Origin of the sequence: Streptomyces chrestomyceticus JCM 4735, from assembly GCF_003865135.1 — a bacterium.
GTDB lineage: Bacteria > Actinomycetota > Actinomycetes > Streptomycetales > Streptomycetaceae > Streptomyces > Streptomyces chrestomyceticus.
Genome location: NZ_BHZC01000001.1, coordinates 7,025,718 through 7,487,090, shown reverse-complemented (window position 1 = coordinate 7,487,090; position 461,373 = coordinate 7,025,718). Strand labels below are relative to the sequence as shown.

The window sequence follows — 461,373 nt, the reverse complement described above, 5'->3', positions numbered from 1 at the left end:
AAGATGTGCGACATGTCACCCATCAACCGTCGTACGGTCCTCACCGCCGCGCTCGGCGCGGCAGCCATCAGCAGCACCCCCCTGGTCACGGGCATGGGGGCCACCCTGGCCCACGCCACGTCCGACAAGGACGTGTACGACACCAACACGGATCTGTACAAGAAGCTCTCCGGTCAGGAGGGCATCCAGTTCGCGCGCCGTTACAGACGGCATGAGCTGCTCGACAACGAGCAGGGAGAGAGACACCCGTACCACCGCACGACGATCATGGCGCTGCACGGCGGCGGCATCGAGAAGGGCACCTCCGAGCTGTGCCTGGGCATCGCGGGCTACTGGCCCCACACCCTGGAGGCGCTCTTCCCGGGTGAGCCGGTGTACGACTACTGGATGTTCGAGGGACTGCGGCTGCCCAGCATGAACCTGGGCTCCAACCGCGACCTGCACGTCACCGCGAAGCACTGCGACGACCATGTCGCGCTCTCCATGGCGGCCTCCAGTCTCAACGTCCTCAGTCTGCACGGCTGCACCGCCGAGCAGGCCGGTGTCCGCAGCGGCCAGGACCCCAAGGTGGTCGTGGTCGGCGGCCTGAACGCCGCGTTCAAGAAGCTGCTGCACGAGGAGCTGGGCAAGCACTTCAAGACGGTGGACGGCGACGACTTCCCGGACCTGGCCGGAGTCAACCCCGCCAACCCCTGCAACCGCACCATGCTCGGCAAGGGCGGCCAGCTCGAACTCAGCACCGAACTGCGCGCGTCCTTCTTCGACAAGGACACGATGGACGGGCGCCCCGGCAGCACCAACGACGAGTTCAAGAAGTTCGCCGGCGCCTGCCGCAAGGCGATCGCCCGCCTGGAAACCCGCTCGGACCAGGTCATTCTCTGAGCATCGCGGGCGGTGCCGGTCCGCCGGCCCGCCCGCCTTCAGGGCGCCCCCTCAGATCCGCTCCAGGCTGCGTCCCGTACTGCGCGGGCCCAGCAGTGCCACATCCAGGCACAGCAGCACCATCAGTACCGCCGATCCTATGAAGACGGCACCGGGCCCGAGGTCCGCCAGCACGGTCAGCGCGACGAACGGCAGGATCACCGAGGTGAGCCGGGACAGCGAGTAGGCGATGCCGATGGCGCTGCTGCGCAGGCCGGTGGGGAAGATCTCGGTCTGGTAGACGTGGAAGGCGTTGGAGAAGACGTTGCTGCACACGGTGAGCGCGAAGCCGGCGCCCACGATCAGCCACCCCGCGTCGGCGAAGCCGAAGGCCAGGCCGCACCCGGCCATGCCCAGTGCGGAGGCGATGATCAGTGTCTTGCGCTCGATCCGGTCGATGAGCGGTACGGACAGGGCCGAACCGATCGGATAGCCGCAGAAACTGAGCGCGGCGTAGCTCAGCGACGCGGTGACGGTGTGGCCCTTGGCGGTCAGGACGACCGGCGCCAGCGAGCCGAAACCGTAGTAGCCCACGGTCTGGAGCACCTGGAAGAGCCACCACATGACCGTACGGCGCCGGTAGTCACCGCGGAACATCTCGCCCAGCGGGACACGGCGCTGCGGCACTTCCGCCGCCACCGCGACCGACGGCAGGGTGTCGCCGGTCTCCCGCGCGACACGCTCCTCGATGTCCGTGACGATCCGCGCGGCCTCCTCCTCGCGGCCGTGCACGGCGAGCCAGCGCGGCGACTCGGGCAGCCGGGCACGCATGAGCTGGATGAACGCCGCGCCCAGGGCGCCGGCCACCAGCAGCCACCGCCAGCCCTCGACACCGAACAGCTCGCGGGTGGCGACCAGGCGCGCGCCGACGAAGGCGGCCACCGGCACGCCGAGGAAGCCGAAGGTGTAGGCCCAGGCGATGTAGCGGCCGCGGACCGCGCGTGGCAGGAACTCGGCCAGGTAGGTGTCCACCAGGACTAGTTCGGCACCGAGGCCGAGCCCGGCCAGGAAGCGCAGCGCGATCAGCCACTCGGCGTTCGGCGCGAAGGCGCAGAGCAGCGAACACAGGGAGTACGCGCCCAGATTGACCAGGAACATCCGGCGCCGTCCGAACCGGTCCGCGAGCACGGAGAGCACATTGGCGCCCACGAACATGCCGAGGAACCCGGCGGCGATCACCCACGACTTGGCGGTGTGGTCCAGGTGCCAGTGCTCGGCGAGCACCGCGGCCAGCACCCCGCCGAGGAAGATCTCGTAGAGGTCGAAGAAGGCACCGATGCCCACGGTGAAGGTGAGGCGGCGGTGCCAGCGGGACGGCGGCAGCCGGTCCAGCCGGGCTCCCGCCCGCGCCCCGGTGAGCTGCGTGGCGGTCATGGCGCTCCTCCCGGCGGACGGCGGCGGCACGGGCGTACGGGGTACGGCGTACGGCGGTCCGCTGCACGGGCGCACGGCGGCACGGCGTACGGCCTGGACCGTACCCCCCGGTGATCACTCGCAAAAGACCGCGTCCGGCCGCCGCCGTTACGATGCCTCCAGCGAACCGAGCGCACCGAAGGTCCAGGGAGGGCGACCGCGTGACGGTGACACAGGCGACGGGGAGCGGCGGCGGCAGGCTCGCGGCGGCGCCCCGGCTCGACGACCTGATGCCCTGGTCGGCGGCGCCGCTGCGGCTCGGCCGCGGCTGGGTCATGGCCCCGGACGCCGCCTCCCTGCGGGCCCGCTGGACGGCGCTGCACGCGGCCGGGGACGACGCGGCGCGCGAGCGGCTGTTCCGGCCCAGCCGCGCCCGTACGCTGCGCACGGCCGTCCCCCAGTTGCCCGGCCAGGCCACCCCCACCGGCCGCCTCGCGCACACCGGCGGGCCGTGCCCCGAGCCGGTGCGCGTGCTGCACGGCCCGTACGACCAGCAGTGGCTGCTGCCCGACCACCGGCTGATCGACAGTGCCCGGCCGGAGTTGTGGCGGGTCGCGGACGGGCGGCAGGTCTTCGTGGTGGAGCTGGGGCACGTGCCGCAGACGGCGGGGCCGGCGCTGGTCGCCTCCGCGCTGCTGCCGGACGGCCGGTCACCGGCCGGGCGCCCCGGCCGCATCCGGCCCCTCTACCGGCGGCCCGGCGGCTGCGAACCCAACCTGGCGCCCGGACTGGCGGACGTGCTGGCCCGGCGTCTGGACCGGCCGGTGGGCGCCGCCGAGGTGCTGGCCTGGACGGTGGCGAGCGCCCGGTCCACGCCGTCCGGCGCCGTCGTACCGCTGACCGCCGACGCCGGGGTGTGGGAGGACGGGGTGGGGCTGGGCGAGCGGCTGCTGTGGCTCCAGACGAGGGGCGCGCGGGGTGACGGGACGGCGTACGGGGCGCGCGCCGGTGACCGCCCTCGGATGCCCGGCGGCCGACGGCCCTACGTACGGGCTCCGCTGCCCGTCCGCGGACTGCCCGACGGCATCTCCTACCTGCCGGACGAGGAGGCGCTGCTCCTCGGCCCCGGCCGGGTCTCCCCCGTACCGCGGGCGGCCTGGGAGGCCGAGGCGGGCGGTGTGCCCGTGCTGGAGGCGTGGTTCGAGCGGCGTACGGCCGCGGTGGCCGAGCCGGGCAGCCTGGAGGCGGTGCGGCCCGCGGCCTGGCCCCAGGAGTGGACCACCGAACTGCTGGAGCTGATCACGGTGCTGGCGCTGGCGGCCGAACTGCGCCCGGCGCTGGAGGACGTGCACCGGCGGACGGCGGACGGGCCCCGCGTCGAGGCGTCCGAGCTGCGCGCGGCGGGGGTGCTGCCGCCGCCTGCCGCGGCCCGCCGCCCGGCCTCCGTCCTGGATCACCACGAGGAGGGCCCGGAGGGGCAGTTCGCCCTGTTGTGACGCGGCCGTGCGCCCCGGCGCGTTGCCCGGCGCGCGGCGGCGGGTAGGTGCTCCGACCATGGACGACACGACCACGAGCGACGCGAACGCGGGCCACACCGCCACGGACCACTCGGCCGCGGACCACACCACCACGCACCGCACCCCGGAGCCACCGCCCCTGGAAGGCATCACCGTCGTCGCCGTCGAGCAGGCCGTGGCCGCGCCGTTCGCGACCCGGCAACTGGCCGACCTCGGCGCCCGGGTGATCAAGGTCGAGCGGCCGGACGGCGGTGACTTCGCCCGGGGCTACGACACCTCCGTACACGGCCTGGCCTCGCACTTCGTGTGGGCCAACCGCGGCAAGGAGTCCCTGGCGCTGGACCTGAAGGACCCGCGCGGGCGCGCGCTGCTGGAACAACTGCTCGCCGACGCCGACGTGTTCGTGCAGAACCTGGCGCACGGCGCGGCCGCCCGGCTCGGGCTCGACGCGGCGGCGCTGTGCGCCCGGTACCCGCGCCTGGTCGCCGTCGACATCTCCGGCTACGGCCCCGACGGCCCGTACGCGCACAAACGGGCCTACGACATGCTCGTGCAGTGCGAGGCCGGGCTCGTCTCGCTGACCGGGACGCCGGAGGAGCCCGCGAAGGCCGGGATACCGGCGGCGGACATCGCGGCGGCGATGTACGCGTTCTCCGGCGTGCTGGCCGCGCTGCTGCGCCGCGGCACGACCGGGCGCGGCGGCCCGGTGGAGGTGGCGCTGCTGGACGCGCTGGCCGAGTGGCTGGGGCATCCGCTGTACTTCGGGATGTACGGGGGCACACCCCCGCGCGCACGGGGGTCGCGCACGCCGTCATCGCGCCGTACAACGCCTATCCGACGGCGGACGGGCGGCCGGTGCTGGTGTCCGTGCAGAACGACCGGGAGTGGCAGCGGCTGGCGCGGCAGGTGCTGGAACGGCCCGAGCTGGCCGCGGATCCGGCGTTCGCGACGAATGTGGCGCGCGTCGGCAACCGGGACAAGACGGACGAGGTGGTGGGTGAGGCGCTGGCCGGGATGGGCGTCGAGGAGGCCGTACGGCGGCTGGAGGCGGCGGGGATCGCCTGTGCGCGGCTGAACGGGGTGGCGGAGCTGGCCGGGCATCCGCAGTTCGCGGCGCGGGACCGCTGGCGGGAGGTGGGGTCACCGGCCGGGCCGCTGCGGGCGCTGCTGCCGCCGGTCACGCTGCCCGGGAGCGCGGGGCCGGTGATGGGGGACGTCCCGGCCCTCGGGGAACACACCGACGCGCTGCTGAGCGCTCTGGGTCTGACGAGCGAGCGGATCGCAGCGCTGCGCCGGGACGGTGTGGTCGCCTGAGGGACCGGGAACGGTACGTCGTCCGGCCGAACCTCAGCCGTGGCCGCCGAAGAGCGACCGACGCAGCCTGCGCAGCGGTGCGAACAGCGACACCCTGGCGCCGCGGCTCGTCCTGCTGCGCCGGTGATCACGAGCAGTGAGCTCCTGCATCAACGATGTCGCGCCCTCCGTCTCCCGGTGCGGGACGGCGGGTCCGCCCAGCACCGCGAGATGGCGGTCGAGCCGCGCGCTGGACGCGCCGCTCCCGCAACTGATGGCAGGCACTCGTGGCCTGCTGCGCATTGTTATCTGTTCCATGACACTCCCCACCCGTACGAGGGCACCCGGCCCGGGCAGGGTAACCCTATCTCTCTCCCGCGACACGCGCGCGGCCCGGTCACCGGTATTCACCTCCCGCACACCGACGTTGACGCCACCTTACGGATCTCTGTCACCCGAGGGCGAGTTGGATGAGTACCGAGGTCGTGGGCCTGACCGAGCCGCCGGCCGGCTCCAGGGTGACCGCCAGCCGGTCCGCCCGCCCGGTGCCGCCGTGCCGAAGATCACGTACGACGGCGGGGCCCGCGGTGCGGGACCCCCGGTCGTACGGCAGCATCGCGGCCGGGCGGGCGGTGGCGAGGCCGTCCCGCATCCGCCAGAGCTGGTACGCGTACCCGTCGGGCGGCGGGGGCAGTCCTGCGGCGTTCACCACGGCCTGGTTCATGGCGACCGATTCGACCGCGCTCAGTGACCGGCCGCCGATCGGGCGGCCGGAGACGGCCAGCGCGTCCGGCGCGGCCAGGACGGCGTTCACGGCCTGGGTCACCGCGCGCTGCCGGTCCAGTTCGGTGTCCGTACGGGCGAGCTGGAGGGCGAGCAGCGCGCTGAGGACGAGGCTCAGCGCGGTGACCGCCGCGGCGACGCGGGGGCCGAACCGGGCGGGCAGGCGCAGGCGCAGGCGGGCGCGCTCGGTTCCGGGCTCCGGCGCACGCGCCGTACGCGCGGAAGCCGGAGGAGTGGATTCCGGTTCTGCCGCGGCCTCCTGCGGGGTGGCGAGGGCGGCCGCCAGCACCCGGGAGCGCAGTGCGCCGGGGGCGGGACGGGCGGCGGCGCGGGCGAGCCAGGTGGCGTCCTCGGTGAGGACGCGCAGTTCGGCCGCGCAGTCCGGGCAGCGGCGCAAGTGCCGCTCGAAGCGGCGGCGTTCGCGTGGGCCGAGGGCGTCGAGGGCGTACGGGGCGGCCAGGGCGTGGGTGCCCCGGCGTCCGGCGCGCCACGCCTCCCGGAGGGCCGCGTACGGCGGGCGGCGGCTCATACGGCACCCGCCAGGCAGTCCCGCAGCCGCGCCAGCCCGTCGCGCAGCCGGGACTTGACCGTGCCGAGCGGTACGGCCAGCCGACGCGCCGCCTCCCGGTGGGTGTAGCCGTCGTAGTACACCAGCGTGACCGACTGCCGCTGCAACGCGGTGAGCCGCTCCAGGCACCGGCGGACCCACTCCCGTTCGAAGGAGCCCTCGACCTCCTCGGCCACCTCGTCGAAGACGGCCACCGCGCCCCGCCGCGCGGCCCGTTCCTCGCGCTCGCTCGCGGCCCGCGCCGCCCGCACCCGGTCCACCGCCCGGCGGTGGGCGAGGGTGAGGATCCACGACAGCGCGCTGCCGCGTCCCGGGTCGTAGCGCCCGGCCCGCCGCCAGATCTCCAGCAGCACTTCCTGCGTCACCTCCTCGGCCTGGGCGGTGTCCCGCAGGACCCGCCGGGCCATGCCGAAGACCGGGGGCGACACCAGGTCGTACAGCTCTTCGAAAGCGCCGTGGTCACCCCGTGCGATCAGGGGCAGCAACACCTCGGCGCCGCGCCCTGCGCCCGTTCTGGAGTCCACGCGGCTCACCCCGTTCCCGTGCCGACCGGTCATTGTCCCGCCGGGGTGGATTCGGGGCGAGACGCGCGGCGGACCGGTCCGGCGGGCCCCGGTTTCGCGGGGCGCGCCCGGCGCGCGCGAAATCCGTACCCATCCGCACGGCGCGCGGCCCCGAATAGCCGCCACAGCGCCGGTACGGCAGAAGCGCCGCCGTACCGGTGCTACCAGGCCGGCCCGTCCGGCCCATCCGAGGGGGAGGACCGAGGCGATGACCGCCACCACGCAGGACGTGCAGGAACCCGGGCCCGGAGAGGCCGGGAAGCCCGGGAAGCCCGGGAAGCCCGGGAAGCCCGGGAAGCCCGGGAAGAGGGGCAGGCTCAGGAGCCGCCGGACCATCGCCGTACTGGCGTGCGGCTCGCTGGCCACCGCGGGCATCGCGGGCGCGGCCGCGGGGCCGCTCTCGCTCCGCTCGGCGCAGGCCTCCAGCCACCGGGAGGCACCGCAGATCTCCGGGCAGCCGGAGTACGACACCACGGACGTGTACGCCTACCAGAGCCCCGACAAGCCGGACACCACGACGCTGACGGTGAACTGGTGGCCGTTCGCGGAGCCCGCGGGCGGCCCGAACTTCTACAAGTTCGCCACCGACGCCCAGTACGACGTGCACGTGGACAGCGACGGGGACGGACAGGGCGACCTGATCTACCGCTGGACGTTCAAGGACAACTACCGCAGCGGTGACACGTTCCTCTACAACACCGGCCAGGTCACGTCCCTCGACGACAAGGACCTGAACTTCTACCAGACGTACGACATCGACCTGCTGCGGCTGAAGGACCAGAAGGTCGTCTCCAGCACGAAGGTCGCCGACAACCTGATCGCCGCGCCCTCCAACGTCGGCAAGGCGTCGATGCCGGACTACCAGAAGCTGCGGGACCAGGCGGTCCGCCCGGTCGCGGGCGGTGCGAAGTCCTTCGCGGGCCAGGCGGACGACCCGTTCTTCCTGGACCTGCGCGCCTTCGACCTGCTGTACGGCGGTGACCTCTCGGAGGTCGGCCGGGACACCCTCGCGGGCTACAACGTGCAGTCCGTCGCCCTCCAGGTGCCGACGAGCACCCTGCGGCAGTCCGCCGCGCAGCCGGTGATCGGCGTCTGGTCCACCACCCAGCGCAAGAACGCCTCCGGCGGCTGGTCCCAGGTGTCCCGGCTGGCCAACCCGCTCGTCAACGAGCTGGTCGTCCCGGTCAAGGACAAGGACCGCTTCAACGCGTCGGCGCCGTGGAACGACGCGCAGTTCCTGAAGTACGTCACCGACCCCGAGCTGGCCCGGCTGATCGAGAAGATCTACGGGATCAAGGCACCGGCACTGCCCCGCAAGGACCTGATCCAGGCGTTCCTGACCGGCGTGCCCAAGCTCAACCAGCCGCCCAACGTCCGCCCCGCCGAGGCGCTGCGGCTGAACACCTCCATCCAGCCCACCGACCAGCCCAAGCGCCTCGGCGTCCTGGACGGGGACAACGCGGGCTACCCGAACGGCCGGCGGCTCACCGACGACGTCGTGGACATCTCGCTCCAGGTCGTCGAGGGCGAGCTGGTCGGGCAGAAGAACGACCTGGGGGACGCGGTCGACGCCAACGACCGGCCCTTCGGGAAGACCTTCCCGTACCTGGCGCTGCCCACCTCCGGCTCCGAGGGGCCGCTGGCGAAGAAGAACGGCGGCGACAGCACGAACGGGAGCGGCCAGGGCTCGACGAACCAGTCCGCCCGCCTCCAGGTCGGGCTGCGTCCGCAGGACAGCGGTACCGGTGACGACGACACGGTACTGATCGCGTCGGCCTCGGCGGGCACCGCCGGACTGGTGCTCGTCGGCGTCGGACTGCTGTGGCTGCGCGCCAACCGGCGGTCGAGGGCCGGACGTTGAAACACCCCAAGGCGCCCAGGAGCGTGCGCGGCCGGCTGGCCGCCGCCGTCGGGACCGTGCTCCTCGCGTGCGGGATCACCGTCGGCGGGCTCGCGCTGGGCGATGACGGCGGCCGGGCACCCGCCCTCGTGCCCGCGCCGCCGTCGTCCGACGTCCCCGTGGGCCGCGGCACGACGGCCGGCGCCGTGACCGCCCTCCAGGCGCGGTTGCGCGCGCGGCCCGGGGACTGGCGCGGCTGGGCACAGCTCGGCGCCGCCTACGTCGAGCAGGCCCGGACGACCGGGGACCCGACCCGCTACCCGCAGGCCGAACGCGCCCTCGGCCGCTCGCTGGCGCTGCGCCCGCAGGGCAACGACGCCGGGCTGGCGGGCCGGGGCGCGCTCGCCGCGGCGCGGCACGACTTCCGTGCCGCGCTGCGGGACGCGGACGCCGCGCTCGCGGTGAATCCGTACAGCGAACGGGGGCTGGCGGTCCGTGTGGACGCGCTGGTCGAGCTGGGCCGCTACCAAGCGGCGCTCGCGGCGGCGCGGCACGCCGACGCGGTGCACCCCGGCCTGCCGGCCTTCACCCGGCTCGCGTACGTGCGGGAGCTGCACGGCGACGCCGACGGCGCCCGGAAAGTGCTGGACCTGGCTCTGCGCTCCGCCGGGCGGCCCGACGACATCGCGTACGTCGCCACGGCCCTCGGCAATCTGGCGCGCGCTCAGGGCCAGTACCCGCAAGCTCTGCGGCACTACGCGGCTGCGCTGCGCGCCGTGCCCGGACACCTGCCCGCCTTGGAGGGCCGGGCACGCACCTACGCAGCGCGCGGCCAACTGGGCACGGCGGCCCGCGAACTGCGCGAAGTTGTACGCCGCTACCCGCTGCCGGGCCCCTTGGCCGCGCTCGGCGAGGTCTACGAAGCGCGCGGCGAACGGGCCGTCGCCCAGCGCCAGTACACCCTGGCCGGGACCTGGGCAGACCTCGCGCGCGCCAACGGCGTGGCCGTCGACCTGGAAACCGCCCTGGTCGAAGCCGACCACGGTGACCGCCAGGCCGCCCTGCGCGCGGCACGCGCCGAGTGGTCCCGCCGCCACACCGTGCACACCGCCGACGCCCTGGCCTGGGCCCTGCACCGGACCGGCCAGGACCGGGCAGCCCTCCCCTACGCCGAGCGCGCCGCCGCGCCAGGATTCCGGGACGCGGCGTTCCTCTACCACCGCGGCATGATCGAGCGCGCGCTCGGCCGGACCGCCGACGCCCGTCGCGACCTGTCCGCCGCGCTGCGCCTGGACCCCGGCTTCTCGCCCACCGGCGCGGCCGCGGCCCGGTCCGCGCTCGCCGCCCTGGAGGCCGGACGGTGACCCGGCGGGCAACCGCCCTGGTGGCCGTGGCGCTCGCGGCCGTCCTGCTGCTGCTCGTCCCGGCCGGTTCCGCGAGCGCGCACCCGCTGGGCAACTTCACCGTCAGCCAGTACGACGGGCTGGTCGTCCGGCCCGGCGCGCTGCGCGTCGACCATGTCGAGGACCTCGCGGAGGTCCCCGCCGCCCAGCAGAAGCCCCGTATCGACGGGGACGGCAACGGGACGCTGAGCCGCGCCGAACTGGCGGGCTGGGCCCGGGAACGGTGTGCGACGGCGGCGCGCGGCAGCGGGCTGACCGTGGACGGGCGCCGGGAGCCGCTGCGGTCCACGGATGCCACGGCCGTCACCCGGCCCGGCCAGGCGGGGCTGCCGACGCTGCGCCTGGAGTGCCGGCTGGCGGCGCGGCTGCCCTCGGACGGGCGGGCCGCGCTGCGGTTCCGCGCGGCGGAGGGCGACGGCGCACCCGGCTGGCGGGAGGTCACGGCCCAGGGCGACCGGACCCGGCTCACCGCGTCCGACGTGCCCACGGCGTCGGCCTCCCGGCGGCTGACCACGTACCCGCAGGAGGTGCTGGCGTCACCGCCCGACCGCCGCTCGGCAGCCGTACGGGCCGTACCGGGCGGACCGGCGCTGTCCGAGGCGGACGGCGCACCCGCCGCCGCCCCGCCCGCCGGGTCCGTCCTGCCGCGTGGCGCGGACCGCTGGGCCCAGGCACTGACCGGACTCGTCGCCCGCCACGAACTGACCCCCGCCTTCGCGGCGCTGGCGCTCGGCGCGGCGCTGCTGCTCGGCGCACTGCACGCGCTCGCGCCGGGGCACGGCAAGACGATGATGGCCGCGGCGGCGGCGGGCGGGCGGAGCTCGCGGCGGGACGTGCTGGCGCTGGGCCTGTCGGTGACCGTGACGCACACCCTCGGGGTCTTCGCGCTGGGGGCGCTGATCGCGGCGGGGTCGGCCGCCGCGCCCTCCGTGGTGGCGTGGCTCGGGGTGGCCAGCGGGGCGCTGGTGGCCGGGGCGGGGGCCGTACTGCTGCGCCGGGCCCTGCGGCAGCGGCGGCACGGGGGCGAGCACTCCCACGGCCACAGCCATGACCACGACCACAGCCACAGCCACAGCCATAAACAGGAACACGAGCAGCACCACGGGCACGGGCACCAACACGGCCATCAGCACACCCACAGCCACCACCATCACCCCACCCGCCCCGGCCTCCGCGGCATCGTCCTGCTGGGCTTCGCCGGCGGGCTGGTGCCGAGCCCCTCCGCCGTGGTGGTCCTGGTCGGCGCCGCGGCGCTCGGCCAGGCGTGGTTCGGGTTCCTGCTGGTCGTGGCGTACGGCGCGGGGCTGGCCGCGACGCTGGCCGCGGCCGGGCTGTTCGCCGTCCGGCTGACCCTGCGGCTCGGCGGCCGAGGGACCGCCGGGCGGGGGGCCGGTGCGCGGCTGCTGGCCGCCGCGCACCGGCTGGCTCCCGTCGGCACCGCCTCCGTCGTCCTGCTGCTCGGCTGCGGATTGTTGCTCAAAGGGGCGGCAACCACGCTGGGTTGAGGTACGTTTCCACCGCATCGCTCTTTCGCGAGGGGGGCTCGTCCATGAGCGAGGGTCCTGACAGTACGGAAACCGGCGGCCCGCCGGGCGGCGGGGGCGGCGGACGGCTGCTGGCGGGGCGCTACCGGCTGGCCGGCCAACTGGGCCGGGGCGGTATGGGCGTGGTGTGGCGGGCCCGGGACGAGGTGCTGGCCCGCGAGGTCGCCGTCAAGGAGGTACGGGCGCCGCGCGACCTGACGGACCGCGAGGAGCAGTTGCTGTACACGCGGCTGGAGCGGGAGGGCCGGGCCGCGGCCCGTATCTCGCACCGCAACGTGGTGACCGTCTTCGACGTGGTGTCCGAGGACGGGCGGCCGTGGATCGTCATGGAGCTGGTGCGCGGGCTGTCGCTGGCCGAGGTCCTGGACGCGGAGGGCCCGATGACGCCCGCCCGGGCCGCGGGCATCGGGGCGCAGGTACTGGCCGCGCTGCGGGTCGCGCACACGGCGGGCGTGCTGCACCGGGACGTGAAGCCGGGCAACGTCCTGCTGTCCAACGACGGCCGGGTGGTACTGACCGATTTCGGCATCGCGCGGGTGGCGGGCTCCGCCGCGCTCACGCTGACCGGCGAGCTGGTGGGGTCACCGGAGTTCCTGGCGCCGGAGCGGGCGCTGGGCCGGCCGGCGGGCCCGGAGTCGGACCTGTGGTCGCTGGGCGTGACGCTGTACGCGGCGGTGGAGGGGCAGTCGCCGTTCCGCCAGGACACCCCGCTGACCACGCTGCGCGCGGTGGTCGACGAGGAGTTGCCGCCGCCCCGCCGTGCGGGCCCGCTGGCGCCCGTACTGGAAGGGCTGCTGCGCAAGGAGCCGCAGGAGCGCCTGGACGCGGCCGAGGCGCAGGGGATGCTGGAGGCGGTGGCGGCCGGTGACGCGACGCCCACGGTCGTGGTGCCGCCCGGTCAGCCGCCGACGGTCACCGCCGATCACCCGGCCGCCGGGTACGGGTACGGACCCCCGACGCCGATACCGGGCCCGCCGGCCGGAACGCCGGGCGGGGACACCACGACGACGACCGCGGCCGACCGGGAGGCCGAGCGGCGCCGCCGGCGCTCGGTCCGGCTGCTGGTGGCGGGGGCGTTGCTCGCCCTGCTGGCGGCGGGCGGAGTGGCGTACGCGCTGCTGGACGACGGCGGCACACCGGCCCGTACGCCGGGCAGTACGACGGGCGGCGGTTCCGGAGGCGGCACCGGCGACGGCGGCGGAGGCGGCACGGGCGGCGGGGCTTCCTCCCCGGGACAGTCGGCTTCCGGCGGCGCGTCGTCCGCCACCACTCCCCCGGCCGCCACGACTCCCGGCCGTACGTACCCCGGCACCACCTCGCCCGGCCGCACCTACCCCACCACCCCGCCCCGTACGACGGACCGGCCGCCGACGACCGGGTACCCCACCACCACCGCGCCGACCACGTCGGCTCCCACGACCTCCGCCGGTTCGGCCACGGGCGGGGCCACGGACGGCGGAGCGACCGGCACGGGCTACGACGCCAGTCCGCGAACCTAGCGGCGGCGCCAAGCCCCCGAACGCGGAAGAAGCCCCACCCGGCGGGCGGGACTTCTCCTGAGGGGGGCGGGGCGGGGTCAGGCGGCGGAGTCGAAGACGGGCAGGTAGCCCTTGGACTGGCCGTTGGCGGTGGGGTGGTAGGAGTTCTCCACCGGGAGGGTCACACTGTGCAGCCAGGGGGCCGAGGAGCAGATCTCGTGCCCGGCGAAGGTCGTGTTGACGTCTGCGAAGGTGAAGCCGTGGTCGGCGGCGCGCTTGGCGGTGACGGCGTTGATGTCGTCGGCGGCGGCGTTGATCGCCGCACGGGACTTCTCCGAGAGGCCGACGGAGCAACTGCCGAGCTTGTAGAAGCGGGGGTAGCCGAGGACGACGACCCGGGCGGCGGGCGCCTTGCCGTCGATGGCGTCGTACACCTGGTCCAGCTTGCCGGGCAGGGTCTGCTTGACGTAGGCGCGGGCCGTGGCGACGCGGTTCAGGCAGGCGGTCTCGCCCTGGAGGGCGCAGGTGGTCATGGTGTCGGCGAAGCCCGCGTCGTTGCCGCCGATGGTGATGCTCACCAGGTCCGTGCCGGAGTTGAGCGGGGCGAGCTGGTTGGCCACCACATCGCCCGTGCGGGCGCCGGAACAGGCCGTGAAGTGGTAGGATGCGGGCTTGTGGGCGGCGGCCCAGAGGGCCGGGTACGCCCTGGTGCTGCGCTTGCAGGAGCCGCTGCCGCTGTCGTAGCTGCCCGCCCCCACACCTGAGGAGTAGGAGTCGCCGAGGGCCACGTAGTCGGTGGCCTTCGGCCGGGGTGCGGACACGGCGGCGCTCGCGCAGGAGAGCGCGAGCGCCGTGGTGACGAGGAACGCGGACGCCGTCGTCGCGCGTCGGGACAGTCTCATGGAACCTCCCTGAGCAGGATCTCTGCCACTCCTGATGTAGCAGGACCCATCCGGTACGGGAAGTGTTGACACGCTTTCTCACGATCACGGGTGATCTCGGTGGACGTGTCGCGGCATCGGCATGACGCGTATATGACATACCCATCGTCCGACCGGAGGCACACCGGCGCGCCGGGGCCCGCCACCGCTGCGATCCGGCCGGGCCGCCCCGGCGCCCCTCCCCGTCACGTGGCGGCCAGGGCCCAACCATGTGCTGGACATGGCCCGTTCACACCTTCTTCGCGTCTTGACGCCCCCGCGCCCGCTGCGCGACATTGAAGCCCGGCATCAGGCGGTTCTGGGGGGCAAAGCTGCCAATGCACATCAAGACCATCAACGGCAACACATCGGACGGCGGCAGAGCCGTCGGCGACGGGCCCGCGTACGGCGGTCCGGGAGGCGACGGTCCAGGCGGCCCGGAGCCGGGTGGCCCCGGGCCGGGCGCGGACGGCCGGGGCGGCGGGCGGCTGCGCGCCGACTCGGCACCCGTACTGGCCGGGGCGGCCGTGGCCGTGGGAGCCGTGGGCGCCTTCCTGGCGCTCGCCGACATCGCCTCGCCGCTGCGCGCGCCCTGCACCCTCTTCTTCCTGGTGCTGGCGCCCGCCGCGGCCGTCGCCACCGCGCTGGGCCGGCTCGACCCGCTCAGCAGGGCCGTCGTCGCGGGGGCCGCGGCCGTCGCGGCGGACCTGCTGGTCGCCCAGGCCATGCTCGCGCTGCACATCTGGTCGGCGCGGGGCGGAGTCGTGGCCGTCGCCGTGCTCAGCGGCATCGTGTTCCTAGCGGTCAGTGTGCGGCGCCGGCACAGCGGCGCCCGTGGACGGGGAAGTCGGACGAACTGACGTGGACATCAGCGTGTACCGCCCGGGTGAACTCAACGGCACCGACCGGGCGGCGTGGAGCGCGGTGCAGTCACAGGCCCATCTGCTGGGCACACCCCAGTTGGCCAATCCTTTCCTCGCACCCGAGTTCGCCCTCGCCGTCGGCCGCTGCCGACGGGGGGTACGCATCGCGGTGATCCGGGAGGACGGCCGGCCGGCCGCCTTCCTGCCCTTCCAGCGCTCGGCGCTGGGCGTCGGGCGGGCGATCGGGCTGGGCGTCTCCGACGCCCAGGGCCTGGTGCACCGGCCCGGCTTCCAGTGGGACTCCCACGAACTGCTGCAGGCCTGCGGGCTGTCGGTGCTGGAGTTCGACCACCTGGTGGAGGGCCAGAAGCCGTTCGAGACGGTGCCGGTGCACAGCTTCCCCTCCCCCGTCATCGACCTGGACCAGGGGTACGAGGCGTATCTGACGTGGCTGCTGGCGAACTCCCCGAAGTTCACCCGCCGGACCCGGACCAAGGAGCGCAAGCTGGGCCGGGAGGTCGGCCCGGTGCGGTACGTGCACGACGAACGGGACCCGGCGGTGCTGCACCGGCTGCTCGACTGGAAGTCGGCGCAGTACCGCAGGACGGGGCGGAGCGACCGCTTCGCCCACCCCTGGATCGTCCACCTCGTCGACCAGCTCTTCCACACCCGCAACGGGTCCTTCGCCGGTCTGCTGTCGGTGCTCTACGCGGGCGACACGCCGGTCGCCGCGCACTTCGGCATCCGCTCCGAGCGGGTGCTGTCCTGCTGGTTCCCCGCCTACGACCCGGCGTACGCGAAATTCTCACCGGGCCTGGTGCTGCATCTGCACATGGCCGAAGGGGCCGCCGCCGAAGGGATCTCCTACATCGATCTGGGACGTGGTGAAAAACAGTACAAGGACTGCCTCAAGACGCGTGAACTGACCGTTTCCGAGGGATGGGTGTCACGGCACCGCCATCCGGTCGCGCTGTGCCATCGCGCACACCGCGTCCCGGTGCGGGCTTTGCGCAACACGGTGGTGTCCCGGCCGGAATTGTTCGGGCCGGCCGATCGCCTCCTCAAACGGATGGGCCGAATCCGGTCGCGCGGCTGATCAACGGACCGCTCCATATCCGCCAATGACCCAGAACGGGATGCGAGGTCGAGGTATTGCCATAGAGTCCCAGTCATCAATACCGTCGTACACCACCCGCACCGGCACGTCATGCAAGGCGGCTCCAGGGGAGGGCTCAAGCGCCGCGACAGGGCCCGGGGCGGGGCGCGGTAGGGGGGTGCCGTGTCCGATCTTCACATGCCGAGAACCACCGCCGATCATCGGGACACGTGCCGCGCGGCCGTAAACACGCATGCCAGCTCACCCTGTGCACCCGGCGAAAGATCTTTGCCGTCGTGAACGGGGTGTGAACCCCCCTTTCGAACCGGATACCCATCCGGGCCGCCCGGGGGTGGGCGGCCCACCGGACGAGAGGGAAACAGACTCATGAGTTCTTTTCTCCACTCCGCGGAAACGGATCAGAAGCCGTTGACGCCGGTGCGCGCCGAGGGACAATACCGTCCCGTTTCCTCGCATCTGGCCATAGCTCCGCCGGTCAGTGTCGTCATACCCGCCATGAACGAGGCGGAGAATCTTCCGTACGTCTTCAAGACACTTCCGGAGTGGATACACGAAGTCGTCCTGGTGGACGGGAATTCCACCGACGACACGGTCGCGGTGGCGCGGGAACTGCGGCCGGACGTCAAGGTCGTCGAACAGCGCGGCAAGGGCAAGGGGGACGCCCTGATCAGCGGATTCGCCGCCTGCACCGGCGACATCATCGTGATGGTCGACGCGGACGGCTCGGCGGACGGCGCCGAGATCGTCAGCTATGTCTCCGCGCTGGTGGGGGGCGCGGACTTCGCCAAGGGCTCGCGGTTCGCCAACGGCGGCGGCACCGACGACATGACGCCGGTGCGCAAGCTGGGCAACCGGGTGCTGACCACCGTGGTCAACGCCAAGTTCGGCGCCCGCTACACCGACCTGTGCTACGGCTACAACGCCTTCTGGCGGCACTGCCTGGACCGGATCGCCCTGGACTGCAACGGGTTCGAGGTCGAGACGCTGATGAACATCCGCGTGGTCAAGGCCGGTCTGAAGGTGCAGGAGATCCCCAGCCACGAGTACAACCGCATCCACGGCGTGAGCAACCTGCGCGCCGTACGGGACGGGTTCCGGGTCCTGAAGGTGATACTGCGCGAGCGCAGCACCCGCCACCGGCGCCCCGCCCGCCCCGCCATGATCACGGGAGAGGCGTCTTGAGCGTCCGCGTCTCCGTGGTCGTCTGCGCGTACACCGAGGACCGCTGGGACGACATCCTCGCCGCGGTGGCCTCGGTGCACGGCCAGTCCCATCCGGCCCATGAGCTGCTGCTCGTGGTCGACCACAATCCGGCCCTGCTGGACCGGCTGAGGGAACGTTTCGCGTCACCCGGACCGGCCGGCCCGGTCCGCGTCCTGGCCAACGCCGGTCCGCGCGGCCTGTCCGCCGGGCGCAACACCGGCGTCGCGGAGTCCACGGGTGAGGTGATCGCCTTCCTGGACGACGACGCGGTGGCCGAACGCGACTGGCTGCTGCACTTCGCCGAGGGGTACGCCGACCCCCGGGTGCTGGCCGTCGGCGGCCGGACCGAGCCGGTGTGGGCCTCCGGGCGCCGGCCGGCCTGGTTCCCCGAGGAGTTCGACTGGGTGGTGGGCTGCGCGTACCGGGGGCTGTTCCCCGACGGCACCGGCGGCCCGCACACCGTGCGCGTCCGCAACGTCCTGGGCGGCAACGCCTCCTTCCGGAGGGAGGCGTTCGAGATCGCCGGCGGGTTCGCCACCGGCATCGGCAGAGACGCCGGGAAACGGCCGCTGGGCTGCGAGGAGACCGAGCTGTGCATCCGGCTGGCCCGCGCGGTGCCGGACGCCGTGCTGCTGGTCGACGACCGGTCGGTGATCCACCACCGGGTGCCGCCGGGCCGGGAGCGCTTCGCGTACTTCCGTTCCCGTACGTACGCGGAGGGCCTGTCCAAGGCGCTGGTGACCCGCAGCGTGGGCGCGCGGGAGGGGCTGTCGACGGAGCGGCGCTACGCGACCCGGGTGCTCCCGGCGGGCGTCGCGCGCGGTGTGCGCGACGCGCTGCTGCGGCGGCCCGGTGGCGCCGGCCGGGCGGGCGCGATCGTCGCCGGGGTGTCCGCCACCGCGTTCGGCTACGCGTTCGGCAGCCTGCGGGCGCGGCGCGACCGGCGGACGGTGGGCCGCAGCGGCTTCGTGGTAGTGCCCGTGCCGGACGGGACGGGAGGTACGGCCCGGGAACCCGCGGGCCCGCACGAACCGGCCGGGGCGACGGTCCCCGCGGCCTCCCGGACGGGCGGCGGCGGGCCCGCGGCCCCGGGCGACGAGGGGGCGGTGGCATGACCACACCGTGCACGGTGCCGATCCTGATGTACCACGCGATCGCGCACGCGCCCTCGCCCGCCGCGCTGGACCTGTCCGTGACCCCGCAGGCGTTCGCCGAGCAGATGGCCGTACTGGACGACCGCGGCTTCACCCCGCTGACCACCGCAGAGCTGGGGGCGGCGTGGCGGGGCGGCCGGCCGCTGCCCGAGCGGCCGGTGCTGATCACCTTCGACGACGGCTACGAGGGCGTGCACCGGCACGCCCTGCCCGTGCTGTCCGGGTACGGGTTCACGGCCACCCTGTTCGTCTCGACCGGCTGGCTGCGCGGCCCGTACGACACCGGGGGTGCCCTGGACACCATGCTGGACTGGGACCAGACGCGTGAACTGGCCGCCGCCGGACTGGAGATCGGCGGTCACAGCCACACCCACCCGCAACTGGACCAGGTGTCCGACGACCGCCTGTGGTCCGAGGTCACCCGCTGCAAGCACCTCGTCGCCGACGAACTGGGGGCTCCCCCGGTGTCGTTCGCCTACCCCTACGGCCATTCCAGCCGTCGGGTGCGGCGGGCGGTGCGCGGTGCGGGCTTCCGGCAGTCGCTGGCGGTGAACAACGCCCTGGCGGGCCGCTGCCAGGGCCCGTACGCGCTGACCCGGCTGACGGTACGGCGCGACACCGCCACCGAGGAGTTCGCGCGGCTGGTGGAGGGCCGGGCCGTGGGCCGGTACTTCGCCCGGGAGCGGGCACTCACCAAGGGATACGCCGTGGTCCGCAGGGCCCGTCAGGCGGCCAAGGCAGTGGGGAAGGTGCACGGAAGCCGTGTCTGACACGACCACCCGGACCGAGCGGCGCACGGAACGGGAACCGGCCGGGGGCGGGCGGCGACGCCTGTTCGGCGGCCTGGGGCCCGGCGGGACGGGCGGCGGGGGCAGCCAGCTTTTCCGCAACGCCTACGCGCTGATGCTGAACACCGGCATCTCCGGGCTGCTCGGTCTGGGGTTCTGGCTGGTCGCGGCCCGGTACTACACGGAGTCCGCGGTCGGCCAGGGCTCGGCGGCCATCGCCGCGATGAAGCTGCTGGCGGGGCTGACCTCGCTGACGCTGACCGGCGCGCTGGCCCGCTACATCCCGATCGCGGGCCGGGCCACCGGGCGGCTGGTCCTCCGTACGTACCTGGGCAGTTCGGTGGTCGTCGCGCTGGCCGCGACGGTCTTCCTGCTCACCCTGAACCTGTGGGGGCCCTCGTACCGCTTCCTGCACGGGCCGGTCCACGGGCTCGGGTTCGTCGTCGCGGTGATCGCCTGGTCGGTGCTGACCCTCCAGGACGGGGTGCTGACCGGGCTGCGCAGCGCGCTGTGGGTGCCGGTCGGCAACCTGGTGTTCTCCACGGTCAAGCTAGGGCTGCTGATCGTGTTCGCCACGGCGATCCCGACGGCTGGCGTCTTCGTCTCCTGGGTCGCCGCCATCGGAGTGTCCGTGCTGCCGCTGGGCTGGCTGGTGTTCCGGCGGCTGGTGCCCCGGCACGTCAAGGCCACCGAGCGCACCGCCCGGCCGCCGTCGCTGCGCGAGATGGGCCGCTTCCTGGCCGGCGACTACACCGGTTCGCTGTTCTCGCTGGCCGTCGTCTACCTGGTGCCGGTGCTGGTCGCCTCCCAGGTCAGCTCCGCCGACAACGCGTACTTCTACATCACCACCACCATCGGCGGCACGGTCAACCTGCTCGCCATCAACATGGGCGCCTCGCTGACCGTGGAGGGCTCGCACGACCCGGCCCGGCTGGCCGAGAACACCCGGGCCGCGCTGCGCCGGATGGCCCGGATCATGATTCCGGTCTGCCTCTTCCTCTTCGTGTGTGCGCCGTACATCCTCGCCGTCTTCGGCCAGGGGTATGCGGACGCCGCCACCCCGCTGCTGCGCTTGTTCGCGGTGGGCGCCGCGCTGCGCGTCGTGATGGAGGTCTACTTCGCGGTGCTGCGCGCCCAGAGCCGTACGTCCGGACTGGCGTACATGCAGGGCCTGCTGTGCGCCCTGGTCCTCGGGCTGACGGTGCTGCTGCTGCCGAGGATGGGGCTGACCGGCGCGGGCGTCGCGGAGATCTCCAGCCTGGCGGTGATCGTCTCGATCGCGTCCGTCAAGCTGTACCGCATCCTCAAGGGGCGCCCCTCCGCACCGTTGACGCGGGCGCCCGCCGAGGGGCTGGCGCCGGACGGGGACCTGGCGGACCTGGCGGTCAACGGCGACCTGGGGGACGCGCGGGCGCCCCGCCCGGACACCGCCGTACCGCTGATGCCGGACCGCAAGCCGGAGACGGCGGAGGGCGCGGACGGCGCGGTGCCGCACCGGCCCAGTTGGGCACGGCGGGCGCTGCGGGACGTGGACACGGTGCCGCTGGGGCTGCACGTGGACTTCGACCACATGGAACGCCGGCCCGACGTCCGGCCGCCGGCGCCGTCCTGGGCGCAGGACGACGGGGACGCCGGTACGGAACGGCCGGTGCCTGCCGGGCCGGTCGCGCCCGCCGCGCCCGCCGCGCCCACGAAGATGTACCGGGCGGAACCGGCCCCGGCGCCGACGGAGGACGAGCCGCCGGACCGCTCCGCCCCGGCCCCGTCCGCACCCGCCGACGCGCCCGCCCCCCGACGCACCGCCTCCGCTTCTCTCAAAGCCCGGCTCACGGCCCCCGGCCCGCTCGGCACCCGCCTCACGGCCCGGCTGGGCGACCGCCCCGACCTCGGCATCTGGGTACTGCTGAGCGCTGCCCTCTTGCTGTTCTGGCTGCCGCTGCGCGGCATGAACGACGCGGACCTGGACCGGATGGGCGGGCTCGGCCTGATCAGCGTGCTGCCCGCGGCGACCCTGCTGGGCGCCGTTCTGCTCGTGCTGGCCTTCGCCTCGGCCCTGTGGCTGTCCCGGCCCCGGCGGGTCCTGCTGGCGGCCGTCCTGATCCTGACCGTGGTGGCCCTGCACGCGCTGCCCGCCGTCCTGGAGGCCGAGCCGCGCTTCCCGACCGCCTGGCAGCATCTGGGCTTCCTGGACTACATCGACCGGACCGGCACCGCCGTGCCCGACCTGGACGCGCGCTGGAGCTGGCCCGGATTCTTCGCGGCGGCGCAGTTCCTCGCCGAGGCGTGCGGTGTCACGGACTTCACCGAGGTACTGCGCTGGTGGCCGCTGGCCATCCAGCTTCTGTATCTGGCCCCGGTGTTCCTGCTGCTGAAGTCCGTACGGGCGGGCTGGCGCGCGAAGTGGAGCGCGGCATGGCTGTTCGCGCTCTGCGGCTGGGTCGGCCAGGACTACTTCTCCCCGCAGGGCTTCACCTACCTGCTCTACCTGGTCTTCGCGGCGATCCTGTTGGTGTGGTTCCGCGATCCACGGGTGCTGCGCGGCAAGCGCTGGCCCGGCGAGGCGGAGGTCGCGCCGGCCGGTCGGGGACAGCAGGTGGCGCTGCTGTCCGTGCTGGCCCTGCTGTTCACCGCGTCCGTGGCGGGCCACCAGCTCACCCCGTTCGTGATGCTGGGCGTGCTGACCTTCCTGGTGCTGGTCCGCCGGACGTCGCTGTACGGGCTGCCGCTGCTGTTCGGCGTGGTGGTCGTGGTCTGGGTCGGCTTCCTCGCCGAGCCGTACTGGTCCGGGCACTTCGACGAACTGTTCGGCGGCGTGGGCGGCATCGGCGGCAATGTCTCCTCGTCCGTCACCGGCCGCATCGGCACCGGCGACAGCATCCACAAGCTGGTGCTGTACACGCGGGTGGCGCTGGCCGGCGGGGTGCTGGCGCTGGCCTGCTGGGGTGTGCTGCGGCGGCGCGCCGCCGGGTTCTCCGAACGGTCGCTGCTGGTGCTGACGTTCGTGCCGTTCCTCGCCTTCGGGATGCAGTCCTACGGCGGCGAGATGGCGCTGCGGGTGTTCATGTTCGCGCTGCCCGGCGCCTGTGTCCTCGGCGCGCTCGCGCTGTTCCCGCGCGCCGCCGGCACCCGCCGGGGCCTGGGCCCGCTCGCCGCCCTGCTGACCGGCGTGGTGCTGATGACCGGCTTCCTGGTGGCGCGCTGGGGCAACGAACCGTTCGAGCGCGTCCGGCCGGGCGAGGTCGCCGCGATGGACTACGTCTACGCGCACGACCGGCCCACGGCACGGCTGCTCTGGCCGTCCAACGACACGGTCAACGACGTCACCCCGGCCATCCCGTGGGGCGCGAAGGACATGGAACGGGTGCAGTACGTCCCCGTCCTCGCCCCGCGCGACCCGGTGCTCACCGACTCGGTCGTCGACGCGCTGCGCGACGCCGGGCCGCACTCCTACTTCATGGTCAACCGCGCCCAGGCGGAGTCGCTGCGCCTGGGTTCCGGGTACGCCGCCACCTGGGAGCAGCGGCTGCGTACGGCCTTGGACCAGCGTCCGGAGCTGCGCCGCGTGATGGGCAACGCGCACGCGGCGCTGTACGAACTGAAGCAGCAGCCGCCGGGGCCGGTGGACGAGCCGGCCCCCGGCCCGGCCGGACCGCGCATCACGTGGACGTCGTGGTCGGTCGTCGGCGCGCTGGCGGCCGGTGCGCTGATCCTGCTGCTCGGGGCCCGTGAAGTGGTGCGGGTGGCGGTGCGGCCGAGCGTGCGCAAGCTGCGGTGGATGCAGAGTTCCTTCTGGTTCACCCTGCCGCTGCTCCTGGTGTTCCTGGTCGCGCTCGTGCAGCGGTTCGTGACGATGTCGTGAGCGTCAGCGCTTCAGCCACTGGACGCCGTACGCGTCCAGGGTGACGGGCTTGCCGTCCACCGTCGTCCGGACGGGACGGTCACGGACGTTGACGACCAGGACGTCCTCGTCGTCGCCCAGGACGCGCACGTCCGCCCGGCCGGCCGCGGCCACGTCGACCCGCTCGTAGGACGTACCGGGCGGGAACGCGCGCGAGAAGCGGGACAGCAGGTCCATCATGGGCAGCTTGCCGCCGCCGTCCCGGAGTTCGGTGCTGCGCCACAGACAGCCGGGGCAGTCGGCGCCCTCGTTCTGCGGGTTCCAGTAGAAGCCGCTGGTGGCGCCGCCCTCGGCCATGGAGATCAGCGCGCTCGCCTGGGTGGCGGTGCGGCGCGGCTCGCTCCAGCCGCGGCGGTCGTCGTTGCGGTCGGCGACCTCGACGTACCACTCCGCCCACCACAGCGGCAGGCCGGTCGTCCGCCGCAGCCAGCGCCCGACGTCGGCGAACTTGCGGGTGGCGGTGAACGCGTCGGGGACGTACGTGTCGTCCTTGGTGTAGCTGGAGCCGTCCACGACGACGAAGTCCGCGCCCGCCTTGTGCTCGTTCCAGTACTCGACGGCGTCGACGGTGCGCCGGTCCAGGCTGCCCCACGGGCCCTTGACGTCGGAGGCGTAGGTGTCGTCGCCGGGCGCGTAGCTGTCCATGACCGCGTACGGGCCGCCCACCAGGTTGTTCTTGTCGGCCTTCTTCAGCTCCCGGTAGACCATGTTGTACAGGCGGGTGTAGCCCTCGTGGTCCCAGCGGTTCCTGGCCTCGTCGAAGAAGCCCTTCAGCTCGTTCCAGACGATGAAGTGCCGGATGTCCGGGTAGCGGCGGGCGATGGTCCCGGCCAGCGCGGCGAAGTCCGCGTAGTGCTCCGGGCTCGGCGCCTTCTCCAGCCGGCTCCAGTCCGTCTCGCCCGCCCGGCCGCCCTTCATCCAGTCCGGGGCGCAGCACAGTGTCAGTACGGGCGTGCCGCCGGTCCGGCGGATCAGGTCGACTCGGCTGTCCAGCTCCTTGAAGTCGTACTTCCCCGGGCTCGGTTCGGGATTCTGCGCGCCCCAGCCCATGATGTGCTGGTTCTGCGGCATCGGGTCGGCGGACAGCAGCCGGTCGGCGCTCGCGGTGGCCTGCTCCTCCCCGCGGTCCGCGCTGTACTCGGTGTGCGTGAAACCCCAGCCGACCTGCGCGGCGGGCGAACCGGCGGCCCGCCGGACGGCGCCGTCCTCCGGCGGGAACCCGCACATCGCCAGCGCCATGGCCAGCACCGCCACGCCCGTCGCGAGCAGGGCGGTGGCCCGGGAACGGTTGCGGAACCTGCGGCCCCGCCCGCCGTCCGCCGGGTGCGGCGACCGCGCCGCTCCCGTACCGCCGTGCCGGCCCCCACCGTGACGTTCCCCATGACGTCCCACAACGGGCCAGCCTAGCCAGCTTCGCGGGCCGGACGGCCGGTTTCCCGGGAAGTGCGCAGGGCCGGTCCGCCTGCGGCCGGACTTCTCGGAGAAAGAGCCGTTGACAGGGGAAATTCCGTGTACGCGGCGGGTGCTGTTGCCGGATCATGGTGGTCATGTGTGCCGACCGCGTCCAGCCGTCCCCCGCCGAGGAGTCCCTCCCGATCCGTCTGAACATGGACGACAGCGATTCGCCGTCCGATGTCGTCGACGCCCTGTTCCTCGGGCGGTTCGCCAGCGGCGAGCAGCCGTACGCGCGCAGCCGCTCGGTCGACCGGGTCAAATCCGGTCTGACGCTGCTGCCGCCCGGCGCCAAGGTGCTGCGCTCGGCCCGCGACGAGGACCGCAGCGCGACCCTCGCCGAGGGCGACGGCTTCACCCTGCTGGTGTCGCGGTGGAACCGCGGCGCGGACGTGACCGTCACGGCCACCACCGACGAACTGGCCCAGAAGGTGCTGGGCCAGTCCGCCGACGGCGCCGAGGACGAGCCGGAGCCGCAGCCGGAGAACGTCTCGATGGGCTTCTGGTACCTCTCCCCCGGCGCGGCCCGCACCGCACCACCCGGCAGATCTCCGCCGGCACCTGGGACGAGATCCGCCCCAACTACACCGCGCCGGTGGCCGAGGCCCTCGACCGGCTGATGAAGGTCGCGCCGGAGGAGATCTCCGGACGGCTGCTGTTGCTGCACGGGCCGCCCGGTACGGGCAAGACCTCCGCGCTGCGCACCCTGGCCCGCTCCTGGCGCGACTGGTGCCAGGTCGACTGCGTCCTGGACCCGGAACGCCTCTTCAACGACATCGGCTACCTGATGGACATCGCCATCGGCGAGGACGACGCGGCGGGCAAGGGCCGCTGGCGGCTGCTCCTGCTTGAGGACTGTGACGAGCTGATCCGCGGCGAGGCCAAGCACACGGCGGGGCAGGCGCTGTCCCGGCTGCTGAACCTGACGGACGGGCTGCTGGGCCAGGGCCGCAACGTCCTGGTCGGGGTGACGACCAACGAGGACCTGGAACGGATGCACCCCGCGGTGGTACGGCCCGGCCGCTGCATGGCCCGGATCGAGGTGGGCCCGCTGAGCCGGTCCGAAGCGGTGCGCTGGCTGGGCAAGGAGGACGGCGTCGGCCGGGACGGGGCGACCCTGGCGGAGCTGTACGCGCTGCGCCGGGGCACCGGCCCCGCGGCGGTCCCGGCGCAGGACTCGGGCGCGGACGCGGGGCTGTATCTGTAGCGGCGGGGGCGCCGGCCGGGCTGCCCGTCGGCTGATCTGCCCAAAGTCCGGCGGCGGCGCGCGGCGGAGAGGACGATGGGAGCCTCGGCTGAGGGGAGAGGTTCCGGCATGAGTCAAGGAAGGCCGCGCGGCGGACCGGTCGGCTTGGACCCGCGCCATGTCGGCGTGCTGCTGTGCCGGTGCGGCCAGGACACGGTGAAGCTGCCGGGCCTCAACGAGGGGCTGTGCCTGCGCTGCTACGGGGCGGAACGGTCGGCGTACGAGCGGCGGATGGCCAACGGCAACCACCGCGGCGTGGCCGCCAACGTCGCGGGCGACACCTGCATGGCGTGCGAAGGGGACGACGTGGACGCGGACGGCTGCCTGTGGTGGTGCAACCACTGCCACATCGTCACGCGCGTCGCCTACCCGGCCCCGTACCCCGGCCTTCCCCGGCCCAAGGGCCACCCCGCCTGGCTGCGTTGAGCGACGCGCGGGGCGGGGCGTGCCCAGGTGCCCGTCACGCCGTGCTCTTCCCGTGCGCCCGGTCGTCCCCGGGCCGTTCCCGCACGAGGCAGAAGGGGTGCCCGGCGGGGTCGGCGTAGACCCGGAAGCCGTGCGGGCCGTCGCCGTGGGTGGCGTCGAGCAGGGTGCCGCCCGCGGCGAGCACCTGCCGGTGCGCGGCTTCCAGGTCGTGCACGCCGAGGTCCAGGTGGGACTGCTGGGGGACTCCGGGTCCGGCCAGCGGGGCGGGCGGTGGCCGGGGGCGCGCTGGAAGGCGAGGACCGTGCCGCTTTCGGTGTGCAGGGTGGTCCAGTCGTCGTCGGTGGTCCAGAGGGAGGTCGGGCGGTTGATCTCGCCGCCGAGCAGCTCGGCGTAGAAGCGGGCGAGCCGCATCGGGTCGGGGCAGTCCAGGGCGATGCACTGGACGCGGGCGAGGGCGGTCATACGTCGTCCCCGTAGGCCGCGCGCAGGGCGTCCGTGACGGCGGTGCGGGCGGCGGCGTGGTCCAGGCCGAGGCGGCGGGCGCGCCGGGCGTAGGAGGCGGCGGCCGCCGCGGCTTCCTTGTCGGCCGCCTCGCCGGCCGCCGCGACGAAGGTGCCGTTGCGTCCCCGCGTCTCGATCACGCCGTCCGTCTCCAGGGCCCGGTAGGCCTTGGCGACGGTGTTGGCGGCCAGCCCGAGCTGTTCGGCGAGGCCGCGTACGGTGGGCAGTTTGCGGCCGACCGGCAGCCCGCCGGCCCGGGCCTGACCGGCGATCTGGGCCCGGACCTGTTCGAACGGCGCGTCCGCCGCGTCCGGGTCGATGGTCAGCCGCAGGGGCGGCGCTTGCTGGACGGCCACGGTGGCGCTCCTGGTACGGGGGTTGCGAGAGACGCAGGGGTGGGTCGCCCCCATTGTGCGTCAGCGGCGCCCGCCGTGTCCGCAGGGCCGCACATGTCGTGCCGGGACGCACACCGGGGCCCGGTCCGCCAGCGCCGTTCCGGCCCGGCCGTGCGGTGGTGTCTGCCCCGGGATATTCGGAGGCGGCGTCCGGGCGGTGGGCGTACCGTCCCGCTGATGACTGTCACTGTGCGGCCCTTCCACCGCTCCGATGCCCGGGACGTCAGCGAGCTGCGGCGCCGGGCGCTGGCCTACTGCATCTCGACCCCGCAGTCCGTCGCCTGGGAAGTCGCCGAGGCGCCCGCCGCCCGGCGGTTGCGGGTGTTCGTCGCCGAGGCCGGCGGCCGGATCGCCGGCGTCGTGAAGGCGAGCGTCCGGCACGACAGCAGTACGGCCGGGCAGGGCGTCGTCGCGCTGCTGGTGGATCGCGGACACCTCGGGCTGGGCGCGGGCCGCGCCCTGCTCGACGCGGCGGAGGACCACCTGGCGGGCCTCGGGGTCACCCGTCTGCACGCCTACCCGCGGGACGACCCGCGCTCGCTGGCGTTCGCCGAACGCCGCGGCTACCGCCGCCTGCGCCTGGCCCGCCACCTCCGCCTCGACCTCGTCCACGCCGTCCTGCCGCCGCTGCCCGCGAGCCTGCCGCCCGGTACGGAGCTGCGGACCGCCGCCGACTTCGGTGCCGATCCCCGCCCGCTGTTCGCGGCGGACGCCGAGGTCACGGCGGACGAGCCGGACGACCTGACCGTCGACGCGATGACGTACGAGGACTGGATCGTCCACACCTGGGAGCAGCCGGACATCGATCTGGACCTGACGACGGTGGTGACGGTCGACGGGGAGATCGCGTCGTTCAGCCTGGCCGGCACGGACGGGCGGGGGCGCTACGGCTCGCAGATGACCGGCACCCGCCGCGCCTATCGGGGCCGGGGGCTGGCCAGGCTCGCCAAGACGGACTCCCTGCGCCGGGCCCGGGACGCCTGCTGCACGGAGGCTTTCACGGCCAACGACGCCGGGAACGCCCCGATGCTCGCCGTCAACGCCGCGCTGGGATACCGGCCGTTCGCCGCCGAGTGGCACTGCGTCCGGGACCTGTCGCACCCGTAGGGTGCCCGGCGCCGACGGGGGCGGCGTCTTTCGGAACCCGAAACCTGTCAGGAACCGAACAACTCCGGGCGCACTCCTGTGGGTGCGGAACAAGTTCCGCGGGAAAGTGCCAGTTCCCCTGGCGGGCCCGGCCGTCTGCGTAGCCTCCTCGTCACCCGCAAAGCCGGGTGCGCCGACCGGCGCGTCAGGAGAGGAGTTCGCGTGCCCGGTATCGAAGTGTGCCTGCTGGAGGCCATGAGCGTGCCCGGGGCGCGGGGCGCCGCGCTCGTGGACTGGACGTGCGGGTTCGCACTGGAGTCGGTCGGTGAGCGGGCCCCGGGCGGGGCCGAGGCGGCCGCCGCCGAAGCGGCCGAACTGGCCCGGCTGGTGATGGGGGCCGCCGTCTTCGCCGAGAACGCGGCTCCGGTGCCCGCCCTGCCGGTCGAGGACCTGATCGTCACCACCCGCAGCGGGTACCACCTGGTGCGCTTCGTGGACCCCGGCGCGGGCCACAGCGTGCTCCTGCACCTCTGGCTCGACCGCACCTCCGGCAACCTCGCGCTGGCCCGTCTCCGCCTGGAGGGCGTGGCCGGGCAGTTGGCCCTGGCATGAGCACCGCACCGCCGGTGGCACCGGCGCCGCTGGCCCGGCGCCCCTCGATGCTGTCGCGCCTGGCCGAGGCGCACGCCACCGGCGCGCTCCAGTGCGGCCCCGGCACGCTCTACCTGGTGAGTGGCCGCGTCGTGCATGCCGAGAGCCCGGCCTCCCCCGGGCTGGAGGTGCTGCTCACCACGGGGAGACGGGTGCCGCGCGCCGTGTGGGACGAGGCGCTCGAACGGGCGGGGATCCCCGACCACGTGCCCTGCCGCCTGGTCAAGGAGGGCTTGCTGTCCCCGGGTCAGGCCGAGGTGTGGTGGCTGACCGCGCTCTTCGACGCCGCGTTCTTCGCGCTGGCTCCGCGCAGCGGCCCGTCCCGTTTCCAGCACGGCTTCGTACGGGAAGGCGGCGGCCGGCAGCGCTCCGTGGCGGCGGACCGGGTGCTGCGCGAGACGCGGCGGCGCAGACGGCTGCTGGACGGGCGGTGGCCGGGACCGGAGATCGACACCGCGCCCGTCCTGCGCCGGCCGGCCACGGGCCCCGGAGTGCCGGTACGTCTGGCAGCCGTGCTGGCCCTCGCCGACGGGACGCGTACCCCCGCCGCCATCGCCCGTGAACTGGGGCGGCCGGCCTTCCACGTACTCCTGGAGGTGCGGCGTCTCGCCGTGGCGGGCCTGCTCGTCCTCCGCCCCTCCGAACCGCCGTCCGACGACCGCCCGCCCGGCCACCCGGGCGGCGGGCGCCCACCGGCGCCGGGCCCCCCGGACCCGCCCGACGTCGCCCTGCTGCGGCGCGTCCGTGACGCACTGGAGGCCCGTCTGTGAAGTCACCCCGCTCCGTCGCCGGCGGAGCACCGCCGTGAAGCGTGTAGCGCGTCGCCTCTTCGGAAGGAAGCACGTCATGGCGACAGAGGCCGAGCTCACCGGTGAGCTGGAGCGACTGCGGGCCTGCGTCGCCCAGGTGACCGGAGCGCTGGTCGTGGACGACGACGGCCGGGTGCTGGCCAGGGACGTCTCCGGCACCGTCCAGCATCCCCTGGGGCCCCGTACCGCGGACGCGCTGCGGGCCGCCCTGCACCTGGCCGCGGCGGCCGGGCACGGCACCGCCCACGAACTCCTGGTCCGCGCGGACCACGGCTGGGTGGGTGCCTACACCGCGGGCCCCTCGGCCGCGCTGGCCCTGGTGACCGCGCCGCAGGCCAACGTCGGCCGGCTGCGCCTGGAAGCGCGCCGGTCCAGCACCCGCATCGGCGCGCTGATCGAAGGCGCCCCGGGACCACAGGAGAACACCCGACCATGAACCGGACCACCCCCCGCTCCCCGCACGGACGAAAGGCACGGACGACTCCCATGATCAACACTGAGACGGCCCTCAAGGAAGCGATGACCGGCATAGAAGGCGCCCTGGGCGTGGCCCTGGTCGACTACGGAAGCGGCATGGCGCTCGGCACCCTGGGCGGCGGCAAGGATTTGGACCTGTCCGTCGCCACGGCCGGCAACACCGACGTCGTGCGGGCCAAGGTGCGCACCATGGAGATGCTCGGCCTCAAGGACGAGATCGAGGACATCCTGATCACCCTCGGCACGCAGTACCACCTCATCCGGCTGCTGAAGTCCCGTAACAGCAGCGGCCTGTTCCTCTATCTGGCGCTCGACAAGGGGCGGTCCAACCTCGCCATGGCCCGGCACCAGCTCCGGCGCATCGAAGGCGAACTGGACATCTGACCCGGTCAGGGGCGGCGCCGGGCACGGGCAGCGGCGCCGCCCCGCGGGCCCGGGACGGCCGGACCACCCACGTGGTGGAAGGCCGGCGGCGGGTGCATCAGGAAGTCGTGGTGCGAGATGTTCCAGGCGTACGCGCCGGCCAGTGCGAAGGCGACCCGGTCGCCGGCGCGCAGGTGGGCGACCGGGACCCGGCGCGCCAGTACGTCCTTGGGGGTGCACAGTTGCCCCGCGAGGGTGACCTCCTGCCCGTGTGCGCCCGGACGCGGCCAGGGACGGGTCCACTCCTCGACGGGCAGGACGACGAAGGGGTGGTCGTGCCCCTTGGCCACCGGAGTGCGCAGGTGGTGGGTGCCTCCGCGCAGTACGGCGAAGGCTTCGCCGTGGCTGTGCTTGACGTCCAGGACTTCGGTCACGTACCAGCCGCAGTAGGCGGTCAGCGCCCGGCCCGGCTCGATGCGCAGGGTGAACTCGGGGTAGCGGTCGGCCAGCTCGGCGAGCCCGGTGCCGTACTCCGCCCAGTCGAAACGGGTGTCCGGACGCGTGTAGTCGACCGCCATGCCGCCGCCGAGGCCGACCTCGCACAGGGAGTGGCCGTGCCGGGCGGCGAAGTGCCGGGCCCATTCGGTGATGCGGGCGGCGAGGACCAGTTGGGCGGGCGCGTCCAGGCCGCTGGCCAGGTGGGCGTGGATGCCGCGCAGCCGCAGCGGCCCGTCGCAGAGCAGCGGCAGGCAGTGTTCCGCGCGCGCCGGGTCGAGGCCGAAGGGGGTGGCCCGGCCGCCCATCGCGAGGGCGGCGCCCGCCGTCACACCCGCGCCGAGCGGCAGGTTGACGCGGAGCAGCACGTCGGCGGTCCGGCCGGTCTCCCCGGCGAGGGCGGCGAGCATCCGCAGTTCGTGCTCGCTCTCCAGGTGGAAGCGTTCGACGCCCAGGTCGAGGGCGGCCCGCAGTTCCGCCTCGGTCTTCCCCGGCCCGCCGAAGGCCAGCGGCAGCGCGGGCACGGCCGCGCGGACGTGGGCGGCCTCGCCAGCCGAGGAGACCTCGCAGCCGTCGATGTACGGGGCCAGGGTCCGCAGCAGATGCGGGTCCGGGTTGGCCTTGGCCGCGTAGTACAGCTCGACGGCGGGCGGCAGCGCGGCCCGTACGGCGGCCGCGTGGGCGTCCAGGTCGGACAAGTCGTAGACGTAGGCGGGCAGCGGGCCGTCGAGTGCGCCGCCGGGGCACGGGTGTCCGGCCGTGAGGAGGTCCACCTGGCGCGCGGCCAGCTCGGTGATCATGAGGTGCTCCGGGGACGGGGGAAAGCGGCCCGCGATGCGGCGCGCGAGCGGGGCGCGGCCAGGCCGTCGGACACCGTACCGCTCGCCGTGCCGGGGCCGACGGGCGAGGTGATGTGCACGTACCCCGCCTCCCGGTCCGCCGCGCGTCCCCACCGCGTCAGCAGGTTGGCCTTGGCGGGCAGCGGCGCGCCGGCCAGCAGGGCACGGAGTTCGGCCGGTTCGCCGTGTGCGGCGCTCCGTTCGCGCAGCACTCCGCGTACGGCGCGCCAGAGTTCGCCCTCCAGCCCCGGATGCCGGTCGGCGACGGCGGCGGCCGTCTCGGAGAGGTGGTTGACCAGCAGGCAGTAGACGACCCGGCCCCAGCCGCGCCGCGGTCCGTGGACGAGGGGCCGGGCCACGTCCCCTGGCAGGCTGTCGAGGAACGCGGTGTGCGGGCCGGGCAGCAGCTTGGTGCCCTCCAGATCGCGGAAGAGTGCCTGGACGGGCATGCCGAGGGCGTCGACGCCGAGGACGACGTTCTGGAGGTGCGGTTCGAGGACCACGCCGTGGTCGAAGTAGGCGGCCAGCACGGGCGGTACGAGCAGCGAGAGGTACGCGTCCCACCAGCCCAGCGCCGCCACCGGGTCGGCGCCGCGCAGCAGCTCGCCGAACTGGGCGTCGCTCGACGGGTGTTCGTCGGCGACGGCGGCGGCCAGCAGCGGGGTGACGCCGGGCCGCAGCCGTGCGTCCAGTCCTTCCCTGACGATGACGCCGAGCCCTTCGGCCAGCTCCCGGTCGCCCACGTCCACGGTGCGGTAGCCGGGCTCCCGCAGCAGGTCGCAGCCGGGGAAGCGGGCGGCGAGGGCGGTGGCGACGGGTTCCAGGTGGCGGGTGAGGGCGACGGCGCCGCGCAGTTCGTAGTCGGCGTTCTTGCGTACGCAGTTGGTGATGCGGGTGTTGAGGCTGAACTTGAGGAAGTCCCGGCCGTCGTAGAGCGTGCGGACGGACGCGGTGGGCGCGAAGGCGTCACCGCGCTCCCCCAGGTCGAGCACGTCGCCGCGCCGTACGGCGTCCCGCAGGGCGGGGTGCGCGCGGAGCATGGCGTACTGCCAGGGGTGCGCGGGCAGCAGCCGGTAGCCGTCGGGCACCTCGCCCTGCCGGTCCAGCGCGGTCAGGGCGGCGGGGGTGGCGGCCTCCTCGCGTACCCGGTCGGCGCGTACGGCCAGGTGGCGCAGGGGGAAGCGGGCGCCGGCCTCGGGCGCGTAGCGAGCCCAGTCGGCGGGGCTGCCGGTGCGGGACTTGGGCGTCGGGTGGAAGCGGTGGCCGAACAGCAGCGACTGTTCGGAGCGCAGGTAGCGGGCGTGCGGGCCGGTGCCCCGGCTGCCCGCCCGGCCGGGGGCGGCGGCGTGTTCCAGGGCGGCGGCGACGCCCGCGTGGCTCGACGCGACCTGCGCCCGGAATTCTTCGTTCCGTACGCCCGTCCGCAGCTCCAGCTCCCGCTGCGCGCACGCGGCCAGTTCCTCCCAGCCCAGTGTGTGCCAGCCGCCGTCGCGCCACCGCCCGGCCGGGCCGGTGAAGCGGTGCGCCCCGGTGAGCGAGACGCGGCGCAGGCCGACCCGCAGGAGTTCGCCGCAGCGCGGCAGCCGGAGCAGCAGGTGCGTACCGGACACGGCGGTCTGCCGTTCCGGGCCGCAGATCTCGCGCAGCAGGCAGTTGAGGAGGGTGTGGGCGACGGGTTCGTCGGCCGTGAGGGGGAGCGTGCGGTCGTCCGTGCCGGTGGTGCGGGAGGGGGCGAGGGGCATTGCGGGGACTCCAACAGGGGGTGGGGAGCGGATACCTGGGAGGGGGTGTGGGCCCGGACACGGGGGACGGTGGGGGGTGTCTCCGGGGCCTTCGGGCCTGTGACCCGTCAGTGGGCCCGGACGGGTGGCACGCCGGGCACCGGGCACGGAACCGGGGAGGCGGTCACCGGCCCGGCGTCAGGTAGTTCGGCCCGGTGACGTAGAACTTGTTGATGTCCGACGCCCCCGACCGGCGTTTCGACAGCAGGCTGCCGGCCGTGACCATGGCCTTGACCGGCAGCCGGTCGGCGTCCAGGACGCGGTGGCGCAGGACGGCGGCGGCAGCGCCGGGGGCGGCTTCCAGCCGGTCGACGGCCTCTGTGAGCCGCGCTCTGAGCTGCCCGAGCAGGACCGGCAGCGGCGCGCGGCCGAGCCGGGCCAGTTCGAAGGCGAGGGCCCCGGCGCACAGGTGGACGGTGATGGTGGCGAAGACGTCGGCCACCGGCGCGTCGCCGCCCACCAGGATGCGCCGGTCGTCGAAGCCGCACAGGTCGGCGGCGTCCCCGCCCAGGACGGCGGCCAGCCGTACGGTGTTCACCCGCGGCCCGTCGTTGTCCTTGAGCAGCAGGCGCAGGCGCGGGCGCCCGGCCACCTCGTCCAGGACGAGGGAGGTGTTCTGCTGGTGCGACTCCAGCGCGATGCCGTACGCGAAGAGGGTGGTGTGCCAGTCCAGGAGGAGCGTCAGGTAAGCGTCGAGAAGGGCGAGCAGGTCGCCGCCGTAGAAGCGGCGGGCGAGGTCGTCGGCGACGAGTGAGCCGTCCGGCATCCGGGCGGCGAGCGCGGCCAGCGGCACGACCCGGGCGCCGCGCAGCCCGCTGGACCCGCGCAGACCGCGCAGGCTCCGCGCGCCCTTCAGCCCGTCGGCGCTGCCGCACACCGCCGCCGTACCGCTGCTGCCCTTCGGGAAGCGGCGCACCAGAGTGGCCAGCAGGTCGTGTCCGGCGTCCAGGTGGGTGGTCTCGTCGGCGAGGAGCACGGTCTCGGCGAAGCGCGGGTGCCGGTCGACGACGGTCTCCAGCAGCCGCTGGCCCACCGCGCCGTCCACCAGCGTGCCGGGCTTCATGCCGCGCCGGTTGAGGCGGCCCAGGGTGGCGGTGGCGAGCGGGAGTTTGAGGTGGGTGTACGGGTCGTCGGTGACGGCGACGGTCCGCATCGAGAGGGTGGGCCGTACCCGCAGCCAGGCGCGGTCGGCGAGCCGCGCGCCGTCTTCGAGGCCGCGAACGCGCAGCGCTTCGGCCAGCGGCCCTTCGGCGGTGAGCGGGTGGACGGGCAGGGCGAGGTGGCTGCCGTCCAGCCGGGGCAGGCCGAGGTCCCCGGGGGCGGGCCACCAGGCGGGCAGCGCCGCCGGGTCGCCGTTGACGGCCTCGCGCGGGAGGGCCAGCCAGCGCAGCGCGAAGCCGGGGGCGAACTCCGGTGCGTAGGAGCGGATCTGTTCCTCGTCCAGGCCGAGGCGGGCCCGTCCGGTGGGGTAGACGGGGTGGTCGCGGTAGGCGGCGAGCGTGTCGTAGTCGAGCGCGCCGCCGGGGCCGCACCAGGCGCGGTCGCCGTCGTACGCGGCGGCCGCCGTGCCGCGGACTCCCCCGGCCGGCGCGCCGTTGTTCCCGCCATGCCCGTTGTTCCCGCCGTACGCGCCGCCGCCCGCGTGCGGGCCGAGGCGGGCGATCACCGACGCGCGCTCGGCGGCCTGCATCCGGGCGGTGGCCAGCGCCTGGTGGCACTCGCCGGTGAAGGCGTCGAAGCCCGGCCGGTCCTCGGGCGGCACGGCGGTGCGCAGTACGCCCATGATGCTGTCCACCCCAGTGACCCGTGTCCCGTCGGCGCGCGCCAGCTCGCCCCTGCGGGCGGCGGTCTCGCACTGGAAGCCGTCGGCCTCGACCGGGACCAGGACCGGCCCGTCCGGGAGGCCCAGCCGCAGCCAGTCGCCGTCCGGGCGGCGCACCGTCCCGGCGCGGCGGCGCAGCCCGTACGCGTCCTCGCGCAGCAGCGCGCTCAGCACGCGCCGCATCAGCTCCTCTTCCGCTCCGCTCCCCGGAGCCCCGCCCTCCGGGGCGTCCCTTTCCGTGCGCCCGCCCTTCAGGGCCGCACTCCGCAGTGTGTCCGGTACGCCGTCTCCCGCCACCGCCGTCACGGCACGATCTCCCAACAGTGGGCGGCCAGAAACTCCCGTACGGCCGCGTCGATTCGCCCTTCGTCGCGGCCGGTCGCCCGCAGCACCCCGAGGAAGTCCCGGTTGGTGCGGTACAGCGGGTGCCGCTCGCCCGTCTCACGCAAGGGCCGGTAGTCGAGGCGGACGCCGTCCGCTTCCTGTACGTGTGCCTCCGGCGCCGCCTTGAGCGTTCCGTCCCGGTCGGCGCACACGTACTCCATGCGCACCCGCGTGCCGCGCCGCACGGCCAGGGCGTCCGGCAGCGGCTCCCCCAGGTGCGTACGGAGGACCAGCTCGAAGAGCGGGAGGTCCAGGGCTTCGGCGAGGGCGAGGTCGCACCGGTCGCCGATGGCGCGGTAGTTGACCTCGATGATCCGGGCCCGGCCGCCCTGATCCACGTACTCCGTGTGGCAGGCGCCGAATCCGACGCCGAGCGCGCGTAAGTGCTCCAGCACCTGGCCGGTGCGGGGGCCGGGCGGTTCGGGGAGCAGGGTCAGCCGTTCCTCGATGAAGTGCGGCGGCGGCGAGATGTCCGTACGGAACGAGGCCAGCGGGTGCAGTACGTGCCCGTCGCCGAGGGTTTCCAGGGTGTGCAGCGGGCCGTCCAGGTACTCCTCCAGGACCAGCGCGGCACCGGGCCGCCTGGCCCGGATCTCGCCGCACCGCGTGGCCAGTTCCGCGTCGTCCGCCACCAGGAAGACGTCCTCGCCGGCCACCCCTTCGCGCGGCTTGAGCACACCGGGGTACGGGACGCCGTGCCCGGCCGGGTCGTCGCCCGGCGCCAGTTCGGCGGAGCGGACGGTGTCCAGTCCGGCGGCGGCCAGGCTGCGGCGCAGTTCGGCCTTGTTCTTCGTGCGGAACGCGGCCCGCCAGTCCTTGCCGGGCAACCCGAAGTAGTCGGCGGCCAAGGCGGCCTGGACCTGGAGATGGTCACTGTTGGTGAAGACCGCGGCAGGGGCCCCAACGCGTGCCGCCTGTGCGGCGGTTCGCGCGATCACGGCGCGGACGTCCTGCACGTCGCACGGTACGATCTCCAGCCTGCCGGGCAGGGCTCCCGCCGACGGCCCGCCCCCGCGCCGTTCGCACGCGTACCGCTCGTACGCCGCGCGGTGGGCGTCCGGCTGGTCGGTCAGCAGCGTCACGGCGAGGCCGAGGCGGGCCGCGGCCGGCAGGAAGCCTTCCGTGACGGAGTCGGTGGGGTTGCGGGCCAGGAGGATCAGGCCCGCGCAGGCGTCGTTCGGGGTTGCGGCCTCGTTCACCCGCGCAAGATTAGGTTAGGCATACCTAACCTTGTCAACTCGCGTCACACCGCCGCCGTGTCGCCCCCTCCGCAGTCCCTCCCGGACCCTTACCCCTCCCCTTCCCCTGCCCTTTTTGCGCCCTCGCCCCCTCGCCCCGCGCCTGCGACCCCGAGGTCTTAATCCCTCCTCAGGTCTCCCTTAAGCGGGCCATAAAGATCAACGCGAACCGGCTTCCGGACCGAAATGCGCAGTTCAGCGGGGCTAGCGTGCTGATCGCACCGCCCGGGCCGAGCGTCCGTCCGGTGCCGCTCCCCCGATCCGACGAAGGAGACCCCCACGATGACCGCTCGCCGCACGGCAGCCGGGATCGCGCTGACCGGCATCGCCCCGCTGGCGCTCACCGCGCTCACCGCGACCCCGGCCGTCGCCCACGGCTCGATGACCGACCCGGTCAGCCGGATCTCCGCCTGCTTCGCCGAGGGACCCGAGCACCCGAAGTCCGCGGCCTGCAAGGCGATGGTCGCGGCCGGCGGCACCCAGGCCCTGTACGACTGGAACGGCGTACGGGACGGCAATGCGGGCGGCCGGTCGAAGGAGCGCATCCCGGACGGCAAGCTGTGCAGCGCCAACGCCCCCGAGTACAAGGGCCTGGACCTGCCGCGGGCCGACTGGCCGGCCACGAACCTGAAGGCGGGCGACCACACCTTCCGGTACAAGGCGACCGCCCCGCACCGCGGCTCCTTCGAGCTGTACATCACCAAGGACGGCTACGACCCCGCCAAGCCGCTCAAGTGGTCCGACCTGGAGGCCAAGCCGTTCGCCAAGGTCACGAACCCGAAGCTGACCAACGGCGACTACGTCTTCGGCGGCAAGGTGCCCGCCAAGTCCGGCCGCCACCTGATCTACAGCATCTGGCAGCGCTCGGACAGCCCCGAGGCGTTCTACACCTGCTCGGACGTCGTCTTCGGCAAGGGCGGCGGTACGGGCAAGGGCGCGGCGGTGTCGGCCCCGGCCGCGCCGAGCGACCGGCAGATCGCCGCCGAAGCGGGCAAGTCGACCATCGACCACATGCACCACGGCAGCCACGGCGCGCACGGCGGCGCTCAGGCTGCCGGGGACACCGGCAAGGCACCGGACGCCTCCGCGGGGAACGCGGCGCACCCCAACGGCGGTGCGGCCAAGGAGGTGGACCCGAAGCAGGCCGGTGCACAGCAGGCGGCCGGCAGCCACCTCGCGGAGACCGGCGGCGACGGCTCGACCGCGCCGATGGCCGTCGGCGGCGCGGCCGTCGTGGCGCTGGGCGCCTCGGTCCTGCTCGTGAGCGCGCGCCGCAAGGCCGCCCGACAGCGCGGCTGACCCACACGCTTCCTCCCCAGGGCCCTCCCCCCACACACAGGGCCCGCCCTGTGAGGCCATCCCCCACTGGCCCCGCAGGCCCCCCGCGAGGTCATCCCCCACTGCCCTCGCGGGGGCACCCCCACACCGGCGCCGCCGCCCCCTTCTCCTTCACCTCAGGGGGCGGCGGCGCCTCGCGCGCCCCGCTGCCGCGCCGCACTCCCCTGTGGTGCGGCGTGACAGCACGGCAGGCGCGCGCGGCCGTGGCGCTTCCCACGTCGTGTCATCTCTCAGCGACGGGCCACACGGTGGAGATTCCCGTTCCGCCGGAGGAATCCCGGAAATTCGCCGCTTCAGGCGGTTGTCGGTGGTGTCCCGTACAGTCAAGGGAGTTGACCTTGACGATGAGGGGGAGCGCCGTGGCGACGAGGGAGTGGGCAGGGGCCGACGGGGCCCGGCAGGTCACGGAGGTCGCGTCCGAGCGCGAGCTGCGGGAGCTGGTCGGCGAGCCGAACGACCACGCGCTGTTCAAGGTGCGCGACCGGCTGCACGACCTGGACCGGCAGTGGCTGGCCCACGCGCCGTTCTGTTACGTGGCCACGTCGGACGCCGAGGGACGGTGCGACGTCTCCCCCAAGGGCGACCCCGCCGGTTTCACCACGGTGCTGGACGACACGACGATCGCGATACCGGACCGCCCCGGCAACAAGCGGGTGGACGGCTTCCGCAACATCCTCGCCAACCCGCAGGTCGGGCTGGACTACGTCGTCCCGGGCCGCGGCGACACCCTGCGCATCAACGGCCGCGCCCGTATCCTACGCGACGCCCCGTTCTTCGACGCCATGGTCGTCCGGGGCAACCGCCCCCGGCTGGTGCTGCTCGTCGAGATCGACGAGGTCTTCTACCACTGCTCCAAGGCGTTCCTGCGCTCCCGGATGTGGCAGCCGGAGAGCTGGCGGCCCGACGCGGTGCCGTCACGGGCCCGCATAGCCAAGGGTGTCGAGGTCCCCGACACCCCGCTGGAGCAGTTGGAGGAGCACTACGGCCCGCGGTACGCGGAACGGCTGTACGGCTGAGCGAGCTTCGCCGCGGGCCGGACCGCCGCCTCGCCGAAGCGCTCCCGCGCCCGGTCCACGGCGGCCTCGATGCGGCGCGCCTTGTCCTCGGCCGGGTCGAACGTCAGTTGCCGGGCGGCGAGTTCGGCGCGGCACAGGTCCTCCGCCCGCAGCGCCACGGACCGGACGCGCGCCCGTTGCAGCCCGAGCGCCGCGTGCAGCGCGTATGCCGCGTCCGTCAGCGCGGGCCCGTGCGCGGTCGGTTCGGGCAGCCGCCGGGTGCGCGTCGTCGTGGAACGGTCGGCGTAGCGCACGGTGAGGGTGAGCGCGCGGGCCGCCCGGCCGCTGCCGCGCAGCCGGGCGCCGAGGTCGTCCGCGAGCGAGAGCAGCGCGCGCCGCCGCCGGTCCGGGTCCAGTTCGTCGTGCGCGAAGCGGTGTTCGGCGCCGATCGAGCGGGCGGCGGCGTTCGGGGTGACCGGACTCGGGTCGATCCCGCGGGCCTTGTCGTACACCGCCCGGCCCGCCTTCGCGCCGAGGATGCGCTGCAGGGTCGCGGGCGGCGCGGCGGCGATCCGCCCGACGCTGTCCAGCCCGTACGCGCACAGGGCGCGCGCGGTCGCCGGTCCGACGCCGTGCAGGGCGGCGGCCGGTTTGCGGTCGAGGAAGTCCGCGACGGCGTCCCCGGGGACCCGGCGCACCTCACCGGGCGCGGCGCCCTGCGCCGCCATCCGCGCGAGCAGCGGGTTGCCGGCGACACCGATGGTGCACCGCACGCCGTACCAGGCCAGCGCCCGCAGCCGGATCAGTTCGGCGATGCCGGCGGCGTCCCGTTCGAAGTAGCGCAGCGCTCCCCGTACGTCGGCCAGCGCGGCGTCCGGCGGCAGCGCCTCGATCACCGGCGTGAACTGGCCGAGCAGCCGCAGGAGTTGTTCGTAGGTCTCCTCGCCGGGCGGGGCTCCCCGGTCTCCGTCCGGGCCGCCGTCACCGGCGGCGCGGAACCGTACGTACAGCATCTCGGCAGAGGCCCCGGCCCCGGCGGCCGCCCCGCCCCGGCCGGTCATCCCGCGCTCCCCGGGCTGGCGTGCCACAGCTTGCGCCCGGTGGCGGCGCCTTCGCCCGCCGGGCGGAGGTCGGCCCAGGGGTGCAGCTCGTAGCCGGTCTCCAGCCGGATGGTACGGCCGGCCGCCGGGTCCGCTCCGGCCCCGGACGCGGCGGCCGGTGCCGGAGCCCGGTCCGCCGCCCAGGTCGCCTCGGCCGCCGCCGAGCCCGCACGGCCCGGTTCACTGTGCACCCGGCGCGGCACCCCGCCGCCTACCGGACCGCCGTCCATCGGCGCGCCATCCGCCACTCCGCCCTCCACCGGACCGGCCTGCTCCGCCCCCGCCCGGCCCTCTTCGGCGAGGCGCGCGGTGACCGCTTCCAGCCCACCCTCGCGCCGCAGTTCGGCCAGCTCGGCGAGGTTCCAGGCGGCGGCGCCGACCACACTGAAGCTGCGCGCCCCGCGCCGTTGCACCGTGCCCCGTACGAGCAGCAGCCAGGAGTGGAAGACGGTGTGCGCGCACGCCTCGTGGGAATCGTCGAAGAAGGCGCAGTCGACCAGGCCCGTACTGTCGTCGAGGGTGGTGAAGATGACCCGGCGGCCGGAGCGGATCGGCGGGGTCTGGGTGGCCGCCTTGGCCCCGGCGACCAGCACCGTCTCCCCGTGCTCCACCTCGCGCAGCCGCTTGGCCGGCACCGCCCCCAGCTCCGCGAGGAACTCCCGGTGGTCGCTCATCAGGTGCCGGGTGGTGTCCATGCCGAGGACGCCCAGTTCGGCGCTGAGCTTCTCGACGTCGGTCAGGTCGGGCAGCCCGGCCGGTTCGACCGCCTCGACGGGCGCGGCGGCGCCGTCCCCCGCGTCCAGGGGCAGTTGCCCCTCGGCCACGCCCCGCTGCCGTCCGTGCAGTTCGGCGAGGTGCAGCAGCAGGTCGCGCCGGTTGGCGCCGAAGGCGTCCAGCGCGCCCACCCGGGCGAGGCGTTCGGCCACCGGGCGGCTGGGGCGGGCCCGCTGCCACAGGTCGGGGAGCGAGGAGTAGGGCTGCCCGTCCTCGATGCGCCGGGCCTCGGCCTCGCTCATGCCGTGCACGTCGGCGAGGGCGAGCCGCAGCCCCCAGACCGCCGGACCGCTCCCCTCACCTCCATCAGACACCAGTTCGATTCGATGAGCGACCGCCGACCGGTTCACGTCCAGCGGCAGCACCGGCACCCCGCGCCGCCGCGCGTCCGCCAGCAGCAGCCGCTTCGGGTACATCCCCGGGTCGTGGGTGAGCAGCCCGGCGTAGAAGGCCGCCGGATGGTGCGCCTTGAGCCAGGCGGACTGGTACGTCGGCACCGCGAAGGCGACCGCGTGCGCCTTGCAGAAGCCGTACGAGCCGAACGCCTCGACGATCTCCCAGGTGCGTTCGATCACCTCGGGGGTGTACCCCCGCCGCCCGGTCCGCTCCACGAACCAGGCGCGTACCTGCCCCTGCACCTCCGGCTTGGACAGCGCGCGCCGCTTCTCGTCCGCCTCGCCCCGGTCGCAGCCGGTCATGATCCGCAGGATCTCGATGATCTGCTCGTGGAAGACGACCACGCCGTAGGTCTCGCGCAGCGGCTCCTCCAGGTCCGGGTGCGGGTAGCGGGCGGGCCTGCGGCCGTGCCGGGCCTCGATGAAGGGCCGCACCATGTCGGCCGACACCGGTCCGGGCCGGAACAGCGAGATGTCGACCACCAGGTCGTGAAAGGTGGCGGGCTGGAGCCGGCCGACCAGGTCGCGCTGGCCCGGCGACTCGATCTGGAAGCAGCCGAGCGTCTCGGTGGAGCGGATCAGGCCGTACGTGGCGGGGTCGCCGGGCGGCACCTGCGCCGGGTCGTCGAGGTCGACGGTACGGCCGGTGGCGCGGCCGATCTCGGCGGTCGCGTGCGCCATCGCGGACTGCATCCGTACGCCCAGCACGTCCAGCTTGAGCAGCCCCATCTCCTCCACGTCCTCCTTGTCGAACTGCGACATCGGCAGCGGGGAGCCGCCCACGCCGTCCCGGTGCGGGATCTCGCCGCGGGTCGGCACGACGGGCGTGCGGTCCAGCAGCGAGGCGTCCGAGAGCAGCACCCCGCACGGGTGCATGGCGATACCGCGCGGCAGCGCGTCCAGCGCCTCGACCAGGTCCCACATCGGCCCGTACCGCTCCGCGTCCACGCCGCGCAGCTCCGGCAGCTCGGCGAGGGCCGCGCGGGCGTCGCGCGCCCGGATGTGCGGGAACGCCTTGGCCAGCCGGTCCACCTCGGCCGGGTCCATGCCCAGGGCGGCGCCCACGTCCCGTACGGCGTGCCGGACCCGGTAGGTCTCGGGCATGGCGACGGTGGCGACCCGCTCGGTGCCGAACCGGTCGAAGATCGCGCGGTAGACCTCCAGGCGGCGCGCGGACTCCACGTCGATGTCGATGTCGGGCAGCACCGCGCGGCGCTTGGACAGGAAGCGCTCCATCAGCAGCCGCTGTTCGACCGGGTCGGCGTGCGCGATGCCCAGCAGGTGGTTGACCAGCGAGCCCGCGCCGGAGCCGCGCGCGGTGACCCGGATGCCCAGGTCCCTGGTGTCCTCGACGACCTGGGCCACGGTGAGGAAGTACGAGGCGAAGCCGTGGTGTTCGATGATGTCCAGTTCGTGGTCCATCCGCTCCCAGTACGCGCGGCGCCGGTCGTAGCCGCGCAGCACCATCCCGGCGGCGCAGCGTGAGCGCAGCACCCGTCCGGCGGTGCGGCGCGCGGCGCCGACCAGGCGGGGTTCAGGGAAGTGCACGGTGCCCAGCCCGATGTCGTCCTCCGGGTCGACCCGGCACCGCGCGGCCGTCTCCTCGGTCATCTCCAGCAGCCGCCGCGCGGTGCCGCGCCCGAGGCCGGCCGCCTCGGCGATCCGCTCGGCGGCGCGGGCCATCACGTTCGCGTCCTTGAGCCACCGCTCGCCGCTGTCTCGCGCCTCCGGGCGGTGCCGGTCCACCGGCATCAGGCGGCGGGCGGAGTCCAGGACGTCGGCGACCGGGCCCTGGCCGGGGTCGGCGTAGCGGACGGCGTTGGTCAGTACGGCGCGTACGCCGTGTTCGACGGCGAAGCCGAGGGTGCGGGCGGCGAGGCGCAGCGAGCCGGGGCCGGTGCCGGTACGGCCGTGGTCGACGACCTCCAGGCGCAGCGCGTCACCGAACAGCTCGCGCCAGGGGGCGAGGAGCCGGGCGGCGCGGTCGGGGCGCCCGGCGGCCAGCGCGCGGCCGGGCTCGGAGTCGGGCCCGAGCAGGACGGTGACCGCGTCCGGCGCTCCGGCGCGTACCGCTTCGGTGAGGGCGGTCCAGGTCAGTACGGGCTTGGCGGAGTCGCCCGGCAGGGAGGCCGCGTGCGCGGCCGAGACCAGGCGGCACAGCATGGCCCATCCGGCGGCGCCGTCCCGGGCCAGGAAGACGGCGCGGGCCGCCGACTCGTCGACGAAGGCGCCGCCGCGCACCGGGCCGCGCTGCCGGGCCGTCCCCGGAGCGGCGCCCGGTACCGTACGGCCGTCCTCGGGCGGGGCGACCGCCAGCTCCGTGCCGAACAGCGGGCGGACACCGGCCGCGGCCGCCGCCTTGGCGAAGCGGACGGCTCCGGCGAGGCCGTCCCGGTCGGTCAGGGCGAGGGCGTCCATGCCGCGCTCGGCGGCGCGCTCGACGAGCCGTTCCGGGTGGGCGGCGCCGTACCGCAGGGAGAACCCCGAGGCGGTGTGCAGATGCGTGAACCGTGGCATCCGCGCCTCCTGCCGCTCGTACACCCCCTGACCGTTGCTGCGTCCCCCGTCGCGGATCCACCATAACTCTTTTCTCGAACAGTCGTACGAAATTCGAACAGCGCCCGCCTCCGCCCACCCCGCACACTCCCCCGCCCCGATCAGCCCGCCCGCCCTGCGAAGATCCGCAATACGCCGGAAGATATGGGGCAAAAGGTCCGATGACCAAGGACCTGCCTGAGGGCGGAAGACCTACTCGGCACGACAGGGCGAGGGAGCGGCGCATGGCCACGGCGGACGACGGCACCCGCGGTATCCGGGACCAGGACACCCGGGGCCAGGACACCCGGGACCGGAGCTTCCTCGGGGAGGTGAAGGACGCGATCTCGGGGCGGGCCGCCCTGCTGATGATCGGCGTACTGGCCCTGACGGCCCTGTTCATCGCGTCGTACGCGGGCGCCTTCCACTCCCCGAAGCCGAAGGACGTACCGCTCGCGGTCGTCGCGCCCCAGCAGATGAGCGGCCGGCTCGTCGAACAGCTCGACAAACTGCCGGGCTCCCCGCTCGACCCCCGTACGGCCTCCTCCGAGGCGGACGCGGCACGGCAGATCAAGGAGCGGGACATCGACGGCGCGCTGATCGTCGATCCGCGCGGCACCACCGACAAGCTGCTGGTGGCCGGCGGTTCCGGAGCCTCGCTGTCCCAGGCCGTCGAACAGGTCGTCACCCAGGCCGAGAAGGCGCAGCAGCGCACCGTACAGGTGCAGGACATCGCCCCCGCCGACAAGGACGACACCCGCGGCCTGTCCTCGTTCTACCTGGTGGTCGGCTGGTGCGTGGGTGGCTACCTGTGCGCCGCGATCCTCGCGATCAGCTTCGGCGCCCGCCCCGTCAACCTCAAGCGGGCGGCCATCCGGCTGGCCGCGCTCGCCGTCTACTCGGTCCTCACCGGCCTGGCCGGCGCCGTCGTCATCGGCCCCATCCTGGGAGCCATGCCCGGCAGCCTGTACGGGCTGTGGGGCCTGGGCGCGCTGATCGTGTTCGCGGTGGGCGCCACCACCTTCGCCTTCCAGGCCATCGCCGGGATCGTCGGCATCGGCCTGACCATCCTCGTGGTGGTGATCGCCGGCAACCCCAGCGCGGGCGGCGCCTACCCGTACCCCCTGCTGCCGGACTTCTGGCGCGTGATCGGCCCCGCACTGCCGCCCGGCGCGGGCACCTGGGTGGCCCGCTCCATCGCGTACTTCCACGGCAACGCGGTGACCGGCCCCCTGCTGGTGCTCTCCGCCTGGGCCGTCGCCGGCACCGCCCTGACCCTGCTCTTCTCCGCCCTCACCAAGGGCCGGACGGTGATCAACCGCAGCGAGGTACGGCAGTGAGGGGGCCGCGGCCCGCTACGGGTCAGTATCGGACAGAGTCGCGTCGCAGGTCATGGAGTGCCCGGTAGCGGCACCGGCGAGGATTCCCGTCCTGCCTGGGCATTCGGCCTGGGAATTCCGTGGTGGGCGTCGACGGCCACCGGCGGAGCGGTCACCGCGGCCCGGCGCAGAATGGCCCGCAGGCCGGTGGCGCGGCCTTCTTCGCCCCTCGGCCTCTCTGGACGTGCCCTACGGGTGCTCCTACTGTCCGAGGACGATGGGCGCGAGAGCGAGTTCGCCTTGGCGTGACGATCGGTGTCCGCGGGACTGACGAGGGGCGAAGTCGCGGAGGGGACACGCGACCTGCGATCCGCGTGGACGGAGGACCCCGTGAAGCAATCAGCCGGTCCCACACACCCTGCGCCCGGTGCGGGCGTGGCCGCCCTGCGGGCCCGGTCCCTGGAGGGGCTCCTCGGCCACCTCACGCCGTCCGACCGCGAAGCGGTCCGCCGCTCCGCCCACGCCCTGCGCCGCCTGCTGCGTGACCAGCACGCCCGGGGCACGGGGACGGTACTGGTCGCCTACGGAGGCGGCAAGGACAGCAGTTACACGGTGGCGTTCGTCCGCGGCATGCAGTTGTTCGCCGCGCAACGGTACGGCGAAACGTTCACCCTCCGAGCGGCCACCAACTGGCACGCGGGCATGCCGCGGGCCGTGATGGAGAACATCGACCGGGTCTACGAAGCGCTGGGGATGTATGCGGACCCCGCGTGCGAGCTGCTGCTCATCGAGGGCAGCCACGTCCGGCCCTTCGCCGTCGACGTCCCGCGCTCGCCCCAGGTGACGGCGCGCAACCGCACCGACATCCTGATGACCGGCCACCGCACCCGGGCCGACGCCCGCCCCACCTTCTGCAACGCGTGCAACCTGAGCATGGCCCGCGCCTTCGGCATCGCGGCCGCGCACGGCCAGGGCGCCGACCTCATCATCACCGGTGACTCGCCCGACGAGCAGCGGGCCTACACGGCGTGGATCAGCCAGCTCGCCCGCAAGGTGCCCCGCCACTCCGGCGAACGGGGGCGGCCGGCCGGGTTCGGCCAGGTGCTGGGCGCGCTGGACGATGTGGCCCGCGCCTATTTCGCCGACATCCACGGCCCGCGGGAGGTACGGGGCCCGGACCACGGCGTCCCCTCCCAAGTGCCGCCCCACCTGCGGTTCTTCTCCGTCTACGGCGGTACGGCCTACGACGCGGGCAGCCACTGGGACCTGCTCACGCGCCACCTCGGCTTCGTCTTCGACGACCTTGCCTTCAGCTTCACCGAGTCCGACTGCGCGAACCCGGCGCTCATGGCCCATCTGCGGGGCCTGAAGTCTCAGTACCTCTTCCACCGCGACTACCGGGAGGGCCTGGACGAGTACGCGGCCTTCGCCCTGAAGCTGATGCGGCGCAAGGAGTTCCCGCAACCGCTGATCGACACGATGGCGGCCCGGTACGCCGCGCCCGAGGCCCACACGGTCCTGCGCGCGCGGGTCAACGCCTTCGCCGCGGAGGCGTACGGGCTCGACGAGCGGCAACTGGTGTGCATGGTCCACTCGCCGTTCACCGCGGCCGGCGCCGCCCTGCGCCCCTACCTCAGGAGCCAGGCACCTCGCCTCGCCGAGCATGAGGCGGCCGTCCGGCACCTGCTCTCCGGCCAGACCACCGAGGACAGCGCCACAGAAGTCACAGCAGACACAGCAGACGGGGCCCGGCTGACGGCGGACCTGGAGGAACTGAGCGGTCTGCACCTGAAGCAGTTACAGACCTTGTACGGCAGTGATCTCCACCCCAGCCTGGTGCAGCACATCCTGCGCGGGGACCCGCACAAGGAACGCATCCGCACCCGGCACGCTCCGGACGGCCCGGAGGTCGACGAAACCCTCTCCGGGCGGTGACCATGGCGGGGGCACGCGACGCGTTCGTCCAGATCGGTGCCACGCGGGACGGCCTGGACCCGTACCTGCGCTGTGCCCGTCGGCGCGGCATGCCGGCGGTGCTGGTCGAGACCCCCGCCTACCTGCGGTGGCGCCGGCGGCTGAACCGCCTCCCGTTCGACCTGGAGCTGGCGGTGGCGGACCCCGACGACACCGGACAGGTCGGCAGCGCTCTGCGCGCCGCCCAGGTCGTACCCGCTCTCGTGCTCGCGGGTTTCGACCGGTACGTGCCGACCGCGTTCCGCTTCGCGAGGGCCGCGCACGTCGCGCCATGGCCGTACACCGGACGGCGCTTCACCCCTCTGGACAAGGCACGGCAACGCGCCGCGCTGCGCCGGCACGCGCCCGAAGCACTCCAGCCCGGCTACGTACAGGTGGCACCGGCCGCTGCCGGTACCGACGGAAAGGAGGCCGACGGCCTCGGCACGTACGGGTCCGACCTGCCCGCCGCCCTCTCCTTCCCCCAGGTGGTCAAGCCGGTCGACGGCGCGGGCGGCCTCGGCGTCACCCTCGTACGGAACAGCGCGGAGCGCGCGCTCGCCCTGCGGGACGCCGCGGCGGCCGTCAACTACGGCGGTGCGGCCTTCAGCGGCCTGCTCGTGGAGGAACATGTCCCCGGTACGGAGTACTCCGTGCAGGGCATCGCCTGGAACGGCCGGGCCCGGCTCCTCACCTTCTGCGAGAAGGTCGTCCTGCCCGAACGGAACGGGACACTCCAGGGGTTCAGGGAAACCTGCCACCTCGCGGCCCCCGGACCGGCCGCGCCGCCGGGGCTCACGGCACTGGCGCAGGACTGCGTGAGCGCCACCGGCTATGCGGAAGGTCCCTTCCACGTAGACGTGATCCAGAACGACCGGGGTCTGTTCTTCATCGAGATGGGGTTCCGGCTCTCGGGCTTCGGGCTGGAGGCACTCGTCACCCGCGTCTCCGGCCTGGACTGGGCGGAACAGGCCTTCGCCGCGCACCTCGAACGCAAGGCGCCCGGAGGGCCACCGGACAGCGGCCGGCGCCGTCCCGCGGCCGGTCAACTGCTGGTCACGGACCCGCGCCAACTGGCCCGCGCCGAGACCCTCCCGGCGCAACAGGTGCAGATCCAGGCCAGCCCGCCCGTGCCCGGGCCCGACGGGTTCACCGAACGGGAACTCGCCGGCCTCGCGTCGGACCGCCGCCGCCACGCCGCCGTCCTGGGCCGTGTGACGGTCGAGCACGACGACCCCGCATGGGTCCGTGACCGCCTTCTCTACTGCGCCGGGGAGGAAGCGGGCGGCTGACTGCCGTAGTCGCTCAGGACGGCGCCCTCCTTCGCGCGCTCGTCGACGTGGAGCGCGAAGACGTCCGGCCGGGCGTAGTGCCCCGTCACATCCAAATCGAAGCGCGCCCGCGCGAGTTCGGCCAGGTCCAGCTCGGCGGTGAGGATGCCCTCCTTGTCCCGCAGCGGCCCGGCCAGCACCTCCCCGAGCGGAGAAATGATCACACTGCCCCCACCGATCAGCACGGTGTCCGGCTCGTCCCCCTGTACGGGGTGGACGTCCGCCGGCATGTCCGCGCGCGTCAGATACTGACAGGCACTGAGCACGAAGCAGCGGCCCTCCAGCGCCACATGCCGCATCGTCGCCTGCCAGTTCTCCCGGTCGTCCACGGTGGGCGCGCACCAGATGTCCACGTTCTTGGTGTACATCGCGGTACGGAACAGCGGCATGTAGTTCTCCCAGCAGATGGCCGACCCCACCCGCGCACGCCCCATCTCGATCACCGGCATCGACGAGCCGTCGCCGAGACCCCAGATCAGCCGCTCGGACCCGGTCGGCATCAGCTTGCGGTGCTTGCCCAGCAGCCCGCCCGGCCCGAAGAACAGCGCCACGCAGTACAAGGTACGGCCACTGCGCTCGACGCCTCCGACCACGGCGTGACACCCCAGTTCCCGCGTCAGCGCCCCCAGCGCCTCGGTCTCGGGCCCGGGCACATCGATCGCCGCGTCCCAGTACCGCCGGAACTCCTCCCGCCCGAGCGGCGACCGCGCCCCCACCGTCACGCCAAAATCCAGCCCCTTGGGATAACCGCCGAGAAACGCCTCCGGCAGCACCACGAGCCCCGCACCTTCCTCCGCCGCCGCACTGATGAGCCGCTGCGCTCTCGCCAGCGCCTCCCCCGTCTCGAACAACGGGGACCCGGCCTGAACGACGGCTGCCCTCATGCGCTCCATGACGCAAAGATACGCATCCGGCACGGAGCGGAGGGGCGATTCCGCATGACTGGGACGAGAGCGCCGCGGGCAGCTCCGCGTCCGCCTGACCCGCGCCCCGGAATCAGCCGCCGTACCGGCTTTCGACGCTCGGGGCGCATCTCACATGTGTGTCCCACCGTCGATACGTATCTCCGTACCGGTGATGAACGCGCCGTCCTCGGAAGCCAGCATCGCGATGACGCCCGCGACCGTCTCCGGGGGTGCGAAGCCCTCGCCGATGGCCGGCAGCAGCTTTGCGAACAGGGTCATGTCGGCGTCTGCGGGCAGGCCCGGGTCGTCGGTCATGCCGGAGCGCACCGAGCCCGGTGCCACACACACCGCGCGCAGCCCCTGCTTGGCGTACTCGCTCGCGATGGCGTGGGTCATGGACTGGATGCCGCCCTTGCTGGCCGCGTAGGCCGCCATGTAGGGGTGCGCGAACGCGGCGGAGGTGGAGCTGAAGTTGACCACCACCGGTGCCCGGCCGCGCAGCAGTGCGGGCAGTGCCTCGCGGATCATCAGGAAGGTGCCGGTCAGGTTGACCGCGATGATCCGGTTGAAGGCGTCCAGGGTGGTCTCGTGGGTGTGCGAGGCGCGCAGGATGCCCGCCGCGTTGACCAGGACGTCCAGGCCGCCCAGCTCCTCGACGGCGGCGGCGACACCCGCGCGCGCCGCGGCCTCGTCCGCGATGTCCAGGACCGCGGTGCTCAGCCGGTCGCCGTGGCCGTCCGCCGCGGCCCGCTCGGCGGTGGCCTTCAGCCCGGCTTCGCTGATGTCGGCGGCCACCACCCGGCCGCCTTCGGCCAGGACCCGGTGGACGGTGGCCTGCCCGATGCCCGACCCGGCCCCGGTGATCAGCACGCGGCGTCCGTCGAAGCGCTCCATGTGGCTCTCTCCTGCCTTCGGTGTCCGCGTCCGCCGCGGACGACATCCGCACCGTACGCCTAGGTGGCACGTTGTGCCACATCGGCGTGACGTGCCGATCCGATGCACGGGCGACGTAAGCTCGTCCCATGCCCACCGCACCGCGCCCTACCGCACCGGCTCCCGCACCCCTGCTACCTGCCGCCCTCTCCCTGACCGAGCGGCGCAAGGCGGAGACCCAGTTGGAGATCGCGCGCGCCGCGGCGGCCCTGTTCGCCGAGCGGGGCAGCGCCGTCACCGCCGACGACATCGCCCGGTCCGCCGGTGTCGCCCTGCGCACCTTCTACCGGTACTTCCGCACCAAGGAGGACGCGGTCGCGCCGCTGCTGGCCGTCGGCGTACGGCAGTGGCTCGCGGATCTGCGCCGGATGGCAGCGGAGGCGGACGGCCGGTCCGTACGGGACGTGCTGGAGCGGGCGGCCCGACAGGCGCTGACGCCGTCCGACGAACGGGCCGCCGAGGCGCTGCGGTGGACGCGCGGGCTGTTGCGGGCGATGCGGGACGATCCGGCGCTGCGGTCGGTCTGGCACCGGGTGCACCACGACTCCGAGGAGGCGCTGATCCCCGTCCTCGCCGGGCTGACGGACGGCGGGCCGGCGGAGGTGCGGCTCGCGGCGGCGGCCGCGAACACCGCGATGCGGGTCGCGGTGGAGACGTGGGCTGCGGAGGGAGAAGGGGACGGGGAAGGGGAAGGGGAGGCGGGTGATCCTGCTGAGCTGGTGGGTCGGGGGATGCGCGCGTTGACGGCCGGTCTGTCCGGGCTGGACCGGCGCCGGACGGCCGAGCGGCATGCCTGACCGGTGCCCGGGCCCCGCGCCGTACGGCTGACCGGCACCGGCCCCCCCGCGCCGCACCGCTGACCGGCGTCGGGCGACGCCACCGTCCGGCCCGCACAGCCCGCCCGGCCCCGGACATGACGCCGCCGGGCCCATGAAGGACCCGGCGGCAGTCTTACGGAACGAGCCTTGCCGAGGCGCTTACAGTGCGCGCTCCAGCCGCTCCGCCACCAGCTTGGTGAAGCGCGCCGGGTCGCTCAGTTCGCCGCCCTCGGCGAGCAGCGCCATGCCGTGCAGCAGTTCGGCCGTACCGGCGAGGTCCGCGTCGTCGGGGCGCTCGGCCTGGGCCTTGCGCAGGCCCTCGACCAGCGGGTGGCCCGGGTTGAGCTCCAGGATGCGCTTGGCCTCGGGCAGTTCCTGGCCCATGGCGCGGTACATGTTCCGCAGGGCCGGGGTCACGTCGTCGGTGTCCGAGACGACGCAGGCCGGGGAGACGGTCAGCCGGGAGGACAGCCGTACCTCCTTGACCTCGTCGCCGAGCCGCTCCGTCATCCAGGTCAGCAGACCGGCGAAGTCCTCCTGCCGCTTGGCCCGCTCGGCCTTGTCCTCCTCGGACTCCTCCTTCGCGAGGTCCGCCTCGCCCTTGGCGATCGACCGCAGCTCCTTGCCGTCGAACTCGGGGACGGTCTCGACCCACACCTCGTCGACCGGGTCGGTCAGCAGCAGCACCTCGTAGCCCTTGTCCCGGAAGGCTTCCATGTGCGGCGAGTTCTCGATGGCGGTACGGGACTCGCCGGTCATGAAGTAGATGTGCTCCTGGCCCTCCTTCATGCGCTCGACGTACTGCTGGAGGGTGGCCGGCTTCTCCTGGTCGTGGGTGGTGGGGAAGGAGGCGATACGCAGGATGGCGTCGCGGTTCTCGTGGTCGCTGAGCAGACCCTCCTTGACGACCCGGCCGAACTCGCCCCAGAACGTGGCGTAGTTCTCCGGACGCTGCGTCATCATCTCCTTGATGGTGGACAGCACCTTCTTCACCAGCCGGCGGTGCATGAGCTGGATCTGGCGGTCCTGCTGGAGGATCTCGCGGGAGACGTTGAGCGAGAGGTCCTGGGCGTCCACGACACCCTTGACGAAGCGCAGGTACTCGGGCAGCAGCGCTTCGCAGTGATCCATGATGAAGACGCGCTTGACGTAGAGCTGCACCCCGCGCCGGTGCTCACGCGCGAACAGGTCCTGGGGCGCGCGGGACGGCAGGAACAGCAGCGCCTGGTACTCGAACGTGCCCTCCGCCTGCATCCGGAGCGTTTCGAGCGGGTCGGACCAGTCGTGGCTGATGTGCTTGTACAGCTCGTGGTACTCCTCGTCGCTCACCTCGTCCCGGGAGCGCGCCCACAGGGCCTTCATCGAGTTGAGCGTCTCGGGCTCGGCGGCGGCCTTGCCGTCCTCGGCGCCCTCCGCCTGCTCCCCGTCCGCCGGTGCCTCGGGGGCCATCCGGACCGGCCAGGTGATGAAGTCGGAGTACCGCTTGACGATCTCCTTGATCTTCCAGCGGGAGGTGTAGTCGAAGAGCTGGTCCTCCTGGTCCACCGGCTTGAGCCGCAGGGTCACCGAGGTGCCCTGCGGCGCGTCCTCGACCGGCTCGACGGTGTACGTGCCCTCGCCGGTCGACGACCAGCGGGTGCCCTCGCTCTGCCCGGCGCGGCGGGTGACCAGCGTGACCTCGTCGGCCACCATGAACGCGGCGTAGAAGCCGACGCCGAACTGGCCGATCAGCCCCTCCGCGGTGGCCGCGTCCTTGGCCTGCTTCAGCTCCTGGAGGAACTTCGCGGTGCCGGAGTTGGCGATCGTCCCGATGAGCTGGACCACCTCGTCGTGCGACATGCCGATGCCGTTGTCACGGACGGTCAGCGTCCGGGCCTCACCATCGGTCTCGATGGCGACGTGCAGGTCGGAGACATCGGCGTCGAGCGACTCGTCGCGCAGCGCTTCGAGGCGCAGCTTGTCCAGCGCGTCGGAGGCGTTGGAGATCAGCTCACGCAGAAAAACGTCCTTGTTCGAGTAGATCGAGTGGATCATCATCTGCAGGAGCTGGCGTGCTTCTACCTGGAACTCGAACGTCTCGGTCGGCATATGTGTCAATTCCTTCTTGTGTCACCAGGTGGCGGACCGTCCCCAGAACTGTAGATGAGCCGGTCAGGACGTATGCGTGCTTCCCCCGCACCGTCGCCCGGGCGGCAGGGCGGACGACGGTGCGGACTGCTGTTCGGACGGTGATACGGGTGGAGGCGCGCGCGGCGGGCGCGGACCGCCTCCCGCGCGCCCCGCCGACGCCTCGCGCACCCCGTCACGCCCCGGCGCGCCCCGTCGGCAGCCGCACTTCGGCCATTAGCGGCGAACCCCCACGAGCCCCCTGCACCCCCACGAACAACGGGAGTTGGCCGCTTTTCGCCGCACATCCGACCCGGCCGGAACCGCGCGCCCCCGGCGTTCTGGCTGACCGCACGGCATAGCACACATCACGTACCGAAACGCCCGTCGCACCACTTCACGCCAGCACACAGCGTTTTCAACCAACGACTGGAAGTCACCGATCGATGTGCTTTCCTGTCGCACCTCGGCCAGACTCCTCGCTGTCCGGCATTCGAGACGACAACCGAAGGAGAGTTCGAAAATGCGGTACATCACTGGGGGGATCGCGCTCGGCGCGGCGCTCGTGCTCGGCGGCCTGGCCACCACGGCCCAGGCGCAGCCCGCGACGCCGAAGAGCCTGTACGCACCCTCGGAGTTGGTCCTCACCGTGGGGTACGGGGACAACGCCGCTACGGCCTCCATCCAGCGCGCGGTGACGCTGAGCTGTAGCTCGTCCGGAACCGGTACGCACCCGGCGGCGCGTGCCGCCTGCGCTCAGTTGCGCACCGCGAACGGCGACTTCGACGCGATCACCAAGTCCGCGGCGGACCGTATGTGCACCAAGGAGTGGAACCCCGTCACGGTCACCGCTAACGGTGTCTGGCAGGGACGCCGCGTCGCCTACGAGCACACCTTCGCCAACCCCTGCGCGATGGAGGGCGGCAAGGGCCTGGTCTTCGAGTTCTGACGGCCCCGACCGGGCGGTGACCCGCTGAACGGTGCGGCCGCCTCCTCGCCGCCGCACCACCGGCCGGCCCCCGGGCATCCCCACGGATGCCCGGGGGCCGGTCCCTGTCGTTGCTCCGCGCGCGGCCCGCGCACCGTGCTGCCGCCCCGCCCCCTCCACGGGGCGGCAGCACGGAAGCCCTCGCACCGCCCGCCGGAACTGCACGGCGCGCGGCTCACCGGCGGCTCGCCGGATTCTTTTCGGCCACGGGGCTGATGCATCATTAGAGCCAGCCGCAACGGGCTTGGCAAATCCGTTCCGACCGTCGAACGGGAAAAGCCGGAAGTGCATTTCGGCAAAGGGCCGCCGACTTCTCGAAGTCGTCGCACACCACGCCGACGAAACACCCCCATACCGGACATTTGGCGGTCACTTTCCTGGAAAGCGACTCTCCTGAGAGGTGCCTCACACCCCTTCGAATGAACGGTTCGCATGACATTCCCGTCAACATTTCAACGGCCCGCACTGCTTCATGAAAACGATTCCCTTGGCGCTTGTCCGCGCCGTCTTCGGAGGTCACCGCGCCGGGCGCCACTGCCACCCGACCGACGCCCACCCGTCCGGCAGTATTTACACAGCCTCCTTTCCTATTCTTTTGCCGACCGCCGGATCCGCGTCCCACGCCGTCCGTTCGCAACACCGGAAAACGGCAAACGGCCCCCGGCGGCAATTGCCGCCGGGGGCCGTTCCCGCTACCGAATGGCCGTACTCGGAACAGCGGCCTCACGGCCGGCCGGTGACACGGCCGGCCGGCGTCAGCCGATCTCCGCGCCGACCGCCTCCAGGGCCTCCGGGACCGGCTGGAAGTAGGTCTCGCCGCCGGAGGAGCAGTTGCCGCTGCCGCCCGAGGTCAGGCCCACCGCGGACTCGCCGTCGTACAGCGCGCCGCCGCTGTCGCCGGGCTCGGCGCAGACGTCGGTCTGGATCAGTCCTTCGACCGTTCCCTCCTGGTAGTTGACGCTCGCGTCGAGCGCCTTGACCGTGCCGTCGTGCACCTGGGTGGTGCTGCCGCTGCGCGTGACCTTCTGGCCGACGGTCGCCTCGGCGGCCTTGGTGATCTTCTGCGGGCCGCCGCCGTAGGTGTTCACCTCGCTCGGGTGCGCGATGTCCGCGGTGTACTTGGCGATGGCGTAGTCGCTGCCCGGGAACTTGGAGTCCTCGGTGCTGGCGATCTCCTGGCCGCCCTGCTTGTCCGACCACGACTTCACGGCGTTGCCGCAGTGCCCGGCGGTCAGGAAGTAGGGCTGGCCGCCCTTGACGACGTTGAAGCCGAGCGAGCAGCGGGAGCTGCTCCCCCAGATCGCGTCACCGCCGGCGATGAACGGGGTGAACTCGCTCTTGCTGTGCCGGAGCGTGGCCTTGCTGCCCAGGCTCTTGACGACCTTGTTCAGTTTGTCGAGCTTCGCGCCCGAGACCGTGCGGTCGGCGGTGACGACGACCTTGTTGGTCCGCGGGTCCATCGCCCAGGCCGTACCGGGGATGGTGGCCTGCTGCTTGAGCGTCTGCCGGGCCGCGTCGAGCTGGGCGAGGCTGTGCCGGACCATTCTCGCCTCGGCGCCCTTGGCCCGTACGGCGTCGGCCGCCGCACGGTCGACGACGTTGACGACCAGCTTCTTCGCCGCCGCGTCGTAGTACGAACCGGCCGCGTGGCCGCTGAGCTGGGATGCGAGCGCGGTGGCCGCGGCGGGTGTCAGCTGCTTCGCGGCCGGCTCGTCCGCCGCGTTGGCGTCGGCCAGGGTGAGCGTCGCGGTGGCCGCGAGGGCCAGCGCGCCCGCGCCGGCCAGGACTGCGCGCCGCTGAGTATTCCGTCGGTGCTTCAACTCAATGCCTTCCGTGGGGGGATGGGCCGCGGTGTGTGGGGGGGGCCGCGGGCCCGGAGGGTGTTGAGGAACAGACACGGAACGGGAGTTGCCTGCGCAGCCTGCCGCAGGGAAGTCGCGTCCATGCCAATGCGCGGTCTTGAGTATTCCGATTAACGGGGCTCGCGCACAAGAACGAGATCCGGTCTGGAGAACGGAACGGGCCCGACCGGTCGTTCGTCCCGCGTTCCGATATCCGCGCACGTCGTTTCCCTGTGCGGACACCAAACGAACACTTTGGAGTGGCTCGGAACGGGCCTCAGGCGCGGTCTACACCTGTCCGAAAACCGACGCTCCAGGCCGGACTTCGCCCACCGGCGCCGGAAATCCGCACCGGAGATTCAGCCCAGCGGGGGACTTCCTTCGCACACCAGGACAGTTTTTCCGCTCCCGGGAACCACCGCTCCAATGTCAGGGGAGCTGTTCCGCCTCCGGCAACTCCTCCAGCGCGGCCGCCGCTTCGGCACCCGGCGCGGTTCCGGACAGCGGGGCGGCGGACGGCTGAGCGGAACGCGGCGCGGTCGCGGGTGCCGGCCCGGGGTCCACTGCTTCCGGCCGTACGTCCGGCCCCGCCCCCGGCCCGGCCGCCGCCCCGCGCCGCTCGTACGCCTCCGTCCGGGCCTGCGCCTGGAGGCCGGAGCGCTCCAGGAAGCGCAGCAGCTCCACCGGGAACGGCAGCACGAGCGTGGAGTTCTTCTCGGCCGCGACCGCCACCACCGTCTGCAGGAGCCGCAGTTGCAGCGCGGCGGGCTGGTCGGACATCGCCTGGGCCGCCTCGGCCAGCTTCTTGGACGCCTGGAGTTCGGCGTCCGCGTTGATGACCCGGGCCCGTCGGTCGCGGGTGGCCTCCGCCTGGCGGGCCATCGACCGCTTCATGGTCTCCGGCAGCGACACGTCCTTGATCTCCACCCGGTCGATCTGCACGCCCCAGCCCAGCGCCGGACTGTCGATCATCACTTCCAGGCCCTGGTTGAGCTTCTCCCGGTTGGAGAGCAGGTCGTCGAGGTCGCTCTTGCCGATGATGGAGCGCAGCGAGGTCTGGGCGACCTGGGAGACCGCGAAGCGGTAGTCCTCGACCTTGACCACCGCGTCGGCGGCGTCCACGACCTTGAAGTAGACCACCGCGTCCACCCGGACCGTCACGTTGTCGTGGGTGATGCCCTCCTGGGCGGGCACCGGCATCGTGACGATCTGCATGTTGACCTTACGCATCCGGTCGACACCCGGGACGATCATGGTGAACCCCGGCTCGCGCGGGGCCGACATCAGCCTGCCCAGCCGCAGCACGACACCCCGTTCGTACTGCTTGACCACCCGCGCCCCCGCCATCACGTACAGCGCGCCCGCCGAAGCCAGCGCGATCCCGGCCGCCACCAGTTCCTCGACCATCACGGCCCCCTGCCGTAGGCGCCCATGTCCGCGTCCGTGCGTCCTCACCACGGTATGACCGGCCCCGGGAACGGTCGAGAGTGCGCGTCGGCCCGGACCCTGCCCTCGAACTGCCGCCTGCCGCCCGCCGACGACGGGCCCCCGTCCGCGGGTGCGGACGGGGGCCCGGTTGCTGCCGGCTGCGTGGAGCGGTGCGGTGTGCGAGGGCCGTCCGGGCGCGCGGTGCGCCGGGACCGGACGGCCCGGGCGTCAGTAGATGCTGACCCCGTACGCGCTGATCGCTTCGGTGACCGGCTGGAAGTACGTGGTGCCGCCGGAGGAGCAGTTGCCGCTGCCGCCGGAGGTCAGGCCGAGCGCCGTGCTCCCGGCGTACAGGGGGCCGCCGCTGTCGCCGGGCTCGGCGCACACGGTGGTCTTGATCATGCCGTACACGACGTCGCCGTTGCCGTAGTTGACGGTGGCGTTCAGGCCGGTGACCTTGCCGGTGTGGGTGCCGGTGGTGGAGCCGCGGCGGGTGACGTTCTGGCCGACGGTCGCGTTGCCGGCCTTGGTGATGTCCTGGCCGCCGACCGTGCCCTCGTGCGACACGCCGCTGTTGCTGTAGCGGACCAGGCCGTAGTCGTTGTTCGGGAAGCTGGAACCGGCGGTGGGGCCGATGCTCGTGCTGTGCGAGGAGTTGGTGTACCAGGGCGGGTTGCCGTCGGTGCAGTGGCCGGCCGTCAGGAAGTAGTAGGTGCTGCCCTTCTTGACGTTGAAGCCGAGGGAGCAGCGCCAGCTCGTCGCGTAAATGGCGTCACCGCCGGAGATCAGCTTGCGCAGCACGCCGGGTGTGCGCTCCACCTTCAGCGCACCGGCGTTGGCGCCCGCGGCCTGCTTGATCTTGTCGAGCTGGGCCTCGGTGACCCGGCTGTCGGCCTGGACGACCACCTTGTTCGTCTTCGGGTCGACGACCCAGGCGGTGCCCGCGACGTCCGCGGAGCGTACGGAGTCGCTCACGGCGGCGAGCTGGGACGCGCTGAACGTGGTGGGCGGGGCGGGTTCGCCCGCGTGGGCGGTCGGCAGGGCCAGGGCGCCGATCGCGGCCAGCCCGGACGCGACGGCGATCAGCCGTCCGCGTCTCGCGATGCCGCTCCGGGGGGTAGTGCGCTCGAACCTCACTGCTACCTCCGAGGGGATCGGAAGACCTGCCGAGCGGGCAGGTCCGTGTGCCGCTGCCCGGCGGGCCCGCGGGACTCCGCACGTCCTTCCGGTGCGGGCCCCGGACAGCGCTGCTCGGGAGTTTCGAGGGACCGGCCCGCCCGCGCAAGGGTGCCTTTCGGACGCCCGCCCGACATCCGTACGCACGCCCGCGCCGGCCGCGTCGACCCCGTCCGCACACACGTCCCGGCAGCATCAACTCGCGCTGCCGGGACGGTGGTTGACCCCCTCGTTCAGGGGTTCGACGGTTCAGCCCGCGATACGGTTCCGCTCCCCCGCGCGCAGCGCGAAGGGCAGCGTGTTGCCGGGCGGCGGGAAGGGGCAGATGAAGTGGTCGGCGAAGGCGCAGGGCGGCAGCAGGGTGCGGTTGAGGTCCACCGGCACGGTGCCGTCGGCCGCGGGGGCCGGCGTCCGCAGGAAGCGGAAGCGGTAGCTGTCCGTGCCGCTGGTGGCGTCGGCGAGGACGGCCCACAGGGTGCCGTCGGCCTCGACCGTCACCTGGAGGGTGTGCTCGTCGCCGTCGAGGGTGAAGGCCAGTTCGCCGGCCAGGCCCAGGCCCCGCTCCCGTCCGTCGGCGTTGGGCACCTGGACCGTGCGCCCCGCGCCGTACGGCCGGAACAGTCCGGGCCGCACCCAGCGCTCGTCGTAGGGGTAGACGTCGATCCCGCCGAAGGCGCGCCGGGCGGCGGAGTCCGGGTCGAAGATCCGTACGGCCCATTCCCCGTCGCGGCGCAGCACCGGCAGCCGCCGGCCCTCGTGCGCCACCCGGGCGGTCGCGGGGGCGCCGTCCGCGCCGAGCCGTACGGTGCCGTCCAGCGGCGCCCCGTCGACGGTCAGCCCGTCGGCGGCGGCCGCGCGCAGGAGCACCGCGTCGCCGTCCGCGCTCCAGTGGCCCGGTACGCCGTCGAGGCGGCCGTCGGGGAAGTCGGCGAGCCAGTGGGTGGCGGTCAGGGCGAGCGGGCCGTACGGGAGGGCGATCTCGGCGGCGCGCCGCTCGTGCCAGGTCTGCCAGTGCTGCTCGGCCTGGGTGCCGGTGCTGCTCGTGGTGCTCATACGGTCAGTCCTTCCCTACGGGACGTACCGGATCCGGCAGCCCCAGATGTGAGCGCAGGGTCGTGCCCGCGTATTCCGTCCGCAGCACGCCGCGCTCCTGGAGCAACGGCACCACCCGGTCGACGAAGTCGTCCAGTCCGCCGGGGGTCAGATGCGGTACGAGGATGAAGCCGTCCGCGGCGCGGGCCGCCACGTAGGCGGTCATCTCCTCGGCGACGGCGGCGGGGGTGCCGACGAAGGACTGCCGCCCGGTCGTCTCGATCACGGTCTCCCGGATGGACAGGCCCTTGGCCTCGGACAGCGCCCGCCAGCGGTCGGCGAGCGCCTTCGGGTCGGCGAGCCGGACGCGGCCCTGCGCGAGCTGGGATTCGGGGTCCGGGTCGATGTCCGGCAGCGGCCCGTCCGGGTCGTACCCGGACAGGTCCACACCCCAGACCTGTTCCAGGGCCAGCAGGGCGTTCTGCGGCGAGACCTGCTGCCGGCGGATCGTGGCGGCCCGTTCCTGAGCGTCGGCCGCGGTGTCGCCGAGGACGAAGGTGACCCCGGGCATGATCTTGAGGGAGTCGGCGGTACGGCCGTGGGCGGCCAGCCGGCCCTTGACGTCGGCGTAGAACTCCTGACCGGCCGCGAGCGTGCTGTGCCGAGTGCTGCATTTACCCGGGGGACGACCCCCGGACCCCCAGCCGGTGAAGACGATATCGGCGGTGGCGGCGGCGAAGTCGCGACCGGCCGCCGAGTCGCCCGCCTGGATGATGACGGGGTGGCCCTGCGGGCTGCGCGGGAGGGTGAAGGCGCCCCGGACGCGGAAGTGCGGGCCGTGGTGGGTGACCGGCCGCGGCACGCCCCCGGCCGTCCAGGAGTCCCACAGTTCGCGGGCGGTGGCGACGAACTCGGCGGCCCGGGTGTAGCGGTCGGCGTGGTCGAGATAGCCGCCGCGGCGGAAGTTCTCGCCGGTGAACGCGTCGGAGGTGGTGACCACGTTCCAGGCTGCGCGGCCCGCGCTCAGGTGGTCCAGGGTTGCCAGCCGCCGGGCCAGCTCGTAGGGCTCGTTGAAGGTGGTGTTGACGGTGGCGGCCAGGCCCAGCCGGTCGGTGACGGCCGCCAGCGCGTTCAGTACGGTGATCGACTCCGGGCGGCCCAGCACGTCGAGGTCGTGGATGCGGCCCTTGTGCTCGCGCAGCCGCAGCCCCTCGGCGAGGAAGAAGAAGTCGAAGCGGCCGCGCTCGGCGGTCCGGGCGAGGTGTTCGAAGGAGGCGAAGTCGATCTGCGAACCGGCCCTCGGGTCGGTCCAGACGGTGGTGTTGTTGACGCCGGGGAAGTGCGCCGCCAGGTGCATGCGCCGGAGACCGGGCGCGGTGGCCGGGGCCGCGGGCGTGGGCTCGGGGGTGGGCGTGCGTACGGGCGTCGGCTGGGGCGTGGGCGCCGTACGGGACGGGGTACGGGACGAGGTCGTGGTCACGAGGAGACCTTCCGGGCCGAGGCGTAGCGGTTGGCCGGGCGCGGCAGGCCGAGGTGCTCGCGCAGCGTCGTGCCCGGGTAGAAGCGGCGGAGCAGGCAGCGGTGCTGGAGCACCGGCACGGTGCCGTCGACGAGCAGCGCCAGGTCGCGCGCGGGGTCGGCGGGGCGCAGGTGGAAGCCGTCGCCCGCGCCGTCCGCGTGCCAGTCGCCGAGCAGGTCGGCGAGTCCGACGGCGTCGCCGGAGGAGTACAGCTCGACCGGCAGCGAGGCGAGGACCAGCAGCCGGTCCGGGTCGCGGCCCAGGGCGCGGGCGCGTTCGCGCAGGTCGGCGCGGGCGGCGGCGGCCGTGGCGGGGTCCTCCGCCCGGACGAACGCGACGTCCGCGTGCGCCGCGGCCACCTGCCGCGCGGGCCGGGCGGTGGCGTCGACGGCGACGACCGGGCGGCCCTGCGGCGGCCGGGGCGTGATGGACGGCCCCCGTACGGAGAAGGAGGCGCCGCGGAAGTCGACGTAGTGGAGCTTGTCGCGGTCGACGAACCGGCCCGTCGCGGTGTCGCGGATCTCCGCGTCGTCCTCCCAACTGTCCCACAGCCGGGCGGCCACGTCGGCGACCTCGCCGGCCTCCCGCCACAGCGCGTCGGCGGGCGCGGCGTCCCGGCGGCCGAAGAGGCGGGCCTCGGCGGGGGTGCCGGACACCTCCACGGTCCAGCCCGCCCGGCCGCGGCTGACCCAGTCCAGGGTGTTCACGGCGGTCGAGACGTGGAACGGCTCGGTGTGGGTGGTGGTGACGGCCGGGACCAGGCCGACGCGGCCGGTGCGCGGCGCGACCCGGGCGAGGACGGCGAGCGCGTCCGGGCCCGGCCGGGCGAAGGAGTCGCCGAGGGTGACGAAGTCCAGGGTGCCGCGCTCGGCGAGCCGGGCCAGGCGGACGTAGTGCTCGGGGTCGAAGACCTCGGTGGCGCGGCGGCCCCGGCGGGGCGGCCCGTCGAGTGCGAAGGCGAGGTGCAGGGGGCGCAGGGAGCAGGAGGGCTGGGACATGGGACGGCCTTTCGTCGCTGTGCACGTGGGGTGGCGGGTGCCGTGGTGCTGCTCAGCCGGGTGGGCACCGGGCCGGCTCCGGTAGGGCGTGCGCGCGCAGGAACCGCAGCAGGGCGCGGGCGGTGGCGTCGTTCTGCCGGAAGGCGGGCGCGTTGGTACGGGGCCGGGCGAAGGCGCCGGAGGCGCGGGCGTCGGTGTGCGGGCCGAGCGCGAAGCGGCGCGGGTGCGGCTGCCCGTCGCGGTCCAGCACCCGGCCGTCGCCGGGGTCGACGGCGAGCAGGCCGCTGCCGGTGGCGGCGGCCCCGTCGTCGTACAGGCCGCGCAGCAGGGCGTCCTTCGTGTCCGTCACGGTGGGCTGCGGGAGCCGCGCCTCCACCAGCGCCCGGGCCTCGACGCGTACGCCCGGCACGCTGTCGCTCGTGGCGGAGAACACGCCGCGTTCCGGGTCGGCGGTGACGGTGGTGCCGGCGCCGAGGAAGCGCACCACTCCGGCGCGGGACAGCGCGAGCAACTGCCGCAGGCGGGGGCCGGGCGGGCCGGAGGCGAGGTGGCTGAAGAAGCCGTGCCACCAGGGGCCGTGGTCGCCGAGCCGTACGAGCTGTCCGTACACCGACAGCAGGGCGAGGAAGACGGCGAGGTCGGGGCTGTGGGCGGGGTCGTGCCGCCGGGCGAGGTCGGCCTCGATGTAGGCGCGCAGGCCGTCCTGGAAGGCGTCCGCGCCGGGGAAGCGGACGCCTTCCAGCGGCCGGTCGAGGGCGTCCAGGTCGAGATGGTCGGCGGGGTCGGGGACGGCGGCGGCGACGAGCGCCCGCAGGTCCGGGCCGAGCGGTTCGGCGGCCGCATACTTCTCCTCGAAGGCGGCCCGGTCGGCTCGGACCCGCTCCGGGTGCGCGGTGAACAGCCGGTGGTAGTGGGCGTGGCCCAGCTCCTTGGCGATGAGCGGCCAGACGTCGCGCCGGAAGTCGTAGCCGCCGGGCCGGGCGAGCAGTTCGTCCACCTGCGCGGGCCCGAAGAAGCGCGGCAGCGGCGGCCGTTCGCCCCGGTAGGTGTAGCCGATCTTGGAGTGGTACGGCACGCCGCGCCGCGACCCGACGTACAGGACCGGCTCCTTCCCCGACGGCCGGTACGCCGGCTCCCCGTCCGGCCCGGCCTCGTACGCCCCGCCGCGCCCCTCGGTGAGCAGCACCATCAGGTCGACGAAGGCGAGTCCGAAGCCGCGTACGAGCACCGGCTCGCCGGGGGCCAGGGCGTCCAGGCCCGCGTCGGCGGTGAAGTCGGACGGCAGGTAGGTCAGGTGGTGGCGCGCGGCGAAGGCGGCCAGTTCGCGCTGCTCCGGGGGCGGCTGGGCGTCGAGGTGGCCGAGGGCGAGGACGACGAGGTCGGCGGCGAGCGGGGCGGGGTCGCCCTCCAGCCACACCTGCTGCGGGCCGCCGCGCGGGCCCGTGACCCGCACCGCGCGGCGGCGGTGCTCGTGCACGGTGACACCCGGCGGCAGCGCGGCCACCGCCTGCTCGTACACCCACTCCAGGTAGGCGCTCTGCACCTGCCGTCCGGCGAAGCCCTGCGGCCCTAACTCGCGTACGGAGTCCGCCAGTTCGCCGGGTACGGAGAGTTCCCCGGCGCGCACCCGGGCGGCCCACTCGGCGAGCGAGGGGCCGGGCCGCACCGGTCCCCGCAGTTCGACGGAGGCGTCGGTGAACATGGTGACGTCCTCGGCCGTGGAGTTCATCCACAGCAGCGGGGACTGGTCGCGGCGCCAGACGCGCCCGCCGCCGGGCGGGTACGGGTCGACCAGGTGCAGGTCGAGGGGCGCGTCGCCGTACAGCTCGGGGGCGTTGGCGGCGATGCGCTCGATCAGCCCGGTGCCGCGCGGGCCCGCGCCGACGAGGACGACGGCGGGGCGGCCCGGGACGCGGGACGGGGAGTGGAGGGGCCGCGGGGGCGGCGCGGGGTGCGGCGCGTGGTCGGTCGCAGACATGCGTGAAGGCTCCGTGGACGCAGTGATCCCACTGGGAGTTGAGCGTCTTCACACACGGGGCCCGGAGGCCGGCACCGGACGCGCCCCTCAGCACGGCCGATCCTTGAGGCTATGTGCCCGGGACGCCCCGCTGTCAAGGCTGTCCGGACTGTGGGCAGCGGGGCACGTCACGGTTGACGGGAAACCGGATGCCTGTTCCACTTAGCCGCATGGACTCACGGCAGTGGCTGGTCACCCGCGACCACATCGACTTCGGTCGTGTGTGGTCGGCGTCCTGTTGAGCTGACCCGCTGCCCGCCCGCCGCCGTTCCGGCCGGGCCTCTCGCGGCTTCTCCTCCCGTCCGCCGCGCCTTCACACACCCGCGCCCGCCGGCGCACCCCTCCCCTCGTAGCTCCACCCTCGTTCTGCCGTTCCACTCTTCACCCTCGCCGCACGCCTGCCCCGCCACCGCGCCCCTATGCACCCCGGCAGCGCATTGTCGACAAAGTTCGGCGTCCGCGCTGCCGGGCCGCCGGTCCGGGTCCGGGTCAACACCGCGCCTCGCCCGTGCGGCCGGCCGGGTTCACCTGACCCCCCTTACGGGGTGGAACGGGACATCCTCCGCACTCGGGCGGTTCGTATTCCGTCCGGTTTGGATGCAAGAACGATCGGGTACCGGTCGGCCACTGGACGTTCCGACACTCGATGTGACAGCCTTCACACGGTCAGTTCCCGCGACTCTTCCCAGTTCTGACGCCATGCCACCCTCTTTGCACCAGATGTGTCACGAACCCCCCGTGCGGCGGCTATCCACTTGGCAGAGCATCCGCATCATGGACGACGATAGAGGTGCGGACACACAGACCGCGGGTGAGAGGAGGCGTCAATGGGATCGGTACGCAAGGCAAGCGCCTGGCTGGGCCTCGTCGACGACAACGATGACGAGCGCTACTACGACGACGACTACGCCGAGGGGTCCGAGCCCGGCAGCACCGGGAACAGCCCCTGGGTGACCGACCCGCGCGTCCAGGTCGCCGACGAGAGCGCCCAGGACCAGGGCACCCGCATCGCCACCGTCACCCCGGAGGGCTTCGGGGACGCCCGCGGCATCGGGGAGCTGTTCCGGGACGGCATCCCCGTCATCGTCAACCTGACCGCGATGGACTCCTCCGACGCCAAGCGCGTGGTGGACTTCGCGGCCGGGCTGACCTTCGGGCTGCGCGGCTCCATCGAGCGGGTCGCCACGCGCGTCTTCCTGCTCACCCCGGCCGACTACCGCATCCTCAGCGGTGAGCCCGGCCGGCGCCGCCCCGAGGGCGGCTTCTTCAACCAGAGCTGAGCGCGGGGGCCGGTGCGTCGTTCCGGCCGGTGGCCGGGGCGGCCGACGCCCTCCGGCCGCCGGCCGGCTCCGCTCAGCGGAACGCGTCCAGGCCGGTGAGCGCCTTGCCCAGCACGAGCTGGTGCATCTCGACGGTGCCCTCGTAGGTGAGCACCGATTCCAGGTTCGTCGCGTGCCGCATGACGGGGTACTCCAGCGAGATCCCGTTCGCACCGAGGACCGTACGGGCCGTACGGCAGATCTCGATCGCCTCCCGTACGTTGTTGAGCTTGCCGAAACTGATCTGTTCCGGCCGCAGCCGTCCCGCGTCGAAGCGCCGCCCCAGGTGGTGGGCGAGCAGGATGCCCTTGTGCAGCTCCACGGCCATGTCGGCCAGCTTGGCCTGGGTGAGCTGGAAGCCGCCGATGGGCCTGCCGAACTGCTCGCGGGTACGGGAGTACTCCAGCGCGGCCTCGAAACTGGCGCGCGCGGCCCCCATCGCGCCCCACACGATGCCGTACCGGGCGTGGCCCAGGCAGCGCAGCGGACCGCCCAGCCCCGTGGCGCCGGGGAGCACCGCGTCGGCCGGCAGCCGTACCTCGTCCAGGACCAGTTCGCTGGTGACCGAGGCGCGCAGCGACCACTTGTGCCGGATCTCGGGCGCGCTGAAGCCGGGGGTGCCGGCCGGGACGAGGAAGCCGCGGATGCCGTCGTCGGTCTGCGCCCAGACCACCGCGACGCCGGCCACCGACCCGTTGGTGATCCACATCTTGCGGCCGGTGAGCACCCAGTCGCCGCCGTCCCGCTTGGCGTAGGTGCGCATGGCGCCGGGGTCGGAGCCGTGGTCCGGCTCGGTCAGGCCGAAGCAGCCGATGGTCTCGCCGGACGCCATGCCCGGCAGCCAGCGCTGCTTCTGCTCCTCGGAGCCGAAGCGCCAGATCGCGTACATGGCGAGCGAGCCCTGTACGGAGACCAGCGAGCGGATGCCCGAGTCGGCCGCCTCCAGTTCCAGGCAGGCCAGGCCGTACTGGACGTGCGAGGCGCCCGCGCAGCCGTAGCCGGTCAGCGCCATGCCGAGGGCGCCGAGGGAGCCCAGTTCGCGGGCCAGGTCCCGGATGCCGGGCAGTTCGCCCTGTTCGTACCACTCGGCGATGTGCGGCAGGACCCGGTCGCCGGCCCACCGGCGGACGGTGGCGCGTACCGCGCGGTCCTCGTCGGAGAGCAGGTCGTCGAGGCCCAGCGGGTCTTCCGCGTCGAAGGGCGGGAGCTTCGGGGACGGGGGTGCGGACATGGCGGGGCCTCCGGTAGCTGCGCGCGCACAAAAACTAGCGGTGTTAGTTATCCGGGTCCGACGTTACGGGCGGCCGCGGCACGGCGGCAAGAGCCCCCGCCGTGGGCGTCGTCCCCGCCCGGCCGCGCCGCCCCGTACGCGAAGCCCCCGCTCAGCGCCGTACTCCCCTTGATTCCCGCGGCTCCCGCTACTGTCCGGTGTTCGCGCGCGCCGGCTCCGAGCCGCAGTGCGTCCCCTCGCTGTCGGTCCGGTCCCCCGCGTCCGCGGCCCGCCGCGGCAGCCGCAGCGCGATCACCGCGCCGACCAGCAGCAGCACGGCGCTGGTGACGAGCGTGACGTGCAGTCCGTGCACGAAGGAGCCCTGCGCGGCGTCGCGCAGCACCGACTTCGCCGTGCCGCCGAGCGAGGAGGCGACCTTGTACGCCTCGCCCAGCGAGTGCGCGGCCGAGGCGGCCGCCCGGTCCGGGACGCCGTCCACGTGGGCCAGCCCCGGGGCGTAGGCGGCGTTCATGACGCTGCCGAGCAGGGCCACGCCGATGCCCGCGCCGAGCTGGTAGGAGGTCTCGCCGATGGCCGCCGCGCCGCCCGCCTGGTCGGCGGGGGCCTCGCTGAGCATCGACTCGTAGGCGCCGAAGAGCGTGCTCTGGAAGCCGAAGCCGAGCAGGACGAAGCCCAGCACGAGCAGCCAGGGGCGGTCCGTCTCGTCCATCGCGGTCAGGCAGAGGACGGCCGCGGCGGTGAGCACGAAGCCCAGCGAGACCATCACCCGGGGCCCGACGGCCTGCAGCACCTTGGAGCCGGTGAGCCCGGCGGCCATCGCGGCGAAGACCAGCGGCAGCATCCGCAGCCCGGTCTCCAGCGGGCTCAGGCCGAGGACGAGCTGGAGGTACTGGACGGCTATGAGCTGCAGCCCGACGAGGGCGAGCATCGCCAGCACGATGCAGCCCACGGAGGTGCCGAAGGCCGGGCGGGCGAACAGCCGCACGTCGATGAGCGGATGCTCGCGCCTGCGCTGGCGCCGTACGAAGACGATGAGCAGCAGGACACCGACCAGGATGGAGCCCAGCGTGGTCGGGCCGAGCAGCGACTCGCCGCTGCCGATGCGCTTGACGCCGAGGACGACACCGAGCACGCCGAGCGCCGCGACGACGGCGCCGACGGTGTCCCAGGGCCCGTTGCGCTCGCCCCGGGACTCCGGCAGCAGCCAGCGTCCTATCAGGGCCATGACCGCCATCATCGGGATGTTGATGAGGAAGACCGAGCCCCACCAGAAGTTCTCGACGAGGAAGCCGCCGAGGACCGGACCGACGGCGGCGCCGACGGCGGCCACCGCGCTCCACACGCCGATGGCGACCGCCCGCTCGCGCCGGTCGGGGAAGACCTGGCGCAGGATCGACAGCGTGGCCGGCATGATCATCGCGCCGCCGATGCCGAGCAGGGCGCGGGCGATCATCAGCGTCTGCGGGTTGGGGGCCAGCGCGGCGGCGGCCGAGGCCGCGCCGAACAGGCCGTATCCCAGCAGGAGGATGCGCCGGCGGCCCACCCGGTCGCCGAGCGTGCCGAAGAGGATGAGCAGGGACGCCGCGATCAGCGGATAGATGTCCACGATCCACAGCAGTTCCACCGGCCCGGGACGCAGGTCCTCGGTGACCGACGGCACCGCCACGTACAGGATGGTGGTGTCCAGCGCGACGAACAGCAGGCTGACGCAGAGCACGACCAGTACGGTCCAGCGGTTGGCGCCGCCACCTCCATGCCGGGGAACACCCGCCGTCCGCTCGCTGCCGGACGTGGTCGTCCCGGACATTCGCGTACCTCCTGTCATGCTCTCGCGGCCGCGTGCCGGGGCGCGGGAGGCGCTCCGGCTGAACCGGCGGACGGGCGAGTTGAGACGTCAGACTACGCGAGTCGCGTGACGTGACGCGTGGCTCACCCCACGATGAGACGCTCGTCGCAGGGCCCGGCGGTTCCCATACCCGTTGACGGGCGGCGGACTCCGGCCACGGGATAATCGGCCGGATGAACGATCTTGCCCCCTTTCGCGGGCCGGAGCGGAACGGCCCCGTCCGGACCGACCGGCCGCGCTCCGCGCTCCGCCGGGCCGCTCCCGCCCTGCTGGTGTACGCCGCGATCCGGGCGCTGGGGCTCGTCGTACTGGCGGCCTGGTCCGCCGCGCACGGCAAGAGCTGGCACACGCTGCTCACCGCCCGCTGGGACTCGCTCTGGTACACCCGGGTCGCCGAGCAGGGGTACGGCTACAGCGTCCAGCTCGCCGACGGGGACGTGCATTCGAACCTGGCGTTCTTCCCGTTGCTGCCGTGGCTGGAGCGCGGACTCTCCGCCGTGACGTCCCTGTCCGCCGCCGACGCCGGACTCGCGGTGTCCTGGCTCGCGTCGCTCGCCGCCGCCTGGGCGCTGTACCTGACCGGCGAGCGGCTGCACGGGCCGCGGGCCGGTGTCGCACTGGCGGCGCTGTGGGCGGCGCTGCCGGTGGGGATCGTGCAGTCGATGGCGTACTCGGAGTCGCTGTTCACCGCGCTCGCGGCGTGGGGGGTGTACTGCGTACTGACCGGGCGGTGGGTGTCCGCGGGGGTGCTGGCCTCGCTGGCGGGGCTGACCCGGCCGGTGGGGGCCGCGGTGGTCGCGGCGGTGTGGATCACCGCGGCGGTGACGCTGTGGCGGGACCGGGCGACGGGTGACGGGCCGGGCCGCGGACCGGACGGCGCGCAGGACGGCGGGCCGGGCGCCCGGCCGCGGCTGCGCAGGCACCGGCGGATGCTGCTGGGTGTGCTGCTGGCGCCGCTCGGCTGGTGCGGCTATTTCCTCTGGGTGGGCGTCCGGGAAGGCGGTCTCACCGCGTATCTGGACGTCCAGGGCGGCTGGGGCAACGGCTTCGACGGCGGCGCGGCCTTCGCCTCGTTCCTGTGGGACCTCGGCTTTCCGGCGGGCCTCGGGCTGCTGGCCGGTGTCGCTCTGGTGGTCTGGCTGTACGTGCTGGGCGCGCGCCGGGGGCAACCGCTGCCGCTGCTCGTCTACGGCGGGGCCGTCTTGCTGCTGGCGCTGACGGCCAAGGGGTACTTCGGCTCCAAGCCGCGCCTGATGATGCCCGCCTATCCGCTGCTGCTGCCGCTCGCCGCCGGGCTGGCGCGGTGGCGTCCGGCGGCGGCCTGGACGCTGACGGCCCTGGTCAGCGCGGGGTCGGCGGTGTACGGGGCGTTCTGGCTGAACGGTTCGGGCCCGCCGTGAACGGAGGATTCCCCTCCGTCGGCGCCCGCGCGGGGAAACGGACCGCGACACCCGTGCGAATCGGCGATAAACTGCTCCGGCGAATTGGAAAGAAGCCTCTCGGGACCTCCTTCGACACTCCGCCCGGAGGCAATCCGACGGCCGTTGAATTCCTTCCGAAATCCCTTGGCCAAAGTCACCTTTGAGACAGATTGCACATCACATCGTCATTACAAAGCTCACAGTTTGACCAAGCACCGACATCACACGCGGTAACGTCGATTGAGTGCGTACCGATGACAAGCTCGACCAGATGGAGGAGCACCCGCCCGACCGCCCGCCGTCACGCATGACCCGGACCCGCTGGTGGCTGTTCGGGGGCACGCTCGCGGTGTACGTGGCGATCGTGGCCGGTGTGCTCGCCACCTCATGGCTGGTCACCTTCGACTGGCAGGCCATGCTCTTCCGGCCGTACAAGCAGTGGCCGGAGATCCACGCCTTCCTGGACTACTTCGTGGTGCTGGGCCAGCGCGGCCCCACCGCGGTCGCCGTGGCGGCCTGGCTGGGCTGGCGTTGCTGGCGGACCAAGAACCTCCACCCGCTGCTGGTGCTGGGCACCTCGCTGCTGCTGCTCAACATCACCGCGGGCGCCGCCAAGCTGGGCATGGGCCGGCTCGGCCCGCACTACGCGACCACCATCGGCGCCAACGAGATGTGGCTGGGCGGCGATATATTTCCTTCCGGACACACCGCCAACGCCGTCGTCACCTGGGGTGTCCTGGCCTATCTGGCGACCACTCCGCTGCGCCGCCGCGCACTCTCGGTGATCGCCGCGCTCGGCGCCCTGGGCGTCGGCATGACCACCGTCTACCTCGGTACCCACTGGGTCAGCGATGTGCTGCTGGGCTGGGCCGCCGGACTGCTGGTGCTGCTCGCGCTGCCGTGGTTCGAGCCCGGGGTGGAATGGGCCGAGGCCCGGCTGACGGCCCTGTGGCGGCAACTGCGCGCCCGCTGGCTGCCGGCGCCCGCACCGCTCGTCCCGGCGCACGCCCGCGGCGGCCTGTCCGCGCCGCGGCCGGCCCCGGAGGAAGAGGTGCTGGTCCGGGACGCGATGGGCGCCGCCAGGCCCGGCGCCGCCACCCGCGCCGCGGACGGCCGACCGCACCATCCGCCGCGACCGCACGCGGTCCGCTCGGAGCGCACCCCGGTCACCCCGACCGGCAGCCGGCGCCCGCCGCACGCCGACCGCGCGCCGCGCACCGCGCCGCTCGCCCCGGCCCCGGTCCGCGGCCGCACCGGCGGCGGCTGACCGCCACCGGACCCGCGGGGACGGTACGCACAGCCCCTCCCCCGCGCGGCCGACGGCCCCGGCAGCTCCTTCCGGAGCGCCGGGGCCGTCGCCTTTGTCCGGGTCCGCCGCCCGCGCTCAGCCCTTCCAGCTACGGGTCACGGTGCCGTCCTTGACTTCGAAGTTCAGGCGGCCGCCCAGGTACTCCATGGTGATGATCGCGCCCGGCGCCAGGGACCGGACCGTGGTCCAGCCGTGCGCGCGGGCCCGCTCCTCGGCGGCCTGCTGCGCCAGCCCGACGTAGGTCCCGGGGTCGTCGTCGGGCTCGGAAGGGGAGTTCGGTACGGGTGCCATGGCAGCCACCGTAGGCGTACCGCACAGCAGGTGGAAGGGCCGGGGTGCCATACGCGCGTACCCGCCCGGTCCCCCTTGGTCACACTTCTGTCACAGCATGACAGCGCGTGTTTGCCCTCGATTCCGTCACCCGTACGAGCCGGGCACTGCACCAACCGGGTGGGAATCGGGGACGGCCTGATTTCGGCCGTGATCGCCCGTCGGCGGCCGGTTCCGGGCCCGCCGGGAGCGGCCGGAATTAATTCCCCGTCAGCAGCCGTTTTATTCCTTCTTTTTTACGGTGTCCGATCTACCGGAAATGGGCCGACGGCACGCCGCCGCAGCATATTTCGCGAGCATCGGTGCCGGTGGACGGGTTTGACTCCACCGCCGTGCGGTACTCGCTGATGCCGAGGAGCCCATGGGAGACAACACAGCGAACACACCGGACAAGAGCAACAACCAACGAGCGGCGTCCGCCCGCCCCAGCGCACCGGAACTCCTGCGGTCGGCACGGGAACAGCTCGCCGAGCTGACCGGCCTGACCCCCGAGACCGTGTCCCGGTTCGAGAGGACCGAGGACGGCTGGGTCCTGGAGACCGAGGTGCTGGAGCTCGCCCGGGTCCCCGAGACGATGAGCCTCATGGCGTTGTACGAGGTCTCGCTCGACCCGGACGGAATGCTCACGGGCTACCGGCGCGTCAGCCGCTACGAGCGTGCGAGAGGAAGACCACAGTCATGACCGTTGTCCCGGCACAACAGCAGTCCGGGGGCGGGGGCGGCACCAGTGGCCTCTACGACGTACTGGAGCTGATCCTCGACCGCGGCCTGGTGATCGACGCGTTCGTCCGCGTCTCACTGGTCGGTATCGAGATCCTCAAGATCGATGTCCGTGTGGTGGTGGCCAGCGTCGACACCTATCTGCGCTTCGCCGAAGCCTGCAACCGCCTCGACCTGGAGACCGGCGCCAACAAGAGCCCCGGCCTGCCCGACGTCGTCGGCCAGGTCACCGAGTCCGGCGCCAAGGGCAAGTCCAAGGGCGCGCTCTCCGGCGCCGCCGAGACCTTCGCCGAGGCGATCGGCTCGGGGCGGGACAAGGCCGAGAGCGAGGGCGAACCGCAGCGCAGGCCGCGGCGCACCACCTCCCGTAAGAAGGAGGAGAGCGAGTGAGCACGTACGTCTACGGCATCGCCCGCGCCGACCACCCGAAGCCCGAGCAGGAGATCCTGGGCATCGGCGACCCGCCGCGCCCGGTCCGCATCGTCCGCCAGGGCGACCTGGCCGCGATCGTCAGCGACTGCCCCGACAAGCTGCGGCCCAAGCGCCGTGACCTCCTCGCCCACCAGCACGTCCTGACCGAGGCCGGCGCGGACGGATCGGTGCTGCCGCTGCGCTTCGGCTCGCTCTCCGACAACGACGAGGCGGTCCAGGACGTCCTGGCCGAGCACGCCGAGCACTACAAGGCGCAGTTGGACGATCTCAACGGACGGGTCGAGTACAACGTCAAGGCCGCCCACCGCGAGGAGGACGTGCTGCGGCGGGTGCTGACGGAGGAGCCGGAGATCCGCGCCCTCAACGAGGCCAACCAGGCCGCCGGCGGCGGCGCGTACCAGCAGAAGCTGCGGCTCGGCGAACTGGTCGCCAACGCCGTACGGGCCCGCGAGGTCGCCGACGCGCACACCGTGGAAGCGGCGCTGGTGCCGAAGGCGGAGCAGTCCTGCCCCGGGCCCGAGGGCTCCGGCTGGCTGGTGAACCTGTCCTTCCTGATGCGGCGCGAGGACGCGGCCGCGTTCCTGGACGCCGCCGACCAGCTCGGCACCGACCACCCGCACCTGGAGCTGCTGGTCAACGGGCCGCTCCCGCCGTACAGCTTCGTCCGCCCGCTAGAGTCCGCCGCCGCGGAGTGACCGATGGGCCTGATCAAGGAACTGCTGCTGCTCCCGGCCGCTCCCGTACGGGGGACGGGCTGGGTGCTGCGGCAGGTCCTCACCGAGGCCGAGCGGCAGTACTACGACCCGGCCGTGGTCCAGCGCGAACTGCGGGAACTGGCGGAGCAACTGGACAACGGGCAGATCGACGAGGCCGAGTTCGACCGGCGCGAGGACGCGCTGCTGGACCGGCTGGAAGAGCTGCGCAAGCGGCAGTCCGGGGCGTGAGCGCCCCGGCCCCCGGGTCCCTCCCCCGCGGAGCGGCCCCCACGACCTGACGAGATGTCCACCCGGACAGTACGAGATCCCCGAAACTCGCGCCGGACGCCGGGCCCTCACCGGGACGGCGGACGGGCGCGACCTACACGGAGGAGATCCCCGATATGAAGAACCGGCCGGCACTGGTGCTGGCCGTCGCCGGAGGCTATCTGCTCGGCCGCACCAAGAAGGCCAAGCTCGCCATCGGTATCGGCAGCATGGTCCTGGGCAAGCGCCTGAATCTGAGCCCGCAGCAACTGATCTCTCTGGTCAACGACCAGATAGCTGCCAACCCGCAGCTCAAGGAGTTGCGCGAGCAGTTGCGCGGTGACCTCAAGGGAGTGGGCAAGGCGGCGACCGGTGCGCTGGTCACCAAGCGCCTGGACTCCCTGGCGGACAGCCTGCACGAGCGGACTCTGAACGTGCGCGACCAGTTGGACGCGGGCGAGGTCGGCGGCAAGGCCGCGGACACCGTACGCGGCGTGACCGGCGGCGGACGGGACGACGAGGAAGCGTCCGACGACGACAGCGAAGAGGAGAGCGCGCCGGGAAGCCGCCGCGGCGGGGCGCGCAAGTCCGGGGGTGAGGGACGCGGCGCCGCCAAGAAGCAGGGCGCGCGGTCCTCGAAGGCCCCCGCCAAGTCCGGTGCCAGGTCCGGCACCGGCTCCGGTTCCGGCGCCAAGGCCGCGCCGGACAAGCGCAAGCGGCCCGCGAAGCAGGCGGCCGCCGCGCCGAAGAAGACCGCCTCGGCCGCGAAGAAGACGGCCCGCGCCGGTACCCGCCGGAGCGGAGGTGAGGACCGTGGCTGACACGAAGTCCGGCGGTCCGATGGCCGCCGTCAAGGACACCGTGGCCGGCAACCCGGCCGTCGACCGCCTCAAGGAAGAAGCCGTCTCGTTCGCCGCCGCGCAGGCCCAGCGCCTGCTGGTGTCCACCGGCAAGCGGCTCGGCGAGGCGACCACCCGGCTCACGGACGTGGCCGAGGGGCGCAGTGACAGCCTGATCGGCCCGGTGATCAAGGACACCCTCAAGGGCGCGGTCAAGGACACCGCCAAGAACACCGTCAAGGGCGCCGTCGGCAAGCTCACCGGCAAGCGCAAGGGCGGTGGCGGCAAGGGCAAGTTCGTCACGATCAGCGAGGACGTCGACGTCGGCGTGCCGCTGCGCGAGGCGTACAACCAGTGGACGCAGTTCCAGGAGTTCAGCACCTTCGCCAAGGGGGTGCAGGGGGTGGAGTCCGCGGACGACACCGACTCCAACTGGCGCGCCAAGATCTTCTGGTCGACCCGTAGCTGGAAGGCGCACACCACCGAGCAGCTCCCCGACGAGCGCATCGCCTGGACCTCCGAGGGCGCCAAGGGCACCCTCAAGGGCGTCGTCACCTTCCACGAGCTGGCCGCCAACCTCACCCGGGTGCTGCTGGTCATCGAGTACTACCCCAAGGGCCTGTTCGAGAAGACCGGCAACATCTGGCGGGCGCAGGGCCGCCGTGCCCGGCTCGACCTGAAGAACTTCCGCCGCTTCGTGATGATGCGCGGCGAGGCGACCGGTGAGTGGCGCGGCGAGATCCGGGACGGCGAGGTCGTCGTCGGCCACGACGAGGCCGTCGAGCGCGAGGAGCAGGAGCGCGACGAGCAAGGAACAGAGCAGGACACCGAGGGCGCGGGCAAGCCGTCCGGGGACGCGTACGAGGAGGAGCGCGACGACTCCGACGAGGAGCCGGACGCCGAGGACGCGTACGACGACGAGGACGCCGAGGAATCCGGGGAACCGGAGGACGAGGGCGAGGACGACGCCGAGGGCGCGTACGAGGACGACGAAGCCGAGGACGAGCCCGAGGACGCGTACGACGACGAGGCCGGCCCCGAGGAGGAGGACGCCGCGGACGAGTACGACGAGGAACCGGAAGCCGAGGACGAGGACGCGGACGCCGAGTACTCCGAGGAGGACGAGCGGGAGCCGGAGCCGGCCCGATGAGTTCCCAAGTGCCCTCCCCGTACGGCTCGAACGGCGGCGCCAACCTCGCCGACATCCTCGAACGCGTCCTGGACAAGGGCGTGGTCATCGCCGGTGACATCCGTATCAACCTGCTCGACATCGAGCTGCTCACGATCAAGCTGCGGCTGATCGTGGCCTCGGTCGAGCGGGCGGAGGAGATGGGCATCGACTGGTGGCGCGACGATCCGTCGCTCTCCTCCGGTGCCCGGCGCCGCGAGCTCGCCCAGGAGAACGAACGGCTGCGCGAGCGGATCGCCGCCCTGGAGGGCGAGCAGGAGTCGCGAGAGGAGATCACTTGAGTACGCACGGCGCCGAGCTGATGTACACCTACGCCGTCGCCCGGGCCGGCTGCCGACCGCCGGACGGACTGCTCGGCGTCGCGGACGCACCCGTGGAGACCGTCACGGAGGGCGCGCTGGCCGCCCTGGTCTCCCGGGTGCCGGCCGCCGACTTCGAGGAGGAGGCGCTCCGCACCCACCTGGAGGACCTGGCGTGGCTGGAGCGGACCGCCCGGGCGCACCGCAGCGTGGTGGACACCGCGGCCGCGGAGTTCTGTGTGCTGCCGCTGCGCCTGGTGACGGTGCACCGTGACCCGCGCGGGGTCCGGCAGGTCCTCGCACAGCGCGCCGAGGAGTTCCTGAGCGCGCTGGTGAGTCTGGACGGCCGGATGGAGTGGGGCGTCAAGGCGTACGTCGAGGACGCCGGGGCCGCCAAGCCCGCCGTTCCCGCGGGCGGTTCGGACCGCCGGGCTGCCGCGGACGGCTCGGGACGCGACTTCCTGCGCCGGCGGCTCGCCCACCGGCAGGCCCAGGAGCAGAACCAGCGGCGCGCCGACGAGCTGGCCCGCGCCGCGCACGAGGCGCTGGACAAGTTCGCCGAGCGCAGCCGGCTGCACCGCCCGCAGGACGCCCGGCTGTCCGGGGTCAGCGGCCGCAACGTGCTCAACGGCGCCTATCTGATCCCCCGCGAGCAGGCCGGGACGTTCGCGGGCCTGGTCGGTGAGCTGGCGGACCGCAGCCCGGGGCTGCGGATCGAGCTGACCGGCCCGTGGGCCCCGTACTCCTTCGCGCAGCCGCCGCAGCCCCCGGAGGCGGGCGGAGACCCCGGGACCGGTGCGGTATGACGTCCCCGGCGCCCGGTCCGCAGCCGGACAACCCGCTGGCCGAGCGGCAGATCGCGCTGGTGGACCTGCTGGACCGGCTGCTGGGCGGCGGTGCGGTGATCGTGGGCGACCTGACCCTGCGCATCGCCGACGTGGATCTCGTACGGATCGACCTGCGGGCCCTGATCAGCTCGGTCAACGCCACCGTCCCCTCGCCGTTCGAGGAGCTGGAGCCGTGACGTCCGAGGAACCCGAGGAGGAGGTGGCGCCGTGAGCCGGCGTGTGGAACTGGACGAGGACACCGTGGAGCGCGACCTGGTGCGGCTCGTGCTGACGGTGGTGGAACTGCTGCACCAGCTCATGGAGCGCCAGGCGCTGCGCCGCGTCGACCAGGGCGATCTCTCCGAGGACCAGGAGGAACGGATCGGCCTGACGCTGATGCTGCTGGAGCGGCGGATGGGCGAGCTGTGCGAGCGGTACGGCATCGGGAAGGACGAACTCAACCTCGATCTCGGCCCGCTGGGCCCGCTGCTGCCCCGGGAGTGAGACCCCGCGCCGCGCCGGTGGCCCGCCGCAATGATCCGGCCGGGCTGCGCAGACCCTCTCGCGCGACCGCGCCGGGACGGCCATCATGGCTTGAGCCCGAGCACGGACAGCACATCCAGCACGTCGATTACCGACTTCCCGGGCGCGCCGGCGGGTGCCGGCCGCTTCGGTGTCTCTTGGCGAACGAGGTGGCGCAGATGGGTACGGACACCGTGGACGCGAGCCCGGGGCCGGTGCGGGCGCGGCGGCCCGGCGCGGTGGTGGTGGACTGGCTGACCACCACCGACCACAAGAAGATCGGCCATCTCTATCTGGTCACCGCGTTCGGCTTCTTCCTGGTGGGTGGTCTGCTGGCGCTGCTGATGCGGGCCGAACTGGCCCGCCCCGGGCTCCAGCTCATGACGAACGAGGAGTTCAACCAGGCGTTCACCCTGCACGGCACGATCATGCTGCTGCTGTTCGCCACCCCCGCCTTCGCGGGCTTCGCCAACGAGATCATGCCGTTGCAGATCGGCTCGCCCGACGTGGCCTTCCCGCGGCTGAACATGCTGTCGTACTGGCTGTTCGCCTTCGGCGGCCTGATCGTGCTGGCCAGCCTGCTGACGCCGACCGGCGGCGCGAACTTCGGCTGGACCGCCTATGCGCCGCTGAACTCGATGGTCCGCTCCCCCGGCATCGGCGCCGACATGTGGATCATGGGGCTGGCGCTGTCCGGCTTCGGCACCATCCTCGGCTCGGTCAACTTCCTCACCACCATCATCGGGATGCGCGCGCCGGGCATGACGATGTTCCGGATGCCGGTCTTCACCTGGAACGTGCTGTTCACCTCGATCCTGGTGCTGATCGCCTTCCCGGTGCTGGCTGCCTCGCTGCTGGTGCTGGAGGCGGACCGGCGCTTCGGCTCGGTGGTCTTCGAGGCCCAGTGGGGCGGGGCGCTGCTGTGGCAGCACCTGTTCTGGTTCTTCGGGCACCCCGAGGTCTACATCATCGCGCTGCCGTTCTTCGGCATCATCACCGAGATCATCCCGGTCTTCTCGCGGAAGCCCATCTTCGGCTACGTGATGCTGATCGGCGCGACGATGGCGATCACCGGGCTGTCGGTGGTGGTGTGGGCGCACCACATGTTCGCGACGGGCGCGGTGCTGCTGCCGTTCTTCTCGTTCATGTCGTTCCTGATCGCGGTGCCGACGGGAGTGAAGTTCTTCAACTGGATCGGCACGATGTGGCACGGCTCGCTGTCCTTCGAGACACCGATGCTGTGGGCCGTCGGGTTCCTGGTGAGCTTCCTGTTCGGCGGGCTGACCGGGGTGATCCTGGCGTCGCCGCCGCTGGACTTCCACGTCACCGACACGTACTTCGTCGTCGCCCACTTCCACTACGTCGTCTTCGGCACGGTCGTCTTCGCGACGTTCGCCGGCTTCTACTTCTGGTGGCCGAAGTTCACCGGGAAGATGCTCGACGAGCGGCTGGGCAAGCTGCACTTCTGGACGCTGTTCACCGGCTTCCACACCACCTTCCTCGTCCAGCACTGGCTGGGTGTGGAGGGGATGCCGCGCCGGATCGCCGACTATCTGGCGGCCGACGGTTTCACCGCGCTGAACACCCTCTCGACCGTCGGCGCCTTCCTGCTCGGCATGTCCACCCTGCCGTTCCTCTACAACGTCTGGCGGACGACGAAGTACGGCACGAAGGTCGAGGCGGACGACCCGTGGGGCTACGGCCGCTCCCTGGAGTGGGCGACCTCCTGTCCCCCGCCGCGCCACAACTTCCTCACCATCCCGCGCATCCGCTCGGAGTCGCCCGCCTTCGACCTGCACCATCCGGAGATCGTGCGGCTCAGCCCGCCGGACGCCCCGGAACCGCAGGGGACGCCGGAGGCGCGGCCGGAGCCGGGGTCAGCGCCCGGGTCAGCCGGTCCCTGATCTCCCGTACCGCGTCCGCCAGCGCCGCCGGTTCCCGGATCTCGAAGTCGAAGCCCAGCAGGGCGGCGTGGATCACCAGGACGTCCAGGCGGTGCGCGCCGGTGTGCAGCAGGCAGCGGTGGTCGTCGAGCGGTTCGACGACGCCGACGGACGGGCCGATCTGCTGGGCGGCCTCCTCGGCGGTGGCATGCAGCACCAAGGTGGCGCGCTCGGCGTACGCGTCCGTGGAGACGCCCCGCGAGACGTACGCGGCGAGATCGTCGGCCGGGCCGGGGCGCGGGGTGAAGCGCGGGCCGTGCGGCGGGGTGGGGGTGATCCGGTCGGCGCGGAACGTCCGCCAGTCGGCGCGGTCCACGTCCCAGGCGACGAGGTACCAGCGGTGCTGCGCCGACACCAGCCGGTGCGGCTCGACGGTGCGGCGGCTGACCGTACCGTCGTGGCTCGCGTAGGCGAAGCGCAGCCGCTGGCTGTCCCGGCAGGCGTTGGCCAGTTCGGTGAGGGTGGCGGCGTCGACCCGGGGGCCTGCGGCGCCGAGCATGGGCACGGTGAAGGCGTTGAGGGCGCCGACGCGGCGGCGCAGCCGGTGGGGCAGTACCTGTTCCAGCTTGGCCAGGGCCCGTACGGAGGTCTCCTCGATGCCTTCGACGCCGCCGGCCGTCGCGGTGCGCAGCCCCACGGCGACTGCCACCGCCTCCTCGTCGTCGAGGAGCAGCGGTGGCAGTTCGGCGCCCGCGCCCAGTTGATAGCCCCCGGCGGTGCCGGGGGCCGAGTGGACGGGGTAACCCAGTTCTCGCAAGCGGTCTATGTCACGGCGGACGGTGCGCGGGGTCACGCCGAGCCGGTCGGCGAGGTCCGCGCCCGTCCACTCGCGGTGTGCCTGCAGGAGAGAGAGCAGTCGCAGCAGTCGTGCCGAGGTTTCCACCATGCCGGGCAGTCTGGCAGCACATGCGGACAGCTACGGTCCGCGTCTCTCCCGGCTCACCACCTGTACCAGCGCGTGCGACCACCGCCCGCGCCCGTCGAACGGAACAGGAAGCCCAGCAGCCATACGACCAGCACCGCGACGGCCACCCACCACAGTGCCTTGAGCGCGAAACCCGCGCCGAAAAGAATCAGAGCCAGCAGCAGTACCAGAATGACAGGAACCATGTGTATCGCACCTCCGCTGCACCGAGTGCCCCCGGCGTGCGGTGTTATGCGCGCTGTCTGATGAGGTCCGGTCAAGAACCGGCCGGGCCCGGGCCATCCGTCCCGCCCGACCCGTCGGCCCCTTCCCGCACGTCCGTCCCGTCCGCCTCCTGGCCCGTGACCCGGACCGTCAGGTCGTTGTCGCGGGTGTACGACGGGCCGATGCGCAGCCGGCCCGCCGGGCGGCCGGCGGACCGCGCCGGGTGGCTGACGGTCTCCGCCTTCTCCGGTACGTCGTCGAGCAGCCGGGCGATCCGGACCGGCTCGGCCTCCCCGGTCACCCGCAGCCACAGGTCCCAGCGTTCGCTGCCGCCCTGCCAGCGCTCCGCGAACCGCGCGTGCGGCAGGGTGAAGACGAAGTCGGGGCCGTCGCCGGTGAGCGGGACGGTGACGCGGGAGTCCGGACCGGCCGCCTCCGGGGTGCCGCGGCGGATCGTGGCCTCGGCGCGGGCGCCCGGGCCGAGGGCGGCGCCGTAGAGGCGGCCCGCCACCGTCACCCCGGCGGCGTCGACGAGGACGTCCCCGGCCTCGGCGTGCGGCCCGCGCAGCCAGCTCCGCAGCGCCAGGCTGCCGGACCGGGTGGCGTACGGGATGCGGACGCCGAGCCGGCCGATCCCGGCCAGCGGGCGGCGGTCCACCAGCGGGCTCAGTTCGGTGACGCCGGGCAGCAGCCGCTGCGGGCCGCGGCCGTCGCCGAGGTCGGCGTAGGTGTTCCAACGGCCTTCGGGGAGCGCGACGGTGCTGGGCAGGACGGCCCGCAGGCACCCGGAGCCGTTCGGGCCGAGCGGCAGCCGCAGCTCCTCGTCGGCGCCGCCGTCGCGCGGGCTGAGGACGAGCGCCGCGCTCCAGACCGGCCTGGTGCCCTGCGGGGTGGTGATGTCGAAGGTCAGGCCGCCGGCGGAGTCGGCTATGCAGTCCGCGCGCAGCGGCTGGGCGGCCCCGGCCGCCGTGCGGGCACCGCGGCCGCCGGCCGTGGCGTCCGGCCCGGCGGGGGCCGTGGGCTCGGCCCGCACAGGAGCGACGGCTCCGGGACCGGCCGTCCCGGCGCCCGTCACGGGCAGTTGCGTCGACGCGTTCATACCCTCCGCACCCCTCTCACAGCGGCCTGCGCCGCGTCCTTGGTTGCGTACGCCCCGTGCTCCGGGCGGGGTCGCGTCCGCCGGGCGCCGGTCCGGACCGTCCCTCCGGTGCCGTGGGCGTGGTGAATCAGGAATGAGCTGTGCATCCGTCCCCGTATTCCGTCCCCGTATCCCTTGGTCGCCGCGGACGAGTCCCGCTGTTGCCCCGTTGAACGGTTGGACCGCGCTCCCGGGTTCCGGGTTGAGGCGTTTGGCCAACTTGTTCCGAAAGAGTTAGGACATCGGTAGCGGCGTCGAGGAACTTTCCCGAACCGTTGATCGTCGGTTCTGTGCCGTGCTGTAACGCCACAAGTTATGCCGTCCCGGGGCGTCCCGTCACGAGGTGTGCAGCCACCGGCTCGCCCCGCCGGTCTCCCCGGACCGGCGGTCCGGGCCGGTGGTGACGGCCGGGCTCTCAGGGCCGGTACGGAAGCTGGGGGACGGTGAAGCAGGTGGTGTCCATGTCGGCCTGGGTGACCCAGCCGCCCCGGCCGCCCCGCGCCGCGTCGCGCCAGCGGGCGACCGACAGACAGGTCCGGTCGGTGGCCGGCGGCTCGGCCTGCGGCCGGAACGCGGCGGGAAGCAGCAGGCCACGGGCGGTGTAGGGCGCGCCCTGGCCGACGAAGCGCTCCACGCACGCGCGGGTGGGCCGCTGCCCGCAGGACCGCGCCGCGTCGGCGAACCACATCGCGGCCGCCCACCCCTCGAGCTGCCACTGCGCCAGCGGTTTCCCCTTGGCGTACCGGGCCATCCCGGCGCGGAAGTCCCGTACCGCCGCGCCGCCCGGCCCGCTCCCCGGATCGTCGTAGTTGCGGCTGGCCCCGGTGGCCCACAGGGCGTTGCGGCAGCCCGGCGAGTCCTTGTAGTCCTTCGCGACCGTGTCCGACCAGTTCTGTACGTTCGTGACCTTCGCGGTCGGCCGGACGCCCGCCGCGTCCATCGCCTCGCACAGCCGCGCGTTGCCGTGCGTGTCCATCGCGTCGAAGACCAGGTCGGCCCCCCGGTCGCGCAGCCCGGCGGCGACCGCGGGGAAGTTGGGCAGCGCGAAGTCGACCTGCTCGGTGGTCACCTCGTACCCCTCGGCCTCCAGACCGCGCACGATCAGCCGGGCGTACGCGGCGGACGCCGCCTGGTTGTAGGAGACGACGGCGGCGGTGCGGGCCCGCTGCACGCGCTTGAAGTAGCGGTAGACCTCCGTGCCGCCGTACAGCTTCCCGCCCCAGCCCGCCGCCTTGCCGTCCCGCGGCGCCCGGCTCCCGTAGATCCCGTACAGGTGCGGATACGTGTCGTACGCGGCGCCGACCGGCTGTCCCCCGATGTCGGGGACGCCCGCGCCGGAGACCCGGGACGCGCCCGCGTAGTCCAGCGCGGTGGTCGCGACCAGCGCGAACGCCTTGTCCTCCGTCAGGAGTTTGCGTACGCACTCGTTGTTGCCGACGCCGCTGCCCCCGTCGTCGCAGGTGACCGCGCGCACCGGCCGGCCGTGCACGCCGCCCCGCGCGTTCAGCGCCGCGAAATAGGCGAGCGCGCCGTCCCGGGGCCCGGTGAACGCCTCGCCGCCCACCGGGCTCGTCGCGCTGGTGATGATCCCGACGACGATCGGCTCCGGCGCCCGGCCGGTGGCGGGCGCGGTCCCGCGGTGTTCGAAGTCGCTCTCCGGCAGTCTGCTGCCGCAGGCGGCGGTCAGCGTGAGCAGCAGCGCCGAGACGGCCGCACCGGCCGCCTCAGCAGCCCGGCGCGTCCGCATTGCCGCTCATGCCCACCAGCGCGCACAGGGTCTTGAGCGCCACCTTCCACACCTTGTCCTGGTACACGGAGGCGCCCTTGGCGTGCGGCAGCGCGGTGGCGCCCTTGAGGGTGAGGCTGTACGTCACGTCGGCCGTGGTCGCCGAGGTGAACCGTACGGCGGACACCTGCGCCGCGACCTGCCGCCCCCGCTGGTCGCCGTTGAACGCCTCCAGCAGCAACTGGAGTTCCTCGCCGTTCTGGAGGTACTTCGCCTTCTCCGTGTTGGACAGCTTCGGGTCGAAGAACTTCTGCCAGTTCTCCTTGATCTCCCGCTCGGCGGCGGCCGGGTCGGCCGGGGCGTCGCCTGAGGAGGACGGCGAACCGGCGGTCGCCGTTCCCGTACCGCTCTCTTTCGGGGCGGAGGACGCCCCGCTGGGCGCGCGCTGCCCGCCGTCCTCGGCGTCGCTGCACCCCGCCGCCGCCGTCACCAGCAGCACCGCCGCCACCAGCGCCGGAACCCGCCGTGCACGCCCCCCACGGACCGTCATGTACACCACCGCCTGTCGTCGCGACCGCATGAGGCCGGTCTGGCACAAGCCTTCTAGGTGCTGTTCCCACAGGGCATAGTGCAGGCATTCGCCGGAAGCCGCGAGGGGGCGTGATGCGCAACGCGCGAACACGGGTCGGGGCGCGGCTGGCCCCGTGGGGCGGCTGGGCGGCGCTGGCGGGCGGGGCGGTGCTGTGCGCGGCGGGCTGGTACGGCGTCTCCGGCGAGCGGTTCGCCGAGCGCCAGATCCCGTTCCTGGCCTCCTGCTCGATCCCGGGCGCCGCCCTGATCGTCGCGGGGGCCGTGCTGGTGGCGCGGGGTGACCAGGGGCTGGCGGCGACGCGCGTCGAGGAGTTGTACGGGCTGCTGGTGGCGTACGGGGCCGACGACGCGGACGCGGCGGCGGGTGGCGGGGAGCCGGCGGCGACGGGCGGGAGCGCGACGGCGACGGGCGGGACCGCAGCCGTGCGGGAGAGGCGGGACACGGAGGCCGGTCCGCCCCTCACCGTGCCCGGCGGAACGCTTCTGCACCGGCCCGGCTGCCCGCTCGTGGCCGGGCGGCCGGACGCCCGCCCCGCCGTCGGCGGACCGCCGGAAGCGGACGCGTCCCCTCCGGCGCCCTGCCCCGTCTGCGAACCGGACGACCCGCGCCCCGGACCGGAACGGTGAGCTCGCTCTCGTACGACCTCACCCTGGCCGGGCTCGCGGTGGGCAGCGCCGCCGCGCTCACCGGCATCGGACTGATCGTCACCTACCGGGCCACCGGCGTGCTGAACTTCGCGCACGGCGCCGTCGCCATGGTCTGCGCCTATGTCCTGCGGCAGTTGGTGGTCGGCTGGAACTGGCCGCTGCCGCCCGCCGCCGCCGTCACCCTCCTCCTCGTCGCGCCCGGCATCGGGCTGGCCCTGGACCGCGCCGTCTTCCGGCCGCTCTCCGTACGCGGTACGGGCCCGGCCCGCACCCTGGTCGCCTCCCTCGGCGTCTTCGTCCTGCTGGTCGGCGCCGCGGGACTGCTGTGGGGACCGGGAGCGCGCGCGGACGCGCCCGCGCTGCTGCCGGACGACCCCTGGGCGCAGCTCGGCACGGCCGTCACCCTGGCCGCCGGGGTCGCCGCCGTCACCCGCTGGACCCGCTTCGGCCGCGAGCTGCGCGCCGTCGTCGACAACCGCCCGCTCGCCGTCCTCGGCGGCATCGACGCCGACCGGGTCGCCGCCGCCGGGTGGGCCTTCGGGACCTTCACCGCCGGGCTGACGGGCGTCCTGCTGGCTCCGCTGCTGCGCCTGGACCCGTACGGACTGCCGCTGCTCGTCATGGAGGTGATGGCGGTCGCGGTGGCGGCCGGGCTGCGCAGCCTGCCGGTGGCGGTGGCCGTGGCCCTGGCCATCGGTGTCGCCCAGAGCCAGCTCACCCGGCTGCACCCGGGCGGCAGCCTGGAACCCCTCGTCCAGGCCGTCGGCGCCAACCTCTTCGTCGTGGCCCTGCTGGCCGCCGCCCTGACCCTGCGCGGCCTCGGCGTCCCCCACGCCCTGCCGGACGCGCCGCACGGCACGGCACCGGCCCTGCGCACCGTCCGGCTGCCCGACCACGACGGCCGCGCCTGGCTGGTCTGCGGCATCCTCTTCCTGCTGCCCCTGGGCTTCGCCTACGGCGACCTGCGCGCCTCCGTACAGGTACCGGCGCTCGCCGTGGTGCTGCTCTCCTTGGTGGTGGTCACCGGGCGCGGCGGCCAGATCTCCCTGGGGCAGGCCGCGTACGCCGGGCTGGGCGCCCTGTTCACCGCACTGCTCGCGGCGGGCCGCTTCCCGGGCCTGCCGGCCGTCCCCGGGCTGACCGCCCTGCTGCTCGCCGTCCTGCTGACCGCACCGCTCGGACTGCTCACCGGCTGGCCCGCGCTGCGGCGGCACGGCCTCGCGACGGCCCTGGCCACCCTCGCCTTCGGGGTCGCCGTCAGCCGGTTCGTCTTCGCCCAGCCGTACGCCACCGCCGGACTCTCCCTCGACCGCCCCGCCGGTTTCGGCGGCGACCGCGCGTACTACGTCCTCGAACTGGCCCTGCTCGGCCTCGCGCTGCTCGGGGTGGCGGCACTGCGCCGGGGCCGTACCGGGCGCGCGCTGGCCGCGATGCGCGACCACGAGCCGGGGGCGGCCGCCGCCGGGGTGCCCGTACCGGCCCTGAAACTGGCGGCCTTCACGGTGGGCGCCGCCCTGGCCGCACTGGGCGGCGGGATGCTCGGCATGGCGCTGCGCGCCTTCGACCCGGCGTCCTACGACCCGGTACGCGGCCTGCTGTGGTTCGCGGCCGTACTCGTCCTGGGCGCCGACAGCCTGCTGGCGGCGCTCGCCGCCGCGGTCCTGCTGGTCGGCCTGGACTCGGGGGCCGGAGGAGGCGCGGCGGCCGCGGTGGTCGGCGTGCTCGCCGTGCTCGCGGGCCGGCTGCCGAGCGGCCCGTACGCCGCCCTGCGCGAGGCCGTGGCCCGCCTGTCCGGCGCGCCGGAGCCGCGGCTGACTCCGCTGGGGGCTCGGGTGCGGGCGAGGGTGGCGTCGGCGCGAGGGCGTGAGGGGTGTACGACCCGTAGCGGTACGCCCGGGGCCGGCACCCCCGAACCTCGTCGCCCCGCCCCGAAGGCACCCGCGCCCCCCGCCACGAAGCCACCTCCCGTAGCAAAGTCCCCCTCCTCCACCGGCCGCCTCACCGCCCGCTCCCTCCGCGCCCGTTACGACGGCTTCACCGTCCTGGACGGCGTCGACCTGACCGTCGCGCCGGGCCGGATCACCGCGCTCATCGGGCCCAACGGGGCGGGCAAGAGCACCCTGTTCCACTGTCTGTGCGGCACCCTGCGCCCGACGGCGGGCCGGGTGCTGCTCGACGGGACGGACATCACCCACCGCCCCGCGCACGTCCGGGCCCGCCTCGGGCTGGCCCGGACGTTCCAGCAGCTCGCCGTGTTCGACGGGATGACCGTGGCCGAGAACGTCCGGGTCGGCGCCGAGCAGAGCGGCGTACCGGACCCGGCCGCCGCCACCGGCCGGGCGCTGGACCTGCTCTCTCTCGACGGGCCGCTGCGCGCCGCGCCCGTCGCCGGGCTGGACACCGGCACCCTGCGCCGCGTCGAACTGGCGCGCGTCCTCGCCGGCCGCCCGCGCACCCTGCTGCTGGACGAGCCCGCGGCGGGCCTGGACAGCGCGGAGGTGGCCGCGCTCGCCGTCGTGCTGCGCGCCGTGGCGGCCGACGGCACGGCCCTGCTCGTCGTCGAGCACGACCTCGACCTGGTCGCCGGGCTGGCCGACACGGTCTATGCGATGGCGGCGGGCCGGATCGTGACGCGCGGGCCCGCCCACCGCGTCCTGGCGGAGCCGCGTCCGTGAACGCCCGGCAGCGCGCGGGATGCCGACCGCGACGGCCCGCGACGGCGAAGACAGCAGCGGCAACGGCATGAGCATCGAGACGGCCCTGTACGCGGCCCGCGTCCGCTACGGCTCTCTGGAGGCCCTTCACGGCATCGACCTGGCCGTGCCCAGCGCCCGAGTCACCGTGCTCCTAGGACGTAACGGTTCCGGCCGCACCACGGTCCTGCGCGCGCTCGCGGGCACCGTGCCGCTTACCGCCGGGCGGGTGGTGTGGCGCGGTACGGACATCACCCGGCTGCCCGCGCACGCCCGCGCACGCCGTGGACTGACCCTGGTCCCCGACCGCGGCGCCGTGTTCGGTTCGCTCTCCGTCGGCGAGCAGCTCGAACTCGCCGCGCCGGACGGTGCCGTCGGACCGGCCCTGGAGGCCTACCCACAACTGCGCGCGCTGCTCGGCCGCCGCGCGGGCACTCTCTCCGGCGGCGAGCAGCGGATGCTCGCCGTGGCCCGCGCGCTGGCCGGGACCGCCCGGCTGCTCCTCCTGGACGAACCGGCGCAGGGGATGTCCCCGGCCCCCACGGCACGCACGTACGGGCTGCTCGGCGATCTGGCGGCCGCCGGGCGCACCGTACTCGTCGCCGAGCAGACGCTGCCGCCCGCCCTGCGCCGCGCCGCCACGGTCGCGTACGTCCTGCGGCGCGGCACCGTCGCCTTCGCCGGTGAACCGGCCGAGGCGGCCCGCCGCCCCGGGCTCACCAGCCCGGCGTCACCGCCCCGTCCGGCGTCACCGCCTCGGCCCCCACGTCCCGGCGGACACCCTTCCAGTGCGTGAGCCCGGACAGCGCCCGGTCCCGCTTGCCGAGCCCGTACCGCTTGGCGCAGTACGGCCAGGCCGACCAGCCCTGCGTACGCCGCACCCGTTCGGCGACGGCGATCTGCTCCTTACGGGTGGCGAGGTCGGCGCGCGGCGCGTAGGCCAGGCCGCCGTACTGCTTCCAGGTCGACTGCCGGAACTGCAGTCCGCCGTAGAACGCGTTGCCGGTGTTCTTGCGCCAGTCACCGCCGCTCTCGCACTCGGCGATGCAGTTCCACGGCCCCTTGCTCAGGGAGCAGCCCGCCGGGGACGGCAGGAGGTGCGCGGTGTCCCGCGCCTGCGCGCCGGCGGGCACGCACAGCAGGACGACGGCCGGGACGAGGGACAGGACGGCCGCTCTGCGGCGGCCGCTTCTCGCGAGACGCTTGGGCATCAGCGCCCGAAAAGAATGGGACATCGGGTCACGCTAAGCAGGGCCGCGCGGGCCTGCGCGCCGCCGCGCCCGGACAGCGCCACGCCCCACCCGGTCGGTGGACGGCCGGGTGGGGCGTTCGGAGTACGGGCCCCGGGAGCCGGGGCCGTACGGCAGCTCGCGCGGACCGCGCGGCGGCCCGTGGCGCTGACAGGCTCAGATCGAGAGCCGCTGCCCCGGGACGATCATGTTCGGGTCACCGCCGACGACGGCCCGGTTCGCGGCGTACAGCCGGTGCCAGCTCACGTTGTGCGCGGCGGCGATCCGGCTGAGGGTGTCGCCCTGCCGCACCGTGTAGCCGCCGGTGCCGGCCCGCGCCCGGCCGCGGTCGGCGTGCCCGCCGAAGCCGCGCGCCTTCTTGCCGATCTTGGCGCCCACGTCCCGGCGGACGTCCTTCTGCACGTACCGCTTGCCGCTGCCGCCCTGTCCGGAACGGAACGCCTTCGGTGCCTTCGGGGCGCTCCCGTACGCACCGGCACGTGCGGCGCAGGTCGGCCAGGCGCCCCAGCCCTGCGACGCCTGGACCCGCGATGCCACGGCGATCTGCTGGGCGCGGCTGGCCCCGGCGGCCGTCGGCGCGTAGGCCCCGCCGCCGTGCGCGCGCCAGGTGCTGTGGGTGAACTGCAGTCCGCCCGAGAAGCCGTTGCCGGTGTTGATGTGCCAGTTGCCGCCGCTCTCGCAGCGGGCGATGCGGTCCCACACTCCGCCGTCCGCCGCCTGCGCCGGTCCGGCGGTCGCGGCCACCAGCGCGAGCGGGGCCACCAGGGCCGCCCCGGCGAGCGCGGCGATGTCACGGCGTATGACGCCCTTCGAAAAAGGCATGGAATCCCTCTCCACGACCCCGGGAGTCCCCCTGGTGACGCGGTGCGGGCGCATCCTGCGTCCGCGGTCCGCGGCACCCCGCCCGCCGCGGGGTTGGTGCCGGTCCTGCTCGGTGGTGCTGCGTGCGGTGCATCCGGTGCCAGGCGATCCGGCTCGTGAACCGTGTGTCGCGCGGCGTACCGGCCGTGGTGCGGGCCGGCGGATGCGGACGGCGGGCGTCCCCGGGTGGTGCTCGGTGCACACGGCCGGAGAATGTAGGGAGGATCACGCGCTGTTATCAACCACGCCGCCGTCCTGCCTGGCCAGTCGGCCATTACCGGAGGTAGCAGCCAGAACCGGCCACCCACTTGATTGCTCGATTTCCGCATTTGTCACCCGGGCCGCCCGGCGATCTGTGACCCACCTCACCGGACCAACTTCCGTGCCCGCAGCACGAGTTGACCGGGAGTGAGCGGTTCCGGTCCGCAGCTCACGCTCCGCTTCGAACGGTTCGATCCGGTACCCGGCGGCGCGTGACTCCTGCCACAGATCGCCCGTTGTCCTGGTACGAGCCGGGCGCCGCCCGGCAGCCCGCGCAACGATCGAGGAGCCATCCGTGCCGCGCATGCTCGACGTCAGTGACGACGTTCGCGCCGAGATCGGTGACGAAGAAGCCGACCGCCTGCTGGCCGGTGGCAACGCCCCCGGCAACTACGACTGCACCTCCTGCCGTACCCCCGGCGACAGCGAGCAGGAGCGCACCAGCACCGTCCTGTTCGTCGGCGAGGAGACCGCGGTGCTCGCCTTCGCCCACGCGTCGTGCATCCCCTCGCAGGTCGTACCGGTCTCCGAGGAGCAGCTCCAGGGCGCCGTGCGCTCCATCACCGGCGCGGACGGCCCGGCCGCCGAACCGCCCGCGGCGCCGCCGCCCGCCACCCCCTTCACCGCCCTCCCCGGCGAGCACCGGCAGGCGACACTCGGTGTCACCTGCGGCCTGGTCCTGGTCGAGAACGACCTGCGGCCGGCGCTGGTCGTCGAGCCCGCCGGGCCCATCGCCCGCCCCGGCTCCACCGAGCCGGGCGACGCGTTCCTCCCGCTGCTCCTGGAGCACGGCTTCGCCACGGTCACGGACATGGCCCTGCTGCCCGCCCCCAACCCGGGCTGGTCGGTGCTGCTGGCCGCCGGGCAACTGCACGCCATCCTCCAGCCGGGTTCGGACGGCGGTCAGCCCAGCTCGTGGTGGCAGGCGCACCAGCCGCTGCCCGTCTCGGACGGCTGGCGGGCCGCCGCCGCCAAGGCGCGGACCGTCCTGGTGTACGCGGCGCCCGTCGGCGCCGTCGGCCACCAGCCGCGGGAGGACCTGATGCGCGAGGCGATGGAGAAGGCTGCGGCGGAGAGCAGGCTGGTGGCCGCCTCCATGCCGCTGGCCGGCACCTGACCTGCGCGTCCCCCCTCCGGCGCTCCGCCTCCGCCCCGTACGGCGCGGGGCCGGGGCGCCGCCGCGTCAGCGCCCGGGCCCGGTCGTGAGCCGGTCGCGCGCCCCGCCGATCAGCCGATTCTTCGCAGAGCCCGCATCCCGGGAGCATCCGGGTCGTTGGCACAGACGTGCACCCATACGACCCCTCCTCCCGCGTCCCGTATCCCTACCAGATCCCCGGTATGCGCCCATCGCACGACGCGACCACGGCGACCATGACGGCCCCGCACGCCGCCCCCGCCTCGGCCACGCCGATCTTCGACGCGCTGTACGCCGAGTACCGCCGGTCCTTCCGGGCGCTGCCGGGGGACCGGAGCGGCGAGGAAGGGCTGAGCGCCGAGGCGATGCGGAGCATCTGGGGCCGTACGACCACCGCGTCCGGCCACTGGGAGCCGGTCCACCGCCAGCCGTTCCACGGCCACCCGCACCACGCGGGCGGCCACCACCGGGGCCACTTCCCCCCGGCCCTGCCACCGGCCCCCCGCGAGTACCGCCCGCACGGCCACTGACCGGACCGCACCCCCGTACGTCCGCATGTTCCCCCGCGCACGAAAACGGTGGCGGGGCGGCCCCCAGGAGCCGCCCCGCCACCGTTTCGCCGTCGTGGTGACGGCTGCCGTCACTTCTTCTTGCTGCGCTTCTCACGCACCCGTACGGAGATGTGGATCGGCGTCCCCTCGAAGCCGAACTCCTCCCGCAGCCGGCGCTCGACGAAGCGGCGGTAGCCCGCCTCCAGGAAGCCGGAGGCGAAGAGCACGAAGCGCGGCGGCTTGGTGCCGGCCTGGGTGCCGAAGAGGATGCGCGGCTGCTTGCCGCCCCGGATCGGGTGCGGGTGGGAGGCGACGATCTCCCCGAGGAAGGCGTTCAGCCGGCCCGTGGGGACACGGGTCTCCCAGCCCTCCAGCGCGGTCTCGATCGCCGGGACGAGCTTGTCCATGTGACGGCCGGTGCGCGCCGAGACGTTCACCCGCATCGCCCACGGGATCTGCACCAGGTCCCGCTCGATCTCCCGCTCCAGGTAGAAGCGGCGCTCCTCGTCCAGTTGGTCCCACTTGTTGTACGCGATGACCAGCGCGCGGCCCGCCTCCACGGCCATCGTGATGATCCGCTGGTCCTGGACGCTGATGGACTCGCTCGCGTCGATCAGGACGACCGCGACCTCGGCCTTCTCCACGGCGGCCGCGGTGCGCAGCGAGGCGTAGTAGTCGGCGCCCTCCTGGAGGTGGACGCGCTTGCGGATGCCCGCGGTGTCCACGAACTTCCAGGTCTTGCCGCCCAGCTCGATCAGCTCGTCGACCGGGTCGCGGGTGGTGCCGGCCATCTCGTTGACGACCACCCGCTCCTCGCCCGCGACCTTGTTCAGCAGCGAGGACTTGCCGACGTTCGGGCGGCCGATCAGCGCGATCCGACGCGGGCCGCCGAGCGGGGTGCCGAAGGTCTGCTCGGGCGCCTCGGGCAGCGCGTCGAGGGCGGCGTCCAGCATGTCGCCCGTACCGCGGCCGTGCAGCGCGGAGACCGGGTGCGGCTCGCCGAGGCCCAGCGACCACAGCATCGCGGCGTCCGCCTCGCCGGACGGGCCGTCCACCTTGTTGGCGACCAGCACGACGGGCTTGCCGGCCCGGCGCAGCAGCTTGACGACGGCCTCGTCGGTGTCGGTGGCGCCGACCTTGGCGTCCACGACGAAGACCACCGCGTCGGCGGCCTCGATCGCGAACTCGGCCTGCATCGCCACGGAGGCGTCGATGCCGAGCACGTCCTGCTCCCAGCCGCCGGTGTCGACGACCTTGAAGCGGCGGCCATTCCAGTCGGCCTCGTACGTGACCCGGTCGCGGGTGACGCCCGGCTTGTCCTCGACGACCGCCTCCCGGCGGCCGATCATGCGGTTCACCAGGGTCGACTTACCGACATTGGGGCGGCCGACGACGGCGAGGACGGGCAGCGGGCCGTGCCCGGCCGCGGCGATGTCGCCCTCGACCTCCTCCAGGTCGAAGCCCTCCTGGGCGGCGAGCTCCATGAACTCCGTGTACTCGGCGTCACCAAGCGCACCGTGCTCGTCGCCGGTGGGGGTCTGGTCGTTCATGAAGTCCGTTCCTCGTTCTCCGTCATCGGTGCCCGCACCTGCGCGGGCCGCCGTTCAAGTCTCGTTCAGTGCCCGGTCAGGCGCCTGGCCTGGGCAAGGTGAGCGGTCAGCCGCTCCTGTATGCGCGTCGTCGCCGCGTCCAGCGCCGTACGGGTGCGCCGGCCGCTGCCGTCGCCCGCCGCGAAGGCGTCGCCGAAGACCACGTCGACCCGGCTGCGCAGCGGCGGCACCGCCTTTATCGCCCGGCTCCGGCGCTCCGCGCTGCCCAGCACGGCCACCGGTACCACGGGCGCGCCGGAGCGCACCGCGAAGTACGCCAGGCCCGCGCGCAGCGAAGCGAAGTCGCCCTCGCCCCGGGTGCCCTCGGGGAAGATCCCCAGCACACCGTCGTTGGCCAGCACCGCCAGCGCGTCGGTGACGGCCTTGCGGTCGGTGCCGGAGCGGTCCACCTTGAGCTGGCCGATGCCGCGCAGGAACGGGTCCAGCGGGCCGACGAACGCTTCCTTCTTGATCAGGAAGTGCACCGGCCGCGGCGCGGTGCCCATCAGCATCGGGCCGTCCAGGCCGTGCGCGTGGTTGACCGCGAGGATCACCGGGCCGGCCGACGGAACCCGCCAGGCGCCCAGCACCCGCGGCTTCCACAGCCCGTACATCAGGCCGATGCCGATCCGCCGGCCCACCGCGGCGCCGCTCGCGCTGGGCAGCCGGCCGCCGTCCGCGTCCGCAGCCTTACCGCTTCGCCTCACCGCGCCGCCTTCGCGGCCATCGCCGCCTCGGTCAGGGTGACCACGCACTCGATGACCTGCTCCAGCGTGAGGTCGGTGGTGTCCACCTCGACCGCGTCGGCCGCCTTGGCCAGCGGCGAGGTCTTGCGGCTGGAGTCGGCCGCGTCCCGCTTGACCAGGGCTTCGCGGGTGGCCGCCAGGTCGGCGGCCTCCTTGCCGGTCAGCTCACCGCTGCGGCGGGCCGCGCGGGCCTCCGGCGACGCGGTGAGGAAGATCTTCAGGTCGGCGTCGGGCAGCACCGTGCTGCCGATGTCCCGGCCCTCGACGACGATGCCCTCCGGGGCGCCGGCGGCGATCTCGCGCTGCAGCTCGGTGATCCGGGTCCGTACCTCGGGCACCGCGCTGACGGCACTGACGGCCGAGGTGACCTCCTGGGTACGGATCGGGCCGGCGGCGTCCAGGCCGTCCACGGTGATCGTCGGCGCGGCCGGGTCGGTGCCGGAGACGATCGCGGGCTTGACCGAGGCGTCCGCCACGGCCACGGCGTCGTCGACGTCGACGCCGTTGCTCAGCATCCACCAGGTGATCGCGCGGTACTGGGCACCGGTGTCCAGGTAGCCGAGCCCCAGCTTGGCGGCGACGGCCTTGGAGGTGCTGGACTTGCCCGTGCCTGCGGGGCCGTCGATGGCGACAATCACTGCAGCCGGGGCGGTCCGGGCGGGGGTTTCCACGGTGTCGGGCACCTTCCTCGATCACGGGGCGGGACGGGGGCCGCCGCAGGGGGCCCCGCACAAGGTTACTGGCAAGCAGCGGCGCCCCGTGCAGCCCGTACGCCCCGGCCCGCGGGTCCGCTCCCCGGCCCGGGCACCGGACCCGGCTACTGGCGGATCGACCAGCCCCGCTCGCGCAGCTCCGCCATCAGTATCGGCGCCGCCTGCGGCTCGACCATGAGCTGGATGAAGCCCGCCTGCTGGCCGGTGGCGTGCTCGATGCGTACGTCCTCGATGTTGACCGCGGCCCGGCCGGCGTCCGAGAAGATCCGGGCCAGCTCACCGGGCTGGTCGCCGATGTGCACCGCGACGATCTCGTACGCGGCCGGGGCGGCGCCGTGCTTGCCCGGCACCCGCTCGCGGCCCGCGTTGCCGCGCACCAGCACGTCCTCGACGCCGCGTGCCCCCTCGGCCCGCTTGTCCTCGTCGGCCGCCTGCAGCGCGCGCAGCGCCCGTACGGTCTGCTCCAGGTCGGCCGAGACCTCGCCGAGCACGTCGGCGACCGGCCCCGGGTTGGCGGCGAGGATGTCCATCCACATCCGGGGCGCGGACCCGGCGATCCGCGTCACGTCCCTGATCCCCTGGCCGCACAGCCGTACGGCGGTCTCGTCCGCGTCCTGGAGGCGGGCGGCGACCAGGCTGGAGACCAACTGGGGCGTGTGCGAGACCAGCGCCACGGCCCGGTCGTGGGCCTCCGCCTCCATGACGACGGGCACCGCGCGGCAGAGCGCGACCAGCTCCAGCCCCAGGTTCAGCACCTCGGTGTCGCCGCCCTCGGCGGGGGTCAGGACCCAGGGCCGCCCCTCGAAGAGGTCGGCGGTCGCGGCGAGCGGCCCGGAGCGCTCCTTGCCCGCCATCGGGTGGGTGCCGAGGTACGCCGTCAGGTCGCAGCCCATCGCCTCCAGCTCACGGCGCGGGCCGCCCTTGACGCTGGCCACGTCGAGGTAGGCACGGGCGGCGCCGCGCCGGATCACCGCGGCCAGCGCCGTCGCGACATGGGCGGGCGGTACGGCGACCACGGCCAGGTCGACCGGGCCGGGCGGCTCCGCGGCGGTGCCGGCGCCGAGCGCGGCGGCGGTCTCGGCCTGGTCCGGGTCGTGGTCGGCCAGGTACACCTGGACGCCGCGGCCGCGCAGCGCGAGGGCGACGGACGTGCCGATCAGGCCGGTGCCGACGACGAGCGCGGTCCTCACTGGGCGATGTCCTTCCGCAGGGCCCCGGCGGCACCGAGGTAGACGTGCGCGACCTCGGCCTTGCTGCGGTCGGTCTCGACGTGCGCGAGGACGCGCACCACGCGCGGCATGGCACCGGCGATGTCCAGCTCCTGCGCGCAGATCAGCGGGACGTCGGTGATGCCCAGCAGGCGGGCGGCGACCGCGGGGAAGTCGCTGTGCAGGTCGGGGGTGGCGGTGAACCACACGCTGATCAGGTCGTCCGGGGCCAGGTCGTTGCGCTCCAGCACGGCCGTCAGCAGCGCGGACACCTGCTCGTGCATGTGCCCGGCCTCGTCCCGCTCCAGTTGCACGGCCCCGCGCACCGCTCGTACCGCCACGTCACCGCTCCCCTGCGCATCCGTCCACGACACCCGGCACGCACTCCGCGCCGGCCGCCGGCTTCTTCCCCGTAAGCCTAGCCAGGTCCGGCACCCGGACACGAAGCCGACCGGTCCGCGAGACACGGACCGGCCGGGTACGAGACGGGGACCGGCCGCGTACCGGAAGCCGGGACGCTGTACAGGACGGGTGCAGTGGGGGGGGCTAACTCCGCCCGGCGGTCCGGTACCCCCGGGCGACAAGATCCTCGAACGCCGGGTCCTGCGGTATCCGGCCGTCGGGGGTCAGCCGGTCCACGGCCTGCGGCAGCGTGTGCGCGAGCTGCCGGGCCGCCTCCTGGGCGCTGACGCCGTGCTCCTCGGCGATCCGCCGCAGGGTCTCGTGGGGCAGCGCCTGGGCGACCTGCTCGGGAGTGACCGGTTCGTTGACGCCGTGTCCCACCCAGGAGTGCGCCTGCCGTCCCAGCTCCCCTTGGAGGAGCTTGCCGAGCACGGTCTGTATGCCGCCGCCATGGCCGCCCGGACCGGCGCCGGGCACGGGGCCGCCGTGCCCGCCGGGTCCGGTGCCGCCGAGCGCTCCGAGCAGCGATCCGACGAGGTTTCCTGCCGCGCCGCCCTGGCCGCCACCGGGCAGTCCGCCCGTCGCTCTCCCGAGGTCTGGTGATCCCGTCATGTCCGTGCCCTTCCGCGAGATACCGGCAGTGTCGATGAGGCCCGCGCGACGCGTGACGTCATTCCAACGTACCGGCGCGCCGGGTTTCCGCCACCCGGAACCGGGTGGCACCGCACCGCTCCCACCAGCCACAATCCCCCTCATGCCGACCTCCGCCGCAGGCCACGCCCTGGTCACCGGACACACCGTCTACGCCTGCGTCATGGGCTCGCGCGCCTTCGGGCTGGCCACCGGCGCCAGCGACACCGACCGGCGCGGGGTCTACCTCGCGCCCACCCCGCTGTTCTGGCGTTTCGAGAAGCCGCCGACGCATGTGGACGGGCCGCGCGAGGAGGAGTTCTCCTGGGAGCTGGAGCGTTTCTGCGAGCTGGCGCTGCGCGCCAACCCGAACATCCTGGAGTGCCTCCACTCCCCCCTCGTCGAACACGCCGACGCCACCGGCCGCGAACTCCTCGCGCTGCGCGGCGCCTTCCTCTCCCGCCACGTGCACCGCACCTTCACCGGCTACGCGGCCGGCCAGCTCAAGAAGCTGGAGGCGGACGTACGGCAGCACGGCGCGCCCCGTTGGAAGCACGCGATGCACCTGCTGCGGCTGCTGCGTTCCGCCCGTGACCTGCTGCGTACGGGCGTCCTGACGCTGGACGTCGGCGAGGCGCGCGAGGAACTGCTCGCCGTCCGGCGCGGTGAGGTGCCCTGGGCCGAGGTGGAGCGCCGGATGGCCGCCCTGACCGAGCAGGCCGCGGCGGCCGAGCCCGGCTCCCCGCTGCCGCCCGAGCCCGACCGCCGCCGCGTCGAGGACTTCCTGTACCGCGCCCGGCGGGACTCAGCGCTGCGCTGCGCCGAGGCGGGCCCGTACGACGAGGTCGTGTAGCGCGTCGTGGCCGCCGGGGGCGTCCGGCAGCGCGGAGGCGGCCTGCGCCGCGTCCAGCCGGGCGTGCAGCGCCGCCACGTCCTCCCGCAGCCGCGCCACGTCCACCAGCTCGGCCACCGGCCCGTGCTCCGCCTCCGCCTTGGCCTCGATCAGCTCCGGTACGTACGAGGGCGCGGCCACCAGCCCGAGCAGCGTGGGCAGATGCGCCTGCACCTCGCCACCGTCCATCAGGTGAATGCCGGTCAGCAGCACCCGCAGCGTGTAGAGCAGCGGCTTCAGCTCACCGGTCTTCTCGAAGAGTCGCCACTGCGTGGTCGCGAAGCCTCGGTAGTGGTGGGCGTGATGGCGGGTGAGGACGGCAGGGGCCAGCGCCACCAGCTCCTCGTGCACCGCACTCGTCCGCACCACCAGCGGGGAGAGCAGTTGCTCCAGCACGTAGCCGTTGCGGCGCAGCATCAGCCGCGCGAACTTGCGCAGGTCGTGCGTCACCAGGTCGACCTCGACGCCGTCCCGGTCCGCCGTCCAGGACCGGGTCTCGTCCGGTGCCCGCAGGCCGACCAGTGCCGCGGTGGGCAGCAGGTGCGCCCCGCGCAGGTCGACGTCGGAATCGCGGGACGGGAAGCCGTACAGATGCGCGCCGGAGACCGTCGCGAAGACCAGCGGGTCCCCTTCCCCGTCCGTCACCGCCCCCAGGTCGAGGTCCGGCAGCCCGGCCGCCCGCAGCACAGCGCCGTCCGGCGCGGCGTCACACATCCCACACCTTCCCCAGGCCCACCAACTGGTCGCGGTACTCGATCCGGTCCGCCCACTCCGCGGGCCACGCCCCGGCGCCCAGGTGGGCACCGGCGAAGGCACCGGCGAGGCAGGCGATCGAGTCGGAGTCGCCGGAGGAGCAGGCGGCCCGGCGGAGCGCGGTCAGCGGCTCGGCGGGGAAGAGCAGGAAGCACAACAGACCGGTGGCGAGCGCCTCTTCGGCGATCCAGCCGGCGCCGGTGGCCAGGCAGGGGTCGGCCTCCGGGTCGGGCGCGCGCAGTGCCGCCTCCAGCCGGTCCAGCACGCCTAGGCAGTCGTCCCAGCCGCGCGCGATGAAGCGCTCCGGCGACGGGTCCTGGGCGTACCGCCACAGCTCACCGAGCCAGTCGGCCCTGTAGACGCCACGGCTCTCGACCGCGTACGCGCGGAGCTGCCCGGTCAGCCCGTCCGGCCGGACACCTTGCGTGAGCAGGTGCACGGCGTACGCCGTCAGGTCGCTGGCGGCGAGCGCGGTGGGATGCCCGTGCGTGAGCGCGGACTGGAGCTGCGCGGCGCCGGAACGCTGTTCCCGGCTCAGCCCCGGCACCAGCCCCACGGGCGCCACCCGCATGTTCGCGCCGCACCCCTTGGAGCCGGTACGGCTGGCCTCGGCCCACGGCCGCGCGTCCTCGCTGAGGAGCCGGCACGCGGTGAGGCAGGTGTTACCGGGCGCCCGGTTGTTGTCCGGCGAACGCCACCACTCGACGTAGTTCCGCCGGACCGGCGGAAGCAGGCTCGCGGCGTCCAGGCCGCCGCCCGCGGCCGCCATGGCGGTACGCAGACCGCGCCCGAGGGCGATCGTCATCTGCGTGTCGTCGGTGACGTACGCGGGATCGGGCAGCGCCATCCCCCGCCACGGGCCGTACGCGGCCTCGATCGCCCGTACGTCCTGGAACTCGGTCGGATACCCGAGCGCGTCACCGAGCGCCAGCCCGATGAGCGCCCCGGTCGCGGCGGACGCCATGAAAAGAACCACCCCTTAATCGTCATAGTGACAATAAGGGGTGGTCCCGCCACCTGACAAGGCACGCAGGCCCTGTACCCGGTGCTTACAGCTCGACCTCGCGCATCAGCATGCCGACCTCGGTGTTGGTCATCCGCCGCAGCCAGCCCGACTTCTGGTCGCCCAGCGCGATCGGCCCGAACGCCGTCCGCACCAGCTTGTCCACCGGGAAGCCCGCCTCGGCCAGCATCCGGCGCACGATGTGCTTGCGGCCCTCGTGCAGGCTCACCTCGACCAGGTAGTTCTTGCCGGTGTTCTCCACCACCCGGAAGTGGTCGGCGCGCGCGTAGCCGTCCTCCAGTTGGATGCCGTCCTTGAGCTGCTTGCCCAGGTCACGCGGGAGCGGGCCCTGGATCGCGGCCAGGTAGGTCTTCTTCACGCCGTACCGCGGGTGGGTCAGCCGGTGGGCCAGCTCACCGTGGTTGGTGAGCAGGATGATGCCCTCGGTCTCCGTGTCCAGCCGGCCCACGTGGAACAGCCGCGTCTCGCGGTTGGTCACGTAGTCGCCCAGGCACTGGCGCCCGTCCGGGTCCTCCATCGTCGAGACGACGCCGGCCGGCTTGTTCAGCGCGAAGAAGAGGTACGACTGCGTGGCGACCGTCAGGCCGTCCACCTTGACCTCGTCCTTCTCCGGGTCGACACGGACACCCTGCTCCATGACGATCTGCCCGTTGACCTCGACCCGCGCCTGGTCGATCAGCTCCTCGCACGCCCGGCGCGACCCCATGCCCGCACGGGCCAGCACCTTCTGCAGGCGCTCGCCCTCCTGGTCACCGAAGGTCTTCGGCGTCTTGATCTGCGGCTTGCTGTGCCGGGCGCGGTTGCGCTCCTCCACCTGCGCGTCGTACTCACGCGGCCGCGCCGGAGCCTGGCCGCGGCCCCGCTGCTGCGGTCCCTTGCCGCCGGGCTTGCCGCCGCTCTTCGGGCTGGTACGGGGACCACCCTTGGCGCCGCCGCGCGCGGCCGCACCGCGGCCCCTGCGCTCGCCGTCGCGCTCCGGGGCACCGCCACGGCCGGCGGAGCCGCCGGAACCGCCGCGGCCGCCCTGGCCGCCGCCACTCTGGCCGCCACGGCCGCCGGAACCGCCCCGGCCGCCGCCGTCGCCACGGCCCGGACCGCCCTCGCCCACGTCGTAGCGGCGCTCCTCGGGACGGGGCCGGCCGGCGCGCTGCTGCTTCTCGTCCTTCTTGTTGCCCGCACCCCGGTAGTTGCCCCTACCGGTGTCCCTGTTGTTCCTGCCGCTGCTTCGCATCAATGATCCGTCTGAGAGTCGCCGCTGTCGTCTACGTCGAACGACGGAACACCTTCCCGGGAATCGCCCTCGACCGCCTCCGCCTCCGGGAGGAAGGGAGCGAGCTCCGGGAGCTCGTCCAGGCCGCGCAGGCCCATCCGCTCCAGAAAGTAGTTCGTCGTCCTGTACAGGATCGCACCTGTTTCAGGTTCCGTCCCCGTCTCCTCCACCAGACCGCGCTGGAGAAGGGTGCGCATCACACCGTCACAGTTCACCCCGCGAACGGCCGAGACCCGAGAACGGCTGACCGGCTGACGGTACGCGACCACGGCCAGAGTCTCCAAGGCGGCCTGCGTAAGCCGGGCCTGCTGCCCGTCCAGCACAAAGCTCTCCACGGCGTCCGCGTACGCGCCCCGGCTGTAGAACCGCCAGCCCCCCGCCACCAGACGCAGGTCGAATCCGCGCCCCTGCCGCGTGTAGTCCTCCGACAGCTCCCGCAACGCCAGCGCGACCTCCCGGCGGGGCCGCTCCAGCACCCTGGCCAGGTGTTCCTCGGTCGCGGGCTCGTCCACGACCATCAGCACCGCCTCCAGCGCCGGCCGCAACTCCAGCTCCGCCACACCGAGCGCCCCTGCCGGGGCGCCCTGCGCCTCCTCCACGTCACTCACCCCGCATCCTCCTCACCCTCACCCGCCGGAGCCTCCGGCCCGGGTTCCCGGTCGAACTCGTCCGTAACGACCGGCTCGGCCTCCGCCCCACCCGTCCACCGGACCGTCAGCGCCCCCAGCGCCTGCTCCTGGTCCAGCTCCACGACCCGCTCCCGGTACAGCTCCAGCAGCGCCAGAAAGCGCGCGACGACGGTGAGCGTGTCCGGCGCGTCCTCCGCCAGCTCCGCGAACCCGGCCTCCCCCACCGCACGCAACCGCGCCACCAGCACTTCCGCCTGCTCCCTGACGCTCACCAGCGGCGCGTGAATATGGTCCACGTACACCTGCGGCCGCGCCTTGGGCTGCATCGCCTTCACCGCGAGCCGCGCGAACCCCTCGGCTCCGATGCTGATGGCGACCTCGGGCAGCAGCTCCGCGTGGTGCGGCTCCAGACCGACCGTACGGGGGTAACGGCGCCCCTCGTCCTCCAGCCGCTCGCTGAAGATGTCCGCGATGCGCTTGTACGCGCGATACTGCAGCAGCCGCGCGAACAACAGGTCACGCGCCTCCAGCAGCGCGAGGTCCGCCTCGTCCTCCACCTCGGCCACCGGCAGCAGCCGCGCCGCCTTCAGATCGAGCAGCGTCGCCGCCACGACCAGGAACTCCGTGGTCTGGTCCAGGTCCCAGTCCGGCCCCATCGCCCGGATGTACGCCATGAACTCGTCCGTCACCCTGGACAGCGCGACCTCGGTGACGTCCATCTTGTGCTTGGAGATCAACTGAAGCAGCAGGTCAAAAGGCCCCTCGAAGTTCTCCAGCCGAACCGTGAACTTCCCGTCCCCGACCGCACCGTCCTCGGCGGACGGCACATCTTCTTCGGTCGTGAGCATCATGATCCAGGAGGAGAGCGACGGACCCCTCAAGCGTAGCCGCCCCGGCGGCAGCCGAATTCCCAGGCGCGCGTGGTGGGGGTGCGCGTTGTGCGCGATGGGTCCGGTGGGTGGGGGGCTCGGGGTCCCTCCGGGGCCACTCTCCCCCAGCCTTCGGCCGGGGGTGCCCCCACGGCACCGTGGACCGCAACGTACCTTGATTCGGCAACGCAGAGGCCCGGCTGCCTGCGGGGAGACCCCTGCGGGACCCCGAGCCCCGGCCGTCGGGCGGCTATCGGCGCGATCGGGCTGGGGTCTCTCATGAGCCGAGCACCCCAGCGGCGCGGGCGCCTCAGCACCCCGCCCTCTGGCGCGTCAGCGCCCGGTGGCGCGGCGGAGCCGCGTCAGCGTAGGCCAGCCCGACGTGCGCGTCTCATCGCCGGGGAGGGGCCTGCCGTACCGCCACCACCCCGTGAGCCTCACCCCCCACGTAAGGCGCCCTCCTGCGTCATCGAAAACTTCCCCCCACCGACCTCGGCTCGCCAAACCGGCCCGAGGGGGCGCGTAGGGGGCCATCCCCGCAGGCAGCCGGGTGTCTGCGTCACCGAAATAAAGTCACGTCGCGGTGCACGGTGCCGAGGAGTTGGCCCCCTGCGCGCCCCCGCCCCACAACGCACGCAATGCGAGCCGCCCGTCGGCACACATCCTCGCGCGCAGCGCAGAGGGCACCCCGGACCTCGGCGGCCAAAGGCCGCCTCAGCGCCCCCGCAACCGCCGAACCAGAATGCTCGCATCCCCCCGCGACTCCAGGTCCGCCAGAACCACCGCCACCGCCTCGCGGACGATCCGCCCACGATCGACCGCGAGCCCGTGCTCGCCACGGAGAACCAGTCGCGCGTGCTCCAGATCCATCAGCTCCTCGGCGGACACGTACACCGTGATCTTCTCGTCGTGCCGCTCACGGCCACTCGGCCGCCGATTCGCCCCACGGCCCCGCCGACGCGAGGACCCGGCCGGCTGCGACGCCGCGGCTTCCGCGTCCTGACGACGGCGTCCCTTCGGGGCATCCGCCTCCGCGCCACGGCCCGCGTGCTCGACCGCCGGGCCCTCCGGCCCGGAATCCGGCTCGGCCCGCCGCGGGGTCGTTTCCTCGCCGGCCCCCGCCCCCGGCTCACCGCCAGGCGCCGGCACCCGCGCCGTCTCCCCGTTGCCCGCCGGGACGCCACTCGCCGGGACGCCATTCGCCGGGCCGTTGGACTTGCGGGGCGCCGGGGACTGCAGCCCCGACCCCCCGGTCGTGCGGAACAATTCGTCGGCTCCGGGCAGACTCACTCGGCGTGACACCGGGCGAGCACCTCCCTGGCCAACTGACGATAGGCGGCGGCACCGACGGAGTTGGACGCGTACGTGGTGATCGGCTCACCCGCGACGGTGGTCTCCGGGAAGCGCACGGTACGGCCGATGACCGTGTGGTACACGTGGTCGTCGAACGCCTCGACGACGCGCGCGAGAACCTCACGGCTGTGGACGGTGCGCGAGTCGTACATCGTCGCCAGGATGCCGTCGAGCTCCAGGTCGGGGTTGAGCCGTTCCTGGACCTTCTCGATCGTCTCGGTGAGCAGCGCCACACCACGCAGCGCGAAGAACTCGCACTCCAGCGGCACGATGACCTTGTGAGCCGCCGTCAGCGCGTTGACGGTGAGCAGACCGAGCGAGGGCTGGCAGTCGATGACGATGTAGTCGTAGTCGGCCATCAGCGGCTTCAGCGCGCGCTGCAGCGTCGACTCGCGCGCGACCTCGCTGACCAACTGGACCTCGGCGGCTGACAAATCGATATTGCTGGGCAGCAGGTCCATGTTGGGGACCGCGGTCTTCAGCAGCACCTCGTCGGCCGACATGCCCCGCTCCATGAGCAGGTTGTAGACCGTCAGGTCCAGTTCCATCGGGTTGACTCCGAGCCCGACGGACAGCGCGCCCTGCGGGTCGAAGTCGACGAGCAGCACCCGTCGGCCGTATTCGGCGAGCGCGGCACCCAGGTTGATGGTCGAGGTGGTCTTGCCCACCCCGCCTTTCTGGTTGCACATCGCGATGATTTTGGCGGGGCCGTGGTCCGTCAACGGTCCTGGGATCGGGAAGTAGGGAAGGGGGCGCCCGGTGGGGCCGACACGTTCGCGGCGCTGACGGGCGGCGTCCGGCGCGAGCGTGGCCGCGTATTCGGGGTCCGGCTCGTACTCCGCGTCCGGGTCGTAGAAGTGCCCCTCGGGCAGGTCGTCGTAGTCGGCGAGCCGGGTGGGATCTGAGCCGCCCCGGTCGCCGGCCATGGCGTTCACGTGATGGCCGTCCATGCTCTGGTGGGCTGTCGTCGTGGGGCTCTGTTGGGTCGCGAAGGTGTGGACAGCGACGGAGCCGACAGCCTGGAGCCCCGAGGGACCCTGGCCCCGTGCAACCGCTCCTGGTCGACCACCTCCGGGAGTAAATGTCGACTCATTCACAAGTCGTCTTACCTCCTTGGATGTGACCAGGAAACTTATCGATAGGTCAGCGTGGCACTATGCCGACGGTTGGCGACTCTATGGCGTGTCGGGCGTTCGCAGCAACACAATCCGCCGGACCCGGCCCGATGTGTCGGCAATCGAACATGCCGATGTCAAGGGTGCAGGCCGCACAAGCCCAAGGTTTCGAGGGTGTGCGAATCGGTTAAAGGGTTACGTTCTCGGCGAGTTGGGGTCCGCCCGTGCCGTTCCGGGCGCGCGGCGTGTCGGCGAACGGCCGCGGCCGGGCCCTGTGGACAAGGCCCGGCCGGCAGAGCGTCATTGACGCGCGCTATTGACGCCTCAGCCGAGAAGCGTCGCCAGGTCGGTGGCCTCCAGGCCGTGCGCCTCGGCGACCGGACCGTAGACGACCTTGCCGTCGTGCGTGTTCAGGCCCTTGGCCAGGGCGGCGTCGCGGCGCAACGCCTCGACCCAGCCGTTGTTCGCCAGCGACACGATGTAGGGCAGCGTGGCGTTGGTCAGGGCGTACGTGGAGGTGCTGGGCACCGCGCCCGGCATGTTGGCCACGCAGTAGAAGACCGAGTTGTGGACCTGGAAGGTCGGCTCGGCGTGGGTGGTGGGCCTGGAGTCCTCGAAGCAGCCGCCCTGGTCGATCGCGATGTCGACAAGGACACTTCCGGGCTTCATCTTGGCGACCAGCTCGTTGGTGACCAGCTTCGGGGCCTTGGCGCCCGGGATGAGGACCGCGCCGACGACGAGGTCGGCCTCGACGACGGCCTTCTCCAGCTCGTAGGCGTTGGAGACGATCGTCTGCACCTTGGTGCCGAAGATACGGTCCGCCTCGCGCAGCTTGTTGATGTCCTTGTCGAGCAGGGTGACGTGGAAGCCGAGGCCCACGGCGATCTGCACGGCGTTCCAGCCGGAGACGCCGCCGCCGATGACGACGGCCTTGCCCGCGGCCACGCCGGGGACGCCGCCCGGGAGCACGCCGCGGCCGCCGGCCTGGCGCATCAGGTGGTAGGCGCCGACCTGCGGGGCGATGCGGCCCGCGACCTCGGACATCGGGGCGAGCAGCGGGAGCTGGCGGCCCGGGGTCTCCACCGTCTCGTAGGCGATGGCGGTGGTGCCGGACTCCAGGAGGGCGTCGGTGCACTCGCGGGAGGCGGCCAGGTGGAGGTAGGTGAAGAGGGTCTGGTCCTTGCGGAGACGGTGGTACTCCTCCGCGATCGGCTCCTTGACCTTCAGCAGCAGGTCCGCGGCGGCCCAGACCTCGTCGGCGGTGTCGAGGATCTCGGCGCCGGCCGCGACGTACTCCTCGTTCGGGATGGCCGATCCGAGGCCGGCGTCCTTCTCGATGACGACCTGGTGGCCGTGGCGGACCAGCTCGTGCACACCGGCGGGCGTGATCGCCACCCGGAACTCGTTGTTCTTGACCTCGCGGGGGATGCCGACCTTCACGTCGATCACGGTCCTTGTAAGAGAGCTTGCAGGAGGAAATCCATGCATGCCAGGCATGCCGGGACTGACCGCGGTGTCCGCGGCCCGGCCAGTCTATTTAAGGATTCCGAGTTGTCTAGCCTTGCAAAGCATCTGTTACTGAGAGGAACACCACCGATTTCGTAGGTCACTGTGGGTGATCTGAGAGGAGACGTTCCCCCAGACCCCGGTGCAGCCTTGCGGCTGCCGGGTCGCCGAGCCGGTCGAGGGTGTCCGCGATCCGCAACTGGAGCGCCGCCTCCAGCCGCCCGTCCTTGGCCTCGGCGGCCAGCGCGAGGGCCGCGGTGCAGGTCCGCAGCGACTCCTCGGGGCGGCCCGCGTACTCCTGCACCCGCGCCGCCTCGCCGAGCGCCCGCGCCTGACCCGCCACGTCGCCGAGCCGCCGGTACGCGCCGTAGGCGGCCCGCCACTCCTTGAGGGCCTCGCCCCACCGCGCCGCATACGTCAGCACCGCGCCGATCCGGCCGTGCAGCCGGGCCCCGTCCGCGTTCTCGCCGCGGGTCATCCGCAGTTCCAGCGCCCGCCCGTACCAGTCGGCGGCCCGCTGCCAGTCCCCCAGCTCCGTGTACGTACCGCCCAGCGACTCCAGCGCCCGTACGGTCGCGATGGGGTCCCTGACCTCGCGTGCCGCGGTCAGCGCGCCCCGGTAACGGGCCATCGCGTCCGCGGTCCGCCCGGCCTGCGCGTCCAGGTCGCCGAGGTTGAGCAGCGCCGCGGCCCGCTCCCGCGCCAGGCCGCGCCGCTCGGCGACCTCCAGGACCAGGCCGTGCAGCCCGTAGAGGTCGGGCGCGGCGGCCTCGGCGCCCTGGTGGGCGATCAGGGTGCGCACGATCGCGGCCATCAGCCGCCGGTCCAGGGTGTCCAGCTCGCCTTCCTCGACGGCGATCCGGGCCGCCTCCAGCAGGGCGGGCCGGCGGCTGCGCAACCAGGCGGCGGCGGAGGCGGCGGACGCGAAGCGCAGCGAGCGCGGCAGGCCGGCCACCTTCTGCCGGGCCGGTGACCCGGCGGGTTCGCCGAGGGCCCGGCAGGACTGGAGCAGCCGTACGGTGCGTTCCAGCATCCGGGCCCGGGCGAGCTGGATCTCGGCGGGCCGTTCCTTCTCGTGCAGCGCGGCGCGGACGAGCTGGACCAGGCAGCCGGGCATCCGGTACTGCGCCTGGAGGCCGGCGCTCCCGGCGGCCGGGGCCCCGGGCCCGGACGGCTGCGGTTCCGCGTCCTCCACCGGCCGCAGCAGCCCCCGGGCGGCGAAGTCCTGGAGCGCCGCCTCGGCCGCGGCGACCGAGCAGCCGGCCAGGGCGGAGGCGATGTGCGCGTCCACCAGTCCGGCCGGGGCGAGGGTGAGCAGCCGCAGGGTGCGGGCGGCGACCGGCGGCAGGGTGGCGTAGACGAGGCGGAAGGCGCGGGCCATGGGGCGGCCGCCGGCCGGTTCGTCGGCCTGCTCGGGTACGTCCCGCAGCGCCTGGAGGAGGTCGGCGACGGAGTTCTTGGGGTGCCCGGCGAGCCAGCCGCCCGCCAGGACGAGCGCGGCGGGACGGCCGCCGCACTCCTCGGCGACGGCGTCGGCGGAGCGCGGGTCGACGGTGATGCGGGTGGGCCCCGCGTACCGGCTGAGCAGTTCGACGGCGGACGCGTTGTCCAGGCCGCCCAGGGTGCAGGGCCGTACGTCGGTGATGCCGGTGAGCGGGCCTTCGGAGACGGCGACGACGAGGCAGCCGGCGGCGTCCGGCAGCAGCGGTTCGACCTGCTCGGCACCGGCCGCGTCGTCCAGCAGGAGCAGGGCGCGGCGTTCGGCGAGGGCGGCGCGCAGCGCCTCGGTCAGCTCGTCTTCGGCGGCGCCGGGCTTGACCGGGGCGCCGAGCGCGGTGAGCAGGTCGCGGGCGACGAGGTCGAGGGGTACGGGGCCACCGCCCGGGGTGCTCAGGGTGGCGCGCAGGACACCGTCGGGGTAGTCGTCGGCGAGCTGCCGGGCCAGTTCGGCGGCGAGGGCGCTGCGGCCGGAGCCGGGACGCCCGGCGATCAGCAGGACGCGGCTGCGGGCGCCCCGGCGGCCGGAGAGGGTGTCCAGGCCCGTACGGGCGATGTCGGCGCGGAGGGACTTCAGTTCGCGGCGGCGGCCGATGAAGCCGCCGGCCGCGGTGGCGGCGGGCGGCACGGTCCGGCGGGCGGCGGGCCTGCGGCTGCCCGGTCCGGCCGCGGCGGTGCCCCCGGCCGTACCCCGGCCGGGGGCGGCGCGGTCGGCGGCGGAGTCCACGGCCGTGCCGTCCGGGTCCGGTCCCGGCCGCTGCCGTGCCGCCGTCGCGGGCCCGCCCGCCTTCCCCGGCGGGACGCGTCCCCCGCCCACCGCCTGATCCGCCACGGGTCACGCTCCCGTCCACCTGCGCTTACGAGCCCGCCGCGGTCGCGGACGGGAACGCCGTCGAGCGTAGTTCACGGCCCGTCACACGCCCGGTGGAGCGCGACGGTTGAGTCACCCGTCCGGATCAGCACATCATCGGACCGCGGGCGCGTACGGGCCGGAACGGCGGCGCTCAGGCTTCGAACGGGCGGGCCGGCCACGGCGCGTCGGCCGGGCGCAGCGCGTCCAGTCCGTCACCCGCGCGGGCGGCGGCCAGCGCGAGCACGCCGACCACCAGGCAGTTGTTGTGCAGTTCGCCGGCGAGCGCGCCGCGTACCAGGTCGGCGACCGGTACCCGCGCCAGCTCCATGTCGGCCTCCTCCTCGGAGACTTCGAAGCGCTCGCCCTCGGCCTCGGACAGATCGCGGGCCAGGAAGATCCGTACGGCCTCGTCGCAGCCGCCGGGGGTGGTGTAGACGTCCGCCAGCACCCGCCAGTCCTCGGCCTTGACGTGGGCCTCCTCGTACAGCTCGCGCTGGACGGCGTGCAGCGGGTTCTCGCCGGGGACGTCCAGCAGTCCGGCCGGGACCTCCCAGAGCTTGTGCCGCACGGGGTGGCGGTACTGACGCAGGACCAGTACCCGGTCCTCCTCGTCGAGCGCGACGACGGCCACCGAGCCGGGGTGGACCTGGTAGTCGCGGGTGGCCGTGGAGCCGTCCGGCATGACGACCTCGTCCGTACGCATGCTGGTCTTCTTGCCGGTGAACGGCGTCGCGGTGGCGGTGACCCGCCACGCTTCCGGGCTGTCCTGGATGGCCATGTACGTCCTTCCGCAAAGCAGTCGACCGGGGCACCCGGCCGTGAAAGGCCAGGTACCCCGGTCAACCGTACCCAACGGCGGCCGATCCCCCACGTGCCTCACGCGAGGGGCCGGCCGCCGGCGGGATCAGCCCTTGGCGCCCTTCTTGGCACCGGCGGCGGCGCCGGTCTTGCGCTCGACGGCCGCCTTCACCAGGCCCGCGAAGAGCGGGTGCGGGCGGGTCGGGCGGGAGCGCAGCTCCGGGTGCGCCTGGGTGGCGACCAGGTAGGGGTGCACCTCGCGCGGGTACTCGACGTACTCGACCAGCTTGTTGTCCGGGGAGGTGCCGGAGAACAGCAGGCCGGCCTTCTTCTCCAGCTCACCGCGGTAGGCGTTGTTGACCTCGTAGCGGTGGCGGTGGCGCTCCTCGACGTACGGCTGGTCGTCGTAGACCTCGCGCACGATCGAGCCCTCGGCCAGCTTGGCCGGGTACATGCCCAGCCGCATGGTGCCGCCCATGTCGCCCTCGCCGGCGACGATGTCCATCTGCTCGGCCATGGTGGAGATGACCGGGTCGGCGGCGGCCGGGTCGAACTCGGTGGAGTTCGCGCCCTCGATGCCGGCCAGGTTGCGGGCCGCCTCGATGACCACGCACTGCAGGCCCAGGCAGAGGCCGAGCAGCGGCAGCTTGTTCTCGCGGGCGTAGGTGATGGCGCCGACCTTGCCGTCCACGCCGCGGTCGCCGAAGCCGCCGGGGACGCAGACCGCGTCGCAGTCGGCGAGCTGCTGCCTGGCCCCGGCCGGGGTCTTGCAGTCGTCGGAGGTGACCCACTTGATCTTGACGCGGGCCTTGTTGGCGAAGCCGCCGGCGCGCAGCGCCTCGGTGACCGACAGGTAGGCGTCGGGCAGGTCGATGTACTTGCCGACCAGCGCGACCTTCACCTCGTGGTCCGGGTTGTGCACCCGGTCCAGCAGGTCGGCCCAGACGGTCCAGTCCACGTCGCGGAACGGCAGGTCCAGCTTGCGCACGACGTACGCGTCCAGGCCCTCGGCGTGCACGACCTTGGGGATGTCGTAGATGGACGGGGCGTCCGGGCAGGCGATGACGGCGGCCTCGTCCACGTCGCACATCAGCGAGATCTTGCGCTTGATGGCGGTGGGCACCTCGCGGTCGGCGCGCAGCACGATGGCGTCCGGCTGGATGCCGATGTTGCGCAGCGCCGCGACCGAGTGCTGGGTCGGCTTGGTCTTCAGCTCGCCGGAGGGGCCGATGTAGGGCAGCAGCGAGATGTGCACGACGAAGACGTTGTCGCGGCCGACCTCGTGGCGGACCTGCCGGACGGTCTCCAGGAACGGCAGCGACTCGATGTCGCCGACCGTGCCGCCGACCTCGGTGATGACGACGTCGACGTCCTCGTGGGCCAGCCGGCGGATGCGGTGCTTGATCTCGTTGGTGATGTGCGGGATGACCTGCACGGTGTCGCCCAGGTACTCGCCGCGCCGCTCCTTGGCGATCACGGTGTTGTAGACCTGGCCGGTGGTGACGTTCGCGGAGCCGTCGAGGTCGACGTCCAGGAAGCGCTCGTAGTGGCCGATGTCCAGGTCGGTCTCGGCGCCGTCGTTGGTGACGAACACCTCACCGTGCTGGAACGGGTTCATGGTGCCGGGGTCGACGTTCAGGTACGGGTCGAGCTTCTGCATCGTGACCCGCAGGCCCCGCGCCTTGAGCAGCGCGCCCAGGCTGGAGGCGGTCAGGCCCTTGCCGAGCGAGGAGGCGACGCCCCCGGTGACGAAGAGGTGCTTGGTCGTCGAAGATTTGGGCGGCATGGCCAAGAGGGGGCTCCCGTGGTCGCGTGGTGAAGAGGTGCGAATCAGCCACGCCCTGCGGTTTTCAGGGGTGCCTTCGCTGCGGTCGGGGGTGCCTGCGACTCGGCGCCGGGCCCCTCGGTCCACGGGGTACCAGGCTATCAGCGACCGGGCATGGTCGCGCCCGGCCACGCTCACGGCGCACACGTACGGCCCTCTCCCGCGGGGCGCGCGGCGCCGCGCGTGACCCAGGCCACCCGTTCGGCGCAGTGCTGTCTCACCGCAGCGGCAAGCGGATCACTGCCGTGCGTCGTATCCTGCTCGGACACTCGCCACGGGCCGTCCGGCAAGGCACCACCCCCGCCCGATTTCCGGACTCGCTGCTCGGCGGAGTTTCATGGGCAGGACGGACAAGATCACACGTCCCATGGGGGGCGTCACTCCAGTTCGACGGGAGATGCACGTGGCCGGGCGCATCGAGGACTACGCACTCATCGGCGATATGCAGACCGCCGCTCTTGTGTGCCGGGACGGCACGGTGGATTGGCTGTGCCTGCCCCGCTTCGACTCACCCGCGGTCTTCGCAGGACTGCTGGGCACGGAAGAAAACGGTTTCTGGCGGCTGGGGCCCGCGCACAGCCCCGAAGGCGGGCCACTGCCCGCCGACCGACGCCGCTACCGGGGCGACTCGCTCGTCCTGGAGTCCGAGTGGGACACCCCACGCGGCACCGTGCGCGTCATCGACTTCATGCCGCCGCGCGAGGACGCGACACCGCAGCTCATCCGGATCGTGGAGGGCGTCAGCGGGCGGGTGCCGATGCGTTCGGCGCTGCGCATGCGGTTCTCCTACGGCTGGGTGGTGCCATGGGTCCACAAGATCGACGAGCGTACGGTCGCCGTCGCCGGGCCCGACTCGGTGTGGCTGGACACGGACGCCGAGACCTACGGCAAGGACCTGACGACCTACGCGGACTTCACGGTCGGCCCGGGCGAGCGGATCGCCTTCACGATCAGTTGGCAGCCCTCGCACAGCCGCCCGCCGCACGTGCCGGAGCCGGAGGCGGCGCTGGAGGCCACCGAGGACTTCTGGCGCGAGTGGGTCGACCACTGCACGTACCACGGCCCGTACCGGGACGCGGTGGTCCGCTCGCTGATCACGCTGAAGGCGCTCACGTACGCGCCGACCGGCGGCATCGTCGCGGCGCCCACCACCTCGCTGCCCGAGGACATCGGCGGCTCCCGCAACTGGGACTACCGCTTCACCTGGCTGCGCGACGCGGCGATCACCCTGTCCTCGCTGCTGCGCACCGGCTACCGCGAGGAGGCCCGCGCCTGGCGCGAGTGGCTGCTGCGCGCGGTGGCCGGCGACCCGGAGAACCTGCAGATCATGTACGGGATCGCGGGCGAGCGGGAGCTGGGCGAGAACGAGCTGACCTGGCTGACCGGCTACGAGAACTCGCGGCCGGTCCGGGTCGGCAACGGCGCCGCCGGACAGCTCCAGCTCGACGTGTACGGCGAGGTCACCGAGGCGCTGCACCTGGCGCACAACACCGGCCTGGCCCGCAACGACTACGCCTCGCTGCTCCAGCTCAAGCTGATCCAGTGGGTGGAGAAGCACTGGGACGAGCCGGACGAGGGCATCTGGGAGGTGCGCGGCCCGCGCCGCCACTTCGTGCACTCCAAGGTGATGACCTGGGTCGCGGTGGACCGCACGATCAAGCTGATCGAGTCCGGTGACGTGGACGGCCCGCTGGACCGCTGGAAGCAACTGCGCGAGACGATCCACCGGGAGGTGTGCGAGAAGGGTTACGACAAGGAGCGCAACACCTTCACGCAGTCCTACGGCTCCAAGGAGCTGGACGCCTCGCTGCTGCTGATCCCGCAGATGGGCTTCCTGCCGCCGGACGACAAGCGGGTGATCGGCACCATCGAGGCCATCCAGCGCGAGCTGGGCACCGAGGACGGCTTCATCCTGCGCTACCCGACCTCGGGCGACGACGCGGGCGTGGACGGCCTGGAGGGCGACGAGGGCGCGTTCCTGGCGTGCTCGTTCTGGCTGGCCGACGACCTGGCGATGATCGGGCGGGTCGAGGAGGCCCGGATCCTGTTCGAGAAGCTGCTGGCGCTCCGCAACGACCTGGGCCTGCTGGCCGAGGAGTGGGACTCCCGGCTCCAGCGCCAGGTGGGCAACTTCCCGCAGGCGTTCAGCCACGTCCCGCTGATCGACACGGCGCTGCGGCTGACGGCCAGCGGCGCGTACGGCGGCTGACGCAGGACACGGACGGCCGAGGGGCCACGGCAGCGGTGCCGTGGCCCCTCGGCCTGTTTCCGGGCGTCTGGCGCTTCCGGGGGGCTCAGAAGGCCGTCAGCGTGAGGGTCATCTCGCGCGGCGCGCCGTCCTCGATGTACGAGGCGAAGTTGGCCACGTCGTCGAAGGCGAAACCGTACGCCTTGCCGTCGGCGGCCTCGGCGTGCAGGACGCGCGCGTAGTGGTTGGCGAGCTGTCCCTTGTAGAAGGTGCCCGCGTCGGTGGTGGGCTGGGCCGCGTGGTCGGCGAGGGTGGCGCGGTTGAGGGCGGCGCCGAGGACCGCGGCGACGGGGCCCCGCAGTCCGTCGTTGGGGGCCTGCAAGGTGCCGTGGCAGAAGAGCACGTCGCGGGTGGAGGGCTTGGCGATGGAGAACTGGGCGGGGCCGTGGAAAGTGAACTGGCCGCCGCTGACCCGGCCGGTGAAGGTGCCCCTGTTGGTCGTGACCTTCAGGTCCTTGGACGTGTACGCGTTCCAGGAACGGTCGATGTACGGCGCGAGGTAGTTCCGGTCGAACAGTCCGGCGTCCAGGCCGTGGCTGGGGGCGATGACGCGCTTGTCGCCGACGACGAGCTTGCCGAAGCCCGGCGTACGGCCGATCTCGGAGAAGATGCGGGAGCGGGCACCGGCCTTGAGGGCCCCGGCCGTCTGGTCCCGGGCACCGACGAGGCGGATGGACATCGGGACGCTGAACATGTCGACCGACGTGGTGTTGCAGTGCATGCCGGCCCCGTCGTACGTGAACTCCGCGCAATCGTGCACGATCGGGTAGTTGGGGTCGCCGGACACCCAGCCCGCGGGGTAGGCCAGCGCGGGGTTGCCGTTGCCGTCCTTCACGGCCTTGAACTTGAGCTTGGAGCCGAGCGACGCGTAGATACGGCCGGACATCTTCGGGATGCGCAGGGTGGTGCTGCCGTTCGCGGCGAGCGGCATGGCGTAGTCGGTGAAGCCGTCCGGGCGGTTGTCGCCGAGGGATATGGGCTTGATGTCACCTTGGGGAGTGACCCGTACCTGCTGGCCGCCGACGTTGCCGACGATGTAGATCCAGACAGCCGAATTGGCGTAGCGGCCCGTGCGGTTGACGACGTGCAGCGGCAGTCCGGCCGCGGTGGCGCCGGCCGGCGCGGCACCGGCGGTACGGGCGAGCAGGCCCGCGCCGGCTCCGGCGGCGGCGGTCGCGGCGATGCCGCCGATCAGGGTGCGACGGGAGATCATGCGGTGGCTCCTTGCTGTACGGAGACGGACACGTGGTCGACGAGGAGTGAGGCGCCGGGGCGTGTCGCGTCGGTGGGGGTGGCCCGGCCCGCGACGGCGTCGGGGAAGGCGCCGCCCATCGCGAGGTTGATCAGGAGGAAGTGGCCGTGGTGGGTTGCTCTGGCCCAGGTCGCGGCGTCCATCTGGGCGGAGCTGACGGTGTGGAAACGCTGCCCGTCGACGGACCAGTGGAGGTACTCGGTCGATCCGGTGCGGTCCAGTTCCAGGGCGTAGGTGTGGAAACCGGCCTGGCAGGCGGCGCCGGGGCAGACGCGGGAATTGCCGATGCCCTGCGCCTCGTTGCAGGGGCCGCCGGGGTTGACGCCGCAGTGCAGCACGCCCCAGACGCGGTTGGCGCCGTTGACGTTCTCCATGATGTCGAACTCGCCGATGCCGGGCCAGTTCCAGTAGTTGCCGCGGAACTCCGCGCCGAGCGTCCAGAACGCGGGCCAGTAACCGAGCGCCGCGTCGCCGGAGATGTCCGGCATCTGGACGCGCGCCTCGATGCGCAGCTTGCCGCGGGCCGGGGCGGCGAAGTCGGTACGGCGGGTCTCAATGCGGCCCGAGGTCCAGTTGGCGCCGTTCTTGAGGGCGGTGATCTTCAGGTGGCCCGCGCCGTCGAGCTTGAGGTTCTCGGGGCGGTCGGTGTAGGTCTGGCGCTCGCCGGTGCCCCAGTTGGCGGGGCCGCCCGGGTAGCCCTTGCCGGTGTCGATGATCCAGTCGTTGGCGGACGGGCGGGAACCCGCCGCGCCGTTGAAGTCGGTGCGCCACACTTCCTTGTACGCGGCGGCCGGTGCGCCGGCCGAAGCGGTGGGCAGGGCGGGTGGCCAGGCGAGGACGAGGGCGAAGGCGGCGCCGAGCGCGCCGAGCAGTGCCGCGGTTCTGGCCCGGGCCCGCTTCCGTACCGGTATTTTCATGTTCATGACATAGCTCCTCGGCGACGTGGGGTGATGAGGAGTTCCGTGTTCACGCGCGGCCTGAGACAATGTGAGAGCGCTCTCATGCCGCGTTGGGGCACACAGTGCCGACTTCCCGCCGAGCCGTCAAGGCTTGGCATGGACCAACGAGTTGGCCCGAATTCAGCTACGGGGGTTGAATGGTGCATGCAGCAAAAGGTGGGCGTCCGACGCTGGAAGCGGTCGCCGCACGGGCCGGCGTCTCGCGCGCCACGGTCTCCCGCGTGGTCAACGGCGGCGCCGGGGTCCGCGGCGAGGTACGGGACCGGGTCCGGCGCGCGGTCGCCGACCTCGGCTACGTACCGAACAGCGCGGCCCGCTCCCTGGTGACCCGCCGCACCGGCGCGGTCGCCGTGGTGATCGCCGAACCGGAGTCCCGGATCTTCGCCGACCCGTTCTTCGGCCGCCAACTGCGCGGCATCAGCCGGGAACTGTCGGCCGCCGACATCCAGCTCCTGCTGCTCCTCCAGGAGACCCGCGCCGACTGCGACCGCGTCGGCCGCTACCTGGCCGCCGGACACGCCGACGGCGTCCTGATGTTCTCGCTGCACCGCGACGACCCGCTGCCCGCGATGGCCGAGGCGTCCGGCCTGCCCACCGTCTACGGCGGCCGCCCCGGCTGGGCGGACACCGGAGACGGTCCGGGCCCGCTGTACGTCGACACCGACAACCGCGACGGCGCCCGGCAGGCGGTACGCCACCTCCGTGACCGCGGCCGCCGCCGGATCGCCGTGATCACCGGGCCGCTCGACCAGACCTCCGCCCAGGACCGCCTGGACGGCTACCGCGACGCGCTGGCCCCCGCCGAAGCCGACCCCCGGCTGATCGCCGACGGCGGCTTCACCGCCCAGGGCGGCGAGCGCGCCATGGCCCGGCTGCTGGCCGCCGCGCCGGACCTGGACGGCGTCTTCGTCTGCTCCGACCTGATGGCCTCCGGAGCGCTGCGGACCCTGCGGGCACACGGCCGCCGGGTGCCGGAGGACGTCGGTGTGGTGGGGTACGACGACCTGGACCCCGCGGCGTGGACGGACCCGCCGCTGACCACGGTGCGCCAGGACGTGGAGGAGATGGGCCGGCTGATGGCACGGCTGCTGCTGCGGCGGATGGCGGCGGACGGGGGTAGCCCGGTCGGGTCGGGTGAGCCGGTAGAGCCGGCTCCGGTGGTCACGCCCGCGCGGTTGGTGGTCAGGGAGTCGGGGTGAGGGGCGGGACGGAGGCCGATCCCTAGGGGCGGCGCCCCGTCCCGGTACGTCCGGATAGCGGACTGCGGGTAGCGTTCCCCGCCATGGGGCCGGAAGCGGAAGTCGAAGCGGTGATCACGGTACGCAGGGCGCTGGAGCTGCCCGCGCTGCGGCGCGGGCTGCCCGAGGTGCTGGCGGGCGAGGACCGTCTCGACCGCGCCGTCCGCTGGGTGCACGCGGGCGAGGTGCCGCACATCGCCTCCCTGCTCAAGGGCGGCGAGCTGCTGCTGACCACCGGCCTCGGGCTGGGCACCCGCCCCTCCGAGCAGCGCGCCTTCGTCCGCGAGCTGGCCGACCGGGAGATCGCCGCCCTCGTCGTGGAGCTGGGCTCCCGCTTCGAGGCGCTGCCGTCCGCCGTCGTCGACAGCGCGCGAGCCTGCGGCCTGCCGCTGGTGCAACTGCACCGCGAGGTCCCGTACGTCACCGTCACCGAAGAGATCCACACCGAGCTGGTCAACAGCCACTACCTGCTGCTGCGGCAGGCCGACGAACTCCTGCGCAGTTGTACGGACGTGCTGCTGCGCGGCGGCGGCGCCCCCGAGGTGCTACGGCGGCTGGCCGCCTTCACCGGCAACCCGCTCTGCCTGGAGGCACCCGACGGCAGCCCCCTGTACGCGGCGGGCCCGGACGACGGCGGGGCCGCGGACGCCGATCCCCTCCAAGCGTGGGAGGGGCTGCGGGAGACCGGGCTGCGGGTGGACGTGCCCGGCGGCGGGCCCGGCCCCGACGCCGTACGCGCCCGCCTGGTCCTGCTGCCCGTCAACGCGCCCGTAGCGCCGGTGCACCGGATCGCCGCCGAGCGCGCCGCCGACCTGCTCGCCGTCGTGATGCTCCAGTCCCGGCAGGAGGAGGTGCTGGCCGCGCGCGGCCGCGGTGACTTCCTGGCCGATCTGGCGGAGGGCCGGATCACCGCGGGCGAGGCCCCGGCGCAGGCCCGTCTGCTGGGGTTCCGGCCGGGCGGCGAACCGATCCTTCCCGTGGTCATGCGGCTGCCCGCCCAACTGCCCGCGCCGGGCAGTTGGGCCGTGCTGGCCCGCGCTTTGCGGGAGGAGCTGGCCGCGCTGGGCGTGCCCGTCCTGCTGGGCGTACGTCCCGTGGAGGGCCGGGTGCCGCTGCTCGTCGCGCTGCGCGCGGGCCAGGACCGTACGGCCGTCGCCGACCGGGTGGCCGAGGCCCTGCGTACGGGCGTCGAACGGGCCGGGGCGGACTCCCCGGCGGCGCGGCGCCCGGTGGTCGTGGTCGGTACGGCGGGCGACTGGCCGGCTGCGGGCCCCGGGCTGCGGCACGCGACGGAGGCTGCCGCCGCCGCGCAGGGCCTGCCGGAGCAGCCCTGGCACGACGCGCGCCGGCTGGACATCGAGCTGCTGCTGTGGCGGATGCGCGAACACGGCGAACAGGGCGTGCTGACGGACTTCGTGGACCGTGCCGTCGGCCCGCTGCTCGTCCACGACCGGTCCGCCCGCCAGCCGCTGCTGCCGACCCTGGAGGCGTACCTGGCCAGCGCGGGCCGCAAGGCGGAGACGGCACGCGACCTGAACGTCAACCGGCAGACGCTCTACGACCGGCTGGCCCGCATCGCCCAGTTGCTGGGCACCGATCTGGACGACCCGCAGACGGTCCTCGGGCTGCGGCTGGCTCTACGGGCCAGGAGGCATACGGAACGGGGGTGAGGGCGCCCCCAAGGGGAGCCTTTGAGGGGCCCCCAGGACTGTGCGCCCTCAGGACGGTGCCCGCTCACGCCCGCAGCGTCTCGACTGCCGTGCCGACGCCCAGGGCCAGCAGGACGCCGCCGGTACCGCGCTCCAGATTGCGGTGCACCCGGGGCCGCCGCAGCCAGCGGAGCAGCCGCCCGGCGCCCACCGCCACCAGCAGCAGCCAGCCCGCCGCGATCACCGCGTCGATCACGCCGAAGAGCAGGGTCACTCCCAGCACCGAGTGGTCCCGGGGCAGGAATTGGGGGACGACCGCGACGAAGAAGATGCCGACCTTGGGGTTGAGCAGGCAACTGTAGAGGCCCTGCCGGAACGCGTGCGCCGACCGGACCACCGTGGTGTCCGAGGCATCCGTGGGGCCTGTCATGTCCTTGCCGCCGCCCTCCCCCACCGGGCCCGCGGCATCGGCGGCCACCCTCCGGTACGTCCACAGGGCCTGGGCGCCCAGGAAGACCAGATAGGCCGCGCCCACCATCCGTACGGCCATGAAGGCGGCGTCCCAGCGTTGCAGCGCGGCCGCCAGGCCCGCCGCGGCGGCGACGGCCCAGGCCAGCGAGCCCGCGGCGGAGCCGAGCGCGGAGGCGGCCCCGGCGCGTCTGCCGCCGCGCAGGCAGTTGCGGAGCACCAGCAGGGTGTCCGGCCCGGGGGCCATCGTCACCAGCAGGGCGAAGAGCGCGAAGCCGAGAAGCGCAGCCGTCACAGCGGCCTCCTGTCGTACGGGGTGTGCCTGGTCGCGGGCGAGATGAAGATCGCGCGGGGTGCCGGGCGACTCTACCCACCGCCGGCCTGCGGGGGCGCCCCGGTTTCCGGAGCCCGACCCCTGGCGGCCCGGCCCGCGGCAGTCCGGCCCGGCCGCTCAGCACTCCCGCCGCTGCATCAGCTCGTCGTACACGCTCAGCACCTGTGCGACCGTGGCGTCCTCGGTCGGCCAGCCCGCGGCCTGCGCGCGTCCGGCGGCGGCGAGCGTGTCCCGGCGGGCAGGGTCGGCCAGCAGGCCCAGGACGGTACGGGCGAGGGCCGCCGCGTCGCCGTACGGGACCAGTTCGGCGGCGTGGCCGACCAGTTCGCGGGTGCCGCCGACATCGGTGGCCACCAGCGGGACGCCGGCCCGCAGCGCCTCCTGGGCGATCAGCGAGCGGGCCTCCCAGCGGCTGGGCAGCACCAGGAGGTCGGCGGCGGCGAGGAGTTCGGGCACGTCGTCGCGGCGGCCGAGCAGACGTACCGGCAGTTGCCCGGCGTCGATACGCCGCTGGAGCGTCTCGCGCTGCCCGCCCTCCCCCGCCACCGCGACCATCGGCTGCGGGTCCAGGGCGCACCAGGCGTGCGCCGCGTCCAGCAGGACGTCGTGCCCCTGGTGCGTCTCCAGGCGGCCGACGACGAGGATCAAGGGGCGGTCCACGGCGCCCAGTTCGGCGCGCTGCTTGTGGGCGGGGCGGTCCTCCGCCGTCAGCGGGCGGCCGCCCGTCCGGGGCGCAGGGATGGCGACGGGGGCCAGGCGCGCGTCCCGGGCGCCGCGTTCGCGTGCCCGGTCCACCAGGTCCGAGCACGCGCCCAGGACGACCGCGGCGGCCCGCGCCACCCGGCGTTCCAGCAGTTGGACCAGGCGGGCGCGCGGCCCGTCCGTGTGCGCCTTGGTGTGCCAGGTGACCACGAGGGGGACGCGGCGGCCCCGCGGGCCCTGGAGGGCCAACGCGGCGTGCAGGCCCGCCCGCAGGCCGTGCGCGTGCACGAGGTCGGCGTCCCCGCAGGCGGCCCGCAGCGACGTCACGCCGGCCGGGTCGGCGCGCGGCGGTACCGGTACGAACCGCGCGCCCGCGTCCGTGTAGTCGTACGTGTCCTCGGCGTCGGGCGGGGCGCACACCGTCACCCGGACCCCGCGCGCCACCAGTCCGGCGGCCAGCGACCGCACATGGGCGGCGCTGCCCGCGCTGCCACGGCCCAGCACCTGGACCGTGCGCAGCGGCGACGGTCCGTGCGGCGGGGCCGGGGTGCTGGTCACGTGGGCGGGGCTCCTGGGGTCGGTGGCGGGCCGGGCGGCGCGCCGCGGCGGCCGGCTCCGCCCGGGGCAGGCCCCGGTACGGGGGCGCGGTCGCGCAGCTCTACGCGCTGCGCCCCCAGGATGCCAGCCCGCGCCGTCGATCCGGGACCGCCGACGAGCCGTTCCAAGGGCACACATCGCCCATACACCCACCTGACCACCCATATGGGCGACAAACCACCCACTCCGTCGGCCCAGCGGCAGTGACCTGGCACGGGCTCCCGCCGTTACGCGCCGCCGGGCGCGGCCGCCCGCCCGGACCGGTCACCGGCCACCGCGGCGCCGACCAGGGCGGCGGCGTGCACGGCCAGCCCCGCGCGGCCGCACCCGGCGGCGACGGCGAGCCCGAGTCCGGCGCCCAGGGCATGGGCGCCCGCGTCACCGATCATGGCGCGCTCCCCCAGGTCGTCCGCGAGGACCGCCGCCACGGCCCCCGCAGGCGCCGCGGCCAGGGCTCCCGCAGGGCCGCGCCGCAGCAGCCCCGGCGTCGCCGCGGCGAGCGTGGCCAGCGCCGCCCGGCCCGGCCGTACGTCCACCAGGTTCACGGCGTGCGCGGCACCCGCGATCACCACCCCGGCGAGCACCTTGTCCAGCGGCCGTTCCTTGAGCAGCGCACCGGCGGCCAGCCCCGCCGCGCCGATCCCGAACAGCTTCACCGCGCCGCTGGTCAACTCCCCCTCGCACAGGGCCGACAGGTGGGCCCGGAAGCCGCGCCGGGGGTCCCCCGCTCTGGCGAGGTCGTCATACGTACCACAGCCCCCGGCCACCAGGACGGCCAGCGCCGCCGCCGTGCGCGTACGGGCGGACAGCCCCGGCGCGGTCACGGCGGCGAGCGCGGTGCCCGCCACGGTGGCGGGCCCGCTGTACAGGTCGACCGTGCGGCCCGCGTGGTTCGTACGCTCCCAGCGTCCGCGCCCACCGGGCGGCCGGCGCCGCACCTGTCCGTACACGGTCCGGGTGGCACCTGCCGCGACGGCGAACGGCAGGGTCTTGCGCAACGTTTCGATCATGATCGGCAGCGTAGGGCGGCCGGGTGGTGTGGTGTTCGTGGGGCCGGTGGGCCCGTACCGCTCGGGGCCGGCCGGCCCCGCCTCCGGCCCCGACCGTCGGCCCTCCGCCCCCGCCTCAGCGTCCCGCGCGGGCCGTCTCCAGAAGTTCCTCCGCGTGCGCCCGCGCCGTCTCGGAGTCCTCCTGCCCGGCGAGCATCCGGGAGAGTTCGCGCACCCGGTCCTCGCCCTCCAGGACCGTGACACCGCTGCGGGTCACCGAACCGTCGTGGGTCTTCTCCACGAGAAGCTGCCGGTCGGCGAAGGCCGCCACCTGCGGGAGGTGGGTGACGACCACGACCTGGGCCGACCGGGCCAGGCGGGCCAGGCGGCGGCCGACCTCCACGGCGGCCTTGCCGCCGACGCCCGCGTCCACCTCGTCGAACAAATACGTCGGTACGGGGTCGGAACCGGCGAAGACCACCTCGACCGCGAGCATCACCCGGGACAGTTCACCGCCCGAGGCGCCCTTGGCGATGGGACGGGGCGGCGTGCCGGGGTGCGGGGCCAGGAGGAGTTCCACCTCGTCGGCGCCGGTGGGGCCGTAGGCCACCGTACGGCCGCCGACCTCGACGCCGTCGCTCTCGTCGGCGGTCTCCGGCAGCTCCGTCTGGCTGATCTGGACGCTGACCCGGGCGTGCGGCATGGCCAGCTCGGCCAGCTCGGCCGTCACCGCGTCGGCGAATCGCTTCGCCGACGCCTCCCGGGCGTCGGTCAACGCCTGCGCCAGCTCACCCAGTTCCGCGCGGAGCGCGTCGCGCTCCGCCGCCAGTTCGCCGATCCGGTCGTCGTCGCCGTCCAGCTCGGCGAGACGGGCCGAGCTCTCCTCGGCCCAGGCCAGCACGGCGGCGATGTCCGCGCCGTACTTGCGCGTCAGGTGCGTGAGCGCGGCCCGGCGCTCCTCGACGGCGGCCAGCCGCAGCGGGTCCGCGTCCAGTCCGTCCGCATAGCTGGCCAGTTCGCCGGCCACGTCGGCCATCAGGATGCCGATCTCGCCCAGCCGCTCGGTGAGCGCGGACAGTGCCGGGTCGTGGCTGCGTACGGCGTCCAGCGCCCGGTGCGCGCCCGCGACCAGGGTGCTGGCGTCGACGGCCTCCAGGTCCTCGGGGTTTCCGGCGAGCGCGGCGTGCGCGGCCGACGCGGCCGACGCCAGCGCCTCGGCGTGGCCGAGCCGTTCGGCCTCGGCGGCCAGCTCGCTGTCCTCGTCCGGCTGCGGTTCGACTCCGGCGATCTCCTCCAGGCCGAAGCGCAGCAGGTCGGCCTCCTGGGCCCGTTCGCGGGCCCGGGTGGTCAGCTCGTCCAGTTCGGCGGCGACGGCGCGCAGCCGCCGGTACGCGGCGGTGTACTTGGCGAGCGGTACGGACACCGCGTCGCCCGCGTAGCGGTCCAGTGCCTGCCGCTGCCGGGCCGGGCGCAAAAGGCCCTGCTGGTCGGTCTGGCCGTGCACGGCCACCAGGTCGTCCGCCAACTCGCCCAGCAGCCCGACCGGGACGGAACGGCCGCCGACGTGGGCGCGCGAGCGGCCCTCGGCGGAGACCGTGCGGCTGATCAGCAGCGTCCCGTCGTCCAGCTCGGCGCCCGCCTCCTCGGCGCGCACCGCGGCCGGTGCCGCCGGGCCCACCGTTATGCGGCCCTCCACGACCGCCGATTTGGCTCCGATCCGCACCAGGGCGGGGTCGGCGCGCCCGCCGAGCAGCAGCCCGAGGCTGGTGACGACCATGGTCTTGCCCGCGCCCGTCTCGCCGGTCACCGCCGTGAAACCCGGCGACAGCTCGACGACGGCATCGTCAATGACGCCCAGGGACCTGATCCGCATCTCCTCCAACACGGATACGACCTTACGAGGTCCCGGGCCCGCCCCGCGACGGCCTCCCCTCGCCCGGCCGCCGCGCCCTGCGGAAAACCCCACCCCAAGAACGGGTGATCTCCTCATGGTGCCGCCCCCGTCCCGCCCGTCACGCTGGTGGGAGCACCACCGGAAGGGGCCGGAAGAGGGCCGTCTCCCCGCCGGTCTACATGTCGATTCTTTTCCGTATCCGCCCGGACCGCGGCCCTCGCGCCGACACAGTGGGAGCAAGAACATGACCGGACGACCGGCCGGGCCGGACACCGCGCACCACACCGCCCGGCGGCGCGGCCACCCCACCCGCCGTACCGCCCTGCTGCTGGCCGCCTGCACGGCCCTGGCCGCCACCGTTTCCGCACCGGCCGCCGCGCAACCGGGTCACGCGGCCCGGGCGGGTGCGGCAGCGCTGCACGGCGTGTGGCAGATGGACGGGTACGGCATGTACGTCACCATCGACGGGCAGCGGCTGCGGGCCTACGAGACCACGGCCGTTAGCTGCCTCCCCGGCTCCCTGAACGGCGTCCGCGAGAGCGGGCCCGACGCGCGGGGCCGGGTGCGCTTCGCCGTACCGGGCTCGGCGCGCGTCACGGTCGCCCCGCGGAACGCCCACGAGGCCCGCCTGAGCATCGAGGACAACGTCGGCCACCGCACCCTGCGCCGCGTCGCCGGGCTGCCCGCCCGCTGCCACCAGGACCCGTCGAAGGACAACCGTGACGCCCGTACGGTCTTCGACGTCTTCTGGCACACCTACACCGAGAACTACCCGTTCTTCGCCGCCAAGGGAATCGACTGGGCCGCGGTGCGTGACCGGTACCGCCCGCGCGTCCCCGACGGGACGAGCGACGACGCACTCTTCGCCGTGCTCCGCGAGATGATCGAACCGCTGCACGACGGGCACACCAAGCTGAACGCGGGCCCCGGCCGCAAGTACGGCGGAGTGCGGCCCGGGACGACCCTCCCCTCCGCCACGCTCCTGAAGCAGGTGGACGCGGCGATCGCCGCCGACCTCGGCCCGGACGCCACCCTCCACCGGTGGGCCGGCGGCGCGCTCTCCTACGCCGACCTCCCCGGCCGTCTCGGCTACCTCCGCATCACGTCCTTCACCGGCTACACCGACCAGGACGACTACGCGAGCGACGTCGCCGAGCTGGACCGCGCGCTGGACGCCGTGTTCACCAAGGGCCGTACGTCCGGGCCGAAGGCCCTGCGCGGCCTCGTCGTCGACCTGCGGCTGAACGGCGGCGGGTCGGACCCGCTGGGGCTGCGCGTCGCTTCCCGGCTGACGGACCGCCCGTACCTCGCCTACCGCAAACACGCGCGCAACGATCCGGCCGACCCCCGGAAGTTCACCCCCGACCAGCCCGCGTGGATACGCCCGCACCACGGCCCCCGCTACACGGGCCCGCTCGCGGTGCTGACCGGACCGCTCACGATCAGCGCGGGCGAGACCTTCACCCAGGCCCTGCTCGGCCGTACCCCGGCGCCGGTGCGCATCGGGGAGAACACCCAGGGCGTCTTCTCCGACACCCTGGACCGCACCCTGCCGAACGGCTGGAAGTTCGAGCTGCCCAACGAGGAGTTCCTGACCGCGGAGGGGCGCACGTTCGACGGGACGGGCATCCCGCCGGCCGTCCATGTCCCGGTCTTCGCCGCCGAGGATCTGGCGGCCGGCCGCGACCCGGCCCTGTCCCGTGCCCGAGCCCTCCTGGCCACCGGCCACCCGACGCCATGACCCGGGTCGCGGCGGGCCGCGAATCGCCCTTGACGTTCATCGCGTTACTGGCGGCGCTCTCCGTCCCGTTCTGGGGGGCCGGTGCGGTCTTCGACCTGTCCGGTGTGCTGCCGATGGGCATGCCGCCGAGCGCGTTCCAGTTCGTCCTGCCGGTGGCGGTGGCCTCGTTCCTCCTCTTCCGGGAGGAGGGCGGGCGCGGGGTGCGACGGCTGCTGCGGCGGACGGTCTCGGTACGCGGTGCGGCGCGGCCCGGCTGCTGGGCCCTGTCCGTCCTCCTGATACCCGCCCTGTTCCTCGTGACGTACGGGCTGCTGTCGGCGGCCGGGGCGCCGCCCACCGGGCCGCACTCCCCGCCCGCGTCCGTGCCGCTGCTCCTCGTCCTGTACGTCGTCGCCGCCGCTGCCGAGGAGGCGGGCTGGACGGGATACCTGCTGGAACCCCTGCGGGAGCGGTGGGGGACGCTCGGCGCGGGCCTGGTCATCGGCCTGGTATGGGCGTCCTGGCACCTCGTCGCGTACGCCCAGGCGGGCCGTTCCGCCGCGTGGACAGCCGGTCAGGTGCTCGGCTCGGTCGCGCTGCGGATCCTGATGGTCCGGCTGTACGACAGCTCCGGCGGGATCGTGCTGACGGTCGTCGTGGTGCACACCGCGATCAACGTCGTCGAGTCGGTGTTCCCGGGCTTCACCGGGCACGCCGCGCCCGCCCTCGTCCTGGGCGCGGCCGCGTCGCTCACGGCCGCGCTCGTGACGTTCCTGGGGCCCGGGCCCCGAGCCGTGCACCCGCTCCGGGCCCGGGGCGAGCCGATACCCGTCCGCCCTGCCACGGAGCCGATGCCTGCCGACTCCGCGGCGGAGCCCGTACCCTCCCGCCCCGCAGCGGTTACTGCGGTGCGCCGCGCCAGCCCGCCACCGGCAGGGCGAACTTGGCCACCAGACGATCGGTGAAGGAGGCGTGATGCAGCCGGGCGAGGCGTACCGGGGTGGCGCCGCGGCGGACCTCCACCCGCGCGCCCGCGGGCAGTTCGACGCTGCGACGGCCGTCGCACCACAGCACGCCGTGCGGCGTCTTGGGCTGCACCTCGACGGCCAGCACCGAGTCCGGCGAGGTGACCAGCGGCTTGGCGAACAGCGCGTGCGCGCTGATCGGCACCATCAGCAGGGCCTCGACCTCGGGCCAGACGACCGGGCCGCCCGCCGAGAAGGCATAGGCGGTGGAGCCGGTCGGGGTCGCGCACACGACGCCGTCGCCGCCGAAGCGCGAGACGGGCCGCCCGTCGACCTCGGTGACGACCTCCAGCATGCGCTCCCGCGCCGCCTTCTCCACGGACGCCTCGTTCAGGGCCCAGTCGGTGTGCGCGACGCTGCCGTTGTTGCGCACCAGGACGTCGATGGTCATCCGCTCCTCGACCTCGTAGGAGCGGGTCACGACCCGGTCGACGACCTTGTCCAGGTCGTCCCGCTCGGCCTCGGCGAGGAAGCCGACCCGGCCGAGGTTGACGCCGAGCATCGGCACCCCGGACGTACGGGCGAAGTCCGCGCCGCGCAGCAGCGTCCCGTCCCCGCCGAGGACCACCAGCAGTTCGCAGCCCTCGGCCGCGCACTGCTCGGACTCGACGCGGACCACGGACGCCGGCAGCGGCAGGTCCGCCGCCTCCTCGGCCAGGACCCGTACGCCGATGCCGCTGCGCAGCAGCCCCTGGACGACGAGTTCGGCGCTGCGGACGGCCGCGGGGCGGCCGGTGTGCGCCAGCAGGAAGACGGTGCGCTCTCCGGACGGCTCCGGGCCGCCCGGGGACGGTGTGGTACAGGTGGTGCGCGAGCCGGCTGTCTCAGCCGCTCCGGATGCTTCAGAACTGGTCAACGGGGCCCCTCCGCCACTGCTCGGTCGACGTCCGCCGGGTCGAGTGCCTCCGCTCCGGCGCGCAGCCACAGAAAGTACTCGACATTGCCGGAGGGCCCGGGCAGCGGGCTGGCGGTCACCCCGGCCACCCCCAGTCCCAGGGCGGCGGCCCGCTCGGCGACACCGCGTACCGCCTCGGCCCGCAGTTCGGCGCTGCGCACCACTCCGCCGCTGCCCAGGCGCTCCTTGCCGACCTCGAACTGCGGCTTGACCATCAGCACCAGATCGGCGTCGGGCGCCGCGCAGCGGACCAGGGCGGGCAGCACCAGACCCAGCGGGATGAAGGACAGATCGCCGACGACGAGGTCGACGGGCTCGCCGTCGATCTGCTCCAGCGTCAGCTCGCGCACGTTGGTGCGGTCCTTGACGGTGACCCGGTCGTCGCTCTGCAGGGACCAGGCGAGCTGCCCGTATCCGACATCGGCGGCGACTACGTGCCCGGCGCCGGCCCGCAGCAGGACGTCCGTGAAGCCGCCGGTGGAGGCGCCCGCGTCCAGCGCGCGGCGGCCCGCCACCTTCAGGCCGAGGGGTTCGAACGCGGCGAGGGCGCCGGCCAGCTTGTGGCCACCGCGTGAGACGTAGTCCGGGTCGCTGTCGTCGTCGCGCACGACCAGGGCCGCGCTGGTCTCCACCTGGGTGGCGGACTTGGTCGCCGTCGTCCCGCCGACGGTCACCCGCCCCGCGGCGATCAACTGACTCGCGTGCTCGCGGGACCGGGCCAGCTTGCGGCGCACCAGCTCCGCGTCGAGTCGGCGTCGTGCCACTCCTGCCACCTGTGGTTCAGCTCCTGTTGTCGTACGTTGCGGACGGCTGCGGGGACGGCGCCGCGCCGGACGGGCCGGCCGGGCCGGGGCGCCGGTCGAGCGCGGCCAGCGCGTCGCGCAGTCCCCGGTGCACATCCTCGTACACCTCAAGGTGTCCGCTCGCGGCGAGGTGGTCGGCGTCGGCCAGGCGCCGTAGCTGGGCGTCGACGGCGGCGTCCCCGGTGGGCGTCACCGCGACACCCAGCGGCTGCGGCCCGGCGGGTCCGGCACCGTTCCCGGCCGGCCGGTCCGGACCGGTGCCACTCTGACCCGACCCGATGCCGCTCTGCTCCGACCCGATACCACTCTGCTCCGGGCCGGTACCGCTCCGCTCCGGCCCGCCCGGCCCTACGCCGTCCCGGCCCGATCCGTCCGATCCGTCCAAGGTGCCCGATCCGTCCGAGCCGCCCGAGCCGTTCAAGCCATCCAGACCGTCCCGCTCCCGGCCCTCCGGCCCACCGGAACCAGTCCTCTCCGGCCCCCGCTCGTCCGGTACCCCGCCGCCCACCGGCTCCTTCGGCTCTTCCATGCCTCGACGCTACCTCGAACCGCCCGCCGACCGGGCCACCGCCCGCCCGTCCCGCACCGGCGTATCGTCGATCTCGATGGCAACCCTCGAAGAGTGCCGCGCCGCCCTCGGCCGGCTCGCCCAGAACCTGTCCACCGCCGACGGCGACGTCCGGAGCGCGGCCGCCTTCGACCGTTCGCTGAGCTGCCGGATCACCGACCTGGACGTCACCTTCACCGGCCGGCTCGCGAACGGCACCCTGGAGGACGTCACCAACGTCCCCGGGCCGCCGCCCGAACGCGCCCAGATCCGTCTGGCCATGCGCGGCGACGACCTGGTCGCCATGGTCGACGGCGAGCTGCACTTCGCCAAGGCGTGGGGCAGCGGCCGGGTCAAGCTGGAGGCGGGCTTCCGCGACCTGCTGCGCCTGCGGTCGCTGCTCTGACCGCGGCCGCGGGCCGGCCCCTCGCCCGTACGCCGCTCAGCCCCCGGCCCCCGGCCCGGCTCAGGACGCCACGGCCCCCGCCGCCGTACGTGCCTTGCGCGCCGCCGGCACCACCAGCGGCGTGCCCGTCTCCGGGTCGTCGATGACCTGGCACCTCAGGCCGAAGACCCGCTCGACGAGGTCGGCCGTGACGACCTGCTCCGGCGGCCCCTCGGCGACGATCTCGCCCGCCCGCATCGCGATCAGGTGCGTGGCGTAGCGCGCGGCGTGGTTGAGGTCGTGCAGGACGGCGACGAGGGTGCGGCCCTGCTCCTCGTGGAGTTCGGCGCACAGGTCCAGCACCTCGATCTGGTGCTGGATGTCGAGGTAGGTGGTCGGCTCGTCCAGGAGGAGCAGCGGGGTCTGCTGGGCCAGGGCCATCGCGATCCACACGCGCTGCCGCTGTCCGCCGGAGAGTTCGTCGACGTAGCGTTCGGCCAGTTCGCCGACGCCGGTCGCGTCCATGGACTCCCGTACGATCCGCTCGTCCTCGCCCGACCACTGGCGCAGCAGTCCCTGGTGCGGGTAGCGGCCGCGTGCGACCAGGTCGGCGACGGTGATGCCGTCGGGCGCGATGGAGGACTGCGGGAGCAGCCCGAGGGTGCGGGCGACCTTCTTGGCGGGCAGCGAGGAGATGGCCGCGCCGTCCAGCAGGACGGAGCCGGCGGCGGGCTTGAGCATCCGCGACAGCGCGCGCAGCAGCGTGGACTTGCCGCAGGCGTTCGGTCCGACGATGACCGTGAAGGACTGGTCCGGTATGGCCACCGAGAGGTCCTCGGCGATGACCCGCTGGTCGTAGGCGAGGGTCACGTTCTCGGCCGTGAGACGGCTCACTGGTTGCTCCTTGTAGCGGTCTGCGTCGTGGGGGCCTGGGGCGGCTCGGTCGGTCGGGCGGGAGCGGAGGCAGGTACGGTTCCGGGCTTCCGTGCGGCGTCCCGGGGGCTCATATCCGTCCCGCCTTGCGTTGGGAGGCCAGCAGCCACAGCAGGTAGCCGCCGCCGAGCAGACCGGTCAGCACACCCACCGGGAGCTGGTCGGCGCCGAAGATCTGCTGCGAGAGCCAGTCGGCGGTGACCAGGAGGGCGGCGCCCATGAGGGCGGCGGGCAGCAGGTTGGGGCCGGGCGAGCGGGTCAGCCGGCGGGCAAGCTGCGGGGCGGTCAGCGCGAGGAAGGCGATCGGCCCGGCCGCCGCGGTGGCCGCAGCGACCAGCAGGACGGCCGCCGCCAGCAGGACGACGCGGACCCGAGTGACCGGGACGCCCAGCGCGTACGCGGCGTCGTCGCCCATCTCCAGCATCCGCAGCGGCCGCCCGTACAGCAGCGACAGCGGGATCAGCAGGGCGCAGACGATCGCCAGCGGCCAGACCTGGTCCCAGTCCCGGCCGCTGAGGGTGCCGGTCATCCAGGTGACGGCCTGGGTGGCCTCGACGATGTTCGCCTTGGTCATCAGGTACAGGACGATCGCGTAGAGCATCGCGGCGGCGCCGATGCCGACGAGCACGAAGCGGTAGCCGTGGATGCCGCCCTTCCAGGCCAGCAGGAAGATCGCCAGCCCGGTGACGAGACCGCCGACGACCGAGCCGGCCGCGATGGCGAAGGTGCCGCCCTGGAAGAAGACGAGGACGAGCAGCGCGCCGGCCGTCGAGCCCTGGGAGAAGCCGAGCACGTCGGGGCTGCCGAGCGGGTTGCGGGAGACGGCCTGGAAGACCGCGCCGGCGACCCCGAAGGCGGCGCCGGCCAGCAGCCCGACCAGGACCCGCGGCAGCCGCAGGTCGTTGACGATGAACTCCTGCGCGGCGGTGCCGGACCCGGTGAGGGTGGCGAGGACGTCTCCGGGGCCCATCGGGAAGTCGCCGGTGCCGATCAGCAGCACGCTCGCGGACAGGGCCACGGCCGTCAGCAGCACGCAGACCACGAGGGTCCGTACGTCCAGGCGCACGGACAGCCCGCCGGCGGTGCGGACCGCCCGCACGGACCTGCCGGTCCGCGCGGCCTCCCCGGCCGCCGGGGAATCGTTCCGGCCGGTGTCGGTCTTGACGGTGGAACTCACAGTTGGGCCATCCTCCGACGCCGTACGAGGTAGATGAAGACCGGGCCGCCGACGACGGCGGTCACGATGCCGACCTGGATCTCGCCGGGCCGCGCCACGACGCGCCCCAGGACGTCGGCGCCGAGCAGCAGGACCGGCGACAGGACCGCCGAGTACGGCAGGATCCAGCGCAGGTCGGGGCCGGTGACGGCGCGGACGACGTGCGGGACCATCAGGCCGACGTAGACGATCGGGCCGCAGGCGGCGGTCGCGCCGCCGCACAGCAGGGTGACGGCGACCATCGCCAGCACCCGGGTGCGGGTCAGCCGGGCGCCCAGGGCCCGCGCCTGGTCGTCGCCGAGTGCGATGGCGTTCAGGGGGCGTCCGACGGCGAGCGCCAGGACGGCGCCGACCAGGAGGAACGGCGCGACCTCCCGCACGGTGGTCATGGTGGCGGAGGCCAGCGAGCCGACCGTCCAGAAGCGCATCCGGTCCAGCGCCGCGGTGTCCAGGAGGTTGACGGCGTTGATGTAGCCGATCAGTACGGCGGACAGGGCGGTACCGGCCAGCGCGAGCCGTACGGGGGTGGCGCTGCGGGTGCCGCCGAGCACGTACACGGCGACCGAGACGACCGCGGCGCCGAGGAAGGCGAACCACACGTACCCGGTCAGTGAGGTGATCCCCAGGAAGCTGATGGCGGAGACGACGGCCGCCGAGGCGCCCGCGTTGATGCCGAGGACGCCGGGGTCGGCGAGCGGGTTGCGGGTCAGGGCCTGCATCACGGTGCCGGCCAGCCCGAGGGCCGCGCCGGCCAGCAGGCCGAGGAGGGTGCGGGGCAGGCGGACGTCCCGTACGACCACGTCGGTGTCGTCACCCGTGTAGTGGAAGAGGGCGTGCCAGACCTGGTCGAGGGGTACCTGTTTCGCGCCGACGGCGATGCCCAGGGCGGTCACGGCCACCAGTGCGCCGACGGAGGCGACGAGCCCCGCCGAGCGAGTGATCTGCCGCCGCCGCGGGGCCGCGGGGGCGTTTGCTGCTTCGGGGGGACTGTCAACCAACACGGGAGTTAGGTTAGCCTACCCTCACGATCAGACATCAAGTCGTTCTGCAGGGCCTTTTACCGGCCCTTTGCCGTGCGGCCTGAAGTCCGTCCGAAAACGCACTGAAGACCGTGAACGACCGGCTGAAGTCCCGTCAAGCCCTGACGGCCGTGCCGAGGCCCAGCCCAGAGAGAAGCGCATCGACCATGAGCACCCCCCGTAGCGTATCCCTGTCCCGACGCGGCGTTCTCGCCGCCGGTGGCGCCGTCGGCATCGGCGCCCTGCTGGCCGCCTGCGGAGGCGGCAAGGACAAGGACTCGGGCGCGCAGGGGAACGTCAAGGGCGGCGCCTGGTCCTTCACGGACGACCGCAAGAAGAAGGTCTCGCTGGACCACACGCCGCAGCGCATCGTCGCCTTCACCGGCACCGCGGCCGCGCTGTACGACTTCGGCATCGACAAGCAGGTCGTCGGCGTCTTCGGCCCGACCAAGCTGAAGAACGGCAAGCCGGACGCGCAGGCCGGCGACATCGACGTGGACCGCCTCACCATCATCGGCAACGCGTACAACCAGTTCGCGGTCGAGAAGTACGCGGGCCTCAACCCCGACCTGCTGATCACCAACATGTTCGAGCCGAACGCCCTGTGGTTCGTGCCGGACGAGAGCAAGGACAAGATCACCAAGCTGGCCGAGACGGTGGCGATCACCGCCTCCCGCACCCCGCTGGTGAAGATCATCGAGCGGTACGCCGAACTGGCGCAGTCCCTCGGCGCCGACCTGAAGGCCAAGAAGGTCACCGACGCCAAGGCCCGCTTCGAGAAGGCCGCCGCCGAGCTGCGCAAGACCGCCAAGTCCAACCCGGTCCGGGTGCTCGCCTGCTCCGGCAGCGCCGACCTCTTCTACGCCTCCAACCCCGGCATCAACTCCGACATCATGTACTTCAAGTCGCTGGGCGTGGACATCATCGTCCCCGACAACCTGGACAAGGGCGGCTACTTCGAGAACCTGAGCTGGGAGAACGCCGACAAGTACCCGGCCGACGTGCTCATGCTCGACAACCGCACCTCCGCCCTCCAGCCCAAGGACCTGGCCGCCAAGCCCGCCTGGAACAAGCTGCCCGCCGTCAAGGCCGGACAGGTCACGGGCTGGTCCAGCGAGCCGCGCTTCTCCTACGCGGGCGCCGCGCCGCTGATGGAAGAGCTGGCCAAGGTCATCCAGAACGCCAAGAAGGTCGCCTGACGCACCCCGTGGCCGGTCGCCGCACCGGCCGGCCACGGCACCGCGCCGCACACCGCACCGCAGTCACCGAGTCACGGTTCCGGGAGGTTCCTCCGCATGACCACGACCGCCGCACCCGCCACCACCCCGTTCCGCTTCTTCGACGTGCGCGTCGTGCGCACCCGCCGGCTCGGCCCCTCCATGGTCCGGATCACCTTCGGCGGCGAACGGCTCGACGAGATGGCCTCCGGCGGCCGTGACCAGCGCTTCAAACTGTTCCTCCCGCAGGCCCACCAGTCCGAGCCGGTCTTCGCCGACCAGAGCGAGAACTGGTACCCCGCCTGGCGCGCCCAGGACCCGGCCGAGCGCCCCCTGATGCGCTCGTACACCATCCGCGAGCAGCGCCACGAGCCGGCCGAGATCGACGTGGACTTCGCGCTGCACGGCGCGGACGCCCCGGGCGCCGCGGCCGGCGGCCCGGCCTCGCGCTGGGCGGCGTCCGCCGTGCCCGGCGACCGTGTCTCGGTCCTTGGCCCGGCCGTCGAGGACAACGGCGGCGTCGACTTCCGCCCGCCGCCCGGCACCGACTGGATCCTGCTGACCGGCGACGAGACGGCGCTGCCCGCCGTGGCCGGCATCCTGGCCTGGCTCTCCCCCGGCACCCAGGCCAAGGTCTTCCTGTCCGTCGCCCACGCGGCGGACCGCCAGGACCTGCCCACCTTCGCGGACGCCGACATCACCTGGCTCGTGGCCGACGAGCGGCCGGCGGACGGGCAGGACGCGCTGCTGGAGGCGGTCCGCGCCGCCGAACTGCCCGAGGGCACGCCGTACGCCTGGATCGCGGGCGAGGCGGGCAACGTGAAGATGCTGCGCCGCCATCTCGTGCGGGAGCGTGAGTTCGACCGCCGGGCCGTGAAGTTCACCGGCTACTGGCGGCGCGGGGCCAGCGAGGAGGACCTGCTCGCGGAGTACATCGCGAGCACGGCCGCCGGCAGCGAGGACTGACCCGGCCCCCGTACCGTGCGCGTACGACGGTCCGTACACGCACCACAGGGAAGGGCCCCGCACGTCACCGAGCGGGGCCCTTCCCGGCGTCGCGGCGCGTACGCCTCACAACCCGAGCCGCGCCAGCGCCTTCCCCGCGTCGGCGTCGCACGTACCGTCCCCGGCCGCCGTCCAGGCCGCCGCGCACAGCGCCCGCAGCCCGTCCAGCGACGCGCCGTCCCCGTCCAGCGCCAGCGCGCCGTCCCGTACGGACGCCGTCCAGCCGCCGCACCCGAAGCCGTCGGTCTCCTCGGACACCTCCGGCTGCGGGCCGAGCAGGCCGCGCAGGTCCGCGTCGACGTAGGTGGGGCGGTGCTGCGGCGGAGCGGCCAGCAGTTCGGCCGCGGTGGTCACGCCGGTCAGCACCAGCAGCGAGTCCACACCGCCGTTGTAGGCGCCCTCGATGTCCGTGTCGAGCCGGTCGCCGATGACCAGCGGCCGCCGCGCCCCCGTACGCAGCACCGTCTCGCGGTGCATGGGCGTCTCCGGCTTGCCCGCCACCTGGGGCGTGCCGCCGGTGGCGGTGCGGACGACCTCCACGAGGGCGCCGTTGCCCGGCGCGATGCCGCGCTCCTTGGGGATGGTCAGGTCGGTGTTGGAGGCGAACCAGGGCACACCGCGCTGGACCGCGTAGGCGGCCTCCGCCAGCCGTTCCCAGTTCAGCTTCGGGTCGAATCCCTGCACCACCGCGGCCGGGTCGTCGTCCGCGGAGTCCACCGGTACCAGCCCGCGCTCGCGCAGCGCCACCCGCAGGCCCTCGCCGCCGACCGCCAGCACCTTGGCGCCCTCGGGCACCTGCCCGGCGATCAGCCGGGCGACCGCCTGCGCCGAGGTGATGACGTCCGTCGGGGCGGTCGGCAGCCCGAAGCCGGTGAGCTGGCCGGCGACCGTGTCCGGCGTCCGGGAGGCGTTGTTGGTCACGTACGCCAGGTGCATGCCACCGTCCCGCGCCGTGGTGAGCGACGCGACGGCGTGCTCGATCACCGAGCCGCCGGCGTAGACGACTCCGTCCAGGTCCAGCAGCGCCGTGTCGTACGCCTCGCTCAGTGCCCGTTCGCACCGTCCGGGCTGCTTGCGCACCCGCTCGCTCATGCCGTTTCGCTCCTTCTGCACAGGTGGTTCCGCCGGTTCCGCGGGCCCCGCGAAACGGAACCCGGCCCACCGGTATATCCGGTGGCACAACGGTTTCCCCCCGATCATCCCGTACTGCCGAAGGCGGCATAGCATTCCCCAATGACCAGCACCGACGGCCTCCGCCTCCACCCCTTCCGCGGGCTGCGCTACGCCCCGGACCGCGTCAGCAGCCTCACGGCCGTCACCTCCCCGCCGTACGACGTCGTCGTACGGCCGGACGGTGTGCGCCACCTCGAAACGGCCGACCCGTACAACATCGTGCGGCTGATCCTCCCGCAGGCCCCCGACCCCGCCACCCGGCACCGCCAGGCCGCCGAGACGCTGCGCCGCTGGCGTGCGCAGGGCGTCCTGGCGACCGACGACCGGCCCGCGCTCTACGTGTACGAGCAGAGCAAGGGCAGCCTCCTGCAGCGCGGCCTGATCGGCGCACTCGACCTCGACGGCCCCGTCCTGCCGCACGAGGACGTGATCCCCGAGGTCGTCGAGGACCGCGCCGCGCTGATGCGCGCGGCCGCCGCCAACTTCGAGCCGCTGCTCCTGTCCTACGTCGGCCAGGGCACCGGCAACGGCGCCACCGGCGTCATCGAACGGACCGTCCGCACCACGCCGCTGCTCTCCACCACGACCGAGGACGGCTTCGCGCACCGCCTGTGGGCCGTCACCGACCCCGCCGACCTGACCGCCGTCGACGACGACCTCGCGATACGGCACGCCCTGATCGCCGACGGGCACCACCGCTGGGCCACCTACCAGCGGCTGCGCGAGGAGCACCCCGGCAACGGCTCGGCGAGCCCCTGGGCGAGCGGCCTGGTGCTGCTGGTGGACTCCGCCCGCCATCCGCTCCAGGTACGGGCCATCCACCGCGTACTGCCGCACCTGCCGCTGGACAGCGCGCTGTCCGGGCTGGACGGCGCCTTCCGCGTCCGGCCGGTGGAAGGCCCGCTCGACGCGGCGCTGGCGGTGCTGGACGGGACGCCCGGCAACGCCTTCCTGCTGACGTCGGGGCCGGAACGGTTCTGCGTGCTGGACCGCCCGGACCCGGAGCTGCTCCACCGGACGATCCGCCGGGACCGCCCCGCGGCGTGGCGCGAGCTGGACGCCACCGTGCTGCACTCCGCCCTGCTGGACGAGGTGTGGCGGATCCGCGACCACCCCTCCGAGATCAGCTATCTCCACAGCGCCGCGGACGCCGTGGAGCAGGCGGCGAAGCACGGCGGTACGGCCGTCCTGATGCGCCCGGTCCTTGAGCAAACCGTGCGCCAACTCGCCATGGACGGCGTGACCATGCCACGCAAGTCGACCTCTTTCGGCCCCAAGCCGGCCACCGGTCTGGTTCTGCGCGTACTGGACGAAGAGGTCTGATTCCGGGCCGTACCGATGCCTCAACCAGGCTGCCCCGGGGCCTGGTTCCGGGCCGTACGGCTCTCCGCCGCCCGTCGCCGGCCCGGCGCGCGTATCCCGCGCCGGCGCCCCGGCACCCCCTTCCCTCCCGTCACGCAAGTTAGGTTAGGCTTACCTCATCACGTAAGCGGATGGAGCCGTTCCCCCCTGCGCCGACGGTCTTCTGCCCCAGCGCGGGCGTTCCATGCGCATCCCCCCACGTGAGCAAGTCCGCATCAGGGAGGACACGTTCATGAGTCTCCTCGCGCACTCCGCCGAGGACCCGTCGCCCGCCGCACCCGCCGGGACGCCGGACAGCCGGTCGCAGTTGTTCAACGACAGCACCACCGAGCACTACCGCCGCTCCGTCGCCGAAGGCGTCGCCCGCGTGGCCGACAAGATATCCACCACCGAACGCCCCTTCACCGGCGTCACGGTCGACGGCCTCTCCCCCACGGTGGCCGGCATCGACCTCGACCAGCCGCTGCACGACCCCGCCGCCGCCCTCGACGAACTCGAAGAGGTCTACCTCCGCGACGCCGTCTACTTCCACCACCCGCGCTACCTCGCGCACCTCAACTGCCCGGTCGTCATCCCCGCCCTGGTCGGCGAGGCGGTGCTGTCCGCGGTCAACTCCTCGCTGGACACCTGGGACCAGAGCGCCGGCGGCACCCTCATCGAGCGCCGCCTGATCGACTGGACCGCCCGCCGCATCGGCCTCGGCGAGCGCGCCGACGGCATCTTCACCAGCGGCGGCACCCAGTCCAACCTCCAGGCCATGCTGCTGGCCCGCGACGAGGCCTGCCGCACGGCCCTCGCCCGCGAGAACGACCCGGACAAAAACCCTCAGGGCACCGCAACTCCGGTACGCCGTACCGACATCCTGCCCCGGCTGCGCATCTTCGCCTCCCAGGCCGGCCACTTCAGCATCGAGAAGGCCGCCACCCTGCTGGGCCTCGGCGCGGAAGCCGTGATCGCGGTGCCGTGCGGCCCGGACAAGCGGATGCGGGCCGACGCGCTCGCCGCCGAGCTGGCCCGCTGCGCGGCCGAGGGCCTGATCCCGATGGCCGTCGTCGCCACCGCGGGCACCACCGACTTCGGCAGCATCGACCCGCTGCCCGAGATCGCCGACCTGTGCGCCCGGTACGGCACCTGGATGCATGTGGACGCCGCGTACGGCTGCGGCCTGCTGGTCTCCCGCCGCCGCGCCCTCCTGGACGGCATCGAGCGCGCCGACTCGGTGACGGTGGACTACCACAAGTCCTTCTTCCAGCCGGTCAGCTCCAGCGCCGTCCTGGTACGCGACCACGCCACCCTGCGGCACGTCACGTACCACGCCGACTACCTCAACCCGGCGCGGATGGCCGAGCGCCGTATCCCCAACCAGGTCGACAAATCGATCCAGACCACCCGCCGCTTCGACGCGCTCAAACTCTGGCTGACGCTGCGCACCATGGGCGCCGACGGCATCGGCGAACTCTTCGACGAGGTCGTGGACCGCGCCGCCGACGCCTGGAAGATCCTCAACGACGACCCGCGCTTCGAGGTCGTGGTCGAACCCCAGTTGAGCACCCTAATCTTCCGCTACCTGCCGTACCCCGACGACCGGGACCCGGTGCTGAGCGACGAGGTCAACCTGCACGCCCGGGAAGCGCTGTTCGCCTCCGGGGACGCCATCGTCGCGGGCACCGTCGTGGACGGCCGGCACTACCTGAAGTTCACCCTGCTCAACCCCGAGACCACGCTGGCCGACATCGCCACGGTCCTCGACCTGATCGCCGAGCACGCCGGCGCGTACCTCGCCGCGCGCCCCGAACCGGCCCTCAGCGCCGCGAGCTGACCGTCCCCGCCGACCGGCCCCCACAGCCGACGGCCGACCGACACCCCGCAAACGGAGACCCCACGTGTCCGCCCCTCATGACTTCATCGCCATCGGCCTCGGGCCCTTCAATCTCGGCCTCGCCTGCCTGACCGAGCCCATCGGCGAACTCGACGGCCTGTTCCTGGACAACAAACCGTCCTTCGACTGGCACCCCGGCATGATGCTGGAGACCAGCACCCTCCAGGTGCCCTTCATGGCCGACCTGGTCACCCTCGCCGACCCGACCTCCCCGTTCTCCTTCCTGAACTACCTGAAGGAATCGGGACGGATGTACTCCTTCTACATCCGCGAGAGCTTCTACCCGCTGCGCGCCGAGTACAACGACTACTGCCGCTGGGCCGCCGCCAAACTGGACAGCGTCCGCTTCGGCCACCAGGTCACCACCGTCGAGTACGACGAAACCGAGCAGGTCTACGTCGTCCACGCCGACCACCTGCCCACCGGGCGGAAGAAGACCTACCGCGCCCGCAAACTCGTCCTCGGCACCGGCACCCCGCCGCACATCCCCGAAGCCTGCCAGGGCCTCGGCGGCGACTTCCTGCACAACGCCGACTACCTGGAGAACAAGGCCGCCCTCCAGGCCAAGGACTCCATCACCATCGTCGGCAGCGGCCAGAGCGCCGCGGAGATCTACTACGACCTCCTCCAGGACATCGACAGCCACGGCTACCACCTGACCTGGGCCACCCGCTCCCCGAGGTTCTTCCCCCTCGAATACACCAAGCTCACCCTGGAGATGACCTCTCCGGAGTACGTGGACTACTTCCACGCCCTGCCGCCGGCCACCCGCGACCGGCTCAACGCCCAGCACAAGAACCTCTACAAGGGCATCGACTCCGAGCTGATCAACGAGATCTTCGACCTGCTCTACCAGAAGAACCTGCACGGCCCCTGCCCCACCCGGCTGCTCACCAACACCGCTCTCAACGAAGCCACGTACGACGCGGCCTCCGGCACGTACACCCTCGGCCTGCGCCAGGAGGAGCAGGGCCAGGACTTCACCCACGCCACCCAGGGCCTGGTCCTCGCCACCGGATACCGCTACGCCACACCGGAGTTCCTCACCCCGCTGACCGACCGCATCGCCTGGGACGACGCCGGCCGCTACGCGGTCGCCCGCAACTACAGCATCGACACCGCGGGCCGCGACATCTTCGTACAGAACGCCGAACTGCACACCCACGGCTTCGTCACGCCCGACCTTGGCATGGCCGCGTACCGCAACTCCTGCATCATCCGCGAGCTGCTCGGCCGCGAGTACTACCCCGTCGAGAAGTCCATCGCCTTCCAGGAGTTCGCCGCCCCGGCCGGCCCGCACCACCCCGTGGAGGTCTCGCCCGTATGACCGCGCCCGTCTTCACCCGCACCCACGCCTCGCTCGGCGAGTTCGCGCTGCGCCCGGTCGACCCGGCCGGCGACGCCGAGCTGCTGCACGGCTGGGTCACCCACCCCAAAGCCGTGTACTGGATGATGCAGGACGCGGACCTCGCGGCCGTCCAGGCGGAGTTCGCCCGCATCGACGCCGACCCGTACCACGACGCCTTCATCGGCCTGCACAACGGCGTCCCCGCCTTCCTGATGGAACGCTACGACCCGGCGCACCGCGAGGTCACCGAGGTCCACGAGGCCGCGCCCGGCGACATCGGCATGCACTTCCTGACCGCGCCGACCGACACCCCGGTGCACGGCTTCACCCTCGCCGTGATCACCACCGTCATGGACGCGCTGTTCGCCGAGCCCGGCAACCGGCGCGTCGTCGTCGAACCGGCCACCGGCAACACCGCGGTACACGCCCTGAACAAAGCCGTCGGCTTCGAGATCGAACGCACGGTCACGCTGCCCAAGGGCGAGGCGTACCTGAGCACCTGCACCCGCGACCAGTACCTGGCCGCCCGAGGAGAAGACCCATGCTGAACCCCACCGCGGACACCACCGGAGCCCCTGTCGAGACCACAGCACGGGACGCCGTCCGCCACCTCACCCCCGAGCTGTGGGCGCGCGCCAACCGCCTCCTCGTCCGCAAGGCCCTCGCCGAGTTCGCCCACGAGCGCCTGCTGACCCCGCAGCGCCTGCCCGAGGACGGCCACTACGTCGTACGCAGCGACGACGACCGTGTCGAGTACCGCTTCGCCGCCCGCCGGCTGAGCCTGGACCACTGGCACATCGACGCCGACGACATCACCCGCCGCCGCGACGGCGCCGAGGTCCCCCTGGACGCCCTCGACTTCTTCATCGAGCTGCGCCGCACCCTCGCCCTCAGCGACGACATCCTCCCCGTCTACCTGGAGGAGATCAGCTCTACCCTCTCCGGTACGGCGTACAAGCTGGCCGCGGGCCCCGCGTCCGCCGCCGAGCTGGCGAAGGGCGGCTTCCAGGCCGTCGAGACGGGCATGTCCGAGGGCCACCCCTGCTTCGTCGCCAACAACGGCCGCCTCGGCTTCGGCGTGCACGAGTACCACGCGTACGCCCCCGAGGCCGCGAGCCCGGTCCACCTGATCTGGCTGGCCGCGCGCCGCGACCGCTCCACCTTCACCGCGGGCGAGGGCCTGGACTACGACGCGCTGGCACGGGACGAGCTGGGCGGCGCCACCCTGGAACGGTTCGCCGCCACGATGCGTGACCTCGGCCTGGACCTGGCGGACTACCACCTCATCCCCGCCCACCCGTGGCAGTGGTGGAACAAGCTCTCCGTCACCTTCGCCGCCGAGGTCGCCCAGCAGCACTTGGTCTGCCTCGGCCCCGGCGACGACGCGTACCTGGCGCAGCAGTCCATCCGCACGTTCTTCAACACCAGCGACCCGTCCAAGCACTACGTCAAGACGGCCCTGTCGGTCCTCAACATGGGCTTCATGCGCGGCCTGTCCGCCGCCTACATGGAGGCCACCCCGGCCATCAACGACTGGCTGGCCGGCCTGATCGCGAGCGACGAGACGTTCCAGGCCGCCCGTTTCTCGATCATCCGCGAGCGGGCCGCCATCGGCTACCACCACCGCCAGTACGAGGCCGCCACCGCCAAGGGCTCCCCGTACCTGAAGATGCTCGCCGCCCTGTGGCGCGAGAGCCCGGTGCCCACCCTCGAACCGGGCCAGCGGCTCACCACCATGGCCTCCCTGCTGCACACCGATCCCGAGGGCGGCTCGCTGGCGGCGGCCCTCATCGAGGAGTCCGGCCTCGAACCCGCGGCCTGGCTGCGCCGTTACGTGGACGCCTACCTCACGCCCGTCCTGCACGCGTTCTACGCCTACGACCTGGTCTTCATGCCGCACGGCGAGAACGTCATCCTGGTCGTCGAGGACGGCACCGTACAGCGCGCGATCTTCAAGGACATCGCCGAGGAGATCGCGGTGATGGACCCGGACGCGGTACTGCCGCCGGCCGTCGAGCGCATCCGCGCCGACGTCCCCGAGGACAAGAAGCTCCTCTCCCTCTTCACGGACGTCTTCGACTGCTTCTTCCGCTTCCTGAGCGGCATCCTGGTCACCCGCGACGTGCTGGACGAGGACACCTTCTGGCGTACGGTCGCCGACTGCGTGACCGCGTACCAGGAGGCCAACCCGCAGCTCGCCGACAAGTTCCGGCAGTACGACATGTTCGCGGACACGTTCGCGCTGTCCTGCCTGAACCGCCTCCAGCTCCGGAACAACGAGCAGATGGTGGACCTCCAGGACCCGGCCGGCGCCCTCCAACTGATCGGCACCCTGGAGAACCCGATCGCCCGCTTCGCCCCGGCCGCCGGAGCCTGACACCCGGGTGTGAACGAGTGAAGGGCGGGACCCCGGTGGGGTCCCGCCCTTCACTCATGTGCCGTCAGGCGGCCGGGCCGCGACGGCCTCAGCCCTGCTCGGGGCGCCCTTCGCGCGGGGCGTCCGCCGGGGCGTCACCGTCGGAGGAGTCCTGCCGCGCGGGGGCGGCGGGCTCGGCCGGGGCCTCGGCCACGGTCTCGTCGTCCTCGTTCTCGTCCTCGTCCAGCGCGTCGGTGAACTCCACGCCGTCCAGCTCGGCCAGCCGGTCCGAGGCGTTCGTGGTGCCGCCCTGGTCGGCCTCCAGCGCCTTGGCGAACCACTCGCGTGCCTCGTCCTCGCGGCCGACCTCCAGCAGCGCGTCGGCGTACGCGTAGCGCAGCCGGGCGGTCCACGGCTGTACGGAGTTCGACGCCAGCTCGGGGCTCTGCAGCGTCACGACCGCCGCGTCGGTCTGGCCCATGTCGCGCCGGGCACCGGCCGCGACCAGCCGCATCTCGACCTGACCCGCCCGGTCCAGCTTCTGCACCTCGGGCTCACCGGCCATCGCGAGGGCCTTCTCGGGACGGCCGAGACCGCGCTCGCAGTCGGCCATCACGGGCCACAGCTCCACGCTGCCGGTCATCCGGCGGGCCGCACGGAACTCCGCCAGCGCCTCGCCGTACTTCTCCACGGCGTACGCGGCGAAGCCGGCCGCCTCCCGCACGGCGGGGACCCGCGACGCGAGCCGCAGCGCCACGCGCGAGTACCCGTACGCCTTCTCCGGCTCCTCGTCGAGCAGCTTGGCCACCATGACCAGGTTCCTGGCGACGTCGTCGGCGAGCGTCTTCGGCAGGCTCAGCAGCTCCTGCCGCACGTCCTTGTCGATCTCCTCGCCCGTGACGTCGTCCGGGATCGGCAGCCGCTTGATCGGCTCCCGGTCGCGGCGGTCGTCGCGCCGGTCGTCGCGCCGGTCGTCCCGGCGGTCGTCGCGCCGGTAGCCGCCACGGTCACCGTCCCGGCGGTCGTCGCGGCCGCGGCCGGCACCGTACGGGCGCCGCCCACCGCGGTCGTCGTCGCGGCGGAAGCCGCCACGGTCGTCATCACGGCGCGGGCCACGGTCATCGCGGCGGAAACCACCGCGATCGTCGTCACGGCGCGGACCACGGTCGTCACGGCGGAAACCACCACGGTCGCCGTCTCGGCGGTCGTCGCGGCGCGGGCCACGGTCGTCCCGGCCGCCGCCGAAGCCACCGCCAGTGGGACGGCCGCCGCGGTCGTCACGGCGGAAGCCGCCACGGTCGTCGTCGCGGCGCGGGCCACGATCGTCGCGACGGAAGCCACCGCGATCGTCGTCGCGGCGCGGGCCACGGTCATCGCGGCGGAAGCCACCGCGATCGTCGTCACGACGGGGACCACGGTCATCGCGGCGGAAACCGCCCCGGTCGTCGTCGCGGCGGGGGCCGCGGTCGTCACGGCCGCCGCCGAAGCCACCGCCGGAGGGGCGGCCGCCACGGTCGTCGCGACGGAAACCACCCCGGTCGTCATCCCGACGGGGACCGCGGTCGTCACGACGGAAACCACCACGGTCGTCATCGCGACGCGGGCCACGGTCATCGCGACGGAAACCACCACGGTCGTCATCCCGACGGAAGCTGCCACGGTCGTCGTCGCGACGCGGGCCACGCGGGCGGTCGTCACGACGGAAACCACCGCGATCGTCGTCACGGCGGGGACCACGGTCGTCACGGCGGAAGCTGCCGCCACGGTCGTCGTCACGGCGGGGGCCGCGCGGGGCACGGTCGTCACGCGAGAAGCCAGGACGGTCGTCACGGCGGAAGCCACCGCGGTCGTCGCGACGGTCGTCGCGGCGCGGGGCTCGGTCGTCGCGCGGGAAACCACCCCGGTCGTCACGGCGGGGGCCGCGGTCGTCCCGGCCGCCGCCGAAGCCACCGCCGGAGGGGCGGCCGCCACGGTCGTCGTCACGGCGGGGGCCACGGTCGTCACGGCGGAAGCTGCCGCCGCGGTCGTCCCGGCGTCCACCGCCGAAGCCGCCACCGGAGGGCCGGCCGCCCCGGTCGTCGCGACGCGGGCCGCGGTCGTCACGCCGGAAACCGCCGCGGTCACCGCCCTCGCGCCGCTGCGGCCGGCGCTCCGAGCGATCGTCGGAAGAGTTGGGGGACATCGACGTGACTCCTGTCTTCGGTACTGCAAACATTCTCGCGCACCGACCACTCCGGCGCGCTTCGACCAAACAAAAAAGGACCCTCAGCCCCAGCGTGAACGCTGGGACCAAGGGTCCTCCAAAGATTGTTCGGCGGCGTCCTACTCTCCCACAGGGTCCCCCCTGCAGTACCATCGGCGCGGAAAGGCTTAGCTTCCGGGTTCGGAATGTAACCGGGCGTTTCCCTAACGCTATGACCACCGAAACCCTATCGGGTTCTAGCGAACAAGCACACTCTTCAATTAAAGAATGAAACAGTGGAACTTGGTTCAACCGACGCTGCGACTGTTCGCAACCCGGGAACCACACAGTGGACGCGAGCAACTGAGGACAAGCCCTCGGCCTATTAGTACCAGTCAACTCCACCCGTTACCAGGCTTCCATATCTGGCCTATCAACCCAGTCGTCTACTGGGAGCCTTACCCTCTCAAGGAGGAGGGAGCCCTCATCTCGAAGCAGGCTTCCCGCTTAGATGCTTTCAGCGGTTATCCTTTCCGAACGTAGCCAACCAGCCATGCCCTTGGCAGGACAACTGGCACACCAGAGGTTCGTCCGTCCCGGTCCTCTCGTACTAGGGACAGCCCTTCTCAAGACTCCTACGCGCACAGCGGATAGGGACCGAACTGTCTCACGACGTTCTAAACCCAGCTCGCGTACCGCTTTAATGGGCGAACAGCCCAACCCTTGGGACCGACTCCAGCCCCAGGATGCGACGAGCCGACATCGAGGTGCCAAACCATCCCGTCGATATGGACTCTTGGGGAAGATCAGCCTGTTATCCCCGGGGTACCTTTTATCCGTTGAGCGACGGCGCTTCCACAAGCCACCGCCGGATCACTAGTCCCTACTTTCGTACCTGCTCGACCCGTCAGTCTCACAGTCAAGCTCCCTTGTGCACTTACACTCAACACCTGATTGCCAACCAGGCTGAGGGAACCTTTGGGCGCCTCCGTTACTCTTTAGGAGGCAACCGCCCCAGTTAAACTACCCACCAGACACTGTCCCTGATCCGGATCACGGACCCAGGTTAGACATCCAGCACGACCAGAGTGGTATTTCAACAACGACTCCCCCGCCACTGGCGTGACGAGTTCACAGTCTCCCACCTATCCTACACAAGCCGAACCGAACACCAATATCAAGCTATAGTAAAGGTCCCGGGGTCTTTCCGTCCTGCTGCGCGAAACGAGCATCTTTACTCGTAGTGCAATTTCACCGGGCCTATGGTTGAGACAGTCGAGAAGTCGTTACGCCATTCGTGCAGGTCGGAACTTACCCGACAAGGAATTTCGCTACCTTAGGATGGTTATAGTTACCACCGCCGTTTACTGGCGCTTAAGTTCTCAGCTTCGCCCCACCGAAATGGAGCTAACCGGTCCCCTTAACGTTCCAGCACCGGGCAGGCGTCAGTCCGTATACATCGCCTTACGGCTTCGCACGGACCTGTGTTTTTAGTAAACAGTCGCTTCTCGCTGGTCTCTGCGGCCACCACCAGCTCAGAGTGCAAGACTCATCACCAGCAATGGCCCCCTTCTCCCGAAGTTACGGGGGCATTTTGCCGAGTTCCTTAACCATAGTTCACCCGAACGCCTCGGTATTCTCTACCTGACCACCTGAGTCGGTTTAGGGTACGGGCCGCCATGAAACTCGCTAGAGGCTTTTCTCGACAGCATAGGATCATCCACTTCACCACAATCGGCTCGGCATCAGGTCTCACCCTCCATGTCATCCGGATTTGCCTAGATGACGGGCTACACCCTTACCCCGGGACAACCACCGCCCGGGCTGGACTACCTTCCTGCGTCACCCCATCACTCACCTACTACAAGTCTGGATCATCGGCTCCACCACTCCCCTACGCTCCGAAGAGCTCAGGGCGGCTTCACGGACTTAGCATCGCCTGATTCGATGTTTGGCGCTTCAAAGCGGGTACCGGAATATCAACCGGTTGTCCATCGACTACGCCTGTCGGCCTCGCCTTAGGTCCCGACTTACCCTGGGCAGATCAGCTTGACCCAGGAACCCTTAGTCAATCGGCGCACACGTTTCCCACGTGTGTATCGCTACTCATGCCTGCATTCTCACTCGTGAACCGTCCACAACTACCTTCCGGTGCTGCTTCACCCGGCACACGACGCTCCCCTACCCATCACAGTCCCCGTTAGAGGTATGTACTGCAATGACACGACTTCGGCGGTGTGCTTGAGCCCCGCTACATTGTCGGCGCGGAATCACTTGACCAGTGAGCTATTACGCACTCTTTCAAGGATGGCTGCTTCTAAGCCAACCTCCTGGTTGTCTCTGCGACTCCACATCCTTTCCCACTTAGCACACGCTTAGGGGCCTTAGTCGATGCTCTGGGCTGTTTCCCTCTCGACCATGGAGCTTATCCCCCACAGTCTCACTGCCGCGCTCTCACTTACCGGCATTCGGAGTTTGGCTAAGGTCAGTAACCCGGTAGGGCCCATCGCCTATCCAGTGCTCTACCTCCGGCAAGAAACACACGACGCTGCACCTAAATGCATTTCGGGGAGAACCAGCTATCACGGAGTTTGATTGGCCTTTCACCCCTAACCACAGGTCATCCCCCAGGTTTTCAACCCTGGTGGGTTCGGTCCTCCACGAAGTCTTACCTCCGCTTCAACCTGCCCATGGCTAGATCACTCCGCTTCGGGTCTTGGGCACGCTACTCAACGCCCTCTTCGGACTCGCTTTCGCTACGGCTTCCCCACACGGGTTAACCTCGCAACATACCGCAAACTCGCAGGCTCATTCTTCAAAAGGCACGCAGTCACGACGCAAGAACAAGTTCTTGCGCGACGCTCCCACGGCTTGTAGGCACACGGTTTCAGGTACTATTTCACTCCGCTCCCGCGGTACTTTTCACCATTCCCTCACGGTACTATCCGCTATCGGTCACCAGGGAATATTTAGGCTTAGCGGGTGGTCCCGCCAGATTCACACGGGATTTCACGGGCCCCGTGCTACTTGGGTGTCTCTTAAACGAGCCGCTGATGTTTCAGCTACGGGGGTCTTACCCTCTACGCCGGACCTTTCGCATGTCCTTCGCCTACATCAACGGTTTCTGACTCGTCCCACAGCCGGCAGACTGCAGAAAAGAGATCCCACAACCCCGCACTGGCAACCCCTGCCGGGTATCACACCAATACGGTTTGGCCTCATCCAGTTTCGCTCGCCACTACTCCCGGAATCACGGTTGTTTTCTCTTCCTGCGGGTACTGAGATGTTTCACTTCCCCGCGTTCCCTCCACATACCCTATGTGTTCAGGTATGGGTGACAGCCCATGACGACTGCCGGGTTTCCCCATTCGGACACCCCCGGATCAAAGCTCGGTTGACAGCTCCCCGGGGCCTATCGTGGCCTCCCACGTCCTTCATCGGTTCCTGGTGCCAAGGCATCCACCGTGCGCCCTTAAAAACTTGGCCACAGATGCTCGCGTCCACTGTGCAGTTCTCAAGCAACGACCAGCCACCCACCACCCAGCCCTGACGGACCGGTTCACTGGGGCCGGCGTTTGAAGGGCGAGCAACGCTCGCACCCTCAGACACCCAACAGCGTGCCCGACACCCTCGTCTGGTGATACACGTTCCACGCCGAAGCAGTACTAGTGATCCCCATACCGAGTGTGCCGAGTAGTCAACGTTCCACCCATGAGCAACCAGCACCGGACATTCGCCGATGTTCTGGCCTCTGACCAGCCCGAAGGCCGGTAAGAAGTGCTCCTTAGAAAGGAGGTGATCCAGCCGCACCTTCCGGTACGGCTACCTTGTTACGACTTCGTCCCAATCGCCAGTCCCACCTTCGACGATTCCCTCCCACAAGGGGTTGGGCCACCGGCTTCGGGTGTTACCGACTTTCGTGACGTGACGGGCGGTGTGTACAAGGCCCGGGAACGTATTCACCGCAGCAATGCTGATCTGCGATTACTAGCGACTCCGACTTCATGGGGTCGAGTTGCAGACCCCAATCCGAACTGAGACCGGCTTTTTGAGATTCGCTCCACCTCGCGGTATCGCAGCTCATTGTACCGGCCATTGTAGCACGTGTGCAGCCCAAGACATAAGGGGCATGATGACTTGACGTCGTCCCCACCTTCCTCCGAGTTGACCCCGGCAGTCTCCTGTGAGTCCCCATCACCCCGAAGGGCATGCTGGCAACACAGAACAAGGGTTGCGCTCGTTGCGGGACTTAACCCAACATCTCACGACACGAGCTGACGACAGCCATGCACCACCTGTACACCGACCACAAGGGGGACCCTGTCTCCAGGGTTTTCCGGTGTATGTCAAGCCTTGGTAAGGTTCTTCGCGTTGCGTCGAATTAAGCCACATGCTCCGCCGCTTGTGCGGGCCCCCGTCAATTCCTTTGAGTTTTAGCCTTGCGGCCGTACTCCCCAGGCGGGGAACTTAATGCGTTAGCTGCGGCACGGACGACGTGGAATGTCGCCCACACCTAGTTCCCAACGTTTACGGCGTGGACTACCAGGGTATCTAATCCTGTTCGCTCCCCACGCTTTCGCTCCTCAGCGTCAGTATCGGCCCAGAGATCCGCCTTCGCCACCGGTGTTCCTCCTGATATCTGCGCATTTCACCGCTACACCAGGAATTCCGATCTCCCCTACCGAACTCTAGCCTGCCCGTATCGAATGCAGACCCGGGGTTAAGCCCCGGGCTTTCACATCCGACGTGACAAGCCGCCTACGAGCTCTTTACGCCCAATAATTCCGGACAACGCTTGCGCCCTACGTATTACCGCGGCTGCTGGCACGTAGTTAGCCGGCGCTTCTTCTGCAGGTACCGTCACTTGCGCTTCTTCCCTGCTGAAAGAGGTTTACAACCCGAAGGCCGTCATCCCTCACGCGGCGTCGCTGCATCAGGCTTTCGCCCATTGTGCAATATTCCCCACTGCTGCCTCCCGTAGGAGTCTGGGCCGTGTCTCAGTCCCAGTGTGGCCGGTCGCCCTCTCAGGCCGGCTACCCGTCGTCGCCTTGGTAGGCCATTACCCCACCAACAAGCTGATAGGCCGCGGGCTCATCCTGCACCGCCGGAGCTTTCCACACGGAGATCATGCGATCCCGTGTCGTATCCGGTATTAGACCCCGTTTCCAGGGCTTGTCCCAGAGTGCAGGGCAGATTGCCCACGTGTTACTCACCCGTTCGCCACTAATCCCCTCCCGAAGGAGGTTCATCGTTCGACTTGCATGTGTTAAGCACGCCGCCAGCGTTCGTCCTGAGCCAGGATCAAACTCTCCGTGAATGTTTCCGGGTTCTCCCGGTAACACACACGAGAGCGGAACAGGAAGCGGAATAGGCTTCCTGTTCACAGCGTCCTCGCTGTGTGTGCCACCCGCACCGCGTGGATGCTGGTGGGCTTTTCAAAGGAACCTCATCCTCCGGCTGCTGCCGGTGGACGGGGTATCAACATATCTGGCGTTGACTTTTGGCACGCTGTTGAGTTCTCAAGGAACGGACGCTTCCTTTGTGCCTGTTTCACCAGGCTCTCCGGGCGCTTCCCTTCGGTCTTGCGTTTCCGACTCTATCAGATCCTCGCGGTCCTGATTTCCGCCGGTGCGTTTCGGCCTTTCGGCTTCTTCACGGTTCCAACCTTACCAGATCCGTTCGGCGTTTCCGCTTTCCGTTTCCGGCCCCCTGCTGGAGCGGGCGGCCGATCAGCTCTCGCTTTCCGGCCCTTCCGACGTTATCAGATCCGATTACCGATCCGTTGCCGGATCGAATTCGTTTCCGATGCCCCGTCGGCGGGGCGTGTTACGCCTTTCGGCGTGATCACTACTTTAGGCGAATTCCCGTGCGGCGCATAATCGCGCCGCGGCGGTCTCGAATTTCGGCAAGCGAAACAGGACCCCGCCTGGGGTGATCGTTCGTAGGTAGTGGGTTTGCGTCGCTCGGCGGCCCGCGCAGACAGCGCTGCCCGTGTCAAGCGGCTCGGGCCACGTTAGGCGGTCCGGAGCGCAGAGTCAAGCAGCCCTGCTCCGGCGCTTGCGCGGCACGTGGGCGCGGTACGGGCTGACGGTGGGATCGCCGTCGATCCAGAAGCGCCACGGGTGCGCGGCGCCCTCGCCGCTGATGCCCGTACGCGGCCCGTTGAGCACCTCGGCGGCCTCCGCGGGGTGCCCGTGCAGGACGGTGAGCGGCTGGTCCGGATCGGTGGAGCAGATGTCCGTACCGTCCAGGGAGCGGTCGATGTCGAGGGCGGTGGCGAGCCGGGCCGGGCCCTTGGCCAGTTCGCGGGCGTTGCGTGCCTTCGGGCGGCGTTCCGCCGCCTGCTGCGTTCCGGTGAGCACTTCGCCGGCCCGGAGCAGTACACCGCTGGCGGTGCCCTCCTTGTTGCAGACCAGGTTGAGGCTGAACCACATGCCGTAGATGAAATACACGTACGCGTGACCGGGAGGCCCGAACATCGAGGCGTTGCGCGCGGTGCGTCCCCGGTAGGCGTGGGAGCCCGGGTCCGAGGAGCCGTTGTAGGCCTCGACCTCGGTGATGCGCAGTTCGATCGGTCCCTGCGGGGTGCGGCGTACGAGGGTGCGGCCGAGCAGCTCAGGCGCGACGTCCAGGACGGGACGGTCGAAGAAGTCCCGCGTGAGCGGTCGGCGGTCCGGTGCGACGATCATGCGGATCAAGGGTAACGGAGAGCGACACGAAGCACCGGGCGGGCGACTGGCCACCGGGGCGTTCCGTTGGGAGGGTGTCGCCACGGAACCGGCCGGCGCCGTGCGGCGTGGGTAGCTGACGACCGGGCCGCGATCACGGCGCATCACACGAGGTACACGAGGTACAGGCGTCTGCCTGGGGAGGAACGAGCATGGGGTTCAAGAAGCTGCTGGCCAGCTTGGGGGCCGGAGGCGCGTCGGTGGAGACGGTGCTCTTCGAGGAGAACGTCGTGCCGGGCGGGGTCGTGCAGGGCGAGGTGCGGATCGAGGGCGGTTCGGTCGCCCAGCAGATCGAGAAGCTGTCGGTGGGCCTCCAGGCGCGGGTGGAGGTCGAGGGCGGCGAGCAGGAGTACAAGCGGGACGTGGAGTTCACCAAGCTCCAGCTCGGCGGGGCCTTCGAGGTGCAGGCCGGCGCGGTGCACACGGTGCCGTTCGGGCTGGAGATCCCGTGGGAGACGCCGGTGACGACGTTCCTCGGGCAGCACCTGCACGGGATGCACGTCGGGGTGACGACGGAGCTGGCGATCGCCCGTGCGGTGGACTCCGGCGACCTCGACCCGGTCAACGTGCATCCGCTGCCCGCTCAGCAGGCCCTGCTGGACGCCTTCGGCCGGCTCGGGTTCCGGTTCAAGAGCGCGGACCTGGAGCAGGGGCACATCCGGGGCACCCGGCAGCGGCTGCCCTTCTACCAGGAGATCGAGTTCTACGCGCCGCAGCAGTACCGGGGTCTGAACCAGGTCGAGCTGTCCTTCGTGGCGGACGACCGGGAGATGGACGTGGTGCTGGAGATGGACAAGAAGGCGGGGCTGTTCAGCGAGGGCAGCGACACGTACCGCTCGTTCGTGGTGCCGCTGGACGGCTATCAGGAGACGGACTGGGCGGCGTACCTCAACCAGTGGCTGGCCGAGGTCGGCGGCCGGCGCAACTGGCTCTGACGGGCCCGTGTCGCACCCCCGGCCGGGCGCCGGGGGCCGCGGCGCAGGATCTAACCTGGCCGGACAGGTGTCCATTCGCGACTCAGGAGGTGCCCAGGTGTCCGAGCTCAAGCGCCGGCCGCTCCCGCACGATTTCCATCCGCCGGTGGCCGGGTTCACCGTGGTGAGCGACGAGGTGACCGACGGCGGCAGGCTCCCGTCGGCGCAGGTGCAGGCGGAGGGCAACACCTCGCCGCACCTGCGGTGGGAGGGCGCGCCGGAGGGGGCCCGCAGCTACGCGGTCACCTGCTTCGACCCGGACGCGCCGACCGGCAGCGGTTTCTGGCACTGGTCGGTGTTCGACATCCCCGCCTCCGTCACCGAGCTGCCCGCGGGCGCCGGTACGGGTGACATGAAGGGGCTGCCGGAGGGGGCCGTCCACGTACGCAACGACGCGGGGTCGCGGGACTTCACGGGTGCGGCGCCGCCGCCCGGTGACGGGCCGCACCGTTACGTCTTCACCGTGTACGCGGTGGACCAGGAGAAGCTGGGCCCGGACGCGGACGCGACGCCGGCCGTGGTCGGCTTCAATCTGCGGTTCCACGCGATCGGGCGGGCGCAGTTGATCGGCGAGTACGAGGTGCCGGCCGGCGGCTGAGCAAGCAAGAGGGCCGGTGTCCGGACCCTGGCCGTTTCCGGCCGGGGGCGGATGCCGGCCCTAATTGCGTTGCGCCCCGGCGCTTGTGCTCGCACAGTGGTGCATGGCTGGCGAACGGCGTGCAGGACGGCCGTCGGGCAGCCGGTACCGCAGCGGCGGGGACGGCGGGGCGCAGGTGTGTCGCCGGCCGTCTGCCGGAGTCCGTTCTCGTGTCGGACGGCCGCGTCGGCTGCCATACGCTCCGGGGTCCCGGCGAACGCACGGGGGTGGGGCCCCGGAGCGTGCCGCCCGCTGCGCGCCGTGGCGTGCTTCCTTCCGCCCCTCGCTCGCACCCGTACCTTCACCTCTCCGTCATCTCCCATCTCCCTTGTGGCGTGCGGAAATTGCGTTGTCCGGGGGATCACTGGAGCTGCACAGTGGAGCCACTTCGCCGAGCGGCGAACGGGGACCGGGAGGTGGACGGGATGCGCGAGACACTGGTGCTCAACGCGAGCTTCGAGCCGCTGGCGACGGTGTCGCTGCGGCGTGCGCTGGTGCTGGTCATGCAGGACAAGGCCGTGGTCGAGCAGGCGCATCCGGGGCTGCGTATCCGGGCCGCGACGGTGGACGTACCGGTGCCCCGGGTGATCCGGCTGAGCCGGTACGTACGGGTGCCGTTCCGAAGACAGGCGGCGTGGTCGCGGCGGGGTGTGCTGGTGCGGGACCAGCACCGGTGCGCGTACTGCGGGCGGCGGGCGACGACCGTGGACCACATCGTGCCGCGGTCGCGCGGCGGCGGGGACAACTGGCTGAACACGGTCGCGTCCTGCGTCGAGGACAATCACCGCAAGGCGGACCGGACGCCGGAGCAGGCGGGGATGCGGCTGCTGACCCGGCCGTTCGAGCCGACGCCCGCGGACGCGCTGGTGGCGGCGCTGGCCGGTTCCGTACGGGAGGAGCTGCCGGAGTGGCTGGGGCTGCCGGCGTAGCGGTCCGGCGGGTCACCTCAGCAGCAACTGGGTGATCGCCGCGATGCCGACGGCGACGATCACCCCGCGCAGTACGGCGGGCGGCAGCCGGCGGCCGATCCTGGCGCCGATCAGGCCGCCGAGGGCCGAGCCGGCGGCGATGAGGACGACGGCGAGCCAGTCGATCTGCGCGGCGAAGAGGAAGAAGAGCGCGGCGACGCCGTTGACGAACAAGGCCAGCACGTTCTTGACGGCGTTGAGGCGTTGCAGATCTTCGCTGAGCAGCAGGCCCATCAGGGAGAGGTAGATGACTCCTTGGGCGGCGCCGAAGTAGCCGCCGTACATGCTCGCGAAGAAGATTCCGGTCAGCAGCAGGGCGCCACCGTCCGCCCGGACGGTGGTGCCGTTGCGTGCGCGGCGGGCGCGCAGGGCGGCGGCGAGCCGGGGCTGGAGGACGACGAGGACGAGCGCCACGGCGATCAGGGCGGGCACGATCGCGTCGAAGGCGTCGGAGGGCAGCACCAGGAGGAAGGCCGCGCCGATCAGCCCGCCGGCCAGGGCCGCGGTGCCGAAGCGCCGTATGCGGCGTCCCTGGCCGGCCAGTTCGCGGCGGTAGCCGAAGGCGCCGCTGAGCGAACCGGGCACCAGGCCGAGGGTGTTGGAGACGTTGGCGGTGACCGGTGGCAGCCCGACGGCCAGCAGGACCGGGAAGGTGATCAGGGTTCCGGAGCCGACCACGACGTTGATCGCGCCGGCCGCACCGCCCGCGCCGAAGACGGCGAGCGCTTCCCAGACGGTCATACGGGCTCCCTCGTACATGATCGGTACGGTCCGGCCTGATCATGCACCAGGGCCCGCCCCCGGGAACAGCACTTTCGTGCGTGCTGCCGGGGGCGGGCCCTGGGGACAACCGGGACGGTCCTGGGAGGGACCGGGTCAGTCGATGGGCGGCTGTTCGCGGTGGGGCGCGGACTTGGTCATGCCGGGGCCGCCGGCCGGGGCGCCGCCGCCCGCGGGGTTGAAGCTGTTGATGGCGCCGCCGAGGCCCTTGAGGGCGTCGCCGATCTCGCTGGGCACGATCCAGAGCTTGTTGGCGTCGCCCTCGGCGATCTTCGGCAGCATCTGGAGGTACTGGTAGGACAGCAGCTTCTGGTCCGGGTCGCCGGCGTGGATGGACTCGAAGACCACCCGGATCGCCTGCGCCTCGCCCTCGGCGCGCAGCGCGGCGGCCTTGGCCTCACCTTCGGCGCGCAGGATGGAGGATTGCTTCTCACCCTCGGCGGTGAGGATCTGGGACTGCCGGACACCTTCGGCCTGGAGGATGGCGGCGCGCTTGTCACGGTCGGCGCGCATCTGCTTCTCCATCGAGTCCTGGATGGAGGTCGGCGGCTCGATGGCCTTGAGCTCGACGCGGTTGACGCGGATGCCCCACTTGCCGGTGGCCTCGTCCAGGACGCCGCGCAGGGCCGCGTTGATCTCCTCGCGGGAGGTCAGGGTCCGCTCCAGGTCCATGCCGCCGATGATGTTGCGCAGGGTCGTGACGGTGAGCTGCTCGATCGCCTGGATGTAGCTGGCGACCTCGTACGTCGCGGCGCGCGCGTCGGTGACCTGGTAGTAGATGACGGTGTCGATGTTCACGACCAGGTTGTCCTGGGTGATCACCGGCTGCGGCGGGAAGGGGACGACCTGTTCGCGCAGGTCGATGCGGTTGCGGATGGAGTCGATGAACGGGACGACGATGTTCAGGCCCGCGTTCAGGGTGCGGGTGTAGCGGCCGAAGCGCTCGACGATGGCGGCGCTGGCCTGCGGGATGACCTGGATCGTTTTGATGAGTGCGATGAAAACGAGCACCACCAGGATGATCAGGACGATGATGATCGGTTGCACTGCGGCTCCCCGGTACCCCTCGGTTGCTGACTGCGGCGGCCTGTGCCGGCCCGGTCTTGATCGAGTCTTTCAGAGCGACCGGCCGGCACGCAGGCGCTTCGCCTGATCCGTGCGCTCGTACGACGACCGGCCGGTCCGCTCACATGACGACCGCGGTGGCACCTTCGATCTCCACCACGTCCACCTTCTGGCCCGGTTCGTAGACCTGGTCCGCGTCCAGCGCGCGGGCGGACCAGACCTCGCCGCCCAGCTTGACCCGGCCGCCGGAGGCGTCGACCCGCTCCAGGACCGTGGCGGAGCGGCCCTTGAGGGCGTCGATCCCCGAGGCCAGTTGCGGGCGTTGGTTCCGGTGGCGGTTGGCGATGGGGCGTACCACCGCGATCAGCGCGACCGAGACGGCGGCGAAGACGACGAACTGCATGACCGTGCCTCCGCCGAGCCCCGCGGTGACGGCGCCGGCGACGGCACCGACCGCGAGCATGCCGAACTCGGGCATCGCGGTCACGACGAGCGGAATGCCCAGTCCTACGGCGGCGACGAGCCACCACACCCATGGATCCACGCCTTCATGGTAGATCCGCCGGACGGCCCGGGACAGGGGCCGTCCGGTCAGGAAGGGCGGGACGGTGGGCTCTTCAGGAGAGCGGCAGGCCCTGCGCGGTCCAGCGGTCGCCGTTGCGCTCGACGACCAGCGGCAGGCCGAAGCAGTGCGAGAGGTTGCTGGAGGTCAGCTCCAGGTCGAGCGGTCCGGCGGACAGGACCTTGCCCTGGCGGATCATCAGGACGTGGGTGAAGCCCGGCGGGATCTCCTCGACGTGGTGGGTGACCATGATCATGGAGGGGGCGTACGGGTCGCGGGCGAGCCGGCCGAGGCGGCGTACGAGGTCCTCGCGGCCGCCGAGGTCGAGGCCGGCCGCGGGCTCGTCCAGGAGGAGCAGCTCGGGGTCGGTCATCATCGCGCGGGCGATGAGGGTGCGCTTGCGCTCGCCCTCGGAGAGGGTGCCGAACTTCCGGTCGAGGTAGTCGTTCATGCCGAGCCGGTCGAGGAAGGCGCGGGCGCGCTGCTCGTCGATGTCCTCGTACTGCTCGCGCCAGCCGGCGGTCATGCCGTACGCGGCGGTGAGCACGGTCTGCAGGACGGTCTGGCTGCGCGGCAGCTTGTCGGCGAGGGCGATGCCGGCCACGCCGATGCGCGGGCGCAGGTCGAAGACGTCGACCTTGCCGAGGGTCTCGCCGAGGATCGAGGCGGTGCCGGTGCTCGGGAAGACGTAGCTGGAGGCGACGTTGAGCAGGGTGGTCTTGCCGGCGCCGTTGGGGCCGAGGATCACCCAGCGCTCGCCCTCCTTGACCGACCAGGAGACCTGGTCCACCAGAGCCCGTCCTTCGCGGACCACGGATACGTCCACCAGCTCCAGCACATCGCTCATGAGCGCGTTGTCTCCCATTGCATCTCGGTCGGTCTCGTGCGCCTGTGGGCGCATCCCCCCTGCAAACCTACGCCACTCGATGTCAGTGCCTGTCCTTAGGCTGGGGACATGCTCGATGAACCTCGTTCGGGACGGCTGGCCGCGTGGGGAAATGCCCTGTTGGCCGGGCTTGTCTCACCTGATGAAGCCGCACAGCGGATCGCGGAGGACGACGCGGTGCACCGCGTGCGGGGCCTGCCCGGGGAGCCGGGCCCGGTCGGGCTGACGCTCGCCCTGGGGCGGCTGCGGACGCTGGGGGCGACCGGCCTGCGGGTGGCGCTGCCGGTGCCCGGTCATCCGCTGGGGCTGAGCGGTCCCGCGGAGTTCAACGCGCGGGCGATGGAGGCCGAGGAGGCGGTGCTGGCGTCCGGGGCGGCGCTCGGGCTCGTCCCGGAGGTGTGGGAGTCCGGCCCGGAGGACGCCGCGGTGCCGCGTGAGGACGTGCGTGTCGAGGTGGTCTGGCACTGCCTGCCCGTCCGGGACGCTCCCCCGGCGGACGTGCCGTCGCTCGGCGAGGCGGAGCGGGAGCTGGCGGAGGCGCTGCGGGAGGCGACCGAGGTGCTCTCCCGGCTGGACGTGGCGGGCTCCGGACCGGTCGCGCAGGCGGCGCTGGAGGCGTACCGCGCGCGGGCCGAGGCCGGGCGGCAGGTGCTGGCGCCCGGTTATCCGCCGCGGGCGGTGCGGGTGCTGGAGCTGGCGCAGCGGGTCGGCGCGCTCATCGACATCGCGCGGGGCGCCGACGGGGACGGGCGGGAGCACGGCGGTGCGGTGAGCGCGTCCGAGATGGCGGCGCGGGCCGAGGCGCTGCGTCCGGTGGAGCGCACGGCGCGGCGGGCGCAGGTGGCGGCGTACAACGCGTATGTGGAGGAGGCGGAGCGGCGCCGGGGGTGAGCGCAGGGGGCGGGGCCGGGCCGTCTCCGTACGGGAAAGGCCCCGCCGGCCGGGGTGCGGCCGGGCGGGGCCTCGGGTGGCCGCGGTGCTGACGCGGTCCGGGAGGTGCGGCGGGGTGTGCCGTGTGGGTCAGTGGTTCGCGGCGGCGTTGCCGTGGGCCGGGTTCAGCACACCGACGACGCTGACGGTGTTGCCGGAGACGTTGACCGGCACGCTCACGGGGACCTGTACGAGATTGCCCGAGAGGACACCGGGGGACTTGGCGGCCGCGCCGTTGGCGTGCGCGTGTCCGGTCGCGGCGGCGGACCCGGCGGCGGCACCGGCGGCCAGCCCGGCGGTGGCGAGGACGAAGGCGGCCTTCTTGGCGGTGTTCATGGAAGTGTTCCTCACGTGTCGGCGCGGGGCCGTGGGGTGGTGGTCATCGGGTGCTCGGCGAGGCCGGCCCGTCGGGGGTGGGTGGCCGGGCCGGCCCGTCGCGCGGAGGCGGTCAGGAGTTGTGGCTGCGGTTCCCGAAGGCCGGGTTCAGGACGCCGACGACCGAGACGGTGTTGCCGGTGACGTTGACCGGGACGTGCACCGGGACCTGGAGCAGGTTGCCGGAGGCGACGCCGGGGGAGTTCACGGCGTGGCCCTGCGCGACACCCTGGGCGGAGGCGATACCGGCACCGGCGACGGCGAGTCCGCCCGTGGCGATCGTGACGGCCACGGCCCTCTTGATGTTCTTCACTTCTCTGAACCTCTCCTCACAACGGCCGCGGTCGACTTCCGCGGCACGTCATGGAGAACGGCCGGACGCCTGACGGGTTGCGCCACCCGGGTGACGTACACCCGACGGTATGAATCTCGGATGGGATGACGGCGGACGGGCGCACGCCCTGATAGTCGGACCGGCGCCGGGCGACACCCGGCCGCCGGCCCGCCGCCGCTCCCTCCGGCTCTCAGGCGCCGATGCCGTGCCGGACCGCCCAGAGGGCGGCCTGGGTGCGGTCGGCCAGGTCCAGCTTCATCAGGATGTTGGACACATGGGTCTTGACGGTCTTCTCGGACAGCACCAGCGCGCGGGCGATCTCCCGGTTGGAGCGGCCGTCCGCTATCAGGCCGAGGACCTCGCGCTCCCGTTCGGTCAGCGAGGTGCCGCGCCCCTGCCCGTTGTTGCCGTCCTCCTGGGAGAGCAGCGCGCCGGCCACCTCGGGCTGGAGCAGGACGTGTCCGGCGTGCACGGAACGGATGGCGCCGGCCAGCGCGTCCGGGTCGACGTCCTTGTAGACGTAGCCCGCGGCGCCCGCGCGGAGCGCCGGGACGACGGTGCGCTGCTCGGTGAAGCTGGTGACGACGAGCACGCGCGCCGGGTTGTCCAGTTCGCGCAGCTTGCGGAGGGCTTCGATGCCGTCCATGCCCGGCATCTTGACGTCCATCAGGACGACGTCCGGGCGCAGTTGCTCGGCGGCGGCGATGCCCTCGGCGCCGTCGGACGCCTCCCCCACCACCTCGATGTCGTCCTGGACCTCCAGGAACGTGCGCAGTCCGCGGCGGACGACCTGGTGATCGTCCACCAACAGCACCCTGATTGCTCCGGTGTCACCCACCAGGCACCTCCATCTCCACAGCGGTGCCCTTGCCGGGCTCCGATTCCACGGTGAGCCGGCCGCCGACGCCGCTCGCCCGGTCGCGCATCGACACCAGGCCCAGATGACGGCCCGCGCGGCGGACCGCGCCGGTGTCGAAGCCGCGGCCGTCGTCGGCGACGCGCAGCAGGGCGCCCTGGCCGTGCCGTACGAGGGTGACCGCGACGCGGTCGGCGCCGGCGTGCCGCAGGGCGTTGTGCAGGGCTTCCTGGGCGACCCGCAGCAGTGCTTCCTCCTGGGCGGCGGGCAGGGCGCGGACGCCCTGGGCCTCGAAGGTGACGTGTGCGTGATGGGCGCGGTCCAGGACCTGGGTCTGCGAGCGCAGGGTGGCGACGAGGCCGTCCTCGTCCAGGGCGGCGGGGCGCAACTCGACGACGGCGGCGCGCAGTTCGTCGGCGGCCTCCGCGGCGAGGGCGGCGACCTGCTGCAACTCGCCCTTGGCGCGCGCCGGGTCGCGGTCCACCAGGGCGGTGGCGGCCTGGGCGGTCAGCCGGAGCGAGAAGAGTTTCTGGGCGACGGCGTCGTGCAGTTCGTGGGCGAGGCGGGCGCGCTCCCCCGCGATGGTCAGTTCGCGGCTGCGCTCGTAGAGGCGGGCGTTGGTCAGGGCGATGGCGGCGTGCTGGGCGAGTATGCCGAGCAGCCGTTCGTCCTCGGCGGTGAAGCCGCAGCCGCCCGCGGGCTTGGGGCACTTCTTGTTGGCGAGGAAGAGCGCGCCGAGGATCTCGTCGCCGTCGGCGACCGGCAGGCCGATGAAGTCGGACATGTCCGGGTGGGCGGCGGGCCAGCCGCCGAAGCGGGGGTCGGCGCGGACGTCGGCGAGCCGCTCCGGGGTGGCGTTGTGCAGCATCGCGGCGAGGATGCCGTGCTGGCGCGGCAGCGGGCCGATGGCCTTCCACTGTTCCTCACCGACGCCGTCGACCACGAACTGGGCGAAGCCGCCGTGGTCGTCGGGCACGCCGAGGGCGGCGTACTCGGCGTCGAGCAGTTCGCGGGCGGAGGCGACGATCGTCTTGAGCACGTCGCGCACCTCCAGGTGCCGGCTCATGGCGAGGATCGCGCTGCTCACGGCGGGGATCCCGGCGCCCGGCCCGTCTCCCGGCCCGTGTCCGTCTCCCGGTCCGTTGGTCATGGCTTCACGGTACCGGCGGGCGGTGACAGCCGTATCGGACCACCGGCGGCCTTCGCTTGGGTCCACCGGACTAGGGCGAAGTGCCCTCGCTCGTCCCGCCCGCTGCCCGAGGTGGCCCGGGCCGTCCGGTTCCTAGCGTGAGCAGCAAGGACGCGTATCGGGGCGACGACGGCGCCCATCGAGACGAGAGGTGGTTCGGGCCATGCCGGTGGCGGTCATCACGGGAGCATCGAAGGGGCTGGGGCGTGCGCTGGGCGCGGCGCTGGCCGGGCGCGGCTGGGACCTGGTGGTGGACGCCAGGTCGGCCGGGCCGCTGGCGGAGGCGGCGCGGGGGCTGCGCCGGGCGGGGGCGCGGGTGGTGGCGCTGCCCGGGGACGTGGCGGACGCCGCGCACCGGGCGGAGCTGGTGGCCGCGGCGCGGGAACTGGGCGGGCTGGATCTGCTGGTGAACAACGCGAGCGTGCTGGGTGCCGAGCCGCTGGTGCGGCTGGAGGCGCAGCCGCTGGACGGGCTGCGGGCGGCGCTGGAGGTCAACGCGGTGGCGCCGCTGGCGCTCGTACGGGAGGCGCTGCCGTTGCTGCGCGCCTCGAAGCTCTTCGCGGCCTCCGCCTCTCCCCCTTATATAGGGGGTGACGATGCACCTTCTTCTTATATAGGGGCAGAAACCGGCAAAGTGCCCGGCTCCGGTGGGGCCGTGCTCAACATCAGCTCCGACGCGGCGGCCGAGGCGTACGCGACCTGGGGCGGTTACGGGGCGGCGAAGGCGGCGCTCGACCAGCTCTCGGCGGTGCTGGCGGTCGAGGAGCCGGGGCTGCGCGTGTGGTGGGTGGATCCGGGCGACATGCGGACGGATCTGTACGCGGCGGCCGTGCCGGACGACGACGGCTCCGGGCGTCCGCTGCCCGGGACGGTCGTACCGGCGCTGCTGCGGCTGCTGGACGCCGGTGCCGCCAGCGGACGGTACGCGGCGCCGGGCCTGCTGGACGGTGCCCGGTGACCGCCGAGGTGCTGCGGGTTCCGGCGGAGCTGTCGGCGCGGGAGCCGGCCGAGCAGCGCGCGCCGGGCCGGGGGCGGGACGCGGTGCGTCTCCTGGTCAGCCGGGGTGCGGCGGAGCCTGCGCATCACACGTTCCGGGAGCTGCCGGAGCTGCTGTCGGCCGGGGACGTGCTGGTGGTGAACACTTCGCGCACCCTGCCGGCGGCGGTGGACGGCCGGGTCGGGGACGGGCGGGGCCGCGGCGAGCCGGTGGTGGTGCACTTCTCGACGCGTGCGGACGGGCGGTATCCGCGTCCGGAGGCGGCGGCCGGGGACTGGGCGGTGGAGCTGCGGACGCCGGACGGCCGGGGCAGCACCCGGCAGCGGGCGGGCGGCCCGGCGGGCACGGTGGTGCGGCTGCCGGGCGGCGCGCGGCTGACGCTGCGGGCGCCGGTGGACCCCGGGAGCGTACGGCTGTGGTGGGCGCGAGTGTCGGGGGCGCCGGTGGCGGACGTGCTGCACCGGTACGGGCGGCCGATCCGCTACGGCTACACGGACCGGGACCAGCCGCTGTCCGCCTATCAGACGGTGTTCGCGGTGGGTTCGCCGGACGGCGGGGGCAGTGCGGAGATGCCGAGTGCGGCGCGGCCGTTCACCGCGTCGCTGGTGGCGCGGCTGGTGAGCCGGGGCGTGCAGATCGCGCCGGTGACGCTGCACACGGGGGTGGCGTCGGTGGAGGCGTACGAGCCGCCGTACCCGGAGCGCTTCGCGGTGCCGCCGTCCACGGCGTGGCAGATCAACGCGGCGCGGGCGGGCGGCGGCCACGTGGTGGCGGTGGGGACGACGGCCGTGCGGGCGCTGGAGAGCGCGGCCGGGCCGGACGGGCGGATACGGGCGGCGTCCGGGTGGACGGATCTGGTCGTCACCCCGGAGCGCGGCGTGCGGGCGGTGGACGGGCTGCTGACCGGACTGCACGAGCCGGAGGCGTCGCACCTGCTGATGCTGGAGGCGGTGGGGCGGGCCGCCGCGGGCGGCGCGGCCTTCGGGGACGCGCTGTGCCGGGCGTACGCGGAGGCCGTCCGGCAGCGCTACCTGTGGCACGAGTTCGGGGATCTCCACCTCGTACTGCCCGTCTGAGCTCCAGACTCGGAACATGTCGACACCAACGAGGAACTGGACACCGACCCACGGCGATCCCTACCGGTCGGTGCCATACCACCCGGAGCGGATGCCGGCCGGCGAATCGCTGGCCCGCGCCGCCGACCTGCGGGAGCGGATGGACCGGCGGCGGACCGTCCGGCAGTTCTCCGCCGATCCGGTGCCGGAGCAGGTGGTGAAGGACGCCATCGCCTGCGCGGCCACCGCGCCCTCCGGGGCGCATCAGCAGCCCTGGACGTTCGTCCTGGTCAAGGACCCGGAGGTGCGGCGGCGCATCCGGGAGGCCGCGGAAGAGGAGGAACGTGTCTCCTACGCGGGGCGGCTCGGCGAGGAGTGGCTGGCGGCGCTGCGGCCGCTGGGCACGGACGAGATCAAACCGCATCTGACGGACGCGCCGCACCTGGTCGTCGTCTTCCAGCAGCGGTACTGGCTGGGCCCGGACGGCACGAAGCACAAGCACTACTACGTGGACGAGTCGGTGGGCATCGCGGTCGGGATGCTGCTGTCCGCGCTGCACCTGTCGGGCCTGTCGGCGCTGGTGCACACGCCGAGCCCGATGCGCTTCCTCCAGGAGGTGCTGGAGCGGCCGGCCAACGAGAAGGCGTTCGCCGTGATTCCGGTCGGATATCCGGCGCGGGACTGTCGCGTACCGGATCTGGTCCGAAAGACCCTGGACCAGGTGCTGGTGGAGATCTAATTCACTGACAGGCTGTGCGAACGCAATCACACCGGGCAACCAAACCTCTTGCCCGGTGTGACGCCGCACATAGGACCCAGGTCACTTACGAACGACATTAGTGGCTTTCCGGCATGCGTACGACTTTTGGATGATGCGGGCTGTACCTGGGGTGGACCCGGCGATGACGCCGGGAGAACCCGGCCGTGACGCGATATCCGCGCCCCGGGTTCCACTAAGCGGCATCGTAATCGGGCTCTTTGCTCGTGGAATTTACGGCCGCTAACAATGACTCCCGTCGCTCGGCGCCGTGGACAGAACTCGGCGTTCACCGCCTTTCCCGGCCACAGCGGCGCACCCCCGTCGGATAGAGGTCAGTCCCCCCATGCCCCAGCACGCCATTCCCGGCTACGCCCGCCTGAACCGGACGCACAAGCTCTCGGCCGCCGGCGTCGCCGCGGCAGGTGCCGCCGCCCTGGTCTTCGCCCTCGTCCCGGGTTCGGCGGACGCCGGCCAGAACGACCAGGCCGCCCCCCAGAACGTCCGGCCGGTCGCCTTCAGCGCGGTCGACGACGCGGCCAAGACCCAGCAGGACACCATCGGCAAGCAGGCGGACGCCTCCGCGCAGCAGGCCGAGAAGGACGCCGCCGAGGCCAAGAAGAAGGCCGAAGACGCCGAGAAGGAAGCCAAGGCCAAGGAAGAGGCCGACGCCAAGGCCAAGGCCGAGCAGGAGCGCAAGGACCAGGAGGCCGCGAGCCGGTCCGCCGACCGCGCCGCCGCCCCGGCCCCGGAGCCGGCCAAGACGTACAGCAACGACCTGGACGGCTGGATCCGCGAGTCGCTGGACATCATGCAGAAGCAGGGCATCCCCGGCTCCTACGACGGCATCTACCGCAACATCATGCGGGAGTCGACCGGCAACCCGCAGGCCGTCAACGGCTACGACTCCAACGCGCAGCAGGGCACCCCGTCCAAGGGCCTGCTCCAGGTCATCGACCCGACGTTCCAGGCGTACCACGTCGACGGCACGTCCTGGGACATCTTCGACCCGGTCGCCAACATCACCGCCGCGTGCAAGTACGCCGCCGCGACCTACGGCTCGATGGACAACGTGAACTCCGCGTACTGAGCCGGACGCACACACGCCGCGGGGCGGCACCCATCGTGGGTGCCGCCCCGCGGCGTTCGTCGTGCCGTGCGCGCTCCTACTTGCGCATGACCTCCGGCTCGTGCCGGCGCAGCAGCCGGACCACCGCGACGCCGAAGGCCACGCCGAGCGCGATCAGGATGATCATGTCCATCGCGTAGACGCTCGCCCCGTGCTTCCACAGCGGGTCGGGGTTGCCCGCCTCCCACGGCACCAGCGTGTTCAGGTCGGCGGTCGCGCCCATCGCGGCCACGGCCCAGCGCGACGGCATCAGCCAGGCCACCTGGGCGACACCGACCGTGTCGAACAGCTTGAAGAGCACTCCGGTGAAGACCACCTGGACGATGGCGAACATGACCAGCAGCGGCATGGTCTTCTCGGCGGTCCTGACCAGCGACGAGATGAGCAGGCCGAACATCATCGAGGTGAAGCCGAGGGCGATGATCGCCAGCGTCATCTCGACGGCGGGCAGGTCCTTGAGCAGCACGCCCTCGGTGGGCATCTTGCGCGGGGTGAAGCCGATCGCCGCGATGATCACGCCCTGGAAGGCGGTCGCCACGCCGAGCACGATCACCTTGGACATCAGGTACGCGGAGCGCGACAGGCCGGTGGCCCGTTCCCGCTCGTAGATCACCCGCTCCTTGATCAGCTCACGGACCGAGTTGGCGGCGCCCGAGAAGCACATGCCGACCGCGAGGATCAGCAGGATGGTGCTGGCGTCGCGGTTGGGGCCCTTGGGGCCGTAGCCCAGGCCGAAGTCGCTGGGGATGAGGGTGGAGACCACGCCGAGCACCGCGGGCAGGATCAGCATCAGGCCGAGGAAGCCGCGGTCGGAGGCGAGCACGGAGACATAGCGCCGCATCAGGGTCCACAGTTGTGAGCCCCAGCTCTGCGACTTCTGCATCCGGGCCGGGGGTGCCTGGACGGACACCGACTGCGGGGCGACGGCGTCGATGTCCGCAGCGTACATCTGGTAGTGCGGGGAGCCGCGCCAGCGTCCCATCCAGTCGTAGTCGCGGTAGTTCTCGAAGGCGGAGAAGACGTCCGCCCAGGAGTCGTACTGGAAGAAGTTCAGCGCCTCCTCCGGCGGGCCGAAGTAGGCCACGCCGCCGCCCGGCGCCATCACCAGCAGCTTGTCGCACAGTGCCAGCTCGGCGACGGAGTGGGTGACCACCAGGACCGTACGGCCGTCGTCGGCGAGGCCGCGCAGCAACTGCATGACGTCGCGGTCCATGCCCGGGTCCAGGCCGGAGGTGGGCTCGTCCAGGAATATCAGCGACGGCTTGGTCAGCAGCTCCAGGGCGACCGAGACGCGCTTGCGCTGGCCGCCGGAGAGGGCGGTGACCTTCTTGTCCTTGTGGATGTCGAGCTTGAGCTCGCGCAGCACCTCGTCGATCCGGGCCGTGCGCTCGGCCTCGGCGGTGTCGCCGGGGAAGCGCAGCTTGGCCGCGTACTTGAGGGCCTTCTGGACGGTCAGCTCCTTGTGGAGGATGTCGTCCTGCGGGACCAGGCCGATGCGCTGACGCAGCTCGGCGAACTGCTTGTAGAGGTTGCGGTTGTCGTACAGGACGTCGCCCTGGTCGGCGGGCCGGTAGCCGGTCAGCGCCTTGAGCAGGGTGGACTTGCCGGACCCGGACGGGCCGATCACCGCGACCAGCGACTTCTCCGGGACGCCGAAGGAGACGTCCTTGAGGATCTGCTTGCCGCCGTCGACCGTGACGGTCAGATGGCGGGCGGAGAAGGACACCTCACCGGTGTCGACGAACTCCTCCAGCCGGTCGCCGACCAGCCGGAACGTGGAGTGGCCGACGCCGATGATGTCGTTCGGGCCGACCGGCGCCTTGCCGGACTTGGGGACCGGCTGGCCGTTGATGTACGTACCGTTGTGGCTGCCGAGGTCGTGGATCTCGAAGCGGCCGTCGGGCGTGGCCCGGAACTCGGCGTGGTGCCGGGAGACCTGGAGGTCGGAGACGACCAGCTCGTTCTCCAGCGCGCGGCCGATGCGCATCACGCGGCCGAGGTCGAGGCGGTGGAACGTGGTCGGGCTGCGGTCGCCGTAGACCGGCGGGGCGGCGGCGCGGGACCGCTCACCGGGGGGCTGCTGGGACGCGGGGGGCTGCTGGGACACTGCGGGCCCGCCCTGCGGGGGCTGCTGGGCGTACGGAGCCTGCGGCTGCCGGCTCCAAGCCTGTTGCTGCGGCACCTGGTGGGCCGGGGGCTGGTGCGGTGCCTGGTGGGCGGGTGCCTGGTGGGGAGGTGCCTGATGCGCCGGGGGCTGGTGGGCCGGTGCCTGGTGGGCGGGTGCCTGGCGGACCGGCGGCTGCTGGGCCTGCGGCGGCGCGGCCCAGCCCGGCGCGCCCTGTTGCTGCGGCGCGGGCCTGGCGGCCTGCGGCGCAGCCATCGCGGTCTGCGCGCCGTGCACACCGGCCGGCGCGGCACTGCCGGACAGGGTCAGCCGCGGGCCGTCGGTGGCGTTGCCGAGATGCACCGCGGAGCCGGGGCCGATCTCCATCTGGTGGATCCGCTGCCCCTGGACGTACGTGCCGTTGGTGCTGCCCTGGTCTTCGATGACCCAACTGCGCCCGCCCCAGCGCACGGTGGCGTGCCGCCAGGAGACCCTGGCGTCGTCCAGCACCATGTCGCCCTGCGGATCACGGCCCAGGCTGTAGGACCGGGACGGGTCGAGCGTCCAGGTCCGTCCGTTCAATTCGAGTACGAGTTCAGGCACTCCATGCCCCATTACATAGTCCCCCGAGTGACGCCCTGTATGGGAAGTCTAGGGATGGCGAACATCGTGAGGAACTATTTCAGGCGCGGTGCCCGGAGCCAAAAAACCGGTCGCGCAAGGTCATGAGCCGGCTGCGTTGACGGCGGCGAAAGGCCCACGGAGAGTGGTAAGCGCCCACGGATGCCCATGGATGCGTACGGATCATGGCATCGCGCGCGTTCGGGGCGACCCGTCTCGGATCGGGGGGCTGCCGATGACCGCCGCGAGGACCGCGGGAATCCGCTGGGGCGATGTGGTGCTGTCCGCCGTCGCCGCGGTCAGTTGGGCGTTCCTGGCGATGGCCGGGGTGGCCGCGCTCGGACTGCACCTGCTGGGCGCCGACTCGGCGGCGTCGCTCGGGCCGCTGACGGCCGCGGCGGTGGTGCTGGCCGTGGGCGGCTCGGTGACACCGTCGGGCGATGTGAGCGCCTTCGGGCTGGACGGGCAGGCCGCCCGGTCCGCCGTCGACCTCGCCCCGTTGGGCGTGGGACTGGTGGGCGCCCTGGTGCTGGGGTGGGTGTTCGCCCGCTCGCTGCGCCGGGCCGGCGCGACGGTCGGGTGGGGCGAACTGACCGCCCGAATCGGGGCCACGGCAGGGCTGTTCGTCGCCCTGCTGGCGTTCCTGGCCTGGGCCGGACACGACTCCGTGACGATCGACGGCAAGACGCTGGCCGGACTGGGCGGGCTGATCGGCGGCGGGGGCGGCGGCTCGGGCGGCGGCAGCGGCGACGGCGGACTGCTGGACCGGCTGCGCGACGGCCTGGGGGACCTCGGGATCGGCGACGGCGGCAACGGCAACGGCGGGCTGTCCGGTCAGATCGCCGATCTCATCGGCGCCAAGGCGTCCGTCGGGTTCGCGGTGGACACCGGCGCCTCCCTCGCCGGCGGCGCCGTGTGGGTACTGGGGGTACTGGTCATCACGGTGCTGGCGGCCCGGCGGGCACCGCTGCCCCGTGCGCTGGAGGCGGCCCACCGCTTCGTACGGCCCGCGGCGTCGGCGCTGGTCACGGTGGCACTGGTCGCGGTGGCCGCGGGCCTGGCGGCAGCCGGGTACGCGGCCGTCGGCGACGACCATCCGGGGCGCGTGCTGGGCGCGGCGCTGCTCGCCGCCCCGAACGGCGTCTGGCTCGGCATTCCGCTCGGCCTGTTCGTCCCCTGGCACGGCAGCGCGTCCGGCGTCCTCACCCGGTTCCTGCCCGACCCCGTGGACCGGCTGCTCGACGGGCGGAACGACATCCAGCTCACCGTCGGACGGCTCGCCGAACTGGACGGCCGGGTGTGGCTGCTGCCGGTGGCCGCCGCGCTGCTGATGCTGCTCGCGGGCGTGCTCACAGCGGTCCGTACGCCGCGGGAGGGCACCCGGACGCTGCCGTTCGCCCTGCGGTGCGCGGCCGGACTGGGCGGGCTGACGGCGCTGACGCTGCCGCTGTGGGTCCACCTGACCGGTGTCTCGGCCGACGCGAGCCTGTCCGTCTTCGGGTTCGACGCCTTCGGCGCGGGTCTGGAGCTGCGCGGGAGCGTGCCGGCGGCGTTCGCGCTGGGGGCGGTGTGGGGTGCGGCGGCGGGCCTGGTGGGCGGGCTGCTGGCGTGCGCCACCGGGGCCGCGGGGCGGCGGGCGGTACGGCTGCCCGGAGATGCGGGGCTGTCGGGGGACGCCGGGGGGCGTGGGGCCCGTACGCACGAATCCCGTACGCACGATCCTCGCACCCAGGACGCTCGTATGCAGGATTACGCACGTACGCAGGACTACGGGCGTACGCACGGACGTATGCAGGAGCACGGGCGTCCCGGCGGCCCCCAGGACTACCCCGACGCCGCCTACCGGCCCGGCCCGTACACCCCCTCCCCCGCCTACCGGCCCCCGCACGCCGACACCAACCCGTACATGCGCCCGCCGCAGGAGCCGAAGCCGCCCGGAGCGTCCCCCGACGGGCCGCCCCGTCCGGCGAGCCGCGCAGGCAGAGCTGGCCGACGCCACCGCCGGGGCCCCTCCCGGAGACCCAGACCTGGCCGCCACCGCCGGAGCAACCCCCGCACACCCGGGACTGGAACCCGCCGCCCGCCGGGCACGCGGCACCGACGGCCCGCCGCCCCGGGAGCAGGCCGCCGCAGGCCCCTCCGCCGCCCGAGTCGCACCCCACGGTGGGCGACGGACACCGGCCGCCGCCTCCCCCGCGTCCCCCGGTGCCGCCGAAGCCGCGCGGCACACCGCGGCAGCGGCCCGAGGGGACGCCCGAGAGGCCGCCTCAAGAACCACCCCAAGGCCCGCCACCACCCGGGCAGCCAGGAGAAGGGCACTGAGCAGCGAGGCCGGGCCGGGCGCCGAGCAGGGGGCCGTCCGGACCACGGACACCTGTACGGCGGCCGGCCCGGGCCGGTTACCGTAAGAGCACCATGAGCGCATCGCAGATCCCGCCTGCCACCGCCGTACCGGGCGACGACGTACCGACCCTTCTCGTCAAGATCTTCGGCAAGGACCGGCCCGGCATCACCGCCGGCCTCTTCGACACTCTCGCCGCCTACTCCGTCGACGTCGTCGACATCGAGCAGGTGGTCACCCGGGGCCGCATCGTGCTGTGCGTCCTGATCACCTCCCCCGTCCCGGCCGGCGGCTCGTCCGGCGTCACCGAGGGCGACCTGCGGGCCACCGTGCATAGCTGGGCCGAGTCGCTGAACCTCCAGGCCGAGATCATCTCGGGGATCGGCGACAACCGGCCGCGCGGCACCGGCCGCTCGCACGTCACCGTGCTCGGCCACCCGCTCACCGCGGAGTCCACCGCCGCCATCGCCGCCGCGATCACCGGCACCGGCGGCAACATCGACCGTATCTTCCGGCTCGCCAAGTACCCCGTCACCGCCGTCGAGTTCGCGGTCTCCGGCACCCCGACCGAGCCGTTGCGCACCGCGCTGGCCACCGAGGCGGCCGCGCTCGGCGTGGATGTCGCGGTGGTCGCCTCGGGGCTCCAGCGCCGGGCGCAGCGGCTGGTCGTCATGGACGTCGACTCCACCCTCATCCAGGACGAGGTCATCGAGCTGTTCGCGGCGCACGCGGGCTGCGAGCAGGAGGTCGCCGAGGTCACCGCGGCGGCCATGCGCGGCGAGCTGGACTTCGAGGAGTCGCTGCACGCCCGCGTCGCGTTGCTGAAGGGGCTGGACGCGGGAGTGGTGGAGCTGGTGCGCAAGGAGGTACGGCTGACTCCCGGCGCGCGGACGCTCGTGCGCACCCTGAAGCACCTGGGGTACCAAGTCGGTGTCGTCTCGGGCGGGTTCACCCAGGTCACCGACGCGCTCCAGGAGGAGCTGGGGCTGGACTTCGCGTCCGCCAACACGCTGGAGATAGTGGACGGCAAGCTCACCGGCAAGGTGACCGGCGAGATCGTGGACCGGGCGGGCAAGGCGCGGCTGCTGCGCCGCTTCGCGCACGAGGCCGGTGTGCCGCTCGCGCAGACCGTCGCGATCGGCGACGGCGCCAACGACCTGGACATGCTGAACGCGGCGGGCCTGGGCGTCGCCTTCAACGCCAAGCCGCTGGTGCGGCAGGCCGCGCACACGGCGGTGAACGTGCCGTTCCTGGACACCGTGCTGTATCTGCTGGGCATCACCCGCGAAGAGGTCGAGGCTGCGGACACCCACGACGACTGAGAGCCTATGTCATAACCCCGGTCGGATCAGCGCCCGTCGTCTGGTGCGTGCGATCGCAAGGCGCCGGAGCGTCTTCGTAGCGGAGCTACGTGGGCGTTTCGGCAACACAGCGAGCGTGCGTGCCAGGCGGCGGGCGCCCGGCCGGGGTTATGACACAGGCTCTGAGGGCTCGCCCCTCCCTCCGGACACGGACGAGGGCTCCGGCGCACACGGCGCCGGAGCCCTCGTCCGTTCGGTGCTGCCGGGTCCCCCGGGTCAGGCGTGCGGCGCCCAGAACGCGGCCAGGCGGCCGACGCCGTGCTCGACCGTCTTCCAGGAGCCGGTGAAGGTCAGCACGGCGATCGCGGAGGTCGGGAAGCCGCTGCGGTTCATCCGGGCCAGCAGGTCGCCCTCGGCCTCGCCCGCCAGCGCGTCGGCGAGGGCGTGCATCCCGGGGTTGTGGCCGACCAGCATCAGGTCGGTCACGTCGTCGGAGGTCTCGTTCAGCACAGCGATCAGTTCGCCGAGGGAGGCTTCGTACAGCCGCTCGTCGTAGACGGTCTTCGGGCGCTGCGGCAGCTCGCCCACGACGAGCTTCCAGGTCTCGCGCGTACGCGCGGCGGTCGAGCACAGGGTCAGGTCGGGGGTGATCCCGGCTCCGGCCAGCCAGTGACCGGCGACCGGGGCGTCCTTACGGCCTCGCTCCGCGAGGGGGCGCTCGTGGTCGCTCTCCTGCGACCAGTCGGCCTTGGCATGGCGGAGAAGGACAATCCGGCGAGGTGTTTCGGCGCTCATGTGTCCAGCTTCGCACGAAACGCAGCGCGGGGCGCGAGGTGTTGAGGGGCTCCCTCCGCAGGGTGAACGCTCCTGCGGGACGCCGCTGTCACCGGGCTCATGGCACCGGCCCTCACCCGGCGATGCCGACGAGGCGGGCGAGGAATTCGAGCACGGGCGCCAGGCTCTGGGGCGCGCTCACCGCGTGCGCCGTGGACGGTGCCGTCATGACGGCGAGCAGCGCGCCGAAGGAGACGACCGCGAGGGCCACGGCCCACCAGGACAGGCCCGTACGCGTGCCCGGGCGGCGGGGGGCGGACGGCCTGCTGGAGACGGCGGACATCGGTGGCCTCCGGGGACTTCGGCGGGGACGACGCGGCCGCGGGGTGCGGCCGCGCCCACCGCAGCGGCACGGTGTGCTCCGAACCTACGGTCCCCCGGGGGCCGTTCCCATCCGGTACGCCACCCACTTGCCCCTGACCCTGGCCCCCTAGGGGACGGTGGGGCTGTCCCCACCTCCGTACGGCACGTCAGGGTGAGGCGAGGCTCGCGATGACGGCGATGACGGCGGTCACGGCGAGCATCGCGCCCAGGACGAGGAGCAGCTTCTTCTGTCCGCCCGGCGGATTCGGTTCGAGCACTGGCATGGCTTCAGTGTCGCACCTCGGCCTCGTCCTCCATCCGGCGGTCCCGGCCCGCGAGCATCCCGACGGCCATCTGGGGCACCATCAGCCCGGCCATCAGCGCGATGGGCAGCCCCCAGCCGCCGCTGTGCTGGTAGAGCGCGGCCACCAGCAGCGGCCCGGGGATGGAGATCAGGTAGCCGACGCTCTGTACGAAGGCGGACAGCCGTACGACGCCTTCGGCGCTGCGCGAGCGCATTCCGATCATGGTGAGGGCCAGCGGGAAGGAGCAGTTGGAGATGCCCATCAGCAGCGTCCAGAGCCAGGCGCCGGAGGCCGGGGCCAGCCACAGTCCGGCGTAACCGGCCAGCCCGCACAGGCCGAGTCCGACGGCCAGCGGTCCCTGGTTGCGCATCCGGGCGGCCACCCGCGGCAGGACGAAGGACAGCGGTATGCCGATCGCCATGGTGACGGCGAGCAGCACGCCCGCGGTGCCCGCCGGGACCCCGGCGTCGCGGAAGATCTGCGCCATCCAGCCCATCGTGATGTAGGCGGCGGTGGCCTGGAGGCCGAAGAAGACGGCCAGTGCCCAGGCGGTCGGCGAGGTGCTCACCCGCAGCGTGGCGGCCGGTACGGCGGGCCCCCGGGCGCCCGTGCCGTCCGCCGCCCGGCGGCCGCGGACGACCGTGAGCCAGGGCAGGACGGCGAGGACGGCGAGCACCGCCCACACCGCGAGCCCGGACTGCCAGCTCCCGCTGAGTACGGTCGTGACGGGGACGGTCAGCGCCGCGGCGAGCGCGCTGCCCAGGGCGAGCGCCATCGAGTACAGGCCGGTCAGCGGGCCGACCCGGTCCGGGAACCAGGTCTTGATGACCACCGGCAGCAGGACGTTGCTGACCGCGATGCCCGCGAGGGCCAGCGCGGTGGCGGCGAGGAAGCCGGCGGTGCTGCCGGTGTAGGGCCGTACGACGACACCGATGGCGATCGCGGCCATGCCCGCGCAGACGACCGCGCCCGGGCCGAAGCGCCGGGCCAGCCGCGGCGCGGCGGTGCCGAAGACCGCGAAGCACAGGGCGGGTACGGAGGTGAGCAGCCCGGCCACGGTGGCGCTCATGCCCAGGCCGGACCGGACCTCTTCCATGAGCGGGCCGAGGCTGGTGATGGCGGGGCGGAGGTTGAGGGCGGCCAGGGCCAGGCCGGCGACCATGAGGAACGGCAGCCCTCGCCGGACGGCCGGGGCGCGGGCCGGCTCCGGCGCCGCGGCGGGCCCGGACCCGTCGGCCGGGCGCCGCTCCGGCGGGGTGTCCGGGGCCCCGGTGCCGGGGCCGAGGGTCGCGAGGGAGTCGTCTGTCATGGACAGCATCATAGAATCATGGGATGAATGACTGTCCAGTGTTTTTCCTCCCGGGCTCCCGGCCCCCCGGCTCCGGCGCTCGCTATCCTCTCGCGATGCCCCCTGCCGGACTTCCGGTTCCCGTCCTTCTGGAGCGCTGACATGCCACTGACCTCGCCCCGGCGCTCCGCGCTGGCGGACCAGGTGATCACCCAGCTACGGGCGCAGATCACGTCCGGCGAATGGCCGGTGGGCTCCCGCATTCCGACCGAGCCCGAACTGGTCGAACAGCTCGGGGTGGCCCGCAACACCGTCCGCGAGGCCGTACGGGCCCTGGCGCACAACGGCCTGCTGGACATCCGCCAGGGCTCGGGCACGTACGTGGCCGCGACCAGCGAACTGGCCGGGGTGATGAACCGCCGCTTCGCGGACGCCGACCCCGGGCACGTGGCGGAGCTGCGCAGCGCGCTGGAGGCGACAGCGGCGCGGCTGGCCGCCCGGCGCCGCACCGACCAGGACCTGCGGCAGCTCGACGCCGCGCTGGAGCGGCGCGAGCGGGCCTGGGAGTCCGGCGCGGCGACCGCCTTCGTGGAGGCCGACGCGACACTGCACATGGCGGTCGTCGCGGCCTCGCACAACGACGTGCTGGCCGAGCTGTACGCCGACCTCGGCGGCGTACTGCGCGAATTCCTGCGCGCCGACGTGGGCGACGTACTGCGGCCCGAGGCGCACGTGGACCACGCACGGCTGGTGGCGGCGATCCGCGCGGGCGACGACGAACGGGCCGCGGCCGAGGCGAGCGCCCACCCCTACGGCTGCCGGCTCGGCTCCCGGGCGGGTGGCTGAGCCCCGTACAACGCACGCTGCCCGCCCCGGCGGACCGGGGCGGGCAGCGTTCTGGGCTCTTGCGGGCGTCAGGCGCCCATCATGTGCACGCCGCCGTCGACGTGCACGATCTCGCCGGTGGTCTTCGGGAAGAAGTCCGACAGCAGACCGACGACGCCACGGCCGGCCGGCTCGGGGTCGGTGAGGTCCCAGCCGATGGGGGCACGGTGGTTCCACACGTCCGCCAGCTCCTCGAAGCCCGGGATGGACTTCGCGGCCATCGACTTGATGGGGCCGGCCGAGACCATGTTGCAGCGGATGTTCTTCTCGCCCAGGTCACGGGCGAGGTACCGGCTGGTGGACTCCAGGGCGGCCTTGGCCACGCCCATCCAGTCGTACTTCGGCCAGGCGATCTGGGCGTCGAAGGTCATGCCGACGACCGAGCCGCCCTGCGGCATCAGCGGCAGGCAGGCCATGGTCAGCGACTTCAGCGAGTACGCGGAGACCTGCACCGCGGTGCTCACGTCCTCCCAGTTCGCCTCCAGGAAGTTGAAGGCGCCCTGCGGGCCGAAGGCGATGGAGTGCACCACGCCGTCGAGCCGGCCGTCGTCGCCGGTGTGCTCACGGATCTTGTCCGCCAGGCCGTCCAGGTGCTCCTGGTTGGTGACGTCCAGCTCGATGACCGGCGCTTCCTTGGGCAGCCGCTTGGCGATCCGCTCCACGAGGGAGAGCCGGCCGAAGCCGGTGAGGATGACCTCGGCGCCCTCGTTCTGCGCGACCTTGGCCGCGTGGAAGGCGATCGAGCCGTCAGTGATGACGCCCGTGACCAGAATGCGCTTGCCTGCGAGGATTCCACTCATGCTGATCAGTGACCCATGCCCAATCCGCCGTCGACGGGAATGACGGCTCCGGTGATGTACGCGGCCTCGTCGGAGGCCAGGAAGCGGACCGAGGCGGCGATCTCCTCGGGCTGCGCGTAGCGCGCCAGCGGCACCTGCTTCACGATGCCCTCCCGCTGCTCGTCGGTGAGCGCGCGGGTCATGTCGGTGTCGACGAAACCGGGCGCCACGACGTTGACGGTGATGTTACGGCTGCCCAGCTCACGGGCGAGCGAGCGGGCGAAGCCCACCAGCCCGGCCTTGGAGGCGGCGTAGTTCGCCTGGCCCGCGGAGCCCAGCAGGCCCACGACGGACGAGATCAGCACGACCCGGCCCTTGCGCGCCCGCAGCATGCCGCGATTGGCCCGCTTGACCACCCGGAAGGTGCCGGTGAGGTTCGTTTCGACGACCGAGGTGAAGTCCTCCTCGGACATCCGCATCAGCAACTGGTCGCGGGTGACGCCGGCGTTGGCCACCAGCACCTCGACCGTGCCGTGCTTCTCCTCGATCTCCTTGTAGGCCTGCTCGACCTGCTCGGCGTCCGTGATGTCGCACTTCACGGCCAAAAATCCCTCGGGCGGCTCCCCGAGCGGTAGGTGATGGCGACCTTGTCGCCTGCCTCGGCGAAGGCCCGGGCGATGGCGAGGCCAATGCCGCGGTTGCCTCCGGTGACCAGAACCGAGCGGCTCAAGAGATCACCCTTTCCGTGTCCTGTCCGACCTGCGTTCGCTACGAAACTATCGGTCACCGGCCTCGTACGGAGAATCGAGCCCGGACAGGCGCGCACGCCGGTCACTGTCGGGTCCCTACAGAAGGCGTCCCCGCGGGCTTCCCCCGACGGGGTGGGCCGGGGGCTCCGGGCAGGGCATGATTCATGGCGCCGACCACGGGAGGACGCCTTGCCTGTCACACCTCGTTCGATCGACGAGACCTTCCTCGCACTGCCGCTGCACGCGCTGGCCGACGCCGCGCTGGCGCGGGCCCGCGCGCTGGGTGCCGCCCACGCGGACTTCCGCCTGGAGCGGGTGCGCAGCGCGTCCTGGCGGTTGCGGGACGCCCGGCCCTCGGAGGCGTCCGACACCACGGACCTGGGCTACGCGGTGCGCGTGGTGCACAACGGCGCCTGGGGGTTCGCGTCCGGCGTCGACCTGACGATGGACGCCGCGGCGCGGGTGGCCGGCCAGGCGGTGGCGATGGCGAAGCTGTCCGCCAAGGTCATCGAGGCGGCGGGCGCCACCGAACGGGTCGAGCTGGCGGACGAGCCCGCATATCCGGACCGGACATGGATCTCCTCGTACGAGATCAACCCGTTCGACGTACCGGACGCCGACAAGACCGGCCTGCTGGCGGACTGGAGCGCCCGGCTGCTGGCCGCACCGGGCGTGGCGCACGCCGACGCCTCGCTGCTGACCGTCCAGGAGAACAAGTTCTACGCGGACACCGCGGGCACCAGCACCACCCAGCAGCGGGTACGGGTGCAGCCGCAGCTCACGGCGGTCGCCGTGGACCCGGCGACCGGCGAGTTCGACTCGATGCGCACCCTCGCCCCGCCGGTGGGCCGCGGCTGGGAGTACCTGACCGACGGCAGCTACGACTGGGACGCCGAGCTGGCCCGGATGCCGGACCACCTCGCCGAGAAGCTGCGCGCGCCGGGCGTCGAACCCGGCCGCTACGACCTGGTCGTCGACCCGTCCAACCTGTGGCTGACCATCCACGAGTCGATCGGCCACGCCACCGAACTGGACCGCGCGCTGGGCTACGAAGCGGCGTACGCGGGCACCTCCTTCGCCACCTTCGACCAGCTCGGCACGCTGGCGTACGGCTCGGAGGTGATGAACGTGACCGGCGACCGCACCGCCGAACACGGCCTGGCGACCATCGGCTACGACGACGAGGGCGTCGCCGCCCAGTCCTGGGACCTCATCAGAAACGGCACCCTCGTCGGCTACCAACTCGACCGCCGCACCGCCGCGCTCACCGGCTTCCCCCGCTCCAACGGCTGCGCGTTCGCCGACTCCCCCGCCCACGTCCCCGTCCAGCGCATGGCCAACGTCTCCCTGCAACCCGCCCCGAAGGGCCCGTCCACCCGCGACCTGATCTCCGGGGTGGAGCACGGCATTTACGTGGTCGGGGACCGGTCCTGGTCGATCGACATGCAGCGGTACAACTTCCAGTTCACCGCCCAACGCTTCTTCCGCATCGAGCACGGGCAGCTCGCCGGGCAGTTGCGGGACGTCGCCTATCAGGCCACCACCACCGACTTCTGGGGGTCGATGGCCGCGGTCGGCGGGCCCGGGACGTATGTGCTGGGCGGGGCGTTCAACTGTGGGAAGGCGCAGCCGGGGCAGATCGCGGCGGTGTCGCACGGGTGTCCTTCGGCGCTGTTCACCGGCGTCAGTATCTTGAACACGGCACGGGAGGCGGGCCGATGAGGAGTCGTACGCCGCGGGGAAACGCGCCCCACGAGATCGTCGAGCGGGCCCTGGAGCTGTCCCGGGCGGACGGCTGTGTGGTCATCGCGGAGGAGCGGTCCAGTGCCAATCTGCGGTGGGCCGGTAACGCGCTGACCACCAACGGGGTCACCCGGGGGCGGTCGCTGACCGTCGTCGCCACCGTGGACGGCGGGCAGGGCACCGCGTCCGGTGTGGTGTCGCGGACCGCGGTGACCGCCGCCGATCTGGAGCCGCTGGTGCGGGAGGCGGAGGCGGCCGCGCGGGCGGCCGGGCCCGCCGAGGACGCCGCGCCGCTGGTGTCCGGTGCGGCGCCGGCGCCGGACTTCACCGATGCCCCCGCCGAGACGTCCTCCGCGGTCTTCGACGCCTTCGCGCCGGCGCTGGGCGAGTCGTTCAAGCGGGCCGGGGACGGGGGGCGGGAGCTGTACGGGTTCGCGTTCCACGAGGTCGTGTCGTCGTATCTCGGCTCGTCCACGGGGCTGCGGCTGCGGCACGACCAGCCCACCGGGACGCTGGAGCTGAACGCCAAGTCCCCGGACCGCACCCGGTCCGCCTGGGCGGGCCTGTCGACGCGTGACTTCCGTGACGCGGACCCGCTGGCCATCGACGCGGAGCTGGCCACCCGGCTCGGCTGGGCGGCGCGGCGCGTCGAGCTGCCGGCCGGGCGGTACGAGACCCTGCTGCCGCCGTCCGCCGTCGCCGACCTGCTCGTGTACCAGCAGTGGTCGGCGACGGGCCGGGACGCCGTGGAGGGCCGTACGGCCTTCTCCCGGCCCGGCGGCGAGACGCTCGTCGGGTCGAAGGTCGCGGAGCTGCCGCTGACGCTGCGCAGCGACCCGGGCGCCCCGGGGCTGGAGTGCGCGCCGTTCGTGCTGGCTCATGTTTCGGGTGACGACGCCTCCGTGTTCGACAACGGGCTGCCGCTGGAGCCGACCGACTGGGTCCGCGACGGTGAGCTGCGGCGGCTGGTGACCACCCGGCACAGCGCCGGGCTGACCGGGCTGCCGGTGGCCCCGGGGATGGACAACCTGATCCTGGCCGGCGGCGGCAGCCGGTCGCTGGAGGAGATGGTGGCGGGCACCGAGCGGGGGCTGCTGCTGACGTGCCTGTGGTACATCCGCGAGGTGGACCCGGCGACGCTGCTGCTCACCGGGCTGACCCGGGACGGCGTCTACCTGGTCGAGAACGGCGAGGTGGCCGGTGAGGTGAACAACTTCCGGTTCAACGAGTCGCCGCTGGACCTGCTGGGGCGGGCGGTGGAGGCTGGCCGTACGGAGCGGACGCTGCCTCGGGAGTGGAGCGACTTCTTCACCCGCGCGGCGATGCCGGCCCTGCGTGTCCCGGACTTCAACATGAGTTCGGTGAGTCCGGGGGTGTGATGCCGGTGCCGGTGTCGATGCCGGTGGGGCCCGTGGCCGGGGCCGGGCGCGGGCTCCACCGGGGGCGGGCGGCGGCTCTAATAGACTCTCCCTCTGTCCTCCCGTACGGGAACACCGACCGATCAGGAACGCCATGACACGCCTCGGCGAATCCGTCGCCCGCGCCAGCTCGCTGCTCTCCGCAGACCTCTCCGCCGACGCCACCGTCGCGGAGCTGCTCAAGGAGACGGGCGAGCGGCGCTATCTCGACCTGACGGACCTGCCCGCCAAGGAGCAGGCCGAGCTGATCGCCTCCCGTACCGTCGAGGTGCTGCCGGGCGTGGACCGGCTCGCCGAGCGGATCGAGGAGCGGCGCGCCGCCGGCCGGGGTCTGCACATCAAGCTGGGCATCGACCCGACCGCCACCGACGTGCACCTCGGGCACGCGGTGCCGCTGATCATCCTGAGCCGGTTCCAGCGGCTCGGGCACGACGTGACGCTGATCATCGGTGACTTCACCGCCAAGATCGGCGACCCGTCGGGCCGTACCGCCGAGCGCCCGCCGCTGACCGACGAGGACATCGCCGCCAACCTGGCCAGCTACCGCGACCAGGTCCGGCCGTTCTTCGACTTCGAGAAGGTCAGCTTCCGGCAGAACAGCGAGTGGCTGGCGCCGTACACCTTCCCCGAGCTGCTGGGCCTGCTCGCCCAGGTGCCGGTCTCGCAGTTGCTCCAGCGCGAGGACTTCAGGAACCGCCTCGCGTCCGGCTCCGGGCTGACGATGACGGAGCTGCTGTACCCGGTCGCGCAGGGCCTGGACTCGGTGGCGCTGGAGTGCGACGTGGAGCTGGGCGGCGCCGACCAGCTCCTCAACCTCCAGATGGGCCGCAAGCTCATGGAGCTGCGCGGGCAGCGGCCGCAACTGGTCGTCACGATGCCGCTGATCGAGGGCACCGACGGCACCGGCGCGAAGATGTCCAAGTCCAAGGGCAACTACGTGGGGCTGAGCGCCCCCGCCGACGACGTCTTCGGCAAGATCATGTCGGTGCCGGACCGGCTGATGGAGCCGTACCTGAAGGCGTGGACGGAGTGGACCGACGAGGAGATCGCGGTCGTCCTGGCCCGGGTCGCGGACAAGAGCCTGCACCCGATGGACCTGAAGAAGATCCTGGCAGGCGAGGTCGTGACGGCGCTGTACGGCCTGGAGGCGGCGATGGCCGCGCGCGCCGGGTTCGTGGCGCAGTTCTCCAAGAAGTCCTTCGCCGACGTCGGCACCCTGCCGGTGGTGGACGTCGCCGAGCACGGCGCGGAGACCGTGGCCGCGGTCCTGACGAAGGTCCTGGAGTTCACGCCGAGCGCCTCGGCGGCCCGGCGGCTGGCGAAGCAGAACGCGCTGCGCCTGGTCGTGGAGGCCCCGGAGGGCCAGCAGACGCTGACGCTCGCCGAGTCCGAGGTGATCCGGCCGCTGGACGAGGTGCTGGCCGAGCGGCTCGCCGGTCTCTCCGGCGCGGCCTACCTGAAGGCCGGCCGGAAGCTGGCACAGCTCGAAGGCCGCTAGATGTACGGACCGGGGCGCGCGGACGAACGTTCCGCCCCCGGCACGGCGACGGCCGGTGCGCATGCTGTGCGCACCGGCCGTTCCGCGTTCGAGGCCGGTCAGGTGGTTTCTCTCCCGTGGCCGCGGACGGCCGCCCAGAGCCGGTCGCCGATGGCGACCACCACGACCGCTCCGACCAGTTGCAGCAGGTGCCGCGTCCAGTCGACGCCCTTGGTGTCGTTCACCCCGATGCCGGTGGCCAGCCAGTTGCCCAGGACGCTGCCGAGCATGCCGAAGACCACGGTCAGCCACAGCGGGATCTGCTGCTTGCCCGGGAGGATCGCCTTGGCGATCAGGCCCAGGACCAGGCCGACGATGATTGCCCACAACCAGGTCATGTCGCCTCCTAATGCGGCGCGCATACGTGAGCGTGCCCAGCCAGTTTCGCCCCGGACCGGCTACGCCGCACGCCGGAGCGGACCGTACGCGGGTGGGCGGTGCGGACCCGGCCCCGGCGTATCGCGCCCCGGTCTCGAAGGCGGCGCAGGCGCGGCGTAACGTGGGAACGGTGCTGAACCGGGGAGAATCCGGCACGACAAGCAGGTGGTGGAACGTGATGCGGAAGCAGACCGGCGCCCAGGCCTTCCGGATCACGGGAGCGCGGCAGGGGCTGACCGAGGATGTGCGGGGCCGGCAGCGGCGCTATGTGATCTCGATGTCGCTGCGGACGGTGGCCGTCGTGCTCACCGCCGTGCTCTGGAACATCGAGCGTCACGTGGCCATCGCCACACTGGCGCTGGGCATCGTGCTGCCGTACGTCGCGGTCGTCATCGCCAACGCGGGGCGGGAGAACGTACGTTCACTGCCGTCCACCTTCATACCTGCTCCCACCCGGCCGATGCTGGGCCCCGGGAGCACCGCCGGCCCGGCGGAACCGGTCCCGGAAGCGGCCGGGCCGGAAGCGGACGCGCCCCGGCGGGAGCCGAGTTGAGCCGGGCGTGATCCGCAAAGCTCAAGAAAAGCTCAGATCAATCATGCGGTTCCGGTGCACCGAGCCCACTCCCGCGTGACATACTGCGTACGCGCTCCGCATCCCCCGTCGGAGCGACGGACCGACGCCGGGCGGCTCCCCCCGTGGCTGCCCGGCGTCGCCATGTCCGCTCCGGCGGCGACGTAGGGTTGAGGCCGTGAACTCCCCTGACGCCCCGAATTCCGCTTCCTCCGGTGATGCCGTACCGCCGCGCCTGCCGGGTCTGCCGGGCTTTCCCGGTCTGTCCGGTACGGCCGGCGGGGCGCCGGAAGCCGCCGCCGAAACCCCGGCCGGGGCCCCGGTCTGCTCGGCCAAGGGCTGCCGCGCCGACGCGGTGTGGGTGCTGGCCTGGAACAACCCGAAGCTGCACACGCCGGAGCGCCGCAAGACCTGGCTCGCCTGCGAGGAGCACCGCGAGCATCTGTCCAACTTCCTGGGTCTGCGCGGTTTCCTGAAGGACGTCGTGACGCTGGAGGAGTGGGAGAAGGGCGCCGCCGGGCGCCCGGCCGACGGCTGACGGCCGTGCGGGCGGCGCTGCCCGGCCGGTGGCCAGGCGCCGCCATTGGTCCGGCCTCTGGCACGGCCGACTCGGCCGAGGGGCCTCCGTCGGCCGGTCCGGGCTGCGGCCGGCCCCCGCCGGGGCCGCGGTCAGCTCCGTTGCGGGCCGCGACCAGCCCCGCGCCCGACCCCGCTCAGCCCCCGATCGCCGACATCGGCCGCGCGGGCTGGAGGAACGACGGATCGTCCAGCCCCGACCCGGCCTTCTTGCCCCACATCGCCTGCTTCCATATGCGCGCGATCTCCGCGTCCGGGGCGTCGGAGCGCAGTGCCGCCCGCAGGTCCGTCTCCTCGGTGGCGAACAGGCACGTACGCACCTGGCCGTCGGCGGTGAGCCGGGTGCGGTCGCAGGCGCGGCAGAACGGGCGGGTGACGGAGGCGATGACGCCGACGCGGTGCGGGCCGCCGTCCACGGTCCAGCGCTCGGCGGGCGCCGAGCCGCGCTCTTCCTGGTCCTCGGGGGTCAGCGTGAAGCGGGTGCGCAGCGAGGCGAGGATGTCACCGGCGGTGATCATGCCCTCGCGCTTCCAGCCGTGCTGGGCGTCGAGCGGCATCTGCTCGATGAACCGCAGCTCGTAGCCGTGGGCGATCGCCCAGGCCAGCAGGTCGGGCGCCTCGTCGTCGTTGAAACCGGGCATCAGGACGCTGTTGACCTTGACCGGGGTGAGGCCGGCGGCGCGGGCCGCCTCCAGGCCGCGCAGCACGTCCTCGTGGCGCTTGCGGCGGGTCAGGGCGCGGAAGACGTCCGGGCGCAGCGTGTCGAGGGAGACGTTGACGCGGTCCAGGCCCGCGGCGCGCAGGGCGCCGGCCGTGCGCTCCAGGCCGATGCCGTTGGTGGTCAGCGACATCCGGGGGCGGTTCTCCAGAGCGGCGACGCGCTCCACGATGCCGACGAGCCCGGGGCGCAGCAGCGGCTCGCCGCCGGTGAAGCGGACCTCTTCGATGCCCAGGTCGGTGACGGCGATGCGGATCAGGCGGACGATCTCGTCGTCGGTGAGCAGGTCGGGCTTGGCGAGCCACTGCAGGCCCTCTTCCGGCATGCAGTACGTGCAGCGCAGGTTGCACCGGTCGGTCAGCGAAACGCGCAGGTCGGTGGCCACGCGCCCGAATGTGTCGATGAGCACTGAAGCCCCCAGCCCGAGTCCGATCAGTTCGCTTTCGAGCGTACGCGATGGGTCTGACAGTGGGCACGGGTGAGATGTCACGAGGCGGGCGGGGCGGCGTCGTAGAGATCTACGACGCCGCCCCGCCCGCCGTCGGTGCGGATGTCCGGAGCCCCCGGTCAGTGCGCCCCGGTGCCGGTCAGGGAGCGGACCTCCAGTTCGGCGTACTTCTTCACGTCCGGCTCCTCCTTGGACAGCAGCGAGCCCAGCCAGCCCAGCAGGAAGCCCAGCGGGATGGAGATCAGCCCCGGGTTCTCCAGGGGGAAGAAGTGGAAGTCCACGCCGGGGAACATCGAGGTGGGCTTGCCGGAGACGACCGGCGAGAAGAGCACCAGCAGCACCGAGGAGGCCAGGCCGCCGTAGATGGACCACAGCGCGCCCTGCGTGGTGAACCGCTTCCAGAACAGGCTGTAGAGGATCGTCGGCAGGTTGGCGGAGGCCGCGACGGCGAAGGCGAGGGCCACCAGGCCCGCGACGTTCAGGCCGCGCGCGAACACGCCGAGGACGATGGCGACGGCGCCGATGCCGACGGTCGCCCAGCGGGCCGCGGCCACCTCCTCCTTCTCGGTGGCCTGCCCCTTGCGGATGACGTTGACGTACAGGTCGTGCGCGAAGGACGAGGATGAGGCGAGGGTGAGTCCGGCGACGACCGCGAGGATGGTCGCGAAGGCCACCGCGGAGATCACCGCGAGCAGGATCGCGCCGCCGGTGGAGTCGGCGCCGCCGCCGATCTCCTGGGCGAGCAGCGGGGCGGCGGTGTTGCCCGCCTTGTTGGACGCGATGATCGTCTCGGGCTTTATCAGGGCGGCGGCGCCGAAGCCCAGCGCGATGGTCATCAGGTAGAAGACGCCGATGATGCCGATCGCCCAGTTCACCGACTTCCGGGCGGCCTTGGCGGTGGGCACGGTGTAGAAGCGGATCAGGATGTGCGGCAGTCCGGCGGTGCCCAGGACCAGGGCGATGCCCAGCGAGATGAAGTCGATCTTCGAGGTGGCGGTCACGCCGTACTTCAGGCCCGGCTCCAGGAAGGCGGCGCCCTTGCCGCTCTCCTCGGCCGCCCGGCCCAGCAGCGTGGAGATGTTGAAGTTGAACTTGAGCATCACCAGGAACGTGATGAGCAGGGTGCCCGCGATCAGCAGGACGGCCTTGACCATCTGGACCCAGGTGGTGCCCTTCATGCCGCCGATGGACACGTACAGGATCATCACGATGCCGACCAGGACGACGACCAGGATCTTCCCGGCCTCGCTGGTGATGCCGAGCAGCAGCGTGACCAGGGCGCCCGCGCCCGCCATCTGGGCGAGCAGGTAGAAGATCGAGACGATGATGGTGGAGACGCCGGCGGCGGTGCGCACCGGGCGCTGGCGCATCCGGTACGCGAGCACGTCGCCCATGGTGAACCGGCCCGAGTTGCGCAGCGGTTCGGCCACCAGCAGCAGCGCCACGAGCCAGGCGACGAGGAAGCCGATGGAGTACAGGAAACCGTCGTACCCGAAGAGGGCGATGGCCCCGGCGATGCCCAGGAAGGACGCGGCGGACATGTAGTCGCCGGAGATCGCCAGGCCGTTCTGGAAGCCGCTGAACTGGCGGCCGCCCGCGTAGAAGTCCTCGGCGCCCTTGGTCTGCCGGCCGGCCCAGACGGTGATGCCGAGTGTCGCGGCGACGAAGACCGCGAACAGCGTGATGATCAGCGCCCGGTGCTCGCCCGCGCCGCCCGCGGCGAGCTGGGCGGCGCCGTCGGCGAGCCGTCCCGTACCGGCGGTGATCCGCTCGGTCGCGCTCATGCGTCACCCTCCACCCGGGATTTGATCGCCTGGGCCTTGGGGTCCAGCTTCGCGGCGGCGTGCCGGGCGTACCACCAGGCGATGAGGAAGGTGGTCAGGAACTGCGCGAGGCCGAGCACGAAGGCGACGTTGACGTTGCCGACGACCTTGGTGCCCATGAAGCCGCCCGCGTAGCTGGAGAGCAGCACGTACAGCAGGTACCAGAGGATGAAGGCGACGGTGAGCGGAAAGGCGAACGAACGGTACGAACGGCGCAGTTCGCCGAACTCCTGACTCGCCTGGACCTCGGTGAAGTCCGGCGGCCGGTGCGGCCCCGGACCGGTGGGCGGTGGTGCGGTGCTCACGGAATCTCCTGGTGGCGTAGGACGGACGGCGGAGCCCGGCGGTAAAGGGTGCGTAAGTGATCCGGATCACGCATCGTAGAGGGGCGGCATCCGAAGGGACAGAGGCTGGTTGGTTGAATTCCGCAGGAAGCACGGGTGCCGGCCGCCACCGCGGCCGGGCCCGTTCGTTGGGCGGAGTGTGATGTCCACACCGCACACCGAGCCCGCGGGCCCGGGCCGCCGCCCGTACGGAACCGTGCGGCTGCCCGCTCCCGTCGCCGCGCCCGCGGCCCCGCGGCGGCCCGTACGGACGGCACCGGGCCGTTGGTACGGCCGCCGGCCGGTGCTGCCGCCGCTGAGCCTGGCGGCGCTGCGGCGGGAGTCCTGAGGCTCCGTGACCCGGCCGTGACGCCAGTGCCTGACGGGGCATCAATGCGCGGCTTGTGGCAGGTTTTCTCCCTGATCCATTGATGTTCCGTGGTCGACACGGATAACTTCACGGGGACTTGCCGCGCGTGGGGGCCATTCCCCCGGACGGCGGTATGCACCTGCCCGTGCGCAATCGGCGACGGGCGGTCTTACGGATGATGTGGAGTACCCATGGCGCATCCCCGATCCAGACGGGTGCGGGCGCTTGCCGTGCCGCTCGGTCTGGCTCTGACGGCATCCCTCGGCTTCCTGCCGGCCGCGGCCACCGCCGCGTCCCAGGACGCGGCCCCGGCGGCCGCCGCCACCGCTGACGGACCGCAGCTCTCGTACGTCGTGAACGCCACGCCGGGCAAGGCCTCGGTCGGCAAGGTCACGAAGGCGATCAAGGCGGCCGGCGGCAAGGTGATCGTCGCCCACGAGAAGATAGGCGTGATCGTCGTCCACTCGGCGAACCCGCTCTTCGCGGCCACCATACGCAAGGCGCCGGGCGTGCAGTCCGCCGGCGCCACCCGTACGACTCCGCTGAAGGCGTCCGCCACCACGGACGTCGGCAAGCCCCAGAAGGTCGAGCGGCTCTCCGCCGACAAGGCGGCCAAGGCGGCCCGCGTGGCCAACGCCGCGGGCGACGACAAGGAGCCGCTGGAGCCGCTCCAGTGGGACATCCCCGCCATCAAGGCGGACCAGGCCGCGAAGATCGACGAGGGCAGCAAGAAGGTCACCGTCGCGGTCATCGACACCGGTGTGGACGACACCCACCCGGACCTGAAGGCCAACTTCGCCCCCAAGCAGTCCGCGAACTGCGTGGGCGGCGTGCCGGACACCTCCCCCGGCGCCTGGCGTCCGTACGACCCGGCCGAGGACTACCACGGCACGCACGTCGCGGGCACCATCGCCGCCGCCCGTAACGGCGTGGGCGTGGCCGGTGTGGCGCCGGGCGTGAAGCTCTCCGCCATCAAGGTGAGCGAGCCCCAGACGAGCCTGTTCTACGCCGAGAGCGTGGTGTGCGCCTTCGTCTTCGCGGCCGACCACGGCGCCAAGGTGACGAACAACAGCTACTACGTCGACCCGTGGATGTTCAACTGCAAGGACGACCTGGACCAGGGCGCCATCGTGGACGCCGTCGGCCGGGCCGCCAAGTACGCCGAGAACAAGGGCGTGGTGAACGTCGCCGCGGCCGGCAACTCCAACATGGACCTGGCGGCGGCGCAGCTCACCGACACCTCCAGCCCGAACGACTCCACGCCGGTCTCGCGGACGATCGACCCGAAGAAGTGCTGGGACGTCCCGACCCAGCTTCCGGGCACCGTCACGGTGGCCTCGACCGGCGTCAAGGGTCTGAAGTCGTACTTCTCGAACTACGGCAACGGTGTGATCGACGTGGCGGCGCCGGGCGGCGACTCCCGCCAGATCCCGGACCTGCCCGCCAAGCACGGCGGCATCCTGTCGACCATGCCCGGCGGTGACTACGGCTACCTCCAGGGCACCTCGATGGCCAGCCCGCACGTGGCCGGTGTCGTGGCGCTGCTGAAGAGCACCCACCCCAAGTCCAGCCCGCAGGAGATCCAGTGGCTCCTGAAGATGCAGGCCGACAACCCGGGCTGCCCGACCGCCGACAAGACGTGCACCGGTACGCAGCACGTCAACGGCCACTACGGCTACGGCATCGTGGACGCGCTCGACGCGGTCAAGGACTGACGTAGCCCGACGGACCGGTGAACGGTCCCGAGGCACGGGGCCGGGCGGCATGCCGCCCGGCCCCACCCCTGTTTCCGCCTCATCTGCCCAGGTAGGCGGCGAGCCGGTCCGCACCGCCCGCTCCCTCGGGCGCGGGCCGCTCCGGGGCGAACGAGCCGCCCTCCGTGCGCGGCGCCGCCCCGTAGATGCCGCGGGCCGCTGCCAGCACCTCGTCCGCGACCTCCGGCGCCAGACCGGTCGGCGCGCCGAGCGCGCGGGCCAGGTCCCAGCCGTGCGCGAGGAGTTCGACGGCGGCCTGCTGCGCGAAGAGCGCGCCGGGCGCCTCGTAGGGGCCGTACGTACGCGTCAGCATCCCGCTGCCGGTGAAGGCGGCGAGCAGTCCGGCCACCGATTCCCGGAAGGCGGCGGCGTGGTCGGCGCCCAGGTGATCGGCGTCCTGGTCGGCGCGCGGCGCGTCCCGGGCGATCGAGGTGATCATGAGGTTTTCCCAGGTCATGTGGTCGATGAGCTGCCGTACGGTCCAGCCGTCGCACGGCGTGGGCCGCTCCAGCGCCTCCTCCGGTACGGCGTCGACCAGCGCGGTGACGTGCGCGGCCACCCGCTCGTACACGTACAGCGCGCGCTGCGCGTCCGGTGCGGGCGGCAGGACGACGCCGGGGCCGGGCTCTGGGTGGGCGCGCAGTGCGGCGGCGGTCCAGGCACCCGCCGCGTCCCAACGGGGCGGCTGCGGGCGGCCGGTGGCGGCGCACATCAGTTGCCAGTACCGCTCGATGTGCGGCTCGGCCGCGGCCTCCAACTGCTCCAGCAGCCGGCGGCGCGCGCGGGCGTCGTCCCGCTCGGGCGGGTCGGCCGTACCGGCCTGCGTCGGCAGCCACGCGGCGACCAGCTCGGCCACGACGGGCCCGGCCGCCGGGGAGTCGGCGGCGACACCGGCCGCGAGAGCCGCCTCGCCGCGCTCGCGCATCAGGTGGGCGACGCGTGCGGCGTCCTCGGCGGCCGTCGCGGACGGTACGACGGGGGCGGTGCGGGCGCTGTACTCGGCCAGCCGCCGCAGCGCGGCCCGCACCTCGGGGCGCTGGACGTGTTCGGCCAGGTCGAGCCAGGCGCCGAGTTGGGCGGGCGCCGGGTCCTCGGGCAGATCGGGGCGGCGGCCAGCAGGCCGGCACGGTAGGCAGGGGCGGCCACGCCGTCGAGGGAGTCGGTGACGAACTCCTCGATGACGCGGCGGCGTTCGGCGGCGGTCAGGCGGGCCAGTCGGTGCACGTCCGGTAGCTCCTCGGCTGCGGTCCCCCGCGCGGCCATCGCCCGCAGTACGGCGCGCCGCAGCCGCAGGGTGCGGATCTGCGCGTCCAGCGCGTCCGCCCAGTGCCGGGCGGCGTCGGCGACGGTGCGTCCGCTGTGCAGGACGGCGCGGATCTCCGCGGTGCCGATGCCGAGTTCGCGCAGGGTGCGCACGGTCTCCAGGCGGGCGGGGGCGTCGGGGCCGTACAGCCGGTAGCCCGCGGGGGTGCGGGCGGCGGGCGGCAGCAGGCCCTCGTCGGAACAGCGCCGGACCGTCTTCACCGTGACTCCGGTGAGCCGGGCCAGCGCGCCGATCGTCAGCAGGCCGTCGCCGTCCTCGTTCATGCCGTCCACTGTCGGGTCTCCCCCGGAGGGAGACTCAAGTCCGCGGCCGTCGTCGCAGGTCAGGCCGGAGACAGGTGACTGCCGGGCCGGCTCAGACGGTCGTACTGTGCACCTCACCGTACGCCCGTGCGGCACCCGCCACCCCGGTCCGCTCCCCTGCCGTGTACGTCCGCCGTACGCCGTCGGCCAGCGCGTACTGAGCCGCCGCGTAGGTCAGCATCACCCAGAACTGGGCGGCGGGCGGCTGCTGCCAGTGGGCCAGACCGGTGGCGAGCAGCGAGTCGGAGAGCAGGAAGAGCAGCCCGCCGAGCGCGGCCCGCGGCCCGAGCCGCAGGGCACTGAAGGCCGTCGCGGTGAGCAGCAGGCTGTACGCGGCGACCGGCAGCCGCAGATCCGCCGCCAGGTCCGGCCACAGCAGGGCGACGAAGCCGAGCCAGGCGGCCGCGTAACAGGCGGCGAGCGGTCCGGAGAGCCGGAGCCCGCCCGGGAAGGCGCCGCGCCGGGTGAGAAGGACCAGGTAGCAGACGTGTCCGGCGGCGAAGGAGCCCATGCCGACGAGGAACAGCGCGTCGTCGCCGGTCTGGAGGAGGGTGTCGCCGCCGCAGCCGAAGAGCAGCGCGACGGCGAGCAGCCGGGGTGCTCCGGCGGCCAGCACGTACCCGGCCAGGACCGGCATCAGCGCCGGTTTGGTCAGATGGACGACGGTGGTGGCCCCGGCGAGCAGCGCGCCGAGGTGGACGGCGGTCAGCACGGCGAAGGCGCCGAGCAGGACCCGCGCGGTGCGCGCGGCGGTGCTCACGCTACGGGCTCCTTCTCGGCGCCGGTGGACTTCTTCGGGGCACCGGTGGACTTCTTCGTGACACCGGCGGGCCCGGCGGCTCCGGGCGCACCGGTCTTCTCGGTGGCCTTCTCGGGAGGCTTGCCGGCCGCGGCCCCCGCCGGCTGCCACCCCGGCCCCCGGAACACCCGCCCCGCCCGCTCGCTCCAGCTTCCCGCCGCCCGGACGTCGCGCGCGATGGCCGCGTACTCGTGGGTGGCGACGCGGAGCGGGTTGAAGGTGTGGATGTTCTTGGTGAGGCCGTACACGGGGCGTTCCGTCTCCGGGACGAACGAGCCGAACATCCGGTCCCAAATGATGAGGATGCCGCCGAAGTTGCGGTCCAGGTAGCCGCCCTGCGAGGCGTGGTGCACCCGGTGGTGCGAGGGGGTGTTCAGGACGTACTCGAAGGGCCTGGGCAGCTTGCCGACGCGCTCGGTGTGCACCCAGAACTGGTAGACGAGGTTGGCGCCCGAGCAGAACGCGACCGCGGCCGGGTGCACGCCGAGCGCGATCATCGGCAGGTAGAACGGCCAGACCGTCCAGGTCGTCCAGGGCTGGCGCAGCGCGGTGGTGAAGTTGAACTTCTCGCTGGAGTGGTGCACGACGTGGCACGCCCACAGGACGCGGATGACGTGGTGGCCGCGGTGCGACCAGTAGTAGAAGAAGTCCTGGACGAGCAGCATCAGCGGCAGCGTCCACCACAGGACGGGCACGCGCAGCGGCGTCAGTGTGTAGACGGCCGAGTAGACGGCGACGATCGGGATCTTCCACAGCGCGTCGAAGACCAGGCTGCCCAGTCCCATGCCGACGCTGGTCGCCGCGTCCTTGGCCTCGTACCCGGCGGCGTCCTCGTCGGGATGGAGGCGGTAGCTCACCATCTCCACCACGGTGAGGACGACGAAAGCGGGCACGGACCACAGCACGACATCGGGCAGGTGCGGCATGTCGGCACCATAAAGGCGCCGACGGGGCCCCCGCTAGGGGTTGTTACCGAGAAGTATGTAAGAAGGAGTGTCAGCGACGGCGCCATCGGGTGCACACCGGAATCCGAACCGGACCTTTGCGACGTAACGCCACAGGAGGGGCCGATCGACAGCACCACACGGGAGAGGGCCCCCGCGCCGCCCTGCCCCGCCGTCCCCCGTTCGGGGCCCAACCGGCGGCCGCCCGCCCACCGTTCGCGCACGTCCGCGCCCGCCCGTACGGCCACGGACGGTGCCGGAGCGCCGGGCGGTACGGGGAGGGCGGTGGCGCTGTCAGTGGGGGCCCGTATCCTCAGTGACCATGCTCGAAGACCGTATGGCAGCAGCCCGCCCGATCACCCCGGCGATCGGGCAGCAGCCGTCCCCTCCGGAGGCGGCCGCCTCCTGGCCGGCCGCGTATCCCCAGGGGTACGCGGTGGTCGACGTGGAGACCACCGGCCTGGCCCGCGACGACCGGATAGTCTCCGCCGCCGTGTACCGCCTCGACGTCCACGGCGAGGTCGAGGACCACTGGTACACCCTCGTCAACCCGGAGCGGGACCCGGGCCCGGTGTGGATCCACGGTCTGACGAGCGACATGCTCGCCGCCGCGCCGCTCTTCCCGGAGATCGTCCCCGAGCTGTCGAAGCGGCTGGAGGGGCGCGTCCTGGTCGCCCACAACGCGATGTTCGACTGGTCGATGATCGCCCGCGAGTACGCCCGCGCCGAGGCCGAGGCGCCCGTACGGCAGCGGCTGTGCACCATCGCGCTCTCCAAGGAGCTGCGGCTGCCGCTGCCCAACCACAAGCTGGAGTCCCTCGCCGCGCACTACGGCGTCACCCAGCAGCACGCCCACCACGCGCTCGACGACGCCCGGGTGCTGGCGGAGGCGTTCCGGCCCAGTCTGCGGCTGGCCGCCCAGGCCAACCTGCGCCTGCCGCTGCTGGCCTGCCAGCCGCTCACCGAGTGGGCGGACGGCCCGGCGGCGCCCCGGCAGCGGCCGGCCGCGGCCGCCTACCGGCCCACCAGTTGGCGCCCGTCGCGCAAGCGGCCCGCCTGCCCGTACCCGAACCCCGGACGGTACGAGCCGGGTGCCCGGCTGGTGCAGGGGATGCGGGTGGCGTTCTCCGGCGACACCTCCGTCGACCGTGAGCTGCTGGAGGACCGCGCGATCGAGGCCGGACTGCACGTGGCCACCAGCGTCTCCCGGCTGACCAGCCTGCTGGTCACCAACGACCCGGAGTCCCGGACCTCCAAGACCGCCAAGGCCGCCTCCTTCGGCACGCCGGTGATCGACGAGGCGGCCTTCATGCAGCTCCTCCAGGACGTGGCCCCGGCGCCTGCGTCCGGGTGAAGCCCCACAACACGCCTTCCGCAGGCTCGCCCGACCGCCCGCCGCACCCGCACGCTGTGGCGCATGGCACGTTGTGAGGTCTGCGGAAACGAATACGGCATGACGTTCGAGGTGCACGCGCAGGGCGCGGTGCACGTCTTCGACTGCTTCTCCTGCGCCATCCACCGCATGGCGCCGATCTGCGAGCACTGCCGGTGCCAGATCATCGGCCAGGGCGTGGAGGCCGCCGGGCGCTGGTTCTGCGGGGCCCACTGCGCCCGCGCGGAGGGGCAGACGGGCATCGTCGGCCGGGTCTGACGGACCCCGGCGGCGGGGTGCCCGGGCCCCCGGTCGTACCCTCGTGGGGTGTACCGCTTCCTGTTGTCCCGGCAGTGGGTGATCCTCACCCTCGTGGGCCTCGTCCTGATCCCCGTCATGATCAAGCTGGGGTTCTGGCAGTACCACCGCCATGAACACCGGGTCGCGCAGAACCAGCTCATCGCGGACAACCTGCACGCCGCCCCGGTACCGGTCACCGACCTGACCGCCCCCGGCCGGACGCTGCCCCGCGACGACATGTGGCGCCGGGTCACCGCCTCCGGCACGTACGACACCCGGCACGAGGTCGTGGTCCGCCAGCGCACCGCCGCCGACGAGAAGACCATCGGCTACTACGTGCTGACGCCACTCGTCCTGGACCAGGGGCCGCGCAAGGGCACCACCGTCCTGGTCAACCGCGGCTGGATCGCCGCGGGCAACGACCTCACCCGCTTCCCCGACGTGCCCGCCGCCCCCAAGGGCCGGGTCACCGTCACCGGCCGGATGATGGCGGACGAGACCACCGAAGGCAGCGGCATCAAGGACAAGCGCGGCCTGCCCGACCGCCAGGTCATGCTGATCAACAGCGAACGGCAGGCCGAGGCCCTGCACCGGCCGGTGCTCGGCGGCTACATCGAGCAGACCGCGCCGGAGCCGCCCGGCGGCACGCCCGAGCTGGTGCCCGAGCCGGACCACGACAGCATCGGCCCGCACATGGCCTACGCGGTCCAGTGGTGGCTGTTCGCCGCGGCCGTGCCCGTCGGCTGGTTCGTCCTGGTCCGCCGGGAGCGCAAGGACCGGCTCGCCGCCGCAGAGAGCGCCGACAGCGCCGAATCCGCCCCTGCCGAGCCCTTGAGCCGTACAGTCGCCAGCACCGAGTAGCTGCCGGGCGCTGACGGAAGGGACGCCGCGTGCACGCACCCATCGAGGACTACGCGCTCATCGGCGACCTGCAGACCGCCGCCCTGGTCGGCCGGAACGGCTCCGTCGACTGGCTGTGCCTGCCGCACTTCGACTCCGCCGCCTGCTTCGCGGCGCTCCTCGGCGACCAGGAGAACGGGCACTGGCTGCTCGCCCCCGCCGACCCCGACGCCCGGCCCGAACGCTCCTACCGGGGCGACTCCCTGGTCCTGGACACCGTCTGGCACACCCCCACCGGCTCGGTGCGGGTCACCGACTTCATGCCGCAGCGCGACCGCGCGCCCGACGTCGTACGCATCGTGGAGGGCCTGGAGGGCGACGTCCCCATGGAGGGGGTGCTGCGGCTGCGCTTCGACTACGGGCTGGTCGTGCCCTGGGTGCGGCACGTCGGCCGGTGCCGGGTCGCGGTGGCCGGGCCGGACTCCGCGTGGCTGCGCACCGAGCCCGAGGTCAAGACGTACGGCCAGGGACTCAGCACCCGCTCCGACTTCACCGTCGCCGCCGGCGAGCGGGTGGCGTTCATCCTCACCTGGCACCCCTCGCACGAGCCGCGCCCGGCCGAGATCGATCCGTACGAGGCGCTGGAGCACACCCTGGAGGACTGGCGGGCGTGGGCGGCGCACTGCCGCTACGACGGTCCGTACCGGGCCGAGGTCCTGCGCTCCCTGATCACGCTCAAGGCCCTGACCTTCGCGCCCACCGGCGGCATCGTCGCGGCGCCCACCACCTCGCTGCCCGAGGAGCTGGGCGGCGTACGGAACTGGGACTACCGCTTCTGCTGGCTGCGCGACGCCACCCTGACCCTCAACTCGCTGGTCACCGCCGGATACACCGAGGAGGCGTCGGCCTGGCGGGACTGGCTGCTGCGCGCGGTGGCCGGCAACCCGGCCGACCTCCAGATCATGTACGGCCTGGGCGGCGAACGGCGGCTGCCGGAGGCCGAGCTGCCCTGGCTCGGCGGCTACGCCGGCTCCACGCCCGTACGCATCGGCAACGCCGCCGTCGAACAGCGGCAGCTCGACGTGTACGGCGGGGTGCTGGACTCCTTCCACATCGCGCGCGTCGCCGGGCTGTCGTCCAAGCCGCACGCCTGGAACATCCAGCGCTCGCTGCTGGACTTCCTGGAGTGCCACTGGCGGGAGCCGGACGAGGGGCTGTGGGAGGTCCGCGGGCCCCGCCGGCACTTCGTGCACTCCAAGATCATGGCGTGGGTCGCCGCCGACCGCGCCGTCCGGGCGGTCGAGTCCCGCCCCGAGCTGGAGGGGGACGTCGCCCGCTGGCGCGCGATGCGCGACGAGGTGCACCGCGAGGTGTGCGAGAAGGGGTACGACGCGGAGCGCAACACCTTCACCCAGTCCTACGGCTCGGACCTGCTGGACGCCGCGACACTGCTGATCCCGCGCCTCGGCTTCCTGCCCGCCGACGACCCGCGGGTCGTCGGCACGGTCGACGCGGTCCGCGCGGAGCTGGCGCACGGCGGCCTCATACGGCGTTACAGCACCGACGCCACCACCGTGGACGGGCTGCCGGGCGACGAGGGCACCTTCCTGGTCTGCTCGTTCTGGCTGGCCGAGGCCCTGCACCTGACCGGGCGGGAGGAGGAGGCCAGGGAGCTGTTCGACCGGCTGCTGCGGCTGCCCAACGACGTGGGACTGCTGGCCGAGGAGTACGACCCCGTCGCCGGCCGCCAGTTGGGCAACTTCCCCCAGGCATTCAGCCACATCGGCCTCATCAGCACCGCCTTCACCATGTTCGGGTGCGACGGGGCAGACTGACCCCCATGGATCTAGGACTCACCGACCGGACCTACATCGTCACCGGCGCCACCCGCGGCCTCGGCTTCGCCACCGCCCGGGAACTGGTCGCCGACGGCGCCAACGTCGTCCTCAGCGGCCGCAGCGAGGAGAGCGCGCGGGCCGCCGCGGCCACGCTCGGCGACCGCGCGCACGGCGTCGCCGCCGACAACGCCGACCCGGACGCCGCCGCGCGCCTGGTCGACACGGCCCGCGAACGCTTCGGCCGCCTCGACGGCATCCTCGTCAGCGTCGGCGGCCCGCCCCCGGGAGCGCCCACCGCCAACACCGACGACCAGTGGCAGGCCGCCTTCGAGTCGGTCTTCCTCGGCGCGGTACGGCTCGCCCGCACGGCGTCCGCCGCGCTCGGCGACGGCGGCGCGATCGGCTTCGTCCTGTCCGGCTCGGTCCACGAGCCCATCGCCGGCCTGGCCATCTCCAACGGCCTGCGCCCCGGCCTCGCGGGCTACGCCAAGTCCCTCGCCGACGAACTGGGCCCCCGCGGCATCCGCGTCTTCGGCGTCCTGCCGGGCCGCATCGCCACGGACCGGATGACCCAACTGGACGCCCTGTCCGGTGCCCCGGAGGAGTCCCGCGCCCGCAACAGCGCTTCCATCCCCCTGCGCCGCTACGGCGAACCGGAGGAGTTCGGCCGCACCACGGCGTTCCTGCTGTCGCCGGCGGCGTCGTACGTGACGGGTGTGATGGTGCCGGTGGACGGCGGGGCGCGGCGGGGGTTCTGAGGGGCGGAGAGCCGTGGGGAGGAGCCCTCACGCACGGCTCTCCGTACCGGTGCGTCCACCGGCGCCCTACATCGACGTCACCGACCGCCTCGCTAACTCACCCGCTCGGCCCGGTGCTTGACCGCGCGCAGCCGTACCTCGGCGGGCAGCCGTTCCAGGCCCGCCGAGGTGCGGGCGTGGTGGATCGCCTCCGAGGAGAGGCGGGCGACCACGGCGCAGGGCTCCGCGTGCGGGGCGAGGGCCAGACCGGCCCGTAGCCGTGGTTCCGTGCGGCGGCCGGTCAGGTGGACGCGGGCCCGGTCGACCCCGTCCAGCGACTCGGACTCGGCCGTCAGGACGTTCTCCATCGCCCGGCCGCGCAACTGGGCGCCCTCGCCGTCGCCGCTGTCCACGAGGATCTCGCGCAGCCGGTGCCGCCGGAACTGGGACAGCAGCCACCACAGCGCCAGCAGGACGAGCACGGCCAGCGCCGCGATCACCACCGGCCACCACCAGCCGCTGTCCGTCCAGCGCGTCCGGTCCGGCTCGCGCAGCAGCACCTCGTCGGGCCGGGACCAGCGCCCACCGGTCGGCAGGTCGAAGCCGGCCTTGCGCGGCACGTCGAAGCCGCCGAGCAGTACCGTGCCGCCGACGACGATCAGGACCAGGCCCGTCAGGGCCAGCAGCACCCGGTTGACCGTTCGCAGGACCTTGTGCATCGCCGTGCTCACCTCTTCGCCGACCGGCGCACCCGTACGGACAGCGCGGGCCGCCGGGCGAGGCCCAGTTGCCGCAGTCCGTCGCCGAGTGCCGTGTTCAGGTCGCTCCGTACCTCGTCCAGTTCGCGGAAGTGCGAGACCGCGCGTGCCTTGGCCTTGCGGCGGCCGACGGCGACCCGTACGGACTGCACGCCCGGCACCTCCATGGCCCGGTCGCGCAGCACCAGCGCGGCCGCGGCGCGGTCCAGGCCGCCGCGTACGTCCGGTGTCGTACGCCGCATCGGCAGCACGCCGCGCAGTCCGGGGGTCAGCGCGAGCACCAGCAGCCAGACGCCGAGGGCCACGGCCACCGCGGCGCCCGCGAGGACCCAGACGTCGTCCAGGTGACGGGTCGCCAGCTCGGTGGCGAGGCGCTTGCGCCAGGCCATCGCGGGGCGGTCGGCGCGTACCGCGGCCACGTCGTACAGCAGCAGTCCGGCGGCGCCGAGCACGACGAGCGCCACCAGCGTGGACGGTACGCGCCGGGCCGCCCAGAAGCGCCGGGCCCGGCCGCCGCCGTCGGTCTCCTCGCGGGGGGTCTGGCCGCTGTCCGCCGGGCCGGTGTGCCCCGGGCCGGTGTGCCCGGGGCCGTCGGCAGAGCCGGAACCGTCCGGACCGCCCGGAGTACGGGCATGGTCCTGGCCGTGGCCGGAAGGTGCGCCGGAGCCGCCCCGGCCGGGCGGGACCGCCGTGGCGCCCGCCGACTTGTCGAGGGCGGGCAGCCGCTGCGTCTGCCGCAGATCGGGATCGTCGTCGTTCATCGCACCCTCCCCCGGCCCGACCGCTCCATCTGGGGCGCGTGCAGCCGTTCGATCTGGACGGCGACCTCGGGCACCGACATGCCGGCCAGTTCGCGGACCCGCTGGGTGACCTGCCGCCGTACGGCGCCGCACTGGGCGCCGATGTCGGAGGGGTAGCCCAGTTCGACGGCGACCCGTACCCGGGCCTCGCCGAAGTCCCGCCGTCCCTCGCGCCGGCGCACCGTCACCGACGCGTGGGCGTCGGTGTGTGCCGTGGACGCGTCACGCAGCGCCTCGCGGGCGGCCTGCGCGGCGATCTTGGCCACGACCCGGTCCGCGATCTTCGTGGCACCTCGTTCACCGGCCGGTACGGCCGGCTGGGCGGCGCCGGGTGCCGCGGCCGCGGGAGACACGGTCGCCACCGGGCGTCACCTCCGCCGGCCGTCGCGGTCGCCCGTACGGGTCCGGAAGAACTCTCCGGCCTCCAGGTCTCCGTCCACGAACTTCCCGACGATGAATCCGATGGCGCCCAGCGCCGCCACCAGCACGAAGGCCCCGAAACCGCCGAAGTATCCGGCGAAGCCCAGCGCCATTCCGGCCAACAGACCGACCACGGCCATGCTCATCTACGCGCTTCCCTTCGCTACCACCCCGGCCGGGTCCTGCGGAGCGGAGCCCCGGCGCTGTCTCTGTCGGAACCGGACCGCCCTACTGGAGGCGCGGCTCCTCGTCGTCCTCGTCCTCCTCGTCGTCGGGCAGCTTCACGTCGCTGACCGCGATGTTGACCTCGACGACCTCCAGGCCCGTCATCCGCTCCACGGCGGAGATGACGTTCTCCCGTACGGCCCGCGCGAGGTCCGCGATGGAGACGCCGTACTCGACGACGATCTCCAGGTCCAGCGCGGTCTGCACCTCGCCGACCTCGGCCTTCACACCGCGGGTCACCGACTTGCTGCCGCCGGGGACCCGGTCCCGCACCGCGCCGAGCGTGCGGGCGAAGCCGCTGCCCATCGCGTGCACGCCCACGACGTCGCGGGCCGCCATTCCGGCGATCTTCTCCACGACGCCGTCGGCGATGGTGGTACGCCCGCGGGTCGCGGGGTCGCCGCCGCCCCGCTTGGCTCCCAGCGTCTTGCCCTGCGACTCTCCGGTCCGCGGCTCGGGCCGGTTACCTTGTGCGCTCTCGGTCATCGCCGATCGTCCCTTTCCGAGGGGTCGGAGCTGCAAGCCGCTCCGATTTCCACAGTAGGACGGCTTCCCCCGGCCCGCTGCGGGGATGCGGCAGCGGGGTGGTCCGGATGCCGCCATTCGTGTACGTGGCCCTGCCGCGCGGCCGGGTGTGCGGCAAGGTGGAAGGACTGTTCGGGAAAGAGGTGACGGCCGGTGGCCGGTGACCAGTTGGTGACGGCGGTACGGCGGCAGCTCGGACTCGGCCGGCTGCTGCCGCTGGGCGGCCCGGCGGACGGGGCGTGGATCGCCGAACGGGCGGCCGCCGGAGTGCTGCGGCAGGCGGGTGACGCGCTGCCGGGACTGCGGATCGGTACGCTCCGGCTGTCCTTGGCGGACGCGGACGCCGCGCCGGAAGCGGCGGTTCCGCCGCCGCCGAGCGCGCTGCCGCCGGGGCCACTGCTGATCGAGGCGGACGTCGCGGCCACGGCCGGACGTCCGGTTCCGGCCTCCGCGGGCCTGCTGCGGGAAGCGCTGCTGGCGTGTGCGGCGGAGCGGCTGGGGCTGGAGGTGTCCGTCGTCGATGTGCGGGTCACGGACCTGCTCGACGAGGAGGAAGAGGGAGCGGGCGGCGGCCAGGGCGACGACGCTTCCCCCTTCCCCGGCGGCGCGCCGGGCGGGGGCGGGGCCACCGCCGACGATGCCGGTCCTCTGGAGGCGGCCGTGCTGCGTGTCCCGGGGGCCGTGCGGCTCGTATCGGCCTTGGGGGCGCTGTCCCGGCCGGTGCGCGAGGAGGACGGGCACGTACTCGTCCAACTGGCCGTCGCGGCGGACCGGCGGACGCTGGATGTGGCGCGGGAGGTGCGCGACGCGGTCGGGAAGGCGGCGGCTGCGGGGCAGACGGCGGGCGCAGGACAGTCGGCGGACGGCAGGCAGCCGACGGGCAGCGGGCCGTCGGCGGGCGGCGGAAAACGGCCCACGGTCGCGGTGCTCGTCGCCGCCCTCGAACCGCCCGCCACCCCCTGAGCGGCCCGGTGCGCCGCTACTCGCCCAGACCCGCCAGGTCCCGCAGCCGGCGTGCCTGCGCGGCGCGTTCGGCGGCCCGCTGCTCCTCGTACGTACGGGAGGCGGCGCCCCTCAGCAGGGCCTTGGTTTCGATGACGGCATCCCGCGGCGCGGCGACGAGGGCGCCCGCCAGGTCAGCGACCGCACCGTCCAGGTCGGCTGCGGGCACCACGAGGTTGGCCAGGCCGATGCGTTCGGCCTCGTCGGCGTGGACGAAGCGGCCGGTGGCGCAGATCTCCAGCGCGCGGGCGTAGCCGACCAGGGCGACCAGGGGGTGGGTGCCGGTCAGGTCCGGCACCAGACCGAGGCTGGTCTCCCGCATGGCGAACTGCGCGTCGTCGGCACACACCCGCAGGTCACAGGCGAGCGCGAGCTGGAAGCCGGCGCCGATCGCATGGCCCTGGACAGCGGCGATGGATACCACGTCGTTCCGCCGCCACCAGGTGAACGCTTCCTGGTACTCGGCGATGGTGGCGTCCAGTTCGCTGTCCGGGCCGCGTGCCATGTCGAGGAACGACGGTTCGCCGTCGAAGCCTTCGGGCGTGAACGCCTGCCGGTCCAGGCCGGCGGAGAAGGACTTGCCCTCGCCGCGCAGCACCACGATCCGGACGTCTCCCGGCACCAGTGATCCGGCCTCGGCCAGCGCCCGCCACATGGCGGGCGACTGCGCGTTGCGTTTGGCCGGTCCGGCGAGGGTCACCGTGGCGATCACGTCGTCCACGGTGAGCCGCACACCGTCCTTGTCGAGCAGGGTCATGGGGCGCCTCCGAGTCAGTCAGCCGACCGCACGTGCGTGCTTAAGTGACTGAACAGTAACCACCCGGTCGCCTGCTCGACCGACCGGGTGGCACCGTAGCTCCCGGAGCGGAACGCCTCGGTCAGGCCGAGGCGGCCTTCTTGCCCCTGGTGGCTCCGCCACGACCCCGCAGGGTCACACCGGATTCGCTGAGCATCCGGTGCACGAACCCGTAGGAGCGGCCGGTCTCTTCGGCCAGCGCCCGGATGCTCGCTCCGGAGTCGTACTTCTTCTTCAGGTCTGCCGCGAGCTTCTCGCGCGCGGCGCCGGTCACCCGGCTGCCCTTCTTCAGAGTCTCGGCCACCCGTGCCTCCTCGTGGGAAGTGCGCTCTGGACTCTCATGATCACCCCTCCCGGCCGTCCTGGCCACCCATTCAGCAAGGTCCGTGGGACATCGTTTGGCGTCGGCGGCGCCGTATTGACTCTTGGAATTAGGGGTTCCGTTAGGAATCTCACCGCTCCGACCACGGAGTTTTCCGCGAACGAGCAGGTCAGAGGGGGCTGGTACGAAATGATGACGGCCGGGCCCTTGGGGCCCGGCCGTCACAGGGAGGCTCGCCGATGTACGAGCCGCTCTCACTCAGATGATGGATCACCTGTCGGCCGAATGATCCATACGCCCTTGATCCCTCCCGGTCCCCGGGCGGCCCTCAGGCCAGCGCGACGAGGTCCGCGTAGTCCTGGCCCCAGAGGTCCTCGACCCCGTCGGGCAGCAGGATGATGCGCTCCGGCTGGAGGGCGTCCACCGCGCCCTCGTCGTGGGAGACCAGCACCACGGCGCCGGTGAAGGTGTGCAGCGCGCCGAGGATCTCCTCGCGGCTGGCCGGGTCGAGGTTGTTGGTCGGCTCGTCCAGGAGGAGCACGTTGGCGGAGGAGACGACCAGGGTGGCCAGCGCCAGCCGGGTCTTCTCGCCGCCGGAGAGCACGCCGGCGGGCTTGTCGACGTCGTCACCGGAGAACAGGAAGGAGCCGAGCGTCTTGCGGATGTCGACCAGGTCCATGTCCGGCGCGGCCGAGCGCATGTTCTCCAGGACCGTGCGGTCCGGGTCCAGCGTCTCGTGCTCCTGGGCGTAGTAGCCCAGCTTCAGGCCGTGCCCGGGGCGCACCTCGCCGGTGTCCGGTTTCTCCACCCCTGCCAGCAGCCGCAGCAGCGTCGTCTTGCCCGCGCCGTTCAGCCCGAGGATGACGACCCGTGAGCCCTTGTCGATGGCCAGGTCGACATCGGTGAAGATCTCCAGCGAGCCGTACGACTTCGACAGGCCCTCGGCGGTCAGCGGGGTCTTGCCGCAGGGCGCGGGGTCCGGGAAGCGCAGCTTGGCGACCTTGTCGGAGGCGCGCTTGGCGTCCAGTCCGGCGAGCAGCTTGTCGGCGCGCTTGGCCATGTTCTGCGCGGCGACGGTCTTGGTGGCCTTGGCCCGCATCTTGTCGGCCTGCGAGTGGAGCTGCGCGGCCTTCTTCTCGGCGTTGGCGCGCTCGCGCTTACGGCGCTTCTCGTCGGCCTCGCGCTGCTGCTGGTAGAGCTTCCAGCCCATGTTGTAGATGTCGATCTCGGAGCGGTTGGCGTCCAGGTAGAACACCTTGTTCACCACGGTCTCGACCAGGTCGACGTCGTGGGAGATCACGATGAAGCCGCCGCGGTAGTTCTTCAGGTAGTCGCGCAGCCAGACGATCGAGTCGGCGTCGAGGTGGTTGGTCGGCTCGTCCAGGAGCAGCGTGTCGGAGTCCGAGAAGAGGATCCGGGCCAGCTCGACGCGGCGCCGCTGGCCGCCGGAGAGGGTGTGCAGGGGCTGGCCGAGGATGCGGTCCGGCAGGCCCAGGCTGGCGGCGATGGTCGCGGCCTCCGCCTCGGCCGCGTAGCCGCCCTTGGTCAGGAACTCCGTCTCCAGGCGCTCGTACTTCTTCATCGCCTTTTCGCGGGTGGCGCCCTTGCCGTTGGACATCCGGTCCTCGTTCTCGCGCATCTTGCGCAGGACCGCGTCCAGGCCGCGGGCGGAGAGGATGCGGTCGCGGGCGAGGACGTCCAGGTCGCCGGTGCGCGGGTCCTGCGGCAGGTAGCCGACGTCGCCGGAGCGGGTGACGGTGCCGGCGGCGGGGATGCCCTCGCCCGCCAGGACCTTGGTGAGGGTCGTCTTGCCCGCTCCGTTGCGGCCGACCAGGCCGATCCGGTCGCCCTTGGCGATACGGAAGGAGGCGGACTCGATGAGGACGCGGGCGCCGGCGCGCAGCTCCAGGCCGGAGGCGGTGATCAAGGGAAGACTCCAGGGCAGACGAGGACAGCGGAAAGGACGGGTGATCACGGCCGCGCGGCGCGCCCCGTACACGGCACAAGCCTGTGCGGACGGGCGGCGGGGGCGGCGTGCCTGCGCCGTCTAATGCACGAGGAGAATTGCCATACGGACCAGTCTAGCGGTGACGTGCAACCAGTTTTCCCGGGCTGCCGGACGGCCGCGGTCCGGTCCCGGTCCGGCCGTACGGGCCCGCCCTGACCTGCTCCTCCCCTGCTCCCCTCCCCCGCTCCCCTCGCCCGTTCGGCCGCCCGGGGTCGCGGTCCGGCGGCGGGCGCGGCTGGATGGGGCGAGGCGGTGTGCGCCGCCGGGAGGGCGCGGCGGAGGGCGGTGCGGCCATGCAGTTCGACGACGACGCCGGGCTGGACACCTCGCAGGTCCAGGACCAGCGGGGCAGCCGGCTGCCCGGCGGGCGGGCCACGATCGGCGGCGGGCTGGCGGGTCTCATCGCGCTCGTCGCCGGCCTGTTCTTCGGCATCGGCCCCGACGAACTGGGGCTGACGGAGTCGGACCGTCCCCCGGAAGCCACCGCCTCCTCGGCGGAACGGGTCCAGGAACGGTGCCGTACCGGGCAGGACGCCAACAGCAGGGAGGACTGCCGGATCGTGGCGGTCGTCAACAGCGCCCAGTCCTTCTGGCAGCAGGAGTTCCGGCGGCGCGGCGCCTCGTACGGACGGGCGCCGACGGTCTTCTTCACCGGCCGGACGGACACCGCGTGCGGGGCCGCGACCTCGGCCGTCGGGCCGTTCTACTGTCCTGGGGACCGCAAGGTCTACCTGGACCTGGACTTCTTCCGCGAGCTGCGCACGAAGTTCGGCGCCCGGGGCGGGCCGTTCGCGCAGGCATATGTGGTGGCTCACGAGTACGGGCACCACGTGCAGAACCTGTCCGGCACGCTGCGCCGGTCCCAGGGCGGGCGGCCGGGCGCGGACAGCGCTTCGGTGAAGGTGGAGCTGCAGGCCGACTGCTACGCGGGGGTGTGGGCCCGGCACGCCACCGGGACGCCGGAGGAGTCCACCGGGCGGCCGCTGATCACCAGCCTCACCGAGGAGGACGTACGGGACGGACTCGACGCGGCGGCCGCGGTCGGCGACGACCGGATCCAGGAGCGGTTCCAGGGCCGGGTCACGCCGGAGAGCTGGACGCACGGGTCGGCGGCGCAGCGGCAGCGGTGGTTCTCGGCCGGGTTCCGCACGGGGGACGCCGGGCGCTGCGACACGTTCCGCTGAATGCGGCGGAGCGGGGGGCGGATGGTGGTGCGGCTCGGCGCGGCGCTGGTCAGAGGGCATCCGGGGGTGTTCGGGGGGCGTTGTCAGACCCTGGTGCCAGACTGTGATGTGGGTCTCAGAGCGGGGCTCGGAGCGACCTGATCGCAGGATGGGAAAGGTGATCGTCATGACCGACGTGGCGGCAGGGACGGCAGGGACCCCCACGTTCTGCCCGACGCTGCACTACCGCGACGCGAAGGCGGCGATCAAACAACTGACGGAAGCCTTCGGCTTCGCGCAGAGCGCGCTGTACGAGAGCGAGGACGGCACGGTGCTGCACGCCGAGCTGTCCTTCGGCAACGGCGTGGTGATGCTGGGCTCGAAGGGCGTCGGCGGGACGTACGAGGAGGCGCTGGGCGACGGCGGCCCGGTCGGTGTGTACGTGACCGTCGCGGACCCGGACGCGCATCATCGCCGGGCCGGGCAGGCCGGGGTGGAGATAGCGCTGCCGCTCACGGACCAGGACTACGGCTCCCGGGAGTACACGGCCCGCGATCTGGAGGGCAATCTCTGGACGTTCGGCACGTACACACCGGCGGTGCCGAGGGCCTGAGGCGGCGCCGGCAGCGCGCTGGGAGGAGCGGCACCGTCGGTGCCGTTCCCGGGGGCGGGCGCCCGCCCCCGGGGGCGTCACGCGCCGCCGGTGTGCACCTGGAAGGCGGCGCGGCGGACGGCCTTGGCGAGGGCCGGGTCCGGGTGGGCGGCGGCCAGGGCGACCAGCACCTGCACAGTACGCGGGTGGCCGACGGCCCGTACCTCCTCCAGCAGGCGCGGGACCGAGCCCTGGACGGCCGAGTCGAGGTGCCGGACCAGAAGCTGGCTCTCGCCGTGGTCGGCGACGGCCGCGGCGGTGTCCACCCACAGCCAGGTGGACTCCTCGCGGGTGAGCACGTCCGGCGCGGTCTCCGGGTCGCCGCCCTCGTGCTCGACCAGCCAGAGCAGGGCGTACGGGCGCAGGGCCGCCTCCTCGGCGGCGGCGCGTACGGCGGGCTCGGCGGGCGCGCCGACGGCACGCAGCGCCTCGAACGCGAGGCCGCGCAGCAGCGCGTCCTCGCCGCGGGCGACGCTCAGGAGTTCCTCGACCGCGCTGCCCGCGGACCGGGCGGCGAGCCAGGCGCGGTATTCGGCGCGCGCCGGACCCGGGGTCAGCCGGGCGCAGCCGCGCAGCATCGCCTCGGCGGACTGCTCGATGTTGCCCGCCGGGCTCTGCGCGGCGACGCAGATCTGTTCCAGTTTGACCCAGACCGACCAGTTCCCGAGGGGGGTGAGCAGGGCTTCGCGTTCGGCGGGCACACCGGTCCTGGCACCGTCGCGCACGACGAGCGCCCCCACGGCGGCGAGGCCGTCCAGCGACCAGTCCAGGAGCTCCGCGAGTGACACCCCCGCGGTGTCACCCGCCGCTCCGGCGCGGGCCGCACCCGGGTCCGTGCCCGGGGCCGCGGCGGGTCCCGCGTCCGGGGCGCGGTCCGGTCCGTACGGCACCTCGCAGCGCTCGGTACGGAGTTCGGCGACGCGCTGTTCCAGCATGTCCAGCAGGACCGGGAGCCGTACCGGACCGGCCGACAGGTGCAGCAGGGACAGCAGTTGCGGCACGGCCTCGACGACCTCGGCGACGGCGGTCGGCCCGGCGCCGGGCGGCGCGGGGCGCGCCAGCGACCAGGCGTCGAAGAGCGCGACCCAGCCGCGCAGCGCGGCGGTGTCGTCGCGCTCCCAGGCGCGCAGCCGCCAGCCGGGGCGGGCCACGCCGCCGTGCAGTTCGACGAGTCCGGCCAGGCGGGCCAGGTCCCAGTCCGTACGGACCTGGTCCGGTGTCAGCCGCAGGTCGTCCGCCGCCTGTTCGGCGACGTCCGCCGGGAGGGCGCCGTCCGTGCCGGCCCGCAGCCCGGCGCCCGCGCCGTGCTCGCCGTCGGCCCAGCGGGCGAGACGTACGGCACCGGCCAGGCCGGCGCGGGCCTGCCGGGCCAGTTCCGCGGGCGGCGGTGTGCCCTGCGGCGGCCGGGGCGCCGGCCGGGCGGCCCGGGTGCTCACCGCTCGGCGGGCGGCGGCAATCGGTTGACGGGGGACGAGTCGGAGCCGGGAGTCGCGCGGAGTACGGGACGTCACAGGGTGCAGTCTTCCCGCTGACGGCCCGAAAGCCCAATCGGAACGGTCGGTACGTTCCGGCGGCCCGACGCACGAGGGGCGCACGGGGCGCCCGGCACGGACCGTACGAGTGGGTCACCGGAGGCTGTACGGGGAGTGGCCGCAGGCCGTACGAGGGGGCGGCCCCGGGACGCGCCCGGTGTGGCCACCGTCCGTAGGAACGGGTCACCCCGGCCCGCCCGGCCACCACGACCCGCACGGACAGGCCGTCACAACCCGGGCAAGTCGCCGTCGAACGCACGGGCACGATGCCCGGGCCGCGGCGCGGAGGGGGTACGGAAGCGGAACGGCCGGGAGGGCGTGGGACGGCCGGGCCGGGGGCGGAAGAAATGGGCTGGGAAGGCGCGGGAACCACCGGGCCCCAGAGCTCCCCTCGCCCCAAAGCCCCCACCCACCTCACATAAGCGGCGTCAAGAAGCGGCGGAGCGTTTCCTCGTACGTGGCCGGGTCGGCGTTCCACATGGCGGCGTGGGGGGCGTGTGGTACGGGGTGGAGGGTGATCAGGTCGGGGCGGCGGGCGGCCAGTTCGCGGGAGGCCGCCCAGGGGGCGAGGGAGTCGTGCGGTCCGTGGATCAGCAGGGTCGGCACGGTGAGCAGGTCGGCGGTCCAGGCTTCGGCCAGCCGTCCGGCGTGCAGCCCGGTGCTGCCCTCGGCGGCGCGTACGGCCAGCGGGAGCAGCGGGCGGGGGACGCGGCGGGCGGCGGCCAGGGCGCGGACGGTGGCCTGCCAGTCCAGGACCGGTGAGTCCAGGACGAGGCCGGCGATGCGGTCGCGCAGCGCGGAGTTGGCGGCGGCGTGCAGGGCCATGGAGGCGCCGGTGGACCAGCCGTGCAGGACGACGCGTTCGGCGCCGTACTGGACGGCGTAACGGATCGCGGCGTCCAGGTCGCGCCACTCGGAGTCGCCGAGGTGGCTGATGCCGTCGGCGGTGTGCGGGGCGCCGACGTCGTTGCGGTAGGCGGGGTCGAGGACGGGCAGCCGCTGGTCGCTGAGGAACGGCATGACCACCATGGGGTGTTCCCGGGTGGTGCCCAGGCCGTGCACGGTGATCACCCAGGTCTCCCGGTCGCCCGGTACGAACCAGGCGGGCAGCGCCCCCAGTTCTCCGGGGATGTCGACGTCGGCGCAGTCGAGGCCGAGCGCGTCGCGCGGGTTGCCGATGTGCACCTGGGGGGTCAGGCGCATCCGCGCGCCCGGCTGGAGGGTGCCGTGGGTGACCCGCTCCAGACGGCGGACGACCGTGTCCGCCGGGTGCGGCACATCGTCCAGGAGGGGGCCGACGACGGCATGGCCGCCCGCACCGGTGAGGCCGTAGGTGCCGGGCCGCAGCGAGGCGAGGCTGCGGGTGAGGGTGATCCGCCCGGGGCCGGTGGCGTGCACCGTGAGCCGGGGGTCGCCCGGCAGCGGCCGGTCGGGCGCGGGTTTGAGGACCATGTCGCTGGCGTACCGGCCGGCCGCCACCGCGGCCGCGCCGGTACCGATCACCGTGGTGGCGGCTGCTGCCGCGGTACCCAGACGCATCCTCCCCAGTGTGGGCGGGCGCCGCGGCCTCGGCCAGTGGGCGGGAGCGCCCGGGTGACGGTGGGCGGGCCCGCGGGCGGCCGTCCGGGCCCGGCCGCCGTCGCCCGGCGCCGTACGTCAGCGGCGCTGCCCGTAACCGCGCAGTTGCTCACCGGCCGCGTCGAGCTGTTCCGGCGTGAGCAGGCTGGGCATGCGGCCGGGCAGCGAGGCGGCGGCGAGCCAGACGCGGCACATCCACTCAAGCTGGGCGGTGCGGTCGTACGCCTCGTCAAGGGTGTCGCCGTAGACGATGGTGCCGTGGTTCCGGAGGAGGCAGCCGGTGCGGTCGCGCAGGGCGGCGAGCATGTTCCCGGCCAACTCCTCGGTGCCGTAGAGGGCGTACGGCGCGACGCGGACGGGTCCGCCGAGGGCCGCGGTCATGTAGTGCACCGGCGGGAGCTCGGTGACGAGGGTGGAGACGGCGGTGGCGTGGACGGCGTGGGTGTGCACGACCGCGGTGGCGCCGGTGGCCCGGTAGACGGCCAGGTGCATGGGGAGTTCGCTGGTGGGCCGCAGCGTGCCGCGGGCCTGGCGGCCTTCGAGGTCCACGGCGGTGAGGTCGCCGGGCCCGAGCCGGTCGTAGCGGACGCCGCTGGGGGTGACCAGCACGAGGTCGCCGACGCGGACGGAGACGTTGCCGGAGGTGCCGACGACCAGGCCGTCGGCGACCGTGCGGCGGGCGGTGGCGACCAGCTCGTCCCAGGCGTGGTCGAGGGCTTCCGGGTCCGTCATGCGTGTGCCTCCGGTGTGCGGTGCGGGCGGGGCCCGGTGGGGGGCGCGCGGACGTGGTGCGCGCGGGGCTGCCGACACCGTACGGGGCTGGTGGGAAGCCGGGGGGCGGATCCTGGCCCTCCGGTATCCGCCATGTCGGACCGGCGGTACCTCGGGCGGACTTGACCGAGTGACGACCGTCTTGTGTGGATCTCTCGGTACGCTTCCGGAGCTTTGTCATGCACGTCGCCGCCCGTCATGCATGGGCAGCCACCTGTCATGCCCGTGCAGCCGCCCGTCACGCACGTAGTCATCCGTCATGCACCTAGCCGTCCGGGGGACTTCCTGGGGGAGCAGCCATGGCCCGTGACCGCGACCGCCTGTCCGGTACGCAGCAGCCGTCCCACCACCCGCCCGACGCCCAGCACCCGCCCCGCCGCGCGCGCAGCCGACGGCGCCGGCTCGCCGCCGGGGCCCTGGCGCTCGGCACGCTCTCCGGCGTCCTGTCCACCGCCCTGCCCACGGCCCCCGCCGCCGAGGCCGCCGGCAAGCCCGCCGGGCACGACATCTCCTCGCACCAGGGGAACGTCGACTGGAAGTCCGTACGGGCGAAGGGCGGCCGCTTCGTGTACGTGAAGGCCACCGAGTCGACCTGGTACCGCAGCCCGCACTTCCCGCGGCAGTACCGCGGCGCGCGCAAGGCGGGCCTGCTGCGCGGCGCGTACCACTTCGGCGTCCCGAACGCGTCCTCCGGGCGCGCGCAGGCCCGGTACTTCCTGCGGCACGGCGGCCGCTGGAAGGCGGACGGCTGGACGCTGCCCCCGGCGCTCGACCTGGAGCACAACCCGTACGACCGGGAGCACGCCTGCTACGGGATGACCGGCACGGCGCTGGTCCGGTGGGTCCGCCAATTCAGCAACGAGATGCTGCGGCAGACCGGGCGGCGGCCGGTGATCTACACGACGGCCCGGTGGTGGAACGGCTGCACCGGCGGCAGCCGGACGTTCGCCGCCACCCACCCCCTGTGGCTGGCCCGCTGGCACAGCACCCCGGGCAAGCTGCCCGCCGGCTGGGTGTACCCGAGCATCTGGCAGCACGCCGGGTCCGGCGCGCTGCCCGGCGACCAGAACAAGTGGAACGGTACGGTCACCGGGCTGCGGCGCTTCGCGCGCGGCTGACCCGCCGACGCACCCGCCGCCGGTACGCGCCCGACACGCCCGGCCCCGCGTCTCACCCGCCTCCGGCACGCCTGCGGCACACGAGGCGTCCGTGCTGGTACGCATGGGGCCCGGGCGACGGTACGGGCGCCTCCGCACCACCCCTGCGGGGGCGTCACTGCGGCGCCCGCCCCAGTTCACCTTCCGTTCACCCGTCGTCCGTACGGTCCCGAGCGTCACTGCCCAACGAACTGATTGCCTGGGTGAATGGAACACATCACGCTTCTCATCGGGATCGTGATCGTCACGGCCTTGGTGTTCGACTTTACGAACGGCTTCCACGACACGGCCAACGCCATGGCCACCACCATTTCCACCGGGGCACTCCAGCCCAAGATCGCGGTGGCGATGTCGGCGGTCCTCAACCTGGTCGGCGCGTTCCTGTCGGTGGAGGTCGCCAAGACCATCTCCGGCGGGATCATCGACGAGACGGCCGGCATCAGACCAGAAGTGATCTTCGCCGGGCTGGTCGGCGCCATCGTCTGGAACCTGGTCACCTGGCTGGCCGGGCTCCCCTCCAGCTCCTCGCACGCCCTCTTCGGCGGTCTGATCGGCGCCACCCTGGTGGCCGTCGGCCCGAGCGGCGTGCACGGCGGCGCCGTGGTCATGAAGGTCCTCATCCCGGCCGTCGCCGCGCCGATCGTGGCCGGTCTGGCCGCGACCGCCGCGACCCGGCTGACCTACCGGCTGGCCCGCAACCGCGCCGAGGAGGACACCGCCAAGGGCTACCGCGCCGGGCAGATCGCCTCGGCCGCGCTGGTCTCCCTCGCGCACGGCACCAACGACGCCCAGAAGACGATGGGTGTGATCACCCTCGCACTGATCACCGGCGGCGTCGTCGCCCCGCACGCCGACCCGCCGCTGTGGGTCATCGCCTCGGCCGGCCTGGCCATCGCGCTCGGCACGTACCTGGGCGGCTGGCGGATCATCCGCACGATGGGCAAGGGCATCACCGACATCCAGCCGCCGCAGGGCTTCGCCGCCCAGACCGGCGCCGCGGCCACCATCCTGGCCTCCTCCCACCTCGGCTTCGCGCTCTCCACCACCCAGGTCTGCTCCGGTTCGGTGATGGGCTCCGGCCTGGGCCGCAAGGGCGGCGTGGTGCACTGGTCCACGGCGGGCCGGATGGCCGCCGCCTGGGGTCTGACGCTGCCGGCCGCCGGGCTGGTCGCGGCGGGCGCCGCTCTCCTGGCGGACCAGGGCGACTGGGGCATCGCGACCGTCGCCGTGCTGGCGCTCGCCGTCTGCGGCGCGATCTGGGCGGCCTCCCGGCGCAAGCCGGTGGACCACACCAACGTCAACGAGGGCCCGGCCGCCGAGCCCGCCGGTGTCGTCACCGCCGCCCTGCAGGCCGTCTCGCCGCCGCCCGCGGGCCCGGTCGCCATCCCGGCCCCCACGGTCGCCGAGACCCGGATCACGGACCCGGTCGGCACCGCCCCGGTGATCGCCGTCCCGGTGGCCGCCCGCCCGCACGAGAAGAGCGCCCGGCGCCGCGCCAAGGCCGGCTCGGCCGCCGGCTGACCCGGCCGCACGGCTCTCACGAAGGAACGAGAACGCAATGAGCATCGACTGGGCCGCCCTCGGCCAGGTCTTCGGCGTCACGCTGTTCGTGACGGTCGGGATCGTGGGCCTGTTCACCCTCGGCATCGTCGGCACGTCCCGCAAGCCGCAGCAGGAGGGCACGCCGGTGACCGCCGACGGGCCCGCCGCCTCCGGCGGGGCGGCGCGGGCCGGGGCGTACGTCTGCTTCGCGCTGTGCGCGGCGGCCGTGGCGTACGGGATCTACCTGATCGTCGCCGCCTGAGGCGCGGCACCCCGGGCGTCCGGTGGCCGCGGCATCCCCGCCGCGGCCACCGGACGCCTGTGGCGTGGGACACAGACGCCACCACCGCCCCCGCCGCAGGTCAAGCGTGAGTTGACGGGCTTGGCGGAGCGTGGTGGACTGCCGGAGCCAATCGGCGACAGATGAGGAAGTCCGGTGAGAATCCGGCGCGGTCCCGCCACTGTCACCGGGGAGCGCCCCTCCACCAAGGGCCACGGTCCGCGTCCCGCGACGCAGGTTCCCGTACGGACTGGAAGGCCGGGGGAAGCGCCGATCCGGGGAGCCAGGAGACTCTCGTCGCCGTACCCGTCGAGCCAGGGCGCGGACCCTGAGTGAGGACCTACCGCCATGCCCGGCCGCAGTGCGCAATCTGCTGGACGTACCCCCACGCCATCCCTCCGAGGCGCGACGGCGGTCTGATCCGATGCGTGCCGAACACGCCGGCTACGCGTGCGGCGCGGCCCTCGGCTTCCTCGGCGACCTGGTCGTGGGCGATCCCCGGCGCGGTCACCCCGTGGCCGCCTTCGGGCGGGCCGCGGCCGCCGTGGAACGCCGTCTGTGGCGCGACCACCGAGGGACCGGCGCCCTGCACACCGCGCTGCTCGCGGGCGGTACCGCCGCCGGTGCCGCGCTGCTCGACCGCGCCGTACGCCGCTCCCCCGCCGCCTTCCCCGCCTCCGTCGCGCTGACCGCCGCCGCCACCTGGGCCGTCCTGGGCGGCACTTCGCTGGGCCGCGAGGCGCGGGCCGTCGGCGGCGCGCTCGCGGCGGGCGACCTGGACGTGGCGCGCGAGCGGCTGCCGCACCTGTGCGGGCGCGACCCGCAGGCCCTGGACGGGCAGCAGATGGCGCGCGCGGTGGTCGAGTCCGTCGCCGAGAACACCTCGGACGCGGTGGTCGGCGCCCTGGTCTGGGGCGCGGCCGCCGGTGTGCCGGGGCTGCTGGCCTTCCGGGCCGTGAACACGCTGGACGCGATGGTGGGGCACAAGTCGCCGCGCCACCGCCGGTTCGGGTGGGCCTCGGCCCGCCTCGACGACGTGGCCGGTTACCCCGGCTCCCGGCTGACCGCCGCGCTGGCGGTGCTGGCGGGCCCGGACCGGCGGGGCGCGCTGCGCGCCTGGCGGCAGGACGGCCCGTCCCACCCGAGCCCCAACGCGGGCCCGGTGGAGGCGGCGTTCGCCGGGGCGCTGGGGGTGCGGCTGGGCGGCACCCTGGCGTACGGCGGCCGGGTCGAGCACCGGCCGGTGCTCAACGGCGACGCGGGCCGGCCGGTCGCGGTGCCGGACATCGAGCGGGCCGTGACCCTGTCGCGCCGGGTGAGCGCGCTGGCGCTGGCGGTCACGGTCGGGGGGCGGCTGGCGGCCGGGGCGGTACGGCGATCCCGTACGGCAGGAACGGTAGGCCGATCCATCACGGCCGGAGCGGTACGCCGCCCCCGTACCACCGGGAGGGCCAAGTGAGCAGCGGGAGCAGCGCAGTGCGGACGGCGAGGAGTGCCACGTGAACGGACCGGGTCAAGCACCGCTCGGCGGCGGGCTGCTGGTGGCGGGCACCACGTCCGACGCGGGCAAGAGTGTGGTGACGGCGGGCATCTGCCGCTGGCTGGCCCGCAAGGGCGTCAAGGTGGCGCCCTTCAAGGCGCAGAACATGTCGCTGAACTCGTTCGTGACGCGCGAGGGCGCGGAGATCGGGCGGGCGCAGGCCATGCAGGCCGCGGCGGCGCGCGTCGAGCCGAGCGCCCTGATGAATCCAGTGCTGCTGAAGCCGGGCAGTGACCGCAGCAGCCAGGTCGTGCTCATGGGCAAGCCGGTGGGCGAGCTGAGCGCGCGCGGCTACCACGCGGGCCGTCAGGAGCAGTTGCTCGGTACGGTCACGGACTGCCTCCAGGAGCTGCGGCGTACGCACGACGCGGTGATCTGCGAGGGCGCGGGCAGCCCGGCGGAGATCAACCTGCGGCGCACCGACATCGTGAACATGGGGATCGCGCGCGCCGCCCGTATCCCGGCCGTGGTGGTCGGCGACATCGACCGGGGCGGGGTGTTCGCCTCCTTCTTCGGCACCACCGCGCTGCTGTCCCGGGAGGACCAGGCACTGGTCGCGGGCTATCTCGTCAACAAGTTCCGGGGCGATGTGACGCTGCTGGAGCCCGGTCTGGACATGCTGAAGGAGCTGACCGGACGGCCCACCCTCGGGGTGCTGCCGTTCGCGCACGGCCTCGGCATCGACGAGGAGGACGGCCTCCGGGTGTCGCTGCGCGGCGCGGTCCGCGAGAGCGTCGTCGCGCCGCCGCACGGCGCCGACGTGCTGCGGGTCGCGGTGGCCGCCGTACCGCTGATGTCGAACTTCACGGACGTGGACGCGCTCGCCGCCGAACCGGGCGTCGTGGTGCGCTTCGTGGACCGCCCCGAGGAACTGGCCGACGCCGACCTCGTCGTCCTGCCCGGCACCCGAGGCACCGTCCGCGCGCTCCAGTGGCTGCGCGAGCGCGGCATCGCGGACGCGGTGCGGCGGCGGGCCGCGGAAGGACGCCCGGTGCTGGGCATCTGCGGCGGCTTCCAGATGCTGGGCGAGCGGATCGAGGACGAGGTCGAGTCGAAGGCCGGGACGGTGGACGGGCTGGGCCTGCTGCCCGTACGCGTCCGGTTCGCGGTGGAGAAGGCTTTGGCCCGGCCGTCCGGCGAGGCGCTGGGCGAGCCGGTCGAGGGGTACGAGATCCACCATGGCGTGGCGGAGATCGACGGCGGGGAGCCCTTCCTGGCGGGATGCCGTTCCGGGACCGTCTGGGGCACCCACTGGCACGGCTCACTGGAGAGCGACGGCTTCCGGCGGGCGTTCCTGCGGCGGGTGGCCGCCGACGCGGGCCGCGCGTTCGACCCGGCGCCGGACACCAGCTTCGCCGCACTGCGCGAGGAGCAGCTCGACAAGCTGGGCGACCTGATCGAGGAGCACGCGGACACGGCGGCGCTGCTGCGGCTCATCGAGGACGGCGTACCGGCGGGGCTGCCGTTCGTACCACCGGGGGCGCCGCCGATACCGCCGCCCCGCACCCCGGCCGCCCCCGCCGCGGCCTCCCCCGCACCCGCACCTCGCACGACCCTCGAAGGGGGTACTCCTTAATGGCATCGGTCCCTTACCCGTTCACCGCGGTCGTCGGGATGTCCGACATGCGGCTGAGCCTGCTGCTCAACGCCATCTCGCCGGCCATCGGCGGGGTGCTCGTCCGCGGCGAGAAGGGCACCGCGAAGTCGACGATCGTGCGGGGCCTGACGGCGCTGATGCCGGACGTCCCCGTCGTCACCGGCTGCCGCTTCTCCTGCGACCCGGCGGCGCCGGACCCGGCCTGTCCGGACGGTCCCCACGAGGCGGCCGGCGCGGAGGACCGCCCGGCCCGCATGGTCGAACTCCCCGTCGGCGCCTCCGAGGACCGCCTCGTCGGCGCGCTGGACATCGAGCGGGCGCTGTCGGAAGGCGTGAAGGCGTTCGAGCCGGGCCTGCTGGCGGACGCGCACCGCGGCATCCTGTACGTCGACGAGGTCAACCTCCTCCACGACCACCTCGTGGACCTGCTGCTGGACGCCGCCGCCATGGGCGCCTCGTACGTGGAGCGCGAGGGCGTCTCCGTACGGCACGCCGCGCGCTTCCTGCTCGTCGGCACCATGAACCCGGAAGAGGGCGAGCTGCGGCCGCAGTTGCTGGACCGTTTCGGGCTGACCGTGGAGGTCGCCGCGTCCCGCGAGCCGGACCAGCGGGTCGAGGTCGTGCGGCGCCGTCTGGCCTACGACGCGGACGCGGAGGGCTTCGCCGCGCGCTGGGCCGTCGAGGAGGGCGAGCTGCGGGAGCGGATCGCCGCCGCGCGGGCGCTGCTGCCGGATGTCGTCCTGGGGGACGCGGTGCTGCGGCAAATCGCCGCCGTCTGCGCTGCGTTCGAGGTGGACGGTATGCGCGCGGACATCGTGATGGCGCGCACCGCCAGCGCGCTGGCCGCCTGGGCGGGCCGTACGGAGGTCCGCGAGGAGGACGTACGGCAGGCTGCCCTGCTGGCGCTCCCCCACCGGCGCCGCCGCAACCCGTTCGACGCTCCCGGCCTGGACGAGGACAAGCTCGACCAGACGCTGGAGGAGTTCGCCGCCGACGAGGACGACGACCCGGAACCCGACCCGGACGGCGGCCCCGACGACGGCCCCGACGGCCCCGGTGGCGGTCAGCCGCCGCAGGACGGCGACGGCGGCACGGACGGCCCGCAGGGCGAGGACGCCCAGACCCCGCACGACCAGCCGCAGGGTCCCGACCAGCCGCAACTGCCCGAGCAGGCGCAAGGCCCGGAGTCCGACCCGGCTCCGGCCGACCCGAAGGCACAGTCCGAGGGCGACACGGACAACGCTCCGGGCGAGGGCGGCGAGACGGCCGCCGTCGGCGCGGGGGAGCCGTTCCGTACCCGGCGGCTGGACGTGCCGGGGCTCGGCGAGGGCGCGGACGGCCGCCGCTCCCGCGCCCGTACGGCGCACGGCCGGACCACCGGCGCCCGCCGCCCGCAGGGCACCCTGACCAAGCTGCACCTGGCCGCGACCGTGCAGGCCGCCGCACCGCACCAGGTGGCGCGCGGCCGCCGCGGCCCGGGCCTGGTGGTGCGCCGGGACGATCTGCGCGAGGCGGTGCGCGAGGGCCGGGAGGGCAACCTCGTGCTCTTCGTCGTGGACGCGTCCGGCTCGATGGCGGCGCGCAAGCGGATGAGCGCGGTCAAGGGCGCGGTGCTCTCGCTGCTGCTCGACGCCTACCAGCGGCGCGACAAGATCGGCATGATCACCTTCCGCGGTGCCGAGGCCGAACTGGCGCTGCCGCCGACCTCGTCGGTGGAGGCGGGCGCGGCCCGGCTGGAGTCGCTGCCCACCGGCGGCCGGACACCGCTGTCCGCGGGCCTGCTCAAGGCCCACGAGGTGCTGCGGGTCGAACGGCTGCGGGACGCCTCGCGCCGGCCGCTGCTGGTGGTCGTCACCGACGGGCGGTCCACCGGCGGCCCCGAGCCGCTGGTGCGCACCTCGCGCGCCGCACGGCTGCTGGGCGCGGAGGGCGTCGCCTCGGTGGTCGTCGACTGCGAGGCCGGGCCGGTACGGCTGGGTCTGGCGGGCGAGCTGGCCCGCGACCTCCAGGGCACCGCCGTCACCCTCGACGAACTGCGCGCGGACAGCGTCTCCGCGCTCGTCCGCGACGTCCGCGGGCAGGGCAACCACCACACCACTCGGAGGGCCGCTTAATGCCTCAGGGGCAGCCGTCCGTCGTCCCGGACGACGGACTCACCACCCGCCAGCGCCGCAACCGCCCGCTGGTCCTCGTCCACACCGGCCCCGGCAAGGGCAAGTCCACCGCCGCCTTCGGGCTGGCGCTGCGGGCCTGGAACCAGGGCTGGCCGGTCGGGGTGTTCCAGTTCGTGAAGTCGGCGAAGTGGAAGGTGGGCGAGGAGCGCGCGCTGCGGGTGCTCGGCGACACCGGCGAGGGCGGCACGGTCGCCTGGCACAAGATGGGCGAGGGCTGGTCCTGGGTCCAGCGCGACTCGCAGTACAGCAACGAGGAGGCGGCCCGCGAGGGCTGGGAGCAGGTCAAGCGGGACCTGGCCGCCGAGACGTACAAGCTGTACGTGCTCGACGAGTTCGCCTACCCGATGCACTGGGGCTGGGTGGACCCGGCCGAGGTCGTCTCCGTCCTGCGTGACCGTCCTGGCCACCAGCACGTCGTGATCACCGGCCGCAACGCGCCGCAGGAGCTGTGCGACTTCGCGGACCTGGTGACCGAGATGACCAAGGTGAAGCACCCGATGGACGCGGGCCAGAAGGGCCAGCGAGGCATCGAGTGGTGACGGCGCGGCCGGGCACCACGGCGACCGGAGCGGCAGGAGCAGTCACCCCGTGAGTACGATTCCCCGGCTCGTCATCGCCGCGCCCGCCTCGGGCAGCGGCAAGACGACCGTCGCCACCGGCCTGATGGCGGCCTTCACCGAGGCCGGGCTCTCGGTCTCCGCGCACAAGGTGGGCCCGGACTACATCGACCCGGGCTACCACGCGCTGGCCACCGGCCGGCCGGGCCGCAACCTGGACGCGTACCTGTGCGGCCCCGGCCAGATCGCACCGCTGTTCCTGCACGGTTCGGCCGGTGCCGACCTGGCGGTGGTCGAAGGCGTGATGGGGCTCTACGACGGCGCCTCCGGGCTCGGCGAACTGTCCTCCACCGCGCAGGTCGCCAAGCTGCTGCGGGCACCGGTGGTGCTGGTTGTGGACGCCTCGGCGCAGTCCCGGTCGGTGGCCGCGCTGGTGCACGGCTTCGCGTCCTGGGACCCGCAGGTACGGCTGGCCGGGGTGATCCTGAACAAAGTCGGCTCGGACCGGCACGAGGAGCTGCTGCGCGACGCGCTGGACGAGGCGGGCGTGCCGGTGCTGGGCGCGCTGCGCCGGGCACCCCAGGTGCAGACGCCGTCGCGGCACCTGGGCCTGATCCCGGTCGCCGAACGGCAGGCCGACGCGCTGGAGTCCGTACGGGCGCAGGCCGCCCAGGTACGGGAGGGCTGCGACCTCAAGGCGCTGCTGGCGCTGGCGCACAGCGCGCCGGAGCTGCCCGGCACGGCCTGGGACCCGGCGCTCGCCGTCGCGCAGGGCGCGGAGGGCGCGGCCCCGGTCCCCGGCAGGCCCGTGGTGGCCGTCGCGGGCGGCGCCGCGTTCACGTTCTCGTACGCCGAGCACCCCGAGCTGCTGAGGGCCGCCGGCGCCGAGGTGGCCGTCTTCGACCCGCTGCGCGACGAGCGGCTGCCCGCCGGGACGCAGGCCCTGGTGATCGGCGGCGGCTTCCCCGAGATGTACGCGGCCGAACTGTCGGCCAACGAGCCGCTGCGCCGCGCCGTGGTGGAGCTGGCGGCCTCGGGCGCGCCGGTCGTCGCCGAGTGCGCGGGGCTGCTGTACCTGTCCCGGACCCTTGACGGCAAGCCGATGTGCGGGGTGCTGCCCGCCGACGCGCGGATGTCGGAGCGGCTCACGCTGGGCTACCGGGAGGCGGTGGCACTGGCCGACAACTCCCTTGCCGTCGCCGGTACGCGGGTGCGCGGCCACGAATTCCACCGTACGGTGCTGGAACCGGGCGCGGGCGCGTCCCCCGCCTGGGGCATGACCCACCCCGCGCGCCGGGTGGAGGGCCACGTCCAGGGCGGGGTGCACGCCTCGTACCTGCACGTCCACTGGGCGGCCGAGCCGTCGCTGGCCCGCCGCCTGGCCGCCCGCGCCGCCGACCGCCCGCCGCTGGAGGCCCCCCGTGGCTGACGCCGTACTGGACCACCTGGTCCTCGCCACGCCCGACCTGGAAGGCACCGTCGCCGAACTCGCCGCACTGACCGGCGTCCGGCCGGTGCCGGGCGGGGGCCACCCGGGCCGGGGCACCCGCAACGCCCTGCTGGGCCTGGGCGACGGCGCCTACCTGGAGATCGTCGGCCCCGACCCCGCGCAGCCCGCGCCCAAGGCGCCGCGCTGGTTCGGCATCGACGCGCTGCGCGGCCCGCGGCTGGCCCACTGGGCGGTCCGGGTGCACGGGATCGCCGGGCACGTGGCGCGGGCCCGCGCGCTGGGGTACGACCCGGGCGAGCCGGTGCCGATGTCCCGCCGCACCCCGGACGGCAGCACGCTCTCCTGGACGCTGACGCCACCGCGCACCGGCGGCGGCCTGGTCCCGTTCCTGCTGGACTGGGGCGACACGCCGCACCCGGCCACCGGGCCGGACCTGCCGGTCGTACCGCTGCGCGCGTTCTCCGGTACGCACCCCGACCCGTCGACGATCCGCGCCGAACTGGCCGCCCTGGGCGCCACGCTCACCGTCGGGACGGGCGACCAACCGGGCCTGTCGGCCGTACTGGAGGGCCGCAACGGACCGGTCTCGGTCGGCCTGGGAGCCGGCGCGCCGTGACGTTTCCTCCCGGTGGCGCGCACTCCCGGCGCACCGGTTCAGGCCGCGAGCCCGACCACCAGCCAGATGAACCCCACACCCGCCACCGTGCACAGCAGGGTGGACAGCGCGGGATGGTCGTGGTGCGCCTCCGGGAGGATGTCGGAGGTCGCCAGGTAGAGCAGGACACCGCCGAAGAAGCCCAGGTAAATCCCGAGCCATTGCTCCGGAAGGGTGAACAGCAGCGTCGAGGCGGCACCGGCCAGCGGGGCCAGCGCGTCCGCGCCCAGCATGGTCAGCGCCCGGTTGCGGGCGTTCCCGTACAGGCTGGTGATCGTGTACGTGTTGAAGCCGTCCGCGAAGTCGTGGGCGATGACGGCGATCGCCACGGCCACCGCCATCTCCCGCCCCACCTGGTAGGCCAGGCCGATCGCGAAGCCGTCCATGAAGCTGTGCACCACCATGGCGGCCGCGGCCGTCAGGCCGACCTGCGGCACCCGTTCCTCCGGGTCCATGCCGTGCGCCGCCTTGCGGACCGCCAGCAGCCGTTCCACCGCGTGCGCGGCGAGGAACCCCAGGACGAAGCAGAGCAGCGCGGCCGGCACGCCATGGATCTCCTCGCCCGCCGCCTCCAGGGCCTCGGGCAGCAGGTCGAGGCCGACCACGCCCAGCATCAGGCCGCCCGCCAGCCCCAGGACCAGGTGGCGGCGGTCGGTGACCCGGTGGGCGACCCAGCCGCCGACCAGGGTCATCAGGAACGCGCCCAGCGCGATGACCACCGGCACGGTCTCACCCCTTCCCCGGGGTTCCGGCACCCCTCACTCCTGCTTACTGACCGGCCGGGCATCCCGCATGTCCGGGGCGCGGGGCGGGCGCGGTGAACGCGGCCCCGATCGTCGCCGGCGTCGGTGCCCGCCGGGGCGTCCCGGCCGCCGAGGTACTGACGCTCGTCCTGGACACTCTCGCAGCCGCGGGTACGGTCCCCGAAGCGCTCACCGCGCTCGCGACCGTGGACACCAAGGCGTCGGAGCCCGGACTGACCCAGGCGGCCGCCCGGCTCGGCGTGCCGCTGCTGGCGTACCCGGCCGAGGTACTGGCCGCCGTACCCGTACCCCATCCATCCGCCGCGGCACTGACCGCCACCGGCACGCCGAGCGTCGCGGAGGCCGCAGCGCTGACCGGCGCGGACGCCCTCACCACAGGCGCCCCCGGCACGGCCCGGCTCCTCGTCGGCAAACGCACCTCGGGGCCCGGAGCCCGGGCCACCTGCGCCGTGGCACACGGACGCACACCTCACCACCTCTGCACCAAGGAGACGTCGTGACCACCCCGCCGTCCGCCGCCCCCGGCGGCATACCCGGCCCGTACCCGCACGAACCGGACCTGCGCCACCACGGGGACGCCGAAGTGCGCGGCGCGGACGCCGGGCTGACCGACCTCGCGGTCAATGTGCGCGCCGGGACGCCGCCGGCCTGGCTCAAGGCACGCGTCGCGGCCTCGCTGGACGGGCTCGCCGCGTACCCGGACGGCGGCCCGGCGCGCCGGGCGGTGGCCGCGCGGCACGGCCTCCCGCCGGAACGGGTGCTGCTGACGGCGGGCGCGGCGGAGGCGTTCGTGCTGATCGCCCGCGCCGTACGGGCCCGGCGGCCGCTCGTCGTGCACCCGCAGTTCACCGAGCCGGAGTCGGCGCTGCGCGACGCCGGGCACCCGGTCGAACGGCTGCTGCTCACCGAGCGGGACGGCTTCCGGCTGGCCGCGGACGCGGTCCCCGACGAGGCCGACCTCGTCGTCGTCGGCAACCCGACCAACCCCACCTCCGTCCTGCACCCCGCCGAGGAGATCGCCCGGCTGGCGCGGCCCGGCCGCACCCTGGTCGTGGACGAGGCGTTCATGGACGCGGTGCCCGGCGAGCACGCGTCGCTGGCCTCGCGCACGGACGTACCCGGACTCGTCGTCCTGCGCAGCCTGACCAAGACCTGGGGCCTGGCGGGCCTGCGGATCGGCTACGTACTGGCCGCCCCGGAGATCATCGCGGACCTGGAACGGGCCCAGCCCCTGTGGCCGGTCTCCGCACCGGCCCTCGCCGCCGCCGAGGCGTGCTGCGAACCGGCGGCGCTGGCGGAGGCGGCGGACGCGGCCCGGCAGATCGCGGCGGACCGGGACCATCTGCTGGCCCGGCTGGCGCAGGTACGCGGGCCCGACGGCCAGCGGGTGCACGCCATGGCACCGGCCGAGGGCCCGTTCGTCCTGGTCCGGCTGCCGGACGCGGCGGCCGTCCGCACCCGGCTGCGGACGCTCGGCTTCGCGGTGCGGCGCGGCGACACGTTTCCGGGGCTGGGCCCGGAGTGGCTGCGGCTGGCGGTACGGGACCGGGCGACGACCGACCGTTTCACGGAGGCCCTGGAAAAGGCCCTGACCGGCTGACCTCCCCCCGGCTTCCTCAGCGCATCAACGCCCCACCGTTGACGTCATACGTCGCACCGGTGACGAAGGTTTCCTCCGACGCCAGGAAGACGGCCACGCGAGCCACCTCCTCCGGGGTGGCGATCCGCCCGAGCGGCACCTGCGCGGTCAGCCCGGCCAGCGCCTCCGGCGAGACGGACCGGACCATCGGCGTGTCGATCATCGCGGGTGCGACCGTGTTCACGGTGATGCCGTCACCGGCCAGCTCGGCGGCGAAGACCCGGCTCAGCGCGATCATCCCGGCCTTGGACGTCCCGTACGCGGCACCGGTGGGCCGGGGCGTCTGCCCGGCGATCGAGGCCATGTTGACGATGCGTCCGTAGCCGCGCTCGCGCATGTCCCGAGCGACGGCCCTGGTGAGGAAGAAGACGGCGCGCAGATTGACCGCGAAGACCTCGTCCCACTCCTCGGGGGTGATCTCCCACAGGGAGGCGGCCAACGGCCGGGCCGCGTTGTTGACCAGGACGTCCACGGGCCGCCAGGCGCGGACCGTACGGTACGCCTCCTCGGTGGCGGCGAGGTCGCGCAGATCGGCGTGGACGGTACGGACGCGCTCCCCGCCCGGGTCGAGGTCCGCGGCCAGCGCCTGGTTGGCCACGTCGTCGCGGTCCAGGGCCGCCACGTACGCGCCCTCGGCGAGGAAAGCGCGGACGAGGGCGGCGCCGAGGCCCTGGGCGCTGCCGGTGATCAGTACGGTACGGCCGGCGAGGCCGGTGTCGAGCACGGAGTGCTCCTTCCTGAAGGCGGACGGACGGCGGGAGCGGTCACTCGGTGCCGAAGAACAGCGGACGCCCGGCCCGCGCCTCGATCCGCAGATAGCGCCACAGGCGTACGCCCCCGTCGCCCACCTCGGTGTCGCGCACGATGCCGCAGATCCGGGCCACGGTGTCCAGGTCGGGCACATCGGCGAGGATGTACGAGGTCCAGGGCCAGGCGGCGGACGCGCCGACCATGAGCTGGTCGTCGTCGAGGGTGCCGAGGACCCGGACGCCGAAGCGCTCGGCGAGCCGGGCGAAGGCGGGCGGGATGGCGGCGGCCACCGCGGCCCGCTCCTCGTCACCGGCGTTGAAGAACTCCTGGGTGACGCCGATGCAGAAGAGGGTGCGCAGCGGGCTTTCGGGCGGGTTCGGCGCGGCGGTGGCGGACATGACGGAACCTCGTCTCGGACGGCGGGAAGGGCGCACGAAGGGAGCCCACAGCGACTCACCCCGTACCAACAGTTAGAAGATCATCGAAGCATCGACGTCCCGGACCGTACCACTCACTTGGAAGGCTCTCTGATCATGGCTCCCACGGAGACCGCGCGCAGCACACCTCCCACCGCCTCTCCCCCGGCCGACGCCGACCAGCCGGAGGCCGGCGCCATCCGCCTCGGCCCGCTCCTCCAGGCGTTCGGCGACCCGCTGCGGCAGCACATCGTGCGGCGGCTCGCGGCGGACGGCGAGGCGGGCTGCGGCGACATCGAACTGCCGGTGACCCGGGCCACCGGCTCGTACCACTTCCGCGTCCTGCGGCAGGCGGGCTGGACCCACACCCGCCGGATCGGCCGGGAGCGCTACATCTCGCTGCGCCGGGACGATCTGGAGGCACGATTCCCCGGACTCCTGGCAGCCCTGCTCAAAGCAGCAGAAACAGAATCGGCAACCACCTGACCCCACAACGAGCCCGCCCCTCCCCGTCCACCATCCGAAACCCATTGCCCCGTACACGCAGCCCGGCACTAAGGTGCCGCCGTGCCCACCGAACAGCTCAGCCAGCACCCCGCCCCCACCGGCGACCTGCCCGCCTCCGACCGGGCGGCGCGGCGGGCCGTCACCGTCTTCCCCTCCTGGTGATCGCGGCGGGCGCGGTCGGGCTGCTGTGGCCCGCGCCGTTCACCGGCTGGGCGCCCGCGGTCCCGTGGCTGCTCGGCGTCGTGATGTTCTCGATGGGGCTGACGCTCACGCCGCCGGACTTCGCGGCGGTCGCCAAGCGGCCCTGGGCGGTGGGCCTGGGCCTGGTCGCGCACTACGTGATCATGCCCGGCCTGGGCTGGCTGATCGCCACCACCCTCCACCTGCCCCCGCAGCTCGCGGCCGGTGTCATCCTCGTCGGCTGCGCCCCCAGCGGCACCGCCTCCAACGTCGTGACCTACCTGGCCCGCGGCGATGTCGCCCTCTCCGTCTCGGTCGCCACCGTCTCCACCGTCCTGGCCCCCCTGATCACCCCACCGCTGACTCTCCTCCTCGCCGGTCAGTTCCTGGACGTGGACGCCGGGGTGATGGTGACCGACATCCTCAAGACGGTGCTGCTGCCTGTGCTCGGCGGGCTGCTGGTCCGGCTCGTCGCGGGCCGCTGGGTCGACCGCGCGCTGCGCACGCTGCCGTGGCTGTCCGCCGTGACCATCGCGGCCATCGTGCTGGTCGTGGTCTCCGGCAGCGCCGCACGCATCAAGGACGCGGCGGCCCTGGTCGTCCTCGCGGTCGTCCTGCACAACGGCCTGGGCCTGGCCCTCGGCTACGCGGCGGGCCGGCTGGCCCGGCTGGGCAAACCGGCCGGCCGGGCGATGGCCTTCGAGGTCGGCATGCAGAACTCCGGCCTCGCCGCCTCCCTGGCCACCGCCCACTTCAGCCCCGCGGCAGCACTCCCGGCGGCCGTCTTCTCCGTATGGCACAACATCTCCGGCGCCCTGGTGGCCGCCTGGATGGCCCGCAACGCGCGCCGCGAACGCTGACCGCCACCCCGCACCCGTACACGGGCCCAGCCCTCCGGACTCCGCCCTGCGGTCCGCCCCCTCCCGCCGTAGGGCGTCCGACGGCCGGTGGGGGCAGACGTCCCCCACCCACGCCGCGACAGCCGAACACGTACAGGAGGGTGCGGGACCGTAGGACGAAGTCTGGAGGGCCCGGGCCCGCACCACCGTCGACCTGCCAGCAGCCCGACGAAGTTTCGGCGCCCGACGGCGGCCAACCTCCGTGGCCGACTGGCAGGCAGCACCGGGTGCCGCCCGCTGCACCCGTCTACGGGACCGGGCTTCCAGACTTCGTCCTCCAGCCCGCCCCCTTCCGTCGTACGGCGATCGACGGCCGGTGGGGGCAGGCGTCCCCCCACCCCGTACGTGTCAGCCTGACACGTACAGGAGGGTGCGGGACCGTAGGACGAAGTCTGTAGGGCCCGGGCCCGCACCACCCGGCCGGGAAGCCGACCCGCAAGCGGGTCACCCCACCACACGCCCCCGCAACACCACCCGCCGCGGCGCCCCCAGCACCCGTACGTCCGCGCGCGGATCCCCGTCGTAGACGACGAGGTCCGCCGGGGCGCCCTCCTCCAGGCCCGGACGTCCCAGCCACCGCCGCGCACCCCACGTCGTCGCCGCGAGCGCGTCCACCGGGGGGATGCCGGCCTTGGTCAGTTCGGCCACTTCCTGTGCGATCAGGCCGTGGGCGAGCGAACCGCCCGCGTCGGTGCCGGCGAAGATGGGCACCCCCGCGTCGTACGCCGCGCGTACGGTGTCGTAGCGCCGCTCGTGCAGGCTCCGCATGTGGCTCGCCCAGGCGGGGAACTTCTTCTCACCACCGGCCGCCAGGGTCGGGAAGGTGGCGATGTTGACGAGGGTGGGGACGATCGCTACGCCACGCTCCGCGAACAGCGGAATCGTCTCCTCGGTGAGGCCGGTGGCGTGTTCGATGCAGTCGATGCCCGCCTCGACCAGCGGGGCGAGGGTCTCCTCGGCGAAGCAGTGAGCGGTGACCCGGGCGCCGAGGCGGTGCGCCTCGGCGATGGCCGCCTCGACGGCGCCGCGCGGCCAGCAGGCCGACAGGTCGCCGGTCTCGCGGTCGATCCAGTCGCCGACCAGCTTGACCCAGCCGTCACCGCGCCGGGCCTCCCGCGCGACGTACGCGACCAGGTCCTCCGGCTCGATCTCGTGGGCGTAGTTGCGGATGTAGCGGCGGGTGCGGGCGATGTGACGGCCCGCCCTGATGATCCGCGGCAGGTCCTCGCGGTCGTCGATCCAGCGGGTGTCGGACGGCGAGCCGGCGTCCCTGAGCAGCAGCGTGCCCGCCTCCCGTTCGGTCAGCGCCTGCTTCTCGCTGGTCGCCTCGTCCACCGGCCCGTGGGCGTCGAGTCCGACGTGGCAGTGGGCGTCGACCAGGCCGGGCAGCGCCCAGCCCTGAACGGTCGTCACCTCCCGCGCGCCCGTCGGCCGTTCGTAGGTCACCCGGCCGTCGACGACCCAGAGTTCGTCGCGCACGTCGTCCGGCCCGGTCAGGACCCTGCCCTTGATGTGCAGCACCACGCTCTCGCTCATGGCCGCACTGTATGACGCGCGGGGAGGCGCGCGGCACGGGGTCCAGGACACCGGCCGCGATGCACCGCGGTCCCCTTCGGTGACTTGTTCCACAGAAACACCGTGGACACCCGGGCTTTTCTTGCGGTACACCTTTTACCGGCGAATTTCCAATTCTCCAGTGCGCAGCTTCCCGTATTCTTCTGCCCGCTTTTTCGCAGCTCAAACGCCAAGATTTCGCTAGCGCCGGAGCAGGTAATTCCGTCGGGTCACCAGGACATTACGGAGCTGTGACCGACCCCACACCATGTCCGCTTCACCCCGTATTTTCCGGGCAAACCCGTACATCGCGCAGTCGTTTCGCGCGCTCGTGCGCCCCCGCGCGATAACACAGGACCCCCTTCCCACGTAACCCCTCCCCGCGATGCATTTTCCTTTTTCCCTGGGTAAATTGAATTCGCATGACCGCCGCACAAGCAGACCATGCAGGTGCCCGAAGCGATATCAGAGAAATGCCGGAGGGTTTCAAGCTCGACACACCGCGCGTGGAGGACGGAGCCGCGATCTGGCGCATCGCCCGCGACTCCAAGGCACTGGACCTGAACTCCTCCTACAGCTACCTGCTGTGGTGTCGCGACTTCGCCGCCACCTCCGCCGTCGCCCGCGACGGCGAGGGCGAGCCGGCCGCCTTCATCACCGGCTACCTCCGCCCCGAGTCCCCGGACACGCTCTTCGTCTGGCAGGTCGCCGTCGACGAGGCGCACCGTGGCCGCGGACTGGCCGCCGCCCTTCTGGACGGCCTGGTCGACCGCGTCGCCGAGGACCAGGGCGTGCGTCGCATCGAGACCACGATCACCGAGGACAACGCGGCGTCCAACCGTCTCTTCGCCTCGTTCGCCGAGCGCCACGGGGCGCCGCTGGCCCGCGAAGTCCTCCTCGACGCCGGGCACTTCCCGGAGCCGGGGCACGACGCCGAGGTGCTCCACCGCATCGGCCCGCTCGGTCCCCCTGCCGGGCACCGCCCCTGACCGCCCCTTTCGCAGCCCCCGCAGACTTCTCCCCGCTCACGCCACTCATCTCCCAGGAGCATGCTGTGACCATCACCCAGCCCGACCTGAGCGTCTTCGAGACCGTGGAGTCCGAGGTGCGCAGCTACTGCCGCGGATGGCCCACGGTCTTCGACCGCGCGCAGGGCAGCCACATGTACGACGAGGACGGCCACACCTACCTCGACTTCTTCGCCGGCGCCGGGTCGCTCAACTACGGGCACAACAACCCCGTACTCAAACGCGCCCTGATCGACTACATCGAGCGGGACGGCGTCACCCACGGCCTGGACATGTCCACCACGGCCAAGCGTGCGTTCCTGGAGACCTTCCAGAACACCATCCTGCGCCCGCGCGACCTGCCCTACAAGGTCATGTTCCCCGGCCCGACGGGCGCCAACGCCGTGGAGGCCGCGCTCAAGCTGGCCCGTAAGGTCAAGGGCCGCGAGTCGATCGTCTCCTTCACCAACGCCTTCCACGGCATGTCGCTGGGCGCCCTAGCGGTCACCGGCAACGCCTTCAAGCGCGCCGGTGCCGGCATCCCGCTCGTGCACGGCACCCCGATGCCGTTCGACAACTACCTCGACGGCACCTACCCGGACTTCCTCTGGTTCGAGCGCCTGCTGGAGGACAGCGGTTCCGGCCTGAACACCCCGGCCGCCGTGATCGTCGAGACGGTCCAGGGCGAGGGCGGCATCAACGTCGCCCGCGCCGAGTGGCTGCGCGCACTGTCCGAGCTGTGCAAGCGCCGCGACATGCTGCTGATCGTCGACGACATCCAGATGGGCTGCGGCCGTACCGGCGCGTTCTTCTCCTTCGAGGAGGCGGGCATCGTGCCGGACATCGTCACCGTCTCGAAGTCCATCAGCGGCTACGGCCTGCCGCTCGCGCTCACCCTGTTCAAGCCGGAGCTGGACATCTGGGAGCCGGGCGAGCACAACGGCACCTTCCGCGGCAACAACCCCGCCTTCGTCACCGCCGCGGCGGCCCTGGACACGTACTGGGCCGACGGCCAGATGGAGAAGCAGACGCTGGCCCGCGGCGAGATCATCGAGTCGCACCTGCGCGCCATCGTCGAGGAGCACCCGGCCTCCATCGCCGAGTACCGCGGCCGCGGCATGGTCTGGGGCCTGGAGTGCTCCGACAAGCCGCTCGCCAACAAGATCGCCAAGCGCGCCTTCGAGCTGGGTCTGCTCATCGAGACCTCCGGCCCGGAGAGTGAGGTCGTCAAGCTGCTGCCGGCGCTGACGACCACCCCCGAGGAGCTGGACGAGGGTCTGCGCATCCTCGCCCGCGCGGTCCGCGACTGCGCCGCCTGAGCGCACCCGGAACCGCACCACTCCTTGTCCGCACCACAGAAAGGTACGAGAACACCGTGATCGTCCGATCCTTCAAGGACATCGAAGGCACCGACCGCCACGTCAAGGCCAAGTCGGGCACCTGGGAGAGCAAGCGCATCATCCTCGCCAAGGAGCGCGTCGGCTTCTCGCTGCACGAGACCATCCTGTACGCGGGCACCGAGACGTCGATGTGGTACGCCAACCACATCGAGGCCGTGCTGTGCGTGGAGGGCGAGGCCGAGCTCACCAACGACGAGACCGGTGAGAAGCACACCATCACCCCGGGCACGATGTACCTGCTCGACGGGCACGAGAAGCACACCATGCGGATCAAGGAGGACTTCCGCTGCGTGTGTGTCTTCAACCCGCCGGTGACGGGCCGCGAGGACCACGACGAGAACGGCGTGTACCCGCTGCTCACCGAGCCCGAGCCGGAGCCGTCGGCGTAACACCGCGGACTCTCGGCGCACCCCCTGCCCCGTCCGGCAGTTGAGCAAGGCGCGAGAAGGAAAGCACGTACGAGAGGAGAGGAAGGCAACACCATGACCACCGCACCCGAGCGCACCGCCGACCTGTACCCGACCCGGGGGACCACCGAGGTGATGACCCCGCGGCAGGACCCGGTGGTGTGGTCGCAGCCCGGCACGGAGGGGCCTTTCCAGCCGGCCGAGCTGAGCGACTTCGAACGCGACGGTTTCTTTGCCATCGGGGAACTGCTGACGGCGGAAGAGGTCGCGGTGTACCGCGCCGAACTGGACCGGCTGGTCAACGACCCGGCGATGCGGGCGGACGACCGCTCCATCGTCGAGCCGAAGTCCCAGGAGATCCGGTCCGTCTTCGAGGTGCACAAGATCAGCGAGGTGTTCGCCAAGCTGGTCTCCGACCCGCGCGTGGTGGGACGCGCCCGGCAGATCCTGGGCTCGGACGTGTACGTCCATCAGTCGAGGATCAACGTCAAGCCGGGCTTCGGCGCCTCCGGGTTCTACTGGCACTCCGACTTCGAGACCTGGCACGCCGAGGACGGCCTGCCGAACATGCGGACCGTGTCGGTCTCGATCGCGCTGACGGAGAACTACGACACCAACGGCGGCCTGATGATCATGCCGGGTTCGCACCGGCACTTCCTCGGGTGCGCCGGTGCGACGCCGCGGGACAACTACAAGAAGTCGCTGCAGATGCAGGACGCGGGCACGCCCTCGGACGAGGCGCTGACCAAGCTGGCCGACGCGCACGGCATCAAGCTGTTCACCGGCAAGGCCGGTTCGGCCACCTGGTTCGACTGCAACTGCATGCACGGTTCCGGCGACAACATCACGCCGTACCCGCGCAGCAACGTCTTCATCGTGTTCAACAGCGTGGAGAACACCGCGGTGGAGCCCTTCGCGGCGCCGGTCCGGCGCCCGGAGTACATCGGCGCACGTGACTTCACCCCGGTGAAGTAACTCCCGCGCCGTACGGTGCCGGCGGGGCACCACGGCACAGCGTGCGGGCAGGGCCCCGGTCGGGTGACCGGGGCCCTGCCCGCGCTTCAGAGCCAGGCCAGCGACGTGGCCGTCTCCAGCAGCCGCTGCGAGGCGGCCGCGTCGCCCGCCTGGCCGCGCGCGATCTCGTCCACGTCCTGCCGGCCGCCGATGAGCAGGAGGAAGTCGGTGGCCTCCAGGACCAGTTCGGCGGCGATCGGCTCGGCGTCCGAGCCGAGCACCCAGTCGCCGCCCGCCTCACCCTCCACCGACAGCAGCACCGGCTGCGCGTCCGGTCCCAGCGCCAGGTCCAGGACGCGTACCGCCAGCCCCAGGAAGCGCTGGAGGTGCTCCGGCAGCGGCGGCGGCACGGTACGGCCCAGCGCCCGCCCGATGTCCCGGGTGTGCACCCAGGTCTCGAAGGCGCGGATCACGTAGTGGTCGGCGACCGGCAGCCGCAGCCCCATCAGCGTCGTGGCCATGGCGGCGAGCTGCTCGTCGCCCGCCTCGGGCAGCGCGAGCAGCCCGTGTGCCTGGGTCCGCCACGCCTCCCGGGTCTCGGCGGGCGGCCGGGTGTGTTCGTACGTCACCACCTCGTGCGTACGGGCCGCCCAGCGCACCTCCCAGGGGGCGCGCGCACCGGCCGCCCGTCCGGCGGACAGCGCGTCGGGGTCCGTACCGGCCTCCGGCCCGTATCCCTCGGGTGGCCGCGCCCCCGGCACCGGCCCCAGGCCCGTGCCCGCCTCCGTCACCGGCGCCAGGCCGAGCCGTTCGGCCAGCACCTCGTCGGCCGCGACCAGGTGGGCGACGGTGCCCTGGACGTCCCAGTCGTGCACGACCGGGGTGCCCCAGCGTTCCGGTGCCTGGTCCAGTTCCCGCAGCAGCGCGTCCAGGCAGGCCACCGCGCCCGCGTACGGAGCGGCGTGCACGGCCGGCGGGACCTGGCCGGGCCGCGCGGCGCGGGCCGCGGCCATCAGCCGTCCGCGCGCCAGGCCCGCGTTCGCCTTGCGCCCGGCGCCGCGGCCCGTCCCGCCGGGTGCCGGTTCGTCCAGCAGCCGTGCGGTCTCCCGCAGCCGCCGCGCTTCGGCCGCGCAGGGGGCGCAGTCGTGCAGGTGGCCGCGGACCCGCGCGTCGTCGCCCGGCATGTCGGCGCCGAGCGCCCAGGCCGCGAGCAGCGCGCTGATCTCCTCGTGCACCGCGGACGGGCCGTCCGCTCCGCCGGGCTCACCGAGGCCGGCGGGGTCGTCCGGCTCCCCCGGCCCGCCGCTCCTCCCACCCGTACCGCCCGTCCCGCCCGCGTCCCCCGGCCCGCCGGTACCTCCCGGACCGCCCGAACCACCCGCGCCGCCCCGGCCACCCCGGCCGCTCCTGCCTCCCGCGCCCATCACACGCCCCTTTCCGCTGTTCCGCCGCCCGGCCGGGCCGCGCGCCCGCCTGTCGCTTCCCTTGCTGCCCGCGGCCGCCGCCCGGCATTCGGAGCCCGGGTCAGCACTCGTCCCGTGCCTCGTCGGCCGGGCTGCCGGGACCGGCCGACGGCCCGGCGAGCCGGTCGGCCAGACTGCTCAGGGCGTTCCGCAGCCGGGCGGTGGCCGCCGTCTCCGCGATGCCCAGTTCCACCGCGACCTGCCGGTACGTACGCCCGGCGAAGCATGCCAGGTGCAGGGCCTCGCGTTCCGGCAGGGGCAGTTCGGTGAGCGCGGTGTGCAGCGCCACCCGCGCCTCCTCGACAGGCTCGGGCGCCCCTTCCTCCCGTTCCGTACCGCACGCCGCGCGCTCCGCCTCCGTCTCCCGCATCCGGGCCACCGCGCCGTGGTGGCCCCGGATGCTCAGCCAGGCGCGCAGCGACCCCTGGCCGGGCTCGAAGGCGTACGGGCAGGTCCACAGATCGATGAAGACGCGCTGTGTCACCTCGCCGGCGACCGCCGTACTGCCCGTCACCCGCCGGGCCACCGTCCTGACCAGCGCGCTGTAGGCGTCGTACGCCTCGCCCAGCGCGGTTTCGTCCCCGTACACCAGCCGCCGGTGCAGCTCCCGGTCGCGCGGCGGGTACCTGGTTGTCCCGTCCACCGGCACCACCTCGTGAGTGTGTGGTGACATTCCTAGCCTGCCGCCCTCCTCCGCGGTAGCCGTCCGTCCGGCCGAATTGCGCGGCGCCCGGTGGGTGCCGCACGATCCGGGGGGCTCCGAAGGGGTGCGGGGCCGGAGAAGACCGAGGAGCACACATGACGACCGACCGGCTGCCCGGTGTCGTACTGACCGACCACTTCCTGGACGTGCCGCTGGACCACGCGGTGCCGGACGGCGAGCGGCTGACCGTGTACGGGCGCGAAGCCGTGGCGCCCGGCCGCGAGCACGACGAACTGCCCTGGCTGGTCTACCTCCAGGGCGGCCCCGGCTACCCGGCACCGCGCCCGCCGGGCCGGACCTCCTGGCTGGTGAGCGCGCTGGACCACTACCGGGTGCTGCTGCTGGACCAGCGGGGCACCGGCCGTTCCACGCCGGCCAACCGGCAGACCCTGCCACTGCGCGGCGGACCGCGGGAACAGGCCGATTATCTGGCGCATTTCCGCGCCGACGCGATCGTGCGGGACGCCGAGCTGTTCCGCCGTGAACTGGCCGGCCCGGACGGGCGGTGGAGCGTCCTGGGGCAGAGCTTCGGCGGCTTCTGCGCCACGACCTATCTCTCGTACGCGCCCGAGGGCCTGCGCGAGGTCATGATCACCGGTGGGCTGCCGGGGCTGCGGGCCACCGCGGAGGACGTCTACCGGGCCGCGTACCCGAGGGTGGCCCGCAAGAACGCCGCGCACTACGCGCGCTACCCGCAGGACATCGAGCGCGTCCGGCGCATCGCCGCGCACCTGCGGGAGCGCCCGGCGCGGCTGCCCGGCGGCGGGCGGCTGACGGCGGAGGCGTTCCAGGGGCTGGGCCGGATGCTGGGGACCGGCACCGGCTCGTACGTCCTGCACTACCTGATCGAGGACGCGTGGGTGACCGGCCCCGCGGGCCCCGAACTGGCGGAATCCTTCTTGCAGGCCGTACAGAGCCACCTCTCCTTCACCGCCGCCCCGCTGTTCACCGTCCTGCACGAGGCGATCTACGCCCAGCGGTCGGTGCAGCCGGGGAGCACCGGCTGGGCCGCCGAGCGCGTCCGCGCGGAGTTCCCCGGGTTCGACGTCGGCACGGCGCTCGACGGCGGACGGCCCGTCCACTTCACCGGCGAGTCGGTCCACCCCTGGCTCTTCGACACCGACCCGTCGCTGCGCCCCCTCAAGGAGACGGCACAGGCCTTGGCCGAACGCACCGACTGGCCCGATCTGTACGACGCCGACCGCCTCGCGGCCAACGAGGTCCCGGCCGCGGCCGCCGTCTACGCCGACGACATGTACGTCGACACCGCCCACTCCCTGGAGACCGCGCGGGAGATCCGGGGGCTGCGGCCCTGGGTGACCAACGAGTGGGAGCACGACGGGCTGCACGCCAGCGGCGGCATGGTGCTGGACCGTCTGATCCGGATGGTGCGCGGCGAGGTCTGACGGTCAGGGGCGCCGCCGCTGCTACCGCCGTCCCTCCCCCACCACCTCCAGCAACCGGTCCACATCGTCCGACGAGTTGTAGAGATGGAAGGCGGCCCGGAGGCTGCCCGCGCGCACGGCGATCCGTATGCCCGCCGCTGCCAGCCGGTCCGCCGTGTCCGCGAGCCCCGGTACGGACACGATCGCCGAGCCGGGCGCGGGCAGCGGGGTGTGGCCGAGGGCCGTGATCCCCTCGCGGTACCGGTCGGCGAGCGCGGTGTTGTGCGCGTACACGGTCTCGACGCCGATCTCGTTCAGCAGGGCGAGGGACTGGGCGGCGGCCACGTACGAGTAGTGGGCGTGCGGTTCGTCGTAACGGCGCGCGCCGGCCGCCGGTTCCCGGATCGGCCCGTAGTTGGACTCGTACGGATCAGCGCCGGCGACCCATCCGGCGTGCAGCGCTTCCAGCCCGTCGTCCCCGCACACCAGGAAGGAGGCTCCGCGCGGACACAGCAGCCACTTGAACGCCCCGCACACCACGTAGTCGAAGTCGCCGCCCCGCAGCGGCAGCCAGCCCGCGGCCTGCGTGGCGTCCAGGAGGGTGCGCGCCCCGTGGGCTGCGGCGGCGGCCCGGATCGCCGCCATGTCGGCGATCCGCCCGTCCAGCGCCTGCACGGCGCTGAAGGCGACGAGCGCCGTACCAGGCCGCACGGCGTCGGCCAGCTCGGCGAGCGGCGCGGTACGGAGCTTGATCCCGGACCGGGCCGCGAACGGGTTGACCAGTGAGCTGAACTCCCCTTCGGGCACCAGCACTTCGGCTCCGCTCGGGAGCGACCCGGCGATCAGCGCGGCGTGCACCGCGACCGCCCCACCGATCGCGACCCGCTCCGGCGCCACATCCATCAGCCGGGCGAAGGCGGCCCGGGAGGCGTCCGCCGGTCCGAAATAGTCCTGGCCCATGGTCCCGTAGGAAACGGACTCCTCGACGGCCGCGCGCAGGGCGGCGGCGGAACGGGCCGGGAGCAGGCCGCTGGACGCGGTGTTCAGAAACGTCGTCAGGGACGCGAATTCGCCCCCACCAAGTGGCTCGATGCGCTGCATGCCCCCACTGTGGCCGCCCGGCCGCCCGCCGTCCATCGCAAATTCCGTTTGCACGGCGCCAAGCGCCCCTTATCCGCGCAGCTCAGCGCGGTGCCGGTGCGCCGGGGCCGTCGGGGCGCGCCGGGATCTGTTACCTCGCACCGGAGCCCGTCGGCATCACTTCCCCCGTACCGGAGCCGCCGGGATCAGTTCCCCGCACCGCAGCCCGCCAGCATCAGTTCCCCGCACCCGTACCGGGCCGGCACACGTCCCCTTCGCACCCCGGCGCGGCCGCCTCGTCCTCCGGAGCAGCCCCCTCGCCGCCCGGCACGGCCGCACCACCCTCTTCCCACGCCCGCTCCAACGCCTGCCGGAACACCTCGGCGGGCTGCCCGCCGGAGATCCCGTACCGCCGGTCGATCACGAAGAACGGCACACTCCGCGCCCCCAGCTCCGCCGCCTCCCGCTCGTCGGCCCGCACCGCCTCCGCGTAGGCGTCCCGGTCCGCCAGCACCCGGCGCACGTCTCCCTCGTCCAACCCGGCGGCCACCGCCACCTCGGTCAGGACGTCCCCGTCCCCCAGCGCCCGCGCCTCCGCGAAATTGGCCTGGTACAGCGCACCGAGCAGCGCGTCCTGGGCACCCCGCTCCTTGGCCAGGTGCAGCAGCCGGTGCAGGTCAAAGGTGTTCCCGTGCATCCGGTCCGACCGGTACCCGAGCCCCCCCCGCAGCCGCCTCGGCGACCCGCGCCTCCATGGCCTCAGCCTGCTCGCGGGACACGCCGTACTTCTGCGCGAGCATCTCCAGCACCGGCGTCCCCGCCGCCGGAGCCGCCTCCGGGTCGAGCTCGAAGGACCGGTGGACGATCTCCACCTCACCCCGGTGCGCGAACCCGGCCAGCCCCTTCTCGAAGCGGGCCTTGCCGATGTAGCACCAGGGGCAGGCGATGTCCGCCCAGATCTCGACGCGCATGTCAGGTGTTTCCTCAGATGATCGGTACGAATGGGGACACTGGCGGACAACCTTCCGGGGGTGGTGGCTATTCCCCGGCGCGATGGTGGGAGCGGGTGCGGGGCGTCACATGGCGGTACGGACGCCGGGGCATGGCGGAGCCCCGTCGCCCCCGTCACGGGGATGACGGGCTCGCGGGCCGGTCGACCGAGGTCAGATGCCGGTCTGCCGGGCGAACCGGACGAGCCCGGGTTTGGACCAGCTTCGGGAGGGCCTGGCTCAAAAGGAGATCACTCGGTACAACGGCTTTCCGATTCTGGATGCCGGGCAGACGAATATGAGAGCGGACATCCTCGCGCCGACCGTGATGCGGCTCGGAAATGTTCGCGGTAAGGTTCGGCGGAGACGAGGAAGGCCGGGCCGTCAGCGGGCTGACCAACGGCGGCGCCCAGGTGGATGATCTCGGACAGCTCAGGTCCAAGCCAGTGTTCCACACTCGGATAGATTTCTATTGTGGCGTGAGGGGCTCGGCGGGCAAGGCTGCCGCGCGCCTCACTGGCGTACTGAACGGCTGAGGCGCTGAGCCCCGTGGTTGCTCCTGAAAGGGCTGGTCACAGGGCTCTTCCTGTTTCAGTTTTCTAGTGCTTTCAAACCCTGGTAAGCCTCTCGTAGGTCCGCGGCTTCCGGCAGTTGACGGGCCTCCACGGCTTTGACGACTTCCAGAGCGCGCCAATGGTTTGACGGCACGATACGACCCGACAGAATCGCGCGCTGAGCCGCGTCACACGCTTCATCCAGCCGATCACTGCTGAGCAGCGTCAAGGCAAGGTCGATGTTCGCCGAAGCGACGCGTCGGGGCCATTTATGGATGTCGATGACAGGGGCCAGTCGGGCAATGACTTCCCGCGCGTACGTTTCTGCTGCCGGGTCACCTACCCATGCGAGCGTTGTGGCTGTATAGGCCAACGACTTCGCCGGGTCATACTGGTAATGATGTTCCGTCCCCTTGTGCGGGACCATGGACACCGCTTTTCGCTGCACACGGTCTATGGCGGCATAGGTTTCAGTCCGTTCGCCAAGGCGCGCTCTCGCTCGTCCCTCTTGCGCCGTTGCTTGGATCTCCGCGGAACTACCTGCCGGTGCAAGCTGTTGCGCGACCAAAGACAGCTCCAGCGCACGCCCGTACTGCCCATCCGTAAGGACTCGCCAAGCGTCTGTCTCGTAGCACCAAGCTTCGATCTCTCGATGCTCCGCGTGCTGGGCGAGCGTGGCTGCTGTCTGCAACCGAGCTGTAGCGGCGAGGTCTTGATGGAGATCAATATGCAACGTAGCGCCTAGAAGCTGAAACCAGCCGCCGACCGCATACAGGCGTCGCTGTTCGGCCAGAGTCATACGGGCGTCCATGAGGTGGCCCACGTAAGCCGAGTGCTTACGTACTCGCTGCAACAGTTCCTGAGGAGGTGACACCGGGTACGCCATGGCCGACTCGTCGAACGCGGATTCCAGACGGCTGAGAGTCTCCCTCCCCACATCGCTCGCCGCCACTCGTCGCGCCAATTCGAGAGCTTCGAACTCATCGTCGTCAGACGGAGGAGCCACGGAGAGCCACCCCGGTGGAAGTCGGTGCGAGTAACTTCCGTCAGGAGCCAGGAGCGTCTCAAGTTCGTTGGACGTCATGTCCAGGGCTTTCGCGATTCTCGGGCGCTGCCAGGGCTGAGGGCCATTCTGCCCGCTTTCCCAACGCTGGACCGTAGTGCGATCTACGCCGACTGCTTCTGCGAATGCTTCTTGGTTGTAGCCGCACGCTTTCCGACGCTCCGCCAACCTCCGCCGCTTGCCAGCCATCTGGCCGCCCCTCTCTCGTCCGAAGGTTTCTCCGCAGGTCAGCCTAGCCAGCGCGGTCTGGATGCGGCAGGACTGCGGCCTCTTTGCCGTGGACGCCCCCAACTCCCGCTGGTTCGCTGGACGATGCAACCACCCCATCGGTGCGGAGCCGATGTCGTCCGACACAGCAACGCAGGGGCAAGAACCGGAGGTACGGCATGGAGGCCCCAGACGAGTGGCATCACCCCTTCGACGGAGCCCTCGCGCGCCCGTGCATGACGGCCGATCGCGAAGAGCTAGCCGCTGATTCTGACCCGCTCTTCGCACACCTTGACGGTTTGCGCGGCTTGATCACCTACCGACGCACCTCAAGAAACGGTGACCACAAGTGACCAAACGCATCCCTGGCCCCGGCCGGGAACACCTCACCCGGCTCATGCGCTCACGCGGGCACGACGGTGTGCTCCGTATGCGCACCAGCGGCGACGCTGCTCTCAACCTCCCCCGACCCGAAGGTACGACCATGGCAACCCCCGCCCCCGTGCCGACGCGCATGGAAATTCAGATCACCGGCATCCGTAAGCACTTCGCCGAGTGCGTCACCGAACAGGACGGCGGCGAGATGTGCGACGCCTGCTCCTCCGACTGGGACAGCCCCCTGCCGACGAACGCATGGATTCGCGCCCACGCAGACGAGAAGGGACACACAAAGTTCAAGAAGCACACGGAAGAGGACGTCACCACCTTTACGAAGCCTGCGACGGCGAAGTGAGGGACAAGCGGCGCGGTGCGATTGAGGCATCTGCGGCCGCGCTGGGAGTCTTCTTGATCGTCGTGGGAATCGTGGCACTCGCCCTTTCCCGCGCACTGCCCTAACAGCCCGCCCCTGCCCGTCCGGTCGTCTGGGTCCAGCGGCCGGACGGGTGAGCCACAGCCCCGCCCGCGTGTGGTCACCGCGCCGGGCAGGACTCTCTGCTCCGCCTGCTCCCGAGCGGACAGTGACGGGCGGGCAACCTTCCACGGGTGGCGGCTGTTCCCCAGCCCCTGGGCGGCGGCCCGGTCCAGTGTCCGGCCGGCGGCTCGGTCCGGGCCAATGGCCGTACAACGCCGGAACGACCGCCCACCCCGCCCCTCCGCGGTAACGTCCGCCCATGGAGATCCGCCAGGAAACGCGGGAGTTCTGGGAGCGTGCCGGGGCCGCCAAGACGTTCACCCATCCGCTGGATCCGGAGCTGCTGGACGCGTACCTGCCACGTGACGTGCCGGTGCTGGACTACGGCTGCGGGTACGGGCGGCTGACCGCCGAGCTGGTGGCGGCCGGGTACGCGGACGTGCGTGGGGTGGACGTGTCGCGGGCGCTGGTGGAGCGGGGGCGCCGGGAGCATCCAGGGGTGCGGATCGAGCATTGGGCGGGGCTGCCGCTGCCCTTCGAGGACGGGAGTTTCGGGGCCGCGCTGCTGTTCGCCGTGCTGACGTGCGTGCCTGGCTCCGGGGAGCAGCGGGAGATCGTCGCGGAGCTGGGCCGGGTGGTGCGGCCGGGCGGGGTGCTGTACGTCAGCGACATGCCGTTGCAGCGCGACCGGTGGGACGTGGCCCGGTACGAGGCGTACGCGGACCGGTTCGGGACGTACGGGGTGTTCGGGACGCCCGACGGCGGCGTGTTCCGGCACCACGAGCCGGACCGGCTGCGCGGGCTGGTCCGGGCGCACGGCTTCACGGTGGAGGCCGAGCGCACGGACCCGGTGCCGACGCTGGACGGCCGTACCGCCGAGCGGCTTCAGCTCATCGGGCGGCGGCGGGGCTGAGCGGCAGTACGAGGTCGAGGTGGGTGGCGTCCGGTGCGGGGCGGCGGGAGTCGTCCGGCTGCCAGCCGTGCCGGTCGTAGAAGGCGCGGGCCCGCCGGTTGTGCCAGTACACGTCCAGGCGGGCGGTGGTGACGCCTGCCGCCCGCCAGGCCGCGACGCAGGCGCGGTGCAGCGCGGAGCCGATGCCGTCGCGCCAGCGGTCCGGGTCCACGTGGAGCTGGAAGAGTTTGACGGTGTCCTCGGGCGCGCCGTCCTCGCGGCGGTAGGAGGCGACGCCGACCACCGCGCCGTCCCGTTCCGCGCACAGCACGGTGGCGTCCTTACGGGCGAGGGAGCGCGCCCAGCCTTCGCGCCAGCGCTCGCGCTCGGCGGGGTCGTCCAGTACGGCGTCGGGCACACGACCTCGGTAGTACGTCGCGCGGGCGCGCTGGTGCAGGTCCGCTATGACGTCGAGGTCGGCGGCCGTGGCGTCGCGGACGAGGGTGGCGGAGGTGGTGGCGGTGGCCTCGTCGGGCGCTTCCGGGGCGTGGGGCATGTGCGCGTACGTCACCTTTCGGGGCGGCCGTCGACTCGGCGGGGGAGGTTCAGCGGGTTGTCCTCGCGCAGCTCCGGCGGGAGCAGGGCGGGCGGGGTGTCCTGGTGGACGACCGGCCGCAGCCACCGTTCGACCGCCGTGCCGCCGACCGAGGTGGAGGTGGAGGTGGTGGCCGGGTAGGGGCCGCCGTGGTGCTGGGCGGGGGCCACGGCGACGCCGGTCGGCCAGCCGTTGACGAGCAGCCGGCCGGCCAGCGGGGTGAGCGCGGCCAGCAGGCGCGCGCCGCGACCCGTACCGCCCGTGGCCGCCTCGGCCCCCGTACCGCCGCCGCCGGATGCACCGGTCCTCGTCTCGGCCCCGCTACCGCCGCCGGACGCGCCGGCCCCCGCATCCTCCCCCGCACACTCCGCCGCCCCCAGTTGGAGCGTCGCGGTCAGGTTGCCGGGCAGCCGGGCCAGTACGGCGCTGACCTCGGCGTCGTCGGTGTAGCGCGCCAGGACGGTGACCGGGCCGAAGCACTCCTCCAGGAGCAGGTCGTGGGTGCCGTCGCTCTCGGCGAGCCGGGACGCGGGGACGGTGAGGAAGCCCGCGCTGACCGTGTGCTCGCCGCCCGCGCCGGGCGTGACGGGTGCCTGTACGTCCGGCAGGGCGGCCCGTTCCCGTACGCCGTCGAGGAACGCGTCGCGCATCCGGTGGTCCAGCAGCACCCCGGCCTCGGTGTTGCTGACGGCCTCGGTGAGGGAGCGCTCCAGGCGGTCGCCGACCGGGCCCTGCGGCGCCAGGACGAGCCCCGGCTTGACGCAGAACTGGCCGATGCCGAGGGTCATCGAGCCCGCCAGGCCCCTGCCGATCTCCTCGGCGCGCTCGTCGGCCGCGGCTTCGGTGACCACGACCGGGTTGAGGCTGCCGAGTTCGCCGTGGAACGGGATCGGGTGCGGGCGGGCGGCGGCCGCGTCGTACAGGGCGCGTCCGCCGCGTACCGAGCCGGTGAAGCCCGCGGCGGCGACGAGCGGGTGCCGGACCAGTTCGATGCCCGCCTCGAAGCCGTGCACCAGGCCGATCACGCCTGCGGGCAGACCGATTTCGGCGGCGGCGCGGCGCAGCAGGGCGGCGCTCAGTTCGGAGGTGGCCGGGTGGTCGGGGTGGGCCTTGACGACGACCGGGCAGCCGGCGGCGAGCGCGCTGGCGGTGTCGCCGCCGGGTACGGAGAAGGCGAGCGGGAAGTTGCTGGCCGCGTAGACCGCGACGACGCCGAGCGGGATCTTGTAGCGGCGCAGGTCGGGGCGGGGCGGGGTGAGCGCGGGGTCGGCGTGGTCGATCCGTACGTCGAGGAAGGCGCCCTCCTCGACCACGTCGGCGAACGCGCGCAACTGGTACGTCGTACGGCCGAGTTCACCGGTCAGCCGCCCCGGACCGAGCGCGGTCTCCGCGTCGGCGGCCTCGACGATCCGCTCCCCGGCCCCGTCCAGCAGGTCGGCGGCGCGGCGCAGCAGGGCGGCCCGGACGCGGCGGTCGGCGAGCGCGTCCCGGGCGTCGTGCGCGGCCCGTACGACGGCGTCGACCTCGGCCGCTGTGGCCTCCACCGCAACCTGCTCGCGCCGCTTCCCGGTACGGGGGTCGACACTCCAGACTGGTGCTGCTGCCACCGCGCATTCCTCCCGGCGAACTCTTGTCGCGTCCAGGACGCCGTTCGCTATGCTGAACGCCGACCCAGGTGGTGAATGTGACGTCCGCTGGGACTCTATGGCTGTCCGAACTGAGGGGTCAAGGCCGATGTCCGCTGCCGAGACCACCGGAGCGCAGGTCAAGTCCGCTGTGCGCACGGTGGAGTTGCTGGAGTACTTCGCGGGCCGCCCCGGAATGCACAGCCTCGCCGCCGTCCAGGAGGCCGTCGGCTACCCGAAGTCCAGCCTCTACATGCTGCTGCGCACCCTCGTCGACCTCGGCTGGGTGGAGACCGACGCCACCGGCACCCGGTACGGCATCGGCGTCCGCGCCCTGCTGGTCGGCACCTCCTACATCGACGGCGACGAGGTGGTGGCCGCCGCCCGCCCCACCCTGGACCGGCTCGCCGACGACACCACCGAGACCATCCACCTGGCCCGGCTGGACGGCACCAACGTCGTCTATCTCGCCACCCGTCAGTCCCAGCACTACCTGCGCCCGTTCACCCGCGTCGGCCGCCGGCTGCCCGCCCACTCCACGTCCCTGGGCAAGGCGCTGCTCGCCACGTACACCGACGACCAGGTACGGGCGCTCCTCCCGGAGAAGCTCGACGCCCTCACCGAGCACACCGTCACCGACCGCGAGCAGCTCATCGAGGAGCTGCGCCTGGTGCGCGAGCAGGGGTACGCCGTCGACCGCGAGGAGAACACGCTCGGCCTGCGCTGCTTCGGCGTGGCGATCCCGTACCGCACCCCGGCGCGGGACGCGGTGAGCTGCTCGGTGCCGGTGGCCCGGCTGACTCCGGGGCACGAGCAGCTCATCAAGGACGCGCTGTTCGACGCGCGGGACCGGCTGATGCTGGCGACGCGACGGCTTTGAAGATCAGCTTGAAGGTCGGTGCGCCGTCCGGTGCGAGGTCCGGAGCGAGGTCCGGTCCGAAGTCGGGTTCGGGATCGGGTTCGGGGTCCGGTCCGAAGTCGGGTTCGGGGTCCCGCGCTTCACGAGCGAACCGGGCGCGGCTGTTCCTCGGCCGCTGGGTGCACCTCGTCCTCGGCGGCGCCCTGCTGACCCCTTTCTTCCTGCTGGCGACGCTCGTCGTCCCGCTCGCCTTCGACGACGTGAACCCGTTCAGCGACTTCCCCTGGCAGTTCGCCGCGTTCGCCGTCGCGCTGCCGCTCGCCGCACTGGGCGCGCTGCTCTTCCCGCTGCTGCGCACGCTGGAGGCGACGGCGGCGCGGTCGCTGTGCGGCCTGCCCGCCGACGTGACGGCCGAACTGACCGAGGAGCCCGCCGACTCGTGGGCCGCCCGGCGGCGTACGGCCCTGTGGTTCGTGGCGCACCTGACGGCCGGCGGCATCGTCAGCGGCATGACACTGGCGGCGCTGCCCGCCGCCGTGATGCTGATCCTCCTGCCGGTCACCGACCCGCTGCGGCACGCGGAACTGGGCTGGCCCAACCTGGCCGGCGGCCTGCTCGGCCCGCTGACCGGCCTCGGCCTGCTCGCCCTCGTCGCAAGCACCACGTGGGCGGGCGGCCGGCTGCTGGCCCGTGCGGCGCCCACGCTGCTCGGCCGTACACCCGCCGACCGGCTGGCCGCCGCCGAACGGCGCGCCGCCGATCTCGCCTCCCGCAACCGGCTCGCCCGCGAGCTGCACGACTCCGTGGGCCACGCGCTCAGCGCGGTCACCCTCCAGGCGGGCGCGGCCCGCCGGGTGCTCGACGCCGACCCCGAGTTCGCGCGGCAGGCCCTGCTCGCCATCGAGGAGACCACCCGCAGCGCGGTCGCCGAACTCGACGCCGTACTGGGGCTGTTGCGGGCGGACGGGGACGACCCGGCCGGTACACCCGCACCCGTACCCCTACCGGCGCTGGACGCCCTGGACACGCTGCTGGACCGCACCCGCGCCGCCGGGCTGCGGATCGACGCGGACGTCGACGACGGGTGCGGGCGGCTGCCGCCGCTGGTCTCGCGGGAGGCGTACCGCATCGTGCAGGAAGGTCTCAGCAACGCGCTGCGGCACGCCGGTGCCGTACCGGTCCGGCTGCGGATCGCCCTGGACGCCGACGAGCTGAGGATCACGGTGGAGAACCCCATACAGAGCGACGCCCTACAGAGAGACAAGGCGGTCACAGCGACCCGTACGGTCGCGGGCACGCCCCGCCCCGGCGGCGGCCGCGGCCTGCCCGGCATCGCCGAGCGCGCCCGTCTGCTGGGCGGCGAGGCCCGGGCCGCGGGCCGGGACGGCGTATGGCGGCTGGCCGTACGGCTCCCCCTGGGGGCATCCCGGTGAGCGGCGCGGACGAGGGGCGCGCGGACGCCCGTACCGACACGGACGAAGGGCACGCGGACGCCCGCACCGGTACGGACGAGGGGCGCGCGGACCCCCGCACCGACACCGCCCCTCCCCCTCCCCCGCTGCGCATCGTCCTCGCGGACGACGAGCGGATGGTACGTACGGCGCTCCGCGCGATCCTCGGCGCCGAGCCCGACATGGAGGTCGTCGGCGAGGCGGCCACCGGCGCCGAGGCGGTGCCGCTGATCCGCGAACTGCGCCCGGACATCGTGCTGATGGACGTACGGATGCCGGAGATCGACGGCATCCGCGCGACCGAACAGGTGCTGACCGGCATGGCGGAACCGCCGCGGATCGTCGTGGTGACGACCTTCGAGAACGACGCGTACGTGTACGACGCGCTGCGCGCCGGCGCCAGCGGCTTCCTGTTGAAGCGGGCCGGCGTGGAGGACCTGGTGCAGGCGGTGCGGATGGTGGCACGCAGCGATTCGCTGTTGTTCCCGGCGGCGGTGCGGGAGCTGGCCGCCCGGTACGCGGGGGCGCGGGCCGCGCGCGAATCGGCGCGGGCCCTGCGGGCGCGCCTGTCCGACCGGGAGGCGGACGTGCTGCGGCTGATGACCAAGGGCCTGACGAACGCGGAGATCGCGGACCGGCTGGCGGTCGGCCCGGCGACGGTCAAGACGCATGTCGCGGGGGTGCTGGCCAAGCTGGGGGTGCGGGACCGGACCCAAGCGGTGATCGCGGCGTACGAGAACGGGTTCGTCCGGCCGGGATGAGACCGCCGACCACCTGTCGGCCACCCGTCGGCCGCCCACCGACCGCCACCCATCCCACCCCGTCGGCCACCCTCCGTAACACCCGATTACGCAGCGCTAATACCACATTCCACGCGAAATATTCGTCACCCGTTCATCCCAATCCGCAACATCACCGAACGTCACGACCACCTAGCCCCTGACCTGCCGAAACGTAACCGATCATGCGCGACACGCCGATGGTGCGCGGGAGTTCTGACAGCACGTCAACAGGCTCCCGGCGCGCCCGGCCGCTTACCTCGATTGCAGGAGGCGCGGAACTCCCCCAACTTCCTTTGCGGCGCTGCGGTGTGCCGCGGTCCGTGCCTCGTGGAGGTTCGTCCCATGCGTTCCACTCGCGTTCTCACCGGTGCCGCCCTGTCCGTCGCCGCCCTCGGCCTGTCCACCTGTGCCGCCTTCGCGGCCACCGGCAGCATCGAGGTGACACCCAACCCGGTCAAGGCCGGCAACACGGTCAACCTCAACAGCAGTGCCTGTGGCAAGAACGGCTCGGCCACCGTCGACGCCAGCACCCTGGGCGCCGGCCGGGTCACGCTGTCGTCGAAGGGCCAGACGCACACCGAAAACGTGCAGGGCTCCGTGCGGGTGCCGGCCAGTACCAAGCCGGGCAACTACGGCATCGGCGGCAAGTGCGCCAACGGGACGGAGATCTCCGGCACCGTACGGGTCACCTCCGGCAGCACCCCGCACGGCCCGACCAGGACCGGCGTCGGTACCACCAGTGAGAACTCCGGCACCACGGAGATCGTCGCGGGTGCGGGCGTCCTGCTGGCGGCCGCGGCCGGCGGCGTGTGGATGGTGCGCCGCCGTCGCGCGGACGACTCGGCCTGAACCTTCGCGGGCCGTCGGACGCGACCGGTCCGGCGGCCCGACGGTCCGCAGTACACCCGGACACCCGGAGGCACGACAGCCATGGGACACTCCCCCCGCCGCCGCGGCGACCAAGGGCTGATAGCCCTGCTCACCGCGGGCGCGATGGGCACCGGCATCTGGCTGATGGGCCACGGCGCGCAGGCCCAGGCGCCGCCGCCGCAGCCCTCCGCCGACCAGGGGTTCGCCGCGGGCCCGCGGCAGCCCGGGCCGTCCGCGGCCACCGCCCCGCCACCCCCGCCGATGCCGGCCTCCCGGCCCCTGCGGGTGCGCATCCCGTCCGTCGGCGTGGACGCGCCGCTGATGCGCCTCGGTCTCGACGAGAGCGGCGGCCTGGCGACCCCGCCGCAGGAGGACAAGAACCTCGCCGGCTGGTATGCGGACGGCAACACGCCCGGCACCACCGGCACTTCACTGATCGCGGGCCACGTCGACAACCGCTCCGGACCCGCGGTCTTCTACAACCTCGGCTCCCTGAAGAAGAACCACAAGGTGGAGGTCGTCCGCGCGGACGGCCGGACCGCGGTCTTCTCCGTCGACGCCGTCGAGGTCTACGACGGCGAGAACTTCCCCGACAAGAAGGTCTACGCACCGGCCTCCCGCCCCGAACTACGGCTGATCACCTGCGGCGGCGGCTTCAACAAGGCCCGGCAGGAGTACCTGGGCAATGTGGTGGTCTTCGGCCACCTGACCGGTACGAAGCGCGAACCGGCCCCGCGCGCGAGCGACGGCTGAGCCCCCGGCGCCTCCCCCTCTTCCTCCTCGACCGCGGCCTCAGCCGGGGATGCGGTTGCCGCGCCCGTTGAGCGCCATCCGGTTCCAGGTGTGCCGCCGTCCGCGGACCGCGACGGAGTAGGCGTAGAGCAGCTCCGGATCGCACATCCCCGGCAGGAACGCGTCCCCGAAGTGGTGCGCGTCCACCCCGATCTCCTTGGCGGTCAGCGCCAGTTGGGGCACGATGTCGGCGTGCGCGCCCTCCTGGCTCGTACCGATCGCCCCCATCACCACCGCGCCCGCGTCCTGGACGGCGGCGACCGCCTCGGCGGCCCGCTCCTTGGTGAGGCCGGGCAGGGTGCCGGGCAGCGGCAGGACGATGCCGTCGGCGCCCGCGTCCACCAGCGCGGTCAGCCGTCCGGGGGTCACCCGCTCGGGGTGCCCCGCGTGGTGCATCTTGCCGGACCACAGCGCCACGTCGTCGCCGAGCCCGCGGCGCAGTTCGTCGGTGACCCGGGCCAGGCCGTCGAAGCTGCCGCCGGTGCCGGGGTTGGCGGTGAGACAGAGCAGGGCGGCGCCCATGTCGACCAGGCGGCGGGCCTGCTCGGGCCCGGCCCGGCGGATCTCCGGCACGTCGCCCGGTTCGAGGTTGACGCCGATCGGGCGGCCCACGTACGAGGCGAGGTCGGCGAAGCTGGTGAAGGTGCCCAGTCCGGGCAGCCGCAGGTACTCCCCGTCCCAGGCCCGCTCGATGAGGTTGAGGACGACGATGTCCGCGCCGAAGGCGGAGACCAGCTCGATGTTGTGCACGCCCGCGCGGCCCTCGGGGTGCGGGGAGAGCGCCGCGCGCTCCGCGAAGACCTCGGCGACCATCGTGCGGCCCTCGGCGGCGGCGACCGCCTCGGTCAGCTCCCGGCCCCGCAGCGAAGCCAGTTCCTCCCGGTCGAGGTCGAGGATGCGCTGTGTCATGACGTTCCTTCCAGGTCTGCTCGTGGTCGTGCTCGCCGTCGTACGCGCGGTGCACTCGCGGGTGTGAGCGGCGGCGAGCACGTTGACGTCTCCGGCGCGCGGCCCTGGCCGTACGGCGAGGAGCACGGCCGCGAAACGGAACGCGTTGTAGTAGATCACCGTGCGGTGCGGGTGGGGCGGAACGGGCGGGGTGGGCTTCGCGGGGCGGTTCTACGGGGCGGCGCGGGGCTCCTCGCTCTTGGCAGACCGCGCCTACCGTACGGCCGCCAGCCCGCGCCGTACGGCCGCCAGGTCCCCGTCGCCCGCCAGGCCCGCGTGGTAGAGCCGCAGCTCGTCCGCGCCGAGGGCGGCGGCGTGCGCGGCGTCGGCGGCGAGGGAGCCGGGGCGGCCGCCCATGGCGGTGACGACGGTGAGGTTGGCGGCGACGACGGGGGCGGCGGGCGTGTCCGGGAACGTGGCCGAGCGAGCCTGCGTCTCTGGCGGTGTGGCCGAGCGGGCCCGTACCTCCGGGCGCGTGGCCGAGCGGGCCCGTACCTCCGCGAACGGCATCAGCGCGTCCGTACGGGCCGCGTCGTCACCCGTGCACGGCACCACCACCCCGTCGGCGTGCGCGAGGACGTCCGCCGGGTCGACGCCCGCGTTCGCGCCACAGCGGTGTCCGGCCGGGTCGGCGTGCAGCAGCACGCGGAATCCGTCGTCCGCGACGGCCCGTACGGCTGCGACGGCCTCCCGCTGGAGCGTGCGCGCGGCACCGTCGCGCCAGCTCCGTACGAGCTGTACGAGCTCCGACAGCTCACCCCCGAGCAACTTCCCGACGCCCCGCCACTCCCCGGCCCGCCCCTCCCCGGCCTCGCCTCCGCCACCCTCCGCACCCGCCCACACCGGCTCCAGCGCCCGTACGACCGCCCCCCGCACCTCCCGCGCCGGCACGCCCAGCGCCGTGTAGCCCGCCTCGCAGACCTCGCAGAAGCACAGCGACATCAGGTACTGGGCAGCGCCGGAGAGCGGCACGCCGCCGGTCTTGTCGTGGGCGTGCAGGTGGGCCAGCCCGTACCAGCCGCAGGACTCCAGCTCCGTGCCGCGCGCGCCAGGACGTACCGCGGCCTCGGCGGCCAGGTCGCACAGGTAGGCACGCACTTCGGGCCGGGCGATGCAGGGCGCCCACGGGTAGCGGTCGCCGTAGGCATTGCGTACGGCGATGGCGGGATGCTCGGTGCCCAGGCGCGTGTTGTGGGCCAGTACGACCCAACTGTGCACCTCCAGGCCCGCGTCCGCCAGCGCCCGTGCCGCCTCGCCGAAGGGGTCCGGCCCTGCCATCCAGTCCTGCCCGTACGGGCGCAGGGCGCGGCCCGCCCAGCGTTCCGCGTCCGGCGGGTACAGGACGGCCGCGTGCCGGGCGGTCACGACGCGGTGGCGGGGGTGGCGCGGGGTCAGCGCACGGGTGGAGTGGTAGGCGGCGGCCAGGGAGGCCTGCTGGACGCCGAGGTCCGCGACGCGGCGGGCGGCGTCCGGGTCGCCGGCCACGTCCCACGGGTACAGGAACGCGGCGGCGCGCATCACCGTCCGCCCGACGGAGCGCCGGCCAGCGCCAGGCCCTGTTCGATCAGCCCGGCCAGCGCCTCGACGTGCTCCGGTGCCGGTTCGCCGAGCGGCGGCCGGACCGGCCCGACGTCCGCCCCGCGCAGCCGTACCCCCGCCTTGACCAGCGAGACCGCGTATCCCCTGCCCTGGTTGCGCAGCTCGACCAGCGGCCGGTAGAAACCGTCGATCAGCCGGTTGACCGTCCTGTCGTCGCCGCCTTCGAGCGCGCGGTGGAAGGCGGTGGCGACCTCCGGGGCGAAGGCGAAGACGGCCGAGGAGTACAGGCGGACGCCGAGCCCCCGGTAGGCGAGGCCGGTCAGCTCGGCGGTCGGCAGCCCGTTGAAGTACAGGAATTTCTCCCCCGCTGCCCCGGTCCGTACCGCACTGACGATCCGTTGCAGCAGGTCCAGATCGCCGAGGCCGTCCTTGAGGCCGATGATGCCGGGGGTGCGCGCGAAGGCGGCGACGGTCTCCGGGGTGAAGACGGCGTTGTCGCGCTGGTAGACGATGACGGGCAGCGCGGTGGCGGCGGCGAGGTCGGTGTAGTGCCGCAGGAGGCCCGCTTGGCCGGCGACGACGAGGTACGGCGGCATGGCCAGCAGCCCGTCGGCGCCGGCCGCTTCGGCGAGCCGGGCGTAGCGCGCGGCGAGCGCGGTGCCGTACCCGGCGCCGGCCAGCACCGGGACCCGCCCGGCCACCTCCTGGACGGCGGCGGCCACACAGTCCCGGAACTCCTCCGGGGTCAGCGCGTGGAACTCGCCCGTACCGCAGCAGGCGAAGACGGCGGCCGCGCCCGCGTCGACACCGGCGCGTACGTGGGCGCGGAAGGCGGGCAGGTTGAGGGCGCCGTCGGGTCCGTACGCGGTCACGGGGAAGAACAGCAGTCCGTCGAGTCGGTCGGCGAGCGGCGGGGCTGAGGTCACGGGCTCTCCCTGACAAGCTCGTATCAGGAGGCGTGTACGGACGTGATGACGTCGCCGCCACCCGCCCTCGTGCACGTCCCTGACTGGCGTCCATACTCATGAACGCGCTCACGCTAGGGCAGCGCCCCGGCCCGGTCAAGGCCCGTAGACGGCCATGACGCCCCCGAAACCCCTTTCGCTCCAACACATTTGCCGACTCGTCAAGCACCTTGACCTTGTCCGGCACGCCTTCCTACGGTGACTGTGATCGTCCACTTGTACGGTGACGGTGCTCGCCTACTGGACGGTGACCGTCACCGTTCACTGGACGGTGACCGTGATCGTCCCTTCACCTGAACCCCGTCCGCGGACGAAGCCGTACCCCCGAGCCCGCCCGGAGGAGCCCATGCCCGCACCCCGCACCGTCCTGCTCACCGGCGCCGCCGGCGGCCTCGGCACCCTGATGCGCGGGCTGCTGCCCCCGTACGGCTACCGGCTCCGGCTCCTCGACCAGCGGACCATCGACGACGCACCGGAGGCCATCGCCGCGGACCTGGCCGACAAGGAAGCCCTCCGCGAGGCCGTACGCGGCGTGGACGCGATCGTCCACCTCGCCGGGATCTCCCTCGAAGCCCCCTTCGAGAAGATCCTGCGCGCCAACATCGAAGGCACCTACAACCTCTACGAGGCGGCGCGCGAGGAAGGAGTCCGCCGCGTCGTCTTCGCCTCCTCCAACCACGCCGTCGGCTTCACCCCGCGCCCCGCCGACGGCTCCGGCGCGATCCCGGTGGACACCCCGCGCCGCCCCGACACGTACTACGGCCTCTCCAAGGGCTTCGGCGAGGACCTCGCCTCCCTCTACTGGGACCTGCACGGCATCGAGACGGTCTCCGTCCGCATCGGCTCCTGCTTCCCGCGCCCCACCACCGTCCGCATGCTGTCGATCTGGCTGAGCCCGCCCGACTGCGCCCGCCTGCTGCACGCCGCGCTCACCGCCGAAGGCGTCGGCCACACCGTGGTCTACGGCTCCTCCGCCAACACCCGCCTCTGGTGGGACCTGACCACGGCCCGCTCACTCGGCTACGTACCGCAGGACGACTCCGAGCCGTACGCCGCCGAACTCCTCGCCGCGCACGGACCGCTCGACCCCGCCGACCCCGAACACGCGCACCTGGGCGGCGCCTTCTGCGTGGACCCGCCCCAGTGGCCGTACTGAGCCCTCCACCGGCCCCGTCGGCTCCACCGCCCTCCCCGCGCCACCCCGCCGAAGCCGACGCAACCCGCCCCGCCCTCCCGGCGTCCTTGTCTACGTATCAATCATTTGCGCAACCGCGCAGGAAACGAGGAACGCACCATGGGTATCGTCAGTTGGCTCGTACTGGGACTGATCGCGGGCGTCATCGCCAAGATCCTGCTGCCCGGACGGGACCCGGGCGGCCTCGTCGGCACCACCCTCATCGGCATCGTCGGCTCCTTCATAGGCGGCTGGCTCTCCACGAAGTTCCTGGACAAGCCGATTCCGAAGGACTTCTTCGAGCCGTCCATGTGGATCGCCGCCATCGCCGGCTCCCTGGTCCTCCTCATCGCCTACCGCCTGCTGTTCGGCAACAGCCGCGAACGCCGCTGAGCCCGTACGGGGCCCCGGCCCCGTACTGCCACGCCCGGACCCGTCCGGCCCTCGGTAATGGAACCGCAAAGGAAGGCCACTCGTTATCCCCGGCATGACCGCTATGACTCCTGGCTCGAACCTCCCGCTCACCGCCTCGCGGGTGGCGGTGGACGTCACCGCGCCCGTGCGGCTCGATGTGTCGGGCCTGCTGCTCACCACCGACGGCAAGGTGCGTTCCGACGACGACTTCGTGTTCTACAACCAGCCGGCCGGCCCGGGCGTGACCCACACGTCCGGCGCGGGCGGCGCGGGCGACACGATCACGGTGGACACCGCCGCGGTGCCGGCCGGCATCGAGAAGATCGTCGTGACCGCCAGCCTGGACGCGCCCGGCGCCACCTTCGCCGGCACCGAACCGACCGGCACGGTCCGCAACGCCGCCGACGGCAGCGTCATCGCCTCCTTCACGCCGCCCCGGCTCGGCCCGGAGACCGCCCTCGTCGTCGTGGAGATCTACCGGCGCAACGGCGCCTGGAAGGTCCGCGCCGTCGGCCAGGGTTACGCGAACGGCCTGGCCGGCATCGCCACGGACTTCGGCGTCAGCGTCGAAGAACCGGCGGTCCCGGCCGCGGCCCCGCAAGCCCCTCCGGCAGCGGCCCCCGCTCCCCCCACCACTCCTCCCGCCGCCCAGTGGGGCCCGCCCACCGGCGCCCCGGCCCCCATGGCCCCGCCGCCCGCGGCAACCACTCCCACGGCTCCCGCGGCCCCCTCCGCTCCCCCGGCTCCGCCCGCTCCCGCGCCCGGCGCCGGCAAGATCAACCTCGACAAGGGCCGCGTCAGCCTCCAGAAGAACCAGACCGTCTCCCTGGTCAAGGGCGGCCGCCCGCTCCTGTCCTCGGTCCGCATGGGCCTCGGCTGGGAGCCCGCCTACCGCGGCAAGGACATCGACCTGGACGCGTCCGTGATCGCCTACGGCCCGGACCGCAAGAAGGTCGACAACTGCTTCTTCGGCAAGCTCCAGATCCTCAACGGCGCCATCCAGCACTCCGGCGACAACCTCACGGGCGAGGGCGCCGGCGACGACGAGGCCATCACCGTCCACCTCGGCGGCATCCCCCCGCAGGTCACCGGCCTGGTCTTCACGGTCAACTCCTTCTCCGGCCAGAAGTTCTCCGACGTCGCCAAGGCATACTGCCGCCTCCTCGACGCCCAGACCGGCGAGGAACTGGTCCGCTTCGACCTCACCCACTCCGAACCGCGCACGGGCGTGATGATGGCCAAACTCATCCGCCAGTTCTCCGGCGAATGGGAAATGACCGCCCTGGGCGAATTCGTCGACTCCCGCACCGTCCGCGGCATGGTCAAGCCGGGGGGCGCGGCGCTCTGACGCCCATAGGGGCGGCCCCGCGCAGGCGGGCGCCGCCCCTGCGCCGCCTCTCCCGCTTCTCGTCGCACCCCGCGCACAGCCCGACGTCGGCCCCGCCGCCACTGGCCGTGTGCACGGTCCCGATGACGATCACGTCCCGTACGGAACCGCAGTCCGCACACCCGATCACAGCGCGCTCTCCACGGCGATGACAGCCGCCCGCAAGGCCACCGCGCTCGTGACCAGCGCTCCGCCCTCCGGCCGCACCCGCCACCACAGCCGCTCGCTGCGCATCTCCAGCCCCGGCACATACAGGGCCGAACCCACCCCCGCATCACCCCAAAAAGGCAGTCGCGTCCCACCGGCCGTACCGGCAGGCACCAGCCAGCACATCCCGGCCGGACGCCGGTGATCCTCGATGACCGCTCCGGACCTGCCACCCAGTTGCCTCAGGACCCGCTCCCCCGTCGGCTGTCCCAGCCACACCACATCCACCCCGAGCGCGGCCACGTCGCGCACCACGCGCAGTCCCGCTCCGCGGGGAATCCAGTCGGGGAGGGAGACGGAGGCGCAGCTCTTCGCGGGAATCGTCATGCCTCCAAGAACACCGTGTCCGGCGCTCTCGTACGAGGCAGCGCAGAAGGCAATTCTTGAGGACATTCGCCAGGACATTCGCGTCCTGCTCAGTCCTCCGCGCCCGTACTCTGGGCCGAGACGCAGTACGGAGGTTCGCCATGCCAGGCTCCCCGGGGAACCCACTTCTTGTCAGGGCCCGTATCAGTGCGGGCCTGCACACCCAGGACGATTTCGTCATCGCCTTCCAGGACAAGGCGTTCGCGCTGGGCATCGACGCGACGGTGACGGTGCGCCAAGTACGACGGTGGGAATCCCTTACTCCGGGATGGCCCCACCCCACGGCACGGACCGTACTCACAGCTCTCTTCGGGTGCCCGCCGGAATCCCTCGGTTTCCGGCGCCGCGTCCGGCCTCTGCCTCCGGAGGCGAGCGGCACTTCCCCTCCCTCCCAGGCCGAAGGAGAAATGCGGCGGCGGACTTTCGTGTCCCACTCTCTTGCCGTGGTCGGCTATGCAGCGATCCCCACCGCTCCCGACGATGTGCTGCACGTCCCTGTCATCGACCCGCTGGACGCCATCCGGGACGTTCTCACCGGCACCGTCAGCGCGCGGGAACCAGGCACCATCGAGGCGCTGCGCCGGGATACCACGGAAGCCAAGCGGCTCGTTCAAGCGTGTGGCTACGCGCGGCTCGCGCGGCAGTTGCCCGCTCTTTTGGCCCGGTTCGGGGGTTCCGGGAGCGCACTGCCCGAGCAGCGGGCCACGGACCTGCTCGCAGTCCATGCCTACCACGTGGCGGCAACCCTGCTCCTCAAGTACGACGACGCGGCATCGGCCTGGATCGCCGCCGAGAAGGCAGCGGCAGCCGCTCGGCGGACCGAGGCCCCGACAGCGATCGCCTCGGCGTACCGGATTCTGACCCATGCCGTCGCCGCCGTCGGCCATCGGAGGCAGGCGGTGCGCGTAGCAATAACCGGAGTCGACCGTCTCTCTGGACGGGTGTCCAGGTCCGCACCCGACAACGTCGCGGTCTTCGGTGCGCTGCTGCTGCGCGGAGCGTGGGCCGCCGCGCTGGGCGAGGACCGGGACGCGGCAGCGGAGTTGCTCGACGAAGCGGAACGTACCGCTGCGTTGCTGCAAGAAGCGACGAATCGTCAGTGGGCCGCCTTCGGAGCGAACAACGTGGCGCTGCACCGACTGTCGATCGCCCTCGCATTCAGCGACGCCGGCCACGCCCTGCAAGCGGCCAAGACCGTCATGCCCGACCAACTCGCCGTAGCCGAGAGACAGGCCACGTACTGGACGGACGTGGCACGCGCTCTGCACGCCTGCGGCCGTACGGAAGCAGCGACTCGTGCGCTGCTGGCGGCAGAAAAGGCAGCACCAGAGGAAGTACGGTCCCGTACTGTGACGCGGGAACTGATCGGGGAACTGCTGCAACGTGACCGCGCCGGACGCGCTCCCTGGCTCCGCGCGCTGGCGAACCGGGCACAGGTACCGGTATGAGTACGCCGCGAGTACTCCACATCATCGCCTGCGCCGCCGGCCCCGCCGCCCGGCTCGTCCGCCTGGTCGAAGCCGCCGTGGACGACGGCTGGGACGTGTGTGTCGTCGCCACGCCCGCGGCCGAGGCGGGCGGGTTTCTGGACGTGTCCGCGGTGGAGGCCGCCTCCGGACGGCCCGTGCGGAGTGACTGGCGTCAGGCGGGCGAGGCGAAGCGCAATCCGCCGCCCGACGCGGTGATTGTCGCGCCGATGACCATGAACTCCGTGAACAAGTGGGCCGTCGGCATCGCCGACACGTACGCCCTCGGCCTGCTCACCGAGGTGGTCGGGCTCGGGCTGCCGGTGGTCGCGCTGCCGTTCTGGTCCACGGCTCTGGACGCACACCCGGCCACCCGGCGGTCGGTACAGGTACTGCGCGACCTGGGGGTGCATGTGCTGTACGGGCCGGGCGCCTGGGAGCCGCACCCGCCCGGCACCGGCGGTGAGCGGGTGGACAGCTATCCGTGGCGGCTGGCGTTGGAGACGGTCGAGGGGTTGGCCGGAAGCGGGCCGTGAGGCGCTTCGGTCAGGACGCGCGTCCGGGTATCTCTGCCCGCTCCGGCAACTCCGCTCCCGCCATCCCCACCACCCGGGCCAGCCGCTCGTACGACTCCAGCAGTCCAGCGCGGTCGTACGTGCTGGTCGTCACCAGGAATTCGTCGGCGGCGGTTTCGGTGAGGAGGGTGTCGAGCTGGGTGGCGACGTCCGCTTCCGTGCCGTGGATGTGGCCGGTGAGGGCGGAGGTGTAGAGGTCGCGTTGTTTCGGGGGCAGGGACGGTTCTCGGGCGGAGATCGACTCGGCCGGTTCCAGGGGTGGGAAGACGCCGTGGGTGCGGGAGTAGGCCATCGACCAGGCTTCGGGGAGCAGGAGGTCGCGTGCCTGTTCGCGGGTTTCGGCCACGGCGACCGTGCCGGAGACGATGACATACGGGCGGGGCCAGAGCGGGGACGGTTCGAAGGCGGCGCGGTAGCGGTCGATGGCGGCGCGCATCGCTTCGCGGCCTCGTAGGTCGCCGATGACCAGGGCCAGTCCGGCGCGGGCGGCGATGTCCGCGCCCGCGCCGGTGGCCAGGACGAAGGCGGGGACGTGCAGGCCCTCCGCCGGACGGGCGTGCACCTGGGGGTGGGGGCGCGGGCCGTCGGTGAAGTAGGCGGTGAGTTCGGCCAGTTGGGCGGCGAAGGAGTCGGCGGCGCCCTTGTCGGTGCCGAGGGCGCGGCGGATGCCGTCGGTGAAGCCGACGGAACGGCCCAGGCCCATGTCGATGCGGCCGGGGAAGAGGGACGCGAGGACGCCGAACTGTTCGGCGACGACCAGCGGGCGGTGGTTGGGCAGCATGACGCCGCCGGTGCCGACCCGGATGCGGGAGGTCGCGGCGGCCACCGCGGCGGCGAGCACGGTCGGCGCGGAGCCGGCGACGCCCGGCACGCTGTGGTGTTCGGAGACCCAGAAGCGGTGGTAGCCGAGCGCTTCGGCGTGCTGCGCGAGGGCCACCGTGTCGCGGAGCGCCTCGGCCTCCGGGTGGCCCTGGCGGGTGCGGGAGCGGTCGAGGAGGGAGAAGGGGGTGGTGCGGAGGCGGCTGGTCCGGAGGCGGCCAGACCGGTCGTCGGAGGCGCCGTGACCGCTGTAGGCACCGGAGGCGTTGGAGGTGCCGGGGTCGCCGGACGGGTCCCCAGGCCCCGTCCCCTCGTCCTCAGCCGTCTGTGTCGTCCTGCTGCTCCGCGTACTCACCCCCCGTACAACATGCACATCCCGCCCAAGATTCCTGACCGAGCCCGCCACCCACCCCGCGCCAGGACACCCGGCCGCGCAGCGGTCACCGCTGCCGTCGCCACGGTCCCGTGATCGCCAGCATGACCCCCGGCTCCTGGATGTTGGCGAAGAGGGTGCGGCCGTCGGGCGAGAACACCGGGCCGGTGAATTCGCTGTAGGCCGGGTCATCGGCGGTGCCGATGTTGAGGTCGTTGCGGGCGATCGGGTACGTACGGCCGTCGTCCGTGGCGCCGAAGAGGTGCTGGACGCCTTCGCCGTCCTCGGCGATGATCAGGCCGCCGTACGGGGAGACGGTGATGTTGTCGGGGCCGTCGAAGGCGCCGTCCCGGCCGGGGTCGGGGTTGACGCCGAGCAGGACCTTCAGGGTCAGGGTGCGGCGGCGCGGGTCGTAGAACCAGACCTGGCCGTCGTGGCGGACCGGGCTCTCCGCGCGGGCGTACGAGGAGACGATGTACGCGCCGCCGTCGGCCCACCACATGCCTTCGAGCTTGCGGGCGCGGGTGACGTCGCGGTCGCCGAACTGTTTGCGTACGGGGGTGGTGCGGGCGTCGCGGTCGGGGACCTCGATCCAGTCGACGCCGTAGACCGTGCCGGTCTTCGTGGCACGGGAGAGGTCGTCCACGAACCGGCCGCCGGAGTCGAAGCAGCGCGGCGCGGCCAGGACGCCCGCGTCGTCGGCGAGCGTGCGGAGCCGCCCGCGGCCGTGCTGGAAGCCGTGCGGCGGGGTCCAGCGGTAGAGGAGACCGTTGGGGCGGTCGGCGTCCTCGGTGAGGTAGAGGTGGCCGCGCTTGGGGTCGACGACGACGGCTTCGTGCGCGTAGCGGCCCAGGGCCCTGACGGGGCGGGGTGCGCGGGCGGCGCGGATGTCGTGGGGGTCGACCTCGAAGACGTAGCCGTGGTCCTTCGTCATGCCGTTCTGGCCGGCCTTGTCCTCGGTCTCCTCGCAGGTCAGCCAGGTTCCCCAGGGGTGCGTCCGCCGGCGCAGTTGGTGGACGTACCGGCGATGCCGACCCGTTCGGAGATGTGCGAGCCGTCCCGGGAGATCTCGACGACGGTGCAGCCGCCGGCTGCCGCCGGATCGTAGACCAGGCCGTCGGCGAGCGGTACGGGGTGCGGCCACCGCGCCCGCGGCCCCTTCAGCTCGTGGTTGTTGACGAGCAGGGTGGTGCCGCGCGGGCCCTGGAAGGCGGCGGTGCCGTCGTGGTGGGAGGGGGTGGATTCGCCGGTCTCCAGCGTGGTGACGCCGGTCCGGGTGATGATCCGGTACGAGAATCCGGCGGGCAGCGCCAGGATGCCCGCCGGGTCGGGGATCAGCGGCCCGTACCCCGGTGTGCGCCCTCGTGCGCCGGCGGCCGGGGCGGTCGCGTCCGCTTCCGGTACCTCCTGCCCGATGGCACCGGGTGCGGTGGCCAGGACGCCCACGCTGCCGGTCAGTGCGACGCCGGCACCGGCGACGGCGGAGCGCTTGGCGAAGTCTCTGCGGGTGAGCGGCATGGTCATCTCCTGGACGGCCGGTTCGGTGTGCTCGGTCCCTGCGCCGCACACCCTCGCGCGCCCCGGCGAACACCGGTTGAACCCCGTACGACGCCGCGATGTCCGGAAGCGTTCCTCCCTGGCCCGGAAAACCATGGCAAACAAGGTCATCAGCGGCATCTGCGCAGCAAGCGCAAGATTTATCGCGTACCTCCTTGACCGCCGACCGGCCCGGCAATAGACAGTCCCTACCTGCATCACCCGTAGGGAGAGCGGAGAATCCGCCGCTGCACGGAGTTGCCCGGGGAGCAGTCCGTGCCGGGTTCCCGCCCTCCCCCGAGAGCCCGCCGCCGTGCACGGCCCGGGCTCGTCAAGCGAACGCGGTCCCGCCCCGCAGCCGTAGCCGCCCGTCCGCCGGAGCACTCCGGCCCGTAGGAGCGCTCCCGCCCGTACGGCCCGTCCGTACGGCCCGGGCGCACGGCTGAGAGCCGCGCGGGACGCCCACCGGGGAAGAGGTGGTCTGGTGTGAACCAGCCCGAGATGATGCGCGGACCCACCGGAGGTCAGGTCAGCGACACCTCCCGCCAACAGGCACTTTCCGACTTCATGCACCCCCAGAACCCGACCGCGAACGTCGTCGGCTTCGGGCACGGGGTGAAGTGGACCAACGGTGAGCCCACGGGCGAGGAAGCCGTCCTGGTCTTCGTCACACAGAAGGTCCCGGAGTCGATGCTCCCCGAACGGGACGTGATCCCCCGGGAGATGGACGACGGTACCCCGACCGACGTCCTGGCCGTCGGCCACATCTCCGCGCAGGCCCAGCAGCGCGTACCGAGCGGTCAGAGCCGCTCGATGGCGCAGGAGCAGGGTCTCGGCGGCAACGGCGGCCGGATGGGCGCGCTCGCCCAGCCGCTGCTCGAAGAGCTGAGCCAGCTCGGCAGCGCCCTGGAGCCGCAGCTCCTCAAGCGCCGGATGCGGCCCTGCCCGGCCGGCTTCTCCGTCGGCAACGTGCAGGTCACCGCGGGCACGCTGGGCAGCGTGGTGTACGACTTCCTGCCCGGCGCGCAGACCAACCCGCCGGCGCCCGGCCTCGGCGTACCCGGCAAGTTCTACATCCTGAGCAACAACCACGTCCTGGCGGACTCCAACCGGGCACCGCTGGGCAGCTCCGTGCTCCAGCCGGGCAAGTTCGACGGCGGTACGGACCCGGCGGACCGGATCGGCACGCTGGACCGCTTCATCTCGATCCAGTTCGCCCCGCAGATCCCGCTGACGCAGCACAACAACGTGGTGGACGCGGCCCTCGCGAAGATCGAGTTCGAGGACGCCACCCGGCAGCAGTACTTCAGCGGCGCGCCGCGCGCGTGGCGCCGCAAGTCGTCGGTCGCGGTGGGCGACCTGGTCAAGAAGACCGGCCGGACCACCAACATCAGCTTCGGGCGGATCGTCTCCACCGACGCCACGGTCGACGTCAACTACGGCACGGCCGGCACGGCGCGCTTCAAGGACCAGATCATGACCACCAACATCTCGGCGGGCGGCGACTCCGGTTCGCTGGTCACCTCGCTCGACAACGTCGCGGTCGGTCTGCTCTTCGCGGGCTCGTCGACGGTCACCGTCGTCAACCACATCGAGACCGTCCGCACGCTGCTGCGCGTCGAGGTCGCCGAGCAGCTTGCCTGACCCACCGAGCCCGAGGGAGAGCCATGACAAGCGCAGCGCAGAAGAGGAAGGGTCCGGGCCGCGAGCACCAGTTCGTCAACGCCCAGGGGTCCGAGGTCAAGACCCGGGACGAGGCGTTCGCCGTACAGCGCGAGGTCTCGGCCGAGGCCGTCCAGGTCACCCAGAAGATGGCGCTCCACAACCAGGCGCTCACCTTTGACATGGAGGTCAACTACAACCCGAACACCAACGCCATCACGGGCGGCCGGATCACCACCGGCATCTGCGGCGCCCCGTGGGACATCACCGGCGGCTCGATCGGCAGCTCGCTGCGGATCGACGCCAAGCGGCCGGGGACCGGCGGCAACTGCGCCGCGACGGTCACCATCATCGGCCAGTTCCAGGTCCCGCTGTCCTACCGCGGCACCTACGGCTTCAACGGCCAGTCCACCACGTTCAACTGCGTGACGCAGTTGGTGTGCTGACGGCGCACCGCCGCGGAACACGCCGGCGGGCGGCGGGAGCACCGAGGTGCTCCGGCCGCCCGCCGGTCGCCTGCGGCCGGTGAGCCGCGGACGCTCAGCCCCCCTGCCGGGACCGCGCCTTGAACGCGGCCTTGCGGGCCTCCTTGGCGGTCTTCTTGTCCGGGTGGAGGCGGCCCATGGCTTCCAGGACGTCGGCGGTCGCCGGGTGGTCCACCCGCCAGGCGGCGTCGAAGAAGCCGTTGTGCTGACCGACCACGCCCTCGACCAGGCCGCGCAGCTCGGCCGCGCTCTCCTCGTCGGCCTCGGCCGCGCCGAGCTGGGCCGCGATGGTGTCCACGGTCAGCCAGAAGATCATGTCCTGGGACGGCTCGGGGATGTCGGCGGCACCGCGCTCGGCGAGCCAGACCCGGGCCAGGCCGCCGAGCTGCCCGTCGTCGAGCACCTCGCGCAGCGCGGGCTCGGCCTCCGCCCCGGCCAGCGACAGGGTCTGCTGGCAGGCCAGCCGGCGCCGCGGCCCGTCCTCGTCGTCGCCGCGGGCGGCCGACAGCAGGTCACGGGCGGCGTCGACGGGCGTACGGGCCGCGAGCCACTGCTCGGACTCGGCCTGCGCCAGCGGCTCCGGGTAGTCGGGCAGCGCGTCCAGGAGGACGTCGGCGCCCTTGTCGGTGAGGTCGCCGACGGCCGGTGCGTCGACGCCCGCGTCCAGCATCCGGGCGCGTACGGCGTAGACGCCGAGGGGGGTGAGCCGGACCATGCCGTACCGGGAGACGTCCTCGTCCTCCAGCGGCTCGGCCGCGCGCGTCGTGGTGCCGTCCTCGTCCAGCTCCTCGATGAGCGCCTCGTCCACCGGCTGGTAGTCGACCAGGCCGATCGGCTGCAGCACCCGGAACTGGTCGTCGAGGCGCATCATCGCCTCGGAGACCTCTTCGAGGATGTCGTCGGTGGGCTCGTCCATGTCGTCCGGGACGATCATGGAGGCGGCGAGGGCGGGCAGCGGTACGGCCTGCGCGGGGTCCTCGTTGAGGGCGGTGAGCAGGTAGAGGTTGCCGAGGATGCCGTCCAGCAGCTCGGCCTCCTCCTCGGGGTTCCAGTCGATCGCGTCCAGGTCCAGGTCGCCGCCCTCGGCGATCTGGTCGGCGATGTCGGAGAGGTCGGGCGCCACGGCGTCGGCCAGTACGGTCTCCATGCCGCCGAGCCAGATGTCCAGGATGTCCTGCGGGCTGCCGGAGGTCAGCAGGGACAGTTCCTCGCCGGGAGCGGCGGTGCCGGTGGCGGCTTCGTCGGGCAGCTCGTCGCCGTCCGCCTCCGTCTCCTCGGTCTCCTCGATCTCCACCAGACCGGTGTCGACCGCGAGCTGCCAGGCTTCGGCGGCGTACCCGGCGCCGTCCTCGTCCCCGGCCAGGTCCAGGTGGTCGACGGCAGCGGCCAACTGCTCCTCAAGGAGCTCGCCGCCGACCCCGACGGGGACACCGGCCTCGGCCCAGCGGGCGAGCTGCGCGGCACGGGCGAAGAGCGGTGCGCTCAGCGCGTCCCGCGCCAGCTCCGCGTCGGAGTGCAGCCGCACCGGCGGCAGGGTGGGGCGGTCTGCGGACATCTCGGGCTCAGCTCCTCGTGCGGACTACGGCTCGTGCGAAGCCCCAGCGTAGACGGAATTCCGTGCATCTCGGGCGGTTCACCTTGCTTTCCGTTCCCGTACACCCGGCGAGCCTTGACAACTGCCGTGGCCACACAAGAGATTGACGCGCGTAGAGGCTGCCGGACCGTTTCCGCTCCGCCGCGTTCACGCCTTTCGCCCGCTGTTCCCCACCCTCGCCCGCCTTCCGGAGGCTCTCCGTGTCCGCGCAGATACCGTCGCACGATCCGATCCGTACGAGCCGTACGTCCCGCACACCCCGCCGCCGCGCCCTGCGCCGGCCCGCCACGCTGACCGCGCTGGTCGCCGCCGCCCTGACCGGCGGGCTGCTCGCCGTACCCCAGACCGCCTCCGCCGCGGTCACCCGCATCCACGACATCCAGGGCACGACCCGGCTCTCGCCCTTCGCGGGCCGGCACGTCGCCGACGTACCCGGCACGGTCACGGCGGTACGGGCCTTCGGCTCGGCCCGCGGCTTCTGGGTGCAGGACCCGCGGCCGGACCGCGACCCGGCGACCAGCGAGGCGATCTTCGTCTTCACCGGCAAGCAGACGCCGAAGGCCGCCGTCGGCGACTCCGTACGGGTCTCCGGCACGGTCAGCGAGTACTACCCGGGCGGCGAGCAGGCCGGCCTCCAGTCCGTCACCGAGATCACCGACGCCACCTGGACCGTGGAGTCCTCCGGCAACCCGCTCCCGGCGGCCTACAAGCTCAACGCCTCGACCGTGCCGGACCGTTACGCCCCCGCCGCGGGCGGCAAGAGCATCGAGAACCTGCGGCTGCGCCCGAACGCGTACGCCCTGGACCGCTACGAGTCCCTGGAAGGCATGCGGGTCTCGCTCGCCGACGCCTCCGTCGTCGGCCCCACCAGCACCCACAACGAGCTGTGGGCGACCGCCGAGCCCCGCCACGGCCGCACCGTGCGCGGCGGCGCGCTGTACGGCTCGTACCAGGACCCGAACCCCGGCCGTATCAAGATCACCTCGCTGATCCCCTTCGCCCAGCGGCCCTTCCCCGTCGCCGACACCGGCGACCGGCTGGCCGGCACCACCGCGGGCCCGCTGGACTACGACAACTTCGGCGGGTACGGGATCGCCGCCACCGAACTGGGCACGCTCGACGACCGCGGCCCGGCCCGCGAGACCACCCGCGCGCAGCGTGCCGACGAGCTGGCCGTGGCCACGTACAACGTCGAGAACCTGTCCCCGAAGACCCCGCCCGCCAAGTTCGCGCGGCTGGCCGAGGCGCTGGTGAAGAACCTCGCGTCGCCGGACGTCGTGGCACTGGAGGAGGTGCAGGACGACAACGGCCCCACGAACGACGGAACCGTTTCCGCGGAGGCGACGCTCAAGCAGCTCACCGACGCCGTCAAGGCGGCCGGCGGCCCCTCCTACGCGTGGCGGCAGATCGACCCGGTGAACAACCAGGACGGTGGCCAGCCCGGCGGCAACATCCGCACCGCGTTCCTCTTCAACCCCGCCCGTGTCTCGTTCACGGATGTCGCCGGGGGCGATGCCACCACGCCCGTCAAGGTGACCGGCTCGCCCGGCCGGCCCAGCCTCTCCGCCTCGCCCGGCCGCATCGACCCCGGCAACGCGGCCTGGACCAACAGCCGCAAGCCGCTCGTAGGCCAGTTCTCCTTCCGGGGCCGACCGGTCTTCGTCGTCGCCAACCACTTCAACTCCAAGGGCGGCGACCAGGGCCTCGACAGCCGCTTCCAGCCTCCGGCCCGTACGTCGGAGACCCAGCGGATCCAGCAGGCGAAGGCCGTGCACGCCTTCGTAAAGGACGTCCTGGCCGTGGACCCGAAGGCCGACGTCGTGGTGGCCGGCGACCTCAACGACTTCCAGTTCTCGCCCGCCCTCAAGGCGCTCACCGCCGGCGGCGTCCTCACCGACCTGGTCGACCGGCTGCCGCGCGGCGAACGCTACGGCTACGTCTACCAGGGCAACTCGCAGGTGCTGGACCACATGCTCACCAGCCGCCACCTGCGTCGCGTGGACTACGACATCGTCCACATCAACGCGGAGTACGCGGACCAGTCGAGCGATCACGACCCGCAGGTGTTGCGCCTGAAGCCGTAGCACTCCTAACCATTTGCGCCAGCACAACTAAGTAGACCTGAATACAGCGGTGGGGCGAAACTCCGCTCCATGACCTCGACACCGACCTCGAACTCGACTTACTTCTCGACCTCGGCCTCGGCCAGCGGCGTCCCGTCCCCACCGCCCTTCGGCCACACCGCCGCCGCCATGATCACCCCGTTTCGCGCCGACGGCGGGCTGGACCTCGACGGCGCGCAGCGCCTCGCCGTCCACCTGGTCGGCGAGGGCTGCGACGGCCTCGTCCTCAGCGGCACCACCGGCGAGTCCCCCACCACCACCGACGCCGAGAAGGAGGCCCTGATCAGGGCGGTCGTCGAGGCGGTCGGCGACCGGGCGCGGGTCACCGCCGGGATCGGCACCAGCGACACCCGGCACACCGTCGAGCTGGCCCGCACCGCGGAGCGCGCAGGCGCCCACGGCCTGCTCGTCGCCGCCCCCGCCTACTCGTGCCCCGGCCAGGAGGCCGTCGCCCGCCATCTGCGTACGGTCGCCGATGCCACCGCCCTGCCGGTCATGCTCTACGACATTCCCGGGCGCACCGGCGCCGGAACCGCGCTGACCGCCGACACGCTGCGGCGACTCGCCGAACACCCACGCGTCCAGGGCGTCAAGGACTGCGCGTACGACCTCATGAAGACCGCGACAGTGCTGGCCACGACCGGCCTCGCCTACTACGCGGGCTGCGACGAGCAAGCCCTCCCCCTGCGCGCCATGGGCGCCGTCGGCTGCGTCAGTACGGTGGCCAACGCCGCGCCCCGGGAGGTACGGGCGGTCCTCGACGCGTACGACGCGGGTGACCCGGCCGGGGCCACGCGCCGCTACCTCCGCCTCGTACCGCTCATCGAAGCGATGATGGGCACCGGACACCCCGGCACGGTCACCGCCAAGGCCCTGCTGAACGTGCTCGGGCTGCCCGCCGGACCGGTCCGCGCGCCCCTGCTGGCAGCAGGCCCCGAGATCACCAGCGAGCTGGCGACGGCTTGGAAGACGGCGCAGCAGTAGCCTCCTCCGGGCCCTCCGCTGCTTCCGTTTCCTCCGCTGCCTCCACTTCTTCGTGCTCCCCCGCCAGGTCCCGGACCAGCAGCGTCGCCCCCGCCACCGCGCCCGGCATCAGGAACACCGCCACGAACGGCACCAGGAACAGCAGCACCAGCGGCGTACCGAACCCCACCGCGAGCCCCTTACGCCCCCGCAGCATCCGCAGCCGCTCCCGCACCGGAATACCGCGCCGCTGCATCGCCACCGAGGTCAGCTCCACCGTCAGGAAGAACCCCGACACACAGAACCCGATCGCGGGCACCACGGTCTGCCCGACCACCGGGACGAACCCCAGCACGAAGAAAAGCAGCCCGAACCCGGCAGCCCGCACCAGCACATGCACACTGTCCCTGAGCGAGACCCACAGTTCCCGCCACAACGACATTCCCGTACCCGGCGGGCAGTCGCCCTCGCTCTCCTCCACCTTCTCCGACAGCGACTCGTAGAACGGGTCGCCGATCAGCAGCGTGACGGCGGTGAAGGTCAGTACGGACAGCAGCAGCCCACCCGCGAACAGCAGCGCGACGAACAGCCCGCGCAGCAGCCCCTGCCAGGGCGCTCCCCAGCCGTCGGCGAAGGGCGTCGCCCAGGCCGCGAGGTCGCCCGCGAAGAAGGCCAGCGCGACCAGCGCCCCCGCGTACAGCGCGAGGGTGATGAGCGCGGGAATCATCCCGAACCCCCACCACCGGCCGTGCCGGGCAACCCAGCGCTGCCCTTTCCCCAGATACCCCGTTCCCGCCACAAGATCGCGCATGGGCGTCAGCCTAGACGGCGCCCGGCAGACCGCCGTCTCCGTAGGGTACGGATACGGTTACGAAACCTTGCCGCCACCGGTGAACCGCGCGAGCTGCCGCTGCAGCCAGTCCAGCCGGGCCTGCATGAGCGAAGCCTCGGCAGACAACTCGGGCACCGACCGGGCCTCGGCCAGCTCCCCCTTCCCCTTCCCCTCCTTCTCCTCCTCGCCACCCGCCACGATGCGCAGCGCCCCGCCCCGCACCGTACGAACTCCGCGAAGCTCACCGCCGTCCACGACGCGAACGCCGTACGCCCACGCCGGGCCGCGCACTCCGCGCAGACGGCCGTCAGCACCCGCCAGCCCGTACGCCCCCACCCCGCATCCGCGAACGCACACGGCATCCGACCGCACGCACACGCGCCGACCCGCGCCACCCGCACCCGCTGCCGCTCGTACCGCATCCCGCGCTCGAAGCGGATATACGCCCCGAGCACGGTGACCTCCAGCAGCACCGCCCTGCGGTACTCACGCGCACACACCAGGGCCAACGCCTGCTCGAACGTGTGCAGGCAGTAGAAACCACAGTCACAGCGCAGGGCCGGGCAGCGGTGGCGCCGCCCGTACACACAGCGGGCCTCGTCCACGAACCCATACGGCAGCGCCCCACCGAGCGAAACCCCGGCGAACCCGGTCCGCGTCCCGTCATGGGAGATCACCGGATGCGCGAGCTTGAACCCCGCGGGTGGCGTGGCAGGCCGCTCCTCCGGCAGCCGCAGCCTCATCGCCCGGCCGGCACCGGGTCCCGCCGCTCCGGCACGCCGTCGGCCACCACCTCTTCAGGAAGCGCCCTCTCCAAGGTCGGCTCCTTCGCGTACGGCACCTCCTCCGTGCACTCCACGTCCTCCGCGAAACCGACAGCAAGCGCTTCACCCAGCCTCATGACGCCTCCCGGTACGGATCGGTCCATCGGACTCCGGTGAACACCGTCCCGCCATGGTGGCCCAGGAGGGCGGCGGTTGACACCGTCCGATACCGGCCACAGTGCCCGTTGCCCACTGATCCATGCCCTTACACATCAGCACCTTCGCCTGATCGCTCTCTTCCCGAGCCAGACACAGCCTCAAAGCCTCACCACGGAATGCGATAGCAGCCACCACAGAACTTGAATACACGCCCCTTTCATTGGCGCAGCCAGAACCCCTCCCCCGACCTCCGTCCCGTAGCGCCCTGGAAGGGCGCTTTCACCTCCACCCCAGACTTCAAACACTGCCGACTCACCTTTTGACGGCACATTCACCAGGTCCACGCATTCAACACGAGAATCCGGGGAGCGTCGGGTTAATCAGGCCTTGCGAGCGCGAGTAGTGAACCAGCCAACCCTTGGAAGTCATCTCGATAGACCTACGACGTTGATCCGCCTCATCGCGACTACTTGTGACCAGACCGAACCTCTCAAGGTCGACCACATTCTTTCGCATATGCGTGCGGTCATTGAATCCAAGGTCTTGATGGTCACCCGGCGAGCACGCACCTCCAATTCGAGCGAGATCATCAATCAGTCGCCACATTCGAGGCTGCAGACGAATATCTCGTTCATACTTCATGGAAAGTTCGGCCAACCAGGCCCTCGCAGCCACCTCGATATCATCAGGTGTACCATTAAGGAAGAATTCCGGATCCATCTCAAATGAAAAATCCTGCGAATAACTCAGAGAGTCACGCAGATTTTGGTGACTCACCTCATAGATATGCTCGAAAGATTTCGCGGAAACCGGAGCGGAAGAGGAGTCTCCGACGCTGTAGTGGCGGAGTCTAGCCTCAATAAGATGAGGAATACTGGAGTCTGGCACCGGAGAGATGTCGATTGGGTCAGACAAGACACCATTCATTCGCGGCGTGGCAGCCACGCTACGCGCGATCCCGCGGGCCCCACAGATCACCCAGCGCGTACCGGGCAATTGCAAAACTGGATCCCTGATCTCCTCCATGACGCGCTGAGCATCGCTGGATACATCAATAAGCTCCAAATTATCGATGAGGCCAACGAATCCACCGGAACCGTCAGGGAAGGCATCATTGAGCCATTTCTTTACCGCAGCCCTGAAACCCGCTTGAGTATAACCCTGGGACGTATTGGCGGATATTCCTGCCGAACCAGTGAATCCCCCAAATGGACTGTTGACCCCTCCACCCCGAGTCCTCAGCACAGGAGCGTTAAGCCAAAGGTTGAGATCCTTGGTGCGGGGTACCTGACGCCCGGAGTTTTTCAGAATTTTTTCGTGATCCAGAAATGCCCTGGCAATCCCGAAGTAACATGAACTGACGAACTCTTCCGCATCCTCTTTAATCTGAAGAGGTTCCGCTAAGGGCAGGAAAAGCTGCTGACTGCTCCCCCTTTTGAAGTCCTCGCTCGCCACCCATGTAGCAACTGACACGAGACTAGTCTTACCCACCCCGTTGGGCCCCTCCAAGACGACATGCATGTCGCTCTCGCGGATCCGGCGTAGCAGGGAACGGAGCTCTGCGTCACGTCCGACGAGAAGCTCCCTTCCGTCTTCACTTCCTGGAAGAGGCTTCACGACGTAGGGGTTGCCTCTAAAGCCGAGACTGGGCCAGAAGTCCAACGGGGGCTCCTCTCGCGGGCGCACGACGAAGCTCATCATATTCGGGCGGGCACCACGATGATGGGCTTATCGAGCAGTAGCCCCAACAGCAGCGCCACACACCAGGTTCGCGCCCTCCCGCCAACCGTCTCACGGCTGCGGGAGGGCGCATCGACGATGACCGCACGTGGCATCTGCCGCTACACACCAGCAGGTTAGCGCGGTCTTTGACTACCGTAAGTCACGGCCGTCCGTGCTCAGTTGTGGCTGTGCAGCACGTCGTTCAGGCCGCCCCAGTTGGCCTTGTTGGGGCGGGCCTCGACGGCGCCGGTGGTGGAGTTGCGGCGGAAGAGGATGTTGTCGGCGCCGGAGAGTTCGGCGGCCTTGACGATCTGGCCGTCGGGCATGGTGACGCGGGTGCCCGCGGTCACGTACAGGCCGGCCTCGACCACGCACTCGTCGCCCAGCGCGATGCCGATGCCGGACTCCGCGCCGAGCAGGCAGCGCTCGCCGATCGAGATGATCTGCTTGCCGCCGCCGGACAGGGTGCCCATGGTGGAGGCGCCGCCGCCGATGTCCGAGCCGTCACCGATGACGACGCCCGCGGAGATGCGGCCCTCGACCATCGAGGTGCCGAGGGTGCCCGCGTTGAAGTTGACGAAGCCCTCGTGCATGACGGTGGTGCCGGCGGCCAGGTGCGCGCCGAGGCGAACCCGGTCCGCGTCGGCGATCCGGACGCCCGCCGGCATGACGTAGTCCGTCATCCGCGGGAACTTGTCGACACTGGTGACCTGGAGGTGCAGACCCTCGGCGCGGGCGTTCAGGCGCGCGGTCTCCAGCCGGTCGACGGGCACCGGGCCGATCGAGGTCCAGGCGACGTTGGCCAGCAGGCCGAACATGCCCTCCAGGCTCTGGCCGTGCGGCTTGACCAGCCGGTGGCTGAGCAGGTGCAGGCGCAGGTACACGTCGTGCGCGTCCAGCGGCTTGTCGTCCAGCGCGGAGATGACCGTACGGACGGCCACGACCTCGACACCACGGCGCGGGTCCGGGCCGACCGCCTTCGGCGCGGCCTCGCCGAGCAGCTCGACGGCCCGCTCGTCGGTCAGCCGCTCGGTCCCGGCGGGGCCGGGGTCGGCCACCAGCTCGGGCGCGGGGAACCAGGTGTCGAGGACGGTGCCGTCGGTGGTGACGGTCGCGAGCCCGGCGGCGACGGCGCCGGTCGTACGGGAGGAGGAGGTAGCAGCATCGGTCATGCCGAAAACCTAACCGGAGGGGGCTGTGGTGGCGAACCGGTGCCGGGGCGGCACGGGATCGGGTCCGCCCCGGCCCCGGCCGGTCCGCCCCGCCCCGCCCCCTATATCCGACTCACTGTGCCGCAGCGGCTCCCCGCGTCCTCGCTCAGCTCCTTGCTGCGGTCGTACGGATCAACCTCCGGCCCCGACGTCATGGGCCCCGGCCGGCCGTCCTGGAACTGCGGGTGCAGGAACCCGTCGTACACCTCGCAGGCGTTGTTGGCGAAGTCGGAGTCGTACCTGGTCAGGGCCAGTTTGCCCGGTGTCGCCTGGAAGCGTTCGGGGTCGTTGACCTCGAAGTCCACCACCCGGCGGACCACCGTACGGGTCACCTCGGAGGCGCCCTGGGCGGCCCGTACGACGGGGTAGACGAAGGTGTAGTCGGCGTGGACCGCCAGCGCGCCGTCCCGCCCCTCCTTGAACGTCATCCGTCCCCGCGTCTTGACGATGTCACCGGCGGGCCGGACCTCACGCGGATCGAAGCGGGTGAACAGTTGCAACGGATCGTGGTCCCGGCCGGGCTTCGCCAGCCAGGCTTCCAGGTCCCGTCGCATGCCCGGCTGGAGCGGGTCGACGAGGTCCAGCGCCGCCGCGGGCCGCTCGCCGCGCAGCGTGCGAGGGTTCAGATTGGCGTCGACCAAGAGTTCCTTCGCGTGCCGCAGTACTGCCGCCACCTCGCCCTCCGACAGCCGTCCCACCGCCTTGGCCTCCGGGGGGACGATGCCGGCGGCGCCGTCCGCGTAGCGCAGGGCGGGCGAGCCCGCGAAAGGTTCTTTCAGGGTGGGGGTGGCGGGGAACGCCTCGTCGGCGGGCGCGGAGCCGGGGGCCGCGGTCTCGGCCGGCAAGGGCCCGGCCACGGCGTCGCCACCGGCCAGGCCGGGCAGCTTCGACCGGATGTCCCCGGGGTTCACGGCGATCGTCACCACCCCGGCGGCGACGATCACCGCCGCCACGCCGATACGTATCCGCTTCCGCCGCCGCGCGGCCCGCCCGTCCCGGTCCCGCCAGGCCGGTCCGGTGTACCAGTTCTCGGTACCGTCCGCCTGCTCGCCCGCGCCCCGGGCTTTCCTCTTCACGTGTGTTCGCTCGCCTCGTACCGCCGGGTGGTGACGGTCACGAAGCGCCGTACGAACCCCCCAGATGATCATTAACGAACAAGATCTACACGGGAACGGACACACGCCACAAGTTGAGCAGTGAAGCAACGCCCTTCCGGAGGCCCCCGGCACCCTCCGGCGCCCCCCGGAACCGTCTCAGCCGATCACCCTCGCCACCGCGTCCCGCACCTCCCCCCGGTCGAACCTCCGCCCCGTCAGCAGATGTTGCAACATCAGCCCGTCGATCAGCCCGACCAGCGCCCGCGCCGTCCCCTTGTCCCCGGTCCGCCGCTCCAGCAGCTCGACCATCGCATCGAGACACTCGGCGGCAAGCGGCCGCACCGCCTCGTGCCGCAGCGCCGCGAGATACAGCTCGTACTCCAGCTCCACCCGCGCCCGATCACCGCCCCCGGCCCCGCTTCCGCCCGCACCCAGCCACTCCTCGACCAGCCGCGTCACCTCGTCCGCGAGCGGAACGGCCGGGTCCACGCTGCGCACCCACACCTCGATCCCCGTCAGCCACTCCCCGTTGACCTGCCGCAACGCCGCCGTCAGCAGATCGTCCAGCGAGGCGAAGTGGTACGTGGTCGACCCCAGCGGTACGTCCGCCTCGGCCGCCACCGCGCGGTGGCTCAGCCCGGCGATACCCCGCTCCCCCACCACACGGATCGCCGCGTCGATGATCCGCTGCGGCCGGTCCGGGTCGTAACGGCGCGGCATCAGTGCGTCCCGCCCAGATTCAGCACGACGACCCCCGCGATCACCAGCACCACCCCGATGATCCGCGCGGCCGTCGCCGCCTCCCCCAGAAACACCATCCCGATCGCCGCGACCACCGCCGTCCCGGCCCCCGACCAGATCGCGTACGCCGTCCCGACATCCATCGTCTTGAGCGTCTTCGCGAGCAGCGCGAACGCGACGACATAGCCCAGCACCGTGCCCAGCGAGGGCCACAGCCTGCTGAAACCGTCGCTGTACTTCATCGCGGTCGTCGCCAGAATCTCGGAGATGATCGCCGCGGCAAGCGTCACGTACACCATATGTACGAGCGTACACAACGTTGCGTACGGCGTACGTATCGCTGCGCGGGGCGGCGTGCGCGGCGATCACCTCACCAGTCCGGGCCGGACGACATCGCGGGCACGCTCATACAGAGCTTGAACGTCGCGGTTCCGGGCATGGGGTCGGATGAGTTCGAACATGTCCGCCATCCGCTGGTCGACGCGCCCCGAGTTGACCAGCGGGTAATCGTCCAGCGCGAGCCCCCACGTCCGGCAGGCGGCTTCAAGGTGCCCCACCGTCAATTGCCGCTCGGCGAGCAGCGTCCGCTCCTTGACGCGTGTTCGCCGGTAGATGCTGGGCCGAAGCCGGTCCGCTTCCTGCATGGCGGCAATCGCCCCGTGCGTATCACCCATTTCGCAGCGCACCTGACTGGTGTGGTAGTTGAGCGACGCCGGGTCGTACGAGCCGAACACCTTCCCACGGGACTCCGCCTTGTCCATGGCCACCTCGGCTTGCCGCAAGTGCCTGAGCGCGGACCGCCGGTCCCCGGTCTGCGCGGCCGCATGTGCCTGCTGGCCGGCAAGGAAGGCACGCATGCGCGGCCCGGCCTGCGGCGCGGACGTCGCCGCGGCATCGGCGAGCCGCTTGGCCAACGGCCCCTGGTTCAGATCCACGGCTTGCACGCTCATACCGCGAAGCGCCGTGCAGTACGTCAGGTGATCCTCCGATGCTCCCGCGAGCTCCAGCGCTTTCCGGTAGTAGCGCTGTGCGAGACCGTGCAAGCCCTCGTCGACGGCCATGTAGCCGGTCAGATAGCAGAGGTCGGATGCCGCCGACATCATCGCCTTGCGCACGCCTCCGGGACCGTCCGTCCGCAGGAACGGGGCAACCGTGTTCACCAGGAAGGCCGCGGCGAGGGGGCGAGCGGTGCGCCCGCCGAACTGGTCATCCATGGACGAGAGCTGTTCCGTCATGGCGGAGACCGTGTGCACGTCCGACATACCGAGGCGGGACCGCGCGCCGCTCTGCGCCGCCTCCATGCGCCCCACCACGTCCGGCCACTCGGGAACCGCCGACGCGACGGAGAACAGAGCGACGCCCAGCACGCTACGGCGGGAAGGGTCCATGTCCAGCCTCCCAAGATCGATGATCCCGGCAACCGTGCCGGCCGGAGTCGCCTCCGTCCCGCCCTCAGAGGACGGAACGCCGACATCCGCATATGTGACGGGTCGCCCGAGCCGCCTGGAGAACGCCTCCACGATCAGCGACCGGGCATCCTCGCGCGGCACACCCCCACTCAACCACTGGTGAACGGACGGCGCACGGTACTGCTTCAGGGTTCCGCGCTCAGTGCCGATCCGGTTGACCGCCTGGGCGCACTGCCGCAGCGTCCACCCGGTCTCGCGGAGCAGCCGCCCCAATGCCACGTTCGGCCCGTTGACGCCCACGGTCGCTCGCCCCCTGCGCGACCGCGTCAAGCGCTTAATGCCCTTAATCCTGGTGCGCCCGCCAACAGTACCGCCAGCCGTAATTGCGCGATTACCTAGAGCGAACAGCCCGGTTCCCATGGCACGGGCTGTCCGAGCGCCTGCGCCCCGCAGGTGTCCACCTGCCGGCCGGCGACCGACTGCATCTGCTGACAACCGACTCACAGGAGGAACGCGGAATGAACAGAATGAGCACCGCGACGGCTCCGCCCGTCCCGTTCGGAGTCCGGCACCTGGTGTCGCCCGCTCCGTCGAACAGCGCGGCGCCCGTCCTCACGTACAGCGAAAGGCTCCAGCTCAACGTCTGCGCCGAGGGCAATCCGTGGCACGCGATCACGGCGGAGATGCCCGAGACGCAGACGGAGACCAGCAACGGCGACGGGTCGTCCCCCGGGTCCGACAGCGGCACGGACCTCTGGTAGCCGCATGGCGACCATCCTCGTGCTGACCGGCCGGGACGACCTCACGGCCGACGCGGTGGTCGAGGAGCTGGTGAAACGCGGTGAGCACGTCGTCAGATTCGACACTGCCGATTTTCCCACCGCTTCCCGCCTCGCCGTCTCCCTCACCGGGGACGGCTGGGCGGGTTCCCTGGCCGGCTCCCGTACGGTCCGCCTGGAAACCGTCAAGTCGGTGTGGTGGCGCCGCCCCAACGAGTTCCGGACCCCCGACGAGTGGCCCGGACCCGCTCGCGCCCTCGCCGTCTCGGAAGCGCGCTCCGGGCTGCTCGGCGTGCTCGGCTCCCTTCCCGTCCGATGGGTCAACCACCCGGGCAAGGACGCCGCCGCGAACTACAAGCCCGTCCAACTCGCCGTTGCCGCGCGGTGCGGGCTCGACGTACCCCGCTCCGTGATCACGTCGGACGCCGGACACGCCCGTACGTTCATGGGCGACGACACGGTTGTCTACAAGGGGCTCGGCGGAGGCGTCCTCGGGCCCGGAGGGGAGCGGCGGTTCCTGCCCGTGGCGCTCGTCTCCGCCGACCAGGTGGACGACGGGGTGTGCGGCACCGCCCACCTGTTCCAAGAACGCGTGGCCAAAGCGTATGAAGTGCGGTTGACCGTGATCGGGGGCCGTATGTTTGCCGTCGCCATCCACACGGACAGCGAAGCCGCACAACTCGACTGGCGAACGGACTACCGGTCCCACCGGTACGAGGTGGTGGACGTGCCCCCGAGCGTGGCGAAGGGGATCCGCCGGCTCATGGACACACTCGGCTTGTTCTTCGGCGCGCTGGACTTCGCCGTCACTCCGGACGGACGTTGGGTCTTCTTCGAGGTGAACCCCAACGGCCAATGGCACTGGCTCGCCGTCAAGGCCGGTGTCCCGCTCGTCGAAGCCATGGCCGCCGCTCTGCAGGGAGACCCAGCATGACCGAAGCACCCCCGTGGGCCGCAGCCGCCGCAGCGCTCGCCGACGCCGTGACGGCCGACGCCCCCGCGTGGCACGACGCCGTGTGCAACACCCCACGTCACCGGCTGGTTCCGCGCTGGTGGCAGCGCATCCCCAGCAGCCCGGCTCAGGAATGGGAACGGGTGGATCTCCCCGAGGACTCCCCCGAGCGGCTGCACACCACGTACGCGGACGTCACGCTCGTCACCCGTGTCGGCCCCACCCACGCCGACCACGCCACCCCCGGCGAACACGGCAAGGGCGACCCCACGTCGTCCAGCACCCTGCCGGGGCTCATCGTGTCCATGGCCCACCGGCTCGACGTGCGGCCCGGCCAGAGAGTTCTCGACGTGGGCACGGGGACCGGCTACTCCGCCGCCCTGTTCGCCCGCCGCTTCGGGGACGAGAACGTGACCAGCGTGGACGTCGACCCGTACCTGGTCGAGGCGGCCCGTACGCGTCTCGCGGGGTTCGGGCGCACCCCGCGCGTGGAAGCCGTCGACGCGACCGGGGGCCTTCCCGATCCGGAGTACGACCGCATCATGGCGACCGTCTCCGTCCGGCCCGTCCCGGCCTCCTGGCTCCGCGCACTCCGCCCCGGCGGACGGCTCGTGACGACCATCGCCCACACCGCCCTGCTGATCACGGCGGACATGGGGCCCGACGGCATCGCGCGCGGCTCCGTTCAGCCCGACCCCGCCACGTTCATGGAGGCACGGCGGGAGGCGGACTATCCGGCGAAGCTGAACGAGGTGTTCACGACCGCCCGGGTGCGGGAGGGCGAGGACGTACGGCCCCCGGACGGGCCGGTCCCCGACCTGTGGCAGGAATGGCCGCTCCGATGGCTCTACGAACTGGACACGCCCGGAGTCGAGACCCGCGCGGCCACCTACCCGGACGACGGCCGGCGCGTGGTGTGGCTGCTCGCCGCGGACGGGTCGTGGGCCCGCGCCGAGGACGGAACGGCCGCCCTGGTGCACCAGGGCGGCCCCCGCCGCCTCTGGGACGACCTGGAACGCGTCCGCCGCAAGTGGGAGGAGAACAACCGCTTCCCCCTGCACTCGATGCGCGCGGAACTCACGCCCGACGGCAGTCACCTGCTCGCCCCGGCCGCCGCGTGGCGCTTCGCCATCTGACCGCGGGGACCCGCCGCACCTCAGTCCACCAACGACTTCTTCGGCCTCAGCACGCAGAACTCGTTCCCCTCGGGATCTGCCAGCACCACCCACGACACGTCGTCCCCCTGCCCCACATCCACCCGGCGCGCCCCGAGCCCGATGATCCGCTCGACCTCTGCGGCCTGGTCGTCCGGCGTCAGTTCGACGTGCAGCCGGTTCTTGCCCGCCTTCGCCTCCGGTACCGCGAGGAAACCGATGCCCGGCAGTGCGTTCTCGTCCACCGCGATGATCACTTCTTCCTCGTCCTCGTACACGATGCGCCAGTCCAGCACCTGGGCCCAGAAGGTGGCGAGCCCCTTCAGGTCGTGCGCGTCGAAGGACAACTGATGCAGAGAAACGGCCATGCCCGCCAGTGTGCCGGGCGGGCATGGCCGTGTCAGGGGGTTGGACGAGTGATCAGGCGGAGAACTCACCGCGGTTGAGGGCACCGACGAAGGCCGCGAACGCGACGTGAGAGAAAACCAGCGCCGGGCCGTGGGGGGCTTTTGAGTCCCGTACCGGGATCAGCCCGGGTATCCCGTCCCACACCTCAAGGCAGTTGCCCCCACCACCACCGCTGTAAGTGGACTTGCGCCACCCCGCGAGGTCGTTACTGCTGCCGTTCATGTTCGTAGCCCTCCGCGACTGCCCTGAGCAGGCCCAACGACTCCTCGTGCGACCGCGCGTCGCCCAAGACCCGATAGTAGGCCGCCTGACTGTCCAGAACTACCGTCGGATCGTCATGCACCGTGCCGGAGTGCAGGCCCTCCACGTAAGCGATGGGAGGCGCGTCATCGAACCACATGAGCATCAAGCCGCTCTCCAGCAATGAGTGGGCTCCGGCCGAAAAGGGCAGAACGTGAAGGCGAATTCGCTCGCGCTCTCCCAGTTCGGTGATGTGCCGCAACTGCGCCGCCATCACTCCGGGCCCACCGACTGGCCGACGCACGACTGCCTCGTCGAGCACCACCCAGAAAACGGGAGACACCGGATCGGCCAGGATTTCCGACCGCTCCAGTCGCGTGACGAGCAGGCCGTCACATTCCTCTGCGCTCTTCGGCGGGTAGTAGGCACGGAACACTGCGCGTGCATACGCCTCCGTCTGAAGCAAGCCCGGCACCAACGTGGCCCCGTACTCGCGGATCACCGTTGCCTGTTGCTCAAAATCTGCCACCTGCTCGAAGTGCTCAGCCAAAGTTCGGGTGTCCAACGCCGGCAGGAACCGCTCGAACACCCCACCCGTGTCAAGCACTTGATCCAGGCGTCGTGCGTCGTCCGGAGCCGGCTTCCGCCTGCCCGCTTCGATGTGGGCGATGTGGGTGCGCGACATCACGGCGCGCTCGCTCAACTTTTCCTGCGTCAGACCGGCCGCCTCCCGCCGCTCCCGCAGTTCCTCTCCGTACGCCGTGCGCGACTTCGGAATACGACGACCAGCCATGCGTTTACCCCCTTGCGTGACCCGTGCGCTGTCACGTGTCACCTGCTGGCGAGCGTACTCGCGCGACTCCACTCTGTAAGCGGAAACAACCACCCGCCCCCCTACGGAGGTACAGCGCATGTCCCACCACTACGAGAACCTCTCCCCCGCCGAAACCGCCCGCGAAATCATGTGCGACCTCGGCGAAGCCGCCCGTGCCGTCGGCATCCAGTTCCCCAGTCTCCGGCTGGACCCGCACCCGGTTGCCGGGCTGGGCGCGCCCGCTCATCTCATCGAAACCGGCCGCATCAACATCGTCACGGCTGTGCAGATGACCGAGGTTTTCCGGGCGGCGCGCAAGTAGACGCGGAAACGGCTGTGCCCGCCGGGAGAACCCGGCGGGCACAGCGCTCTCGGTCAGTCGGCGCGGGGCCGCCACCCCTGCGCGCGGCGCGCCGCCGTGGCGCCGCCCGCAGCCGTTGCCGCGGCGGCCAGGAGTGCGGTGGCCAGCAGGACGGCGGTGACCAGGTTCCAGGACAGGGTCGCGCCGCCCTCTCCTCCCGTGACGGGCTGGACCAGGACGACATGCGCGACGGCGCCGATGGCGCCCGCGCCCAGGAGCGGGGCTCCCAGGCACCAGAACGCCGTCGTGTGGAAGATCCTGCTCCGGCCGGTGAGCACGGTGAGCGGGGCGAGGGTCTGCGAGAAGCGCAGGAATTCGGAGAGGGACGCGAGTGCCATGGCGGTCAGCAGGACGACCGTGCCGACGGTGCCGAGGAAGGGGATCCAGCGGGACTGGTATCCGACGGTGAAGGACTTCGCTCCGTCCTCGGCCACCGGTTCGGCGAGGGCCTTCACGCTCAAGTGGAGGTGCGCGGCGCGTTTGACGGCCGGGATGTCCATGGGTTTGTCGGTGTCGGTGAAGACGACGGCCTGTAGGCCACCGGGGCGGTCGACGGCAACGACCGGCCCGGTACGGACGATGGCGGGCGTCGGGCCGAAACTCTGGTAGCCGGATACGCGCAGGCGCTGGTCGAGGTCACCGTACGGTACGTGCGCCTCCTGTCCGGCGGCAGGGCACGGCAGCCGTAGTGCGCGAAGGCTGTCGCACGGTCCTTGGAGAATCCGGCTGCCGCTGGAACCGTCCGGCCGGATGTCTCCCGCGCTGACGGCGACGGCGTGCGCCCCGGCGGGAAGCGCGGCGGTGAAGGCGTCCGTGAACCGCGTGGCCGACGTCTGCACGAGCGCCATGGTCTGGCCCTGTACGGACTTCAACTGTTCCTCGTCACCGGAGCGGGCGAACAGCAGGCTGGTGATGATCTGGGTCTGGCCGACGACTCCGATGGCGATGACCATGGCGGCCACCAGACGCACCACCATGCCGGGGCGGGCCGCGGTGGTGCGGGCGGCTATCAGACGTGCCGGGTCGCCGCTGCGGCGCGGTGATCTCGACGCCCTGCCGCTGATGCGCGAAGCGAGCCAGCCGATCACCCAGGGGAGGGTCGCCCACACGCCGACGACCGCGAACAGGTAGGCGGCTGCCGAGCGTTGCGCGCCGAAGCTCTTCGATGTCAGGGCCAGGACGAGAAAGGCGGGACAGGAGCCCAGGGCCAGGAGCCGCAGGAGGCCGCTGCCTGCCGCACGGGGTGTGGTGGACGTTCCCTTGTGCACGGCGGCCGGACGCAGCAGGAGGATCAGGCCGAGCATTCCCACGACGGAGGCCGCTACGGCGGCCGCCAGGGTCCCGCCGACGCGTCGCAGGTCCGGGGCGTACAACGTGTAGTCGATCCAGGGCAGTTCGACGTCTGCCAGCAGGAACGGAACGGTGAGGAGGGCCGCGACTGCGGCGCCGGCGCACACGGGCCGTACCGCGGCGCCGATGTCCATCCATGCGCGCGCGGTCCGGCCGGCGCCAAGGGTGCGCAGCAGGGCGTCGCGGCGGTCTCGGCCGGCGGCCCCCATTCTGGCCGCCGCCGCGGCCAGTCCCAGAGCGGGGAGGCCAAGCAGTACGCCGATCATGGCCAGCATGGACGACCGTGGGCCGACGACCCGGAGGTCGCCGAAGACCGGTCCGGGGCCTCCGTACCCGACGATCTTCTCCATGCGTGCGGTACCGAGCATGGCCGTGGTGGGGCGTACGTAGGCCAGCCGTTCGCCGGGCGATGCCAGCCCTTCGGCCGAGATGGTGCCGACCTGGGTACCGTAGCGGCGGGGGAAGTCCTCGCTCGCGGGTCCGTCGGCCAGCGCCGGTGACAGGAACACCTCACCGGGGCCCGGCCATCGTGCGACTCCGGGCGGGAGCGGCGCGTCGTCGGTGAGGGGAGCGATGACGACCACGGTGAACTGGCGTCCTTGGTAGCCGTCCCAGTAGCGGCTCCATAGAGCCGAAGGCCGGTCGCCCTGCTCGGCGAAGGTGGGTACGCGCGCCTCGCCCCGCTGTTCGCGCCCCTCCCACGTCGCAGCCGTGACGGCCAACGAGCAGAGCGTTACGGCGACGACCGTCGTGGCGGCCAGCAGAGCCCAGAAGCGTGCCCGGCCTCCCTCGGCGGACCGCCCCGCCGCCCGGCCGATGCGCAGCATGTGGCGCATCCGGCCGCGCTTCACCGCGCACCTGCGAGGGCACCTTGTTCCAGGTGCATGACCCGGTCAGCCCGCTCCGCCACCGAGGGATCGTGCGTCACGACGAGCAGCCCGCACTGACGTGAGGCCGGTACGGCGAACAGCGTCCCGGCCACGTGGTCCCGCGCCTCCGCGTCGAGCGCGCCGGTGGGTTCGTCCGCCAGGAGCAGCGACGGGCTGCCGATCAGGGCGCGCGCCACGGCGACCCGCTGCCGCTCGCCGCCGGACAGGTCGCCGGTCGCCGTGCCGTGGGCGGGCACGCCCAGTTCGTCCAGGAGCTCCCGGCTGTCGGCATAGGCGCGGTCACGGTCCGCGCCGTCCAGCAGAGCCGGCAGGGCGACATTCTCCACCGGGGAGAGTTCCGGCAGTAATTCGCCGAACTGGAAGACCATGCCCAGGTGTTTTCTCCGGTGCTCCGCCAGCCGCCGGCCACGTAACGCCGCCATGTCCTGCCCGGCTACGCATACGGTTCCGGCGTCCGGCCGCACGAGTCCGAGGACGACGGAGAGGAGCGTGCTCTTGCCGGACCCGGACGGGCCCATGACGGCCACGGACTCACCGGCACGCACCGTGAGTCCGAGCCCTTCGAGCAAGCGCCGGCCCCCCACTTCGTACCTCAGCCCTTGAATGTCGAGGGGTGACAACGCTTCCGTCACGCGTCCGCCTTTCGGAGAGGGGAATCAGCGACGCGCTGCCCGGGTGAGGACATTCCGGGCAGCGCTCTGTCGCAGGAGATCGCTACGGCTCAGTGGTCGTCGCTCCACCAGTTGGAACAGTCGTCCGGCCACTTGTCGATCTCGGTGCAGACGCGCATGTCCCACACCTTCCCGCCCATGTTGCTGTACACCTTGGTGCCCTGGCCGCTGTGGTTCCACAGGGTGTACAGCGTGTTGCTGGGTCTGTTGCGGTTGTACTCGGCCTTTACGGAGTTGCGGTCTCCCTTGGTGTCCTGGAGACCTACCTGTTTCCCGGCGCCCGTCCGCCATGAATGGGCGCCCGAGGTGTAGCGGTCCATGTCCGCGAAGGCGGTGGTGGATCCCGCTGCTATGGCGACCCCCGCGATCACCACGGCAGCACGGGTCGCTAATCGACCGGTTCTCTTCATGGAGCGTCCTTCCGCTGCTGCGAAGACACCCTCCGGCCGGTACCGAAGGGTGCGGAACGTTGCTGATATTCACAGCCGGGGACCGGGGAAATAAGTACCGTCCCGGCCATTGCTTTGCCACGGCGGCAACATACCGGAGGAGATCTTTCCGACTCGGAGCGCGTCACGGGAATTCGATGTTTGACCGCACCAGCGCCTGCAACGCCCATACCTGGACCTGAAGCGTTCCTTCCCTTTGCGGCATTGCGAAACCTTTTCTGCCGCACCTGCCGCGGCCGGAAAACCGAAAACGGCTGTGCCCGCCAGGAAAACCCGGCGGGCACAGCCGAAACAGTCGGGAAAGACCCCGATCAGACGTTGAACCCCAGTGCCCGGAGCTGCTCACGTCCCTCGTCGGTGATCTTGTCCGGGCCCCACGGCGGCATCCAGACCCAGTTGATCTTCAGTTCGCTGACGATGCCGTCCGTGGCGGACTTCGCCTGGTCCTCGATGACGTCGGTCAGCGGGCAGGCCGCCGAGGTGAGCGTCATGTCGATGGTGGCGATGTTGGCGTCGTCGACGTGGATGCCGTAGATCAGGCCCAGATTGACGACGTCGATGCCCAGCTCGGGGTCGACGACGTCGTAGAGGGCCTCGCGGACCTCTTCCTCCGAGGCCGGCTTGGTGGTCACTGCGTTGTCGGTCATGCGGTTTTCGCTTCCTCGGAGAGGGCCTTGGCGGTGGCGTCCTTCCAAGCCATCCAGCTCAGCAGGGCGCACTTGACGCGGGCCGGGTACTTCGAGACGCCGGCGAACGCCACGGCGTCCTCCAGCACCTCCTCCATCGCGTCGTCCGGCTCAAGCTGGCCGCGGGACTGCATCAGCTCCAGGAAGGTCTCCTGGATCTTCTGCGCCTCGCCCAGCTCCTTGCCGACCAGCAGGTCGTTGAGCACGGACGCGCTGGCCTGGCTGATGGAGCAGCCCTGGCCCTCGTACGACACGTCTTCCACGGTCGCACCGTTGAGCCGTACGCGCAGGGTGATCTCGTCACCGCAGGTCGGGTTGACGTGGTGCACCTCGGCGTCGCCGTCCCGAAGACCGCGCCCGTGCGGGTGCTTGTAGTGGTCCAGGATGACGTCCTGGTACATGGAATCCAGCTTCACGGCTCAGTCAGTCCTCGTCCTCATCCGAAGAAGTTGCGGACGTGCTCCAGCCCCTCGACGAGGGCGTCGACCTCGGCCGGAGTGGAGTACAGGTAGAAAGACGCTCGCGTGGTCGCGGGAATTCCGTACCGCAGGCAGACCGGCCGCGCGCAGTGGTGGCCGACCCGGACCGCGATGCCCTGCTCGTCCAGCACCTGACCCACGTCGTGCGGGTGGATGTCACCGAGCGTGAAGGAGATCGTCGCGCCGCGGTCCTCGGCCGTGGCGGGGCCGATGATGCGCAGGTCCGGGACCTCCAGCAGCCGCTGGACGGCGTACTCGGTGATCGCGTGCTCGTGCGCGGCGATGTTCTCCATGCCGATCGAGGAGAGGTAGTCCACGGCCGCGCCGAGGCCGACGGCCTGCGCGATCGGGGGCGTGCCCGCCTCGAACTTGTGCGGCGCGGGGGCGTAGGTCGAGGAGTGCATCGAGACCGTCTCGATCATCTCGCCGCCGCCGAGGAACGGCGGGAGGTCCTCCAGGAGTTCCTGGCGGCCCCACAGGACGCCGATGCCGGTCGGGCCGCACATCTTGTGGCCGGTGAAGGCCACGAAGTCGGCCTGGAGCGCCTGCACGTCCAGCACCATGTGCGGGGCGGCCTGTGAGGCATCGATGCAGACCAGCGCGCCGACCTCCTGGGCGCGGCGGATGATCGCCTCGACCGGGTTGACGGTGCCCAGCAGGTTGGAGACGAGCGTGAAGGAGACGATCTTCGTACGGTCGGTGATGACCTCGTCGATCGTGTCCAGGTCGAGCCGGCCGTCGTCGGTCAGCCCGAACCACTTCAGCTTCGCGCCGGTGCGCTGCGAGAGCAACTGCCACGGCACGATGTTGGAGTGGTGCTCCATCTCGGTGATGACGATCTCGGTGTCCTGGTCGACCCGGTACGGCTCGTCCGCCCAGCCGAGCATGTTGGCCACGAGGTTCAGCGACTCCGAGGCGTTCTTGGTGAAGATCACCTCGTCGCGGCTGGGCGCGTTGACGAAGGCGGCGACCTTGTCGCGCGCTCCCTCGTACAGCGCCGTGGCCTCCTCGGCGAGCACATGCACGCCGCGGTGGACGTTGGCGTTGTAGCGCTCGTAGTACCCGTTCAGCGCGTCGAGCACCTGGCGGGGCTTCTGGGAGGTGGCCGCGTTGTCCAGGTACACGACCTTCTTCCCGTCATGGATCTGTCGGTCCAGGATGGGGAAGTCCTTGCGGATCGCCTCTGTGTCGAGGAGGCCCGGCAGCTTTGTCACGCGGTTGCGCCACCCTTCACGTACTCCTCGTAGCCCTCGGCCTCCAGCTTGTCCGCCAGCTCCGGGCCGCCGGACTCGGCGATCCGGCCGTTGGCGAAGACATGCACGTGGTCGGGCTTGATGTAGCGGAGAATCCGGGTGTAGTGGGTGATCAGCAGGGTGCCCACGTCACCGGACTCGCGGACGCGGTTGACGCCCTCGGAGACGACGCGCAGCGCGTCGACGTCCAGGCCCGAGTCGGTCTCGTCGAGGATCGCGATCTTCGGCTTGAGCAGCTCGAGCTGGAGGATCTCGTGGCGCTTCTTCTCACCGCCGGAGAAGCCCTCGTTGACGTTGCGCTCGGCGAAGGCCGGGTCCATGGACAGCCGCTCCATGGCCTCCTTGACCTCCTTGATCCAGGTACGCAGCTTCGGGGCCTCGCCGCGGATGGCGGTGGCCGACGTACGCAGGAAGTTGGAGACCGAGACGCCGGGGACCTCGACCGGGTACTGCATGGCGAGGAAGACGCCGGCGCGGGCGCGCTCGTCGACGGACATCTCCAGGACGTCCTCGCCGTCGAGGGTGACGGTGCCGCCGGTGATCGTGTACTTGGGGTGACCCGCCAGCGAGTAGGCGAGGGTGGACTTGCCGGAGCCGTTGGGGCCCATGATGGCGTGCGTCTCGCCCTGCTTCACGGTCAGGTCGACGCCCTTCAGGATCTCGCGCGAGCCGTTCTCGGCTTCGACGGAGACGTGCAGGTCGTGGATCTCAAGCGTTGCCATGGGGACTCAGGACTCCTGGGTGACGGAGACGAGCACGGAAGCGTCCGCGCCTTCTCCTTCGATCTTTACGGGGTATACGGGGACGGGCTGCGTGGCGGGGAGCCCGGACGGCTTGCCGGTACGCAGGTCGAAACTGGAGCCGTGCAGCCAGCACTCGATGGAGCAGTCCTCCACCTCGCCCTCGGACAGGGAGACGTTCGCGTGCGAGCAGATGTCGTTGATCGCGAACACCTCCCCCTCGGTACGGACGAGGGAGACCGGCACGCCGTCGATCTCGACGCGCTTGGGGCTGTCCTCCTCCAGCTCGGCCAGCCCGCAGGCGCGTACGTAGGCCGGGCTCATGCCACGGATGCTTCCAGCTCGGCCTCGATCTTGGCGATCAGGCGCTCCTCGACGTCCGGCAGGCCGATCTGCTGGACGAGTTCGGTGAAGAAGCCGCGGACGACCAGCCGGCGGGCCTCGTCGGCCGGGATGCCGCGGGCCATCAGGTAGAAGAGCTGCTCGTCGTCGAAGCGGCCGGTCGCCGAGGCGTGGCCGGCGCCGACGATCTCGCCGGTCTCGATCTCCAGGTTGGGCACCGAGTCGACCCGCGCGCCGTCGGTCAGCACGAGGTTGCGGTTGAGCTCGTAGGTGTCCGTGCCGGTGGCGGCGGCCCGGATGAGCACGTCGCCGATCCAGACGGCGTGCGCGTCCTGGCCCTGGAGGGCGCCCTTGTAGACGACGTTGGAGCGGCAGTTGGCCGCCTCGTGGTCGACGAAGAGGCGGTGCTCCTGGTGCTGGCCGTTGTCGGTGAAGTACAGGCCGTAGAACTCGGCCTCACCGCCGGGGGCCGCGTAGGTCACGCGCGGGTGCAGCCGGACCACGTCGCCGCCGAAGGTGACGACCACGGACTTGAAGCCGGCGTCCCGGCCGACCAGCGCGTTGTGCTGGCCGACGTGGACGGCGGTGTCGTCCCAGTCCTGCACGGAGACGACGGTCAGCTTGGCGCCGTCGCCGATGAGGTAGTCGACGTTGGCGGCGAGCGTCGCGTCGCCGGTGTGGTCGATGACGACGACGGCCTCGGCGAACGCGCCCAGCTCGACGACCTGGTGGCCGTAGGCCGTGCCGCCCTCACCGTGCACCGCGATGCGGATCGGCTCGGTGAGCACCGTCTCCTTGGGCACCGTGATGACGGACGCCTTCTCGAAGGAGCTGTACGCCTGGGCGGCGATCCGGTCGACGGGCTTGCCGGCCTTGCCGACCCGCGGGTCGTCGCGCTCGACGAGCTCGTGGGTGACGCCCTCGGGCGCCGTGATGTCGATCTTCAGGTCGGCGCCGGACGCGACGGCGGTGCCGTCGTGCAGGCCCTTCAGGCGCGCGAGGGGGGTGAAGCGCCACTCCTCCTCGCGGCCGTGCGGCACCGGGAAGTCCGCGACGTCGTAGGACGGCGGCGCGCTCATCCGGGTGGCGACGGTGGACTCGGCGGCCACCGCGATCGAACCGGTGGTCGTGGACCCCGCCGGGATTGTCTGAGCCTCAGCCATGGCTGTCGTCGTGCTCTCTTCCTCGTGAGAATTCAGTAGCTGCGTGCGGGGTGGCGTCAGCCGACCGCGCCTTCCATCTGCAGCTCGATCAGCCGGTTCAGCTCCAGCGCGTACTCCATGGGCAGCTCGCGGGCGATCGGCTCGACGAAGCCGCGCACGATCATCGCCATCGCCTCGTCCTCGGACAGGCCGCGCGCCATCAGGTAGAAGAGCTGGTCGTCGCTGACCTTGGAGACGGTCGCCTCGTGGCCCATGGTGACGTCGTCCTCGCGGACGTCCACGTAGGGGTAGGTGTCCGAGCGCGAGATCGTGTCGACGAGCAGGGCGTCGCACAGCACGTTGGACTTGGAGCCCTCGGCGCCCTCACCGATCTCGATCAGACCGCGGTAGGAGGTACGGCCGCCGCCGCGCGCCACCGACTTGGAGACGATGTTGGAGGACGTACGGGGGGCCATGTGGACCATCTTGGCGCCCGCGTCCTGGTGCTGGCCCTCGCCCGCGAAGGCGATGGACAGGGTCTCGCCCTTGGCGTGCTCGCCCATCAGGTAGACGGCCGGGTACTTCATCGTCACCTTGGAGCCGATGTTGCCGTCGACCCACTCCATGGTCGCGCCCTCGTAGGCGACGGCGCGCTTGGTGACCAGGTTGTAGACGTTGTTCGACCAGTTCTGGATCGTCGTGTAGCGGCAGCGGCCGCCCTTCTTCACGATGATCTCGACGACCGCGGAGTGCAGCGAGTCGGACTTGTAGATCGGGGCCGTGCAGCCCTCGACGTAGTGGACGTAGGCGTCCTCGTCGACGATGATCAGCGTCCGCTCGAACTGACCCATGTTCTCGGTGTTGATGCGGAAGTACGCCTGGAGCGGGATGTCCACGTGCACGCCCTTGGGGACGTAGATGAACGAGCCGCCCGACCAGACCGCGGTGTTCAGCGAGGCGAACTTGTTGTCGCCGGCCGGGATCACCGTGCCGAAGTACTCCTTGAAGAGCTCCGGGTGCTCCTTGAGCGCGGTGTCGGTGTCCAGGAACAGGACGCCCTGCTGCTCCAGGTCCTCGCGGATCTGGTGGTAGACCACCTCGGACTCGTACTGCGCGGCGACACCCGCGACCAGCCGCTGCTTCTCCGCCTCGGGGATGCCCAGCTTGTCGTAGGTGTTCTTGATGTCCTCGGGCAGGTCCTCCCAGGAGGCGGCCTGCTGCTCCGTGGAACGCACGAAGTACTTGATGTTGTCGAAGTCGATGCCCGACAGGTCCGAGCCCCAGTTCGGCATGGGCTTCTTGTCGAAGAGCTTCAGACCCTTGAGGCGGAGCTTGAGCATCCACTCGGGCTCGTTCTTCTTGCCCGAGATGTCGCGGACGACCTCCTCGGACAGGCCGCGCTTGGCGGAAGCGCCGGCCACGTCGGAGTCGGCCCAGCCGTATTCGTACGTGCCCAGGCCCTCAAGCTCAGGGTGAGCAGTCTCCGTGGGGAGAGTCATGCGGGGTTCCTCCCGGCCGTGCTTGCAGAAGCATTGGTGGTCTTGGTGGTGCGGTGGGCGGTCTTGCCGACGGCCTCGCGGCCCTTCGGGACGAAGGTCGTGCAGACACCGTCGCCGTGGGCGATGGTGGCAAGACGTTGCACATGGGTCCCCAGCAGGCGGGAGAAGACCTCGGTCTCCGCCTCGCACAGCTGCGGGAACTGCTCGGCGACATGGGCGACCGGGCAGTGGTGCTGGCAGAGCTGCTCACCTAGCTGATGACTGGGCGCGCTGCGTGCCGTAGCAGCGTACCCGTCCGCGGTCAACGCCTCGGCAAGTGCCTGCGTACGTCCTTCGGGGGACGCGGACTCCACGCTCGCGCGGTAGCCCTCGGCCAGCGCGGCGAAGCGGGCGCGGGCGAACGCCGCGATCGCGGCCTCGCCCAGCTCGCCGCCGCCCGCGCTCTCCGCGATCCAGCGCAGCGCGTCGGCGGCGAGCTGGTCGTAGGACTGGTCGAAGGCATCCCGGCCGCAGTCGGTGAGCGCGAAGACCTTGGCCGGGCGACCGCGGGTGCGCGCGCCGTAGACGCGCTTCTCGCGGGGCTCGACCACGTTCTCCGCGACGAGGGTGTCGAGGTGGCGGCGGACGGCCGCCTGGGTCAGCTCCAGCCTGAGGGCCAGCTCGGCCGCGGTGGACGGACCGTGGTCGAGGATGGAACGCGCGACGCGGTTGCGCGTGCCCTGCTGTTCGTCGTGGTGCGGCGCGGCGCCGGAGGCGGACCGCGCTGCCCTCGCGGGCGCGGGGCGGTCCGGCCCGCCGGCCGGGCGGGCCGCGGTGCCTTCCTGTTCCTCGCTCGCGTATTTCACAACGCCATTGTTGCGTAATTCCTCAGGCCGAGACAACCCTCGGTGGGATCACGGACCGGTGGTCTCGATCACTTAGGGTCACCTAATTGCCGCATCGGTCCGGACCTCGTACGGGTGTACCGAAACCCCGGGTGAGCTGCTCTTTTGCCCGCTCCGGCGGGGGCCCGCGAGCCGCCCCGCACCCCCGTTCCGAGGTCCGGACGATCTACGCACCGCACCGGACCACTCCGCTCCCCCACCCGAAGGACTCCGCACTTTTTGTCGCGCGAGTCCGCCTTTTCCGGTTCCTGAAGCGGTGGGAGCCGGAACCTTTTCGCCCCCGCTCCGGCCGGCACCCCCGCGCTTCGTAGACTGCCGGTCATGCGCAGCGCCTCCTCCGGGGACACCCCCCGGACCCCCGGCCGTCCGCCTGCCGTCGAGGTCACCGGCCTGGTCAAGCGGTACGGGACCAAGACCGCGGTGGACGGCCTCGACCTCCGGGTCGAGGCGGGCTCGGTCACCGCCGTCCTCGGGCCCAACGGCGCCGGGAAGACCACCACCGTCGAGATCTGCGAGGGCTACCGCCGCCCCGACGCGGGCACCATCCGCGTCCTGGGCCTGGACCCGGTCGCCGACGCTGCGGCGCTACGCCCCCGTATCGGCGTGATGCTCCAGTCCGGCGGCGTCTACGCGGGCGCCCGGGCCGAAGAGATGCTGCGGCACACCGCCAGCCTGCACGCCCACCCCGTCGACGTGGACCTCCTCATGGACCGGCTGGGCCTGGGCGGCTGCGGCCGTACGAACTACCGGCGGCTCTCCGGCGGGCAGCAGCAACGGCTCGCGCTGGCCATGGCCGTCGTGGGCCGCCCCGAGCTGGTCTTCCTGGACGAGCCGACGGCCGGGCTGGACCCGCAGGCCCGGCACGCCACCTGGGACCTCGTACGGGAACTGCGCGCCGACGGCGTCAGCACCGTACTGACCACCCACTTCATGGACGAGGCCGAGCAGCTCGCCGACGACGTGGCGATCATCGACGGCGGCCGGGTGATCGCCCAGGGCAGCCCGGAGGAGCTGTGCAAGGGCGGCGCCGAGAACACCCTGCGCTTCACCGGACGGCCCGGCCTCGACCTGGGGGCGCTGCTCAAGGCGCTGCCCGCGGAGAGCGCCGCGGCCGAGCTGACGCCCGGCACGTACCGGGTGACCGGCACGATCGATCCGCAACTGCTGGCGACCGTCGCCTCCTGGTGCGCTCAGCACGGCGTGCTGCCGAACGCCATAGCGGTCGAGCGGCACACCCTGGAGGACGTCTTCCTCGAACTGACCGGCAAGGAGCTGCGTTCATGACCGCCACCGGCACGACGGACCGGGACGGCGCGGCCGGCGCCGCCGGCACCTTCGCCCCCCGGCCGGGCGCGGCGCCGCTGCCCCGGATGATCCGCGCGCAGGCTCTCCTCGAAACGAAGATGCTGCTGCGCAACGGCGAGCAGCTGCTGCTGACCGTCGTCATCCCGACGCTGCTGCTGGTGCTGTTCTCCGCCGTCGACATCGTCGACACGGGCGCGGGCAAGGCGGTCGACTTCCTGACGCCGGGCATCCTGGCGCTGGCCGTCATGTCCACCGCCTTCACCGGCCAGGCCATCGCGACCGGCTTCGAGCGCCGCTACGGCGTCCTGAAGCGGCTGGCCGCGTCGCCGCTGCCGCGCTGGGCGCTGATGACGGCGAAGACCTGCTCGGTGCTGGTGACCGAGATCCTCCAGATCGTGCTGCTGACGGTGATCGCGTTCGTGCTGGGCTGGTCCCCGCACGGCAATCCGCTGGCCGTGGTGCTGCTGCTCGTCCTCGGTACGGCGGCGTTCTCCGGGCTCGGCCTGCTGATGGCGGGCACCCTCAAGGCAGAGGCGACCCTGGCGGCGGCCAACCTCGTCTTCCTGCTGCTGCTGGTGGGCGGCGGTGTGATCGTGCCGCTGGACAAGTTCCCGGACGCGGCGCAGTCGGTGCTCGGCCTGCTGCCGATCTCCGCGCTGTCGGACGGCCTGCGGGACGTCCTCCAGCACGGCGCGGGCATGCCGTGGGCCGACCTCGGCATCCTGGCCGTGTGGGCGGTACTCGGGCTGGGCGCGGCGGCCAAGTTCTTCCGCTGGGAGTAGGCCGCCGGGTACGGGTGTGACCTGCGGGTACGTGATCGGCCCGCGCGTTGCCCACCCCCTCGTGAAACTTTGCACAAGCCGCCGCCTACGATGGCTGCGTGCCGAACACGTGGAACCCCTTTGAGCTGATCGCGCGCCGCTGGCAGCCGAGCGCCGCCTTCGTACGGCGGGCCGCGCTGGCCACCGTCGTGATGTCCGTCGTCATCGTCGTGACCGGCGGCGCCGTCCGGCTCACCCAGTCCGGGCTGGGCTGCTCGACCTGGCCCAAGTGCACCCCGGACAGCCTGACGCCGACCTCCGCGATGGGCATCAACGGCCTCATCGAGTTCGGCAACCGGCTGCTGACATACGTGCTGTGCGCGTTCATCGGCGTGTTCATCATCGCGGCCCGGGCGCGCGCGCCCCGGCGCCGCTCGCTCACCCGCCTCGGCTGGGCGATGTTCTGGATCGTCATGGGCAACGCCGTCTGGGGCGGCATCGTCGTCCTGACCGGCCTGAACCCGTACCTGGTCGCCGCGCACTTCCTCCTCACCACCGCCCTGCTCACGGTCTCCGTGCTGGCCTGGCGCCGCGCCGCCGAGGGCGACGAGGAGCCGCGCGACCTGGTCGCCCGCCCGGTGCGCCAGCTCGCCGGGCTGCTGGTCCTGGCGACCGGCGTCCTCACCGTCATCGGCACGGTCGTCACCGGCGCCGGGCCGCACGCGGGCGACGCCAAGAAGGTCCACCGCATCCCGGTGGACTGGCACGAGATCACCCAGTTGCACGTCGACTTCGTCTACATCGTCGTCGGCCTGTCCGTGGCCCTGTGGTTCACGCTGCGCGCCGTCAAGGCACCGGCCGCGCCGCGCCGCATGATGCTGGAGCTGTTCGGCTGCATCCTGCTCCAGGGCGTCATCGGTTACATCCAGTACTTCGCGGGCCTGCCGGAGATCGTCGTCGGCCTGCACATGCTGGTCTCGACGCTGGTGTGGATCTGCGTACTGCGGATCTACCTCGCGCTGCGCGACCGCGGTCCCGTACCGGCCGACTCCCCCGACGGCGTCGGCACCGCTCCGGCCGCGGGCGCCGAGGTGCCCGCTCCCGCCGAACCTCAGCCGGCCGCCGGCACCTCCGCCTCCAGCCGGTAGACGCGGCGCGCGGTCCCGGACGCGACCATGGCGGTGATCCGCTCCGCGTCCGCCCGCGCGCACATGCCCTCCTCCGTCCACTCCCGTACGACCCGCTCGACGGCCCGTACGAAGAAGCGCGCGCCCGTCACGTACAGCTCGGGCAGCGCCCGCGCCCCCGTGGAGAACAGCAGCTTGCCGAACGGGGCCTGCCTGAGCGTTTCCTCGGGGTCCGGCCCGGCGTCCGCATAGACGTGTGGATGGACGGCGGCCAGCTCCGCCGCGCGGCGGTGGTGCGGCGGCCGGGGCAGCAGCACCAGATCCGTACCGATACCGGTGGTGGCCTGCAAGAACCCCGCCAGCGGCAGCGGGTCGGGACCGTGCAGTTGTACGGGCACGCCGGTGGCGACCGCGCTCCACAGCAGGTGCCGCAGCAGCGACGGCTCGGCCAGCCGATCCCCCGGCCTGCGGCCCCGCAGCCACCGTTCGGCCGCCCGCCGCACCTCGCCCGCCTCGGGGGCGCGGCCCTCGCAGAAGGGGGCGCCGGAGGCGAAGGCGGTGGCGTCCTGGGCGGCGGCGTAGATCGCTTCGGCCGTGTAGCCGATGAAGGAGTCGACGCTGCCGGAGGTGTCCGCGATCTGCTCGGCGAGCGGTTCCAGCCGTACGACCTCGTGGGCGCGGGCCTCGGCGGCGGCCGCCAGCTCACCGGCCGTGGTCAGCTCGCTGGGGGCGCCGGTCTCCAGCAGGAACGTGCCGATGCCGGCGCCGCGCAGCAGCAGGCGGCTCGCGTGGAAGGTGCCCAGCTCCCGTCTGCGGGCGAGGTAGCGGGCGGGCGGGCAGTGCGCCTCCAGGCCGAGCAGCGGCGGGCACCAGCGGCGTACGCCGAGGCCGGTCCAACTGTCGAAGAAGGTGGTGCCGGCGGGTGCCGGGCCGTGGCCGCCGGAGGCGGCGGCCAGATGCGCCTCGAAGGCGCCGAGTCCCAGGTCCCCGTGGAGCGCGCCGTGGCTGTGCTGGTCCACGAGCGGTGGCAGTCGGTCCATCCGCCCCTCCTCGCCGAAGCCGTCGGAGCCGCAGGCGCCCGCGGCGCCGAAAGCCCACCCGGCGCGGCACGGACGCCGCCCCTGGTGGGCTCAACGGACGACGCGGTCGTCAGGTAGCGGGCCGGGCCCGGCCGCGGCTTCAGGGGTTGGCCGGGCCACCCACCTGGATGCCCGCCATCCGCGACCATTCGTACGGACCGGTGCGCACCTTGGCCGCGAGGTCGCCGTCGAAATCGTCGTGCAGGGTGACGCCGGCCCGCTCGGCCGCGGCCCGCGCGACGTCCTGTGTCCCGGCGACGAGGTTGCCCCACTGGCCGTCGGCGCCGACCAGCGCGATCCGGACGCTGCCGCGGGCGATGTGGGCGAGCTGGCCGTCGGCGCTGCCGCCGTGGGAGGCGGCGAAGGCCGCGATCTCCTTGGCCAGCCGGGCGGTCCGCCGCTCGGCCCGCTTGTCCGTCCGGCCCGGCGCGGGCTGCCCGCCGGCCTGCTCGTCCACCGCGTCCGCCTGCTGTGTGTCTGCCATGGACAGGATGCTACCCGCCGGTAATCGGCGACGGAAGGGCCGTCCGGGGCGACGGAAGAGCCGTCCGGGGCACCGCGCACACGCCGCGGGCCCGCCACGAACGGATCGTGACGGGCCCGGCGGAGAACTCTCGGCGGAAGCTGCCCTTACCGCAGGAACGGGTCCACGGCGATGGCGACGAACAGCAGCGACACATAGGTGATCGACCAGTGGAACAGCCGCATCTCCTTCAGCTTGGGCCCGGTGATCCCGGCCTTGGCGCGGGCCTGGAGGGCGTGCGCCTCCTTCAGCCAGAAGGCGCCGCAGAGCACCGCCACCACCGTGTAGAACCAGCCGGTGTAGCCGAGCGGCTGGAGCAGCAGCGACACCAGGACCATCACCCAGCTATATGCCACGATCTGCCGCGCCACGGCCTTGTTGCCCGCGATGACCGGCAGCATCGGCACGCCGACCCGCTCGTAGTCGTCCTTGGCCTTCATGGACAGCGGCCAGTAGTGCGGCGGCGTCCAGAAGAAGATGACGAGGAAGAGGACGGCCGAGGCCCAGGAGACGGTGTTGGTCACCGCGGACCAGCCGATGAAGACCGGCATGCAGCCCGCGATGCCGCCCCAGACGATGTTCTGCGCGGTACGCCGCTTGAGGATCATCGTGTAGACGACGACGTAGAAGAGCAGGGCCCCGAGCGACAGCATCGCCGACAGCGGGTTGACCAGGAACCAGAACCAGGCGGTCGAGCCGACGGCCAGTGCGGTCGCGAAGACCAGGCACTCGCGGGGGGAGACCATTCCGGTGACCAGGGGCCGCTGCGAGGTGCGGTCCATCAGGGCGTCGATGTCGCGGTCGATGTACATGTTGTACGCGGCCGCGCCGCCGGCGGAGAGATAGCCGCCCACGCAGGTGGCCAGCACCAGCCAGAGGTCGGGCACCCCGCCGGCCGCCAGGAACATCACCGGCACCGTCGTCATGAGCAGCAGCTCGATGACGCGCGGCTTGGTCAGTGCCACGAACGCCTTGACGCGGGCCCCGAACGGACGGTGACCTGAACCCTGCGGGCTCGTAGTGAGCACCCCCGCAGGACGGGATTCGACGGCCGTCACGCACACCCCTGGAAGTAACATCAGCGGCTTGCGCCGCGAAGATAAGGCCAGCAAGCGTTCCCGGCCGTGAAGACCCGGTTGAAGCTTGCGCGTACCACGCCACTTTAGACGTTGGCCATACGACGGCCTTCGCGGGGGTGGGGTCGTGTTGAGGGGGTACCGGGGCCACCGGGGCCCTGCCCCCGGCGGGTTCCGGCGTGTGCGGTGCCCCGGTTCCGCGCGCCCGCCCGGGCCCCGCCGCCGCTTCGCACGGGCGCGCCTCCGCGGATGCCCCGCCCGCCGTTCACGCCGTTCAGGAGGCGAAGGCGGGCACCGCCCGGCAGTCTGGAGTGGTGGCCGTCTCGTCCGGGGCGGGAATGCCCGGAGTCCTCAATTGGTTGCCTAAGGCGTCGAGTTTTCCCGGGGTGAGCTGCCGACGCTCCGTCGAAAAGACGGCCGTAGCTGCAGGGGTAGGCTCGACAACGCCCGGCGGACAAACCGTCCCCGGCATTCGACATGTGGAGAGGAGCCCTGACTCAGGGTGAGCACCAAGCCGACCACCACAGATTTCGAGTGGACCGACCTGGACCAGCGGGCCGTCGATACCGTCCGCGTCCTGGCCATGGATTCCGTGCAGAAGGTCGGTAACGGCCATCCGGGTACCGCCATGAGCCTCGCGCCGGCCGCTTACGTTCTCTTCCAGAAGCTGATGCGGCACGACCCGGCGGACGCGAAGTGGACCGGCCGCGACCGGTTCGTCCTCTCCGCGGGCCACTCCAGCCTGACCCTCTACATCCAGCTCTACCTGGCCGGCTACGGCCTGGAGCTGGACGACCTGAAGTCCTTCCGCACCTGGGGCTCCAAGACCCCCGGCCACCCGGAGTACGGCCACACGGTCGGCGTGGAGACCACCACCGGCCCGCTCGGCCAGGGTGTCGCCAACGCCGTGGGCATGGCCATGGCCGCCCGCTACGAGCGCGGCCTGTTCGACCCCGAGGCCGCCCCCGGCACCTCGCCGTTCGACCACACCGTCTGGGTCATCGCCGGTGACGGCTGCCTCCAGGAGGGCGTCTCGGCCGAGGCCTCCTCGCTCGCGGGCCACCAGAAGCTCGGCAACCTCGTCCTGCTGTGGGACGACAACCACATCTCCATCGAGGGCGACACCGAGACCGCGATCTCCGAGGACACCCTCAAGCGCTACGAGTCCTACGGCTGGCACGTCCAGCGCGTCGAGCAGCTCCCCAGCGGCGACCTCGACCCGGTCGGCCTGGCCAAGGCGCTGAAGGCGGCCCAGGAGGAGACCGAGCGTCCCTCCTTCATCGCGGCCCGCTCGATCATCGCCTGGCCCGCCCCGAACGCCCAGAACACCGAGGCCGCGCACGGCTCCGCGCTGGGTGCCGAAGAGGTCGCGGCCACCAAGAAGGTGCTGGGCTTCGACCCGGAGCAGTCCTTCGAGGTCTCCGACGAGGTCATCGAGCACACCCGCGCCGCCTGGAAGCGCGGCAGCGAGGCGCACGCCGAGTGGGACAAGCAGCTCGCCGCCTGGCGCGAGGCCAACCCGGAGCGCGCCGCCATGTTCGACCGCATCCAGGCGGGCGAGCTGCCGGACGGCTGGGAGAAGGCGCTGCCCGCCTTCGAGACCGGCAAGGGCGTCGCCACCCGCGCCGCCTCCGGCAAGGTCCTCCAGGCGCTGGGCGCGGTCGTGCCCGAGCTGTGGGGCGGCTCCGCCGACCTCGCCGGCTCGAACAACACCACGATCGACAAGAACTCGTCGTTCCTGCCCGAGGGCAACCCGCTGCCCGAGGCCAGCCCGTACGGCCGCACGGTCCACTACGGCATCCGCGAGCACGCCATGGGCTCGACCATGAACGGCATCGCGCTGCACGGCAACACCCGCATCTACGGCGGCACCTTCCTGGTGTTCTCCGACTACATGCGCCCCGCCGTCCGGCTCGCCGCGCTCATGCAGCTTCCGGTGACCTACGTGTGGACGCACGACTCCATCGGTCTCGGCGAGGACGGCCCGACCCACCAGCCGGTCGAGCACCTGTCCGCGCTGCGCGCCATCCCGGGCCTGAACATCGTCCGCCCGGCCGACGCCAACGAGACCGCCACCGCCTGGGCCGAGATCCTGCGCCGCCACCAGAGCAAGCCGGCACCGCACGGCCTCGCGCTCACCCGCCAGGGCGTACCGACGTACGAGGCGAACCCGGCCGCGGCCAAGGGCGGCTACGTGCTGTTCGAGGCCGAGGGCGGCGAGCCGCAGGTCATCCTGATCGGCACCGGCTCCGAGGTGCAGCTCGCCGTCGAGGCGCGCGAGGCGCTGCAGGCCGAGGGCATTCCGACGCGTGTCGTCTCGATGCCGTCGGTCGAGTGGTTCGAGGAGCAGGACCAGGGGTACCGCGACAGCGTGCTGCTGCCGACGGTCAAGGCCCGGGTCGCGGTCGAGGCCGGCATCGGTCTGACCTGGCACCGCTACGTGGGCACCCAGGGCCGCATCGTCTCGCTGGAGCACTTCGGTGCCTCGGCGGACGCCAAGGTCCTGTTCCACGAGTTCGGCTTCACCGCCGACGCGGTCGCCACGGCGGCCAGGGAATCCCTCGCAGCGGCCCAGCGCTGACGCCCGTACACGATCAAGTAGGAGATGCAAACCCCATGACAGACGCACTCAAGCGCCTCTCCGACGAAGGCGTCGCGATCTGGCTGGACGACCTGTCCCGCAAGCGGATCACGTCCGGCAACCTGGCCGAGCTCATCGACCAGCAGCATGTCGTCGGTGTCACCACCAACCCGTCGATCTTCCAGAAGGCCATCTCGCAGGGCGACGGGTACGACACCCAGCTTACCGACCTCGCGGCCCGCAAGGTGACCGTCGAGGAAGCCATCCGGATGATCACCACGGCGGACGTCCGGGACGCGGCCGACATCCTGCGCCCGGTCTTCGACGCCACCGACGGCCAGGACGGCCGGGTCTCCATCGAGGTCGACCCGCGCCTGGCGCACAACACCCGCGCCACCGTCGCCGAGGCCAAGCAACTGGCCTGGCTGGTGGACCGCCCCAACGCGCTGATCAAGATCCCGGCCACCAAGGCGGGTCTCCCGGCGATCACCGAGACGATCGCCCGGGGCATCAGCGTCAACGTCACGCTGATCTTCTCGCTGGAGCGCTACCGCGAGGTGATGGACGCGTACCTGGAGGGTCTGGAGAAGGCCAAGGCCGCCGGCCTGGACCTGTCCAAGATCCACTCGGTGGCGTCCTTCTTCGTGTCCCGCGTGGACACCGAGACCGACAAGCGCCTGGACGCGATCGGCACCGACGAGGCCAAGGCCCTCAAGGGCAAGGCCGCCGTCGCCAACGCCCGGCTGGCCTACCAGGCGTACGAGGAGGTCTTCTCCTCGGACCGCTGGAACGCGCTGGACAAGGCGCACGCCAACAAGCAGCGTCCGCTGTGGGCCTCGACCGGCGTCAAGGACCCGTCGCTCAAGGACACCATGTACGTCGAGGAGCTGGTGGCGCCGAACACGGTCAACACCATGCCCGAGGCCACCCTGGAGGCCACCGCCGACCACGGCGAGATCTCCGGTGACAAGGTGCGCGGCAGCTACGAGCAGGCGCAGGCCGACCTCGACGCGCTGGCGAAGATCGGCATCTCGTACGACGACGTCGTGCAGGTGCTGGAGGACGAGGGCGTCGAGAAGTTCGAGGCGTCCTGGAACGACCTGCTCAAGTCCACTGAGGCGGAGCTCAAGCGCCTCGCTCCTTCGGAGGGCTGACCCACCTTGTCCAGCAGCAATCCGCTGCGTGACGCCGCGGACCGACGGCTCCCGCGTATCGCGGGGCCGTCGGGCCTGGTCATCTTCGGCGTCACGGGCGATTTGTCCCGTAAAAAGCTGATGCCTGCCGTCTACGACCTGGCGAACCGCGGGCTGCTGCCGCCGGGCTTCTCCCTCATCGGCTTCGCCCGCCGCGAGTGGGAGCACCAGGACTTCGCGCAGGAGGTGTACGAGGCCGTCAAACAGCACTCCCGTACGCCGTTCCGCGAAGAGGTCTGGCAGCAGCTCGTCCAGGGCTGCCGGTTCGTCCAGGGCAACTTCGACGACGACGAGGCCTTCGAGACCCTCAAGGACACCATCGAGGAACTCGACAAGGCCCAGGGCACCGGCGGCAACTTCGCCTTCTACCTGTCCGTGCCGCCGAAGTTCTTCCCCACCGTCGTCCAGCAGCTCAAGAAGCACGGCCTGGCCGACCAGCAGGGCGACTCCTGGCGCCGCGCCGTCATCGAGAAGCCCTTCGGGCACGACCTGGCCAGCGCCAAGGAACTGAACCGCATCGTCCACGAGGTCTTCCCGCCCGAGTCGGTCTTCCGGATCGACCACTACCTGGGCAAGGAGACGGTCCAGAACATCCTGGCGCTGCGCTTCGCCAACACCCTCTTCGAGCCGCTCTGGAACCGGTCGTACGTCGACCACATCCAGATCACCATGGCCGAGGACATCGGCATCGGCGGCCGCGCCGGCTACTACGACGGCATCGGCGCCGCCCGTGACGTCATCCAGAACCACCTCCTCCAGTTGCTCGCGCTGACCGCCATGGAGGAGCCCGCCTCCTTCGACGCGGACGCGCTGGTCGCCGAGAAGACCAAGGTGCTCGGTGCCGTACGGCTCCCCGCCGACCTGGGCAAGGAGACCGTGCGCGCCCAGTACGCGGCCGGCTGGCAGGGCGGCGAGAAGGTCGTCGGCTACCTGGAGGAAGAGGGCATCGACCCGAACTCCCGCACCGACACCTACGCCGCGATCAAGCTGGAGGTCGACAACCGCCGCTGGGCGGGCGTCCCCTTCTACCTGCGCACCGGAAAGCGTCTGGGCCGCCGCGTCACGGAGATCGCGGTCGTCTTCCAGCGCGCGCCGCACTCCCCCTTCGACCACACCGCCACCGAAGAACTGGGCGCCAACGCCCTGGTCATCCGCGTCCAGCCGGACGAGGGCGTGACCATGCGCTTCGGGTCGAAGGTGCCCGGCACCTCCATGGAGGTACGGGACGTCTCGATGGACTTCGCGTACGGCGAGTCCTTCACCGAGTCCAGCCCGGAGGCGTACGAGCGCCTGATCCTGGACGTCCTGCTCGGTGACGCCAACCTCTTCCCGCGCGTCGAGGAGGTCGAGCAGTCCTGGCGGATTCTCGACCCGATCGAGGAGTACTGGGACCAGCACGGCAAGCCCGCGCAGTACCCGGCCGGGACCTGGGGACCGGACGAGGCGGACGAAATGCTCGCACGAGACGGACGGAGCTGGCGTCGGCCATGAAGATCGACCTGACGGAAACCACGGCCAGCAAGGTCAACAAGGCGCTGGTCCAGGGCCGTCGTACCATCGGCACCCCCGCCATCGGCATGGTGCTCACCCTCGTCATCGTCACCGACGAGGAGAACGCCTACGACGCCCTGAAGGCCGCCAACGAGGCGTCCCGCGAGCACCCCTCGCGCACCCTCGTCGTCATCAAGCGCGTCAGCCGGTCGCCCCGCGACCGCGCCAAGGCCCGCCTGGACGCCGAGGTCCGCGTCGGCGCGGACGCCGGTACGGGTGAGACGGTCGTGCTGCGGCTCTACGGCGAGGCCATCAACCACGCCCAGTCCGTGGTCCTGCCGCTGCTCCTGCCGGACGCGCCGGTCGTCGTGTGGTGGCCGGTCAACGCCCCGGTGGACGCGGCACGCGACCCGCTCGGCGCGCTCGCCCAGCGGCGCGTCACCGACATGTACACCGCCGAGAACCCGATCCGGGAACTGGCCGAGCGCGCCGACGCGTACTCGCCCGGCGACACGGACCTGTCCTGGACCCGCATCACGCCCTGGCGCTCGATGCTGGCCGCGGCGCTCGACCAGTTGCCCTGCAAGGTGGCCGAGGTCGAGGTCGAGGGCGAGGAGTTCAACCCCAGCGTCGAACTCCTCGGCATGTGGCTCGCCGACCGGCTGGGCGTCCCCGTACGGCGGCTGCTCTCGGCCGGTCCCGGCCTGACGGCCGTCCGGATGGAGACCGACTGCGGCCCGGTCGCGCTGGACCGCGCGGACGGCTCGCTGGCCACGCTCGCCATGCAGGGCCAGCCGGACCGCAACGTCGCGCTCAAGCGGCGCGAGACCGCGGAACTCCTGGCGGAGGAGCTGCGGCGGCTCGACCCGGACGACACGTACGCCTCGACGCTGAAGTACGGCGTCGACCGGCTCGGTGAGCCGCAGCGGGCCCAGACGCCGCTGGCGGCGAAGGCGGCCGAGTCCGCCGACGAACCGGCCGACGCGGCGGAAGCGACGGAGACAGCGGACGCCAAGTCCGAGTCCTCGGAAGCCTCCGCGCCCAAGGCCAAGGCCCCCGCCAAGAAGCCCGCCTCCAAGAAGGCGGCCTCGAAGGCGGCCTCCGAGTGAGCGCGCCGCAGGTCGTCGTCCACCGCGACAAGGAGCTGATGGCCAAGGCCGCGGCGGCCCGGCTGATCACGAAGATCGTGGACGCCCAGGCCGCCCGCGGCTCCGCCTCCGTCGTCCTGACGGGCGGCCGCAACGGCAACGGGCTGCTCGCGGCCCTCGCCGAGGCGCCCGCCCGGGACGCGGTGGACTGGGGCCGGCTGGACCTGTGGTGGGGCGACGAGCGGTTCCTCCCGGACGGCGACCCGGAGCGCAACTACACGCAGGCCCGCGAGGCCCTGCTGGACAGCGTTCCGGTGGACCCGGCCCGGGTGCACGTGATGGCCCCGTCCAACGGCCCGTACGGCAACGACGCGGACGCCGCGGCGGAGGCGTACGCGGTCGAGCTGGGCGCCGCGGCGGGCCCCGAGGACCACGGTCCCGTCCCGTCCTTCGACGTCCTGCTGCTGGGCGTCGGTCCGGACACCCACGTCGCGTCGCTCTTCCCCGAGCTGCCCGCCGTACGGGAGACGGAACGCCCGGTCGTCGCCGTCCACGGCGCCCCCAAGCCCCCGCCCACCCGCCTCTCCCTCACCCTGCCCGCGATCCGCGCGGCACGGGAGGTCTGGCTGCTCGCGGCGGGCGAGGACAAGGCGAAGGCCGCGGCGATGGCGCTCTCCGGCGCCGGGGAGATCCAGGCCCCGGCAGCGGGCGCGTACGGCCGCAGCCGCACCCTGTGGCTCCTCGACGAGGCGGCCGCCTCGCAGTTGCCGCGCGGGCTGTATCCGCCGGCATCGGCCTGACACCGCCGTACGAAGAACGACGGACGGCCCCGTTCCCGGGTGGGAGCGGGGCCGTTCCGCGTGGTGTCCAACTGAGCAAGGGGTTTCGGCGCCTGGTGGCGGGCCGGGCACCGTAGCCGACGAATGCCCGTACCGGGCGGCGCCTCCCGTACCCGTCTACGGGACCGGGCTTCCAGACTTCGTCCTCCAGCCCGCCCCCTTCCGTCGTACGGCGATCGACGGCCGGTGGGGGCAGGTGTCGCCCCACCCCGTTCGTGTCAGCCGAACACGTACGGGAGGGTGCGGGACCGTAGGACGAAGTCTGGAGGGCCCGGGCCCGCTCCACTGCCGACCTGCCCGCCGTCCGACGGAGTTTCGCCGCCCGACGGCGGGTAGGGCACTGTGGCCGACTGGCAGGCAGCACCGGGCGGCGCTCGCTGTACCCGTCTACGGGACCGGCCCTCCAGACTTCGTCCTACGGGCCGCCCCCTCCCGTCGTACGGCGACCGACAGCCGGTAGGGGCAGGCGTCCGCCCACCCCGTTCGTGTCAGCCGAACACGTACGGGAGGGTGCGGGACCGTAGGACGAAGTCTGGAGGGCCCGGGCCCGCTCCACTGCCGACCTGCCCGCCGTCCGACGGAGTTTCGCCGCCCGACGGCGGGTAGGGCACTGTGGCCGACTGGCAGGCAGCACCGGGCGGCGCTCGCTGTACCCGTCTACGGGACCGGCCCTCCAGACTCCGTCCTACGGGCCGCCCCCTCCCGCCGTACGGCGACCATCGACCGGTGGGGGCAGGCGTCCCCCACCCCGTACGTGTCAGCCGAACGCGTACAGGAGGGTGCGGGACCGTAGGACGAAGTCTGGAGGGCCCGGGCCCGCGCCCCCAGACCGGAAAGCCGACCCGCAAACGGGTCAGCCCGTCACGACCGCCGCTCCTGCTCCTGCCGGACCATCGCGTTCGCAAGGTGCCCGGGGGCCTGGAGATCGCCGACGGCGACGCCCTCCACCTGTGTGTCGTGGGTGTCGTACCGGCCCAGTCCGTGTTCCTTGTCGCCCTGTACGGCTTCGAGGTGACGGACCGCCACGTCGCGCTGCTCCGACTCCGGGAGGCTCTGGAGCCAGGCCCGGTTCTCCGGGGTGAGGAGGTCCAGGAAGCTCGCCAGGACGTCCTCGTCCGCCGCCATCAGCGGCCCCGCATCGCGCGGTACGTGGCCACCAGGGACTTCGTCGAGGCGTCCAGGCCCTCGACCTCCGCGCCCTCGGTCAGCGCGGGCTCGACCCGCTTCGCGAGGACCTTGCCGAGTTCGACGCCCCACTGGTCGAAGGAGTCGATGTTCCAGATGGCGCCCTGGACGAAGACCTTGTGCTCGTACAGGGCGATGAGCTGGCCGAGGACGGAGGGGGACAGCTCCTCGGCGAGGATCGTGGTGGTGGGGCGGTTGCCCTGGAAGGTCTTGTGCGGGACCAGTTCCTCGGGGACGCCCTCGGCCCGTACCTCGTCGGGGGTCTTGCCGAAGGCCAGCGCCTGGCCCTGGGCGAAGAGGTTGGCCATCAGCAGGTCGTGCTGGGCCACCAGGCCGGGGTGGAGGTCCTCGACGGGCTTGGCGAAGCCGATGAGGTCGGCGGGGATGAGCTTCGTGCCCTGGTGGAGGAGCTGGTAGTACGCGTGCTGGCCGTTGGTGCCGGGGGTGCCCCAGACGACCGGGCCGGTCTGCCAGTGCACCGGGTTGCCCTCGCGGTCCACGGACTTGCCGTTGGACTCCATGTCCAGTTGCTGGAGGTATGCGGTGAACTTGGAGAGGTAGTGGCTGTACGGCAGCACCGCGTGCGACTGGGCGTCCCAGAAGTTGCCGTACCAGACGCCCAGGAGGCCGAGCAGGAGCGGGACGTTCTCCTCGGCGGGGGCGCACCGGAAGTGCTCGTCGACGAGGTGGAAACCGGCCAGCATCTCGCGGAACCGCTCCGGGCCGATCGCGATCATGAGCGAGAGGCCGATGGCGGAGTCGTAGGAGTAGCGGCCGCCGACCCAGTCCCAGAACTCGAACATGTTGTCGGTGTCGATGCCGAAGTCCGCGACCTTCTCCGCGTTGGTCGACAGCGCGACGAAGTGCTTGGCCACCGCGTCCTCGCCGGCCCGCAGGCCGGTCAGCAGCCAGTTGCGGGCGGAGGTGGCGTTGGTGATCGTCTCGATGGTGGTGAAGGTCTTCGAGGCGACGATGAAGAGGGTTTCCGCGGGGTCGAGGTCGCGGACGGCCTCGTGCAGGTCCGCGCCGTCCACGTTGGAGACGAAGCGGAACTGCATGTCGCGGTGGGTGTAGGCGCGCAGCGCCTCGTACGCCATCGCCGGGCCCAGGTCGGAGCCGCCGATGCCGATGTTGACGACCGTCTTGATGCGCTTGCCCGTGTGGCCCTTCCACTCGCCGGAGCGCACCCGGTCGGTGAAGATCTGCATCTTGCGCAGCACCGCGTGCACGGCGGGGGTGACGTTCTCGCCGTCGACCTCGATGGTGGCGGACTCGGGAGCACGCAGCGCGGTGTGCAGCACGGCCCGGTTCTCGGTGACGTTGATCTTCTCGCCGCGGAACATCGCGTCCCGCAGCTCCGCGACGCCCCGGGCCTCGGCCAGCTCGCGCAGCAGGCGCAGCGTCTCGTCGGTGACCAGGTGCTTGGAGTAGTCCAGGTGCAGGTCGCCGACCTTGAGGGTGTAGCGTCCGGCGCGCTCCGGGTCCTGGTCGAACAGCTCGCGCAGCCGCACCTCCCCGAGCTGCTCCCGGTGCTTGTTCAGCGCGGTCCACTCAGGCGTCTGGTCGAGCCTGGTGCGGCCTTCTGCGTTCATCTCGGACATCAGCCTTCTTCTTCTCGTACCGGCCCCGCCGTCTCCCAACCTAATTGATCAGGGAGCGGGATGAGGTGTCCCCCCGCTGTCGGCCGCCCCGGCGAACCGTTTCAGCACCTCCGTCGGTACCCTCGCGACCGGCCCGGTACGCGGACGGCCCGGCCGGGAGGGGGCGTTCCCTCCGGCCGGGCCGGTCGTGGTGTGTGCTGGTCCGTCAGATCTCTCCGCGGAGCTTGGCGAGGGCCTCGGCGAGGATCGCCTCACCGTCGGCGTCGCTGCGGCGCTCCCGGACGTACGCGAGGTGCGTCTTGTACGGTTCGGTGCGCGGCGGGTCCGGCGGGTTGTCCCGGTCCTTGCCTGCCGGGAAGCCGCAGCGCGGGCAGTCCCAGGTGTCAGGAATCTGCGCGTCGCCGGCGAAGCTGGGCTGAGTCTCGTGCCCGTTCGAGCACCAGAAGGAGATGCGGATGCGCGGCGCGGACTCGCCTCGCTCGGCCTCCCCCATCGGCCCCGCCCCGACCCGACTTCCTCGGATCGCGTTGCCACTTGCCACGGTTGTAACTCCCTGCGTAATGGTGCTGCGAAGCATCGAACAGCAGTCGCGCTGCGAGCGCCCCAGTCTACGTAAGGCCCAACGCGCGTCCAGTGACAGGAGTTACACCCCCACCGAGGACGCCGCCTTCATGATAGGCCGCGTCCTCGACAGTTCGTCAGCTGTCCAGCTTCATCAGGACGCCGAGCACGACGATGCAGGCGAACCAGAGCAGGGCGATCACGATCGTGATGCGGTCCAGGTTGCGCTCGGCGACGGAGGAACCGCCGACCGAGGACTGCATGCCGCCGCCGAACATGTCGGACAGGCCGCCGCCCTTCCCCTTGTGCATGAGCACCAGCATCATCAGCAGCAGGCTGAAGACGATGAGGGCTACCGAGAACCCGATGACCACGGCTGGACCAACTCTCTAGGACTGACGGACGGGACGTACCGAAGAAGATCGAATGGTACGGGGCCGGGCGGCGCACATGGCACCGGACCCGGCCCCGACAGGGTACGACGGGCCTGGCCCGTCGTCATAGCTGCTACTGGTCGCGGAACCGGACGATCTTGACGAACTCGTCCACGTCCAGCGCCGCGCCGCCGACCAGGGCGCCGTCCACGTCCGGCTGCGCCATGATCGCGGCGACATTGCCGGACTTGACCGAGCCGCCGTACTGGATACGGACCTTGTCGGCCAGCTCCTGGCTGTACAGCTCGGCGAGCCGGCCGCGGATCGCGCCGCAGACCTCCTGCGCGTCCTCGGGCGTGGCGACCTCGCCGGTGCCGATGGCCCACACGGGCTCGTAGGCGATGACGATGGTCTCGGCCTGCTCGGCCGGGACGTCCTTCAGGCCGCCGTCGACCTGGGCGAGGGTGTGCGCGACCTGGTTGCCGGCCTTGCGGACGTCCAGGCCCTCGCCGACGCACAGGATCGGGGTGATGCCGTGCTTGAAGGCGGCCTTGACCTTGGCGTTGCAGATCTCTTCGTTCTCGCCGTGGTACTGGCGGCGCTCGCTGTGCCCGACGGCCACGTAGCTGCACTTGAGCTTGGCCAGCATGCCGCCGGAGATCTCGCCGGTGTACGCGCCGGAGTCGTGCGCCGAGAGGTCCTGGGCGCCGTACTTGATCTTCAGCTTGTCGCCGTCGACCAGCGTCTGCACCGAACGCAGGTCGGTGAAGGGCGGCAGGACCGCGACCTCGGTGGCCTCGTAGTCCTTGTCGGCGAGTGCGAAGGCGAGCTTCTGGACGTGCGCGATGGCCTCGAGGTGGTTGAGGTTCATCTTCCAGTTGCCCGCCATCAGCGGGGTACGGTCAGTCACGGTTCTTCAGTCCTCCAGAGCGGCAAGGCCGGGGAGCGTCTTGCCTTCGAGGTATTCGAGGCTGGCGCCGCCGCCGGTCGAGATGTGGCCGAAAGCATTCTCGTCGAAGCCGAGCGAGCGCACCGCGGCGGCCGAGTCGCCGCCGCCGACGACGGTGAAGCCGTCGCAGTTCAGCAGGGCCCGCGCGATGGCGGTGGTGCCACCGGCGTAGTCCGGGTGCTCGGCGACGCCGACCGGGCCGTTCCAGAAGACGGTCTCGGCGTCGGCGATCTTCGAGGCGAACAGCTCCCGGGTCTTCGGGCCGATGTCCAGACCCTCCTTGTCGGAGGGGATCCGGTCGGCGTCGACCGTGACGTAGTCCGCCGGGGCCTTCGTCTTCAGGTCGGGGAAGTCGGCCGAGGCCAGGATGTCGACCGGCAGGACCAGCTCGACGCCGTTCTTCTCGGCGCGCTCCATGTACTCGGTGACGGTCGGGATCTGGTCCTCCTGGAGGAGGGAGATGCCGACCTCGTAGCCCTTGGCCTTGAGGAAGGTGTACGCCATGCCGCCGCCGATCAGCAGCCGGTCGGCCTTGCCGAGCAGCTCGTCGATGACGGCGAGCTTGTCGGAGACCTTGGCGCCGCCGAGCACGACCACGTACGGGCGCTTGACGTCCTCGGTGAGCTTCTTCAGGACGGTGACCTCGGCGGCGATCAGGTCGCCCGCGGCGTGCGGCAGGCGGGCCGGCAGGTCGTAGACGGAGGCGTGCTTGCGGTGCACGGCGCCGAAGCCGTCGCCGACGTACACGTCCGCGAGGGCCGCGAGCTGGTCCGCGAAGGCGCCGCGCTCGGCGTCGTCCTTGCTGGTCTCGCCCGGGTTGAAGCGCAGGTTCTCCAGGACGGCGACCTCGCCCTCGCCGAGGCCCTCGACGACGGAGCGGGCGGACTCGCCGACCGTGTCGGTGGCGAAGGCGACCTCGCGGCCGATCAGCTCACCCAGCCGCTCGGCGGCGGGCCGCAGCGAGAAGGCCGGGTCCGGGGCGCCCTTGGGACGGCCCAGGTGGGAGGCGACGATCACCTTGGCGCCGAGCTGCGCGAGCTTGGCGATCGTCGGCTGCACGGCGCGGATGCGGCCGTCGTCGGTGATGGTGGTGCCGTCCAGCGGCACATTGAGGTCCGCGCGGACGAAGACCCGCTTGCCGGACAGCCCTTCCTGGGCGAGATCGTCGATCGTCTTCATGCGAAGTGACTCCGTTGCGTAGGTCGGTCATGGGAGGGGGCCCGTACGGCGCTCGGTGCGCCCTACGAGCCCCTTCCGCACATCTACGTGCCCTGGCCTAGATCAGGCAGGTGTCAGAGCTGGCCGCCGACGAAGGTGGTCAGGTCCACCAGGCGGTTGGAGTAGCCCCACTCGTTGTCGTACCAGCCGATGACCTTGACGCTCTTGCCCTGCGCCATCGTCAGGGAGGAGTCGAAGGTGCAGGAGGCCGGCCAGTTGACGATGTCCGAGGAGACGATCGGGTCCTCGGTGTACTCCAGGATGCCCTTGAGCTGGCCCTCGGACGCCTTCTGGAAGGCCGCGTTGATCTCGTCCTTGGTGACCTCGCGCTCCAGCTCGATGACCAGGTCGGTCACGGAGCCGGTGGGGACCGGGACGCGCATGGCGATGCCGTCCAGCTTGCCCTCGAGCTGCGGGAGGACCAGCGCGGTGGCCTTGGCGGCACCGGTCGTGGTCGGGATGATGTTCTCCGCGGCGGCGCGGGCGCGGCGCAGGTCCGAGTGCGGGAAGTCCAGGATGCGCTGGTCGTTGGTGTACGCGTGGACCGTCGTCATCAGGCCCTTGACGATGCCGAAGTTCTCGTCGAGAACCTTGGCCATCGGCGCCACACAGTTGGTGGTGCAGGAGGCGTTGGAGATGACGTGGTGGTTGGCCGCGTCGTACTTGTCCTGGTTGACGCCCATCACGATCGTGATGTCCTCGCCCTTGGCGGGCGCGGAGATCAGGACCTTCTTGGCACCGGCCTGGATGTGCTTCTCGGCGTCGGCCTTCTTGGTGAAGATGCCGGTCGACTCGATGACGATGTCGGCGCCCAGCTCGCCCCAGGGCAGGTTGGCGGGGTCGCGCTCGGCCATCGTCTTGAAGGTCTGGTCGCCGACCGTGATGGTGTCGTCGGTGTGGCTGACGTCCTGCTTCAGACGACCCAGGATGGTGTCGTACTTCAGCAGGTGAACCAGGGTGGCGTTGTCGGTCAGGTCGTTGACACCGACGATCTCGATGTCCGCACCCTGCTCCAGGAGCGCGCGGAAGTAGTTGCGACCAATGCGGCCGAATCCGTTGATGCCTACGCGGATCGTCACGAACCGATCTCCTCGTTGGTGCGCCGGTGCAGTACCGGCGAGCTGTATGGGATGTCCCCGACCGCCTCCGACCCTACCCCCAATACGAGACGTACGTGACATTGACAGGGGCGGTCCGGGCCCACTCTGGGGCCACGGGCCGCCCTGTTCGCCGAGAGAGGACGGGCGAGGTCAGCCGCCGAGGGCCTTGAGGGCCGCGCCGGTCAGTTCCGCCCGTTCCGTGGCGGTCTGTACGTGCTCCAGGCCGAAGCCCAGCAGAACGGTGTTCCGGGTGGTCACCGCCCCGGCGGCCCGGAACAGCTCCTTGGACCGGGCCCAGTCGCCCGTGGCGGGCGGGCTGCCCGCCGGCGGCCCGGGGACGGTCCAGGGCCCGAGCGAGGCCTCGAAGCCCTCCAGCGGCTCGCCGCCGGTGCCGGTGGTGAGCCTGGTGTTGTCCACGAAGACGCCGCGGCCGCCGGTGCTGGGGTCGGTGATGTAGGAGATCGCCAGCTCGACGCGCTGCCCGGCATAGGCGGACAGGTCGACGGTGACCGGCCGCCAGCCGTCCGAGGCGCCGGTGAAGCGGTTCCACGCTCCGGTGGTGCCGGTGTTGCGGCAGTCGGTGCCGGTGCGGGTCAGGTAGTGCTGGAGGAAGGGGTGCGCGGCCAGGTAGAAGCCGGCCCCGCACTCGGCGGGCACGTCGGTGCGGGTGCCGCCGTTCGCGTCGGGCAGCGTCGTCCAGTCGTCCTTGCCCACGGTGTGCGCCTCGACGACGGCGTTGTCGTACCCCTCCTCGGTGTCGTGGCTGAGCATGAACCGGAGGGTGGGCCGGTCGGCCGCGGTGACGCCGGTCAGGTCGACGGTCCGGGACAGCCGCATCCAGGAGGTGTCGCGGTGCCGGGCGGCGGCGAACCAGTCGCCCTCGTACGGCTGGAACGGTGTCCGTACTCCCGGGTAATCACCGGCCGCGGCACTGGCGAACTGGGGGAACGTGGCCGGCGGCAGTTCGTCGGAGATCACCGAGTGGGCGCCGGCGGAATCCAGCGGGTTGCCCGGCGCGTCGCCGAGCTTCACCTGCGTGCCGGCCAGCTTGCCGGCGCCCTTGAAGGCGGGCGGGTTCTTGACGGGGACGCGGCTGCCGGCGCCCAGGTAGTACTGGCTGAAGTCGTCGGTCACGGCCCGGCCGACCACGGCGCTGCCGCCTGCCTGCTCCCCCGCGGTGAGCAGCTTGCCGCCCTCGTTGAGGTAGTCGCGTACGGCCAGCAGGGTGGCGCCGCCCGGACGGCCCGCTCCGGTGTACCAGACGACGTTGTCGAAGTGGCTCAGGACACCGAGCGCGTCCGGGGCGCCCTGCCGGGCGACGTCCCAGACCGCGGCGCGGTGGCCGTTGGCGGCGAGGGCCTTGGTGTACGCGGCGGTGTGCTGCGCGGGAGTGGTGCCGCCCTCCTCGGCGAGGACGAGGGTGTCGGCGCGCGGCCGCTCGGCGACGGTGTAGGTGAAAGGTTCACTCTTGGTGGCCTTGCCGTCGCGGGTACGGCCGGAGAACCACACCTCTACCTTGTCCCCGGGATCGGCCCCTTCCACGGACGCCCGGTACTGGTCGAAGTGCAGATTGTCCTCGCCCCCGTAGGTCTCGCCGCCCTTCCACGCCTCCAGCTCCTCCGTGTGCCGGCGGCCGCCGTTGACGCGGTAGTTGAGCTCCTTGTCGCGTACGGACTTGCGCGCGGTGACGGCGACTTCCTGGTCCTCGCCGCGGGCGTAGGAGGTGGTGAAGGCGTGCGGGGTGAAGTCCGGTGCCGTCATGCCCACGGACGAGACGGGCTGGTCAGGACGCCGCGCGCTCTCGGCGACGGAGAGTGCGAAGGGGATGTTCTTCGCGAACTCCGCCTGGATGAGCTTCTCGGAGTCGGGGAAGTTGAACACGGACTGGCAGTCGGCGGCGTTCCACTCGTCGTTCGGGTCGGCGTCGGAAGCGGTCTGACAGGTCGACATCTCCGGGGTGAACATGGGAATGCCGTTGACGTTGGACGCGTGGCCGTCGGCCTCACCGTTGGTGATGTACAACTCGGAGGAGACCTGCGGGCGGTAGCCGGGGATCGCCGGCTTCTCGGGCGTACCTGCCAGCGCCCGGTAGAGGACGTCGTCCGGAGTGGGCGTGGCCACCTGCCAGCCGACGCCGTACAGGATCAGCTCGGCGGCGGAGTGGTAGTTGATGGCGTAGCGGAAACCGATGCGCTTCTCGAAGGCGTCCAGCGCCTTGGTCTCGGGCTCGGAGGCGGCGGCCGGGCCGCGGTAGGTCTCGCCCGCCGGGTTCGGGGACGAACCCTCGTTGTCGTAACCCCACTTGTAGGAGAAATTGCGGTTGAGGTCGACGCCGTCGCCGGGGGTGATCTTGCCGTCGCCGTTGTTGTCGCGCAGGTTCTTGCGCCACAGGCGGTTCTGCGGGCTCTCGAAGGTGTAGTCGTACCCGTCCGGGTTGGCGGAGAGCAGGAACCACAGCTCGGTGGTGTCGAGGATCCTGGTCAGCCGCGGGTCCTTGCCGTACCCGGCCAGGTAGTACTGCATCAGCCGCCGGGTCATCTCGGGAGTGATCCACTCCCGGGCGTGCTGGTTGGACGCGTACAGCACCGCGGGCTTGGCGCCGTCCGCGGTCTTCTCGGCGTTCTTGGTGAGCTTCAGGGCCAGGATGTCGCGGCCCTTGACGGTCTTGCCGATGCTGACGACCTTGGCGAGGTCGCGGTGGTACCGCGCGGTGTCGATCATCTCCTTCATCAGGCCGTTGGCACCCGTGTACGGGCGGAAGACCCCGTCACCCTGAGCCTTGAGCTTGCGCTGCGTCTCCGCCGGAACGATCTTGCGCGTCAGCTCCACACCCTGTCGGCGCAGCCCGGCGGCCTGCTCGGCGGAGAGGTACACCTCGACCTTCGCCTTGCCGCTGCCCGGCACCTGCGCGCTCAGCTCGTGGCCGTCCACCCCCGCCTTGAGCAGCAGCGGTACCTGCGCCTTGGTGACCTCGGCCGTCCACACCCCGACAGCGTCCCGGCCCGCCGCGTCGTCCGCCCGCGCCTGCGCCTGCGCGGCGGGCACCGCCACCACCCCTCCCAGCAGCAACGCGGCTGCCGCGAGTAAGGATCTCGCCCTGCGTCTCATGAGCCCCCCTTGCCGTCGTCCTTCTCGTGAATAGGCGTTCGACAGACTGGTGACGCTGCATGATCATGTCAATACAGGGCGTGGTGAATGGCGGATGTCTGACCAAGAACCTCTCGGAGACGTGGCCCTCCGGTGAACCACCGACCCCCGCGCACTTCACAGGAAGTGCCCGTCGGCCAGGTAGGGCGCCGGGACGGGCATACCACGGACCGCGATGTACCCCTCCTGACCGATGGCGAGCCCGGCGGCAAGACCGACGTCGACCGCCCACTCGTTGGGGGTGGTGACGCAGTTGACGAGGGTGCTCCCGTCCGACGCGGCGAGCGCCTCCCACAACAGCCGCTGCGCGGTGTCGGTACGCCCGGCCGCCAGCAGCGCGGCCCGCCCCCAGCCGTCGATGTAGACGTACCCCGGCCTGGTCCGGTCCCCGGACACGACCAGCCGGTGCGAGGCGAGCAGGCGGCCATGATCGGGGCCGTGCCCGGCCCCCCGCAGCTCCCGGTCCAGCCGGTCCATCCACGGGAAGTCCTCCGCCCCGCCCTCCCGGAGGCCGTCGACGGCTGGCAGGGCGGACCGGTCGACGGTGCCGACCATGCGCATCTGCGGGTGGAGCGAGAACCCGGCGAGCCGGTACCGGCGGGTGGCGCCGGGGTGGACACTCGACGAGAAGATGCCGGGGCGCCCGTCGGCGTGCGCGAGAACGGCGTCCAGCAGGCGCTTGCCGATGCCCCGCCGCTGGTGGCCGGGCAGCACCCCGTACGTGGCGAGGTACCACAGCGACTCGCGATTCTGCGAGACGGCAAAGCCCACCACGTGGTCCGCGCCCGCGTCCAGTTCCACCGCGACCAGGCAGCCGCCCGGGTCCGTGCCCAGGTAGTAGCGCATCCGGTCGATCCACTGCCGACCAGCCGCGGCGGACCGCAACTCCGGCTCCGGGTCACTGACCCTGCGGTCCCGCCGGTCGGCATCGAGAAACGTCAGCGCCGAGGCCCGCTCCGCCGCCGGCAGATCGTCTTCGCGCATCGGTCTGATCCGTAACGCGTCCATCGCCCCAGGCTAGGGAGCGGCCGGTCCGGGGCGCATGCGTATTTCCGGGGCGGAGCGGGCGGCTTACGCGGCGTGGGTGGGGGGACTCCTGCCCCCACCGGCCGTCCGTCACCGTACGACGGGAGGGAGCGGACCGTAGGACGAAGTCTGGAGGTCCGGGCCCGCGTCCGGGAACAGCGAGCGCCACCCGACACCGCCAGCCAGTCGGACACAGAGACCTACCCGCCGTCGGGCTCCGAAACTCCGTCGGACTGCGGGCAGGCCGACAGCGGAGCGGGCCCGGGCCTACAGACTTCGTCCTCCGGTCCCGCACCCTCCCGTACGCGTTCGGCTGGCACGAGCGGGGTGGGCGGACGCCTGCCCCCACCGGCCGTCGATCGCCGTACGACGGAAGGGGGCGGGCTGGAGGACGAAGTCTGGAAGCCCGGTCCCGTGCCGGGTACGGGGAGCGCCGCCCGGTACGGGCATGCTCGGCCACGAAGGTCAGCGCGCCACCGAGCGGCGAACCCCCTACCCGGCTTCCGGCGCGGAACGCGCCATCTCAGCCGACCATCCCGTCCGCCATCTCCTCCGACAGGTTGGACTCCGTGCCGGGGATGCCCAGGTCCTGGGCGCGCTTGTCGGCCATGGCGAGGAGGCGGCGGATGCGGCCGGCGACCGCGTCCTTCGTCAGGGGCGGGTCGGCGAGGGCGCCCAGTTCCTCGAGGGACGCCTGCTTGTGGTCCATGCGCAGGCGGCCGGCCGCGGCCAGGTGCTCCGGGACCTCCTCGCCGAGGATCTCCAGGGCACGCTGGACCCGGGCACCCGCCGCGACAGCGGCTCGCGCCGAGCGGCGCAGGTTGGCGTCGTCGAAGTTGGCGAGACGATTGGCCGTGGCGCGGACCTCGCGGCGCATCCGCCGCTCCTCCCAGGCCAGTACGGACTCATGGGCCCCCAACCGCGTCAACAGCGCGCCAATCGCATCACCGTCACGGACGACGACGCGGTCCACGCCGCGCACCTCGCGGGCCTTGGCGCCGATGCCGAGCCGGCGGGCGGCGCCGACCAGGGCGAGGGCGGCCTCGGGCCCGGGGCAGGTGACCTCCAGGGAGGAGGAGCGGCCGGGCTCGGTGAGCGAGCCGTGCGCGAGGAACGCGCCGCGCCAGGCGGCCTCGGCGTCGCAGGTGGCGCCGGAGACGACCTGCGGCGGCAGGCCGCGGATGGGCCGGCCGCGGCCGTCGACCAGGCCGGTCTGGCGGGCGAGCTGGTCGCCGCCGGCGACGACCCGTACGACGTAGCGGCTGCCGCGCCGCAGTCCGCCGGGGGCCATCACCACCAGGTCGGAGGAGTGGCCGAAGATCTCCAGGATGTCCTTGCGCAGCCGCCGGGCGGCGATGCCCGTGTCCAGCTCCGCCTCGATCACGATCCGCCCGCTGACCAGGTGCAGACCACCCGCGAACCGCAGGATCGACGAGACCTCCGACTTCCGGCAGCAGGTCCGGGTGACGGGGAGCCGGGAGATTTCGTCCTTCACCGCTGCCGTCATCGCCATGGGCCGATCCTTCCATGCATCCGAAAAATACGGTCGTACGCGGCGGCCAGCAGCTCCGGGTCGTGCCGGGCGGCACCCTTGTGGGTCTCCGCCGTGCCGCAGGGGCTGCCGGGCGCGGCGACCTCCGCCAGCTCGACCTCGCTGCCCACGAGCTGTTTGGCAGCGGCGGTCAGGCTCTCGGTGTCGGGCACGGCGGCCCGGTCGGCCAGCACCACGTCGAAGGCGAGTTTAGGGGCGTGTCGGGCCAAAACCTCCAAATGACGCTGCGGGGAAAAGCCATCGGTTTCGCCGGGCTGGGGTGCCAGGTTCAGCGAGAGGACCTTACGGGCCTTGGTCTCCTCCAGTGCCTCGCGCAGCTCGGGCACGAGCAGGTGCGGGATGACGGAGGAGAACCAGGAGCCGGGGCCGAGCACCACCCAGTCCGCGTCGCGGACCGCGGCGACGACCTCGGGGACCGCGGGCGGGTCCTCCGGGACGAGGTGCACGGACTGCACCTCGCCGGGGGTGAGCGCGACCGTGGCCTGGCCGCGGACCGTGGAGATCTCGTCCGGGCGGGTCTCGTCGTGGCCCTTGACCAGGGCCTGGAGCTCCAGCGGTACGGCGGACATGGGCAGCACCCGGCCGTGTGCGCCGAGCAGCTTGCCGACCAGGTCCAGGGCCTGGACGTGGTCGCCGAGCTGTTCCCACAGGGCGACGATGAGGAGGTTGCCGACGGCGTGGTCGTGCAGCTCGCCCTCGCTGGTGAAGCGGTGCTGGATCACCCGGGACCAGGTCTGGCCCCAGTCGTCGTCCCCGCACAGCGCGGCGAGCGCCTTGCGCAGGTCGCCGGGCGGCAGGACGCCCAGCTCGTCGCGCAGCCGCCCGCTGGAGCCGCCGTCGTCGGCGACCGTGACCACGGCGGTCAGGTCGCCGGTGATGCGGCGCAGCGCGGCGAGCGAGGCGGACAGGCCCATGCCGCCGCCGAGCGCCACGACCTTGGGCGTGGCGCCCCTGCCGGAGCGGCTGCCCGGGACCAGCTTGCGGACCCGGCGCAGCCGCAGGGGACGGGCGGTCATTCGCGCCCCATGTCCCGGTGGACGACGACGGTCTCGACGCCTTCGGAGACCAGGCGGTGGGCGAGCTTCTCGGACATGGCGACGCTGCGGTGCTTGCCGCCCGTACAGCCGACCGCGATGGTCACGTACCGCTTGCCCTCGCGGCGGTAGCCCTCGGCGACGATGCGCAGCAGCTCCGCGTAGCCGTCCAGGAACTCCTTGGCGCCGGGCTGGCCGAAGACGTAGCCGGAGACCTCGTCGTTCAGACCGGTGTAGGGGCGGAGCTCGGGGACCCAGTGCGGGTTGGGGATGAAGCGGCAGTCGATGACCATGTCGGCGTCGACGGGCAGGCCGTACTTGAAGCCGAAGGACATGACCGTCGCGCGCAGCTCGGGCACCTCCTCGCCGGCGAACTGGGCGTCCATCTTGGCGCGCAGTTCGTGGACGTTGAGGCTGGAGGTGTCGATGACCAGGTCGGCGTCGCCGCGCAGCTCGCGCAGCAGGTCGCGCTCGGCGGCGATGCCGTCCACGATGCGCCCGTCGCCCTGGAGGGGGTGCGGGCGGCGGACGGACTCGAAGCGGCGCACCAGGGCCTCGTCGGAGGACTCCAGGAAGACGATGCGGCGCTTGACGCTCTGCGCGTCGAGGGTGGCCAGGGACTCCTTGAGGTTGTCGAAGAAGCGCCGGCCGCGGACGTCGACGACGACGGCGATGCGGGCGACGTTGCCCTGCGAGCGGGCGCCCAGTTCGACCATGGGCGGGATCAGCTCGGGCGGGATGTTGTCGACGACGAACCAGCCGAGGTCCTCCAGGCACTTGGCCGCGGTGCTGCGGCCGGCTCCCGACATACCGGAGATGATCACCAGCTCGGGGATGGCGGCGCTCTCGCCCGTATCGGCATCGCGCATCGTGCCCGTACTCACCTGTGCACCGTCTCTCTCGGTCGTGCGGGAAGGCCGGGTGTCCTGGGCTTCCCGCGTGTCGTGCCTGTGCTGCTCGGTACCGCTCATCGTTCCTGCCCCCGTTCTGACGACAACGCGGCCGACGGGGTCGCGTCATCCTCAATGATCTCTCCTGTGGCGGTGTTCACGGCCGGGGCGGCCGGGGCCGCTCCGGCCAGCGCCGCCGCGATCGTCTCGGCCGTCTTGCGGCCGATCCCCGGCACCTCGCAGATGTCCTCGATCCGCGCGGCGCGCAGCCGCTTGACCGAGCCGAAGTGCTTCAGCAGGGCCTGTCGGCGACTCTCGCCGAGGCCGGGGACGCTGTCCAGCGGTCCGGCCTTGAGGCGCTTGCCGCGCTTGTTGCGCTGGTAGGCGATGGCGAAGCGGTGGGCCTCGTCACGGACGCGCTGGAGGAGGTAGAGGCCCTCGCTGCTGCGCGGCAGGACGACGGGGTCGTCCTCGTCGGGCACCCAGACCTCTTCGAGGCGCTTGGCCAGGCCGCAGACGGCGACGTCGTCGATGCCCAGCTCGGACAGGGCCCGCTGGGCGGCGGCGACCTGCGGCTGGCCGCCGTCCACGACGACGAGCTGCGGCGGGTACGCGAAGCGCTTGGGGCGGCCCTCCTCGTCGGTGGGGCCGGTGGCCGCGGGCGCGTCCTCGTCGGGGGAAGCGACGGCGGAGGCGGAAGCGGGGGTGGGTCCGTCGGTGGGTCCGGCGCTGAGCCCGTCCGTGGGCCCGGCGGCGGTCGGCTGCATGTCCTCGCCGGCCGGCGTCTCCTCGTCCCACTCCCCCGTCTGCTGCTTCTCCTGGAGGTAGCGCCGGAAGCGGCGGCCGATGACCTCGTGCATGGCCCGGACGTCGTCCTGGCCCTCGAAGGTCTTGATCTGGAAGCGGCGGTACTCGCTCTTGCGCGCCAGGCCGTCCTCGAAGACCACCATCGAGGCCACCACGTCGTCGCCCTGGAGGTGGGAGATGTCGAAGCACTCGATGCGCAGCGGCACCGAGTCCAGGCCGAGGGCCTGGGCGATCTCCTCCAGGGCGCGGGAGCGGGTGGTCAGGTCGGAGGCGCGCTTGGTCTTGTGCAGGGCCAGCGCCTGCTGGGCGTTGCGCTGGACCGTGGCCATCAGGTCCTTCTTGTCGCCGCGCTGCGGGATGCGCAGCGAGACGTTGGACCCGCGGCGCTCCGTGAGCCACTGCTGGACCGGTTCGACGGGGTCGGGCAGGGCCGGGACCAGCACTTCCTTGGGTACGGCGTCGCCGCTCTCCTCGCCGTACAACTGCTGGAGGGCGTGCTCGACGAGGGCGGCGCTGTCCACGTTCTCGACCTTGTCGGTGACCCAGCCGCGCTGGCCGCGCACCCGGCCGCCGCGGACGTGGAAGATCTGCACGGCCGCCTCCAGCTCGTCCTCGGCGAGGGCGATCAGGTCGGCGTCGGTGGCGTCGGCGAGCACCACGGCGCTCTTCTCCATCGCCCGCTTGAGCGCGTCTATGTCGTCGCGCAGGCGGGCGGCCCGCTCGTACTCCATCTCCTCGGCCGCCTCCTGCATGGACTTCTCCAGGCGGCGGATGTACGCGCCCGTACGGCCGGCCATGAAGTCGCAGAACTCCTCGGCCAGTTCGCGGTGCTCCTCGGCGGAGACGCGGCCGACGCAGGGGGCCGAGCACTTGCCGATGTAGCCGAGCAGGCAGGGGCGGCCGATCTGGGCGGAGCGCTTGAAGACCCCGGCGGAGCAGGTCCGTACGGGGAAGACGCGCAGCATCAGGTCGACGGTCTCGCGGATGGCCCAGGCCTGGCCGTACGGGCCGAAGTAGCGCACGCCCTTCTTCTTGGCGCCGCGCATGACCCGGACCCGGGGGTATTCCTCGTTGAGGGTGACGGCCAGGTACGGATAGCTCTTGTCGTCGCGGTACTTGACGTTGAACCGCGGGTCGTACTCCTTGATCCAGGTGTATTCGAGCTGGAGCGCCTCGACCTCGGTGCTGACGACCGTCCACTCGACGGAGGCCGCGGTGGTGACCATCGTGCGCGTACGCGGATGGAGGTTGGCCAGGTCCTGGAAGTAGCTGGACAGGCGCTGGCGCAGGCTCTTGGCCTTGCCGACGTAGATGACGCGGCGGTACTCGTCACGGAATCTGTAGACCCCGGGCGAGTCGGGGATCTGTCCCGGCTTGGGTCGGTAACTGCTGGGGTCTGCCATGCCGCCCACCCTACTTGGGGGCGGTGACAGCGGGCGGACCGCGGGCGGCGCCGGGCCTGCACGCCGGGGGTACGGCGCGGAAAGCGGCGCTGCCGTGCGCGCGGGCGGTCGCCCGGCCCGGACGGGTGGGGTCCGTCCGGGCCGGGTGCCGGGGGCGGTGGGGGCCTGCGGCCGCGGTTCCGGGGAGCTGGGGCCGGCAGCCGGGCCGGGGAGCCGAAGGGGCGGGCGGCCCCGGTGCGGCTCCCCGGCCGGGTCTCAGCGGCTGTGGCGCCTGCGCAGCGCCGCGGCGCCGGAGAGCCCGAGGGCGAGCAGGGCGGCGGTGCCCGCGACGGCCGAGGCGGCGGTCACCGGGCCGCTGCTGTCGCCCGCCGTGGCGTCGGCCGCGACGGGCTGCCCCGGCGTGCCCTGCCGGGCGGCCCCGTCGTCCGCGCCGGACGTCTGCGGGCCGTACCCGCCGGCGGCGCCGCGCCGGTCGTACGCGGAGCCGGGCAGCTTGTCGCCGTACGCCTTCGCCACGCGCTTCTGGTACGCGGCGACGGTGGTGCCGCCCGCGCCGATCGCCTTGCGGGCCTCGGCGTCCAGCGGCCGGACGCGGTCGCCGCGCTGCTCGTACCAGGCGTTGATCTGCGGTTCCTGGAAGACGGTGCCGCCGGCGCCGGCCGCGCTGTAGCGGGCCTCGTCGTCGCCGGTCGCGATGTTGACGACCTTCCAGGCACCGCCGGACCGGGCGGTCCACACGGACGCCTTCTGTCCGTCGGCGGAGACCGCCGTGCTGGCCAGGAACTCCAGCCGGGAGACGGGTGCCCCGGCCTTGCCGCGGACGAAGTCGGCCGAGAGGACGTACACGGGCACGGTCCGCCCCTCGATCCGCGGCCGTGCCTTCGCCAGGGCGACCGCGCCGTCGCGTGCGAAGAAGCGGGAGAGCGTGGCGAGGGTGTCCGGCGCGGTGGCCGCCGTGCGGGCGGCGGTGACGGTCGACGCGGCGGGCGCGGGCGGCGGCGCGGGGGTGGCGGCCAGCGCGCCCTGCGGCGCGAGACCGAGGAAGGCGGCGGTGAGCGCGCCGGTGGCGGCGGCCCGTATGGCGGCGCGGAGGGCCGGGGTACGGCGCCCGGCGGCGGTGCCGGATACGGCCGGAGCTCTGTGCTCGGTCATGGCCTCAGGCTCCGATCCGGTAGAGGGAGTGGGTCCAGGAGAAGGAGTCGCCGTTGACGTAGTAGTTGTAGTCGCCCCAGTTGTAGCGGCTGTTGGAGCCCCACGGGTCTCCCCAGTACACCCAGTTCCTGGCGGTGTCGAAACCGTAGATCACGTGCATGTGCCCGCCGCCCGAGGACCACTGGATGCGGGTCTCCACGGGGCGTCCCGCGTTGATCTCGCTCTGGACGGTGCCGTAGCGCAGATAGCCCGTGACGTACGAGCCCGGGTTGACGCCCATCCAGTCGAAGGCGTTCTGCACATTGCCGAGTGTGGCCTGGTTGTTGGGGCAGTTGCCGCCCTGCTGGCGATTGAAGGCGGCGTTGCAGAACTGGTTCTGGCTGTACCGCTTGCCGTAGAAGGTGGCGATGGTGTTGCCGGAGGCGGCCCAGCACCAGTTGGTCTGTTCCTGGGCCTGCATGGGTATGTTGAGCCGGTTGGCGGCCGTCATGCCCTGTGGGGCGGACGCGGCGGCTGCCGTCCGGACCGCCGTGCCGGTGGGGGCGGGCGCGGCGGTGGCGGATGTGGCGGGTACGGCGGTCAGTGCGGCGGCCGACAGCGCCGCGGCCGACAGCCATCTGCGGCGTGCGCCGCGGGTGCGTGGTGCACAGGTCATGGCGTTCCTCTCCCGGTGAGGGGGGTGGGGATGGAGGAGCGCATCCGGATGCTGGTCAGGAGCATCGGGTGTTGTCGGGAGCAGGTCAACACGCTTCAATGCGGGGTGACATGGGGGTGTGGACGTCCGGTGCCGGGTGTGAACGGCTCGTGCCCGGCGTACTGCAGCGGACAGGCAGGGACAGCGCACGGTGTGAAGACCGGTTGTGAACGTTCACCGCGCGCGCCGGAGGGTTGGGCGATGAATCAGCACATGACACAGCAGGCACCACATACACCTCATGGAACACCCCGGGGGACACCCCATGGAGCGTCTCAGGAAACACCTCGCGAACACCGGGAAGCACACGAGCAAGCACCGCACCAGGGGCACCGGGCCCACCACGAGAGCGGCCCGGCCTCCCCCCACTTGGCCGAACTGACACAGATTTTGCGGACCGGCCCGTTCCACCTGGCGCTGCGGGCCGCCCTGGCCGCGCGCGGCCTCGCCCTGCACCGCGTCCAGCACAAGCTGGCACAGCGCGGCATCAAGGTCGGTGTGACGAGTCTGAGTTACTGGCAGCAGGGGGCCCGGCGTCCTCAGCGCCCCGAGTCGCTGCGCGCCGTACGGGCCCTGGAGGAAGTCCTCGACCTGCCTGCACGCTCCCTGCACCGGCTGCTGGTCCCCGAAGGCGGATCGCGGGCCGAGACGGCGGAGCGCCCCGCCGCCCGCTCCTACCGCTCGCTCTTCGACCCGTCCGACGCCTTGCACGCGCTCCTCGCCGAGCTGGAGGCGCCGGCGGACGGCGGGCTGCACACGGTCGGCCACCACGAATGGGTGCACATCGGAGCCGGCCGCGAACTGAGCCGGCGGCGCTCCCTCCAGGTGGTGCGCGCCCACCGGGACGGCGTGGACCGCTACATCGCCATCCACCAGGGGGACGCGGGCTGCGACCCGTCACGGGTGACCGTCACGGCCGGGGAGAACTGCCGCCTGGGCCGGGTGCGCCGGAACGCGGCCACCGCGATGGTGGTCGCCGAGCTGCTCTTCGACGTACGGCTGCGGGCCGGCGACACCCACGTCTTCGGGCACAGCTTCGAGGACGGCAGCGGCGGCCAGAGCGCGGAGTACGTACGGGGCTTCCGCTTCGCCGGCGGCCAGTACGTCCTCCAGGTGTGCTTCGACGAGGCGGCGCTGCCGGTCCGCTGCCGCCGCTTCACCCAGACCAAGGCGGGCGCGCCCCGCTCGGGCCAGCAGGAGCTGACGCTGAGCGGGCAGCACCGGTCCGTACACCTGGTGGAGCAAGGCGTACGGCCCGGGATCGTGGGGATCGGGTGGGACTGGGGGTGATCCGGGCGGGGCGCGCTTCCGGATGCGTGCCCCGTGGGTGATCCCCGCAGAGGGGCCCGCCGCGTGGCGGGCCCCTGGAGGCGGGGGCGCTCTCTAGGAGGCCGGCCCCGCCCCGGTGGCCGGGACGCCCGACGCGTCGGCGTCCGCGGCCGCCGTACCGCTGTCCAGGGCGCCCGCGGCCGCCGCGTTGTCCGCGACGCGCCGCTCCAGCATCGAGATCTTGCCGTCCAGCGGGCGGTCCATCCCCGGCCACACATCGATCCTGATGCTGGCCTGGACGCGCGGCACCCGGTCGGCGACGGCCTCGGTGGCGCGTTTGACGACGTCCATGACCTCGTCCCAGTCCCCCTCGATCATCGTGTACATGGAGTCCGAGCGGTTCGGCAGCCCGGACTCCCGGATGATCTTGATCGCGTCGGCGACGTACGCCGCGCCGTTCTCCTCCACGCCCATGGGCGTCAGGGCGAAGGCAATGAGCACGGTCTTCCTCTCCTCGTACGGAAACGGCGGCCCGTCGGCGGCGGGCCGCGGCGCGGTACCGTCACCCGCTGCCGACGTGTACCGCCCGGTACTCGCGTACCACGGGAGACCGGTAGGCATCCGCGATCCGCAGCAGATGACGGACCTCCTCGCCGAGATCGCCCGCGCCGGGGCCCGCGAGATTGGCCGTCTGGGCCTGCGGCGCCTCCCCGGTGCGCCGCGCGTGCAGGGCGGCGGCCAGCCAGCAGGCGGTGACGTGCGCGTCGGCCAGGTGCTCGGGGACGGCCCGCTCCCCCACGTGCCGGCGGACCCCGTCGAGCGTGTCCGGGGTGACGTAGTCGCGCAGCACGATCATCGCGTCGCGGATCTCGATGACGCGCCGGTACAGGCGGAGCTGGAGCGGCAGCACGGCGTTGCGCAGCCGGCTGCCCGAGCCCAGGACCACATCGGGGGTGACCGCCGTCAGCTCCCGCCACAGTACGGCCAGCCCCCGGTAGGACGCGCGGTCCCGCCACAGTTGCCGGGCCCCGGCCACCACGGGCAGCGCCACGCCTGCCGCGATGAACAGCGCCTCGACGCCGGTGACCGGCGAGAACAGCGGGCCGAACACCGGCGAACGGGTCTGCAGATAGGCCAGTTTGAGCACCCACAGCAGGGACGCCAGCAGGATGCCGGTGCCGAACAGCCGCAGCCCGTACCGCAGCAGCCGGGGCGCGCCGGTACGGCCCTGGGCCCAGCAGACGAAGCCGCAGGTGGTGTCGGCCGTCAGGTGGAAGGCGAAGAAGACGTACCAGTAGGCGTCCGGCACGCTCGGGATGTCCGGCGACGGCGTGATCTGGTTGCGCGCGTGCGGCGGCCCGGTCAGGTCGAGCGCGACGAGCGCCAGCATGACGGCGAGCGCGGCGCCGAACACCAGCACGGTACGGCGCTGCCGCCCCGCCGCCTGAAAGATGAACCACAGCACGGCGGCCGCGTCGACGATGCTGAACAGGTGCGTGGACAGGTCCACCCAGTGGGCGCCCGGCACGAGGCGGGCCAGCACGGCGGTGACCGGCTCCAGGTGCATCGACATGGCCAGCGCGATCATCACGATGGCGAACCACAGCGGCCGCTGCGCCCGGTCCTTGAGCCCCTGCGGCGCCCGGGCGAGCACCACCGCCCACAGGGCCACGATGCCTGCGTTCTCCAGCCAGGCGAGGTCCGTCAGCCACGCGAGCACGGCGCCCCGAGTGACGGGTGCCCCGCGAACCCGTACCGGACCGCAGGCCCATGCCGGACGCCAGGCCGCCGAGCGTGCCGGACAGCAGCGTCGGCGCGGGCACCCGGCCTGCCCCCTCCAGGATCAGGCTGGCGATCATCTCCGCCTCCTGCTCCTGCCGGTCGGAGTAGCGGGTGCGGCCCAGGGCCCGCCGGATGGACGCCGGGTCCTCGATGTCGATGTACCGGAAGAGCCTGGGGTCCTCGACGGCCATGCGGTGGTCGCAGACCAGATGGCCGATCTCGTGGAGGATGATGTGCTCCTGGTGGAGCGGGCTGGTCTGGGCGTCGTAGAAGACGTAGTCGCCCTCCTCGGTCGCCAGCCACATGCCGGTCGGCATCCCCAGTCCGGTCGGGGTGGGCAGGGTCAGCAGCCGCAGCGGGCGGTCCCGGTCGGCGGCGAGCCGGGCGCACAGTTCCTGGGCGGAGAACGGCTCGGGCAGCGGTATGCCGTCGATCACGCGCCGGCAGCGGCGGCGCAGTCGCCTCCAGTGCATCGCGGGTGGTTCTCCATGGCTTGTGGGTACAGGAGGACAGACGACCCGGTAGCGACGCCCGGTCATGCTGCCGCCGCCGGGTGGAGACACGAGGAAACCAGCACGACGACACCCCCTCGCGCGCCATCCGTGCCACGCGTCGTGCGATCGTAGATCGTCACCCGGCCCCCTGTCAGTCCCCCGCCGCCGAGCAGTCCGTTTCCGGCCAACTGCGCTGTGTGACGACGCCCGGCGTCCACTCCGTCATCCCGCTGCCCACCGGGCGGTCAGCCCGCGATCAGCTTCCCGCCCTCGGCCTTGACGGGGACCTCCGGCAGCGGCTTGGAGGCCGGCCCCTGGATGACCTTGCCGGTGGTGACGTCGAACCGGCTGCCGTGGCAGGGGCAGTTGCCCTGGTTCCGCTCGATCTTGTCCAGGACGCACCCCGCGTGGGTGCACTTGGCGCTGAAACACTTGTACTGGCCCTTCTCGGGCTGCGAGACGAGCAGGCGGTTCTCGCGGTACAGCTTGGCGCCGCCGACCGGTACCTCGGCGGCGGCGCCCAGGGCGACCGGCTCGGCGGGCGTCGCGGACGACTCGTCCGAGCCGCCGCCGGAGCAGGCGGCGACGCCGAAGCCCGCCGCGCCGACGAGCGCGGCCCCTCGCAGCACGGTCCGGCGGGCGGGGGGCTGGCTCATGTCGTACTCCCGGGAATTCGGTCAGGGCGCGGCGTCACCCCGCGGCGTCGGCTCCCGACGATACCGGTACCGATCCGTCCGCTTCGGGGCGACCCGACCGGCCCCCGTCGCGGTCCTCCGGATGCCCCGAACGGCCCTTGAGCAGGTCCCGTTCGATCTCCTCCAGGCTGCGGCCCTTGGTCTCCGGCAGCAGCTTCCGTACGAAGAGGAAGGCGGCGAACGTCGTCACGGCGAAGAACAGGAAGTTCACGCCGGCGCCCCAGGCGCGCAGCAGGGACGGGAAGACCAGCGAGACGGCCATGTTGAACAGCCAGTTGAACATGACGCACAGGCTCACCGCGGCGGCCCTGATCCGCATCGGGAACAGCTCCGGCAGCATCACCCACTGCACCGGCCCCCAGGAGACGGCGAAGGACGCGATGTACAGGGCGATACCGAAGAGGGTGAGGGTGGACAGCGCGGCCCCGTAGCCCAGTCCGGACAGGTTGGTGACGGCCAGCACGAGCATGGCCGCGCACATGCCCAGCGCGCCGTACAGCAGCAGCGGCTTGCGGCCCTTGCGGTCGATCAGGCGCATGGCGGGCAGCGTCATCAGCATGTTGAGCAGCCCTATGCCGACGTTGGCGAGGATCGCGCCGTCGGAGCCGAAGCCGATGTCGGTGAGCAGCGTCGGCGCGTAGTAGATGATCGTGTTGATGCCGACGAAGTTCTGGAAGAAGACCAGCAGCATCCCGGCGAGAAGGACCGGCCGCAGCCGCGGCGCCGTGAGGTCCTTGAGGGTCAGCGGGCGGCTCTCGGCCCGTTCGACGCGTTCGGTCTCCTCGATCTCGGCCAGTTCGGTGTCGGCCGCGCCGCCCGTCCCGCGCAGCCGCGTCAGGACGTGCCGCGCCTCGTCGTTGCGGCCCTTGCCGACCAGCCAGCGGGGGCTCTCGGGCTGGGTGACGATGCCGAGCGCGAGGATCGCGGCGGGCACCACGCCCAGGCCGATCATCCAGCGCCACGCCTCGGCGCCGGCGAGCAGGTAGTCGGTGACGTACGCGAGGAAGATGCCGACCGTGACCAGCAGTTGCATCAGCGAGGTCAGCCCGCCGCGCAGGTGCTTGGGCGCCAGCTCCGTCAGGTAGAGCGGTACGACGACGGAGGCGATGCCCACACCGGTGCCGATCACGAAGCGGAAGGCGATCAGCGTCCAGGGGGTGGTGGCCAGGGCGGCGCCGAGGGTGCCGAGGATGAAGACGGCGGAGGCGGCGAGGATCAGCCGGCGCCGGCCCCAGGAGTCGGACAGCCGGCCGGACAGGCCCGCGCCCAGCATCGCGCCGACCAGCAGGCCGGAGACGACCATGCCCTCCAGCAGCGGGGTCAGCGCGATGTCGTTCTTGATGAAGAGCATGGCGCCGGAGATGACGCCGGTGTCATAGCCCCACAGGATGCCGCCGAGGGCGCCGAAGACCCAGATCAGGGCGTTCTTGATGCGTGCGGGCACGGCCGGTCACCCCTTCCGCGCGGACCGCGGGCCCGCCGTACGGGAGCCCTGCTGCGGCGCGATGTGGATCTTGCGGCCGGTGCCGGCCCGGAAGCGGGCCACCGCCTCGTCGAAGTCCTCCAGCCCGTACACGTCGCTGACCAGCGGGTCCAGGTCGAGTCCCGCCTCCAGGACGTCGATGGCGGGCTGGAAGCTGTTGTGCACGGCCATCGAGCCGATGATGTCGATCTCGTGGTGGTAGACCAGGTACGGCGAGAACTTCGCGGAGCGGGCCGGGTCGGTGACGCCGAACTGGAGGAACGTACCGCCCTTGCGAACCCGGCCCAGGCCGTCCTCGATGGCCGGGACGGCGCCGGTCGCGTCGATGACGACCTCGAAGCCGGGCTTGCGGCCGAGCCGGTCGGCGCTGGTGACGGCGGCGTCCAGGCCGAAGCTCTCGGCGAAGGCCAGCCGGTCCTCGTTGAGGTCCACGACGGACACGGAGGCGGCTCCGGCGGTGCGCACCAGCGCGGCCATCATCAGGCCCATCGTTCCGGCGCCGTAGATCAGGTAGTGCTCGCCGGGGCGGCGGGGCAGCCGGTTCAGACCGTGCACCGCGCAGGACAGCGGCTCGATCAGGCCCGCGGCGGCCTCGGAGAAGGACTCCGGGACGAGGTGGCAGCAGCGTGCGGGGACGGCGACCAGCTCGGCGAAACCACCCGCCTGGGTGACACCGATCGCCTGGTAGTCCTCGCAGAGGTTGGCGCGCCCGATGCGGCAGTAGTGGCAGGCGCCGCACGGCATGTTCGGGTTGACCGCGACGCGGTCGCCGACGGCCGGGCCGGTGACGCCCTCGCCCACGGCCACCACCTCGCCGGTCAGCTCGTGCCCGGGAATGAGCGGGTAGGGCACGGCGGGCAGCTCGCCGCCCAGGATGTGCATGTCGGTCCCGCACAGCCCGCAGGAGGAGACGCGCACGACGACCTCCGCGGGTTCCGGCCGGGGATCGGGAACCTCGGTCAGGGCGGTACGGCCCGGCTCGGTGACCACGACAGCGCGCATCGGCGCCTCCTCACGTCTTCGTGCGGTGTTGCGGGTGTTGCGGGATGGAGCGGCGTGAACGTAACCCGGGGGTAAACGTTTGCGCAAGCGTTTACGTCTAGGCTGTGATGGACTACGTACCGGCAGCCGGACCTCCGGCCGGCGGAGCAGGGCGACGGACTCGGGGAGACGGACCGGATGACGACGATGGTCGATGTGGCGCGACAGGCGGGGGTCTCGGTGGCCACGGTCTCGCACGTGCTCAACGAGACCCGGCCGGTACGCCCCGACACCCGCGCCGCCGTCCTGAAGGCCATCGACGAGCTGGGCTACACCCACAACACGCTGGCCCGCTCCCTGGTCACCGCGCGCACCCGCTCCATAGGTCTCGCGGTCTCCGCGATCAGCAACCCGTACTTCACCGAGATCCTCCAGGGCGTCGAGGCCGGTGCCCTGGAAGCCGGCTACAGCCTGCTGATCGCCGATCCGCACGACGACCCCGCGCACGAGCAGAAGGTCGTCCGGCTGCTGCACGAACGCCGGGTGGACGGCATGATCGTCGCGCCGTCCGCCGAACCGGCGGGCATGGTGGAGTACCTGACCCGGCGCAAGGTTCCGGCCGTCTTCCTCGACCGCCTCGTCGGCGACGCGTACGACCAGGTCTGCGCCGAGAACACCGCCCCCGTACGGCAGCTCGTCGAACACCTCGCCGACCTCGGCCACACCCGCATCGGACTGGTCGCCGGACTGCCCGGACTGAGCACTACCACCGAACGCGTCCAGGGCTACCGCGAGGGCCTGCGCGCCCGAGGGCTGCCCTTCGCCCCCGAACTCCTGGCCGGCGGCAACTCCGAGGCCGAGGGCGCCCAGGACGCCATCCGGCACCTGCTCGCCGCCCCCGAACCGCCCACCGCCGTCATCACCGCCAACAACGCGATGACCATCGGCACCCTGCGCGCGCTGCGCGACCTGGGCCTCGACGTCCCCCGTGACATCGCGCTGGCCTGCTTCGACGACTTCTCCTGGGCCGACCTCTTCGCGCCGCGCCTGACCGCGATCTCCCAGCCCAGCAAGGAGATCGGGGCCGCCGCGGTCCGGCTGCTGCTGGAACGGCTGGAGGAACCGGACCGCCCGCCACGCACCCTCCGGCTGCCCTGTACGTACGTACACCGCGCATCCTGCGGCTGCACCGGACACTGACCCTCCCCTCCCCCAGAAAGGCCAGGACTGTCGTGATCGTCGTCGCCGGCGAGGCCCTGATCGACCTCGTCCCCAGCTCGCAATCGCCGTCCGGGGACGGGCCGTTGCCCGCGCTGCTGCCGCGCCGGGGCGGCGGCCCGTACAACACCGCCCTCGCCCTCGGGCGGCTCGGCTCGCCCGCCGCGTTCTGCTCGCGGGTGTCCACCGACACGTTCGGGGAGGAACTGCTGCGCGGGCTGCGGGCGGACGGCGTGGACACCTCGCTGGTCCAGCGCGGCGCCGAGCCCACCACCCTGGCCGTCGCGGACATCAGCCCGGACGGCTCGGCCGGTTACGGCTTCTACGCCGACGGTACCGCCGACCGGCTGTTCACCCTCCCGGCCGAACTCCCCGCCGCGGCGCGGGCGGTGTCGTTCGGCACCTGCTCGATGGTCCTGGAGCCGGGCGCGAGCGCGTACGAGGCGCTGCTGCGCCGCTCGGCCGAACAGGGGATCTTCACGGCGCTGGACCCCAACATCCGCGCCGGGCTGATCGCGGACCCGGACGCCTACCGCGCCCGCTTCCGCGCCTGGCTGCCGCACGTCACGCTGCTGAAGCTCTCGGAGGAGGACGCGGAGTGGCTGGCCGGGCCCGAGGGGGTCGCGGCCGCGGTGAAGGACTGGCTGGCGGCCGGTCCCGCGGCGGTCGTGCTCACGCGCGGCGGCGACGGGCTGTCCGTGCTGACGCCGGGCGGTGCGGAGATCGCGGTGCCCGGTCAGCAGGTGGAGGTCGCCGACACGATCGGCGCGGGCGACACCGTCAACGCGGCCCTGCTGCACCGTCTCGACGCACACGGCGCCCTGTCCCCCGACGCGCTCACCGCGCTCTCCTCCGACGCCTGGCGCGACATCCTCGGCTTCGCCGCCCGCGCGGCCGCGGTGACCTGCTCCCGGCCCGGCGCGCAGCCGCCGTATGCGACGGAGTTGGTGGGGCCGGAGTGATGGGGTGGTGGGGGGCGCGGGTTTAGTGGGGGTATGGGGCGGTGGGCCTCGCAGTCGTGACGGGGGTATAGGACGGCGGGTTCCGCAGCCGTAACGGTGATACGGGCGGTCCCGGACGCCCGGCGCCCGTACGACGGCGGGCGGACCGCGCAGCGCGCGGCGGCCGGGCGGACTGCCTGCCTGCCCCCATGAAGGGCTGCCCACCCCATGACGACGACGGGCCGCCGCCCCTCCCCTTACGGGTGGGACGGCGGCCCGTCGGCTCGTCCGGCGGCGATCAGGCCCGGCGGGCCCGCGTCGCCTTCTTGGCGGCCGTCTTCTTGGCCGCCGCGGGCTTGGCTGCCGTCTTCTTCGCCGTCGTCTTCGAAGCGGCCGCCTTGGTGGCGGTCTTCGCCGAGACGGTCTTCTTCGCCGGGGCCTTCGTCGCGGCGACGGTCTTCTTCGCCGCGCGCTTCTTCGGCCCGCCGGCCAGGGCTGGCTCCGCGTCGCTGACCCGGTCGCCCAGGATGTCGCGCAGGAACTTGCCGGTGTGGCTGGCGGGGACCGCCGCGACCTCCTCCGGCGTGCCCTCGGCGACGACCAGGCCGCCGCCGTTGCCGCCCTCGGGGCCCATGTCCACGATCCAGTCGGCGGTCTTGATCACGTCGAGGTTGTGCTCGATGACGATGACCGAGTTGCCCTTGTCGACCAGGCCGGACAGCACCTTGATCAGCTTGCTGATGTCGTCGAAGTGCAGACCGGTGGTCGGCTCGTCCAGGACGTAGACCGTACGGCCGGTGGAGCGCTTCTGCAGCTCGGAGGCGAGCTTGACGCGCTGCGCCTCACCGCCGGACAGCGTCGGCGCGGACTGCCCGAGCCGGACGTAGCCCAGGCCGACCTCGTCGAGCGTCTTCAGGTGCCGGGCGATGCTCGGTACGGCCTCGAAGAAGCTCAGCGCCTCCTCGATCGGCATGTCCAGGACCTCGGCGATGGACTTGCCCTTGTAGTGGACCTCCAGGGTCTCCCGGTTGTAGCGCGCGCCGTGGCAGACCTCGCACGGCACGTACACGTCCGGCAGGAAGTTCATCTCGATCTTGATCGTGCCGTCGCCCGCGCAGTTCTCGCAGCGGCCGCCCTTGACGTTGAAGGAGAAGCGCCCCGGCAGGTAGCCGCGGACCTTGGCCTCCATCGTCTCCGCGAACAGCTTGCGGATGTTGTCGAAGACGCCGGTGTACGTCGCCGGGTTGGAGCGCGGCGTACGGCCGATGGGCGACTGGTCGACGTGCACGACCTTGTCCACCTGGTCGTCGCCGGAGACGCGCACATGGCGGCCGGGGACCGACTTGGCGCCGTTCAGCTCGCGGGCCAGGTGGGTGTAGAGGATGTCGTTGACCAGCGTGGACTTGCCGGAGCCGGAGACACCGGTGACCGCGGTGAGCACGCCGAGCGGGAAGGAGACGGTGATGTCGCGGAGGTTGTTCTCCTTCGCGCCGTGCACTGTCAACTGCCGCTTCGGGTCGGCGGGCCGCCGCACCTCGGGCGTCACGATGGCCTTGCGGCCGGACAGGTACTGCCCGGTGACCGAGTCCTTGTTGGCCAGCAGCTCCTTCATCGTGCCGCTGTGCACGACCTTGCCGCCGTGCTCGCCGGCGCCCGGGCCGATGTCCACGACCCAGTCGGCGACCTTGATCGTGTCCTCGTCGTGCTCCACGACGATCAGCGTGTTGCCCATGTCGCGCAGGCGCACCAGCGTCTCGATGAGCCGGTGGTTGTCGCGCTGGTGCAGACCGATGGACGGCTCGTCGAGCACGTACAGCACGCCGACCAGGCCGGAGCCGATCTGGGTGGCGAGCCGGATGCGCTGGGCCTCGCCGCCGGAGAGGGTGCCCGCGGCACGGTTCAGCGAGAGGTAGTCCAGGCCGACGTCGACCAGGAACTTCAGCCGCTCGTTGACCTCCTTGAGGACCCGTTCGGCGATCTTCTTCTCGCGGGCGTCGAGCTTCATCTCGCGCAGGAAGTCGGCGCAGTCGCTGATCGACATGGCCGAGACCTCGGCGATCGAACGGCCCTTGACCGTGACCGCGAGGACGATCGGCTTGAGGCGCGTGCCCTCACAGGTCGGGCAGGGCACCTCGCGCATGTAGCCCTCGAAGCGCTCGCGGCTGCTGTCGCTCTCCGCCTCCTGGTGGCGCCGCTTGACGAACGGCACGGCGCCCTCGAACGCGGTGGTGTACGAGCGCTCGCGGCCGTAGCGGTTGCGGTAGCGCACGTCGATCTGGGTGCGGTGGCCGTTGAGGATCGCCTTCTTGGCGCGCTGCGGCAGCCCGGCCCACGGGATGTCCGTACGGAAGCCGAGGGCGTCGGCGAGCGCGCCGACCAGGCGGCCGAAGTACTCCTTGGTGTGGCCGTGCGACCAGGGGTGGACGGCGCCCTCGTCGAGGGACTTCTCCTCGTCCGGGATGATCAGCTCGGGGTCGACCTCCATGCGCGTACCGATGCCGGTGCAGTCGGGGCAGGCGCCGAAGGGCGAGTTGAAGGAGAACGAGCGGGGCTCCAGCTCCTCGAACGACAGGTCGTCGCGCGGGCAGTAGAGGTGCTCCGAATACATCCGCTCGCGCTGCGGGTCGTCCTCGTCCAGGTCGACGAAGTCGAGGATGACCATGCCGCCGGAGAGGCCCAGCGCGGTCTCGACGGAGTCGGTCAGCCGCCGCTTGGCGCTGTCCTTGACGGTCAGGCGGTCGACGACCACCTCGATCGTGTGCTTCTCCTGCTTCTTGAGCTTCGGCGGGTCGGAGAGCTGGATCGTCTCCCCGTCGACGCGGGCGCGGCTGTAGCCCTTGGTCTGGAGGTCGGAGAAGAGGTCCACGAACTCGCCCTTGCGCTCGCGCGCGAGCGGGGCCAGCACCTGGAAGCGGCTGCCCTCGGGCAGCTCCAGGACCTTGTCGACGATGGCCTGCGGCGACTGCCGGGCGATCGGGTCGCCGCACTCGGGACAGTGCGGCTTGCCGATCCGGGCGAACAGCAGGCGGAGGTAGTCGTAGACCTCGGTGATCGTGCCGACCGTGGAGCGCGGGTTGCGCGAGGTCGACTTCTGATCGATGGAGACCGCGGGGGACAGGCCCTCGATGAAGTCCACATCGGGCTTGTCCATCTGCCCGAGGAACTGCCGGGCGTAGGAGGAGAGCGACTCGACATAGCGGCGCTGCCCCTCGGCGAAGATCGTGTCGAAGGCGAGCGAGGACTTGCCCGAGCCGGAGAGCCCTGTGAAGACGATGAGGGAGTCTCGGGGCAGGTCGAGCGAGACGTTCCGGAGGTTGTGCTCGCGAGCGCCACGAACGATGAGACGGTCGGCCACGCCGGTCGGCACCTTTCTGGAGAGGGGCGGGAGGCCGCGGCCCAGCTACGTGCGGCCCTGACGGCCACGGTCGGGCGACCCGGTCGTCCGGGCGCCGAGCCTGGTGGGCACGGAAGCTGGGCGAGCCCCCGCCCCAGGGTATGGGGGCTGCCGCGGCGATGTCTTATTGATGCCACACACGAGCCTATAGCACGCGCATTCGAATTACGGGGTCTGTCGCACCGCTTCACCCGAACGTGTGGTCGCTGATCTCAACGCACGGCGGCCCGCGTCTCTTCCTAGCGATCATCCACAGGCCGTACCCCCCTTCAGCCACGCCCGTCCGGCGGTCCCGGTTCCCTCCGGTACCGGGGCCGTCGGGGCGGGAAACCGGCGGCGGAGTGAAGGTGTCCGAAGTCACGGGCGGGGTGGGTGTTGTTCGATTTTGGATACGTGCCGTGTGTGCCGAGGACGGGCCGGCCGTCGGGCGCCCAGCTCCTCGTGCTCCTCGACCGTCCGGGGCACAGGGCTTCTTGATCGTCCGGGCGGGGCAGGGCTCCTTGATCGTCCGGGGCGCAGGGCTCCCTGATCGTCCGGGCGGTCAGGTTCCGGCGATCAGGCCGCCAGCTTCCCGCGCTCAGACTGCCGGGTTATTGCGCTCAGGCCGCCGGTCCGCCTCCAGCGCTCAGGACTCGCGCACCGGCGGCCCCGTCCGCACCACCCGTGACAGCATCTCGAACGTGTGCCGCAGCAGCTCCCCCTCTTCCGCGGCGATCTCCTCGACCGGGACGCCCGCGAGCTGCCGCCGGACGACCGTCGCGTACACGGAGCGGTACCCGGCCACGGTCAGCGCCGCGGCCAGCTTCGGCCCGTACGCGTCCGGCCCGGCTCCCTCGGCCTCCGCGAACAGCCCGGCGAGCGTGCCCTCGAACTCCTCCAGCGCCTCACGCCCGCGCGCCATCAACGCCGGCGACTCGACCAGCACCCGCCACCAGTAGCCGACCCACTCCCCCACCCCGGCGAGCGGATGCCGCTGCTCCAGCAGGCCGAGCGCGAGATTCTGCAGCGCCTCCAAGGGCGAGCATCCCTCGCCCCGCTCCCGTACGGCGCGCGTCACCAGCTCCACGATCTCGGGGACGCGGTCGAGGAAGAGGTCCTCCTTGCGGGGGAAGTAGTTGAAGACCGTCATCGTCGAGACCTCGGCGGCGCGGGCGACCTCGGCGACCGTGACGTGGTCGAAGCCGCGCTCGACGAACAGCCGGGTCGCCTCGCCGGAGATCCGTTCGCGGGTCCGGATCTTCTTGAGCTCGCGCAGCGAGAGCCCGCCACCGTCCGCGGCCGCCCGCGACCCGCCGCGCCGCCCGCTCTTCTCCGTACCGTCAGCCATGACCAAAATTTTAGCCGAAATAAATTTTTAGTGACTACACTTTGCCGCATGGACATGGAGACCACTGGCAGCAAGGACCACACGGACCCCCGCCCGGACGTGGTGATCGCGGGCGCCGGCCCCGTAGGACTGATGCTCGCCTGCGAACTCGCCCTGCGCCGGGTGCGCGTCGTCGTACTGGAGCGGCTGACCGCACCGGACGAGACGATCAAGGCGGCGGCCGTCAACACGCCCAGCGCGGAAGCCTTCTACCGCCGCGGGCTGCTGCCCGCGCTCGCCGAGGTGCAGAAGGAGGCGCTCGGCCACTTCGGTTCCTTCATGCGGCAGCGGCAGGCGGCCGGGGCGACGCCCGTGCGCGCGGCGCCGAAGTTCGCCGGGCACTTCGGGGGGATCATGCTGCCCGCCGAGCTTCTGGACGCGTCCGACCCCGGCTTCCACGACGCCGGACCGGCCGGTGACGTCGGGCTGGTACCGCAGTTGGCGCTGGAACGGCTGCTCGCCGAACGCGCCGCCGAACTCGGCGTCGTACTGCGCCGCGGAGTGGAACTGACCGGCTTCGACACGGCGGACGACGGCGTGACGGTGCACCTGCGCCCGGTCGCGGGGGCCGGCGGCGCGGGCAGCGCCCAGGACGGCCACCCGAGTGGAGAGGCGGCCAGAGAAGCCCTCCGGGCCGGCTGGCTGGTCGGCTGCGACGGCGGACGCAGTACGGTCCGCCGGCTCGCGGGTTTCCCGTTCCCCGGCACCGCCCCGGAGATCACCGGCCACCAGGCGCTGGTGGAGCTGACCGGGTCCGAAAAGCTCGGCGCGGGCTGGAACGAGACGGCGACCGGCATCTACGCCCACGGCCCGCTGCCCGGCCGCATCCTCACCGTCGAGTTCGACGGCCCGCCCGCCGACCGCGACGCCCCCGTCACCCTGGAGGAGTTGCAGACCAGCCTGCGCAGGACCTCGGGAACCGACGTCACGATCACCAAGGTGCTCACCGCCACCCGCTTCACCGACAACGCCCGGCAGGTCCCCGACTACCGCTCCGGGCGCGTCCTGCTGTCCGGCGACGCGGCGCATGTGCACTCGCCGTTCGGCGGCCAAGGGCTGAACCTGGGCATCGGGGACGCGATGAACCTGGGCTGGAAGCTGGCCGCGACGATCCACGGCCACGCCCCGGAAGGGCTGCTGGACACCTACACCGCCGAGCGGCACCCGATCGGCGCGTGGGTGCTGGAGTGGACCCGCGCCCAGATCGCGATGATGCGGCCGGAGCCGCACGCCCGCGCGCTGCGCGAGGTGGTCCGCGACCTGATCGGCACCGTCACCGGCACCACCTACTTCGTCAAGAAGATCTCCGGCGTCTGGCAGGGCTACGACCTGCCCGGCGACCACCCGCTGACCGGCCGCAGCGCCCCCGACCTGGAACTGGCCGACGGCAGCAGGCTCGCCGGCCACCTCCGGGACGGGCAGGGGCTGCTGCTCGTCCTCTCCGACGACCCGGAGACGGCCCGGCAGGCCGCGGAGTACGCCTCCGGGTACGCGGGGCGGGTGCGCGTGGTGACCGGCCGCTGCCCGAGCCGTCCGGAGCTGGCCGGGCTGCTGGTACGGCCGGACGGGATCACGGCTTGGGCCGCCGGTACGGGGGCGTGGCGGGACGGGGAGGGGGTGGGTGCCGAGGCCGGGTCAGGGTCCGAGGCCGGGTCCGGGTCCGGTTCCGGCGAGGCTGTGGTGTCCGGGGGCGCGGGTGCCGCTCCGGGCCGTACGACCGGTACGGCGACGGCCACCCGGACGGCAGCCACCGATACCTCCACGACAGCCGAACCGGGCACCCTCGACGACGCGTTGCGGCGGTGGTTCGGTGCTCCTGACGGGGCGGCCGGGTGACGGACGCGGCGCTGCGGCTCTGAGCTGCTAAGGCTCTGAGGCTCTGGCCGGACCGGCTTTCCACCGGCCCGGCCAGGCCCGCGAGCCGCCCCCGCGCCGCGTGCGCCGCCCGCGTGCGCCCTCCCGCGTACGCCCGGATCCGTGCAGGCCGACTCCCGCAGACGCCGCCGCGGCGCTAGCTTCGGACCATGACCGACAACGTGCCCGACTCCACACCGGGTTTCGCACAGGACACCGCCTCCGTCCGTGAGGCGACCGACCGACTGCTCGTCGACGTGGGCAAGTTGGACGACGAGGCGATCGGAGAACCGTCACTGCTGCCCGACTGGACCCGTGGCCATCTGCTCGCCCATGTAGCACGCAACGCCGACGCCCTCGTCAACCTGCTGACCTGGGCCCGTACCGGCATCCGTACCCCGATGTACGCGAGTGCCGAGGCCCGCAACGCCGACATCGCCGAAGGCGCCGACCGGCCGCTCGCCGTGCACCTGGACGACCTGCGGTCCAGCGCCGAGCGCTTCGACGCGGCAGCGGCGGCGCTGCCGCCCGCCCGCCGGCAGTACGAGCTGGAGATGCGCAACGGCGTCCTGGAACGCGCCGCCCGGCTGCCGTTCCGCCGGCTGACCGAGGTCGAGCTGCACCGGATCGACCTCGGGGTCGGTTACGGCATCGAGCAGTTGCCGACGGCCTTCGTCGACGCGGCACTGGCCTTTCTGACGGGGAAGAAGTTCGCGGGGCACGTCGACGTACCGGCCGTGGAACTGCGGACCCCCGACGGGCGGCGCTGGCGGACCGGCCGTACGGAGCACACGGGCAGGGTCACCGAGGACACCGGGGGCGTCCCGTATCTGGTGGTGTCCGGGTCGCCCACCGAACTGGTCGGCTGGCTCACCGGCCGGGCCAAAGGCACCGGCCTCGACACCCGGGGCGGCCCCCTTCCGGCCCTTCCGCCGCTTTAGGGTGGGGCCATGAGTTACACGGGAGCAGTGAAGGTCGGCGGACCGGCCGACGTGCACGAGCTGGCCGACCTGATGATCTCCAAGGTCGCGGTCGGCCCCATGGACAACAACGCCTACCTGCTGCGCTGCCGGGCGACGGACGAGCAGTTGCTCATCGACGCCGCCGCCGAGCCGGCCACCCTGCTCAACCTGATCGGCGACAGCGGCATCGCCTCCGTGGTGACCACCCATCGGCACGGCGACCACTGGGGCGCGCTGCGCGAGGTCGTGGACGCGACGGGCGCCCGTACGTACGCGGGCCGGTACGACGCCGAAGGCATCCCCGTACCGACCGACGTGCCCGTCGAGGACGGTGACACCATCACCGTCGGCGAGGTCCGGCTGACCGCCCGCCACCTGGTCGGCCACACGCCGGGCAGCATCGCGCTGATCTACGACGACCCGCACGGGCACCCGCACGTCTTCACCGGCGACTGCCTCTTCCCGGGCGGCGTCGGCAACACCTGGAACGACCCGGAGCAGTTCGCCAGCCTCCTCGACGACGTCTCGGCCAAGCTCTTCGACCAGCTTCCCGACGAGACGTGGGTCTACCCGGGGCACGGCTCGGACACCACGCTGGGCGCGGAGCGCCCGCACCTCGCCGAGTGGCGCGCACGCGGCTGGTGACGGACCGGACGGACGGCGGCCGCCCGCCCGGTCAGCGGACCGGTGCGGGCGGCCGTTCCGTCCAATGCACCGCGGACGGGTGCGGGTGGCCGCTCCGTCAGCAGTTCACGAAGGCGCGGCGTGCGTTGTTGTAGCTGCAACTGTCGACGCGCGCGCCGGACGGCTTCTTGAGGGTCGCCGTGTCCTTGGTGTTGTTCCACACGTAGGCACGGCGGTTCTGGTAGCGGTGGGCCGCCGTGTCGCGCCCCTTGCCGGTGTGCACCGTCACGGTCTTCCCCGCGCCCAGGCTGTACGTACCGAAGGTGTACGTGTGCCGGGAGGCGTCGGTCAGCTTCCAGCCCTTGAGGCTGACGGCGCGCGAGGTGGAGTTCTTGATCTGCACATACTCGGCGTTGAGGCTGGCGTTGGAGCCGTTGTCGCTGCCGGGGCTGTTGTAGTAGATCTTCGTCAGGTGTACGGAGCCGGCGGCGGACGCCGGTGCCGCCGTGGCGAGTCCGCCGACCGCCGTGGCTATCGCGAGTGCGGCCGCGGCGGCCGCCTTGGTGTGATGACGCATGGTCCCCCCTAGGGACAGTGCGCGCCGGACGGGCCGAGGCCGGTGAGGCGTCGGGCTCCCTCCGGGCGCGCGACCAACGATGCGCGCACTGTACGGGGTCGTGGGAGTGCGGGCGTACGCAGGGTGCATATGTGACCTCCGCATATGCCCGTAGCGCGCGAGGGAGGCCCCGCGGTGCACCCGCGAGACCTCCTCGAACGCGCCGGGGCGGTACGACCGCCCCTCAGGACAGCCGGTCAGACGTCCACGGCGTCTTTGGCATCTTTGGCGCCCTTGGCATCTTCCTTCGTCCCGGCGGCCGCCGCCTCCGCACGGGCCTGCTTCTTCGAGGCCCGCAGACTCGTGATCGTCGTGACCACGAGGACGGCGCAGATCACGCCGAGCGAGACCGGGATGCTGATCTCCGGGACGCTCACCCCCGACTCGTGCAGGGCGTGCAGCACCAGCTTCACACCGATGAAGCCGAGGATGATCGACAGGCCGTAGGAGAGGTGCACCAGCTTCTTCAGCAGACCGCCGATGAGGAAGTACAACTGCCGCAGACCCATCAGGGCGAAGGCGTTGGCGGTGAAGACGATGTACGGGTCCTGGGTGAGGCCGAAGATCGCCGGGATCGAGTCCAGCGCGAACAGCACGTCGGTGGTGCCGATCGCCAGCATGACGATCAGCATCGGCGTCATCAGGCGCCTGCCGTTCTCGACGACGAACAGCTTGGTGCCGTGGTACTTGTCGGTCGACGGGAACCGCTTCTCGACCATCTTCAGGAAGCGGTTCTCCTCGAACTCCTCGTCCTGCTCCTCCGCCCTGGCCTCCTTGATGAGCTTCCAGGCCGTCCAGATGAGGAACGCGCCGAAGATGTAGAAGACCCACGAGAAGTTGGCGATGATCGCGGCGCCCGCGCCGATGAACCCGGCGCGCAGCACGAGCGCTATCAGCACACCGACCATCAGCACCCGCTGCTGGTAGATCGTCGGCACCGCGAACTTCGCCATGATCAGCACGAAGACGAAGAGGTTGTCGACGCTCAGCGACTTCTCGGTGATGAAGCCCGCGAAGAACTCGCCGGCCGGCTGTCCGCCGCCGAAGACGAGCAGCCCGAGGCCGAAGAGCGCGGCGAGGGCGATCCACACGGCGGTCCAGATGCCGGCCTCCTTGAGGGAGACCTCGTGCGGTTTTCGGCCGCCGATGAAGAAATCGGCGGTGATCAGGGCGCACAGACCGACGATGGTCAGCACCCACAGGGTCAGGGAAACGTCCACTGCTCCTCCGGCAGAGTCGTACGGCACTAACAGCGTCGTCGCTGCCGGAGGTCTCTTCCACCCGAGAGCGCTGGTGCCGCGCTCTCCGAGACGGGCCGACGCCCCGGGATCTCGTCAGTGGTGCGATCCGTGATGACGGGGACGTCGCGCAGGAATACTCCCCTCCGCACCACAAGAGTAAAGGAAGGGCAATGGATAGTAAAGAGTTGGGTAAATGCGCTGGTCAGGTGGGGGTGCGGGAGGGTGAGGGGAGGTGGTGGGAGCTTGATCGTGGGCGGGGCGTGGGGGGCTTGATCGAGGCGGGGCGGGGTGGAGGCGGCGCGGGGCGGAGGCACGGGGTCGGCTCGTTCCGCCGGTTCCTCCGCCCCGGCGGTGGTCGGTTCGTCCGCGGTCAGGCCGGGTTCAGCCTTCGCGGGACCGGCTGTGGTCCTGCGAGCGGCGGGCCTCCCCCAGGTCGCCCAGAACCTTGCGCAGCACCCGGCTGCCGTCCGGCACGCGCGACGGTTCGTACGTCCAGGCGTGCCCGACCCAGGGGTCGGCGAGGTGGGCGTCCGGCACCGGCGTCACGCGCAGCAGGGAACGCCACAGCGGGTCCAGTACCGGCCCGTACTCCCGGGCCTCGGCCCGGTCGGCGACCATCAGCAGGTGCACGCCGACCGACGGGCCCTCGTCCGCCAGATAGCGGAGCTGGTTGACGGCGCGGTCGTCGAAACCGTGCGGGAAGTCGTGGACGATCAGCAGTTGCTCGGCGGTGTCCAGGTCCGGCGGCAGGGCTTCCGCCGCCTGGTTGCGGACCGCCATCTGGACGAGGTCCACGCGCCGGGTCAGTTCGCCGAGCACCGCGGTCACCCCCTGCGCGCCGGTGGCCGGGGGTTCGCGGAGCGCGCCCGTCTCCAGCAGCGGGGCCAGAGCGGGCGTCGCCGAGCCGGCGGGGTCGATGACGTGGACGGTGAGTTCGCCGACCGGATGGACGGCCAGCAGGCGGGCGGCGAGCGTGACGGCCGTGTCGACCGCCCGGCGCCGCACCTCGGCCTCGTCGAGCGGCCCGGCCCCGTCCGAGCCCCCGGCCAGGCCGTCGAGTCCGTCAAGACCGTCGAGGCCGAAGCTGCTCCCGAACGCGCCGTCGGCCGTCTCCGCGCCGGCGAACGTCTCCGGCCGCCCGCTGTCGATCCACAGGCCGCGGGTCATCGGCAGCCGTACGAGCATGGGGATACGCAGGTCAGGGCACTCCGGCAGGCGCAGGTCACCGAGCCGCACCGCCGTCGGGTACTCCTCCGGCGGCCGGTAGCCCTGCCAGACAGGGCTGCTCCAGGAGGCGAAGGCCGGGGGCAGGGCGGGCTCGACGACCTCGGCCTCGGCGGTGAGCTGGCCGAGGTCGCGGTCGAGCACCTCGCGGGCCTGGGCCGCGAGACGGGCGTGCTTGTCGTGTGCGGCGGCACGCGCCGCTTCGGCGGCCGCTCCCATGCGGTTGCGGGGGTCGGCGTTGACGGCGTCCAGTTCCTTCGCCAGGCGGGACTGGGCGAAGTCCATGGCGCTGCGGTAGGCGGCGACCGTCCGCGCCAGGTCCTCGAACATGCCCCAGACCTGGTTGTAGAGCCGCTCTTCCGGAGTACGGCCGGCGGCGTCACCGGCTACCGGGGCGGCGGGCTGTGCGTCGCCTGAGGGGGGCGTGGTGGGTGTGGGGGCGGGTGTGGGAGCGGATGTGGGTGGGGTAGGTGTGGGCGGTGGGGTCGTGGGGGTGGCCTGGCGCGGTTGCGGGGGCAGGGGCGGGTTCGAGGTACGGCGTTTGGGGTGCCGGTAGTCGACGGGGGCGGGCGGCTCGGCGGGGGCGGACGCTGCGGTGGAGCCGGTGGGGCCAGGCGCCCCGGCAGGGCTGGACGACGCGACTGGGCCGGGCGACGCGGCGGGGACCGGTACCGAACGCGCGTGGCCGCTGCGTACCGCCTCCTGGATCTCCGCGGCCAGTCCCGCGCTCGTGGCCTGCGGCAGGCCCTGGTCCTGGAACAGTGCGGCGAGCCCGCCCGCGTACCCCTGCCCCACGGCCCGCACCTTCCAGGCGCCCTGCCTGCGGTACAGCTCCACCGCCACGACGGCGGTCTCGGCGTCGAGGTCGACGAGCGTGTAGCTGGCCAGCTCCGTACCGTCCAGGCCCGTGACGGCGACGAGCGGTGCCGCCGCCGCGCCGAAGACCGCCGGGCCGCCGATGCCGACGGGCAGCGCGAGCAGCACGCTCGCCCGGTGCACGGCGGCGGGCAGGGCATCCAGGTCCACCGCGATCCGGTGCTCGGCGGCGGCCTGCCGGGGCACCTCCACGCCGTCGCGACGCGGCGCACCCGGATGGGCGACCGCTTCGACACCCGCGAGGCCGCCCAGCTCGTCGGCGAGCGTCACCCCCGCGACGACGGGCCCGCCCGCCGCGATCCTGATCTCCACACGCGTCCGGTCCAGTGGGTGGTTCTGCCCGCGGACAAGCTCGGCCGTCATCGTCGTTCCCCCGGAAATGTCGTGCGCCCCGTGCTCGCCGACGGGGCCTGGTGCGTGCTTACAGGTACGGCAGGATCGCCGGGACGACGTCCTTGAACGTACGGCCGTCGGACGGTTCGCCGATCGCGGTCATCTGCCAGCCGTTGCCGGAACGGTGCACCTTGCTCATGATCTGCGCGGTGTAGTCGCCGCCGCCGGTGAGGGTGTAGCGGGCGAGTTCCTGGCCGGTGGTCTCGTCGACCAGGCGGCAGAACGCGTCCTGCACCTCGGCGAAGGTCTGCCCGGTGAAGGAGTTCACGGTGAAGACGATCTGGTCGATGTGCACCGGCACCCGCGACAGGTCGACGAGGATCGCCTCGTCGTCCCCGCCCTGGCCCGCGCCGCCGACCACGTTGTCGCCGGTGTGCCGTACCGACCCGTCGTCGCTGATCAGATGCTGGAAGAAGACGACGTCCATCGGCTGCTTGTCGGCGAACAGCACCGCCGAGGCGTCGAGGTCGATCTCCCGGGTGCGCGATCCGAACAGGCCGCGCCGGGGCGCCGAACGCCAGCCCAGCCCCATCCGTACCGCGGTCAGCGTCCCCCCGTCGGACTTCGCCAGGCTGATGCCCTGCCCCTTGGACAAGTTGACCGACACGTGCCGTCCCCTCTCGCTCTGTTCTCCCCGTGGCCGCCTCCCCGACGGCCTCCCCCGACCCTATGCACGGCCCGCCCCCGGCACGCGACTGCCCCGCGCTTTGTGGCGTTCCTGCAACACAGCCCACCCCGCTCGGGGAGCCCCGGGCGGGCCCTTCCGGAGCGGTACGGGGGCGGGCCCGGGCCGTACGGCGGGGGCGCGGGCGAGGGCGGGGCGCAGACGGGCACCCCCGCCGTCCGCCCCTGATCACCCGGTCAGCACGCCCCCGTCAACCCGACGCCCCATCGACCGGGCCGCCCGGCCACCGGGCCACCGGGCCACCGGGCCACCGGGCCACCGGGCCACCGGGCCACCGGGCCACCGGGCCACCGGGCCAGCGAAGTCGACCTGCCACCGCAGCCGCCGCACCGACCCCATCGCCGCACCAACCCAGTTGCCCCTCACGGCAGTCGCCCCGGCGGCGCGATCACCCCCGTACCGTCATCCCTCTCGCCGCCACCTCCCCCCCCGCCGCCATCACCCCCTCAGCGCAGCCCCGCCTCCTTCATCTGCCGCAGTTCCTTCTTCAGTTCGCCCACCTCGTCGCGCAGCCGGGCGGCCACCTCGAACTGCAGCTCGGCAGCGGCGGCCCGCATCCGGTCGGTCATCTCCTCGATGAGTTCGGCCAGTTCCGCGGCGGGCCGGTCGGTGGGTGTGCCGCCCTTCGCGGCCTTGCCCTTGGCCGCCTTGCCGCCCAGCGCGGGCACCGGTGCCTTGCCCTTGGCGTCCTTGCCCTCGGCCCCCTTGCGGTAGCCGGTGCCCAGCAGCTCCTGGGTGTCGATCTCCTCGCGTGCGAGGGTCGCGACGATGTCGCCGATCTTCTTGCGGAGGGGCTGCGGGTCGATGCCCTTCTCCTTGTTGTACGCGAGCTGCTTCTCCCGGCGGCGGTTGGTCTCGTCGATGGCCCTCCGCATCGCCGGGGTGATCTTGTCCGCGTACATGTGGACCTGGCCGGAGACGTTACGGGCGGCCCGGCCGATGGTCTGGATCAGGGACGTGCCCGAACGGAGGAAGCCCTCCTTGTCGGCGTCCAGGATCGCCACGAGCGACACCTCGGGCAGGTCGAGGCCCTCCCGCAGCAGGTTGATGCCCACCAGGACGTCGTACTCGCCGGCCCGCAGCTCCCGCAGCAGTTCCACGCGCCGCAGGGTGTCCACGTCGCTGTGCAGGTAGCGGACCTGGATGCCCAGTTCGACGAAGTAGTCGGTGAGGTCCTCGGCCATCTTCTTGGTGAGGGTGGTGACCAGGACCCGCTCGTCCTTCTCCGTACGCGTACGGATCTCGTGCACCAGGTCGTCGATCTGGCCCTCGGTGGACTTGACGATCACCTCGGGGTCGACCAGGCCGGTCGGGCGGATGATCTGTTCCACATAGCCGTCGGAGCGCGAGAGCTCGTACGAGCCCGGGGTCGCCGACAGGTAGACGGTCTGGCCGACGCGCTCCAGGAACTCCTCCCACTTCAGCGGCCGGTTGTCGAGGGCGGACGGCAGCCGGAAGCCGTGCTCGACCAGGGTGCGCTTGCGGGAGGCGTCGCCCTCGTACATCGCGCCGATCTGCGGCACGGTGACATGCGACTCGTCGATGACCAGGAGGAAGTCGTCCGGGAAGTAGTCCAGGAGGGTGTTCGGCGCGGTGCCGGGGGCGCGGTCGTCCATGTGCATCGAGTAGTTCTCGATGCCGGAGCAGGAGCCGACCTGGCGCATCATCTCGATGTCGTAGGTCGTCCGCATCCGCAGCCGCTGGGCCTCCAGGTGCTTGCCCTGCTTCTCCATCGTGGCGAGGCTCTCGGCCAGCTCCGCCTCGATCCCGGCGATGGCCTTCTCCATGCGCTCGGGGCCCGCGACGTAGTGGCTGGCGGGGAAGACGTACAGGTGCTCGTCCTCGCTGATGACCTCGCCGGTCAGCGGGTGGAGCGTGGACAGCGCCTCGATCTCGTCGCCGAACATCTCGATGCGGACGGCCAGTTCCTCGTAGACCGGGAAGATCTCGATGGTGTCGCCGCGGACGCGGAACGTGCCGCGGGTGAAGGCCATGTCGTTACGGGTGTACTGGATGTCGACGAAGCGGCGCAGCAACTGGTCGCGGTCGATCTCGTCACCGACCTTGAGCGGCACCATGCGGTCCACGTACTCCTGGGGCGTGCCCAGGCCGTAGATGCAGGAGACCGAGGCGACCACGACCACGTCACGCCGCGTGAGCAGGGAGTTCGTCGCGGAGTGGCGCAGCCGCTCGACCTCCTCGTTGATCGAGGAGTCCTTCTCGATGTAGGTGTCCGACTGCGGGACGTACGCCTCGGGCTGGTAGTAGTCGTAGTACGAGACGAAGTACTCGACGGCGTTGTTGGGCAGCAGCTCGCGGAACTCGTTGGCGAGCTGTGCCGCGAGGGTCTTGTTGGGCGCCATGACGAGGGTGGGCCGCTGCAGCTTCTCGATCATCCACGCGGTGGTCGCCGACTTGCCGGTACCGGTCGCGCCGAGCAGGACGATGTCCTTCTCACCACCGCTGACGCGCTGCGCCAGCTCGGCGATGGCCGCCGGCTGGTCGCCGCTGGGCTGATAGGGGCTGACGACCTCGAAAGGTGCCACCGTGCGTTCGATCTTGGATACGGGCCGCATGGAATCAACCGTACGACTCCCCACTGACAACCGGCCGGAAAACGCTCCGACCAGCGGTTCCGCCGACGGGTAGCGGTGCGCGGCGCCGGGCCGGGCGGCCCGCCGTGGCGGGCACAATCCCGGAACAGGACGCTTCGCACGCTTCTCATTCACATTCTGTCCATCAAACGCCTGGCTTCCGGTCCATCGCGGCTGCGACTCTCTGCCCGTCCGACCTCGGTTCCACCGTGTTCCCCGTAGGGGTTCCGGCTCCGCTCCCGGCCGTCCGATGCCGGGACGGCGGCCGCGTACCCGGCTACGGACCGGACCGGTCGGGCCCGATCCCGGCGCGCGCCCGCCTTCACGTCGTCACTAGGAGTTCGTATGCGTATCCGTCCCGTCGCCGCTGTCGCCGGTGCGCTCGTGGGCCTGGCCGCGTCCCTGCTTCCCGCCGGCGGCGCGCAGGCCGCCGACGGGCACCGCGGGGTGCAGATCGTCGCCCACCGGGGCGCCTCCGCCTACGCGCCCGAGAACACCCTGGCCGCCGTCGACGCGGCCGCCGGCCTCGGGGTCACCTGGGTGGAGAACGACGTCCAGCGCACCAAGGACGGCGAGCTGGTCGTCGTGCACGACACGTCGCTCGCCCGGACGACCGACGCCGAGCAGGTCTTCCCGGACCGCGCGCCCTGGAACGTCGCCGACTTCACGCTCGCGGAGATCGAGAAGCTGGACGCCGGCAGTTGGTTCGGCCCGAAGTTCGCCGGCGAGCGGGTGCCGACGCTGGAGGACTATATGGACGCGGTAGAGGACAACGGCCAGAAGCTGCTGCTGGAGATCAAAGCACCCGAGCTCTACCCCGGCATCGAGCGGCAGGTCCTCAAGGAGCTGCGCGAGGACGGCTGGCTGGACCGCCACCACGTCAAGCACCGGCTGATCGTGCAGAGCTTCGACGCCGGCTCGGTCAAGAAGGTCCACAGCCTGCGCTCCGACGTCAAGACGGGCTTCCTCGGCACGCCCGCCGTCGCCGAGCTGCCCAAGTACGCGGCCTTCGCCGACCAGATCAACCCGCAGTACAAGTCCATCGACGCCGGTTACGTCGCGTCCGTGCACAAGGTCAAGGGACCGCACGGCCGGCCGCTGGAGGTCTTCACCTGGACCGTCGACACCGCCGCCGACGCGGTCAAGGCCGCCGGACGGGGCGTGAACGGCATCATCAGCAACAAGCCGGACGTCGTCCGCGACGCTTTGGAGGGCGAGGGCCGCTAGGCGAGGGCCGCCAGGACGGCGGTCGGCCCCGGTGTCGCTTGGCCCCCCTGTCGCTGTCGGCAACGCCCCTGGACCCGGCTCCGGGGGCGTTGTCAGTGGCAGGCCATAGGCTGATGCCGTGATGAACGCAGAGCGTGATCAGCGGGCCGATTGGGCCTGGCGCGTGCTGGACACCCCCATCGGACCGTTGCTGCTCGCGGCGACCCGCGAAGGACTCGCGCTGGTCGGCTTCCACGCCGACGAGCGCACCACCCACCGGACGCTGAGCCGTCTCCGGCTGGCCTTCGGCCGGGAACCGGTCCCGGAGATACCCCACCTGGCCGCGGCGGCCGACGAGCTGACCCGGTATTTCGACGGCGGTCTGCACACCTTTACCGTCCCCCTGGACTGGTCCCTGTCCTCGGGGACCTCCGGGTCCTCGGGGTCTCCGGGCTTCAACGAGCGGGTACTGCGTGCGCTGGCCGCCGACGTCGCGTACGGCACGGTGGTCGGTTACCAGGATCTCGCCGACCGGGTCGGTGAGCCGGGCGCCGCCCGTGCGGTGGGAGCGGCCATGGGCTCCAACCCGCTGCCGGTCGTCGTGCCCTGCCACCGGGTGGTGGCCAGCGACGGCGGTATCGGGGGATTCGGCGGTGGCCTGGAGACCAAACGCCGGCTGCTGGCCCTGGAGGGCGTCCTCCCGCAGCCTCTCTTCTGACGGCGGCCGGGCCCTCGTACCCGTACCGCTGGCCTCGCCCCGTACCGCTGCCCTCTCCCGGTCACGCCGATGCCCTCTCGCCCCGGTTCCCTCGGCTCCCCCCGCGCCCGCTGTCCGCTCGCTCCTCCCGACCGAAAGACGCATATCTGCCATGTCCCGCCAGGTAGCCCTGCTCCGCGGCATCAACGTCGGGGGCAACAAGAAGTTCCCCATGGCACGGCAGCGCGAGCTGTTCGCGTCACTGGGCCACACCGACGTCACGGTGCTCCTGCAGACCGGCAACATCGTCTTCGCCGACCCGGGCACGCCCCCCGCGGAGACCGCGCGCCGCATCGAGGCGCGGATCGCCGACGAGCTGGGCTTCCCCGTTCCGGTGCTGGTCCGTACGCGTGACGAGCTGGCCGCCACCGTCGCGGCCAATCCCTTCCCGCAGGCGGAGGCGGAGCCGAAGACCCTGCATGTGACGTTTCTGTCCGACATTCCCGCCGACGTGGCCCCGCTGGCGGCGCTGGATTCCGACGCCTACGCCCCGGACCGGCTGCGGCTGATCGGCCGCGACCTGTACCTGTGGTGCCCGGACGGAGTCGGCCGCTCCAAGCTCGCCGATGCCGTGTCCCGCGCCCGGCTCGGCGTGACGGCCACGGCCCGCAACTGGAACACGGTGACCAAGCTGCTGTCCCTGGCCGACGCCTGACGCGGTCCGGGGTGGCGCGGCGGGCGCTCAGTGGAGGGACGCATCGGCCGGGCCCGTCGCGAAGCGGGTGAACCGTACCCGCAGACCGGCCCGCTGCGGCGCGCAGCAGAACGGCCCCGCGGCCGCCGTCGCGTCCGGGTCGAGGGGCGCCAGCCGCACCATGCGCCACGGCTCCTGTTCACGCCGCGCCCGTACGGTCAGCGCGTCACCACTGCGGCTGACGCGCACCGTGACCTCGCGGCCCACCCAGGACGGCACGGGAGCCAGCGACCAGTCCGACCACTCACGGGTGACCACCGCACCCAACTGCGGCGCGCCGTCGCTCATCTCCACCCCGGCCTTGATCCATGTACGCTCGTCCACCCGCACCATCACCCCGGCCTGGTCGTACAGTGCGTCGAAAGCGGCGATGAAGGAGACCTCGACGGCCGAGTCCGCGGGGAAGGGCGTCAGCAGCGCGTGGCCGGTGTCCCGGTCGAAGCCGTAACTGGTCCGCCGCCAGAAGTCACTCCCTTCGGCGGCCGTGACGACCAGCGTGCCACCGCCCGTCGCCGCCGGCTCGCGCACCGCTTCCGGCGGTGGGTTCAGCCATTGCGCCGCGTCCGTGTCCCAGCCGATGTCCTCCATGCGCAGCGCCCCTCCCGGATTCCCGCACGTCGTGGTCATCGGCTCACGCTAACCGGCGCCGCGCTCGTCGGTGACGGGTTGTCAGTGGTGGGGCGTACGGTTTTCGGAAGAGGGACAACTTTTCGGAAGGGGGGCGCGCTGGCGGGGCGGCTTGCCCGGCGGCGGAAGCCACCTCCCGGGGGGCGGCTTCCCCGGCGGCGGAGGCTGCTTCTCGGGAGGCGGGTGGCGGGAGGCCGTGGCCGGCGGGTGGCCGTGGCCGGCGGGTGACCGTGACCGGTGGATCAGCCGTGTCCGTTCCAGGCCGGGCGGTCGGGATCGTCCGCCTTCACGACGACATCGGCGGCCTCCTCGGGCCGCACCTCGTCCTCGTACCGCGCGAAGGCGGGCAGCGTCCACCGCTCGTCCTGCGGAGTGCGGCGGGCCAGCGCGGCGGACGACAGCTTCAGATGGACCGACAGGTCGAAGGGGAACCAGTGCCCGAACAGCAGCGGACCGTGCAGGAGCAGTACGCCGCCCGGCGGCAGTTCGGCATACGGGCTGCGCGTGGCCCGGTCCGTCCGGGGATCCCACAGATCCGGCAGCACCCGCCCCGTGCCGCCCGGGTCGAGTGGCGTGAACACCTCCCGCCAGAGCGCCTGCCGGTCGAACCACGTGTCGTAATACGCGTCGGGGTCTTCCTTCCCGTACTCCAGGCGCAGTGAGGCGGGACGCAGGAAGCCGTCGGCCGCGACGACGTGTACGGGTCTGCCGCGCAACCGCAGCGCTTCGGCGAGCCGTCCGGCGATGTCGGCCGGGCGGGCCGCCGGCGCTCCGTCCACGGCGATGCGCAGCCACGGGCCGCCGTCCGCCGACGCCGTCGTACCGACGCGCTCGGCGAGCGCGTCCGTCAGCCGGTCCCAGGTGATCGCTTCGAGCCGCACTTCTTCATTGTGCCGGGCGCGCCGGACGAACGAGCACAGCGGCTAGGGTGGCCGGTCGAGCCAGGGTGAAGGGTGAGGCGTGTGGGGGAAGTGGTCACGGACGGGCAGCGGTGGCTGCGGGTTCCGGTCGGCCCGGAGGCGTCACAGTGGTCCACCCGGGCCCGGACCACGCGCGTCCTGTTCGTGGTGCACAACGTCACCTCCGCCACCCGGCTCCTGGACGTGCTCCCCCTGTTCGACGCCGATCCGCGCATCCAGTGCCTGGCGACGTGTACGGGTTCCTCGCCGTACCTGCACGGCGTACCGGAACTGCTGGCGGACGCCGGGCTGCCCGTCCTGCCCTGGGAGCAGGCCGTGGAAACCCCGGTGGACCTGGCGGTCAGCGCCAGCTACGGCGGCGAACTTCACCTGATAAGAGGGAAGTTGGCCGTTCTGTCGCACGGAATTGGCTACAATAAGAGGCTCCCTACACCGGACACCGGACACCGGACACCGGACACCGGACGCTGGGAGCCGGGGTCGGAGCGGGACGCTGAACGGGCGCCGGTCTTTGGGCTCTCGCCGGAGTGGCTGCTGCGGGACGGTGCGCCCATAGCGACGACGACCGTCCTGTCCCACCCCGAGCAGCTCACACGCCTCCGCCACGCCTGCCCGCCCGCTGCCCGTACGGCCGTACTCGCCGGTGACCCCTGCTTCGACCGCCTGCTGGCCGCGCTCCCCCACCGTGACAGCTTCCGCCGCGCACTCGGTGTGTCCGCCGGCCAGCGGCTCGTCGTCGTCAACTCCACCTGGGGGCCGCGTTCCCTGTTCGGCGACGCCGACGACGTCCTCCCCCGGCTTCTGGAGAGCATCACCCGCGAACTGCCCGTCGACGCCTACCGCCGCTGCGCCGTCCTGCATCCGAACATCTGGCACGGTCACGGCCCTGGTCAGGTACGGGCCTGGCTGCGCCGTGCCGAGCAGGCCGGGCTGACCGTCGTCCCGCCGCTCGGACCGTGGCGGCAGGTGCTGGCCGCCGCCGACGCCGTCATAGGCGATCACGGCAGCGTGACGTACTACGCGGCCGCCATCGGCACGCCCGTCCTGCTCGGCGCCTTCCCGGAAGCGGACCTCGACCCGGCGTCACCCGTCGCCGAACTGGGCCGCACGGCTCCCCGGCTACGCCCGTACGAACCGCTCCTCCCCCAGCTCGACGAGCTGCTGGCCCGCCACCACCCCGACCGTCACGCCCAGCTCACCGCCCTGGCCAGTTCCTCTCCGGGCAGCTCGGCCGCACTGCTCCGGCGCACTTTCTACGGCCTCATGGGCCTCGCCGAGCCCAGCGCTCCGGCCTACCTGCCGCGGCTGCTCGACCCCACGTACGGTGACCTGCCCTCCGACATCCCGCCCGCCTCTCCGCTGCTGGCTCCCCTCCAGGTCCTGACCCACCTGCGCGACCATCGCCCCGCCGCACTTCCCGAGATAGCCGTCACCCGCCATGCGGACGGCCTCGGCGCGGCTGCGCACCCGGCTCCGGCCCCGAGCCCGGAGCCGACCGCTCCCCCGGCTGCCGCCTCCACCACACCCCAGGCCCCTGCCTACACCGCCCTTCCCACCGCTTCGCACCCCGGCGCCCACACCGCCGTCCACGAGGACATCCCGGACGTGACCCGGCTGGCCCTCGCCGACCTGGTGCTCCACGACTCCCGGCCCGAACCGGCGGCGTGGACGCGGGAGGCGATGCGGCGCCACCGGCACTGCGCCATGGCCGCGTGCGTCACCGCGCCGGACACCTGCCTCGTACGCCTTCCGGACGGGCGTCTGGTCACCCTCACCGCGGCGCCCGGCCCGGACGGCCACCGCGACCTGTGCGATCCGGCCGTCTACGCCTCGGCCCTCTACGCCTGGTACGAGCGCGGAAAGCCCGTCGAAGAACTCCTCGACGGCCTGGTCGTGGTGACGGGCGGCACGAGGCACCACCTACAGGTGTCGATCACCTCTCCTCGCTGACTCACCCCTCCTCGCTGGCCTCCCCACTGCCATCGCCACTGCCATCGCCACTGGCCTCCCCGCCGGCCTTCCCACTCGGAGCATCCCTCCGCCGGGCGGCGGCCTCTACCTGGTCGAGCCGTGCCCGTACGGCACCGGTCCTGGGTGATCCCGTCCTCTCGTGGAAGCCGAGTGCTGCCCGCAGTTGCCGGATCTCGCCCGCCGCGTCCCCTGCCAGAGCGGCCCGGTCGGCGCGCAGTTCCGCCAGGTCCGCCTGCTGGATGACCGCGCCTTCCGCCGCCATGACCGACGCGGCCCGTTCGAGCGGTGCGTCCGCCTCCTCGGCGCGCCCGGCGTCGAGCAGGGTCCGGCCCAGGCTCATCAGCACCCGGGCCTCGTTGTACGGGTCGGGCAGCGCGCGTATCAGTTCCTGCGCGTGCCGCAGTTGGACGACCGCTTCCTCGTAGCGGCCCATGCCCTGGAGCGCCCGTCCGAGGTGGTGTTCGAGCAGGGCCAGCGCACGCGGATCGCCGACTTGCTCCGCCAGACTTCTCGCCGTCCAGAAGCACTCGGCGGCATCGCTCCACCGCTCCTGCTTCAGATGCAGCAGCCCCAGGGACTCCACCGCCGTCGCCTCACCCCGCAGGTGCCCGGCCCGCCGGTCCGCGGCGGCAGCCTCGGCGAACTGCGCCCGCGCCTGCCCGTACTCCGCCAGCCCCAGGTGGGCGAAGCCGAGCTGGGCGCGCATCCGTCCTTCGGCCTCAGGGCACTCCTCCGCGCAGCGGACGGCGGCCTCGACGCCGAGCCGGTGGCTGGAGACCCACTGCTGGTGGAAGCCGAGCCGTAGGTGCAGCCCCCACATGGCCTCGCACAACTGCCACGTCAGGTCGTCGAGTCCGTGGTCGGCCGCGGCCCGTACCGCCTCCGCGAGGTTCTCCCGTTCGTCCCGCAGCCAGGCCAGCGCGCTGCTGCCGTTCTCGTAGGCCGCGGGCCGCCCCGCCAGCCGTGTGTACGCGGGCCCCAGGTGCCAGCGGCCCGGCAGCACGCACGCGTCGGCCGCGGCTGCGGCCCGCACGTACCAGAGCAGCGTGCGGCGGACGGCTGCTGCGGCTCCCGCGATACCGTCCTGGGCCAGCGCACGCTGTTGCGCGTACTCCCGCCAGAGATCGTGAAACCGGTAACGCACCTGGCCGGAAGCGTCGGCCTGGCTCTCGGGCCCGGTGTCCGACGCCCTTTCTCTGTCGGTCGCGTCCTCCAGCAGCCGTGCGTCGGCGAGTTCGGCGAGCAGGGAGCCCGCCGCGTCCTCGGGGATTCCTGCGGCGGCCGCGGCGGCGCCCGGCGTCAGATGCCGCCACGGCCGCAGGCTCGTCAGCCTGAACAGCCGGGCCGCGGCCTCCGAGAGATGCCCGTACGAGGCGTCCATCGCGCCGCGCATCGGTTCCTCCGCCGTGTTGGCCGGTGGGGCTACTGCGGTGGCGGGGGCGTCTGCGGCGGATGGTGCAGAATCCGGTGAAGCGGCCGGTGCCGCGTCGCCCGCGCCCGCCATGTCCGCGCCATGCGGTGCAGGCGCCGTCTCGTCCTCGCCGTTCGTGCTCATCTCGCGCTCCAGCACTTCCCAGTCCGGCTGCTGCCTTCCGGCGGCGCGTGCCCCGATCGCGCACAGCGCGAGCGGCATACCGCCGCACCGCCGCGCCACCGCCTCGACCCCCGGGCCCGTACCGCCCAGGCGGGCGAGCAGCCCCACCGCGTCGGGTGTGCGCAGCGGCCCGAGCCGTATGGGGTGCGCACCGTACTCGATCACCAGGCGGCCCAGGTCGGTCCGGCTGGTCACGATCGTCAGGGAGCCCGGTGACGCGGCGAGCAACGGCCGTACCTGCGCGACGGAATGCGCGTCGTCCAGCACCGTGAGGACGCGCCGATCGGCCGTCAGGCTGCGGAACGTGCTCTCCTGGGCGTCGGGGTCCGCCGGTATCCAGTCCCGGTGGACCCCGAGGTCCCGCAGGAAGCGCGACAGCACGTCGGACGGCGCGGCCGCGGTCGTGGCGGACGCCCCGCGCAGATCCGCGTACAGCTCGCCCTGCCCGAAGCGCCCCCGCAACGCGGCGGCCAGGCGTAGAGCTGTGGCCGTCTTGCCCACACCGCCCGGCCCCCACAGGACGACCACGAGAGGCGCTCCGGCATCCCCCGCGCCGTCGGCGTCACCCCTCGGCGACGCCTCGTCCAATAAGCGTGTCACCTCGGCCAGTACGGCGTCACGGTCGACGAAATGGCGGGTGGCCGGGGGCAGCGTACGGGGCACCGGCGCGCCCGGCACGATCGCCGGTGTGGCCTCCTGGACCGTCACCGTGCCGATCGACCGGGCCTGTACGACGGCCCCGTACACCGTCCCGCCATTGATCTCGTTCCGCACACCGGCGGCCACCGGAACGGGCGTGTCGGGCTCATCGGGTGGGACCGCACCGGGTACGGAGGAGGAGGGTGCAGGAGCGCCGGGCTCCGGGTCAGCCACGAGCGGGCCCTTCACCGAACCCACCGCCGCGCTGGTCCAGCCGGGTGACCACGCCGGCCTGGATCGTCGTCCCGTGATGCACCCCGCCGCTGATGGAGTTGTGCACCTCTCGCACCTCGACCCTGGCGCCCTCGTCCGGCCGTAGTTCCGCCAGCAGCCGCCGCAGTTCCTCGGCCGCCGCCGGGTCGTCGCGCAGCGCCCGCCGCAGCCGCACCCGCCACTCGGCCGCCACATCGGCCGCGCCGTCCTCGTCACCGTCCCGCTGCGCGGTCACCAGCTCCGTGCGCGACACTTCCAGCTCCCCTTCGAGAGCTTCTTCCTCGCCGCCGCCCCGGCGCCGCGCGAGGAAGGCCGCCACCCGTTGCCGCGCCTGCGACCAGCCTTCGGTCACCATCTGCTGCACCAGCGCCGTCGCCCCCGCCGTCGCGAGCGCCGTCAACTCCGCGTCCATCGGTCCCCCCTTGTTCCCGCCGTACGAGCCGTACGAGGTGTACGGACGTGCTCACTGTCACGGTGCGTCGCTGCCACGGTAGGGGAGGGTGTCCCCCGCCCGCTTCGCCCGTTCCCTCCGCTCGCCCCTCCGACTCCTTCTTCTCCCAAGCTACTTGACCCCACTGACAGTCACCGTCCTCCGCTGCTTCCCTCACCCCGAAAGGAGTCGTCGGGCCAGGGCCAGCGGCGCGGTGGCGGAGCCGGACGAGGGGACGACGGCGCGGTGACCGGCGGCGCGTTCGACGGACGCGGTGCCGGTTTCGGATTCGAGCGCGGGAGCGTAACCGGCGCTGCGGAGCGCTTCGAGCGTCTCGGCAGGTGGTCGCGCACTGGCGAGGACAGTGGGGGCGATAGCGCGCAGGCCGAGGGCCTGGAGGGCGCGGTGGGCGGCGAGTTCGCGGATCAGGGCCTCGTCGTCGGAGCGGATGCAGCAGGCGGTGGGCAGGACACGCATCCGGCCGTGAGCACGGGCGGCATCCTGGACGAGGTAGGTCAGGGGCTGCGGCAGGGGGCCCGCCGCGGACACCTCGGCAAGCGCGGCGAGCAGGTCCGCGGCTCCGTGTCCGGCGTCGAGCGCCCGGCGTACGGACGCCGGAGTGAACCGCCAGGTCACGGCGTGCCCTTCGGACTCGCGGTCGGCGACCGAGGACAGCAGGCTCGCGAGGGCCGCGGACGGGGGCCCCGGCACGACGGCCGTCAGGTCGGCCTGGAAGTGGGCCTGTTCGACGGGCGGCGGAAGCAGCTCCCGAAGATGCGAACGGAGCGCTTCGGGATCCGTAGGAGACGTCGCGAGCAGGGCGTGGCCCAGAGGGGTCAGAGCACCGTGCGCGACGAGCGCGAGGAAGGCGGCCTCGTCCAGGATGTGCGCGGCACGGTCCTCGGCCAGCGGCTCGCCGATGACGGCCAGCGGGCGGTGCCAGGCCGCGGCGTCGAGAAGAGCGGGCAGGTCGGGCCGGCGGTCCGGCGCCCCGGACGGCTTGGCCGAGAGGGACGTGCCCGCCGGGAGCCGGGAAGGCTGCTCACCAGCCGGGGCGCCGGCCAGAGCTTTGAGGAGCGCATGGCGCAGCGCCGGAGCGTGCCGGTCCTCGCCGCGCACCAAGGCGGTGGGGGTTTCGCCGAAGGGCGTGTACGTGGGGATGGCCCAGAGCGTGGTCCAGGCGGTGAGGACCGGCACCAGCCGTTCGCCGGGTGCCTCGGCCAGCCATGCGTCGTACGCCCCGGTGGGCACCGCCGTGATACCGGCGGGAGTCCGCTTCAGGGCCACGAGGCCGGCGGCGAGCACGAGATCGAGCAGGAGCCGGGTACGGGCCTCGGAGGCCCCCGCCGCCTTGGCCAGCCGCTTGATCTCTCGCAGCGCCAGGCCACCGGTCTTCCGGAGAGCCGCGGGCTGGGCGGCGAGCGCGGCGAGCAGCCGGTCCAGGGTGGGGGCGAGGGTCGACGCGGCGGCCTGGGACTCGTCCCGGAGGGAGGCCGCGGCAGGGGCGGGCGCTTCCGGTGCGGCGGCTGTCGCTGTGGCGGAGTCCGGCGCGGCGGATTCCGGTACGGCGGGTTCCCGTACGACGGTTTCCGGTACGGCGGTTGCCGGGAAGCGCGGGGCGACGGGAGTGAAGGTCCCCAGGTCGTGGGCGGCCAGGAGTTGCGGCGTGCGCGGCGGGACCACGATGGCGCCGTCCTCGGTGGGGGCGGCGAGCCCGTCCGCGTAGAGGAGTTCCAGGGCGGTGGTGACGGCGTCGCGTGCGGGACCGGGGGCGGCTGCGCCGAGGGCCCGGAAGGCGTCGTCCGCCGGGACCGGTTCGGTGGCCAGGTCCGGGAACGACAGCCGGTGCGCCATCAGCGACTGGTAGTCGGCTCCGGCGGTGGGGGCCGCGGGCACGGGGGCGGCGCTGCGGGCCAGGTCCTGGCTGATGCGGGCGGTGGCGGCGAGCAGGTGAAGGCGGGGGTGGTCGAGATGGAGAACGGTGTGATGGAGGGTTTCGTACGACCAGAGGGCCCCGGCCAGCTCTCGGAGCCTGGTCGGGGCCGGCCTGCGGGACAGCGGTTCCGCGTGCCGGGTGAGCAGGGCGGCCAGCTCGTCGGGGGTGCGCTGTGCGAGGGATCGGGTGAGTGTGTCGAGACCTTCCACGCTCCCGAGGTTAGTCATCGGCCGAGCAGCGCGGTGAGGGCCCCTGCGGGGTCGGCGTCGGCGCGGCCGGTGGGCCACCAGTCCTCGGTGCCGGGGTCGGATTCGTACGGGTACCAGCGGTTGTCGTGGCCGAAGCGGAGCTGGATGCCGCGGGCGGGGTCGGTGAGGTGGTTGTACCGGGGGCGGAGGGCGGGGAGGCCGGCGGCGGTCAGGGCGCTGCGGGCGCGGTCGAAGTCACCGGCCGGCGGGTTCCAGGTGGTGTCGAGCAGGTCCAGCCCTTCGAGGCCGCCCTGGCGCCAGGCCGCGACGGCGCGCGCCACGTCCGTGACGGTACGGCCGGTGGCCGCGGCGAGGTCGCGGTAGAGGGCGCGGGTGGTGGAGGTCAGGCCGGCGGTGGGGTGGGCGGCCGCGGCCAGCCTGATGCCGTCCTGCCAGGTCGTGAGGGCGGGGAACGGGGACCGGCCGGACACCTGCGGGTGGTCCGGTTCGGCCGGGCGCGCCGGCGGGAGGCCCGGCCCGGTCGGCTGCGTCAGCGCGGTTCGCGAGCCACCGGCCTGCGGTTTCAGGACGGTGGTCTGCGGCTCCAGGCTGCTGCCCCGCGGCTCCGGGGCGGTGGTCCGTATGTGGCTCAGGTAGGCGTGCGCCCGGGCTGTGGCATCGGTGGCAAGGAATTCGAGGGCGCCCGCGTCCAAGGGAAGGCCGTCGGCGTCCGGGAGCGCGGGTGCCTGCCCAGGTTGTGGCGGGAGAGGCATGGGTGGCGGGAGGGGCGGCAGCCTCCTGTCGGCCAGGGCCGCACGGGCGAGCACGCCACGGGGCGCACGGACCTGCCGGACCGGCTCCGACGGCGCGGAATCCGGCGCGTACTCCGTCTCCGCGTGCTCCGTCTCCGCGCCCTCGCTCACCCCGCTCCCCTCCTGCGCCCCGTAACTGCCCGGCGCGGTGGCGGCCCTCGCCGCCCTGCCTGCGGCAGCCGCCGCCCGTGCCTCGGCGCGGGAGCCGCTGCGGGCGTCGGACAGCGGCCCAGCGGCCGAGCCAGGCGACGCGAGCTGCGCGCTGCGGGATTCGCGGGCGGTGAGTGTCGCGTTGCGGCGGGACAGCTCGTCGAGGAGTTCGCGCTCGCCGCGGCCGCGCATGAGGAGCAGGACGAACGGGTCGGCGTCCAGCAGCCGCGCCACCTGGAAGCAGACCGCGGCGGCGTGCTTGCAGGGGTTGCCGTGGTCGGGGCAGGAGCAGCGCGGTACCAGGTCGCCGGGGCCGGGCAGCAGCCGTACGCCCGATTCGGCCACGGCCTTCGGCAGTTTCTTGGCGAGGAGGGCGGTGAGCTGGGCCGGCTCGGCGGCGACCGTGTCCAGGAGGACGGTCCACTCATCGGCAGCGAATTGCTGAAGGCGGATGACGACGTTGTACGGGCGCGGTCTGCTGCCCCGTACGGAGGCGGCGATGCGCCCGGGGGTGATGTTGATCGTGTCGACGTTGCCGTCACGCGCGTACGTACGGCCGCGGGCGAGACGGGCGCTGTCCAGGGCCGTGGTCTCCAGCGCGTCCAGCCAGGCGCTTCCCCACCACGTCTCGGCGAACAGCCCTCGGGCGCCGGAACGCTGCGGCAGGGGCGGGAACGTCCGTGACCGGTCGGAGCGGTCCAGGTGTTCCGGCAGGTGCCGCGTCTGCGACGGGTGCCCCGCCGCGCGCCCCGGTCCGACACCGCGGCCGGAACGGGCGGCCGGTGGCACGTCCTCACCGGGCGACGGGAAGCGGTCGGCACCGTCCCCGGGGAAGGGGCGTGGGCGGCGGCTCATGCGGCCCTCCTCAGGGAGACGAGGTCGGCGAGCTGGGCGTCGGTCAGTTCGGTGAGGGCGGTCTCCCCGCCGGAGAGGACGGCGTCCGCGAGGGCCCGCTTGGCGGTGAGCAGTTCCGCGATGTTGTCCTCGACCGTCCCCTCGGCAATGAGCCGGTGGACCTGGACCGGCTGGGTCTGGCCGATGCGGTAGGCCCGGTCGGTGGCCTGTTCCTCGACTGCCGGGTTCCACCACCGGTCGTAGTGGATGACATGGGCCGCCCGGGTGAGGTTGAGTCCGGTGCCGGCCGCCTTCAGGGAGAGCAGGAAGACCGGTGTACGGCCCGACTGGAACCGGTCGACCATCTCCTCGCGGGCCTGTACGGGCGTACCGCCGTGCAGGAGGGCGTTGCCGATGCCCCGCGCGGTCAGGTGTTTCTCCAGCAGGCGCGCCATCTCCACGTACTGCGTGAAGATCAGTGTCGCGCCGCCCTCCGCGAGGATCGTGTCGAGCAGCTCGTCCAGCAGCTCCAGCTTCCCCGAACGGGCCGTCAGGCCGGGCGCGGCCTCCTTCAGGTACTGCGCGGGGTGGTTGCAGATCTGTTTGAGGGCGGTCAGCAGCTTCATCACGAGGCCGCGGCGGGCCATGCCTTCGGCCGCCTCGATACGGGCCAGGGTTTCGCGGACGACCGCCTCGTACAGCGCGGCCTGCTCGCGGCCCAGCGCGACCGGATGGTCCGTCTCGGTCTTGGGCGGCAGCTCGGGGGCGATGCCGGGGTCGGACTTCTTGCGGCGCAGGATGAACGGGCGGATCAGCCGGGCGAGGCGTTCGGCGGCTTCCGGGTCCTCGCCTCCTTCCACCTCGCGTGCGTACAGGGCGCGGAAGGTCTTCAGGGAGCCGAGGAGGCCGGGAGTGGTCCAGTCGAGGAGGGTCCACAGCTCGGAGAGGTTGTTCTCGACGGGGGTGCCGGTGAGGGCGATGCGGGCCGGGGCCTTGATGCCGCGCAGTGCCTTGCCCGTGGAGGAGCGGGGGTTCTTCACGTGCTGCGCCTCGTCCGCGACGACCCAGGCCCAGGGGCGGGCGGCCAGGGCGGTGGCACTCGAACGCATCGTGCCGTACGTGGTCAGGACGAAGCCGCCGTCCACGTCGTCCAGGCTGCGGCCGGTGCCGTGGAAGCGTCGTACGGGCACCCCGGGGGCGAAGCGTTCGATCTCGCGCTGCCAGTTGCCCAGCAGGGAGGCCGGGCAGACCACGAGAACGGGGGCGGAGGGCCGTTGGTGGAGGTGGAGAGCGATGACGGTGATGGTCTTGCCGAGGCCCATGTCGTCGGCGAGGCAGCCGCCGAGCCCGAGGGAGGTCATCCGGTCCAGCCAGGCCAGGCCGCGGAGCTGGTAGTCGCGCAGGGTCGCGTTCAGCCCGGCGGGCTGCGGCGGTACGGGCGCTTCGCCGGTCAGGCGGGAGCGCAGGTCGGCGAGGGCGCCCAGGGGCACCACCTCGGTCTCTTCCCCGTCCACCTCGGTGGTGCCGTTCAGTGTCGCGGCCAGGGCGTCGACCGGGTCCAGATAGCCCAGTTCACGCTTGCGGGCCTTGCGGACGAGCGCCGGATCGACCAGCACCCACTGGTCGCGCAGCCGCACCACGGGCCGGTGGGCCTCCGCGAGGGTGTCCATCTCCGCCTCGGAGAGCGGCAGGCCGTCCAGGGACACCTGCCAGCGGAACTGCAGCAGCTTCTCGGTGTCGAAGAAGCCGAACCCGTCGGCTGCGGAGCCGGGAGCCGGGCGGATGACGGCGGCCGCGGTCAGTCCGCGGGCCAGTTCCTTCGGCCAGTGGACGGCGATGCCGGCGGCGGCCAGGCGGGGCGCCGCGTCGCCCAGCAGCTCGTACAGCTCTTCCTCGGCCAGCGGCAGGACGTCGGGCACCGGCCGCTCCAGGAAGCGGGACAGCGGGGACCAGACTCGGGCGGCTCGGCGCAGGGCCAGGAGGGTGTCGACACGGGCACGCGGGCCGAAGTGGTCGGGGCCTTCGCCCTGCCATAGCTGTACGGCGTCGGCGACGAGAGTGGGGTCGGTGAGGCTGTGCACCTGGAGGACGGCCGCCGCGGCACTGCGTTCTTCCGCAGCGGCTTGCTCCGCTGCCGCCTCGGCGGAGGCGTCACCCTCCACCGCGCCGGGCTCCGCCCGCATGTCGAAGAGCCCGTGGGCGGCCAGATCGAGCCGCAGCGACAGCCGCACCCCGGCGTCCACCCCGGCTGCCACTTCGGCAGCCCAGTCCCGCGCGCCGGGCAGGTACTGCGGCGCCGGCGCGGCGAAGGGGGCGCCGGTCAGGTGTGCCGCCGCCGGTGTTCGGGGCAGTGCGTCCGCCACCGCGTCCACGAGGGCTCTGACCAGCAGCTCGGGGTCGTGGAGCTGCAACGGGCTGCTGTCGGGCAGCGGGACGGCGTACCCCTCGGGCGGCATGGCGGCGGCGACCGCCCGCAGGTGTGCGACGTCCTCGGGCTCCAGCGGTCCGGCGCGCCATGCGTCGATGTCCCGGTCGGTCAGTCCGGGCAGCAGGCGGCCGCGCGCGGCCAGGTTCAGGGCGTGCAGGACGGCCGCGCCCCAGCAGGCGGCTGCGGGGTGAGCGGACGGGTCGTGCCGGGCGCGGGCGAGCAGCGGAACCGCTTCGGCGACGGGAAGCAGCACCGCGGGGACCGTACGTCTACGGGCTCCGTTGCCGTGCCGCCGCGCGACCGTGAGCTCGACCGCTTCCCCCGCACCAGCCGCCCCTACTGCACCCTCTCCACCCACTGCATCAACCGCCCCAGCCCCGTCTCCCGCAGCCGTGCGCACGACTGGCAGCGAGCCACCGTCCGGACGCCAGAAAGCGAACCGGCCGGCCCGGGGCGGCTCGGCGGGCAGGAAAACCGCGGCACAGCGAACAAACGCGGCAGAGTCCGCACCGCCCTGCTTCCCCTGCGCCGCCGGCTCCTCCCACCTCGCGCGCCTCGCGGCATCAGCGGACCCGACCCCGGCGGACGGCAGTCCGGCGGCAGGCGCCCACTGCCCCGCCGCCTCTCCGCGATCCACCATGCCGCTGCCCTTCCCTGGTTCCCGTTGCACCCGACGCGTCCATCGCGCCTGACTCGCCTCCGCCCCGTTCTCTGCCTTCGCCCCCGCTCCCCTCCCTGCCCTGCCTCCCGCCTCCGCCGTACGCAGCTCACGTCTCGGTCGCCCCGTCGACTGCCCCACGCCCCAACCTGCGAGTTTACGGTCGTCCACGCCCGCCCCTCCCTTCCGCAGCCGACCGGCGACAGTGACGGACCGGAGCCGGAACCGCGTCGACAGCACCGCGACCGAGGCTCGGAACCGCTCGGACCGCGTGAGATCGATGGAAGCAGACGACACTGACAACGGCCCCGCCGACGAGCGCCGGAGCGAAGTTATCCACAGGCCGCGAGAGAAATCCCACGACCGGCTCGCGATCCGCTACCGTCGATTCCGTCGTCACACACAGTGACGAAAAAACCACGACGCGAAGGGGTCCGCCATGAGCCGTCCGACCACCGTCATGAACCACCCGACAGCCGAGCAGACCGCCGCCGCGGACGCCTTCCGCTCGGGCGACCACCTCGTGATCCAGGCCGGGGCAGGCACGGGAAAGACCACGACGCTCGCGATGCTGGCCCACTGCCCGCCCCCACGCGGGCGCCCGCCGTGCGGACAGGGCCGCTACATCGCTTTCAACAAGGCGATCGCGCGGGACGCCTCCCGGCGCTTTCCCGGCCACGTCACCTGCAGTACGGCCCACGCGCTCGCGTACGCGTCCGTCGGCAAGGACTATCAAGCCCGGCTGAACGCCCCACGGCAGGCGGGCTGGCGTATCGGCGCCGCCCTGGGCATCGATGCCGGGATGACCGTACGCATCGGCGCCCGCCGGATCGGCAACAAGGCCCTGTCGTACTCGGCCCTGCGTACTGTGTCCCGGTTCTGCCAGTCCGCCGACCCGGACCTCACGGATCAGCATGTGCCCCGGCTGCGCGGAGTCGAGGAGGACATGCTGCACGGGCAGTTGTCGGAGGTCGTTCTGCCGTTCGCCCGCAAGGCATGGGCGGACCTTCAGCACCCCGACCGGGGCACCGTGCGCTTCGAGCACGACCACTACCTGAAGATGTGGGCTCTGAGCGGCCCGAGAATCGCGGCGGACTTCCTTCTCCTCGATGAGGCCCAGGACACCAACCCCGTGGTCGAACAGCTCTTCACCGCCCAGCGCGGACATGCCCAACTGGTCATGGTCGGGGACTCCGCGCAGGCCATCTACGGCTGGCGCGGGGCACGCGACGTGATGAGCACCTTCGACGGAAGACCTCTGACCCTGTCCCGGTCCTTCCGTTTCGGACCGGCACTGGCCGCCGAGGCCAACCGGTGGCTGGCCATCGTCGCCGCCCCGATCCGGCTCGACGGCTCACCGGGGCTGGTCACGGAGCTGGGAAAGGTCCCCAGACCGGACGCGGTCCTGTGCCGGACCAACGTCGGAGCGATGGTGGAGGTGATATGCCAGCTCGAACAGGGCCGCCGGGTGGCACTGGCGGGTGGCGGCGGAGCGCTGGCCGCGCTGGCGCAGTCCGCCCACGACCTCCGGTCGGGGCGCCGCCCCTCCCACCCCGAGCTGATGCTCTTCGAGTCCTGGCAGGAGCTGCGGGAGTACGCGGAATACGACCCGTCGGGGCGGGACCTCCAGCCCCTGGTCGAACTGGTCGACGAGCAGGGAACTGAGGCCGTACTGCAAGCTCTGGACCGCTTGTCGGAGGAGGAGACGGCGGAGGTCACGGTATCGACGGCCCACCGGGCCAAAGGGCGGGAGTGGCCGACGGTCCGGATCGCGGACGATTTCACGGGCCCGGACGACCTCGACGAACGGGACGAGCACGGGGAGCCGTTCCCGGGGCCCGTCGACCTCGCGGAAGCGCGCCTGGCCTACGTCGCTGTCACGCGGGCCCGGACCCGGCTGGACATCGGCGGCCTGTCATGGATCAACAGCCATCCGGCCGGCGACCCTCGCCCGGGCCTGCCTCGGGGATCACCGTGAGCCCGCGGCACGACAAGCGCCCGGCGCACGGCGGGACGATCACGGAGCACATGACGCGGCCCCCGGTCAGGAGGACCCTGGAAGAGGCACCGACACCGCACGAACAGCTTGCGGAGAGCGACGCGAGACGAGTCGTGAAGGGTGATGAGTGGAGATGGGTGATGCGTACCGGCAATGAGCCACTCCAGGCGCGCAGCCCGCTGAAGATGCGCCGTGGGTTCGCGTTGTGGGGAGTGTTCTGGGCCGCGGCAGGCACGGTGGCTTTCGTGCTGGCCGGCAGGCCAGGGTGGGCGGCAGCGTGCGCCGTGGTGACCGCACTGGCCGCGACGGATCTGACGATGGTGATCCGGCACATCCGCCAAGGCCCGCACTACCAGCCGGGAAAGGACGTACCGCCGTACGAACCGGACCACGGCTCCGGCACCGGGCCACCGCGCCCCGGCCCGCCTGACCGCGGTCGGGGTAACCGCCCGCCGGATGGTCACGGCACAGGCAACCGGGGTCGAGACCACCCTGACACGGACGGGAACGAGGACGACGACGGGGAAGGGGGAAGCCGAGGGCGAATAGGCGACGGCCGCTAGGAGCGGCCCCGGAGGGAAGACGCAGGAACGGTACGGGAACGTGCCGACCAGGCCAGTTCGGGTCGGGGCGAGTCGAGGTGAGGGAGGTCAAGGGGACAGGGGCAGGCCAAGCCCGGCCGAGCAGGCCGGCCGGGCCGGAACGAGTCGAGCCTTACGCCTCTTCGGAATCTTCCGGAGGTGCGAAGCGGGCAGCTTCGATGTACTCGGGACGGGGGTCGAGAGCTGCGGCCAGGCGGAAGTGGCGCTGGGCTTCTTCCGGGCGGTTGGCGCGCTGAAGGGTGCGGGCCAGGGCGAAGTGGGCGAAGGCGTTGTCCGGTTCGCGCTCCAGGACGATCTGGAATTCCAGTTCGGCCGGACGCAGTTGTGCGGCAAGGAAGAAGGCACGGGCGCGCAGCAGGCGAGCCGCGGTGTTCTCCGGGTGCGCGGCGATGACCGGGTCCAGGAGTTGCACGGCGCCGCGTGGGTCGCGGGCCGCCAGCAACTGCTCGGCGGCCCGGAAGTCGATGACGTTCGTCTCGGGGCTGCGTTCGGCCACGGCCGTCTCCTTTCCCGTGCCGCAGGGCATCAGCCGCACGGAACTCGCCGCTTCGGTACGGGCAAGCACATGCGTCACCCGCTCGGCAGGCGTTACGTGCGGCTCAACAAGCGCCTCGCCCGTCGCATTCCCCACTCGGACGGCGCGCAATCTGAAGTCAGGTGTTCGCACGGCCCACTCGATCCCTGGGCTGCCTTCACAAGCTGATGCGGTACGCCTTGCGCAGCGTCTCGTGCACGGTCCAGCGCGTACGGTCGCCCTCGCGCAGTAGGCAGGCGTCACCCGAGCCCACTTCCAGGACCTGTCCGTTCTCGATCTCGACCGTCGCGTGGCCGCTGACGAGACGATCCGCTCGGGGTCCAGCGGCTCGACGTCCACGGTCCGCATTGGGCACACCAGGAACGTTGAGGACGAACGAACCGCGGGTGGATCAACGGGGGTGGTCACGGCGGCGGCAGGACCGTTGGTGGCAGAACTGCTGGCGGCAGGGGCGTCGTCAGGGACGGCAGTGCTGCTGATGGCCTGAGTGCCGGCTGGGGCTTGCGGGGCCGTTAGGGAGCATCCCGTTTGGGCGGGGCGACGGGCTTGCGTGGTCGGTCGTTGGGGAGGGCGGGGCTCGCTCAGCCGGTTCGGTCGCGGAGGTTTTGCCATACCTGGCGGACCTGGGGCTCCAGGTCTTCCAGGGGGCCGTCGTTGTCGATGACCAGGTCGGCGATCGCGAGGCGCTTCTCGCGTGATGCCTGTGCCTCCATGCGGGCCTTGGCCTCGCTCTCGGCCATGCCTCGCAGGCGTACCAGCCGGTCGAGCTGGGTGTCCGGCGTCGCGTCGACCACGACGACCAGGTCGTACAGGGGCGCGAGGCCGTTCTCGGTGAGCAGCGGTACGTCGTGCACGACCACCGCGTCCGGGCCGGCCGCCGCTTCCAGTTCGGCCGAGCGGGCGCCCACCAGGGGGTGGACGATCGCGTTCAGGGCCTGGAGTTTCTGCGGGTCGCTGAAGACGATCGCGCCCAGTTTGGGCCGGTCCAGCGTGCCGTCCGCGGACAGTACGTCCTCGCCGAACTCCGCGATCACGGCGGCGAGTCCGGGCGTGCCGGGCTCGACCACCTCACGTGCGATCTTGTCGGCGTCCACGATCACCGCGCCGTACGACGCCAGCAGCCGCGACACCTCGCTCTTGCCTGCGCCGATACCGCCCGTAAGCCCCACCTTCACCATGGGGCCCACGCTATACGCCTCGGTCCGCTCCCGGCCACGGGCACCGGCCCTACGGGCGGCACCGGCAGGTGATCCTCAGGCACCCGCTCGCTCCTCAGGCACCCGCTCCTCAGGCGCCGCCGTTCTCGCCTTCGCGTTCCGCGAGGAAGCGCTCCAGTTCCCGGCCGATCTCGTCCGCGGACGGCAGCTCCATCGGCTCGGCGACCAGGTTGCCCCGGCTCTCCGCGCCGGCCACCGCGTCGTACTGGTGCTCAAGGCCGCTCACCAGCGCGACCAGTTCCTCGTCCCCCTCGGCGATCTGGCGTTCGATCTCCTCCTGGGTGCGCAGCGCCTCCGTACGCAGCGAGTGCGCCGCGGTCGGGAGCACAAGTCCGGTGGCGGCCGTCACCGCTTCCAGCGCCGTCAGGGCCGCGTCCGGGTACGGGGAACGGGCCACGTAGTGCGGTACGTGCGCGGCCACGCCCAGCACGTCGTGCCCAGCCTCCGCGAGCCGGAACTCGATGAGCGACTCGGCGCTCCCCGGCACCTGGGCCTCGTCGAAGAAGCTGCTGTGACCGGGCATGAGGTCGGTGCGGTTGCCGTGCGGGGTGATGCCCACGGGGCGGGTGTGGGGGACGCCCATCGGGATGCCGTGGAAGTTGACCGCCAGCCGTACGCCGAGCCGCTCCACCATCTGTCGCACCGCGGCGGCGAAGCGCTCCCATTCCACGTCCGGCTCCGGGCCGGACAGCAGCAGGAACGGTGCGCCGGTGGCGTCCTCGACGAGTCGGAGTTCGATGCTCGGGGTCTCGAACGCGGTCCAGCGGTGGCGCTGGAAGGTGAGCAGCGGCCTGCGGGCGCGGTAGTCGACGAGGCGGTCGTGGTCGAAGCGGGCGACGACCCGGTGGGTGAGGCTGCCCAGCAGCCGCTCCACGATCTGGTCGCCGGTCTCACCGGCGTCGATGTAGCCGTCGAAGTGGTACAGCAGCACCAACCCCGCGGAGTCCCGTGCGGTGATCGCCTCTACCGCCGCGAGCCCGCTCGGCTCCCATTCGTACAAACCCTGGGGATCCAACACAGTGACCGCTCCTCCTCGATGTCCGTCCCCCAGAACGTCGTACGTGCCGCCGGCATTCCCGCCGTGATCCACCACCCGGCGGCGCCGCATGGACGGGCGGGCACGGCAGCGATACCGATCGGCGCCTTGCGGGGGGTGAGAGGCACGTACGGGTGTTCATGCTGGTGAACGTGGACGGCGGTGAGGTGGTGCGCCCACCCGCAAGGACGTCGCAATGCGGCGGGGTGCCGGAACGGCGGTGAAAGGATGGGACACCGAAAGGACACGGAGGTGTAAGCACCACAGTCACCGCTCCCTCAACGCCCCACCCGTCTCTCACGGTTGACGGTGTATCGATTAGTGCTACCTTCACCACCGTTCCCTGTTCATGGTGACGTTCTTCGTTCACGTACAGGAAGGCGCCTTGATGCGTACGCGTTCTCTTCTGCCGCTTCCCGCCGCCGCGCTGCTGAGTATCGGCGCCCTGCTCTCGGCTCCCGGTGCGGCGCACGGAAGCACACCAGGGACTGCCTCAGCCCCCGTTCCAGCCCCCGCCCGCACCATCGACGTCTCCACCGCCGCCCAGCTCAAGGACGCGCTGTCGGCCGCCAAGCCCGGCGACACCATCCGGCTCGCGGACGGTACGTACAAGGGCAACTTCAAGGCCGCCACCGCGGCCGGTGCCTCCGCGCGGATCACCCTCACCGGCTCGGCCAAGGCCGTTCTGACGGCGAGCGGCGGTTACGGGCTCCACTTGGACGGCGCCTCGTACTGGACGGTGCGGGGCATCACCGTCACCGGCGGCCAGAAGGGCATCGTGACGGACGGGGCGAACGGCGTGGTCCTCGACTCCGTCACCGTGCACGGCCTGGACATGGAGGGGGTGCACTTCCGTAAGTCCAGCAAGGACGGCGTCATCAAGAACTCGCGGATCTACGACACCGGGCGGGACGGCAGCGGGATGGGCGAGGGGGTGTACGTGGGCAGCGCGGGTGGGACCGGGGACAAGAGCGACAACGTGCAGATCCTGCACAACACCATCGGGCCCGGTGTCGGCGGCGAGAACATCGACATCAAGGAGGGCACCACCGGGGCGAAGATCATCGGCAATACGTTCGACGGCAGCGGGCTGACCGGCGCCCACTACGACGACTCGTGGGCCGACATCAAGGGCAACAAAGTCTTGGTGGAGGGCAACACCGGGAAGCACACCCGTAACAACGGGTACGAGACGCACAGCCAGCAGCCGGGCTGGGGCTGCGGCACGGTCTTCCGCGGCAACCGGTCCGATCTGAGTGGAGCGTCGGGCCCGAACCGCTACGGGTTCCACATCACCAATTACGACGCGTCCAACTGTCCAGTGACGATTTCCGGCGACAACACGGTCACGGGCGGACGCGGGATCGCCACCCCGGGCGTCCCGGTCGGATAGCGTCCCGGACCCGGGATCACCCCCGGGCACCGCGGTCGGACAGCATCCCGAACCGAGCCACCCCTGAACACGACGAAGGCCCGCCCCCACAAGGGGAGCGGGCCTTCCATGTCCTACCTGTCAGCACTCACCGGTTCTCACCGACGGCGCTCACCGGCCGGGCCGCGTTCAGCTCTGGCCGCCGGCCAGCTTCTCGCGCAGCGCGGCCAGGGCCTCGTCCGACGCCAGGGCGCCGGAGTTGTCCGCCGACTCCGAGGAGTACGAGCCACCGGAGACGTTGCCGCCGCCGACGTTGCCCGAGCCGCCCGCGGCCGGAGCCGCCGCGCCCTCGGCCGCAGCCTGCTCGTCGGCCTCGCGCGACTTGATGACCTGGGCCTGGTGCTGCTCGAAGCGCTGCTGCGCCTCGGCGTACTGGGTCTCCCACGCCTCGCGCTGGGCCTCGTAGCCCTCCAGCCAGTCGTTGGTCTCCGGGTCGAAGCCCTCGGGGTAGATGTAGTTGCCCTGGTCGTCGTAGGACGCGGCCATGCCGTACAGGGTCGGGTCGAACTCGACCGCCGTCGGGTCGGCGCCGAAGGACTCGTTGGCCTGCTTCAGCGACAGCGAGATCCGGCGACGCTCCAGGTCGATGTCGATGACCTTGACGAAGATCTCGTCGTTGACCTGGACGACCTGCTCCGGGATCTCCACGTGGCGCTCGGCCAGCTCGGAGATGTGGACCAGGCCCTCGATGCCCTCGTCGACGCGCACGAACGCACCGAACGGAACGAGCTTGGTGACCTTACCCGGGACGACCTGACCGATCTGGTGGGTCCGGGCGAACTGCTGCCACGGGTCTTCCTGGGTCGCCTTGAGCGACAGGGAGACGCGCTCGCGGTCCATGTCGACGTCCAGGACCTCGACCGTGACCTCCTGGCCGACCTCGACGACCTCGGAGGGGTGGTCGATGTGCTTCCAGGACAGCTCGGAGACGTGCACCAGGCCGTCCACGCCACCCAGGTCCACGAAGGCACCGAAGTTGACGATGGAGGAGACGACGCCGGAGCGCACCTGACCCTTCTGGAGGGTGGTGAGGAAGGTCTGACGGACCTCGCTCTGGGTCTGCTCCAGCCAGGCACGGCGGGACAGGACCACGTTGTTGCGGTTCTTGTCCAGCTCGATGATCTTGGCCTCGAGCTCCTTGCCCACGTAGGGCTGCAGGTCGCGCACGCGGCGCATCTCGACCAGGGAGGCCGGCAGGAAGCCACGGAGGCCGATGTCGAGGATGAGACCACCCTTGACGACCTCGATGACGGTACCGGTGACGATCCCGTCCTCTTCCTTGATCTTCTCGATGGTGCCCCAGGCACGCTCGTACTGGGCGCGCTTCTTCGAGAGGATCAGGCGGCCTTCCTTGTCCTCCTTCTGGAGAACAAGGGCCTCGATCTCGTCACCGACGGCGACGACCTCGTTGGGGTCGACGTCGTGCTTGATCGAGAGCTCGCGGCTCGGGATAACGCCTTCGGTCTTGTAACCGATGTCGAGCAGGACCTCGTCCCGGTCGACCTTCACGATGACGCCGTCGACGATGTCGCCGTCGTTGAAGTACTTGATCGTCTCGTCGATCGCGGCGAGGAAGGCTTCCTCGTTACCGATGTCGTTGACCGCAACCTGCGGGGTGGTGGCGGTGGTCTCGGTGCTGCTCGTCATGTGGGAAAGGGCTCCGGTACGGACATTGAAGTCGTAGGTACTGCTACGCCGAGAGCCTGTATCGCTTCTGCATAAGACCGGACAGCGTCAGAGACGGCTGCGCACGGCACTTCTAACCAACCGAAGCACCGGCAGCGTCCCGAAAACCGAGGGGACATACATACAGATGCGAGCGCGACCTGCTCCGTCTGAGGTGCGCAGGCCCGCAGCGCAACTTGTAGCATACGGGGGCAGCCGGACACGGTCAATGCGCGAAGACGCACACCCGGGGCGGAACGCCCCATAACCGGCACACGCCATGTTCCGCGAGGCCGTCAGGGCCTCTCGGCCACCGGCAGCCACAAGCTCAGCGAAGAGTACGACGACGGGCGCAATGATCCAAGAGTACGAGCCGGAGGCGACACGACGTGCCGCCTCGGACACGGAGAGCAGCCGGGCCAGCCGCGGCTGGTGGGACCGCAACGCGGACGAGTACCAGAACGATCACGGAGCGTTCCTGGGCGACGACCGGTTCGTCTGGGGCCCCGAAGGACTGGACGAGGCGGAGGCCGGGCTCCTGGGGCCCGCGGCCGAGCTGAAGGGACGGCGCGTCCTGGAGATCGGGGCGGGCGCGGCCCAGTGTTCCCGCTGGCTGGCGGCGCAGGGCGCCCACCCGGTGGCCCTCGACCTCTCGCACCGGCAGCTCCAGCACGCCCTGCGGATCGGTACGGGGGCGGAGCCCAACGTTCCGGACGGGTCCACCGGCCAGGGCCCGGCTCCGGGCGTGTCGGCGCAGGTCGAGCTGGTCGAGGCGGACGCGGGCGCGCTGCCCTTCCGGGACGCCTCCTTCGACCTCGCGTGCTCCGCGTACGGGGCGATCCCCTTCGTCGCCGACCCGGTGCGCGTGCTGCGGGAGGTACGGCGGGTGCTGAGGCCGGGCGGGCGCTGGGTGTTCTCGGTGACCCACCCGATCCGCTGGGCCTTCCCCGACGAGCCGGGCCCGGAGGGCCTGAGCGTCGGCGCGTCCTACTTCGACCGCACGCCCTACGTCGAGCAGGACGAGACGGGCCGGGCGGTGTACGTGGAGCACCACCGGACGCTGGGCGACCGGGTGCGGGACGTGGCCGCCGCGGGCTTCCGGCTGGTGGACCTGGTCGAGCCGGAATGGCCGGAGTGGAACTCCCAGGAGTGGGGCGGCTGGTCGCCGCTGCGCGGGAATCTGATCCCCGGTACGGCGATCTTCGTCTGCGTCGCGGACTGAGGTCGTCCCCGACGCGGGCTGACCGGCGGGCCGGCCTGCCGAAGGAACGGTTCGGTCCGCGCGGGCCTGCGCGCCCCCGCGCAGAGCCGTCCGGGAAACTGGTGGCGTGATCCGCCACGACGCCCTCGCCCAGTTGCCCGTACGGACCGCCCTGCCCGCCCTGGAGCGAGCGCTGGCCGGGCACGGCGCGGCGGTGCTCTGCGCGCCCCCGGGCACCGGCAAGACGACCTTGGTACCGCTGGCGCTGGCCGGCCTGACCAGCCAGAACGGCCTCACCGTCCCGACATGCCCGACCGGTCCGAAATCCTCCGCAGACGCCCCCCGCCGCGTGCTCGTCGCCGAACCGCGCCGGATCGCGGCCCGCGCCGCCGCCCGGCGGATGGCCTGGCTGCTGGGTGAGCAGGTGGGCGACCGGGTCGGCTTCACCGTGCGCGGCGAGCGCCGGGCCGGGCCCCGTACGGTCGTCGAGGTCGTGACCACCGGTGTGCTGCTGCAACGGTTGCAGCGGGACCCCGAGCTGTCGGGCGTCGACGCCGTGATGCTCGACGAGTGTCACGAGCGGCATCTGGACGCCGACACCGCCGCCGCCTTCCTCCTGGACGTACAGGCGACGCTGCGCCCGGAACTGCGGCTGATCGCGGCCTCGGCGACGACGGACGCGGCGGGCTGGGCCCGCCTCCTGGGCCGTGGCGACGAAGCCGCGAGCGGTGACGGCGCGGGCAGCGGCGAGGGCGAGGGCGTGGCCCCGGTGATCGAGGCGGCAGGGGTGTCCCACCCCGTGGAGGTCGTCTGGGCGCCGCCGGAGCGGCCGGTGCGGCCCGCGCACGGTATGCGGGTCGATCCGGCGCTGCTCGGACACGTCGCGGCGACGGTGCGGCGGGCGCTGCGTGAGCGGCCGGGGGACGTGCTGTGTTTCCTGCCGGGGGTCGGCGAGATCGCGCGGGTGGCGGGGCAGTTGCGCGATGTCGCGGACGCCGGTACGGAGGTGTTGCAGGTGCACGGGCGGGCGCCGGCCGCCGTCCAGGACGCGGTGCTGGCCGGGGGCACGGACCGGCGCCGGGTGGTGCTGGCGACCTCGGTGGCCGAGTCGAGCCTGACGGTGCCGGGCGTGCGGGTGGTCGTGGACTGCGGGCTGGCGCGGGAGCCCCGTACCGATCATGCGCGGGGGCTGAGCGCGCTGACGACCGTACGGGCCTCCCAGGCGTCGGCGCGGCAGCGTGCGGGGCGGGCCGGGCGCGAGGCGCCGGGGACGGTCTACCGCTGCTGGTCCGAGGGCGAGGACGGGCGGCTGCCGCGCTTTCCGGCGCCGGAGATCAAGGTCGCGGACCTCACCGCGTTCGCGTTGCAGGCCGCCTGCTGGGGTGATCCGGACGCGGCGGGCCTGGCCCTCCTGGACGCGCCGCCCGCCGGTGCGCTGGCCGCCGCGCGCGAGGTGCTGACGGCGATCGGCGCGGTGGGCGCGGACGGCCGGGTCACGGACCGGGGCGTACGGATGTCCCGGCTCGGCCTGCACCCGCGCCTGGCGCGCGCCCTGCTGGACGGCGCACGCCAGGTCGGCGAGCGCCGTGCCGCCGAGGTGGTCGCGCTGCTGAGCGAGGAGCCGCCGAGGGAGTACGGGGACGATCTGGCGGCCGCGTGGCGTACGGCCCGGCGGGGGCAGGACGCGTACGGCGCCCGCTGGCGGCAGGAGGCCCGTCGGCTGGCCTCGGCGGTGACGACCGGCTCGCGGAAGCGGTCCGAGGAGCGTACGGACGCCTCGGCGGGGACCGGACCGAACCGTCCCGTCGCCGGTACCGACGCCAGTGCCCAGGCCGGTATCGGTACCGGCCTCACCGACGACCCAGCCGCCGGACTGATCGCCGCTCTCGCCTTCCCCGAACGGGTGGCGCGCTCCCGGGGCGCCGGAACGTTCCTGATGGCGTCGGGGACCGGCGCCGAGCCGGCGGACGGTTCACAACTGCGCGGCGCGCCGTGGCTGGCCGTGGCGGTCGCCGACCGTCCGGTGGCGGCGGCGTCCGCGCGGGTGCGGCTGGCAGCCGTGATCGACGAGGACACCGCGCGGGCGGCGGCCGGGGCGCTGTACGCGTCGGGCGAGGAGGTCCGCTGGGCCGGCGGGGACGTGGTGGCCCGTTCCGTCGAACGGCTCGGCGCCGTCGAACTGGTGGCCCGCCCGCTGCGCTCCCCCGCCCTCGTCCGCGAGGCCCTGGAGGACGGGCTGCGCGCGGACGGGCTCGGGCTGCTGCGCTGGACCGACGGCGCACGATCGCTGCGGCAGCGGATGGCCTTCCTACACCGGGTGCTGGGCGGCGACTGGCCCGACGTGTCGGACGCGGCGCTGCTGGCGCAGCTCGACGCGTGGCTCGGAGTGGAGCTGGGCCGGGCGCGGCGGCGTGCCGACCTGGAGCGGATCGACGCGGGTCAGGCGCTGGCCCGGCTGCTGCCGTGGGCGAGCGGGGCGGCGGTCCGGTTCGACGAGCTGGCGCCGGAGCGCATCGAGGTGCCGAGCGGGTCGCGGGTCCGGGTGGACTACGGCGGCGAGCAGCCCGTGCTGGCCGTCAAGCTCCAGGAACTGTTCGGCTGGCAGGAGTCCCCCCGGGTGGCGGGCGGCCGTGTTCCCGTCCTCGTCCACCTGCTCTCCCCGGCCGGCCGCCCGGCCGCCGTCACGGCCGATCTGGCGTCCTTCTGGAAGGACGGTTACCGGTCCGTACGGGCCGAGTTGCGCGGCCGGTACCCGAAGCATCCCTGGCCCGAGGACCCGTCGGGCGCCCAGCCGACCCGGTACACGACGGCGCGTCTCAAGCGGAGCTGACGCGTTCGGTACGGTCCGGTTCCGGGCGGCCCGGGTCCGGGCGGCGGCCGCGGGCCTCCAGTACGAGGCTCAGCGTGAGGAGCGCGGCGCCGAGGCCGAGGAAGCCCCAGGGCAGGTAGCTGGTGAGGAGCAGGACGAGCCGGCGCTGCGAGGTCACCAGGTCGACGGTGGCCGCCACGTAGTCCGGCCGCATCTTGACGTGGCCGGAGAAGGCGGTGACCTTGCCGCCGCCGGGCACGAGGCTGCCGCCGCGCAGCTCCTCGCGGTGAAGTTCCTCCCCGTTGACGGGCGCGCCGGTGACCGGCTCCACCCAGAACATCCGCTTGGTGCTGTACCAGCGGCTGGTGCCGGCCTTCTCGACGGCCTGCGGGGTGATGCCCTGGACCGGCATCTTCTTCGGGAGCGGGACCTTGGTCCAGGGGATGGTCTGCTCGAAGTAGTACACGTCCAGTCCGCGGAAGGTGCGGGTGCCCTTGTAGTGGATGGGGGCGGAGGTACGGGTCTGCGCGTCGAAGTAGTCGTAGTCGCGCGGCTCCGTGAGGAAGGGCCACTTGAACTCGATGCCGGTACGCCGTACGGGGTCGCCGTCGACCATCTCGCCGGTGGCGTGCACGGGTTCCTGGGTGTGGGCGTCGAAGATGTAGCGCTCGGGGATCTGGGAGACCATCTTGCCGTCGGGGCCCACGACGTGGGAGAGCGCGTCCCAGACCACGACGTCGCGGCCGGCGGTCCGCTCGATGCGCTCGGACTCCTCGACGTTGCCCTTGAGGGTCTGGACGATGGAGACCTTGGGGACCTGGCGGGCCTTCATCGTGCCGTAGTCGAGGAGGGTGGCGGGCTTCGCCTCCAGCACCATGTCCTGGTACTGGTTCGGCGGGATCTTGGCGAGCCGCGGGAAGGCGTACCAGCGCAGCAGCGGGGACAGCGCCGCGAAGAAGACGGCGAAGGCGAGCAGGACCAGGCTGGCTTTGCGTCGCATGGCGGCGGCGCCCTCCCTCTCAGGGGTGTGCGGGGACCGTGGTGCGCAGCGGTTCGGGCGAGGTCTCACCGCTGGGCGGGCCGGCCGCGGTGACGGCGAGGACCAGGGCGAAGGCCGCGGCCAGTCCGATCGTGACGGCGGTCAGTGCGCGCATGGTCGGCCTCCCTTGAGCGGTCGGAGCGTCAGGGCGTCGAGGCGTCAGGGCTGGGGCACCGTAGCAACGGGCGGCGCAGATGAGAACACGTTGCACCGCGGACGCGGCCCGGGAGCGCGACCGCCACCGCCGTCCGGCTCGGTGGGAGCGGGACGGCGGTGGCGGTGACCTGGGAGTACGCGCGGCTGTTACGCCGTGACGGTCAGCTTCACGGTCAGGACCGCGCCGTCGGCGGTGGTCAGGCGCAGCAGGAAGGTGCCGGTCTGCCCGTCGGTGCGGATCTCCGGCAGCTTGAGCAGGCCGTCGGCGCCGGTCTTGAGGGTGAGGCTGCGGACCGGCTTGGCCTTGTCGGCACCCGTGCCGGTGCCCTTGCCCGCACCGGCAGCACCCGCGGCGCCGCCGGCAGCCGCACCCGTACCGCCGCCCGCGAAGTACGGCCCCTTGTCGTTCTCCACGGGCTGCTTCGGGTCGTCGGTGACCATGGTCGCGGTGACCGCGACGCCCGCCGCGATCTTCCCCTGGTAGGTGGCCTTGACCTCGACGCCCTCGGCGAAGAAGGTGCCGGCCTTGGCCGTCAGCTCCTTGTCGGAGGTGCGGGCCAGCGCGTCGGCCTTGGGCTCGGGTGCGGGCTTGGCCTTGACGGTGGCGCGGACGTCGGCCGGCGGGACCTGGCGGCCCATCGCGGTCGCCCGGACGGTGAAGCTGCCGGCCTGGTCGCCCGCGCTGAGCTTCGGCGCGGTGGCGATGCCGTCGGCGCCGGTCAGGACGGTGACATGGTCGGTCTTGCCCGCGAAACGGGCGCCGGTCTTGCCGACGAGACGGAACTCGACGGGTACGCCCGCGACCGGCTTGCCCTCGGCGTTCTTCGCCCGTACGCGTACCGGCTCCGCGAAGTCCTCGCCCGCGGTGGCCGTGAGGTCCTGCGCGCCGAGCCGCTCCAGTGCGGTGACCGGCGCGGGCTTGGTCGGCGGCTTGGTGGGCGGGGTGGTCGGCGGCTTGGTGGGGTCGGGCTTGGAGGGGCCGGGGCCGGTGGGCGGGGTCGTCGGCTTGCCGCCGCCCGGCTTACCGCCCGGTGTGCCGCCGCCCGGCTTGTCACCCGGCTTGCTGCCGCCGGGGGCGGGCTCGGTGGTCTTGCCGCCGTCGCCGTGTCCGGTGCCGGGCCGGGGGCCGGGGTGGGTCGTACGGCCCGGGGTGGGCCCGGCGCCCGCGGCGACGTCCCGGCCGCTGCCCGTGCCACCGCGGTGCACCGGCAGCAGGCCCTTGCCGTCGGGGACCTCGTGGGTGCCCTTGCGGTAGAAGGCCAGCCAGGACATGACCCGGTTCAGATAGTCCTGCGACGGGTTGTAGCCGAGGACGGCCCTGTCCAGGTCGCTCTGCACGGACAGATCGCGGTTGTTGGCGCAGAGGTAGCGGCCGGCGCCGAGGGCGGCGTCGTAGATGTTGTTGGGGTCCTTCTTGCCGTCGCCGTTGCCGTCGGCGCCCCAGCCGGTGCCGTCGGGGCCGCCCTGGGACCAGGTCGAGGGGATGAACTGCATCGGGCCCACCGCGCGGTCGTGCGTGGTGTCGCCGTCGAAGACGCCGTGGTCGGTGTCGGTGATCTTCGCGAAGCCGTTGCCGTTGAGCTGCGGGCCGGTGATGCGCTGCAGGGTGGTGCCCTCGGCGTCCACGGCGCCGCCGCGGGCGTGGCCGGATTCCACCTTGCCGATGGCGGCGAGGAGTTGCCAGGGCAGCCGGCAGCCGGGGTCGGACTGGGCGACGCGGGCCTCGGCCTTCTTGTACGCGTCCAGGACGGTGGCGGGGATGCCGGCCTCGGCCGGGCCGGTGGCGACCGGGCCGCCGGTGCCGGGCGAACCTCCGGGCTTGACCGGGCTGTTCAGGGGCGGCAGGTCGGTGTAGTAGGGCGAGCCGCCGTCGATGGGGGTGTCGCCCGCGGGTGCCGTGGGCTCCCCGGTGGTGTTCCCGGTCCTGGCCTCGGCCGCGCCCGGCGCCTGGGACGCGGTCAGGGCGGCCAGCGCGAGCGCTGCCACCGCCGTCGAGGCCGCTCCTTTACGGAGCCGCCGCCCGAATGTGGCTGCCATCTGTTGCCCGTCCCCTCCGCGTTGATCCACCGCGCGCACGGCGCCGTGCAGCGCACCCCGGCGCTCCCAACTCACGTGACACTACGACAACTTCCGGCGGGCATCTACTGCTCTCAACGCCAGACATACTGATCCTAAACGATCAGGGAGAGAGTCATGCCGTTCACACTCAGCCATGCCGCCGCGGTGCTCCCGGCCCTGCGGCGGACCGGGACGGCACGCGGACCGCTGGTCGCCTCGGCTCTCGTCGCCGGATCGTTCGCGCCGGACCTGACCTATTACGCGGACTCCGTGGTGCCCGGCGCCATGCTCTTCGGCGACGTCACGCACGGGCTGCCGGGCATGCTCACGGTGGACGTGCTGGTCACCGCCCTGCTCGTCGGCGGCTGGCTGCTGCTGCGCGAACCGCTGGTGGCGCTGCTGCCGGCGGCCTGGCGCGGCAGGGTGTACGCGGCGGTGCGCGGGCGTCCCTGGCCGGCGGGCGGCCGATCGCTCGCGGCGCTCGCCGTGTGGTTCTACGTCTCGGCGGTGCTGGGCGCGCTGACCCACATCGTCTGGGACGCGTTCACGCATCCGGGCCGCTGGGGCACCCGGCTGTTCCCCGTCCTCAACGAGGTCGTCGGGGGCTTTCCGCTCTGCATGTACGTCCAGTACGGCACGTCGGCGCTGGCCCTGGTCCTGATCGGCTGGTTCCTGTGGACGGCGCTGCGGCAGGCGCCGGACGCCCCGGCCCCGGCCGGGCTGCCGGTACTGGACGGAAGGAGGCGGCTGCTCGGCGTGGCGCTGCTCGCGCTGTGCCTGGCCGGCGGCGCGGTGCACCGCACGCTGCGGGCCCGCGCCGAGTTCGGGGCCCTGGCCGTGACCTGGTTCGACTACGTGCCGACCGTGCTCTTCGGCGCGGGAGCGGGCCTCGCCCTCGGGCTGCCGCTGTACGCGGTGACGGTACGGCTGCTGCACCGCCGCACGCCCCGGGCCGACCGCACGGCCGCGTACGACCACTCCGGCGCTCGACCGTAGACGGCCACCGGCACGGCCGGGAGGCAGAGGCGCCGCACACCCGTCCTTACGCGCGGCGCCTCCCCCGTCACGCGCCTCAGTGCGCCGCCGACTCCCAGTCACCGCCGGAACCGACGGACACGTCCAGCGGGGCACGCAGTTCCACGGCGCCCGCCATCTCGCGCCGCACCAGCTCCTCGACCTGCTTGCGCTCGCCGGGCGCGACCTCGACCACGATTTCGTCGTGCACCTGGAGCAGCATCCGGGAGGTGAGGCCGGCGGCCCGCATCGCCTCGTCGACCCGCAGCATGGCCACCTTGACGATGTCGGCGGCGGTGCCCTGGATGGGGGCGTTCAGCGCCATCCGCTCGGCCATCTCACGGCGCTGGCGGTTGTCGCTGTTCAGGTCGGGGAGGTAGCGGCGGCGGCCCATGATCGTCTCGGTGTAGCCGGTGGCGCGGGCCTTGTCGACGACGTCCTGGAGGTAGTCGCGCACCCCGCCGAACCGCTCGAAGAAGTTGTCCATCAGACGGCGGGCCTCGTCGGGCTGGATGCCGAGCTGCTGGGAGAGGCCGAACGCGGACAGGCCGTACGCCAGGCCGTAGGACATCGCCTTGATCTTGCGGCGCATCTCCGGGTCGACCTCGGACTTGGCGACCGAGAAGACCTGGGAGGCGACGGTGGTGTGCAGGTCCTCGCCGGAGGTGAACGCCTCGATCAGGCCCTCGTCCTCGGAGAGGTGGGCCATCACCCGCAGCTCGATCTGGCTGTAGTCGGCGGTCAGCAGGGATTCGTACCCCTCGCCGACGACGAAGCCGCGGCGGATCGCCCGGCCCTCGTCGGTGCGGACCGGGATGTTCTGCAGGTTCGGCTCGGTGGACGAGAGGCGGCCGGTGGCGGCCACCGTCTGGTTGAAGGTGGTGTGGATCCGGCCGTCCGCCGCGATCGTCTTGATCAGGCCCTCGACCGTGGTGCGCAGCTTGGACTGCTCCCGGTGCCGCAGCATGATCACCGGGAGTTCGTTCTCGGTCTGCGCGGCGAGCCAGGCCAGGGCGTCGGCGTCGGTGGTGTAACCGGTCTTGGTCTTCTTGGTCTTGGGCAGGCCCAGCTCGCCGAAGAGGACCTCCTGGAGCTGCTTGGGTGAGCCGAGGTTGAACTCGTGGCCCGCCGCGGCGTGCGCCTCCTGCACGGCCTGCTGGACGGCGGCGGCGAACTGCTGCTCGATGCGCTCCAGCCAGCCCCGGTCGGCGGCGATGCCGGCCCGCTCCATCCGGGCCAGCAGCACGCTGGTGGGCAGCTCCAGGTCGCGCAGCAGACCGGCCGCGCCGACCTCGTCGAGCTTGGTGGTCATGGCGGCGCCGAGATCCAGGACCGTACGGGCCTGGTTCATCAGGGCGTCGGCCTGGGCGCGGTCGTCGGCGCCGAAGGCGAGCTGTCCGTCGCTCTCGGCGGCCGGTGCCAGGTCGCGGCCCAGGTACTCGACGGACAGGGCGTCCAGCGCGAAGGAGCGGCGGCCGGGCTTGACCAGGTAGGCGGCGAGGGCGGTGTCCATCGTGACGCCGTCGATGCTCCAGCCGTGCTCGCCGAAGACCCGCATCAGGCCCTTGACGTTGTGCATGACCTTGTGGCGCGCCGGGTCGGCGCTCCAGGCGGCGAAGGCGCGCTCGTCGGCCTCGTCCAGCGTGGTGGGGTCGAACCAGACGGCCGGGCCCTCGGCGGTGGCCAGGGCGACCTCGGCGACGCTGCCGCTGCCGACCGTCCAGGTGTCGACCGTGGAGACGCCCAGCAGCTTGCCGCCGTGCTCGGCCAGCCAGGGGGCCAGCTCGCCGGCGCCGGCGACCGTGCCGTCGATCTCCACCTCGGCGGGCGCGGGCCCGGCGTCGGCGGCCTCCGCGGCGCCCGGGTCGGCGGCCAGCAGGCGCTCGCGCAGCCCCTGGTTGCGGATCTCCAGCGTCTCCAGGAAGACGGTCAGCGCCGAGCGGTCGTACGCCGCGCGCGCCAGCTCGGCGGGGCCGCAGGGCAGCTCCACGTCGCGCACCATCTCGGTCAGGACACGGTTGAGCTTGACCGCCTCCAGGTGGTCGCGGAAATTCTGCCCGGCCTTGCCCTTGACCTCGTCGGCGCGCTCCACCAGCTCGGCGAACGAACCGAACTGGTTGATCCACTTCGCGGCGGTCTTCTCGCCGACGCCGGGGATGCCGGGCAGGTTGTCGGACGGGTCGCCGCGCAGCGCCGCGAAGTCCGGGTACTGGGCGGGGCTCAGGCCGTACTTCTCCTGGACCTTCTCCGGGGTGAAGCGGGTCAGCTCGGAGACGCCCTTGGTGGGGTACAGCACCGTGACGTCGTCGCTGACCAGTTGGAAGGAGTCGCGGTCGCCGGTGACGATGGAGACCTCGAAGCCCTGGGCGGTGGCCTGGGTGGCGAGCGTGGCGATGACGTCGTCGGCCTCGAAGCCCTCCACGGCGAAGCGCTTGACGTGCATCGCGTCCAGCATCTCGCCGATCAGCTCGACCTGGCCCTTGAACTCGTCGGGGGTCTTGGAGCGGTTCGCCTTGTAGTCGGGGAACTCCTCGGAGCGCCAGGTCTTGCGGGAGACGTCGAAGGCCACCGCGAAGTGCGTGGGCGCCTCGTCACGCAGGGTGTTCGCGAGCATCGACGCGAAGCCGTAGATCGCATTGGTCGGTTGCCCGGAGGCGGTGGTGAAATTCTCCACGGGCAGGGCGAAGAACGCCCGGTACGCCATGGAATGCCCGTCCATCAGGAGCAGCCGGGGACGGCCGCCCTCCACCGCTTCGGTGCCGGTCGCTTCGCTCTTCTTCGCTGCCTTTGCTGCCACACCCCGATCCTGCCACGCCCCACTGACAATCCCCGCCGCGACGACCGCGGCGGCGCCACCGTCAGCCGTCCGTGACAGGATTCTGTATACGGCACCTATCGTCGCCCCGCGGTGTCGGCGGCGCCGTACCCCTAACAGCACACCACCCGGCTCAAGGGAGAGCGCCATGGCAGGCAAGCCGCCCGCTTCGGACCCGATCCAGGACTCGCCCGAGGTCACGCCGCCCGAGCACTATGCCGTCGGCCTGCCGGCCATCGGCCACGCGCTGCGCATGTCCCAGCAGCAGATGGGCGTGCGCCGCACGGCCCTGACGCTGCTCCGCGTCAACCAGAAGGACGGCTTCGACTGCCCCGGCTGCGCCTGGCCCGAGCCCGAGCACCGGCACACGGCCGAGTTCTGCGAGAACGGCGCCAAGGCCGTGGCCGAGGAGGCCACGCTGCGCCGTGTCACGCCCGACTTCTTCGCCGCCCACCCGGTCTCCGACCTCGCGGACCGCAGCGGCTACTGGCTCGGCCAGCAGGGCCGCCTGACCCAGCCGATGTATCTGGCCGAGGGCGCCGACCGGTACGTACCGGTGTCCTGGGAGCGGGCCTTCGACATCATCGGCGAGGAGCTGACCGCGCTCGACTCCCCCGACGAGGCCGTCTTCTACACCTCCGGCCGTACGAGCAACGAGGCCGCCTTCCTCTACCAGCTCTTCGCCCGTGAGTTCGGCACGAACAACCTGCCCGACTGCTCGAACATGTGCCACGAGTCGTCCGGCTCCGCGCTCACGGAGACCATCGGCATCGGCAAGGGCAGCGTCCTGCTGGAGGACCTGTACAAGGCCGACCTGATCATCGTCGCGGGGCAGAACCCGGGCACCAACCACCCCCGGATGCTCTCCGCCCTGGAGCAGGCCAAGGCCGGCGGCGCGAAGATCATCTCGATCAACCCGCTGCCCGAGGCGGGCCTGGAGCGCTTCAAGAACCCGCAGAGCCCGCGCGGCCTCGCCGGGCGCGGCACGGCCCTGACCGACCTGTTCCTCCAGGTGCGCCTCGGCGGCGACCAGGCCCTCTTCCGCGCGCTGAACCGGCTCGTCCTGGAGACCGAGGGCGCCGTCGACACCGAGTTCGTCGAGGAGCACACCCACGGCTTCGAGGAGTTCGCCGCGGCGGCCCGCGCAGACGACGACTGGGACGCGACGCTCGCCGCCACGGGCCTGACCCGCGCGGAGATCGAGCGCGCGCTGGAGATGGTCCTGGCATCGCGCCGCACGATCGTCTGCTGGGCGATGGGCCTGACCCAGCACAAGCACTCCGTCCCCACCATCCAGGAAGTCGTCAACTTCCTGCTGCTGCGCGGCAACATCGGCCGCCCCGGCGCGGGCGTGTGCCCGGTGCGCGGCCACAGCAACGTGCAGGGCGACCGCACGATGGGCATCTTCGAGCGCCCCGCACCCGCCTTCCTGGACGCCCTGGAGAAGGAGTTCGGCTTCGCCCCGCCCCGCGAGCACGGCTACGACGTCGTACGGGCCATCCGCGCGCTGCGCGACGGCGACGCCAAGGTCTTCTTCGCGATGGGCGGCAACTTCGTCTCCGCCACTCCCGACACGGACGTCACCGAGGCCGCCGTACGCCGCGCCCGGCTGACCGTCCACGTCTCCACCAAGCTCAACCGCTCGCACGTCGTCACCGGCGCCCGCGCCCTGATCCTGCCCACCCTGGGCCGCACGGAGCGCGACGTGCAGGCGGGCGGCGAGCAGTTCGTGACCGTCGAGGACTCCATGGGCATGGTGCACGCCTCGCGCGGCCGCCTCGCGCCCGCCAGCCCCCACCTGCTCTCCGAGCCCGCCATCGTGGCGCGTCTCGCGCGCCGCGCCCTCGGGCCGGACAGCCGCACGCCCTGGGAGGAATTCGAGAAGGACTACGGCGCGATCCGTGACCGGATCGCCCGAGTCGTCCCCGGCTTCGAGGACTTCAACGCCAAGGTGGCCCGCCCCGGCGGCTTCGCCCTCCCGCACGCCCCACGCGACAGCCGCAGCTTCCCCACGGCCACCGGCAAGGCCAACTTCACGGCCGCGCCCGTGGAATACCCGCACCTGCCCGAAGGCCGGCTGCTCCTCCAGACGCTGCGCTCGCACGACCAGTACAACACCACCGTCTACGGCCTCGACGACCGTTACCGCGGCATCAAGAACGGCCGCCGCGTCGTCCTGGTCAACCCCGAGGACGCCCGCGCGCTCGACCTGGCCGACGGCTCGTACACGGACCTCGTCAGCGAATGGACCGACGGTACGGAGCGGCGCGCGCCCGGCTTCCGCGTCGTCCACTACCCGACGGCGCGCGGCTGCGCGGCGGCGTACTACCCGGAGACCAACGTCCTGGTGCCGCTCGACCACACCGCCGACACCAGCAACACCCCCGCATCGAAGTCGCTGGTGGTCCGCCTGGAGCCGGTGGCGCCGCGGACCTGACCGGACGGCGCGGACCTGACCGGACGGCGCGTACGGTACGGGCCGCCGCCCCCGGCCCGTACCGCCGCCCCGTGGCCTGATAAGAACGTGCACGACTCAACGACCGGCGTCGGACCGGCGCCGCCCCGGCGCGCCGCACCGCCGCCCCCGGCACACGAACGGAGCCGCAGGACATGGGCGAGCAGCGCGCGACCACGTTTCCGCAGGAGATCATCGACCAGTGGGCCGGCCTCGGCCTGGACCTCGCCGCGCTGTTCTCCGCCGGTCACCTCGGTACGCGCATGAGCGTGCAGGTCCTGGAGGCCGCGCCGGAGCGGATCGTCGGCACCATGCCGGTCGAGGGCAACACCCAGCCGTACGGGCTGCTGCACGGCGGCGCCTCCGCGGTGCTCGCCGAGACCCTCGGCTCGGTCGGCGCGATGCTGCACGGCGGCCCCACCAAGCTGGCGGTCGGCGTCGACCTGAACTGCACCCACCACCGCGGCGCGCGCTCCGGCCTGGTCACCGGCGTCGCCACTCCGGTGCACCGGGGCCGCTCGTCCGCCACGTACGAGGTCGCGATCACCGACGAGGACGGCAAGCGGGTCTGCAGCGCCCGGCTGACCTGCATGCTGCGCGACGTGGACGCGTCGGTGTACCACCGCGGCTGAAACCCGTCCCCGCGCGCGGCCTCCACGGCGTCCTGGCGGCCCCGTTCCCGGAGAGGGAGCGGGGCCGTCGCCGTACGCTCCCCGGCGCGTGAACCCCGTCCTCCGCTCCGCGCCGCGCGCCCCCGCGTCCCGTAACGCTCCGTAGCCCGCGCGGAGGGCGCCACCGCCGCCGGGCCCCCTCTGCCGCACCGGTCCCTCCTCCGTCCCGCACGCCCCATCCGATATGCGGACGTCCGCACCATGATCAGCCCCAAATCCCCTGCGGGAAGTGCCAGTTCACGCTCCGCTCGGCGTCCGCGCCGAATGTAAGGAGCATGAGGGCAAAACGCTCATCGACGGTCATAACAAGAGCGTCACATCCTGGTCAGCGCCGCTGTCAGGCCACCGGGCACCGCTCTAGAGTCACCGCCAGTCACCGCGCCGCCGGGCGCGCACTGCCAGCACGGACCCTGCACCACCCGTACGGCCCGGCGCGCGAAACGGTCGTGCGACGCGCCCGACCGCGCCAGGGAAAGGACTGATCGTGCGTCACCGTTCCTTGCTCATACTCACCACCGCGGTCACCGCAGGCGCCCTCACACTCTCCGCATGCGGCTCCCGCGGCGACGACAAGAAGGGCGGCGAGGGGTCCAAGACGTCCGTGACCATCGGACTGGACGCCCCGATCACCGGCGAGCTCTCCGCCCTCGGCCTCGGCATCCGCAACTCCGCCCAGCTCGCCGTCGACAACGCCAACAAGGCAGGCGAGGTCAAGGGCGTCGAGTTCAAGCTCGAACCGCTCGACGACAAGGCGCAGGCCAACGTCGGCCAGCAGAACGCCACCAAGCTCGCCGGCGACAAGGACGTCCTGGGCATCGTCGGCCCGCTGAACTCCAGCGTCGCCCAGTCCATGCAGCAGGTCGCCCAGCAGAACGGCGTGGCGCTGATCTCCCCCGCCAACACCACCCCGGACCTCACCCAGGGCAAGGACTGGAAGCAGAACAAGCGCGTGCGGCAGTTCTCCACCTACTTCCGCACGGCCACCACCGACGAGGTGCAGGGCGCCTTCGACGGCCAGTTCGCCTGGGAGAAGGCGAAGTTCAAGAACGCCTACGTGATCGACGACCAGAAGACCTACGGCGCCGGTCTCGCCGCCTCCTTCCGCACCCAGTTCACCAAACTGGGCGGCAAGGTCGTCGGCTCCGAGCACGTCAACCCGGAGGACCGCGACTTCAAGGCCGTCGTCGCCAAGGTCAAGGCGGCCAAGCCGGACGTCGTCTTCTACGGCGGCGAGTACCCCGCGTCCGGGCCGCTGAGCCAGCAGCTCAAGGACGGCGGCGTCACCGTGCCCCTGATGGGCGGCGACGGCATGTACAGCGCCGACTACATCAAGCTCAACAAAAAGGCGCAGGGCGACTACGCCTCCTCCGTCGGCAAGCCCGTCGAACAGCTCGCCTCCGCCAAGAAGTTCATCGAGGACTACCAGGCCGCCGGCTACAAGGACCGCTACGAGGCGTACGGCGGCTCCACCTACGACGCCACCTGGGCCCTGATCCAGGCCGTCAAGAAGGTCGTCGCGGACAACGGCGGCAAGCTGCCGGCGGACGCGCGCAAGAAGGTCGTCGAGGCCATGAACCAGGTCTCCTTCGACGGTGTCACCGGCCACGTCTCCTTCGACAAGTACGGCGACACCACCAACACCATGATCACCGCCTACCAGGTCGACCAGGGCAAGTGGGTCGCCCGCTTCAGCGCCGAGTTCAAGAAGTTCGACAAGGCCGGCAAGAGCTGATCCGGCCGGGCCGGCCCGTACGCCGGGGCCGGCCGCTCCGTACCGCCGAGGCCGGCGGACCCGGACCGTCCGCGGTCCCGGGCCCGCCGGACCCCGCCGCTCCATCCACCGGCCAGTGCCCCCGGGCCGCGCCAGGACGCCACGAACGCCCTCCGGCGCAGCCCGCGGCACACGGGCTTGCCGCCACCGCCCGTACCGTCTTCCCATCCCACGGAGGCCCTGCGGTGAACGAACTGCCGCAACAACTGGCCAACGGACTCATCCTCGGCGCGATGTACGGACTCATCGCGATCGGCTACACGATGGTCTACGGCATCGTCCAGCTCATCAACTTCGCACACGGCGAGATCTTCATGGTCGGCGGCTTCGGCGCGCTCACCGTCTACCTCGTCATGCCGTCCGGCACGTCCCTCCTCCTCGCGCTGCCCCTGATGCTCCTCGGAGCCGTCGTCGTCTCCGGACTCGTCGGTGTGGCAGCGGAACGTTTCGCCTATCGGCCGCTGCGCGGCGCGCCCCGCCTCGCGCCCCTGATCACCGCGATCGGCCTGTCCATCGCCCTCCAGCAGGCCGTCTGGATGTGGTACCCCGAGGGCAACAAGGCCCGGGTCTTCCCGCAGTTCAAAGGGGACTCCTTCGAGATCCTGGGCGCCACCGTCCAGCGCGGCGACATCTTCGTGATCGTCGCCGCCCCGGTCTGCATGATCGCCCTCGGCTTCTTCGTCACCCGCACCCGCAGCGGCCGCGCCATGCAGGCCACCGCCCAGGACCCGGACACCGCCAAGCTCATGGGCATCAACACCGACCGGATCATCGTGCTGGCCTTCGCCATCGGAGCGGTCTTCGCGGGCGTCGCCGCCGTCGCCTACGGGCTGCGCACCGGCGAGGTGCAGTTCCGGATGGGCTTCATCCTCGGCCTGAAGGCCTTCACCGCGGCCGTCCTCGGCGGCATCGGCAACATCTACGGCGCCATGCTCGGCGGCCTCGTCCTCGGCGTCGCCGAAGCGCTCGCCACCGGCTACGTCGAGGAGATCCCCGGCATGCAGCAGTTCGGCGGCGGTGCCTGGAAGGACGTCTGGGCCTTCGTCCTCCTCATCCTCGTCCTCCTGCTCAGGCCACAGGGCCTGCTCGGCGAACGCGTCGCGGATCGGGCGTGATAGCGATGACCACCACCACACCCGCCGGCGGCGGCAACGGCACCGGGAAGACGGCCGGGACCACGACGCGGCGCCCCCCGGGCGTCCTCCCCCTCCCCGAACGCGGCGCCCTCCTCGGCACCGCGGCCGCCGCCCTCGCCACCGCCGCCTCCACCGCCCTGCCCTGGACCTGGAGCAGCGACTTCCCCGGCGACCTCACCTACTACGGCTCTCCCGCCGGCCTCCAGCTCATCACCCTCGCCGGCGGCATCCTCACCCTCCTGTTCGCCCTCGCCGGCCTCGGCGTCCGCGGCTTCAGTTGGCTCACCCCCGCCGGCCGCACCGCCCCCGTCCTGTTCGCCGCCCTCGCCACCCTCGCCGCCACCTGGTTCACCCTCGCGGCCATCGCCGTGCAGCTCGGCGGCCTGGTCAACCTCGAAGCCGGCGGCTACATCGCGGGCGCCGCCGCGCTCGCCACGTTCCTCGGAGCCCTCGGCCTGCCCGCCGACCGCCTTGCCCCGGCGGGCCGGGAGACCGCCCCGGCACCCGGCGCCTGGCAGCGCTTCACGGGCGCGCTCGCCTCCGTACCGCCGCGCGCACCCGCACGGCCGCTGCCCTCCTGGGGCGAGATCCTGATCATCGCCGCGGCCTTCGGCGCCGGGCTGTACGTCTTCACGTACGGCATCGACGCGGAGGACGGCGCGCCCTTCGTCGGCTACCTGATCTTCGTCGCGCTCGCCGCGCCCGCGCTGATCCGCGCCGGGCTCGTCCGCCGCCTCACGGAGATCACCGCACGGCACCGCGGCGTCGCGCTCGCCGCGGCCTTCATCGCCGCGGCCTGCTTCCCGTTCACCCAGGACACCGACCAGTACACGATCATCGGCGCCAACATCCTGATCTTCGCCACCGTCGCGCTCGGCCTGAACGTCGTCGTCGGTCTCGCCGGCCTCCTCGACCTCGGCTACGTGGCCTTCCTCGGCGTCGGCGCCTACGCGGCCGCCCTCGTCTCCGGCAGCCCCGAATCGGCCCTCGGCCTGCACTTCCCGTTCTGGGCCGCCCTGCTGACCGGCGCCGCCGCCTCCCTCGCCTTCGGCGTGCTGATCGGCGCCCCGACCCTGCGCCTGCGCGGCGACTACCTCGCCATCGTCACGCTCGGCTTCGGCGAGATCTTCCGTATCGCCATGCTCAACCTCAACGGCACCACCGGCCCCGACGTCACCAACGGCGCCATGGGCATCCCCAACATCCCCAACCTGGAGATCTTCGGCTTCAACTTCGGCGAACCCCACGAGATCCTCGGCTTCACCATCGCCACCTACGGCAACTACTACCTCCTGATGATCCTCGTGACCGCCGTCGTCGTCCTGGTCTTCCGCCGGGCCGCCGCCTCCCGCATCGGCCGCGCCTGGATCGCCATCCGGGAGGACGAGACCGCCGCCGTCGCCATGGGCGTCAACAGCTTCCGGCTGCGCCTGCTCGCCTTCGCCCTCGGCGCCGCCCTCGCCGGTTTCGCCGGCACCGTCCACGTGCACGTCGTCACCACCGCCACCCCCGAGCAGTTCCAGTTCGCCGGGCCCACCCCGCCCAACTCCGCGTTCCTGCTCGCCGCCGTCATCCTCGGCGGCATGGGCACTCTCAGCGGCCCCCTCGTCGGCGCGGCCCTGCTCTTCCTCATCCCCGCCAAACTCGACTTCCTCCAGGACTACCAACTGTTCCTGTTCGGCCTCGCCCTCGTCCTGCTCATGCGCTTCCGCCCCGAGGGCCTGATCCCGGACCGCAGGAAGCAGCTCGAATTCCACGAGACCGGCCAGCTCGACGTACCCGACACCCGCCTGCCCGCCGGGGACCAGGCCCTCGGCGGCGGCACCCAGGCGAAGGCGTGACGAGACCATGACCACATCCACCAGCACCGCCGACACCGTCCTCGAAGCCGCGGGCGTCACCATGCGCTTCGGCGGCCTGACCGCCGTACGCGGCGTCGACCTGACCGTCCGGGCCGGCGAGATCGTCGGCCTCATCGGCCCCAACGGCGCCGGCAAGACCACCTTCTTCAACTGCCTCACCGGTCTCTACGTCCCCACTGAAGGCACCGTCAGCTACCGGGGCACCCGCCTCTCCCGTAAACCCCACCTCGTCACCAAAGCCGGTGTCGCCCGCACCTTCCAGAACATCCGCCTCTTCGCCAACATGACCGTCCTGGAGAACACCCTCGTCGGCCGCCACACCCGTACCAAGGAAGGACTCTGGTCCGCCCTCCTGCGCGGCCCCGGCTTCCGCAAGGCCGAACGCTCCTCCGAGCAACGCGCCATGGAACTCCTGGAGTTCACCGGCCTCGCCGCCAAACGCGACCACCTCGCCCGCAACCTGCCCTACGGCGAACAGCGCAAGCTGGAGATCGCCCGCGCCCTCGCCAGCGACCCCGGCCTGCTCCTCCTGGACGAACCCACCGCCGGCATGAACCCCCAGGAGACCCGCGCCACCCGCGACCTCGTCCTCGCCATCCGCGACCAGGGCACCGCCGTTCTCGTCATCGAGCACGACATGCGCTTCATCTTCAACCTCTGCGACCGCGTCGCCGTCCTCGTCCAGGGCGAGAAACTCGTCGAAGGCACCTCCGAGACCGTCCAGGCCGACGAACGCGTCGTCGCCGCCTACCTCGGTACGCCCTTCGAGGACGCACCCGGCGCCGAAGAGGCGGCCGAGGTACGGGCCGCGGAGGAACAGGCCCGCGCCGCCGGCCACGCCCCGGAGGACGCCCCCCGCGCCGCTCCCCCGCCCGGGGACCGCCCGCCGGGCGACTCCGCACCCGGCGGCCCCGCCCCGGAAGGAGACGCCCGATGACCACACCCCCGCTCCTCCAGGTCGAGGACCTGCGCGTCGCCTACGGCAAGATCGAAGCCGTCAAAGGCATCTCCTTCACCGTCGAGGCCGGCCAGGTCGTCACCCTCATCGGCACCAACGGCGCCGGCAAGACCACCACCCTGCGCACCCTCTCCGGCCTCCTCAAACCCCTCACCGGGAAGATCACCTTCGACGGCGCGCCGCTCACCGGCGTCCCCGCCCACAAGATCGTCGAACGCGGCCTGGCCCACTCGCCCGAAGGCCGCCGCCTCTTCCCCCGCCTGACCATCGCCGAAAACCTCAAGCTCGGCGCGTTCCTGCGCAAGGACGCGGACGGCATCGAGGCCGACATCCGGCGCGTCTACCAGCTCTTCCCCATCCTCGGCGAACGCAGCCGCCAGGCCTCCGGCACCCTCTCCGGCGGCGAACAGCAGATGCTCGCCATGGGCCGCGCCCTGATGTCCCGCCCCAAACTGCTGATGCTGGACGAACCCTCCATGGGCCTGTCCCCCATCATGATGCAGAAGATCATGGACACCATCCGCGAACTGCGCGCCCAGGGCACCACCATCCTCTTGGTCGAACAGAACGCCCAGGCCGCGCTCTCCCTCGCCGACCACGGCCACGTCATGGAGACCGGCACCGTCGTCCTCTCCGGCACCGGGCAGGAACTCCTGCACGACGAGTCCGTACGGAAGGCATACCTGGGCGAGGACTGAGCAGGCGCCGCGGGGCCCCGGCCGGAGGTGTACCGGGCCGGGGCCCCGACGGCCTACTGGGCGGCCACCAACACGTGATACAGCGCGTAGAGCACCGCCGGCAGCGCCCCGATGAGCACCGCGACGGCCGCCAGCACCGCCGGCAGCCGACGCGTCGACTTCAACTCCCGTACGAGGTAGGCGACCAGCCCGAAGAAGGCCAGTGTCACCACCACCCCGGCGGCAAGCCACATCCAGACATCCGAGTGCATGACGCACTCTCCCTTCGACCATGCCTAGTCCAGCGGGCGACCTCGGCGCACGACCGCGGAACGCTCCGGACAGGCCCGTGGTAAGGGAGCCCGCGGCCGGAACACGGCGATGCGAAGAGTCGGGACGACGGTAGCCCAAACCGCGCCCCGTGGGCCACAGTTGGGAAAGAAATACGGCGAGGCAGGGCTCCCGGGCTACCACCCCCGGGGCCCCGCCGAAAGCGCGCCGGACTAGGCATGAGTCCCAGGACGCTGTTCTGCAAGAGTGGATGCACCCTGTAAACAAACGATGAATGCACCGCACCCTCCCTTTATACCGCCCCGACCAAGGCTCCAACCAGCATGGATCCACGCTCACTTAACGTCCACTGAATGCCCTGCTAAGTTCGTCGGCAGCGCGTACAGCGCACTGGAGCACCGGAAGGGGCACACCGACGTGGCAACGCTCCGCTTCGGCCTGCTGGGGCCCGTGACCTCCCACTACGGCAGCACACCCGTCGCACTGGGCCCCCCGCAGCGCAGAGCCGTCCTCACCGCCCTGCTCCTCCAGCCCGGACAGGCCCTCACCGTCGCCGCACTCCGCGAACGCGTCTGGCCCGGCCCGCCCCCCGCGTCGGCGATCTCCGCGATCCACCTGCACATCCACCACCTGCGCCGCACCCTGGCGCAGTACGACACCCCGGGCCGCGACCGCCCGGTACGCCTGACCACCCACCCGGGCCACACCCCGGAGAACGTCAGCTACGTCCTCCACGTCGCCCCCGGCCACGTGGACACCGACCGCTTCCGCCACCTCGCGGACGACGGCGCCGACCACCAGGAGCGAGGCGACCACCACGGCGCCCTCGACCGCTTCGACGCGGCACTGGCCCTGTGGCGCGGCGAACCCCTCACCGGCCTCCAGCCCTCCGCCTTCGTACGCACCACCCGGCGCACCCTCACCGAGATCCACCTCGACACCGGCAAACGCCGGGCCACCGCGCTGCTCGCCACCGGAGCCGTCTCCCGGGCCACCCTCGCCCTCCAGGACCTGTACGACCGGCACCCCGACGACGAGAGCGTCGTCCTCGCGCTGGCCCGCGCCCTGTGCGCGGGCGGAGCGGAGAGCCGCGCCATGCGCCTGATCGGCGAAGAACTCGAACGACGGCACCGCACCGACGGCACCCGGCCACCGGCCCTGGCGCGCGCCCACGCGGCCCTCCTGCACGGCACCGCTCCGTACGACACCGTCCTTCACGACACCGCCGTTCACCCCACCCCGGACCGGCGCGATGGATCTTGACGCGCGGCTCCTCGGGCCGCTCCACCTCACGCTCGGCGGCATCGACATCACCCCGTCCGCCATCCGCCGGCAGGCGCTGCTCGCCGCCCTGCTGCTGCACCACGGCCAGAGCGTCCCCCTCACCGCCCTCGCCACGGACATCTGGGGCACCGACCCGCCCGCCACCCCAGAAACCAGATACAGACCCACGTCCACCGCATCCGCCAGCAGTTGGACAAGACCGCCGGCCACGGCACCGGACGCCGGCTCCTCCCCTGGACGCAGGACGGCTACGCCCTGCACCTCCCCGCGGACCACATCGACCTCACCCGCTTCGTCACCGCCGTCGACAAGGCCCGGGCACACCTGAACGACGACCACCCCGCCGTCGCCCGCACCCTGCTGGCCGACGCCCTCGCCACCTGGCGGGGCCCGGCCCTCGCCGGCCTCGCCACCGGCACCGGACTCACCCCCCACATACAACGCCTGGAAGACCTGCGTACCGAAGCACTCGGCCTGCGCATCGCCGCCGACCTCCGCACCGGCCACGCCGCACGCGCCATCCCCGAACTGCGCGCCCTGGTAGCCGAACACCCCGACGACGAAACCCTCCACGCGCACCTCGCCTCGGCCCTCCACACCACCGGCCGCACCACCGAGGCCCTGCGCGTCCTCGAACGCTACGGCGCCACCTCGGAGGCCGCGCACGGCACCGGCCTGCCGCCCCGCCTCCGGGCACTCCACTCCGCGATCGGGAACGACACGGAGCCCGCGACCACCCCACCCGTCACCACGCCGGACCCGCCGCCCCTCGCCATGAGCTCCCCGCCGCACCGCAGCACACCCGACGCCCACCAGAACTCCGTCCGCTTCACCGTCCTCGGCCCCGTACGGGCCTGGCGCGGCACGACGCCCCTCGCGGCCGGCTCCCCGCAGCAGCGGACCCTCCTCGCCACCCTGCTGCTCCGCGGCGGCCGGACCACCACCGCAGCCGAACTCGTCGACGCCCTCTGGGGCGAAGAACCACCGCACGCCGCCCTCGCCGCACTCCGCACCTACGCCTCACGCCTCCGCAAAGCACTCGGGCCCGACGCGGACATCCTGGTCGCCGAGTCCGGCGGCTACGCGCTCCGCCCCCTGGGCGACCAGCCGCTCGACCTCGACCTCGCCCACGCGGAAACGTACGCGGCCGAAGCCGAGAACGCCCGCGCCGCCGGAGACCACCACGCCGCCCGCGAACTCCTGAACTCCGCCCTCGCCCTGTGGGACGGCGAACCCCTGGCCAACCTCGCCGGCCCCTACGCGGACAACCAGCGCACCCGCCTGGAGGAATGGCACCTCTCCCTCCTGGAGACGCGCCTGGAACTCGACCTCGACCTCGGCAACCACACCGAAGCCGTCCTGGAACTCACCGCCCTCACCACCGCACACCCCCTGCGCGAACGGCTGCGCGAACTCCTCATGCTCGCCCTCTACCGCAGCGGCCGACAGGCCGAAGCCCTCGCCGTCTTCGCCGACACCCGCCGCCTCCTCGCCGACGAACTCGGCGTCGACCCCGCCCCCACCCTCGCCGCCCTGCACCAGCGCATCCTCACCGCCGACCCCGAACTGGCCGGCCCCGCACCCCGGAGGGCCGACGGACCGGCCGCCCCCGTCGTCCCCCTGCAACTCCCCGCCACCGTCCAGGACTTCGTCGCCCCGACACCGTCCTGGCCCAACTCCACGACCACCTCACCACCACCGACGGCCTGTTCACCCCCGTCGCAGCCATCAGCGGCATGCCCGGCGTCGGCAAGACCACCCTCGCCGTCCACGTCGCCCACCTCGTCCGCGACCGCTTCCCCGACGGCCAGCTCTACGCCGACCTCCAGGCCCCCCATGCCCCCACCGACCCCGAAGCCGTACTGGGGTCCTTCCTCCGCGCCCTGGACACTCCCGAAGCCCACATTCCCGACGGCGTCCACGAACGCGCCGCGCGCTACCGCGCCCTCCTCGCCAACCGCCGTGTCCTCGTCCTGCTCGACAATGCCCATGACGCCGGCCAGGTCCGCCCCCTCCTCCCCGGCACCGACGGCTCAGCGGCCCTCATCACCAGCCGCTCCCACCTCGTCGGCCTCGACGGCGCCCGGTTCATCCACCTCGACGTGATGAGCCCGGACCAGGCGCTGACCCTCTTCACCCGCATCGTCGGCGAACAGCGCGTCACCGCAGAACTCGAAGCCGCCAAGGAAGTGGTCCACGCCTGCGGACACCTGCCGCTCGCCATCCGCATCGCCGCCGCCCGGCTCACCACCCGCCGCACCTGGACCGTCTCCGCCCTTGCCGCCAAATTGGCCGACATGAGTCGCCGGCTGACCGAACTGCGCACCGGCGACCTCGCCGTGGACACCGTCATGGCAGCCGCCTACAGCCGGCTACGCCCCCACCAGGCCCAGGCGTTCCGCCTCCTTGGTCTCGCCGACGGCACCGACATCTCCCTCGCCGCCGCTGCCGCGCTGCTCGGCAGGGACACCGACGAAGCCGAAGACCTCCTCGAAACCCTCGTCGACACCGCCCTCCTGGCATCTCCCGCCCCCGGCCGCTACCGCTTCCACAACCTCGTACGCCTCTACGCCCGCGCCCGCGCCGAACGCGACGAAGACCCGCCGGAAGCGCGCTCAGCAGCCCTCACCCGGCTCCTCCACCACTACCTCGCCACCGCCACCGACGCCCACGAACTCAAATGCCCCGGCGACCGGCTCCTCGACCACCTCACCCCGGCCCCCGGCCCGGCACCGTCTTCACCGGCCGCAGCGCCGCACTGGACTGGCTGTCCGCCGAAGGCGGCAACCTCCTGGCCGCCGTACAGCAAGCCACCGCCCCGGGCCGAGCCGTCCACGAACTGCGCGCCGCCACCGACCTGCTCTTCCTCACCCAGGACCTGCTCGGCCCCGCCGCCCTCCTCCCCGAGTACGAGCAGACCGCCCGCACCCTGGCCGAAGCCGCCCAGGGAGCCGGAGACACCCCGGCGGAAGCCCGCGCCCGCCTCCTCCTCAGCCGCGCCCACGCCCGGCTCGGCCGCTTCCGGGAAGCCGAGATCCAGTCCCGCGCGGCCCTCACCCTCGGGCAGCTCGCCGACGACCCCGTCGTACGCGGCCGGGCCCTGAACCTCCGCGGCGTCGAAGCACTGACCGCCCACCGCCTCACGGCCGCCCTCACGTACTTCACCAAGGCCCTCGACGCGTTCCGGCACGACGGCGACCGGTACGGCGAAGCGGCGGCGCTCGCCCATCAGTCCCGCGCCCTGCTCGGGCTCGGACGCATGAGGGAATCCCTGGCCGCCGCGGACCACGCCCTCCGCCACTACCGCGCCCTCGGCGCCTCCGTACGGCTGGCCCATGGCCTGTACACGACAGGAGTCACCCTGGCCGCGGCGGGCCAACTGGACGCGGCACGGTCCCGGTACACCGAAGCTCTGGCGCTCTTCCACGAAGAACGCCAGAGCCTGTGGGCCGGGCTCACCCTCTACCGGCTCGCCGAAGCCCTTCTCGAAGCCGGGGAGCCCGCCGAAGCCGCGCGCCACGCGGAAAACGCCCTCAGCGCACTCCTGATCGACGGCGCCCCATGGCGGCGCGCCACAGTCCTCGTCACCCTCGGCCACGCCCTACGGGCAGCCGGCCGGCCGGAACGCGCGCACCTCACCTGGCAGGAAGCGCTACGGATCTTCACGACGCTGCGCGCCCCGGAGGCCGACGACGTACGCGCCCTGCTCGGCCTCCCGGCAGCGCGCACCCCCGCCGCCGCGCACCTGCACTGACCGCTACTCGCCGTCCTTGCCCTTCTTCTCCTTCTCCTTCTGCTGCTTCTTCTCCTCGGCGTCCTCGATGACCGCCTCGGCGACCTGCTGCATGGACAGCCGGCGGTCCATCGACGTCTTCTGGATCCAGCGGAAGGCGGCCGGCTCGGTCAGCCCGTACTGCGTCTGCAGCACGCTCTTCGCCCGGTCCACCAGCTTGCGGGTCTCCAGCCGCTGGGTGAGGTCGGCGACCTCCTTCTCCAGCGTCTTCAGCTCCGTGAAACGGCTCACCGCCATCTCGATCGCCGGCACCACGTCACTCTTGCTGAACGGCTTGACGAGGTACGCCATGGCCCCGGCGTCCCGCGCCCGCTCCACCAGTTCGCGCTGCGAGAACGCGGTGAGCATCAGCACCGGGGCGATGCTCTCCTCGGCGATCTGCTCAGCGGCGGAGATCCCGTCGAGGATCGGCATCTTCACGTCCAGGATCACCAGGTCCGGCCGGTGCTCCCGGGCCAGCTCCACGGCTTTCGCCCCGTCCCCGGCCTCGCCGACGACGGTGTACCCCTCCTCCTCCAGCATCTCCTTGAGATCGAGACGGATGAGGGCCTCGTCCTCGGCGATGACCACACGGGTCGTCTGCGGCGGGACATGCGACTGATCGTCCTCGGCGACGGGCTGCTCGGGCTCGGCGGCGCTCACGGGTCTCCTCGTTCCAGGCAGGTGGTGCCCCATGAGCCTACCTATCTCCTGTATGTTTGAGGCACGGCGGGTCTCCGCTAGCCTTGGTTTTCAAGGTAAGCCCTGGTAGTCCAGCGGGAGAGACACGGTGCTCAAACCACCGACAGCGTGGGTTCGAATCCCACCCAGGGCACTTTACCTTCGATTCGAAGGTAATCCACCGGTTGGCGATCTTCACTCTACGCGGTGAACGCAGGAGCGAATCTGCCCGCGCGGGCAGATATCCGGCCAAGCTCGTCTTCATGTACGACCTTGATACACGTCAGCGAGCCCTGATCCTCCTTCGGCAGGGTGTCACCAATCGTGAAGTGGCGCAGCAACTCGACGTGCCGCGCGGGACTGTCGGCTGGTGGCGCCATGAAGACCGCAAGCGCCGCGGCGAGCCGTTCGAGCGCGCCCACGACTGCCCCCGTTGCGCGCCTCGGCCCTTCGACCGCAGGGCCTATGCGTACTTACTCGGCCTCTATCTCGGCGACGGCCACATCGTCTCGAAGACGAAGCAGCACCACTTGTCCATCTACTGCGGTGATGCCTGGCCCGGCCTCGTCGACGAGGCCGAGGAGGCCATGGGCAAGGTGATGGCCACGCCTTCCACGGGCCGACGCCAGAAGACGGGGTGCGTGGAGGTGAAGTCGTACACCCGGCACTGGACGTGCCTGTTTCCCCAGCACGGCCCCGGCAGGAAGCACGAGCGGCCCATCGTCCTGGAGCCGTGGCAACAGGAGATCGTCGACGCCTACCCGTGGGAACTGATCCGCGGCCTGATCCACTCGGACGGCTGCCGGGTCACCAACTGCACCACGCAGCTCGTCGGCGGCCAGTCCAAGCGGTACGAATACCCGCGCTACTTCTTCACCAACAAATCCGAGGACATCCTGAAGATCTGATCCGACACCCTGACGGCCGTGGGCATCGAATGGAAGATCACCCGGAAGTTCGACGACCCGTTCAACATCTCCGTGGCCAAACGAGACTCCGTAGCCCTCATGGACATCCACATCGGCCCGAAGTACTGACCGCGCGGCTCCTCCCCTCACCCCGCTCGCCCGGAAGGCAGTCCCGGCCATGTACGACCTCCCCACCCGCAAACACGCCCTCGCCCTCCTGACCCAAGGGCGCAGTCTCAACTCCGTGAGCCGGGAGACCGGGATATCGCGCTCCGCCCTTCGTGAGTGGCGGGTCAGGCTGGAGCCGCTCGGCCGCCCGAGGTCGGAGTGCGTACGGTGCGCGAGTGCGCCGCGGCCGCCCGCCGACGCCGCCGCGTACGCGTATCTGCTCGGGCTCTACCTGGGGGACGGCTGCATCAGTCCGCACTCGCGCGGCGGCTTCGTCATGCGGATCGCGTGCGCGGACGCGTGGCCGGGGCTCATCGACGCTTGTCGTACGGCTGTGCTGCGTGCGGGGGCCGGCAACAGCGTCTGCCTGGTGCGTAAGCAGGGGTGCGTCATGGTGTCCTGCTACAGCGCGCACTGGCCCTGTCTGTTCCCGCAGCACGGCCCCGGTAAGAAGCACGACCGTCCGATCGTCCTGGAGCCCTGGCAGCAGCGCGTCGTCGACGCCCACCCCTGGGAATTCCTCCGCGGCCTCTTCCACTCCGACGGCTGCCGGATCACCAATTGGGCGACCCGCCTCGTGGGCGGCGTGCGCAAGCGGTACGAGTATCCGCGCTACTTCTTCACCAATGCGTCCGCCGACATCGTCCGGCTCTGTACGGACACGCTGGACGCGGTGGGGGTGGCGTGGCGGCAGGCCCGCCACAGTCGCCGCGCGCAGAATGTGTCGGTGGCCCGCCGTGCGTCTGTGGCGCTGATGGATGTGCACGTCGGGCCCAAGTACTGAAGCGGCGGCCGCGGGTTACTTCGGGGAGTCGTCCTCGCCGATGTGGTGGACGCGGACGAGGTTGGTGGAGCCGGCGACGCCGGGTGGGGAGCCGGCGGTGATGATGACGACGTCGCCGCGTTGACAGCGGCCGATGCGCAGGAGTTCCTCGTCGACCTGGGCGACCATCTCGTCGGTGGAGTCGACCTTGGGGCCGAGGAAGGTTTCGACGCCCCAGGTGAGGTTGAGCTGGGATCGGGTGGCCGGTTCGGGGGTGAAGGCGAGGAGGGGGATGGGTGAGCGGTAGCGGGAGAGGCGGCGGACGGTGTCGCCGGACTGGGTGAAGGCGACGAGGAACTTGGCGCCGAGGAAGTCGCCCATCTCGGCGGCGGCGCGGGCGACGGCGCCGCCCTGGGTGCGGGGTTTGCTGCGGTCGGTGAGCGGAGGCAGGCCCTTGGTGAGGATGTCCTCCTCGGCCGCGGCGACGATGCGGGCCATGGTGCGTACGGTTTCGGTGGCGTACTTGCCGACGCTGGTCTCGCCGGAGAGCATCACCGCGTCGGTGCCGTCGATGACGGCGTTGGCGACGTCGGAGGCTTCGGCGCGGGTGGGCCGGGAGTTCTCGATCATGGAGTCGAGCATCTGGGTGGCCACGATGACCGGCTTCGCATTGCGTTTGGCGAGTTTGACGGCGCGCTTCTGGACGACCGGGACCGTTTCCAGGGGCATTTCGACGCCGAGGTCGCCGCGGGCGACCATGATGCCGTCGAAGGCGGCGACGATGTCGTCGATGGCGTCGACGGCCTGGGGTTTTTCGACCTTGGCGATGACCGGCCGGAAGCAGTTCTCCTGGCGCATGATGCGGTGGACGTCGTCGATGTCGTCGCCGCTGCGGACGAAGGAGAGGGCGATGATGTCGGCGCCGATGCGCAGGGCCCAGCGGAGGTCTTCGCAGTCCTTCTCGGAGAGGGCGGGGACGGAGACGGCGACGCCGGGGAGGTTGAGGCCCTTGTGGTCGGAGACCATGCCGCCTTCGACGACCTTGGTGTGGACCTCGGTGTCGCGGACGTCGGTGACCTGGAGGGTGACCTTGCCGTCGTCGACGAGGATGCGTTCGCCGGGGGTGACGTCGTCGGCGAGGCCCTCGTAGGTGGTGCCGCAGCGGTGGCGGTCGCCTTCTACGCCGGGACGGACGGTGATGGTGAAGGCGTCGTCGCGTTCGAGAAGTACGGGGCCTTCGCGGAACCGGCCGAGTCGGATCTTCGGGCCTTGAAGATCGGCGAGGACGCCGACGCTGCGGCCGGTCTCCTCGGATGCTTTGCGTACCCGCTCGTACCGCGCCTCGTGGTCGGCGTAGGTGCCGTGGCTGAGGTTGAAGCGGGCCACGTCCATACCGGCTTCGACGAGTGCCTTGATCTGCTCGTACGAGTCGGTGGCGGGTCCCAGTGTGCAGACGATCTTTGCTCGGCGCATGATGCGACCCTACGACCTACTCATAGGTAGGGAACTGTGGGGAAGTGACTGCCCAACGGCCTTTACGTGAAAGGCTCTTGACAAGTAGTTGAATGCGCGCGCCGGTGCTCCGATGAGCGGATAAACGAACGCCGCAGGGCTCGGGGTCACAGGGTGGGGCGGGTCATCGTGAAGCGTGCGTTGATCTGTGCGTACACCTCCTGACGGGCGGGTTCGAGGTCGAGGGCGGGGGCGCTTTCGGCCGCGGCCGCTCCCCCGTAGGCGACGGAGCGGAAGGCGCCGCCGGGTACGGGCATCGGCGTGGCGCCGTCGGCGCCGGTGTCGGCGAGTTCGAGGACGGCGTCGAGGCGTGCGCCGAGGGCTTCGGCGTATTCGCGGGCGCGTTGGACGGCTTCGCGCACGGCCTGTCGGCGGGCTTCGCGGTGGGCGGGCGAGTCGGGGCGCAGGGCCCACCAGGGGCCGTCGACGCGGGTGAGGTCGAGGTCGGCGAGGCGGGTGGTGAGTTCGCCGAGGGCGGTGAAGTCGGCGAGGGTGGCGGTGACGCGGACGCGTCCGTGGTAGGCGCGTACGCGTTCGTGGCGGCCTTTGGCGGTGATTTCGGGGGTGACGGAGAAGGCGCCGGTGTCGAGTTTCTCGACGGCGTCGCCGTAGCTCTTGACGAGGGCGAGGACCTGGTCGTTGCGGTGGGTGAGGTCCTTGAGGGTGGCGGTGCGGTCGGTGCCGCGGGCTTGGACGGTGATGTCGATGCGGGCGATCTCGGGGTCGGCCTCGATGCGGGCTTCGCCTCGGACGGCGAGGCGGGGTGCGTCGGGGGTGCCGTACGGGAGGGCGGCGGGCCGGGTGTCGGGGTCGGTCATGGGGGCAGCCTGGCACGGGGCGGGGTGTTTGTCAGGGAGGGACCGGCCGGGCGGTCATCTGATCGCAACCTGTGGGGGCTGTTGCGGGTGGGGCTGCTGGGCCAGAATCTACGCGCGTTGTCCATGAGTGTTGTGGTGGTCGGAGTGTCGCGGGTGGGCGACGGTCCCGTCGCGGTCTCCGTCGCGGGGTCCGTCGCGAGGCCCGTCGCCGGTGTCCGCTGCCGCCGTGTTTCGTCGAAGGAGATGTTCATGCCGCTCGGCCGTAGGAAGTTTCTGGGGAGTTCGGTCGCCACGGGCGCGGGGGCCGCGCTCATCGGTACGGGGGCGCCGTCGGCGGTGGCCGCGCCGGTGTCCGGCGGTGGAGCGTGGCCGGCGCGGCGTTATGCCTTCACGGTCATGGGGACCACGGATCTGCACGGCAATGTCTTCAACTGGGATTACGCGGCCGACGGGGAATTCGACGACAAGGACCACAACGATGTGGGGCTGGCGAAGATTTCCACGCTGGTGCGGCGGGTCCGGGAGGAGAAGGGGGCGCGCCATACGCTGCTGATCGACGCGGGTGACACGATTCAGGGTACGCAACTGGCGTATTACTACGCGAAGGTCGATCCGATCACGGGTCCGAACGGTCCGGTGCATCCGATGGCGAAGGCGATGAACGCCATCGGTTACGACGCGGCGGCGCTCGGCAATCACGAGTTCAATTACGGCCTGGGGGTGCTCCGGAAGTTCGAGGAGCACTGCGACTTCCCGTTGCTGGGGGCGAACGCGGTGGACGCGAAGTCGCTGCGGCCGGCTTTTCCGCCGTACTGGATGAAGCGGCTCCGTACGCCGTGCGGTGGTCAGGTGAAGGTGGCGGTGCTGGGGCTGACGAATCCGGGGGTCGCGATCTGGGACAAGGCGCATGTGCAGGGGAAGCTGGCGTTTCCGGGGCTGGAGGAGCAGGCGGCGAAGTGGGTGCCGAAGCTGCGGTCGATGGGTGCGGACGTGGTGATCGTGTCGGCGCATTCGGGGACGAGCGGTACGTCGTCGTACGGGGACCAACTGCCGCACGTGGAGAACGCGGCGGCGCTGGTGGCGGAGCGGGTGCCGGGGATCGACGCGATTCTGGTGGGGCACGCGCATGTGGAGGTGCCGGAGCGGCGGGTGGTGAACCGGGAGACCGGTCGTGAGGTGGTGCTGTCGGAGCCGTTGAAGTGGGGGCAGCGGCTGACGGTGTTCGACTTCGAACTGGTGCGGTCGCGGGGGCGCTGGTCGGTGGAGTCGGTGGCGGCGAAGGTGCTGAATTCCCATACGGTGCCGGAGGATCCGCGGATCACGCGGCTGCTGCGTTCCGAGCAGCGGAAGGTGGTGGCGTACGTCAATCAGGTCATCGGGCGGTCGAAGGCGGAGATGACGGCTGCGGAGGCGCCTTACAAGGACACGCCGGTGCTGGATTTCATCGCGTTCGTCCAGGCGGAGGTGGTGCGGAAGGCGCTGGCGGGTGGTGCGTACGCGAAGTTGCCGGTGCTGTCGCAGGCTTCGTGTTTCTCGCGGTCGGCGACGGTTCCGGCGGGTGCGGTGACGATCCGGTCGATGGCCGCGCTGTATCCGTTCGACAATACGCTGGAGGCGCGGGTGCTGACCGGGAAGCAGCTTCGGGAGTATCTGGAGTTCTCCGCGCGGTATTACGTGCGGACGCCGGCGAGCGGTCCGGTCGATCCGGCGAAGCTGACGAATGCGGACGGGATTCCGGATTACAACTACGACGCGGTGAGCGGTGTCTCGTACGAGATCGACATCGCGAAGGAGCCGGGGCGGCGGATCGGGAAGCTGTCGTTCGAGGGGAAGCCGGTGGCGGACGACGCGCGGTTCGTGCTGGCGGTGAACAACTACCGGGCGAGCGGTGGCGGCAATTTCCCGCAGGTGGCGAAGGCGCCGCAGGTGTGGTCGACGTCGGAGGAGATCCGGAACCTGATCATCGGGTGGGTGAAGGAGACCGGGGAGATCGACCCGGCGCGGTTCGCGGCCGAGGACTGGCGGCTGACGCGGGACGGGGTGCCGGTGTTCTGATCCCCCGGGCGGGGTGCCGACCCGGCGCGGTGTGCGGCGGCCCAGGTGTCCGTAGGGGCGGAGCCTGGGCCGGGCGGGTCAGGGGTTCTCGATGAGGGTGGAGTTGGGGCGGGGGATGTCGGTGAGGTTGCGGGGCGGGGAGGGGCGCAGGCCGAAGGTGGTGAAGGCGGTGCGTGCGGGGAGGGGGTAGGTGGTGCTGTCGGTGAGAGAGTTGAGGATGGTGGCGCTGCGCCAGGCGGAGAGGCCGAGGTCGGGGGCGCCGACGCCGTGGGTGTGGTGTTCGGCGTTCTGTACGTAGACGGAGCCGGTGACGCAGGGGTCGAGGAGGAGGCGCTGGTCGGCGTCGATACGGGGGCGTCCGGCGGCGTCGCGGCGCATGTAGGGGTCGAGGGCGGCGAGCAGGGTGTCGGTGCGGCTTTCGCGGTAGCCGGTGGCGAGGACGACGGCGTCGGTGGTCAGGCGCGAGCGGGCGCCCTGGTGGGGGTGGTCGAGGTGGAGTTCGACCTTGGTGGTGCCGACGCGGCCGGCGGTGCGGACGGTGACGCCGGGGGTGAGGGTGGCGTCGGGCCAGCCGCCGTGCAGGGTGCGGCGGTAGAGCTCGTCGTGGATGGCGGCGAGGGTGGCGTGGTCGATGCCCTTGTGGAGCTGCCACTGGCCGGGGAGGAGCTGGTCGCGTACGGGTTCGGGGAGGGCGTGGAAGTAGCGGGTGTAGTCGGGGGTGAAGTGTTCGAGGCCGAGTTTGCTGTATTCCATGGGGGCGAAGGCGGCGGTGCGGGCCAGCCAGTGGAGTCCTTCGCGGCCGGCGGGGCGGGAGCGCAGCAGGTCGAGGAAGACTTCGGCGCCGGACTGTCCCGCGCCGACGACGGTGATGTGGTCGGCGGTCAGCAGGCGTTCGCGGTGGGCGAGGTAGTCGGCGGCGTGCAGGACGGGGACGGCGGGGGCGTCGACGAGGGGTTTGAGGGAGTCAGGAACGTGCGGGACGGTGCCGATGCCGAGGGCGAGGTTGCGGGCGTGGGTGCGGCCGAGGGCTTCGGCTTCGCCGTCGTCGCCGAGGTGGGTGTAGTCGACTTCGAAGGAGGCGCGGTCGCTGTTCCAGCGGACGGCGTCGACCTGGTGGCGGAAGTGCAGGCCGGGGAGGTTTTCGCTGACCCAGCGGCAGTAGGCGTCGTATTCGGCGCGGTGGATGTGGAAGCGTTCGGCGAAGTAGAAGGGGAAGAGGCGCTCCCGGTATTTGAGGTAGTTCAGGAAGCTCCAGGGGCTGGCGGGGTCGGCGAGGGTGACGAGGTCGGCGAGGAAGGGGACTTGGAGGGTGGCGTCCTCGATGAGGAGCCCGGGGTGCCAGCGGAAGGCGGGGCGCTGGTCGTAGAAGGCGGTGCGCAGGTGGGTGAGGGGCTGGGCGAGGGCGGCGAGGGAGAGGTTGAAGGGGCCGATGCCGATGCCGGCGAGGTCCAGGGGTGTGTCGGGGTCGGTGGGCTGCCGGGAGGTGGCGGGTTCGGGGTCGGGGCGTCGGGTGGCGGCGGTGCGGAGGCCGGTGTGGGCGGGGCGTCCGGGGTCCGGGGACGGGATGTGGAGGGTGATGGCTTCGGGGTGGGGGGTGGTGCTCATCGGGGGGTGTGGCCTTCCACGAGTTTGAGGAGCGAGGCGAGGTCGTCGGTGGTGGTGTGGGGGTTGAGGAGGGTGGCCTTGAGCCAGAGGCCGGTGGGGGTGGCGGCGCGGCCGAGGACGGCGCGGCCCTGGTGCAGGAGGCGGCGGCGGATGGTGGCGACGGTGGTGTCGTCGGCGCCGGTGGGGCGGAAGAGGACGGTGCTGAGGGTGGGGTGGGAGTGGAGTTCGAAGGCGGGGTGGTCGTCGATGAGGCCGGCGAAGGTGCGGGCGGCGGCGAGGGTGCGGTCGACGAGGTCGGCGAGGCCCGTGCGGCCGAGGGCCTGGAGGGTGACGGCCATCTTGAGGATGTCGGGGCGGCGGGTGGTGCGCAGGGAGCGGCCGAGGAGGTCGGGGAGGCCGGCTTCGGTGTCGTCGTCGGCGTTGAGGTAGGCGGCGCGGTGGGTGAGCGGGGCGAGGTCGGCGGCGCGGGGGACGGCGAGGAGGCCGGCGGCGACCGGTTGCCAGCCGAGTTTGTGCAGGTCGAGGGTGACGGTGTGGGCGCGGTGCAGGCCGTCGAGAAGGTGGCGGTGGGTGGCGCTGAAGAGGAGCGGGCCGCCGTACGCGGCGTCGACGTGGAGGCGGGCGCCGTGGGCGCGGGTGAGGTCGGCGAGGGCGGGCAGCGGGTCGATGGCGCCGGTGTCGGTGGTGCCCGCGGTGGCGCAGACGAGAACGGGGACGGTGGGGGCTCCGGGGCTGCCGGGGTGGCGGAGGTCGGTGAGGGCGGTGTGGAGGGTGAGGGGGTCGAGGGTGCCGTCAGGCGTGGGGAGGGTGAGGGGTTCGGGGAGGCCGAGGAGCCAGGCGGCGCGGTGGACGCTGTGGTGGGCGTTGGCGCCGCAGACGACGCGCAGGGGCTCGGTGTAGCGGGTACGGGCGTGCTCGCGGGCGAGGAGGAGGCCGAGTTGGTTGGACTCGGTGCCGCCGGTCGTGACGAGGGCGTCGGGCTGGTCGTCCTCGTGGGTACGTCCGGGGAGTGTGGGGGTCGCGGGCCTGTAGGGGTGGGTGAGTTTCTTGAGGTGATGGGGGGTGCCTGAGGTGTGTGGTTGTCGGGTGCTCGGGGAGGAGCCGGGGCCGTACGAGTGGGGAGAGTCTTCAGGGTCGTACGGGAGAGGAGCGTCGTCGGGGTCGTACGGGGGTGGGGAGGTGTCCGGTCCGTACGGATGCGCGGGGCCGTCCGGTCCGTACGGGTAGACGAGGGCGGCGAGTTCTCGGGCCGTGCGGGCTTCGAGGGCGGAGGCCGCGGGGGCCTGGTCCCAGGAGTCCATGGACGGGTTGAGGGCGGCGGCGGCCAGGTCGGCAGCGGCGGCGAGGGCCAGCGGCGGGCAGTGCAGATGGGCCGCGCAGTGCGGGTCCGCGGGGTCGGCCGCGCCTTCGGCCAGGGCGCGGACGAGGGCATGCAGCGCTTCGTGCGGACCGCGGCCGGTTTCGGGGAGAACGGGCCCGGTGGCCTCGCGCAGCCGCGCGGCGACCCGGCCGGGGCCCCCGGCGGGCAGGGGGCCGCCCCGGGCTTCGGCACCGTCGCGCAGCGCGTCGAGGACGGTGCCGAGGAGGGGGCGCAGGGCATCGGGGCCTGCGGCTCCGCCGGCGAGGGGCGGGGTGTTCATGGGCGGTCCTTCGGGTGCGCGACAGCGGGCACACCACAGACTGGCCGGGGCCGGGTGGCGTACCTGCCGAGCTGGGCGAGCTCAACCCGAAAGGGGTACCCAGGTGCTGGGCGGGGCGGTGGTGATCGGATTGCCTGCTATGCAGTCCGTAGGGGTTGAGGTGGGCGGATACGGCCGGGGCCGGGGGCCCGGGGCGGAGCCGGGGTAGAGCCCGGGCGGACGCGTGACGGAACCTTTCCTCTCGTACGCGCCCGTCTCCGCAGAGCCGGCACCGCCCCGGCGATCCCCGCGGCCCGGCGGACACGGCGGCTGCCACTCCCCCGGCAGCCGTCACTCCCCCAGTAGCCCTGACGCCCCCGCCACGCCTACCGGACCCGACTGCCCCCGGCGGCCCGCGCCGTCACTCCCCCCGTACCCGCAGCGCCCTCCGCAGATCGTCGAGTTGGTCGATGAGCTTGCGGCGCAGGGCCGGGGACGGGTCGGCGGTGCGCAGGCACTCCTCGCCCAGTTCGAGGGTGGCCGTGTCGACGAACGGTGTGGGGAAGGCGAAGCGGCCGGCGGATTCGGCGAGGGCGGGGCCGCGGCGGGCGGCGAGGGCCACGGCTTCGGGGAAGTAGCGGGCGACGTAGGGGCGTACGAGGTCGAGCTGTTCGGGGGCCCAGAAGCCGACGGCGGTGGCGTTGAAGAGGTAGTTGGACAGGTCGGTGTGCTCGTCGGTGGCGAACAGGGCGTCCCAGGCGGCTTGTTTGGCGGCCGGGTCCGGCAGGGCGGCGTGGCAGGTGGCGGCGCCCTGCCGACCGGTGGCGCTGGGGTCACGGGCCAGTTCGTCCTCGATGGCGGCGGGGGTGGTGGCGCCGAGGACGGCGAGCCGGCCGAGGATGCGCCAGCGCAGCTCCGGGTCGAGGGCGGGGCCGCCGGGGACGCTGCCGCCGGAGAGCCAGTCCTGTATGCCGTCGGGGGTGGTGGCGCTGTCGATGAAGGTACGGACGGCGGCCAGGCGCAGGCCCTGGCCGTCGCCGTTCTCGGAGCCTTCGGTGCGGCGCAGGATGTCGCGGGCGATGGTGCTGAGGGTGTTCAGGGCGGCGGGCCGGTCGGCGGCGGGGAGGTAGCGGTCGGCGATCTGGGTGCGGGCGAAGGCGAGGGCGCCGGAGACGATGGCGATGTCGGTTTCGTACGGGAGGTGGGCGCGGGCGGCGTCCAGGTAGGCGGTGGGGGGCAGCTCGCCGTCGCGGACCATGTCGCGGGCGGCGTTCCACACGACGGCGCGGGTGAGGGGGCCGGGCAGGCCGGAGAGCGCGTCGCGGGCGGTGTCCCAGGAGGCGGGGTCGAGGCGGACCTTGGCGTAGGTGAGGTCGCCGTCGTTGAGGAGGATCAGGGCGGGGCGGGGGCCGGGGCGGTGTGGAGGCGCTGTGGGGCGCCGTCCCGTACGCCGGTGGGGCCTGAGCCGGAGCCGGTGCCGGCGGCCGGTGCGGTGCCGGGCGCACCGGGAGTCGCGGAGGTACCCGGCGCGTCGGAGGCCGTGGCGGTGCCGTGGTCCGGGGATGCCGCTGCGGGGATGTCCCAGGCGAGGTGGTCGCGGGCGACGAGGCGGGTGGGGTCGGTGGGGTCGCGGTCGTACAGGCCGGCGGTGAGGTGGTGGGGGCGGCTGCCGTCCCGGTCGACGCGGAGTGTCCAGCCGCCGCCGGGTGCGGTGCCGACGACGGGGGTGAGGGTGTCGGCGCCGGTGGTGCGCAGCCAGTTGTCGGCCCAGGTGTGCACGTCCCGGTCGGTGGCCTGGGCGAGGGAGTCGACGAAGTCGGCGAGGGTGGCGTTGCCGAAGCGGTGGCGGGAGATGTGGTCGTTGATGCCGGCGAGGAAGTCCTTCTCGCCCATCCAGGCGACGAGCTGGCGCAGGGCGGAGGCGCCCTTGGCGTAGGAGATGCCGTCGAAGTTGAGGAGGGCGGAGGCGGTGTCGGGCACGTCCTCGGGGGCGGGGGCGACGGGGTGGGTGGAGGGGCGCTGGTCGGCGTCGTAGCCCCAGCTCTTGCGGGCGATGCCGAAGTCGGTCCAGGTGTCGGTGTAGTGCGTGGCCTCGGAGAGGACCTGGTAGCCCATGTACTCGGCGAAGGACTCGTTGAGCCAGATGTCGTCCCACCACGCGAGGGTGACGAGGTCGCCGAACCACATGTGGGCCATCTCGTGGGCGATGACCATGCCGCGGGACTGGCGTTCGGTGTCGGTGACGGCGGAGCGGAAGACGAAGTCGTCGCGGAGGGTGACCAGGCCGGGGTTCTCCATGGCGCCCATGTTGAACTCGGGGACGAACGCCTGGTCGTAGGAGTCGAAGGGGTAGGGCTCGTCGAAGAGGGTGTGGTAGCGGTCGTAGCAGCGGCGGGTGATGTCGAGGATCTCTTCGGCGTCCGCGGTCAGGTGGGGGGCCAGGGAGGCGCGGCAGTGGATGCCGAAGGGCAGTCCGGCGTGTTCGGTGCGGACGGTGTGCCAGGGGCCGGCCGCGACGGCGACGAGGTAGGTGCTGATGGGCGGGGTGGGGGCGAGGACGACGTGGTTCGTCTCGCCGTCCTGGCGGGTGGCGGTGCTGTTGCCGAGGACGGTCCAGCCGTCGGGGGCGGTGACGGCCAGTTCGAAGACGGCCTTCAGGTCGGGCTGGTCGAAGGCGGCGAAGACGCGCTGGGCGTTGTCCAGGAAGAGCTGGGTGTAGACGTAGGTCGCGCCGTCGGCGGGGTCGGTGAAGCGGTGCATGCCCTCGCCGGTGCGGGAGTAGGGCATGGTCGCTTCGAGGCGGAGTTCGTGGTCGCCTTCGGTGAGGCCGGTGAGCGGCAGGCGGTTGCCGTCGAGGGCCGTCGGGTCGAGGGGGCGGCCGTCGAGGGTGGCGGAGCGCAGCTCGTGCGGCGCGACGTCGATGAAGGTGTCACCCGGGGTGCGCGCACTGAAGCGGACGGCCGTGCGGGACACGAAGTGGTCGGGGCCGTGGGTGAGGTCGAGGTCGATCGCGTAGCGGTGGACGTCGAGGAGTCGGGCTCGGGTCTGCGCCTCGTCGCGCGTCAGTGCGGGCATGTCCTCATGCTGCCGTACGGCACTGACACCGCGCACTCGACCCGTGATTTTCCCGGCCCGGCCGGGCCTCGGGCGCACTTCGCGGGTGCTCGGCGCGGGCCCTGGGACGTGGCTGTCTCAGTCGATCCGCGGCGGGTCGTCGGGGTCGGGTACGCGGGTGGACCAGCCGCCGGGGACGTGGTGTCCCTGGCGGGCGCGGAAGCGGACGGGGGCGGTGCCGACGCGGCGGGTGAACAGGCGGCTGAAGTAGGCCGGGTCGGTGTAGCCGACGCGGCGGGCGACGGCGGCGACGGGGAGTTCGGTGGCGGCGAGGAGTTCTTTGGCGTGGCCGAGGCGGATGGCCAGGAGGTAGTCCTTGGGGCTGCATCCGGCGCCGCGGCGTACGGCGGTGCGCAGGGCGGCGGGGGTCATGCCGTGGCGGGCGGCGTGTTCGGCGACGGACAGGGGCAGGAACGCGTCGCGGGCTAGGGCTTGGAGTACGGGGTCGCCGTCCGCGTCGGTGTCGGCGCGGGCGCGCCGCAGGGCGACGAGGAGTTCGTGGACGGCGGCGGCGGTCTCGACTTCGAGGAGGGGGTTGCCGCGGCGGGCGGCGCGGGTGATGCGGCCGATGGCGGTGCGGGCGGCGGCGGTGTCGGCGAGCGGGACGAGGGGGCGGTCGGGTTCGATGTAGCCGAGTTCGGTGTAGGTGCTGGTGGCGGGGCCGGTGAAGTCGACGAAGCTCTCGTCCCAGCCGGTGTGCGGGTCGGCTCCGTAGTGGTGGGGGACGCCGGGGAGGAGCCACAGGAGGGCGGGGGCGGTGACGGGGGTGCGGGTGCCGTCCGGGGTGGCGGACCAGCCGCGACCGGCGTGGACGACGACGGCGACGTGGTGGTCGAGGACGCGAGGGCCGACGGGTGGCAGGGGGCCGTGCTGGAGTCCGACGCCGAGGCAGACCAGGCCGAGCCGGTGGTGGACCGGGCTCGGTGTGAAGTACCGCATCCAGGTGTGGTACATGCGGGCGTCCTCCCGTTTCCGCGTGCCGGGGGCGTGTCCGTACGGGGTGGCGCGGCGCGCCGGGTCCGTACGGGGCGTGGGCGTTTCCGCGTCCGGTCGGTTTCCCGCGTCTCCTGACCGATGAGGGCCCTGTGCCGCCCGAGTGCAGTCCGCGTTCCGTCCGGCTTCCGTCCAATCACTACCGATCTTTGTCCATGGATTCGCGTGCCGCCAGGGGTGAGGGTGACCGGGACGGCGGACGGGCCGGTGCGCCGGGCGGATCGGGATGGCGGCGGAACGGGACAGGGCGGGCGGTATGGGCGAGTTCGTGGTGGGCGAACGGGATTTCGAGCGGGACGGGCGGCCGGTGCGGCTGCTGTCGGGGGCCCTGCACTACTTCCGGGTGCACGAGGCGCAGTGGGGGCACCGGTTGGCGATGCTGCGCGCCATGGGGCTGAACTGCGTCGAGACGTACGTGCCCTGGAACCTGCACGAGCCGCGGCCGGGCGTCCACCGCGATCCGGAGGCGCTGGGCCGCTTCCTGGACGCGGCGTGGGAGGCGGGGCTGCTAGCGCTGGTCAGGCCCGGTCCGTACATCTGCGCGGAGTGGGAGAACGGCGGGCTGCCGCACTGGCTGACCGGTCCGCTGGGGCGGCGGGTGCGGACGCGCGACGCGGAGTACCTGCGGGCGGTGGACGCGTGGTTCGGGCGGCTGCTGCCGCAGGTGGTGGCGCGGCAGTACGACCGTGGCGGCCCGGTGGTGATGGTGCAGGCGGAGAACGAGTACGGGTCGTACGGCAGCGACCGGGAGTACCTGGCGCACATGGTGGGCCTGCTGCGCGGCCTGGGGGTGACCGTGCCGCTGTTCACTTCGGACGGCCCGGAGGACCACATGCTCACCGGCGGTTCGGTGCCCGGTGTCCTGGCGACGGCCAACTTCGGGTCGGGGGCGCGGGAGGCGTTCGCGGCGCTGCGGCGTCATCAGGCGCGCGGGCCGCTGATGTGCATGGAGTTCTGGTGCGGTTGGTTCTCCCACTGGGGTGACGCTTCGGTGGCGCGCTCTTCGGGGGACGCGGCGGACGCGTTGCGGGAGATCCTGGAGTGCGGTGCGTCGGTCAACGTCTACATGGCGCACGGCGGTACGAACTTCGGGGGCTGGGCGGGGGCGAACCGTTCCGGCGACCTGCACGACGGGGTGTTGCGGCCCACCGTCACGTCGTACGACTACGACGCGCCGATCGATGAACGCGGGCGCTCTACGGAGAAGTTCCACCGGTTCCGTGAGGTCCTGGCCGCGTATGCGCCGAGCCCGTCGCCGGAGGTCCCCGCACCGCCGCCGGTCCTCGCCGCGCCCGTACGGGCCGAGTCCGGCGGGTGGGCGCCGCTCGCGGACGTGCTAGACGTCCTCGGCGGTCCCGAGATGACGTCGGGTGTGCCGCCGACGTTCGAGGAGCTGGACGTGGACCGTGGGGTGGTGCGGTACCGCATCGAGGTCCCCGGTCCGCGCGGGCCGCTTCCGCTGCGGGTGGCGGGGCTGCGCGACCTGGCGGTGACGTACGTGGACGGGGTGCGCGGGCCGACCCTGGACGAGGAGGACGGGGTGATCGGGGCGGCGGTGGCCGGGCCCGCCACTGTGGAGCTGTGGGTGGAGTCGCTGGGGCGCGTCAACTACGGTCCGCGGCTCGGGGAGCCGAAGGGCATCACGGGCGGGGTGCTGCACGAGCGGCAGTACCTGCACGGGGTACGGGCGCGGGGGCTGCGGCTGGACGCGCTGGAGGACGCGGCGGCGGTGCGGCGGGTGCCGTTCAGGGGATACGGCGACCGCCCCTCCGGTTCCGGGCAGCCGGGCCTCCATCGGGCCACGCTGACCGTCCCCTCCCCCGGCGACGCCGCCCTCGAACTGCCCGGCTGGACGCGCGGCTTCGCCTGGGTGAACGGCTTCTGCCTGGGCCGTTACTGGGCGGCCGGTCCGCAGCGGACCCTGTTCGTCCCCGGTCCGGTGCTGCGTCCGGGCGCCAACGAGCTGCTCCTGCTGGAGCTGGAGGGCGCCCCCGCCCTTGAGGGGGAGCGGGCGGGGGCGCCCCGTCTGGTGCCCTGACGGGGCGGTGTCCGTGCCCCGACGCGCCGGTCATCCGCACCGGGCCGACCAGTTTCCGGTGCCCGGGCGGGCCGGTCTCCGGTGCCCGACGCGTCAAGCTTCCCGTACCTCGAAGGCGTCCAGGACGAATTCCGCCTTCCCGTCGTCGCCCGTCTTGCGCAGTCCCACCCACGCCTCGCCGCTCTCCGGGGCGGTGAACTCGTAGGTGTGGGAGGTGGGCCGGGTGGCGACGGGCAGCGGGGTGCGGCTCAGTTCGCGGGACGCGGGGTCGTCGACGGCCGTGACCCAGGCGTACTGGCCGGCCTTCTCGTTCTCGTAGCGGAAGCTGACCCGGTAGCGGCGTCCGGGGACGAAGCGCACGGTGTGCGGCACGGTCCGGTAGACCAGTCCCGCGTTCTCGCCGCGGGACTTCAGGGACTGGCCGCCGTCGATCACGTCGTCGACGGCCTTGCCGTTCCAGCCGCGCTGGGTGAAGGGCGCGTGCCGCTGCGCGATGTGCGTGCGCGGGTCGGTGACCTGGCCCGCGTCGCCCTTGACGAAGGGGCCCCAGCCTTGCGGTACGTCCTCGAAATCCTCGTACGCGACGGTGCCGGGGCGATGCGTGGGAACTGCGGGGACGACCCGCACGTTGTCGAACCGAATACGTGGAGTGCCCGCTGCAGTGCGGAGGGTGAGGGTGACGGGACCGCCGCCCTCGGGGACGGTGAAGGGGGTGAACATCCGTTGGAAGCGAGTGCCGTGCTTGCGGTCGGCGGCGACGAAGTTCCCGGCGGTGGACGTCTCGGTCCAGTTGGCGGCCGTGACGCCGTCACCGGTGCGTACCTCCAGCGTGGCCCGGCGCCGCTCCCCCGGCCGCGCGCCGACCTCGACCTGCACGGAGGCCGTGTACGTGCCGGGCGCGAGGCGGGCGAGCCGCTGACTGACGGTTGCCGCGCCGCCCGCGCCGACGACCAGTTCGTAGTCGCCGAGGGCGCTCGGCTCGACGGTGGCGGGCCCGCTGACCCGCCAGGCGTCGAGGGTGCCGGAGTGGAAGCCGGGGTCGGCGAGCGGCGTGCCCTCGCCCCAGCCGGGCCCGGTCCGGCCGGCTCCGCGCCGGGCGTGGCCGCCGCTCCCCTGACCCCAGCCGCGGCCGCCCTGGGCCGGGGCGGGGCGGCGGTAGAGGACGTACGGCTGTCCGGCCGCGGCGGTGACGGTGACCTCGCCGGCGCGTACGGTCAGCCGCTCCGGCCGGCTCCGGCCCTGGTCGGTGAGCCGGTAGGCGTACACACTGCGGGTGCCGGACCAGCCACGGGGCAGCGTCCAAGTGGTCGTGCCGCCGCCGGGGTTGTAGTGGTAGAGCTTCTCGGGGTCGGTCGCGCGACGGGGTTCCCAGGGCAGCAGGTAGGTGCCGCCGTCGTACACCAGGCGTCCGTCGGTGGTGATGCGGCGGGTGCCGCCGGTGTCGGTGACGGTGGTGCCGGTCGGTCCCTCGAAGGTGATCTCGTGCTCGCGCCAGGTGCGGATCGGGTACGCCTGGAGGTACTTGGCGGGCAGCGCGTCCACCCAGATGATCTTGTAGAAGGCGTGCCAGTCGGTCTTGCCGACCCAGCCCTCGAAGTTGCCCATCCGGGCGCCGCCCAGCAGCGTGGGCCACTTGTCGGCGAACACGTCCTTCTGGTGGTTGCGGACGAAACGGATGAGGCGGGAGTTGATGCCGCGGGAGGTGTCGCCGCCGTAGTCGGTCTCGTTGGCCCAGTGCGACCACAGGGCGGAGCGCTCCAGGCCGTGGCCCCATTCGGTGGTCACCTGCCAGCCCTGGGCGCGCAGGTGGCGCTGGAGGCGGTCGGAGTTCCAGCCGGACTCGCGGAAGACGTCGATGTAGAGGGTGTTCAGGGCGGGGTCGGTCTCCTCGCGGAGCTGCCGGAAGCGGCGGACGATGTCGCCGGAGACCAGGTCGCGGCGGGCGTCGATGCGGTACGACTGGTCGAGCCAGTCCCACTGGGCGTCGCTCTTGTCGACCAGGGTCTCGGAGAAGGCGTGCGCGACGGGGTAGGACTCGGTGGCGTTGACATGCACGGCGAAGTCGCTGTGCCACGTCTTTCCGGCCCGCAGCAGGGTGTTGAGGTCGGCGAGGCCCCCGGCGCGGGTGTTGGGGTTGCCGCCGTAGTCGGGGTGGGCGGAGTCGTGGCCTTCGGACTGGTAGCCCTTCAGGAGCGTGAACTGCCGCAGCCCGTCGGTGGCGAGCGCGATCCGCTTGACGTTGTCGAGAGTGGCCAGGAAGGGGTTGGTGGCCTGGCTGGCGAAGTTGAACGGGATGTGGGCGACGACGCGCAGGTGCTGCTCGTCGGCGCCGAGCGGGTCGACCATGATGTCGCGCAGCGCGATGGCCGCGTCCTGCCAGTCGGCGGTGCCGTCGCCGTTGCGGTCGCGGGTGAGGACGACGGTGGCGTACGGCAGCGGCTCGGTGTCGTCCAGGGGCGCGGTGGCCGCGCGGTGGGTCCACTGGCCACAGCCGAGGCGCGCGTAGCGGTGGCCGCCGCTCGCGGTGGTCTGCCGCCACAGCCGTCCGTTCTCCCAGGTGGTGGGGCCGCTGGGCGTGTCGTACACGGTGTTGGTCTCGACGGCGGCGGCCAGCTCGCCGGTGGCGGCCACCCCGTACGCGCACCCCGTGGGGGCGGCGTCCACCGGGGTGGCGGGTGTGATCCGGACGAGGGTGTCGCCGCTCTTGGCCTTGTCCAGGTCGATCCGGGCGGCCAGCAGGGCGGCGCCGGGCTGGTCGCTGCGGACGCTCAGCAGGGCGAGCCCGGGGATCTGGAGGGTGCCCACGCGGAGGGCCGGGGTGTCGGCGATCCTGGTGACGCGCCAGTCGACGTGCCAGCCGTCGACGGTGATCTCGGCGTCGATCTCGGTGCCGCCGTCGAAGGCGAGGGTGTAGGTGATGCGGTCGGCGGCCGGGCGGGCAGTGACCCGGGGCGTGCGGGCGGTGCCGTCGACGAGGAGCCGGGTGACCGGGTCGGGCTGGCCGTACAGGACGGCGCCGGTGCCCCGGTCGGTGTAGGAGAGGACACGGGGGAAGCCGGTGTCGACGCGGACCTCCAGGGCACCGGAGCGCAGCACCGCCTCACCTGCTCGGGGGCGCGGGTACGGGGCGGTGCCGGTGCCGGTGCCGGTGCCGGTGCCGGTGCTTCCGGCGTATGCGCTGGTGCCGGTGAGCGGGAGGGTGGCGGCGATTCCGGCGAGCGCGGTGCCGATGACGAGCTTTCTGCGGGTGGGGGCGGGAGCGGTCAGGGGTTCGGGGACGGTCAGGGCTTCGGGGCCGGTCGGGGTTCCAAGGCCGGTCGGGGTTGGCTCGGGCGCAAGGGCTTCCCCAGGGGGCGCGGCTTCCGCTTCTGCCGGTTGCCGCGCTTTCGTCGACTGTCCCGCGTCCGCCGGTTGACCCGCGCCTGTCGGCTGCGCTCCTGTCGGCTGCTCCGCTCCTGTCGGTCCGTTCACGAGCGCTCTCCGTCCTTCGCACCGGCTCTGTCCGTCGCGGGACAGGGTGCTGGGTGCGCGGCGGGTGCGCCCATGGACAAAGGGGCGGGAGGTGTTGGACTAACGGACCGGGGGCGAGGGGGTCCGGTACAGCCGGAGCGGGGCGTACGGGCCGCCGGGTCAGCCCGGGCGGCCCGGACAGCCGGGTCAGCCGGGTCACCCCAGTCAGCCGGAGGGCTCCTTCCCGTACCCTGCGTACCCGCCACTCTCCCCGTTTCCCTCCCCCTCCCCCGCTCCCAGCGGCAGCACGGCCCGAACCTCCCAGCCGCCCTCCGGTGCGGGGCCCGCGGTCAGCCGGCCGCCCAGCGCCTCGGCGCGTTCGGTGAGTCCGGCCAGGCCGAAGCCGCCGCCACGGGCCTGTTCGGAGAGGCGGGCGGGGTGTCCGCCGTCGTCGGTGACGCGCAGTTCCAGGCCGGACGGGACGGTGCGGACCTTGATGCGGACGACGGTGGCGTCCGCGGCGTGCTTGCGGATGTTGGTGAGGGCCTCGCGGACGATGCGGTGGACGGCGGCGGCGACTTCGGCGGGGACCGTCTCGTCGAGGCCCTCCTCGATGTGCAGGGCGACGGGCGGGCCGGTGCGCGCGTAAGCCTCGGTGAGGGTGTGCACGTCGGCCAGTCCGGCGAGCGGCCGGCTGCGTGCGGAGTTCTCCCGCAGGACGTGGACCAGGCGGCGCATCGCGCTCAGTGCCTCGCCGCCGGAGGTCTCGATCCGTTCGAAGGCGGCGTCCGCCCGTGGCCCGTCGAGTGCGGTGAAGCGGGCGGCGCGGGCCTGGACGACGATGCCGGTGACGTGATGGGCGACCACGTCGTGCAGTTCGCGGGCGAGTTCCAGGCGTTCGGCGGTCCGTACGGCGGCCAGGTCGCGCATTCGCTGGGCGTCCTGCCAGCGCAGGATCAACGAATAGGCGCTGACGACGACGGTCAGGACGCCGTAGACGACGGTCCACAGGCCCAGCCGGATGTCGCGCATCGGGGCGAGCACGCAGGCCAGGCCCAGCAGGGGGCCGAGGACCGCGGCGGTGCGGCCGGGGGCGCGGTGCACCACGCCGGTGAGCAGGACCAGCAGGGCGATGCCTTCGCCGAGTCCCCACACCGCGAGGGCGTGCTGTCCGGCGATCAGGACCACCGAGGCTGCGAGGGAGACGCTCGCGGCGGTCCAGGCGCGGATGCGCAGCGGCACGCGGGCGTTGGGTACGGCACACAGGCAGACGACGACAGCGGCGGCGACGACGGTGGCGTGCGGGCGGGTGGGCTGCCGGGCCAGCGCGACGCTCTCGAAGCCGATGAGGAAGAGCAGGACCGCGGCGAGGGCGGCTTTGCCGACGGTGGCCTTGCGCGGGTGGGCGCGCGCCCACCCGGTCAGCGGGCTCATGGTGCGGCCGGCCCGCTGCCGGTGCTGCCCCTGGCGAGCCCGCTCTCCCAGGCCCAGGCGGCGATCTCGACGCGGTTGCGGGCATCCAGCTTGACCTGGACGTTGGCGAGGTGAGACTTGACGGTCGACAGCGAGACGTAGAGTTCGGCGGCGATCTCGGCATTGGTCCGGCCGCGGGCGAGGGCGCGTACGACATCCTGTTCGCGGTCGGTCAGCGGCTCGGCGAGGGTACGGGTGGTGCCGCCGGCCGTTGCGGGGGCCAGTTCGCGCAGCAGCCGTACGGTGATCGCGGGTGAGATCAGCGCGTCACCGGCCGCGGCGGCGCGTACCGCCTCCACGAGCATGGCGGGGCTGGCGTCCTTGAGCAGGAAGCCGGAGGCGCCGCCGTGCAGCGCGGCGTGCACATAGGCGTCGAGGTCGAAGGTGGTGACGATGACGATGCGCGGCTTGTGCCCGTACTCGGGGTGGGCGGCGGCGCGCTCGGCGAGGCGGCGGGTGACCTCCAGGCCGTCGGTCCCGGGCATCCGGATGTCGAGCAGCAGGACGTCGGGACGCAGGCGCTCCACGGCGGACAGGGCCGCCGTGCCGTCCACGACGTCGGCGAGGACTTCGATGTCCGGCTGGCTCTCCAGGATCATCCGGAAGCCCGTCCGGACCATCTCCTGGTCGTCCGCGATGACCACGCTGATCGCCATGTGCCCCAGTGTTCCCGTGTCCCTGAGTTCCTGTGTGCCTGCGTCCCTGCGTCCCTGTGTTTCCTGTGTGCCTGTGTTCCTCGCCCTGTTCGTGCGCCGGACGCCGCCCCCGCGTCCCGCGCCCCGTACCCGGCAGCGGTCCGGGCCGCTGTCGTTGCGTTCCATCTGACCTGCGGTGATCGCGCCCCGCAACCGCTGGGGCGGTCCGGTCGGTCACCGGGGGGCGGCGCGTGCGGCGGAGTGGCCGTCGTGGTGCGGGGGCCGGCAGCAGGCGGGCGGGTGCTAGGGCCGGCAGCAGGTCGGCGGGTGCGGGTCCGGGTGGGCGGCGTACTCGCAGCCGCGGGACCTGGGAATCCGAGCGGCACAGTGCGGGCCCGGGCAGTCGCGGGGCCTGGGCGCTCGTACGGCACAGTCGCCGCCGGTGGGGGTGGCACTGCCGGAATGGGCGACCCGGTCGGTCCCGGGGTCCTGGCCGGTTCCGTCGGTCTGCTCGGCCCGGTCGGTTCCGGCGAAGGTGAAGGCCGTCGTGGGGACGGTCTGAAGACCGTGGCCGCCGTGGCCGAGCAGCAGCCAGATGACGGCCGCGGCGGAGGCGGCCAGCAGCAGGGCCGCGATCGCGGTCGTCCGGCGGTCGCCGGGACGCGCGAGGCCGTGGCCCGGAGGCTGTGGCGTGTGGCGTGGGCGGGGCTCGGTGGTCACCCGGCCCACGCTAGGAAGGAGGCGCGCGGGCGGGTATCGGCCTTCCGGCCAAGCGTCGGCGCCCCCACCCCGGCCGAAAGAACGAGCGGGGTACCTCTCCGGTAGGACCCGTCACGTCCGGCAGGACCCGCCAAGTCAAGGCCCGGCCCCTGCGGCCCCCCGCCAGGCCCCGGTACAACCCAACCAGGCCCCGGTAGGCCCCACCACCCCGGGGCCGAAAAGCGAGGCCGCGTCCCGATGCCCTCCAGCACCGGGACGCGGCCTCCGCGCTACATGACGACCGTCAGCCCGCCGAACCTCAGCCCATCAAGCCTCGGCCCGCCGGACGTCAGCCCGCCAGACGGCCGAACAGCCGCCCCCTCAACCCCCCAGCCCCTCAGCAGCCTTCTTGATGTCCGCGGCGAAGGTGCTCACCTCGGTGTACACGCCGGGCTTGCCGGGGCGGGCGCAGCCCTCGCCCCAGCTCACGATGCCGACCTGGAGCCACTGGCCGGCCTCGTCCTTGCGGAACATCGGGCCGCCGGAGTCGCCCTGGCAGGTGTCGGTGCCGCCGGTGTCCAGCTTGCCGGCGCAGATCTCCTCGCCGGGGGTGAGCTGGTCGCCGTACGCCTTCTTGCAGGTGGCGTCGTCGACGAAGGGAACCTTGGCCTTGAGGAGGTAGCGCTGCTGGTCGCCGCCTTCCTTGTCGGCGCCCCAGCCGGCTATGTCGAACTCGCCGTTGGTGAGCTTGTCGTCGGTGGCGATCTTCAGGGTCGGCAGGTCGATGGGCTTGGCGAGCTTGATGAGCGCCCAGTCCTTGCCCTTGCCGTTGTAGCCGGGGGCCTGGAGGACCTCGGTGGACTTCACGCTGACGGCCTTGGAGTCCTCCAGGTCGACGACGCCCGCGGTGGCCGTGATGGAGGTGTTGGGGCCGCTGCCGTCCACGCAGTGGGCGGCGGTGAGCACGATGTCCTTGGCGTAGAGGGCGCCGCCGCAGCCCATCGACAGCCGGACCATGAACGGGAATTCGCCCTGGCTCGCCTTGGTGCCGCCGACGATCTTGGTGTGGACGCCGTCGGCCTGCGGTGTGGGGGTGGGCGCGGCGTTGGCGGCGGCGGGCTGGAGGCTGACGGCCGCAAGGGCGACGGCCGCGGCGGCGGTGGCTCTCCTCAGGTTCTTCTGCTGGCTTCGCAACGGGCTTCCTTTCGTGGGGGGTTGCACGTCGATGTCAGGCCCATGCCAACGCGAGAACCGGAAAGGACCGCCGTAAAACGTGCGCGAAAGTCGGCAGCACGCCGCAAGGCGTCCGGACCCAGTGGGGGATGAGCCCGCAAAGCGCCCTTGGATTATGTGGAGTCGGCGATCACAGTGGCAAGGGTGTACATCTGGCCAACTGCTGTTCTACCCAGGTCTTCTGCAGCCCATACCGGACGTTCCCGGCGAGACGTACAGTGGTCGGGTGGCGGCGACGGGAAGTCCGGGCAGCTCCGGCGGTGACATCGAGCACGGCTATCCGCACCTGGACACGGTGCGCGCGGCCGTCACCGCGCTCTACAAACGCCTGTCGTACGACACGGTACGCACCTTCGACACGAGCGTGCCGCCCGCCGACGTCGCCTTCGACGACGGGGAAGAGCTGTACGCGGGCGCGCAGCGGGTGGCCCGCGCCATGGTGCAGCACCTGCGGCTGCCCGACGCGCGGGTGATCGTCGCCTTCCGCGACATGACCCTCGCGGCCAACGTCGAACTGACGGCGGGCCCCGAGTACTTCGTCGAGCTGAACAGCCGCTTCAAGACGCACCGCCGGGACATCGGCGCCGCCCTCGCCCACGAGGTGATGCACGTCTACCTGCACCGCCTCGACCTGTCCTTCCCCGGCACCCCCGCCAACGAGATCCTCACCGACACCGCCACCGCCTACCTGGGCGCGGGCTGGCTGCTGCTGGACGCATACCGCGAACACGGGCCGTTCGCTCAGAAGCTGGGCTATCTGACCCCGGAGGAGTTCGGTTACGTCCTCGCCAAGCGCGCGCTGCTCTTCGGCGAGGACCCGGCACCGTGGTTCACCAGCCCGCAGGCGTACGACGCTTACAAGGCGGGCATGGCGCTGGCCCGCCGCGACGCGCAGCAGCAGCCGCTGGCCGCGGCCGGCTGGACCGGCCGCCGCCGCTACGCCGGAGCCCGGCGCGCGGCCCAGGACCCGCGGCGCGCCGGCCGGCCCGACAGCCGCGCACCGGCCGGCGGCTACGCCTTCGAGGGCAGTGCCCCGCTGCGCGTGTCCTTCCCCTGCCCGACGTGCCACCAGCGCATCCGCGTCCCGGTGCGCGGCCGGCTGCGGGCCCGCTGCGGACTGTGCGGTACGGAGCTGGAGTGCGACACGTAGCGCCACCCGACAAAACGGAGAACGTGGCGCCAACCGGCAAAACGTAGAACGTAGCGCCGCGTGGCACCACACGGCCGCACCCCACCAGCAGCCCCGACAGCACCTACCCGAAGCTGGCTCGCCAGACCTCAGCCGTGGCACACCACCTTCGCGGCCCCGGCCCCGTGATGGGCCCGGTCCCGGCCCGGCGAGTGGTTGTCGCCGCGGTCCATCAGCTTCACGCCGATCTTGTTCTGGCGGACCGGGAAGGTGCCGACCGTCTGCCAGCTCCCCCGGTGCGCGACCTGGTCGATGGCGAAGTCCCCCACCTTGGTGCCGGCGTTGAAGGGGTCGGTGAGCACCTGGTAGTGGGTCGGGCTGCCCTGGACGTCGCGTTCGCTCGGGCCCCAGGGGACGTAGATCTGCACCTGGCAGCTACGGGACTGCGGGCCCGGCTCCCACCACCACATGATGTTGTTGTCGGTGTCCTTGTTCGGGTCGCCGGACATCGGTACGGACGTGAACTGGCCGCTGCAGCCGCCGTCGCGGGTGCTGCCGCCGCTGAGCCCGTACCAGCCCACGCCGACCTCGCCGTGCACGCCGGCCTGGTGGTAGCCGCCGCGCTCGGGCGTCGGGCAGCCGGGGCCCGCGATGCCCTCGTAGGTGACCTTGGCGTTGGCGCCCTTGGCCTTCGGCGGGTCGGGCTTCTTGTCCTCGGGCTTCGGGGTCTTCTTGGGGGTGGGGGTGCCGGCCGGGGTCTTCTCCGCGTCCGGCTTGGGCGCCTCGGGCTTCTTCTCGTCCGGTGTCGCGCCGGGCGCCTTGCCGGGCTTGGCCGACGGCAGCGGGTTGCCGGTCTTGGTCTGCTGCGGCTGCTTGGCGGCGACGGCCTGTTCCTGGCCGTCGCCGAAGCGCACCTGGGAGACACCGAGGGTGGCGAGCGCCACCGCGCCCACGCCGACCCCGGCCAGGACGGGCAGGCCGAGCGCCGTCTTCCACACCCGGCGCCCGGGTGCCAGGCCGCGCTTCGGGGTGCGCGGGTTCTTGGAGAAGGCTTCCGCGAAACCGGACCGGGACGGGTCGGATGCGCCGGAGCGGTCCGGTCCGGCGCTCTTGTTCGGTCGTGACAACGGGGGTTCCTCCTGGGGGTGGTCGGGGGTGTCGGACCGGGATCGGCGGGGCGCCGGTCAGGCCTGCTGGACGGGCCCGCCGGGGCCGGACGGGTACGGCTGCGGCCGGGCCTGCGCTCCGGCGGTGCCGTCGGGCAGCTCCGCCGGCGGCAGCTCCTGCTTCGGCAGCTCCAGTTCCGGTACGTCCAGTTCGGAGAGCGTCCGCAGGTCCGCCTCGGACGGGGCGTCGTTCTCCGCGACGCGGTACGCCTGCCGTTCGGTCATCGCCTGGAACGTCTGCCGGGCGGAGCGTCCGTTGCCGAACCTGCCGTCGCGCGGGACGTGGTCGAAGTAGCCGACGAGGGTGTCGCGGGCCGCGTCGGTGAGTTCGTACTGGTGGGCGGAGGCGTGCTGTTCGACGATCCGCACCAGGTCCTGGGTGCCGTAGTCCTCGAACAGCAGGGTGCGGTTGAAGCGGGAGGCGAGGCCGGGGTTGGAGTCGATGAAGTGCTCCATCTCGACGGGGTATCCGGCGACGATGACCACGACCGCGTCGCGGTGGTCCTCCATCAGCTTCACGAGGGTGGCGATGGCCTCCTGCGCGAAGTCGTTCCCGCCGGTGGCGTGGGCGGGCGCCAGGGAGTACGCCTCGTCGATGAACAGCACGCCGCCCATCGCCTCCATGAAGACCCGCTGGGTCTTCGGGCCGGTGTGGCCGACGTACTCGCCGACCAGCGCGGAGCGGTCCGCCTCGACGAGGTGGCCCTTCTCCAGCAGGCCGACGGCGGCCAGGATGCGCCCGTAGAGCCGGGCCACGGTGGTCTTGCCGGTGCCGGGGTTGCCCGCGAAGACCAGGTGGCGGCTGAGCGGCGGCGCGGCCAGTCCGGCCGCCTCGCGGCGCTGGACCATGCGCATCAGCTTGACGAGCGAGGCGACGTCCTGCTTGACGCGGTCCAGGCCGATCAGTTCGTGCAGTTCGCCGAGGAGGTCGTCGAGGTTCTCCTCGGCGGGCGGGACCGTGGTCGTGGTGCCGTCGCCGGCCGGGGCGCCGGCGGACTGCGCGCCGCTCGCGGCGGTGGCCGGGACGGGCGCGAAGGGCGCGGGCCACTGTGCGTCCTCGACCTTCCAGGACACGCAGTCGCGCACCGTCGGCGCGGCGCCGTCCTCGGTGCTCAGGTCGGCCTCGGCGTCCTGGACGCGGACCCGGGTCAGGGCGGGGGCGGCCGCCTCGCCCAGGTGGACGGCGGGGAAGCCGGGCCCGGTGATGTCGCAGTCCTCGAAGGTGCCGGCGCCCTTGGCGTCGACGATCAGGCCGTTCTTGCCGGGGCGGACGATCCGTACGGCACGGACGTCGGGTGCGGCGCCGGCCGCCACCACCATGCCGGACCCGGCCGCTTCGGTGATGTCCACGTCCGCGGCCCGTACGGTGGCGCCGCCCTGGAAGACCAGTCCGGCGGTGCCGGCGCGCAGGACACGGCCGCCGGTCAGTTCGGCGTCGCCGCCGCCGAAGGTGAGCCCGGCGCGTTCGGCGTCGGTGACCGTGCAGCCGGTCAGGCGCACGGTGCCGCCGGAGGCGGCGACGACGCCGTTGCGGCAGCGTACGACGGACAGTTCGGCGGCTTCGGCGGCCGCCGCGCCGGACAGGTCCAGGCCGGACATGCCGCAGTCGGTGAGGTGGACCTCGGTGAGGGTGAGGCGGCTGTCGGCGACGGCGTGCAGCCCGTGTTCGGGGGTGGTCCCGGCGCGCAGCCGGGTCAGCGTCAGTCCGGCGCCGCCACCGGCGTGCAGGGCGCTGAACCGGCAGTCCGTCACTTCGCTGTCGGTCAGGGAGACGGTGGCGGAGCCGGTGGCCAGCACGCCGTTGGCGGACGAGCCGCGTACGGTCGTGCCGCGCGCCTCCAGCCGGGCGGTGCCGTGGGCCGTCAGGGCGGCGGCGGCGGTCCGTACGATCCGGGTGTCGGCCAGCCGTACGCGGGCCCGCTCCCCCGCGGTGGCTCCGGCGCCGCCGCCGTCGCGCAGTACGCAGCCGTCGAGCACGGCGTCGCCGGACCCGGCGACGTGCAGGGCGTCCGCGCCCGCGCCGGTCAGCTCGCAGCCGTACAGCAGCAGTCCGCCGTCGGCCCGCGCCGGTATCCGCCCGTCGGCGGCTTCGTACGGGTCGCCGTCGCGCGGCACCGGCGAGGAGTCCAGCACCCGTACGGCCTCGCCGCCGCAGTCGCGGATGCGGCAGTCGACGAGCAGGGCCGCCGACCGGTCCTCGAACAGCAGCCCGCTGCGGCCCGCGCCGTCGATGAGGCAGTCCCGCAGCACGATGTGCGCGTCCTCGCGGACCCGCACTCCGGAGCCGGTGGCGCCCTTGATCCGGGTGCCGGTCAGCTCCAGCCGGGAGTCGCCGCCCACGACGACGCCGGTGCCCTGGGCGCCTTCCAGGACGCAGTCGGTGAGGCGGACCGCGCCGACGGTACGGATCAGTGCCCCGGCCAGGGCCGCGCCGGTCAGGCGGGCGCCGGTCATGGTGAGCGCGGCCTCGCGCAGCACCTCCAGGCGTCCGCGGTCGGTGCCGCCGCCGTGCCAGTGGGTGACGCCGCCGGACAGCAGGACGGCGGGCCGGTCGGCGGCGCCGCCGCGTACGGTCAGCCCGTCGAGCGTCAGCCGGGCGCCGGGCAGCACTTCGAGCGCCGGGGTGGTGCCGCCGGGGGCGGCGAGGGTGACCGTGCCGCCGTCCGCGCGGAGGACGATGTCGCGGTCGATCCGCAGGGCTTCCTCGTAGGTGCCGGGCGCGATGCGGATCTCGTCGCCGGGCGCGGCCGCGTGCAGCGCGGCGCCCAGGGTGGCGTGCGCCGCCGGGTGCCCGGCGGCGACTGTGTGGACCGTCCCGGAATTCGGGTGTTCTGCGGTGGTCATGCGTCGCCCATGGTCGTGTCCTCGTCGTCCGGCCGGGGTGGCCTGTCGGCGCGTCCCTTGCCCTTGCGGGGACGCTTGACCGGCTGGCCGGCCGGCTCCTCCATGTCGTCAGACTCCCGTACGGTCCAGTGCCACCCGCCGCCGGGGTCCGGTTCCCAGCGGAAGTCGAGGCCGGGGCGGGGGCGGGTCCGTGCGCCCGTCGTGCCCGGTGCGGCCTCGTGCACCACCGTGCCGTCGCCGTCGATGATGCGGATGCGGGCGCCCAGTCCCTGGGCGTAGAGCCGTACGGAGAGTTCGGCCGGCGAGCCGGCGGCGAACGAGCCGTGCGGGTCGATCCGTCCGGTCGCCAGGGTGGCGAACAGCTCGCGGGAACCCGTGCCGGCCCGGTCCGCCTCGGCCAGCACCAGCTTGACGACGGGGTCCTTGCTGCCCTTTGGCTTGCTCCTGAGGTACTGCTCCACGGTGTCGAGCAGGCCGCCGGGGGTGTGGCCCGACCCGGCGCCGCTGCCGGCGGCGTTCTCCAGGGCGTGGAACAGGGACCGGGGCGGCGAGTGCACCGGCGGGTACCCGGCGACGACGAGGTGCAGGTTGCGCATGAACCCGGCCGGCTCGGGGTGCGTCGCCGCCGCCAGGCTCGCGAACGCCTTGTCGTTCAGCGGCACGCCCGCCCGCAGCGCGAGGCCCGAGTCGTCGGGGACGGGCGCGGAGACGTTGAAGCCGAGGGTGTTGCGGTCGGTCCCCAGGCCGTCGAGCCCGTTCACGACGTCCCGCGGGGAGTGGGTGGAGCCGTGTCCCGGGTCGACGGGTGCCAGCGGGTCGCGGGAGAGCCCGGTGGCGGAGTTCTTCGTCAGATGGTCGTCCCGGCGGTCGGCCCAGTGCAGGCCGCCCTTGACCCTCCTGGACGTCTGCGGGTCGACGTCCTCGAACGAGTCGCGGCCGAACATCCGGCCCATCGCCTGCCGGACGTCGTTGTGGTCCTGCGGCAGCGCGGGCCGGTTCCCGAACAGGCCCTCCATCATCCGGGACAGGTCGGTGGGGGTGGCCGCGCCCTCGAAGTCGGTCACGAAGGGCACGCCGCGGTCCGGCAGGGTGTTGGTGTGCGCGGCGATCAGCCGCTCCGCCTGCCGGGTCGCGATGGCGTTCAGCTCTCCGGGGGTGAGCAGCCGGCTGACCGCGTCGATCTCCGGTGTGCTGAGCGGTCCGTCGCTGCCGCCGCCCGGGCCGCGGGCGGCCAGCCGCTGCCGTACGGCGTCGATCTGCCCGGCCGTCGGGGTCTCGACGTCGGCGCCGTACGCCCGGTCGTAGGGGCGCTGGGCGACGGCCTCGATCTCCCGGTCGGTGAGCCGGTGGACGAGGGAGTCGCCGGGGAAGGCCGAGCGGTCCAGTACCGGCAGGGTGCGGTTGAGCTCCCAGGCGTTGAAGGAGTTCAGGGTCTCGGCCAGGCCGTTGAACTCACTGGTGCCGGGGCTGAACCTGATGGGCTGCCAGCCGGGGCCGACCCGGTCCAGCAGGGTCGCGGCGGCGTCGGTGAAGAGGTTGGGTTCGGGCGAGTAGGGCAGCAGCGGGTGGATGCCGACCAGGCGGGTACGGGCCCGCATGTCCGCGCGGACGGCGGTGTCGAAGGCGGGCAGGTCGGCCGCGGAGACCGTGTGCGGCGGTCCGACGGCCTTGCCCTTCGCCACGTCCTTGGCGTGCTCCGCGGCCAGACGTCTGTTGGTGTCCTCGATGAGCTGGGCGGTGTCGGCGCCCGGCACGTTTCCCTCGGGCAGGCGGTAGCCGCCGGACATGGTCAGCGGGCGCAGCGGCTGGATGCCGTCGCCGCCCATCGCGAACTCCTTGACGAAGTGCTGGAAGACGTGGTCGCCGCTGGGCACCACCCGCTGGTAGGTGTCGAAGTCCATGAAGGAGAAGTACGGGTGGGCCGGCTGGTGCGGGTCGTACATCATCGAGCGGACCAGGTACCGGCTCGGCGGGCTGGTCATGGTGACGTTGCGGATGGTGCCGAAGGGGAAGTCCTTGCCGGTCCAGCCGATGCCGACCGCGGCCACCGGGTAGGGCACGTCCAGCCCGTCGAGCGCGCCGCGGACCGCGGCGTTGACGTCCGCCATCTTGTCCGCGCGGCCGTTGACGCCGATGACCACCGCGAATTTGCCCTGGTACTCGCCGCGCGGGTCGGTGGTGATCGCCGTGAGGAAGTCCCGCAGCCGCTGACGACCCGCTTCCCCGGCGATGTCGCTCGCCCGGACGACGGTGTTGACGACGTACGCCATCGGGTTCTGCCGGTCGAGGCTGGCGTGGATCCAGTTCGTGTACTGGTCCGGCGTCAGCGGGCGCTGGCCGAATCCGGGCAGCCGCTGGAAGGCGCCGTTGACGGTGACGTCGCCGCGGGTGACCTGGTTGCCGAGGTTCGGCACGTCCTGCTGCCATTGCAGGTCGCGCGGCAGCGGTCCGGCGGTGGGCGGACCGCCGTGGCCCAGGTCGCCGTAGTCGCCGTGCGGCGTCGGGGGCACGTCGTCGCCCGCGCCGACGGGTGCGGGCGCCTCCGCCATGTCCAGGTCGTCGCCGTGGTGCGCGGACGGGCCGCCGGCCACGTCCAGGTCGTCGAACGCCTGGGTGAGGTTGGTGTGCCGGGACGGCGCGCCGCCGAGCGGGCCGACGTACTCGCCACGCTGCGCGCGGTCGACGGCGATCGCGTGGTTGGCGTCGTCGATCTGCCGCTGGATGGCGTTCGGGTCCATGCCCAGCTCGTCGAGGCGAGCCTGCGCCTTGCCGAACTCGGCCTGCTTGACGCCCAGGTCGTCCAGCGCGTCGACGGCCGCGGCGGACGGCTTGGACGGGCCGGGCTGCCCGGCCCTGGGCACCAGTCCGTCCACCTTCTGCCGGGCACGCGCCAGGTCGGCCGACGCCTGCTCGTACTGCTGCCAGGCGCCGAGCCGCAGATCGGCTTCCGGGCCGCCCGTGCCGCCGGTGATGATGTCGTGCCGGACCGCGGACCGCTCACCGATGCCGGAGCCGGGCTCGAAGCCGAGCCGCGCGGGCGGCGGGGGCGGGGCCGTGTTGCTCACGTCCCAGTGCCCGGAGTGCGGGCCGCCGTGGTCCGGGACCCAGGTCAGGTAGAGCGGCGGGCCCGGCTTGCGGGCCTCGATGTCGACCCGGTGGGCCGAGCCGTTCAGGCCGCGGATCTCCAGCGGGCGGTTGAACGCCTTGGCGTAGCGGTCCAGCACGATCCGCTCGATCGGGCCGAGGTCCGACACGTCCGGGCCCAGGCGCCCGGTGACCAGGCCGTTGGTCAGGGCTCGGCCGTCGAGACCCCGCGTGTAGGTGTCGTTGATCAGGTCCTCGAAGCCGTTCTTGCCCATCTGCCGCTGCACCTGCGTCAGCAGCGTCGGGGCGTCCGGGATGGCGCCGGGCGTGATCCGGCCGCCCTTTCCGCCGGCGGTGGCCGGGGGCGGCTCCGGGAGGGCGCGCAACAGGGAGTTGTCCGGCAGGCCGCCCTGGGGCAGCACCTCGGCGATCACGTAGTTCTGCAGCCGCTTGTACGCCGCCTCCTCGGTGGCGGTGACCACCGCATGGCTGAGGAACCGTTTGTCCGCCGGCACGATGCCCACCACGAGCCCGTCCGGCCGGCCCGGTACGCGGATGGAGATGTTCAGGCCGAGGGTGTTGGCGTCGCCGCCCAGTCCGGCGCCCAGCCGGTCGAGGGTGGCCCGGGGGTGTTCGTTGAACTCGGGGCGCCGTCCGTCGATGCCGATGGGCTTCAGCGGGTCGTCCCGGAAGCCCTGCTCCGGGGACTTCCCCTTCAGCAGGTCGTCGCGCAGCTTGGCGATCTTCGTGTCGTCCTTGGCCCGCGACAGGCTCGGGTCCAGGTCGAAGGTGTCCCGGGCGAAGACGTGCTCCACCACGTTCTTCGGGGTCAGGTGCTCCTGCGGCATGTTGCCGACGCCGCCGGCCTTGCCGTGCTTGTAGTAGCCGGACATCAGGCGGGACAGGTCGGTGGGGACCGCGCCGTGCACGAAGTCGGCGACGAACGCGGTGCCGCGGTCGGGCAGCGCGGAGTTGGCGGCGGCGATCTCCCGCGCGACCGTATTGCCCGGCACGTCCGGCAGGGTCTGGTCCAGTTCCCAGGCGTGGAAGTGGTTCAGGCGCTCCCGCAGGCCCTTGTACTCGCCGGAGCCGCCGCCGAACCGGACCGGCCGCCAGTCGCCCGCGCCCAGCTTCACGTCGTCCACCATGGTGGCGGCGGCGTCCACGAAGAGGTTCGGCTCGGGCCCGTACGGCAGCAGCCCGTGCCAGTCGGACATCAGGGCGCGGATGCGCATGTCGGAGTCGACGACGGACGCGAACTTGTCCACGTCCTGCTGGGTGAAGACCATCCCGTCGGGGGTGTCGCCGCGGGTCTTGGTCGCCTTGACCAGCTCCTCGACCGAGCGGTCCACCGCGACACCGTCGACGATCACCGTCTCGCCGGTCTTCCCCGGCACTCGGTAGCCGCCGGTCATGACCAGCGGGCGCAGCGGCGGGGCGTCGGGGACGCCCGGCACCGTCACGGAGCCGTCGGCCCCCTTCGCCGCGGCCCCCGTGTCGTCCGGGAGCTTCTTGATCCAGTCGTCCACGGCGCCGCCCGGGCCGAGGTTCAGCTCCCGGTCGAAGTGGTCGAAGACGTGCCGGCCGCTGGGGACGGTGTGCTCGTACACGTCGAAGTCCATGAAGGCCCAGTACGGGTGGCTGGGGCCGGCCGCGCCGCCGCCGTGCATCATCGAGTGCGCCATCGACCGGGCCGCCGGGCTGGTCATGGTGAGGTTGCGCATGGTGCCGTACGGGAACGAGTCGCCGTAGAAGGTGGTGGCCACCATCGCCAGCGGGTGGTCGAAGTGCGTCGAGGCGAGGGCGTCGTCCATCGCGCGGTGGATGGCGGCGAGGTCCTCCAGCTTGCCGTTGACGCCGATCACCACGCCGAGACGGCCGTCGTAGCCCGCCAGGCCGCGGGTGATCGAGTCGAGGAAGTCCTGGAGCTTGCCGCCCCCGATCTCGCCGTACGAGACGATGGTGTTGACCACGTAGGACAGCGGCCGGCCCTCGCCCGTGCTCCCCCGCATCCAGCTCAGGTAGTCGCCCGCCGTGAGCGGCTGGTGGCCCGCGTACGGCAGGTCGCGGAAGGACTGGTTGACCATGGTGCGGCCCGCCGCGTGGGTGCCGGGCTCGGGCCACAGGGCGCGCGGTGCCTGCGGGTCGGGGGACCAGTCGTGCGGTCCGACCGGCAGCGGGTCGCCGCCGTGCGGGGCGGGGGCGCCGCCGAGCGGGCCGACGTACTCGCCGTGCTGCGCGCGGTCGACGGCGATCGCGTGGTTGGCGTCGTCGATCTGCTGCCGGATGGCGTTCGGGTCCATGTCCAGTTCGCCGAGGCGGGCGTCGGCGTCGTGGAACTCGGAGCGCTTGACGTTCAGGTCGTCGAGCGCGTCGACGGCCGCCGCGGACGGCTTGGACGGGCCGGGGTGGCCCGCCCCGGGCACCAGCCGGTCCACCTTGCCCTGGGCCTGGGCCAGGTCGAACGAGGCCTGCTCGTACCGCTCCCAGGCGTTGAGCCGCAGCTCGGCCGCCGGGCCGCTCGCACCACCGGTGACGATCTCGTGCCGGGCCGCGGCCCGGTCGCCGATGCCGGAGCCGGGGGTGTGACCGAGCCGGTCCTGCGCCGGGGGGCGCGGGAGGTGCGTCTCCGGGACAGGGCCGAGGTCCGTGGAGTCCGTGAAGTCGGCCTTGCCCTTGCCCTTGTCGACGGACGGGACCGGCTCGGCGTCCGCGAGGTCCGCCGTGCCCTTCCCCTTGTCCACGGTCGGGACCGCCTGCGTCTCCGGCTGCGGATGCGGCCGGGGGCCGCCGCCGAATCCGTGTTCGCCGAAGATGCCGCCGGTGAGGGCGTTGATCTGGGTGCGGGTGCGCGCGGCGTCGATGCCCAGCTCGTCCAGCTTGGCCTCCGCCTTGGCCACCTCGGCGCGCTGGACGCCCAGGTCGTCCAGGGCCTTGGCCAGGGCGGGCGAGGGCTCGCCGGCGGTCACGCCGGGTGGCGGCGCCAGTTCGTCCACCTGGCGCTCCGCTTTGCCGAGCTGTGACAGCGCGTTCTCGTACCTGGCCCATGCGTTGAGCTTCGCGCCGGCCTCCGGGCCGACGGAGCCGCCGAGGATCAGGTCGTTCCGTGCGCGCAGGCGATGGTTCAGGGCGGCGGCGCCGGAGAAACCGCCGAAGCGGTTGCCGGGGGGCGCGCTGACGGCGCCAGGCTCCTTCAACCCGGGCGCGGGGGTGGGCGTCTCGGCCTTCGGCGCGGGTACGGGCGTCGGTGCGGGCGCGTTGTCGGTGGCCTTCACGGCGGCCGGGATGCCGGCCGCGGCCTCGTCCCCCGCCTTCGCCGGGCCGCCCGGGTGGGCGATCAGGTCGAGGACGCTGTTGTCGGCGGGGCCGGTGGCGCCGCGGGCGCCCGCGCCGTCCAGGTCCGGGAGGGCGGACACGCCGGAGGGGCTGTTGGAGGTGGCGCTGTGACCGGCGGACGGGACCGGCTTGCGGTCGCCGGTGTCCAACAGGCTCATCGCCATGTCGTGTTCGTTGACGACGGGTCGGGGCGTCGTCTTGGCCGTGGCACCCGTGCCTGCGCCGGGCGTCTTGTCGGCCTTGAAGTCCGGAGTCTTCAGCCGCACCGGGTCGTCGGCGCCGACCGACGCCGGTACGTCGCCGGGGGCCTTGGCCAGGTTACGGGGCGGGGGTACCGCGCCCGCGACGAGCGAGAGGTCGCCCGGTGCCCCCACACCCGTCGGCCGGATCGTTTCCGCGCCGCCGTGCACGCCGGGCACCTGCGTGCTGCCGGGCACGTGCTGCGTAGCCGCCAGGTTGTTCGTCAGGTTCTGCGGGGCCGTCGTCACGGGCGTGCCGGGCGCGGTGGCCGCCAGGTGGTCGGCGGTGATCGTGCGCGGGGCCGCGTCACCGATGCGGAAGCTGATGCCGTCCCCGTGGAAGGCGGTCACCGCGACGTCGCCGTTGGCCAGCGCGGTCAGCTCGGGGAAGGTCATGTCCTCCAGGGCCTCGCCGTGCCCGATCGCGCCGCGGGCCATGGAGTGGCCGTCGCCGATGCCGTGCACGAAGGTGTTCTCGAACGAGGTCTCGGGGACGTGGACAGCGGTGCTCTCCGGCACATGGCCGAGCACGCCGGACGAGCCGTGGGCGTCCTTGAGCAGGTCGATGGCGGTGTTGCCGGACAGCAGCAGGTTGCTGTCCATGCGGACGTGGCCGGCCGCGAAGTCCGTCTGCTGGATGAGCCGGGTGGCGCCGGAGCCGTGCACGTCCGGGACGCTCAGGCCGTTGTCGAGCGTGGTCGTGCCCGGCAGGTGGAGGTCGGGGGTGGCGATCAGGCCGGGCTGGTCGACGTGGGTGCCGGTGTGGGTGAGGGAGCCGCTGGGGACGGTGATGCCCTGCGGTGTGGTCACACCGGTGTGCGGCACGGTGATCCCGTTCGGCACCGTGACCCCGTGCGGCATGTTCCCGCCGACGTGTGTGACGTTCCCCAGGCCCTTGATCCCCAGGCCGCCCAGGTTGCCGGGGATGTTGAGGTTCAGTCCGCTGTGTCCGAACGATCCGATGCCGTTGGGCATCAGGTTGCCGACACCGTTGAAGTGGAACGTCCCCAGACCGCCGGGCCGGAACGCGTTCAGCCCGTTCAGGTGGAGCCCGCCGATGGTGTTCGGGACGAGGGCGCCCGGGAACTTGGTGAGCCCGCCCGGCGATACGGAGGGGATGTGCACCCCGGGGAAGGAGACGCCGCCGAAGCCGCCGGGGACGAAGTGCAGGGCCGACAGGTCCACGAAGCTGCCGGGCACGAAGTGCACACCGTTGCCGCCGACGGGCCGGAACGGCGCCAGCGCGCCGAAGTCCCCGGTGTGGATGCCCTTGGCCAGCGCCGCGTCCGTACGCCCCGCGTTGGCCAGCAGCCGGTGCAGGTCCGGCTGATTGATGCCGAGCACGCGCTCGCCGAAGGCGAGCCGGGCGGCGCCGCCGAAGCCCAGCACGCCCATCTCGGTGAAGTCCAGCGGCACGACGGTGGCGATGCCCGCCCGGCCGAGGCGCTCGAAGGTGACCTTCGCGTAGGCGCCGAGCTTGTTCCAGTTGCCGTCGAAGTTCTTGGTGACCGTCGCCCAGTCCTTGACGACAGTGCCCGCCAGCGACTCCCAGCCGCCCTTGGCGAAGTTGCCGAGGCCCTTCATGCCGTTGACGATGTTGAAGGCGGGCGCCGCGTGGATGCCGAGCACGATCGGCGCCACCACGACCTTCGGCATGTTGTGCAGCGAGGAGAAGTGGCCGATCTCCTTGATGATGTTCTTGCCGGCGCCCGCGATGCCCTCGACACCGCCCTTGAGGACGCTGCCCAGGCCCTTGAGGATGGAGCCGACCGGCAGCGCCTTGGTGGTGGGGAAGAGCACGCCGAGGAAGGCGAGGCCGAGCTCCAGGCCGCTCGCCTTGCCCTGGCTGAAGTCGACGATGGTCTTGATCAGCAGGACCGCGTTCATGCCCCAGGCGAGGATCGCCAGCACGCCGCCGGTGAAGATGGCGATGACCGACAGGATGATGGTCAGCCACTGGAAGGCTTCCCAGAACATGTCGCAGTCGCTGACCGGCTGGACCATCAGCGACCCGGCGGAGGCCAGCGACTTGTCCAGGGTGCTCGCCGCGGAGCTGAGGGCGGACTTCGCGTCGTCGGCCCGGTCCTTGTGGGTCTGGAGCTGCGGGTCGTCCTTGTCCAGCCCCTGGGCGGCGGTCAGGGCCGCGTCGGCGTCGGCCTGCGCGTCGGTGACGGCGGTGGCGTACTTGCGCAGCGCCGTCTCGGCCTGGTTGAAGGAGTCCGCGACATGGCCGACGAAGTTGTGCAGGTGGTCGTCGACCATGTCGCGGAGCTGGTCGGCGGTCTTGCCGATGAAGCGCTGGCCTTCACCGGCGGTCTGCTGGAGCGCCTTGAGGCCGTTGTTGATGGTGCCCGCATGCGTGGCGAGGTCGCGCATCGCGTCGGCGATGGTGGTGATGGCGGAGGCGTCACCCGGGGTCGGGTCGCCGTCGAGGCCGAGGGCCCCCCAGTCACCGGGACGCGTAGCCAAGCCTCTTCCCTTCGTGCAGCAGACCGTTCGACAGGTGTCACGACCGGCGCGTTCCGCGCGTCTGGATCATGGGACACCACACCTACGTTCACGTATGGGCGAAGCGATCGGTTCACTGTGTGAACGACATCACTTCGGACCGCTTCCACGGATCAGGGGTGAACCGTTCCGCTTCCGCATACGTGTGACCATGTGAGACGTGAAGTGATCTCCGAACCGCGCCAGGGGTGTGACCGTGTCCGACATAGCCGTTGACTACGAGCTGCTCAACGATGTCGCGCAGAAGTCCGGCAAGCTGAAGGACGAGGTCAAGCAGGCCCGCGAGAGCAAGCAGGAGTACTCGGTCGACGAGGTCGGCTCCCGGGTGGCCGTCGCGGCGATCCGCAAGTACTACTCGACGTGGAAAGGCTCCTTCAAGCGCTCGGAAGAGAAGCTGGAGAAGCTGAAGAACCTCTACGACGGTGTGGCGAAGAAGTGGGCCGACTTCGACTTCGACCTGGCCAACAAGGCGGCGAAGCAGAGCGCCCAGATCGCCTCGGACCTGTGGAAGGCCCGTGACGAGGAGTGGAACGCCTGGCACGACGCGGTCGAGAAGGCCAAGAAGGAGCACCCGGACCTCGACCCGAAGCTGCTGCCGAAGGAGCCCCAGAAGCCCGGTGAGCGTCCCCACGAGTGGACCACCGACGACGGGCACGGCAACAAGACCACGACGACGTACGAGTACGGTCCGGACGGCGAGCCGACGAAGGTCACCACGACCATGGAGACCAAGACCGGCCTGAAGGCGACCGACACCACGAACTACCACGGCGACGGTACGTACGACTCGAAGTCGACGGACGTCTTCGGCAACGTCACCAACACCACCGGCACGTCCACGAAGACCGAGACGCCGGAGCACAAGACCACCACGGACGACTTCACGAGCAAGACGAAGGACACCGAGGGCAACGAGAGCACCACCACCGGCACCACCACCTCGGTCACCGACCAGAAGACCGGTCACCGGGACACCAAGACCACCTACACCACCGTCGGTCCCGACGAGGACGGCAACGAGCAGACGGTGAAAGGTACGACCCACTCCTCCGTCGAACTCAACGGCCACGAGGTGACCACCACCATCGAGGTCAACGAGGACGGCAGCGGCACCAAGACCGTGGTGACCGACGGCAAGACGGAGGAGTGGACGAGCGACGACGCCGAAGGGGACACCGGCTGGAAGCCGAAGAAGTCCGACGACTGACGGCCCGTCCCCCGGCACGCCGCGCCCCGGACCCCGTCCGGATCTCCACCCATCACAGCGATTCAGGGAGCCAGCACCATGCCCGCAGGCAACATCAACATCGACTACAACGAGATCCAGCGCGTCTCCGGCGTGATGAACCAGGCCGTCAACGACATCAACCCGCTGCTGCTGAGCACCAAGACCTCCGTCGAGGGCCTGCTGGACAACGGCATGTTCATGCAGCAGAGCAGCCCGGCGCTGAAGGAGTCGTACACCAACCTCACCGCGTCGCTGCAGAAGGCCGTGGAGAGCATCAACTCCTTCGCCAACCAGTTCAACCAGATCAAGAACAACATCGAGAAGATGGACGCGGACATCGCGGCGGGCACCAAGAAGGCCGGCTGACCTTCCGTACCTACGACGGTGCCCCGCCGCCGGACCTCTCGTCCGGTGGCGGGGCACCGTCGTACGCGCCTGCCGTACGGTCAGCCGGCGTCGCCTTCGCGCAGCACCGTCTCCGGCACCAGCACCGACACCAGCGCGCCGCTGACCGGGTCGACGGTCAGGCCGCGGCCCGGCGTCGGACGGCCGCGCAGCAGGTCGTACGGCACCCGCACGCCGAGGATGTCGCCCTCGCTCGGCGACTGCGGTGACAGCAGCACACCCTTGCGCACCCGCCGTACGAGGCCGAGCCAGCCGATGCCCACCGAGGTCAGCGTCTCGGCGGTGGCCGCGGCGACCAGGCCGATGCCGCGGTCCCGTCCGGTGGTGGCGACCTCGCGCAGCGCCGCGTCGGCCGCGGGCAACTGGGCGAGCAGGTCGGCGTCGTCGACCAGGATCACGGCGGGCCCCGGTTCGGCGTTGAGCGCCGCGGTCACCTCGTCGGCCAGCGGGTCCGGGTCCTGGATGACCACGGCGCGCGGGTGCCGGGCCAGGCCCCGCAGCGGCGATTCGCGCGGGGTGAGCGCCACCACCCGGGTGCCACCGGCCAGCAGGGACACCGCGAGGGTGGTGAGCGCGGTGGACCGGCCGCTGCCGGGCGGGCCGCTGACGAGGAAGGACGGCGCGTCGGCCGCGAAGTCCACGCCGATGGCGCCGAGTTCGTCGCCGCCGACGCCGAGCAGGCCCCACAGCGGACGCCGTTCGGCGGCCGGGACCTTCTCGTACGCGTCGGTGAAGGACACCTGACGCGGCAGGCTCAGCACGCGCGCGGGGCGGCGCGCGGCGGGTACGTCCCGGTCGCGCTGTTCGGCCCGCTCACCGATGCGCTTGAGCGCCTCGGCCTGGTCGCGGCCGGTGACCGGCCCTTCCGTACGCTCGCCGAGCAGCGCGACCTGCACCTCGGTGGCGCTGCCGCCGCGCCAGCCGCGGCCCTGCGGGACGACGGCCGGCACCTGCTTGGGCGGGATGCCCGCCAGGCTGTACTCGTTGCGGTCGGTCAGCCGCAGCAGCAGCCGCTCGTCGTTGAGCGAGGCGACCTTGCCGGTCATCAGCGCGCGTTCGGACGTGGCGATGACGTGCAGGCCCATCGGCGCGCCCTCGCGGATCAGCGAGGTCAGCTCCTGGACCGGGCGGCCGCCGTCGTGGTCGTTGAGCAGGGCGGCCAGCGAGTCCCAGCCGTCGATCAGGACGACGATGTGGGCGGGGCGCTCGGCGGGCGGCAGGAAGGCGCGCAGCTCGGTGAGGTTGGCCGCGCCGTGCGAGGTGAGCAGTTCCTGGCGGGCGCTCATCTCGGCGGTCAGGCGGGACAGCAGGCGGCCCAGCCGTTCCAGGTCGGCGCGCGGGACGACGGCGCCGCAGTGCGGCAGCGCGGACAGCGGCGACAGGGCGCCGCCCGCCGCGTCGATGCCGTACAGGTGAACGTCGGCGCTGGAGTGCCGCCGGGCCAGGGCACCGCCGATGGTGCGCAGGACCTGGGAGCGGCCGGAGCGCGGCGTGCCCAGGACGTACAGGTGCCCGAAGCGGGTGAGGTCCAGCTCCAGGGGCTCCTGGCGCTGGGCGCCCGGCAGGTCGGCCAGGCCCCAGACGACCGGCGCCAGACGCCCGTCGGCCGGGTCGGGCCGGTCGGGGAGTTCGGCCAGGCTGACGGCGTGCGGCAGGGCGGGCAGCCAGGGGCTGGGCTGCCGCTCGATCTCCAGGTCGGCGGCGGCCTGCTGGACCGCGTCGACCAGGGCCGTCAGGTCGGTGGGCGCGTCGCGGTCGTCCATCGCCTCCTGGATGGCGTCGAAGAGGTCCGCGGTCTCCTCGACGGGTTCGGCGGCCGTCCGGCCCAGCAGCGACCAGGTGAGTTCGCTGGTCCACACGTCGGCGTCGGACTGCGCCGCCTTCGCCGTGCTCTGCTCCGTGTCCCCGGCGTCCTGGGGCGCCTGCGCGCCGTCGCGCACGGCGCCGACGAAGGCGGTCTGGAACGGCAGCACCGACCGGTGCCCGATCCGGGCCAGGGCGCGGCCCGGGGTGTCGCTGGAGATGGACACCGCGTCGTTGACCTCCAGGACGTCCTGGCTGTCGAGGGCGTCGGTGACGCGCAGCGAGATCCGCAGGTTGGTGTTGGCGCGGATGTCGGCGGTGACCACACCGGCCGGACGCTGGGTGGCCAGCAGCAGGTGCAGGCCGAGCGAACGGCCGCGCTGGGCGATGCCGACCAGCCCGGGGACGAACTCGGGCACGTCGCGGGCGAGGGTGGCGAACTCGTCGATGATGAGCAGCAGCCTCGGCAGCGGCGCCATCGCGGGGTCGCGGCGGCGCATCGCCCGGTACTCGGTGTGGTCCTTGGCGCCCGCGTCGGCCAGGAGGCGTTCGCGGCGGGTCAGTTCGGCGGTCAGCGAGGTCAGGGCCCGCTCGACCAGGTGGCTGTCCAGGTCGGTGACCATGCCCAGCACGTGCGGCAGCCGTTCGCAGCCCGCGAAGGCGCTGCCGCCCTTGTAGTCGACGAGTACGAACGTCATCTCGTCCGGCCGGTTGACCGCCGCCAGGGAGGCCACCAGCGTCTGGAGGAGTTCGGACTTGCCGGCGCCGGTGGTGCCCGCGATCAGGCCGTGCGGGCCGTCCTTGACCAGGTCGAAGGTGACCGGACCGGTGTAGCCGGCGCCCAGCAGGACGCCGGTGGAGGCCGGGCGCTTGGTCCAGCGGGCGGCCAGTTCGGCGGCCTGCGGCGGTTCCAGGTTCAGCAGGTCCAGCAGCTTGACACGGTCCGGCAGGCCGTCGGAGCCGTCCGGGGTGACGTCGCGTACGGGGGCCAGGGCGCGGGCGATCCGCTCGCACCAGCCGGTGTCGACCAGGTCGGGGCGGATACCGGTGAGGTCGGCGCTGCCGGTGCGGCGCAGCGTCACCTCGCGGGCGCCGACCGTGCAGACGGTGACGCACTCCTCGGGGAGCATCCGCTCCTCCTGGTCGAGGCAGATCAGGAAGACCCGTACGGACGGGCCCTCCTTGAGGACCTGCACCACACCGGGCACGTCCCGCAGCCGCCGCGCGCCGTCGAGGACGACGACGAGGTCGGGCTCGGCGAGCAGCGCGCCGCCCATCGCGGACTCCCGCGAACGGGACCGGGAGCGGATCGCGGAGACCAGTTCGGAGACCCGGTTGGCGACCGTCTCCGGGTCGTTGCCGACGGTCACGGTGGGCCCGCCGGCGGGCGGCGCGGTGACGCCGCCCTGGCCGGGGCGGGCGTGCGGCAGCCAGCGCACCCACTCCCAGGCGGGCGCGCCCGCCGCGTCGGTGAGCACGGTGATCCGTACGTCGCGGGGGCTGTGCAGGACCGCGGCCTGCGCCACCGTCCAGCGGGCCAGCGCCCGGGCCGCGTCGGTCTCGCCCGAGATGCCGATGACGCCGTCCCCGCACAGGTCCACGCCGATCGGCATGTCGGGGATCTGCCAGTTCACCGAGCGGTGGTTGTCCTCGCGGGAGCTGTCCTCGATGGTCAGCAGCGACGCCTGGCGGACCGTGCCGACGCGCAGCAGCAAGTGGTCGGGGTGGCCGCGGCGGCGTTCCCACAGCCGGGCGCCGGGGCCGACGGCCCACATGCCGGCGGCGGCCGGGTCGGGCCCGGCGGCGACCCGCAGGCCGCGCTCGCGCTCGACCATGCCCTTGACGTCGTCCTCCAGCGAGGCGCGCCGGGCGCGGTAGTTGGCGACCGAGGTGAGGAAGTCGCGCCAGCCGCTGCGCCGGGAGCTGATGTAGTTGCCGATGGCGAGCACCGGGCTGAAGAACGCGAACATCAGGTAGAAGTACGAGTGCAGGAAGACGACCATGCCGATGCCCATGAACATCGGCGCGATCACCACCAGCAGCGGGATGGTGCGCCGGGGCGGCGGCGAGGGCGGCGAAGGCAGTGTGAACCGCTCCGGCACCAGCGGCGGGACGATCCGCGGCGGCCGGTTGAAGTCCAGGTGGGCGCCGTCCTCGGAGGCCGTCACCGCGGCGTCCGCCTCGGTGGGCTCGGCGATCCGCAGCAGGAACTCGCCCAGCCGCAGCTCACCGCCGAGCGGCCACTCCACCCAGCCCTCGGGGACCGGCAGGTGGGTGTCGGCGTACGGGTCGGGCAGTTCGGGCGGCGGCGGGGGCGGCAGCGGGGCCGCGTCGGCACGGGGCCGGGCGGGCGGCGGCTCGGGCACCGACAGGGCCACGTCGGTGCGGTGGCCGGGCGTCTGCCTGCCGCTGTGCGCCGCCGTGCGGTCGGCGGACGGGCGGGCGGCCGCACCGGCGTCCAGCAGCACCGTGCCGTCCGGGCGGACGGTGATCCGGATGCCGGCGCCGGGCACGTCGCGGCCCTGCAGCCGTACCGAACTGCCCACCGCGGGGCCGATGGTGTGCGTACCGAGGTCCAGCGGCCAGACCCGCCCGGCGCCCCGGCCGCCGATGAGCTGGAGTTCCACGCGGGGCGCGCGCGGCAGCCGCTCGCCGTCGGCGGAGCGGGACGGGGGCGGCAGCTCGGTGCGGTCGGGGCCGTAGCCGCCGTCCGGCTCGGGCGGTACGGGACCGCCGATGCCGAGCGTCGCGCCGTCGCGGATGCCGGTGGCGGACACCGGCAGGTCGGCGGGGAGTTCACGGTCGCCGAGGAAGAGGGCGGGGGGCGTGTCGCCGGTGGCGTGGTCACCGGCGAGCCGCGCGGCCAGGGCGCCGACGGTGGTCGTGCCCGAGGTGTGCAGAACCAGGTCGCGCCGCTCGGGGGCGGGCTGCGGTGAGCCGGGCCGGGCCGGAGCGGCCGGAGCGAGGGTGACGAAGAGTCTCACGGGGTACGAGGGGTCCGTTCCTGGGGATCGGCGGGGTCGGAGTCGGCGCCGGAGGCGCCGCGGGTGCCGGAGGCGGCGGACACCCCGGCCAGGCCGGGCGGCGCGGCGGCGGCCCGGGGCTCGGCCAGGTCCGGCTCCGCGAAGTCGGCGGCTGCGTCGGTGCCGGAGCCGCTGTCGGAGGCGCTGTCGGGCTCGGGTTGAGCTCCGGGGGCGTCCGGTCGCTGCGCGGGTACGGGTGCGGGCGCGGCCTCGGGAGCGGCGGCCGGGGCGGGGGCGCCCGGCTCGGGCTCGGCGAAGTCGGCGTCGGAAGCGGCGGTTTCGCGGGGGAATGTGCCCTGATGGGCGGAGCCGCTCCCGTGGTCACCGTGCGCGGGCGGCGCGGCGGGCCAAGGGGCCGGGGCAGGCTGGGCGGGCTGGGCAGCCGGAGCGGGCTGAGCGGCCGGTGCGGGCTGCGGTGCCTGCGGAAGTACGGCCGTCTCGTCCCGCACCCGCTCGGCCGGAGCCGGGGCGGGCGCGGGCTTGTGCAGGTCCGGCCCGGCGAAGCCCGGCTCGGGTACGGGCCCGGCGGGACCGCCGTGACCGGCACCCGGCCCCGTACCCGTCCCCATGTTCATGCCCATGCCCGTACCGGCGCCCGGCAGGACGCAGTGCGGTGCGGGCTGCCTGCGCCGTACGGTGCGGGCCACGGCGCCACCGAGCGCGGGCGACTCCACGTCCACCCGGGGCCCGGGGCCGAGCAGCCGCCCGTCCGGCTCGGCGTGCAGCACCCAGCAGGCGCCCGGCAGGCGCCCGCCGACGAGCGCGCGGACACGTCCGCGTGCGCACAGGTCCGCCAGCCGTGCCGCCTGGTCGGCCGTGGGCGCCCAGCAGACGACGACCGGGACCGCCGTCGGGTCCACGGTCTGCGGTCCCTGCTCCGGGTCCGTCCACCGATCGATGGAGAGTTCGTTGAGGATCTCGTCCAGGGGACGGCCCGGGAAGCGCGGGTGCACCCCGTGCGCCACCAGGACCGGCGGCCCGTCCGGCATCCGGTCCACCTGGGCCGTCAGCGCCTGGAGCACACTGCGGGACACCCGAGGGTCACCCTCGACGCCCAGCGCCGCGGGGCCGCGCAGCCAGTCGACGAGCACCACGCCCGTCGACTTGCGGTCCACGCCGAGGACGAGCGGCAGCCGTACGGCACGACCGTGCGCCGCCGTCGCCCCCCGTACCGCGTCGGCGGGCGCGGACCAGGTCCACTCCCCCGGTTCCGCGGCCGCGTCCGTCCAGGGCAGAACCGGTCCTGCGGCACCGGCCGGGTCGCGGCCGGCGACGACGACGTGCACCCGGTCCCGGGCCTGCGCCAACTGGACGGTCGGCGCGTAGCAGCCGTCGCCCGCGTCCGCGTCCGCGCGGTCGAGCGCCGCGCGGGACACCTCGTACGCGGCCGGGTCGGCGAAGAACGCGGCCAGGGTCCGGGCGCAGCGCCGGTGCCGCAGACAGGCGCGGAGCGGCGCGGTGAACGCCCGCGCGGTCATCCGGACCTCCCAGGCGATCCGGCGGCAGGTGCGGCGGAAACCGCCCTGCTTGCGGATGGTCCGGGCGAGCAGCCAGACGAGCAGGACCAGGACGACGAGGAAGCCGATGATGATCAGCCAGGACGTGCGGTCCGGCATACCGAGGGCCAGCGGCACCGGGGACTGCTCCGGTGTCACGACGACCGCCGCTCCCGGCGGCGCTGTCCGGCCCGGGCCGCTCATCCGCGGTCCCGGGCGTCGGGCGCGGCGGCCCGCCGCAGGCGGTGCATCGCGTGGTGCAGCCGGGACTTGACCGTGCCGGGCGGTATGCCCAGCGCGTGCGCCGTGTCGGGTCCGGAACAGCCGAGCAGGTATGTGTACACCAGAACCTCTCGATGGGGGCGGGACAGTTGGGCGAGCAACTCGACGACGTGCGTCCGCTCCACGACGCGCGCGACCTCGTCCGCCGGGCCGGCCGTCTCCGGCGGCAGTCCGGTCGGGACGGCCGGCCGGGCGCGGTCGCGCCGGCTCCAGTCGATCACGACGTTGCGGGCGACCCTGAACAGCCAGGGCAGACCGGGTTCCCACCCGGCCTCGTGCCGGGCGCTCCCCGCACGGGAGAGGTCGCTCTCCAGCCAGGCACGCAGCAGCGTCTCCTGGACGACGTCCTCCGCACGCTGCGAGTCGGCGGGCAGCAGGCCGGTGACGTACCGTAACAGCGTTTGACGGTACGACAGTACGAGGGCCGTGACGCGCTCCTCGGTGAGCGGCCGGGCAGGCGGCGGGAAGACCGGAGCGGGGCGTTCCGGCGCGGCGGCGGGGCCCCGGGCCGGTATCGCCGGTTCGGTCATCGCTGTGCTGCCTCAGGGGATTTCGGGTCGCCGGTCCGCGGGCCGACCGGGGCGGGTGGTTGCTACTACCACGGACCACACCCTAATCAGCCGTCGCGGACCGCGGCAAAGCGCCCCGGGCGCGGACCGGCGCCCGCCGCCGCATCCAGCCACCCCTTGGTGGTACAAGATTGAACATCAGGTGCCAAAACCGGCAGCGGAGTGCCGCCGGGGGCGGAGCCGGGTGCCTACGGGGCAGGTCCGGATGCCCTTCTGGGCAGGTCCGGACGCCTTCTGGGCAGGTCCGGACGCCATCTGGGCAGGTCCGGACGCCATCTGGGCAGATCCGGCTGCCAACAGGAGAAGCCAGGCCGCCACAGGAGGAAGCCCGGCCGCCCTCGGGACAGACCCGGCTGCCGCTCGCTCAGATCCACCCGTCCAGCGATTTCATGAAACCGTCGAAATCGTCCCGGTGGATGGTGTGCCCGGCGCCCTCGACCGTACGGACCTCGAAGCCGCGCGCCGCCACCCGCTCCTTGTCCGCCTCCGAGAACAGGAAGCCCTCCCCCGCCACCTGCACCAGGGAGGGGACCACCGGCCGCTCCGGTATGCGCTCCCGGAGGTCGTTGCCGGACAGGGCCAGGGCCGTGTCCGGGTCCCACACCTCGATCGTCGCCATCTCGATCTCCACGTCGGCCTCCTCCCAGCGCGGGTTGAAGCTCCGGATCATCTGGTGGGTGGCGCGCTTGAACTCGACGAACAGCGCGGGGTCCATCGGGCGCTCGGTGTTGCCGAGGGTCCAGGCCGGGTCCGAGTAGACGGCGCGCCGCGGGCGCAGCCGTTCCGCGGCCAGCGACAGCGCCACCGCGCCGAGCGAGTGCCCGAGGGCCACCTCCACGCCCGAGGGCAGGGTCTCCACCAGGTCGTCCGCGAACAGCTCGTCGCTGTACGGGCCGCGCGGGCTGGCGCCGTGGCCGCGCAGGTCGACGGCGATGACGCGGTAGCCGCGCGCGGCCAGCGCGGGGCCCACCCGGCGCCAGGTCCGGTGGTCCGACATGATGCCGTGGACCAGCACCGCGACCCGGTCGCCGGTACCCCACTCCTGGGTGTGCAACTGCATGGACAAGCCTTTCCGTTCCGTTCCGCGCCACGGTCGGGCAGCGCGCCGGACCCTATTCTCACCTCATGAGCCATCCGCCTTTCGTACCTGCCGACTTCGTCGTCCCCAGAGAACTGACCACCGGCCGCTTCCGGCTGGAACCGCTCGCTCCGGACCACAACGCCGCCGACCACGCCGCCTGGACCAGCAGCATCACGCACATCAGGGCGACCCCCGGGTACGCCGGCCGCGGCTGGCCGCCCGAGGCCGGGATGACCCTGGAGGAGAACCTCGGCGACCTGCGGGAGCACGCCCAGGACTTCGAGGGGCGTACGGGCTTCACGTACTCCGTCATCGGGATACCGGACGCCGAGGTGGTCGGGTGCGTGTACATCTACCCCGTAGAGGACGGGCATGGTGATACCCGGACGGAAGCGATCGAAATCCCGGACGCCACGGTCCGCTCCTGGGTACGGGCCGACCGCGCCGAGCTGGACCTGCCCCTGTACGAGGCGGTACGGGACTGGCTGGCCGCGGACTGGCCGTTCAGGACGGTCGCCTACGCAGCCCGGCAGGCGTGACGGGGCACCGGTGACCGTACGCCCGTGACCTCGCGCCCGCGGCCCCGCACTTGCGCCGTCCGGCTCACAGCCAGTCGGTCTCGGGCGTGGCCGCGGCCAGAGCGCGCGCCGCGCCCGTACGGACCGGAATGCCGTGCGGTACGCACAGCGTGTCCACACCGGGCAGCGCGGCCAGCCGCCGGAAGGACGCGACGGCCACCTCGCGGTCGACGTTGAAGGGGCCGAGGACGACCCGGCCGCCGTCCGGCCCCGTCCCTATGAGGTCGCCGGTGAACAGCACGCCGGCGGCAGGCAGATGCAGCGCCGTACTGCCCGGTGTGTGGCCGGGGACGTGGAGGACGTGGGCGGGCCCGGGCCAGCCGTCGAGGATGTCGCCGTCGTGGAGCTCGACATCCACCCGTACGTGCTTCAGCGGCGGCGTGCCCGCCTCCGCCATGCCCGACTGGACCTGTTCGAGCAGGGGCGCCTCGGCGGCGGTGAGCACCGGCGGCGGCTCGGGCGCGGTACCGGAGACGGCCGGGGCGTCCGCCGCGCCCGCCAGGACGCGGGCGCCGGTGGCGGCCACCAGGTCGGCGGCCGATCCCATGTGGTCGACGTGGGAGTGGGTCAGCACGATCTGCCGCAGCGCGTCCGGCTTCCCGGCGAGCCGGTGCACCGCCTCCAGGATCGCGGGGGCGGAGCCCGGGACGCCGGTGTCGACGGCCGCGAAACCGCCGTCGGACAGCCGTACGAGGTAGACGTGGCCCACCGGGAACGGCAACTGCCAGACATCGGGGACGATCGGGACGGGGCCGGTGTCGGGAGACGCGGAAGACGCGGGGGACGGAGTCATGGTCCGGACGCTAGCGGGCAGCCCTCACGAAGCCACCCGCTTTGTGCCCAGGGCGGATTGAGCGGACGGCGAACCTCGTCCCCGAACGGGACCTACCCCTGCCCCCGGAAGGCCGGCAGCGCGAAGACCCGCTCCTTGGCCGGCTCGTCCATGATCTCCACCAGTGGCAGCACCGCGTCCCACAGATCCTGCTTCTCGACCTCCAGCACCATCGCGTCCAGCTCCGCGTCCGGCAGCGCCCCCGCCGTGTCCGCCACCACCTTGCGCGACTCCGGCGGCAACTCCGCGACCAGCGGCAGGAACTCCGCCCAGAGCCCCGTCGCGACGACCGCCCGGACGACCGTGCCGAGGACCTCGGCGTCGCGCAGCGACGGCAGGGCGGCGACCGCGCGCCGGTCCTCCCCGGACAACAGGGCCACCAGCGGCAGCAGCGACTCCCACAGCCCCTGCTCGTGCGCGGTACGGACCAGCCCGTCCAGCCGTACGGGGTCCTGGCGGGCGGCGAGCGTGGCCACCCGCGCGCGCCGTTCCGGCCCGGCCAGTCCGGCCACGGCCAGCGCCTCGGGCCACAGGCCGTTGCCGGCCGCGGCCACCACCGAGGCCAGCCGTTCCTCCCCATCAGCTCCAGGATGGCGTCCAGACGTTCCGGCATGTCGATGAAGAACCCGACGCGCAGCACCACTTCGTCGTCGATGAGCTGGAGAATGCGCTCCAGGGCCCGGTCGCGCAGATGGCCGACGAAGCGTCCCATCGTCAGGTGGTCGCCGCGCTCGGCGAGGGCGACGGCGATACGGACCACGAGGTCCTCGTCCAGCCGGTCGACGACCCCGGCGATCCGGCGGGGGTCCAGGTGGCCGCAGGACTCGGCAGTGAAGGCGACCGGCAGCCTCTCGATGATGTCGGCGGCGCGGCCGGGGTCCAGCCGCCCGGCCACGGAGGCGGCCAGCCGCGGCCCGAGCGCCTTCTGCGAGATCGCGGCGGCGGCCCCGGCCGGTACGAGCTTGGTGGCGGCGGCGATCCGGTCGAGCATGTCCGGCACGTCGTCGAAGAGCGTGTCGACGGTACGGGCGCGGAGCTGCCGTACGTCCTCGGCGGGCAGCCCGTGCAGGAACTCCAGTTGCTCCGGCAGGACATCGAGCAACTGGGCGATCTTCTGTGCCTCGGCGCGGTTGCTGAGCGTGTCCATGGGGGTCACCGTTCGGTCGGCCGAGTCAGCGGAACAGGATGCGGCGCACGGGGCCGCGGGCGAGGGCGGGCACCAGCTTCAGGGCCTCTTCGGCCGCGTCGTTGAGGCCCGCGGCGCGGCTCTCCTTACGGGTGCGCAACGCGCGCGTCAGTACGCCGAGTTGTTCGGGCGCGGCAGCGGCGAGGCCGGGCGGCGCCGGGGCGCCGAGCGCTTCGGTCAGGGCGCGGAACGCCTCGCTGTCCCCACCCGCGCCGGTCCGTGCGTCGGTGCTCGAACCTGTACCCACCAGTCCTCCCGAGGTGCGGCTACGACGGTTGCCCAGCAGCGTCGTTCCCGGCTGACTTTTAGTCAATAGTGCGGAAGCGGCAGACCGAGCCCGCTCCCGGAACGTCGCTCCCTTCGAGCGGACTCCACGCCCTAGGCTCACCCGTATGAGTCCTTCCATCGCCACCACCACCCGCGTGGACCTCGACGGCCTGCTGGAGTTCGTACGCCCCCGCCACCGCGCGGTCCTGCTCACCCGGCGCTCCGACGGCACGCCCCAGGCATCGCCGCTGACCTGCGGCGTCGACGACTCCGGGCGGCTGGTGATGGCCACGTACCCGGAGCGCGCCAAGGTGCGCAACGCCCGCCGGGCGCCCTCGGTGAGCGTGCTCGTGCTGTCCGACGAGTGGAACGGGCCCTGGGTGCAGATCGACGGCGAGGCGGAAATCCTGGACGCGCCGGACTCGGTCGAGCCGCTGGTCGCGTACTACCGCAGCGTCGCGGGCGAGCACCCGGACTGGCACGAGTACCGCGCCGCGATGATCACACAGGGCAAGTCGCTGATCCGGGTGACGCCGCTGCGGTGGGGGCCGATCGCCACGGGCGGCTTCCCGGCCCGCCTCGTCGAGGAGGAGGACCGGGACGGGGAGACGAGCTGACGTCCATCGGCCTCCCGCCCCCTCGCCCTTCCCCTCGGCGCCCCCACCCCCTCACCCTCACCCTCGGCGACCCTCGTGGCCGTCGCCTCAGCGCGTCTTGTCGGCGCCCCCGTTCACATTCAGCACCTGCCCCGTGATGTGCCGCGCTCCCTCGGACGCCAGGAACGCGACCGCCGCCGCGACGTCCTCCGGGCGCCCGGCCCGGCCGGTGGCCGTGGCGTCCACCAGCCACGCCCGCCGCTCGTCGGAGAGCTGGTCCCGGAAGAATTCGGTGTCCTCGATGTAGCCGGGCGAGACGACGTTGGCGGTGATGCCGCGCGGGCCGAGCGTGTTCGCCAGGTCGAGGTTCCAGGTGGTGAGCCCCGCCTTGGCCGCGCCGTACGCGCCCAGGGAACCCGCTCCCCGGGACGCCGCGATCGAGCCGATGTGCACCACGGCCCCGCCCTCGGCGAGCCGGCCCTCGACGGCCTTGGTGGTGAGCACCGCGGTGAGCAGATTGGCGTCGAGGTTGGCGCGGAAGGCCCGCGCGTACGAGGAGAGGTCGTCGCCCGGCGCGTCGTCCAGGTCGGTGTTGCCGCCGGCGTTGTTGACCAGGACGTCGATCCGCTCGGGCAGTTCGTCCAGGAGACGGGTCAGCGCGGCGGGGTCGGTGTGGTCGCAGACGACCGCGCGGGCGCCGGTCTCCTCGGCGGCCTTCTCCAGGGGTGCGGGACGGCGGCCGGTGACGACGACCGCGTCGCCCTGCGCGGCGAAGTGCCGGGCGACGGCCAGGCCGATGCCGGTGGCGCCGCCGGTGACCAGGATGGTGCGTGACATAAGCTGACTCCCGACGTCGTTCGTTCAGGTCTAAATTCAGACCTGAATTTAGACCTGAACGTAACATCCGCAGGAGGGCCCATGGCAAGCGCGGACGCCCCGTACCCGGTCCAGCAGATCGCCGACGCCTGGGAACGCGAGCGCCCCGGCATGCCCGTCTCGTCCATCCCGATCGTCACGCCCCTGTGGCAGTTGGCCAAGCTGCTGGGCGACGACCGGCGCCGGGTACTGGCCCGCGCCGGGGTGGACACCGCCACCCTGGACCTGCTGAGCGTGCTGCGCCGCGCCGGCGCCCCGTACACCCTCAGCACCCGCGAACTCGCGGCCCGCTCCATGGTGACGGCCGGCGCGATCTCCCAGCGCGTCGCCCGCGCCGAGCGCGAGGGGCTGGTCGCCCGCCACCCGGGCGAGGGCCGCCTCCGTACGGTGCTGGTGGAGCTGACCCCGGCCGGACACACACTCGTCGAAGAGACCGTGGACCAGGTACTCCACCGGGAGACCGAACTGGTCAGCGGCCTGAAGCCGGACCAGCAGGAACAGCTCGCGGGCCTCCTGAAACTGCTCCTCCAGGACGTCCAGTCGCGTCTGGGCGACGACCGGATCACACAGGTCGGGGAATAGCACCCGCCGTTGCGCGAGCGTCCGCATGACTCCCACGGCGGCCGGTAAGCGGCCACTGCGGCGTTATTTCCACCATTGACACAGAAACGTTCATGCTGGATGCTCCAGCGGCGTGAATTGCGCTTCACCGACGCGCACGTACGCAGCACCGGGCAGCCTGCGCCGGGGCAACGACCGCATTTCCCAGGCAACGCCCCGGCAGCACCCCTGACGCAATACCTCCTTTCCCCGCCCTGTCGATGAACACGAGCAGAAAGACGAAGGAACACTTTGCGCCATCGAATACGCACCCTGGATTCCACCCGGCGGCGTTTCTCCGCCGTGACGGTGCTCACCGCCACCCTGTCCTCACTCCTCGCCGCCACGGCCCCGGCAACGGCCGCCGAGACGACCGGAGCGCAGCCGACGCTCCCGAAGGTGACCTGCACCTCCGCCAAGGCCGGGCTCGCCGACCGGCTCTCGAAGGATCTCGGCCAGGTGCTGGGTGCGCACACTTCCGGCCATACCTCGTTCGCCCTCTACGACCGCACGAGCGACACCCGGTGCGCGTACGACGCGGAGCGGCAGTACGACTCGGCGAGTGTCGTGAAGGTCGTGGTGCTGGGCACCCTCTTGCGGCAGGCCCAGGAAGAACAGCGCGCTCTGACCGCGGACGAGAAAAAGCTCGCGGAAAAGATGATTACGACGTCGGACAACGACGCCACCACCACACTGTGGAAGCGGGCCGGCCTCGGGCGGATAAACAGCTTCCTGCGGCTCGCCGGAATGCACAACACCGTTCCGGACACGGAAGGGTACTGGGGCCTGACCCAGATCAACGCCGCCGATCAGCTCACCCTGCTGCGGCTCCTCACCTCCGAGAACTCCGTGCTCGACGGCGCCTCCCGCGCCTACGCCCTGGATCTCATGAGCCGGGTGGTGCCCGAGCAGCGCTGGGGCGTGCCCGCCGGCGCTCCGGCCGGGGCGAAGGTGCACGTCAAGAACGGCTGGCTGCAACGGAGCAGCGGCGGCTGGCGGGTGCACAGCGTCGGCGCGGTCACCGGTGGAGGGCATGACTACGGGATGGTCGTCCTGACCGCGGACCATCCGGGCATGGACGCCGGTGTCCGCACGATCGAAGACCTGGCCCGCACCCTGCACAAGAACCTCAACGGCACGGCGCGCCCGGTCCGGGAGGCCCGTGCCAGGGTGCTCCCCCACACGTCGGACGGCTCGCTGGTGCCCGAAAGCGGACGGTGATCCGGCACGGCATGGATCGCGGCGCCTGCCCTCCGGTCGGGGAGGGAGGCAGGCGCCGCGGGTGTTCCGCACGTCGTTGTACGGGACATCTGTGAGCCGGGGCCGCTACACGGTCAGTGCGCGGTCCGTCGGCTTGACGGGGGCGGGCAGCGCGCTGGCGCCCGCGAGGTAGCGGTCCACACCGCGGGCCGCCGAGCGGCCCTCGGCGATGGCCCAGACGATCAGCGACTGGCCGCGACCGGCGTCACCGGCAACGTACACGCCGGGGACGTTGGTCGCGAAGTCGGCGTCGCGGGCGATGTTGCCGCGCGCGTCCAGCTCCAGTCCGAACTGTGAGACCAGCCCGTTCTCCTGGTCGGTGCCGGTGAAGCCCATGGCCAGGGTGACCAACTGCGCGGGGATCTTCCGCTCGGTGCCCGGCTTCGGCTCCGGACGGCCGTCCTTGAACTCCACCTCGACCAGGTGCAGCCACTGGACGTTGCCGTCCTCGTCGCCCTCGAAGTGGGTGGTGGAGACGGAGTACAGCCGCTCGCCGCCCTCCTCGTGCGCGGAGGTGACCTTGTAGAGCATCGGGAAGGTCGGCCAGGGCTGGTCCGGGTTCCGCTCGTCGCCCGGCTTGCCCATGATCTCCAGTTGGGTGACGGACTTCGCGCCCTGGCGGTGTGCCGTGCCGACGCAGTCCGCGCCGGTGTCGCCGCCGCCGATGACCACGACGTGCTTGCCCTCGGCGGTGATCGGGGAGACGGTCAGGTCGCCCTCCTGCACCTTGTTGGCGAGCGGCAGGTACTCCATCGCGAAGTGGACGCCGTTCAGCTCGCGCCCGGGGACCTTCAGGTCGCGGGAGGTGGTGGCACCGGCGGCGATCACGACGGCGTCGTAGCGCTTGCGCAGCTTGGCGGCGTCGATGTCCCGGCCGATCTCCACCTCTGTACGAAACTTGGTGCCTTCCGCCCGCATCTGTTCGATCCGGCGGTTGATGTGGCGCTTCTCCATCTTGAACTCGGGGATGCCGTAGCGGAGCAGGCCCCCGATACGGTCCGCGCGCTCGTAGACGGCGACGGTGTGGCCCGCCCGGGTCAACTGCTGGGCGGCGGCCAGGCCGGCCGGGCCCGAGCCGATGACGGCGACCGTCTTGCCGGACAGCCGCTCCGGGGGCTGCGGGGTGACGTCCCCGCTGTCCCACGCCTTGTCGATGATGGTGACCTCGACGTTCTTGATGGTCACCGGCGGCTGGTTGATGCCCAGCACACACGCCGACTCGCAGGGGGCCGGGCACAGGCGACCGGTGAACTCCGGGAAGTTGTTGGTCGCGTGCAGCCGCTCGCTGGCGGCCGTCCAGTCCTCGCGGTAGGCGTAGTCGTTCCACTCGGGGATGAGGTTTCCGAGCGGACAGCCGTTGTGGCAGAAGGGGATGCCGCAGTCCATGCAGCGCCCGGCCTGCTTGCTGATGATCGGCAGCAGCGAGCCGGGGACGTAGACCTCGTTCCAGTCCCGGACGCGCTCCTCGACGGGGCGGGTCTTGGCGACCTCGCGGCCGGTGGTCAGGAAGCCCTTGGGGTCAGCCATTGATCGCCGCCTCCATCATCTTCTCGTGGGTCTCGGACTCGGAGAGCCCGGCTCGCTCGGCGGCGTCCTTGGCGGCGAGCACTGCCTGGTAGGTGGCCGGAATGACCTTGCTGAAGCGGGGCAGCGCGGCGTCCCAGTCGGCGAGCAGCTTCGCGGCGACGGTGGAGCCGGTCTCCTCCTGGTGGCGGCGCACGACGTCGTGCAGCCACTGCCGGTCGGTGGCGTCCAGCTCGGTGGAGACGGCGGCGGTCAGCTCACGGTTGACGTTGGCCGGGTCCAGGTCGATCACGTACGCGATACCACCGGACATACCGGCCGCGAAGTTGCGCCCGGTCTCGCCCAGGATGACGGCGTGACCGCCCGTCATGTACTCGCAGCCGTGGTCGCCGACGCCCTCGGACACCACCGTGGCGCCGGAGTTGCGGACGCAGAACCGCTCGCCGACACGGCCGCGCAGGAACAGTTCGCCGCCGGTGGCCCCGTAGGCGAGGGTGTTGCCCGCGATGGTCGAGTACTCGGCCAGGTGGTCGGCGCCGCGGTCCGGGCGGACCACGATCCGGCCGCCGGACAGGCCCTTGCCGACGTAGTCGTTGGCGTCGCCCTCCAGCCGCAGCGTGACGCCGGGCGGCAGGAACGCGCCGAAGGACTGGCCGGCCGAGCCGGTGAAGGTGATGTCGATCGTGTCGTCGGGCAGGCCCTGGCCGCCGAACTTCTTGGTCACCTCGTGGCCGAGCATGGTGCCGACGGTCCGGTTGATGTTCCGGATCGCGACCTGCGCCCGTACGGGCTGCGCGGCCTCGGCGGTGTCCGCGGACAGCGCGTCGACGGACAGCTTGATCAGCTCGTTGTCGAGCGCCTTCTCCAGGCCGTGGTCCTGGACGGTGACCTGGTGGCGTACGGCGCCCTCGGGCAGCTCGGGCACGTGCAGCAGCGGGGCCAGGTCCAGGCCCTGCGCCTTCCAGTGCTTGACGGCCTTGGAGGTGTCGAGCAGTCCGGCGTGGCCGACCGCCTCCTCCAGCGAGCGGAAGCCCAGCTCGGCGAGGATCTCGCGGACCTCCTCCGCGATGAACTCGAAGAAGTTGACGACGTACTCGGCCTTGCCGCTGAACCGCTCGCGCAGCGTCGGGTTCTGGGTGGCGATGCCGACCGGGCAGGTGTCCAGGTGGCAGACGCGCATCATGACGCAGCCGGAGACCACCAGCGGCGCGGTCGCGAAACCGTACTCCTCGGCGCCCAGCAGGGCGGCGACGACCACGTCGCGGCCGGTCTTGAGCTGGCCGTCGGTCTGCACCACGATCCGGTCGCGCAACCCGTTGAGCAGCAGCGTCTGCTGCGTCTCGGCCAGGCCCAGCTCCCAGGGGCCGCCCGCGTGCTTCAGGGAGGTCAGCGGTGAGGCGCCCGTACCGCCGTCGTGGCCGGAGATGAGGACGACGTCCGCGTGCGCCTTGGAGACGCCCGCCGCGACCGTGCCGACGCCGACCTCGGAGACCAGCTTCACGTGGATGCGGGCCTGCGGGTTGGCGTTCTTCAGGTCGTGGATGAGCTGGGCGAGGTCCTCGATGGAGTAGATGTCGTGGTGCGGCGGCGGGGAGATCAGGCCGACGCCGGGCGTGGAGTGCCGCGTCTTGGCGACCCACGGGTAGACCTTGTGGCCGGGGAGCTGGCCGCCCTCGCCGGGCTTGGCGCCCTGCGCCATCTTGATCTGGATGTCGTCGGAGTTGACCAGGTATTCGCTGGTCACGCCGAACCGGCCGGAGGCGACCTGCTTGATCGAGGAGCGGCGCGCCGGGTCGTACAGGCGCTCCGGGTCCTCGCCGCCCTCGCCGGTGTTGGACTTGCCGCCCAACTGGTTCATGGCGATGGCGAGGGTCTCGTGCGCCTCCTGGGAGATGGAGCCGTACGACATCGCGCCGGTGGAGAAGCGCTTGACGATCTCCGAGGCGGGCTCGACCTCCTCCAGCGGCACCGAGGGACGGTCGGACTTGAAGGAGAACAGGCCGCGCAGCGTCATCAGGCGCTCGGACTGCTCGTTCACCCGCTCCGTGTACTGCTTGAAGATGTCGTAGCGGCGCGAGCGGGTGGAGTGCTGGAGGCGGAAGACCGTGTCCGGGTCGAACAGGTGCGGCTCGCCCTCGCGGCGCCACTGGTACTCGCCGCCGATGTCCAGCGCGCGGTGGGTGGCGGCGATGCCGGTGGCCGGGTACGCCTTGGCGTGCCGCGCCGCGACCTCCTTGGCGATCACGTCGAGGCCGGCGCCGCCGATCTTCGTGGTGGTGCCGTGGAAGTACGCGTCCACGAAGCCCTGGTCCAGGCCGACGGCCTCGAAGACCTGCGCGCCCCGGTAGGAGGCGACGGTGGAGATGCCCATCTTGGACATCACCTTCAGGACGCCCTTGCCGAGCGCCTTGATCAGATTCCTGATCGCGGGCTCGGGGTCGGTGTCCTTCGGCAGGAACGTACCGGCGCGGACCAGGTCCTCGACGGACTCCATGGCCAGGTACGGGTTGACGGCGGCGGCTCCGTACCCGATGAGCAGCGCGACGTGGTGCACCTCGCGCACGTCACCGGCCTCGACGAGCAGACCGACCTGGGTGCGCTGCTTGGTGCCGATGAGGTGGTGGTGCACCGCGGCGGTCAGCAGCAGGGACGGGATCGGGGCGTGCTCGGCGTCCGAGTGCCGGTCGGAGAGCACGATCAGGCGGGCGCCGTCCTCGATGGCGGCGTCGGCCTCGGCGCAGATCCGGGCGATCCGGGCGGCCAGTGCCTCGCCACCGCCGGAGACCCGGTACAGACCGGACAGGGTGACAGCCTTCATGCCCGGCATGTCGCCGTCGGCGTTGATGTGGATGAGCTTGGCCAGCTCATCGTTGTCGATCACCGGGAAGGGCAGCATGACGCTGCGACAGGAGGCCGCGGTCGGCTCCAGCAGGTTGCCCTGCGGGCCGAGCGAGGAGATCAGCGAGGTGACCAGTTCCTCGCGGATGGCGTCCAGCGGCGGGTTGGTGACCTGCGCGAACAACTGGGTGAAGTAGTCGAACAGCAGCCGCGGGCGCTCGGAGAGGGCGGCGATCGGCGAGTCCGTACCCATCGAGCCGATGGGCTCGGCGCCGGTCTTGGCCATCGGCGCCAGGATGACGCGCAGCTCCTCCTCCGTGTAGCCGAAGGTCTGCTGACGGCGGGTGACCGAGGCGTGGGTGTGCACGATGTGCTCGCGCTCGGGCAGGTCGGCCAGCTCGATCAGGCCCGCGTCCAGCCACTCCTGGTACGGGTGCTCGGCGGCGAGCTGCGCCTTGATCTCGTCGTCCTCGATGATGCGGTGCTCGGCGGTGTCCACCAGGAACATCCGGCCGGGCTGCAGCCGGCCCTTGCGCACGACCTTGGCCGGGTCGATGTCCAGGACGCCGACCTCGGAGGAGAGCACCACCAGGCCGTCGTCGGTGACCCAGTAGCGGCCGGGGCGCAGGCCGTTGCGGTCCAGGACCGCGCCGACCTGGGTGCCGTCGGTGAAGGTGACGCAGGCCGGGCCGTCCCAGGGCTCCATCATCGTGGAGTGGTACGCGTAGAAGGCCCGTCGCGCCGGGTCCATGGAGGTGCTGTTCTCCCACGCCTCCGGGACCATCATGAGCACCGAGTGCGGCAGCGAGCGGCCGCCGAGGTGCAGCAGTTCCAGGACCTCGTCGAAGGAGGCGGAGTCGGAGGCGTCCGGCGTGCAGACCGGGAACAGGCGCTCCAGGTTGGAGCTGTCTCCGGTGGCGTCCGCGAAGAGCTTGCTGGCGAGCTGGGACTCGCGGGCCCGCATCCAGTTCCGGTTGCCCTGGACGGTGTTGATCTCACCGTTGTGGGCGACGAAGCGGTACGGGTGGGCCAGCGGCCAGCTCGGGAAGGTGTTCGTGGAGAAGCGGGAGTGCACCAGCGCGATCGCGGTGGCGAAGCGGCGGTCGGACAGATCCGGGAAGAACGGCTCCAGTTGCCCGGTCGTCAGCATGCCCTTGTAGACGATCGTGCGCGCCGACAGGGACGGGAAGTAGACGCCCGCCTCGCGCTCGGAGCGCTTGCGCAGCACGAACGCCTTGCGGTCCAGGGCGAGGCCGGTGTCCTTGCCGTGCTTGTCGGCCACGAACAACTGGGAGAAGGCGGGCATCGTGGCACGGGCGCCGTTGCCGAGGAGCTGCGGGGCCACCGGGACGACCCGCCAGCCGAGGACGTCCAGGCCCTCTTCGGACGCGATCGTCTCGATGCGTGAGACGGCGGCCGCGGCGTCCTCGGCCACGGACGGCAGGAAGGCGATGCCCACCGCGTACGCGCCGGCGTCGGGCAGCGTGAAGGTGACACTCTCGCGCAGGAAGGCGTCCGGAACCTGGAGGAGGATGCCGGCACCGTCGCCCGAGTCGGGCTCGGAGCCGGTCGCGCCGCGGTGCTCAAGGTTGCGCAGGACGGTGAGGGCCTGTTCGACCAGGGCGTGGCTGGGCTCGCCGGTGAGGGTCGCCACGAAGCCGACACCGCAGGCGTCGCGCTCGTTACGGGGGTCGTACATACCCTGCGGGGCGGGGCGCCCGTCCATGGGCGACCAGGGGGCGGCGCTGGCGCTGCCGGTGGTCGCGGAGTGCGTGGACGCGGAACGCATCGGCTCTCCCAACGTCGTCGTGGCATGTTCAGTGCCGAGGGACGACGTTGGCCCTCCGCGAAATTTCGTGCAGGTTACAGGATGGCTCGCTTCTCGAAAAGCGGATAGAGCCTTCCAGAATGCGGACACCACTCGTGGCGGGGACCGGGGGCGCGGGCGGACGGATCGGCCTCCACCGGCGTCGTGTGCGTCGTTTTCGAGCAGGCGACATTGCCCGCAACGCTTGGGCCTTATGCCCGGCCCTTCACGCGACCAAACCGCCCGGTAACACTTTAGTTATACGGGGGTCCGCATACTGCTGCGCGAAGGGTCAGCCTACGGCCGTACCGAACAGTGCGCCCAGGACGTACGTCACACCCGCCGCCGCGCCGCCGAGGGCGAGCTGCCGCAGACCGCTGAACCACCAGGACCGCGCCGTCACCCGCGCGACGACGGCTCCGCACCCGAAGAGCCCCACCAGCGCCAGCAGCACCGCGGGCCACAACTGGGAGGCGCCCAGCAGGTACGGCAGGACGGGCAGCAGGGCGCCCAGCGCGAAGGAGCCGAAGGACGAGACGGCGGCGACGGCGGGTGAGGGCAGGTCGGACGGGTCGATGCCCAGCTCCTCGCGGGCATGGATCTCCAGCGCCTGCTCCGAGTCCTTCGACAGTTGCCGGGCCACCTCACGGGCCAGCTCCGGCTCCACGCCGCGCGACTCGTACAGCGCGGCCAGCTCCTCCAGCTCGTCCTTGGGGTGCTTGCGCAGCTCCCGCCGCTCCACGTCCAGTTCGGCGAGGACCAGCTCCCGCTGGGAGGCCACCGAGGTGTACTCGCCGGCCGCCATGGAGAACGCGCCCGCGGCCAGGCCCGCGAGGCCGGTGATGATGATGGTCTGCTGGGAGACCGCGCCGCCGGCGACGCCGGTCATCAGGGCGAGGTTGGAGACCAGTCCGTCCATCGCGCCGAAGACGGCGGGGCGCAGCCAGCCGCCGTTCACGTCGCGGTGGGTGTGGTTGTCGCGGTGGGCTATGTGCGTGGGCGCCGAAGCGTCCATGACATCCATGACAGACATATGGGGACCCGTTCCCTTCTCGCGAGGTGTGGGCCGATGCCGGCGCTTCCCCCTCCAACACCTCGAAGCTATGCGCCGCACACCCCGCCGCGCTAGCAAGGAAGGCCGAACTTACTGCGCTGACCTGCGGGTTTACGGGAGGCCCAGGCGACGGTGAGGTGTGGATCACACCGGGCGGCACGGCGGGGTGCGGGAAACCGCAGACGATGCTGCGGGAAACCGCAATGCGGCGGGGAGGTCCGGCGCGGGATGCTGAACGCAGATTCACCGACGGTGTATGGGCTGCCGGTGTACGGACTGACGACGCATGAGAGGGGCGGGGACATGAGCGGACGGCATCAACTGGCTGCGGGGGTCGCGGTGCGAGAGTTGGCCGAGGTCGCGCCGGAGGTCCGGCAGCGACTCGTCGTCCGGTTCGGGGGCGCAGTACGCGCCTGGTGCGACGCCCTGCCGGAGCTCGTCGGCACCCTTACCGCCCGCTGGCGCCTGGAGCTTGTCGAGGCGAACGGCGGCGGCACCTCGCGGGTGTTCCGCTGCCTGCGCCGTGACACCGGCACCTCGGCCTGGCTCAAGCTCACCCCGGAGCCCGCCCTCGCCCACGAGGAGGCCGCAGCCCTGACCGCCTGGGCGGGGACACCGTCGGTCGTCACGCTGCTGGCGCAGGACGCCGAAGCCGGTGCCCTGCTGCTTGAGGACGTGGAGCCGGGGGTGCCGGCGAGACGGCTGGACTGGCGGTTGCCGGAAGTCGCGGCGCTGCTGCGGGATCTGCGGACTCCCGCTCCAGTGCCGGAACGCCCCCCGACGGTGCAACCTCTGGCGCGGCGGGTCGACTTCCTCTTCCGGCTGACGAGCCGCAGGCTTGCGGCGTCCGGCACCAGCGGCCTGCTCGGTCCGGCGGTGCTCGGCCGGGCTCGGGGGGCGGCCCTGGAGCTCGCCTCCGACGGGCCCCGGACGTTGGTGCACGGTGATCTTCACCCGGGCAATGTGCTGTCAGGTCCGGGCTCCCGCATGGTGGCCATCGATCCGCGACCCGCCTGGGGCGACCCCGACTTCGACGCGGTGGACTGGGTGCTGGACGGCGTCACGACGCCCGCCGCGCTGGAAGAGCGGGTCGGAGAACTGGCCGTCCTGGTGCCCGGCCAGTCCCCCGACCGCGTACTGGGCTGGTGCCGGTCCCTGGGCGTCCTCAACGCGGCCCTCGGGATCTGCGCACGGCGGGACGACGCGAAGACGCGGTTCCTCATAGCCCTGGCAGGCGGCTGAACCACCCGGGACCGGCCCGGAGTGGCCCGCAGTGGCCCGGAGCAGGGCTTTTACGACGGCAGCCACGTTGGCTGACACTAAGGTTCGAAGCCGACAACTCATATGACATAGCGCCGATCCGGACAATCGGGGGCGTATTCCAGCCGGGGGCCCTGAAGAAGATTGCCATGTACAGGAGATTTACAGGATCGTCTTTTTTGTCAGGACGAGACGATCTGATGACCGCGGTTCCGGGTCGTTCAGATATTCGTTCGGCACGCCGCGATGTGCGTCGGTCGCCGCGTGCCCTCCGGTTCGACATTCGAATTGAGGAGAAGTCATGCTGTCCAAGACGAAAAGGGTCGGGCGTTCCGTGGCCGTGGCGTTCGCCGCGGCTGCCCTGTTCACCGTGACCATGCCGACCGGCAACGCATTCGCCATCAACAAGGTCGAGTGCCGCGGCGGGGAGAGCTTCCTGAAGATCTGGTCGCACAGCGGTAACAGCCAGAGCGTGGACTGCTACGCCAACCGCGGGCGGATGAGCTTCGGCAACTGGTGGGTCGACAGGATCTACACGGGCAACAACGACCTGATCTACTACGACGCCAACGGTGATTCGGTGCGGGTCAACCGGTGGACTGACATTTCCTACCCCAACCGTCCGCCGAAGGTGAAGGACATCGAAATTCTGTGACCGGCAGCGCGGTGACCGGCCGCTACCGGGAATGGGGATATCCCCTGGCTGCCCATTTCTGATCCGGCCGCATTCCGGGCGGGAAATACATTCCCGTGACGCGTGACGCGCATACCGTCGGAAACGGCGGAGGCCGCCCCGACCCTGCTGGGTCCGGGCGGCCTCTGTCGGCCTTCGGCGTGTGCCACGCGGTGCGACGCCGTGCGTAAGGACTGGCGTCAGGAATCCTTGCCGCTGCGGCTCCCGGACCCGGCGTCCTTCGTCAGCTTCGCGGCACCGTCGGCCACGCTCTCCTTGCCGCTGCCCGCGGCCTTGGGCGCTCCCTTGAGCGTCTTGGGTGCCGCCTTGGTGGTCTCGGCGCCGGACTTCCCCGCCCCGGTGTCGTCCGCAGCCGCGTCCAGCGCGCCCGGCTCGACGACCTCCTCGCGGCCCGGGATCTTCTTCGCGGAGACCACGATGTAGACGACGGACACGACGAGGCCGATGAGCGCGGTCCAGACGTTCAGGCGCAGGCCCAGGATGTGGTGGGCCTCGTCGACCCGCATGTACTCGATCCAGGCGCGGCCGGCGCAGTAGGACGCCACGTACAGCGCGAACGCCCGGCCGTGGCCCAGCTTGAAGCGCTTGTCCGCCCAGATGACGAGCAGCGCGACGCCGATGCACCACAGCGACTCGTACAGGAACGTCGGGTGGTAGGTGCCGCCGACCCGGCCGATGGACGGGTCGTCGCTGATCTTCAGCGCCCACGGGAGGTCGGTGGCACGGCCGTAGAGCTCCTGGTTGAACCAGTTGCCCCAGCGGCCGATCGCCTGGCCCAGGGCGAGGCCGGGCGCCAGCGCGTCCATGTAGGCGGGCAGCGGGATGCCGCGGCGGCGGCAGCCGATCCAGGCGCCCACCGCGCCGAGCGCGACGGCGCCCCAGATCCCGAGGCCGCCCTCCCAGACCTTGAAGGCGTTGAGGGGGTGACCGCCCTCGCCGAAGTACGGCTCGTACGTCGTGATGACGTGGTAGAGGCGGCCTCCGACGAGCCCGAAGGGCACGGCCCACACGGCGATGTCCGCGACGGTTCCGGAGCGGCCGCCGCGCTGGATCCAGCGCTTGTTGCCGAGCCAGACGCCGATGAAGACGCCGATGATGATGCAGAAGGCGTACCCGCGCAGCGGAATCGGGCCGAGGTGTACGACGCCCGTCGACGGGCTGGGAATGAATGCGAGGTCCATGGCAGGGACGACGCTACCGCGCCAGGTGGGCGCCGCGACAACCCACCCGGCTACGGCTGTGTAACGACCGTCACTGCCGGCGGTCGGTTACGGGCCCGGGCAGTGGTTGGCCACTGGCCCGGTCGGCGCTGTGAACGCGGCCCTGGTCAGTGGTCGGTCATGGGCCCGGTCCCGGACGGACACAAGCCCGGTCGGCGCCCGGAACGCGGACGGCGACCGGGCTCGCCCGGCACCGGCCTGTGCGCGAACCCGATCACGGGCACGAACCCGAGCACGAACGCGGACCTGAGCACGAAGGCGGAGTCCGGCGTGAAAGGCACCGCACCGAGCCGCCCCCGCACGGCGCCGGTCGAGAAGCCACCCAAGAGACCGGTCGAGAGACCGGTCAAGGGGGCCGGTCGAGGGGGCCGGTCGAGCGGGCCGCCCAAGAGGCCGGTCAAGGGCCGATCAGGGACCGATCAGGAGCCGAGCAGGAGCCGATCAGGGAGCAGGAACCCGATCCGAACTCCCGCCCGGATGCCCGGCGTCTGCGCCGGCACTGTGCCCCTGCCCGGCACCATGCCCCGCTCCGGACCCCGACCCGGCTCCGGCTCCTTGGCCGGCCCCGGCCCCTGCCCGGCACCCTGACCCGTACCGGCCGAGGCGCCCGCCGAGTGGCCCGAGCCGCTGCCCGCCGAGTGCCCGGTCCCGCTGCCCGCCGAGGCGCCGGCCGTGCCGGCTCCGTGCTCGGCCCCCGCACCGCCGGGCTTCATACCGGACGCCTTGCCCCCGGAGGCCCCGGCGGCCCCGGGTGAACCGGACGCCCCGCCCGCCTTCTTGTCCCCCGCGGCCTCCCGCACCTTCTGCTTGAGCCCGTCGGGGGTGAGGTTCTTCTCCTCCGCGAGGTTCTTGCCGTTCAGCAGGACCGTCGGGGTGCCCTGGTGGCCGGAGTTGGTGAAGGCGGTGTTGGACTTGTACACGAAGTCCGTGTAGGTGCCCTTGTCGACGCACTGCTTGAAGGTGTCGCTGACCAGCCCGTTCACCTTCCCGGCCAGCTCGATCAGGTACTTCTTGTCCGCGAACCGGTCCTGCTGCTCCGGCGGCTGGTTCGCGTACAGCACATCGTGGTACTCGCGGAAGCGGCCCGCGTCCTGGGCGCAGAGCGCGGCGTTGGCGGCGGTGACCGACCCCTTGCCGCGCATGCTGCCGTCGATGATCGTCGCGAGGTGGTAGTCGGTCCTGAGCAGTCCGGCGTCCTCCAGCTCGTGGATGGCACCGCGGAAGCCCTTCTCGAACTGGGCGCAGGCGGGGCAGCGGAAGTCCTCCCACACCGTGAGC

376 protein-coding genes, 1 tRNA gene, 3 rRNA genes, 13 pseudogenes and 1 riboswitch (1 of these 394 cut by a window edge) are annotated in these 461,373 nt (G+C 72.4%); of the genes and pseudogenes, 172 read left to right on the top strand and 221 right to left on the bottom strand.

Translation table 11 applies throughout. The annotated features are described in order from the left end of the window. Window positions 1–12 precede the first annotated feature (12 nt). The gene (locus EJG53_RS32765) at window positions 13–882 is read left to right on the top strand and encodes a poly-gamma-glutamate hydrolase family protein (RefSeq protein ID WP_125047960.1); all 870 of its coding nucleotides are present in this window, start codon (window positions 13–15) and stop codon (window positions 880–882) included. A 51-nt stretch (window positions 883–933) separates the two neighbouring features. On the opposite strand, the gene EJG53_RS32760 is transcribed toward EJG53_RS32765, so the two are convergent. Continuing rightward, window positions 934–2,295 carry an MFS transporter gene (locus tag EJG53_RS32760; RefSeq protein WP_125047959.1) on the bottom strand — a complete coding sequence of 454 codons (1,362 nt, stop codon included), beginning with the start codon at window positions 2,293–2,295 and terminating at the stop codon, window positions 934–936. Window positions 2,296–2,495: 200 nt separating this feature from the next. On the opposite strand from EJG53_RS32760, the gene EJG53_RS32755 reads away from it, so the two are divergent. Together EJG53_RS32755 and EJG53_RS32750 are read left to right on the top strand one after the other, a co-directional pair. After that, the gene (locus tag EJG53_RS32755) at window positions 2,496–3,770 is read left to right on the top strand and encodes a type ISP restriction/modification enzyme (protein ID WP_371858753.1); all 1,275 of its coding nucleotides are present in this window, start codon (window positions 2,496–2,498) and stop codon (window positions 3,768–3,770) included. Window positions 3,771–3,828: 58 nt separating this feature from the next. Then, a pseudogene (locus EJG53_RS32750) lies at window positions 3,829–5,105 on the top strand (CaiB/BaiF CoA transferase family protein). A 33-nt stretch (window positions 5,106–5,138) separates the two neighbouring features. Here the strand turns inward: EJG53_RS32750 and EJG53_RS32745 are convergent. From EJG53_RS32745 to sigK, 3 genes are all read right to left on the bottom strand, one after another. Continuing rightward, window positions 5,139–5,402: a hypothetical protein gene (locus tag EJG53_RS32745; RefSeq protein WP_073768393.1), complete on the bottom strand. Its 264-nt coding sequence runs from the start codon at window positions 5,400–5,402 to the stop codon at window positions 5,139–5,141. Between the two features lie 133 nt (window positions 5,403–5,535). After that, entirely contained in the window at window positions 5,536–6,396 is an 861-nt protein-coding gene (locus EJG53_RS32740) for an anti-sigma factor (RefSeq protein ID WP_125047958.1), read from the bottom strand. After that, entirely contained in the window at window positions 6,393–6,992 is a 600-nt protein-coding gene (gene sigK / locus EJG53_RS32735) for an ECF RNA polymerase sigma factor SigK (protein WP_125047957.1), read from the bottom strand. Before sigK ends, EJG53_RS32740 begins: the two co-directional genes overlap by 4 nt. A 214-nt stretch (window positions 6,993–7,206) precedes the next feature. On the opposite strand from sigK, the gene EJG53_RS32730 reads away from it, so the two are divergent. The 4 genes from EJG53_RS32730 to EJG53_RS32715 are packed head-to-tail and all read left to right on the top strand — an operon-like array spanning window position 7,207 to window position 13,284. Continuing rightward, window positions 7,207–8,859: a DUF4331 domain-containing protein gene (locus EJG53_RS32730; RefSeq protein WP_125047956.1), complete on the top strand. Its 1,653-nt coding sequence runs from the start codon at window positions 7,207–7,209 to the stop codon at window positions 8,857–8,859. Between the two features lie 23 nt (window positions 8,860–8,882). Continuing rightward, window positions 8,883–10,202: a tetratricopeptide repeat protein gene (locus EJG53_RS32725; protein ID WP_174856496.1), complete on the top strand. Its 1,320-nt coding sequence runs from the start codon at window positions 8,883–8,885 to the stop codon at window positions 10,200–10,202. After that, complete coding sequence (locus tag EJG53_RS32720; protein WP_125047955.1) at window positions 10,199–11,746, top strand: nickel transporter; 1,548 nt, start codon at window positions 10,199–10,201, stop codon at window positions 11,744–11,746. The genes EJG53_RS32725 and EJG53_RS32720 overlap by 4 nt, the downstream gene beginning before the upstream one ends. 44 nt (window positions 11,747–11,790) lie before the next feature. Then, the gene (locus EJG53_RS32715) at window positions 11,791–13,284 is read left to right on the top strand and encodes a serine/threonine-protein kinase (protein ID WP_125047954.1); all 1,494 of its coding nucleotides are present in this window, start codon (window positions 11,791–11,793) and stop codon (window positions 13,282–13,284) included. A 77-nt stretch (window positions 13,285–13,361) separates the two neighbouring features. Here EJG53_RS32715 and EJG53_RS32710 read toward each other — a convergent pair whose 3' ends face one another. Beyond that, window positions 13,362–14,165, bottom strand: coding sequence for an SGNH/GDSL hydrolase family protein (locus tag EJG53_RS32710; protein WP_125047953.1), 804 nt, complete (start codon window positions 14,163–14,165; stop codon window positions 13,362–13,364). Window positions 14,166–14,521: 356 nt separating this feature from the next. Between EJG53_RS32710 and EJG53_RS32705 the strand changes: the two genes are divergently transcribed. The 6 genes from EJG53_RS32705 to EJG53_RS32680 all read left to right on the top strand — a co-directional run bounded on the left by EJG53_RS32705 (window position 14,522) and on the right by EJG53_RS32680 (window position 23,167). After that, window positions 14,522–15,043: a hypothetical protein gene (locus EJG53_RS32705; protein WP_244955435.1), complete on the top strand. Its 522-nt coding sequence runs from the start codon at window positions 14,522–14,524 to the stop codon at window positions 15,041–15,043. Window position 15,044: 1 nt separating this feature from the next. After that, the gene (locus EJG53_RS32700; RefSeq protein WP_125047952.1) at window positions 15,045–16,142 is read left to right on the top strand and encodes a GNAT family N-acetyltransferase; all 1,098 of its coding nucleotides are present in this window, start codon (window positions 15,045–15,047) and stop codon (window positions 16,140–16,142) included. A gap of 387 nt (window positions 16,143–16,529) precedes the next feature. Then, window positions 16,530–17,345 carry a glycosyltransferase family 2 protein gene (locus EJG53_RS32695; RefSeq protein WP_031009233.1) on the top strand — a complete coding sequence of 272 codons (816 nt, stop codon included), beginning with the start codon at window positions 16,530–16,532 and terminating at the stop codon, window positions 17,343–17,345. Beyond that, window positions 17,342–18,481: a glycosyltransferase family 2 protein gene (locus tag EJG53_RS32690; protein ID WP_125047951.1), complete on the top strand. Its 1,140-nt coding sequence runs from the start codon at window positions 17,342–17,344 to the stop codon at window positions 18,479–18,481. Before EJG53_RS32695 ends, EJG53_RS32690 begins: the two co-directional genes overlap by 4 nt. Further along, a complete protein-coding gene (locus EJG53_RS32685) occupies window positions 18,478–19,290 on the top strand; it encodes a polysaccharide deacetylase family protein (RefSeq protein ID WP_125047950.1) in 813 nt (270 codons plus the stop codon). Before EJG53_RS32690 ends, EJG53_RS32685 begins: the two co-directional genes overlap by 4 nt. Continuing rightward, on the top strand, window positions 19,283–23,167 hold the full coding sequence (locus tag EJG53_RS32680; RefSeq protein ID WP_125047949.1) for a lipopolysaccharide biosynthesis protein: 3,885 nt from the start codon (window positions 19,283–19,285) through the stop codon (window positions 23,165–23,167). The genes EJG53_RS32685 and EJG53_RS32680 overlap by 8 nt, the downstream gene beginning before the upstream one ends. A 3-nt stretch (window positions 23,168–23,170) precedes the next feature. On the opposite strand, the gene EJG53_RS32675 is transcribed toward EJG53_RS32680, so the two are convergent. Continuing rightward, the gene (locus EJG53_RS32675; protein WP_125047948.1) at window positions 23,171–24,598 is read right to left on the bottom strand and encodes a glycoside hydrolase family protein; all 1,428 of its coding nucleotides are present in this window, start codon (window positions 24,596–24,598) and stop codon (window positions 23,171–23,173) included. A 155-nt stretch (window positions 24,599–24,753) separates the two neighbouring features. On the opposite strand from EJG53_RS32675, the pseudogene EJG53_RS32670 reads away from it, so the two are divergent. Together EJG53_RS32670 and EJG53_RS32665 are read left to right on the top strand one after the other, a co-directional pair. Continuing rightward, window positions 24,754–25,865, top strand: a pseudogene (locus EJG53_RS32670) (DUF5925 domain-containing protein). Between the two features lie 108 nt (window positions 25,866–25,973). Next, a complete protein-coding gene (locus tag EJG53_RS32665; RefSeq protein ID WP_125047947.1) occupies window positions 25,974–26,330 on the top strand; it encodes a hypothetical protein in 357 nt (118 codons plus the stop codon). Between the two features lie 34 nt (window positions 26,331–26,364). On the opposite strand, the gene EJG53_RS32660 is transcribed toward EJG53_RS32665, so the two are convergent. Both EJG53_RS32660 and EJG53_RS32655 read right to left on the bottom strand, forming a co-directional pair. Further along, window positions 26,365–26,589 (bottom strand): VOC family protein, encoded by a 225-nt coding sequence (locus EJG53_RS32660; protein WP_371858818.1) that lies wholly within the window; start codon window positions 26,587–26,589, stop codon window positions 26,365–26,367. A gap of 199 nt (window positions 26,590–26,788) precedes the next feature. Next, on the bottom strand, window positions 26,789–27,187 hold the full coding sequence (locus EJG53_RS32655) for a GntR family transcriptional regulator (RefSeq protein WP_125047946.1): 399 nt from the start codon (window positions 27,185–27,187) through the stop codon (window positions 26,789–26,791). Between the two features lie 216 nt (window positions 27,188–27,403). Between EJG53_RS32655 and EJG53_RS32650 the strand changes: the two genes are divergently transcribed. The 5 genes from EJG53_RS32650 (at window position 27,404) to EJG53_RS32630 (ending at window position 30,633) form a co-directional block, all read left to right on the top strand. Continuing rightward, on the top strand, window positions 27,404–28,333 hold the full coding sequence (locus EJG53_RS32650; RefSeq protein ID WP_125047945.1) for a GNAT family N-acetyltransferase: 930 nt from the start codon (window positions 27,404–27,406) through the stop codon (window positions 28,331–28,333). A 201-nt stretch (window positions 28,334–28,534) separates the two neighbouring features. After that, window positions 28,535–28,924: a hypothetical protein gene (locus EJG53_RS32645; protein ID WP_125047944.1), complete on the top strand. Its 390-nt coding sequence runs from the start codon at window positions 28,535–28,537 to the stop codon at window positions 28,922–28,924. Continuing rightward, a complete protein-coding gene (locus EJG53_RS32640; protein ID WP_174856495.1) occupies window positions 28,921–29,733 on the top strand; it encodes a transcriptional regulator in 813 nt (270 codons plus the stop codon). Before EJG53_RS32645 ends, EJG53_RS32640 begins: the two co-directional genes overlap by 4 nt. A 76-nt stretch (window positions 29,734–29,809) precedes the next feature. After that, on the top strand, window positions 29,810–30,208 hold the full coding sequence (locus EJG53_RS32635) for a roadblock/LC7 domain-containing protein (protein ID WP_031009208.1): 399 nt from the start codon (window positions 29,810–29,812) through the stop codon (window positions 30,206–30,208). Window positions 30,209–30,258: 50 nt separating this feature from the next. Next, window positions 30,259–30,633: a hypothetical protein gene (locus EJG53_RS32630; protein WP_125047943.1), complete on the top strand. Its 375-nt coding sequence runs from the start codon at window positions 30,259–30,261 to the stop codon at window positions 30,631–30,633. Between the two features lie 5 nt (window positions 30,634–30,638). Here EJG53_RS32630 and EJG53_RS32625 read toward each other — a convergent pair whose 3' ends face one another. The 4 genes from EJG53_RS32625 to EJG53_RS32610 form a co-directional block, all read right to left on the bottom strand. After that, window positions 30,639–31,907: a type III PLP-dependent enzyme gene (locus EJG53_RS32625; protein WP_244955434.1), complete on the bottom strand. Its 1,269-nt coding sequence runs from the start codon at window positions 31,905–31,907 to the stop codon at window positions 30,639–30,641. After that, a complete protein-coding gene (locus tag EJG53_RS32620; protein WP_125047942.1) occupies window positions 31,904–33,688 on the bottom strand; it encodes an IucA/IucC family protein in 1,785 nt (594 codons plus the stop codon). Before EJG53_RS32620 ends, EJG53_RS32625 begins: the two co-directional genes overlap by 4 nt. 163 nt (window positions 33,689–33,851) lie before the next feature. Continuing rightward, window positions 33,852–35,732 carry an IucA/IucC family protein gene (locus EJG53_RS32615; RefSeq protein WP_125047941.1) on the bottom strand — a complete coding sequence of 627 codons (1,881 nt, stop codon included), beginning with the start codon at window positions 35,730–35,732 and terminating at the stop codon, window positions 33,852–33,854. 119 nt (window positions 35,733–35,851) lie between these two features. Then, on the bottom strand, window positions 35,852–37,132 hold the full coding sequence (locus tag EJG53_RS32610; RefSeq protein ID WP_174856494.1) for an ATP-grasp domain-containing protein: 1,281 nt from the start codon (window positions 37,130–37,132) through the stop codon (window positions 35,852–35,854). A 321-nt stretch (window positions 37,133–37,453) separates the two neighbouring features. Between EJG53_RS32610 and EJG53_RS32605 the strand changes: the two genes are divergently transcribed. Next, complete coding sequence (locus EJG53_RS32605) at window positions 37,454–38,470, top strand: lytic polysaccharide monooxygenase (RefSeq protein WP_125047940.1); 1,017 nt, start codon at window positions 37,454–37,456, stop codon at window positions 38,468–38,470. Between the two features lie 398 nt (window positions 38,471–38,868). Next, window positions 38,869–39,525, top strand: coding sequence for a pyridoxamine 5'-phosphate oxidase family protein (locus tag EJG53_RS32600; RefSeq protein ID WP_244955433.1), 657 nt, complete (start codon window positions 38,869–38,871; stop codon window positions 39,523–39,525). On the opposite strand, the gene EJG53_RS32595 is transcribed toward EJG53_RS32600, so the two are convergent. Together EJG53_RS32595 and EJG53_RS32590 are read right to left on the bottom strand one after the other, a co-directional pair. Then, entirely contained in the window at window positions 39,489–40,565 is a 1,077-nt protein-coding gene (locus EJG53_RS32595) for a DNA polymerase Y family protein (RefSeq protein WP_174856493.1), read from the bottom strand. The two genes, EJG53_RS32600 and EJG53_RS32595, sit on opposite strands and share 37 nt — an antisense overlap. Next, on the bottom strand, window positions 40,562–44,290 hold the full coding sequence (locus EJG53_RS32590; RefSeq protein WP_125047939.1) for a DNA polymerase III subunit alpha: 3,729 nt from the start codon (window positions 44,288–44,290) through the stop codon (window positions 40,562–40,564). The genes EJG53_RS32595 and EJG53_RS32590 overlap by 4 nt, the downstream gene beginning before the upstream one ends. Window positions 44,291–44,553: 263 nt before the next feature. On the opposite strand from EJG53_RS32590, the gene EJG53_RS32585 reads away from it, so the two are divergent. The 3 genes from EJG53_RS32585 to EJG53_RS32575 all read left to right on the top strand — a co-directional run bounded on the left by EJG53_RS32585 (window position 44,554) and on the right by EJG53_RS32575 (window position 48,872). Beyond that, window positions 44,554–45,648, top strand: coding sequence for an ABC transporter permease (locus EJG53_RS32585; protein WP_125047938.1), 1,095 nt, complete (start codon window positions 44,554–44,556; stop codon window positions 45,646–45,648). A 369-nt stretch (window positions 45,649–46,017) separates the two neighbouring features. Further along, window positions 46,018–47,562, top strand: coding sequence for a PqqD family protein (locus EJG53_RS32580; RefSeq protein ID WP_244955432.1), 1,545 nt, complete (start codon window positions 46,018–46,020; stop codon window positions 47,560–47,562). A 2-nt stretch (window positions 47,563–47,564) separates the two neighbouring features. Continuing rightward, the gene (locus tag EJG53_RS32575; RefSeq protein WP_125047937.1) at window positions 47,565–48,872 is read left to right on the top strand and encodes an ATP-grasp domain-containing protein; all 1,308 of its coding nucleotides are present in this window, start codon (window positions 47,565–47,567) and stop codon (window positions 48,870–48,872) included. On the opposite strand, the gene EJG53_RS32570 is transcribed toward EJG53_RS32575, so the two are convergent. After that, window positions 48,842–49,804, bottom strand: a complete 963-nt coding sequence (locus EJG53_RS32570) for a nitrilase-related carbon-nitrogen hydrolase (protein WP_125047936.1) — start codon at window positions 49,802–49,804, stop codon at window positions 48,842–48,844. The genes EJG53_RS32575 and EJG53_RS32570 overlap by 31 nt on opposite strands. Before the next feature lie 141 nt (window positions 49,805–49,945). Further along, window positions 49,946–50,710 carry an SDR family NAD(P)-dependent oxidoreductase gene (locus EJG53_RS32565; protein WP_125047935.1) on the bottom strand — a complete coding sequence of 255 codons (765 nt, stop codon included), beginning with the start codon at window positions 50,708–50,710 and terminating at the stop codon, window positions 49,946–49,948. A gap of 128 nt (window positions 50,711–50,838) precedes the next feature. On the opposite strand from EJG53_RS32565, the gene EJG53_RS32560 reads away from it, so the two are divergent. After that, window positions 50,839–51,546: a TetR family transcriptional regulator gene (locus EJG53_RS32560; RefSeq protein ID WP_125047934.1), complete on the top strand. Its 708-nt coding sequence runs from the start codon at window positions 50,839–50,841 to the stop codon at window positions 51,544–51,546. A gap of 180 nt (window positions 51,547–51,726) precedes the next feature. Here the strand turns inward: EJG53_RS32560 and htpG are convergent, their stop codons facing one another. Next, on the bottom strand, window positions 51,727–53,655 hold the full coding sequence (gene htpG / locus EJG53_RS32555; protein WP_125047933.1) for a molecular chaperone HtpG: 1,929 nt from the start codon (window positions 53,653–53,655) through the stop codon (window positions 51,727–51,729). A 541-nt stretch (window positions 53,656–54,196) separates the two neighbouring features. On the opposite strand from htpG, the gene EJG53_RS32550 reads away from it, so the two are divergent. Further along, a complete protein-coding gene (locus tag EJG53_RS32550; protein ID WP_031008940.1) occupies window positions 54,197–54,622 on the top strand; it encodes a subtilase-type protease inhibitor in 426 nt (141 codons plus the stop codon). A 794-nt stretch (window positions 54,623–55,416) separates the two neighbouring features. On the opposite strand, the gene EJG53_RS32545 is transcribed toward EJG53_RS32550, so the two are convergent. The 7 genes from EJG53_RS32545 to EJG53_RS32515 form a co-directional block, all read right to left on the bottom strand. Next, entirely contained in the window at window positions 55,417–56,481 is a 1,065-nt protein-coding gene (locus EJG53_RS32545; RefSeq protein ID WP_125047932.1) for a S1 family peptidase, read from the bottom strand. Between the two features lie 450 nt (window positions 56,482–56,931). Beyond that, window positions 56,932–57,909, bottom strand: a complete 978-nt coding sequence (locus tag EJG53_RS32540) for a slipin family protein (protein ID WP_125047931.1) — start codon at window positions 57,907–57,909, stop codon at window positions 56,932–56,934. Between the two features lie 249 nt (window positions 57,910–58,158). Further along, window positions 58,159–59,067, bottom strand: a complete 909-nt coding sequence (locus EJG53_RS32535) for a S1 family peptidase (protein WP_125047930.1) — start codon at window positions 59,065–59,067, stop codon at window positions 58,159–58,161. A gap of 288 nt (window positions 59,068–59,355) precedes the next feature. Beyond that, window positions 59,356–60,159 (bottom strand): DUF1684 domain-containing protein, encoded by an 804-nt coding sequence (locus tag EJG53_RS32530; RefSeq protein WP_125047929.1) that lies wholly within the window; start codon window positions 60,157–60,159, stop codon window positions 59,356–59,358. Between the two features lie 4 nt (window positions 60,160–60,163). After that, a complete protein-coding gene (locus tag EJG53_RS32525) occupies window positions 60,164–61,495 on the bottom strand; it encodes an NtaA/DmoA family FMN-dependent monooxygenase (protein WP_125049747.1) in 1,332 nt (443 codons plus the stop codon). Between the two features lie 119 nt (window positions 61,496–61,614). Further along, window positions 61,615–62,655 (bottom strand): LLM class flavin-dependent oxidoreductase, encoded by a 1,041-nt coding sequence (locus EJG53_RS32520; protein ID WP_125047928.1) that lies wholly within the window; start codon window positions 62,653–62,655, stop codon window positions 61,615–61,617. A 52-nt stretch (window positions 62,656–62,707) separates the two neighbouring features. Then, the gene (locus EJG53_RS32515) at window positions 62,708–64,633 is read right to left on the bottom strand and encodes an FAD/NAD(P)-binding protein (RefSeq protein WP_125047927.1); all 1,926 of its coding nucleotides are present in this window, start codon (window positions 64,631–64,633) and stop codon (window positions 62,708–62,710) included. 866 nt (window positions 64,634–65,499) lie between these two features. Here EJG53_RS32515 and EJG53_RS32510 point away from each other — a divergent pair. Beyond that, window positions 65,500–65,952, top strand: a complete 453-nt coding sequence (locus tag EJG53_RS32510; RefSeq protein WP_030019475.1) for a cell division protein SepF — start codon at window positions 65,500–65,502, stop codon at window positions 65,950–65,952. A gap of 73 nt (window positions 65,953–66,025) precedes the next feature. Here EJG53_RS32510 and EJG53_RS32505 read toward each other — a convergent pair whose 3' ends face one another. Both EJG53_RS32505 and EJG53_RS32500 read right to left on the bottom strand, forming a co-directional pair. Beyond that, on the bottom strand, window positions 66,026–67,222 hold the full coding sequence (locus EJG53_RS32505; protein ID WP_125047926.1) for an acyl-CoA dehydrogenase family protein: 1,197 nt from the start codon (window positions 67,220–67,222) through the stop codon (window positions 66,026–66,028). Between the two features lie 187 nt (window positions 67,223–67,409). Further along, window positions 67,410–69,029, bottom strand: a complete 1,620-nt coding sequence (locus tag EJG53_RS32500) for an MFS transporter (protein WP_125047925.1) — start codon at window positions 69,027–69,029, stop codon at window positions 67,410–67,412. A gap of 212 nt (window positions 69,030–69,241) precedes the next feature. Here EJG53_RS32500 and EJG53_RS32495 point away from each other — a divergent pair, with 212 nt between their 5' ends. Next, window positions 69,242–70,468 carry a mannosyltransferase family protein gene (locus tag EJG53_RS32495; protein WP_125047924.1) on the top strand — a complete coding sequence of 409 codons (1,227 nt, stop codon included), beginning with the start codon at window positions 69,242–69,244 and terminating at the stop codon, window positions 70,466–70,468. Between the two features lie 265 nt (window positions 70,469–70,733). Further along, complete coding sequence (locus EJG53_RS32490; protein WP_174856492.1) at window positions 70,734–71,756, top strand: phosphatase PAP2 family protein; 1,023 nt, start codon at window positions 70,734–70,736, stop codon at window positions 71,754–71,756. Window positions 71,757–71,873: 117 nt separating this feature from the next. Here the strand turns inward: EJG53_RS32490 and EJG53_RS32485 are convergent, their stop codons facing one another. After that, entirely contained in the window at window positions 71,874–72,089 is a 216-nt protein-coding gene (locus EJG53_RS32485; protein WP_125047923.1) for an I78 family peptidase inhibitor, read from the bottom strand. Between the two features lie 400 nt (window positions 72,090–72,489). Between EJG53_RS32485 and EJG53_RS32480 the strand changes: the two genes are divergently transcribed. From EJG53_RS32480 to ctaD, 11 genes are all read left to right on the top strand, one after another. Continuing rightward, window positions 72,490–72,810: a gas vesicle protein GvpO gene (locus EJG53_RS32480; protein WP_125047922.1), complete on the top strand. Its 321-nt coding sequence runs from the start codon at window positions 72,490–72,492 to the stop codon at window positions 72,808–72,810. Further along, window positions 72,807–73,238, top strand: coding sequence for a gas vesicle structural protein GvpA (locus tag EJG53_RS32475; RefSeq protein WP_030019468.1), 432 nt, complete (start codon window positions 72,807–72,809; stop codon window positions 73,236–73,238). The genes EJG53_RS32480 and EJG53_RS32475 overlap by 4 nt, the downstream gene beginning before the upstream one ends. Beyond that, entirely contained in the window at window positions 73,235–73,975 is a 741-nt protein-coding gene (locus EJG53_RS32470; protein WP_125047921.1) for a GvpL/GvpF family gas vesicle protein, read from the top strand. The genes EJG53_RS32475 and EJG53_RS32470 overlap by 4 nt, the downstream gene beginning before the upstream one ends. Before the next feature lie 3 nt (window positions 73,976–73,978). Next, entirely contained in the window at window positions 73,979–74,224 is a 246-nt protein-coding gene (locus EJG53_RS32465; protein WP_125047920.1) for a gas vesicle protein GvpG, read from the top strand. Window positions 74,225–74,379: 155 nt separating this feature from the next. Next, window positions 74,380–75,063: a DNA primase gene (locus EJG53_RS32460; protein WP_125047919.1), complete on the top strand. Its 684-nt coding sequence runs from the start codon at window positions 74,380–74,382 to the stop codon at window positions 75,061–75,063. Continuing rightward, window positions 75,056–76,231, top strand: a complete 1,176-nt coding sequence (locus EJG53_RS32455) for an SRPBCC family protein (RefSeq protein ID WP_125047918.1) — start codon at window positions 75,056–75,058, stop codon at window positions 76,229–76,231. Before EJG53_RS32460 ends, EJG53_RS32455 begins: the two co-directional genes overlap by 8 nt. Beyond that, on the top strand, window positions 76,228–76,551 hold the full coding sequence (locus EJG53_RS32450; protein ID WP_125047917.1) for a gas vesicle protein: 324 nt from the start codon (window positions 76,228–76,230) through the stop codon (window positions 76,549–76,551). Before EJG53_RS32455 ends, EJG53_RS32450 begins: the two co-directional genes overlap by 4 nt. Beyond that, complete coding sequence (locus tag EJG53_RS32445) at window positions 76,548–77,375, top strand: GvpL/GvpF family gas vesicle protein (RefSeq protein WP_244955431.1); 828 nt, start codon at window positions 76,548–76,550, stop codon at window positions 77,373–77,375. The genes EJG53_RS32450 and EJG53_RS32445 overlap by 4 nt, the downstream gene beginning before the upstream one ends. Continuing rightward, complete coding sequence (locus EJG53_RS32440) at window positions 77,372–77,593, top strand: gas vesicle protein (protein WP_125047916.1); 222 nt, start codon at window positions 77,372–77,374, stop codon at window positions 77,591–77,593. Before EJG53_RS32445 ends, EJG53_RS32440 begins: the two co-directional genes overlap by 4 nt. Before the next feature lie 31 nt (window positions 77,594–77,624). After that, window positions 77,625–77,900 (top strand): gas vesicle protein K, encoded by a 276-nt coding sequence (locus EJG53_RS32435; RefSeq protein ID WP_031008978.1) that lies wholly within the window; start codon window positions 77,625–77,627, stop codon window positions 77,898–77,900. Between the two features lie 197 nt (window positions 77,901–78,097). Beyond that, the gene (gene ctaD, locus EJG53_RS32430; protein WP_125047915.1) at window positions 78,098–79,822 is read left to right on the top strand and encodes an aa3-type cytochrome oxidase subunit I; all 1,725 of its coding nucleotides are present in this window, start codon (window positions 78,098–78,100) and stop codon (window positions 79,820–79,822) included. On the opposite strand, the gene EJG53_RS32425 is transcribed toward ctaD, so the two are convergent. The 5 genes from EJG53_RS32425 to EJG53_RS32405 all read right to left on the bottom strand — a co-directional run bounded on the left by EJG53_RS32425 (window position 79,737) and on the right by EJG53_RS32405 (window position 84,404). Beyond that, window positions 79,737–80,747: a helix-turn-helix transcriptional regulator gene (locus EJG53_RS32425; RefSeq protein WP_125047914.1), complete on the bottom strand. Its 1,011-nt coding sequence runs from the start codon at window positions 80,745–80,747 to the stop codon at window positions 79,737–79,739. The two genes, ctaD and EJG53_RS32425, sit on opposite strands and share 86 nt — an antisense overlap. Before the next feature lie 53 nt (window positions 80,748–80,800). Continuing rightward, the gene (locus EJG53_RS32420) at window positions 80,801–80,971 is read right to left on the bottom strand and encodes a hypothetical protein (RefSeq protein WP_030019458.1); all 171 of its coding nucleotides are present in this window, start codon (window positions 80,969–80,971) and stop codon (window positions 80,801–80,803) included. Window positions 80,972–81,042: 71 nt separating this feature from the next. After that, on the bottom strand, window positions 81,043–82,089 hold the full coding sequence (locus EJG53_RS32415; protein ID WP_244955430.1) for a hypothetical protein: 1,047 nt from the start codon (window positions 82,087–82,089) through the stop codon (window positions 81,043–81,045). Between the two features lie 454 nt (window positions 82,090–82,543). Beyond that, window positions 82,544–83,875, bottom strand: coding sequence for an ABC transporter substrate-binding protein (locus tag EJG53_RS32410; RefSeq protein WP_125047913.1), 1,332 nt, complete (start codon window positions 83,873–83,875; stop codon window positions 82,544–82,546). After that, window positions 83,853–84,404 (bottom strand): hypothetical protein, encoded by a 552-nt coding sequence (locus EJG53_RS32405; RefSeq protein WP_244955429.1) that lies wholly within the window; start codon window positions 84,402–84,404, stop codon window positions 83,853–83,855. Before EJG53_RS32405 ends, EJG53_RS32410 begins: the two co-directional genes overlap by 23 nt. A gap of 113 nt (window positions 84,405–84,517) precedes the next feature. On the opposite strand from EJG53_RS32405, the gene EJG53_RS32400 reads away from it, so the two are divergent. From EJG53_RS32400 to EJG53_RS32390, 3 genes are all read left to right on the top strand, one after another. Further along, complete coding sequence (locus tag EJG53_RS32400) at window positions 84,518–85,072, top strand: hypothetical protein (RefSeq protein WP_125047912.1); 555 nt, start codon at window positions 84,518–84,520, stop codon at window positions 85,070–85,072. Further along, window positions 85,069–87,768, top strand: a complete 2,700-nt coding sequence (locus EJG53_RS32395; protein ID WP_125047911.1) for an ABC transporter permease subunit — start codon at window positions 85,069–85,071, stop codon at window positions 87,766–87,768. Before EJG53_RS32400 ends, EJG53_RS32395 begins: the two co-directional genes overlap by 4 nt. A 67-nt stretch (window positions 87,769–87,835) precedes the next feature. Continuing rightward, window positions 87,836–88,582, top strand: coding sequence for an ATP-binding cassette domain-containing protein (locus tag EJG53_RS32390; RefSeq protein ID WP_125049743.1), 747 nt, complete (start codon window positions 87,836–87,838; stop codon window positions 88,580–88,582). Here the strand turns inward: EJG53_RS32390 and EJG53_RS32385 are convergent. Together EJG53_RS32385 and EJG53_RS32380 are read right to left on the bottom strand one after the other, a co-directional pair. Then, entirely contained in the window at window positions 88,503–89,021 is a 519-nt protein-coding gene (locus tag EJG53_RS32385; RefSeq protein ID WP_174856491.1) for a transglycosylase family protein, read from the bottom strand. The two genes, EJG53_RS32390 and EJG53_RS32385, sit on opposite strands and share 80 nt — an antisense overlap. A gap of 171 nt (window positions 89,022–89,192) precedes the next feature. Continuing rightward, window positions 89,193–89,858: a LysM peptidoglycan-binding domain-containing protein gene (locus EJG53_RS32380; protein ID WP_125047910.1), complete on the bottom strand. Its 666-nt coding sequence runs from the start codon at window positions 89,856–89,858 to the stop codon at window positions 89,193–89,195. A 595-nt stretch (window positions 89,859–90,453) separates the two neighbouring features. Between EJG53_RS32380 and EJG53_RS32375 the strand changes: the two genes are divergently transcribed. Beyond that, window positions 90,454–91,275 (top strand): hypothetical protein, encoded by an 822-nt coding sequence (locus EJG53_RS32375; protein ID WP_174856490.1) that lies wholly within the window; start codon window positions 90,454–90,456, stop codon window positions 91,273–91,275. Window positions 91,276–91,496: 221 nt separating this feature from the next. Continuing rightward, complete coding sequence (locus EJG53_RS32370) at window positions 91,497–91,823, top strand: hypothetical protein (protein ID WP_050510765.1); 327 nt, start codon at window positions 91,497–91,499, stop codon at window positions 91,821–91,823. A 110-nt stretch (window positions 91,824–91,933) separates the two neighbouring features. Here EJG53_RS32370 and der read toward each other — a convergent pair whose 3' ends face one another. The 6 genes from der to EJG53_RS32340 form a co-directional block, all read right to left on the bottom strand. Continuing rightward, window positions 91,934–93,394 (bottom strand): ribosome biogenesis GTPase Der, encoded by a 1,461-nt coding sequence (gene der, locus EJG53_RS32365; RefSeq protein WP_031008996.1) that lies wholly within the window; start codon window positions 93,392–93,394, stop codon window positions 91,934–91,936. 65 nt (window positions 93,395–93,459) lie between these two features. Beyond that, window positions 93,460–94,188, bottom strand: a complete 729-nt coding sequence (locus tag EJG53_RS32360) for a lysophospholipid acyltransferase family protein (protein ID WP_371858752.1) — start codon at window positions 94,186–94,188, stop codon at window positions 93,460–93,462. After that, window positions 94,137–94,850: a (d)CMP kinase gene (gene cmk / locus EJG53_RS32355; RefSeq protein WP_031008998.1), complete on the bottom strand. Its 714-nt coding sequence runs from the start codon at window positions 94,848–94,850 to the stop codon at window positions 94,137–94,139. Before cmk ends, EJG53_RS32360 begins: the two co-directional genes overlap by 52 nt. A 146-nt stretch (window positions 94,851–94,996) precedes the next feature. After that, the gene (locus EJG53_RS32350; RefSeq protein WP_125047907.1) at window positions 94,997–96,082 is read right to left on the bottom strand and encodes a prephenate dehydrogenase; all 1,086 of its coding nucleotides are present in this window, start codon (window positions 96,080–96,082) and stop codon (window positions 94,997–94,999) included. Continuing rightward, the gene (aroH, locus tag EJG53_RS32345; RefSeq protein ID WP_125047906.1) at window positions 96,079–96,441 is read right to left on the bottom strand and encodes a chorismate mutase; all 363 of its coding nucleotides are present in this window, start codon (window positions 96,439–96,441) and stop codon (window positions 96,079–96,081) included. The genes EJG53_RS32350 and aroH overlap by 4 nt, the downstream gene beginning before the upstream one ends. A gap of 205 nt (window positions 96,442–96,646) precedes the next feature. After that, the gene (locus EJG53_RS32340) at window positions 96,647–97,114 is read right to left on the bottom strand and encodes a YidB family protein (RefSeq protein ID WP_125047905.1); all 468 of its coding nucleotides are present in this window, start codon (window positions 97,112–97,114) and stop codon (window positions 96,647–96,649) included. Between the two features lie 142 nt (window positions 97,115–97,256). Between EJG53_RS32340 and EJG53_RS32335 the strand changes: the two genes are divergently transcribed. Then, a complete protein-coding gene (locus EJG53_RS32335; RefSeq protein ID WP_125047904.1) occupies window positions 97,257–97,985 on the top strand; it encodes a nucleotidyltransferase domain-containing protein in 729 nt (242 codons plus the stop codon). Here EJG53_RS32335 and EJG53_RS32330 read toward each other — a convergent pair. The 11 genes from EJG53_RS32330 to EJG53_RS32280 form a co-directional block, all read right to left on the bottom strand. Next, window positions 97,938–98,738 carry a nucleotidyltransferase domain-containing protein gene (locus EJG53_RS32330; protein WP_125047903.1) on the bottom strand — a complete coding sequence of 267 codons (801 nt, stop codon included), beginning with the start codon at window positions 98,736–98,738 and terminating at the stop codon, window positions 97,938–97,940. The two genes, EJG53_RS32335 and EJG53_RS32330, sit on opposite strands and share 48 nt — an antisense overlap. Continuing rightward, entirely contained in the window at window positions 98,731–99,741 is a 1,011-nt protein-coding gene (locus EJG53_RS32325) for an ADP-ribosylglycohydrolase family protein (RefSeq protein WP_125047902.1), read from the bottom strand. Before EJG53_RS32325 ends, EJG53_RS32330 begins: the two co-directional genes overlap by 8 nt. Window positions 99,742–99,826: 85 nt before the next feature. Next, on the bottom strand, window positions 99,827–101,032 hold the full coding sequence (locus EJG53_RS32320) for a pseudouridine synthase (RefSeq protein WP_125047901.1): 1,206 nt from the start codon (window positions 101,030–101,032) through the stop codon (window positions 99,827–99,829). Next, complete coding sequence (scpB, locus tag EJG53_RS32315) at window positions 101,032–101,679, bottom strand: SMC-Scp complex subunit ScpB (protein ID WP_244955428.1); 648 nt, start codon at window positions 101,677–101,679, stop codon at window positions 101,032–101,034. The genes EJG53_RS32320 and scpB overlap by 1 nt, the downstream gene beginning before the upstream one ends. Beyond that, complete coding sequence (locus tag EJG53_RS32310) at window positions 101,676–102,548, bottom strand: segregation and condensation protein A (RefSeq protein WP_125049740.1); 873 nt, start codon at window positions 102,546–102,548, stop codon at window positions 101,676–101,678. The genes scpB and EJG53_RS32310 overlap by 4 nt, the downstream gene beginning before the upstream one ends. 735 nt (window positions 102,549–103,283) lie before the next feature. Continuing rightward, a complete protein-coding gene (locus EJG53_RS32305; protein WP_174856489.1) occupies window positions 103,284–103,871 on the bottom strand; it encodes a hypothetical protein in 588 nt (195 codons plus the stop codon). After that, window positions 103,856–104,872 (bottom strand): ParA family protein, encoded by a 1,017-nt coding sequence (locus EJG53_RS32300; protein WP_030019435.1) that lies wholly within the window; start codon window positions 104,870–104,872, stop codon window positions 103,856–103,858. The genes EJG53_RS32305 and EJG53_RS32300 overlap by 16 nt, the downstream gene beginning before the upstream one ends. A gap of 489 nt (window positions 104,873–105,361) precedes the next feature. Further along, window positions 105,362–106,477, bottom strand: a complete 1,116-nt coding sequence (gene ald / locus EJG53_RS32295) for an alanine dehydrogenase (protein ID WP_032928116.1) — start codon at window positions 106,475–106,477, stop codon at window positions 105,362–105,364. Window positions 106,478–106,643: 166 nt separating this feature from the next. Then, the gene (locus EJG53_RS32290) at window positions 106,644–108,872 is read right to left on the bottom strand and encodes a tetratricopeptide repeat protein (RefSeq protein ID WP_371858751.1); all 2,229 of its coding nucleotides are present in this window, start codon (window positions 108,870–108,872) and stop codon (window positions 106,644–106,646) included. Between the two features lie 172 nt (window positions 108,873–109,044). Beyond that, window positions 109,045–109,671, bottom strand: coding sequence for an NUDIX domain-containing protein (locus EJG53_RS32285; RefSeq protein ID WP_125047900.1), 627 nt, complete (start codon window positions 109,669–109,671; stop codon window positions 109,045–109,047). 126 nt (window positions 109,672–109,797) lie between these two features. Next, on the bottom strand, window positions 109,798–111,477 hold the full coding sequence (locus EJG53_RS32280; RefSeq protein ID WP_125047899.1) for a CTP synthase: 1,680 nt from the start codon (window positions 111,475–111,477) through the stop codon (window positions 109,798–109,800). Between the two features lie 436 nt (window positions 111,478–111,913). Between EJG53_RS32280 and EJG53_RS32275 the strand changes: the two genes are divergently transcribed. Then, window positions 111,914–113,725: a glycoside hydrolase family 15 protein gene (locus EJG53_RS32275; RefSeq protein WP_125049736.1), complete on the top strand. Its 1,812-nt coding sequence runs from the start codon at window positions 111,914–111,916 to the stop codon at window positions 113,723–113,725. Window positions 113,726–113,810: 85 nt separating this feature from the next. Here the strand turns inward: EJG53_RS32275 and EJG53_RS32270 are convergent, their stop codons facing one another. Continuing rightward, entirely contained in the window at window positions 113,811–114,977 is a 1,167-nt protein-coding gene (locus EJG53_RS32270) for a beta-1,3-glucanase family protein (RefSeq protein ID WP_125047898.1), read from the bottom strand. Further along, window positions 114,974–115,939 (bottom strand): glycoside hydrolase family 16 protein, encoded by a 966-nt coding sequence (locus tag EJG53_RS32265; RefSeq protein WP_125047897.1) that lies wholly within the window; start codon window positions 115,937–115,939, stop codon window positions 114,974–114,976. Before EJG53_RS32265 ends, EJG53_RS32270 begins: the two co-directional genes overlap by 4 nt. A gap of 173 nt (window positions 115,940–116,112) precedes the next feature. Between EJG53_RS32265 and EJG53_RS32260 the strand changes: the two genes are divergently transcribed. Next, complete coding sequence (locus EJG53_RS32260) at window positions 116,113–117,174, top strand: LacI family DNA-binding transcriptional regulator (protein WP_125047896.1); 1,062 nt, start codon at window positions 116,113–116,115, stop codon at window positions 117,172–117,174. 83 nt (window positions 117,175–117,257) lie between these two features. Continuing rightward, the gene (locus EJG53_RS32255; protein ID WP_125047895.1) at window positions 117,258–118,883 is read left to right on the top strand and encodes a PucR family transcriptional regulator; all 1,626 of its coding nucleotides are present in this window, start codon (window positions 117,258–117,260) and stop codon (window positions 118,881–118,883) included. Between the two features lie 64 nt (window positions 118,884–118,947). On the opposite strand, the gene EJG53_RS32250 is transcribed toward EJG53_RS32255, so the two are convergent. The 4 genes from EJG53_RS32250 to recN all read right to left on the bottom strand — a co-directional run bounded on the left by EJG53_RS32250 (window position 118,948) and on the right by recN (window position 123,825). After that, a complete protein-coding gene (locus tag EJG53_RS32250) occupies window positions 118,948–119,625 on the bottom strand; it encodes a LysE family translocator (protein ID WP_125047894.1) in 678 nt (225 codons plus the stop codon). Between the two features lie 156 nt (window positions 119,626–119,781). Next, window positions 119,782–120,924 (bottom strand): glycosyltransferase family 4 protein, encoded by a 1,143-nt coding sequence (locus EJG53_RS32245; protein WP_125047893.1) that lies wholly within the window; start codon window positions 120,922–120,924, stop codon window positions 119,782–119,784. 266 nt (window positions 120,925–121,190) lie between these two features. Continuing rightward, window positions 121,191–121,973, bottom strand: a complete 783-nt coding sequence (locus EJG53_RS32240; protein ID WP_125047892.1) for a hypothetical protein — start codon at window positions 121,971–121,973, stop codon at window positions 121,191–121,193. A 115-nt stretch (window positions 121,974–122,088) separates the two neighbouring features. Beyond that, a complete protein-coding gene (gene recN, locus EJG53_RS32235; RefSeq protein ID WP_125049735.1) occupies window positions 122,089–123,825 on the bottom strand; it encodes a DNA repair protein RecN in 1,737 nt (578 codons plus the stop codon). A 265-nt stretch (window positions 123,826–124,090) separates the two neighbouring features. On the opposite strand from recN, the gene EJG53_RS32230 reads away from it, so the two are divergent. Together EJG53_RS32230 and EJG53_RS32225 are read left to right on the top strand one after the other, a co-directional pair. Then, window positions 124,091–125,587 (top strand): S41 family peptidase, encoded by a 1,497-nt coding sequence (locus EJG53_RS32230; RefSeq protein WP_125047891.1) that lies wholly within the window; start codon window positions 124,091–124,093, stop codon window positions 125,585–125,587. Next, the gene (locus EJG53_RS32225; protein ID WP_125047890.1) at window positions 125,584–126,531 is read left to right on the top strand and encodes a CPBP family intramembrane glutamic endopeptidase; all 948 of its coding nucleotides are present in this window, start codon (window positions 125,584–125,586) and stop codon (window positions 126,529–126,531) included. The genes EJG53_RS32230 and EJG53_RS32225 overlap by 4 nt, the downstream gene beginning before the upstream one ends. Here the strand turns inward: EJG53_RS32225 and EJG53_RS32220 are convergent. The 3 genes from EJG53_RS32220 to EJG53_RS42915 form a co-directional block, all read right to left on the bottom strand. Further along, window positions 126,467–127,339 carry an NAD kinase gene (locus tag EJG53_RS32220; protein WP_032928120.1) on the bottom strand — a complete coding sequence of 291 codons (873 nt, stop codon included), beginning with the start codon at window positions 127,337–127,339 and terminating at the stop codon, window positions 126,467–126,469. The two genes, EJG53_RS32225 and EJG53_RS32220, sit on opposite strands and share 65 nt — an antisense overlap. Before the next feature lie 104 nt (window positions 127,340–127,443). After that, the gene (locus EJG53_RS32215; protein ID WP_031010626.1) at window positions 127,444–128,259 is read right to left on the bottom strand and encodes a TlyA family RNA methyltransferase; all 816 of its coding nucleotides are present in this window, start codon (window positions 128,257–128,259) and stop codon (window positions 127,444–127,446) included. Between the two features lie 7 nt (window positions 128,260–128,266). Continuing rightward, a complete protein-coding gene (locus tag EJG53_RS42915; RefSeq protein ID WP_244955698.1) occupies window positions 128,267–128,569 on the bottom strand; it encodes a hypothetical protein in 303 nt (100 codons plus the stop codon). A 325-nt stretch (window positions 128,570–128,894) separates the two neighbouring features. On the opposite strand from EJG53_RS42915, the gene EJG53_RS32205 reads away from it, so the two are divergent. Next, window positions 128,895–129,242 (top strand): sterol-binding protein, encoded by a 348-nt coding sequence (locus EJG53_RS32205; protein ID WP_031010639.1) that lies wholly within the window; start codon window positions 128,895–128,897, stop codon window positions 129,240–129,242. A gap of 60 nt (window positions 129,243–129,302) precedes the next feature. On the opposite strand, the gene EJG53_RS32200 is transcribed toward EJG53_RS32205, so the two are convergent. From EJG53_RS32200 to EJG53_RS32190, 3 genes are all read right to left on the bottom strand, one after another. Further along, the gene (locus EJG53_RS32200) at window positions 129,303–130,115 is read right to left on the bottom strand and encodes an ABC transporter ATP-binding protein (protein WP_125047887.1); all 813 of its coding nucleotides are present in this window, start codon (window positions 130,113–130,115) and stop codon (window positions 129,303–129,305) included. A 109-nt stretch (window positions 130,116–130,224) separates the two neighbouring features. After that, window positions 130,225–131,331 carry a FecCD family ABC transporter permease gene (locus EJG53_RS32195; protein WP_125047886.1) on the bottom strand — a complete coding sequence of 369 codons (1,107 nt, stop codon included), beginning with the start codon at window positions 131,329–131,331 and terminating at the stop codon, window positions 130,225–130,227. Continuing rightward, window positions 131,328–132,371, bottom strand: a complete 1,044-nt coding sequence (locus EJG53_RS32190; RefSeq protein ID WP_125047885.1) for a FecCD family ABC transporter permease — start codon at window positions 132,369–132,371, stop codon at window positions 131,328–131,330. The genes EJG53_RS32195 and EJG53_RS32190 overlap by 4 nt, the downstream gene beginning before the upstream one ends. A gap of 185 nt (window positions 132,372–132,556) precedes the next feature. Between EJG53_RS32190 and EJG53_RS32185 the strand changes: the two genes are divergently transcribed. Both EJG53_RS32185 and EJG53_RS32180 read left to right on the top strand, forming a co-directional pair. Beyond that, entirely contained in the window at window positions 132,557–133,588 is a 1,032-nt protein-coding gene (locus EJG53_RS32185; RefSeq protein ID WP_125047884.1) for an ABC transporter substrate-binding protein, read from the top strand. Between the two features lie 96 nt (window positions 133,589–133,684). Further along, window positions 133,685–134,572 carry a siderophore-interacting protein gene (locus tag EJG53_RS32180; protein WP_125047883.1) on the top strand — a complete coding sequence of 296 codons (888 nt, stop codon included), beginning with the start codon at window positions 133,685–133,687 and terminating at the stop codon, window positions 134,570–134,572. 105 nt (window positions 134,573–134,677) lie between these two features. Here the strand turns inward: EJG53_RS32180 and EJG53_RS32175 are convergent, their stop codons facing one another. Next, entirely contained in the window at window positions 134,678–135,703 is a 1,026-nt protein-coding gene (locus EJG53_RS32175; protein ID WP_125047882.1) for an HAD-IIA family hydrolase, read from the bottom strand. A 141-nt stretch (window positions 135,704–135,844) separates the two neighbouring features. Between EJG53_RS32175 and EJG53_RS32170 the strand changes: the two genes are divergently transcribed. From EJG53_RS32170 to EJG53_RS32150, 5 genes are all read left to right on the top strand, one after another. Then, window positions 135,845–137,107, top strand: a complete 1,263-nt coding sequence (locus EJG53_RS32170; protein WP_125047881.1) for a DUF1015 family protein — start codon at window positions 135,845–135,847, stop codon at window positions 137,105–137,107. Window positions 137,108–137,378: 271 nt separating this feature from the next. Beyond that, on the top strand, window positions 137,379–138,965 hold the full coding sequence (locus tag EJG53_RS32165) for a pyridoxal phosphate-dependent decarboxylase family protein (protein WP_125047880.1): 1,587 nt from the start codon (window positions 137,379–137,381) through the stop codon (window positions 138,963–138,965). A 64-nt stretch (window positions 138,966–139,029) separates the two neighbouring features. Then, window positions 139,030–140,352 (top strand): lysine N(6)-hydroxylase/L-ornithine N(5)-oxygenase family protein, encoded by a 1,323-nt coding sequence (locus EJG53_RS32160; RefSeq protein WP_125047879.1) that lies wholly within the window; start codon window positions 139,030–139,032, stop codon window positions 140,350–140,352. After that, the gene (locus EJG53_RS32155) at window positions 140,349–140,921 is read left to right on the top strand and encodes a GNAT family N-acetyltransferase (protein ID WP_125047878.1); all 573 of its coding nucleotides are present in this window, start codon (window positions 140,349–140,351) and stop codon (window positions 140,919–140,921) included. The genes EJG53_RS32160 and EJG53_RS32155 overlap by 4 nt, the downstream gene beginning before the upstream one ends. Next, the gene (locus EJG53_RS32150; protein ID WP_125047877.1) at window positions 140,915–142,750 is read left to right on the top strand and encodes an IucA/IucC family protein; all 1,836 of its coding nucleotides are present in this window, start codon (window positions 140,915–140,917) and stop codon (window positions 142,748–142,750) included. The genes EJG53_RS32155 and EJG53_RS32150 overlap by 7 nt, the downstream gene beginning before the upstream one ends. Before the next feature lie 88 nt (window positions 142,751–142,838). On the opposite strand, the gene EJG53_RS41770 is transcribed toward EJG53_RS32150, so the two are convergent. From EJG53_RS41770 to EJG53_RS32120, 6 genes are all read right to left on the bottom strand, one after another. Continuing rightward, on the bottom strand, window positions 142,839–143,648 hold the full coding sequence (locus EJG53_RS41770; protein ID WP_218041983.1) for a tetratricopeptide repeat protein: 810 nt from the start codon (window positions 143,646–143,648) through the stop codon (window positions 142,839–142,841). Then, the gene (locus tag EJG53_RS41765; protein ID WP_218041997.1) at window positions 143,585–144,832 is read right to left on the bottom strand and encodes a hypothetical protein; all 1,248 of its coding nucleotides are present in this window, start codon (window positions 144,830–144,832) and stop codon (window positions 143,585–143,587) included. The genes EJG53_RS41770 and EJG53_RS41765 overlap by 64 nt, the downstream gene beginning before the upstream one ends. A gap of 206 nt (window positions 144,833–145,038) precedes the next feature. Then, window positions 145,039–145,155 (bottom strand): 5S ribosomal RNA (rrf, locus tag EJG53_RS32135). 121 nt (window positions 145,156–145,276) lie between these two features. Then, a 23S ribosomal RNA gene (locus EJG53_RS32130) occupies window positions 145,277–148,397 on the bottom strand. A gap of 302 nt (window positions 148,398–148,699) precedes the next feature. Further along, a 16S ribosomal RNA gene (locus EJG53_RS32125) occupies window positions 148,700–150,228 on the bottom strand. Together the 16S, 23S and 5S rRNA genes form the textbook arrangement of a ribosomal RNA operon. Window positions 150,229–150,946: 718 nt before the next feature. Continuing rightward, entirely contained in the window at window positions 150,947–151,600 is a 654-nt protein-coding gene (locus EJG53_RS32120) for a DNA-3-methyladenine glycosylase (RefSeq protein ID WP_125047876.1), read from the bottom strand. Window positions 151,601–151,791: 191 nt separating this feature from the next. Between EJG53_RS32120 and EJG53_RS32115 the strand changes: the two genes are divergently transcribed. From EJG53_RS32115 to EJG53_RS32105, 3 genes are all read left to right on the top strand, one after another. Continuing rightward, a complete protein-coding gene (locus EJG53_RS32115; RefSeq protein ID WP_125047875.1) occupies window positions 151,792–152,574 on the top strand; it encodes a sporulation protein in 783 nt (260 codons plus the stop codon). Between the two features lie 97 nt (window positions 152,575–152,671). Further along, window positions 152,672–153,211: a YbhB/YbcL family Raf kinase inhibitor-like protein gene (locus EJG53_RS32110; protein ID WP_125047874.1), complete on the top strand. Its 540-nt coding sequence runs from the start codon at window positions 152,672–152,674 to the stop codon at window positions 153,209–153,211. Window positions 153,212–153,675: 464 nt separating this feature from the next. Beyond that, window positions 153,676–154,179, top strand: a complete 504-nt coding sequence (locus tag EJG53_RS32105) for an HNH endonuclease (protein ID WP_125047873.1) — start codon at window positions 153,676–153,678, stop codon at window positions 154,177–154,179. 12 nt (window positions 154,180–154,191) lie between these two features. Here the strand turns inward: EJG53_RS32105 and EJG53_RS32100 are convergent, their stop codons facing one another. The 4 genes from EJG53_RS32100 to EJG53_RS32085 all read right to left on the bottom strand — a co-directional run bounded on the left by EJG53_RS32100 (window position 154,192) and on the right by EJG53_RS32085 (window position 157,472). Further along, window positions 154,192–154,959, bottom strand: a complete 768-nt coding sequence (locus tag EJG53_RS32100; RefSeq protein WP_125047872.1) for a sulfite exporter TauE/SafE family protein — start codon at window positions 154,957–154,959, stop codon at window positions 154,192–154,194. Window positions 154,960–155,094: 135 nt separating this feature from the next. Beyond that, window positions 155,095–156,045, bottom strand: coding sequence for an SPFH domain-containing protein (locus EJG53_RS32095; protein ID WP_031010341.1), 951 nt, complete (start codon window positions 156,043–156,045; stop codon window positions 155,095–155,097). Between the two features lie 139 nt (window positions 156,046–156,184). Continuing rightward, window positions 156,185–156,595: an NfeD family protein gene (locus tag EJG53_RS32090; RefSeq protein ID WP_031010343.1), complete on the bottom strand. Its 411-nt coding sequence runs from the start codon at window positions 156,593–156,595 to the stop codon at window positions 156,185–156,187. A gap of 85 nt (window positions 156,596–156,680) precedes the next feature. Continuing rightward, the gene (locus tag EJG53_RS32085; protein WP_125047871.1) at window positions 156,681–157,472 is read right to left on the bottom strand and encodes an ABC transporter ATP-binding protein; all 792 of its coding nucleotides are present in this window, start codon (window positions 157,470–157,472) and stop codon (window positions 156,681–156,683) included. A gap of 108 nt (window positions 157,473–157,580) precedes the next feature. Between EJG53_RS32085 and EJG53_RS32080 the strand changes: the two genes are divergently transcribed. Then, the gene (locus tag EJG53_RS32080) at window positions 157,581–158,402 is read left to right on the top strand and encodes a hypothetical protein (protein WP_125047870.1); all 822 of its coding nucleotides are present in this window, start codon (window positions 157,581–157,583) and stop codon (window positions 158,400–158,402) included. Between the two features lie 129 nt (window positions 158,403–158,531). Here the strand turns inward: EJG53_RS32080 and EJG53_RS32075 are convergent, their stop codons facing one another. The 4 genes from EJG53_RS32075 to EJG53_RS32060 all read right to left on the bottom strand — a co-directional run bounded on the left by EJG53_RS32075 (window position 158,532) and on the right by EJG53_RS32060 (window position 161,156). Continuing rightward, a complete protein-coding gene (locus EJG53_RS32075) occupies window positions 158,532–158,777 on the bottom strand; it encodes a chaplin family protein (protein WP_031010348.1) in 246 nt (81 codons plus the stop codon). Window positions 158,778–158,889: 112 nt separating this feature from the next. Continuing rightward, complete coding sequence (locus EJG53_RS32070; protein WP_125047869.1) at window positions 158,890–159,129, bottom strand: chaplin; 240 nt, start codon at window positions 159,127–159,129, stop codon at window positions 158,890–158,892. 211 nt (window positions 159,130–159,340) lie between these two features. Beyond that, complete coding sequence (locus EJG53_RS32065; protein ID WP_031010353.1) at window positions 159,341–159,988, bottom strand: response regulator; 648 nt, start codon at window positions 159,986–159,988, stop codon at window positions 159,341–159,343. Next, window positions 159,981–161,156, bottom strand: coding sequence for a GAF domain-containing sensor histidine kinase (locus tag EJG53_RS32060; RefSeq protein ID WP_125047868.1), 1,176 nt, complete (start codon window positions 161,154–161,156; stop codon window positions 159,981–159,983). The genes EJG53_RS32065 and EJG53_RS32060 overlap by 8 nt, the downstream gene beginning before the upstream one ends. Before the next feature lie 202 nt (window positions 161,157–161,358). On the opposite strand from EJG53_RS32060, the gene EJG53_RS32055 reads away from it, so the two are divergent. The 4 genes from EJG53_RS32055 to EJG53_RS32040 all read left to right on the top strand — a co-directional run bounded on the left by EJG53_RS32055 (window position 161,359) and on the right by EJG53_RS32040 (window position 165,094). Beyond that, window positions 161,359–162,153: an SDR family NAD(P)-dependent oxidoreductase gene (locus EJG53_RS32055; RefSeq protein ID WP_125047867.1), complete on the top strand. Its 795-nt coding sequence runs from the start codon at window positions 161,359–161,361 to the stop codon at window positions 162,151–162,153. After that, on the top strand, window positions 162,150–163,268 hold the full coding sequence (locus EJG53_RS32050; RefSeq protein WP_125047866.1) for an S-adenosylmethionine:tRNA ribosyltransferase-isomerase: 1,119 nt from the start codon (window positions 162,150–162,152) through the stop codon (window positions 163,266–163,268). The genes EJG53_RS32055 and EJG53_RS32050 overlap by 4 nt, the downstream gene beginning before the upstream one ends. A 16-nt stretch (window positions 163,269–163,284) precedes the next feature. Beyond that, window positions 163,285–163,986 carry a nitroreductase family protein gene (locus EJG53_RS32045; RefSeq protein WP_174856488.1) on the top strand — a complete coding sequence of 234 codons (702 nt, stop codon included), beginning with the start codon at window positions 163,285–163,287 and terminating at the stop codon, window positions 163,984–163,986. Between the two features lie 364 nt (window positions 163,987–164,350). Continuing rightward, window positions 164,351–165,094 carry a transglycosylase SLT domain-containing protein gene (locus EJG53_RS32040; RefSeq protein ID WP_125047865.1) on the top strand — a complete coding sequence of 248 codons (744 nt, stop codon included), beginning with the start codon at window positions 164,351–164,353 and terminating at the stop codon, window positions 165,092–165,094. 76 nt (window positions 165,095–165,170) lie between these two features. Here EJG53_RS32040 and EJG53_RS32035 read toward each other — a convergent pair whose 3' ends face one another. Then, complete coding sequence (locus EJG53_RS32035; protein ID WP_125047864.1) at window positions 165,171–167,852, bottom strand: FHA domain-containing protein; 2,682 nt, start codon at window positions 167,850–167,852, stop codon at window positions 165,171–165,173. Window positions 167,853–168,093: 241 nt separating this feature from the next. Here EJG53_RS32035 and EJG53_RS32030 point away from each other — a divergent pair, with 241 nt between their 5' ends. Continuing rightward, entirely contained in the window at window positions 168,094–170,277 is a 2,184-nt protein-coding gene (locus EJG53_RS32030) for a streptophobe family protein (protein ID WP_244955427.1), read from the top strand. Then, window positions 170,274–171,521, top strand: coding sequence for a phosphoserine phosphatase SerB (gene serB, locus EJG53_RS32025; RefSeq protein WP_031010382.1), 1,248 nt, complete (start codon window positions 170,274–170,276; stop codon window positions 171,519–171,521). Before EJG53_RS32030 ends, serB begins: the two co-directional genes overlap by 4 nt. Before the next feature lie 255 nt (window positions 171,522–171,776). On the opposite strand, the gene EJG53_RS32020 is transcribed toward serB, so the two are convergent. From EJG53_RS32020 to EJG53_RS32010, 4 genes are all read right to left on the bottom strand, one after another. After that, window positions 171,777–172,295 (bottom strand): SixA phosphatase family protein, encoded by a 519-nt coding sequence (locus tag EJG53_RS32020; RefSeq protein WP_125047863.1) that lies wholly within the window; start codon window positions 172,293–172,295, stop codon window positions 171,777–171,779. Window positions 172,296–172,407: 112 nt separating this feature from the next. Then, a complete protein-coding gene (locus EJG53_RS32015; protein WP_125047862.1) occupies window positions 172,408–172,617 on the bottom strand; it encodes a hypothetical protein in 210 nt (69 codons plus the stop codon). A gap of 187 nt (window positions 172,618–172,804) precedes the next feature. Next, entirely contained in the window at window positions 172,805–172,921 is a 117-nt protein-coding gene (locus EJG53_RS43435; protein ID WP_280526792.1) for an SGM_5486 family transporter-associated protein, read from the bottom strand. 4 nt (window positions 172,922–172,925) lie between these two features. Continuing rightward, on the bottom strand, window positions 172,926–174,251 hold the full coding sequence (locus tag EJG53_RS32010; protein ID WP_125047861.1) for a CynX/NimT family MFS transporter: 1,326 nt from the start codon (window positions 174,249–174,251) through the stop codon (window positions 172,926–172,928). Between the two features lie 141 nt (window positions 174,252–174,392). Here EJG53_RS32010 and EJG53_RS32005 point away from each other — a divergent pair, with 141 nt between their 5' ends. After that, on the top strand, window positions 174,393–175,076 hold the full coding sequence (locus EJG53_RS32005; RefSeq protein WP_125047860.1) for a FadR/GntR family transcriptional regulator: 684 nt from the start codon (window positions 174,393–174,395) through the stop codon (window positions 175,074–175,076). 68 nt (window positions 175,077–175,144) lie between these two features. Here EJG53_RS32005 and fabI read toward each other — a convergent pair whose 3' ends face one another. After that, the gene (fabI, locus tag EJG53_RS32000; RefSeq protein ID WP_125047859.1) at window positions 175,145–175,915 is read right to left on the bottom strand and encodes an enoyl-ACP reductase FabI; all 771 of its coding nucleotides are present in this window, start codon (window positions 175,913–175,915) and stop codon (window positions 175,145–175,147) included. A 5-nt stretch (window positions 175,916–175,920) separates the two neighbouring features. Beyond that, window positions 175,921–176,624 (bottom strand): annotated as a pseudogene (fabG, locus tag EJG53_RS31995) (3-oxoacyl-[acyl-carrier-protein] reductase). A gap of 208 nt (window positions 176,625–176,832) precedes the next feature. Between fabG and EJG53_RS31990 the strand changes: the two are divergent. The 3 genes from EJG53_RS31990 (at window position 176,833) to tyrS (ending at window position 181,302) form a co-directional block, all read left to right on the top strand. Continuing rightward, complete coding sequence (locus tag EJG53_RS31990; RefSeq protein WP_125047858.1) at window positions 176,833–178,365, top strand: TldD/PmbA family protein; 1,533 nt, start codon at window positions 176,833–176,835, stop codon at window positions 178,363–178,365. After that, complete coding sequence (locus EJG53_RS31985; RefSeq protein ID WP_125047857.1) at window positions 178,362–179,765, top strand: TldD/PmbA family protein; 1,404 nt, start codon at window positions 178,362–178,364, stop codon at window positions 179,763–179,765. The genes EJG53_RS31990 and EJG53_RS31985 overlap by 4 nt, the downstream gene beginning before the upstream one ends. 133 nt (window positions 179,766–179,898) lie before the next feature. Continuing rightward, complete coding sequence (tyrS, locus tag EJG53_RS31980) at window positions 179,899–181,302, top strand: tyrosine--tRNA ligase (protein WP_125047856.1); 1,404 nt, start codon at window positions 179,899–179,901, stop codon at window positions 181,300–181,302. Window positions 181,303–181,400: 98 nt separating this feature from the next. Here tyrS and EJG53_RS31975 read toward each other — a convergent pair whose 3' ends face one another. Continuing rightward, on the bottom strand, window positions 181,401–181,679 hold the full coding sequence (locus tag EJG53_RS31975; RefSeq protein WP_125047855.1) for a GlsB/YeaQ/YmgE family stress response membrane protein: 279 nt from the start codon (window positions 181,677–181,679) through the stop codon (window positions 181,401–181,403). A gap of 218 nt (window positions 181,680–181,897) precedes the next feature. Between EJG53_RS31975 and EJG53_RS31970 the strand changes: the two genes are divergently transcribed. Both EJG53_RS31970 and EJG53_RS31965 read left to right on the top strand, forming a co-directional pair. Then, complete coding sequence (locus EJG53_RS31970) at window positions 181,898–182,272, top strand: DUF3099 domain-containing protein (protein WP_031010410.1); 375 nt, start codon at window positions 181,898–181,900, stop codon at window positions 182,270–182,272. A 280-nt stretch (window positions 182,273–182,552) separates the two neighbouring features. Further along, complete coding sequence (locus EJG53_RS31965; protein WP_125049731.1) at window positions 182,553–182,828, top strand: hypothetical protein; 276 nt, start codon at window positions 182,553–182,555, stop codon at window positions 182,826–182,828. A gap of 175 nt (window positions 182,829–183,003) precedes the next feature. Here EJG53_RS31965 and moaA read toward each other — a convergent pair whose 3' ends face one another. The 3 genes from moaA to EJG53_RS31950 form a co-directional block, all read right to left on the bottom strand. Further along, entirely contained in the window at window positions 183,004–183,993 is a 990-nt protein-coding gene (gene moaA, locus EJG53_RS31960) for a GTP 3',8-cyclase MoaA (RefSeq protein ID WP_125047854.1), read from the bottom strand. Window positions 183,994–184,151: 158 nt separating this feature from the next. Next, the gene (locus EJG53_RS31955) at window positions 184,152–185,816 is read right to left on the bottom strand and encodes a solute symporter family protein (protein ID WP_125047853.1); all 1,665 of its coding nucleotides are present in this window, start codon (window positions 185,814–185,816) and stop codon (window positions 184,152–184,154) included. After that, a complete protein-coding gene (locus tag EJG53_RS31950) occupies window positions 185,813–186,160 on the bottom strand; it encodes a DUF485 domain-containing protein (protein ID WP_125047852.1) in 348 nt (115 codons plus the stop codon). The genes EJG53_RS31955 and EJG53_RS31950 overlap by 4 nt, the downstream gene beginning before the upstream one ends. A gap of 181 nt (window positions 186,161–186,341) precedes the next feature. Here EJG53_RS31950 and EJG53_RS31945 point away from each other — a divergent pair, with 181 nt between their 5' ends. Beyond that, window positions 186,342–186,527: a hypothetical protein gene (locus tag EJG53_RS31945; RefSeq protein ID WP_125047851.1), complete on the top strand. Its 186-nt coding sequence runs from the start codon at window positions 186,342–186,344 to the stop codon at window positions 186,525–186,527. A gap of 212 nt (window positions 186,528–186,739) precedes the next feature. Next, window positions 186,740–188,263 (top strand): S8 family peptidase, encoded by a 1,524-nt coding sequence (locus tag EJG53_RS31940; protein ID WP_125047850.1) that lies wholly within the window; start codon window positions 186,740–186,742, stop codon window positions 188,261–188,263. A gap of 79 nt (window positions 188,264–188,342) precedes the next feature. Here EJG53_RS31940 and EJG53_RS42910 read toward each other — a convergent pair whose 3' ends face one another. The 4 genes from EJG53_RS42910 to EJG53_RS31925 all read right to left on the bottom strand — a co-directional run bounded on the left by EJG53_RS42910 (window position 188,343) and on the right by EJG53_RS31925 (window position 191,653). Then, window positions 188,343–189,329 (bottom strand): TIGR03086 family metal-binding protein, encoded by a 987-nt coding sequence (locus EJG53_RS42910; RefSeq protein ID WP_244955426.1) that lies wholly within the window; start codon window positions 189,327–189,329, stop codon window positions 188,343–188,345. After that, on the bottom strand, window positions 189,227–189,889 hold the full coding sequence (locus tag EJG53_RS42905; RefSeq protein ID WP_244955425.1) for a helix-turn-helix domain-containing protein: 663 nt from the start codon (window positions 189,887–189,889) through the stop codon (window positions 189,227–189,229). Before EJG53_RS42905 ends, EJG53_RS42910 begins: the two co-directional genes overlap by 103 nt. A 91-nt stretch (window positions 189,890–189,980) precedes the next feature. Continuing rightward, the gene (locus tag EJG53_RS31930) at window positions 189,981–190,688 is read right to left on the bottom strand and encodes a lysoplasmalogenase (RefSeq protein WP_125047849.1); all 708 of its coding nucleotides are present in this window, start codon (window positions 190,686–190,688) and stop codon (window positions 189,981–189,983) included. Next, window positions 190,685–191,653: a sterol desaturase family protein gene (locus EJG53_RS31925; protein ID WP_241267677.1), complete on the bottom strand. Its 969-nt coding sequence runs from the start codon at window positions 191,651–191,653 to the stop codon at window positions 190,685–190,687. The genes EJG53_RS31930 and EJG53_RS31925 overlap by 4 nt, the downstream gene beginning before the upstream one ends. Window positions 191,654–191,993: 340 nt before the next feature. On the opposite strand from EJG53_RS31925, the gene EJG53_RS31920 reads away from it, so the two are divergent. From EJG53_RS31920 to EJG53_RS31900, 5 genes are all read left to right on the top strand, one after another. Next, on the top strand, window positions 191,994–193,025 hold the full coding sequence (locus tag EJG53_RS31920) for a DEDDh family exonuclease (protein ID WP_371858750.1): 1,032 nt from the start codon (window positions 191,994–191,996) through the stop codon (window positions 193,023–193,025). Window positions 193,026–193,088: 63 nt separating this feature from the next. After that, window positions 193,089–193,322, top strand: a complete 234-nt coding sequence (locus EJG53_RS31915) for a hypothetical protein (RefSeq protein WP_063759381.1) — start codon at window positions 193,089–193,091, stop codon at window positions 193,320–193,322. 48 nt (window positions 193,323–193,370) lie between these two features. Then, complete coding sequence (locus tag EJG53_RS31910; protein ID WP_125047848.1) at window positions 193,371–194,204, top strand: SURF1 family cytochrome oxidase biogenesis protein; 834 nt, start codon at window positions 193,371–193,373, stop codon at window positions 194,202–194,204. 29 nt (window positions 194,205–194,233) lie between these two features. After that, complete coding sequence (locus EJG53_RS31905; protein WP_125047847.1) at window positions 194,234–196,018, top strand: glycoside hydrolase family 15 protein; 1,785 nt, start codon at window positions 194,234–194,236, stop codon at window positions 196,016–196,018. Between the two features lie 5 nt (window positions 196,019–196,023). Beyond that, window positions 196,024–196,779, top strand: a complete 756-nt coding sequence (locus EJG53_RS31900; RefSeq protein ID WP_125047846.1) for an SDR family oxidoreductase — start codon at window positions 196,024–196,026, stop codon at window positions 196,777–196,779. Window positions 196,780–196,871: 92 nt separating this feature from the next. Here the strand turns inward: EJG53_RS31900 and amaP are convergent, their stop codons facing one another. From amaP to EJG53_RS31870, 5 genes are all read right to left on the bottom strand, one after another. Next, window positions 196,872–197,477, bottom strand: a complete 606-nt coding sequence (amaP, locus tag EJG53_RS31895) for an alkaline shock response membrane anchor protein AmaP (RefSeq protein ID WP_125047845.1) — start codon at window positions 197,475–197,477, stop codon at window positions 196,872–196,874. Between the two features lie 8 nt (window positions 197,478–197,485). Further along, a complete protein-coding gene (locus tag EJG53_RS31890) occupies window positions 197,486–198,277 on the bottom strand; it encodes a DUF6286 domain-containing protein (RefSeq protein WP_244955424.1) in 792 nt (263 codons plus the stop codon). Then, window positions 198,274–198,678 carry an Asp23/Gls24 family envelope stress response protein gene (locus EJG53_RS31880; RefSeq protein ID WP_125047844.1) on the bottom strand — a complete coding sequence of 135 codons (405 nt, stop codon included), beginning with the start codon at window positions 198,676–198,678 and terminating at the stop codon, window positions 198,274–198,276. The genes EJG53_RS31890 and EJG53_RS31880 overlap by 4 nt, the downstream gene beginning before the upstream one ends. A 6-nt stretch (window positions 198,679–198,684) precedes the next feature. After that, window positions 198,685–198,882 (bottom strand): hypothetical protein, encoded by a 198-nt coding sequence (locus tag EJG53_RS31875; protein WP_031010449.1) that lies wholly within the window; start codon window positions 198,880–198,882, stop codon window positions 198,685–198,687. 82 nt (window positions 198,883–198,964) lie between these two features. Next, on the bottom strand, window positions 198,965–199,447 hold the full coding sequence (locus EJG53_RS31870) for an Asp23/Gls24 family envelope stress response protein (RefSeq protein ID WP_125047843.1): 483 nt from the start codon (window positions 199,445–199,447) through the stop codon (window positions 198,965–198,967). 192 nt (window positions 199,448–199,639) lie between these two features. Between EJG53_RS31870 and EJG53_RS31865 the strand changes: the two genes are divergently transcribed. Continuing rightward, window positions 199,640–200,449: a hypothetical protein gene (locus EJG53_RS31865; RefSeq protein ID WP_125047842.1), complete on the top strand. Its 810-nt coding sequence runs from the start codon at window positions 199,640–199,642 to the stop codon at window positions 200,447–200,449. Window positions 200,450–200,465: 16 nt separating this feature from the next. Here the strand turns inward: EJG53_RS31865 and EJG53_RS31860 are convergent, their stop codons facing one another. The 3 genes from EJG53_RS31860 to EJG53_RS31850 all read right to left on the bottom strand — a co-directional run bounded on the left by EJG53_RS31860 (window position 200,466) and on the right by EJG53_RS31850 (window position 203,533). Continuing rightward, window positions 200,466–201,245, bottom strand: a complete 780-nt coding sequence (locus EJG53_RS31860; RefSeq protein ID WP_031010456.1) for an enoyl-CoA hydratase/isomerase family protein — start codon at window positions 201,243–201,245, stop codon at window positions 200,466–200,468. Window positions 201,246–201,366: 121 nt separating this feature from the next. Beyond that, window positions 201,367–201,588 carry a helix-turn-helix domain-containing protein gene (locus tag EJG53_RS31855; RefSeq protein WP_030021347.1) on the bottom strand — a complete coding sequence of 74 codons (222 nt, stop codon included), beginning with the start codon at window positions 201,586–201,588 and terminating at the stop codon, window positions 201,367–201,369. 346 nt (window positions 201,589–201,934) lie between these two features. Beyond that, complete coding sequence (locus tag EJG53_RS31850; RefSeq protein ID WP_031010458.1) at window positions 201,935–203,533, bottom strand: ABC-F family ATP-binding cassette domain-containing protein; 1,599 nt, start codon at window positions 203,531–203,533, stop codon at window positions 201,935–201,937. Between the two features lie 374 nt (window positions 203,534–203,907). On the opposite strand from EJG53_RS31850, the gene ypfJ reads away from it, so the two are divergent. Together ypfJ and EJG53_RS31840 are read left to right on the top strand one after the other, a co-directional pair. After that, a complete protein-coding gene (ypfJ, locus tag EJG53_RS31845; protein WP_125047840.1) occupies window positions 203,908–204,798 on the top strand; it encodes a KPN_02809 family neutral zinc metallopeptidase in 891 nt (296 codons plus the stop codon). A 166-nt stretch (window positions 204,799–204,964) separates the two neighbouring features. Continuing rightward, window positions 204,965–205,390: a VOC family protein gene (locus EJG53_RS31840; RefSeq protein ID WP_125047839.1), complete on the top strand. Its 426-nt coding sequence runs from the start codon at window positions 204,965–204,967 to the stop codon at window positions 205,388–205,390. Between the two features lie 77 nt (window positions 205,391–205,467). On the opposite strand, the gene EJG53_RS31835 is transcribed toward EJG53_RS31840, so the two are convergent. The 3 genes from EJG53_RS31835 to EJG53_RS31825 form a co-directional block, all read right to left on the bottom strand. After that, window positions 205,468–206,940 carry a hypothetical protein gene (locus EJG53_RS31835; protein WP_125047838.1) on the bottom strand — a complete coding sequence of 491 codons (1,473 nt, stop codon included), beginning with the start codon at window positions 206,938–206,940 and terminating at the stop codon, window positions 205,468–205,470. 435 nt (window positions 206,941–207,375) lie between these two features. Next, the gene (locus tag EJG53_RS31830) at window positions 207,376–208,500 is read right to left on the bottom strand and encodes an alpha/beta hydrolase (protein WP_125047837.1); all 1,125 of its coding nucleotides are present in this window, start codon (window positions 208,498–208,500) and stop codon (window positions 207,376–207,378) included. A gap of 117 nt (window positions 208,501–208,617) precedes the next feature. Next, window positions 208,618–209,271 (bottom strand): class II aldolase/adducin family protein, encoded by a 654-nt coding sequence (locus EJG53_RS31825; RefSeq protein WP_125047836.1) that lies wholly within the window; start codon window positions 209,269–209,271, stop codon window positions 208,618–208,620. Between the two features lie 338 nt (window positions 209,272–209,609). Here EJG53_RS31825 and EJG53_RS31820 point away from each other — a divergent pair, with 338 nt between their 5' ends. The 9 genes from EJG53_RS31820 to EJG53_RS31780 all read left to right on the top strand — a co-directional run bounded on the left by EJG53_RS31820 (window position 209,610) and on the right by EJG53_RS31780 (window position 220,223). Then, window positions 209,610–210,428 carry a lysozyme gene (locus EJG53_RS31820; RefSeq protein ID WP_125047835.1) on the top strand — a complete coding sequence of 273 codons (819 nt, stop codon included), beginning with the start codon at window positions 209,610–209,612 and terminating at the stop codon, window positions 210,426–210,428. Between the two features lie 246 nt (window positions 210,429–210,674). Beyond that, on the top strand, window positions 210,675–211,988 hold the full coding sequence (locus EJG53_RS31815) for an inorganic phosphate transporter (RefSeq protein WP_244955423.1): 1,314 nt from the start codon (window positions 210,675–210,677) through the stop codon (window positions 211,986–211,988). 37 nt (window positions 211,989–212,025) lie between these two features. Next, window positions 212,026–212,271, top strand: coding sequence for a hypothetical protein (locus EJG53_RS31810; protein WP_125047834.1), 246 nt, complete (start codon window positions 212,026–212,028; stop codon window positions 212,269–212,271). Between the two features lie 164 nt (window positions 212,272–212,435). Further along, window positions 212,436–212,582: riboswitch (cobalamin riboswitch) on the top strand. A 131-nt stretch (window positions 212,583–212,713) separates the two neighbouring features. Then, entirely contained in the window at window positions 212,714–213,748 is a 1,035-nt protein-coding gene (locus EJG53_RS31805; RefSeq protein WP_125047833.1) for a cobalamin biosynthesis protein, read from the top strand. Between the two features lie 40 nt (window positions 213,749–213,788). Next, window positions 213,789–215,405, top strand: coding sequence for a cobyric acid synthase (locus EJG53_RS31800; RefSeq protein WP_125047832.1), 1,617 nt, complete (start codon window positions 213,789–213,791; stop codon window positions 215,403–215,405). Next, window positions 215,405–217,540 (top strand): putative cobaltochelatase, encoded by a 2,136-nt coding sequence (locus EJG53_RS31795; protein ID WP_125047831.1) that lies wholly within the window; start codon window positions 215,405–215,407, stop codon window positions 217,538–217,540. Before EJG53_RS31800 ends, EJG53_RS31795 begins: the two co-directional genes overlap by 1 nt. Continuing rightward, a complete protein-coding gene (cobO, locus tag EJG53_RS31790; RefSeq protein ID WP_125047830.1) occupies window positions 217,540–218,139 on the top strand; it encodes a cob(I)yrinic acid a,c-diamide adenosyltransferase in 600 nt (199 codons plus the stop codon). The genes EJG53_RS31795 and cobO overlap by 1 nt, the downstream gene beginning before the upstream one ends. 49 nt (window positions 218,140–218,188) lie before the next feature. Continuing rightward, window positions 218,189–219,586, top strand: a complete 1,398-nt coding sequence (locus EJG53_RS31785; protein WP_125047829.1) for a cobyrinate a,c-diamide synthase — start codon at window positions 218,189–218,191, stop codon at window positions 219,584–219,586. Further along, window positions 219,579–220,223, top strand: coding sequence for a VOC family protein (locus tag EJG53_RS31780; protein ID WP_125047828.1), 645 nt, complete (start codon window positions 219,579–219,581; stop codon window positions 220,221–220,223). Before EJG53_RS31785 ends, EJG53_RS31780 begins: the two co-directional genes overlap by 8 nt. Before the next feature lie 38 nt (window positions 220,224–220,261). Here EJG53_RS31780 and EJG53_RS31775 read toward each other — a convergent pair whose 3' ends face one another. Next, complete coding sequence (locus EJG53_RS31775) at window positions 220,262–220,987, bottom strand: ZIP family metal transporter (protein WP_125047827.1); 726 nt, start codon at window positions 220,985–220,987, stop codon at window positions 220,262–220,264. A gap of 92 nt (window positions 220,988–221,079) precedes the next feature. Between EJG53_RS31775 and EJG53_RS31770 the strand changes: the two genes are divergently transcribed. Together EJG53_RS31770 and cobC are read left to right on the top strand one after the other, a co-directional pair. Then, on the top strand, window positions 221,080–221,526 hold the full coding sequence (locus EJG53_RS31770; protein WP_125047826.1) for a cobalamin biosynthesis protein: 447 nt from the start codon (window positions 221,080–221,082) through the stop codon (window positions 221,524–221,526). Further along, entirely contained in the window at window positions 221,523–222,626 is a 1,104-nt protein-coding gene (gene cobC, locus EJG53_RS31765; RefSeq protein ID WP_244955422.1) for an Rv2231c family pyridoxal phosphate-dependent protein CobC, read from the top strand. Before EJG53_RS31770 ends, cobC begins: the two co-directional genes overlap by 4 nt. Before the next feature lie 16 nt (window positions 222,627–222,642). Here the strand turns inward: cobC and EJG53_RS31760 are convergent, their stop codons facing one another. Both EJG53_RS31760 and EJG53_RS31755 read right to left on the bottom strand, forming a co-directional pair. Then, window positions 222,643–223,389 (bottom strand): SDR family NAD(P)-dependent oxidoreductase, encoded by a 747-nt coding sequence (locus EJG53_RS31760; RefSeq protein ID WP_125047825.1) that lies wholly within the window; start codon window positions 223,387–223,389, stop codon window positions 222,643–222,645. A gap of 40 nt (window positions 223,390–223,429) precedes the next feature. Further along, the gene (locus EJG53_RS31755; protein WP_125047824.1) at window positions 223,430–223,813 is read right to left on the bottom strand and encodes a hypothetical protein; all 384 of its coding nucleotides are present in this window, start codon (window positions 223,811–223,813) and stop codon (window positions 223,430–223,432) included. 135 nt (window positions 223,814–223,948) lie between these two features. Between EJG53_RS31755 and EJG53_RS31750 the strand changes: the two genes are divergently transcribed. Both EJG53_RS31750 and EJG53_RS31745 read left to right on the top strand, forming a co-directional pair. After that, window positions 223,949–224,317 carry an ArsR/SmtB family transcription factor gene (locus EJG53_RS31750; protein WP_174856487.1) on the top strand — a complete coding sequence of 123 codons (369 nt, stop codon included), beginning with the start codon at window positions 223,949–223,951 and terminating at the stop codon, window positions 224,315–224,317. A gap of 81 nt (window positions 224,318–224,398) precedes the next feature. Continuing rightward, window positions 224,399–225,378: pseudogene (locus EJG53_RS31745) on the top strand (bile acid:sodium symporter family protein). Between the two features lie 483 nt (window positions 225,379–225,861). On the opposite strand, the gene EJG53_RS31740 reads toward EJG53_RS31745, so the two are convergent. Continuing rightward, window positions 225,862–226,953, bottom strand: coding sequence for an amidohydrolase family protein (locus EJG53_RS31740; RefSeq protein ID WP_125047823.1), 1,092 nt, complete (start codon window positions 226,951–226,953; stop codon window positions 225,862–225,864). Between the two features lie 491 nt (window positions 226,954–227,444). Here EJG53_RS31740 and ectA point away from each other — a divergent pair, with 491 nt between their 5' ends. The 4 genes from ectA (at window position 227,445) to thpD (ending at window position 230,760) form a co-directional block, all read left to right on the top strand. After that, window positions 227,445–227,960, top strand: a complete 516-nt coding sequence (gene ectA / locus EJG53_RS31735; RefSeq protein ID WP_125047822.1) for a diaminobutyrate acetyltransferase — start codon at window positions 227,445–227,447, stop codon at window positions 227,958–227,960. Between the two features lie 65 nt (window positions 227,961–228,025). Then, window positions 228,026–229,297 (top strand): diaminobutyrate--2-oxoglutarate transaminase, encoded by a 1,272-nt coding sequence (ectB, locus tag EJG53_RS31730; protein ID WP_125047821.1) that lies wholly within the window; start codon window positions 228,026–228,028, stop codon window positions 229,295–229,297. A 56-nt stretch (window positions 229,298–229,353) separates the two neighbouring features. Next, on the top strand, window positions 229,354–229,767 hold the full coding sequence (locus EJG53_RS31725; protein ID WP_031010520.1) for an ectoine synthase: 414 nt from the start codon (window positions 229,354–229,356) through the stop codon (window positions 229,765–229,767). Window positions 229,768–229,860: 93 nt separating this feature from the next. Beyond that, window positions 229,861–230,760, top strand: coding sequence for an ectoine hydroxylase (gene thpD, locus EJG53_RS31720; protein WP_031010523.1), 900 nt, complete (start codon window positions 229,861–229,863; stop codon window positions 230,758–230,760). Between the two features lie 86 nt (window positions 230,761–230,846). On the opposite strand, the gene EJG53_RS31715 is transcribed toward thpD, so the two are convergent. Continuing rightward, the gene (locus tag EJG53_RS31715; protein WP_244955421.1) at window positions 230,847–232,163 is read right to left on the bottom strand and encodes a maleylpyruvate isomerase family mycothiol-dependent enzyme; all 1,317 of its coding nucleotides are present in this window, start codon (window positions 232,161–232,163) and stop codon (window positions 230,847–230,849) included. A 100-nt stretch (window positions 232,164–232,263) separates the two neighbouring features. Beyond that, entirely contained in the window at window positions 232,264–232,845 is a 582-nt protein-coding gene (locus EJG53_RS31710; protein WP_244955420.1) for an RNA polymerase sigma factor, read from the bottom strand. A gap of 155 nt (window positions 232,846–233,000) precedes the next feature. Here EJG53_RS31710 and EJG53_RS31705 point away from each other — a divergent pair, with 155 nt between their 5' ends. After that, a complete protein-coding gene (locus EJG53_RS31705; protein ID WP_125047819.1) occupies window positions 233,001–234,311 on the top strand; it encodes an alpha/beta fold hydrolase in 1,311 nt (436 codons plus the stop codon). Between the two features lie 21 nt (window positions 234,312–234,332). Here EJG53_RS31705 and EJG53_RS31700 read toward each other — a convergent pair whose 3' ends face one another. The 4 genes and pseudogenes from EJG53_RS31700 to EJG53_RS42895 form a co-directional block, all read right to left on the bottom strand. Beyond that, a complete protein-coding gene (locus tag EJG53_RS31700) occupies window positions 234,333–235,391 on the bottom strand; it encodes an aminotransferase class V-fold PLP-dependent enzyme (RefSeq protein ID WP_244955419.1) in 1,059 nt (352 codons plus the stop codon). 214 nt (window positions 235,392–235,605) lie between these two features. After that, window positions 235,606–236,341 (bottom strand): annotated as a pseudogene (locus EJG53_RS31695) (DsbA family oxidoreductase). 609 nt (window positions 236,342–236,950) lie between these two features. Further along, window positions 236,951–237,712 (bottom strand): hypothetical protein, encoded by a 762-nt coding sequence (locus tag EJG53_RS42900; protein WP_244955740.1) that lies wholly within the window; start codon window positions 237,710–237,712, stop codon window positions 236,951–236,953. A gap of 270 nt (window positions 237,713–237,982) precedes the next feature. After that, window positions 237,983–238,165: pseudogene (locus tag EJG53_RS42895) on the bottom strand (helix-turn-helix transcriptional regulator); the annotation flags it as partial. Between the two features lie 502 nt (window positions 238,166–238,667). On the opposite strand from EJG53_RS42895, the gene EJG53_RS31685 reads away from it, so the two are divergent. Then, on the top strand, window positions 238,668–238,916 hold the full coding sequence (locus EJG53_RS31685; RefSeq protein WP_125047817.1) for a hypothetical protein: 249 nt from the start codon (window positions 238,668–238,670) through the stop codon (window positions 238,914–238,916). A 379-nt stretch (window positions 238,917–239,295) separates the two neighbouring features. Next, complete coding sequence (locus EJG53_RS31680; RefSeq protein ID WP_125047816.1) at window positions 239,296–239,949, top strand: class I SAM-dependent methyltransferase; 654 nt, start codon at window positions 239,296–239,298, stop codon at window positions 239,947–239,949. Here EJG53_RS31680 and EJG53_RS31675 read toward each other — a convergent pair. Together EJG53_RS31675 and EJG53_RS31670 are read right to left on the bottom strand one after the other, a co-directional pair. After that, a complete protein-coding gene (locus EJG53_RS31675; RefSeq protein WP_125047815.1) occupies window positions 239,927–240,484 on the bottom strand; it encodes a GNAT family N-acetyltransferase in 558 nt (185 codons plus the stop codon). The genes EJG53_RS31680 and EJG53_RS31675 overlap by 23 nt on opposite strands. Before the next feature lie 11 nt (window positions 240,485–240,495). Further along, window positions 240,496–242,130 (bottom strand): aldehyde dehydrogenase (NADP(+)), encoded by a 1,635-nt coding sequence (locus EJG53_RS31670; RefSeq protein WP_125047814.1) that lies wholly within the window; start codon window positions 242,128–242,130, stop codon window positions 240,496–240,498. Window positions 242,131–242,257: 127 nt separating this feature from the next. Here EJG53_RS31670 and EJG53_RS31665 point away from each other — a divergent pair, with 127 nt between their 5' ends. The 5 genes from EJG53_RS31665 (at window position 242,258) to EJG53_RS31645 (ending at window position 246,863) form a co-directional block, all read left to right on the top strand. Beyond that, a complete protein-coding gene (locus EJG53_RS31665; RefSeq protein ID WP_125047813.1) occupies window positions 242,258–243,028 on the top strand; it encodes an IclR family transcriptional regulator in 771 nt (256 codons plus the stop codon). A 158-nt stretch (window positions 243,029–243,186) separates the two neighbouring features. Beyond that, window positions 243,187–244,440 carry a sensor histidine kinase gene (locus EJG53_RS31660; RefSeq protein WP_174856485.1) on the top strand — a complete coding sequence of 418 codons (1,254 nt, stop codon included), beginning with the start codon at window positions 243,187–243,189 and terminating at the stop codon, window positions 244,438–244,440. Window positions 244,441–244,595: 155 nt separating this feature from the next. Then, window positions 244,596–245,219 (top strand): response regulator transcription factor, encoded by a 624-nt coding sequence (locus EJG53_RS31655; protein WP_244955696.1) that lies wholly within the window; start codon window positions 244,596–244,598, stop codon window positions 245,217–245,219. 363 nt (window positions 245,220–245,582) lie between these two features. Next, window positions 245,583–246,089, top strand: coding sequence for a hypothetical protein (locus tag EJG53_RS31650; protein ID WP_125047812.1), 507 nt, complete (start codon window positions 245,583–245,585; stop codon window positions 246,087–246,089). Between the two features lie 81 nt (window positions 246,090–246,170). Continuing rightward, on the top strand, window positions 246,171–246,863 hold the full coding sequence (locus EJG53_RS31645) for a class F sortase (protein WP_125047811.1): 693 nt from the start codon (window positions 246,171–246,173) through the stop codon (window positions 246,861–246,863). Between the two features lie 39 nt (window positions 246,864–246,902). Here the strand turns inward: EJG53_RS31645 and EJG53_RS31640 are convergent, their stop codons facing one another. The 3 genes from EJG53_RS31640 to EJG53_RS31630 form a co-directional block, all read right to left on the bottom strand. Continuing rightward, on the bottom strand, window positions 246,903–247,970 hold the full coding sequence (locus EJG53_RS31640) for a DUF7916 family protein (RefSeq protein ID WP_125047810.1): 1,068 nt from the start codon (window positions 247,968–247,970) through the stop codon (window positions 246,903–246,905). A gap of 93 nt (window positions 247,971–248,063) precedes the next feature. Further along, window positions 248,064–249,368, bottom strand: a complete 1,305-nt coding sequence (locus EJG53_RS31635; RefSeq protein ID WP_125047809.1) for a glycoside hydrolase family 10 protein — start codon at window positions 249,366–249,368, stop codon at window positions 248,064–248,066. Continuing rightward, entirely contained in the window at window positions 249,368–250,315 is a 948-nt protein-coding gene (locus EJG53_RS31630) for a 5-dehydro-4-deoxyglucarate dehydratase (RefSeq protein ID WP_125047808.1), read from the bottom strand. Before EJG53_RS31630 ends, EJG53_RS31635 begins: the two co-directional genes overlap by 1 nt. Before the next feature lie 385 nt (window positions 250,316–250,700). Between EJG53_RS31630 and EJG53_RS31625 the strand changes: the two genes are divergently transcribed. The 3 genes from EJG53_RS31625 (at window position 250,701) to EJG53_RS31615 (ending at window position 253,290) form a co-directional block, all read left to right on the top strand. Continuing rightward, on the top strand, window positions 250,701–251,510 hold the full coding sequence (locus tag EJG53_RS31625; protein ID WP_125047807.1) for an NAD-dependent epimerase/dehydratase family protein: 810 nt from the start codon (window positions 250,701–250,703) through the stop codon (window positions 251,508–251,510). Between the two features lie 138 nt (window positions 251,511–251,648). Further along, entirely contained in the window at window positions 251,649–251,921 is a 273-nt protein-coding gene (locus tag EJG53_RS31620; protein ID WP_031010566.1) for a GlsB/YeaQ/YmgE family stress response membrane protein, read from the top strand. A 103-nt stretch (window positions 251,922–252,024) separates the two neighbouring features. Beyond that, the gene (locus EJG53_RS31615; RefSeq protein ID WP_125049723.1) at window positions 252,025–253,290 is read left to right on the top strand and encodes a TerD family protein; all 1,266 of its coding nucleotides are present in this window, start codon (window positions 252,025–252,027) and stop codon (window positions 253,288–253,290) included. A 165-nt stretch (window positions 253,291–253,455) separates the two neighbouring features. Here the strand turns inward: EJG53_RS31615 and EJG53_RS31610 are convergent, their stop codons facing one another. Further along, a complete protein-coding gene (locus EJG53_RS31610) occupies window positions 253,456–253,863 on the bottom strand; it encodes a hypothetical protein (protein WP_125047806.1) in 408 nt (135 codons plus the stop codon). Window positions 253,864–254,345: 482 nt separating this feature from the next. Here EJG53_RS31610 and EJG53_RS31605 point away from each other — a divergent pair, with 482 nt between their 5' ends. Together EJG53_RS31605 and EJG53_RS31600 are read left to right on the top strand one after the other, a co-directional pair. Then, a complete protein-coding gene (locus EJG53_RS31605) occupies window positions 254,346–255,350 on the top strand; it encodes an XRE family transcriptional regulator (protein WP_125047805.1) in 1,005 nt (334 codons plus the stop codon). Beyond that, window positions 255,347–255,904, top strand: a complete 558-nt coding sequence (locus EJG53_RS31600; protein ID WP_125047804.1) for a flavoprotein — start codon at window positions 255,347–255,349, stop codon at window positions 255,902–255,904. The genes EJG53_RS31605 and EJG53_RS31600 overlap by 4 nt, the downstream gene beginning before the upstream one ends. 10 nt (window positions 255,905–255,914) lie before the next feature. Here the strand turns inward: EJG53_RS31600 and EJG53_RS31595 are convergent, their stop codons facing one another. Then, window positions 255,915–257,117 (bottom strand): LLM class flavin-dependent oxidoreductase, encoded by a 1,203-nt coding sequence (locus tag EJG53_RS31595; RefSeq protein WP_125047803.1) that lies wholly within the window; start codon window positions 257,115–257,117, stop codon window positions 255,915–255,917. Window positions 257,118–257,202: 85 nt separating this feature from the next. After that, window positions 257,203–258,653, bottom strand: a pseudogene (locus EJG53_RS31590) (alkaline phosphatase PhoX). 504 nt (window positions 258,654–259,157) lie between these two features. Here EJG53_RS31590 and EJG53_RS31585 point away from each other — a divergent pair. Together EJG53_RS31585 and EJG53_RS31580 are read left to right on the top strand one after the other, a co-directional pair. Then, window positions 259,158–260,315 carry a chymotrypsin family serine protease gene (locus tag EJG53_RS31585; protein ID WP_125047802.1) on the top strand — a complete coding sequence of 386 codons (1,158 nt, stop codon included), beginning with the start codon at window positions 259,158–259,160 and terminating at the stop codon, window positions 260,313–260,315. A gap of 23 nt (window positions 260,316–260,338) precedes the next feature. Next, window positions 260,339–260,779 carry a hypothetical protein gene (locus tag EJG53_RS31580; RefSeq protein WP_125047801.1) on the top strand — a complete coding sequence of 147 codons (441 nt, stop codon included), beginning with the start codon at window positions 260,339–260,341 and terminating at the stop codon, window positions 260,777–260,779. Window positions 260,780–260,873: 94 nt separating this feature from the next. Here the strand turns inward: EJG53_RS31580 and EJG53_RS31575 are convergent, their stop codons facing one another. Further along, complete coding sequence (locus EJG53_RS31575) at window positions 260,874–262,373, bottom strand: hypothetical protein (RefSeq protein ID WP_125047800.1); 1,500 nt, start codon at window positions 262,371–262,373, stop codon at window positions 260,874–260,876. Between the two features lie 239 nt (window positions 262,374–262,612). On the opposite strand from EJG53_RS31575, the gene EJG53_RS31570 reads away from it, so the two are divergent. Together EJG53_RS31570 and dapA are read left to right on the top strand one after the other, a co-directional pair. Then, on the top strand, window positions 262,613–264,496 hold the full coding sequence (locus EJG53_RS31570; RefSeq protein WP_371858749.1) for an endonuclease/exonuclease/phosphatase family protein: 1,884 nt from the start codon (window positions 262,613–262,615) through the stop codon (window positions 264,494–264,496). A 168-nt stretch (window positions 264,497–264,664) separates the two neighbouring features. Continuing rightward, complete coding sequence (gene dapA, locus EJG53_RS31565; protein ID WP_244955694.1) at window positions 264,665–265,519, top strand: 4-hydroxy-tetrahydrodipicolinate synthase; 855 nt, start codon at window positions 264,665–264,667, stop codon at window positions 265,517–265,519. On the opposite strand, the gene EJG53_RS31560 is transcribed toward dapA, so the two are convergent. The 9 genes and pseudogenes from EJG53_RS31560 to EJG53_RS31525 form a co-directional block, all read right to left on the bottom strand. Then, complete coding sequence (locus EJG53_RS31560; RefSeq protein WP_125047798.1) at window positions 265,476–266,309, bottom strand: EI24 domain-containing protein; 834 nt, start codon at window positions 266,307–266,309, stop codon at window positions 265,476–265,478. The genes dapA and EJG53_RS31560 overlap by 44 nt on opposite strands. 57 nt (window positions 266,310–266,366) lie before the next feature. Continuing rightward, window positions 266,367–267,073: pseudogene (locus EJG53_RS31555) on the bottom strand (hypothetical protein). Beyond that, window positions 267,070–267,231 carry a hypothetical protein gene (locus EJG53_RS40800; RefSeq protein ID WP_154806418.1) on the bottom strand — a complete coding sequence of 54 codons (162 nt, stop codon included), beginning with the start codon at window positions 267,229–267,231 and terminating at the stop codon, window positions 267,070–267,072. Before EJG53_RS40800 ends, EJG53_RS31555 begins: the two are co-directional and overlap by 4 nt. Before the next feature lie 370 nt (window positions 267,232–267,601). Next, the gene (locus tag EJG53_RS31550; protein ID WP_125047797.1) at window positions 267,602–268,708 is read right to left on the bottom strand and encodes a MarR family winged helix-turn-helix transcriptional regulator; all 1,107 of its coding nucleotides are present in this window, start codon (window positions 268,706–268,708) and stop codon (window positions 267,602–267,604) included. Window positions 268,709–269,151: 443 nt separating this feature from the next. Next, the gene (dapD, locus tag EJG53_RS31545) at window positions 269,152–270,147 is read right to left on the bottom strand and encodes a 2,3,4,5-tetrahydropyridine-2,6-dicarboxylate N-succinyltransferase (RefSeq protein WP_125047796.1); all 996 of its coding nucleotides are present in this window, start codon (window positions 270,145–270,147) and stop codon (window positions 269,152–269,154) included. Between the two features lie 101 nt (window positions 270,148–270,248). Next, entirely contained in the window at window positions 270,249–271,262 is a 1,014-nt protein-coding gene (locus EJG53_RS31540; protein ID WP_125047795.1) for a hypothetical protein, read from the bottom strand. A gap of 177 nt (window positions 271,263–271,439) precedes the next feature. Next, window positions 271,440–272,003 carry a TetR/AcrR family transcriptional regulator gene (locus EJG53_RS31535; RefSeq protein WP_125047794.1) on the bottom strand — a complete coding sequence of 188 codons (564 nt, stop codon included), beginning with the start codon at window positions 272,001–272,003 and terminating at the stop codon, window positions 271,440–271,442. After that, complete coding sequence (locus tag EJG53_RS31530; RefSeq protein ID WP_031007045.1) at window positions 272,003–272,323, bottom strand: DMT family transporter; 321 nt, start codon at window positions 272,321–272,323, stop codon at window positions 272,003–272,005. The genes EJG53_RS31535 and EJG53_RS31530 overlap by 1 nt, the downstream gene beginning before the upstream one ends. Before the next feature lie 66 nt (window positions 272,324–272,389). Next, window positions 272,390–273,733, bottom strand: a complete 1,344-nt coding sequence (locus EJG53_RS31525) for a tetratricopeptide repeat protein (RefSeq protein WP_125047793.1) — start codon at window positions 273,731–273,733, stop codon at window positions 272,390–272,392. A 218-nt stretch (window positions 273,734–273,951) separates the two neighbouring features. Here EJG53_RS31525 and tgmA point away from each other — a divergent pair, with 218 nt between their 5' ends. The 3 genes from tgmA to EJG53_RS31510 are packed head-to-tail and all read left to right on the top strand — an operon-like array spanning window position 273,952 to window position 276,300. Then, on the top strand, window positions 273,952–274,194 hold the full coding sequence (gene tgmA / locus EJG53_RS31520; protein ID WP_125047792.1) for a putative ATP-grasp-modified RiPP: 243 nt from the start codon (window positions 273,952–273,954) through the stop codon (window positions 274,192–274,194). 4 nt (window positions 274,195–274,198) lie between these two features. Continuing rightward, complete coding sequence (tgmB, locus tag EJG53_RS31515; RefSeq protein WP_125047791.1) at window positions 274,199–275,146, top strand: ATP-grasp ribosomal peptide maturase; 948 nt, start codon at window positions 274,199–274,201, stop codon at window positions 275,144–275,146. Further along, on the top strand, window positions 275,143–276,300 hold the full coding sequence (locus EJG53_RS31510; RefSeq protein WP_167515195.1) for a methyltransferase domain-containing protein: 1,158 nt from the start codon (window positions 275,143–275,145) through the stop codon (window positions 276,298–276,300). The genes tgmB and EJG53_RS31510 overlap by 4 nt, the downstream gene beginning before the upstream one ends. A 20-nt stretch (window positions 276,301–276,320) precedes the next feature. On the opposite strand, the gene EJG53_RS31505 is transcribed toward EJG53_RS31510, so the two are convergent. From EJG53_RS31505 to EJG53_RS31495, 3 genes are read right to left on the bottom strand one after another with little or no spacing between them, the layout of a single operon-like run. Beyond that, entirely contained in the window at window positions 276,321–276,686 is a 366-nt protein-coding gene (locus EJG53_RS31505; RefSeq protein WP_125047789.1) for a VOC family protein, read from the bottom strand. Between the two features lie 52 nt (window positions 276,687–276,738). Further along, the gene (locus tag EJG53_RS31500) at window positions 276,739–276,948 is read right to left on the bottom strand and encodes a DUF397 domain-containing protein (RefSeq protein WP_125047788.1); all 210 of its coding nucleotides are present in this window, start codon (window positions 276,946–276,948) and stop codon (window positions 276,739–276,741) included. Continuing rightward, the gene (locus EJG53_RS31495; protein WP_125049721.1) at window positions 276,932–277,759 is read right to left on the bottom strand and encodes a helix-turn-helix domain-containing protein; all 828 of its coding nucleotides are present in this window, start codon (window positions 277,757–277,759) and stop codon (window positions 276,932–276,934) included. Before EJG53_RS31495 ends, EJG53_RS31500 begins: the two co-directional genes overlap by 17 nt. Window positions 277,760–277,877: 118 nt before the next feature. Here EJG53_RS31495 and EJG53_RS31490 point away from each other — a divergent pair, with 118 nt between their 5' ends. Next, on the top strand, window positions 277,878–278,102 hold the full coding sequence (locus EJG53_RS31490; RefSeq protein WP_125047787.1) for a hypothetical protein: 225 nt from the start codon (window positions 277,878–277,880) through the stop codon (window positions 278,100–278,102). A gap of 53 nt (window positions 278,103–278,155) precedes the next feature. Here EJG53_RS31490 and EJG53_RS31485 read toward each other — a convergent pair whose 3' ends face one another. The 11 genes from EJG53_RS31485 to EJG53_RS31435 form a co-directional block, all read right to left on the bottom strand. After that, a complete protein-coding gene (locus tag EJG53_RS31485; protein ID WP_244955418.1) occupies window positions 278,156–280,342 on the bottom strand; it encodes a hypothetical protein in 2,187 nt (728 codons plus the stop codon). Beyond that, entirely contained in the window at window positions 280,339–280,950 is a 612-nt protein-coding gene (locus EJG53_RS31480; RefSeq protein WP_244955417.1) for an ABC transporter ATP-binding protein, read from the bottom strand. Before EJG53_RS31480 ends, EJG53_RS31485 begins: the two co-directional genes overlap by 4 nt. 152 nt (window positions 280,951–281,102) lie before the next feature. Continuing rightward, window positions 281,103–281,462 (bottom strand): hypothetical protein, encoded by a 360-nt coding sequence (locus tag EJG53_RS31475; protein ID WP_125047786.1) that lies wholly within the window; start codon window positions 281,460–281,462, stop codon window positions 281,103–281,105. Window positions 281,463–281,812: 350 nt separating this feature from the next. Continuing rightward, window positions 281,813–282,148, bottom strand: a complete 336-nt coding sequence (locus EJG53_RS31470; RefSeq protein WP_125047785.1) for a metal-sulfur cluster assembly factor — start codon at window positions 282,146–282,148, stop codon at window positions 281,813–281,815. After that, window positions 282,145–282,603 carry a Fe-S cluster assembly sulfur transfer protein SufU gene (gene sufU, locus EJG53_RS31465; protein WP_003983960.1) on the bottom strand — a complete coding sequence of 153 codons (459 nt, stop codon included), beginning with the start codon at window positions 282,601–282,603 and terminating at the stop codon, window positions 282,145–282,147. The genes EJG53_RS31470 and sufU overlap by 4 nt, the downstream gene beginning before the upstream one ends. A gap of 20 nt (window positions 282,604–282,623) precedes the next feature. Continuing rightward, window positions 282,624–283,880 (bottom strand): cysteine desulfurase, encoded by a 1,257-nt coding sequence (locus EJG53_RS31460; RefSeq protein ID WP_125047784.1) that lies wholly within the window; start codon window positions 283,878–283,880, stop codon window positions 282,624–282,626. After that, window positions 283,877–284,641, bottom strand: coding sequence for a Fe-S cluster assembly ATPase SufC (gene sufC / locus EJG53_RS31455; RefSeq protein ID WP_125047783.1), 765 nt, complete (start codon window positions 284,639–284,641; stop codon window positions 283,877–283,879). The genes EJG53_RS31460 and sufC overlap by 4 nt, the downstream gene beginning before the upstream one ends. 6 nt (window positions 284,642–284,647) lie before the next feature. Continuing rightward, on the bottom strand, window positions 284,648–284,983 hold the full coding sequence (locus tag EJG53_RS31450) for a non-heme iron oxygenase ferredoxin subunit (protein WP_125047782.1): 336 nt from the start codon (window positions 284,981–284,983) through the stop codon (window positions 284,648–284,650). After that, window positions 284,980–286,164, bottom strand: a complete 1,185-nt coding sequence (gene sufD / locus EJG53_RS31445) for a Fe-S cluster assembly protein SufD (RefSeq protein WP_031007076.1) — start codon at window positions 286,162–286,164, stop codon at window positions 284,980–284,982. The genes EJG53_RS31450 and sufD overlap by 4 nt, the downstream gene beginning before the upstream one ends. Window positions 286,165–286,220: 56 nt before the next feature. Continuing rightward, window positions 286,221–287,642 (bottom strand): Fe-S cluster assembly protein SufB, encoded by a 1,422-nt coding sequence (gene sufB / locus EJG53_RS31440; protein ID WP_031007078.1) that lies wholly within the window; start codon window positions 287,640–287,642, stop codon window positions 286,221–286,223. Further along, window positions 287,639–288,487, bottom strand: coding sequence for a helix-turn-helix transcriptional regulator (locus EJG53_RS31435; protein ID WP_125047781.1), 849 nt, complete (start codon window positions 288,485–288,487; stop codon window positions 287,639–287,641). The genes sufB and EJG53_RS31435 overlap by 4 nt, the downstream gene beginning before the upstream one ends. A gap of 360 nt (window positions 288,488–288,847) precedes the next feature. Here EJG53_RS31435 and EJG53_RS31430 point away from each other — a divergent pair, with 360 nt between their 5' ends. From EJG53_RS31430 to EJG53_RS31420, 3 genes are all read left to right on the top strand, one after another. Further along, a complete protein-coding gene (locus EJG53_RS31430) occupies window positions 288,848–289,810 on the top strand; it encodes an ABC transporter ATP-binding protein (protein WP_125047780.1) in 963 nt (320 codons plus the stop codon). Further along, window positions 289,807–290,613: an ABC transporter permease gene (locus tag EJG53_RS31425; protein WP_125047779.1), complete on the top strand. Its 807-nt coding sequence runs from the start codon at window positions 289,807–289,809 to the stop codon at window positions 290,611–290,613. Before EJG53_RS31430 ends, EJG53_RS31425 begins: the two co-directional genes overlap by 4 nt. Before the next feature lie 98 nt (window positions 290,614–290,711). Next, window positions 290,712–291,740 (top strand): COX15/CtaA family protein, encoded by a 1,029-nt coding sequence (locus EJG53_RS31420; RefSeq protein ID WP_125047778.1) that lies wholly within the window; start codon window positions 290,712–290,714, stop codon window positions 291,738–291,740. Here the strand turns inward: EJG53_RS31420 and EJG53_RS31415 are convergent. The 3 genes from EJG53_RS31415 to EJG53_RS31405 form a co-directional block, all read right to left on the bottom strand. Continuing rightward, on the bottom strand, window positions 291,704–292,759 hold the full coding sequence (locus EJG53_RS31415) for an amidohydrolase (RefSeq protein ID WP_125047777.1): 1,056 nt from the start codon (window positions 292,757–292,759) through the stop codon (window positions 291,704–291,706). The two genes, EJG53_RS31420 and EJG53_RS31415, sit on opposite strands and share 37 nt — an antisense overlap. Before the next feature lie 139 nt (window positions 292,760–292,898). Beyond that, window positions 292,899–293,282 carry a hypothetical protein gene (locus tag EJG53_RS31410; RefSeq protein ID WP_031007090.1) on the bottom strand — a complete coding sequence of 128 codons (384 nt, stop codon included), beginning with the start codon at window positions 293,280–293,282 and terminating at the stop codon, window positions 292,899–292,901. Between the two features lie 146 nt (window positions 293,283–293,428). Beyond that, the gene (locus tag EJG53_RS31405; protein ID WP_125047776.1) at window positions 293,429–294,379 is read right to left on the bottom strand and encodes a heme o synthase; all 951 of its coding nucleotides are present in this window, start codon (window positions 294,377–294,379) and stop codon (window positions 293,429–293,431) included. 520 nt (window positions 294,380–294,899) lie between these two features. On the opposite strand from EJG53_RS31405, the gene tkt reads away from it, so the two are divergent. The 5 genes from tkt to pgl are packed head-to-tail and all read left to right on the top strand — an operon-like array spanning window position 294,900 to window position 301,550. Continuing rightward, window positions 294,900–296,978, top strand: a complete 2,079-nt coding sequence (tkt, locus tag EJG53_RS31400) for a transketolase (RefSeq protein ID WP_125047775.1) — start codon at window positions 294,900–294,902, stop codon at window positions 296,976–296,978. 35 nt (window positions 296,979–297,013) lie between these two features. Next, the gene (gene tal / locus EJG53_RS31395) at window positions 297,014–298,132 is read left to right on the top strand and encodes a transaldolase (protein ID WP_125047774.1); all 1,119 of its coding nucleotides are present in this window, start codon (window positions 297,014–297,016) and stop codon (window positions 298,130–298,132) included. 6 nt (window positions 298,133–298,138) lie between these two features. Further along, window positions 298,139–299,662: a glucose-6-phosphate dehydrogenase gene (gene zwf, locus EJG53_RS31390; RefSeq protein ID WP_125047773.1), complete on the top strand. Its 1,524-nt coding sequence runs from the start codon at window positions 298,139–298,141 to the stop codon at window positions 299,660–299,662. Next, a complete protein-coding gene (gene opcA, locus EJG53_RS31385) occupies window positions 299,659–300,771 on the top strand; it encodes a glucose-6-phosphate dehydrogenase assembly protein OpcA (protein ID WP_125047772.1) in 1,113 nt (370 codons plus the stop codon). The genes zwf and opcA overlap by 4 nt, the downstream gene beginning before the upstream one ends. Further along, complete coding sequence (gene pgl / locus EJG53_RS31380; protein WP_125047770.1) at window positions 300,768–301,550, top strand: 6-phosphogluconolactonase; 783 nt, start codon at window positions 300,768–300,770, stop codon at window positions 301,548–301,550. The genes opcA and pgl overlap by 4 nt, the downstream gene beginning before the upstream one ends. Window positions 301,551–302,450: 900 nt before the next feature. On the opposite strand, the gene EJG53_RS31375 is transcribed toward pgl, so the two are convergent. The 15 genes from EJG53_RS31375 to EJG53_RS31305 form a co-directional block, all read right to left on the bottom strand. Beyond that, window positions 302,451–302,714, bottom strand: a complete 264-nt coding sequence (locus EJG53_RS31375) for a hypothetical protein (protein ID WP_125047768.1) — start codon at window positions 302,712–302,714, stop codon at window positions 302,451–302,453. After that, window positions 302,714–304,366: a glucose-6-phosphate isomerase gene (gene pgi, locus EJG53_RS31370; protein ID WP_125049718.1), complete on the bottom strand. Its 1,653-nt coding sequence runs from the start codon at window positions 304,364–304,366 to the stop codon at window positions 302,714–302,716. Before pgi ends, EJG53_RS31375 begins: the two co-directional genes overlap by 1 nt. A gap of 214 nt (window positions 304,367–304,580) precedes the next feature. Next, window positions 304,581–304,916 carry an RNA polymerase-binding protein RbpA gene (locus tag EJG53_RS31365; protein WP_003986538.1) on the bottom strand — a complete coding sequence of 112 codons (336 nt, stop codon included), beginning with the start codon at window positions 304,914–304,916 and terminating at the stop codon, window positions 304,581–304,583. A gap of 157 nt (window positions 304,917–305,073) precedes the next feature. Then, the gene (secG, locus tag EJG53_RS31360) at window positions 305,074–305,310 is read right to left on the bottom strand and encodes a preprotein translocase subunit SecG (RefSeq protein ID WP_003986537.1); all 237 of its coding nucleotides are present in this window, start codon (window positions 305,308–305,310) and stop codon (window positions 305,074–305,076) included. A 133-nt stretch (window positions 305,311–305,443) separates the two neighbouring features. Further along, complete coding sequence (gene tpiA / locus EJG53_RS31355; protein ID WP_031007116.1) at window positions 305,444–306,220, bottom strand: triose-phosphate isomerase; 777 nt, start codon at window positions 306,218–306,220, stop codon at window positions 305,444–305,446. Between the two features lie 6 nt (window positions 306,221–306,226). Beyond that, window positions 306,227–307,438: a phosphoglycerate kinase gene (locus EJG53_RS31350; RefSeq protein ID WP_125047766.1), complete on the bottom strand. Its 1,212-nt coding sequence runs from the start codon at window positions 307,436–307,438 to the stop codon at window positions 306,227–306,229. 113 nt (window positions 307,439–307,551) lie between these two features. After that, complete coding sequence (gene gap, locus EJG53_RS31345; RefSeq protein WP_125047764.1) at window positions 307,552–308,556, bottom strand: type I glyceraldehyde-3-phosphate dehydrogenase; 1,005 nt, start codon at window positions 308,554–308,556, stop codon at window positions 307,552–307,554. Between the two features lie 171 nt (window positions 308,557–308,727). Beyond that, window positions 308,728–311,685 carry a M14 family metallopeptidase gene (locus tag EJG53_RS31340; protein WP_125047763.1) on the bottom strand — a complete coding sequence of 986 codons (2,958 nt, stop codon included), beginning with the start codon at window positions 311,683–311,685 and terminating at the stop codon, window positions 308,728–308,730. 156 nt (window positions 311,686–311,841) lie between these two features. Continuing rightward, window positions 311,842–312,708, bottom strand: a complete 867-nt coding sequence (locus tag EJG53_RS31335) for a GNAT family N-acetyltransferase (protein ID WP_125047761.1) — start codon at window positions 312,706–312,708, stop codon at window positions 311,842–311,844. Window positions 312,709–313,273: 565 nt separating this feature from the next. Further along, entirely contained in the window at window positions 313,274–314,263 is a 990-nt protein-coding gene (gene whiA, locus EJG53_RS31330) for a DNA-binding protein WhiA (protein WP_003987139.1), read from the bottom strand. Further along, window positions 314,254–315,318 carry a gluconeogenesis factor YvcK family protein gene (locus tag EJG53_RS31325; protein WP_031007127.1) on the bottom strand — a complete coding sequence of 355 codons (1,065 nt, stop codon included), beginning with the start codon at window positions 315,316–315,318 and terminating at the stop codon, window positions 314,254–314,256. The genes whiA and EJG53_RS31325 overlap by 10 nt, the downstream gene beginning before the upstream one ends. Beyond that, on the bottom strand, window positions 315,315–316,220 hold the full coding sequence (rapZ, locus tag EJG53_RS31320; protein ID WP_030023515.1) for an RNase adapter RapZ: 906 nt from the start codon (window positions 316,218–316,220) through the stop codon (window positions 315,315–315,317). Before rapZ ends, EJG53_RS31325 begins: the two co-directional genes overlap by 4 nt. 83 nt (window positions 316,221–316,303) lie before the next feature. Next, the gene (uvrC, locus tag EJG53_RS31315; RefSeq protein WP_125047759.1) at window positions 316,304–318,436 is read right to left on the bottom strand and encodes an excinuclease ABC subunit UvrC; all 2,133 of its coding nucleotides are present in this window, start codon (window positions 318,434–318,436) and stop codon (window positions 316,304–316,306) included. 255 nt (window positions 318,437–318,691) lie between these two features. Continuing rightward, a complete protein-coding gene (locus tag EJG53_RS31310) occupies window positions 318,692–319,588 on the bottom strand; it encodes a hypothetical protein (RefSeq protein ID WP_244955416.1) in 897 nt (298 codons plus the stop codon). 4 nt (window positions 319,589–319,592) lie between these two features. Next, window positions 319,593–320,243: a papain-like cysteine protease family protein gene (locus EJG53_RS31305; protein ID WP_125047757.1), complete on the bottom strand. Its 651-nt coding sequence runs from the start codon at window positions 320,241–320,243 to the stop codon at window positions 319,593–319,595. Between the two features lie 408 nt (window positions 320,244–320,651). Between EJG53_RS31305 and EJG53_RS31300 the strand changes: the two genes are divergently transcribed. Then, complete coding sequence (locus EJG53_RS31300; protein WP_125047755.1) at window positions 320,652–321,572, top strand: hypothetical protein; 921 nt, start codon at window positions 320,652–320,654, stop codon at window positions 321,570–321,572. Window positions 321,573–321,665: 93 nt separating this feature from the next. Here EJG53_RS31300 and EJG53_RS31295 read toward each other — a convergent pair whose 3' ends face one another. The 5 genes from EJG53_RS31295 to EJG53_RS31270 form a co-directional block, all read right to left on the bottom strand. Beyond that, entirely contained in the window at window positions 321,666–322,052 is a 387-nt protein-coding gene (locus tag EJG53_RS31295) for an MTH1187 family thiamine-binding protein (RefSeq protein ID WP_031007139.1), read from the bottom strand. A gap of 61 nt (window positions 322,053–322,113) precedes the next feature. After that, entirely contained in the window at window positions 322,114–323,271 is a 1,158-nt protein-coding gene (locus EJG53_RS31290; protein WP_125047754.1) for an MAB_1171c family putative transporter, read from the bottom strand. Between the two features lie 801 nt (window positions 323,272–324,072). Then, window positions 324,073–324,483 carry a Rieske (2Fe-2S) protein gene (locus tag EJG53_RS31280; RefSeq protein ID WP_125047750.1) on the bottom strand — a complete coding sequence of 137 codons (411 nt, stop codon included), beginning with the start codon at window positions 324,481–324,483 and terminating at the stop codon, window positions 324,073–324,075. Between the two features lie 34 nt (window positions 324,484–324,517). Further along, window positions 324,518–325,966 carry a sugar porter family MFS transporter gene (locus EJG53_RS31275; protein ID WP_125047748.1) on the bottom strand — a complete coding sequence of 483 codons (1,449 nt, stop codon included), beginning with the start codon at window positions 325,964–325,966 and terminating at the stop codon, window positions 324,518–324,520. Window positions 325,967–325,972: 6 nt separating this feature from the next. Next, on the bottom strand, window positions 325,973–327,007 hold the full coding sequence (locus EJG53_RS31270) for a zinc-dependent alcohol dehydrogenase family protein (protein WP_125047746.1): 1,035 nt from the start codon (window positions 327,005–327,007) through the stop codon (window positions 325,973–325,975). Between the two features lie 177 nt (window positions 327,008–327,184). Between EJG53_RS31270 and EJG53_RS31265 the strand changes: the two genes are divergently transcribed. Together EJG53_RS31265 and EJG53_RS31260 are read left to right on the top strand one after the other, a co-directional pair. After that, on the top strand, window positions 327,185–328,186 hold the full coding sequence (locus EJG53_RS31265; RefSeq protein WP_125047744.1) for a LacI family DNA-binding transcriptional regulator: 1,002 nt from the start codon (window positions 327,185–327,187) through the stop codon (window positions 328,184–328,186). Window positions 328,187–328,218: 32 nt separating this feature from the next. Next, window positions 328,219–329,166, top strand: coding sequence for a carbohydrate kinase family protein (locus tag EJG53_RS31260; RefSeq protein WP_125047742.1), 948 nt, complete (start codon window positions 328,219–328,221; stop codon window positions 329,164–329,166). A gap of 277 nt (window positions 329,167–329,443) precedes the next feature. On the opposite strand, the gene uvrA is transcribed toward EJG53_RS31260, so the two are convergent. Next, complete coding sequence (gene uvrA, locus EJG53_RS31255) at window positions 329,444–332,500, bottom strand: excinuclease ABC subunit UvrA (RefSeq protein ID WP_125047740.1); 3,057 nt, start codon at window positions 332,498–332,500, stop codon at window positions 329,444–329,446. Between the two features lie 664 nt (window positions 332,501–333,164). Then, a complete protein-coding gene (locus EJG53_RS31250; RefSeq protein WP_125047738.1) occupies window positions 333,165–333,866 on the bottom strand; it encodes a TetR/AcrR family transcriptional regulator in 702 nt (233 codons plus the stop codon). A 48-nt stretch (window positions 333,867–333,914) separates the two neighbouring features. On the opposite strand from EJG53_RS31250, the gene EJG53_RS31245 reads away from it, so the two are divergent. The 3 genes from EJG53_RS31245 (at window position 333,915) to EJG53_RS31235 (ending at window position 337,366) form a co-directional block, all read left to right on the top strand. Further along, a complete protein-coding gene (locus tag EJG53_RS31245) occupies window positions 333,915–335,741 on the top strand; it encodes an FAD-dependent oxidoreductase (RefSeq protein ID WP_125047736.1) in 1,827 nt (608 codons plus the stop codon). Window positions 335,742–335,929: 188 nt separating this feature from the next. Continuing rightward, on the top strand, window positions 335,930–336,700 hold the full coding sequence (locus EJG53_RS31240) for a maleylpyruvate isomerase family mycothiol-dependent enzyme (protein ID WP_125047734.1): 771 nt from the start codon (window positions 335,930–335,932) through the stop codon (window positions 336,698–336,700). A gap of 9 nt (window positions 336,701–336,709) precedes the next feature. Beyond that, window positions 336,710–337,366, top strand: coding sequence for an MBL fold metallo-hydrolase (locus tag EJG53_RS31235; RefSeq protein WP_125047732.1), 657 nt, complete (start codon window positions 336,710–336,712; stop codon window positions 337,364–337,366). Window positions 337,367–337,463: 97 nt separating this feature from the next. Here EJG53_RS31235 and EJG53_RS31230 read toward each other — a convergent pair whose 3' ends face one another. The 5 genes from EJG53_RS31230 to uvrB form a co-directional block, all read right to left on the bottom strand. After that, a complete protein-coding gene (locus EJG53_RS31230) occupies window positions 337,464–337,922 on the bottom strand; it encodes a lamin tail domain-containing protein (protein ID WP_031007167.1) in 459 nt (152 codons plus the stop codon). Window positions 337,923–338,158: 236 nt separating this feature from the next. Then, entirely contained in the window at window positions 338,159–339,181 is a 1,023-nt protein-coding gene (locus EJG53_RS31225) for a TerC family protein (protein WP_125047730.1), read from the bottom strand. 402 nt (window positions 339,182–339,583) lie between these two features. After that, window positions 339,584–341,665 carry a TerD family protein gene (locus tag EJG53_RS31220; RefSeq protein ID WP_125047729.1) on the bottom strand — a complete coding sequence of 694 codons (2,082 nt, stop codon included), beginning with the start codon at window positions 341,663–341,665 and terminating at the stop codon, window positions 339,584–339,586. 58 nt (window positions 341,666–341,723) lie between these two features. Continuing rightward, window positions 341,724–342,302: a TerD family protein gene (locus EJG53_RS31215; protein ID WP_031003749.1), complete on the bottom strand. Its 579-nt coding sequence runs from the start codon at window positions 342,300–342,302 to the stop codon at window positions 341,724–341,726. 524 nt (window positions 342,303–342,826) lie between these two features. Then, the gene (uvrB, locus tag EJG53_RS31210; protein ID WP_125047728.1) at window positions 342,827–344,956 is read right to left on the bottom strand and encodes an excinuclease ABC subunit UvrB; all 2,130 of its coding nucleotides are present in this window, start codon (window positions 344,954–344,956) and stop codon (window positions 342,827–342,829) included. A gap of 363 nt (window positions 344,957–345,319) precedes the next feature. Between uvrB and EJG53_RS31205 the strand changes: the two genes are divergently transcribed. The 3 genes from EJG53_RS31205 to EJG53_RS31195 all read left to right on the top strand — a co-directional run bounded on the left by EJG53_RS31205 (window position 345,320) and on the right by EJG53_RS31195 (window position 347,592). Further along, window positions 345,320–346,201: a glycerophosphodiester phosphodiesterase gene (locus EJG53_RS31205; protein ID WP_125047726.1), complete on the top strand. Its 882-nt coding sequence runs from the start codon at window positions 345,320–345,322 to the stop codon at window positions 346,199–346,201. Window positions 346,202–346,322: 121 nt separating this feature from the next. Further along, complete coding sequence (locus tag EJG53_RS31200) at window positions 346,323–346,898, top strand: methylated-DNA--[protein]-cysteine S-methyltransferase (protein ID WP_125049716.1); 576 nt, start codon at window positions 346,323–346,325, stop codon at window positions 346,896–346,898. Between the two features lie 151 nt (window positions 346,899–347,049). Further along, window positions 347,050–347,592, top strand: coding sequence for a DUF1697 domain-containing protein (locus tag EJG53_RS31195; RefSeq protein WP_125047724.1), 543 nt, complete (start codon window positions 347,050–347,052; stop codon window positions 347,590–347,592). A 27-nt stretch (window positions 347,593–347,619) separates the two neighbouring features. On the opposite strand, the gene EJG53_RS31190 is transcribed toward EJG53_RS31195, so the two are convergent. Together EJG53_RS31190 and EJG53_RS31185 are read right to left on the bottom strand one after the other, a co-directional pair. Then, a complete protein-coding gene (locus EJG53_RS31190) occupies window positions 347,620–348,219 on the bottom strand; it encodes a DUF1349 domain-containing protein (protein ID WP_125049715.1) in 600 nt (199 codons plus the stop codon). Between the two features lie 281 nt (window positions 348,220–348,500). Next, window positions 348,501–349,139 carry a nucleoside/nucleotide kinase family protein gene (locus tag EJG53_RS31185; protein ID WP_125047722.1) on the bottom strand — a complete coding sequence of 213 codons (639 nt, stop codon included), beginning with the start codon at window positions 349,137–349,139 and terminating at the stop codon, window positions 348,501–348,503. A 90-nt stretch (window positions 349,140–349,229) separates the two neighbouring features. On the opposite strand from EJG53_RS31185, the gene EJG53_RS31180 reads away from it, so the two are divergent. Next, window positions 349,230–351,128 (top strand): hypothetical protein, encoded by a 1,899-nt coding sequence (locus EJG53_RS31180; protein ID WP_413790175.1) that lies wholly within the window; start codon window positions 349,230–349,232, stop codon window positions 351,126–351,128. 1 nt (window position 351,129) lies between these two features. On the opposite strand, the gene EJG53_RS31175 is transcribed toward EJG53_RS31180, so the two are convergent. The 5 genes from EJG53_RS31175 to EJG53_RS31155 form a co-directional block, all read right to left on the bottom strand. Further along, window positions 351,130–353,529, bottom strand: coding sequence for a tetratricopeptide repeat protein (locus tag EJG53_RS31175; RefSeq protein ID WP_125047720.1), 2,400 nt, complete (start codon window positions 353,527–353,529; stop codon window positions 351,130–351,132). Between the two features lie 79 nt (window positions 353,530–353,608). Next, window positions 353,609–354,067, bottom strand: coding sequence for a hypothetical protein (locus EJG53_RS31170; protein WP_125047718.1), 459 nt, complete (start codon window positions 354,065–354,067; stop codon window positions 353,609–353,611). A 192-nt stretch (window positions 354,068–354,259) separates the two neighbouring features. Further along, window positions 354,260–356,248, bottom strand: coding sequence for a helicase-associated domain-containing protein (locus EJG53_RS31165; protein ID WP_125047716.1), 1,989 nt, complete (start codon window positions 356,246–356,248; stop codon window positions 354,260–354,262). Next, a complete protein-coding gene (locus tag EJG53_RS31160) occupies window positions 356,245–358,026 on the bottom strand; it encodes an SWIM zinc finger family protein (RefSeq protein WP_125047714.1) in 1,782 nt (593 codons plus the stop codon). The genes EJG53_RS31165 and EJG53_RS31160 overlap by 4 nt, the downstream gene beginning before the upstream one ends. After that, window positions 358,023–361,073, bottom strand: a complete 3,051-nt coding sequence (locus EJG53_RS31155; protein ID WP_371858748.1) for an SNF2-related protein — start codon at window positions 361,071–361,073, stop codon at window positions 358,023–358,025. The genes EJG53_RS31160 and EJG53_RS31155 overlap by 4 nt, the downstream gene beginning before the upstream one ends. A gap of 478 nt (window positions 361,074–361,551) precedes the next feature. On the opposite strand from EJG53_RS31155, the gene EJG53_RS31150 reads away from it, so the two are divergent. Then, the gene (locus tag EJG53_RS31150) at window positions 361,552–363,069 is read left to right on the top strand and encodes a UvrD-helicase domain-containing protein (RefSeq protein WP_125049713.1); all 1,518 of its coding nucleotides are present in this window, start codon (window positions 361,552–361,554) and stop codon (window positions 363,067–363,069) included. Then, complete coding sequence (locus EJG53_RS43690; RefSeq protein WP_307721704.1) at window positions 363,009–363,653, top strand: DUF6343 family protein; 645 nt, start codon at window positions 363,009–363,011, stop codon at window positions 363,651–363,653. Before EJG53_RS31150 ends, EJG53_RS43690 begins: the two co-directional genes overlap by 61 nt. 151 nt (window positions 363,654–363,804) lie before the next feature. On the opposite strand, the gene EJG53_RS31140 is transcribed toward EJG53_RS43690, so the two are convergent. The 4 genes and pseudogenes from EJG53_RS31140 to EJG53_RS31125 form a co-directional block, all read right to left on the bottom strand. Next, window positions 363,805–364,188, bottom strand: a complete 384-nt coding sequence (locus tag EJG53_RS31140) for a tetratricopeptide repeat protein (protein ID WP_125047710.1) — start codon at window positions 364,186–364,188, stop codon at window positions 363,805–363,807. A 196-nt stretch (window positions 364,189–364,384) separates the two neighbouring features. Then, window positions 364,385–364,531, bottom strand: a pseudogene (locus tag EJG53_RS31135) (cupin domain-containing protein); the annotation flags it as partial. A gap of 277 nt (window positions 364,532–364,808) precedes the next feature. After that, a complete protein-coding gene (coaE, locus tag EJG53_RS31130; protein WP_125047706.1) occupies window positions 364,809–365,405 on the bottom strand; it encodes a dephospho-CoA kinase in 597 nt (198 codons plus the stop codon). Window positions 365,406–365,514: 109 nt separating this feature from the next. After that, window positions 365,515–366,462, bottom strand: coding sequence for a proteasome assembly chaperone family protein (locus EJG53_RS31125; RefSeq protein WP_125047704.1), 948 nt, complete (start codon window positions 366,460–366,462; stop codon window positions 365,515–365,517). Window positions 366,463–366,868: 406 nt separating this feature from the next. Here EJG53_RS31125 and EJG53_RS31120 point away from each other — a divergent pair, with 406 nt between their 5' ends. Further along, window positions 366,869–367,873: a right-handed parallel beta-helix repeat-containing protein gene (locus EJG53_RS31120; RefSeq protein ID WP_125047702.1), complete on the top strand. Its 1,005-nt coding sequence runs from the start codon at window positions 366,869–366,871 to the stop codon at window positions 367,871–367,873. Window positions 367,874–368,041: 168 nt separating this feature from the next. On the opposite strand, the gene rpsA is transcribed toward EJG53_RS31120, so the two are convergent. Then, window positions 368,042–369,559: a 30S ribosomal protein S1 gene (gene rpsA, locus EJG53_RS31115; protein WP_125047700.1), complete on the bottom strand. Its 1,518-nt coding sequence runs from the start codon at window positions 369,557–369,559 to the stop codon at window positions 368,042–368,044. Window positions 369,560–369,932: 373 nt separating this feature from the next. Between rpsA and EJG53_RS31105 the strand changes: the two genes are divergently transcribed. Together EJG53_RS31105 and hrpB are read left to right on the top strand one after the other, a co-directional pair. Continuing rightward, entirely contained in the window at window positions 369,933–370,799 is an 867-nt protein-coding gene (locus EJG53_RS31105; protein WP_125047698.1) for a class I SAM-dependent methyltransferase, read from the top strand. A gap of 106 nt (window positions 370,800–370,905) precedes the next feature. Continuing rightward, window positions 370,906–373,608 carry an ATP-dependent helicase HrpB gene (gene hrpB / locus EJG53_RS31100; RefSeq protein WP_125047697.1) on the top strand — a complete coding sequence of 901 codons (2,703 nt, stop codon included), beginning with the start codon at window positions 370,906–370,908 and terminating at the stop codon, window positions 373,606–373,608. Here hrpB and EJG53_RS31095 read toward each other — a convergent pair. The 3 genes from EJG53_RS31095 to EJG53_RS40795 form a co-directional block, all read right to left on the bottom strand. Further along, entirely contained in the window at window positions 373,595–374,587 is a 993-nt protein-coding gene (locus tag EJG53_RS31095) for a PorA family protein (RefSeq protein ID WP_125047695.1), read from the bottom strand. The genes hrpB and EJG53_RS31095 overlap by 14 nt on opposite strands. Window positions 374,588–374,606: 19 nt before the next feature. Then, complete coding sequence (locus tag EJG53_RS31090) at window positions 374,607–374,741, bottom strand: SPW_0924 family protein (RefSeq protein ID WP_125047694.1); 135 nt, start codon at window positions 374,739–374,741, stop codon at window positions 374,607–374,609. 188 nt (window positions 374,742–374,929) lie between these two features. Beyond that, complete coding sequence (locus EJG53_RS40795; RefSeq protein ID WP_154806417.1) at window positions 374,930–376,819, bottom strand: lytic transglycosylase domain-containing protein; 1,890 nt, start codon at window positions 376,817–376,819, stop codon at window positions 374,930–374,932. Between the two features lie 156 nt (window positions 376,820–376,975). On the opposite strand from EJG53_RS40795, the gene EJG53_RS31080 reads away from it, so the two are divergent. Continuing rightward, window positions 376,976–377,836: a DUF4184 family protein gene (locus tag EJG53_RS31080; RefSeq protein ID WP_125047693.1), complete on the top strand. Its 861-nt coding sequence runs from the start codon at window positions 376,976–376,978 to the stop codon at window positions 377,834–377,836. Window positions 377,837–377,912: 76 nt separating this feature from the next. Here the strand turns inward: EJG53_RS31080 and polA are convergent, their stop codons facing one another. Then, window positions 377,913–380,651 carry a DNA polymerase I gene (gene polA, locus EJG53_RS31075; RefSeq protein ID WP_125047692.1) on the bottom strand — a complete coding sequence of 913 codons (2,739 nt, stop codon included), beginning with the start codon at window positions 380,649–380,651 and terminating at the stop codon, window positions 377,913–377,915. 166 nt (window positions 380,652–380,817) lie between these two features. On the opposite strand from polA, the gene EJG53_RS31070 reads away from it, so the two are divergent. From EJG53_RS31070 to EJG53_RS31040, 7 genes are all read left to right on the top strand, one after another. Then, window positions 380,818–383,106 (top strand): FdhF/YdeP family oxidoreductase, encoded by a 2,289-nt coding sequence (locus EJG53_RS31070; protein ID WP_125047691.1) that lies wholly within the window; start codon window positions 380,818–380,820, stop codon window positions 383,104–383,106. A 173-nt stretch (window positions 383,107–383,279) separates the two neighbouring features. Further along, window positions 383,280–383,756, top strand: a complete 477-nt coding sequence (locus tag EJG53_RS31065) for a PaaI family thioesterase (protein WP_125047689.1) — start codon at window positions 383,280–383,282, stop codon at window positions 383,754–383,756. Between the two features lie 538 nt (window positions 383,757–384,294). Beyond that, complete coding sequence (locus EJG53_RS31060) at window positions 384,295–385,527, top strand: branched-chain amino acid ABC transporter substrate-binding protein (RefSeq protein WP_125049712.1); 1,233 nt, start codon at window positions 384,295–384,297, stop codon at window positions 385,525–385,527. Between the two features lie 224 nt (window positions 385,528–385,751). Beyond that, window positions 385,752–386,681 (top strand): branched-chain amino acid ABC transporter permease, encoded by a 930-nt coding sequence (locus EJG53_RS31055; protein WP_031003806.1) that lies wholly within the window; start codon window positions 385,752–385,754, stop codon window positions 386,679–386,681. 5 nt (window positions 386,682–386,686) lie between these two features. Continuing rightward, window positions 386,687–388,543: a branched-chain amino acid ABC transporter permease gene (locus EJG53_RS31050; RefSeq protein WP_125047687.1), complete on the top strand. Its 1,857-nt coding sequence runs from the start codon at window positions 386,687–386,689 to the stop codon at window positions 388,541–388,543. Between the two features lie 7 nt (window positions 388,544–388,550). Continuing rightward, window positions 388,551–389,501: an ABC transporter ATP-binding protein gene (locus EJG53_RS31045; RefSeq protein WP_125047685.1), complete on the top strand. Its 951-nt coding sequence runs from the start codon at window positions 388,551–388,553 to the stop codon at window positions 389,499–389,501. After that, on the top strand, window positions 389,498–390,220 hold the full coding sequence (locus EJG53_RS31040; protein WP_125047683.1) for an ABC transporter ATP-binding protein: 723 nt from the start codon (window positions 389,498–389,500) through the stop codon (window positions 390,218–390,220). Before EJG53_RS31045 ends, EJG53_RS31040 begins: the two co-directional genes overlap by 4 nt. A gap of 53 nt (window positions 390,221–390,273) precedes the next feature. Here EJG53_RS31040 and EJG53_RS31035 read toward each other — a convergent pair whose 3' ends face one another. Continuing rightward, window positions 390,274–390,471, bottom strand: coding sequence for a hypothetical protein (locus EJG53_RS31035; protein ID WP_031003814.1), 198 nt, complete (start codon window positions 390,469–390,471; stop codon window positions 390,274–390,276). A gap of 436 nt (window positions 390,472–390,907) precedes the next feature. Between EJG53_RS31035 and EJG53_RS31030 the strand changes: the two genes are divergently transcribed. The 3 genes and pseudogenes from EJG53_RS31030 to EJG53_RS31020 all read left to right on the top strand — a co-directional run bounded on the left by EJG53_RS31030 (window position 390,908) and on the right by EJG53_RS31020 (window position 395,528). Then, the gene (locus EJG53_RS31030) at window positions 390,908–391,753 is read left to right on the top strand and encodes an AfsR/SARP family transcriptional regulator (RefSeq protein WP_167515194.1); all 846 of its coding nucleotides are present in this window, start codon (window positions 390,908–390,910) and stop codon (window positions 391,751–391,753) included. A gap of 210 nt (window positions 391,754–391,963) precedes the next feature. Continuing rightward, window positions 391,964–392,425: pseudogene (locus tag EJG53_RS31025) on the top strand (AfsR/SARP family transcriptional regulator); the annotation flags it as partial. A 123-nt stretch (window positions 392,426–392,548) separates the two neighbouring features. After that, window positions 392,549–395,528, top strand: a pseudogene (locus EJG53_RS31020) (AfsR/SARP family transcriptional regulator). A gap of 3 nt (window positions 395,529–395,531) precedes the next feature. Here the strand turns inward: EJG53_RS31020 and EJG53_RS31015 are convergent. Further along, on the bottom strand, window positions 395,532–396,209 hold the full coding sequence (locus tag EJG53_RS31015) for an ANTAR domain-containing response regulator (RefSeq protein WP_125047679.1): 678 nt from the start codon (window positions 396,207–396,209) through the stop codon (window positions 395,532–395,534). A 99-nt stretch (window positions 396,210–396,308) separates the two neighbouring features. On the opposite strand from EJG53_RS31015, the gene EJG53_RS31010 reads away from it, so the two are divergent. The 3 genes and pseudogenes from EJG53_RS31010 (at window position 396,309) to EJG53_RS31000 (ending at window position 398,087) form a co-directional block, all read left to right on the top strand. Next, window positions 396,309–396,381, top strand: a tRNA-Leu gene (locus tag EJG53_RS31010). 109 nt (window positions 396,382–396,490) lie between these two features. Then, a pseudogene (locus EJG53_RS31005) lies at window positions 396,491–397,264 on the top strand (helix-turn-helix domain-containing protein). A gap of 49 nt (window positions 397,265–397,313) precedes the next feature. After that, the gene (locus EJG53_RS31000; protein WP_125047677.1) at window positions 397,314–398,087 is read left to right on the top strand and encodes a helix-turn-helix domain containing protein; all 774 of its coding nucleotides are present in this window, start codon (window positions 397,314–397,316) and stop codon (window positions 398,085–398,087) included. Between the two features lie 15 nt (window positions 398,088–398,102). Here the strand turns inward: EJG53_RS31000 and pyk are convergent, their stop codons facing one another. Next, window positions 398,103–399,539, bottom strand: a complete 1,437-nt coding sequence (pyk, locus tag EJG53_RS30995; RefSeq protein WP_125047675.1) for a pyruvate kinase — start codon at window positions 399,537–399,539, stop codon at window positions 398,103–398,105. A gap of 146 nt (window positions 399,540–399,685) precedes the next feature. Beyond that, window positions 399,686–400,396 carry an SIMPL domain-containing protein gene (locus tag EJG53_RS30990; RefSeq protein ID WP_125047673.1) on the bottom strand — a complete coding sequence of 237 codons (711 nt, stop codon included), beginning with the start codon at window positions 400,394–400,396 and terminating at the stop codon, window positions 399,686–399,688. 249 nt (window positions 400,397–400,645) lie between these two features. Here EJG53_RS30990 and EJG53_RS30985 point away from each other — a divergent pair, with 249 nt between their 5' ends. Continuing rightward, the gene (locus EJG53_RS30985) at window positions 400,646–402,451 is read left to right on the top strand and encodes a bifunctional metallophosphatase/5'-nucleotidase (protein ID WP_125049711.1); all 1,806 of its coding nucleotides are present in this window, start codon (window positions 400,646–400,648) and stop codon (window positions 402,449–402,451) included. Window positions 402,452–402,529: 78 nt separating this feature from the next. On the opposite strand, the gene EJG53_RS30980 is transcribed toward EJG53_RS30985, so the two are convergent. The 4 genes and pseudogenes from EJG53_RS30980 to EJG53_RS30960 form a co-directional block, all read right to left on the bottom strand. Further along, the gene (locus EJG53_RS30980; RefSeq protein WP_125047671.1) at window positions 402,530–404,056 is read right to left on the bottom strand and encodes a lysine N(6)-hydroxylase/L-ornithine N(5)-oxygenase family protein; all 1,527 of its coding nucleotides are present in this window, start codon (window positions 404,054–404,056) and stop codon (window positions 402,530–402,532) included. Then, window positions 404,053–405,696, bottom strand: a complete 1,644-nt coding sequence (locus tag EJG53_RS30975) for a pyridoxal phosphate-dependent decarboxylase family protein (RefSeq protein ID WP_125047669.1) — start codon at window positions 405,694–405,696, stop codon at window positions 404,053–404,055. The genes EJG53_RS30980 and EJG53_RS30975 overlap by 4 nt, the downstream gene beginning before the upstream one ends. A gap of 400 nt (window positions 405,697–406,096) precedes the next feature. Continuing rightward, a pseudogene (gene pepN / locus EJG53_RS44205) lies at window positions 406,097–408,750 on the bottom strand (aminopeptidase N). A gap of 117 nt (window positions 408,751–408,867) precedes the next feature. Further along, on the bottom strand, window positions 408,868–409,743 hold the full coding sequence (locus EJG53_RS30960; protein ID WP_125047667.1) for a helix-turn-helix domain-containing protein: 876 nt from the start codon (window positions 409,741–409,743) through the stop codon (window positions 408,868–408,870). Between the two features lie 295 nt (window positions 409,744–410,038). Here EJG53_RS30960 and EJG53_RS30955 point away from each other — a divergent pair, with 295 nt between their 5' ends. Beyond that, on the top strand, window positions 410,039–411,820 hold the full coding sequence (locus EJG53_RS30955; RefSeq protein ID WP_125047665.1) for a glycoside hydrolase family 35 protein: 1,782 nt from the start codon (window positions 410,039–410,041) through the stop codon (window positions 411,818–411,820). A 93-nt stretch (window positions 411,821–411,913) separates the two neighbouring features. Here the strand turns inward: EJG53_RS30955 and EJG53_RS30950 are convergent, their stop codons facing one another. The 5 genes from EJG53_RS30950 to EJG53_RS30930 all read right to left on the bottom strand — a co-directional run bounded on the left by EJG53_RS30950 (window position 411,914) and on the right by EJG53_RS30930 (window position 419,271). Continuing rightward, window positions 411,914–415,105, bottom strand: a complete 3,192-nt coding sequence (locus tag EJG53_RS30950) for an endo-alpha-N-acetylgalactosaminidase family protein (protein WP_125049709.1) — start codon at window positions 415,103–415,105, stop codon at window positions 411,914–411,916. A 390-nt stretch (window positions 415,106–415,495) separates the two neighbouring features. Then, window positions 415,496–416,695 (bottom strand): sensor histidine kinase, encoded by a 1,200-nt coding sequence (locus EJG53_RS30945; protein ID WP_125049708.1) that lies wholly within the window; start codon window positions 416,693–416,695, stop codon window positions 415,496–415,498. A 5-nt stretch (window positions 416,696–416,700) separates the two neighbouring features. Next, the gene (locus EJG53_RS30940) at window positions 416,701–417,399 is read right to left on the bottom strand and encodes a response regulator (protein WP_125047663.1); all 699 of its coding nucleotides are present in this window, start codon (window positions 417,397–417,399) and stop codon (window positions 416,701–416,703) included. 282 nt (window positions 417,400–417,681) lie between these two features. Continuing rightward, a complete protein-coding gene (locus tag EJG53_RS30935; protein ID WP_125047661.1) occupies window positions 417,682–418,098 on the bottom strand; it encodes a hypothetical protein in 417 nt (138 codons plus the stop codon). 360 nt (window positions 418,099–418,458) lie between these two features. Continuing rightward, complete coding sequence (locus tag EJG53_RS30930; RefSeq protein ID WP_125047659.1) at window positions 418,459–419,271, bottom strand: S1 family peptidase; 813 nt, start codon at window positions 419,269–419,271, stop codon at window positions 418,459–418,461. A gap of 265 nt (window positions 419,272–419,536) precedes the next feature. Between EJG53_RS30930 and EJG53_RS30925 the strand changes: the two genes are divergently transcribed. Further along, entirely contained in the window at window positions 419,537–420,460 is a 924-nt protein-coding gene (locus EJG53_RS30925) for a hypothetical protein (protein ID WP_125047657.1), read from the top strand. 128 nt (window positions 420,461–420,588) lie between these two features. Here the strand turns inward: EJG53_RS30925 and EJG53_RS30920 are convergent, their stop codons facing one another. From EJG53_RS30920 to EJG53_RS30910, 3 genes are read right to left on the bottom strand one after another with little or no spacing between them, the layout of a single operon-like run. After that, on the bottom strand, window positions 420,589–421,566 hold the full coding sequence (locus EJG53_RS30920; RefSeq protein WP_125047656.1) for a hypothetical protein: 978 nt from the start codon (window positions 421,564–421,566) through the stop codon (window positions 420,589–420,591). Between the two features lie 57 nt (window positions 421,567–421,623). Next, window positions 421,624–424,449, bottom strand: coding sequence for a right-handed parallel beta-helix repeat-containing protein (locus EJG53_RS30915; RefSeq protein WP_125047654.1), 2,826 nt, complete (start codon window positions 424,447–424,449; stop codon window positions 421,624–421,626). Further along, window positions 424,446–433,577 carry a putative T7SS-secreted protein gene (locus tag EJG53_RS30910; RefSeq protein WP_125047652.1) on the bottom strand — a complete coding sequence of 3,044 codons (9,132 nt, stop codon included), beginning with the start codon at window positions 433,575–433,577 and terminating at the stop codon, window positions 424,446–424,448. Before EJG53_RS30910 ends, EJG53_RS30915 begins: the two co-directional genes overlap by 4 nt. Window positions 433,578–433,812: 235 nt before the next feature. Here EJG53_RS30910 and EJG53_RS30905 point away from each other — a divergent pair, with 235 nt between their 5' ends. Both EJG53_RS30905 and EJG53_RS30900 read left to right on the top strand, forming a co-directional pair. After that, window positions 433,813–434,823, top strand: a complete 1,011-nt coding sequence (locus tag EJG53_RS30905; protein WP_031003857.1) for a hypothetical protein — start codon at window positions 433,813–433,815, stop codon at window positions 434,821–434,823. Between the two features lie 78 nt (window positions 434,824–434,901). Beyond that, a complete protein-coding gene (locus tag EJG53_RS30900) occupies window positions 434,902–435,210 on the top strand; it encodes a hypothetical protein (RefSeq protein ID WP_030020961.1) in 309 nt (102 codons plus the stop codon). 80 nt (window positions 435,211–435,290) lie between these two features. Here the strand turns inward: EJG53_RS30900 and EJG53_RS30895 are convergent, their stop codons facing one another. The 4 genes from EJG53_RS30895 to EJG53_RS30880 all read right to left on the bottom strand — a co-directional run bounded on the left by EJG53_RS30895 (window position 435,291) and on the right by EJG53_RS30880 (window position 443,482). Next, window positions 435,291–440,036, bottom strand: a complete 4,746-nt coding sequence (locus EJG53_RS30895; RefSeq protein ID WP_125047650.1) for an FtsK/SpoIIIE domain-containing protein — start codon at window positions 440,034–440,036, stop codon at window positions 435,291–435,293. Next, a complete protein-coding gene (locus EJG53_RS30890; protein WP_125047648.1) occupies window positions 440,033–441,730 on the bottom strand; it encodes a hypothetical protein in 1,698 nt (565 codons plus the stop codon). Before EJG53_RS30890 ends, EJG53_RS30895 begins: the two co-directional genes overlap by 4 nt. Window positions 441,731–441,771: 41 nt before the next feature. Continuing rightward, window positions 441,772–442,383, bottom strand: coding sequence for a sigma-70 family RNA polymerase sigma factor (locus EJG53_RS30885; protein ID WP_125047646.1), 612 nt, complete (start codon window positions 442,381–442,383; stop codon window positions 441,772–441,774). Between the two features lie 403 nt (window positions 442,384–442,786). Further along, entirely contained in the window at window positions 442,787–443,482 is a 696-nt protein-coding gene (locus tag EJG53_RS30880) for an alpha/beta fold hydrolase (protein WP_125047645.1), read from the bottom strand. Window positions 443,483–443,547: 65 nt separating this feature from the next. Here EJG53_RS30880 and EJG53_RS30875 point away from each other — a divergent pair, with 65 nt between their 5' ends. Continuing rightward, entirely contained in the window at window positions 443,548–444,042 is a 495-nt protein-coding gene (locus EJG53_RS30875; protein ID WP_125047644.1) for a GNAT family N-acetyltransferase, read from the top strand. A gap of 64 nt (window positions 444,043–444,106) precedes the next feature. Here the strand turns inward: EJG53_RS30875 and EJG53_RS30870 are convergent, their stop codons facing one another. From EJG53_RS30870 to EJG53_RS30860, 3 genes are all read right to left on the bottom strand, one after another. Then, a complete protein-coding gene (locus EJG53_RS30870) occupies window positions 444,107–444,874 on the bottom strand; it encodes an MBL fold metallo-hydrolase (protein WP_125047643.1) in 768 nt (255 codons plus the stop codon). A 92-nt stretch (window positions 444,875–444,966) separates the two neighbouring features. Beyond that, window positions 444,967–445,470, bottom strand: a complete 504-nt coding sequence (locus EJG53_RS42885; RefSeq protein WP_244955412.1) for a hypothetical protein — start codon at window positions 445,468–445,470, stop codon at window positions 444,967–444,969. A 615-nt stretch (window positions 445,471–446,085) separates the two neighbouring features. Continuing rightward, window positions 446,086–446,346, bottom strand: coding sequence for a hypothetical protein (locus EJG53_RS30860; protein ID WP_244955411.1), 261 nt, complete (start codon window positions 446,344–446,346; stop codon window positions 446,086–446,088). A gap of 145 nt (window positions 446,347–446,491) precedes the next feature. On the opposite strand from EJG53_RS30860, the gene EJG53_RS30855 reads away from it, so the two are divergent. Next, window positions 446,492–446,983 carry a PPOX class F420-dependent oxidoreductase gene (locus tag EJG53_RS30855; protein WP_125047642.1) on the top strand — a complete coding sequence of 164 codons (492 nt, stop codon included), beginning with the start codon at window positions 446,492–446,494 and terminating at the stop codon, window positions 446,981–446,983. Window positions 446,984–447,070: 87 nt separating this feature from the next. Here the strand turns inward: EJG53_RS30855 and EJG53_RS30850 are convergent, their stop codons facing one another. Continuing rightward, window positions 447,071–447,799, bottom strand: a complete 729-nt coding sequence (locus tag EJG53_RS30850) for an SDR family NAD(P)-dependent oxidoreductase (protein ID WP_125047640.1) — start codon at window positions 447,797–447,799, stop codon at window positions 447,071–447,073. A gap of 81 nt (window positions 447,800–447,880) precedes the next feature. On the opposite strand from EJG53_RS30850, the gene EJG53_RS30845 reads away from it, so the two are divergent. Further along, complete coding sequence (locus EJG53_RS30845) at window positions 447,881–448,420, top strand: MarR family winged helix-turn-helix transcriptional regulator (protein WP_125047638.1); 540 nt, start codon at window positions 447,881–447,883, stop codon at window positions 448,418–448,420. A gap of 270 nt (window positions 448,421–448,690) precedes the next feature. Next, window positions 448,691–449,659 carry a serine hydrolase gene (locus tag EJG53_RS30840; protein WP_244955410.1) on the top strand — a complete coding sequence of 323 codons (969 nt, stop codon included), beginning with the start codon at window positions 448,691–448,693 and terminating at the stop codon, window positions 449,657–449,659. 105 nt (window positions 449,660–449,764) lie between these two features. On the opposite strand, the gene EJG53_RS30835 is transcribed toward EJG53_RS30840, so the two are convergent. The 3 genes from EJG53_RS30835 to EJG53_RS30825 form a co-directional block, all read right to left on the bottom strand. Then, window positions 449,765–451,225: a glutamate synthase subunit beta gene (locus EJG53_RS30835; RefSeq protein WP_125047636.1), complete on the bottom strand. Its 1,461-nt coding sequence runs from the start codon at window positions 451,223–451,225 to the stop codon at window positions 449,765–449,767. After that, the gene (gene gltB, locus EJG53_RS30830) at window positions 451,218–455,849 is read right to left on the bottom strand and encodes a glutamate synthase large subunit (RefSeq protein ID WP_125047635.1); all 4,632 of its coding nucleotides are present in this window, start codon (window positions 455,847–455,849) and stop codon (window positions 451,218–451,220) included. Before gltB ends, EJG53_RS30835 begins: the two co-directional genes overlap by 8 nt. Window positions 455,850–456,159: 310 nt before the next feature. Then, window positions 456,160–456,891 (bottom strand): VIT1/CCC1 transporter family protein, encoded by a 732-nt coding sequence (locus EJG53_RS30825; RefSeq protein ID WP_125049705.1) that lies wholly within the window; start codon window positions 456,889–456,891, stop codon window positions 456,160–456,162. Between the two features lie 333 nt (window positions 456,892–457,224). Here EJG53_RS30825 and EJG53_RS30820 point away from each other — a divergent pair, with 333 nt between their 5' ends. Further along, a complete protein-coding gene (locus tag EJG53_RS30820) occupies window positions 457,225–458,163 on the top strand; it encodes an aminoglycoside phosphotransferase family protein (RefSeq protein ID WP_125047633.1) in 939 nt (312 codons plus the stop codon). 319 nt (window positions 458,164–458,482) lie between these two features. Further along, complete coding sequence (locus tag EJG53_RS30815; protein WP_125047631.1) at window positions 458,483–458,836, top strand: beta/gamma crystallin domain-containing protein; 354 nt, start codon at window positions 458,483–458,485, stop codon at window positions 458,834–458,836. A gap of 218 nt (window positions 458,837–459,054) precedes the next feature. Here the strand turns inward: EJG53_RS30815 and lgt are convergent, their stop codons facing one another. Beyond that, complete coding sequence (gene lgt, locus EJG53_RS30810) at window positions 459,055–460,056, bottom strand: prolipoprotein diacylglyceryl transferase (RefSeq protein WP_125047629.1); 1,002 nt, start codon at window positions 460,054–460,056, stop codon at window positions 459,055–459,057. 458 nt (window positions 460,057–460,514) lie between these two features. Further along, window positions 460,515–461,373 carry the 3' portion of a DsbA family protein gene (locus EJG53_RS43430; protein ID WP_125047628.1) on the bottom strand. 269 nt of this gene lie beyond the right edge of the window, so 859 of the gene's 1,128 nt are visible here — the last part of the coding sequence; its start codon lies beyond the right edge, outside the window; its stop codon occupies window positions 460,515–460,517.

Coding starts and splice junctions, on each gene's coding strand:
- cobO (WP_125047830.1), top strand. CDS start 217,540: ATGCCTCAGGGGCAGCCGTCCGTCGTCCCGGACGACGGACTCACCACC.
- EJG53_RS32085 (WP_125047871.1), bottom strand. CDS start 157,472: ATGAGCGATGTGCTGGAGCTGGTGGACGTATCCGTGGTCCGCGAAGGA.
- EJG53_RS32540 (WP_125047931.1), bottom strand. CDS start 57,909: ATGGTCGAGGAACTGGTGGCGGCCGGGATCGCGCTGGCTTCGGCGGGC.
- EJG53_RS32650 (WP_125047945.1), top strand. CDS start 27,404: ATGACTGTCACTGTGCGGCCCTTCCACCGCTCCGATGCCCGGGACGTC.
- EJG53_RS32665 (WP_125047947.1), top strand. CDS start 25,974: ATGAGTCAAGGAAGGCCGCGCGGCGGACCGGTCGGCTTGGACCCGCGC.
- EJG53_RS32005 (WP_125047860.1), top strand. CDS start 174,393: ATGCCACTGACCTCGCCCCGGCGCTCCGCGCTGGCGGACCAGGTGATC.
- EJG53_RS32420 (WP_030019458.1), bottom strand. CDS start 80,971: ATGGTTCCTGTCATTCTGGTACTGCTGCTGGCTCTGATTCTTTTCGGC.
- EJG53_RS31920 (WP_371858750.1), top strand. CDS start 191,994: ATGCTCGAAGACCGTATGGCAGCAGCCCGCCCGATCACCCCGGCGATC.
- EJG53_RS32570 (WP_125047936.1), bottom strand. CDS start 49,804: ATGGAGCGCATGAGGGCAGCCGTCGTTCAGGCCGGGTCCCCGTTGTTC.
- EJG53_RS31475 (WP_125047786.1), bottom strand. CDS start 281,462: ATGAAGAGAACCGGTCGATTAGCGACCCGTGCTGCCGTGGTGATCGCG.
- EJG53_RS32625 (WP_244955434.1), bottom strand. CDS start 31,907: ATGATCACCGAGCTGGCCGCGCGCCAGGTGGACCTCCTCACGGCCGGA.
- EJG53_RS32425 (WP_125047914.1), bottom strand. CDS start 80,747: ATGGTGGAAACCTCGGCACGACTGCTGCGACTGCTCTCTCTCCTGCAG.
- tgmA (WP_125047792.1), top strand. CDS start 273,952: ATGAACAGAATGAGCACCGCGACGGCTCCGCCCGTCCCGTTCGGAGTC.
- EJG53_RS32080 (WP_125047870.1), top strand. CDS start 157,581: ATGCTCGATGAACCTCGTTCGGGACGGCTGGCCGCGTGGGGAAATGCC.
- EJG53_RS32100 (WP_125047872.1), bottom strand. CDS start 154,959: ATGACCGTCTGGGAAGCGCTCGCCGTCTTCGGCGCGGGCGGTGCGGCC.
- EJG53_RS31600 (WP_125047804.1), top strand. CDS start 255,347: ATGAGTACGCCGCGAGTACTCCACATCATCGCCTGCGCCGCCGGCCCC.
- EJG53_RS32275 (WP_125049736.1), top strand. CDS start 111,914: ATGCACGTGGCCGGGCGCATCGAGGACTACGCACTCATCGGCGATATG.
- EJG53_RS30855 (WP_125047642.1), top strand. CDS start 446,492: ATGAGTCCTTCCATCGCCACCACCACCCGCGTGGACCTCGACGGCCTG.
- EJG53_RS31575 (WP_125047800.1), bottom strand. CDS start 262,373: ATGTCCGCAGACCGCCCCACCCTGCCGCCGGTGCGGCTGCACTCCGAC.
- EJG53_RS31170 (WP_125047718.1), bottom strand. CDS start 354,067: ATGGACGCGGAGTTGACGGCGCTCGCGACGGCGGGGGCGACGGCGCTG.
- EJG53_RS31975 (WP_125047855.1), bottom strand. CDS start 181,679: ATGACCTGGTTGTGGGCAATCATCGTCGGCCTGGTCCTGGGCCTGATC.
- EJG53_RS31415 (WP_125047777.1), bottom strand. CDS start 292,759: ATGGACCGACTGCCACCGCTCGTGGACCAGCACAGCCACGGCGCGCTC.
- EJG53_RS32525 (WP_125049747.1), bottom strand. CDS start 61,495: ATGCACCTGGCGGCGCACTTCCCCGGCGTCAACAACACCACCGTCTGG.
- EJG53_RS31350 (WP_125047766.1), bottom strand. CDS start 307,438: ATGAAGACGATCGACGATCTCGCCCAGGAAGGGCTGTCCGGCAAGCGG.
- EJG53_RS31105 (WP_125047698.1), top strand. CDS start 369,933: ATGATCCAAGAGTACGAGCCGGAGGCGACACGACGTGCCGCCTCGGAC.
- EJG53_RS31160 (WP_125047714.1), bottom strand. CDS start 358,026: ATGAGCCGCCGCCCACGCCCCTTCCCCGGGGACGGTGCCGACCGCTTC.
- EJG53_RS32155 (WP_125047878.1), top strand. CDS start 140,349: ATGACCGCGCCCGTCTTCACCCGCACCCACGCCTCGCTCGGCGAGTTC.
- EJG53_RS30850 (WP_125047640.1), bottom strand. CDS start 447,799: ATGTCACGCACCATCCTGGTCACCGGCGGCGCCACCGGCATCGGCCTG.
- EJG53_RS31155 (WP_371858748.1), bottom strand. CDS start 361,073: ATGGTGGATCGCGGAGAGGCGGCGGGGCAGTGGGCGCCTGCCGCCGGA.
- EJG53_RS31200 (WP_125049716.1), top strand. CDS start 346,323: ATGAACGCAGAGCGTGATCAGCGGGCCGATTGGGCCTGGCGCGTGCTG.
- EJG53_RS31230 (WP_031007167.1), bottom strand. CDS start 337,922: ATGCGTCATCACACCAAGGCGGCCGCCGCGGCCGCACTCGCGATAGCC.
- sufC (WP_125047783.1), bottom strand. CDS start 284,641: ATGGCAACGCTTGAGATCCACGACCTGCACGTCTCCGTCGAAGCCGAG.
- EJG53_RS31530 (WP_031007045.1), bottom strand. CDS start 272,323: ATGGTGTACGTGACGCTTGCCGCGGCGATCATCTCCGAGATTCTGGCG.
- EJG53_RS32620 (WP_125047942.1), bottom strand. CDS start 33,688: ATGCCCCTCGCCCCCTCCCGCACCACCGGCACGGACGACCGCACGCTC.
- EJG53_RS32320 (WP_125047901.1), bottom strand. CDS start 101,032: ATGCGAAGCAGCGGCAGGAACAACAGGGACACCGGTAGGGGCAACTAC.
- EJG53_RS42900 (WP_244955740.1), bottom strand. CDS start 237,712: ATGACTCTGGCCGAACAGCGACGCCTGTATGCGGTCGGCGGCTGGTTT.
- EJG53_RS31505 (WP_125047789.1), bottom strand. CDS start 276,686: ATGGCCGTTTCTCTGCATCAGTTGTCCTTCGACGCGCACGACCTGAAG.
- EJG53_RS32260 (WP_125047896.1), top strand. CDS start 116,113: ATGGTGCATGCAGCAAAAGGTGGGCGTCCGACGCTGGAAGCGGTCGCC.
- serB (WP_031010382.1), top strand. CDS start 170,274: ATGAGCGCATCGCAGATCCCGCCTGCCACCGCCGTACCGGGCGACGAC.
- EJG53_RS32530 (WP_125047929.1), bottom strand. CDS start 60,159: ATGAGCACCACGAGCAGCACCGGCACCCAGGCCGAGCAGCACTGGCAG.
- EJG53_RS31095 (WP_125047695.1), bottom strand. CDS start 374,587: ATGCGACGCAAAGCCAGCCTGGTCCTGCTCGCCTTCGCCGTCTTCTTC.
- EJG53_RS31680 (WP_125047816.1), top strand. CDS start 239,296: ATGGAGATCCGCCAGGAAACGCGGGAGTTCTGGGAGCGTGCCGGGGCC.
- EJG53_RS30820 (WP_125047633.1), top strand. CDS start 457,225: ATGAGCGGACGGCATCAACTGGCTGCGGGGGTCGCGGTGCGAGAGTTG.
- EJG53_RS31750 (WP_174856487.1), top strand. CDS start 223,949: ATGGCTCCCACGGAGACCGCGCGCAGCACACCTCCCACCGCCTCTCCC.
- EJG53_RS31985 (WP_125047857.1), top strand. CDS start 178,362: ATGAGGAGTCGTACGCCGCGGGGAAACGCGCCCCACGAGATCGTCGAG.
- htpG (WP_125047933.1), bottom strand. CDS start 53,655: ATGCCGACCGAGACGTTCGAGTTCCAGGTAGAAGCACGCCAGCTCCTG.
- EJG53_RS31825 (WP_125047836.1), bottom strand. CDS start 209,271: ATGACGGACCCGGAAGCCCTCGACCACGCCTGGGACGAGCTGGTCGCC.
- EJG53_RS31000 (WP_125047677.1), top strand. CDS start 397,314: ATGTACGACCTCCCCACCCGCAAACACGCCCTCGCCCTCCTGACCCAA.
- EJG53_RS32565 (WP_125047935.1), bottom strand. CDS start 50,710: ATGGAGCGCTTCGACGGACGCCGCGTGCTGATCACCGGGGCCGGGTCG.
- EJG53_RS32385 (WP_174856491.1), bottom strand. CDS start 89,021: ATGTCCCATTCTTTTCGGGCGCTGATGCCCAAGCGTCTCGCGAGAAGC.
- tal (WP_125047774.1), top strand. CDS start 297,014: ATGACAGACGCACTCAAGCGCCTCTCCGACGAAGGCGTCGCGATCTGG.
- EJG53_RS31675 (WP_125047815.1), bottom strand. CDS start 240,484: ATGCCCCACGCCCCGGAAGCGCCCGACGAGGCCACCGCCACCACCTCC.
- EJG53_RS32695 (WP_031009233.1), top strand. CDS start 16,530: ATGAGTTCTTTTCTCCACTCCGCGGAAACGGATCAGAAGCCGTTGACG.
- EJG53_RS32330 (WP_125047903.1), bottom strand. CDS start 98,738: ATGTGTGACGCCGCGCCGGACGGCGCTGTGCTGCGGGCGGCCGGGCTG.
- EJG53_RS32310 (WP_125049740.1), bottom strand. CDS start 102,548: ATGCTCACGACCGAAGAAGATGTGCCGTCCGCCGAGGACGGTGCGGTC.
- EJG53_RS31955 (WP_125047853.1), bottom strand. CDS start 185,816: ATGAGCGCGACCGAGCGGATCACCGCCGGTACGGGACGGCTCGCCGAC.
- EJG53_RS31080 (WP_125047693.1), top strand. CDS start 376,976: ATGCCGTTCACACTCAGCCATGCCGCCGCGGTGCTCCCGGCCCTGCGG.
- EJG53_RS31450 (WP_125047782.1), bottom strand. CDS start 284,983: ATGAGCCCGGCCTACGTACGCGCCTGCGGGCTGGCCGAGCTGGAGGAG.
- EJG53_RS32045 (WP_174856488.1), top strand. CDS start 163,285: ATGTCGACACCAACGAGGAACTGGACACCGACCCACGGCGATCCCTAC.
- EJG53_RS31875 (WP_031010449.1), bottom strand. CDS start 198,882: ATGAGCATGGCCGTGGTCGGTCTGTTGGCCGGAATGGCGCTGGGCTTC.
- EJG53_RS31560 (WP_125047798.1), bottom strand. CDS start 266,309: ATGCGCGATCTTGTGGCGGGAACGGGGTATCTGGGGAAAGGGCAGCGC.
- EJG53_RS32105 (WP_125047873.1), top strand. CDS start 153,676: ATGCGCGAGACACTGGTGCTCAACGCGAGCTTCGAGCCGCTGGCGACG.
- EJG53_RS31195 (WP_125047724.1), top strand. CDS start 347,050: ATGTCCCGCCAGGTAGCCCTGCTCCGCGGCATCAACGTCGGGGGCAAC.
- EJG53_RS31265 (WP_125047744.1), top strand. CDS start 327,185: ATGACGACGATGGTCGATGTGGCGCGACAGGCGGGGGTCTCGGTGGCC.
- EJG53_RS31715 (WP_244955421.1), bottom strand. CDS start 232,163: ATGGGCGCGGGAGGCAGGAGCGGCCGGGGTGGCCGGGGCGGCGCGGGT.
- EJG53_RS32170 (WP_125047881.1), top strand. CDS start 135,845: ATGACCAGCACCGACGGCCTCCGCCTCCACCCCTTCCGCGGGCTGCGC.
- opcA (WP_125047772.1), top strand. CDS start 299,659: ATGAAGATCGACCTGACGGAAACCACGGCCAGCAAGGTCAACAAGGCG.
- EJG53_RS32605 (WP_125047940.1), top strand. CDS start 37,454: ATGACCGCTCGCCGCACGGCAGCCGGGATCGCGCTGACCGGCATCGCC.
- EJG53_RS31495 (WP_125049721.1), bottom strand. CDS start 277,759: ATGGCTGGTCGTCGTATTCCGAAGTCGCGCACGGCGTACGGAGAGGAA.
- EJG53_RS30985 (WP_125049711.1), top strand. CDS start 400,646: ATGCCGCTCGGCCGTAGGAAGTTTCTGGGGAGTTCGGTCGCCACGGGC.
- EJG53_RS32595 (WP_174856493.1), bottom strand. CDS start 40,565: ATGACCGGCCGGGGCGGGGCGGCCGCCGGGGCCGGGGCCTCTGCCGAG.
- EJG53_RS32515 (WP_125047927.1), bottom strand. CDS start 64,633: ATGTCTGCGACCGACCACGCGCCGCACCCCGCGCCGCCCCCGCGGCCC.
- EJG53_RS31870 (WP_125047843.1), bottom strand. CDS start 199,447: ATGACCGAGAGCGCACAAGGTAACCGGCCCGAGCCGCGGACCGGAGAG.
- EJG53_RS31970 (WP_031010410.1), top strand. CDS start 181,898: ATGCGGAAGCAGACCGGCGCCCAGGCCTTCCGGATCACGGGAGCGCGG.
- EJG53_RS30915 (WP_125047654.1), bottom strand. CDS start 424,449: ATGACCACCGCAGAACACCCGAATTCCGGGACGGTCCACACAGTCGCC.
- EJG53_RS31040 (WP_125047683.1), top strand. CDS start 389,498: ATGACCACACCCCCGCTCCTCCAGGTCGAGGACCTGCGCGTCGCCTAC.
- EJG53_RS32040 (WP_125047865.1), top strand. CDS start 164,351: ATGCCCCAGCACGCCATTCCCGGCTACGCCCGCCTGAACCGGACGCAC.
- EJG53_RS32380 (WP_125047910.1), bottom strand. CDS start 89,858: ATGCCTTTTTCGAAGGGCGTCATACGCCGTGACATCGCCGCGCTCGCC.
- EJG53_RS32055 (WP_125047867.1), top strand. CDS start 161,359: ATGCCGGTGGCGGTCATCACGGGAGCATCGAAGGGGCTGGGGCGTGCG.
- EJG53_RS31500 (WP_125047788.1), bottom strand. CDS start 276,948: ATGAACGGCAGCAGTAACGACCTCGCGGGGTGGCGCAAGTCCACTTAC.
- rpsA (WP_125047700.1), bottom strand. CDS start 369,559: ATGACGAGCAGCACCGAGACCACCGCCACCACCCCGCAGGTTGCGGTC.
- EJG53_RS31310 (WP_244955416.1), bottom strand. CDS start 319,588: ATGACCGAGCACAGAGCTCCGGCCGTATCCGGCACCGCCGCCGGGCGC.
- EJG53_RS31580 (WP_125047801.1), top strand. CDS start 260,339: ATGACAAGCGCAGCGCAGAAGAGGAAGGGTCCGGGCCGCGAGCACCAG.
- EJG53_RS30845 (WP_125047638.1), top strand. CDS start 447,881: ATGGCAAGCGCGGACGCCCCGTACCCGGTCCAGCAGATCGCCGACGCC.
- EJG53_RS32590 (WP_125047939.1), bottom strand. CDS start 44,290: ATGCCACGGTTCACGCATCTGCACACCGCCTCGGGGTTCTCCCTGCGG.
- EJG53_RS31840 (WP_125047839.1), top strand. CDS start 204,965: ATGACCGACGTGGCGGCAGGGACGGCAGGGACCCCCACGTTCTGCCCG.
- EJG53_RS30875 (WP_125047644.1), top strand. CDS start 443,548: ATGAGCCATCCGCCTTTCGTACCTGCCGACTTCGTCGTCCCCAGAGAA.
- sigK (WP_125047957.1), bottom strand. CDS start 6,992: ATGACCGGTCGGCACGGGAACGGGGTGAGCCGCGTGGACTCCAGAACG.
- ypfJ (WP_125047840.1), top strand. CDS start 203,908: ATGCAGTTCGACGACGACGCCGGGCTGGACACCTCGCAGGTCCAGGAC.
- EJG53_RS31665 (WP_125047813.1), top strand. CDS start 242,258: ATGTCCGCTGCCGAGACCACCGGAGCGCAGGTCAAGTCCGCTGTGCGC.
- EJG53_RS32030 (WP_244955427.1), top strand. CDS start 168,094: ATGACCGCCGCGAGGACCGCGGGAATCCGCTGGGGCGATGTGGTGCTG.
- EJG53_RS40800 (WP_154806418.1), bottom strand. CDS start 267,231: ATGAGGCTGGGTGAAGCGCTTGCTGTCGGTTTCGCGGAGGACGTGGAG.
- EJG53_RS32060 (WP_125047868.1), bottom strand. CDS start 161,156: ATGACCAACGGACCGGGAGACGGACACGGGCCGGGAGACGGGCCGGGC.
- EJG53_RS31635 (WP_125047809.1), bottom strand. CDS start 249,368: ATGCGCGCCGCCGCGTTCCTGTACCCGTGGGACGTGGCCGGCGACCCG.
- ectA (WP_125047822.1), top strand. CDS start 227,445: ATGCCGGAGGGTTTCAAGCTCGACACACCGCGCGTGGAGGACGGAGCC.
- EJG53_RS40795 (WP_154806417.1), bottom strand. CDS start 376,819: ATGGCAGCCACATTCGGGCGGCGGCTCCGTAAAGGAGCGGCCTCGACG.
- EJG53_RS31815 (WP_244955423.1), top strand. CDS start 210,675: ATGGAACACATCACGCTTCTCATCGGGATCGTGATCGTCACGGCCTTG.
- EJG53_RS32035 (WP_125047864.1), bottom strand. CDS start 167,852: ATGGGGCATGGAGTGCCTGAACTCGTACTCGAATTGAACGGACGGACC.
- fabI (WP_125047859.1), bottom strand. CDS start 175,915: ATGAGTGGAATCCTCGCAGGCAAGCGCATTCTGGTCACGGGCGTCATC.
- EJG53_RS31900 (WP_125047846.1), top strand. CDS start 196,024: ATGGATCTAGGACTCACCGACCGGACCTACATCGTCACCGGCGCCACC.
- EJG53_RS30980 (WP_125047671.1), bottom strand. CDS start 404,056: ATGAGCACCACCCCCCACCCCGAAGCCATCACCCTCCACATCCCGTCC.
- amaP (WP_125047845.1), bottom strand. CDS start 197,477: ATGCACAAGGTCCTGCGAACGGTCAACCGGGTGCTGCTGGCCCTGACG.
- EJG53_RS32440 (WP_125047916.1), top strand. CDS start 77,372: ATGACGTCCCCGGCGCCCGGTCCGCAGCCGGACAACCCGCTGGCCGAG.
- EJG53_RS32465 (WP_125047920.1), top strand. CDS start 73,979: ATGGGCCTGATCAAGGAACTGCTGCTGCTCCCGGCCGCTCCCGTACGG.
- EJG53_RS31820 (WP_125047835.1), top strand. CDS start 209,610: ATGGCCCGTGACCGCGACCGCCTGTCCGGTACGCAGCAGCCGTCCCAC.
- EJG53_RS31510 (WP_167515195.1), top strand. CDS start 275,143: ATGACCGAAGCACCCCCGTGGGCCGCAGCCGCCGCAGCGCTCGCCGAC.
- tgmB (WP_125047791.1), top strand. CDS start 274,199: ATGGCGACCATCCTCGTGCTGACCGGCCGGGACGACCTCACGGCCGAC.
- EJG53_RS32205 (WP_031010639.1), top strand. CDS start 128,895: ATGGCAACCCTCGAAGAGTGCCGCGCCGCCCTCGGCCGGCTCGCCCAG.
- EJG53_RS30880 (WP_125047645.1), bottom strand. CDS start 443,482: ATGCAGTTGCACACCCAGGAGTGGGGTACCGGCGACCGGGTCGCGGTG.
- EJG53_RS31925 (WP_241267677.1), bottom strand. CDS start 191,653: ATGCCGCACCTGCCCGATGTCGTGCTGTGGTCCGTGCCCGCTTTCGTC.
- EJG53_RS32615 (WP_125047941.1), bottom strand. CDS start 35,732: ATGCGGCGCGTGCTGAGCGCGCTGCTGCGCGAGGACGCGTACGGGCTG.
- ctaD (WP_125047915.1), top strand. CDS start 78,098: ATGGGTACGGACACCGTGGACGCGAGCCCGGGGCCGGTGCGGGCGCGG.
- dapA (WP_244955694.1), top strand. CDS start 264,665: ATGATCACCCCGTTTCGCGCCGACGGCGGGCTGGACCTCGACGGCGCG.
- EJG53_RS32475 (WP_030019468.1), top strand. CDS start 72,807: ATGACCGTTGTCCCGGCACAACAGCAGTCCGGGGGCGGGGGCGGCACC.
- EJG53_RS32280 (WP_125047899.1), bottom strand. CDS start 111,477: ATGCCGCCCAAATCTTCGACGACCAAGCACCTCTTCGTCACCGGGGGC.
- EJG53_RS32685 (WP_125047950.1), top strand. CDS start 18,478: ATGACCACACCGTGCACGGTGCCGATCCTGATGTACCACGCGATCGCG.
- EJG53_RS31535 (WP_125047794.1), bottom strand. CDS start 272,003: ATGCCGCGCCGTTACGACCCGGACCGGCCGCAGCGGATCATCGACGCG.
- EJG53_RS31620 (WP_031010566.1), top strand. CDS start 251,649: ATGGGTATCGTCAGTTGGCTCGTACTGGGACTGATCGCGGGCGTCATC.
- EJG53_RS30940 (WP_125047663.1), bottom strand. CDS start 417,399: ATGGCGATCAGCGTGGTCATCGCGGACGACCAGGAGATGGTCCGGACG.
- EJG53_RS31470 (WP_125047785.1), bottom strand. CDS start 282,148: ATGACCGACAACGCAGTGACCACCAAGCCGGCCTCGGAGGAAGAGGTC.
- EJG53_RS32485 (WP_125047923.1), bottom strand. CDS start 72,089: ATGGCACCCGTACCGAACTCCCCTTCCGAGCCCGACGACGACCCCGGG.
- EJG53_RS32335 (WP_125047904.1), top strand. CDS start 97,257: ATGCCGACCTCCGCCGCAGGCCACGCCCTGGTCACCGGACACACCGTC.
- EJG53_RS31120 (WP_125047702.1), top strand. CDS start 366,869: ATGCGTACGCGTTCTCTTCTGCCGCTTCCCGCCGCCGCGCTGCTGAGT.
- EJG53_RS31150 (WP_125049713.1), top strand. CDS start 361,552: ATGAACCACCCGACAGCCGAGCAGACCGCCGCCGCGGACGCCTTCCGC.
- EJG53_RS31250 (WP_125047738.1), bottom strand. CDS start 333,866: ATGGCTGACGGTACGGAGAAGAGCGGGCGGCGCGGCGGGTCGCGGGCG.
- EJG53_RS31940 (WP_125047850.1), top strand. CDS start 186,740: ATGGCGCATCCCCGATCCAGACGGGTGCGGGCGCTTGCCGTGCCGCTC.
- EJG53_RS32400 (WP_125047912.1), top strand. CDS start 84,518: ATGCGCAACGCGCGAACACGGGTCGGGGCGCGGCTGGCCCCGTGGGGC.
- EJG53_RS32270 (WP_125047898.1), bottom strand. CDS start 114,977: ATGATCTCCCGTCGCACCCTGATCGGCGGCATCGCCGCGACCGCCGCC.
- EJG53_RS32230 (WP_125047891.1), top strand. CDS start 124,091: ATGACCGGACGACCGGCCGGGCCGGACACCGCGCACCACACCGCCCGG.
- EJG53_RS32285 (WP_125047900.1), bottom strand. CDS start 109,671: ATGGCCATCCAGGACAGCCCGGAAGCGTGGCGGGTCACCGCCACCGCG.
- der (WP_031008996.1), bottom strand. CDS start 93,394: ATGAACGACCAGACCCCCACCGGCGACGAGCACGGTGCGCTTGGTGAC.
- EJG53_RS32120 (WP_125047876.1), bottom strand. CDS start 151,600: ATGATCGTCGCACCGGACCGCCGACCGCTCACGCGGGACTTCTTCGAC.
- EJG53_RS32410 (WP_125047913.1), bottom strand. CDS start 83,875: ATGCGGACGCGCCGGGCTGCTGAGGCGGCCGGTGCGGCCGTCTCGGCG.
- pgi (WP_125049718.1), bottom strand. CDS start 304,366: ATGAACGCAGAAGGCCGCACCAGGCTCGACCAGACGCCTGAGTGGACC.
- EJG53_RS32390 (WP_125049743.1), top strand. CDS start 87,836: ATGAGCATCGAGACGGCCCTGTACGCGGCCCGCGTCCGCTACGGCTCT.
- EJG53_RS31220 (WP_125047729.1), bottom strand. CDS start 341,665: ATGACGGCCGAGCTTGTCCGCGGGCAGAACCACCCACTGGACCGGACG.
- EJG53_RS30955 (WP_125047665.1), top strand. CDS start 410,039: ATGGGCGAGTTCGTGGTGGGCGAACGGGATTTCGAGCGGGACGGGCGG.
- EJG53_RS31805 (WP_125047833.1), top strand. CDS start 212,714: ATGCGTGCCGAACACGCCGGCTACGCGTGCGGCGCGGCCCTCGGCTTC.
- EJG53_RS31280 (WP_125047750.1), bottom strand. CDS start 324,483: ATGAGCCAGCCCCCCGCCCGCCGGACCGTGCTGCGAGGGGCCGCGCTC.
- EJG53_RS32185 (WP_125047884.1), top strand. CDS start 132,557: ATGAGCACCCCCCGTAGCGTATCCCTGTCCCGACGCGGCGTTCTCGCC.
- EJG53_RS30900 (WP_030020961.1), top strand. CDS start 434,902: ATGCCCGCAGGCAACATCAACATCGACTACAACGAGATCCAGCGCGTC.
- EJG53_RS30990 (WP_125047673.1), bottom strand. CDS start 400,396: ATGACCGACCCCGACACCCGGCCCGCCGCCCTCCCGTACGGCACCCCC.
- EJG53_RS32015 (WP_125047862.1), bottom strand. CDS start 172,617: ATGTCCGCCGTCTCCAGCAGGCCGTCCGCCCCCCGCCGCCCGGGCACG.
- EJG53_RS32480 (WP_125047922.1), top strand. CDS start 72,490: ATGGGAGACAACACAGCGAACACACCGGACAAGAGCAACAACCAACGA.
- EJG53_RS32010 (WP_125047861.1), bottom strand. CDS start 174,251: ATGACAGACGACTCCCTCGCGACCCTCGGCCCCGGCACCGGGGCCCCG.
- EJG53_RS32325 (WP_125047902.1), bottom strand. CDS start 99,741: ATGGCGTCCGCCGCGACCGGGGCGCTCATCGGGCTGGCGCTCGGTGAC.
- EJG53_RS30870 (WP_125047643.1), bottom strand. CDS start 444,874: ATGACTCCGTCCCCCGCGTCTTCCGCGTCTCCCGACACCGGCCCCGTC.
- EJG53_RS32340 (WP_125047905.1), bottom strand. CDS start 97,114: ATGACGGGATCACCAGACCTCGGGAGAGCGACGGGCGGACTGCCCGGT.
- gltB (WP_125047635.1), bottom strand. CDS start 455,849: ATGCGTTCCGCGTCCACGCACTCCGCGACCACCGGCAGCGCCAGCGCC.
- EJG53_RS30835 (WP_125047636.1), bottom strand. CDS start 451,225: ATGGCTGACCCCAAGGGCTTCCTGACCACCGGCCGCGAGGTCGCCAAG.
- EJG53_RS32405 (WP_244955429.1), bottom strand. CDS start 84,404: ATGACGGTCCGTGGGGGGCGTGCACGGCGGGTTCCGGCGCTGGTGGCG.
- EJG53_RS31270 (WP_125047746.1), bottom strand. CDS start 327,007: ATGCGCGCTGTCGTGGTCACCGAGCCGGGCCGTACCGCCCTGACCGAG.
- coaE (WP_125047706.1), bottom strand. CDS start 365,405: ATGGTGAAGGTGGGGCTTACGGGCGGTATCGGCGCAGGCAAGAGCGAG.
- EJG53_RS31235 (WP_125047732.1), top strand. CDS start 336,710: ATGAGTTACACGGGAGCAGTGAAGGTCGGCGGACCGGCCGACGTGCAC.
- EJG53_RS43435 (WP_280526792.1), bottom strand. CDS start 172,921: ATGCCAGTGCTCGAACCGAATCCGCCGGGCGGACAGAAGAAGCTGCTC.
- EJG53_RS31890 (WP_244955424.1), bottom strand. CDS start 198,277: ATGAACGACGACGATCCCGATCTGCGGCAGACGCAGCGGCTGCCCGCC.
- EJG53_RS32495 (WP_125047924.1), top strand. CDS start 69,242: ATGAACGATCTTGCCCCCTTTCGCGGGCCGGAGCGGAACGGCCCCGTC.
- EJG53_RS32165 (WP_125047880.1), top strand. CDS start 137,379: ATGAGTCTCCTCGCGCACTCCGCCGAGGACCCGTCGCCCGCCGCACCC.
- EJG53_RS32265 (WP_125047897.1), bottom strand. CDS start 115,939: ATGAACATGAAAATACCGGTACGGAAGCGGGCCCGGGCCAGAACCGCG.
- EJG53_RS31650 (WP_125047812.1), top strand. CDS start 245,583: ATGCGTTCCACTCGCGTTCTCACCGGTGCCGCCCTGTCCGTCGCCGCC.
- EJG53_RS31065 (WP_125047689.1), top strand. CDS start 383,280: ATGGGCGAGCAGCGCGCGACCACGTTTCCGCAGGAGATCATCGACCAG.
- EJG53_RS32115 (WP_125047875.1), top strand. CDS start 151,792: ATGGGGTTCAAGAAGCTGCTGGCCAGCTTGGGGGCCGGAGGCGCGTCG.
- EJG53_RS32175 (WP_125047882.1), bottom strand. CDS start 135,703: ATGAGCGAGCGGGTGCGCAAGCAGCCCGGACGGTGCGAACGGGCACTG.
- EJG53_RS30815 (WP_125047631.1), top strand. CDS start 458,483: ATGCTGTCCAAGACGAAAAGGGTCGGGCGTTCCGTGGCCGTGGCGTTC.
- EJG53_RS31070 (WP_125047691.1), top strand. CDS start 380,818: ATGGCAGGCAAGCCGCCCGCTTCGGACCCGATCCAGGACTCGCCCGAG.
- EJG53_RS31685 (WP_125047817.1), top strand. CDS start 238,668: ATGGCAACCCCCGCCCCCGTGCCGACGCGCATGGAAATTCAGATCACC.
- sufD (WP_031007076.1), bottom strand. CDS start 286,164: ATGGCTGAGGCTCAGACAATCCCGGCGGGGTCCACGACCACCGGTTCG.
- EJG53_RS32640 (WP_174856495.1), top strand. CDS start 28,921: ATGAGCACCGCACCGCCGGTGGCACCGGCGCCGCTGGCCCGGCGCCCC.
- EJG53_RS31655 (WP_244955696.1), top strand. CDS start 244,596: ATGGTACGTACGGCGCTCCGCGCGATCCTCGGCGCCGAGCCCGACATG.
- EJG53_RS32150 (WP_125047877.1), top strand. CDS start 140,915: ATGCTGAACCCCACCGCGGACACCACCGGAGCCCCTGTCGAGACCACA.
- EJG53_RS32740 (WP_125047958.1), bottom strand. CDS start 6,396: ATGAGCCGCCGCCCGCCGTACGCGGCCCTCCGGGAGGCGTGGCGCGCC.
- EJG53_RS30960 (WP_125047667.1), bottom strand. CDS start 409,743: ATGTACCACACCTGGATGCGGTACTTCACACCGAGCCCGGTCCACCAC.
- dapD (WP_125047796.1), bottom strand. CDS start 270,147: ATGACCGATGCTGCTACCTCCTCCTCCCGTACGACCGGCGCCGTCGCC.
- EJG53_RS31165 (WP_125047716.1), bottom strand. CDS start 356,248: ATGACTAACCTCGGGAGCGTGGAAGGTCTCGACACACTCACCCGATCC.
- EJG53_RS32370 (WP_050510765.1), top strand. CDS start 91,497: ATGCGCCCATCGCACGACGCGACCACGGCGACCATGACGGCCCCGCAC.
- EJG53_RS43690 (WP_307721704.1), top strand. CDS start 363,009: ATGGATCAACAGCCATCCGGCCGGCGACCCTCGCCCGGGCCTGCCTCG.
- tyrS (WP_125047856.1), top strand. CDS start 179,899: ATGACACGCCTCGGCGAATCCGTCGCCCGCGCCAGCTCGCTGCTCTCC.
- EJG53_RS32450 (WP_125047917.1), top strand. CDS start 76,228: ATGAGTTCCCAAGTGCCCTCCCCGTACGGCTCGAACGGCGGCGCCAAC.
- pyk (WP_125047675.1), bottom strand. CDS start 399,539: ATGCGCCGAGCAAAGATCGTCTGCACACTGGGACCCGCCACCGACTCG.
- EJG53_RS31860 (WP_031010456.1), bottom strand. CDS start 201,245: ATGACCCTGCTCGACAAGGACGGTGTGCGGCTCACCGTGGACGACGTG.
- EJG53_RS31610 (WP_125047806.1), bottom strand. CDS start 253,863: ATGACGATTCCCGCGAAGAGCTGCGCCTCCGTCTCCCTCCCCGACTGG.
- EJG53_RS30885 (WP_125047646.1), bottom strand. CDS start 442,383: ATGACCGAACCGGCGATACCGGCCCGGGGCCCCGCCGCCGCGCCGGAA.
- EJG53_RS32560 (WP_125047934.1), top strand. CDS start 50,839: ATGCCCACCGCACCGCGCCCTACCGCACCGGCTCCCGCACCCCTGCTA.
- thpD (WP_031010523.1), top strand. CDS start 229,861: ATGACCACCGCACCCGAGCGCACCGCCGACCTGTACCCGACCCGGGGG.
- EJG53_RS31050 (WP_125047687.1), top strand. CDS start 386,687: ATGACCACCACCACACCCGCCGGCGGCGGCAACGGCACCGGGAAGACG.
- EJG53_RS31645 (WP_125047811.1), top strand. CDS start 246,171: ATGGGACACTCCCCCCGCCGCCGCGGCGACCAAGGGCTGATAGCCCTG.
- EJG53_RS31625 (WP_125047807.1), top strand. CDS start 250,701: ATGCCCGCACCCCGCACCGTCCTGCTCACCGGCGCCGCCGGCGGCCTC.
- EJG53_RS32765 (WP_125047960.1), top strand. CDS start 13: ATGTCACCCATCAACCGTCGTACGGTCCTCACCGCCGCGCTCGGCGCG.
- EJG53_RS31410 (WP_031007090.1), bottom strand. CDS start 293,282: ATGGCAGACACACAGCAGGCGGACGCGGTGGACGAGCAGGCCGGCGGG.
- EJG53_RS32550 (WP_031008940.1), top strand. CDS start 54,197: ATGCGGTACATCACTGGGGGGATCGCGCTCGGCGCGGCGCTCGTGCTC.
- EJG53_RS32225 (WP_125047890.1), top strand. CDS start 125,584: ATGACCCGGGTCGCGGCGGGCCGCGAATCGCCCTTGACGTTCATCGCG.
- EJG53_RS32705 (WP_244955435.1), top strand. CDS start 14,522: ATGCACATCAAGACCATCAACGGCAACACATCGGACGGCGGCAGAGCC.
- EJG53_RS32585 (WP_125047938.1), top strand. CDS start 44,554: ATGGCCACGGCGGACGACGGCACCCGCGGTATCCGGGACCAGGACACC.
- sufB (WP_031007078.1), bottom strand. CDS start 287,642: ATGACTCTCCCCACGGAGACTGCTCACCCTGAGCTTGAGGGCCTGGGC.
- EJG53_RS31240 (WP_125047734.1), top strand. CDS start 335,930: ATGACCGACAACGTGCCCGACTCCACACCGGGTTTCGCACAGGACACC.
- EJG53_RS31305 (WP_125047757.1), bottom strand. CDS start 320,243: ATGACCTGTGCACCACGCACCCGCGGCGCACGCCGCAGATGGCTGTCG.
- EJG53_RS32510 (WP_030019475.1), top strand. CDS start 65,500: ATGGGATCGGTACGCAAGGCAAGCGCCTGGCTGGGCCTCGTCGACGAC.
- EJG53_RS32575 (WP_125047937.1), top strand. CDS start 47,565: ATGGCGGGGGCACGCGACGCGTTCGTCCAGATCGGTGCCACGCGGGAC.
- EJG53_RS31755 (WP_125047824.1), bottom strand. CDS start 223,813: ATGTCCGCCACCGCCGCGCCGAACCCGCCCGAAAGCCCGCTGCGCACC.
- EJG53_RS31090 (WP_125047694.1), bottom strand. CDS start 374,741: ATGCGCGCACTGACCGCCGTCACGATCGGACTGGCCGCGGCCTTCGCC.
- EJG53_RS32415 (WP_244955430.1), bottom strand. CDS start 82,089: ATGAACGCGTCGACGCAACTGCCCGTGACGGGCGCCGGGACGGCCGGT.
- EJG53_RS31830 (WP_125047837.1), bottom strand. CDS start 208,500: ATGCGTCTGGGTACCGCGGCAGCAGCCGCCACCACGGTGATCGGTACC.
- EJG53_RS32730 (WP_125047956.1), top strand. CDS start 7,207: ATGACCGCCACCACGCAGGACGTGCAGGAACCCGGGCCCGGAGAGGCC.
- whiA (WP_003987139.1), bottom strand. CDS start 314,263: ATGGCGATGACGGCAGCGGTGAAGGACGAAATCTCCCGGCTCCCCGTC.
- EJG53_RS31045 (WP_125047685.1), top strand. CDS start 388,551: ATGACCACATCCACCAGCACCGCCGACACCGTCCTCGAAGCCGCGGGC.
- EJG53_RS32710 (WP_125047953.1), bottom strand. CDS start 14,165: ATGAGACTGTCCCGACGCGCGACGACGGCGTCCGCGTTCCTCGTCACC.
- EJG53_RS32630 (WP_125047943.1), top strand. CDS start 30,259: ATGATCAACACTGAGACGGCCCTCAAGGAAGCGATGACCGGCATAGAA.
- EJG53_RS31700 (WP_244955419.1), bottom strand. CDS start 235,391: ATGCAGCGCATCGAGCCACTTGGTGGGGGCGAATTCGCGTCCCTGACG.
- EJG53_RS31325 (WP_031007127.1), bottom strand. CDS start 315,318: ATGACCGCCCGTCCCCTGCGGCTGCGCCGGGTCCGCAAGCTGGTCCCG.
- EJG53_RS42905 (WP_244955425.1), bottom strand. CDS start 189,889: ATGAACGAGGACGGCGACGGCCTGCTGACGATCGGCGCGCTGGCCCGG.
- EJG53_RS31490 (WP_125047787.1), top strand. CDS start 277,878: ATGTCCCACCACTACGAGAACCTCTCCCCCGCCGAAACCGCCCGCGAA.
- EJG53_RS32505 (WP_125047926.1), bottom strand. CDS start 67,222: ATGTCCGCACCCCCGTCCCCGAAGCTCCCGCCCTTCGACGCGGAAGAC.
- EJG53_RS31915 (WP_063759381.1), top strand. CDS start 193,089: ATGGCACGTTGTGAGGTCTGCGGAAACGAATACGGCATGACGTTCGAG.
- EJG53_RS32500 (WP_125047925.1), bottom strand. CDS start 69,029: ATGTCCGGGACGACCACGTCCGGCAGCGAGCGGACGGCGGGTGTTCCC.
- EJG53_RS31705 (WP_125047819.1), top strand. CDS start 233,001: ATGACGACCGACCGGCTGCCCGGTGTCGTACTGACCGACCACTTCCTG.
- EJG53_RS32460 (WP_125047919.1), top strand. CDS start 74,380: ATGAAGAACCGGCCGGCACTGGTGCTGGCCGTCGCCGGAGGCTATCTG.
- EJG53_RS31190 (WP_125049715.1), bottom strand. CDS start 348,219: ATGGAGGACATCGGCTGGGACACGGACGCGGCGCAATGGCTGAACCCA.
- recN (WP_125049735.1), bottom strand. CDS start 123,825: ATGCGGATCAGGTCCCTGGGCGTCATTGACGATGCCGTCGTCGAGCTG.
- lgt (WP_125047629.1), bottom strand. CDS start 460,056: ATGGACCTCGCATTCATTCCCAGCCCGTCGACGGGCGTCGTACACCTC.
- EJG53_RS31945 (WP_125047851.1), top strand. CDS start 186,342: ATGTCCACACCGCACACCGAGCCCGCGGGCCCGGGCCGCCGCCCGTAC.
- EJG53_RS32240 (WP_125047892.1), bottom strand. CDS start 121,973: ATGATCGAAACGTTGCGCAAGACCCTGCCGTTCGCCGTCGCGGCAGGT.
- EJG53_RS32520 (WP_125047928.1), bottom strand. CDS start 62,655: ATGTCCCAGCCCTCCTGCTCCCTGCGCCCCCTGCACCTCGCCTTCGCA.
- EJG53_RS31245 (WP_125047736.1), top strand. CDS start 333,915: ATGGACATGGAGACCACTGGCAGCAAGGACCACACGGACCCCCGCCCG.
- EJG53_RS31810 (WP_125047834.1), top strand. CDS start 212,026: ATGAGCATCGACTGGGCCGCCCTCGGCCAGGTCTTCGGCGTCACGCTG.
- uvrB (WP_125047728.1), bottom strand. CDS start 344,956: ATGCGGCCCGTATCCAAGATCGAACGCACGGTGGCACCTTTCGAGGTC.
- EJG53_RS32635 (WP_031009208.1), top strand. CDS start 29,810: ATGGCGACAGAGGCCGAGCTCACCGGTGAGCTGGAGCGACTGCGGGCC.
- uvrC (WP_125047759.1), bottom strand. CDS start 318,436: ATGGCAGACCCCAGCAGTTACCGACCCAAGCCGGGACAGATCCCCGAC.
- EJG53_RS32180 (WP_125047883.1), top strand. CDS start 133,685: ATGACCACGACCGCCGCACCCGCCACCACCCCGTTCCGCTTCTTCGAC.
- EJG53_RS32020 (WP_125047863.1), bottom strand. CDS start 172,295: ATGAGCGCCGAAACACCTCGCCGGATTGTCCTTCTCCGCCATGCCAAG.
- EJG53_RS32255 (WP_125047895.1), top strand. CDS start 117,258: ATGGGGCCGGAAGCGGAAGTCGAAGCGGTGATCACGGTACGCAGGGCG.
- EJG53_RS31335 (WP_125047761.1), bottom strand. CDS start 312,708: ATGCGCGAAGACGATCTGCCGGCGGCGGAGCGGGCCTCGGCGCTGACG.
- EJG53_RS31035 (WP_031003814.1), bottom strand. CDS start 390,471: ATGCACTCGGATGTCTGGATGTGGCTTGCCGCCGGGGTGGTGGTGACA.
- EJG53_RS31615 (WP_125049723.1), top strand. CDS start 252,025: ATGACTCCTGGCTCGAACCTCCCGCTCACCGCCTCGCGGGTGGCGGTG.
- EJG53_RS31425 (WP_125047779.1), top strand. CDS start 289,807: ATGACCGCCACCGGCACGACGGACCGGGACGGCGCGGCCGGCGCCGCC.
- EJG53_RS31205 (WP_125047726.1), top strand. CDS start 345,320: ATGCGTATCCGTCCCGTCGCCGCTGTCGCCGGTGCGCTCGTGGGCCTG.
- EJG53_RS30825 (WP_125049705.1), bottom strand. CDS start 456,891: ATGGATGTCATGGACGCTTCGGCGCCCACGCACATAGCCCACCGCGAC.
- EJG53_RS31740 (WP_125047823.1), bottom strand. CDS start 226,953: ATGAGCGAGAGCGTGGTGCTGCACATCAAGGGCAGGGTCCTGACCGGG.
- EJG53_RS32300 (WP_030019435.1), bottom strand. CDS start 104,872: ATGGACGGCCATCACGTGAACGCCATGGCCGGCGACCGGGGCGGCTCA.
- EJG53_RS32075 (WP_031010348.1), bottom strand. CDS start 158,777: ATGAACACCGCCAAGAAGGCCGCCTTCGTCCTCGCCACCGCCGGGCTG.
- EJG53_RS32760 (WP_125047959.1), bottom strand. CDS start 2,295: ATGACCGCCACGCAGCTCACCGGGGCGCGGGCGGGAGCCCGGCTGGAC.
- EJG53_RS31430 (WP_125047780.1), top strand. CDS start 288,848: ATGCGCAGCGCCTCCTCCGGGGACACCCCCCGGACCCCCGGCCGTCCG.
- EJG53_RS31375 (WP_125047768.1), bottom strand. CDS start 302,714: ATGGCGGCGGACGAGGACGTCCTGGCGAGCTTCCTGGACCTCCTCACC.
- EJG53_RS32715 (WP_125047954.1), top strand. CDS start 11,791: ATGAGCGAGGGTCCTGACAGTACGGAAACCGGCGGCCCGCCGGGCGGC.
- EJG53_RS32745 (WP_073768393.1), bottom strand. CDS start 5,402: ATGGAACAGATAACAATGCGCAGCAGGCCACGAGTGCCTGCCATCAGT.
- EJG53_RS31340 (WP_125047763.1), bottom strand. CDS start 311,685: ATGAGACGCAGGGCGAGATCCTTACTCGCGGCAGCCGCGTTGCTGCTG.
- EJG53_RS31795 (WP_125047831.1), top strand. CDS start 215,405: ATGGCATCGGTCCCTTACCCGTTCACCGCGGTCGTCGGGATGTCCGAC.
- EJG53_RS30975 (WP_125047669.1), bottom strand. CDS start 405,696: ATGAACACCCCGCCCCTCGCCGGCGGAGCCGCAGGCCCCGATGCCCTG.